At 64.3% G+C, this 375,865-nt stretch carries 355 protein-coding genes, 2 tRNA genes, 7 pseudogenes and 1 riboswitch (1 of these 365 cut by a window edge); of the genes and pseudogenes, 195 read left to right on the top strand and 169 right to left on the bottom strand.

Annotated features, from left to right (window positions below; all coding sequences use genetic code 11):
• Window positions 1–287: 287 nt before the first annotated feature.
• Window positions 288–1,064 carry a thioesterase II family protein gene (locus tag BLR24_RS03575; RefSeq protein ID WP_093012636.1) on the bottom strand — a complete coding sequence of 259 codons (777 nt, stop codon included), beginning with the start codon at window positions 1,062–1,064 and terminating at the stop codon, window positions 288–290.
• A 144-nt stretch (window positions 1,065–1,208) separates the two neighbouring features.
• Between BLR24_RS03575 and BLR24_RS03570 the strand changes: the two genes are divergently transcribed.
• The 16 genes from BLR24_RS03570 (at window position 1,209) to BLR24_RS03495 (ending at window position 24,511) form a co-directional block, all read left to right on the top strand.
• Entirely contained in the window at window positions 1,209–2,000 is a 792-nt protein-coding gene (locus BLR24_RS03570) for an SDR family oxidoreductase (RefSeq protein WP_093012633.1), read from the top strand.
• Between the two features lie 268 nt (window positions 2,001–2,268).
• On the top strand, window positions 2,269–4,053 hold the full coding sequence (locus BLR24_RS03565; protein WP_175543163.1) for a fatty acyl-AMP ligase: 1,785 nt from the start codon (window positions 2,269–2,271) through the stop codon (window positions 4,051–4,053).
• Window positions 4,053–4,319 (top strand): acyl carrier protein, encoded by a 267-nt coding sequence (locus BLR24_RS03560; protein WP_175543162.1) that lies wholly within the window; start codon window positions 4,053–4,055, stop codon window positions 4,317–4,319. Before BLR24_RS03565 ends, BLR24_RS03560 begins: the two co-directional genes overlap by 1 nt.
• A 34-nt stretch (window positions 4,320–4,353) precedes the next feature.
• Window positions 4,354–5,172, top strand: coding sequence for a thioesterase family protein (locus BLR24_RS03555; RefSeq protein ID WP_093012624.1), 819 nt, complete (start codon window positions 4,354–4,356; stop codon window positions 5,170–5,172).
• A 28-nt stretch (window positions 5,173–5,200) separates the two neighbouring features.
• A complete protein-coding gene (locus BLR24_RS03550; protein WP_093012621.1) occupies window positions 5,201–11,980 on the top strand; it encodes a type I polyketide synthase in 6,780 nt (2,259 codons plus the stop codon).
• Window positions 11,977–15,165 carry an aminotransferase class III-fold pyridoxal phosphate-dependent enzyme gene (locus BLR24_RS03545; protein ID WP_093012618.1) on the top strand — a complete coding sequence of 1,063 codons (3,189 nt, stop codon included), beginning with the start codon at window positions 11,977–11,979 and terminating at the stop codon, window positions 15,163–15,165. Before BLR24_RS03550 ends, BLR24_RS03545 begins: the two co-directional genes overlap by 4 nt.
• A complete protein-coding gene (locus BLR24_RS03540) occupies window positions 15,155–15,787 on the top strand; it encodes a hypothetical protein (protein ID WP_093012615.1) in 633 nt (210 codons plus the stop codon). Before BLR24_RS03545 ends, BLR24_RS03540 begins: the two co-directional genes overlap by 11 nt.
• A gap of 16 nt (window positions 15,788–15,803) precedes the next feature.
• Window positions 15,804–16,655 carry an iron-containing redox enzyme family protein gene (locus BLR24_RS03535; RefSeq protein WP_093012612.1) on the top strand — a complete coding sequence of 284 codons (852 nt, stop codon included), beginning with the start codon at window positions 15,804–15,806 and terminating at the stop codon, window positions 16,653–16,655.
• The gene (locus BLR24_RS03530; protein ID WP_093012609.1) at window positions 16,648–18,129 is read left to right on the top strand and encodes a class I adenylate-forming enzyme family protein; all 1,482 of its coding nucleotides are present in this window, start codon (window positions 16,648–16,650) and stop codon (window positions 18,127–18,129) included. The genes BLR24_RS03535 and BLR24_RS03530 overlap by 8 nt, the downstream gene beginning before the upstream one ends.
• Window positions 18,130–18,179: 50 nt before the next feature.
• On the top strand, window positions 18,180–19,379 hold the full coding sequence (locus BLR24_RS03525) for an MFS transporter (protein ID WP_139188702.1): 1,200 nt from the start codon (window positions 18,180–18,182) through the stop codon (window positions 19,377–19,379).
• The gene (locus BLR24_RS03520) at window positions 19,376–20,209 is read left to right on the top strand and encodes an SDR family oxidoreductase (protein ID WP_093012603.1); all 834 of its coding nucleotides are present in this window, start codon (window positions 19,376–19,378) and stop codon (window positions 20,207–20,209) included. Before BLR24_RS03525 ends, BLR24_RS03520 begins: the two co-directional genes overlap by 4 nt.
• A gap of 80 nt (window positions 20,210–20,289) precedes the next feature.
• Window positions 20,290–21,225 carry an acyl-CoA desaturase gene (locus BLR24_RS03515; protein WP_217636280.1) on the top strand — a complete coding sequence of 312 codons (936 nt, stop codon included), beginning with the start codon at window positions 20,290–20,292 and terminating at the stop codon, window positions 21,223–21,225.
• Window positions 21,226–21,227: 2 nt separating this feature from the next.
• Window positions 21,228–21,470: an acyl carrier protein gene (locus BLR24_RS03510; protein WP_175543160.1), complete on the top strand. Its 243-nt coding sequence runs from the start codon at window positions 21,228–21,230 to the stop codon at window positions 21,468–21,470.
• Window positions 21,467–23,125 (top strand): AMP-binding protein, encoded by a 1,659-nt coding sequence (locus tag BLR24_RS03505; RefSeq protein ID WP_093012594.1) that lies wholly within the window; start codon window positions 21,467–21,469, stop codon window positions 23,123–23,125. The genes BLR24_RS03510 and BLR24_RS03505 overlap by 4 nt, the downstream gene beginning before the upstream one ends.
• The gene (locus tag BLR24_RS03500; RefSeq protein ID WP_093012591.1) at window positions 23,122–24,093 is read left to right on the top strand and encodes an acyl-CoA desaturase; all 972 of its coding nucleotides are present in this window, start codon (window positions 23,122–23,124) and stop codon (window positions 24,091–24,093) included. The genes BLR24_RS03505 and BLR24_RS03500 overlap by 4 nt, the downstream gene beginning before the upstream one ends.
• 232 nt (window positions 24,094–24,325) lie before the next feature.
• Entirely contained in the window at window positions 24,326–24,511 is a 186-nt protein-coding gene (locus tag BLR24_RS03495) for a hypothetical protein (protein WP_139188701.1), read from the top strand.
• A gap of 193 nt (window positions 24,512–24,704) precedes the next feature.
• Here the strand turns inward: BLR24_RS03495 and BLR24_RS03490 are convergent, their stop codons facing one another.
• Window positions 24,705–25,385 carry a hypothetical protein gene (locus BLR24_RS03490; RefSeq protein WP_093012585.1) on the bottom strand — a complete coding sequence of 227 codons (681 nt, stop codon included), beginning with the start codon at window positions 25,383–25,385 and terminating at the stop codon, window positions 24,705–24,707.
• A gap of 374 nt (window positions 25,386–25,759) precedes the next feature.
• On the opposite strand from BLR24_RS03490, the gene BLR24_RS03485 reads away from it, so the two are divergent.
• Window positions 25,760–26,122 carry an H-NS histone family protein gene (locus BLR24_RS03485; RefSeq protein WP_368086183.1) on the top strand — a complete coding sequence of 121 codons (363 nt, stop codon included), beginning with the start codon at window positions 25,760–25,762 and terminating at the stop codon, window positions 26,120–26,122.
• Between the two features lie 597 nt (window positions 26,123–26,719).
• Here BLR24_RS03485 and BLR24_RS03475 read toward each other — a convergent pair.
• From BLR24_RS03475 to BLR24_RS03450, 6 genes are all read right to left on the bottom strand, one after another.
• Window positions 26,720–27,118, bottom strand: a complete 399-nt coding sequence (locus BLR24_RS03475; protein ID WP_093012575.1) for a hypothetical protein — start codon at window positions 27,116–27,118, stop codon at window positions 26,720–26,722.
• Window positions 27,119–28,969: 1,851 nt separating this feature from the next.
• Window positions 28,970–30,526: an AAA family ATPase gene (locus BLR24_RS30260; protein WP_139188699.1), complete on the bottom strand. Its 1,557-nt coding sequence runs from the start codon at window positions 30,524–30,526 to the stop codon at window positions 28,970–28,972.
• Between the two features lie 195 nt (window positions 30,527–30,721).
• Window positions 30,722–31,732 carry a helix-turn-helix transcriptional regulator gene (locus BLR24_RS30955; RefSeq protein ID WP_254787144.1) on the bottom strand — a complete coding sequence of 337 codons (1,011 nt, stop codon included), beginning with the start codon at window positions 31,730–31,732 and terminating at the stop codon, window positions 30,722–30,724.
• Window positions 31,733–32,124: 392 nt separating this feature from the next.
• Window positions 32,125–32,613: a hypothetical protein gene (locus tag BLR24_RS30255; RefSeq protein ID WP_217636279.1), complete on the bottom strand. Its 489-nt coding sequence runs from the start codon at window positions 32,611–32,613 to the stop codon at window positions 32,125–32,127.
• A 76-nt stretch (window positions 32,614–32,689) separates the two neighbouring features.
• Window positions 32,690–34,177: a hypothetical protein gene (locus tag BLR24_RS03455; RefSeq protein WP_175543159.1), complete on the bottom strand. Its 1,488-nt coding sequence runs from the start codon at window positions 34,175–34,177 to the stop codon at window positions 32,690–32,692.
• Between the two features lie 18 nt (window positions 34,178–34,195).
• Window positions 34,196–35,170 carry a hypothetical protein gene (locus BLR24_RS03450; RefSeq protein ID WP_139188696.1) on the bottom strand — a complete coding sequence of 325 codons (975 nt, stop codon included), beginning with the start codon at window positions 35,168–35,170 and terminating at the stop codon, window positions 34,196–34,198.
• 1,262 nt (window positions 35,171–36,432) lie between these two features.
• On the opposite strand from BLR24_RS03450, the gene BLR24_RS03445 reads away from it, so the two are divergent.
• Both BLR24_RS03445 and BLR24_RS03440 read left to right on the top strand, forming a co-directional pair.
• On the top strand, window positions 36,433–36,855 hold the full coding sequence (locus tag BLR24_RS03445) for a hotdog fold thioesterase (protein WP_093012842.1): 423 nt from the start codon (window positions 36,433–36,435) through the stop codon (window positions 36,853–36,855).
• A gap of 399 nt (window positions 36,856–37,254) precedes the next feature.
• Entirely contained in the window at window positions 37,255–38,205 is a 951-nt protein-coding gene (locus BLR24_RS03440) for a hypothetical protein (protein ID WP_093012558.1), read from the top strand.
• A gap of 121 nt (window positions 38,206–38,326) precedes the next feature.
• Here the strand turns inward: BLR24_RS03440 and BLR24_RS03435 are convergent, their stop codons facing one another.
• From BLR24_RS03435 to BLR24_RS03420, 5 genes are all read right to left on the bottom strand, one after another.
• Entirely contained in the window at window positions 38,327–38,659 is a 333-nt protein-coding gene (locus tag BLR24_RS03435; RefSeq protein WP_093012555.1) for a hypothetical protein, read from the bottom strand.
• 150 nt (window positions 38,660–38,809) lie between these two features.
• Complete coding sequence (locus BLR24_RS03430; protein ID WP_217636278.1) at window positions 38,810–39,127, bottom strand: hypothetical protein; 318 nt, start codon at window positions 39,125–39,127, stop codon at window positions 38,810–38,812.
• 19 nt (window positions 39,128–39,146) lie between these two features.
• Complete coding sequence (locus tag BLR24_RS30860; RefSeq protein WP_217636277.1) at window positions 39,147–39,647, bottom strand: hypothetical protein; 501 nt, start codon at window positions 39,645–39,647, stop codon at window positions 39,147–39,149.
• Between the two features lie 104 nt (window positions 39,648–39,751).
• Window positions 39,752–40,192, bottom strand: coding sequence for a tripartite tricarboxylate transporter substrate-binding protein (locus BLR24_RS03425; protein WP_175543158.1), 441 nt, complete (start codon window positions 40,190–40,192; stop codon window positions 39,752–39,754).
• Between the two features lie 2 nt (window positions 40,193–40,194).
• Complete coding sequence (locus BLR24_RS03420) at window positions 40,195–41,106, bottom strand: LysR family transcriptional regulator (RefSeq protein WP_093012546.1); 912 nt, start codon at window positions 41,104–41,106, stop codon at window positions 40,195–40,197.
• Window positions 41,107–41,316: 210 nt separating this feature from the next.
• Between BLR24_RS03420 and BLR24_RS03415 the strand changes: the two genes are divergently transcribed.
• The 16 genes from BLR24_RS03415 to BLR24_RS03340 all read left to right on the top strand — a co-directional run bounded on the left by BLR24_RS03415 (window position 41,317) and on the right by BLR24_RS03340 (window position 58,852).
• Window positions 41,317–42,318, top strand: coding sequence for an ABC transporter substrate-binding protein (locus BLR24_RS03415; protein ID WP_217636276.1), 1,002 nt, complete (start codon window positions 41,317–41,319; stop codon window positions 42,316–42,318).
• Window positions 42,319–42,323: 5 nt separating this feature from the next.
• Window positions 42,324–43,181, top strand: coding sequence for an ABC transporter permease (locus BLR24_RS03410; RefSeq protein WP_217636275.1), 858 nt, complete (start codon window positions 42,324–42,326; stop codon window positions 43,179–43,181).
• An 11-nt stretch (window positions 43,182–43,192) separates the two neighbouring features.
• Entirely contained in the window at window positions 43,193–43,978 is a 786-nt protein-coding gene (locus tag BLR24_RS03405) for an ABC transporter ATP-binding protein (protein ID WP_093012833.1), read from the top strand.
• A gap of 20 nt (window positions 43,979–43,998) precedes the next feature.
• Entirely contained in the window at window positions 43,999–44,793 is a 795-nt protein-coding gene (locus BLR24_RS03400) for an enoyl-CoA hydratase/isomerase family protein (RefSeq protein WP_093012543.1), read from the top strand.
• Between the two features lie 3 nt (window positions 44,794–44,796).
• On the top strand, window positions 44,797–45,963 hold the full coding sequence (locus BLR24_RS03395) for a thiolase family protein (protein ID WP_093012540.1): 1,167 nt from the start codon (window positions 44,797–44,799) through the stop codon (window positions 45,961–45,963).
• A 5-nt stretch (window positions 45,964–45,968) separates the two neighbouring features.
• Complete coding sequence (locus tag BLR24_RS03390; RefSeq protein ID WP_093012830.1) at window positions 45,969–46,406, top strand: Zn-ribbon domain-containing OB-fold protein; 438 nt, start codon at window positions 45,969–45,971, stop codon at window positions 46,404–46,406.
• Between the two features lie 7 nt (window positions 46,407–46,413).
• Entirely contained in the window at window positions 46,414–47,958 is a 1,545-nt protein-coding gene (locus BLR24_RS03385; RefSeq protein ID WP_093012537.1) for a class I adenylate-forming enzyme family protein, read from the top strand.
• On the top strand, window positions 47,955–49,418 hold the full coding sequence (locus tag BLR24_RS03380; RefSeq protein ID WP_093012534.1) for an aldehyde dehydrogenase family protein: 1,464 nt from the start codon (window positions 47,955–47,957) through the stop codon (window positions 49,416–49,418). Before BLR24_RS03385 ends, BLR24_RS03380 begins: the two co-directional genes overlap by 4 nt.
• Window positions 49,419–49,437: 19 nt before the next feature.
• The gene (locus tag BLR24_RS03375; protein ID WP_093012531.1) at window positions 49,438–50,610 is read left to right on the top strand and encodes an acyl-CoA dehydrogenase family protein; all 1,173 of its coding nucleotides are present in this window, start codon (window positions 49,438–49,440) and stop codon (window positions 50,608–50,610) included.
• On the top strand, window positions 50,607–51,641 hold the full coding sequence (locus BLR24_RS03370) for an acyl-CoA dehydrogenase family protein (protein WP_093012528.1): 1,035 nt from the start codon (window positions 50,607–50,609) through the stop codon (window positions 51,639–51,641). The genes BLR24_RS03375 and BLR24_RS03370 overlap by 4 nt, the downstream gene beginning before the upstream one ends.
• A gap of 31 nt (window positions 51,642–51,672) precedes the next feature.
• Window positions 51,673–53,193 (top strand): AMP-binding protein, encoded by a 1,521-nt coding sequence (locus BLR24_RS03365; RefSeq protein WP_175543157.1) that lies wholly within the window; start codon window positions 51,673–51,675, stop codon window positions 53,191–53,193.
• Between the two features lie 79 nt (window positions 53,194–53,272).
• On the top strand, window positions 53,273–54,250 hold the full coding sequence (locus BLR24_RS03360) for an NAD(P)H-dependent flavin oxidoreductase (protein WP_093012522.1): 978 nt from the start codon (window positions 53,273–53,275) through the stop codon (window positions 54,248–54,250).
• A gap of 36 nt (window positions 54,251–54,286) precedes the next feature.
• Window positions 54,287–55,312, top strand: coding sequence for a Bug family tripartite tricarboxylate transporter substrate binding protein (locus tag BLR24_RS03355; RefSeq protein WP_093012519.1), 1,026 nt, complete (start codon window positions 54,287–54,289; stop codon window positions 55,310–55,312).
• Window positions 55,313–55,329: 17 nt separating this feature from the next.
• Window positions 55,330–56,514: an acetyl-CoA C-acyltransferase gene (locus BLR24_RS03350; protein WP_093012516.1), complete on the top strand. Its 1,185-nt coding sequence runs from the start codon at window positions 55,330–55,332 to the stop codon at window positions 56,512–56,514.
• A gap of 6 nt (window positions 56,515–56,520) precedes the next feature.
• Entirely contained in the window at window positions 56,521–57,708 is a 1,188-nt protein-coding gene (locus tag BLR24_RS03345) for an acyl-CoA dehydrogenase family protein (protein WP_093012513.1), read from the top strand.
• A gap of 10 nt (window positions 57,709–57,718) precedes the next feature.
• Window positions 57,719–58,852, top strand: a complete 1,134-nt coding sequence (locus BLR24_RS03340; RefSeq protein ID WP_093012510.1) for an acyl-CoA dehydrogenase family protein — start codon at window positions 57,719–57,721, stop codon at window positions 58,850–58,852.
• 448 nt (window positions 58,853–59,300) lie between these two features.
• Here BLR24_RS03340 and BLR24_RS03335 read toward each other — a convergent pair whose 3' ends face one another.
• Genes BLR24_RS03335 through BLR24_RS03315 form a run of 5 tightly spaced genes read right to left on the bottom strand, consistent with a single transcriptional unit; the run spans window position 59,301 to window position 61,907 of the window.
• On the bottom strand, window positions 59,301–60,113 hold the full coding sequence (locus BLR24_RS03335; protein ID WP_093012507.1) for an alpha/beta fold hydrolase: 813 nt from the start codon (window positions 60,111–60,113) through the stop codon (window positions 59,301–59,303).
• A 33-nt stretch (window positions 60,114–60,146) separates the two neighbouring features.
• Window positions 60,147–60,923, bottom strand: a complete 777-nt coding sequence (locus BLR24_RS03330) for a ferredoxin--NADP reductase (RefSeq protein ID WP_093012504.1) — start codon at window positions 60,921–60,923, stop codon at window positions 60,147–60,149.
• 57 nt (window positions 60,924–60,980) lie between these two features.
• A complete protein-coding gene (locus BLR24_RS03325) occupies window positions 60,981–61,259 on the bottom strand; it encodes a 2Fe-2S iron-sulfur cluster-binding protein (RefSeq protein ID WP_093012501.1) in 279 nt (92 codons plus the stop codon).
• On the bottom strand, window positions 61,256–61,582 hold the full coding sequence (locus BLR24_RS03320; protein WP_093012498.1) for a ferredoxin: 327 nt from the start codon (window positions 61,580–61,582) through the stop codon (window positions 61,256–61,258). The genes BLR24_RS03325 and BLR24_RS03320 overlap by 4 nt, the downstream gene beginning before the upstream one ends.
• 19 nt (window positions 61,583–61,601) lie before the next feature.
• Complete coding sequence (locus BLR24_RS03315; protein WP_093012827.1) at window positions 61,602–61,907, bottom strand: 2Fe-2S iron-sulfur cluster-binding protein; 306 nt, start codon at window positions 61,905–61,907, stop codon at window positions 61,602–61,604.
• Between the two features lie 261 nt (window positions 61,908–62,168).
• Here BLR24_RS03315 and BLR24_RS03310 point away from each other — a divergent pair, with 261 nt between their 5' ends.
• The 5 genes and pseudogenes from BLR24_RS03310 to BLR24_RS03290 form a co-directional block, all read left to right on the top strand.
• Window positions 62,169–62,900 (top strand): iron-containing redox enzyme family protein, encoded by a 732-nt coding sequence (locus BLR24_RS03310; RefSeq protein ID WP_093012495.1) that lies wholly within the window; start codon window positions 62,169–62,171, stop codon window positions 62,898–62,900.
• Between the two features lie 100 nt (window positions 62,901–63,000).
• Entirely contained in the window at window positions 63,001–63,981 is a 981-nt protein-coding gene (locus BLR24_RS03305) for a Bug family tripartite tricarboxylate transporter substrate binding protein (protein ID WP_093012492.1), read from the top strand.
• The gene (locus tag BLR24_RS03300) at window positions 63,978–65,417 is read left to right on the top strand and encodes an aldehyde dehydrogenase family protein (protein ID WP_093012489.1); all 1,440 of its coding nucleotides are present in this window, start codon (window positions 63,978–63,980) and stop codon (window positions 65,415–65,417) included. Before BLR24_RS03305 ends, BLR24_RS03300 begins: the two co-directional genes overlap by 4 nt.
• 85 nt (window positions 65,418–65,502) lie before the next feature.
• The gene (locus BLR24_RS03295) at window positions 65,503–66,423 is read left to right on the top strand and encodes a LysR family transcriptional regulator (RefSeq protein WP_093012824.1); all 921 of its coding nucleotides are present in this window, start codon (window positions 65,503–65,505) and stop codon (window positions 66,421–66,423) included.
• Window positions 66,424–66,578: 155 nt separating this feature from the next.
• Window positions 66,579–66,879 (top strand): annotated as a pseudogene (locus tag BLR24_RS03290) (TrbG/VirB9 family P-type conjugative transfer protein); the annotation flags it as partial.
• Between the two features lie 316 nt (window positions 66,880–67,195).
• Here the strand turns inward: BLR24_RS03290 and BLR24_RS03285 are convergent.
• Genes BLR24_RS03285 through BLR24_RS03275 form a run of 3 tightly spaced genes read right to left on the bottom strand, consistent with a single transcriptional unit; the run spans window position 67,196 to window position 69,769 of the window.
• Window positions 67,196–67,921 (bottom strand): GntR family transcriptional regulator, encoded by a 726-nt coding sequence (locus tag BLR24_RS03285; protein ID WP_093012486.1) that lies wholly within the window; start codon window positions 67,919–67,921, stop codon window positions 67,196–67,198.
• A gap of 55 nt (window positions 67,922–67,976) precedes the next feature.
• Window positions 67,977–68,678, bottom strand: a complete 702-nt coding sequence (locus BLR24_RS03280; RefSeq protein WP_093012483.1) for a maleate cis-trans isomerase family protein — start codon at window positions 68,676–68,678, stop codon at window positions 67,977–67,979.
• Window positions 68,679–68,713: 35 nt separating this feature from the next.
• Window positions 68,714–69,769 (bottom strand): ABC transporter substrate-binding protein, encoded by a 1,056-nt coding sequence (locus BLR24_RS03275; protein ID WP_175543156.1) that lies wholly within the window; start codon window positions 69,767–69,769, stop codon window positions 68,714–68,716.
• A gap of 272 nt (window positions 69,770–70,041) precedes the next feature.
• On the opposite strand from BLR24_RS03275, the gene BLR24_RS03270 reads away from it, so the two are divergent.
• From BLR24_RS03270 to BLR24_RS03260, 3 genes are read left to right on the top strand one after another with little or no spacing between them, the layout of a single operon-like run.
• Window positions 70,042–71,130 (top strand): ABC transporter ATP-binding protein, encoded by a 1,089-nt coding sequence (locus BLR24_RS03270; RefSeq protein WP_093012477.1) that lies wholly within the window; start codon window positions 70,042–70,044, stop codon window positions 71,128–71,130.
• A gap of 7 nt (window positions 71,131–71,137) precedes the next feature.
• Window positions 71,138–71,995, top strand: coding sequence for an ABC transporter permease (locus BLR24_RS03265; RefSeq protein ID WP_093012474.1), 858 nt, complete (start codon window positions 71,138–71,140; stop codon window positions 71,993–71,995).
• Window positions 71,988–72,860: an ABC transporter permease gene (locus BLR24_RS03260; protein ID WP_093012470.1), complete on the top strand. Its 873-nt coding sequence runs from the start codon at window positions 71,988–71,990 to the stop codon at window positions 72,858–72,860. The genes BLR24_RS03265 and BLR24_RS03260 overlap by 8 nt, the downstream gene beginning before the upstream one ends.
• Before the next feature lie 71 nt (window positions 72,861–72,931).
• Here the strand turns inward: BLR24_RS03260 and BLR24_RS03255 are convergent, their stop codons facing one another.
• Window positions 72,932–73,465, bottom strand: coding sequence for a nucleoside deaminase (locus BLR24_RS03255; protein ID WP_175543155.1), 534 nt, complete (start codon window positions 73,463–73,465; stop codon window positions 72,932–72,934).
• Window positions 73,466–73,474: 9 nt separating this feature from the next.
• Between BLR24_RS03255 and BLR24_RS03250 the strand changes: the two genes are divergently transcribed.
• The gene (locus BLR24_RS03250; RefSeq protein ID WP_093012467.1) at window positions 73,475–74,989 is read left to right on the top strand and encodes an amidohydrolase family protein; all 1,515 of its coding nucleotides are present in this window, start codon (window positions 73,475–73,477) and stop codon (window positions 74,987–74,989) included.
• A gap of 35 nt (window positions 74,990–75,024) precedes the next feature.
• On the opposite strand, the pseudogene BLR24_RS03245 reads toward BLR24_RS03250, so the two are convergent.
• The 4 genes and pseudogenes from BLR24_RS03245 to BLR24_RS03230 form a co-directional block, all read right to left on the bottom strand.
• Window positions 75,025–75,402 (bottom strand): annotated as a pseudogene (locus BLR24_RS03245) (DUF3830 family protein).
• Between the two features lie 42 nt (window positions 75,403–75,444).
• Entirely contained in the window at window positions 75,445–76,863 is a 1,419-nt protein-coding gene (gene hydA, locus BLR24_RS03240) for a dihydropyrimidinase (RefSeq protein ID WP_093012464.1), read from the bottom strand.
• A 101-nt stretch (window positions 76,864–76,964) separates the two neighbouring features.
• Entirely contained in the window at window positions 76,965–78,305 is a 1,341-nt protein-coding gene (locus BLR24_RS03235; RefSeq protein ID WP_093012461.1) for an amidohydrolase family protein, read from the bottom strand.
• A gap of 49 nt (window positions 78,306–78,354) precedes the next feature.
• Window positions 78,355–79,065: a GntR family transcriptional regulator gene (locus BLR24_RS03230; protein ID WP_093012458.1), complete on the bottom strand. Its 711-nt coding sequence runs from the start codon at window positions 79,063–79,065 to the stop codon at window positions 78,355–78,357.
• Between the two features lie 258 nt (window positions 79,066–79,323).
• On the opposite strand from BLR24_RS03230, the gene BLR24_RS03225 reads away from it, so the two are divergent.
• The 9 genes and pseudogenes from BLR24_RS03225 (at window position 79,324) to BLR24_RS03185 (ending at window position 89,318) form a co-directional block, all read left to right on the top strand.
• Complete coding sequence (locus BLR24_RS03225; RefSeq protein ID WP_093012456.1) at window positions 79,324–80,646, top strand: MFS transporter; 1,323 nt, start codon at window positions 79,324–79,326, stop codon at window positions 80,644–80,646.
• Between the two features lie 94 nt (window positions 80,647–80,740).
• The gene (locus BLR24_RS03220; RefSeq protein WP_093012453.1) at window positions 80,741–81,487 is read left to right on the top strand and encodes an aspartate/glutamate racemase family protein; all 747 of its coding nucleotides are present in this window, start codon (window positions 80,741–80,743) and stop codon (window positions 81,485–81,487) included.
• Window positions 81,488–81,829: 342 nt separating this feature from the next.
• On the top strand, window positions 81,830–82,351 hold the full coding sequence (locus BLR24_RS03215; RefSeq protein ID WP_093012450.1) for a nucleoside deaminase: 522 nt from the start codon (window positions 81,830–81,832) through the stop codon (window positions 82,349–82,351).
• A 106-nt stretch (window positions 82,352–82,457) separates the two neighbouring features.
• A pseudogene (locus tag BLR24_RS30950) lies at window positions 82,458–82,847 on the top strand (transposase); the annotation flags it as partial.
• A 597-nt stretch (window positions 82,848–83,444) separates the two neighbouring features.
• Entirely contained in the window at window positions 83,445–84,851 is a 1,407-nt protein-coding gene (locus tag BLR24_RS03205) for an amidase (RefSeq protein ID WP_093012444.1), read from the top strand.
• Between the two features lie 80 nt (window positions 84,852–84,931).
• Window positions 84,932–85,996 carry an ABC transporter substrate-binding protein gene (locus BLR24_RS03200; protein WP_093012441.1) on the top strand — a complete coding sequence of 355 codons (1,065 nt, stop codon included), beginning with the start codon at window positions 84,932–84,934 and terminating at the stop codon, window positions 85,994–85,996.
• 1 nt (window position 85,997) lies between these two features.
• Window positions 85,998–86,927, top strand: a complete 930-nt coding sequence (locus tag BLR24_RS03195) for an ABC transporter permease (protein ID WP_093012438.1) — start codon at window positions 85,998–86,000, stop codon at window positions 86,925–86,927.
• A 2-nt stretch (window positions 86,928–86,929) separates the two neighbouring features.
• On the top strand, window positions 86,930–87,718 hold the full coding sequence (locus tag BLR24_RS03190) for an ABC transporter ATP-binding protein (protein ID WP_217636274.1): 789 nt from the start codon (window positions 86,930–86,932) through the stop codon (window positions 87,716–87,718).
• 58 nt (window positions 87,719–87,776) lie between these two features.
• Window positions 87,777–89,318: an amidohydrolase family protein gene (locus BLR24_RS03185; protein ID WP_093012432.1), complete on the top strand. Its 1,542-nt coding sequence runs from the start codon at window positions 87,777–87,779 to the stop codon at window positions 89,316–89,318.
• Between the two features lie 598 nt (window positions 89,319–89,916).
• On the opposite strand, the gene BLR24_RS03180 is transcribed toward BLR24_RS03185, so the two are convergent.
• Window positions 89,917–90,849 carry a LysR family transcriptional regulator gene (locus tag BLR24_RS03180; protein WP_093012429.1) on the bottom strand — a complete coding sequence of 311 codons (933 nt, stop codon included), beginning with the start codon at window positions 90,847–90,849 and terminating at the stop codon, window positions 89,917–89,919.
• Window positions 90,850–90,927: 78 nt separating this feature from the next.
• Here BLR24_RS03180 and BLR24_RS03175 point away from each other — a divergent pair, with 78 nt between their 5' ends.
• The 9 genes from BLR24_RS03175 to BLR24_RS03135 are packed head-to-tail and all read left to right on the top strand — an operon-like array spanning window position 90,928 to window position 102,600.
• Window positions 90,928–94,554: an indolepyruvate ferredoxin oxidoreductase family protein gene (locus BLR24_RS03175; RefSeq protein ID WP_139188692.1), complete on the top strand. Its 3,627-nt coding sequence runs from the start codon at window positions 90,928–90,930 to the stop codon at window positions 94,552–94,554.
• Window positions 94,555–94,587: 33 nt separating this feature from the next.
• Window positions 94,588–95,559 carry a TRAP transporter substrate-binding protein DctP gene (gene dctP / locus BLR24_RS03170; RefSeq protein ID WP_093012423.1) on the top strand — a complete coding sequence of 324 codons (972 nt, stop codon included), beginning with the start codon at window positions 94,588–94,590 and terminating at the stop codon, window positions 95,557–95,559.
• 5 nt (window positions 95,560–95,564) lie between these two features.
• Complete coding sequence (locus tag BLR24_RS03165; protein WP_254787143.1) at window positions 95,565–96,092, top strand: TRAP transporter small permease; 528 nt, start codon at window positions 95,565–95,567, stop codon at window positions 96,090–96,092.
• Window positions 96,089–97,405: a TRAP transporter large permease gene (locus tag BLR24_RS03160; RefSeq protein WP_093012420.1), complete on the top strand. Its 1,317-nt coding sequence runs from the start codon at window positions 96,089–96,091 to the stop codon at window positions 97,403–97,405. The genes BLR24_RS03165 and BLR24_RS03160 overlap by 4 nt, the downstream gene beginning before the upstream one ends.
• On the top strand, window positions 97,402–99,066 hold the full coding sequence (locus tag BLR24_RS03155) for an AMP-binding protein (protein ID WP_093012417.1): 1,665 nt from the start codon (window positions 97,402–97,404) through the stop codon (window positions 99,064–99,066). The genes BLR24_RS03160 and BLR24_RS03155 overlap by 4 nt, the downstream gene beginning before the upstream one ends.
• A gap of 6 nt (window positions 99,067–99,072) precedes the next feature.
• Complete coding sequence (locus tag BLR24_RS03150; protein ID WP_093012414.1) at window positions 99,073–99,495, top strand: acyl-CoA thioesterase; 423 nt, start codon at window positions 99,073–99,075, stop codon at window positions 99,493–99,495.
• A gap of 25 nt (window positions 99,496–99,520) precedes the next feature.
• On the top strand, window positions 99,521–100,681 hold the full coding sequence (locus BLR24_RS03145) for an FAD-dependent monooxygenase (RefSeq protein ID WP_093012411.1): 1,161 nt from the start codon (window positions 99,521–99,523) through the stop codon (window positions 100,679–100,681).
• Window positions 100,681–101,718 (top strand): gentisate 1,2-dioxygenase, encoded by a 1,038-nt coding sequence (gtdA, locus tag BLR24_RS03140; RefSeq protein WP_093012408.1) that lies wholly within the window; start codon window positions 100,681–100,683, stop codon window positions 101,716–101,718. The genes BLR24_RS03145 and gtdA overlap by 1 nt, the downstream gene beginning before the upstream one ends.
• Before the next feature lie 27 nt (window positions 101,719–101,745).
• The gene (locus BLR24_RS03135; RefSeq protein WP_093012405.1) at window positions 101,746–102,600 is read left to right on the top strand and encodes a fumarylacetoacetate hydrolase family protein; all 855 of its coding nucleotides are present in this window, start codon (window positions 101,746–101,748) and stop codon (window positions 102,598–102,600) included.
• 632 nt (window positions 102,601–103,232) lie between these two features.
• On the opposite strand, the gene BLR24_RS03130 is transcribed toward BLR24_RS03135, so the two are convergent.
• Window positions 103,233–103,712 carry a RidA family protein gene (locus BLR24_RS03130; protein WP_254787142.1) on the bottom strand — a complete coding sequence of 160 codons (480 nt, stop codon included), beginning with the start codon at window positions 103,710–103,712 and terminating at the stop codon, window positions 103,233–103,235.
• Window positions 103,713–103,717: 5 nt separating this feature from the next.
• A complete protein-coding gene (locus BLR24_RS03125; RefSeq protein ID WP_175543154.1) occupies window positions 103,718–105,031 on the bottom strand; it encodes an aminotransferase class V-fold PLP-dependent enzyme in 1,314 nt (437 codons plus the stop codon).
• A 179-nt stretch (window positions 105,032–105,210) separates the two neighbouring features.
• On the opposite strand from BLR24_RS03125, the gene BLR24_RS03120 reads away from it, so the two are divergent.
• Window positions 105,211–106,077, top strand: a complete 867-nt coding sequence (locus tag BLR24_RS03120; protein WP_093012396.1) for a helix-turn-helix transcriptional regulator — start codon at window positions 105,211–105,213, stop codon at window positions 106,075–106,077.
• 40 nt (window positions 106,078–106,117) lie between these two features.
• Here BLR24_RS03120 and BLR24_RS03115 read toward each other — a convergent pair whose 3' ends face one another.
• Together BLR24_RS03115 and BLR24_RS03110 are read right to left on the bottom strand one after the other, a co-directional pair.
• Window positions 106,118–106,681, bottom strand: a complete 564-nt coding sequence (locus BLR24_RS03115) for a LysR substrate-binding domain-containing protein (RefSeq protein WP_302848483.1) — start codon at window positions 106,679–106,681, stop codon at window positions 106,118–106,120.
• Between the two features lie 37 nt (window positions 106,682–106,718).
• A complete protein-coding gene (locus BLR24_RS03110; RefSeq protein ID WP_093012814.1) occupies window positions 106,719–107,414 on the bottom strand; it encodes a FadR/GntR family transcriptional regulator in 696 nt (231 codons plus the stop codon).
• Between the two features lie 190 nt (window positions 107,415–107,604).
• Between BLR24_RS03110 and BLR24_RS03105 the strand changes: the two genes are divergently transcribed.
• The 3 genes from BLR24_RS03105 to BLR24_RS03095 all read left to right on the top strand — a co-directional run bounded on the left by BLR24_RS03105 (window position 107,605) and on the right by BLR24_RS03095 (window position 110,214).
• Complete coding sequence (locus BLR24_RS03105) at window positions 107,605–108,486, top strand: fumarylacetoacetate hydrolase family protein (RefSeq protein ID WP_254787141.1); 882 nt, start codon at window positions 107,605–107,607, stop codon at window positions 108,484–108,486.
• Window positions 108,483–109,490, top strand: coding sequence for a Bug family tripartite tricarboxylate transporter substrate binding protein (locus BLR24_RS03100; RefSeq protein ID WP_093012387.1), 1,008 nt, complete (start codon window positions 108,483–108,485; stop codon window positions 109,488–109,490). The genes BLR24_RS03105 and BLR24_RS03100 overlap by 4 nt, the downstream gene beginning before the upstream one ends.
• 100 nt (window positions 109,491–109,590) lie before the next feature.
• Window positions 109,591–110,214, top strand: a complete 624-nt coding sequence (locus tag BLR24_RS03095; RefSeq protein ID WP_175543152.1) for a YbhB/YbcL family Raf kinase inhibitor-like protein — start codon at window positions 109,591–109,593, stop codon at window positions 110,212–110,214.
• 78 nt (window positions 110,215–110,292) lie between these two features.
• Here the strand turns inward: BLR24_RS03095 and hisD are convergent, their stop codons facing one another.
• The 3 genes from hisD to BLR24_RS03080 form a co-directional block, all read right to left on the bottom strand.
• Entirely contained in the window at window positions 110,293–111,576 is a 1,284-nt protein-coding gene (gene hisD / locus BLR24_RS03090) for a histidinol dehydrogenase (protein WP_093012384.1), read from the bottom strand.
• Window positions 111,577–111,658: 82 nt separating this feature from the next.
• On the bottom strand, window positions 111,659–112,627 hold the full coding sequence (locus tag BLR24_RS03085; protein ID WP_093012381.1) for a cyclase family protein: 969 nt from the start codon (window positions 112,625–112,627) through the stop codon (window positions 111,659–111,661).
• A 10-nt stretch (window positions 112,628–112,637) separates the two neighbouring features.
• Window positions 112,638–113,609 (bottom strand): Bug family tripartite tricarboxylate transporter substrate binding protein, encoded by a 972-nt coding sequence (locus BLR24_RS03080; RefSeq protein ID WP_093012378.1) that lies wholly within the window; start codon window positions 113,607–113,609, stop codon window positions 112,638–112,640.
• Window positions 113,610–113,809: 200 nt separating this feature from the next.
• Between BLR24_RS03080 and BLR24_RS03075 the strand changes: the two genes are divergently transcribed.
• The 5 genes from BLR24_RS03075 to BLR24_RS03055 are packed head-to-tail and all read left to right on the top strand — an operon-like array spanning window position 113,810 to window position 118,927.
• Complete coding sequence (locus BLR24_RS03075; RefSeq protein ID WP_302848481.1) at window positions 113,810–114,820, top strand: alpha/beta hydrolase; 1,011 nt, start codon at window positions 113,810–113,812, stop codon at window positions 114,818–114,820.
• Between the two features lie 10 nt (window positions 114,821–114,830).
• Entirely contained in the window at window positions 114,831–115,700 is an 870-nt protein-coding gene (locus tag BLR24_RS03070; RefSeq protein WP_093012371.1) for an FAD binding domain-containing protein, read from the top strand.
• Window positions 115,701–115,709: 9 nt separating this feature from the next.
• Window positions 115,710–116,204: a (2Fe-2S)-binding protein gene (locus BLR24_RS03065; protein WP_093012368.1), complete on the top strand. Its 495-nt coding sequence runs from the start codon at window positions 115,710–115,712 to the stop codon at window positions 116,202–116,204.
• A gap of 14 nt (window positions 116,205–116,218) precedes the next feature.
• A complete protein-coding gene (locus BLR24_RS03060) occupies window positions 116,219–118,585 on the top strand; it encodes a xanthine dehydrogenase family protein molybdopterin-binding subunit (RefSeq protein WP_217636273.1) in 2,367 nt (788 codons plus the stop codon).
• A 27-nt stretch (window positions 118,586–118,612) separates the two neighbouring features.
• On the top strand, window positions 118,613–118,927 hold the full coding sequence (locus tag BLR24_RS03055; RefSeq protein ID WP_175543151.1) for a YciI family protein: 315 nt from the start codon (window positions 118,613–118,615) through the stop codon (window positions 118,925–118,927).
• A gap of 446 nt (window positions 118,928–119,373) precedes the next feature.
• Here the strand turns inward: BLR24_RS03055 and BLR24_RS03045 are convergent, their stop codons facing one another.
• From BLR24_RS03045 to BLR24_RS03035, 3 genes are all read right to left on the bottom strand, one after another.
• On the bottom strand, window positions 119,374–120,294 hold the full coding sequence (locus BLR24_RS03045; protein ID WP_217636272.1) for a LysR family transcriptional regulator: 921 nt from the start codon (window positions 120,292–120,294) through the stop codon (window positions 119,374–119,376).
• A 138-nt stretch (window positions 120,295–120,432) separates the two neighbouring features.
• Window positions 120,433–121,212, bottom strand: coding sequence for an SDR family NAD(P)-dependent oxidoreductase (locus tag BLR24_RS03040; RefSeq protein WP_093012353.1), 780 nt, complete (start codon window positions 121,210–121,212; stop codon window positions 120,433–120,435).
• A complete protein-coding gene (locus BLR24_RS03035) occupies window positions 121,209–121,688 on the bottom strand; it encodes an SRPBCC family protein (protein WP_093012350.1) in 480 nt (159 codons plus the stop codon). Before BLR24_RS03035 ends, BLR24_RS03040 begins: the two co-directional genes overlap by 4 nt.
• Before the next feature lie 620 nt (window positions 121,689–122,308).
• Between BLR24_RS03035 and BLR24_RS03020 the strand changes: the two genes are divergently transcribed.
• Window positions 122,309–122,710 (top strand): hypothetical protein, encoded by a 402-nt coding sequence (locus BLR24_RS03020; protein WP_254787140.1) that lies wholly within the window; start codon window positions 122,309–122,311, stop codon window positions 122,708–122,710.
• A gap of 80 nt (window positions 122,711–122,790) precedes the next feature.
• Here the strand turns inward: BLR24_RS03020 and BLR24_RS03015 are convergent, their stop codons facing one another.
• The 3 genes from BLR24_RS03015 to BLR24_RS03005 form a co-directional block, all read right to left on the bottom strand.
• Entirely contained in the window at window positions 122,791–122,937 is a 147-nt protein-coding gene (locus tag BLR24_RS03015) for a pyridoxal-phosphate dependent enzyme (protein WP_217636281.1), read from the bottom strand.
• Window positions 122,938–123,067: 130 nt separating this feature from the next.
• Window positions 123,068–123,808: a glutamine amidotransferase gene (locus BLR24_RS03010; protein WP_093012341.1), complete on the bottom strand. Its 741-nt coding sequence runs from the start codon at window positions 123,806–123,808 to the stop codon at window positions 123,068–123,070.
• A 10-nt stretch (window positions 123,809–123,818) separates the two neighbouring features.
• Window positions 123,819–124,739, bottom strand: a complete 921-nt coding sequence (locus BLR24_RS03005; protein WP_093012338.1) for a carbon-nitrogen hydrolase family protein — start codon at window positions 124,737–124,739, stop codon at window positions 123,819–123,821.
• A gap of 81 nt (window positions 124,740–124,820) precedes the next feature.
• Between BLR24_RS03005 and BLR24_RS03000 the strand changes: the two genes are divergently transcribed.
• The 10 genes from BLR24_RS03000 (at window position 124,821) to BLR24_RS30590 (ending at window position 137,977) form a co-directional block, all read left to right on the top strand.
• Window positions 124,821–125,741: a LysR family transcriptional regulator gene (locus tag BLR24_RS03000; protein ID WP_093012335.1), complete on the top strand. Its 921-nt coding sequence runs from the start codon at window positions 124,821–124,823 to the stop codon at window positions 125,739–125,741.
• Between the two features lie 546 nt (window positions 125,742–126,287).
• Window positions 126,288–127,853, top strand: a complete 1,566-nt coding sequence (locus BLR24_RS02995) for an ABC transporter substrate-binding protein (protein WP_093012332.1) — start codon at window positions 126,288–126,290, stop codon at window positions 127,851–127,853.
• A 24-nt stretch (window positions 127,854–127,877) separates the two neighbouring features.
• Complete coding sequence (locus BLR24_RS02990; RefSeq protein ID WP_093012329.1) at window positions 127,878–128,825, top strand: ABC transporter permease; 948 nt, start codon at window positions 127,878–127,880, stop codon at window positions 128,823–128,825.
• Entirely contained in the window at window positions 128,818–129,714 is an 897-nt protein-coding gene (locus BLR24_RS02985) for an ABC transporter permease (protein ID WP_093012326.1), read from the top strand. The genes BLR24_RS02990 and BLR24_RS02985 overlap by 8 nt, the downstream gene beginning before the upstream one ends.
• A gap of 8 nt (window positions 129,715–129,722) precedes the next feature.
• On the top strand, window positions 129,723–131,375 hold the full coding sequence (locus tag BLR24_RS02980) for a dipeptide ABC transporter ATP-binding protein (protein ID WP_093012323.1): 1,653 nt from the start codon (window positions 129,723–129,725) through the stop codon (window positions 131,373–131,375).
• Window positions 131,372–132,589 carry a M20 family metallopeptidase gene (locus BLR24_RS02975; RefSeq protein WP_093012320.1) on the top strand — a complete coding sequence of 406 codons (1,218 nt, stop codon included), beginning with the start codon at window positions 131,372–131,374 and terminating at the stop codon, window positions 132,587–132,589. The genes BLR24_RS02980 and BLR24_RS02975 overlap by 4 nt, the downstream gene beginning before the upstream one ends.
• Before the next feature lie 23 nt (window positions 132,590–132,612).
• Entirely contained in the window at window positions 132,613–136,269 is a 3,657-nt protein-coding gene (locus BLR24_RS02970) for a hydantoinase B/oxoprolinase family protein (RefSeq protein WP_093012317.1), read from the top strand.
• Window positions 136,270–136,347: 78 nt separating this feature from the next.
• Window positions 136,348–137,136 (top strand): GntR family transcriptional regulator, encoded by a 789-nt coding sequence (locus BLR24_RS02965; RefSeq protein WP_093012314.1) that lies wholly within the window; start codon window positions 136,348–136,350, stop codon window positions 137,134–137,136.
• Window positions 137,137–137,208: 72 nt separating this feature from the next.
• Window positions 137,209–137,631 (top strand): transposase, encoded by a 423-nt coding sequence (locus BLR24_RS02960; RefSeq protein ID WP_093012311.1) that lies wholly within the window; start codon window positions 137,209–137,211, stop codon window positions 137,629–137,631.
• Between the two features lie 109 nt (window positions 137,632–137,740).
• Entirely contained in the window at window positions 137,741–137,977 is a 237-nt protein-coding gene (locus tag BLR24_RS30590; RefSeq protein WP_175543148.1) for a hypothetical protein, read from the top strand.
• A 162-nt stretch (window positions 137,978–138,139) separates the two neighbouring features.
• Here BLR24_RS30590 and BLR24_RS02950 read toward each other — a convergent pair whose 3' ends face one another.
• The gene (locus BLR24_RS02950) at window positions 138,140–139,054 is read right to left on the bottom strand and encodes a LysR family transcriptional regulator (protein ID WP_093012305.1); all 915 of its coding nucleotides are present in this window, start codon (window positions 139,052–139,054) and stop codon (window positions 138,140–138,142) included.
• A 97-nt stretch (window positions 139,055–139,151) separates the two neighbouring features.
• Here BLR24_RS02950 and BLR24_RS02945 point away from each other — a divergent pair, with 97 nt between their 5' ends.
• The 6 genes and pseudogenes from BLR24_RS02945 to BLR24_RS02925 all read left to right on the top strand — a co-directional run bounded on the left by BLR24_RS02945 (window position 139,152) and on the right by BLR24_RS02925 (window position 144,290).
• The gene (locus tag BLR24_RS02945; RefSeq protein ID WP_175543147.1) at window positions 139,152–140,015 is read left to right on the top strand and encodes a hydroxypyruvate isomerase family protein; all 864 of its coding nucleotides are present in this window, start codon (window positions 139,152–139,154) and stop codon (window positions 140,013–140,015) included.
• A 13-nt stretch (window positions 140,016–140,028) separates the two neighbouring features.
• The gene (locus tag BLR24_RS02940; protein ID WP_093012299.1) at window positions 140,029–141,381 is read left to right on the top strand and encodes a Rieske 2Fe-2S domain-containing protein; all 1,353 of its coding nucleotides are present in this window, start codon (window positions 140,029–140,031) and stop codon (window positions 141,379–141,381) included.
• A 41-nt stretch (window positions 141,382–141,422) separates the two neighbouring features.
• Window positions 141,423–142,103, top strand: a pseudogene (locus tag BLR24_RS31225) (Bug family tripartite tricarboxylate transporter substrate binding protein); the annotation flags it as partial.
• Window positions 142,104–142,195: 92 nt separating this feature from the next.
• Window positions 142,196–142,408 (top strand): tripartite tricarboxylate transporter substrate-binding protein, encoded by a 213-nt coding sequence (locus BLR24_RS31220; RefSeq protein ID WP_368086184.1) that lies wholly within the window; start codon window positions 142,196–142,198, stop codon window positions 142,406–142,408.
• A 65-nt stretch (window positions 142,409–142,473) separates the two neighbouring features.
• Entirely contained in the window at window positions 142,474–143,322 is an 849-nt protein-coding gene (locus BLR24_RS02930; RefSeq protein ID WP_093012296.1) for a fumarylacetoacetate hydrolase family protein, read from the top strand.
• Window positions 143,319–144,290: a PDR/VanB family oxidoreductase gene (locus BLR24_RS02925; protein ID WP_093012293.1), complete on the top strand. Its 972-nt coding sequence runs from the start codon at window positions 143,319–143,321 to the stop codon at window positions 144,288–144,290. Before BLR24_RS02930 ends, BLR24_RS02925 begins: the two co-directional genes overlap by 4 nt.
• Before the next feature lie 261 nt (window positions 144,291–144,551).
• Here the strand turns inward: BLR24_RS02925 and BLR24_RS30230 are convergent, their stop codons facing one another.
• From BLR24_RS30230 to BLR24_RS02900, 6 genes and pseudogenes are all read right to left on the bottom strand, one after another.
• Window positions 144,552–145,091: a site-specific integrase gene (locus tag BLR24_RS30230; protein WP_139188690.1), complete on the bottom strand. Its 540-nt coding sequence runs from the start codon at window positions 145,089–145,091 to the stop codon at window positions 144,552–144,554.
• Window positions 145,066–146,292 carry a tyrosine-type recombinase/integrase gene (locus BLR24_RS02920; RefSeq protein ID WP_093012290.1) on the bottom strand — a complete coding sequence of 409 codons (1,227 nt, stop codon included), beginning with the start codon at window positions 146,290–146,292 and terminating at the stop codon, window positions 145,066–145,068. The genes BLR24_RS30230 and BLR24_RS02920 overlap by 26 nt, the downstream gene beginning before the upstream one ends.
• A 334-nt stretch (window positions 146,293–146,626) precedes the next feature.
• Window positions 146,627–146,989, bottom strand: a pseudogene (locus BLR24_RS02915) (UxaA family hydrolase); the annotation flags it as partial.
• A gap of 13 nt (window positions 146,990–147,002) precedes the next feature.
• The gene (locus BLR24_RS02910; protein WP_093012283.1) at window positions 147,003–148,175 is read right to left on the bottom strand and encodes an L-rhamnonate dehydratase; all 1,173 of its coding nucleotides are present in this window, start codon (window positions 148,173–148,175) and stop codon (window positions 147,003–147,005) included.
• Window positions 148,176–148,220: 45 nt separating this feature from the next.
• Complete coding sequence (locus BLR24_RS02905; protein ID WP_093012280.1) at window positions 148,221–149,270, bottom strand: 4-hydroxythreonine-4-phosphate dehydrogenase PdxA; 1,050 nt, start codon at window positions 149,268–149,270, stop codon at window positions 148,221–148,223.
• A gap of 10 nt (window positions 149,271–149,280) precedes the next feature.
• Complete coding sequence (locus tag BLR24_RS02900; RefSeq protein WP_254787149.1) at window positions 149,281–150,231, bottom strand: Bug family tripartite tricarboxylate transporter substrate binding protein; 951 nt, start codon at window positions 150,229–150,231, stop codon at window positions 149,281–149,283.
• A 126-nt stretch (window positions 150,232–150,357) separates the two neighbouring features.
• Between BLR24_RS02900 and BLR24_RS02895 the strand changes: the two genes are divergently transcribed.
• The 8 genes from BLR24_RS02895 to ligD all read left to right on the top strand — a co-directional run bounded on the left by BLR24_RS02895 (window position 150,358) and on the right by ligD (window position 159,659).
• Entirely contained in the window at window positions 150,358–151,311 is a 954-nt protein-coding gene (locus BLR24_RS02895; protein ID WP_093012274.1) for a LysR family transcriptional regulator, read from the top strand.
• Between the two features lie 107 nt (window positions 151,312–151,418).
• Window positions 151,419–151,598, top strand: a complete 180-nt coding sequence (locus BLR24_RS02890) for a DUF3606 domain-containing protein (protein WP_093012808.1) — start codon at window positions 151,419–151,421, stop codon at window positions 151,596–151,598.
• 43 nt (window positions 151,599–151,641) lie between these two features.
• Window positions 151,642–152,568, top strand: a complete 927-nt coding sequence (locus BLR24_RS02885; RefSeq protein ID WP_093012271.1) for a cation diffusion facilitator family transporter — start codon at window positions 151,642–151,644, stop codon at window positions 152,566–152,568.
• 102 nt (window positions 152,569–152,670) lie between these two features.
• Window positions 152,671–152,853, top strand: coding sequence for a hypothetical protein (locus BLR24_RS02880; RefSeq protein ID WP_093012269.1), 183 nt, complete (start codon window positions 152,671–152,673; stop codon window positions 152,851–152,853).
• 185 nt (window positions 152,854–153,038) lie between these two features.
• A complete protein-coding gene (locus BLR24_RS02875; protein WP_093012266.1) occupies window positions 153,039–154,544 on the top strand; it encodes an ATPase domain-containing protein in 1,506 nt (501 codons plus the stop codon).
• Window positions 154,541–156,091 (top strand): hybrid sensor histidine kinase/response regulator, encoded by a 1,551-nt coding sequence (locus BLR24_RS02870; RefSeq protein WP_093012263.1) that lies wholly within the window; start codon window positions 154,541–154,543, stop codon window positions 156,089–156,091. The genes BLR24_RS02875 and BLR24_RS02870 overlap by 4 nt, the downstream gene beginning before the upstream one ends.
• On the top strand, window positions 156,088–157,104 hold the full coding sequence (locus BLR24_RS02865) for a lysylphosphatidylglycerol synthase domain-containing protein (RefSeq protein WP_093012260.1): 1,017 nt from the start codon (window positions 156,088–156,090) through the stop codon (window positions 157,102–157,104). Before BLR24_RS02870 ends, BLR24_RS02865 begins: the two co-directional genes overlap by 4 nt.
• Window positions 157,083–159,659 carry a DNA ligase D gene (gene ligD, locus BLR24_RS02860; protein WP_093012257.1) on the top strand — a complete coding sequence of 859 codons (2,577 nt, stop codon included), beginning with the start codon at window positions 157,083–157,085 and terminating at the stop codon, window positions 159,657–159,659. Before BLR24_RS02865 ends, ligD begins: the two co-directional genes overlap by 22 nt.
• Here the strand turns inward: ligD and BLR24_RS31215 are convergent.
• From BLR24_RS31215 to BLR24_RS02835, 6 genes and pseudogenes are all read right to left on the bottom strand, one after another.
• Window positions 159,631–159,702, bottom strand: a pseudogene (locus BLR24_RS31215) (hypothetical protein); the annotation flags it as partial. The gene ligD and the pseudogene BLR24_RS31215 overlap by 29 nt on opposite strands.
• 1 nt (window position 159,703) lies before the next feature.
• On the bottom strand, window positions 159,704–159,946 hold the full coding sequence (locus BLR24_RS02855) for a hypothetical protein (RefSeq protein WP_093012254.1): 243 nt from the start codon (window positions 159,944–159,946) through the stop codon (window positions 159,704–159,706).
• A gap of 237 nt (window positions 159,947–160,183) precedes the next feature.
• On the bottom strand, window positions 160,184–160,705 hold the full coding sequence (locus BLR24_RS02850; protein ID WP_093012251.1) for a dihydrofolate reductase: 522 nt from the start codon (window positions 160,703–160,705) through the stop codon (window positions 160,184–160,186).
• 17 nt (window positions 160,706–160,722) lie between these two features.
• Window positions 160,723–161,565, bottom strand: coding sequence for a thymidylate synthase (locus BLR24_RS02845; RefSeq protein ID WP_093012249.1), 843 nt, complete (start codon window positions 161,563–161,565; stop codon window positions 160,723–160,725).
• Window positions 161,566–161,674: 109 nt separating this feature from the next.
• On the bottom strand, window positions 161,675–163,105 hold the full coding sequence (locus BLR24_RS02840) for an FAD-binding oxidoreductase (RefSeq protein ID WP_093012246.1): 1,431 nt from the start codon (window positions 163,103–163,105) through the stop codon (window positions 161,675–161,677).
• 5 nt (window positions 163,106–163,110) lie between these two features.
• On the bottom strand, window positions 163,111–163,518 hold the full coding sequence (locus tag BLR24_RS02835) for a DUF2069 domain-containing protein (RefSeq protein WP_093012243.1): 408 nt from the start codon (window positions 163,516–163,518) through the stop codon (window positions 163,111–163,113).
• Between the two features lie 64 nt (window positions 163,519–163,582).
• Here BLR24_RS02835 and BLR24_RS02830 point away from each other — a divergent pair, with 64 nt between their 5' ends.
• Window positions 163,583–164,794 carry a YihY family inner membrane protein gene (locus BLR24_RS02830; protein WP_093012240.1) on the top strand — a complete coding sequence of 404 codons (1,212 nt, stop codon included), beginning with the start codon at window positions 163,583–163,585 and terminating at the stop codon, window positions 164,792–164,794.
• 7 nt (window positions 164,795–164,801) lie between these two features.
• On the opposite strand, the gene BLR24_RS02825 is transcribed toward BLR24_RS02830, so the two are convergent.
• Window positions 164,802–165,140 (bottom strand): Mpo1-like protein, encoded by a 339-nt coding sequence (locus BLR24_RS02825; protein ID WP_093012237.1) that lies wholly within the window; start codon window positions 165,138–165,140, stop codon window positions 164,802–164,804.
• 101 nt (window positions 165,141–165,241) lie between these two features.
• On the opposite strand from BLR24_RS02825, the gene BLR24_RS02820 reads away from it, so the two are divergent.
• Together BLR24_RS02820 and BLR24_RS02815 are read left to right on the top strand one after the other, a co-directional pair.
• The gene (locus BLR24_RS02820) at window positions 165,242–165,625 is read left to right on the top strand and encodes a thioredoxin family protein (protein ID WP_093012234.1); all 384 of its coding nucleotides are present in this window, start codon (window positions 165,242–165,244) and stop codon (window positions 165,623–165,625) included.
• A gap of 15 nt (window positions 165,626–165,640) precedes the next feature.
• On the top strand, window positions 165,641–166,306 hold the full coding sequence (locus tag BLR24_RS02815; RefSeq protein ID WP_093012230.1) for a Rossmann-fold NAD(P)-binding domain-containing protein: 666 nt from the start codon (window positions 165,641–165,643) through the stop codon (window positions 166,304–166,306).
• Window positions 166,307–166,309: 3 nt separating this feature from the next.
• On the opposite strand, the gene BLR24_RS02810 is transcribed toward BLR24_RS02815, so the two are convergent.
• Window positions 166,310–167,257, bottom strand: a complete 948-nt coding sequence (locus BLR24_RS02810; protein WP_093012229.1) for a LysR family transcriptional regulator — start codon at window positions 167,255–167,257, stop codon at window positions 166,310–166,312.
• A gap of 110 nt (window positions 167,258–167,367) precedes the next feature.
• Between BLR24_RS02810 and BLR24_RS02805 the strand changes: the two genes are divergently transcribed.
• Together BLR24_RS02805 and BLR24_RS02800 are read left to right on the top strand one after the other, a co-directional pair.
• Entirely contained in the window at window positions 167,368–168,786 is a 1,419-nt protein-coding gene (locus BLR24_RS02805) for a M20 family metallopeptidase (protein WP_093012226.1), read from the top strand.
• A 24-nt stretch (window positions 168,787–168,810) separates the two neighbouring features.
• Window positions 168,811–169,803, top strand: coding sequence for a Bug family tripartite tricarboxylate transporter substrate binding protein (locus tag BLR24_RS02800; protein WP_093012805.1), 993 nt, complete (start codon window positions 168,811–168,813; stop codon window positions 169,801–169,803).
• A 12-nt stretch (window positions 169,804–169,815) separates the two neighbouring features.
• Here the strand turns inward: BLR24_RS02800 and BLR24_RS02795 are convergent, their stop codons facing one another.
• Together BLR24_RS02795 and BLR24_RS02790 are read right to left on the bottom strand one after the other, a co-directional pair.
• Window positions 169,816–170,628 (bottom strand): alpha/beta fold hydrolase, encoded by an 813-nt coding sequence (locus tag BLR24_RS02795; protein ID WP_093012223.1) that lies wholly within the window; start codon window positions 170,626–170,628, stop codon window positions 169,816–169,818.
• Window positions 170,629–170,985: 357 nt separating this feature from the next.
• Window positions 170,986–172,296 carry an O-acetylhomoserine aminocarboxypropyltransferase gene (locus BLR24_RS02790; protein ID WP_093012220.1) on the bottom strand — a complete coding sequence of 437 codons (1,311 nt, stop codon included), beginning with the start codon at window positions 172,294–172,296 and terminating at the stop codon, window positions 170,986–170,988.
• 142 nt (window positions 172,297–172,438) lie between these two features.
• Between BLR24_RS02790 and BLR24_RS02785 the strand changes: the two genes are divergently transcribed.
• Window positions 172,439–172,879 carry a CBS domain-containing protein gene (locus BLR24_RS02785; RefSeq protein WP_093012217.1) on the top strand — a complete coding sequence of 147 codons (441 nt, stop codon included), beginning with the start codon at window positions 172,439–172,441 and terminating at the stop codon, window positions 172,877–172,879.
• 29 nt (window positions 172,880–172,908) lie between these two features.
• On the opposite strand, the gene BLR24_RS02780 is transcribed toward BLR24_RS02785, so the two are convergent.
• Entirely contained in the window at window positions 172,909–173,889 is a 981-nt protein-coding gene (locus tag BLR24_RS02780; RefSeq protein WP_254787138.1) for a Bug family tripartite tricarboxylate transporter substrate binding protein, read from the bottom strand.
• An 8-nt stretch (window positions 173,890–173,897) separates the two neighbouring features.
• Window positions 173,898–174,989, bottom strand: coding sequence for an adenosine deaminase (gene add, locus BLR24_RS02775; protein ID WP_175543146.1), 1,092 nt, complete (start codon window positions 174,987–174,989; stop codon window positions 173,898–173,900).
• A gap of 84 nt (window positions 174,990–175,073) precedes the next feature.
• Between add and BLR24_RS02770 the strand changes: the two genes are divergently transcribed.
• Window positions 175,074–176,030 carry a LysR family transcriptional regulator gene (locus tag BLR24_RS02770; protein WP_093012208.1) on the top strand — a complete coding sequence of 319 codons (957 nt, stop codon included), beginning with the start codon at window positions 175,074–175,076 and terminating at the stop codon, window positions 176,028–176,030.
• Between the two features lie 24 nt (window positions 176,031–176,054).
• On the opposite strand, the gene BLR24_RS02765 is transcribed toward BLR24_RS02770, so the two are convergent.
• On the bottom strand, window positions 176,055–177,272 hold the full coding sequence (locus BLR24_RS02765; protein WP_093012205.1) for a polyhydroxyalkanoate depolymerase: 1,218 nt from the start codon (window positions 177,270–177,272) through the stop codon (window positions 176,055–176,057).
• 96 nt (window positions 177,273–177,368) lie between these two features.
• Here BLR24_RS02765 and BLR24_RS02760 point away from each other — a divergent pair, with 96 nt between their 5' ends.
• Window positions 177,369–178,025, top strand: a complete 657-nt coding sequence (locus BLR24_RS02760) for a glutathione S-transferase (RefSeq protein ID WP_093012202.1) — start codon at window positions 177,369–177,371, stop codon at window positions 178,023–178,025.
• 27 nt (window positions 178,026–178,052) lie between these two features.
• Here BLR24_RS02760 and BLR24_RS02755 read toward each other — a convergent pair whose 3' ends face one another.
• From BLR24_RS02755 to BLR24_RS02730, 6 genes are read right to left on the bottom strand one after another with little or no spacing between them, the layout of a single operon-like run.
• A complete protein-coding gene (locus BLR24_RS02755) occupies window positions 178,053–178,400 on the bottom strand; it encodes a DOPA 4,5-dioxygenase family protein (RefSeq protein ID WP_093012199.1) in 348 nt (115 codons plus the stop codon).
• Window positions 178,401–178,407: 7 nt separating this feature from the next.
• On the bottom strand, window positions 178,408–179,028 hold the full coding sequence (locus tag BLR24_RS02750) for a DUF4166 domain-containing protein (RefSeq protein WP_093012196.1): 621 nt from the start codon (window positions 179,026–179,028) through the stop codon (window positions 178,408–178,410).
• The gene (locus tag BLR24_RS02745) at window positions 179,025–180,071 is read right to left on the bottom strand and encodes an SRPBCC family protein (protein ID WP_093012193.1); all 1,047 of its coding nucleotides are present in this window, start codon (window positions 180,069–180,071) and stop codon (window positions 179,025–179,027) included. Before BLR24_RS02745 ends, BLR24_RS02750 begins: the two co-directional genes overlap by 4 nt.
• Before the next feature lie 44 nt (window positions 180,072–180,115).
• Window positions 180,116–181,078, bottom strand: coding sequence for an SAM-dependent methyltransferase (locus BLR24_RS02740; protein WP_093012190.1), 963 nt, complete (start codon window positions 181,076–181,078; stop codon window positions 180,116–180,118).
• Window positions 181,079–181,091: 13 nt separating this feature from the next.
• A complete protein-coding gene (locus tag BLR24_RS02735) occupies window positions 181,092–181,517 on the bottom strand; it encodes a thiol-disulfide oxidoreductase DCC family protein (RefSeq protein WP_093012187.1) in 426 nt (141 codons plus the stop codon).
• A 55-nt stretch (window positions 181,518–181,572) separates the two neighbouring features.
• On the bottom strand, window positions 181,573–182,175 hold the full coding sequence (locus tag BLR24_RS02730; protein WP_093012184.1) for a GbsR/MarR family transcriptional regulator: 603 nt from the start codon (window positions 182,173–182,175) through the stop codon (window positions 181,573–181,575).
• 120 nt (window positions 182,176–182,295) lie between these two features.
• On the opposite strand from BLR24_RS02730, the gene BLR24_RS02725 reads away from it, so the two are divergent.
• Complete coding sequence (locus tag BLR24_RS02725; protein WP_093012181.1) at window positions 182,296–183,390, top strand: PA0069 family radical SAM protein; 1,095 nt, start codon at window positions 182,296–182,298, stop codon at window positions 183,388–183,390.
• On the opposite strand, the gene BLR24_RS02720 is transcribed toward BLR24_RS02725, so the two are convergent.
• From BLR24_RS02720 to BLR24_RS02710, 3 genes are read right to left on the bottom strand one after another with little or no spacing between them, the layout of a single operon-like run.
• Window positions 183,341–184,819, bottom strand: a complete 1,479-nt coding sequence (locus BLR24_RS02720) for an efflux transporter outer membrane subunit (RefSeq protein ID WP_093012178.1) — start codon at window positions 184,817–184,819, stop codon at window positions 183,341–183,343. The two genes, BLR24_RS02725 and BLR24_RS02720, sit on opposite strands and share 50 nt — an antisense overlap.
• Window positions 184,816–186,069 (bottom strand): efflux RND transporter periplasmic adaptor subunit, encoded by a 1,254-nt coding sequence (locus BLR24_RS02715; RefSeq protein ID WP_093012175.1) that lies wholly within the window; start codon window positions 186,067–186,069, stop codon window positions 184,816–184,818. Before BLR24_RS02715 ends, BLR24_RS02720 begins: the two co-directional genes overlap by 4 nt.
• A complete protein-coding gene (locus BLR24_RS02710; RefSeq protein ID WP_093012172.1) occupies window positions 186,066–189,284 on the bottom strand; it encodes an efflux RND transporter permease subunit in 3,219 nt (1,072 codons plus the stop codon). The genes BLR24_RS02715 and BLR24_RS02710 overlap by 4 nt, the downstream gene beginning before the upstream one ends.
• Before the next feature lie 110 nt (window positions 189,285–189,394).
• Here BLR24_RS02710 and BLR24_RS02705 point away from each other — a divergent pair, with 110 nt between their 5' ends.
• Window positions 189,395–189,901: a gluconokinase gene (locus tag BLR24_RS02705; protein ID WP_254787137.1), complete on the top strand. Its 507-nt coding sequence runs from the start codon at window positions 189,395–189,397 to the stop codon at window positions 189,899–189,901.
• Window positions 189,902–189,913: 12 nt separating this feature from the next.
• On the opposite strand, the gene gnd is transcribed toward BLR24_RS02705, so the two are convergent.
• On the bottom strand, window positions 189,914–191,338 hold the full coding sequence (gnd, locus tag BLR24_RS02700) for a decarboxylating NADP(+)-dependent phosphogluconate dehydrogenase (RefSeq protein ID WP_093012169.1): 1,425 nt from the start codon (window positions 191,336–191,338) through the stop codon (window positions 189,914–189,916).
• A 118-nt stretch (window positions 191,339–191,456) separates the two neighbouring features.
• Between gnd and BLR24_RS02695 the strand changes: the two genes are divergently transcribed.
• Window positions 191,457–192,446, top strand: coding sequence for an AraC-like ligand-binding domain-containing protein (locus tag BLR24_RS02695; protein ID WP_093012166.1), 990 nt, complete (start codon window positions 191,457–191,459; stop codon window positions 192,444–192,446).
• 118 nt (window positions 192,447–192,564) lie between these two features.
• Window positions 192,565–193,293 (top strand): alpha/beta fold hydrolase, encoded by a 729-nt coding sequence (locus BLR24_RS02690; protein WP_093012799.1) that lies wholly within the window; start codon window positions 192,565–192,567, stop codon window positions 193,291–193,293.
• A 7-nt stretch (window positions 193,294–193,300) separates the two neighbouring features.
• Here BLR24_RS02690 and BLR24_RS02685 read toward each other — a convergent pair whose 3' ends face one another.
• Genes BLR24_RS02685 through BLR24_RS02640 form a run of 10 tightly spaced genes read right to left on the bottom strand, consistent with a single transcriptional unit; the run spans window position 193,301 to window position 200,456 of the window.
• A complete protein-coding gene (locus BLR24_RS02685) occupies window positions 193,301–193,909 on the bottom strand; it encodes a 3'-5' exonuclease (RefSeq protein ID WP_093012163.1) in 609 nt (202 codons plus the stop codon).
• A complete protein-coding gene (locus tag BLR24_RS02680; RefSeq protein ID WP_093012160.1) occupies window positions 193,906–194,289 on the bottom strand; it encodes a TfoX/Sxy family protein in 384 nt (127 codons plus the stop codon). The genes BLR24_RS02685 and BLR24_RS02680 overlap by 4 nt, the downstream gene beginning before the upstream one ends.
• Before the next feature lie 31 nt (window positions 194,290–194,320).
• Window positions 194,321–194,710: a VOC family protein gene (locus BLR24_RS02675; RefSeq protein WP_093012157.1), complete on the bottom strand. Its 390-nt coding sequence runs from the start codon at window positions 194,708–194,710 to the stop codon at window positions 194,321–194,323.
• Window positions 194,711–194,731: 21 nt separating this feature from the next.
• Entirely contained in the window at window positions 194,732–195,235 is a 504-nt protein-coding gene (locus BLR24_RS02670) for a GNAT family N-acetyltransferase (protein ID WP_093012154.1), read from the bottom strand.
• Between the two features lie 46 nt (window positions 195,236–195,281).
• Window positions 195,282–196,157, bottom strand: a complete 876-nt coding sequence (fghA, locus tag BLR24_RS02665; protein WP_093012151.1) for an S-formylglutathione hydrolase — start codon at window positions 196,155–196,157, stop codon at window positions 195,282–195,284.
• On the bottom strand, window positions 196,154–197,077 hold the full coding sequence (locus BLR24_RS02660; protein ID WP_093012148.1) for an alpha/beta fold hydrolase: 924 nt from the start codon (window positions 197,075–197,077) through the stop codon (window positions 196,154–196,156). Before BLR24_RS02660 ends, fghA begins: the two co-directional genes overlap by 4 nt.
• 22 nt (window positions 197,078–197,099) lie before the next feature.
• On the bottom strand, window positions 197,100–198,206 hold the full coding sequence (locus tag BLR24_RS02655) for an S-(hydroxymethyl)glutathione dehydrogenase/class III alcohol dehydrogenase (RefSeq protein WP_093012145.1): 1,107 nt from the start codon (window positions 198,204–198,206) through the stop codon (window positions 197,100–197,102).
• Between the two features lie 52 nt (window positions 198,207–198,258).
• Window positions 198,259–198,897, bottom strand: a complete 639-nt coding sequence (locus tag BLR24_RS02650; protein ID WP_093012142.1) for a glutathione S-transferase family protein — start codon at window positions 198,895–198,897, stop codon at window positions 198,259–198,261.
• Window positions 198,894–199,757 (bottom strand): aromatic ring-hydroxylating oxygenase subunit alpha, encoded by an 864-nt coding sequence (locus BLR24_RS02645; RefSeq protein ID WP_093012139.1) that lies wholly within the window; start codon window positions 199,755–199,757, stop codon window positions 198,894–198,896. Before BLR24_RS02645 ends, BLR24_RS02650 begins: the two co-directional genes overlap by 4 nt.
• A gap of 18 nt (window positions 199,758–199,775) precedes the next feature.
• Complete coding sequence (locus BLR24_RS02640) at window positions 199,776–200,456, bottom strand: Rieske 2Fe-2S domain-containing protein (protein ID WP_093012136.1); 681 nt, start codon at window positions 200,454–200,456, stop codon at window positions 199,776–199,778.
• 75 nt (window positions 200,457–200,531) lie between these two features.
• Between BLR24_RS02640 and aroQ the strand changes: the two genes are divergently transcribed.
• Complete coding sequence (gene aroQ / locus BLR24_RS02635) at window positions 200,532–200,972, top strand: type II 3-dehydroquinate dehydratase (protein WP_093012133.1); 441 nt, start codon at window positions 200,532–200,534, stop codon at window positions 200,970–200,972.
• A 33-nt stretch (window positions 200,973–201,005) separates the two neighbouring features.
• Here the strand turns inward: aroQ and BLR24_RS02630 are convergent, their stop codons facing one another.
• The 19 genes from BLR24_RS02630 to BLR24_RS02540 form a co-directional block, all read right to left on the bottom strand.
• A complete protein-coding gene (locus tag BLR24_RS02630) occupies window positions 201,006–202,541 on the bottom strand; it encodes a SpoVR family protein (protein WP_093012130.1) in 1,536 nt (511 codons plus the stop codon).
• Entirely contained in the window at window positions 202,538–203,830 is a 1,293-nt protein-coding gene (locus BLR24_RS02625; RefSeq protein ID WP_093012127.1) for a YeaH/YhbH family protein, read from the bottom strand. The genes BLR24_RS02630 and BLR24_RS02625 overlap by 4 nt, the downstream gene beginning before the upstream one ends.
• A 64-nt stretch (window positions 203,831–203,894) precedes the next feature.
• Window positions 203,895–205,817: a PrkA family serine protein kinase gene (locus tag BLR24_RS02620; protein WP_093012796.1), complete on the bottom strand. Its 1,923-nt coding sequence runs from the start codon at window positions 205,815–205,817 to the stop codon at window positions 203,895–203,897.
• A gap of 735 nt (window positions 205,818–206,552) precedes the next feature.
• Window positions 206,553–207,689 (bottom strand): molecular chaperone DnaJ, encoded by a 1,137-nt coding sequence (gene dnaJ, locus BLR24_RS02615; protein ID WP_093012124.1) that lies wholly within the window; start codon window positions 207,687–207,689, stop codon window positions 206,553–206,555.
• Between the two features lie 97 nt (window positions 207,690–207,786).
• A complete protein-coding gene (gene dnaK / locus BLR24_RS02610) occupies window positions 207,787–209,724 on the bottom strand; it encodes a molecular chaperone DnaK (protein ID WP_093012121.1) in 1,938 nt (645 codons plus the stop codon).
• 120 nt (window positions 209,725–209,844) lie between these two features.
• Window positions 209,845–210,420: a nucleotide exchange factor GrpE gene (gene grpE / locus BLR24_RS02605; RefSeq protein WP_093012118.1), complete on the bottom strand. Its 576-nt coding sequence runs from the start codon at window positions 210,418–210,420 to the stop codon at window positions 209,845–209,847.
• Between the two features lie 157 nt (window positions 210,421–210,577).
• Entirely contained in the window at window positions 210,578–210,928 is a 351-nt protein-coding gene (locus BLR24_RS02600; protein ID WP_012746856.1) for an FKBP-type peptidyl-prolyl cis-trans isomerase, read from the bottom strand.
• 100 nt (window positions 210,929–211,028) lie between these two features.
• Complete coding sequence (locus BLR24_RS02595; protein ID WP_093012793.1) at window positions 211,029–211,508, bottom strand: winged helix-turn-helix transcriptional regulator; 480 nt, start codon at window positions 211,506–211,508, stop codon at window positions 211,029–211,031.
• Window positions 211,509–211,687: 179 nt separating this feature from the next.
• The gene (gene asd, locus BLR24_RS02590; protein ID WP_093012116.1) at window positions 211,688–212,539 is read right to left on the bottom strand and encodes an archaetidylserine decarboxylase; all 852 of its coding nucleotides are present in this window, start codon (window positions 212,537–212,539) and stop codon (window positions 211,688–211,690) included.
• A 150-nt stretch (window positions 212,540–212,689) separates the two neighbouring features.
• On the bottom strand, window positions 212,690–213,682 hold the full coding sequence (locus BLR24_RS02585) for a Bug family tripartite tricarboxylate transporter substrate binding protein (protein WP_093012113.1): 993 nt from the start codon (window positions 213,680–213,682) through the stop codon (window positions 212,690–212,692).
• Between the two features lie 41 nt (window positions 213,683–213,723).
• Window positions 213,724–214,815, bottom strand: a complete 1,092-nt coding sequence (locus BLR24_RS02580) for a lactonase family protein (RefSeq protein ID WP_093012110.1) — start codon at window positions 214,813–214,815, stop codon at window positions 213,724–213,726.
• Window positions 214,812–215,798, bottom strand: a complete 987-nt coding sequence (locus BLR24_RS02575; RefSeq protein ID WP_093012107.1) for a Bug family tripartite tricarboxylate transporter substrate binding protein — start codon at window positions 215,796–215,798, stop codon at window positions 214,812–214,814. Before BLR24_RS02575 ends, BLR24_RS02580 begins: the two co-directional genes overlap by 4 nt.
• Before the next feature lie 60 nt (window positions 215,799–215,858).
• On the bottom strand, window positions 215,859–216,620 hold the full coding sequence (locus BLR24_RS02570) for an SDR family NAD(P)-dependent oxidoreductase (RefSeq protein WP_093012104.1): 762 nt from the start codon (window positions 216,618–216,620) through the stop codon (window positions 215,859–215,861).
• Window positions 216,621–216,648: 28 nt separating this feature from the next.
• Window positions 216,649–218,256 carry a galactarate dehydratase gene (garD, locus tag BLR24_RS02565; protein ID WP_093012101.1) on the bottom strand — a complete coding sequence of 536 codons (1,608 nt, stop codon included), beginning with the start codon at window positions 218,254–218,256 and terminating at the stop codon, window positions 216,649–216,651.
• A 32-nt stretch (window positions 218,257–218,288) separates the two neighbouring features.
• Window positions 218,289–219,587, bottom strand: coding sequence for a TRAP transporter large permease (locus BLR24_RS02560; protein ID WP_093012097.1), 1,299 nt, complete (start codon window positions 219,585–219,587; stop codon window positions 218,289–218,291).
• Entirely contained in the window at window positions 219,578–220,024 is a 447-nt protein-coding gene (locus BLR24_RS02555; protein WP_254787148.1) for a TRAP transporter small permease, read from the bottom strand. Before BLR24_RS02555 ends, BLR24_RS02560 begins: the two co-directional genes overlap by 10 nt.
• A 201-nt stretch (window positions 220,025–220,225) precedes the next feature.
• Entirely contained in the window at window positions 220,226–221,194 is a 969-nt protein-coding gene (locus BLR24_RS02550) for a TRAP transporter substrate-binding protein (protein WP_093012090.1), read from the bottom strand.
• Window positions 221,195–221,229: 35 nt separating this feature from the next.
• A complete protein-coding gene (locus tag BLR24_RS02545; protein ID WP_093012790.1) occupies window positions 221,230–222,129 on the bottom strand; it encodes an SMP-30/gluconolactonase/LRE family protein in 900 nt (299 codons plus the stop codon).
• A gap of 8 nt (window positions 222,130–222,137) precedes the next feature.
• Window positions 222,138–222,968, bottom strand: coding sequence for an NAD-dependent epimerase/dehydratase family protein (locus BLR24_RS02540; protein ID WP_093012087.1), 831 nt, complete (start codon window positions 222,966–222,968; stop codon window positions 222,138–222,140).
• Between the two features lie 191 nt (window positions 222,969–223,159).
• Here BLR24_RS02540 and BLR24_RS02535 point away from each other — a divergent pair, with 191 nt between their 5' ends.
• The 6 genes from BLR24_RS02535 to BLR24_RS02510 all read left to right on the top strand — a co-directional run bounded on the left by BLR24_RS02535 (window position 223,160) and on the right by BLR24_RS02510 (window position 229,492).
• Window positions 223,160–223,978 carry a FadR/GntR family transcriptional regulator gene (locus BLR24_RS02535; RefSeq protein ID WP_093012084.1) on the top strand — a complete coding sequence of 273 codons (819 nt, stop codon included), beginning with the start codon at window positions 223,160–223,162 and terminating at the stop codon, window positions 223,976–223,978.
• A gap of 80 nt (window positions 223,979–224,058) precedes the next feature.
• On the top strand, window positions 224,059–225,033 hold the full coding sequence (locus tag BLR24_RS02530) for a Bug family tripartite tricarboxylate transporter substrate binding protein (RefSeq protein WP_093012081.1): 975 nt from the start codon (window positions 224,059–224,061) through the stop codon (window positions 225,031–225,033).
• 143 nt (window positions 225,034–225,176) lie between these two features.
• Window positions 225,177–226,088, top strand: coding sequence for a 5-dehydro-4-deoxyglucarate dehydratase (gene kdgD, locus BLR24_RS02525; protein WP_093012078.1), 912 nt, complete (start codon window positions 225,177–225,179; stop codon window positions 226,086–226,088).
• A 41-nt stretch (window positions 226,089–226,129) separates the two neighbouring features.
• Window positions 226,130–226,579 (top strand): nuclear transport factor 2 family protein, encoded by a 450-nt coding sequence (locus BLR24_RS02520; protein ID WP_093012075.1) that lies wholly within the window; start codon window positions 226,130–226,132, stop codon window positions 226,577–226,579.
• A gap of 27 nt (window positions 226,580–226,606) precedes the next feature.
• Complete coding sequence (gudD, locus tag BLR24_RS02515) at window positions 226,607–227,965, top strand: glucarate dehydratase (RefSeq protein WP_093012072.1); 1,359 nt, start codon at window positions 226,607–226,609, stop codon at window positions 227,963–227,965.
• A gap of 90 nt (window positions 227,966–228,055) precedes the next feature.
• On the top strand, window positions 228,056–229,492 hold the full coding sequence (locus tag BLR24_RS02510; protein WP_093012069.1) for an aldehyde dehydrogenase family protein: 1,437 nt from the start codon (window positions 228,056–228,058) through the stop codon (window positions 229,490–229,492).
• Between the two features lie 39 nt (window positions 229,493–229,531).
• Here BLR24_RS02510 and BLR24_RS02505 read toward each other — a convergent pair whose 3' ends face one another.
• On the bottom strand, window positions 229,532–230,773 hold the full coding sequence (locus BLR24_RS02505) for an MFS transporter (RefSeq protein WP_093012066.1): 1,242 nt from the start codon (window positions 230,771–230,773) through the stop codon (window positions 229,532–229,534).
• A 73-nt stretch (window positions 230,774–230,846) separates the two neighbouring features.
• Here BLR24_RS02505 and BLR24_RS02500 point away from each other — a divergent pair.
• Window positions 230,847–231,686, top strand: a pseudogene (locus BLR24_RS02500) (LysR family transcriptional regulator); the annotation flags it as partial.
• 49 nt (window positions 231,687–231,735) lie between these two features.
• Here BLR24_RS02500 and BLR24_RS02495 read toward each other — a convergent pair.
• Window positions 231,736–233,292 carry an ABC transporter permease/substrate-binding protein gene (locus tag BLR24_RS02495; protein WP_175543145.1) on the bottom strand — a complete coding sequence of 519 codons (1,557 nt, stop codon included), beginning with the start codon at window positions 233,290–233,292 and terminating at the stop codon, window positions 231,736–231,738.
• A gap of 111 nt (window positions 233,293–233,403) precedes the next feature.
• Between BLR24_RS02495 and BLR24_RS02490 the strand changes: the two genes are divergently transcribed.
• Entirely contained in the window at window positions 233,404–234,456 is a 1,053-nt protein-coding gene (locus BLR24_RS02490) for an ROK family protein (RefSeq protein WP_093012784.1), read from the top strand.
• Here BLR24_RS02490 and BLR24_RS02485 read toward each other — a convergent pair.
• The 5 genes from BLR24_RS02485 to BLR24_RS02465 all read right to left on the bottom strand — a co-directional run bounded on the left by BLR24_RS02485 (window position 234,453) and on the right by BLR24_RS02465 (window position 241,507).
• Window positions 234,453–235,991, bottom strand: a complete 1,539-nt coding sequence (locus tag BLR24_RS02485) for an efflux transporter outer membrane subunit (RefSeq protein ID WP_093012063.1) — start codon at window positions 235,989–235,991, stop codon at window positions 234,453–234,455. The genes BLR24_RS02490 and BLR24_RS02485 overlap by 4 nt on opposite strands.
• 281 nt (window positions 235,992–236,272) lie before the next feature.
• On the bottom strand, window positions 236,273–237,391 hold the full coding sequence (locus tag BLR24_RS02480; protein WP_093012060.1) for an ABC transporter permease: 1,119 nt from the start codon (window positions 237,389–237,391) through the stop codon (window positions 236,273–236,275).
• A 13-nt stretch (window positions 237,392–237,404) separates the two neighbouring features.
• A complete protein-coding gene (locus BLR24_RS02475) occupies window positions 237,405–238,541 on the bottom strand; it encodes an ABC transporter permease (protein ID WP_093012055.1) in 1,137 nt (378 codons plus the stop codon).
• Window positions 238,538–240,334: an ATP-binding cassette domain-containing protein gene (locus tag BLR24_RS02470; RefSeq protein ID WP_093012052.1), complete on the bottom strand. Its 1,797-nt coding sequence runs from the start codon at window positions 240,332–240,334 to the stop codon at window positions 238,538–238,540. The genes BLR24_RS02475 and BLR24_RS02470 overlap by 4 nt, the downstream gene beginning before the upstream one ends.
• Before the next feature lie 162 nt (window positions 240,335–240,496).
• Window positions 240,497–241,507 (bottom strand): HlyD family secretion protein, encoded by a 1,011-nt coding sequence (locus BLR24_RS02465; RefSeq protein ID WP_093012049.1) that lies wholly within the window; start codon window positions 241,505–241,507, stop codon window positions 240,497–240,499.
• 94 nt (window positions 241,508–241,601) lie between these two features.
• On the opposite strand from BLR24_RS02465, the gene BLR24_RS02460 reads away from it, so the two are divergent.
• Window positions 241,602–242,342, top strand: coding sequence for a TetR/AcrR family transcriptional regulator (locus BLR24_RS02460; RefSeq protein ID WP_093012045.1), 741 nt, complete (start codon window positions 241,602–241,604; stop codon window positions 242,340–242,342).
• Here the strand turns inward: BLR24_RS02460 and BLR24_RS02455 are convergent.
• From BLR24_RS02455 to BLR24_RS02445, 3 genes are read right to left on the bottom strand one after another with little or no spacing between them, the layout of a single operon-like run.
• On the bottom strand, window positions 242,320–243,699 hold the full coding sequence (locus BLR24_RS02455; RefSeq protein ID WP_093012042.1) for a phospholipase D-like domain-containing protein: 1,380 nt from the start codon (window positions 243,697–243,699) through the stop codon (window positions 242,320–242,322). The two genes, BLR24_RS02460 and BLR24_RS02455, sit on opposite strands and share 23 nt — an antisense overlap.
• A 40-nt stretch (window positions 243,700–243,739) precedes the next feature.
• Window positions 243,740–244,417 carry a glutathione S-transferase family protein gene (locus BLR24_RS02450; RefSeq protein ID WP_093012038.1) on the bottom strand — a complete coding sequence of 226 codons (678 nt, stop codon included), beginning with the start codon at window positions 244,415–244,417 and terminating at the stop codon, window positions 243,740–243,742.
• 27 nt (window positions 244,418–244,444) lie between these two features.
• Window positions 244,445–245,566 carry a 5-methyltetrahydropteroyltriglutamate--homocysteine S-methyltransferase gene (locus BLR24_RS02445; protein WP_093012781.1) on the bottom strand — a complete coding sequence of 374 codons (1,122 nt, stop codon included), beginning with the start codon at window positions 245,564–245,566 and terminating at the stop codon, window positions 244,445–244,447.
• 144 nt (window positions 245,567–245,710) lie between these two features.
• Between BLR24_RS02445 and BLR24_RS02440 the strand changes: the two genes are divergently transcribed.
• From BLR24_RS02440 to BLR24_RS02400, 9 genes are all read left to right on the top strand, one after another.
• Window positions 245,711–246,817 carry an aromatic ring-hydroxylating dioxygenase subunit alpha gene (locus BLR24_RS02440; RefSeq protein ID WP_093012035.1) on the top strand — a complete coding sequence of 369 codons (1,107 nt, stop codon included), beginning with the start codon at window positions 245,711–245,713 and terminating at the stop codon, window positions 246,815–246,817.
• Window positions 246,814–247,587, top strand: coding sequence for a GntR family transcriptional regulator (locus BLR24_RS02435; protein ID WP_055804981.1), 774 nt, complete (start codon window positions 246,814–246,816; stop codon window positions 247,585–247,587). Before BLR24_RS02440 ends, BLR24_RS02435 begins: the two co-directional genes overlap by 4 nt.
• Before the next feature lie 36 nt (window positions 247,588–247,623).
• Window positions 247,624–248,610, top strand: coding sequence for a PDR/VanB family oxidoreductase (locus tag BLR24_RS02430; protein ID WP_093012031.1), 987 nt, complete (start codon window positions 247,624–247,626; stop codon window positions 248,608–248,610).
• Between the two features lie 153 nt (window positions 248,611–248,763).
• Window positions 248,764–249,939 (top strand): ABC transporter substrate-binding protein, encoded by a 1,176-nt coding sequence (locus BLR24_RS02425; protein WP_093012028.1) that lies wholly within the window; start codon window positions 248,764–248,766, stop codon window positions 249,937–249,939.
• A 318-nt stretch (window positions 249,940–250,257) separates the two neighbouring features.
• Window positions 250,258–251,130 (top strand): branched-chain amino acid ABC transporter permease, encoded by an 873-nt coding sequence (locus BLR24_RS02420; protein ID WP_047784777.1) that lies wholly within the window; start codon window positions 250,258–250,260, stop codon window positions 251,128–251,130.
• Complete coding sequence (locus tag BLR24_RS02415; protein ID WP_093012025.1) at window positions 251,131–252,114, top strand: branched-chain amino acid ABC transporter permease; 984 nt, start codon at window positions 251,131–251,133, stop codon at window positions 252,112–252,114.
• On the top strand, window positions 252,111–252,872 hold the full coding sequence (locus tag BLR24_RS02410) for an ABC transporter ATP-binding protein (protein ID WP_093012022.1): 762 nt from the start codon (window positions 252,111–252,113) through the stop codon (window positions 252,870–252,872). Before BLR24_RS02415 ends, BLR24_RS02410 begins: the two co-directional genes overlap by 4 nt.
• The gene (locus BLR24_RS02405) at window positions 252,865–253,569 is read left to right on the top strand and encodes an ABC transporter ATP-binding protein (protein WP_055804964.1); all 705 of its coding nucleotides are present in this window, start codon (window positions 252,865–252,867) and stop codon (window positions 253,567–253,569) included. Before BLR24_RS02410 ends, BLR24_RS02405 begins: the two co-directional genes overlap by 8 nt.
• Before the next feature lie 34 nt (window positions 253,570–253,603).
• Complete coding sequence (locus BLR24_RS02400) at window positions 253,604–255,301, top strand: tannase/feruloyl esterase family alpha/beta hydrolase (protein WP_093012019.1); 1,698 nt, start codon at window positions 253,604–253,606, stop codon at window positions 255,299–255,301.
• A gap of 19 nt (window positions 255,302–255,320) precedes the next feature.
• On the opposite strand, the gene BLR24_RS02395 is transcribed toward BLR24_RS02400, so the two are convergent.
• Together BLR24_RS02395 and BLR24_RS02390 are read right to left on the bottom strand one after the other, a co-directional pair.
• Entirely contained in the window at window positions 255,321–256,055 is a 735-nt protein-coding gene (locus BLR24_RS02395; RefSeq protein ID WP_093012016.1) for a DsbA family protein, read from the bottom strand.
• Window positions 256,056–256,146: 91 nt separating this feature from the next.
• Window positions 256,147–257,061: a LysR family transcriptional regulator gene (locus BLR24_RS02390; protein WP_093012013.1), complete on the bottom strand. Its 915-nt coding sequence runs from the start codon at window positions 257,059–257,061 to the stop codon at window positions 256,147–256,149.
• A 118-nt stretch (window positions 257,062–257,179) separates the two neighbouring features.
• Between BLR24_RS02390 and BLR24_RS02385 the strand changes: the two genes are divergently transcribed.
• The 3 genes from BLR24_RS02385 to BLR24_RS02375 are packed head-to-tail and all read left to right on the top strand — an operon-like array spanning window position 257,180 to window position 260,371.
• Window positions 257,180–258,151 (top strand): hydroxymethylglutaryl-CoA lyase, encoded by a 972-nt coding sequence (locus tag BLR24_RS02385; RefSeq protein ID WP_093012009.1) that lies wholly within the window; start codon window positions 257,180–257,182, stop codon window positions 258,149–258,151.
• Window positions 258,148–259,353 carry a CaiB/BaiF CoA transferase family protein gene (locus BLR24_RS02380; protein ID WP_093012006.1) on the top strand — a complete coding sequence of 402 codons (1,206 nt, stop codon included), beginning with the start codon at window positions 258,148–258,150 and terminating at the stop codon, window positions 259,351–259,353. Before BLR24_RS02385 ends, BLR24_RS02380 begins: the two co-directional genes overlap by 4 nt.
• Before the next feature lie 31 nt (window positions 259,354–259,384).
• Window positions 259,385–260,371 (top strand): Bug family tripartite tricarboxylate transporter substrate binding protein, encoded by a 987-nt coding sequence (locus BLR24_RS02375; RefSeq protein ID WP_093012003.1) that lies wholly within the window; start codon window positions 259,385–259,387, stop codon window positions 260,369–260,371.
• 20 nt (window positions 260,372–260,391) lie between these two features.
• On the opposite strand, the gene BLR24_RS02370 is transcribed toward BLR24_RS02375, so the two are convergent.
• The 3 genes from BLR24_RS02370 to rpoD all read right to left on the bottom strand — a co-directional run bounded on the left by BLR24_RS02370 (window position 260,392) and on the right by rpoD (window position 265,122).
• Window positions 260,392–261,522 (bottom strand): HPP family protein, encoded by a 1,131-nt coding sequence (locus BLR24_RS02370; RefSeq protein WP_093012000.1) that lies wholly within the window; start codon window positions 261,520–261,522, stop codon window positions 260,392–260,394.
• A gap of 4 nt (window positions 261,523–261,526) precedes the next feature.
• On the bottom strand, window positions 261,527–262,762 hold the full coding sequence (locus BLR24_RS02365) for a multidrug effflux MFS transporter (protein WP_093011997.1): 1,236 nt from the start codon (window positions 262,760–262,762) through the stop codon (window positions 261,527–261,529).
• Window positions 262,763–262,854: 92 nt separating this feature from the next.
• A complete protein-coding gene (rpoD, locus tag BLR24_RS02360; RefSeq protein WP_254787135.1) occupies window positions 262,855–265,122 on the bottom strand; it encodes an RNA polymerase sigma factor RpoD in 2,268 nt (755 codons plus the stop codon).
• Between rpoD and BLR24_RS30940 the strand changes: the two genes are divergently transcribed.
• Complete coding sequence (locus BLR24_RS30940; RefSeq protein WP_254787150.1) at window positions 265,037–265,408, top strand: hypothetical protein; 372 nt, start codon at window positions 265,037–265,039, stop codon at window positions 265,406–265,408. The two genes, rpoD and BLR24_RS30940, sit on opposite strands and share 86 nt — an antisense overlap.
• Window positions 265,409–265,546: 138 nt before the next feature.
• On the opposite strand, the gene dnaG is transcribed toward BLR24_RS30940, so the two are convergent.
• On the bottom strand, window positions 265,547–267,523 hold the full coding sequence (dnaG, locus tag BLR24_RS02355) for a DNA primase (RefSeq protein WP_093012778.1): 1,977 nt from the start codon (window positions 267,521–267,523) through the stop codon (window positions 265,547–265,549).
• Window positions 267,524–267,606: 83 nt separating this feature from the next.
• Between dnaG and BLR24_RS02350 the strand changes: the two genes are divergently transcribed.
• A complete protein-coding gene (locus BLR24_RS02350) occupies window positions 267,607–268,551 on the top strand; it encodes a YihY/virulence factor BrkB family protein (RefSeq protein WP_093011989.1) in 945 nt (314 codons plus the stop codon).
• Here the strand turns inward: BLR24_RS02350 and BLR24_RS02345 are convergent.
• Both BLR24_RS02345 and BLR24_RS02340 read right to left on the bottom strand, forming a co-directional pair.
• Window positions 268,499–269,257 carry a 3-hydroxyacyl-CoA dehydrogenase gene (locus tag BLR24_RS02345; protein ID WP_093011969.1) on the bottom strand — a complete coding sequence of 253 codons (759 nt, stop codon included), beginning with the start codon at window positions 269,255–269,257 and terminating at the stop codon, window positions 268,499–268,501. The genes BLR24_RS02350 and BLR24_RS02345 overlap by 53 nt on opposite strands.
• 129 nt (window positions 269,258–269,386) lie before the next feature.
• Entirely contained in the window at window positions 269,387–269,938 is a 552-nt protein-coding gene (locus BLR24_RS02340) for a phasin family protein (protein ID WP_093012774.1), read from the bottom strand.
• A gap of 180 nt (window positions 269,939–270,118) precedes the next feature.
• On the opposite strand from BLR24_RS02340, the gene BLR24_RS02335 reads away from it, so the two are divergent.
• Window positions 270,119–271,045, top strand: a complete 927-nt coding sequence (locus BLR24_RS02335; RefSeq protein ID WP_093011967.1) for a histone deacetylase family protein — start codon at window positions 270,119–270,121, stop codon at window positions 271,043–271,045.
• Window positions 271,042–271,485 carry an acyl-CoA thioesterase gene (locus BLR24_RS02330; RefSeq protein WP_093011965.1) on the top strand — a complete coding sequence of 148 codons (444 nt, stop codon included), beginning with the start codon at window positions 271,042–271,044 and terminating at the stop codon, window positions 271,483–271,485. The genes BLR24_RS02335 and BLR24_RS02330 overlap by 4 nt, the downstream gene beginning before the upstream one ends.
• 69 nt (window positions 271,486–271,554) lie before the next feature.
• Here the strand turns inward: BLR24_RS02330 and BLR24_RS02325 are convergent, their stop codons facing one another.
• Both BLR24_RS02325 and BLR24_RS02320 read right to left on the bottom strand, forming a co-directional pair.
• Window positions 271,555–271,962 carry a hypothetical protein gene (locus tag BLR24_RS02325; RefSeq protein ID WP_093011963.1) on the bottom strand — a complete coding sequence of 136 codons (408 nt, stop codon included), beginning with the start codon at window positions 271,960–271,962 and terminating at the stop codon, window positions 271,555–271,557.
• Between the two features lie 78 nt (window positions 271,963–272,040).
• Window positions 272,041–272,274, bottom strand: coding sequence for a CsbD family protein (locus BLR24_RS02320; RefSeq protein WP_093012771.1), 234 nt, complete (start codon window positions 272,272–272,274; stop codon window positions 272,041–272,043).
• 181 nt (window positions 272,275–272,455) lie between these two features.
• Here BLR24_RS02320 and pncB point away from each other — a divergent pair, with 181 nt between their 5' ends.
• The 5 genes from pncB to BLR24_RS02295 are packed head-to-tail and all read left to right on the top strand — an operon-like array spanning window position 272,456 to window position 278,692.
• Window positions 272,456–273,676: a nicotinate phosphoribosyltransferase gene (pncB, locus tag BLR24_RS02315; RefSeq protein WP_093011961.1), complete on the top strand. Its 1,221-nt coding sequence runs from the start codon at window positions 272,456–272,458 to the stop codon at window positions 273,674–273,676.
• A 26-nt stretch (window positions 273,677–273,702) separates the two neighbouring features.
• Complete coding sequence (locus BLR24_RS02310; protein WP_093011959.1) at window positions 273,703–275,115, top strand: sodium:proton antiporter; 1,413 nt, start codon at window positions 273,703–273,705, stop codon at window positions 275,113–275,115.
• Window positions 275,116–275,126: 11 nt separating this feature from the next.
• On the top strand, window positions 275,127–276,113 hold the full coding sequence (locus BLR24_RS02305; RefSeq protein WP_093011957.1) for a 2-hydroxyacid dehydrogenase: 987 nt from the start codon (window positions 275,127–275,129) through the stop codon (window positions 276,111–276,113).
• Window positions 276,114–276,146: 33 nt separating this feature from the next.
• A complete protein-coding gene (locus BLR24_RS02300; RefSeq protein ID WP_254787134.1) occupies window positions 276,147–277,526 on the top strand; it encodes a DNA recombination protein RmuC in 1,380 nt (459 codons plus the stop codon).
• Window positions 277,523–278,692 carry an MFS transporter gene (locus BLR24_RS02295; protein ID WP_093011955.1) on the top strand — a complete coding sequence of 390 codons (1,170 nt, stop codon included), beginning with the start codon at window positions 277,523–277,525 and terminating at the stop codon, window positions 278,690–278,692. Before BLR24_RS02300 ends, BLR24_RS02295 begins: the two co-directional genes overlap by 4 nt.
• On the opposite strand, the gene BLR24_RS02290 is transcribed toward BLR24_RS02295, so the two are convergent.
• The 4 genes from BLR24_RS02290 to earP all read right to left on the bottom strand — a co-directional run bounded on the left by BLR24_RS02290 (window position 278,687) and on the right by earP (window position 282,307).
• Window positions 278,687–279,550 (bottom strand): LOG family protein, encoded by an 864-nt coding sequence (locus tag BLR24_RS02290; RefSeq protein WP_093011953.1) that lies wholly within the window; start codon window positions 279,548–279,550, stop codon window positions 278,687–278,689. The genes BLR24_RS02295 and BLR24_RS02290 overlap by 6 nt on opposite strands.
• Before the next feature lie 61 nt (window positions 279,551–279,611).
• Entirely contained in the window at window positions 279,612–280,391 is a 780-nt protein-coding gene (locus tag BLR24_RS02285; RefSeq protein ID WP_093011951.1) for a crotonase/enoyl-CoA hydratase family protein, read from the bottom strand.
• 83 nt (window positions 280,392–280,474) lie between these two features.
• A complete protein-coding gene (efp, locus tag BLR24_RS02280) occupies window positions 280,475–281,029 on the bottom strand; it encodes an elongation factor P (RefSeq protein WP_093011949.1) in 555 nt (184 codons plus the stop codon).
• 177 nt (window positions 281,030–281,206) lie between these two features.
• Window positions 281,207–282,307, bottom strand: coding sequence for an elongation factor P maturation arginine rhamnosyltransferase EarP (gene earP, locus BLR24_RS02275; RefSeq protein ID WP_175543144.1), 1,101 nt, complete (start codon window positions 282,305–282,307; stop codon window positions 281,207–281,209).
• An 88-nt stretch (window positions 282,308–282,395) separates the two neighbouring features.
• On the opposite strand from earP, the gene BLR24_RS02270 reads away from it, so the two are divergent.
• From BLR24_RS02270 to BLR24_RS02255, 4 genes are all read left to right on the top strand, one after another.
• Window positions 282,396–283,838 (top strand): M20/M25/M40 family metallo-hydrolase, encoded by a 1,443-nt coding sequence (locus BLR24_RS02270; protein ID WP_093011945.1) that lies wholly within the window; start codon window positions 282,396–282,398, stop codon window positions 283,836–283,838.
• A 73-nt stretch (window positions 283,839–283,911) separates the two neighbouring features.
• Window positions 283,912–285,873 carry an excinuclease ABC subunit UvrC gene (gene uvrC, locus BLR24_RS02265; protein WP_093011943.1) on the top strand — a complete coding sequence of 654 codons (1,962 nt, stop codon included), beginning with the start codon at window positions 283,912–283,914 and terminating at the stop codon, window positions 285,871–285,873.
• 54 nt (window positions 285,874–285,927) lie between these two features.
• A complete protein-coding gene (gene pgsA, locus BLR24_RS02260; protein ID WP_093011941.1) occupies window positions 285,928–286,494 on the top strand; it encodes a CDP-diacylglycerol--glycerol-3-phosphate 3-phosphatidyltransferase in 567 nt (188 codons plus the stop codon).
• Window positions 286,491–287,375 (top strand): DMT family transporter, encoded by an 885-nt coding sequence (locus BLR24_RS02255; protein WP_093011939.1) that lies wholly within the window; start codon window positions 286,491–286,493, stop codon window positions 287,373–287,375. Before pgsA ends, BLR24_RS02255 begins: the two co-directional genes overlap by 4 nt.
• A gap of 11 nt (window positions 287,376–287,386) precedes the next feature.
• On the opposite strand, the gene BLR24_RS02250 is transcribed toward BLR24_RS02255, so the two are convergent.
• Complete coding sequence (locus tag BLR24_RS02250; protein ID WP_175543143.1) at window positions 287,387–288,334, bottom strand: LysR substrate-binding domain-containing protein; 948 nt, start codon at window positions 288,332–288,334, stop codon at window positions 287,387–287,389.
• An 86-nt stretch (window positions 288,335–288,420) separates the two neighbouring features.
• On the opposite strand from BLR24_RS02250, the gene BLR24_RS02245 reads away from it, so the two are divergent.
• From BLR24_RS02245 to BLR24_RS02220, 6 genes are all read left to right on the top strand, one after another.
• Entirely contained in the window at window positions 288,421–289,332 is a 912-nt protein-coding gene (locus tag BLR24_RS02245; RefSeq protein ID WP_093012764.1) for an alpha/beta fold hydrolase, read from the top strand.
• On the top strand, window positions 289,329–290,414 hold the full coding sequence (locus BLR24_RS02240) for a tartrate dehydrogenase (protein WP_093011935.1): 1,086 nt from the start codon (window positions 289,329–289,331) through the stop codon (window positions 290,412–290,414). The genes BLR24_RS02245 and BLR24_RS02240 overlap by 4 nt, the downstream gene beginning before the upstream one ends.
• A 215-nt stretch (window positions 290,415–290,629) precedes the next feature.
• Window positions 290,630–290,902 carry an HU family DNA-binding protein gene (locus tag BLR24_RS02235; RefSeq protein WP_007830705.1) on the top strand — a complete coding sequence of 91 codons (273 nt, stop codon included), beginning with the start codon at window positions 290,630–290,632 and terminating at the stop codon, window positions 290,900–290,902.
• A gap of 28 nt (window positions 290,903–290,930) precedes the next feature.
• A tRNA-Val gene (locus tag BLR24_RS02230) sits at window positions 290,931–291,006 on the top strand.
• Window positions 291,007–291,082: 76 nt separating this feature from the next.
• Window positions 291,083–292,993: a SurA N-terminal domain-containing protein gene (locus BLR24_RS02225; protein ID WP_093011933.1), complete on the top strand. Its 1,911-nt coding sequence runs from the start codon at window positions 291,083–291,085 to the stop codon at window positions 292,991–292,993.
• Between the two features lie 89 nt (window positions 292,994–293,082).
• Complete coding sequence (locus tag BLR24_RS02220) at window positions 293,083–293,757, top strand: histidine phosphatase family protein (protein WP_093011931.1); 675 nt, start codon at window positions 293,083–293,085, stop codon at window positions 293,755–293,757.
• Window positions 293,758–293,793: 36 nt separating this feature from the next.
• On the opposite strand, the gene BLR24_RS02215 is transcribed toward BLR24_RS02220, so the two are convergent.
• Window positions 293,794–294,126 (bottom strand): hypothetical protein, encoded by a 333-nt coding sequence (locus tag BLR24_RS02215; protein WP_093012761.1) that lies wholly within the window; start codon window positions 294,124–294,126, stop codon window positions 293,794–293,796.
• A 26-nt stretch (window positions 294,127–294,152) separates the two neighbouring features.
• Window positions 294,153–294,401 carry a GlsB/YeaQ/YmgE family stress response membrane protein gene (locus BLR24_RS02210; protein ID WP_093011929.1) on the bottom strand — a complete coding sequence of 83 codons (249 nt, stop codon included), beginning with the start codon at window positions 294,399–294,401 and terminating at the stop codon, window positions 294,153–294,155.
• Window positions 294,402–294,604: 203 nt separating this feature from the next.
• Here BLR24_RS02210 and BLR24_RS02205 point away from each other — a divergent pair, with 203 nt between their 5' ends.
• The 3 genes from BLR24_RS02205 (at window position 294,605) to BLR24_RS02195 (ending at window position 296,004) form a co-directional block, all read left to right on the top strand.
• A complete protein-coding gene (locus BLR24_RS02205) occupies window positions 294,605–295,237 on the top strand; it encodes a YbhB/YbcL family Raf kinase inhibitor-like protein (protein ID WP_093011927.1) in 633 nt (210 codons plus the stop codon).
• Between the two features lie 75 nt (window positions 295,238–295,312).
• Window positions 295,313–295,388, top strand: a tRNA-His gene (locus BLR24_RS02200).
• Between the two features lie 271 nt (window positions 295,389–295,659).
• On the top strand, window positions 295,660–296,004 hold the full coding sequence (locus BLR24_RS02195) for an H-NS histone family protein (protein ID WP_093011925.1): 345 nt from the start codon (window positions 295,660–295,662) through the stop codon (window positions 296,002–296,004).
• A gap of 82 nt (window positions 296,005–296,086) precedes the next feature.
• Here the strand turns inward: BLR24_RS02195 and BLR24_RS02190 are convergent, their stop codons facing one another.
• Window positions 296,087–297,073, bottom strand: a complete 987-nt coding sequence (locus BLR24_RS02190) for an NADPH:quinone oxidoreductase family protein (protein WP_093011923.1) — start codon at window positions 297,071–297,073, stop codon at window positions 296,087–296,089.
• A gap of 128 nt (window positions 297,074–297,201) precedes the next feature.
• Between BLR24_RS02190 and surE the strand changes: the two genes are divergently transcribed.
• From surE to rlmD, 5 genes are read left to right on the top strand one after another with little or no spacing between them, the layout of a single operon-like run.
• Window positions 297,202–297,960 (top strand): 5'/3'-nucleotidase SurE, encoded by a 759-nt coding sequence (gene surE, locus BLR24_RS02185; RefSeq protein ID WP_093011920.1) that lies wholly within the window; start codon window positions 297,202–297,204, stop codon window positions 297,958–297,960.
• Window position 297,961: 1 nt separating this feature from the next.
• Window positions 297,962–298,735 (top strand): protein-L-isoaspartate(D-aspartate) O-methyltransferase, encoded by a 774-nt coding sequence (locus BLR24_RS02180; RefSeq protein WP_093011917.1) that lies wholly within the window; start codon window positions 297,962–297,964, stop codon window positions 298,733–298,735.
• 11 nt (window positions 298,736–298,746) lie between these two features.
• Complete coding sequence (locus tag BLR24_RS02175; RefSeq protein ID WP_093011914.1) at window positions 298,747–299,652, top strand: peptidoglycan DD-metalloendopeptidase family protein; 906 nt, start codon at window positions 298,747–298,749, stop codon at window positions 299,650–299,652.
• 4 nt (window positions 299,653–299,656) lie between these two features.
• A complete protein-coding gene (locus BLR24_RS02170; protein WP_093011911.1) occupies window positions 299,657–300,664 on the top strand; it encodes a sigma-70 family RNA polymerase sigma factor in 1,008 nt (335 codons plus the stop codon).
• Between the two features lie 52 nt (window positions 300,665–300,716).
• Window positions 300,717–302,165, top strand: a complete 1,449-nt coding sequence (gene rlmD, locus BLR24_RS02165) for a 23S rRNA (uracil(1939)-C(5))-methyltransferase RlmD (RefSeq protein WP_093011908.1) — start codon at window positions 300,717–300,719, stop codon at window positions 302,163–302,165.
• A 57-nt stretch (window positions 302,166–302,222) separates the two neighbouring features.
• On the opposite strand, the gene BLR24_RS02160 is transcribed toward rlmD, so the two are convergent.
• Window positions 302,223–302,924, bottom strand: coding sequence for a Bax inhibitor-1/YccA family protein (locus tag BLR24_RS02160; RefSeq protein ID WP_093011905.1), 702 nt, complete (start codon window positions 302,922–302,924; stop codon window positions 302,223–302,225).
• A 162-nt stretch (window positions 302,925–303,086) separates the two neighbouring features.
• Here BLR24_RS02160 and BLR24_RS02155 point away from each other — a divergent pair, with 162 nt between their 5' ends.
• Entirely contained in the window at window positions 303,087–303,494 is a 408-nt protein-coding gene (locus tag BLR24_RS02155) for a GlcG/HbpS family heme-binding protein (RefSeq protein ID WP_093011902.1), read from the top strand.
• A 177-nt stretch (window positions 303,495–303,671) separates the two neighbouring features.
• On the opposite strand, the gene hemP is transcribed toward BLR24_RS02155, so the two are convergent.
• The 5 genes from hemP to BLR24_RS02130 form a co-directional block, all read right to left on the bottom strand.
• Window positions 303,672–303,884 carry a hemin uptake protein HemP gene (gene hemP, locus BLR24_RS02150; RefSeq protein WP_028258860.1) on the bottom strand — a complete coding sequence of 71 codons (213 nt, stop codon included), beginning with the start codon at window positions 303,882–303,884 and terminating at the stop codon, window positions 303,672–303,674.
• Window positions 303,885–303,978: 94 nt separating this feature from the next.
• Window positions 303,979–304,392 (bottom strand): ExbD/TolR family protein, encoded by a 414-nt coding sequence (locus BLR24_RS02145; RefSeq protein ID WP_093011899.1) that lies wholly within the window; start codon window positions 304,390–304,392, stop codon window positions 303,979–303,981.
• Window positions 304,393–304,397: 5 nt separating this feature from the next.
• The gene (locus tag BLR24_RS02140) at window positions 304,398–305,114 is read right to left on the bottom strand and encodes a MotA/TolQ/ExbB proton channel family protein (RefSeq protein WP_093011896.1); all 717 of its coding nucleotides are present in this window, start codon (window positions 305,112–305,114) and stop codon (window positions 304,398–304,400) included.
• Between the two features lie 22 nt (window positions 305,115–305,136).
• Window positions 305,137–305,841, bottom strand: a complete 705-nt coding sequence (locus BLR24_RS02135; RefSeq protein ID WP_254787133.1) for an energy transducer TonB — start codon at window positions 305,839–305,841, stop codon at window positions 305,137–305,139.
• A 109-nt stretch (window positions 305,842–305,950) separates the two neighbouring features.
• Window positions 305,951–306,223 (bottom strand): (2Fe-2S)-binding protein, encoded by a 273-nt coding sequence (locus tag BLR24_RS02130; protein WP_093011893.1) that lies wholly within the window; start codon window positions 306,221–306,223, stop codon window positions 305,951–305,953.
• Between the two features lie 395 nt (window positions 306,224–306,618).
• Here BLR24_RS02130 and BLR24_RS02125 point away from each other — a divergent pair, with 395 nt between their 5' ends.
• The 4 genes from BLR24_RS02125 to BLR24_RS02110 are packed head-to-tail and all read left to right on the top strand — an operon-like array spanning window position 306,619 to window position 310,568.
• Window positions 306,619–308,949 (top strand): TonB-dependent receptor, encoded by a 2,331-nt coding sequence (locus BLR24_RS02125; protein WP_254787132.1) that lies wholly within the window; start codon window positions 306,619–306,621, stop codon window positions 308,947–308,949.
• Window positions 308,950–308,981: 32 nt separating this feature from the next.
• Window positions 308,982–309,668 (top strand): Fe2+-dependent dioxygenase, encoded by a 687-nt coding sequence (locus tag BLR24_RS02120; protein ID WP_093011890.1) that lies wholly within the window; start codon window positions 308,982–308,984, stop codon window positions 309,666–309,668.
• Between the two features lie 37 nt (window positions 309,669–309,705).
• Window positions 309,706–310,002 carry a PepSY domain-containing protein gene (locus tag BLR24_RS02115; protein WP_093011888.1) on the top strand — a complete coding sequence of 99 codons (297 nt, stop codon included), beginning with the start codon at window positions 309,706–309,708 and terminating at the stop codon, window positions 310,000–310,002.
• A gap of 11 nt (window positions 310,003–310,013) precedes the next feature.
• Window positions 310,014–310,568 (top strand): cytochrome b/b6 domain-containing protein, encoded by a 555-nt coding sequence (locus BLR24_RS02110; protein ID WP_093011885.1) that lies wholly within the window; start codon window positions 310,014–310,016, stop codon window positions 310,566–310,568.
• Window positions 310,569–310,590: 22 nt separating this feature from the next.
• Here the strand turns inward: BLR24_RS02110 and bfr are convergent, their stop codons facing one another.
• A complete protein-coding gene (gene bfr / locus BLR24_RS02105; protein WP_093011882.1) occupies window positions 310,591–311,067 on the bottom strand; it encodes a bacterioferritin in 477 nt (158 codons plus the stop codon).
• A gap of 243 nt (window positions 311,068–311,310) precedes the next feature.
• Between bfr and ahpC the strand changes: the two genes are divergently transcribed.
• Entirely contained in the window at window positions 311,311–311,883 is a 573-nt protein-coding gene (gene ahpC / locus BLR24_RS02100) for an alkyl hydroperoxide reductase subunit C (RefSeq protein ID WP_093011879.1), read from the top strand.
• A gap of 89 nt (window positions 311,884–311,972) precedes the next feature.
• Entirely contained in the window at window positions 311,973–313,544 is a 1,572-nt protein-coding gene (gene ahpF / locus BLR24_RS02095; protein WP_093011876.1) for an alkyl hydroperoxide reductase subunit F, read from the top strand.
• Between the two features lie 33 nt (window positions 313,545–313,577).
• Here ahpF and BLR24_RS02090 read toward each other — a convergent pair whose 3' ends face one another.
• Window positions 313,578–314,399, bottom strand: coding sequence for a posphoenolpyruvate synthetase regulatory kinase/phosphorylase PpsR (locus BLR24_RS02090; RefSeq protein WP_093011873.1), 822 nt, complete (start codon window positions 314,397–314,399; stop codon window positions 313,578–313,580).
• Between the two features lie 191 nt (window positions 314,400–314,590).
• Here BLR24_RS02090 and ppsA point away from each other — a divergent pair, with 191 nt between their 5' ends.
• The 7 genes from ppsA to dnaB all read left to right on the top strand — a co-directional run bounded on the left by ppsA (window position 314,591) and on the right by dnaB (window position 320,894).
• Window positions 314,591–316,984 (top strand): phosphoenolpyruvate synthase, encoded by a 2,394-nt coding sequence (gene ppsA, locus BLR24_RS02085; protein ID WP_093011870.1) that lies wholly within the window; start codon window positions 314,591–314,593, stop codon window positions 316,982–316,984.
• Window positions 316,985–317,193: 209 nt separating this feature from the next.
• On the top strand, window positions 317,194–317,736 hold the full coding sequence (locus BLR24_RS02080; RefSeq protein WP_093012752.1) for a hypothetical protein: 543 nt from the start codon (window positions 317,194–317,196) through the stop codon (window positions 317,734–317,736).
• Window positions 317,737–317,850: 114 nt separating this feature from the next.
• Window positions 317,851–318,225, top strand: coding sequence for a 30S ribosomal protein S6 (gene rpsF, locus BLR24_RS02075; RefSeq protein WP_055804825.1), 375 nt, complete (start codon window positions 317,851–317,853; stop codon window positions 318,223–318,225).
• A 4-nt stretch (window positions 318,226–318,229) separates the two neighbouring features.
• Window positions 318,230–318,547, top strand: coding sequence for a primosomal replication protein N (gene priB / locus BLR24_RS02070; protein ID WP_235505142.1), 318 nt, complete (start codon window positions 318,230–318,232; stop codon window positions 318,545–318,547).
• Window positions 318,548–318,568: 21 nt separating this feature from the next.
• Window positions 318,569–318,850: a 30S ribosomal protein S18 gene (gene rpsR / locus BLR24_RS02065; protein WP_007830781.1), complete on the top strand. Its 282-nt coding sequence runs from the start codon at window positions 318,569–318,571 to the stop codon at window positions 318,848–318,850.
• An 11-nt stretch (window positions 318,851–318,861) separates the two neighbouring features.
• On the top strand, window positions 318,862–319,314 hold the full coding sequence (rplI, locus tag BLR24_RS02060) for a 50S ribosomal protein L9 (protein ID WP_093011867.1): 453 nt from the start codon (window positions 318,862–318,864) through the stop codon (window positions 319,312–319,314).
• Between the two features lie 170 nt (window positions 319,315–319,484).
• Entirely contained in the window at window positions 319,485–320,894 is a 1,410-nt protein-coding gene (gene dnaB, locus BLR24_RS02055) for a replicative DNA helicase (RefSeq protein WP_055804819.1), read from the top strand.
• 10 nt (window positions 320,895–320,904) lie between these two features.
• Here the strand turns inward: dnaB and BLR24_RS02050 are convergent, their stop codons facing one another.
• The 7 genes from BLR24_RS02050 to BLR24_RS02020 all read right to left on the bottom strand — a co-directional run bounded on the left by BLR24_RS02050 (window position 320,905) and on the right by BLR24_RS02020 (window position 326,160).
• Window positions 320,905–321,621 (bottom strand): helix-turn-helix transcriptional regulator, encoded by a 717-nt coding sequence (locus tag BLR24_RS02050; protein WP_093011864.1) that lies wholly within the window; start codon window positions 321,619–321,621, stop codon window positions 320,905–320,907.
• 55 nt (window positions 321,622–321,676) lie between these two features.
• Window positions 321,677–322,144: a GyrI-like domain-containing protein gene (locus tag BLR24_RS02045; RefSeq protein ID WP_093011861.1), complete on the bottom strand. Its 468-nt coding sequence runs from the start codon at window positions 322,142–322,144 to the stop codon at window positions 321,677–321,679.
• A 23-nt stretch (window positions 322,145–322,167) separates the two neighbouring features.
• Window positions 322,168–322,617 carry an EVE domain-containing protein gene (locus tag BLR24_RS02040; RefSeq protein WP_093011858.1) on the bottom strand — a complete coding sequence of 150 codons (450 nt, stop codon included), beginning with the start codon at window positions 322,615–322,617 and terminating at the stop codon, window positions 322,168–322,170.
• A 6-nt stretch (window positions 322,618–322,623) separates the two neighbouring features.
• Window positions 322,624–322,995 carry a VOC family protein gene (locus BLR24_RS02035; protein ID WP_093011855.1) on the bottom strand — a complete coding sequence of 124 codons (372 nt, stop codon included), beginning with the start codon at window positions 322,993–322,995 and terminating at the stop codon, window positions 322,624–322,626.
• Between the two features lie 148 nt (window positions 322,996–323,143).
• Entirely contained in the window at window positions 323,144–324,952 is a 1,809-nt protein-coding gene (locus tag BLR24_RS02030) for a PhoH family protein (RefSeq protein WP_093011853.1), read from the bottom strand.
• Window positions 324,953–325,163: 211 nt separating this feature from the next.
• The gene (locus BLR24_RS02025; RefSeq protein ID WP_056520654.1) at window positions 325,164–325,640 is read right to left on the bottom strand and encodes a peroxiredoxin; all 477 of its coding nucleotides are present in this window, start codon (window positions 325,638–325,640) and stop codon (window positions 325,164–325,166) included.
• A 136-nt stretch (window positions 325,641–325,776) separates the two neighbouring features.
• Window positions 325,777–326,160: an Mth938-like domain-containing protein gene (locus tag BLR24_RS02020; protein WP_093011850.1), complete on the bottom strand. Its 384-nt coding sequence runs from the start codon at window positions 326,158–326,160 to the stop codon at window positions 325,777–325,779.
• A gap of 100 nt (window positions 326,161–326,260) precedes the next feature.
• On the opposite strand from BLR24_RS02020, the gene BLR24_RS02015 reads away from it, so the two are divergent.
• The 6 genes from BLR24_RS02015 to moaD all read left to right on the top strand — a co-directional run bounded on the left by BLR24_RS02015 (window position 326,261) and on the right by moaD (window position 332,533).
• Window positions 326,261–327,493 (top strand): pyridoxal phosphate-dependent aminotransferase, encoded by a 1,233-nt coding sequence (locus tag BLR24_RS02015; RefSeq protein ID WP_093011846.1) that lies wholly within the window; start codon window positions 326,261–326,263, stop codon window positions 327,491–327,493.
• A 114-nt stretch (window positions 327,494–327,607) separates the two neighbouring features.
• Complete coding sequence (locus BLR24_RS02010) at window positions 327,608–328,930, top strand: homoserine dehydrogenase (RefSeq protein ID WP_093011843.1); 1,323 nt, start codon at window positions 327,608–327,610, stop codon at window positions 328,928–328,930.
• Window positions 328,931–328,951: 21 nt separating this feature from the next.
• Window positions 328,952–330,367, top strand: a complete 1,416-nt coding sequence (gene thrC, locus BLR24_RS02005; protein ID WP_093011841.1) for a threonine synthase — start codon at window positions 328,952–328,954, stop codon at window positions 330,365–330,367.
• Window positions 330,368–330,456: 89 nt separating this feature from the next.
• A complete protein-coding gene (gene mobB, locus BLR24_RS02000) occupies window positions 330,457–331,002 on the top strand; it encodes a molybdopterin-guanine dinucleotide biosynthesis protein B (protein ID WP_093012749.1) in 546 nt (181 codons plus the stop codon).
• On the top strand, window positions 330,995–332,272 hold the full coding sequence (gene glp / locus BLR24_RS01995) for a molybdopterin molybdotransferase MoeA (protein WP_093011838.1): 1,278 nt from the start codon (window positions 330,995–330,997) through the stop codon (window positions 332,270–332,272). Before mobB ends, glp begins: the two co-directional genes overlap by 8 nt.
• 9 nt (window positions 332,273–332,281) lie before the next feature.
• Window positions 332,282–332,533 (top strand): molybdopterin converting factor subunit 1, encoded by a 252-nt coding sequence (gene moaD, locus BLR24_RS01990; RefSeq protein ID WP_093011835.1) that lies wholly within the window; start codon window positions 332,282–332,284, stop codon window positions 332,531–332,533.
• On the opposite strand, the gene BLR24_RS01985 is transcribed toward moaD, so the two are convergent.
• On the bottom strand, window positions 332,520–333,416 hold the full coding sequence (locus BLR24_RS01985; protein ID WP_093011833.1) for a 4-hydroxy-tetrahydrodipicolinate synthase family protein: 897 nt from the start codon (window positions 333,414–333,416) through the stop codon (window positions 332,520–332,522). The genes moaD and BLR24_RS01985 overlap by 14 nt on opposite strands.
• 253 nt (window positions 333,417–333,669) lie before the next feature.
• On the opposite strand from BLR24_RS01985, the gene BLR24_RS01980 reads away from it, so the two are divergent.
• The gene (locus tag BLR24_RS01980) at window positions 333,670–334,146 is read left to right on the top strand and encodes a molybdenum cofactor biosynthesis protein MoaE (RefSeq protein WP_093011830.1); all 477 of its coding nucleotides are present in this window, start codon (window positions 333,670–333,672) and stop codon (window positions 334,144–334,146) included.
• A gap of 102 nt (window positions 334,147–334,248) precedes the next feature.
• On the opposite strand, the gene BLR24_RS01975 is transcribed toward BLR24_RS01980, so the two are convergent.
• The 7 genes from BLR24_RS01975 to BLR24_RS01955 all read right to left on the bottom strand — a co-directional run bounded on the left by BLR24_RS01975 (window position 334,249) and on the right by BLR24_RS01955 (window position 339,482).
• Window positions 334,249–334,791 (bottom strand): hypothetical protein, encoded by a 543-nt coding sequence (locus BLR24_RS01975; RefSeq protein WP_093011827.1) that lies wholly within the window; start codon window positions 334,789–334,791, stop codon window positions 334,249–334,251.
• Between the two features lie 54 nt (window positions 334,792–334,845).
• The gene (locus BLR24_RS30855) at window positions 334,846–336,525 is read right to left on the bottom strand and encodes a hypothetical protein (protein ID WP_217636270.1); all 1,680 of its coding nucleotides are present in this window, start codon (window positions 336,523–336,525) and stop codon (window positions 334,846–334,848) included.
• On the bottom strand, window positions 336,522–337,238 hold the full coding sequence (locus BLR24_RS01965; protein ID WP_093011825.1) for a hypothetical protein: 717 nt from the start codon (window positions 337,236–337,238) through the stop codon (window positions 336,522–336,524). The genes BLR24_RS30855 and BLR24_RS01965 overlap by 4 nt, the downstream gene beginning before the upstream one ends.
• On the bottom strand, window positions 337,235–337,384 hold the full coding sequence (locus BLR24_RS30580) for a hypothetical protein (protein WP_175543142.1): 150 nt from the start codon (window positions 337,382–337,384) through the stop codon (window positions 337,235–337,237). Before BLR24_RS30580 ends, BLR24_RS01965 begins: the two co-directional genes overlap by 4 nt.
• 3 nt (window positions 337,385–337,387) lie before the next feature.
• The gene (locus BLR24_RS01960) at window positions 337,388–338,095 is read right to left on the bottom strand and encodes a hypothetical protein (RefSeq protein WP_093011822.1); all 708 of its coding nucleotides are present in this window, start codon (window positions 338,093–338,095) and stop codon (window positions 337,388–337,390) included.
• The gene (locus BLR24_RS30575) at window positions 338,092–338,241 is read right to left on the bottom strand and encodes a hypothetical protein (RefSeq protein WP_175543141.1); all 150 of its coding nucleotides are present in this window, start codon (window positions 338,239–338,241) and stop codon (window positions 338,092–338,094) included. Before BLR24_RS30575 ends, BLR24_RS01960 begins: the two co-directional genes overlap by 4 nt.
• Before the next feature lie 248 nt (window positions 338,242–338,489).
• On the bottom strand, window positions 338,490–339,482 hold the full coding sequence (locus BLR24_RS01955; RefSeq protein WP_093012746.1) for a Bug family tripartite tricarboxylate transporter substrate binding protein: 993 nt from the start codon (window positions 339,480–339,482) through the stop codon (window positions 338,490–338,492).
• A gap of 110 nt (window positions 339,483–339,592) precedes the next feature.
• On the opposite strand from BLR24_RS01955, the gene clpB reads away from it, so the two are divergent.
• The 4 genes from clpB to arfB all read left to right on the top strand — a co-directional run bounded on the left by clpB (window position 339,593) and on the right by arfB (window position 344,297).
• The gene (gene clpB / locus BLR24_RS01950; protein WP_093011819.1) at window positions 339,593–342,214 is read left to right on the top strand and encodes an ATP-dependent chaperone ClpB; all 2,622 of its coding nucleotides are present in this window, start codon (window positions 339,593–339,595) and stop codon (window positions 342,212–342,214) included.
• 9 nt (window positions 342,215–342,223) lie between these two features.
• Window positions 342,224–342,565: a hypothetical protein gene (locus BLR24_RS01945; protein ID WP_254787130.1), complete on the top strand. Its 342-nt coding sequence runs from the start codon at window positions 342,224–342,226 to the stop codon at window positions 342,563–342,565.
• Between the two features lie 123 nt (window positions 342,566–342,688).
• Complete coding sequence (locus tag BLR24_RS01940; protein ID WP_093011813.1) at window positions 342,689–343,873, top strand: acetyl-CoA C-acyltransferase family protein; 1,185 nt, start codon at window positions 342,689–342,691, stop codon at window positions 343,871–343,873.
• 16 nt (window positions 343,874–343,889) lie between these two features.
• On the top strand, window positions 343,890–344,297 hold the full coding sequence (arfB, locus tag BLR24_RS01935; RefSeq protein WP_093011810.1) for an alternative ribosome rescue aminoacyl-tRNA hydrolase ArfB: 408 nt from the start codon (window positions 343,890–343,892) through the stop codon (window positions 344,295–344,297).
• Here the strand turns inward: arfB and BLR24_RS01930 are convergent.
• Window positions 344,266–344,796: a DUF2306 domain-containing protein gene (locus BLR24_RS01930; protein ID WP_093011807.1), complete on the bottom strand. Its 531-nt coding sequence runs from the start codon at window positions 344,794–344,796 to the stop codon at window positions 344,266–344,268. The genes arfB and BLR24_RS01930 overlap by 32 nt on opposite strands.
• Before the next feature lie 113 nt (window positions 344,797–344,909).
• On the opposite strand from BLR24_RS01930, the gene BLR24_RS01925 reads away from it, so the two are divergent.
• The gene (locus tag BLR24_RS01925; RefSeq protein ID WP_254787129.1) at window positions 344,910–345,479 is read left to right on the top strand and encodes a DUF3299 domain-containing protein; all 570 of its coding nucleotides are present in this window, start codon (window positions 344,910–344,912) and stop codon (window positions 345,477–345,479) included.
• Here BLR24_RS01925 and BLR24_RS01920 read toward each other — a convergent pair.
• The 3 genes from BLR24_RS01920 to BLR24_RS01910 all read right to left on the bottom strand — a co-directional run bounded on the left by BLR24_RS01920 (window position 345,431) and on the right by BLR24_RS01910 (window position 349,161).
• The gene (locus BLR24_RS01920; protein ID WP_254787128.1) at window positions 345,431–347,179 is read right to left on the bottom strand and encodes a SulP family inorganic anion transporter; all 1,749 of its coding nucleotides are present in this window, start codon (window positions 347,177–347,179) and stop codon (window positions 345,431–345,433) included. The two genes, BLR24_RS01925 and BLR24_RS01920, sit on opposite strands and share 49 nt — an antisense overlap.
• A gap of 76 nt (window positions 347,180–347,255) precedes the next feature.
• Window positions 347,256–347,684: a DUF2501 domain-containing protein gene (locus BLR24_RS01915; protein WP_093011801.1), complete on the bottom strand. Its 429-nt coding sequence runs from the start codon at window positions 347,682–347,684 to the stop codon at window positions 347,256–347,258.
• A 124-nt stretch (window positions 347,685–347,808) separates the two neighbouring features.
• The gene (locus BLR24_RS01910) at window positions 347,809–349,161 is read right to left on the bottom strand and encodes a M20/M25/M40 family metallo-hydrolase (RefSeq protein ID WP_093011797.1); all 1,353 of its coding nucleotides are present in this window, start codon (window positions 349,159–349,161) and stop codon (window positions 347,809–347,811) included.
• Window positions 349,162–349,304: 143 nt separating this feature from the next.
• Between BLR24_RS01910 and BLR24_RS01905 the strand changes: the two genes are divergently transcribed.
• Window positions 349,305–350,213: a LysR substrate-binding domain-containing protein gene (locus BLR24_RS01905; RefSeq protein ID WP_093011794.1), complete on the top strand. Its 909-nt coding sequence runs from the start codon at window positions 349,305–349,307 to the stop codon at window positions 350,211–350,213.
• On the opposite strand, the gene BLR24_RS01900 is transcribed toward BLR24_RS01905, so the two are convergent.
• The 4 genes from BLR24_RS01900 to BLR24_RS01885 form a co-directional block, all read right to left on the bottom strand.
• Complete coding sequence (locus BLR24_RS01900; RefSeq protein ID WP_093011791.1) at window positions 350,210–351,418, bottom strand: beta-ketoacyl-[acyl-carrier-protein] synthase family protein; 1,209 nt, start codon at window positions 351,416–351,418, stop codon at window positions 350,210–350,212. The two genes, BLR24_RS01905 and BLR24_RS01900, sit on opposite strands and share 4 nt — an antisense overlap.
• The gene (locus tag BLR24_RS01895) at window positions 351,415–351,657 is read right to left on the bottom strand and encodes an acyl carrier protein (RefSeq protein ID WP_093011788.1); all 243 of its coding nucleotides are present in this window, start codon (window positions 351,655–351,657) and stop codon (window positions 351,415–351,417) included. The genes BLR24_RS01900 and BLR24_RS01895 overlap by 4 nt, the downstream gene beginning before the upstream one ends.
• Window positions 351,658–351,750: 93 nt before the next feature.
• A complete protein-coding gene (locus tag BLR24_RS01890) occupies window positions 351,751–352,467 on the bottom strand; it encodes a phosphatase PAP2 family protein (protein ID WP_093011785.1) in 717 nt (238 codons plus the stop codon).
• Window positions 352,468–352,544: 77 nt separating this feature from the next.
• Complete coding sequence (locus BLR24_RS01885; protein ID WP_093011782.1) at window positions 352,545–353,387, bottom strand: AraC family transcriptional regulator; 843 nt, start codon at window positions 353,385–353,387, stop codon at window positions 352,545–352,547.
• A gap of 89 nt (window positions 353,388–353,476) precedes the next feature.
• Here BLR24_RS01885 and BLR24_RS01880 point away from each other — a divergent pair, with 89 nt between their 5' ends.
• Together BLR24_RS01880 and BLR24_RS01875 are read left to right on the top strand one after the other, a co-directional pair.
• Window positions 353,477–354,730 (top strand): MFS transporter, encoded by a 1,254-nt coding sequence (locus tag BLR24_RS01880; protein ID WP_093011779.1) that lies wholly within the window; start codon window positions 353,477–353,479, stop codon window positions 354,728–354,730.
• A gap of 43 nt (window positions 354,731–354,773) precedes the next feature.
• Entirely contained in the window at window positions 354,774–355,526 is a 753-nt protein-coding gene (locus tag BLR24_RS01875) for a sulfite exporter TauE/SafE family protein (protein WP_093011776.1), read from the top strand.
• A gap of 13 nt (window positions 355,527–355,539) precedes the next feature.
• Here BLR24_RS01875 and arsC read toward each other — a convergent pair whose 3' ends face one another.
• The 9 genes from arsC to BLR24_RS01830 form a co-directional block, all read right to left on the bottom strand.
• Window positions 355,540–355,923: an arsenate reductase (glutaredoxin) gene (gene arsC, locus BLR24_RS01870; protein WP_093011773.1), complete on the bottom strand. Its 384-nt coding sequence runs from the start codon at window positions 355,921–355,923 to the stop codon at window positions 355,540–355,542.
• 3 nt (window positions 355,924–355,926) lie between these two features.
• Window positions 355,927–356,592 carry a glutathione S-transferase family protein gene (locus BLR24_RS01865; protein ID WP_093011770.1) on the bottom strand — a complete coding sequence of 222 codons (666 nt, stop codon included), beginning with the start codon at window positions 356,590–356,592 and terminating at the stop codon, window positions 355,927–355,929.
• A gap of 32 nt (window positions 356,593–356,624) precedes the next feature.
• Window positions 356,625–357,137 carry a 6,7-dimethyl-8-ribityllumazine synthase gene (locus tag BLR24_RS01860; protein WP_093011768.1) on the bottom strand — a complete coding sequence of 171 codons (513 nt, stop codon included), beginning with the start codon at window positions 357,135–357,137 and terminating at the stop codon, window positions 356,625–356,627.
• A gap of 101 nt (window positions 357,138–357,238) precedes the next feature.
• Window positions 357,239–357,408: riboswitch (FMN riboswitch) on the bottom strand.
• Window positions 357,409–357,514: 106 nt separating this feature from the next.
• A complete protein-coding gene (locus tag BLR24_RS01855; protein WP_093011765.1) occupies window positions 357,515–358,609 on the bottom strand; it encodes a DNA glycosylase AlkZ-like family protein in 1,095 nt (364 codons plus the stop codon).
• Window positions 358,610–358,936: 327 nt separating this feature from the next.
• Complete coding sequence (locus tag BLR24_RS01850; protein ID WP_093011762.1) at window positions 358,937–359,815, bottom strand: sugar phosphate isomerase/epimerase family protein; 879 nt, start codon at window positions 359,813–359,815, stop codon at window positions 358,937–358,939.
• Window positions 359,816–359,823: 8 nt separating this feature from the next.
• The gene (locus BLR24_RS01845; RefSeq protein WP_093011760.1) at window positions 359,824–361,011 is read right to left on the bottom strand and encodes a dihydrodipicolinate synthase family protein; all 1,188 of its coding nucleotides are present in this window, start codon (window positions 361,009–361,011) and stop codon (window positions 359,824–359,826) included.
• 10 nt (window positions 361,012–361,021) lie between these two features.
• Window positions 361,022–362,185 (bottom strand): Gfo/Idh/MocA family protein, encoded by a 1,164-nt coding sequence (locus tag BLR24_RS01840; protein WP_093011757.1) that lies wholly within the window; start codon window positions 362,183–362,185, stop codon window positions 361,022–361,024.
• Between the two features lie 53 nt (window positions 362,186–362,238).
• On the bottom strand, window positions 362,239–363,222 hold the full coding sequence (locus tag BLR24_RS01835; protein WP_093011754.1) for a tripartite tricarboxylate transporter substrate binding protein: 984 nt from the start codon (window positions 363,220–363,222) through the stop codon (window positions 362,239–362,241).
• A gap of 144 nt (window positions 363,223–363,366) precedes the next feature.
• Window positions 363,367–364,023 carry a TetR/AcrR family transcriptional regulator gene (locus BLR24_RS01830; RefSeq protein ID WP_093011751.1) on the bottom strand — a complete coding sequence of 219 codons (657 nt, stop codon included), beginning with the start codon at window positions 364,021–364,023 and terminating at the stop codon, window positions 363,367–363,369.
• Between the two features lie 94 nt (window positions 364,024–364,117).
• Between BLR24_RS01830 and BLR24_RS01825 the strand changes: the two genes are divergently transcribed.
• Window positions 364,118–365,836, top strand: coding sequence for a thiamine pyrophosphate-binding protein (locus BLR24_RS01825; RefSeq protein WP_093011748.1), 1,719 nt, complete (start codon window positions 364,118–364,120; stop codon window positions 365,834–365,836).
• A gap of 108 nt (window positions 365,837–365,944) precedes the next feature.
• On the opposite strand, the gene BLR24_RS01820 is transcribed toward BLR24_RS01825, so the two are convergent.
• Together BLR24_RS01820 and BLR24_RS01815 are read right to left on the bottom strand one after the other, a co-directional pair.
• Complete coding sequence (locus tag BLR24_RS01820) at window positions 365,945–366,397, bottom strand: SWIB/MDM2 domain-containing protein (RefSeq protein WP_055804724.1); 453 nt, start codon at window positions 366,395–366,397, stop codon at window positions 365,945–365,947.
• A gap of 155 nt (window positions 366,398–366,552) precedes the next feature.
• Entirely contained in the window at window positions 366,553–367,479 is a 927-nt protein-coding gene (locus tag BLR24_RS01815) for a DMT family transporter (RefSeq protein ID WP_093011745.1), read from the bottom strand.
• A gap of 39 nt (window positions 367,480–367,518) precedes the next feature.
• Here BLR24_RS01815 and BLR24_RS01810 point away from each other — a divergent pair, with 39 nt between their 5' ends.
• The 8 genes from BLR24_RS01810 to pheT form a co-directional block, all read left to right on the top strand.
• Window positions 367,519–367,947: a gamma-glutamylcyclotransferase family protein gene (locus tag BLR24_RS01810; protein WP_254787127.1), complete on the top strand. Its 429-nt coding sequence runs from the start codon at window positions 367,519–367,521 to the stop codon at window positions 367,945–367,947.
• Between the two features lie 245 nt (window positions 367,948–368,192).
• The gene (gene aceA / locus BLR24_RS01805; protein WP_055804720.1) at window positions 368,193–369,512 is read left to right on the top strand and encodes an isocitrate lyase; all 1,320 of its coding nucleotides are present in this window, start codon (window positions 368,193–368,195) and stop codon (window positions 369,510–369,512) included.
• A 322-nt stretch (window positions 369,513–369,834) separates the two neighbouring features.
• Entirely contained in the window at window positions 369,835–371,742 is a 1,908-nt protein-coding gene (thrS, locus tag BLR24_RS01800; protein WP_055804717.1) for a threonine--tRNA ligase, read from the top strand.
• 105 nt (window positions 371,743–371,847) lie between these two features.
• Window positions 371,848–372,468 (top strand): translation initiation factor IF-3, encoded by a 621-nt coding sequence (gene infC, locus BLR24_RS01795; protein WP_093011738.1) that lies wholly within the window; start codon window positions 371,848–371,850, stop codon window positions 372,466–372,468.
• A 169-nt stretch (window positions 372,469–372,637) separates the two neighbouring features.
• The gene (rpmI, locus tag BLR24_RS01790; RefSeq protein WP_007832497.1) at window positions 372,638–372,841 is read left to right on the top strand and encodes a 50S ribosomal protein L35; all 204 of its coding nucleotides are present in this window, start codon (window positions 372,638–372,640) and stop codon (window positions 372,839–372,841) included.
• A gap of 24 nt (window positions 372,842–372,865) precedes the next feature.
• Window positions 372,866–373,225, top strand: a complete 360-nt coding sequence (gene rplT / locus BLR24_RS01785) for a 50S ribosomal protein L20 (RefSeq protein ID WP_055804712.1) — start codon at window positions 372,866–372,868, stop codon at window positions 373,223–373,225.
• A gap of 116 nt (window positions 373,226–373,341) precedes the next feature.
• Window positions 373,342–374,418: a phenylalanine--tRNA ligase subunit alpha gene (pheS, locus tag BLR24_RS01780; RefSeq protein ID WP_093011735.1), complete on the top strand. Its 1,077-nt coding sequence runs from the start codon at window positions 373,342–373,344 to the stop codon at window positions 374,416–374,418.
• 39 nt (window positions 374,419–374,457) lie between these two features.
• Window positions 374,458–375,865 carry the 5' portion of a phenylalanine--tRNA ligase subunit beta gene (pheT, locus tag BLR24_RS01775; RefSeq protein WP_093011732.1) on the top strand. The gene runs 1,034 nt beyond the window's last position, so only the first 1,408 of its 2,442 coding nucleotides appear in the window; its start codon is at window positions 374,458–374,460; its stop codon lies beyond the right edge, outside the window.

The raw sequence follows: 375,865 nt of genomic DNA, 5'->3' as shown, positions 1-375,865 counted from the left end.
CGCATGGCGCGTGGCGTTCGCTCTGCTTCAGCACGTCACCGACGTCACGCCCTAAACGGTCCAGCCGTCAACAACGGCCTCGAGCGGACTATTACGTTACGTGAGGCATGGGGGTCACCTCATCCGGTAGCAGTTCGGATGAGTCAATGCGGGGGCGGCTCCTGATGTCGCTTGACAGCTTCCGGTGCTTCGTCGACACGAAACTGCCGAACTGCCGAACTGCCGAACTGCCGAACTGCCGAACTGCCGAACTGCCGAACTGCCGAACTGCCGAACTGGCGCGGGCGTCAGGCCCTGTTCCCGTGGGTTCCCGACGACCCGATCGGCTCAAGAATCATCGGAACATGGCGCGAAGGTTCCAGGTGAAAGAAGAAATGCCCTCCCGCGTACAGCTGGAACTCGAAATCTCCCGCCGTCTGACTCGACCACGCGCGAACGTCTTCGGTGCCGCACAGGGGGTCCGAATCCGATGCGATCGCGCGTATTGAGCAGGCGAGCGGCGGCTCGTCCAGGTACCGGTGAGTTCGATGCAACAGCAAGTCGGAACGAATCACCGGCAGAAAAAGCTTGAGCAATTCGGGATACGAGGCCAGCGCATCGTCGATACCATTGAATTTACGGAGTGAATCGATCATCTCCGCATCGGGCAGATCGTCGATAGGCGCCATCCGAAAAGCAAGTTGAGGCGCTCCCCGCCCCGCCACGATCAACTGGCTCGGCCCTTGAATACCTCGACGCTCAAGCCATCTCGCGAGCTCGAACGCGAGCCACGCACCCATGCTGTGTCCGAAAAAAACGAATGGGCGCTGGTCCATCTCGGAAACAAAGGCATTTCCGAGTGCCTGCAGCAGTTGATCCGACGAGGTCATCAAAGGCTCGTGGCGACGCAGGCCTCGGCCCGGGAGTTGAACTCCAACTACTTCAACGCCGTCGGATAGCAACTTGTTCCAAGGCAAAAAGATATTGGCATTGCCTCCTGCGTGATGAAAACAAAAGATACGCAAATTTGCAGGGCGCGACGCGGGTTTTCGTATGAACCAGGGCGACTTGTGGACGATGCTCATCTGATATTTTGAACTCGAATTAGGTGCATCGATATAAGCGATGGCCAGAGTATTCCCTATCGCCAGCGAGACACGCCCGCTTGAATCGGTCGATTCATCATCCGGCAGCTTCTCGTTCGTTCAAGTCCATTCACAGGAGAAATCATGACTCGCAGTGTCCAACAATTGTTCAATCTTGCCGGCAGGACCGCACTCGTCACCGGTGGGTCCAGAGGTCTCGGCCTGCAGATGGCGCATGCCTTGGGCGAGGCCGGGGCCAAGGTCATGCTGAGCTCTCGGAAAGCGGACGATCTCTCTCAGGCGGTGAGAGAGCTGCGCGAAGCGGGCATCGAAGCCGATTGGATTGCCGCCGATTGCGCGAAGGAAGAGGAAACCCGGCACTTAGCGGACGAGAGTTGCCGGCGCATGGGGCGCATCGACATCCTTGTGAACAACGCAGGTGCCAGTTGGGGCGCTGCCGCGGAAGATCATCCCGTGGAAGCTTGGGACAAGGTCATGAATCTCAATGTGCGCGGGTATTTCGTGCTTTCGCAACAGGTGGCCCGGAACTGGATGATCGGAGCAGGCCGCGGCCGCATCATCAACATTTCCTCGGTGGCAGGGTTGAATGGCAACTCGCCGGAGATGAAGACGTTGGCGTACAACACGTCCAAGACCGCGGTTCTGGGATTCACCAAGACCCTCGCCGCTGAATGGGGGCGCTATGGCATCACTGTCAACGCGATCTGCCCCGGTTTCTTCATGACAAAACTCGCCGCCGGCCTGATCAAGTCGATCGGCGAGGAAAAGATGGCGGCGAAAGCACCGCTCGGACGCCTCGGCGACGACGAGGACCTGAAAGGCATCACCTTGCTCTACGCCAGCGACGCCGGCAAGCACATCACTGGCCAATGGCTTGCCGTCGACGGCGGGGTCAGCGTGGTGACGGGCGGCTAGCCGTTGCGCGCGCGGCGTGCATCGCTCAGGCCGGCTTCGATGCGCTCCTCGCCGGCAGGCTGTCCTCAGCGATCAACACGTTCGCATCAAGAACAACTGCAGGTCTCGCGCTATTTTACGATAGGTATTTACGCCTAAATCTTTTTAATTAGTCGCTAATTAGATGGTGCTGATTGAGCATGTCTTTTTGGTGACTCACAGAGGTATCTGTCACGGATATTATCCACTCGGAGCAAGTCTTCTTGACAACCAAATCGAACGGCTGGCAGTGAATCTACTTACCGTGCTGAAAAATAATGCGGAGAAAAAGGCGGATAAAACTGCCTTTGTTTATTTGCATGATGGAGAGGACGAGACTTCCAGGATCTCGACGGGGGCGCTATGGCGTTCTGCGATTTCCCTGGCCGCGGTTCTGCGACGGCATGCCGACCGAGGCGACAGAGTGCTGTTGGCGGTTCCGGACGGAATCGACTTCGTGGTGCTGTTTCTCGCTTGTCTGCATGCCGAAGTTATCGCCGTTCCGGTGAAGCCCCCGCAGAACAAGGAGGCATCACGCAAGGTCCTATCGATCGCCAGGAATAGCGAAGCCGTCGCGGTAGTGTGCTCGGGGGCAATGATTCATCGCCTCCGCTCGTTCTTTCCTGAAGATGCCGCCTTGCAGGGCATGCATCACCTCGAATTCGAGGCGCTGCTTTCGGATGCCGACAGTGTCGATGCATCGACCTCGCAGGCCGTTGCCGAAAGCGCCTTGTCAATAGGCTCCGATTTCATCGCCTATCTGCAATACACCTCTGGGTCCACCGGCGACCCCAAAGGCGTAGCGGTTTCGCATGCCAATGTGATGGCGAACGAGGCGATGATTCAATTGCGTTGGAGATCGACTGTCGATGATGTGTGCCTGTCGTGGCTGCCCATGTTCCATGACATGGGTCTGATTGCGGCGGTGCTCCATTCCGTCTATCTGGGCGCGACCTGCATTCTCATGCCTCCAATGGCGTTCGTCCAAAAGCCGGCACGCTGGATGTCGGCGGTTGCGAAATACGCGGCGACCATCACCGGTGGACCGAACTTCGCGCTCCGTGCCATTTGCTCACCGCGTGCAATCGATGCATCGAGGCATTTGGACCTTTCTTCTCTTCGAGTCGTCTATTGCGGCTCTGAGCCGATCTCAGCTGCGATCGTCTGCAGCTTCATCGAGAAGTATGTGCCGATGCGGTTCGATTCGCGAGCTTTCAGCGCTGGCTACGGAATGGCCGAAGCGACCTTGATGGTTTCGGCGGGGGGCATCGGGTCGGAGCCTATCTTTGCTCGCGCGCAACCCGGAAAAATTCCCGAGTTGGTGGACTGCGCCGCACTCCGCAGGGGACAGGAAGACTTCTTGAATGTCGTGATCAGTTGCGGAGAATTGCTTCGGCATCAGACGGTGCGAATCGTCTCGCCCGATTCCCTGCGGGTTCTCGAAGACGGCCACGTCGGCGAGATATGGATCCACGGTCCACACATCGGTCAGGGCTATTGGCAAAACGCGGAGGCAACCCGCGAGATCTTCGAGGCGCAATCGATCGAGGAACCGTCGAAAAAATTTCTGCGAACCGGGGACCTCGGCTTCATGTTGCAGGGACAGCTCTTCGTCACGGGTCGCATCAAGGAGTTGATGATCTTCAACGGGACCAATTTCTATCCCCAGGATATCGAGGAATCGATCTCGGGATGCCACGAAGCCTTGTCGCTTGGGCGAAGTACCGCCTTCAGCCTCCAGGACGCTGGCGCCGAGTCTCTTATCGTCATTCAGGAGATCAATCGGGACCATGCGAGGAATCTCTCCGATTCCGTCCGGACCTCGATCGAGGATGCAATTCGCTCGACGGTCTACTCGCGATTCAGTCTTCCGATTCGCCAGGTTGTGCTGGTTAGGCTGAACTCCATTCCGCGAACCACCAGCGGGAAGATATGCAGAGTCAGTTGCAAGCGACAATTCGAGCACGGGCAGCTCGAGCTGATCGACTTCCCAGAAGAAGCAAAGTACGAAGCGCTTCGTGCAGAGGCGGCCTGATGAGCGCCGTCCTCCGGTCGGGTGCAATCCTCGAATGGATTGAAAGATTTCTACGTGCCTCGAACTGCGAGTACCCGTCGCAAGCCCTCGAGAGCACCAGCTTCCATGCATTGGGGGTCGATTCCGCGCTGTGCGTGGAGATGACCTTCGCGCTCGGAGATGCCTTCGATCTCGACGTGGATCCGACCTTGATCTACGACAGCCGAACCGTTCGCGGATTCGCCGAGAGCGTTGCGCAACTGCCGGTTCGCGGCGGACTCGTCTGATCCGCCGATTCGATTCACTTTCACGGACATATTCATGCCCGACTCCACTCTCGCGTCGACCACCGTCTCACTCAATATTTCTGATCGCTTCGATGTGCTGGGCTACCCCAGTGGCGGCTATCTTGCACAACTGGCATCGCAGGAGATCGCGCGACACGTTCAGCATCCGGATCTGCTGGCCATCAATGCGAGCTTCGTCGGCCATCCCGCGTGTGGAGCAGCCGCAGGTGAGATCGTTGCGCTGTCCACCACAAAAAGTCTTTCGCGCGCAACCCTGGCCCTCTCGCAGCAATCCGAGCTGAAGGCGTTCTATGTCGCCACCTTCACCGATTTCTCTCTGAGCACGGGTTTGACGCACTCGTTCTCTGGCGATAGCTCAAGTTTTGAGCCTTGGGAGGGGTGCGAGGATGTCAGGTCCTTGCCACTTCCTCGGGCCCTGAAGGCATTCCTCTCGGGCTTCGAGGTTCGACTGAAGCCGGGATGCCTGGCAGACCCCGGGCCCGATCGAGGAAACCGCGCCGAGATCGAAGGCTGGATCAAATTCTTGGACGGGGCGGCGCCGACTCTCGATTCGCTGGTGTTATTCGCGGACGCGTTCCCGCCGGCGATCTTCAACGTCGTCGAACCTTCCCAATGGGGTTCGGTGCCCACTGTCGAATACTCGGTCCACCTGAAGGCCAAGCCAGCACCGGGGCCCATCCACGCGTATTTCACATCGCATCGAGTCGATCGAGGGTTTCTCGAGATCGACGGGCAATTGCGGGACTCGCAAGGTGTCCTGGTGGCCGAATCCCGCCAGCTCGCCAAGTTCCGCGGTGCCTTGAGCGGACTTGCCGCCGGCGCCGCGAACTGATCGCGGCATCGCCGCTCCGGGCCGATTCATGCAACACGATCCTTCCGACATCGCGGTGATCGGCTTCGCCTGCCGATTTCCTGGCGCGGATGACGCGCAGGCTTTCTGGCGTCTTCTCGTGAGCGGTGAGGTTGCCGTCACGCAGACGCCGAAGGAACGCTGGGACAACGACGAGTTGCTGGGGCAGAACGCGGAAGTTCGCGGCTTGCTCAACAGCTCAGGAGGTGGTTTTGTCCGCGACCATGACCGCTACGACCCGGCCTTCTTCGGAATTTCGATGGCGGAGGCGGCATGCATGGATCCGCAGCAATTGCTTGTTCTGCAGATCGCATGGCATGCAATCGAGGATGCCCGCATGCCGCCTGGGCAACTCCGTGGGCGAAATGCCGGGGTTTTTGTCGGTGCGACCTCGAACGACTACGAGAATCTGATTCTGCGTCGAAGGGAAGAAATCAATGCGTTCACTCCGACGGGAATGAACGCTAGCGTGATCTCGGCACGATTGGCCTATGCGCTGGACTTGCGCGGACCGGCAATGACGATCAACACGGCCTGTTCGTCGTCGCTCGTAGCGATACACGAGGCGTGCTTGAACCTGCGCGCATCGCAATGCGAGGTGGCGCTGGTTGGTGGCGTGAACCTGATGCTCTCGCCGGAAACCACGATTGCCGTGTCCCAGGCGGGAATGATGTCACCTGACGGTCTTTGCAAGACCTTCGACGACGGTGCCAATGGCTACGTCCGAGGCGAAGGGTGCGGCTTTCTCGTGCTCAAGCGGCTTGGCGACGCGCTTGCCGATAAGGACCGCATCCATGCCGTGATTCGAGGCACCGCAGTCAATCAGGATGGTTTGACGAACGGTCTGACCGCACCCAATCGCCATGCGCAGGAAGAGGTGATCCGACGCGCGCTGGCCAACGCCCGGATGGATGCCTGCGAGATTGGTTATGTCGAGGCGCACGGCACCGGAACGAAGCTGGGCGACCCGATCGAGATCAATGCACTCAAGGCCACCTATGGCGTCCGGTCCGATGCTTCCTCGTCGGTGTGCTACGTGGGCGCCGTCAAGGCGCAGATCGGCCACCTCGAGCCGGCTGCTGGCATTGCTGGCGTCATCAAGACCCTGCTCCAGATCCGTCATCGCACGATCGTGCGGCAGGTAGGCATCCGCAAGCAGAACAGGTATATCAAGCTAACGGACACCCGTCTACAGATTCCTGCAGAGCAGATGCTCTGGGACGACGGAATCCCTTTCGCCGCTGGCGTCAGCGCCTTCAGCTATGGCGGCACAAATGCGCACGTGGTGATTGCCTGGCCCGAGGGAGTGACCGCCCAAGCGAGGCCGCAACGGCCGATCGTACCGGCTGAACCGATGGTGCTGCAGATCTCTGCCCGCTCGATCGATGCGCTGGAAGCACTTCGCATCAAGCATCTCGCAGCGTTGTCAGACCCATCGACGGATCCGGCGGCTTGGTGCCTGGCCGCAGCCTCGCAGGCCGAACGGCATGGCCTGCGCAAGGTCTTCGTTGTTCGGACACATGCACAGTTACTTGACGCGCTGTCCAAGCCGATCGTCTCTCTCAGTACAAACAAGCCTCGTTCTGCAGTCGCCGTGCGGGTGGCATTCCTGTGCTCGGGTCAAGGCAGTCAGCGACCAGGGATGGGGCGGCCTCTCTATGAGCAGTTTCCCGTCTTCGCGGCCTTCATCGACGATGCGCGCGAGGCATTTCGCAAGCAGGTCGGCGTGGAGTTGCTCGAGCTCCTCTGGGGCGAACGCTCGGGGCAAATCGATCGTACCGACTTCACGCAGCCGGCGTTGTACGTCATCCAGGTGGCGCTTGCCAGGCTGTGGCAAAGCTTTGGCATTGATCCCGCCGTCGTCGTCGGGCACAGCGTTGGCGAATACGCCGCGGCCCATCTCGCGGGCGTTTTCGACTTCGAGCGGGGACTGGAGATCGTGGCCCTGCGGGGACGTCTGATGCAGGACCGCTCCCCGAACGGCCACATGGTCGCCGTTCGCGCGGAGTCTCAAGAGATTCAGGCGCTCCTGGCATCGCTGCAGAGCCGGGCGAAGATCGCAGTCAGAAACAGTCCTTCCGACCTAGTGCTCGCGGCCTCTCCCGAGGGCCTTGCCGAGTTGACTGATGCATTGGCGCTTCGCGGCCTCCAGCACACGGTGCTCAGGGGCAACCGCGCCTTTCACACGGATGGGATGGCCGAGGCGGCGGCAGAGTTCAGCAGACACTTGTCTGGCATCAGCTTCGGCGATCCACGTATTCCCTTGCTTGACAACGTGAGCGGCGGAGCCGACGAGAAGCCCGTGCTGGGTGCGGACTACTGGGCGCGCCAGATGACCTCGACGGTCCGCTTCGCAGACACCATGCAGGCCCAGGTGCTGGAAAGCGTCGACGCGTTCGTTGAGTTGGGCGTAGGCAATACGCTGATTTCGTTGGCTGCGCGTTCGAGCGCGACGCGTGGTCGCCTGACACTGATGTCGATATCGCCTCAGAACGGCGCTGATATCACGTTCCTGCACGGTCTCGCCGCGCTGCATGAACTCGGTGCCGAGATTGACTGGCACGGCCACTATGGGCAGCGAGCGGTCGACGTCGATCTACCCCTCTATCCCTTTGACAGTCATCCGGTGCTCAATCCGTCGTTGCTGTCGCACCGCGGGAACAGCAGAGTGATGGGGCAGAATGATTCCGGCGCTCTCGCGCGGCACCATCGCATCGGGGAGACCCCTGTGCAAAGCAGCAGGCTCGCGTGGGAGCCTGTGCGCGACGAAGGGCAGGCCAAGAATCGGTCCGATGCCCCCATCTCAGTGATCGCAGGGCCATTGCACGCCGCCGTTGCAGCATCGCTTGCAGCCGCATCCGGATTGTTCCGAAGCTACACGCCGACTTGGGGCGATGGGGTTCGGTCTCTTGCTCACCTGCTTGGGGAGGATGAATCTAGCGCGACGCAAGGTGGATCAGACCTGGTGGTGTTCGGCGATGCCTTCGACCTTTCCGCTGAATCTGGCTTCGCAGACAGCGCCGCGGATCAGGCGAGACGAATCGCCGCCGCCGCTCAATGGCTCGGTGCCTTGGCGACCTTGGGCGAGCGCATTGTCCGAAGCTTGACAGTCGCCATTCCGCAGGGCACACCCGGAGCGCGCTCGCCAAACTCGGCACTGATCGGGGCGATGAGTTCGATGGCGTTGGAAGTCCCGGGCATCCACATCAAGACCGTTCGCATCGCAACGCGCGAAATCGGCGCGCTGGTGACGGGTCTGGAGGCTCTGGCGAGGATGCAGCGCGGGGGAGAATTTCGGCTGAATTCCGAAGGCCTGAAATCACCGATCCTGAGGCCTTTCGCCGTGCCAGCGCCAGCGAGCGGTCCATCGGTGCATTCGGATCGCAGCTATGTGATCACCGGCGGAACAGGCAGTATCGGCCGGCATCTCGTTCTCGGCTTGATATCGCGCGGGGCGCGTCATATCGTCCTCATGAGCAGAACCGGATCGCGCAAGGTGGAGGCGCTCCTGCAGGAGAGTGTCCCGGCTTCCGTCAGGAAGAATCTGGCGCTCGTGGTCGTAGAGGGAGATGTGGCGGACGAGGCCGCATTGCAGCGCCTCGACGATGCGGTCCAGGGGACCGGTATGCCGCTGGGAGGCGTGTTTCATGCGGCCGGGATGGTGCAGGCGCGCTCCCGTGCCGAACTCGATGTGCCGCATCTGACACGGATACTCACAGCGAAGATCGACGGGACGCGTCGCCTAGCGCACCGGTTGAAAGCGCACCAGCCGGACTACTTTGTCGTCTTCTCGTCGATTTCATCGCTGTGGGGAGCGCCGGGACTCTCTGCCTATGCCGGTGCCAACAAGTTCCTCGACGAATGGATTCATGAGCAGGAGCCCGACGGTACTCGCTACCTCGGAATCAATTGGGGACCGTGGCGCGACAGCGCGATGGTCTCCGCGGACGCGCTGTCCGATCTGGCGCGCCTCGGAATTGATCCTATTCCGCCGGAAGAAGGGGTCCGTCTTCTCTTCGAAGTCCTGAACAGCGGGCTGACCGGACAGGTCGTCGCGTGCGCTGCGCGGTGGTCCGTTCTTCGACAGGCGTTTGCGAGCAGAGGTCACGAGGGCTTGTTGAGAGAGATGGCCGGCGATTCCGGCACGCCGACACATGGCCCAGCCGAACCGCTGGCAACGGCGGGACCTTTACCCGCTCGGATCGAGTTCAGGGAAATCACTCGAGCGATTCTGGCAAGACTGCTCAGTCTGCAGCCTGAAGAGCTGATTTCCGACGAGCCGCTTCATGCGATGGGGTTGGATTCGCTGCGAGCCATCGAGTTCACCAGAGCCTTGGAATCGCTGGTCGGACGGCCTCTGCCCGTGAGTCTCGTATTCGATCACCCGACGCTCGACGATCTGGAGAATTACTTGTTGGCGGCCGTCGACCCGGTCGAAACGCAAGCGCGTCCTTTGGCTCCGCTCCTGTCTGCCGTCGCGAGTGCCGCACCGTACACGGATCGGCCGCTGCGCGATATTGCGATTGTTGGCGTGGCCTGTCGGCTGCCGGGCGCGGGAGAATCGCTCGAGGAGTTCTGGCGCATTCTGATGGATGGCGTCGATCCGATTGTGGACACCGAAATCCGATGGCAGAGAAAGGACTTCGCTTCGCCGCAGCCGGAGACCGGATCTCGAGGCGCCTTTGGCGCCGGTCTGATCGAGGACATCGAGTTCTTCGATGCCCGCCTGTTCAACATCTCGCCAATCGAGGCCAGATGGATGGACCCGCAACAACGCATCGCACTTGAGCTCGCCTTGCGATGCCTGGAACGCGCGGGTTTGCGCAGGGCCGACGTCAAGGGTCGGAGGATCGGAACCTACATAGGCACCGCCGCGAACGAGTTTCACAAGCTGTGCGATGCGGGAAATGCGGGCCGTGAATACCAGGCGACCGGCAATGCCTTGAACGCGATCGCAGGGCGCATCGCCTATCACTTCGGCCTGCGAGGGCCGGCGGTTGCGATCGACACAGCCTGCTCGTCCTCCCTCGTCGCCCTGCATCAGGCAGTCTCTGCATTGCGCAGCGGCGATTGCGAGATGGCCTTGGCGGGGGGCATCAGCACCCTGCTCGACAAGGAAACGTTCGAGACCCTGTCGCAGGCAAAAATGCTGTCGCCGAACTGGCGCTGCGCGAGCTTTGATGCGCAGGCCGATGGCTATGTGCGAAGTGAAGGAGGCGCACTGTTCCTGCTGAAACCGCTGACGCACGCGCATCGTGATGGTGACCATGTCTACGCGGTCATTAGGGGGGCGGCCATCAATCAGGATGGCCGCAGCGCGAGTCTGACGGCACCGCACGGTCCGTCCCAGGTCGACGTGATCGAGCGCGCTCTAAGAGACGCGGGGCTGAACAGCGAGGACATTGACTGGGTGGAGGCCCACGGGACAGGCACACCGCTCGGCGATCCGATCGAACTTCGCTCCATCGACCAGGTGTATGGCAAGCCCGGCAAGGCGCTGATTGTCGGGGCGGTCAAATCCAACGTGGGGCATCTGGAGTCCGCATCGGGCGCAGTGGGGCTGCTCAAGATCGTCCTGGCGCTCGCGGGCCGGACGATTCCTCCGAATCTTCATTTCGGGCAGCTCAATCCCCACATCGGACCGCTTCGCAGCGGCTCACTGTCGGTGCCCGTGCAGCCGATCGCCTGGCAAGGCCGAAATGCGGTCGCGCCTCGGCGCGCCGCGTTGAGCTCATTCGGGTTCACTGGGACCAATGCGCACGTGATCGTCGAAGAGGCGCCGGTATCGAACCGCCAGACGGAATCGGCTGCGGCGCCCATTCACTGGGTTCTTCCCATGTCCGTGCACACCGAAGAGGGACTACACGCCTCGTTGCGTACGGCAAAGAACGTTAAGGACCAGGGGGAATTGCTGCGATCGGTAGCGCATGCGCTATGGCAGTGCGAGCCCCATCGATTCAGGGCGGTTGTCGTCGCATCGTCCGCCGAACAACTTGAGCAGGCGCTTTCTGGCTCAGTGCAAACTGTCGATATCCGGCAACTGCACAAGGTGCGCGTCGGCCTCGTACTGGATGACCTGTCAATGCCGGCCGAACACGTGGCGCATGCATCCACGGCGAAGTCCCGCTTCGCCGAGGCATGGAGTCGATTCGCAGCAGCGCCGGGTCATGCCCGGCACGCGCACGCGCTTGGGGCTGCGGCGGCCAGGGCCTTCAGCACCGTCCATGCATGGGCTGATGCGTGTTTTCGGATCGGACTCGATGTCGAGCTGATCGACGGTCCCGAACCGGAATTGCTAGATCGCTGCATCCGCGGAGATGTCCCGCTGGAAGCGTGGATCGCCAAGGCGCTGGCTTGGAAGCAGGCACCAACGGACCATGGTGACTCGGCAATTCGTCGCTTCGGGACTCATGCTGGAGCGGTCATTCTGGCGTCGACGCGGACACGACGCACATTCACGGATTTGCCGGTGCTCGATATCACCGCCGCCGCGAACGATCGGCAGGCGTGGTTGGCGGTGGGGGCGGACCTCTTCCTGCGCGGCGCGGATATCGACTGGCGCGCCTTGAGTGGGGTTGTCCGGCCACAGACTCCGCGACAGAGCATGTATCCGATGCATCGAGTGCGCTGCTGGCCCGAACGAGGGCTGGCTCCCGTAGAGGAGTTCCGGGGATTCCGGGAGCGGCCACCGGTGGCCTCTTCGACAAATTCGCGCGATGTGGGTGTTCTTCTGCATCAGCAAACCCAAGCCATGCACCAACAACTTCAGGAACTGGAGAACGAGCTATGACCGTCGCTGCCGCACCCCGCCCATCCGTATCGCAGAACGCGATGGACGAGCTCATTCTTCGCGAGTTTTCCGACATCCTGGGCCTGGAGCCCGGCGAGTCAATCGGTGCGAGCGACTCCTTGATGGACATGGGCGCCGATTCGCTGGCCTTGATGAAATGCATCGATTTCCTAGAGGATCGCTTCGGCGTTTCGGTGAGCGTGGCACAGGTCTATCAGGAATTCGCGACCGTGGGCGAACTTATGACCTTTGTTCGTACACAGCAAGCCGGCGCTTTGGAATCTTTACCGCCGCCCGCGGCGACCGTGGCGCCAGTCGGCCATCCGGTTCCTGCCATCGTGCCCGCTCCCGATATGTCAGGCGACTGGATACAGAGCCTTATGACTTCTCATGTGGCGTTAATGGACCGGCAGTTGCAGATTCTTGAGCGCCTGGGCAGCAAGCGGCTAGAAGCTCGACCCGTGAACATCCCCGCGGCAGTCTCGACTCCAGAAAAGCGATCAAACGGAAAGGTCGAGGTTCACGCGAAGCTCAAACCTGCGGAGGAGGCGGCGCCGGACCGCTTCAATGTTTTCGAAGGCAGGGCCCGCAGTACGATGAACCTGGGTGATGGCCAGGCTGCGTACTTGTCCAGCTTCATCGACGCATTCAGCCTGAAGCACCGCACATCCAAGGAGAGAACGCAGGACGCGAGAAAGGTGCTTGCGGATAACCGAGCGTCCGCTGGGTTTCGGCCACACACAAAGGAACTTCTGTTCCCGATTCTTGCGGAGCGCGCCGAAGGCGCCCATCTCTGGGATGTAGATGGCAACAGGTTCGTCGACATCACGATGGGTTTCGGCGTCCATCTGTTCGGTCACAACCCGGATTTCATTCGCGATCGCCTGACCGCCCAGGTGAAGGTGGGATTCCCGATTGGCCCGCAGTCGCCGCTGTCCGGGCGCGTCGCCACCCTTCTCGGCGAAATGACCGGTCATGAGCGCGTCGTCTTCTGCAACTCGGGTACCGAAGCCACGATGACAGCCGTGCGCATAGCGCGCGCGACGACGGGACGAAGAAAGATCGCCATCTTCCGCGAGTCCTATCACGGTACCTTCGATGGATTCCTGGCGCGCTCCTCAAGCCTGGCTGGAGACTCGACAGCTTCGCAGCCGGTGAGCGCCGGGGTCGTTCCTGGCTCCATCGAGGAAACCGTCGTGCTGGAGTATGGCGATGACGCATCGCTCGAGAAAATCCAGGCGATGGTCGGCGAGCTTGCCGCCGTCGTTGTCGAACCTGTTCAAAGCCGTCGACCCTGGCTTCAACCGAAGGCCTTTTTGGCCAGATTGAGGGACATCACCCGTGCGGCAGGAGTGATTTTTATCTGGGATGAAGTCATCACGGGCTTCCGCGTCGCGCGCGGCGGAGCCCAGGAGATCTTCGGCATCCGCGCCGATCTCGCAACCTACGGAAAGATCGTGGGTGGCGGCATGCCGATCGGGCTCGTGGCGGGCGATGCGCGATTGCTCGACGTGATCGATGGCGGATTCTGGCGCTATGGCGACAACAGTGCGCCCCAGGTCGAACAGATCTTCTTCGCCGGCACGTTCTCCAAGCATCCTCTCGCCATGGCAGCTTCGGTTGCCGCGCTCGAACGGATACAGGAGGCGGGCAGTGCCCTGTATGAGCCGTTGAACCGGCGCACCGAAAAGCTAGCGCAGGCAAGCAACGCTCTCTTCGAGGAGGAGGGGGTTGCGATCAAGGTCGAATGCTTCGGCTCCCTCTTTCGCTATGTGTCCCGCAAAAACATCGATCTGTTCTTCACGCATCTGATGATGGAGGGCGTTTACATCTGGGAAGGACGCAACTGCTTCCTCAGCACCGCGCACAGTGACGCCGATCTCGACTTCATTCTCGAGGCCACCCGCAACGCCATTCGGAAGCTACAGGATTCAGGATTTTTGGAGCGTCGCGTGCCGACTCCGCATGTTGGTGCCACCATTTGGCAGCAGAGATTTTGCGAGCTCTGGAACCCGGAAACGTCGCTGGCGCTGAACATAGGTGGCGGAGTCTTCATTCGGGGCCTCGTCCATCCGTCGGAGGTTAAGGCGCTCGGACTCGCCGTCGCCAAGGTCGTCGGCTCTTGTGCTGATCTGTTCGTCGGATACGAGCGCTCGATGAACACATGGGTGCCATCCCTTACGTCTCCAACCGTTGTGGAGCGGGAGCTCGCGCGCGACGAGCACGAAAGCCTGGAGACGGCGATACAAAAGGAAGTGGATGTCGCGATGGGCATACCCTTTTCCCATTCCGATGCGATGCAGTGCCGGCTCGGCATTCTCACCACCCATGGGCACGGGACGCTGCTCACGATCGTGGTGAATCATGCGGTCTGCGATGGCTATTCTCTTTCCTTGCTGATCGAGGACATCATGTCCGTCTATGTCGCGGAGGGTGGGGGTGCTGCTTATGTTGGTTTGGCCCCCAACACAGCGCTTGCCAAAGAGAAGGCGTACAACGTTTCCCAGCAAAGGTTGATCGATCAGGGCTATTGGTCGGATCGGCTAGCACCGTTGAAGCCCGTGGACCAGCTTGCGCGGCCGTCCGATGTGAGCTGCGGGCATTTGCGATGTGAACTGGACGCTTCGTCTGTGGCGCGAATCGCCAAGAGCCAGAAGATCTCACGATTCGCGGTGATCCTGTCGGCTTTCCAAGAAGCCCTGAATGACACGCCTGCCATTTCAAAGCTAGGCCTCGTCGGGGTACCTGTCGCCAATCGCTCCGTGCTGTCCGCGGAACGCAGCGTGGCCCAGGTCACCAATCTGCTTCCGCTGATCGTGCCGCGCACGTCGGAGCCGGCGTTCGCGCGATGCGCGGCGGTGGCGCGGGCGCTTCGGGAGATGACGGAGCACTCTGCATATCCCGTCATGCACGACCCGGCGCTTTCGCGGCAGATGCCCATCGCTCTCAGCGTCAATCTCGAGCCTTCGAACTACGACTTTGGCGAGGGAAATCCTTCGGCGAAGGTCTACGTGGGCACAAGGACCGCCATCGAATTTCCCGTCGAGATCAACATCAGGCTCCATGGTGGTGTCTACAGAGTTAACTGTGATTACCAGGAGCAGTTGGTCGACGGCGTCAGCGTCTCCTCTCTAACCTCCCGCTTCGAATCTTTCATCATCACTTGGAGTCAGCATGCAATCTGAAGTCAGCGCCCCCCCGCGCGTCAATGGTGGATTTCTCGTCTTCGTCGCGGTGGTGTGCGCTGCCATCTTCGCAGTCAACTACGCCCGATACGGATTCGCACAAGACACTTTCCTCTGGACCATTCGCACCGTGGTCAAACAGGCATTTCTATTCTTCACACTCTCCTACATTGCGAGCCCACTGCATCAATGGTTTCCAACGCGTGTCAGCGCCTTTTTGATGCGCCATAGGGCAACGACAGGGGCCGCCTTTGCCGTTTCCCAACTCACTGCGGGCGCCTGCGCGACAACGATCTGGCTCAACTGGCCAGAGATCATTCACGCGATCTCGCAGCCCGTCGAGCGCGTGCTGGGCGTGATGGTGTTCGTATGGATCTTCATCATGTTGATCACCTCGCATCGCGCAGCCATCGATCTTCTCGGCAGGCGGCTGTGGAGCGGAATCCATACCTACGGGATGATCGTGATCTGGATCGCCTACCTGCTCGACTACGGGCGCAGAACCATCGAATGGTCGCCGTACTACGGAATTTTCACGGGTGCCCTGTTGGTCATCCTTCTACTCAGGGGTGGCCTGCTTCTACGCCGCATCGTCGCACCATCCTCGCCGGCCCGGCTTTGAAAAAGGGAGTATCCGAATGACCAATACCCTACAGATTGGCGCACGCACTGCCGCGCGCAACGCGGTGCGTGAAAGCATCGCTGATGTGCAATGGCAGCGCAACGACACGTTCACCCGCGAACTGAGTACTGAACTGCAGCAGCACGCGTTCGTGCAGCATCCATTGATCGCGGCGATGAATGCAGGGGAAGGCTCGCTCGAATGGCTGCGCGGCTTTTACCTCGACACCGTACACGCAGTCTCGGGTCGCTTCATCGACTATGTTCTGCAGGCGGTGCTGAACTGCGCGCAGATCGAGGACCGCATCGGCCGGCGGGGTGTCACCGCTGCCCGTTTTCTGCTCCAGATCAATGTCATCGATGAATTGGGTTTCGAGCCCGGAGCATCGGTCGAGGGCTTTATCGGAAATCCAGGCAAGGCGCATGTGCTTCAGTTGTACGACGTGCTCGAACAACTGGGCATCTCCGAAGCAATGGTCCGTGCGCATCGCGCATCCTCCGCGGCCATCCACATGGCAAATGTGCTGGAGACCAACCGCAATGACCATTTGCGGCTCGCGACCGTGCTTGCGGCGTATGAATCCACGCTCAGCCCCTGGAGCGACTGCTGGGCGACCGCGACGCGGGCTCTCTCCACCGTTGACACGGGCCGTGGATACCACGCCATTCACGTCGAGGACCATGATGGCCATGTCGTCGACGACGATCACTCGGAAGATAGCTGGCATATCGTCCGACAAGCGCTTACCCTCGAGCGTACTGAGGAGGTGCGCCACCTAGCACTCCATTTGATGGATACCTGCCAGTCCTACGTGGACTATCAGTTCCGTCTCCTGCGGACGCAAAGCAGAAGCCCCGTGTATGCCTGAGTCCGAATCGTCAGTCGAGCTTGCAGCGCAGCTCGAGCGATGGGCGATGCAGGCACCGGAGCGCATGGCGTGCATCGACGAGACCGGCGCGATGAATTGGAGCGCGTTCCATTCCGCAGTGGCGCGTGCTCGTGACGGCCTGGTTTCGGCGATCCGTTCCCGCGCTGACCCGGACGAGCCGGCCGTCGTTGGCGTGCATCTTCCAAACTCCACCGCGCTGGCCGTTGTAACGTTCGCATGCGCGACGAGCGGCGCGGCCTTCGAACTCTTTCCCGTGGATCTGCCGCCCGACGGGCTGTGGCGGCTGATGGAGAAAAGCAAGGCCGCCGTTGTCGTCACGGATGACACCGAATTGCTGGATCGATGCGGGTCCGATGTTCGCTTCATCGCGCCAAGCGATCTTTGCGGAGTGAAATCCCGAGCGGAGACGAACGCGCTGACCGGGGCGTTGCGAGCGGAGTCGGGTGTCTTCAGCATTGTCTATAGCTCCGGAACGTCCGGTATCCCGAAAGCCATCGCCCATTCGTACGGGGCGCGCAAGAGCGTTGCCCAGGCCCTGATCGCCATGGGGATGTCCGAGGCGGCGGTGACTCTGGTGGCCTTACCGATGGCGAACAACCTCTCGCTGACGACCTGGTATTCGGCCCTGTGCAATGGCGGGCAGATCGTAATCCTGCGCGACTTTGCACCCGAGGCGTTCTGCGCGGCCGTCGAGACGCACGGAGTCACCCATTTCGTGCTGAGTCCCCTTCATTACCGAGCGCTGCTTCGCGCCGGTTGCATCGGCCGCTTCGACATGGGCAGCCTGGCACTCCATATCTCTTCGAGCTCCAGATTGGCACCGACGGAAAAGGAGGCGATCGCGAAGGCGCTGCCGGGCCGCTTTTGCGAAATCTACGGAGTCACCGAGGGAGGGGTAGGGACGCTGCTGGACTGCAGTGACACCTCGAAGCTCCACACGGTCGGAAAACCCATCGGGATCTACGACATGAACGTCATTGACGACCAAGGTCGGCCGCTTCCCGCGAATGGGGCGGGAAGGATCGTGGGCCATAGCGCCTTCATGATGTCCGGCTATCGAGATCCGAAGATCCAGGCGAGCTATTGGTATGCCCCCGGTGGCGACGGCCGCGCGTATCTGGTGCCCGGCGACGTAGGGTACTTTGACGACGACGGCTACCTCGTCGTCCTCGATCGCCTTGAGGACACGTCTCGAGTCGGCGAGGAACGAATCTATCCGAGCGTGATCGAGAACCGGCTTCTCGCGAACACCTCGTGCGAAGAGGTGTCGGTTACCTTCAATGAAACTCCTACAGGCAATGAACTCGTCGTCCACTGGGTGTCTGCCGATGATCAGGCGCTGGCACTTGCTCGCACGCTGGACGCTCACAGCCCGATGAGGTTCTCACTGCGCCGCTGGGATCGACTGCCGCGCAACAGCATGGGAAAAGTACTACGCAAGCAACTCGCCTGAGCCCTTCGACGGTTCAGTTATTCCTGTCGTTCAAATTAGGGAGAAATCCAATGAGTTCTGCATTCCATTCGTCGTCATCGCGAAGGCTGTACATCGGAGTTACCGTGGCGACGTTCCTGGTCTTTACAACGGGGGCCTGCTTGTCATTTCTGGCGACGGCCCTCGCCAGCGTTGGCTTCGACCCGGCGCGAACCGGCGTGTTCGTGTCCGGCGGAGCCATTCCGGTCATGATCTGCGGCCTGCTTGCAGGCAAGCTGTTGACGGTCATCCGCGCTCGAATGGTCTTGATTCTGGGCATCCTCATGGTCGCCGCTGGCTATGCCTCGCTGGCTTGGTCGAGCCGGATGGGCCAGACCAATGCGCCCGCCGCATCCCTCGCCGTCATGATCGGTGGCATGGGCCTGTTCATGCCCGCGGCGTTCGTACTGGTTCGCGGGACGCTGATACCTGCCCGACTTATGCAGTTTGTGGGGATCTATGGCGCAATGCAGCTGCTGCCATCGTTGTTCGGTCCGACGGTTGCCCAGCAGATCTTCGGATCCCAAGGCCTGTTTTCGTACTTCCTCATCACCTCGGTTCCCGCGTTCCTCGCCGCAGCCGTTCTGCTCGCCATGCCGGACCCGCAGGCTCCCGTGGCCGGGGCGTCCGTCGCATCGAGCGCGAGCTATCTTTCGCTGCTGAGTCAGTTCCAAGTTCTTCTGCCGTGCTGGGGCGGCTTCGTCTCGGCTGCTGTGTTCGGAGCGGTGAACATCTTCGTCGTCTCGCTGCTCGCCGCAGCCGGTACGCCGATCCACATGTTCTTTGTGCCGTTCGTTGTCGCGTACCTGGTCGCGCGATTTCTGCTTCTCGACTATGTGCGGCGCCTTCGCACCCAACTGGCCGCGGGAGCCGGAATTGGCTTCATGGCCCTGGGGGTGGCGACGCTCTGGGTCAGTGGTGCAGGCAACGCAAGTGCTGTGGCTGCCGCGTTGCAGTTCGGTCTGGGTTTCAGCATCACCTATCCGGTGCTGATGGTGTGGATCGCTTCGCTTTTCGCACCCGCGGTGAGCGCCCGGCCGGTGGGGCTCTTCAATGCGACCTACACCTTCGGCATGTATGGCTCGCCGCTGGCTGGCGGATTGCTGCTCTCCACTTGGGGCCCTACGGCCTTTTATGTCTGCGTAGTGGGACTAGGTCTGCTCACCGCCGCCGCGCTGATGCTCTATCGAACACCCGATCCGAGCCCTATTCCAAAAGGAAAAGCCGCATGAGTTCCGCAGCATCGTTCGCGACGAAAGTCGCTGTCGTCACTGGTGCATCGAGCGGCATCGGACGAGAGGTCGCCATCCAGCTCGCATCGCAGGGCACGAATCTCGTGCTCGTGGGACGTGATTCCCAGCGGCTGTCCGCGGTTGCGCAGCAATGTGCCGAGAACGCCGGAAAGCTCGTCGTCGTCGTCAGCGATCTGTCGCTCGAGGACGAGTGCGCCCGGGCGATCGCTGAGGCGGTGCGCGAGTTTGGCGGCGTCGATGCCTTGTTTTGCGTCGCCGGGCAGGCGATGAAGGGCCGGTTCGCCGACGCGGACAACGCGCAGGCCTGCGTTCGGGTCATGCGGGTAAATTACGACAGCACCGTATTTCTCTGCCATCACGCCTTGCCGCATCTCACGAAGCGTAAGGGGCGTATCGTGGTGGTCGGCGGACTGGTTGGGCACGCCGGTGTTCCAGGGTATAGCGCCTACGCCGCGGCTAAGCATGCTGTCGTGGGCTTTTGCAGGACGCTGCGTCGGGAACTGATGCCCACTGGCGTTTCCGTCACGCTCGTCAGCCCGGATACCGTCAAGACCGCCGTCAGGGACAACATGCTCAATGCCAGCGGAATGCCCTCGCCCGAGAGCTACGGCAGCGAATCGGCCATGAGCGCTTCGGAGTGTGCGCGGCATGTTCTTGCCGCGGCGCTCGCCCGGACTCCCGAATTGGTACTCGGGCGCGTCCGTCTGTTACAGACCCTTCAGGCCATCTTGCCCGGCGCTCTCGACCGTCTTCTGACCAAGCCTACGGGTTCAAGTGGCCCGACGCAGCCAACAGCGGCAACCCGCTGAGTCTCGCTCTCCTGCATGCAAAAAGCCCGACGGGAACGCGAAGCGCCATGACACTGCGGAATTCTGGTACTTCGACACCCATGATCCATCGGATGCAGCGCCAGCACGTGCTGCTTTTCAACGTCGTTCCTCACTTGGCGGTACTCGGCCTCCCGCTGTACTGGTCCAGCGTCTACGCCGGGCCGACCGAATGGCTCCTCTTCATTGGGGGATGGTTTCTCACGACACTTGGGATCACGGCCGGCTTTCATCGGCTTGTGGCCCACAAGTCGTATGCCGCCCACCCACGGCTTTTGCTCGTGCTGGCATGGCTCGGATCCATGGGCGCGCAGGGCGCCATCGCATCGTGGGTTGCCATCCACCGTACGCATCACGAATGCAGCGATGTGCCGGGAGATGTGCATAGCCCGAACCTGCATGGAGACGGCTTCCTCGACAAGGCCAAAGGGCTTTTCCACTCGCACCTCGGCTGGATGTGGCGCCATCCTTATCCCAACATCGTCCGAGTGGCGCCGGACGTCCTGCGCAACAAGGTGTTGATGCGCATCAATGGCCAGTATCACTACTGGATCGCGGCCGGGTTGATCATCCCGGCCGCCATCGGCGCCGCAGTTCACCGCGACGTTACTGGTGCGGTTTCGGGCCTGCTGTGGGGAGGACTGTTTCGCATGGTCCTGCTGCAACAGATGACTTGGACCGTCACTTCGCTGGCGCACCTGACCGGCAGGCGCCGCTTTGACACTCCTGACCGTAGTGGCAACCTCTGGTGGCTCTCCTTGCCGAGCCTTGGCGAGTCGTGGCACAACAATCACCACCGTTTCGCCAATTCCCCCAAGGTGGGTCTCGATTGGTACAACCTGGACCTCACCTACTGGTTCATCCGGTCGATGAGCTTTCTCGGCCTCGCCAGCGATCTGCGGGTGCCCAAGCAAGAACAGATTGCCGCGCGCGAGGCTGAATGGCGCGTTGCAGAGCAGGTTACGCAACGAGACAGTCCATCTTCAACGAGGAGCTAGCCATGAAAACCAAAGACGAGATCGCACAGTGGTGTGTCGACTTCATCGCGACGACGTTCGAGATCGATCCGGTCGAAGTGGAGCGGGATGCGGAGTTCCAGTCATTCGGATTCGATTCCACCGCATTGGTCAGCTTCTCCGCGGAGATTGAAGAGTGGCTGGGGCACGAGATCCATCCGTCAGCACTCTTTGAGCATCCGACCATCGATTCGTTGTCCGCCTTCGTCGTGGAGCAATACAAATGAGCAGGCCTGCGCGCCAAGCCTGGCTGAATTCATATGAAGCGGACGTCCCGGAGGCCATAGACCCGGATTCGTTCGGCACACTGACCGAATTGATCGATCTTTCGCTGGCGTGTGGGGGGGATCGGAACGCGTTCGCGTGTCTGGACGAACGGTTGACTTTTGCGGAGCTGGATTGCCAGTCTCGAGCGCTCGCCGCCTATCTCCAGAGCCTAGCGCTCGCGCCCGACGCGCGGGTTGCGGTCATGTTGCCGACCGTCATTGAGTACCCGGTGGCGCTTCTGGGGATCATTCGCAGCGGATGCATCGGTGTTTGCGTCAATCCTCAGTACACGGCACCGGAACTGGAGTACGTGCTTCGTGACTCGGAGGCCGAGGTATTGATCTGCACGGACAAGCTCGTGGAGATGGCGGGATCAATGATGAAGTCCACGGGCCTGAAGCACGTGGTCGTCGTTGGCCGGGATCCCAGCGCGTTGCTCGGTACCGCGGATGCGGGCCTGGAATCGATGGCGAAGCTGCACGAGGTGCTTCGATCGGCGGCGAATCCGACGTTTGTCCCTCGTGCCATCGCGCCGAGTGATACAGCCCTTCTCCAGTACACCGGAGGCACTACGGGTGCGTCTCGCGGAGCTCAGCTGTCGCACCGAAATCTGATCGCCAACATTCTTCAATGCGAGGCGTGGGTCAGACCCAGCTTGCGTGCATTCGCTGAGGAAGGGACCTTGACCATCGGCTGCGTGCTGCCGCTGTATCACATCTTCGGTCTGACCGCCTGCCTTCTGTTGGGCGTTCGCATGGCAGCCACAACAGTACTGGTCGCCAATGCGTTCGACATTCGTGGCGCGGTGGCCCAGCTGTCGGGTCACCGGCTCAATATGCTTCCCGCGGTCAATACTCTGTTCGCGGCCATGCTCATGGACCCACGCTTTCTCTCGTTCGATTTCAGCGGTTTGCGCGTATGCATCGCGGGCGGTATGAAGCTTCAGCCGCGGGTGTCCAAGAGTTGGCTCGAGGTGACCGGCTGCCCCATCGCAGAAGCCTACGGGCTGTCCGAGACGGCGCCATTGGCATGCTGCAATCCTGTTGATGGCACAGCAAGGTCCGGGTCCATTGGCCTGCCCGTCTCCAGCACCGAGGTTGCCATCCTGGATGAGGACGCGCGTGAAGTGCCAAACGAGACGATAGGCGAGATCGCCATTCGCGGCCCACAGGTCATGACCGGCTACTGGCGCAACGCGCCAGACTCCGCGAAGGTGATGACCAAGGATGGCTTTTTCCTGACCGGCGATGTCGGAACCATGGACGCGGAGGGTTTCGTGCGCATCGTCGAAAGGAAGAAAGACCTGATCATTGTTGGGGGCTTCAATGTCTATCCAACGGAGATCGACGCGGTGGTCGCGAGGCATGAGGCCATCGCCGATTGCGCGAGCTTCGGAACGTCGGATCAAAGCGCTGGCGAGATCGTCAATCTGCTGGTGGTTCGAAAGCCCCACGTCGAATTGAGCGCGACAGAGGTCCTCATGCATTGCCGTGCGCATCTGACGGCCTACAAACTACCCAGGCAGATCCATTTCGTGGACGCCATTCCGCGCACCAGTGTCGGCAAGATTTCCCGCAGCAGTTTGCAGAAGCTGTTTGCCGTGGAGTTCGTGTGAGTGATCTTCAAGAAAAGGCGGTCGCTTCGGCACCATTCGCGGGAATTCCGGAGGAACGGCTGTTCGTCAGGAATCCCCATATCCAGGCGAGCGCAAGCCGCAGCAACACGATCTTCGTGGGCGGTTCGTTCCTGGCGACGGTTGTGGCAGTTCTCCAACTCGTCTTCGGAACGGTCACGCCAGCAGCCCTGTGGGTCGCCTTGATTCTCTACATCATCGGTATGGTGGGTATCGGCATGGGCTTTCACCGGCTCTTTTCTCACCGAACATTCGTCGCACCCACATCCATTCGCGTTGCCCTGGCTATCGCGGGCTCCATTGCTGCGCAAGGATCGGTCGCGCATTGGGTCAGCAATCACCGGCGTCACCATGTGTTCACAGATCAGCCCAACGATGTGCATTCTCCGTACTTCAACGGCCAAACACCGTTGTCGAAATGGAAGGGATTCGTACATGCGCAGGTCACCTGGATCTACTCCCACAGGACGACAAATCCTCTTGTGTTCGCCAAGGACATCTTGCGCGATGCGCCGCTGCAGAGAGTCAGCCAGTCCTATTCGAGAATCGTGATTGCTGGCCTGGTAGCTCCTGCGATCATCGTCGGATTGATAGATGGATCGTGGAGGGGGGCCTTCGACGGTGCACTCTGGGGTGGCGGCGTTCGTCTTTTCGCCGGAATCATGCTCCCGAGCGCGGTGAATTCCTTCGGCCATATGACTGGCTGGAGACCGCATGCCACGTCGGATCAGAGTCGCAACGTCGGTTGGCTCGCGCTGCTGACGCTGGGGGAAGGATGGCACAACAATCATCATGCGTTCCCAGGATCTGCCCGTCTGGGATTTCGTTGGTGGCAGGCGGATCCGATCTGGTGGTTGATCCGGCTTGCTGAATCGATAGGGCTCATCACGGACGTTCGATCCGCTGCGCCAATCAAGTCCCAAACCGGCGAGCCTCCAGCCTCCTTATAGTCTGGGCGCGCCATGCACTCGATGCTCATCGCGCGGCCGGTCGGGCATCGCAACGATGACGGCTCCGGTAGAAGCCGGCGCCTTCAACTTCTCACGAAAAGCCCCCCGGGGCGGGTCGACATGCCTTCCCGGCGCATGGGAGCGGTGCGAAACATGTGCAGGGGGTTCTCTTCGGAGGGCAAGCCTCTTGAGAAGGACCGACGAAACCCCAGTCGCAGATCCTAGGGAAGACATGCCCGCGCTCGATGAGGAATTCCTCATGCAGGTAGACCGGGCCATGTTGGCTTGCAAGCAGTCCGACCCGCATCGACTGGAGCAAGTGCGGCGTGCGGCTGAAGAGGAAGCGCGGTTGGCCAACATGACGAACATGCATGGGCTCGAGCAGCGACGTGGAAACGGCCGCGCTGAAACGCGATGAGACTGGGCACCCTTTACAGATCAGTCTTGTGGAGGGTGCCTAGGGCATCCGCGAGATAGTCTTTTTTTCGCTCGATTTCGCAGAAATCACCGATGAAAGGGAGACGAGGCCGACTAGGCCGGCCCCGGATTCTGGTGTTGCCACCGCCGGTAGGTCGCGTCAAAGGCAGCTGCTATCGCACGTGCCTCGGATTTCAGGCTTCCTTGAACTCGCTTGCCGCCCTGGCGCACTTCAGCGCAACAGCTGCGATCGCCAAGGCAGCTGCAAATAGCAAAAATCCCCAACTATTTGAACCCACCCTTACTGCTTGGGCCTGCCCCTGATAGCCCGCGAGGGTGTTCCGAGCTTGCGTCATTTGCTCAATCGAACGCACCACCAACTGGGTTGGAGCGATAAGGCGAGCATCAAAGTCAGGGGCTCGAGTGATCTCAGTGAACTTCTCTTGCACGAAGCGCCAATCTGTATCGGGGTTGTATTTGGCGAGCGAGCTGCGGAGGACATCGCAAAGGCGATGGATTGGTCCGCTGCCGCGCAGTCGTGATGTCATCTCGACTGGACGAATACACGTGGTTTGCCAAAGTGCGGACTGCGTCTCGCTCAGAGTTCGCTCACTGTCGCGCACTTGCGTTGCGTATTCAACTTGCAGAAAGTCACCGCGCTCCCTCCCCGCGTACGTTACCAATCCGATCAACCCCACACTGGCGCAGAGTTCGGCCAACAGTGCGACACCGCGCCAGTAACGCTGGGGGTTGCGAGTTGCAAAAGATCGTTCGCCTAGCCACCAGGTGATCGAACAAATCGAGATCGCCAGCGCTACGCCGATCCAAGCAGCGAATGATGGCTGTGCCAGAGATGAGAAGAAGTCAAAGAGCATAGGGAGAATGGTCCGTCGCGGACAGTTTGCTGGACAAAGCACCTCACGGATTGCCTGCCTAGGTCATCGTTTTCTAAGAATGTGGGCGATAGTTGCCGAGAACATGGTCCAGACCCGCAATAGGTCAGCGATGTCTCTTTTTCTTTGCACTGCGCGTGAAGTTACAACGAGGAAATCGACCACAGCTGCGGAACATTTAGCACCCTTGCGGGCCAGGAGACTGAATACCCACTGTCAACGATGACGTGGGGCTCGTCGATGCAAAGGTGCCATGCGGCCGAGCGTGTGATTGGAGCGAGATTGTGAAATGCGACTTGCGCCGACAGGCCGTTGTTGTCCGAATGGTCTATGCTTCGCATTCTCTTACTTGTCGAATGCAAATTATGACCAAAACTTTTCTTCAGGTTCAAAAGCAGATTGAACAGCTGCAAAAGGAAGCCGAGCAATTGCGCAGGAAAGAAGCGGACGGCGTGCTCAGCCGCATTAAAGAAGCGATTGCTGTGTATGGCTTCACCGCGGCTGATCTTGGCCTCGGCAAGGCATCTGGCAACGTCGCTCTCGCCAAGCGAGGCAATGGCAAAAAGGGTCGCAAGTCCACCAAGCCGGCCACCGCGGCTGGGGTGCCAAAGTTCAAGGACGAACAGGGCAATGTCTGGAGTGGTCGCGGTCCCCGCCCCACGTGGTTCAAGGCTGCGCTCGAGGCCGGTAAGTCCGCGGACGATTTGCGCGCGAAGTAGCAACTGCCGGCGGTGCTGTCGTGCGGGTCGCTGGTTGTCGCCACCTCAGTAATCTCCATGTCGGCAGTTGAACCAGACATGGTGGCTCATCGGTGATTGGAAAGTAGTCGTCGGTCGTTCGCCATTCAACTGGTTCGACTCCAGCCTGGCTCAACGAGAATCTGCTCAGAAGTGGACTAATCCTTGGTCCTTCGGGTCGATCCAGGGAAAAGTCCTGGTCCATGTGCGTTGCTTCCAGCGTTGCCTGGGGGCTCTCCGTCCCACAGTCAGCGTCCGCGGTCTCCTGATTCGGCCCGAAAGATCCCCGTTCGGCGATGCAGGGCTATCAGATGCAGAACGGCATGACGAGCAAGCTCCCTATGAGCCGCCGCCCGACGAACCTGCCCCGGTCGACAACCCATACACGCGAGTTGCAACGCGGAGGCACCGTGATGTTTGCCTACCGGAATGGCCGCGGCATCATCGGCGCGATCGTGCGCTTTCTACCAGCGCACGCCCACCCTCGGCACCGCTGATTGGTGAGGCTTGGCGGGTCCCCTGCGCCATGTGCTCGACGTCTGAGCATTGTCGAAATCTTCAACTAGTCGATGTTTATGTCTAGAGGGCCCTGAGGCCGCGCTTGCTGAGAACCAATCTGAGTAGTCGTTGTTTCGACGCTCCGTACTTTGCCTCGCATCCCGCGCACGCAATCACAGCTTCTGTCTCCTCTGCCGTGTCGAGACCAAATTTTTCAGAGAAGCAATTGACGGCAATCAAGTATGTGGGATGCCACTCATACATGTCGATTGGGGCTGTCCCGCAACTCGTGCAAACGCAAGTATTTTCATAGTCCTCCACGGCGTGAGGAACAAAGCCAAGATTCTTCAGGTCATTGCGGGCAGCCGTCACCCCGCACTTCATGCAGTACGAGTTCAGCACTTGGGCGTTCTCCACATCCAAGTGATTGCCGGTGTTGCCGGGTTTTGTGAGGCGTTCCTCGTTGCGATGCAGGTTCACGTGAATGTGGCCGATGGAGGCGCCACAGTTCGAGCAAGGGTCCGAAGGACGTATTTCCGAGTAGTGGGTCATCTTTGTTAATCGCAAGTTGTGTTGATCTGCGCGATCCCATGCTGGGACGTTATGCCGCCAGAGGCGACCAGTTGGACGCGAGCTTCTTTGATCTGCAATCTGTCGTAAGACAGGATCACGCAGAGGCGTCTCAGCGGAGTTTGCCAAGCGGGGCAGTGGCCAAATGGGTTCGCGGTATTCAAAGGGGGAGAGGCATGTCGACTCCTTGGGAGATGAGAAATTGATCAAACGTGAGGACAGCGGAACTCGCTGTCATGTCATGACCCTTTGCGATAAGAATCGCCTAGCCTCTTGCGAAGCCAATGGAGCAGAGCTCAAGTCATGCCGGCTTGGAGCGAGATGACGGTTTGAGCCCCCGCGAAGGCGCTTTCACCAACAGCATCTCTAGATGCGCGCCCGTGCCTCTCGGCAGACGTCCGCGCTTTAGGCCTCTGCCAAGGGAGTAGGAGGTCGAATTCAGCAGACCAACCCCACCCCGCTGCAATCGATTTAAGGTTTTGCGGGGCGCTAATACTCGAGGCCGCCGCAGGCCCTGGGCGCCGCTGGTGCGTCCCCCCGGGGTGCTCGTAGCAGGGTCGGCGCAGATATCAGAGTTTCGAACCCGTAGATGTCAGCTGTCCGTTTTGCGGCGCCGCGTGTTCGTCGAGAGAGGGCACACTAAGACGCTTGCGGTCGCCGCAACACAGTTTCGGGTCTCGTTGCTTGGCACTGTCCAGTCTTCAGGCAAATGTCATCAGGTGAGGATCTCTCCTTCTCTCGCGTTGCGAGAGGCCATGCTTCTGCCTTCCTCGCGGAAGTCCTCTTCTCTCCGTCCGAACTTGTCAGAGAGAGGTACGAAGTACCTCTCTGTAAATAAGAACATAAACCCAGGGCAGTGGCTCCCGCATCGGTGATGCCGGATGCCGGGCTACCTCCCGGCGCCTGACAAAGCATGGGCTGACGCAGTAAATTTTTTCTGCATGCCACATGGTTGATCTTTTTTGTGTTGTCGGGCAGCGGGAAGTCGCGCATTGTCGTTACCTGAGAGCCAGTGGCGCATCTTGTCTGCGAAGAATCGTAGGGATGCGATAGGGTGGCTAAGTGGACCGGCTTTAAAAACGGATCACGCAGTCCAGCACTAGACCTGAAATTGTCCGTGCAACACCACACGTCCGCCGCTTGCACCGTGAAGCCATCCAACGTGAACCTTGTGTCAGCCCCGAGTTACATTCGCAACGAGCCGAGCCGAGCCGAGCCGAGCCGAGCCGAGCCGAGCCGAGCCGAGCCGAGCCGAGCCGAGCCGAGCCGAGCCGAGCCGAGCCGAGCCGAGGTGAGGTGAGTTGCCGCCTGATCAGTTCTACGAGTCGACGGCATAGTGGCACAGTAGCTCTTAGGGCCTTAGACGGCGGCGGCCCATGTGGGGCGCTTCACTGTTCAACCCATCGGCAACTTACGGCGAAGTTGGCGGAAGACGAGATCGCCACTGGGTTCAGAGTCTCTGTGGTGCAACTATCTTATGCAGTACAGCATTACCTCAAGTAGAGGCGATGGCCCTGATACTTGAAGATTCAATAGCTGTAGATGTCTAGACGGCTTGGTCGGTGCGAACGACCAAGCCGTACCAGAGGTATGCCCCGATCTTTTCTCGGCAGAACCCAATGCTCTGCCGAATGACTTGCATCGACAGCGAGGCCAGTCTCTCTGGGAATTGGTGCTTTCCAATATGCAGCGATGGCTTCCGCGGGATCGCGACGGTAGCTAATCGCTGTGGAGCCCGCAATCGTTGTGCAACCAGGTGTCCTAGTCACCTTTCTTTTTCAAATGACCCTTAACAAGATCAAAAAGCGAAAGCTCCGCATACATGTCATCGGGCGCTGAGGAATGTATCCCTGGCTGCGCGTTGCTCTCGTTCGGGCCTGTATTCCGGCCATCAAACTTTTTCTCTCCCGCCATACTCGATGGCGGCACGGATTGACGATGCGCAGATTGCCAAGGTTGCCCAACTTGGGCAACCTTGGCAACTTCACGAGTGAAATATGCCGGCTCGGGTGCATGCGGGGTCGCGGGTATGTGGATTCCCATACTAGACGCGCCGCTGCGCTCGAACGGCTGTGCTGCTTGTTGGCTTGAATTGCCTAAGGGTCTTGCAAGATCGACCCAGAGAGGAGACGGGGGGTAACCGGAGAAATGGCTGTAGGACGAAGGACGTGGTGCAACGAATCCCGGGTTCGCTGCTACTGCGGCCTGTTGAGCCATGGCCAGATATCCCGTCGCTGAATTGCCGGGAAGAGACCAGATATCGGGTGCGCGCCTTCCCCCTAGTGACTGTGGCTGTCTAATCACGCCAATATCTGTTGCCGCTCTGCGAGCCGTGTCTTCGGGTATTTGCACGAGTGCACATTTTTGAATCACACTGGCGCTGGACATGGCCCCTCCACCGAGGAGGACGCGCAGAAATGCTGCAGCTCGTTCTCGTTGGTTTTGACGCCTTTCCCGGCCCTTCACAGAAGTGTCTTGTGCGAAGGATTGAAGTGTGCGTTGCCCGGTCCACCGAGCAACTGCCGCTGGCACATAGCGACCTTCCACGATCGCGTTTGTCGCAACGATCTCGAACCCAAAGCTCTCGTCCTTAGGGCCAATCGTGGATTTGATGCGAGTTATGCTTGGAAGCCCTTCCTCCTGGTCATTCGAGAACCGCGCATTGGAAATTGTGAATACAACCGCTGCGCTTCCGCAGATTGGAAGTCGGCCCACGACGCTATTTGGCGCTTTAACTATGCTTTCGGGGATGGTGGTAGTCGCAAGCACCGCGCAATCATTCCGATGGGCAAATTCAGCGAGCTGGGGCCCGGGATTCATGCCATTTCTTCGCGGCGATTGGGACCTGTCCAGACCTTCAAAAACGACGAGCGCAACCGGGGCTGCGATTTCGTTGATGGCTTCTTCAAGTTCCTTTAGATTTGACTCTAAGCTTACTTCGTCTAAAGAGAACATACGGACCTGCCGCAAATCTGTCTGAAGAGCCCGCAGTTGTAGTTCGAAGCTTGCAGTCTCGTAGTCACTGCTGGTGCATATGACGACCAACCCTCCATAGCACGACGCGCCGTCAGGCCACGGCCGATCATTAGGAGGTGATGTTGCCACAGTGGATGCGATCAAGCTGGCCGTTTTTGTTTTTCCAGAATCGGCCGGGCCCACAATCGCGTGGAGGCGACCTCTGCAGAGATTCCGTTCCCAGATAGGCTGGATGTCCTGTATGTACGGGTTTCCTACTTCACGCAAGCGGGATTTTTTCTTCCCCTCTTTGTTTCCGAAGATGTGGTTTGTCGAGCTGCTCTCGGGGTTCTGATCTTGCATTTTTCTGGCTATCGCGGTTTATCTGATATGTCGACCGAGTTTGCCTGGATTCCGGGCACTAAGACTCGAACTGCACAACTGCACAACTGCACAACTGCACAACTGCACAACTGCACAACTGCACAACTGCACAACTGCACAACTGCACAACTGCACAACTGCACAACTGCACAACTGCACAACTGCACAACTGCACTAGCTTCGGCGCGCATTCATTCGTCCGGTGAGCCAATCGTCGATCTCCGACTCCAGCCATCCGCTTGAACTTGAAGATAGTTTGATCTGTTTGGGAAAACTGGGGTCATGGCGAGGGGAGTTTGGGTCCAGTTTGTCGTAGATCGTAGAACGAGAGAGGCCTGTGCGCGTTTCGACCTGCTTGCGGCGCAAGATCACCAAGGGTGCCTTAGCTGAGTGCGTGTCCAGAGGCTCATTGTCCTCTGCCGATTTGATACCTGCAGGAATGTGCGCCGAGGTCCGACGATCCGCTGCTTTAGGCTTCACGAATGTTTCGGCGACGCGCCCTGTGGTTGGCGTCGCTTTGAGTTCGATTGTTTGTGCAAGGTTTGCATCGCCTGCGACAATTTTGTTCGGCTCGGCCATGCGCGGAATCGGTTCGGGTGCCGAATTTCTCTTCGAGTTGGTCGCGCGCTTTGGGCTATGTGGCACCGTTTGAACGGACTGATCTTCACTGACTTGCAGGTGCTGCTGCTCAAGGTAGCGTATGGCATCTTCTCGACGAACGAAGATGTTCTTTCCGATCCGAGTCTCGGTGATGTGGTTCTCGTCGAGAGCGATGATCTCGCCTGAGGCGATCTTCCGTTGGAGCGCGAGAAGGTGTTTTTCCTGGATCTGGAGAATCTTGAAGCCGTTGGCTGTGACTTCTTCGTCGGTCACGAGTTTAGGAACCCAGGGAAAGCTGTCAGGATGCTTTACATAGGTTTCCATGAACACGTCTCGATCTCCCTTCGACATGCCGGCGCGAGCTGGCAGGCCCGGTACAAGGCGCACAAGAGAGTCCCTTTCTTCTACCGTCATCTCGAATTGGGTGTCGAAAGCTGATCCGGGCAGCCTTACTAGTTTTTGTTGGAGCCAAGAATGATCCTCGATTTCTCGAAGGCTCGGACAAATGGCTTTGGCAATGAGTCGGGTGAAGTCCCAAAGATCGATGAAGTCCTCAGAGGGGAGCCGGATATTGCTTTTTTGCATGCGCGGACGTGACGGTAGTGAGCTTGAGAGTTGACGGTGCAACTATCGACGACATACGGAGGTCTTCATGGTTGGATCGTCTATCCCGAAAGTGTGGCTGCAACGGCTGTAACGGGCTGCAGTGATCGTTGTAGGGGGTTGAGGGACTGGGGGAGCGTGTGCCTTGACATTGGACGGGCACTCGCGGCTCGCGGCCTGCTCGCGATTCTTGCCGAAGGGCCCGGGCAGGGCCTGACTCGTCTTCGAGGCGGAATGCATCTCGACAACCAAACACTGCCGCTCTTCAGCGCTTTCCTGGATCACGCCGAGTCTCTGGGTGTATGCCGGTGCGTGGTGCGGGGTGTGGGGCAACAGCCTTGGCGGCTTGTTCGCTGCACGTACGGCGTGCACGATCAAAGAGGTGGAGCGCACAGCTCTATGATTTCTAGTTCGCTTTCGGCGAATATTTCATTGCTATAGATGGGCGGGTTGGCCCAGAACTGGGTGGCGACAATCTCTGGATGAATGGGAGAAGATTCGTAGGGCGTCTTCGCGCTGTAGCAAACCTTGTGGGCTGCGGCGTCTGGATTCACAAAACGCACCCGATAGATGGCACCTCTGCGCCCGGCGGCCTCCCGAAACGATAGAGCCTCTTTAAGCGATTCAAGAACGAAACTGGATTTGAAGCGGGAGGGCTTATTTACGAATTTTTCGGCCCGCACCCGTTCCCGAAGATGCTCGCCATGTGGATCCTCGGCGATTTCCTCGGCCGAAGCCGAAAATACTGTCCCTCCATAACGACCTGCTGCATGGATGCCCCCAGGCGCATGAATCATGTCGGAGACGTGAAAGTAATCGGCAGCCATGTCAACAGAACTGTGTATGGGCGGATCAGGTTTCATGGCGGGGAATCTTGCCAGTGGCGCCCTTACGAGGTTTGTAGCTGGCCCACCAGCTTTCACGTCTTTCGGCCAGCGATCAACGAGTTTCGGAGAGCGCACCGCGCTTGATGTAAGCATCGATTCCTTGTTGCTGCACGTCCAAGGCGCTCTTATTGAGGATCGATGCTTCGGGGATGCTGATTGGCGCAGCGCGAGCCGCACCCAGATTGGACTTGGTAATCGGCTCAGGCAACTGCCCACCCTGCTGGAGATTGATCACTGTATTGACGAAACTTTTCGACGCTGGCGTGTCGGCTACGGCCAGGGCACTGAGAGCAGTCTTGCTCAAGCTCGTACCGGCTCCTCTTCCCATGAGCGTCATGGATCGGTCAAGATTGGAGGTCTCTTTGAGAATGTCCACTGCTTGGCTGGACTTCGTGCGATTTGCGAGGACGCCAAGTGCGAGCGGCGCGGCCAGCTTTATGCTGGTGAGATTGCGCACAGCCCGGACTGTCTCCAGGTCCGCGGCAGGGCCCACAGCTGGCATTGGAAACTCAAGAGCTGACTTGATCAATTCGACGTCGGCCGCTGAACCGGCGATGCCAAGGACACCAAGGGCCTGAGACCAGAATCTATTCGGCGATCCCTTGAGTAGGCCTCGGACGGAGTCAAGGTCGCGCTCGGAGAGGTTCTTGATTGCGTCTACGGGCGCACCGTCGACCCACGGCGCCCCAATGATCTGGAAGGCCGGCAAAGTCAAGTTTGCCTGGGCGGCGGCCCTGGTCAGCTCGGCATCAAAGGATGCTGCAGTTTGAGCCTCTGCGGGGGGCGAAGCTTGGGCGATGACCGTATCTGCGCCCAAAAATTTCACGGGTGCCGCCATTGCGGTGCTTGCCTGGAAAAAGTGGGAAGACGAACGACTGATGGCGATATCCGCCAAGCTTGCGGGAACCGCTGGACTCGGCAGATCCTGAACTACCGAGGACAACTTCGTAGCCTGGAACGCTTTGCATTCCTCCGCAGTTTTGCCTACATGCCCGATACCAAGCATCCAGAACATGAACCGCCGTCCAATTGCAGGGTCGACAGACTTCGATAGCGAAGGACTCTCCCCCGAGTGCTTCAGCCCCATGTTGTGCCCCCGTTCATGAAGCCAGAGTTGGGCATTCAGGTCCGGGTACTGCCCAACGATCATTGGCTCCTTGCCGATGGGGCCACAGCCGGCCGCCAGGACTCCCGAACAATTGATGCCACTCACAACAAACACTTGAGCGGAAGGGGCAAATGTTCTGAGGTTTTCAAAGAGTTCCGCATGCGTTCCCGCATCCAGCAGATTCGAATCTTGGATCACGTTTCCCCTCCGCTCAAACCGAACCGCAATGCATGCCTCGTCCCAGGGATACGCCGAGGTGGCCATAGTCTTGTTCATCTCATCGATGATCTTGTCTACTTCAGCGTTGGCGACGCGAAGGTCAGGATTTGCTGCTACCACCAGCCGATGGGTTGCAGCACTGGAAATTGCAGGGGACAGGAGTATGCAAAGTCCAAAAAGAAAACAAGCCAAGAATCTCGAAGCGCGCATCATTACTCTCCCGAAGTGCTGCTACTTTCCAATTCCGACGCTGACGCGCCCAGTAGACGATGCGCCGCGAATGCGACTCAGCCGAAAATCCGGTGGCACTGGGCCTGGTTGTCCAGGCAGAACGGCGGGAGCAGGTGCTGCCACGAAGACGCGAATCCCCGCGATGGTCGATCTGAATCCCTCCTTGGTAGGGGCGCTGAATCCGTCAAGCAGCCGCGAAACGGCTTGCTGCTGTGACCAAGCCGCCTTTAGAACTGGCGCTGCCGGATTGGTACGGTCAAAAGGATCCGTACTCGCAGGCAGGCCAGCCAACCGCGGAGCAATGTTCTGTACCCTCTCTGCAGGGCTGCTTGCCTCTTTCAACAGCCACCACAACGCTCCCGACTGTTCGCTAGACACGATACCGGGGGGATTCAAAAGCGCACCTAGATCACTCTGGACTTGGTCGTCAGTCCGCTGCGTAACTAGCGCGACGCCTTGGGTCAAATCTGTCCTAGCGACCACGACCCCGCGTTGGATGGCCTCTCTCGCCAATGCAGCAATGTGCATCGGTGCGCAAATGTTCTGGTTGTCCAGCAAGGCATTCAGGGATGGCCCATAGGCCATGCTGCCCAACTGGCCCACGGCTTCTTCATGAACACTCAGTGCGTTCAAAACAAGAGTCCGAACACTGTCCACGTTCTCAGCCGCGAAGAGGAAATTCTTTGTGTATAGATCCAAGCCGGTGAACGCCGCGCCCGTAACGATCGCAGTGTTTGAGACTGCCATCTGACTTGCGTTGTGGAGGGCGAGCACCGCAGTGGCCAATGTTCCAACGGCGCCAACGGTGTCCCGCGCGACGATGATCCACCGCTGCGTCTTTCCCGCCGAGTCGAAGTAGTCGTTGCAGCTTGCCCTGATCAGGGGAAAACCTCGCGCCAACATTGCGGCTCCGCTGCTGGTGTTATCTGGATCGGCGAGAGCTGCCTGCTCGGCTGTATAGAACTTTCCCGCCAAGCCTGCAGATCCACTTGTCGCATTTACGGCGCCAGCGGACGTAACCACGGTCGGAGGACCTAGGGTGGTAGTGCAAGCTGTGAAGATCGAGCAGGCAGACACGAGCAAGCCAACCAGAACGGCTCGCGGTGGCCTCGCCAAATTCGTGCTCGCGCACGTCCCTCCCGCGCACGCGAACGACAATTTCATTGCTTCTCCAGTATTCTTGATTTCCTCAGCGTGCCTTACGAGCGCACTTGAATGCCAATTTTGCAATACTGCATACGGCAACGCCTGATTGGATGGACGACAACAACAGCCTGATGGTGATTGACATCACAAATAGAACCGAGAAGTGGTTCAACGTCAGTTCCCGAGGCGTCGAAGTACAGGCAGGACCACTGGTACAAGTAGGGCGGCTTGGAAAGGCCAGTCGACCCGCTTGCCCCTTGCTCCGAGCGGCTTTTTATTTGGATGTTTGCTAAGCCCACCCTGCGATGTCAGCGCCGTGAATTCATTGCGGCCCTTACGATGCAGCAGTTTTCGAGCCAGGGCTTTCGCGAGTCATACGGACATCCGCGCCCGACGCGCGTGCCCCGAGATCTCGCCCCGGTGGTCGACGTGCCTGACGCAGAGTGACGGGAAAGGTAAGCCTTGGTTTATGTCTCAGTTGCCGGCCGCGCAGGAATAATGCTTCTCCAGCGCATCCGATTCGGGTTTGCCGACCAGACGCTGGCGTTCGGCAAACAGCGTCACCAGAGCCGGAGACCAGTTGGTTCATCTGGATCAAGAATTGGTTGCTCTTCCCGTTCGTGGGCGAAGCGTTGCTGTAGATACACCCCGCTCGTCGAAGTGCGTGCGCCTGGGCTAGCGCGCAAAGAGCCGACAAATATGGGGTTTGTCCCAGGTCAACCAACTTGAGAAGCATCCTTTAATACTTATCCATGTGGAGTACTTTTATGAAGTTGCGGGCAGTGGCCAAACCGCGCGGCCGCACTCGAGGATCGCGCGAAAAATAGCAATGCAGTTGCGCGCGGCGAGGCCGCGAATTTGCGCAGGGCGTATGTGTATGTATTTGGCTTCCGATTCGTCGCGGTTAGGTGACTGGGATCGAAGTCTTCATAGATGGCGACATGAATGCGAACGGTGTAGTTCGGAGGTGGCTGGTACTCGACAGCACCTTCGGCCCGTTGTAGGCATACGCCGACGACTGCTTCACCGTGCGATGGCCGCTGGTTGGGTAAACGCATTTTCATGTTTCGGTCACTGGGAGAGCAATGGCCATGCGCATCTGGAAAAAATCCATGTCCGTCGAAGAAATCTCCGCCGGCAACAAGAACACGGCGGCCAGCCATCTCGGCATCGAGTTCCTCGAGATCGGAGACGATTTCATCCGGGGACGTGTGCCAGTAGACGCTCGAACTCGGCAGCCATTTGGCCTGCTGCATGGCGGCGTCTCCGTGATGCTGGCCGAAACGCTGGGCTCTGTCGCGGCACAGCTTTGCTGTGGCGAGGGCCTGCTTGCGGTGGGACTTGACATCAATGCCAACCACCTGCGCGGCGTGATGCACGGTTGGGTCACTGGCACTGCTCGGCCGATTCACATTGGACGCAAGACGCACGTCTGGCAGATCGATTTGACTAATGAACAGGGCCAGCCGATCTGCGTGTCGCGCATCACCGTCGCCATCGTGGAGGCGCAGTAGTCCTAGTGTGGCGCCTTGCCTTGCGATTCAAGGCTTTGGCGACCGAAACTATCGAAGCGATCAAGCGATGTGAACTTCAGATGTCAAAGAAGGGATTCCAGTCCTTTGAGGGTGTGCTTCGGACACGAGCCCGTTCGAATCGGCCAATGCGCGCTTTTGCCCCGCGAGCCCGACTGGCTCGCTCGAAGTTTCCACTCGTGCTTCTGGGCGGAGTGCTGCTTCCACTCGACAACCCTGAGCCTGTCTCGAACGACTTGCTCTCAGCGCATGAGGTTGGGCGTCACGGTCGTGCGCTCTCCTCGGCAAGGGACGCAGTGACCTAGGCGACAGGCGCGGCCGGCAGGCTTTGCCATCATCATGGATTTAACCGGCATCCCCGCCGAATACACGGAGACTTTCATGACCTCGCCTTTCTCCTCTGCTGCCCCGAGCCTGTGCGGCCCCCTGCGCCAGCCGCGCCAGATGCTGGCCGAGCAGAAGTACGACAACCACAAGTCCATCCACGACGACGCCATGGCCGAGACCCTGGGCTTGCGCGCCGGGCCGATCGAGGGGCCGACGCACTTCAGCCAGTTCGACCCGCTGCTGTTCCATGTGTTCGGTACGGTCTGGTTCGAATCCGGCTGCATCAGTGCCCACTACCAGAATATGGTGGTGGACGGCGAATCGGTGCGCGCCTTTGTCGACCTGCCCGCACCCGGCGCTACCTTCGTGCGCGTGCATGCCGAGAAGGCCGACGGTACGCCTGTGCTAATCGGCACCGCGTCGGTGGGTGATGCTTCGCAGCACCCGCACGAACTGCCCCAGCGCATCGCGAAACTGCGCGCGCCCAAGGCCCTGGTCATCAACCGCGACCTCCGCGTGGGCCAGCGTGGCGCCGCCGTCGAGAAGATCCGAATGGACTTCGACCAGCACATGGGCGACCACTATCCATTCACACTCGCTGACAAGCTCCAGGTCATTACTGAGCCCTGCGATTGGTACACGCCCGAGGGCAGCAAGCGCTCGCCCTGGGGTCGGCCGATCATCCCGACCGAGATGATCAGCGTGCTGCTCGGCGCCACCCTCGGCGAGGCGCAGCTTGGTGGCCGCAAGCCAGCGGTGGGCCTGTTCGCCGGGCAAGAGATCCGCCTGATCAAGGGGCCGCTCTTTGTTGGCCAGGACTACGAGCTGGAACGCGAGATCATCGCTCTGAGCGAAAGCGCGCGCACAGAGTCCGTATGGGTGCGCACCAAGGTCTATGAGATGTCGTCGCGCACCCTGGTGGCCGAGATGATTCTCAATGGCGCGACGATGAAGGCGTCATATCCGAACTATGAAGCCGAGGCTGAGGAGCTCGGCCTGGCCTGAACGCACTATAAGAAGGACGGCCCCTCCCACGCGTCCTCCACCCCATCGCAAAGCCGCGCCATTCCGTATGCATACCCGCACATCGAGACAAAAAAAAGGACTCTTGAGGTCCTCTCTTTAACTATTTCTCCTTGACCGTGCATCCCATGGTCGGATCGGACCAGCGGTAATAACATTGAATCGGGAAGATCTCCTGGTGCCTGTCCCCCGCCTTGATCGAAGCATTGTCTTTCGAGATATCGCGAAGTGAAGCTTCCATCTTCTTTGGGTCATGGAGAAACGAGGGTATCAGTGTGCTGGCGGCAACGGGGTGGTCATACAGAAGCCACTCAATCGTCGACGGTGTGATGGTCGACTTGTTCGTGACGGAAGACTGGATCTTCAACTTGAATGTGTGAGCCCGGCCGTAGTGTTCGCTGATCTCCTTCTCGACGCTGTCCCGGGTGGTCTTCACCGCGTCGGCGTACTTCTTTTCCCAGGAGGCGGCGTTATCAAGTTCCTGTTGGGCTTATCTGGGTTTTCAGTTCCTCGTACCGCCGCTGTATTTGCGCCAGCTGCTGCTGAGCCATTCGTTTCCACTCTGGGTTATTGATAGGGCTTTTCATCACCGCATCGACCTCCGCCTGATAGCCCTGCAAGGCCTCGGCCGCCGCCTCAATATTTGCTTCTGCTCTAGGCTCACGCCGTCGCCCGAGGCCTTGGCGGCGGTCAGCTTTTCTGAAGCGCGGTGATCATTTCCGGGCAACGCAGTTGCCTTTACCCGGGTGACGATCTCCAGGTCGGCCAAGCTCTTCTTCCTGGCTTCCTGCGTGATGTCGTCGAAGGCTTCTGCCGTGCAGATATAGATCACCACGGGGCCGCCGTTCTCATCGGCGTGGCGCTCCCATGCTGTGTCCTTGCAGCTCTTAGCGTCATCAGGCATTTTGTTGCAGTCGCTGCCCTCAGCGTCCGCGCCAGAACCGCCATCCACGAAGGCGCGCGGTCCTTGTCTCGAGTGGCCGCATATAGAAGGTGTCGTAGTTGGTGAATGGCGCACCGGCACGCCTGCGCAGTTCAGTCTCAAGCTCATGCGCTATCCCGCGGGCGTGAAGGTCGCCCTCGAGCGGCTTCCTGCGCCAGGCGATTGCAGTTGCACTCAGTGTCTCGTCGGGCAACTCTTGCTTTGTGGTCATGAGTAGATACTGCTGGCCGTGTTGACCTGGACTATGCCGACTGCAACCTCGATATCTCGAGTAAGCCGTCGCGCAGCGTGGTGCTTCGTCGGTGAAGGAGCTCTGGCGTGCATAGCCTCTCGGCTTCGAGCGACTAGCCAAATAAAAGCGACAGCGGTCGGCATCGAGGCGGTTTCCCTGAGCGGCTTTTTTCTCCCTGGCCTCTACCAGCGCCGAACCGCTGTCGAAAAGCAGTGTGCGCTGCACAGGTGAATTCAGGGTGAACTCCATGTGAGCGTTCTGTGAAACGATATTGATGGTCGTGTGTGGTGCAACTTGGGTCCCAATGCGACCGCTTTCGCTGATCGCAACCGCCTTACGTATGGCCGCTTGCGTCAGTCCAGCTGCAGCTGGGTCCGCCGGGCCACTGCGCCCCATTTGACGAAGTCGTCCTGGCTGCGCCGCTGCGCCTCCCCGGTGCTGTAGGCCTCGACGCGCAGGTCCATCTCTGCGAGCCGCGTCTTCACGCCAGTGGCCTGCAGCGCCAAGCGCACGTCACGCTGGATCTTCTCGATGGTCGCGGCTGGCAGACTCGATGGTGCCATCAGCGTCTCGAAGAAAGTGGCATCGAAGCCCGGTTGACCGCTCTCGGCGACCGTCGGCACCTCGGGCAGCAGGCCCGACCGTTCCTTTCCGGAAACCGCGATCGCGCGCAACCGGCCAGTTTGCACATGCGGCGGCACGACCGAAGAGACGATGAAGCCACAATCGACATGGCCAGCTATGCGCAGCACAAAACCGGAGGCCGGAAAACTGCTGAGCGACGCGATCTCCAAGGTCACCGGGCTCCTTGCTGGTCCAAGCGGAGCCGATCAGACATGAAGTCCAGAAAAGCGCGGATTTTGCTCGGCATTCCCTTGCGGCCGAGCACCAAAGCGGTGGCATGCATCGAAGGGCTCTCCCAGTCCTTCAGTATTCGTTGCAGCCGCCCCGATCGCAGGTCGTTCGCACACATCACGTTCGGCAGCATGCTCAGCCCTACGTGGCCGATCGCCATCTCCCGCGCGATCGAGATATTGTTGACAACCACCTTGCCCTCAATGTTTGCAAACCGGTGCGTGGCCTCGTTGCGCAGGGTCCAGATGCCGTCCGCGCGCTGCTGTGTCGTGATGATGCAGTCGTGCCTGTGCAGTTCGTCCACCGATAGCGGCACGCCGCGGCGTTTGAGGTACTCGGGGCTCGCGTACACCCCACGCGTGATCGTGGCCAGTCGGCGATAGGTCAGCTCGGTGTCCTTGAGTGGCCCCAGTTGGATCGTCAGGTCGTAGGGGTCTTCCCGGGGATTCACGGCCCGGCTGTTCACGTCGACCTCCAGCTCAAGCTCGGGGTATGCCAGCACGAACTCGGCAATTGCCTTGCCGATCCATGAAACGCCGAAGTCAATCGGTATGCTGACCCTTAGCGCGCCGCGCATAGACGTCTGCAGTTGCAGCGTGTCGAGGCCGGCCTGCGCCACCTCGTCGACCACACGTCGGCAATGCTCGTAGAAGCGCGCGCCGATTTCCGTCGTCGTCAGGCGGCGCTGCCCCTTCTTCAGCAGGATCGTGCCCACGTTCTGCTCGAGCTGCGTGAGCTTGCGGCTGATGGTGGACTTGGGCATTCCGAGTTCAAGCGCCGCGCGCGTGATGCTCTGTGCGTTGACCACGTCGTAGAACAGTTGGAGCGAGTTCAGATCGAGTTTGTCGGCCATGGCGTGTTGTCTGTCGGCATCGAGGCAGGCGCGAGGTTAGTCGACAACGCCGCCGCTGCGCGGCTTCAGCGTTCCATGTCTGGAACGCCCGGTCCACATCCGATGCTATTCGGAACGCTGGCCGCTTCCTAATATCGCCGCAAAGAGAGATTCCGAGCGCAGGCCGCATGGCCGGCGACGCGCCATCCAACTCAAGAACGGAGACAACCAGTGAACAACTATCCAATTTCGCGCCGGGCGTTGCTGAAGGCCGCGTCGGCCTGGGCACCAGCCTCGGTGCTGGGCGTCGGCCTCGCATCCGCGGGCGGCGCCAGCGCCCAGGCGGGCCTCAAATGGGCCAACCTGTCTCCCGGCTTCACCACGCTGCTGACCGACTACATCGTCGCCAAGGGCCTGGACAAGGCGAACGACCTGCAGCTGGGAAAACCCACCGCGTACACGGCCGTCACCACCTACTACAACGACTTCGTTGCCGGCAACTACGACGTCTGCATTGGCAGTTGGGACACCTTCGCCTCGCGGTACATCGCGGGTGTGCCGATGCAGTACGTGTGCTCCGTGACCACGGGCAACATGATCAACATCGTCACGCAGGCCAAGGGTCCGGCGACGATCCAGGACATCAAAGGGAAAACCCTTGCGGCACCGCAATCGACCGGCACCTACCGGATGATGCGCGCCGTGGTCAAGGAGCTCGCGGGCATCGACCTGGAGACCTACGCGGTGGTGCAGAACGTGGACAACCCGGCCGCCTCGGTCACGCTGGTCATGGCCAACCGCGCCGACGCCGGCCTGACCTGGGAGCCCAACGTGTCGGTGGGGCTCAAGCGGGTGCCCGACATGCGCGTGCTCTACAACGCCGGCGAGGAATACCGCCGCCGGGTCAACCTCGACCTGCCTTACTTCGGCGTGGCCGTGCGCAAGGATGCCGTCGCGCGAGACCCACGGCTCGTAGCGCGACTGAACAAGGCCTTTTCCGAGTGCATCGATGGCATCAACACCAGGACTCAGGAAGCCGTGACCATCGCAGGCGCCAACTCGGGCATTCCCGCGGACGTGCTGAAGACGGCCATCGCCTCGAAGCGGCTCGAGTTCAAGCACGTGTCGATGCAGAACGAGGAAGGGCGCCGCAGCATCCTCTCGGCCAACGAGTTCCTGGTGCGCAACGGCGCCCTGACCAAGCTGGTCGATAACGGCTTCTTCGCGGCATGAACGGCATGAAGCAGGCAGAACTTCCCGCCGCCACCACGGCGCCCGAGATCGCGCCGCGCGCACCGGTGGCCACGGCGGCGATGGCAAAGGCGCCCAAGGTGCCGAACGGGCGTGACCGCAGCGAAATCAAGGCGCTGGCCGTCGTCGTGGTGCTCATCTGCGCCGCGATGGAGGTCGCGAGCTGGTACGTGCCCGACTATGTGATGCCCTCGCCGCAGGCGATCGCCAAGGCGCTAGGCGACCTGCTCACCACTGACTTGCTGCACGTCGCCATCACGCTGGGCCGGCTGTGCGTGGCAATCCTTTTTTCGGCGATTGCAGGGGTCGCAATCGGGCTGCTGATGGGCACGTCCAAACGGGTGGGGCCCTACCTGAAGGCGCTGGTGGTGGTCGATACCGGCATCCCCGCGCTGTCGTGGATGCTGCTGGCCGTGTTCTGGTTCAAGGACCCCGAGGCACGGATCTTCTTCATCCTCACAGTGATCCTGCTGCCCTTCTATGCGCTGAACGTCTACGAGGGCGTGCGGGCACTGTCCACCGAGTGGGTCGACATGCTGGAGAGCTTTCGTCCGACGCGCTGGCAAATGCTGCGTTACCTGGTCGCACCGCACATCGTTCCCTACATCTTCCTGACCACCAAGTCGGTGATCGGCTACGCGATTCGCATGGTGATCTTCGCGGAGCTGGTGGCCTCGGCCTTCGGCATCGGCTCTCGCATGAGCTTTGCGCAGTCGACCTTCCGCATCGATCAGGTGCTGGCTTGGACTGTCCTGCTGGTGGCGCTCAACCTCGTGATCCAGTGGCTGGCCAGCGTCGCCGAAACGCAGCTGCTGGGCTGGCGCAAGGAAGTGAAGGTGCGCTGATGACAACGACCATGAACACAGCCGTTTCCATCATCGAGCTGCGCGACGTCAGCAAGCGCTTCGGCAGTCACACCGCCATCGACCATCTCTCGATGGTGGTGCGCGAGGCCGAAACGGTGGCCTTGCTGGGGCAGACCGGGGCTGGCAAGAGCACCGTGATGTCGCTGCTGATGGGTACGTCATCGGCCGACGAGGGCTCGGTGCAGGTGGCGGGCGTCGACCCGGCGGTCGATTTCACCGCGTTGCGCGGCAAGCTCTCCGTGAGCTTCCAGACCGACCGTCTGCTGCCCTGGCGGACTGCGCGTGAGAACGTCGAACTGGGCCTGCTGCTGCTCAAACGCCCCAAGGCCGAAGCGCGCCAGCGTGCACAGGAATGGCTGGAGCGCGTGAAGCTGGGCGATGCGGCGCATAAATACCCATCGGAGCTGTCGGGGGGCATGCGCCAGCGGGTGTCGCTCGCGCGCGCCCTGGCCGTCGACCCGGCGCTGGTGCTGCTGGACGAATCGTTCAGCCAGCTTGACCACGTGACCTCGCAGACGCTGCGGCGCGACTTCGCGGAGATCGTCCGCGAGCAGCGCAAGACCTGTGTCTTTGTCACCCACCGCATCGAGGACGCGCTCGAGATTGCAGACCGCATCCTCGTGCTCGCGGCTCCGGCGCGCGTGTGCCTCGAACTCGCGATCAGCGCCGAACAGCGCCAGGACGCGCAATGCATGGCGCACATGCACCGCCAGGTGGAGCGCGCCATCGGCGGCGAAGTGCCGCTGGCTTCCCCTACATCCCCAACACACCACTAGTAAGAAAGCGGATCTTCAAGATGAGCTACCAAGACATCATCGTCGAGCAGGTAGAAGGCTGGCTGGAAATCACTATCCACCGTCCAGAGAAAATGAACTCGTTGCGCGAGACCACGGCCGAGGAAATCCTCGACGCGCTGGGCGAGGCGGAGTCGAACCGCGAGATCGCCGCAGTGATCCTGCGCGGCAGCGACAAGGCTTTTTGCACTGGCATCGACACCAGCGAATTCACCATCGGCGACAACGAGTACTTCGACTTCTATCGCAAGCGCCGGCGCTCGCGCAAGGTCAACGAGCTGTTCCGTTCGCTGCCCGGTTACAGCAAGCCCATCATCAGCGCCATCGAGGGCTTCGCGCTCGGCGGCGGGCTCGAGCTGGCCCTGGTCGGCGACATGATCGTCGCGGGCGCCAACGCCAAGTTCGGCCTGCCCGAGATCCGCCTGGGCCTGATGCCCGGCGGCGGCGGCACGCAGACGCTGCCGCGCCTGATCGGCCCCGCACTGGCCAAGGAACTCATGTGGACCGGCCGGCGCGTCACCGCGGCCGAGGCGCGCGAGTACCGGCTGGTCAACCACGTCACCGAGGCCGGCCAGGCGATCGAGAAGGCGCGCGAGCTGGCCCGCACCATCGCCAGCAACGCACCGCTGTCGGTGATGTTCACCAAGTCCGTGATCGACCGCGGCATGGACCTGCCGCTGGCCGAGGGCATGGCCGCCGAGGGCGACGTGTCCTTCATGTTGTATTTCACCAAGGACCGCCAGGAAGGCCTCAGCGCCTTCCGCGAAAAGCGCAGCCCTGGTTTCCGAGGAGAGTAAGAGATGAAGAAGAGAGACATCGTGATCGGCGGCTACGCCGAGACCGCCATCGATTTCAAGACAGGCCGCAGTGCCTACGACTTGGCGGGCGAAGCGCTCGACCAGCTGCTGGAGCGCACCGGCCTCGACAAGAGCGAGATCGACGGACTGTCGGTGACCACTGCGCTGTCGGAGGCGCAGAACCCCTTCTTCGCGGTCTACATGACCGAGGCGCTGGGCATCACGCCGACCTGGCTCAACTACGGCGGCATCGGCGGCTGCTCAGCCACCGGCGGCGTGGCGCGCGCCATGTCGGCCATCCGCGACGGCATGTGCAAGCTGGCGGTCGTGATGTCGTCCGACGCGCCCAGCTCCGACTGGCGTTCCAACTACGGTGCCTACCGCAGCGAGTTCCAGGACCCGCCCGGCGTGCAGGGCCCGCCCGCGACCTTCGGCCTGCTGATGAGCCGCTACATCCACCAGTATGGGCTCGACCCCGAGGCGCTGGGCAAGATCGCGATCACCCAACGCGCGCATGCGCTGCACAACCCCAACGGCTACAAGAAGTTCCAGAAGGAACTCACGATGGAGGAGTACCTGAAGTCGCGCGTCATCTCCGACCCGCTGCGTGTGCTCGACAGCGTGATGTTCTGCGACGGCGCCAACGCCTTCATCGTGACCACCGAAGAGAACGCCAAGCGCCTGGGCCTGAAGAAGATGGTCTATCCCGTAGCGTACGGCGAGGTCACCAACTTCAACGGTGCCGATCCGTTGGCCGACATCACACTGTCGGGCTTCACCAAGATCGGCCCCGAGGTGCTGCGCAAGGCCGAACTTGCTCCGAAGGACGTGCGAATGTTCCAGCCTTACGACGATTTCACCATCGCGGTGATGATGCAGTTCGAGGCCTTCGGCTTCTGCGAGCGCGGCGAAGGTTCGGCCTACACGCTGCGGACCGACCTGTCCTTCAGCGGCGATCTGCCGTTGAACACCGGCGGCGGGCAGATCTCTGCTGGCCAGCCCGGGCTGGCCAGCGGCGGCCTGAACCTGGCCGAAGCCGTGCGCCAGATGTTCGGCGAAGGCGGCAGCCGCCAAGTGGCGGATCCGCGCAACGCGCTGGTCACTGGCATCGGCGTGATCCCTTACGGCCGCAACTGGGGCACCAGTTCGGCCTTGGTCCTGGAGGCATGAAAAACATGAGCGATACCACCCCCACCACCGCCCCGGCCGCGCCGGTCCGACCCGTGCCGAAGCAGGGCGTCTACGTCGACAGCAAGCCCTTCTGGGACGGCATCGCGCTAGGCAAGCTGGTGCTGCAGTACTGTACCGTCGCCAAGCGCTTCCAGCACTACCCGAAGCCGGTCAGCGGCTTCACCGGGCGCCGCACGCTCGAGTGGCGCGAAGTCGCCGGCACCGGCACCATCTACGCCTGCACCGTGGTGCGAATCCCCGGTCCGGGCGTCGAAGGCCGCATCCCGCTGTGCGTGGCAACGGTCGAGCTCGACGAGGGCGTGCGCATCATCGCCAACCTGCTGAACTGCGCGCCGGCGGATCTGGCGATCGGCAAGCGCGTGAAGCTGGCGGTGGACCACCTGACGCCCGAGCAGCCATACCCCGCCTTCGAACTCGCCTAGGAGCACCATGCGTCTCGAACACTTCATGGCGGCGCACGCCCTGCGCACGCCGGCGAAGCCGGCCGTGGTTGTGGGCGCGCAGCGCCTCAGCTACGGTGAGCTGCTGTCGAGTTCGCGCTCGCTGGCCGCCGGGCTGCGGCGCGCCGGCGTGGTCCAGGGCGATCGCATCGTCGTGTACCTGCCCAACTGCGTTGAGTTCGTGCAGATCATGTACGCGGCCTTCTCGGTCGGCGCTACGGTGATTCCGGTCAACACCCGCAATACGCCGCGCGAACTGGTGTACTTTGCGCAGGACAGCCAGGCCCGCGTGCTGGTCTTCCATGCCGAGAGCGCCGAGGCGATCGAGGCGCTGTCGGCCGAGTTCGCGGGCATCCGCCGCGTGGCAGTGGGCGGCGAAGTGGCCGGCGCGGAGTCGTTCGAGACACTTCGGACCCACTCCGACGAGCGCCTGCCCGAGCTCGCGCTGTCTCCTGACGACGCGATGATCCTGTACACCTCGGGCACCACCGGCAAACCCAAGGGCGCGATCCTCACGCACGCCAACTTCGTGATCGGCAACGCATTCGTGAACGTAGTGGAGTGGGGTGTCACGGCGGACGACGTGTTCCTGGTGACCACGCCGCTGGCGCACCGCACGGGCCTGGCACGGCTCATGAACTCGATGTGCCTGGGTGCCAAGCTGGTGGTGATGGAGCGTTTCGACGCTCAGGCCGCGGTCGAGATCATCGAGCGCGAGCAGGTCAGCGCCGCGGGCATGGTGCCCACCGTGGCCCGCATGCTGATGCCGGTGCTCGAAAAGGAGGCCGCGCGCTGCGCCAGCCTGCGCCACATCATCGTCACCGGCGAGGCATTTCCGGTCGAGCTCAAGCGCCGCATGATCGGCTACCTGCCGCAGGCGCGGCTGCATTCGTTCTTCGCGATGACCGAGGTCGGATCGGTCACGGTGCTCGACCACGAGGAGCAGTTCACCCACCCCGCGTCGGTGGGGCGCGTCACGCCGGGCGTGCAGGTCAAACTCGTGGACGACAAGGGCCAGCAGGTGTCGGTGGAAGACGTGGGCGAGATCCTCGTGCGCTCGGGCGAGGCCGGGCGTTTCACCACCATGAAGGGCTACTTCGGGCGCCCCGATGCCACCGCCGCCACCATCGTCGACGGCTGGGTCCACACCGGCGACATGGGCCGCTTTGACGTCGACGGCTACCTCTACATCGTCGACCGCAAGAAGGACATGGTGCTCAGCGGCGGCTTCAACATCTACACCAAGGAAGTCGAGCAGGTGCTGGTCGAGCACGCCGACGTGGCCGATGCGGCCGTCGTGGGCGTGCCCGACGAGATCTTCGGCGAGGCGGTGACCGCGTTCGTCGAGAGGCATCCAGGCCGCACGCTGAGCGTGCAGGCGCTGCAGGAGCACGCGAAGTCTCGCATTGCCAGCTACAAGAAGCCCAAGCATGTGTTCTTTGTCGACGCGCTGCCGCGCAACGGCGTGGGCAAGGTACTCAAAGCCGAACTGCGCGAGATGGCGCTTGCGCGCCTGGCGCGGCCTGTGGCATGAGCGGCACTGCAGTGGTCTGGGACACGCAGGCCGCGCACTGGATCGGCGGCCGATGGTTGCCTTCGGGCCCCGCCTTCTCATCGACCAATCCGGCAGACGCATCGCTGGTTGGTCATGCGCCGGACGGCGGCCCGGCGGAGGCGCAGGCCGCGATCGATGCGGCTCGCCACACCTTTGACACCACGCACTGGCGCCACAGCCCGCGCCTGCGCGCGCAGGTGTTGCTGGACATGGCGACGCGTCTCCAGGCCGATGCCGCATCGTTGGCGCTGCTGCTGACGCTAGAAAACGGCAAGGTGCTGCGCGAGTCGGCCGGCGAGGTCGAGGGCGCCGCTTCGGAGTTGCGCTACTACGCGGGCATGGCCCGCAGCGCGGCCGGCCGCGTGGTCGAGCCGGCACCAGGCGTGCGCTCGCTCATCACGCATGAAGCTGCGGGCGTGGTGGCGATCATCGTGCCGTGGAACGCGCCCCTGATCCTCTTCGTGCGCTCGCTCGCGCCGGCCCTGGCGGCCGGCTGCACGGTGGTTGTCAAGGCGGCGCCGCAGGCCGCGCTCTTCATGCACCGCGTGGCGCAGCGCATGGCCGAGACCGAGGGGCTGCCGCCTGGCACAGTCAACATCGTGCACGAGGCGGGCAGCACCGTGGCGCAGGCTTTCGTCGCCTCGCCGGGCGTCGACGTCCTGAGCTACACCGGCAGCACCGCCGTGGGCAAGGCCATCATGGCGGCGGCCGCGCCGCAGCTCAAGCGCCTGTCGCTGGAGCTTGGCGGCAAGGCCCCCTGCGTGGTGTGCGAGGATGCCGACCTGGGCCTCGCGGTGCGCGAGATCCTCGCGGCCGGCACCATCCTGTCGGGTCAGCAGTGCACCGCTGCCAGCCGGGTGCTGGTGCACCGTAGGCTGTATGCCGATTTTCGCGACGCGATGGCGTCGGCCATGCGCATGCTGCGTGTGGGCCCGGGCCGCCTCGCCGAGAACGCCATGGGCGCGGTGATCGACCTGGCGAACCGCGATCGCATCCTGCGCCTGGTCGACGAACTGGGCGAGCAGCACCGCGTGGTGGTGCGCGGGGCGCCCGTGCCGGGCCTTCCTATGCACGGTGCCTTCGTGTCGCCCACGCTGGTGGAAGTCGACGACCCGCAAACGCCGGCCGTCCAGGACGAGCACTTCGCGCCATTGATGACATTGGAGGTCTTCGACGACGACCGTGGCGCGGTCGCGCTGGCCAATGCCACGCGCTTCGGGCTGGGCGCGAGCGTGTGGTCGCGCGACAGCGCGCGCGCACAGCGCATCGCGCGCGAGATCCGCTGCGGCACCGTATGGATCAATGCGCACAACAAGCTCTTCGCGGAAGCGGAGGTCGGTGGCTACAAGGAAAGCGGATTCGGCCGGCTTCACGGCGCCGAAGGCATGCACGACTTTCTTGAAATCAAACACGTCTACCAGGAGATCGGCAGCCTCTGAGGCCGCCGCCATTGCCAAGATGCTCAGACCCGAATCGGCCGCCGACGCGGCCTTCCGCAACGAGGTACGCGACTGGCTCGCGACCCACGCGCCCGACGCGCTGCGTCACCGGACCTTCCGGCCGCTGCCGGTCGAGGGCATGCCCTGGTACCGCGCGCTGTCGCAGCGCGGCTGGATTGCGCCGCATTGGCCGCGCACGCATGGCGGCATGGGTGCCAGCGCGGTGCAGCAGGTGATCCTCATGGAGGAAATGGCGCGCGCGGGCACGCCCGACTTTCCGACGCAGGGCCTGAACCACATCGGCCCGCTACTCATTGCGCGCGGCACGCCGGCACAGCAGCAGCGCCACCTGCCGGCCATTCTTTCAGGCGACGCGATTTGGTGCCAGGGCTATTCGGAGCCGGGCTCGGGCTCGGACCTGTCGAGCCTGCGCACCCGCGCCGAGGTGCGCGGCGGCGCGGACGGAGACCGGCTCGTCATCAACGGCCACAAGATATGGACCACCTGGGGCCACCATGCCGACTGGATGTTCGCGCTGGTCCGCACCACCAGTGCCGGCAAGCCGCAACACGGCATCACCTTCGTGCTGATCGACATGAAGACGCCGGGCATCCGGCGCCGGCCGATCCGGACCATCGCGGGCGACCACGAGTTTGCCGAAGTGTTCTTCGACGAGGTGGCAGTGCCGCTGGACAACGTCGTCGGCGAGATCGACAAGGGCTGGCAGGTGGCCACCGCAGTGCTGAGCGAGGAGCGGTTGCGCATTGGCTCGCCGGCCCAGGCGCTGCGCGCGCTGGAGCGCCTGCGCATGATGCTGCGCGCCACGCCTGCGGACCGCTTGCCGCCCAGCGTGCACGAGGCCGCCGCACTGGCCGAGGCGGAGGTTGAGACGCTCATCGCCGCCTACCTCGAAGCGGCCGAAGCCGCCGAACAGGGCATCGCGGCTGACAGTTCCTACCTGAAACTGCTGGCCACGGACACCGTGCACCAGCTGCTCGACCTCGTGCAGCGCGTGGCGGGACCTGCCGCCGCGTTGCGAGACCCGGTTCGCCGGGGTGACGACCTGCTCGATGCCACCGAGATGTTCCTGCAGGCACGCCGCCTGGGCATTTACGGCGGGAGCAGCGAAGTGCAGCGCAACATCATCGCGACGCGGGTGCTCGGCCTGCCGGTCGCCGGAGCCAAGTCATGAACGCCGAACACAGCGCGTCCCTGCGCATGATTGCCGAGAGCGCGGCGGACGCCGCTGCCTCGTTCGGTGGCCCGGCACGGGCACGCCGGGTGCACGAAGGCGGACCGGCGTGGGAGCCTGCCACGTGGAAAGCGCTCGCCCAACTCGGCTGGCTCGCGATCGCGGTGCCCGAATCGGCGGGTGGCCTGCAGCTGGGCGCGCCGGCGCTGTGCGTGGTCGCCGAAGAAGGCGGTCGCGCGTTGCTGGCACCGCCGCTCACGATGGGCATGGCCGCCGCTGCGGTGCTGGCCGAGGCGGGCGAGGTCGCGGTGCCGACGTTGCAGGCGCTGATCGAGGGCTTGGCGCACGTCGTGCTGGTGGATGCCGCCGAGTCCGCTGACGCCACCGTCGCGGCGCATTTGGTACCCGATGGCGATGCGGCCGCCCACTGGCTGGTGGCTTGCGGCCTGGGGCACGAGTTCAGTGCGCGGCTGCTGGACCCCGGCGCACCTGGTGTTGCGCTTACCGTGCGCCACGCCGTGGATGGCAGCCGCTTGGCCGATCTGCACGTCGGCCGCGCCACCTGGAACGATGCGCCACAGGTGCTGTCGGGCATCGCGGGCGAGGCCGCTTGGCGGCACGGCCGGCACCTCGCGTGGCTCGGCGATGCTGCCTACCTCTGCGGGCTGATGGACGCGGCCCTTGCCCTCGCGCTCGACTACCTGCGTCTGCGCCGCCAGTTCGGCGTGCCGATCGGCAGCTTTCAGGCGCTGCAGCACCGTGCCGCAGCCTGCCATGTCGACGTGACCGCCACGCGCGCGCTGGTGCACGAGGCAGCGCGCGCGACCAGCACCGGCAAGGAAGGCTGGGCTGCCGCGGCCGCCGTGCATCGCGCCGGCACCGCGGCGCTGCGCGTGACCAAGGAGGTGGTGCAGTTCCATGGCGCGATCGGCTTTGCCGACGAGCACGACGCCGGCCTGTACCTGCGCCGCGCCATGACCATCGGCGCGCGCCATGCGGGCACGGCGCTGGCGGCGTTGCAAAGCCGCTGAGACACCCAAGAACAACGAGGAGACAACCGAAGTGAGCTACCCGACGATCGTTTTCTCAGGACGCACCTTCACCGCCGAATGGATGGAGGCCGAGGTCGAGCGCCTGTGCGCCGGCCTGGAGGCGGCCGGCGTGGCGCACGGCCAGACCGTGGCCATGATGATGCGCAACTGCCCGGCCTACGCGGCGCTGATCCTGGCGTGCCGCCGCGCAGGCGTCTATTACGTCTCGCTCAACTGGCACTGCAAGCCGCCCGAGGCGGCCTACATGCTCGAGGACAGCGGCGCCGCGATGCTTTTCGTGCACGACGACCTGCTCGCGCAAGTTGTGGCCGGGGTGCCGACCGGCGTGTCCATCGTCGCCGTGCCGGCCAACGAAGAAAGCCCGCAGCCCGATGCCAGCGGTCGCGCCGGGCGCTGGATCGAATTCGGCGTCGGCGTGCCGCCGATGGCAGCGCGCCCGCGCCTGCACTTCGGTTCGGTGCAATACACATCGGGCACTACCGGCAAGCCGAAGGGCGTGCGACGGCTGGCGCTTGCGCCGCAGGAGCGCGATGCGCTGGAACTGGAATCGCGCCGAATCGGCCGCATCGCCTCGGGCATGGCGACGGGCGTGACCGCGATGCTGTGCGCGCCCATCTATCACAGCGCCTCCACCATGTACCTGGTACAGGCTTGCGACGCTGGTGCCAAGCTGATCCTGGAGCCCACCTTCGACGCGCTGCGCACGCTCGAACTGATCGAGCGGCACGCCGTCACGCACGCCTACCTGGTGCCCACCATGTACCGCCGGCTGCTCGCGCTGGGCGATGCGCAGCGCGCGCGCTTCAGCGTGGCCACGCTGCGCCACGTCACCTCCACCGGCTCGCCCTGCGCGCCCGATGTCAAGCGCCGCATGATCGACTGGTTCGGCCCCGTTATCACCGAGGCCTACGGCGCCAGCGAGACCGGCTACGTCACCTTCATCGATTCGCCCACCTGGCTGGCCCATCCCGGCTCGGTCGGCCAGGCGCTCGGCTCGGCGCGGCTGCGCATCGTCGATGACGAAGGCTGCGAGCTGCCCCCGGGGCAGATCGGCGCCATCTACGTGCGCCAGCCGGCGCTGCCCGATTTCACCTACGTGAACAACCAGGCGGCGCGCGACGCGATGGAGCGCGACGGCCTGGTCGCGCTTGGCGACGTGGGCTACCTGGACGAGCAGGGCTTTCTCTACATCTGCGACCGGCGCAACGACATGATCATCTCGGGTGGCGTGAACATCTACCCGGCCGAGGTCGAGTCGGTGCTGCAGGGCTTGGCGGGAGTGGCCGACTGCGCGGTGTTCGGCATTCCCGACGAGGAGTTCGGCGAGAGCGTGGCTGCGGCGGTGCAGCTGCGCCCCGGCGCGCAACTCGATGCGGCCAGCATCCAGCACTTTCTGCGCGCGCACATCGCCAACTTCAAGGTGCCGCGCGTGATCGAGTTCCATGCACAGCTGCCGCGCGAGGACACCGGAAAGATCTTCAAGCGCCTGCTGCGCGAGCCGTACTGGCGCGAGCAGAACCGCCGGATCTGAAACCTCCTTTGGCCGATGCGCGCCCTGCACGAACGCGCACCTTCGGCATGCCCGTCCAACCGATTCCAGGAGTCTTCGCATGGCGCTTCCACAGGTTCTTTCACAACGGCTTCGGCTGCCGCTGATCGCCTCGCCGCTGTTCATCATCTCGACGCCCGAACTCGTCATCGCGCAATGCAAGGCGGGCATCGTCGGATCGTTCCCGGCGCTCAACGCACGACCCAAGGAAGAACTCGCGAACTGGCTGCAGCGTATCACCGACGCGCTTGCGGTGCACGACCGCGCGCATCCTGAGCGGCCCAGCGCACCCTTTGCCGTGAACCAGATCGTGCACCGCTCGAACGACCGGCTGCAGCACGACCTGGAGGTGTGCGCGCGCTTCAAGGTGCCGATCGTCATCACCTCACTGGGCGCGCGGCCCGAAGTGAACGACGCCATCCACGCCTATGGCGGCATCGTGCTGCACGACGTCATCGACAACGCGTTCGCGCGCAAGGCGATCGAGAAGGGCGCCGATGGGCTGATTGCCGTGGCGGCGGGCGCGGGGGGGCATGCGGGCACGCAGTCGCCCTTTGCACTGGTGCAGGAAATACGGCAATGGTTCGACGGCCCGCTCGTGCTGTCGGGGGCCATCGCCAGCGGCCGTTCGATCCTGGCGGCGCGCGCGATGGGCGCCGACCTGGCCTACATGGGCTCGGCCTTCATCGCCACCGAGGAGGCCAACGCCGCGGCCGCCTACAAGCAGATGATCGTCGACAGCGCGGCGCGCGACGTGGTGCACACCAGCCTTTTCACCGGCGTTCATGGAAACTACCTGCGTCCCTCGATCGTCGCGGCCGGACTTGACCCCGACAACCTGGCTGGCGGAGACCCCAGCAGCATGAATGTCGGCTCGGGCCGCATGAAGCCCAAGGCTTGGAAGGACGTCTGGGGCTGCGGCCAGGGTATCGGCGCCATCGACCGTGTGGTGCCGGCCGCCGTACTGGTCGACCGGCTGGCCGCGGAATACGACGCAGCGCTCGGCCAGATGCTGGGCCGTCAGGCCATCGCCACCTGAGCCGCATCCATCGAATCAACAGCAGGAGACAAAAAAATGAAGACCAATACTTTCTGGACGCGGGCCGCGTTGCGGGCTGCCTTGTGCGTCGCCGCCGCGGTATCGCTGCAGGCGGTGGCCTGGGCGCAGGGCGCCCCCGCCACCCCCGGTGCCTCCACGCTGACCAAGCCCGCGCGCATCGTCGTCACCGTGCCGCCCGGCGGCGGCATCGATACCATCGCGCGCCGGCTGGCGACCCGCATGGCGCCTGTGCTTGGCCAGCCCGTGATCGTGGAGAACCGGCCCGGTGCCTCGGGCGTACTCGGCGTGGACAACATCGTGCGCTCCGCGCCCGACGGCAGCTCGCTCATCCTGGCGGCGGGCTCCACCATCACCGTGCTGCCGCACCTGATGAAGAAGCTGCCGTACGACGCGACCAGGGACCTCACGCCGATCGCGCAGATCGGCGTCACGCCGCTGGTGATGCTGGTCAACTCCGACAATCCGGCCAAGACCGTGGCCGAGTTCGTGGCTGCGGCCAAGAACAGCCCGAACACCATGAGCTACGGCTCCTACGGCAACGGATCGCTCGGCCACCTGATCGGCGAGGCCTTCAAGCACGCCTCGGGCATGACCATGGTCCATGTGCCCTACAAAGGCTGCGCGTCAGCCATCAACGACCTGATCGGGGGACAGCTGAGCGCGGTTGTGTGCGATGTTGGGTCGGCCGCCGCCTTCCTGCCGCCCGGGAGCCGCCTGCGCGGGCTGGCCATCACCGGCACGCACCGCGTGGCGTCGTTCCCGACCATCCCGACCTTCCCCGAAGCCGGATATCCGACGCTCGGTCCGCTGGTTGGGTGGCTCGGCATCTTCGGGCCCGCGAACATGCCCAAGCCGCTCGTCGCGGCGCTGGTGAAGGATTTCGCGGACGTGATGAAAACCGACGACATGCGCACAGCACTCGCGCAGATCGGCTACGACATCGGCGACCCCTCGGCGGCCAATTTTGCAAAGACGGTGCAGCAGGATGGCGTGGTCTGGGGCCAGCTGATCCGCAGCATCGGCGGCATCACGCTCGAATAGTTAAAGAGAAGGCAACCATGCGCGAAGCAGTCATCGTTTCCACCGCCCGCACGCCGCTGGCCAAGTCCTTCCGCGGCGAGTTCAACATCACGCCCGGCCCTGAGCTCGCTGCGCATGCGGTGCGCGCCGCCGTGGACCGCGCGGGCATCGACCCGGAACGCATCGAAGACCTGATCCTGGGCTGCGGTTTTCCCGAAGGTACCACCGGCCGTAACGTCGCGCGGCAGGCGGCCTTGCGCGCCGGTTTTCCGGTGGGCGTCGGCGGTGCCACCATCAACCGCTATTGCGCTTCGGGGCTGCAGGCCATTGCGATGGCGGCGGGCAGCATCGTGGTGGACGGCATGTCGGTCGTCGTGGCCGGCGGGGTCGAAAGCATCTCGCGCATTGCGCCGCGCGGTCCGGGGCCCGGCGATGCTGATCCGTGGCTGCTCGCGCAGCAGCCCGGACTTTTCATCTCGATGATCGAGACGGCCGACATCGTGGCCGCACGCTACGGCATCACGCGCGAGGCGCAAGACCGCTTTGCGACCCAGAGTCAGCAAAAAACCGAGGCCGCACAGCGCGCGGGCCGATACCGCGAGGAGATCGTCGCTGTCACCGCCACCATGGCCGTGCAGGACAAGGCCACCGGCGCGGTGTCACACCGCGAGGCGACGATCGACGCGGACAACTGCAACAGGCACGGCACCACCTACGAGGCGCTGGCGCGGCTGCAGCCGGTGAATGGGCCCGAGCGCTTCGTCACCGCGGGCAATGCCTCGCAGATGTCCGACGGCGCGGCCGCCTGCGTACTGATGGAAGCGCGCGATGCCGAGCGCGCCGGCTTCGCGCCGCTGGGGGCCTTTCGCGGCCTGGCCGTGGCGGGCTGCGAGCCCGACGAGATGGGCATCGGGCCGGTGTTCGCGGTGCCCAAGCTGCTGGCGCGCCACGGTCTCACGGTCGACGACATCGACCTGTGGGAACTGAATGAGGCCTTCGCCTCGCAGTCGCTCTATTGCCAGCAGCGCCTGGGCATTCCGGACGAGCGCTTGAACGTCGACGGCGGCGCCATCTCCATCGGCCATCCCTACGGCGTGACTGGTGCGCGCCTTGCAGGTCACGTGCTCATCGAAGGGCGCCGCCGCGGTGCGCGCTATGCGGTGGTCACGATGTGCGTCTCTGGCGGCATGGGCGTGGCCGGCCTGTTCGAGATTTTTCGCTAGACCCGCATGAACCTGAACTTCACACCTGAAGAAGAGGCCTTCCGCGCGGAAGTCCGCGCTTTCCTGGCCGAGCGCCTGCCACCGGCGCTGCGCCGGCGGGTGGCCGAGGGCCGCACGCTTCGCAAGGACGAGATGCAGCAGTGGCATGCCATCCTGCAATCGCGTGGCTGGCTCGCGGGGCACTGGCCGCGCGAGCACGGCGGAGCCGGCTGGAATGCGGTGCAACGCTTCATCTTCGAATACGAATGCGCGCTGGCAGACGCGCCGCGTATCGTGCCTTTCGGGCTCCTCATGCTCGGACCAGTGCTGATTCGCTACGGCACCGAGGCGCAACAGCGCCACTGGCTGCCGCGCATCCTCGATGGCTCGGACTGGTGGTGCCAGGGCTACTCGGAACCCGGCGCGGGCTCCGACCTGGCGGCGCTGAAGACGTCGGCGGTGCGCGGGCACGATGCAGCGGGCGCGCACTACATCGTCAACGGCCAGAAAACCTGGACCACGCTCGCGCAGCACGCCGACATGATCTTCTGCCTCGTGCGGACTTCCAAGGACGCGCGCCGTCAGCAGGGCATCAGCTTCCTGCTGATCGACATGCGCTCGCCGGGCGTCGAGGTGCGGCCCATCGTCACGCTGGACGGCGAGCACGAGGTGAACGAGGTCTTCTTCACCGACGTGCGAGTGCCGGCGCACAACCTCGTCGGCGAAGAGAACGATGGCTGGACCTGCGCCAAATACCTGCTCACGCACGAACGCAACGCGGGCATAGGCTTCTCGGTCGCTGCCTTGCGGCGACTGAAGACCGTGGCGGCCAAGGTCACGAGCGGCGGCCAGCCGCTGGACCGCGACCCGGCCTTCGCGGCGCGCATGGCGCGCGTGGAGATCGACCTCGAAAACCTCAAGACGACCAACCTGCGCGTGACGGCCGCTGTGGCCAACGGCGGGAGCCCGGGCGTGGAAAGCTCGGCGCTGAAGCTGCTCGGCAGCGAGATCCGCCAGGAACTCGCCGCGCTCGTGCGCCGCGCGGTCGGCCTGCATGCACTGCCGCACCTCGGCGATGCCGAAGCCTTGGCCGGCGCGCCCGCCGAATCGGTGAGCGCGGCCGCGCAGTACCTGAACAACCGCAAGCTCTCGATCTTCGGGGGCTCTAACGAGATCCAGCGCAACATCATCGCCAAGACGGTGCTGGGGCTATGAAGGACGCCGCATGAACTTCGAACCGACCGACGAACGGCGCATGCTGGACGATGCGCTGCGACGCCTGCTGTCGCAGCACTACGACTTCGCGCAGCGCCAGCGCATTGCGCAATCGGGCGAGGGGCACAGCATGGAAATGTGGCGGCATCTCGTCGATCTGGGGGCGCTCGGGGCGCTCTTCGCCGAGGCCGACGGTGGCCTGGGCGGCAGCGGCTTCGACATCGCACTGGTGTTCGAGGCGCTGGGCGGCGCGATGGTGCTGGAGCCCTTGCTCGCTGCGCTGATGGCCGCTGCGGTGCTGGCCGAAGCGAAAACGGATGTGCAGCGTGCGCTGCGGCGCGACATCGTGGCCGGCAGCACGCTGGCCGTTCTTGCGCACGCCGATCCCGAGGCCCGCTACGAGGCTTCGCACGTGACGACGCGTGCGCGGCCGACCGATGGTGGCTGGCAGCTCGACGGCCTGAAATGCGTGGTGCGCCATGCGGAGCAGGCCGACTTTTTCATCGTTTCGGCCCGCTCATCGGGCTGCGGCGACGACCCCACGGGCATCAGCCTGTTCGTGCTGCCCGCCGCAACTCCGGGCATCACGCTGCGCGGCTACCCCCTGGCCGATGGTGGCCGGGGCGCGGATATCGCGTTGGAAGGCGTGCATCTGCCGGCCGATGCGCTGGTCGGCACCGAAGGCCAAGCCTTTGCGACCATCGAAGGCGCCGTGGGCGCCGGCGTGCTGGCGCTGAGCGCACAGGCATTGGGCGCGATGGAGTCCGCCAAGCAACTCACGCTCGACTACCTGCGCACCCGTAAGCAGTTTGGACAGCCGATCGGCAGCAACCAGGCGCTGCAACACCGCATGGTGGATCTGTGGCTGGGTATCGAGCAGGCGCGCTCAGCCGTCATCAACGCGGCCAACGCGCTGCAATCGGCCGACCGCGCCACGCGCGAGCGAGCGCTGTCGGCCGCCAAGGCGACCACCGGCCGCGTCGGAACGCGCGTGGCCGAGGAGTGCATCCAGATGCATGGCGGCATCGGTATGACCTGGGAGCTGCCGCTGTCTCACCTGGCCAAGGGCCTGGTGCTGACCAATCACATGCTGGGCGACGAAGACCATCACCTGGCGCGCTACATATTGCTCGGCCGCGCGTGAGGGCTGCGCCTTGGCGCGTGCGCTAGGCTGCGGCCATGTCCTACGACCGATTTTTCGAGCTTAGCGTCTTCATCCGCGCGGTTGAGCGGCAGCTTCTCGGCCGCCCGGCCGGCAGCTGGACCTAGTCGCATCAGCGGTCAACAAGTCGACTTCGCGCCGTTCCGCGCAGGCCTGGTGGCTGTGCTGGCCAGCACGAATGCCGAGAAAGATGGTCATGCGAACTTGTCTCCGTCTTTCTTGCGATTCTGCAACGCACGCCGGTGGATGGCATGCCGTGGCTACCCGGCAAATCGTACGGAGACGACGCGTTTTGCCCAATCCATCCTTTGGAATCACGAGGATGACAATCTTTCACGGGTGCGGGCGTGGGAACGCGTCGCGGTTCTTGAATCGGATGCCCCGCTTCGGCGCAAGGCACGGTCGGCGCACGACCTCAAGGCCTCGGCCTTTACGCGGGCGCGCCCAAGTGCCGCAACAGCGCGGCGTCAAATGCCGCAGGTTGGTCGATATTGGGCAGGTGCCCCGCCTGCGCAATGACTTCGAGGACGGAGCCCGCGATGCGCCGCTGTATCTCGGTCATCGCTTGCGGCAGCACCCCGTCGTTCGCGCCGACGATCAGTGTGGTGGGCAACGCGATCTCCGACACCCGGGCCAGGAAGTCCAGTCCCTGGATCGCGCGCGCGCATCCGACGAATCCGTCCACCGATGTCGACGCAGCGACTTGGAGCAAGCGCTGCGCGGTGTCGGGGTGGGCATCGAGAAAGTCGCGGCCGAACCAGCGTTCGAGGGTGGGCCGCGCGAGCGCCGCGCAGCCTTCGCGCTCGGCGATGGCGATGCGCTCGTTCCAGGGTGCGGACGCCTCCGGTGGGGTGTCGGCACGCGCATCGCAGAGGCACAGGCTCGCCAGCCTGTCGGAATGCGCGAGCGCCAGGCCGAAGCCGCTCATGCCACCCAACGAAAGTCCGACGTAGTGCGCCTTCGCGATGCCGAGTGCATTGAGCACCGCGACGGTGTCGGCCACCAGATGCTGCATGGAGGAGGGCGCCTGGTGGGCCACGGAGCCGCCATGGCCGCGCGTGTCCGCGCATACCACGTGCCAGCCGCGCGAGGCCAGCAGCTGCGCCTGCGTGGACCACATGGCGCTGCTTGAGAGGATGGAGTGCGCCATGTACACGACGGGCGCGCGGGCGTCGCCGTGGCAATGCACCTGGATGCTGCCGGCCCCGGAGGGGAGGGCGATGGTCTGCGTGGTGATTTGCATGGGAGAAATCGTGGGCACTTGAAAAAAATGGGATCAGTAGCCGGCGAAGAACTCGATCGCCACCTGTTCGGGCGGCACGCCGCAGGCATCGAGGCAGTCCTGCATGGCCGCGACCATGGCGGTGGGGCCGACGATGTAGTAGCGGCAGGCCTGCCAGTCGGGCACTTCCTGCTGGATGAGCGCGGCATCGATCATGCCGGCGTGCCAGACGTGTGCGTCCTGGCCGCGCGATGGCGGCGGCGCGCCTTCGTCCTCGGCAATCACGTGCAGAACGCGCAGCCGCGGCAGGTCGGCGCACAGCTGCGCGAACTCGCTACGCCAGGCTGCGAGCGCGTGCGTGCGGTTGCCGTAGAGCAGTGTGACCGGCGGCACTGCCTTGCCGCTGGCGGCCTGGTGCTGCAGGTGGCGCAGCATGCTGTAAAACGGCGTGATGCCGATGCCGCCGGCGAGCATCACAAGGGGTTGGTGCGGGTCTTCAGGCAACACGAAATCGCCCATGGCCGGACTCAGGCTCACGAGGGCGCCGTCGGCACCGAGGGCGCATTGCGAGAAGTGGCGCTTGAATGCCGTATCGCGCATGCGCATCGCAACCATGAGGTGCGGATCATGGGGGGCGCTGGCGATCGACAGCATGCGCTCGCCGTCGTCCGAGCCGTCCTCCGGCGCATCGAAATCCGGCAGCTGGAGGCTGACGAACTGGCCCGCCTCGAAGTCGAAGCCGGCAGGGCGCTCCAGGAAGAAAGCCAGCGTGTCCGTGGCGATGGGGGTGCGCGCCAGCACGCGCACAAGGAAATTGTCGGGGTCCGTCATGGGATAGATGCTCGATGTTGTCGGCGCGGTGAAGGTGCGTCGGTGCCTGAATGGGAATTACCAGGAGACGCTGACGTCCCCGTTCACGAAGGTCTGGCACGCCATGCGAAAGCCTTGTTCGAAATCCGCTTCCGAAAGGTGCTTGCGCTCCTTCTGCTTGACCGCGTCGGTGTACTCGAGGCCGCTCTCGATGCGGCATTTGCAGGTGCCGCACAAGCCGCCGCCGCACTTGAAAGGAATGCCGCCTTGCCCGCGCAGCGACACGCGCAGCAGGTTGCTGTTTTCCGGCGCGGTCAGCACCTTGTTGGCATTGGTGATGAAGGTGACGCTGATCATGCGCGGCCGGCCTCCTGCGCGTCGACATGCACGAGGCGCACGTCCAGATGGCCGAAGTTGACCAACTGCGCGAGCTCCTCGCGCGCGGCTTCGAGCGTGTCGAACCGCGGAAGAAATTTGGAGGGAACGAGGTTGCGCGTGGGCGGGTCGCCCTCGTCCACGATCGCGACCTTCACCGGCCGTTCAAGCTCGGCAATGACGAAACGCGCGCGCCGCTGGCCGTAGAAGAAGTAATCGTGGCTCTCGACGGGGTGAAGGCCGTCGCACAGCTCCGTGCGGAACTGGCCGTCCTTGTTCGTGAGGATGACGTATGCGTTTGGCATGTGTGTATTGAAGAGAGTGTCAGGCGAGCGCTGTCTCGTCCTGGCTCAATTCGATGTCGTGGTGGATCCAGAGCTGGCAGGCAAGCCGGAAGCCCGCGTCGAGCTGGTCGCCCAGCTGCTTCTGCTCTTTCCAGTTGGGCGCGGCCAGGTGTTCGCCGCCATGCAGCACCTTGCACATGCACTTGGAGCACTTGCCCATGCCGCAGCCGTAGTTGAGGTGCGGAAAAGGAAATTGCTTGATGCCGGCGCGTACGACAAGGTTGGTGTTCGGCCGCACCTCGCCCTCGAAGCACTGGCCGTCTTTCCTGATCACAACTTTGGGCATGAGCACTTGTTCCATGGTTCCCGGTGGAGGGGCGAATCGGCCATGGTCCTCCCAGGCCGGATGCTTGGTGGCTAATGTCCAAGCGAAGCCGCTGCCGCGTCAAACAACATCACGACTGCCAATGAAAGGGATCAATAAAATTGATATGAATTGCGGTTTTGCATCGCGCATACGTAGGATCACGCCATCCCCTCCAGGGGCCTTGTGCCGCGCGCCTCGCAGCTGCCGCGGACCGTGTTCATACCAACGAAGGAACAACCCATGACGGCATTGATGAGCAAAGAAGACTTCCGCCACGCGCTGGAGGAAACGGTGCGCGGAAAGAGCGCTAACAAATCGCCCTTCAGCATGGCCTGGGCCGCGGGTCGGCTGTCGCGCAAGCACCTGGCGCGCTGGGCCGAGAACCACTACCACTACGTGGGCCCGTTCGCGGACTATCTGGGCTTCATCTACTCGCGCACGCCGGCGCACCTGATCGAAGTTAAGGACTTCATGCTGGCGAACATGTACGAGGAGGAGATCGGCGGTGACCGCCACACCGACCTGCTGATCCGCTTTGCCGAAGCCTGCGGTTCGTCGCGTGCTCGCGTGACCGACCCCGACAACATGCTGCCCTCCACACGCGGCCTGCAAAGCTGGTGCTATTCGATGTCGATGCGCGAGAACCCGATCATCGCGGTGGCCGGCATCGTCGTGGGACTCGAATCGCAGGTGCCGTCCATCTACCGCAAGCAGGCGCCCACGCTGCGCGAGCAGTACAAGTTCACGGACGAAGAGGTCGAATTCTTCGATCTGCACATCGTGTCCGATGAGATCCACGGCGAGCGCGGCTACCAGATCGTGGTCGAACATGCCGACACGCCCGAACTCCAGGCAGCCTGCCTGAAGGCCTGCGAAGTGGGTGCGCAGATGCGGCTGCTGTACACCGCGGAGCTTTTCCGCGAGTACGTCGAGAAAGACTTGGCGCAGGAAGCGCTCGCGCTGGCCGACTGAGCGGCCAATGCGCTGCGGGCTTAGCCGATGTGCCGCTGCCCGATTAGAGAGCCGGGCGTTCGACGAGCGCCCGCGCGTTCCCCGATGAAGGAGACAAACCATGCCGGTATCACGCCGCGGCGCCACCGCCGCCTTGCTCGGCAGCGCGTTCGCGCCCGCGCTCTGGGCGCAGTCCGATGCGGCCGGTGGCTATCCGGTCAAGCCGCTGCGCATCGTGGTGCCGTACCCCGCGGGCGGCTTCAACGACACGCTGGGGCGCATTGTCGGCGTGCACCTCACCGCGGCGTGGAAGCAGTCTGCCGTGGTCGACAACAAGCCCGGTGCCGGCACGGCCATCGGCACGCAGGCCGTGGCCACGTCGCTGCCGGACGGCTACACACTGCTGGTAGTGCAGTTTCCGTTTGCGGCCAACCCGTGGCTCTACAAGCTCCCTTACGACAGCGACAAGGCCTTCGACCCGGTGATCCTGGCGGGGCGATCGCCGATGGTGCTGGTCGCTCACGCGGGAAGTCCCTATCGGAGCGCGGCCGACGTGCTGGTGGCCGCCAAGGCGAAGCCCGGCGCCATCAACTACGGCACCTCGGGCCCGGGTTCATCGAACCACTTGGCCATGGTGCTGTTCGAGAACCTGGCTGGCATCCGCATGGACCAGATTCCCTACAAGGGCAGCACGCCGATGTTGACTGACTTGGCCGGTGGCCAGGTGGCGGTGGCGATGGACCTCCTGCCCAACGCGCTGCCGTTCATCCAGTCCGGCAAGGTGCGCCCGTTGGCCATTGCCGGCGCGCAGCGTTCGCCGCTGATGCCGGAGATTCCCACTGCAGCGGAGGCCGGCGTCGCGGGCTACGAGGTGTCGTCCTGGCACGGCATCGTGGTGCCCGCAGGAACACCGAAGCCGGTGGTCGACAAGCTCAATCGCGAAATGAACAGCATTCTCGAAATGGCCGACGTCAGGAAAATCTTCGCCCAGCAGGGCGTGGTGCCCGACGGCGGCACGCCCGCCCAATTCCACCGCTTCATCGAAAGCCAGAAGTCGCTGTGGAAGCGCGTTATTCAACAAAACCACATCACCGCAGCATGACCATCCAACAAGACGCTCTCAACCTCATCGACGGTCGCTGGCAGCCAGCGGCTTACGACGCATGGGGCGAGCGCAACGACCCGTCCGATGGCACCCCGCTCGGGCGCCACGCCGCATCGCAGCGCAGTGACGCCGAAGCCGCCGTGGCCGCCGCGCGCCGCGCGTTCGAGCAGCCACAGTGGGCGCACGACCCGCGGCTGCGCCAGATGGTGATGTTGCGCTGGGCCGATCGCCTGGAAGCTCAAGCCGAAGTCCTGGCCGTACTGCTCACGCGCGAGAACGGCAAAGTGCTGGCGCAGTCGCGCGGCGAGATCGCCGGTGCCGTGTCGGAGATCCGCTACTACGCAGGCTTGACGCGCTACATGCCGGGCCATGTGTTCGAGGTGGAGCCTGGTGCGTATTCCACGTTGCTGAAAGAGCCCGCCGGTGTGGCCGGCATCATCGTGCCGTGGAATGCGCCGGTGGTGCTGCTGATTCGCTCGCTGACCCCCGCGCTGGCAGCGGGCTGTACTGCGGTGATCAAGCCGGCGCCCCAGACGGCGTTGATCACCGCGCGGGTGATAGAGGCGCTGCATACCTGCGAGGGTCTGCCGCCCGGCGTGGTCAATCTGGTGAGCGAAGACGGTCATGCGGTCGCGCAGTACCTGACCGAGAGCGCGCAGGTGGATGTGCTGAGCTTCACAGGCTCCAACGCCACCGGTCAGCGCATCATGGCTGCGGCGGCGCCCACCATGAAGAAGCTGTCCCTGGAGTTGGGCGGCAAGTCGGCCTGCCTGGTGTTCGAGGATGCCGACGTCGAGAAGACGGCCGGTGCGATTGCCATGGCTGCGACCATCATCAGCGGCCAGCAGTGCACAGCAGCGCGGCGCGTGCTCGTCCATGCACACCACTACAGTGCCATGCAAAAGGCGCTGACCGAAGCACTGGCTGCGCAGCGCGTGGGACCGGGGCTGACGCCGGGTGCGCAGATCGGCCCGCTGATCGACGCGCACGCCGCCCAACAAGTTAGCCAGCGCATCGACGACGCGCTGGAGGCGGCCGATGCGGTGCTGCTGCGCGGGCGGCGCGACGTAAACTTCGTCCACCCTTCCCTCGTCGCGCATCGTGATACGCATGCCTTCTTCGTGCAAGAGGAAATCTTCGGCCCGCTGCTGGTACTGGAACGCTTCGAGGACGAACGCGAGGCCATCGCCCGCGCCAACCACTCGGAGTACGGCTTGTCGGCCAGCGTCTGGACGCGCGACGGCGCGCGTGCCATGCGGGTGGCGCGCGCATTGCGCAACGGTACGGTCTGGATCAACGACCACAACAAGCTCTTCGCAGAAGCCGAGACGGGTGGCTATCGGCGCAGCGGGGTTGGCCGGCTGCATGGGTACGATGCGCTGATCGACTTCCAGGAGATCAAGCACATCTATCAGCAGGTCGGCACGGCCTGAGCCCGCATCGCAGCGTGCCACCCGCCTTCTACAATTGCCCTCCCTTGCGAGCCCGGTCAGCGGGGCAATTTCCAAGAAGGCCATCGTGGACCTGAGGCAAATCCAGTACTTCCTTGCGCTGTTCGAAGACGGCTCGATGACGCAGGCCGCCAAGCGGCTGGACGTCGTCCAGCCGACGCTGAGCATGCAGATCGCGAAGCTGGAGGAAGAGCTGGGGCAGCCCTTGTTCGAGCGCAAACGCCGAGGCATGTCGCCCACCGCGCACGGACGCCTGATGTACCGGCTGTTTCTGCCGATCGTGCGCAACATCGACAATGCGCGCGAGCAACTTGCGCAGCGCAGCGAGGCCGTGACCGGCCACGTCTCGCTGGGGCTCATTTCCTCGGTGGCCGAGAGCGTGCTGGCCGACGCGCTGTCGCGGTTCAACGAAGCCTATCCGCATGTGGAGGTCACGGTATCCGTCGGCTACAGTGCCATGCTGATCGATTGGGTAACGAGCGGACAACTCGACGTCGCGATCATCAATGAGCCGCGGGCCAAGCTGTCGCTGGCCACGGAATCGCTCGCCGAGGAAGACATGCTGCTCGTAACGAGCGTGCAACACGGCCCGCGCCTGCCTGCCAATGTGCGCCTTGCGCGACTGGCCGAACTCGGTCTGGACCTGATCCTGCCCACGCGCCGTCACGGGCTGCGCGGCGTGTTGGAAGCGGCGGCTCGACAAGAGGGCATTGTGCTTGCACCCAAATTCGAGGTAGACGTGCTGAGCACCATCGTGCGGCTCGTCGAGGAAACGCGCTTCGCGACCATCCTGCCGCGCATCGTGGTGCAGCGCGCGGTCAACGAGGGCACACTGGCCGTATGCCCGATTCTCTCGCCGCGCATCGTGCGCCATGTGGTTCGCGTCAGTGACCGGCGCAAGCCTCTGAGCGCTGCAACGCATGCGCTCGTGGACCTTGTGGCGGACGAGATTCGAAGGATACTGAGCGTCGGCAAGGCGAACAAATAGAGGTTCAATGCTTGGCGGCGCGGCAAGCCCATCAGCTTCAAACGCGTCGGCGTGTAGACGCAGCGCCGCACGACGATCCTCAGAATCGACTACCGCACCCCGGCCGATCTTCCAGACGACGAGTGCGCAGGCATCTGAGTTGTAATGCCCCCAACTACACGAGTCCGGGCCGTGTGACCGTTGTCGCGCTGCAGGAGGGTGAGGAACTGGTGGCGGTTCGGCCGGCGACGCGGTCAGCGGCAGCGGTCCGAACCAGCGGATCCACGTGTTGTGAAACCCGCGCGCGTGGGTCTGAAGACGAACCTGGCCATCACCACGAATCGGCGCACCTACCTGCTTGAGCTGTCCTCGACGCCGCAGGCCTGGATGGCGTCTGTGTCCTGGGATTATCCGAAGGACCTGATGCTGGCGTTGCAGAAGCAGGCGAGGGAGGCGCAAGTAGCGGCCCCGGTGGATTGCGCCAAAGCCCATTTTTTTCTTGCAGAAGCGCGGCATGCGCACGAGCTGCTCGACGGCGGAAGCACGCTCGGAAAAATCGTGCTGCTGCCTCGCAGCGTGAAACTTCTTCGTTGACATGCCGCTTTGTATCCAAAGTGATGTCCTATTTGCTTTTTTTGGAACGCGAACGCATCGTTCTTCTGATCTGCGAGACCAGGGGACAAAAAGAGGCTGGGACACGCGGTACAGATGCCCAAGCGTGAGTTCGCCGGTGGGCGTAGGACGCCAACCGTTCAGTCTAGGCGAACAGCGTTAGAGAACAGTGGGACCGGGCTTAGCCCAACAGAACTTCGGCAAGATCGACCTGCTGCTCCTCTTCCTCGCGAAGATTGAGGGAGCGCTCTATGTGGTGTAAGTGTTCGACCGCCAGCGCAACAGCAGCAGCATCGTCGCCGCTTTCGATGGCATCGAGCAGAAGTACATGCTCATGGTCGAGGCAAGCGGCACCTGTCGGTACCTCGTAGGTGAGGATCGCGAGGCAGGTGAGTGGGGTCAGCTCGCGCATCATGCGAGTAAGAATGCTGCTGCCTGAAAGCTGAGCGAGCATGACGTGAAATTCCCCGGACAAGCGCACGGCTGCACGTCGGTCGCCGGAAACGTGTGCTTGTTTCTCCCGCTTGACTATGCTGCGCAGCTCCTTCAGCGCTCCGGCCGCTTTGCCATCGCGGATTTTTTGGATCAGCCGGGTAACGATTGCCGGTTCGAGGGTTCGCCGAACTGCAAGCACGTCGCGCGCCTCCTCCACGGTCGGCCGAGTGACGAACGCTCCGCGGTTGGGAACCAGGGTCACGAGCTGTTCTACCGCTAGGCGCTGCAGGACACCCCGTACCTGGGTGCGGCTCACTGAGAACAGTTCGGCGACGCGCTCTTCGGCAAGCTTGGTGCCGGGAGCCAGTCGATGTTCGACGATTGCGTCGTAGATGCGTTCGTAGATGTCCGCTTTCGATGCGCTTTGCTTGGTGACGGACTCGGTAAGGGTGCTGGAGGATGTTGTCGCCATGACGCTGGGTTGGAATTCGGGCACTAATATAAGCAAACTGCCTGCCCGACAATTGTTAGAGCTTAAAGAGGCTACCCCAGCCCTTGACACGGCGGGTATCCACGCCTGCGATACGTAGCGATTTCCAGACGGCGGTCGCCACGGTGTCGTAGACCGGCAGGCCAAGCGATTCCTCCAATGCCGGCACCAGAGGCGCGGCTCGCAGGTTGGTACAGAAGGTGGTGAGACATTCAGGCTCCCCTGAGGCGGCTGCCTGGCGGGCCATGCTTTCGATCTGACCCGCCGTGACCTCAGAGAACTCAAAGTTGACGCTGAGGCCGAGATGCCGTTCAGTAGTGCATGCGAACGCTGACCTCCGATAATTTTCCACGATGAGCTGCTGCACATCCGACAGGTAGGGTGAAAGCAGACCGAAGCGGGTGTGGCCCGCCAACCGCATGGCCTCGTTAAGCGCCAGCACGGAGGTGCAGGCCGGAATTCCGGTTTCATGCGTGATGCGTGCGCACAAGGCCTCGTCCCGTTCGAAGCCAAGCCACCCCGACGAGGTGCCGTTCCACGCAATGACGTCCACACGGGCATCCGCCAGCAGGCGGGCGGCCTCCAAAATAGGCGTCTCGTCAAACTGGCCCAAGGCCTGGTCGCGCAGCGAAATTTCCGTCACTCGGAACCGCGCGAAATGCGCCGACACCTCCGACAGGCCTGCAAGCATGGCCGATGTGATGGGCTCGAGTGCCGTGTTGGATGACGGCGTGAGCATTCCAAGTAGCACGCGCTTGGGTTCTGCCTCAATGCTCACACTTTCACCTCGCGGTTGAATCGCTCGATGTACTCGCCACGGCGTGGATTGAGCTTGGCCCAATCGACACGGCTCATCTTCTCGATCTCCTCTACGGTCTTAGCGTATGCCTGAAGGCCAGGGCTGAGTACGGCCTTCTTGCTGACTGGTACAACGAAATACGGCTCTGCCGCCATCTTGGTCTGTACTTCCGGGCTGAGCGCGGCGTTGATATAAGCGGCGGCCAAGTCTGGGTTGCGGCTGTTCTTTACGATGTGCATCGAGCTCTTGATGTGGATCCATCCCGTGTCGGGACGAGTTAGTGCGATGGGTACACCCTTGGCTTGCAGATCGCCGACGTTGTTGTTGTAGTGGACTGCGATGTCGATTTGTCCCTGCTGGAAAAGCGTCGCGAGCGCACCGGGGCTACTGGCGATGGCCCCTACGTTGGGCAGCAGCTTTTTCACAAATTGGAAAGCCGGCTCCATGTTCTCTTCGCTTCCGCCGTTGAGTCGGGCGATCTCGACCATCCAGGCTGACACTAGGGTCGAACCCATGCTGGCGAGGCCGATTCGGCCTTTGAATTCCGGTTTCAACAGGTCACTCCAGGACTTGGGCGGCGTCTTGATCTTGTCCGTGTTGTAGGCAATTCCGATAATCTGACCTGAGACGAACACACCAAGGCCGCGCGGGTCGACAAGCCGTGAAGGCACTTCCGCCAGGTTCGGCACCTTGTCGACAGGTATCTTCTCGAAGATGTCCTGCGACAGCGCGGCGAGGTAGGGGCCCTCGTCCAGCATGATCACGTCAAAGGGAGGGTTCGCCTTGGAAGCAATTACCTTTGAAAGCGTATCAAGGGGCTGTGAGGCGACAAGGCTTACCGATCCGCCCGTCGCGCGCGAAAAAGCTGGCAGAAGGATGCTGCGATGGGCCGCCTCCCACGCCCCCGGGGGGGTGGTCGATGCAATGTTTTTGCCCTGCGCATGCGCAATGCACAACGGGGCTGCGAGGTAGGCCGCGCCGAGCCCTGCACTTCTCAGGAGGCTGCGGCGGGAGAGGAGAGAGGGGTGCATTGAGAATCCTTTTGACAAGAGTAGATCGGCAACTGTGTCTCCAAAGGCGCAAAGTTTGTGCCAGGCTCGTATCCAATTAATCTCGGACCTGCGCCACCCATCCGCCCCATTTTGGTACATCAAGGTCAGTTATTGTGCACATAAACACCATTGTGGTGTATCCAGCTCTATGCTAACTTGTGTGCAATACAGAGTGCACTTGTATTTTCTGGCATGAATCTTGAGTCACTCTTCGAAAGCCGCGACCCTATGCGGCGACTGGAGTTCTCTGCATGCTTTTCTCAAAAAGTGGGTCCGGCGTCTCGATCGAACTCGACCACGTTCATCACCAGTATGGCGGCGCGATTGCCGTGGAGTCCGTTTCCCTCGGGATACAAGCAGGGGAGCTGGTAGCGCTGCTGGGGCCGAGCGGCTGCGGCAAAACAACTTTGTTGCGGGTTGTGGCGGGATTGACGCGCCAGACGGGCGGCTCCGTCGTGATCGGCGGCGAAAAGGTTGATGCTCTCCCGACCAATGAGCGCGGCGCTGGCATTGTGTTCCAGAACTACGCCTTATTCCCGCACATGACTGTGGCGGCCAATGTCGCCTATGGACTGCGCGCACGGCGCATCAACGCCGCAGCGGCACGTGACACGGCCGCGCAGATGTTGGATCTCGTGCAAATGGGTCGCTTCGGCAGTCGCTTCCCGCGCGAATTGTCCGGCGGACAGCAGCAGCGCGTTGCGCTTGCGCGAACGCTTGCGGTGAAGCCCAAGGTCTTGCTATTGGACGAGCCCTTCGGTGCACTCGACAAAAATCTCCGGTTGGATATGCAGATTGAGATCAAGCGCATTCAGCGCGAGCTCGGCATTACAACTGTTCTGGTCACCCACGACCAGGAGGAAGCCATGTCGATGGCCGACCGCATTGCAGTGATGAATGCCGGACGGGTCGAACAGTTCGATACGCCAGAGGCGATCTACGACCGTCCCTGTTCCCTGTTCGTCGCTAATTTCGTTGGTACGGCGAACCTAGTAGCCGGCCGGCTGCTGCAGGACGGCTCCGGATACGCGGTCGATGCGCGCGACGGCGGACGGCTGTCGCTCGGCTCAGCGGCACCGTGCTCTCAGGTCGGGGCAGTAGTGCTGGCGACACGACCTGAACACCTGGCCATGGGCACACCGGGCGAAGATGCGCTGTCGGCCAAAGTGGAAATGGTGCTTCCTCTTGGACCGTCTCTGGTCTACGAGTTGCGTCTAGCCTCCGGCGACGCGGTGAAGGTGACGCAACCCCGAACAGTGGGATCGACCCGCTATGTCGCCGGTGAGGTAGTCGGACTGCGCCTGCGTCCTGGCTCGCCGACCAGCGTCTTTGCCGCCTGAGCCCGTGATGAGTACTGCATCCAATTCCCGCCTTGCTGCGCCTCTGGCGCTCGCCGCGCCACTGGCTCTTTTTTTCCTGGCATTCGTCCTCGCGCCGCTGCTCCTGCTGGCGTTCGTCAGCTTCCACAACGACCCGGATCTGCGAGATGCCGGGGTCGGCCAATACCTGAAGTTCCTCAGCGACGGCTTCAACCTGGCGGTGCTGGGCAACACCATGTGGCTGGGCTTGCGAGCCACGCTGCTGGCTCTGGTGCTGGGCTTTCCGCTGGCCCTGCTGTACAGCCAAACGCCGCGGCGCTGGCAGGGCGCACTGCTGCTGGTGGTACTGCTGCCGCTGCTCACCAGCTCTGTTGTGCGCACCTTCGCTTGGGTGGTGATCCTCGGTCGCCAGGGGATCGTCAACAGTGCGCTCTTGGAACTGGGCTGGATCGCCGAGCCACTGAAGCTGCTCTATACGCCGGGCGCCGTCGTCGTCGCCTTGGCGCAGATCGAGCTGCCGCTGATGGTACTGCCGCTTATTACCGCGCTCGCGAACCTGGATGGGAACCTGACCCAGGCCTCCCGTGCGCTGGGTGCCGGCTACTGGCGCACCTTCTGGCAGATCACCTTGCCGCTTTCTGTGCCAGGGCTGCTTGCAGGTGGGCTGTTGGTTTTCGCCGCGAGCGTAAGCGCCTTCGTGACGCAGGCGCTGGTAGGCGGCGGCCAGCAGGTCTACATGCCTTCGTTCATGTATCAGCAGGCGATCGAGGCCGGCAACTATCCCTTCGCCGCTGCCATCGCGATGCTCCTGCTGGTCAGTGTGATGGCGGTGGTTTGCCTCGTGAATACGTTTGGCCGTCGCAGCAAAGGATTCGTCTATGTCTGACCCCGCAAAGCTGAAATCCGCCGGCTCCGCGCCGGCCACCTCCGTTGCTCGGGCTAGTCGGGGTCGCGCGCTGGAGCGCCTGTCCTTCCAGACGCTGATCGGACTTCTCGGCGCTATCGCCGCGATCCTGTTGGTCGCACCGACGGCGATCGTCGTCGTGACTTCGTTCACCAGTGGTTATTCGCTCAAGTTCCCGCCGCCCGGCTATTCCTGGCGCTGGTACGAAGCGCTGTGGAATGACTCCCCCGAACTGATCGAGGCCTTCCTGCTGTCGCTCAAGCTCGCCGGTACAGCCACCGTGCTTTCGATTGTGCTGGCGGTCGCGGCGGCGCTTGCACTGGCACGCCGTCGCGAGGCGTGGGCGCGCACGGTGGAGGCAGTGTTCCTGTCGCCGCTCATGCTGCCCACGCTTGCCATAGGGCTGTCCTTGCTGATGCTGTTCAACTTGGCGGGCAGCGGTCTGTCCTTCGGCACTCTAGTGATCGGCCATATGGCGATCACCGCGCCTTACATCCTGCGTACCACGGCGGCTAGCCTGAGTCAGCTCGATGGCAGCCTGCTCGAATGCGCCGGCGCGCTCGGGGCTTCACGGTTGCATGCCTTCCGTACCGTTACCCTGCCTCTTATCGCGCCGGGCATTGCGGCGGGGGCCTTCATCGGCTTCATGTATTCGTTCGATAACGTGACCGTGTCGCTTTTCCTCTCGGACGCACGCAGCGAGGTGTTGCCCCTCCGTATGTGGCACATCATCGAAGGCAGCCTTGACGTGCGCGCCGCCGCCGTGTCGGGCGTGCTGGTGGCCGCCACGGTAGTGCTGATGGTGGTGATGGAGCGGCTGGCGGGCATTTCGCGTCATGTGAAGTAGGCGCCATGGCCTTACCTTCGTTTGTGTCAAGGCCCGCGGCGCACAGCCCGGCTTTCGGTTGCCGCTCTGCGTCAGGTCTTCAGTGCCACCTGGTCACCACCCCAACGCAGTCGCAGGGCGAGATAGTCAGATTCAAGGACACCATCGCGCAACTCGATGTCAAATCCAGTCATGTCGCAGAAGTCTTCGAGGCTGTAGCGGCCCAAGTCGGTCCGCCGCAGGGTGGCGTGACGAAGGGCCAGTACCACGGTACGGACGCCTGCCAACTTCAGCGCACCTGCGCACATGGGGCAGGGCTCCATCGTGCAGTAGAGCGTGGAGCCAACGGTCGCGCTGGGGCCGTGCGCGCGGTAGGCCGACTGCACGGCGTCGGTCTCCGCGTGTGCCGTCACGTCCCCCTGGGTGTTCTGCCGGTTTTGGCCCGCCGACAGCCATTGGCCGTCTTTGACGAGTACGGCGCCTGTTGGCCAGTCGCCGCGGTCATAGGCTTCTGAGGCCTGCTCGATGGCCGCACGCATCCAGTGGATGTCGACCGCGCTCTGGTCCTGCGTTGCTGGCGAAGAGGGCAGACAAACGTTCATGTCATTCACTTTCAACTCGGTCAAAACAACTTCATGAGCAAGAAACGCACCCTTCTGAAGAATGCGCGAGTGCTGGTGGGATCGCGCCATGAACTCGATCCGCGTACGCTCGACATTCTCGTGGACAACGGCCTCATCGAAGCGATCGAACCGGCGGGAACTCTGGCCTGCGAGGCCACAGTCATCGACCTGAAGAAGCGCCTACTGGTGCCCGGGCTGGTCAATGGGCACCAACACTCGCATGAGCACTTCCAGCGCGGCCGCGCGGAGAACCTTCCGCTGGAGCTGTGGATGCACCTGGTGCGCACGCGGCTACCTGTGGCCCTGACACCTCGGCAGGCCTATCTGCGAACGATGCTTGGCGCGATCGAGTCGCTGCGCACCGGTTGCACCACGCTGGTTGACGACATGGCGCTGGGCGGCGCCATCGAGCGCGAGCGTATCGAGGCCTGCATGCAGGCGTATGACGACAGCGGCATACGCGCACTTGTCGGATTCGCCATGATGGACAAACCGGTCATCGACAACTTTCCGTTTGTCGAGAGTCTTGTGCCGCCGAAATTGGCGCAGGAGTTACGCAACGCAGCCCGTCCGCGACCCGACGATTGCGTAGCGCTGGTCGAGGACATGGTGCGTCGCCGCCATCCCCATGAGGCGCGGGTCGGTGTGCTTGTTTCGGCTTCGGCGCCGCAACGCTGCACAGAAAGCTTCTTGTTGCGACTGAGGGCGCTAGCGGACCGGCTCGCACTGCCCGTCATTACTCATGTGCAGGAGACCCGGCTGCAGGTAGTGACAGGTCAGCATTTCTACGGCTGCACGATGGTGGAGTACCTAGACCGCATCGGATTCCTCAAACCGACGACGAGCCTTATTCACGCGGTCTGGCTGAATCCTCGGGAGATCGAGATCCTGGCGAACACGGGAGCAACCGCCCAGCACAATCCCTGGAGCAACCTGATGCTGGGTTCTGGCGTGCAGCCGGTGCGGCAGTTACTGGATGCCGGCGTGAACGTCAGCCTCGGCTCCGACGGATCCTGCTCAACCGTGACTGTCAACATGCTCAACGTGCTCGGCTCGGCAGCGGCACTCTCGAAGATACGTGGCAACGATCATTCGCGCTGGCTGAGCGCGCATGAGGCCCTCTATGCGGGCACCGTAGCCGGCGCCCGCGCGCTGGGTTTCGGTGATCGGCTCGGCGCACTGCGTGTCGGCGCTTGCGCCGACATGGTGGCTTACCGCACCGACAGTGTGACGTTCACGCCTTTTATTGACCCGGTGCGCCAGTTGGTCTATGGAGAGCGGGGCGCCGGCCTTGACTTTTCGATGGTCGACGGCGAGGTGGTGATCTGCGACGGGCGACTGACGCGCATCGACGAAGCCTCGTTGCTCGCCGAAATTGAAAGCGAGTTCAAGGACTTGCTCCCTCGCTATGCAGCCGCCGAGGCTGACATGGCGCCCATCCTGGCCGCAATGGAGCGCATCCATTTGCGCGCGCTTCAGGAGCCGATTGCCCCCGATACGCACGCTGCTCGCATAAGCACGCCGTAGCTTCCCGTTCCCTTCCACCTGTTCACCTATTCACCTCAGATCTCACCAGACTTCCTCGCGCCGTTCCACAGCACGCGCCGGCCCAGTTCGCGCAGTGAAGTGGTTCCCGGCGAGATGTCACATCTTGCTCGCAAAGCTGCACGCGCCGTAGGCGAGGATGATCTCGGTCTCGCTGTAGCCCCCAGGATAGAAGAGGAAGTCGCCGACCGTCGGATGCGAGGTGTGATTCTCGAAGCCGGCGCCGAGCTTCCAGTCCCCGAGCGGCACCCACACGCCTTCGCCGCTACAGCGGACGTGGATCAGGCGCTGCCGGTAGGGCAAGAGCTGCGGGAACGCTGCGACCCTCTGCGGTGCGTCGGGATGGGTCGCGCGACGAACTGCAAGTTGGAGGCGGTGATGAGGAGCCTGGGCATGGCGAGGCGGCCGGGGATGGGGAGGGCGCGTGCGAGTGCTGATCAGCGCGACCTGTCCGGCAACAGGGTCGGTCGGCCGCAGTGCAGAAACTTCCCTGTTCCCGGACGTCCCGTGAACGACGTACCGTCCCACACCACCTCGCCGCGGCACAGCGTCAGGCCGGGCCAAGCGCCGAGGTTCATGCCTTCATAGGGGGTGTAGTCGACAGCGTGGTGTAACTGCTCGTTCTTCAGGACGAAGCTCCTCTCGTCCCAAATCACCAGGTCGGCATCGGCGCCGACAGCGATGGTCCCTTTGCGGGGATGCAGGCCGTATGCCTTTGCGGGGTTAGTCGCCGTCAGCTCCACGAACTTCTCGCGAGTGATGCGGCCACCCAGCACGCCCTCGGACCAGAGCAGAGCCATGCGGGTCTCGATGCCGGGAATGCCGTTGGGAATGTGTCGGAAGTCCGGTTCCTCGCCGCCGGGCCGCTTGCCCTCGGTGCCTTCAAAGCGGTAAGGGGCATGGTCGGACGAGAAAACGGTGAAGAGACCGTCCGCAAGGGCTCGCCAGATGACCTCCTGGTTCGCCTTGTCCCGGGGAGGGGGGCTGCAGATGCATCGGGCGCCTAGGTAGCCGTCGTCGATGCCGAGGTCCTCGGCTGACAGGAACAGGTACTGGGGGCACGTTTCGGCGAACACTTGCAGGCCGTGCGCTCGACCCCAGCGGATCTGCTCTACAGCTTCACGGCCGGAGACGTGGACGATCAGGATCGGCGTGTCGACCAGCTCCGACAGGGCCATCGCGCGATGGGTCGCCTCGCGCTCAACCAGCATTGGACGAGCGTGACCGTGGAAGCGCGGCGCGGTGCGGCCGGCCGCCTCGAGGCGGCGCGTCAGCCACTCTATGCAGTCCGCGTTCTCGGCATGGATCATCGCCATCGCGCCGTGCTCGCGGGCCACGGAGAGGAGGTCCAGGATCTGGCCGTCATCCAGCTTGAGGCTGTCGTAGGTCATGTAGATTTTGAACGAGGTATAGCCTTCCTTGATGAGCTGAGGCAGTTCGTCATTCAGCACAGCGGGCGTCGGATCGCTGATGATCAAGTGGAAGGTGTAGTCGATGTGCGCCTTGCCGTCGGCCCGACGGTGGTAGTCCTCGACGGCGGCGCGCAACGACTGGCCCTTTTGCTGCAGCGCGAAGGGAATGACGGTGGTCGTGCCGCCGCAGGCGGCCGAGCGCGTACCGGTGTCGAAGTCGTCCGCCATCTTTATCGGCGGAGGCTCCGGCTGATCGAGGTGGCAGTGTGCGTCGACGCCGCCCGGGGTCACGAATCGCCCGGCGGCGTCGATCTCGCGGGCGCAAGGCGGCAATCGGCTGCCGATCTGGACGATGCGCCCGTCTTTCACCGCGATGTCGCACTCGAACGTGTCGCTGGCGGTCACTGCACGCGCGTTTCGGATAGTGAGGTCGAAGCTGGACATGTCGATAGAAATAGGATGTATGGAGCCAGTTCCTGGTGAAGACGGGCTCAGGTGGGAAATACTGCGGCGCACGGGGGTGCCGCCACGTGGTTGCACTGGTGTCAGTTAGCTTCGGCTCGGCTTCGCCGCCACAGCGACTCGGCGGCCTTCTGGGCTTCTCGCATGATCGCGTCCTGGTCTACCAACAGGGCGCGACCGCCGTCGACGATCAGGCGGCCATCGACCATCACTTTCTCGACGTCGCGCCCTTGCGCGGTGTGGATGAGGTTGCCGAGCGGGTTGATCAACGGGATCAGATGGGGCTGCTGCATGTTTAGCACGACGAGATCGGCCTTCTTCCCGACTTCGAGGGATCCGATGTCGTTAGCCAGTCCCATCGCACGGGCACCACCCATCGTGGCCATCTCGAAGACCGTAGACGGCTGCCAGCTGTCGGTGACCTTTCCCTCCTGCACGCGGCCGGACATCAGGGCCCAACGCATCACCTCGACCATGTCGGCATGGCAGTTGTCCGTTCCGAGCGCGAACCGGGCGCCTGCAGCGCGCAGGGCGGTGGTCGGAGCGATCGTACCGCCGGTCTGATTGCCCTTGGCAATGTGCGCGACCGACAGCCCCGACCGGCCAATGCGCTGGATGTCGTTCTGGTCGACGTGGATGCAGTGAGCGGCGATGAGGGTGTCGTCGAGCAGGCCAAGCTCGTCGTACAACTCGGGCGGACTCATCCCATCCCGCTCGCGAATGCGCGCCACTTCCAAGCGACTCTGCGACAGGTGTGACTGCACACGCACGCCCAGACGGTCACGCTCCTCGCGGACGCGCTTCAGCAGCCATGGCGTGCAGGTGTCCGGGGCGTGCGGAGCTAGGCAGATGCCCATACGGCCGTCCGCCTTTCCGTGGAGCGCTTCATGCAGCGCCACCGCCTCACCCAGCGACCAGTCGCCAATCTGTGGCTTGTGCTCCCACTCGGCGAGGTGGACGCGGGAGAAGTCCACGTCATGGATGCGTCCGGAACCCCAGACCCGCAGCCCGAGCTCGGCCATCGCTGGCATCGTCAGGTTTTGGTGTGTGTAGGTGTCGTTGATGAGCGTGGAGCCGAACAGCATGGCTTCCAGCGCTCCGAGGCGCGCCAGCGCCACAGCCTCGTCCTCGGTAACGTCGTGGCCGTGCGGAACGCCCGGCGTGTAGGCAGGGGCGAAACCCATGTCCTCCGACATCCCCCGGGTCATCGAGAGGATGGCGTGCGTGTGGACATTGACGAGACCTGGTATGACCAGCTTGCCACGTGCGTCGATCCGGTCGGTTCCGGGTCTGGCATCGGGGGCGCTGCCAGCGCTCACCTCGACGATGCGGTCGCCCGAGATGCGGATGAACCCTGCGTCGATCAGCGGACGTTTCGCGGCGCCGGTCAGGATGCATGCGCCGTCGATAACTAGTTCTTTCAAATCTGTCTCCTTGTCGTCGTGGTCGTGTCGTTAGGAGGGCGCCGCGGCATCAACCCCCGTTCATCAGGATCTCTTCCAGGTCGACCTCCTCACTGACGCCTTCCAACTTCAGGCTGCTCTGGATGTGCTCCAGGTGCTCCAGCATCACGCGTTCCGCACGCTGGGCGTCGCACCTCTCGATGGCATCGATGATCTCGGCGTGCTCATCCGCGCGGCAGCTGCTGGCCGTGGGCGCGTCGTAGAGCACGATCATTAGGCACGTCAGCACCGAGAGCTCGCGCATGGTCCGAGACAGCGAGGAGTTGCCCGAAAGCTCGGCCGTGAGCGAGTGGAATTCGCCCGACAGGCGTACGACGGCGCGCGCATCACCCCGCTGCCGAGCGTCGACCTCCTTCGCGTTGTGTTCGCGGAGCCGGCCCAGTTTCTCTGGTGTGAGCGTCGACGCCAGTCGTCGCAAGACGGCTGGCTCGATGACGCGGCGCGCCTCGAAAACGTCCTGGACCTGCTGGACGCTCGGTTTGGCCACATAGGCACCGCGTTGCGGGATCAATTCGACCACCTGTTCATAGGCGAGCCGGGCCAGCACTTCGCGAATCCGGGCCCGGCTGACCTTGAAGATTTCCGCCAAGCGTTCCTCCGCCAGCTTGGTGCCCGGCCGCAGACGGTGCTCCAGGATGGCCACGCAGATCCGGTCATAGATCTCGTGCTGCGAGGTTTCCTTCGCAGGTGAAGCGCGCTTACGGGAGAGCTCGGTGTTCATGTTCTTTAGTTAATGCCATACGGAGCTATGTTGCAGATCGTTCGAGAAAATGTCAACACTCTTTTCGACGAAAAGATCATCGATCTAGGCCTAGATTTTTCGATTGAGTGGAGAAAAAATTGTTGGCAAAAATAGAAATATCGTAAACACCTATGTTGACATGACTGTCCATCCAATAGAGTAGAGGTGTCGACGAAGCGCCTAAGGGCCTGGTTCGATGTCGTTCCGAACCTCATTACTTCGTAGGAGACACTTCAAATGAATTCTTCGGCAGGCTTAGCAGCGGGCATTCCGACAACCCAGGACGAGTCGCACCGCGCCTCCCTCAATGCGGTCTACAGGAAGGTGGCGTTCAAGCTCGTCCCGTTTCTGTTCATACTGTTTTTCATGGCTTGGATCGACAGGGTGAACGTCGGATTCACCAAGCTACAGATGAACGAGGACCTGCAGTTCAGCAACCTGATCTACGGCCTCGGGGCCGGTGTTTTCTTCATCGGCTACGTGCTCTTCGAGATTCCAAGCAACTTGGCACTGATGCGCTACGGTGCAAAGAAAACGCTATCGCGCATCGCCGTCCTCTGGGGCTTGGCGTGCATCGTCACGATGTTTGTGAAGACGCCCACGCAGTTCTACGTCGTGCGCTTCTTCATGGGAGCGGCTGAGGCCGGCCTGTGGCCCGGCATTGTCTTGTATCTAACTTTCTGGCTCCCGACCACGCGCAGTTCAAAGGCGCTCGCGTTGATCGGCTGTGCTTCGTCTGTATCAGGCATTCTCGGCGGCCCATTGGCCGGCCTGATCATGGACAACATGGGCGGACTCAACGGCTGGCACGGCTGGCAGTGGGTATTTCTGATTGAGGGGATTCCCTCGGTCGTGCTGGGCATCCTGGCCATGTGGATGTTGACCGACAAGCCGCAGAAGGCGGACTGGCTCGCGCCATCGGAGAAGCAGCTGTTGCTAGACGACCTGTCCCGCAATGGGAAGGCCCTGGGTGAGCGCGAGGAGTCGATCAGCGTCGCGCTAAAGAGCCCGGAGGTCTGGAGGCTGCTGTTTATCTATTTCTGCATCATCTTCGGCCAATCCGCCCTGGTCTTCTGGGCGCCGTCAATCATCCGGGACCTCGGCTTCACGAGCGCGACGACCATTGGCTATATTGTGTCGGGTGCATTCATCGTGAGCGTGATCGCGGTGATCTTGAACGGCATCCATTCTGACCGGACTCAGGAGGTGCGGCTCCACAGCGGCCTGGCCGTGTTGGTCGGCGGCCTGGGCTGCGCCGCGATGGGAGTCTTCGTGATGCAAGGCTCGAAGATGGCAATTTTGGCCCTCTACGTCGCGCTGCCGGGGATATTGTGCGCAATCCCGGTGTTCTGGCAGCTGCCAAACAAGATTCTGTCGGGCAGCGCCGCTGCAGCAGGCTTGGCGCTGATCAATTCGATGGGCAATATCGGCGGGTTCGGAGCGCCATTCCTCATGGGCGCGGTGAAGGACGCAACCGGCGAAGTGACCATCGCGCTGTGGGTCGCCGCGGCATTCCTGTTCATCGGCGCCGTCATGCTTTTGCGTCAGCGGAGGCTGTAGCGCCCTCGTCGCGCCATGGCGCCGGCCACGTCGAGACGGCACTGCCCGAGACAGCCGTGTCGTGCCTTCCATACCTTCACTTCGAAACAGCGTCATGCGTGTGCTCATCCTGAACCCCAACACCACCTCCTCGGTGACCGACCTGCTGGTCCGCGCAGCCGAACCCGTCGCAGCGCAAGGCACCGACATCGTTTCGGCCACGGCGCCGCGTGGGGTGCCATACATCTCGACCCGAGCGGAGGCGCAGATCGGCGGCGCCATCGCGCTGGAAATGCTGGCGGAGCGGCACCGGGAAGTCGACGCCGCGATCATCGCCGCGTTTGGGGATCCCGGCTTGCACGGGGCGAGGGAGCTTTTCGACATTCCGGTCATTGGCATGTCCGAGGCCGCCATGCTGACCGCCTGCATGCTGGGCCAGCGCTTTTCCATCGTCACCTTCGCGGCGTCGCTCGGGAGCTGGTATCAGGACTGCGTCGACGCCAACCGGCTGCAGGCGCGCTGCGCTGGGATTCGCTCGGTCGGCAGGAGCTTCTCGTCCATCGACACGGTCCAGAACGAGATGGAGGACGCGCTGGTAGCGCTCGCCGAGCAGGCGGTCGCTGAGGACGATGCAGACGTGGTGATCCTGGCAGGCGCGCCGCTCGCCGGGCTCGCGTCGAAGGTTCGCGACCGTATCTCTGTGCCGGTCGTCGACCCGATCCGGGCGGCGCTCAAGCAGGCCGAGGCGCTGATCGCGCTCGATCCGCGCAAGGCGACGGTCGGTACCTTCCGCCGTCCGGCGGCAAAGGCGTCGAACGGCTTGCCAGACCCGCTCGCCAACCGGATCGGCTGGCGCGACTAGGAAACGGCTGCGCGCGGGCCACTGGCGCACATTCCGCCAAGGTGCCTTCCCACTGTCGGCTCCGGGCCTCCTGGCCGGCTGCCTGCTCGTGTTCGCCGCCAGCGTGCGCGTTTTCGTGTCGCAGGCGCTGGTGAGCGGGGGCCAGCAGATTTACATAGCGTTCTTCATGTACCAGCAGACTCAGGATGTGGCACCTCATCGAAGGCAGTCTGGACGTTCGGGTCGCCGCCGTTTCCGGTTCTCGTGGTCACCCCCGTCATCTTCATGCTGCTGATGGAGCGATTCGCAGTCATATCCCGCCACATGCGCTGAATGCGCGATACCCACTAAAGAAAGTTCTACATGCAAAAAGAGACTTCTGCCGACGGCAGCCTTGCGGCCACCGACGTCCTATGGATGAGCGAGGCCCTGGTTGAGGCCCGGACCGCGTTTGAGCGCGGAGACTGGCCCACGGGTGCGGTTCTGGTCAGAGACGGCATATTGTTGGCCAGAGGCCAAAACCGCCAGAACACGGAAGGCGATGTCACTTCGCACGCCGAGACGAATCTATTGAGGTCGGCTTATGCGCGTCATGGCAAAGCTGCAGTGCTGGGGGCCACCCTATATTGCACAATGGAGCCGTGCCCAATGTGCGCCGGGGCGCTGAAGCTTGCGGGCGTCGGTACGGTCGTCCTTGCGCTCCGACACGCGACGCTGCGAAGAACCGATTTGGGAGAGTTCAGCCTTGAGCGGTTCTCTGACTTGACGGACTACAAGGTGGAACTGCGACAAGGCGTGATGGAAGCGGACTACCTGGCACTGCGGCTGCGGTGGGGAGGGGACCAGGTCGCGCTGTCGGCCGGCGTTGGCGTCACTTCGAAATGAGAATGATTTGGTTCGGGCCGGTCGGCTAGGGAAAGCAGGTCGTTCTGGTCTACTCCAGCTAGCTAGCTAGCTCGTCTGCGGCAGCGATGCGGCCGAGTTGCCGGTGATGCTGCGTGCCGTGCAGGCCAGCCTGGGCCAACTCCCCGGGCAGGTGCTGGCGGACACCGGCTACAAAATCTGAGGCCGTGTTCGAGGCCTTGGCCGCAAGCGGCTGCGATCTGGTGGTGGCACTGGGGCGAGAGGGCAAGCGCGTGCTGGCCTTCGATCCAGAGCGACCACCGCGTACGGCACAGATGGCAGCGAAGCTGCAAACAGGAGAGGGGCGGGCCGCCTACCGCCGACGCAAATGGCTCGCCGAGCCCCCAACGGCTGGATCAAGAGCGTTCTGGGGTTCCGCCAGTTCAGCCTCCAAGGCCTGCACCGGGTGAAGGCCGAGTGGAAGCTCGTGTGCCTGGCGCTGAACCTCCGGCGGGTGGCGGCCATGCCGTGCGCATAGCAGGATAGCAGGCAATGCGGGCGCAAACCGCCCCTGTCGCTGCTATCGAGCGCCAGCTCCTCGATGAGTTGCCGCGACAAACCGTGCACGGCCGAGCGATGGCTCGGAACCCGCCAGAGCCAGGTTCAAAACCGTCTGCCGCCCAGACTCCTAGGTCGTTCAGTCCGGCCGGCCAACCGAGGTGGTCGTCAACGCTTTACTCATCGAAGCGCAACAGGCTTCCGATGCCTTGTGGTTTCGCCCCCGCAACGGAGCCTCTGGAAGTTCAACACTAGTATTGAACAATCAACGGACGTTTTGGGTGCAATGTGCACCATGAGCGAATACACAGATAGGCTTGATGTTCGCATTTGGTGCTCTCTTTTTCTTTTGAAATGCGCGCATCACGTCGCCCCTCTGTAAATAGCCTAAGGCCGAGCCTCCCAATAACAATCAGTGCTCACAAAGCCGAAAATTATGTAAACAAAGCGAGTGTATTTTGTTGGCATGATTTTTGTGTGTTGTGTGCATGGACACCAGGAATCAGCCACGCCGTGAGAGTGAAGGCAAAACGTTTTTGCGGAAGACGATGGTTTCCGGTGTGGCGGGTCCTGCCGCATGACCGCCCCGCATCAATGGACTGCTCAGGAATGCGTCGTCAAGGTGGGGCAGCGTTCGATCCAGGCGACAGAGGTCGCGGCGCACTTCATCGAACGTGTCACCAGGATCAACCCATCAATCAACGCGCTGGTGCAGTTCCGGCCGGACGACGTTCTTCGGCAAGCCCGGGAGGTCGATGCGCGTATCGACGCTGGGGAGCATCTCCCGATGGCCGGCGTCGCTGTGACCGTAAAAGACAACCTCTGGGTGGAGGCATACACCGTGACTCAGGGGTCGCGGTTGTTCAAGGACTTCGTCGCTCCCCGCGATGCCTGGGTTGTGCAACGCTTGAGGGCGCTAGGCGCCGTGGTTCTCGGAATCACCAACTGCTCGGAGTTCGCGTGCAAGGGCGCAACTGACAACCTCGTATACGGTACGACACGCCATCCAGCGGACCTGAAAAGGACGCCCGGAGGGTCTTCTGGGGGAGCGGTCGCGGCGCTCGCGTCGGGGCTTGGCCTCCTCGCGCTTGGGACCGATGCCGGCGGTTCAGTACGCCGCCCGGCTGCCCATACGGCCCTGGTCGGTTACAAACCGTCCCAAGGCCTCGTGCCAAATCCTTGGGGCTTCGGTGAACCGAACTATGGTGTTTCGGTGGTGGGCTTGCTGGCAAAGAATGTGGCGGACTGCGCTTGGTTCTTTGACCAAGTAGGGGATTTTGATGCGTCGGATGCCAGTGCGCCGCCACTGCCCGTTGATTGGCAAGCGCTGCAGTGCTCGGTCCGCGCACCATCGAAGGATGTGCGCATCGCATGGAGCCCGAGGCTCGGCTGCGGCTTCGCTATCGACGCCGACATTCGCCTGGCGATCGAACAGGTGGTCGACCGGCTTGCAAGCGCTGGCTGGAATGTCGCGCAGGCGGATCCGCCCTGGGGCGAGTCGGTGTCGGCGTATCCCATGGATGCGCTGCAGCATGCGGGGCTGCATGCGCTGCATGGCCGGGCTCTGCAGGCGGCCACGACCGAGATCGACCCGCACCTGAAGGCACAGATCGAAAGCGGAGCGCTGAAGAGCGCCTCAGACAGGGCCTCCGTACTTCGGGCGCGTGATCGCATCCAGCGGGATCTCGGAACCTTCTTTTCCAGCTTCGACTTGTTGCTGTGTCCGACCGTCCCCGTGATTCCCTGGGACAACACTTCCATAGCGCCGACCCGTGTCGAAGGTCGAACCGCGGGCTTGCGAGACCACGCCGTCTTTACTCCCCTATTCAATCTGTGCGGCGTACCCGCCTGCTCGGTCCCTGTGGCCACGGTGCGCGGTTTCCCCGTGGGCCTGCAGATAGTGGCACCCCGTTTTCAAGACCCCCTCGTTTTCGCTTTCGCCGGTCTGATGGAGCGCCTGCTCGCCCGGTCCTCCACTGTCTAGCACTTCAACTGAGCGCCATCGCGACGCATTGCCGATTTTTTCAACCCCGCCGCTTAGGCGCATTTACTGGAGAGAGTCTTATGTGTTTCCGTCACTGCAACCTCGATGAAGACAGCGGCAAGCCTTCGCGCCGCGACTTTGTAAAAGGCGCTACCGCCACCGGCGCCTCGCTGGCGCTTTCACTGGGCGTAGCAGCTTCGCTCTTGCCAAGCGTTGCCTCGGCAGCGACTACCACCCTGAAAGCAACACACGGCACAGGGCTTTGCAATCTCGCATTTTTCCTGGTTGAGCGCAGGGGACTAGCCAAGCCGGACGGGGTGGACCTGAAGTTCGTCGTTACGCCGACGCTAGCGGACATCTCGACGCTATTCGGATCCGGGCAGGTCGACATGTCAGTCATTCCTTATTCAAACTTTTTGACGTTGGTCGATGCCGGCGCGCCGGTGAAGATCGTCGCGGGTGCCGGCGCTGAAGGCCTGATGCTGATTGCTCGAGAAGGAATCAACAGCGCGGCGGACCTGCGTGGTAAGACGATCGGCACTTTCCAGGCGGATACGCAGGAACTGGTGCCCTACGACTACCTCAAGAAGAGCGGCATGTCGTTCAAGGACGTCAAGGTGCGCTATTTCAATACTTCGCCTGAGATGGCTCAGGCTTACATCGCGGGCGCCGTGGATGCGATTTGCCACGTTGAACCGTACGCCACCAAATGCATGCAAGAGCGCAAGGGCTCGACCATTCTTACGGATGGAAAAGACCTTTACGGCGATCTGTACTCCGATTGTGTCCTGGCAGTCCGCACTCCGTTGATTGAGAAAAATCCCAAGGCAGTGAAGGCCATCATCAAGGCGATGCTTATGGCCCAGCGCGAGGTCGAAACGGACATCGACTCCGCGCTTCGCCAGACCGTCGGCACCTTCTACAAGACCTCATTCGATGCCGCGAAGCTGGCCGCCAGCAAGCAACCGGTGATGATTGACCAGCGCCGCAACACCCAGTTCATCTTGGACCGGTCGCAGTCGATGCGTGAGTTGGGCTATATCCGCAAGCCGACGACTCGCGATGCCTTCGACTGGAGCCTGATGGAGCAGGTCATCGCAGAAAATAAGGCGCTGTTCGATAGCCTTAAATTCAAGTCGGCCTGACATGGTCACGGGTCCTCACACGCAGGCCCCAGGCGCGCTGCCGGTGGCTGGCGCGCGCTGCGCCAAGCCGATTTCCGCTAACCAAACCTCCAAGGCTCTCCGCCGACGCCTCATTGCAGGCGTTCAGCGCAGCTTATGGTGGCTCGCGTCCGTGGGGTCCTTAATTGGCGCCTGGGAACTTTGTTGGTATGCGGGGCTGGCAGATCCACTGCTGTTGCCACCGCCGCACATATTTCTTGCCAAGCTCACCGAACAGTTCCACTTCTTCTCGCCGGCAGGCTCCAGTGAGGACGGTGAATCGGGCGGTATGTGGCCGGTCCTCGCCGTGATGGCGTGGACATCAATGCGGGTTGTCGTCGGCTTGACGCTGGGCTTCGTCGGCGCGGTGGCGTTCGGCATCGCCATTCGCTACTACAGGATTTTCGGGTTGCTGACGCTGCCGACCGTGACGCTGCTGACGCCGATATCACCTGTCGCGTGGCTCCCTATCGCCATCTTCGTTTTCGGCATCGGCGATGTGCCCGCGATCTTCCTTGTCTTCATCTCTGTCTTCTTCGTCATTGTGCTCTCGACGCTCTCACAGATCGACAACGTCCCGGCGTCGTACATCCACGTGGCACGGATCATGGGCGCGACGAAGCATCAGCTGTTCCGCCATGTCATCCTGCCGACGGTTCTTCCTGGCCTGTTCGTGACGCTTCGACTGAACCTGTTCGCTGCCTGGATGGTCGTGCTAATCGCCGAGGCAGTCGGCGTGGGGTCTGGCCTGGGGCAGATCGTGATGATGGCCCGCAACACATTCAACTCAAGCCTCGTGTTCTTCACGATGACCTTGATCGGGCTGCTCGGCTATGCCTTCGACAGGGCATTGCTCACGGTCCAGAACAAAGTGCTTTGGTGGGTCGGCCCCGCCGCGACTGGAGGTAGATGACCATGAAGCCACGCATTACTGTCAACAAGGTCCGCAAGGTATGGAACGCGGACACGCCCAAGGCAACGACCGCCATCGACGGCCTGAGCTTTGATGTTGCGCCAGGCGAATTCGTCGTGCTCTTAGGTCCGTCTGGATGTGGGAAGAGCAGCCTGCTCTTCATGGTCGCGGGCCTTGAGACCCAAACCGAAGGTGAATTGCTGTGCGATGGCATGCCCATCACGGGCCCCGATACAGAACGAGGCATGATTTTCCAGGAAGCATCGCTTTTTCCATGGCTCACCATCGCAGAGAACGTCACCTTCGGACTCAAACTGAGAGGGGAGTTCCCCGAGAAGCGGGATCGGGTTGCCCAGGACCTTTTGATGAAGGTCGGGCTGGCTGATGCGGGCCATAAGCGGCCCGACGAGCTTTCGGGAGGCATGCGGCAGCGTGCGGCCCTCGCACGCGCCTTGGCTATGCAGCCCAAGGTGCTGATGATGGATGAGCCCTTCGCTGCACTGGACATCCAGACGCGCGCCAAGATGCAGGACCATCTGCTGCAAATCTGGCGTGTCAGCGGGGCCAGCGTCCTGATGGTGACGCACTCGATAGAAGAGGCGGTGGCACTGGCTGACCGCATCGTCGTGTGGACTTCGCGCCCCGGCCGCGTGAAGGAAATCGTGTCGGTCGACCTGCCACGCCCGCGGAAGCCGCGCGATCCGGCGTTCATCGAGCTGCAACTCAGGCTCGGCGATCTGCTCGCTGACGAAGTCGACCGGGCTTTCCGTGAGATGGAAGCGGCCGTCTAGGATCTGCTTGGCAAGTTTCCCCGGACATCTCTACCTATCACTATTCAAAGGAGAACTCATGGGAGTAGCGTTAGTTCGTGCGAAGTGGCTTGTTACCGGCATTCAGGATCGGGACACTCCGCAGGTCATCGGCGATGGTGCCGTGGCCCATCAGGATGGCAAGGTCGTGGCCGTAGGCGAGTATGAGGAGATCCGACAGCGGTATCTGGAGGCGCCAGTTACCCACCACGGCAGGCATGCCTTGTTGCCGGGTTTCGTCAACAGTCATCACCATGTCGGGCTGACGCCGTTGCAACTGGGATCGCCGGACTATGCACTGGAGCTCTGGTTCGCTTCTCGACTTTCCGCGCGCGACGTCGACAGTTATCTCGACACGCTTTACTCTGCTTTCGAGATGATCGCCTCCGGCATCACCACGGTGCAGCACATCCACGGTTGGCTGAGGGGCTCCTACGAACAAGTGCATGGTGCCGCGAGCGCGGTGCTCAAGGCCTACCAGGGCATCGGCATGCGTGCGTCCTATTGCTATGCGGTGCGCGAGCAGAATCGTTTCGTCTACGAGGACGATGCCAGGTTCTGCGCCGCGCTGCCAACTGAGATCGGGGAGCCGCTGCTGGAGAACCTCCGGCAGGCCACGATGAGTTTCGACCAGCACGTTCAGCTCTATCGGCAGCTACGGGCCGAGAACCAGCACCCGCTGACGCGCGTGCAGCTCGCGCCCGCCAATCTGCACTGGATCACCGACGACGGGCTGATGAGACTCGTGACGCTGGCCCAAGCCGATAACGTGCCCATGCACATGCATCTGCTGGAGACCGCTTACCAAAAGGAGTACGCCAGGCGCCGCACCGGCACCACCGCGGTCCGACACCTTGAGGACCTGGGCGCACTCGGCCCGTGGCTGACCCTTGGCCACGCAGTCTGGTTGACCGCTGAGGACGTCGAGCGGGTCGCGCACAGCGGGACCTGTGTTTGCCATAACTGCAGCAGTAACTTCAGGCTTCGTAGCGGTGTCGCGCCCATCAATGACCTGTCGAGGCGGGGTGTCACCATCGGCCTGGGGCTTGACGAGGCCGGAATCAATGAAGACCGGGACATGCTGCAGGAGATGAAGCTGGCTCTGCGTGTCCACCGCGTGCCCGGCATGGACGAGCGCGAGGTCCCGAGCGTGCCGCAGGTAGTCCAGATGGCGACCGAGCACGGTGCTCGGACCACAGCTTTCCGAGGTGAGATTGGGCGCCTTGACGTCGGGTTGAATTTTGATGCGGTCGTCATCGACTACGAACGCGCGACGTATCCATACCAGGACGAGGACGTGACGATGTTGGACGCGCTGATTCAGCGCGCGCAGCAGAAGCATGTGGAGACTGTCTACGTTGGCGGCGACCCAATTTATTCGAACGGCGTATTCAAGTACATCGATCGAGATAAGGCCCTGGCAGACCTAGCGGCTCAATTGGCGCGACCGAAGACCGCCGAGGAACAGGCGCGGCGACGCCTGTCTAAGGCGGTGTTCCCTCACGTCAAAGCGTTCTATGACGACTATCTCGGCACGGAGCAGGCGCGCCAGCCCTTCTACCTGGCGTCTTCGCGTAGCTGATCGCTGGCCGGGCGCCGCTCGCAGCCGTGCCCTTGACCATCTGAGTCTCCACAGCTGGTCCGCGGCTGATAGAGTGCCCGAATTCAGCAGGACGACGTCTTCAGAGACTCGCGTGGCCCAGCTGATGACGCTGCAGCGTGTTCTTGCCACTGTCGAGGAAGCCGTTCAGCACATACATCGGCGCACGGCCGTCAGCCAGAACCGCGGCGTGGTTCATTGTCAAGCCAGTTGGAAGATGGCATCCCCATGGACGGCGACATTGCGTGGCAGCGAGTTGCAGCCCACCGCGATGCGCCCATGCAGACCCGCTTCGCCGAACACCTCGACCATTGGCAGAAGAGAGCCGGTGCTGCTGGACGTCGATGCGCCGGCCGTGCGCGCGCCGCGTCTTGGACCAAATGCTCGCCGACGAAGCGGCCGCGACTTAACTCGTCCGAGCGTCGTCCAGCCGGCTGTGGCCGCGATCGAGGATGTGCTGAGGGACGAAGATGCCTTCGATCCGTCGCGCTTGCGCTCCCGGCCATCATTGCGCGCACGGATTTCGTGGGTGTCATGCCGCAGGCGATCGCACGCAGGTTCATCGAGCCGAAAACCTTCCTCAGGGCCTCCGGAGCGTTTCCCCGCTGCCGAACAGTAGGGCCACGGACTCCCGCAACCATCTCACAGCTGCATCCGACTGATACCGCGGGTGCCAGAATTGCTTGAGGGCATATGGGCGGATATTGATCGGCGGCTCGACGATGCGCAGCTGCTCTACGCGGGTGTAGTAGTCGGCGATTGATCGGGGGACGGTGACGATCATGTCAGTCGCGGCGACGATGGCCGGCACAGTCAGGAAATGCACGGAGGTCAACTGCACGCGCCGCCTGTAGCCCTTCTCCTTCAGCAGTGTCTCGAACAGTTCGCCGCTGCGCCCCATCGGGATCACCACCGCGTGCGACATCTCCAGGAATTTGCGAAGCCCGATGCGCGTGGAGCGCACCTCGGGGTGGTCGGCTCGCACTACGCAGACCAATGAGTGCATGAAGAGCGTCTGGGTATAGAGTGTCGGCCGCTCCAGATTGGGGAAAAAGCCAAGGGCAAGGTCGCAGCGGCCATCCTCGAGCGCGCGTGCGATGTCCTCCAGGGGGAAGGTCTCGCATCGCACGTTGCAGTGGGGCGCTTCGCGTTGCAGGTGCGCCATCAGGCGGGGCATGAAGTGCAACTCCCCGACGTCCGCCATGGTCAGGACGAAGTCGCGGCGGGTTGTAGCGGGATCGAACACGGTGCCGTGCTGCACGGTCTCGTCGATATCGGTGAGCGCTTTCCTCGCCGCCTCCACCACCTGGGTGCACCGCGCCGTTGGGAGCATCCCGGCGGGTGACCGGACGAACAGGGGGTCTCCCAAGCTCTTGCGCAGCCGCCCCAGTGCAAGGCTGGTGGCGGGCTGGCTGAGATCCAGCTCGACAGAGGCCTTGGAAACGCTGCGCCATCGATGGACGGCCACCAGCACGCGCAGCAAGTTGAGATCGAAACCGAAGTGTTCGGACATTTGCAATGTAAATAATGACTTTAACTCCAAGTTTATTGTCTAAATGTCGGCACTGACCGATCCTTGCCCTCCATAAAAGTGCCGATCAGGAATGTCCGTCGGCCAGACAGGAGACAGAACCCCATGGATTCGAACGGGCACCCGATCGCCCAGCGAGCCGGCGCCGGCGCTTCGCTGGACTCACGCTTTGACGTCGAGACAGACATTGCCTTCCTGAACGGCAACAGCGCTCTGATCCGGATGATGGTCGAGCAGATGCGGTCGGATCGGGCTGCGGGGCTGCGCAGCCAAGCCTTTGTCACGGGCTATCCGGGCTCGCCGCTGGGCAGCATCGACATCGCGTTGCGGCAAGCGCGCAAGACTCTCGATGCTCACGGAATCACGCACCGCGAGGCGCAAAACGAGGAGTTCGCCGTCTCGATGCTGAGCGGCACCCAGATGCTGGATGAGCACCCCCATCCGGAGGTCGATGGCGTGGTCGGCTACTGGTACGGCAAGGGACCGGGGCTGGACCGCGCGGGTGACGCACTCAAGCACGCCAACTTCGCGGGGACAAGCAAGCATGGCGCCGTGGTCATCCTCAGCGGTGAAGACCATGAAGCGAAAAGCTCGACGGTGCCTTACCAGCAGGAATTTTCGTTTGAGCACCATGGCATCCCTGTGCTGTACCCGGCGAGCATCCAGGAAATTCTCGACTACGGCCTGCATGCAGCCGCGCTCTCGCGCTATTCGGGCTGCTGGGTGGCGCTGAAGCTTGTCGGAACGTTGTGCGACGGCGGGGAAGTCGTGCAGCTGCATGCGGACGGAATCCGGCCGGCAGTTCCCAAGCTGGAGCTCGTGGGCCACCCTTTTGCCAAGGCTGCGAACCATCGTTTCTTTCCTGTGACCAACGTCGAGACCGAGCGTCGGCTGTACGACGAACGTCACGCCGCCGTACTTGCGTATGCACGCGCGAACCATCTCAATCGGGTCGTCCAATCGACCGCTGCAGACCGCATCGGCATCGTCAGCGCCGGCAAGAGCTGGGCCGATACATTGCAGGCGCTCGAAGATCTCGGGCTGGATCGCGCAGTGATGCAGGCCCAAGGCGTGAGACTGGCCAAAGTGGGTCTGCTCTGCCCCGGCGACGCCGCTTTCTTCCGCGAGTTCGCGCAGGGCCTTCATACCGTCATCGTCGTGGAAGAGAAGCGCGACTTTCTGGAGCGGCAGGTGGCCGTCGGCATCGTCGGCACGAGCGTTCGCGAACTGGTCGGCAAGCAGGATTCGCAGGGCGACCGGCTGTTCCCCGTGCAGGGTGGCATGACCAGCGACATGGTCGCCGAGCGGCTTGCGCGCGTGCTCCAGCATCACTTCGAGCTGCCGCAACGGGGCCTGCAGCGCGTGCGCTACCTCACGCAAAAGACCGCAAACCGCGCTGCCAGCCTGCCCGCACGCGCGCCCAACTACTGCTCGGGCTGCCCGCACAACGTGTCGACGTTGCTTGCGCCGGGGCAGGTGGCGTGGGGAGCACCAGGCTGCCACCTGTTTGCTGCATTGATGGAAGACCCGCAAAAGCGCGTCGAAGGCACGACGCAGCTGGGAGGCGAAGGGTTGCCCTGGCTTGGACTCGCGCAATACACCAGCCGCCCGCACATCGTGCAGAACGTCGGCGATGGCGCGCTGGCTCATTCGAGCTACCAGAACATCCGGTTCGCGATCACCACCGGCGCGAACATCACCTTCAAGCTGCTGATCAACGGAGTGCTGGCCAACACGGGCGGCCAGCAAGCAGTTGGTGCGACCGCCATCGCTGACCTTGCCGGCCGCTTGCTTCAGGACGGGGCCGCGCGCGTCGTACTGGTGAGCAAGGAAAAAGAGCAATATGCGGCGGTGCGTCTGCCGACAGGGCTTGTGCACCGCACGCCGTCGGAGCTCGAGGCCACGATGGCGGAGTTGTCGCAAGTGCCCGGCGTCACCATCGTGATCTACGACGGGGCTTGTGCCAACGAGCGGCGCCGCCGCCAGAAACGCGGGCTGGAGCCGGCGCCGACGTTGTTCACTGTGGTCAACGAGGAGGTGTGCGAAAACTGCGGCGACTGCGGAGCCAAGGCGAACTGCATGTCGCTGCAGAAAGTGCCGACGGAGTTCGGCCTGAAGACGCAAATCCACCAGTCCACCTGCAATCAGGACAGGGCCTGCCTTGGAGGCGAGTGCCCTTCGTTCGTCACCGTGGAAGTCTCCCCCGGCACGGGGGTGCGCAAGCCCGCGCGGCCAACGATCCAGGCCGAGGCTTTACCGGAGGTCGAGGTCGCGCGGCTGGTGGCGCCGTATCACGTCTACATGCCGGGTCTCGGCGGCTCCGGCGTGCTGACGGCCAGTGCGATCCTTGCACAAGCGGCGGCGATGGAAGGCCTGCAGGTCAAGACCTACGATCAAACCGGGGCCTCGCAGAAGTGGGGCGCGGTTCTGTCCAGCCTGATCCTCGCTCCGGCGGATGCGCCTTCGCACACCAACAAGGTCGGAATAGGCAAGGCCGATCTCTACCTCGCGCTCGACCTGTTGGCGGCGGTTGACGCGAATAACTTGAAGTGCTGCGATGCGGGACGGACTCGCGCCGTGATCAACTCGGGCGTGTTTCCCAACGGTGACGTGGTGCGCGACTCGCGCAAGTCGTTGCCGATCGATGAGCTGGTCGAGACCGTCGCCAGAGCCGCTCGCGAGGAGGGCAGGGTGACACTCGACGCACGGCGGATTGCCGAGGTCCTGTTCGGTGACTTCATGATGACCAATATGGTGGCCATCGGCGCCGCGTACCAGGCGGGGTGGCTGCCCATCCCGGCGGATCGGATCGAGGCCGCGATTGCCCTCAACGGCACCCAGGTCGAGGCGAACACCCAGGCTTTCCGGGCGGGCCGCCTGTGGGTGCACGCGCCGGAGCAGGTCGCACAGCTCGGGACTTTGCAGCCCCGGCCGCTCGCCGACCGCGCGGAGGCTTTGCGCACTGGCGACAAGACCGTGGCACTCGCGTCTTTCGAACTGCTGCTGGCCAAGTTGCCGGTGAAGCTGCGCGAGCACGTCTCGTTGCGCGCCCGAGACCTGGCCGACTACCAGGATGCAAAGTATGCGCTGCGATATCTCGAGCAGGTGGCCGCTTCGGCTCGCGCCGAATCCTCGGCCAATGGAGCGGGATCCTCATTTGCCGTGACCGCGGCTGTTGCCGACGGCCTGCACAAACTCATGGCCTACAAGGACGAGTACGAGGTGGCCAGGCTCCTCACGAGAACCGGATTCGAACAGCGCGTCGGTGCCATGTTCTCGGGGCCGGTGCGGCTTTCCTACAACCTGCAGCCGCCATTCGCGAGGCTGCTCGGGCTCAAGGGCAAGGTGCGTGTCGGCCCGTGGGTGCGCCCGGTCCTGGTTGCCTTGGCACGGTTCAAGGTGCTGCGTGGCACCGCCGCCGACCCTTTTGGCCGAATGGCGTCGCGTCGCGAAGAGCGTGCGCTGATCGACTGGTACGAAACCCTGTTGCGCGATGGGCTTGCGCTCCTCGACTCGGGCAATACGGTGCTTGTGGCGCAGCTGCTGGCTTTGCCGATGGACATTCGCGGGTACGAGAGCGTCAAGTCGGCCGCCGTCGCCGACGTCAGGCAACGCGCCGATGCACTGCTGGTCCAGCTTCGTCGGCCACGCACGATTCCCATTCAATCCGTTCCCCTCGCGGCCTGACCGCATCGTTCCACCACAACAGGAGACAAACCGATGATCCGCAACCTGAATTACCTCGCGCTCGCGACCTTGCTCGGTACGACTGCTTTGGCGGCAACCGCACAGGAGGCGCAACTGCGCCTGGCGACTGCATTCCCCGAAAACACGGCTTGGTCGCAGGAGATCATCAAGTGGAGCGAGCGGGTCAACGCCCAGGGCAAGGGGCTGGTGAAGATCAACTTCGTTGGTGGCCCGCGCGCCGTGCCGACCTTCGAGATCGGCAACGCCGTCAAGAGCGGCGTGGTCGACATCGCTCTGAGCCCCGGCGCCTTCTACACCAACGTGTTTCCGGAGGCGGACACGTTGAAGATGGCGCAGATCCCGATCGCCGAGCAGCGCAAGAACGGCGCCGTCGACTACATCAACAAGGTCTGGAACGAGAAGGGCAACATGCAGTACCTCGCCCGAATGGTGGAGGGTTACCCGTTTCATATCTTCCTGACGAAGAAGCCGGAGAAGCTCGATTTCACCGGACAGAAGATCCGCGTGTCGCCGGCGATTCGGCCCGCACTACAGGCCCTGAACGGCAACCCCATCAACGTACCGCCCGGCGAGATCTACACCGCCCTGGAGCGCAACGTCATCGACGGCTATGGGTGGTCCGTTGGCGGCGTGTTCGACCTGAACCTGGCGGGGATGACCAAGTACCGGGTCGATCCGGGCTTCTACGACGCCGACGTTTCGATCGTGATGAATCTCGACAAGTGGAAGAGCCTCAACCCGCAGCAACGCGACTTCATCCAGAAAATGGCGATGGAAGTCGAGGCGAACTCTGGTTACTGGCGCAAGGAAGGAGAAGACGAGAAGCGCAAGCAGAACAGCTCGGGCATCCAGTCCGTCACTTTCAGCCCCGCAGAGACCTCCAAGTACCTCGACAAGGTCTATGAGGCCGGCTGGACCGACCTGATCAAGCAGAGCCCCGTCCACGGCCCGAAGCTTCGCGCCCTCCTGTCCACGGCGAAGTGACTGGCATGACGCGCCTGCAAGCGGCCTTTGGTCGCATCTATTCCTTCATGATGACACTGGCCTGCATCGTGCTGCTGGTGATCGTCGGCTCCATTGCCGCCGATGTCCTGCTGCGCAACGTCGCGGTTCCGGGCTTGCCGCGCGGCTTGACGGCCGCAAACGACATCTCGGAATACGGCCTGTACTTCTGCACTTTGCTGGCTGCACCGGCGCTGTTGCGGGCGGGACAGCACATCCGGGTGGACATCCTGCTGCGGGCGGTTCCCCGGCAGGTTGCCTGGGCCTGCGAGTGGGTGTCCGACGCCGCGGGCCTGGCGGCATGTGCGGCACTGGCCTGGATGGGCTGGATCATGGTCGGCAAGAGCTATGCAGCCGGCGCCATGCAGACCCGCAGTCTGGTGGTGCCGGAGTGGTGGCTGCTTGCCGGCATGCCGATTGCCTTCGCGCTGTTGGCCATCGAGTTCGCGTTCCGTATGTGGCGGCTCGCCCATGGTCCTGTGGAGCCGCGTTCTGACGCGGTGTCGGCGGCATGAGCGACTGGATCTTTCCGGCCCTGCTGCTGCTGGGCGGCTCGACGGTGCTGCTCTTCGTCGGCATTCCCGTGGCATTCGCCTTCCTCGTGACGAACCTGGTCGGCGCCTGGCTGTACCTGGGCAACGAAGCGGGCCTCGGGCAGATCGTGCGCAACGGCTTCGTCGCGGTGAGCTCGTTCTCGCTGACGCCTATTCCACTTTTCATCCTGATGGGCGAGATCCTGTTCCATACGGGCCTGGCTGTGAAGGTGATCGAAGGCGTAGAGCGCCTGATCACGCGCTTGCCCGGCCGCCTGGCGGTCGTGGCGGTCGTCGCAGGGACGGTCTTTTCCGCCATCTCGGGATCGACCATCGCGACCACTGCAATGCTGGGCTCTCTGATGGTGCCCGTCATGCTGGCACGGGGTTACCACCCCACGATGGCCACGGGTCCGATCATGGCGATCGGCGCGGTTGACATGCTGATTCCTCCGAGTGCGCTGACGGTGCTGCTTGGAAGCCTGGCGAACATCTCGATCTCCGGGCTGCTTATTGGCGGCATCGGTCCCGGCTTGCTGCTGTCGACTGGTTTCGTACTTTGGATCGTGATCCGGTGCACTATGAATCCGTCCCTTGCCCCTCCGACCGACTTCGAGAGCTTCCACGGCTGGGAGCGCTTCAGGCCACTCTTCCAGTACGTCCTGCCGCTGCTCTCCATCTTCGGCGTGGTGGTGGGCGCCATGGTGGCTGGTTGGTCGACGCCGACCGAGAGCGCCGCGCTCGGTGTTGTCGCGACCCTGGCGATTGCCATGGCCTACCGCGCGCTGTCGCTCAGGGCGCTGATGCAGTCACTGAGGGGCACCATCGCGATCTCCGGAATGATCCTATTGATCATCATGGGCGCTACCACCTTCGCTCAGATACTCTCGTTCTCCGGCGCCTCCAATGGCATCGTCGAGGTGATCACCGGTAGCGGGCTCGGGCCGATGGCCATCGTTGCCGGAATGATGCTGATCCTGATCTTCCTCGGGATCTTTGTGGATCAGGTGAGCATGATGCTGATCACCATCCCGATCTTCATGCCCATCGTGCAGAGACTGGGGATCGATCCGATCTGGTTCGGAATCATGTTCCTGATTTGCATGCAGATGGGCCTGCTGCTGCCGCCGCACGGACTGCTGCTGATGACGATGAAGGGCGTTGCACCGCCTACGGTGACGATGGCCCACATCTTCCGTGCGGTCGCGCCCTATGTGGTCATGAGCTTCATTGTGCTCGTGGCCGTGTTCTTCTTCCCGCCACTCGCCACCTGGCTGCCAGGAACCATCAAATGAGCGGTATCGAATCCCGTTCGCGCCTCCAGCTGGATGGCGTGGTCTACACGCCGCCTGAGCAGGCACTGCGCTATCTGGAGGCCGGCGCATGGCAGCGCAGAACCGTCGGCCAGGCGCTTGCCGAGGTGGCAGGACTTCATCCGCATCGAGTGGCGTACATCTGCGAAGACCTTCGCATCACCTTCGCAGAACTGGACGACCGAAGCGGCCGGATCGCCGCCGGCTTGCGTGAGCTCGGCCTGCAGCCCGGTGACCGGGCGATCTTCCAGATGGGAACCGGAATCGACACGGCACTTGCGCTGTTCGGGTGCTTCAAGGCCGGCGTGCTGCCGGTCTGCACCATCCAGCAGTACCGGTCGGTCGAAATCTCTGCGCTGGCGCAGGCGACCAGGCCGCGCGCCTTCTTTGTGCAAGCCGACGTTGCGCCGAACTTCGACCAGGTCGCGTTCGCGCAGGAAATGTCGGCCGCGCACGCGATCGAGCATTTGGTCGTCGCCGGCGGTCGGCCGGAAGCGCCGGGCATTGCGCTCGAGGATCTGGAGGCCCATCGCCCGGGCGTCGGCTTCCAGGAACAGTGGAACTGCTGCGACGTCGCGACGTTTCAACTCTCGGGTGGTTCGACGGGCGTGCCCAAAGTCATCCCGCGCCATCACGGCGAGTACCTCGCGCACGCCAAGGCCTGGTGCGATCACTTCGGCTGCGCGGATGGCGACGTGGGCATCTGGGCCCTCTCGATGTTGCACAACGCGGGGATGATGTTCTCGGTGCTGCGCTGCGTGCTGTACGGGGCCACCACGGTGTTGATGCCGCGCTGGGATGTGGCCCGCTTTTTCGCGTCCGTCGAGCGCGAGCGCGTTCAACACGCATTCACCATCGGCCCGCATGCGCCGGCAATCGCCGGCTACGCGGACGCCGCACGCCACGACCTCTCGTCGCTGCAACTCACGCTGACGCTGATCGGTGCCGAGCCGATAGAGAAAGGCACCGGCCGCCCCGCGACCAACATGTACGGAATCACAGAGGGATTGGTGCTCTGCGGCACACCGGATGAGGGCGCCACCGTGCGCCACGGTTCCATCGGCACGGTGTGCTGGGCACACGACGAAATTCGCCTGCTCGAGCCCGGGACGGAACGCGAGGTGCCGTTCGGCCAGACGGGCGAACTCTGCTTCCGAGGGCCCTCGTCGCTGCGCGGCTACTACGCAGCGTCGAACATCACCGCCGCGAGCATGACATCCGACGGCTTCTTCCGGACTGCCGACATGGTGCGCGCGGGCCTGGAGGGTTCGCGGACGGTCTATTACTTCGAAGGCCGGATGCGAGACAACATCAACCGCGGCGGAGAGAAGTTCGGCACGGAGGACATCGAACTACTGCTCGGGCGGCATCCGCAGATCATGGATGGCAAGGTCGTCGCGATGCCCGACCCGGTCTACGGCGAGAAGGCGTGTGCCTACCTGGTTCCGCGCGACGGAACGAGCCTTCCCACCGTGCAGGAGCTGGCGACCTTTCTTGTCTCGCAAGGGCTTGCGAAATACAAGTGTCCGGAGCGGATCGAAGCCGTCGCAACCTTCCCCGTCACGCGCGTCGGGAAGCTGGATCGCCAACAGATGCGTCAGTGGATCGCCACCAAACTCTCGTCCCAACCTCCCGCGCAGTGATAGACCATGTACGAGTACACCTATGAACGCCGATTGCACTGGAGCGAGTGCGACCCCGGGGGGATCATTTTCTTTCCTCACTATGCGCGCTGGATGGTAGAGGGCCTGAACGAAATGTTCCTCCAGCTGGGTGTCGACCCCAACGGTCCGCGCGGCGACACGGCGCTCGGCGGCTTGCCGGTCCTCGCCCTTGCCATGAAGTTCATCAGCGCACCAGCCTTGCATGAAATGGTCACGCACCGGATCGAAGTGACCCGGCTCGGCGGCAAGTCTCTGGCTTTCCGGCACTGCTTTCTGCGCGGACCGGAACTGCTCATGGAAGCGGAGGAGACACGCGTGTGGGCCGAACATCCGCACGGCGATCCACGTGGACTGCGTGCGACGCCGATCCCCGACGAAGTGCGGGCACTTCTGCAGCAAGGCCTTTGAGCACCATCGCAAGGAGCATCAAGAAATGAAAGTCAAGATTCTTGGCGGGGGGCCGGCAGGTCTCTATGCCGCCTACCGCATCCGGCGCGAGGTGCCGGGCGCCGAAGTGACGGTGTTCGAGCAGAACCACGCCCACACAACGTTCGGCTTTGGCGTAGTGTTCTCGGACCGCGCGCTGGAGTTTCTGGCCGCAGGCGACGAGGAAACGCTGTCGCTCATCACGGCCGGGCTCGAGAGGTGGAGCGACATCGAACTGCGCGTCCATGGCCAGCGTATTCGCGTCGATGGCGTCGGATTCACGGCCATCGGGCGGTTGCATCTGCTGGACATCCTGCGCGAACGGGCGCTGTCCGTTGGAGCCACCCTGATCGACAGCCGCGTCGTCCATGACCTCGCGGAGCTCGGCGAAGCGGATCTCGTGATCGGTGCGGATGGCGTGAACTCCCTCGTGCGCAGAACGTTCGAGCCGCAATTCGGCACGCAAGTGACGTTGCTGGAGAACCGGTTCGCGTGGTTCGGCGCCAACCGGCCGTTCGACTACCTGACCCAAACGTTCAAGCAACTGTCGCAGGGAAGCTTCAATGCGCACCATTACCGCTACGCGCCTTCGATGAGCACCTTCCTGGTGGAAGTGGACGCACAGACCTTCGAGCGCGTCGGCTTCGAACGGATGAGCGAGGAGCAGTCGAGGCGCTATTGCGAAGGCTTGTTCTCCGAGGAGTTGGAAGGCGCCCAGCTGGTGACCAACAGATCGTTGTGGCGCCGCTTCCCGGTCATCAGCAACCAGAAGTGGGTGGTCGGCAAGCACGTGCTGCTTGGCGACGCATTGCGTACCGCGCATTTTTCGATCGGATCTGGAACGCGCCTCGCGCTGGAGGATGTGCAGGCGCTCGTCCATGCGCTCGCCGGACACCCTGACAGCGTGGACGACGCACTGGGTGAGTTCGTTGAACAGAGGAAGCCGATCGTGGACAAGCTGGCTGGCGCCGCCACGCGCAGCGCCACCTGGTACGACCATTTCGCCGAGCACCTGAATCAGCCTGCGTGGGAGTTTGCGATGTCCTACATCGGCCGGTCGGGACGGATCGATCCCGAGCGCTTGCGAGCCATGTCTCCGCGCTTCGTCGATGGCTATGAGGCGTGGCGGAGCGCCGCCGCTGCCGAGCGGACCACGGGAGAGTCATGATGACCGACAGTACGGAAGACTTGGCGCGTGAGCGCTACTACGAGCAACTGCAGCCGCTGAACCTGGCGCCGCTGTGGAGCGTACTCAAGGGCCTGGTTCCGGCGCAGCCGGTCCCCGCGGCTCGGGCTTGCATGTGGTCTTGGGACGAGGTGTACCCCCAGCTGCTTCGGGCCGGCGAATTGATCACCGCCGAAGAGGCCGAGCGCCGGGTGCTGGTCCTCGAGAACCCTGGCCTGCCCGGCAAATCCCAGGTGACCGATACGCTCTACGCCGGGCTGCAGCTGATCCTGCCTGGCGAGACAGCCCCGGCGCACCGGCACACACAATCGGCATTGCGGTTCGTGCTGCATGGCTCTGGCGCGTACACCGCGGTCGATGGAGAAAAGACGCCGATGAACCGCGGAGACTTCATCATCACGCCGCACTGGACATGGCATGACCATGGTCATGACGGGGGCGAACCGGTGGTGTGGCTGGACGGGCTCGATGTTCCGCTGGTCACGTTCTTGCGGGCAGGGTTCCGCGAGGAGTTCTCGCACAAGGTTCAGACCACCAGCCGCGGAGCAGGCGAGAGCGCGGCGCGTTTCGGCTCGGGCCTATTGCCAATCGATCATGTGCAGCGCGGGCTGACGTCGCCGATGTTCTGCTACCCGTATGTGCGTGCGCGAGAGGCCATTGAGGTGCAGGCACGCACTGCCGACCCCGACCCCCATCTGGGCGTCTGCCTGCGGTACGTCAATCCGACCACCGGGGGTTGGGCGATGCCGACGATCGGTGCGGTGCTGCGCTACTACCCGGGCGGATTCGCGACGCGGCCCTACAGGTCGACGGACAGCACAGTGTTGGTCGGTCTGGAGGGAGAAGCGGAAATATGCGTGAAGGGATGCGAAGCCCTTCGCATCGGCCCCAACGATGTGGCGGTGGTCCCGGGCTGGAGCGAATGGACCGTGGCCGCCCGCCGGGACACGGTACTTTTCAGCTATTCGGACCGGCCTGTTCACGAAAAGCTGGGCCTCTTGCGCGAAGCCCGAAGCTGACCTGCTGCAACTACTGGAATCAACAAGATGAAGCTCTGCCTCTTTGACAATCATCGCATCGGCGTGATTACCGGAACCGGCGTCGTCGACGTCACGCCTGCTTTCTCGCACATTCCGAAGGCCTCCTGGCCCTATCCGCCGGCGGACTGGCTGATCCAGAATTTCGAAGCCGCGCGTGAGCGGATTGAGCAGATCGCGGCCACCGGGGCGCCCACGCCTCTGGAACAAGTGCAGTTGCTGTCCCCGGTGGCCAACCCCGGAAAGATCATCGGCGCACCCATCAATTACAAGGATCACATCGATGAAGCGAACGCCGATAACGAGATCAACCACGGCAAGACGTACACGGAACTCGACAAGTTCGGGTTGTTCCTCAAGGCCAACAGTTCCCTCATCGGCTGCAGCCAGGAGATCCAGATTCCCTTCCCGGACCGGCGTACCGACCACGAGGTGGAACTGGCTGTCATCATCGGTAGAACAGCAAAGCGCGTTTCCCGGGCCGTGGCACTCGACTACGTTCTGGGGTACTGCATCGGGCTCGACATGACGGTGCGCGGACCCGAATTTCCGACCTTCCGCAAATCGCCCGACACTTTCTGCGTGCTGGGGCCCTGGATGGTGACCAAAGACGAAATTCTCGATCCGAACGATCTCGATCTCAGCATCCGCGTCAACGGTGAGGTCAAGCAGTCATCGAACACGAAGTACCTGATCTTCGACGTCCAGCGACTGATCGAATATGCGTCTGCCATCTACACGCTGCATCCAGGGGACGTGATCATGACGGGGACACCGGCCGGTGTCGGACCGGTGGCCGCAGGGGATGTGCTGAACGCCTCGGTGCAGGGGATCGGCGCGATGTCTGTCCGCGTAGCCCGGTAAAGCGGCCTGGCTACTCGCCTCACCTTTGGGGGCGCGTGCGCAACCGCTCATCGGTGGTGAAAAGTTCAGGGAAGCAGTTTGGAAAAAGTTCGGTGCCGGTTCTGAAGTCTTCGTTGCACTTTACTCATATGACGCAGTCATGTGATGGTCGATGCGAGGGTCAAGGGGGTCGGCCGATCCGAACGTCTACCTTCCAACACGTGCGAAGACACAAGGATACAAGGGTGTCACGGGAAACATTTCGTTTGACGAAGGGGGAGACTTGAAGAACGGCGCATTGGCCCCTCTAGACCTTCAGAAAAGCGAAGCGCGAGCAGACCGCGGTGGTGCGCTTTCGTTATTTCGAGACGAAGTCCCTCAGCCCGATTCACGCCGGGCGAGAGTCGCGGCTCCGGTACTTAGGGTCGGGCGCTCGGGCAGGATTGGCGCCGTGACTTTTCCGCGTTCCTGCGTTGTGCTTTGTCTCGAACCTGCCGTTGTAGCCCATTCCACCTGACAGATTACGCTGGCATGCGAAGAGACCTTCGGACCGCTCGCACCGCTTTTTCTTCGAGAAAGAACGACATGGCGTTTGCTATCGCCAACGCGACCAGTACGGACTGGTCATATTTCTGCAGCCCGCGAAGCCCCTGCTACTTCGCGGCGATGCACTCCAGTTCCACTCGCGCGTTGAAAGCCAGGGACGTGGCACCGAACGCACTTCGAGCAGGAAACTTCCCATCCTTGAAGTACGTCTTGTAGACATCGTTGAATGCAGTCCACTCGCTCATGTCGGCAAGCATCGCCGTGCACTTGACCACATCGTCCAACGAGTAGCCGTGCGCCTCCAGCGAGGTCCTGATGTTGTCGAGAACCTGCTTGGATTCTGCTTTGATGCCACCGGGCGGCAGCTTGAGGCTGCCAGGAATATTTCCGATCTGGCCGGACAGGTACAGCGTGCCGCCGACTAGGACCGCCTCCGAAAAAGGAAGAGTGGTAGGCAAGATCTTTCCCGAGTTCAGGTACTTGGGGGTGGTGGTGCATCCCGCACTCACTGCAAGGGCGAGTGCGAATGCGCTCATGCCAAAAAGACGGGCAAGGGACGGTTTGGATGCGTGGAGGGTGGAGCTCATTGGATTCAGGGGGTTCCGATGGCAGCGAGAAACTTGTCGATGTCGCTGATGTCGTTGTAGACCGATGGCGAAATGCGCGCGTGGTTGGCCCGTAAAGTGATTTCGACCTTTGCAGGCGACAACCGACTGGACAGTTGCGAAGCGTTCGCATAGGAAAACGTAACGATTGGCGAAACAGTTTCTGGAGGCGTCACCACCTGAAAACCTCTCGCGCGCAAGCCAGCCTGCAGCGCATCGGTCATGGGCTTGCGGTAAGCCTGGATCTTTTCTACCCCGATGCTTTGAATCCAATCAATGGATGCTGCGCAAGCTGCTTCCACGGACGAAGCGGGGAACGAACCCGCAAAGTAGCCTGCGACCGAGTTGATCTGCGCACTTTCATACGGAACACTGCCGGGAGCGTCCAGCGGGTAGACGTGCAAGATCGGCGCCGCGAAGTTTCGCGTTTGGCGATAGCCATACCAAGGACGTTGGAGCTGCGAGAGAAGGCTCTTGCGCACATAGAGGAATGCAAACCCAAAGTCTCCCATGAGCCACTTATAGGTTCCGCATGCCGCAAAATCCACGCCGGCAGCTTTGACATCCACGGGAATGGCGCCCGCCGACTGGATCAAGTCGACATAGACGAGGGCCCCCCGAGAGTGCGCCAGGTCACAGACCGCCTTCAAATCGTGCGTGAATCCGTTGTAGAGAGACACGTGCGAGATGGCGACCAGCTTGGTTCCGGGAGAAATTGCAGCATCGAGAGCGCTGAGCGGGATCCGATAGTCGGCATTCATTGGAACCGTCACGACGTCCAGGCCTTGCAGACGGTATTGCTCGTACATGTAGAACGAGCCTACAAAATGCAAGGCGTCAGTCACAACTCGGCCGCCACTGGCCGGCAGGCCAAGCGACTTGGTGACGAGGTATTCACCCATTGAAGTGCTTGGGACATAGGTGACCTCGTCGGCGTCGGCGTTGATGAGCGCGGCGAACTTCGCTGTCGCGGTGGCGCCTCCGCCGACAAGGGAAAGCTTGGATTGAGCGTAGCCCTTCAAGGCGTCCGTGGCGTACTGGTTCCATGGATGGTCCGCCGCTCCATTGAGGTAGACACGGTCTGCTACTCCGGGAAATAGTGCCTTCGCCGGAAGGCTCGATGCGTCTGCGGGCGTCTGCGGTTCAGCCGCAGATGCCGGCGAGATGGGTGCGCCCCCTGAGCTTCCGCCGCATCCCGTGAGCTGGCCTCCGAGCAAGCCAGCGATCGATGCACCGCCGATGGACTTGAGCCAGCGGCGACGAGAGGCCTCAGGCAGAACCTGGGATTCAACTTCGTTCATTTTCATTAAACTCCTTGTCAATAGGCCAACAAAGAGTTGAATTCCAGGGCGAACTGCTGGCCTATAGTCATCGCAGCCTGCAAGAGCGACGCCTGTTCAACTCACTGTGTATTGTTCAACACTATGTTGAAGTGTTCGCCTAGGACTAACCCCCTCAATCCCCGGAGACACCTACTTACATGTCCTCACGCAAGCTTCGCGACTCCGCTGCCATCCCGCTAGCCGCCGCGCCAGGTGGGCGACATCGGCTTGAGCGCAGTCAACTGGCAATCGAGCGGGACCGGATGATGTCAATCCTGCGTCCCGTCGTTGATCTGATGGAGCAAATACTGCCGCCCAATACGGAACTGGTGCTCCATGACCTCACACATCCAGATGCTTCCGTAGTCGCCATCGCCAACGGACAGGTCTCGGGTAGATCGGTTGGAAGCCCTATCCTGAGCGGCCCGAAAGACGATCATGCCTTTACCGCAGCGTTTGCTACTACGACTGAGGCCTCCGATGAGGGGCACGCAATGGTCGGCGTCTATCCCACAGTCAGTCCAGCTGGCACCCCTCTCAAATCAGCAACCGTCATCTTTCGTTCCGAGTCCGGAACACCCTTGGCGGCACTTTGTGCCAACGTCGATCTCCAGATGCTCAAACTGGTGCACGCATGGGTTGGCAGGGCTATCGATGGACCGTCGAATGTGAAGGTGAACGGAGAAACACATGCCGAATCTGCTGACATGGACGCCCTGATGGCGGAGATTATTGAATCCGCAGTTCAAAACCTCGCGAAGCCCGTGCTGCTGATGACCAAGGACGAGAAGAGCAAGGCTGTCGAGGAGATGCTGCGCCGTGGGTTGTTCATCGTGAAAGGCAGCGTTCCACGAGCCGCCAAGGCACTGGGGCTCTCAAGGTACACGGTCTACAACTATCTCGAAGCGATTCGACAACGCGAACAGCAGGCTCCACCGACGCGGAAATCTTCGATTGCGGCGACGAATCTCGCCTCTGTGCAGAGGCCCGCTACTGCCCGCAAGAGAGGATCCGTGGCAGATTGACGCAGCAACACGACTCTCTCAACTGATGCGAGACCTAAGCCTAGCTTGACTGCTCGAAGCCCGAGAGGGCAAACATCCTCGTCTTTAGGGCGTCGATGAATGCAGTGACGCGCGCTGGCCTGTAGATGCCCGGAGGCAGGGCGGCATGAAGGGCGATCGGTTCGAGCCACCAGTTCGCCAGCACCCGCTGCACCCGACCGGTCTTGAGGTCTTCCTGGCACATCCAGGGGGCCGCCGCGCCGATACCGGCTCCATTGAGGATCGCGCGGTAGCTCGACAACAGGCTGTCGGTCTGGATCGGCGTGTCGAGCATCTCCATGCGGGAGCGGCCCGATCGATCCAGCATGCGCACTTGCCGGTCACGTAGGGCGCGAGCCCGACGCAGGGCAACTGCGAAAGGCGCGATGCTGACGGGCCCCAGCTTCTTGAGCAATTCGGGCGCGGCGATCAGCACACGTTCCATCGTGCCGAGCTTGCGGCTCACCAATCCAGGATCGCGCACCTCGCCCACGCAAACCCAGCAATCTGCGCCCCATGCAGTCAGGTCGAGCACCCGATCGGTCAGCGTGAGTTCGACGCGCAACGCGGGATGTACCGCGCGCAGAATGGAATCCGCTTAATCAGGACTGAATGGGCCTCGTTCAGGGGCCAAGCAGATTGCGTCGTACGTGAAGAAGGTGGTCTCGAGTGTGCGCCGTTGCACGCACCAGATCCCGATCGGTCAGCGCGCTCACAATCTGGCGGTGTTCGATCTGATAGGACAGGCGCCGCTCTTGCGAAAGACTGTGGCGCTTGAGTGCACCCCAATCGTCCTGGGCTCGCGCCTGTTTGATCAATTGAAATATGTTGATGACCAGCGAGTTGTGAGCGGCGAGCGCAATGGTTTCGTGCAGCTCACCGTCCCATTTCTCGAACTCTTCCAGGCTGTGCGCGGCCTCGGCCTTGTCGCAGCAATGGGCCATCTTTGAAAAGTCGTTCTGCGAGGCGTTCCGGATGATCAGCTCCACGATGCTCGGCTCGATGGCGAGCCGAGCGTCCATGAGCTCTGCCGGGCTGATTGAACCCGAACCGATCGCGAGCGCTGTGCCCGGCTCGGAGGACTCGCCTCTGCTCAACTTAGCCGGATCAAGCCGGTCGCTGACGAAAGTGCCGCTGCCGACCGTTTGAGTGATGAGGCCGGCTGCCTTGAATTGCGCCAGAACGCGCCGAACCGTCGAGCGGCCGATGCCGAATGATTCGCTGAGATGGCGCTCGGTATCGATCCTGTGCCCGCGAGGCCATTCGCCGGACTTGAGCTTGCCCAGGATTGCATCTCTCAGTACCGCGGCGCTGTCCATCGTTTGGTTCTCCATCGCTTCAGATCATATCAAGCGGTCAAAAACTGGGCGACCAGATCAAACCAATTGCAACCAATCGACAGAGGATTTCAAGGGTAAGCCTCGAAATAACCATAAGCATGCGCCCAATTTGACGCATACTCGCCCAATCGGGTCATATTGGTTTGATCTGAAACCCAATTGGAGCAAAATGAAGATCGGACGTGTTTCTCATCTCGGGCGGGTGCGCATGGTGTTGGTCGATGAGGCCAACGCGACCGTCAGGTTCATTGGCGGCAGTTTCTCGAGCCATCTGAACCCGGTTCAGGCCGTTATCGAGCGTCGCATCAGAGCAGCAGAACTTGAAGAACTGACGGTCGGGAAGGCTGATTTTTCCGAAGTCACGTTTCTCTCGCCGATCTCCGCGCCTGTGCGGAACATCTTCGCGGTAGGCAAGAACTACACCGAGCACGCGGCCGAGTTCGATGCGAGCGGCTTCAACGCTACAAGCGGCGCTGCCGCGGTGCCTGCTTTCCCTCAGATCTTCACCAAAGCGACAACCTCGCTCGCAGGGCCTTCCGATGACATCGTCTTTGACCCGGCACACACCTCGTCAGTCGACTATGAGGGCGAGATCGGCGTGGTGATCGGTGCCGAGTGCCGCAATGTGTCTCCGGCGGATGCCCTTGCGAAAGTCTTCGGATTCGTCGCCCTCAACGATGTGACAGCGCGCGATCTGCAAAAGAACCACGCGCAGTGGTTCCTCGGGAAGTCGCTCGATACGTTCTGCCCCGTCGGCCCGTGGATTACCACGGAGGACGAAGCCCCCATCCCATCGCTCAAAGTGCAGACCTGGGTGAATGGTGAACTGCGCCAGGTCGGCATGCTCACAGACCTGATCTTCGACGTGCCGAACTTGATCTCGACTCTGTCGAAGGCAATGACGCTTCTGCCCGGCGACCTTATCGCAACAGGCACGCCCGTTGGCGTCGGAATCGGCCATTCGCCACCCAAGTTCTTGCAGCACGGCGACCTCGTCCGTGTCGCAGTCACGGGGCTGGGCGAACTGAACAATCGCGTCCGCACCCGATGACTGAGATAAACCTGTGCCCGACCCGCGGGTTGAAGAAGCGCCGGGTGTTGATCGGCTTGGCCACTGCAACAGTGTTTTTCCATGCGCCGGCCTCGGCACAAGACGCATATCCGTCGAAACCGATCACCATGGTCGTGCCATTCCCGCCAGGTGGCGCAGCTGATATTGCTGCGCGACCCGTGGCGGAAGCCATGGGTCGCTACCTGAAGCAGCCTGTCATTGTCGAGAACAAGGCAGGTGCCGGGGGAGGCATCGGCATGTCGCAGGTCGCCAAGGCGAAGCCTGACGGCTACACCGTGCTCATGGCGCTTTCCTCTGTCGTCGTGTTGCCCGAAGCGGATGCCATCCGTCAGCGTCGGCCCATGTTCGAACTCGCTCAACTCGAGCCCATTGCTCGCTTCACAGCGGACCCGGTAGTTCTCGTGGTCAAGGCTGACAGCCCCTGGAAAAATTTCGAGCAGTTCGCAGCAGCGCTGCGTGCAAGACCGGGTGAGCACACCTTTGGATCATCGGGCAACTACGGGACGATGCATGTCCCGTTCGAACAGCTGAATGCCGCGGCCAAAACCTCGATGTTGCATGTTCCGTTTACCGGTGCAGCTCCTGCCGTTGTGGCGCTCCTCGGAGGTCAGGTGGATGCCTTGGCCACGGGGCCTTCGACGGTCGCGGGCCATATCCAGGCCGGAAAGCTTCGAGCACTCGCGCATTGGGGTGAGGGGACGATCCCGACACTTCCGGAAGTGCCCAGCCTGAAAAAATCAGGAGTTCCAGTGACCTACCTGCAATGGACGGGTCTGTTTGCTCCTGCTTCGACACCGACTGCCATTGCGACCAAACTTCGGGAGGCGGCTAAATTTGCTGCTAGCGACGTGCGTGCGGCCCGATCCCTGGAGGCAGCTGGTACCTACATGCAGTACCTCGACACCCCGGAGTTCACTGCATTTGTCGCAAAGGACGCTCAGGCCATGGCGAAGGTTGTCCAGCGGATCGGAAAGGTCGAATGACCGCCATGAGTCTCTACCTCAATTCGAGCGCTGCTCGCTCACTTCACACATCGCACAGTGCGAGTCGGATCAACTCTTCTCAACCCCCAAAAGGAAACCGATGAATATCCAACGCCGTTTTTCGCCCAAGGCGCTGCTCCTCGCCAGCGTTTCTGTTCTGATGCTGTCTCCAGTCTTCGCACAGGCAAGCGACAAATTCAGCCTCTCCAGCCCCGACATTGCCAAGGGTGGGAGGATTGCCAACAAGTTCGTGCTGAACGGCTTCGGCTGTAAGGGTGAGAACATTTCTCCGGCCCTAGTATGGAAGAGCGCGCCGGCCGGCACCAAATCGTTCGCGCTTCAAATGTACGATCCTGACGCTCCCACCGGTAGTGGCTTCTGGCACTGGGCGATCTACAACATACCCGCGTCAGCGACGCAGCTCCCGCAGGGGGCTGGCAATGCTGCCTCCAGCCTGCCGGCTGGCGCCACAGGAGGGATGAACGACTATCAAGACACAGGCGCTGCCGGTGCGAACGGCAACTATGGCGGCCCTTGTCCGCCGGTGGGCGACAAGCCGCATCGCTACGTCTTCACGGTGTATGCGCTCGCCGTGGATGACCTGTACGAAGCGGCTGGGATTCCGAAGACCGGCACCCCGGCGCTCCACGGCTTCGCGCTGAACAAAGCGCTAGGCAACAAGGTGCTGGGCAAAGCGTCGTTCACTTCACTCTACGGCCGCTGAGGCGCGTTCGTCGGCGGGCGGCCGTTGGGCACGCGGCCCCGTCTACCGACAATCCGCGTGGGCCGCCTGCGCCTCTCTTCAAGTATTTGCTGCGAACCGGCGGACGCGAATGTCCGCTTGCTCCTTATGACCAGCCATGTGCTCAAGGGCACACAGACGGGAACAATACTCACCCACCATCACCGAAGCTTCGTCAGTTAGAACACGCTGGTAGGTGTGCGTCTTGATGAACTTGCCTGCCCAGAGACCGCCGGTGTACCGGCCGGCTCCCATGGTAGGCAAGGTGTGATTGGTGCCGATCACCTTGTCGCCATAAGAGACGTTGGTGCGGTGGCCGAGGAACAATGCGCCATAGCTGCGCATGTTCTGCAAGAACCAGTCGGGGTTTCTGGTCATCACCTGCACGTGCTCGGATGCGATCCGCTCCGACTCCTGCAGCATCTCTTCGTCCGAGTCACATAGGATGATTTCACCGTAGTCGGTCCATGACTGGGCCGCCACGGCGCGCGTTTCCAATCGGGAAAGAACGCTTTCAATGGCAGCCGGAAGTTGCTCCGCGATGCTTCGGCTCGTCGTTATGCATACGGCCGGCGAAGTGGGGCCGTGCTCGGCTTGCCCGAGAAGATCGACCGCCACCAATTCGGCGTCCACGCTGTCATCGCAGATGACCATGGTCTCGGTCGGACCGGCAAGCAGATCGATGCCGACCCGCCCGAACAATTGGCGCTTGGCCTCGGCAACGAAGGCATTGCCGGGTCCGACGATCATGTCTACCGGCGCGATGCTCTCGGTTCCGAGGGCCATTGCAGCGATTGCCTGGACGCCTCCCAACGCATAGATCTCGTCCGCCCCGGCCAGCGCCATGGCTGCCACGATCTCGGGGGAAGGCTTTCCGTCGAACGGTGGCGCACAGGCAATGACGCGATCGACACCCGCCACCTTGGCGGTCAGCACACTCATGTGAGCTGACGCGATCAGCGGATACTTGCCGCCGGGGATGTAGCAGCCGACAGACTTCATGGGAATGTTGCGGTGCCCCAGCACGACGCCTGGCAATGTTTCAACTTCGACATCCCGCAGCGTTGACAGCTGAATCTGCGCAAAGCGACGAATCTGGGTCTGCGCGAATTCGATGTCCTTTCGAGCTTGGGACGACAGCGAGTCGATGGCCGAGTCGATCTGGGCTTTGCTCAGGCGGAAGGCCTCCGGACTCCATTTGTCGAACTTCTCGGAGTATTCGCGAACTGCGCTTTCGCCTCGTTGCTCGATGTCAGAAAGAATCGCCTGAACCGTGGTCTGGACCAGCGCGTTGGCTTGCAGTTTTGCTTGGGGCGCCTTGCCCCTTTTGATGTGATGAATCATGGTTTGGCTTCGAAGAAGGTGAGGAAGACTTGCATCGGCACAGCCGTGCGCCGCGTCTCGGCGCACGGGCGTAAGCGGCGGGTTACTTGATGGCCATGGGGTTGATGGGGGATCCAACCGCGCGGGTGATCGGAAGCGGTGGAGCAACGAACATGAACTCGTAGACACCGTCGGTCGCGCAATCTGCAGCGAGGTCCTTGAGGAAAAAAATCTCGCCCATGGAGATGCCGATCTTTGGGATCACAACCCAATGCCAGGGTTGCGTGCACTCGTCGGTCTCGTTCGGTCGCACCTCGCAACCCCAAGTATCGGTGCAGATGGCGGCGATTTCCTTCTTGTGGATCCACTCCGCAGTCTCGAAAGCGAGCCCGGGAGCGGAACCACCTGCGTAGCCACCCCATTCGCTGCCTTCCAGGCATCGCTCCATGTGTCCGGTCCTCACGATGACGAAGTCGCCTCGCCGGATCTCGACCCCCTGCGTCTTTGCTGCCGCGTCCAAGTCGGCGCTCGTGATCGCCTCTCCGTCGTCCAGCGAGCTACGGCCCAAGTGGCGTGCGACGTCTAGCAGTACGCCTCGGCCGACCATGCGGTCCTTCACCTTTTCGATGCCGTTCTTCTGGGCGCCGTTGGTGTCGACCAGCCTGGCGTCGTACCCATTCCACATCTTGTCGTCATAGAAGATGTGACCCAAGGCGTCCCACTGGGTGCCGCATTGCAGCGGCATGGAGACGGCATCGTCTGCGTAGCGCAGCCCGCCCGCGTCCTGGTTGCCCGCAACCGCATCGGTCCCGGTGGCGAGCATGGTGTGGATCGGGTTGTGGCGATTGCCCCAAAGCCCTTTTTGAGGACCGTTTCTGTCGAAGTTCAGTCCAAGCGAGAAAACACGGCCCCGCTTCACGAGCCCGGACGCAGCAATGATCTCGTTGGGACCAACGAAATTGAGTGTGCCCATCTCATCATCCGGACCCCAGCGGCCCCAGTTACTGCATCGCTCGGCAACGTCTCGCAAGTGGGACATCTTGAACTTGTTTTCGTCGAATCGTTTGGTCATGGTTGGCTCCTTATTCCGCGCGGATGTTGTTGTCTTTCACTACTTTCTCCCAGGCTCGAGCGTCCTCACTGATGAAGTTCTGAAACTCGGCTGGAGTGCCTTGGACGGCTTGCAGGCCGAGATCGCGCGCTTTGGTGCGGAACTCCTCCGAGCCCAAAATCTCCTGCGAGGCCGCGGCGATCTTCTGCACGACTGCTGCGGGTGTGCCTTTGCGCACCAGAACTCCCTGCCAGGAGTCCGCTACAAAGCCAGGAATGGTCTCGGAGACCGTGGGAACGTCCGGTAGCGTGGCCAAGCGCTTTGCTCCGGTCACCGCCAAGCCGCGCAATTTCCCTCCTGCAATTTGCGGGATCGCTGTGGTGCTCGGTTCGAACGACGCGTTCACCACGCCGGAAATGATGTCGGTGATGCCACCGTCCTTGTACGGAACATGGGTCATCGTGGCGCCCGAGGCGTTAAGAAAACGCGTCATCAGCACGTGCGTTGTCTGCCCCATGCCATAGCTTGCGTAGTTCATCTTGTCGCCGTTCTTTTTCGCCGAGGCGATCAGCTCCGCGGTGGACCTGATGGGCGAGTTGGCCGAGACCACCAGCACATACGGGACCGAGACGGTCCGCACCACGCCCACGAAGTCTTCCGTCTTGTAAGGCAATCGCGATGCCGAATAGACGAAGGGATTGAGGGACGTCGTGCTGCCCACTGTGTAGAAGAGGGTGTAGCCATCCGCGGGTGCGGTGGCCGCAGCCTGCGCACCGACGATGGTGGCGGCCCCGGGCCGGTTGTCGATCACCACGGGCTGGCCTAATCGACGGCCCAGACCGTCAGCCCAGAGGCGGGCGATCACGTCCGGGGACGAGCCCCCGGGCAGGGGCACGATCACTCGGATAGCACGTGAGGGATAGTCCGCCTCTGCCCATGCTGCGGGAGCCAGCAGGGAGGCGGCGATGAGCAACGAATGCCGTAAGTGTGAGGGGCGTTTCAAGGTATATCTCCTTCGGGCGGTTCAGGTGGTTGTGCAAGGTCCCGAACGCTATTCGCCTTCCCTCGCCTCGTCTAATATGGTTGCGGCATGGGGCCATGCTGGCTGCACGGGGCGGGTTTACTCGTAGTCCGAGATGAACAGCTGAAAGCCACATAGCGCGCCGGCATGGACGCGAAGAAAAATGGTATTGGCTTAGACGGATGCATCGGCCCACACTCCGTTCACCTTTTAACGATGATGTGGGTGAACAAATGGCAAAGATCACTAAGCTGACTTTCTACAGCGATGGCGTGCGACTCAGCGGCCTGCTGTATGAGCCGGACGACCTCAAGCCCGGTGAACGCCGTCCGACCGTTGTCGGCTGCCACGGCTACACGGGCATGAAAGATGTCTATCTCCTTCCGGTGCCCGAGCGACTTGCCGAAAATGGCTATGTCGCATTCGTGTTCGATCATCGCGGCTTCGGCGCGAGTGAAGGCACCAGAGCACGCCTCATCCCACGGGAGCAGGTGGAAGACATTCGGAACGCAGTGACCTTCGTCGGTACGCTTGCAAGCGTTGATCCGCGGCGTATCGCGCTCTACGGAACGTCCTTCGGGGGCGGTAACGTCATCTGCGCAGCCGCAGAAGATGACCGTGTCCGGTGCGTCGTCTCGGTCGTGCCGGTCGGCGACGGCGAGCGTTGGATGAAGAGCCTCCGTGGGCACTGGCAATGGCTGAAGTTCCTGGACAGGCTGGAAGAGGACAGGAAGCAGCGCGTGGTGACGGGAAATTCGGAGCGCGTGGACGTGACGGAACTGATGCCTGGCGATCCGCACTCGCGCGCGGTAATCACAGAAAAAGTCAAGGCTGCCGAGACATACACCGGTGGGTATCCGCTGGAGAACGCCGAGGCGACCCTCACGCACAAGCCCGAGGCCGTCGTGCATCAGATTTCGCCTCGGCCGATCCTGTTCATTCACAGCGAGCGGGACGGCCTCGTGCCCGTCGAGGAGTCGTATGCGCTCTTCGCCAAGGCGCAGGAGCCCAAGCGGCTCGTCACCATTCCGGGCGCGGATCACTATGACGTGTACCAGTTCGTCGATCCGAAGGTCTTCGAGATCGTGATGCGTGAATCAGTGGCTTGGTTCGACGCACACCTGAAGCCAGCGAGGCCCGGCGTGGAAGCGGAGCGGATCGTCGATTCGGGCCGCGCACCAGTCACTGCCTGAGGGGTATCCCATGGCCTTGCCAAAGTTCGACTACATCGCTCCGCGGAGCCTCCAGGAGGCATGCGCCGCCTTGGAAGCGCACCCGGATGGCGGGAAGCTCCTGGCGGGCGGCCAATCCATCGTACGCATGATGAAGTACCGTGTCATCGAGCCGACCTGCCTGATCGACCTGAAGTCGATCCCGGGCTTGGATTACGTGCGCATGGATGATTGGGGGCTGCACATCGGCGCGCTCGCCACCCACACCCAAGTTTTGGAGAGCCAAGCAGTCCAGCGTGAATACCCTGTGCTTGCTGATGCTGAGCGCGAGGTGTCGGCGAGCGCGGTCAGGAACTGGGGAACCTTGGTGGGCAACCTGTGCGTGGGACATGCAGCCAGCGACCCGGCTCCCGCGCTGCTCGCGCTGGAGGCGCGAATGTCCATCATTGGCCCCTCCGGAACGCGGACTGTGCCGCTCGACCAGTTTTTCAAGGGTCACCTCTGGACGGATCTTCAGGCGGCGGAAGTCGTCAGCGAAATCCAGGTGCCGAAGCCGCCTCGCGGCTGCGGGATGGCCTACCTCGCGCACACGGGTCGCGCAGCCATGGAAACGCCCCTAGTTTCTGCGGCGGTGGTGCTCGTGATGGAACGGGGCCGGTGTGTGAACGCGCGGATTGCGCTCGCGGGGTCCGCGGAAACAGCCATTCGCGCTCTCGGTGCGGAGCGGGCTCTGCTCGGAATGTCGCTGGATGAAGCAACCGTTGCGGCCGCAGCATCCGCTGCACAAGAAGACGCATCGCCGGACAGCGACGTGTTCGGGTCAGCGGAGTACAGAAGAAGGTTGGTCGGCGTTTACGTCAGGGACGCGATCAAGTTAGCTGCCCAGCGGGCAGCGGTCTAGGAGACAAGAATGAGCCGGAATCTCGAATTTGAACTGAACGGCAAGACCTGTCGGCGGGACGTGGAACCGAACACGCTCCTGAAGGACATGCTGCGCCTCGATCTCGGGATGACCGGGACCAAGGAAACCTGCGGCGAGGGAATCTGCGGGGCCTGCACCGTGCTCGTGAACGGCATGCCGGTCCGCAGCTGTCTCGTGCTCGCCATGCAGGTGGGAAACCATTCGGTCGAGACGATCGAAGGCATCGGCAATGCGCAGAACCTGCATCCGCTGCAGCAGGCCTTCCTCGAGCATGGAGCTTTCCAGTGTGGATGGTGCACCCCGGGGATGATCATGACCGCCAAGGCACTGCTCGCCGCCAATCCGAATCCTTCAGAGGCGGAGATTCGCGACGCGATACGCGGCAACCTTTGTCGGTGCACCGGCTACGTCAAGATCGTCGAGGCCATCCAGGCTGCGGCGGCGACTGCGCGGGGATCCAACCCTCTCGCTCAATCTCAGTGATGCGGGGTAAGGTCATGGAAACCATTGCGATCGGAAAAAACATCCAGCGAGAAGAGGGCATCGGGAAAGTTACCGGGTCCGGCAAGTTCGCGATGGACTTGGAAATGCCGCGGATGCTGTGGGCGAAGATCAAACGCAGCACCCGGCCCCACGCGAAGCTGGTCCGCGTCGACACGAGCAAGGCCAAGGCGCTCGCCGGAGTCCATGCCGTCATCGTCGATACGGACTGCCCGCAGACGCTGTTCGGATTCGGCTGCTACGACGAGCCACTCCTGGCCAGGACGAAAGTCCGCTACATCGGCGAGCCTGTTGTCGCGGTTGCGGCAGAGAGTGAAGCAATCGCCGAAGAGGCATGCGATCTGATCGAGATCGAGTACGAGGACTTGCCGGCCGTCTTCGACGTACACGAGGCGTTTCGCAGCGACCCGCCGACCATCATTCACGAGGAGCAGGCCGGCTACCGGCGCGTGCCGATCGGGCCCGAGCAATACAACCCGGACCATCCCAACGCCTTCGGGTATTACAGGATACGGAGCGGCGACGTGACGGTAGGTTTCGAGCAGGCCGACAGGATTGTAGAGAGCACCTATACAAACGCGATGATTGCCCATGCGCCGATGGAGCGTCACAACTCTGTCTCGCTGTGGGACGGTGACGGAAACGTGACTGTCTGGTCTTCTTCCCAGGCTGCGTACTGTCTCCTCAACCAGATCAGCGAAGCGCTCGACCTGCCCCACTCGAAGATCCGCGTCATTATTCCCAAGTACGTCGGCGGCGGCTTCGGCGGCAAAATCGAGATGAAGTCCGAAGGGCTTTGCGCCGTGCTTTCGAAGGCGGCAGGGCACAGGCCCATCAAGATCGAGTACACGCAGGAGGAGTCGCTCTGCTGGGCGGGTGTGCAGCATCCTTTCGAGATCAAGCTCAAGACGGGCGTCAAGAAGGATGGCGCGATCGTTTCCTGCGAAATGTTCGTCCTGGTGAATGGGGGCGCCTACGCGCAGCACGGTTTCCTGGTCACCCGGCAGGCTAGCTACGGGCCGCTTGGCTCGTATCGCTTCCCGAACTTCAAGCTAGACAACTATGTTGTCTATACGAACCAGCCGCCAGGCGTCGCATACCGAGGTTTCGGCAACACGCAGATCCACTGGGCCCTCGAGTCGCACATGGACGAACTGGCGCATGCGATTGGCATAGATCCCGTTGCGATCAGGTTGAAGAACGTGCTTGTCGAAGGAGAAATAAATACGGCGGGGGAAAACCAACACTCCGTGGCCGGCGAAGAACTGATCCGCGAGATCACCACGGCGATTGGCTGGGGCTCCGATTTCGTCAGGAAAGATGGGCCATGGCGCAGAGGCCGCGGGCTGGCGATCGCCAATAAGGACAGCATCGCGCCGTCCGCATCCACTGCGTTCGTGAAAATTCACAACGACGAGACGGTGGAGATCCGGCACAGCGCAGGGAACATGGGTCAGGGGAGCAGCACGACGTTCATCCAATTGGCTGCGGAGGCGCTGCAGGTGGACCCGGCCCGTGTGCGAACGGCGCAGATCGACACTTGGGTCACCCCCTACGACCAGCTCTCCGGTTCGAGCCGATTGACCTTTGCAGGCGGCAATGCGGTGCTGATGGCGTGCGACGACGTGAAGCTGCAGGTCTTCAAGCTGGCCGCGCCGGTGCTTGAGGCCGACGCCGGTGACCTGGAGTTGGCTGACATGAAGGTGTTTGTCAAGGGCGAACCCGAGCGATTCGTACGTGTGAAGGACCTGTTCCGGACACCGTACTTCACCGGCTCTTTCCTGCCCACTGGTGGTGAACTGCTTGGAAAGGCAACCTTCTACGTTTCCGCCAGCAAGGTGGATCCTGAAACCGGCAAATGCGGTGACGACGGCTTGAGAAGAATCTTTTCGTTCTGCACGAGAGCAGCGCAAGCAGTGGAAGTCGCCGTGAACATCGAGACGGGCCAGGTGCGGCTCGAGAGGATCGCTATCGCTAATGACGTCGGCCGCGCGATCAATCCCATGTCATGCGAAGGACAGATGCATGCCGCGTTGACGATGGGACTGGGTGGCGCGCTATACGAGGAGCTGCAGCTGGAGTCGGGAGCGATCCGCAATGCAGACCTCGAAAGCTACAGGTTCCCCACGGCCAAGGACGCCCCCCCCAATGCAGGAGTGTCGACGCATATCGTCGAAATTCCTCAGCCGGACGGCCCCTTCCAAGCCAAGGGGTTTTGCGAAGCCACGATCGCGCCCACTGCGCCGGCGATCGGCAATGCCATCTTCGATGCCATTGGCGTGCGAATGACGCACATGCCGATGACCGCCGAACGCATCCTTGCAGCGATCGATGCGAAGAACGAGGCAGCTAGGGCCCGCTGAGTGCGAAGGCAATACATGAGGATGGGTATGCATTTCCTGATTCGCTGCATCGACCAGCCTGGAGGGCCTGAGCTGCGCAGGCGAAACTTCCAGGCGCACCAGGGCTACCTTGCCGAGACCGGGAAGGCCGCCGAGATTCTCATTTCCGGTCCTCTGGTCGCCCAGGACGCTGTGACAGTGACAGGCAGTGCGTACCTGGTCGAGGCGGCCGACATGGGCGCCGCCAGGGCCTTCATCGAAGCCGACCCGTATCACAGGGCAGGTGTCTGGGAGTCTGTGTCCGTGGAAGGCTTCATCAAAAAGACGGATAACCGTGGGCTCCAGGCAAACCGACAACAGTAGGCGACCAAGGAGGCCGATATGTTGCAGATGACACAAGAGCGAAGCGAGTATGAAGTGCGCTTCGAGTCCCTAATCAAATCCGGCCGAGACTTCGCTTTCCCCTGCGACCAGAACGGTCGCCTCGATCTGGACCGTGCCAGCGAGTCCGCACGGAATGACTACTTCTTTGCTCGGGCAATGGTGGGTTGCGAGTTCTCGCCTCCCGTCGTTCGCCCGCTGACGCTCCATTGAACGCGATCCTTTCGATGCGATTCGCGCCCGCACGCTGGTCGCGCATTTTGCCTTCGAGGACGGACGCTGCTAGGCGAACCTAGGTCGGTAAGCTGGCCAAGATCCAGGACGTCTAGGCAAAGCGCTTCTCCCTCTGGGAATCCGGAGATCGCTGTCTGTCTCTGCAGGACACCAATTCGTCCTCACTGCCCCCCAACCGATGGAGAGCTGCTGCCCTAACGCAGGAGTTCGGCGCTGGGCCACGCGCCGCTCGCGATCCGTTCCTTCGCGAGTTCGTACAGCAGATTCGTGAAGGCGGAACCGGCCGCTGTCAGGTCGGCATTCAAGGGATAAACGACGGCCCAATTGATGGACAGTTCCTCGATCGGCGCCGCTGAAAGCTTGCGCGCACGCAGTGCGGCATCGATGGCGGAGGAAGGTAGGATGCTGAAGCCGAGACCATCCGTCACGAGGTCCACAATCATGCTGGTGGAATTGCTGTCGCACACGATGGTCGGAGGCAGATCCTGCTTCGCCAGTGCATCCTCGATCGCGAGTCGGAAATTGTTCAACCGGTTCGTGAGGATCAGCGGCTTGCCCGCAGCCATCTTCAACGGAACCGCCTTGCGAACATCCAGCTTCTCCCCGCGTGGGCCGACAAGGAACAACTGTTCCCTTGCAAGTGGAATCTTCGCGAAGCCTGGCAGGTCGCCGAGATCGACGAGAACAGCACAATCCAGCCTGTTTCGCTGCACGAGGCTGGCGAGGTCGATGCTGATTCCTTCGTGGATGTGCAGGTTGACGTTCGGGTGCGCGCGGCAGTAGGCCGCCAGCAGGGGGCGCGTCAGCATTTCGCGCAGCGCCGGAGGCATCCCTACCGCCAGATCGCCCTGCGGTATCCCTGGGGTTGCCACCTCGTCGCGCAGGCGCTTGAACTGTTGCAGCAGCGCACTTCCGCGGTCCACCAGCGCCCGGCCTTGCTCGGTCAGCGTGATCCCATGGGTCGTCCGGTTGAAGAGGGGCGCGCCGATGTCCTCCTCCAGGCCACGAATTTGGCGCGACAGCGCCGGCTGCGCGATGTGCAGCACCTGCGAGGCGCGTGTGAAGCTGCGCAACTCCGCGATTTGGAGGAAGTATTGGAGCTGCCGCAGATTCATGTCGAGTTGGGAGCGGGTAGGCGATGCGAGGACTTTGCCAGCCGCAGAATACTCGACAATGCGTGTACCGCTTTGCATGCTTGGTTCGGCGCCTTCGGACATAGGCGATGGGCGCCGCTGTGCTGCAACCCGAAAACTTTAATCCGCGGTCCAGCCGCCATCGATGACGAGTGAACTTCCCGTCATCAGGCTGGATGCGTCTGAAGCGAGGAACAGTATCCCGCCCGTCAGATCAGTCACCTGTCCGAGCCTTCCTAGCTTGATCTTCTGCAGCACTTCGGACTTGAAGTCCTCATTGGCCAGGAACGGTCGGGTCATCGGAGTTTCGATGAAGGTGGCGGCGAGGGAGTTGACGCGTATGCCGTGAGGTCCAAGTTCGATCGCCATCGCTTTAGTGAATCCTTCGACCGCGTGCTTGGACGCGCAATACACCGCACGCCTTGCGGCCCCGACATGTCCCATCTGCGACGACATGTTGATGATGGAACCCGGTCGACCCAGGTTGACCAGCCTTTTGGCGAACGCCTGGGCCACGAAGAAGGCCGCGCGGACGTTCAGGTTGAAGACCGTGTCGAAGTCAGCCGGCTCGACATCGAGCACAGCCGCCGGCCGATTGGTCCCGGCGTTGTTCACCAAGATGTTGAACGGCTCGGCTTCCGACATTGCCTTGGCCATGACCTCCAGATCGGCGACATCCACTGTGAGCGTGTCCGCTCGGTGGCCGAGCTCCCGGATCCTCAATGCGGCGGCTTCGATCTCAGCGCGGGTCCGCGCTGCCAGCACCACGTGGGCGCCGGCCGCGGCCAACGTGAAAGCGGCCGCGAATCCGATTCCACGCCCGGCGCCCGTGACAAGCGCGCGTTTGCCGTGCAAATCGAACGAAGGAAGCTGGGGAATCAGTGGCTCTTCGGATTTCATTGCGGCTTCGCTTCCAGCTCTGTACGAACCGGTTCAGTCAACGCCGCCACCAGATTCTGGAAGAACTGATCGGCCATCTTTTTAGTCGTCGACATGAGCAAGCGTTGCCCGAGCTGAGCGATCTTGCCGCCGACATTCGCTTCGAGCTGGTAGGTCAACTTTGTCCCGGTCGGGGTGTCTTCCAGGGCCACGACGGCTGAACTCTTGGCAAAGCCTGCAACGCCTCCCTCGCCCTCGCCGACCAGTCGATAGCCATTGGGCGGATCTCGATCGAAGAGGCGGACCTTGCCCCTGAATCGCGCCTTCAGCGGTCCGAACTCGAAACGCACAATCGCGGCGAATTCGCCGTCGGATCTCTCCTCGATCTCTTCGCAGCCTGGGATGCACTGCTTCAGGATCGCGGGATCGTTCATCGCGGAATACACGGTCGCCCGGGAGGCCGGAACGACGTACTCACCGGCTATGTCAAGTGCCATGGCATCTCTCGATCTTGAAAACAGTCACGTAGGACCTCCGTTTCGAATGACCGGAAGGTTAGGCTCGCGTCATCCGCGCGGCAAATACCATTCGCGCAGGGCCGTGATGCCGAAAAGCTATGGCAGGCTGGAGTCTCAGGCGTATGCCCAGCCGCGCCTCAACGTCTGTGATGGCGCCTCGCCAAATTGCCGGCGATGCGCCCCGGCAAAGTCGCCGACATGGGTGAAGCCGTACTCGAGAGCGATGTCGGCCACGCGAATTCCGCCGCGGCTCGGCTTTTACAGCGCGCCCCGCGCCGCTTCCAACCGCCGTTCTCGCAGCCACGTCATCGGACCTACACCGTGGCAAGACTGAAAGGCGGCGAACAGCGTGCGGCGAGACACGCCGCATTCGATGCAAAGGTCGTTCACCGAAACGTGGGCTCACAGCCGCCGCAGCATGAGCTCCTCGGCCTGCCTGACAATCCGCGGCGAGGCCGTGCAGGTCGCACCTGCGTCGAGCGCCGACTGCTGGTTGTGGGCATTCTGGTTCAGCAGGAGCGATGCCAGAGCGTCCGCCAACGGCTAACGCACCGGCTGTGGGTGGCGCCGCTGTGTATGGGGCTGCGCGATTGCATTCGATGACCTTGCTCACGCAGGCCGTGATGGTCCGGGCGAACATCGACCTCGACCGCATGAGCGCGCAACAGAAGGTTGAGCTGGCTGACGAAATCTACGTCCAGCAGCCGAACCTGCTGGCCTCCATCCTCGTGTTCCCTCGCTACGGGGTCGACATGCTGCAGCTTGAGGTGCCGATCCACGTTCTGCTGGTCGCCTTCCAGGCCACGAAGCACTGCGGGCACGCCTTGCCAACGATCTCTGAAGACGTCCAGGAAATCTGCTTGCAGCGGCTGACGGCGACGATGAAGTTCACCGAGGGCGTGCCGCCAGACTTCATCGAGCAGATGATCACAAGGTTCTGCGTTGATCGACCCGAGCGCTACCTGCTGGCGTTCGTCGGAGCACAGCTGCAGTCCAAGTGACGCATGCCCTAGTGGCGCCCTAAAACGTTGAGTTGCCGTCCGTCAAGGATACGTGTGATCGCCGCCCAGCGGCCCGATGATCAAGAGGTTGACGCCGTTGCGGCCATCGTCTTCGCCATGCGATCTTCGTATGAACTAGTTGGATTGAAGTACTCCAACTTCACGTATACAGATGCACTGCCCTCCGGTACCACCCTCCGAAGTCTTACGACGGGTGTATTTCCAATTGCTCAGAGCTGATTCCGATGAAAGAGGGGGGCTGGATCATAGGCATTCGTTGTTGCATCGATAAGGATAAGGACGTCCACAACGGCTATCGCGCACCTGATGGATCCCGCGCGCTGGAGTTCGCCTCGGTTACCGAAAGTCAGCCGACACCTGTGCGGCTGTGGTGGCGAACTTCATGAGAATCGCGTGAGCATCGGGCGTAGGCGCAAGGTTAAGGAGCAGCCGTTCGACGCCTGCGCCTTCTTGTTCGAGGATGGTTCTGCGTCGCTGGATGCACACCGACATGATCGCCGGCGTGAACTCCGGATGAAACTGAATGGAAAAGGCATTCGGGCCGTAGCGAAGAATCTGATTTTCGTCATGGTCCGAGGCACCTAGGACCACAGCGCCGGGTGGTTTGACCAGGACCGTCTGTGCGTGCGTCAGTAGCGCCGGAAACTCGCCGGGGATGTGTGCCAGGAGGGGGTCGTTGATGCTCTCCTGCAACAGTCGGATGGTCTGGAGGCCCAGTTCCCGACCTCGCGGGTGGTAGCCCACAAGCCCGCCAAGGGCGTGGGCCATGAGCTGATGTCCGTAGCAGACGCCGAGCAGTGGCACATCCGCAGCAACCAGCTGGCGGATCCACTCGGCCGTGCGTTCACTCCAGTCATGGAGATCGGTCACCATGTGCCATGAGCCAGTAACGACCGCGCCAGCAAAGCTGCCCGGTTGCGGCAACGGCTCGCCCATGTGCGGGCGCACCACCAGCACGTCGAGGTTCGCGGGAGCGAGCGCGGCGAGAAACCAGTCCGGTTGTTCGCCTAGCACTTCACTCACGTCGTGCGGCGGGCGTCCCATCTGGACGATCAACATCGGCAACTGTGCGCTCATTGCCGCAGGCTCAGTTGAATTCGACTGGGCGCTTCTGCCTCGTGTCCACGCTCAATGTGAAAACGTCCGGTCGTGCGTAGTGCCCCACCACGTCGAAGTCGTAGCGCGCGCGCACTAGTTCCTCGGTATCGATCTCGGCCACGACCAGCCCGACCTCGTTGAAGAGGGGACCAGCCAACACATCGCCGTACGGTCCGACGATCAGGCTGCCTCCGCGAATCAGGGGGCGGGATGGCTCCCAATTCGGCACCTCGATTCCAAGCTGGGACGGGGACTGCTGCACTTGACACGCACTGATCACGAAGGAGCGTCCCTCGTGCGCGATGTGGCGCATGGAACATTGCCAGACATCGCGCTCGTCCACCGTCGGTGCACACCAGATCTGCACCCCCTTCGCATACATCGCTGTCCGCAGCAGCGGCATGTGGTTCTCCCAACAGATGGCTGCACCCAGGCGACCTGCGGCTGAATCAACGATCGGAAGCGTTGAGCCGTCGCCTTGGCCCCAAATCAGGCGTTCGGTGCCGGTCGGCATCAGCTTGCGATGCTTGGCCATCAGCCCGCTCTCAGGCTCGAAGAACAGGGCGGAGCAATAGAGGGTGTTGCCGCCGCGCTCGATCACGCCGACCACCAGACTCGCCTTTGCCCGGCGCGAGAGATCCGCGAGCGCATCTGTTTCCGGCCCGGGAACGTCGATGGCATTGGAGTAGTAGCGGCCATAGGCCTCACGCCCCTCCGGAAGCCGATAGCCTAGGCGCGTGCCGAAGATCTCGCCCTTCGGGTAGCCCCCCAGCAGTGCTTCTGGCATCACCACCACGGACGCGCCGGATTCAATGATCTTTTCCTCGAAACCCAGCACGAGGTCCAGGGTCGCTTTTTTGCCAGTGGGAAGAGCACCGACTTGAAGCGCGGCTACTTTGGTTTTGGCCATGGGAGATCGAAGGTGTGAAGGAATATTGCGAGTATTGAATCCACGGCAAAATCAATCAACACCGTTCTGTTTGTGATTGATATGACCATGATTGATATCAGCGCTGTTGATCTGAACATTCTGAAGGTCTTCGAAGCCCTGTACGAAGAGGGCGGCGCTACGCGAGCGGGGGTGAGATTGGGGCTGACTCAATCGGCTGTGAGCGCGGCCCTTGCACGGCTGCGCAAGACCTATGGCGATCAACTCTTTACTCGCACCGGCCGCGGGCTGGTGCCGACGCTAAGGGCGCAAGAGCTCAAACCTCTGATCAGCGAGGGGCTCAACAAGTGTCGCCAGAGCTTGTCCATGAGCCGCAGCGGTGGCAATGACTTCCACGGCCGCTCGATCGTTGTCGGCTTGTCAGACGACTTCGAGGTTGCGTTCGGACGGCTGTTCATCGATGCGGTGGCGGCCCGGGCACCCGGATTGCGGTTGGCGTTCCGCCAGACGCACAGCCTGGTGGTGGGCAACATGCTGCAAGCGCGGCTCGCCGACGTCGCCGTGGTGTCGGGCGGCCTATCCTCGCGTCTGCTTGGCCACGAGGCGATTGGCCAGGGCCTCTACGCGTGCCTTATGGATCCTGCGTATGCACCGTCCACACGAGGACTGACCTTGCCGGAGTACGTCCGCAGAGACCACTTGCTCATTTCCTCCGGCGGCTTCATCGGCGTGGTGGACGAGGTGCTTGCGGCCATCGGGCGACCGCGCCGCGTGGTCGCCTCGACGACGCACTTCGCCGCGCTTCCTCACCTTCTGTTTGGCAGCGACGCCATCGCGACGATCCCCAAACATGCCGCCTCGGCGATCGCGGCGCGAACGGGACTGCAGATGTTTGCCTGTCCGTTGACTATGCCGCGCTACGCGGTGGAAGTCGGGTGGCGAACCGATGCACTGCGCGATGCAGCCATCGCAGAAGTGCGACGCGTACTGCTTGAGGTCCTCCAGGCTGCTCATTGGTCCTAGGCGCTGTGACGTCGACTGGCGATAGTGAGGCAACTTCTTTTTCTACTCAATAAGGTTCGTTGCGGGCCGGTGAGCGCGCGTAAAGCGTGAACGTCATGCTCAATGTATTGGTTGCGTCCCGCTTGGCGGCCGACTCCGGAGCAGTAGGTAGAACACATTGCGCAGGCGGTGATTGACCCCGTCAATCTCGCGGCCCTTCGCAGCAACACCCTAGTGCCCCGTGGGGTGGTGGCGTGGCCACGCTTCGTCAAGAACCGACGCGATCTGCCGCTACCCCTCAGTGTGGGTTCTGGAGGGAGACGCAGCCGTGCGTGGCAGACCGAAATGCCCATCGCCTAGTCGCCCACGTGGTTGCAGTGCGCCGTCCAAGAAGGGAGTGCATCTCGTTGCCTATGTGAAAAAAGTCAATCTGTCAAGACGCTGTTTTCCCTCTACTGCAGAAAACAATAAACTTTATAGTAATACATATGGCGAGACGGATACCTCCGTTTGCCAGCGCATTTGCACTCCGCTTCCCGAGGGCAACTACCCACTGAGCGATTCCACATGAACACCCTTGTTGCTGCGAACCGTCGCGATTTCTTCGGGGCCGCCGCCTCGTTGGCTGTGCTGTCTCTTCCCATGTCATCGGCCTTTGCTGCCGGCCCGCAAAAACGCGGCGGCACGCTGCGCGTCAGCATCAACCAGGCTGTCAACAAGCTGAACCCCTTGGTGGCGCGCGTGACGCCGGAGTACCTGGTTGCCGAACTCTTGTACTCAGGGCTCACCCGGATTGGCCCGACGATGGCCCCCGAGGCCGATCTCGCCCAGTCCTGGACCAGTTCTCCCGATCTGACCCAATGGACCTTCAAGCTGCGCCCTGGACTAGCTTTCCATGACGGCTCGGCATGCACGTCTGCTGATGTTGTCGCAAGCTTCCAAGCCATCCTGGACGCAAAGACGGCCTCGCCGGGTCGCCAGAACATCGGCCCGATCGCGAGCGTGAGCGCTCCTGACAAGGGCACCGTGGTGTTCGTCCTGTCGTCGCCCTACGCGGATCTGCCCGTCGCACTGGCATTCCCGAGCGCCAAGATCGTTCCGGCGTCCGTGCTGCAGAAAGGCTTGGGCAGACTCAATCGCGAAGCCATCGGCACCGGGCCCTTCAAGCTCGTGACCTTTGAGCCGGAGCGCATAGTTGTTGTCGCGCGCAACGAGGCTTACTACGACAAGGCGCGCCCCTACCTCGATCGCATTGAAGTCCGGGTATATCCAGACGCGACAGCCGAGGGTTCCGCACTGATCGCTGGCGATACCGATCTGATGGCGCTGGTGCAGCCCGCTGAGTTCGCGCGTTTAAAGGCTGCATCTGGTGTGAACGCCCTGAAGCTGCCGTCGGGCGTGTTCTGCAACATCAATCTCGGCTGCAACCAGAAGCCATTCAACGACGTGCGGGTCCGCCAGGCGCTTGCATTGACCGTCGACCGCCCCGCGATGGTGGATTTCGTCGGCGAAGGCTACGGCACCGTTGCGAACGACAACCCCGTTAGTGCCTCCTACCCCTTCTACAGGGAACTGCCGCAGCGCAAGCGGGACATTGCGCAGGCGAAGAAGCTGCTGGCAGAAGCGGGCCACGACAAGGGCCTCACCGTCACACTGATCGCTTCCGACAATCCGTCGATCCGCACGCAAATGGCCGTTGCCCTTCGAGAAATGGCCAAGCCTGCTGGATTCAACATCAATGTGCAGACGATGCCGCATGCCACTTATCTGGAACAGGTCTGGAAGAAGGGCAACTTCTACGTCGGCTTCTACAACATGCAGCCGACCGTCGATTCGATCTTCTCTCTGTTGTACACGTCGAATGCTTCCTGGAACGAGACGCACTGGAACAACGCGATCTTCGACAAGCTGGTGGCCGACGCACGCGCGACGGCGGACACGAAGAAGCGCACCGAGCTGTACGCCGAAGCGCAAAGACTCATGACGGAGGAAGTGCCTTCCATCATTCCGGTGTACTTCGATCTGCTTCGCGCCAAGCGCAGCTATGTCGAAGGCTACCAGGTCAACCCGCGTGGCTTGGTCTACCGTCTGGACTACGTTTCGCTGGGCGACGGCGCCCCGAAGCGCGCCTAAAGCGCGCCCTCGCTTGGAGCAACCATGTCGCTAAGCTACTTCCTCAAACGGATCGGACTGAGCGTCTACACGCTCCTCGTCGTGTCGATCCTTGTCTTCGTCATTACGCAGGTGTTGCCCGCCGATCCTGCGGTGATGATGCTGGGTGAAAACGCCACACCCGATGCGCTGCAGGCGTTGCGAGATCAGTTGGGTCTCGATGCCCCGCTTTGGCAGCAATACCTGCATTGGTTCACCGGAGCGATCCGCGGTGACTTCGGCGAGTCGATGCGCACCGGACAAGCCGTCGCTCCGGTGATGATGGAGGCGTTGGGGCGTTCGCTGACCCTGGCCTTCCTGTCGATCAGCTTCATGCTGATGATCGCCGTCCCGCTGGGCATTATCGCGGCCGTGCGCCGCGGCAAGATTGCCGACGTACTTGTGAGCGTCGTGTCGTACGTCGGCGTGTCGCTTCCAGAGTTCGTGACGGCGACGCTGCTGGTGCTGGTCTTCGCCGACTTCTGGCAGATCCTTCCCGCGACCGGCTACATCCCGCTTTCGGAGAGCTTTTCCGGCGGACTTCGGCATCTGGCGCTGCCTGTGATCACGGTCTCGGTTATCTTGATTGCGCACGTGTCGCGGATGGTCCGCTCCGAGCTGGTTGATGTGCTGCACATGGACTACATCCGGTCGGCCCGTCTCAAGGGCCTGTCGAAACATGCGGTCCTCTTCAAGCACGGCTTGCGCAACTCGCTTCTACCCACGATCACGATCGTTGCCCTTGATGTGGGCTACCTCCTAGGTGGTGTCATCGTCGTTGAAGAAATCTTTGCCCTCCCAGGCATCGGACGCCAACTGATCGTTGCCATCCAGAACCGTGATCTGCCCGCCATTCAGGCCGGTGCCCTCATCATGGCCGCGACCTATTGCGTCGTGAACTTCGTCGCTGATATGGCCTACGCGGCGCTCGACAAGAGGATTCAGTATGAGTGATATTGCCACACCGCTCCAGAGCGAAAAGCCCAGCGTCGCGTCTTCTTCGGCGGGAAAGCTCGGATCCAACCATTTCTTCGCGCGCCTCATGCGCTCGCCGCAAGGCAAGCTGGGGATGCTGATCATCGGGCTCGTCATGGTGATGGTGCTGTTCGGCCCTTATCTGGCGCCTCACAGTCCCGACGACATGGCACCGCTGTCGCGTTACAAGGGACCCAGCGCAGCAAACTGGCTAGGCACCGACCAGTACGGACGGGATTTGCTGAGCCGGATTCTCTACGGCGCTCGCTCCACGGTCGTTTTGGCGTTCATGGCCACTGCCATCGGCAGCTTGATCGGCGCCTTCATCGGAACCTTGTGCGCCTTCCTCGGCGGTCGATTCGACGAGATCGTGATGCGTACGATCGACGCTGTCATGGCCATTCCGAGCCTGCTGTTCGCGCTGCTCATCGTCAACCTGATGGGCAAGGGCGAGATCAATGCGGTGCTGGCCATTGCCATCGCGTTCGTGCCGAGCATGACCCGCATCACCCGCTCCGTGGCGCTGGCGATCCGCAAGCAGGACTTCGTCAGTGCCGCAATCGCACGCGGCGAATCAAGCCTGTACGTCGTCCTGCGTGAGATGCTGCCGAACGTGGTGGCGCCCGTCGTTGTCGAGATGACGATCCGCGTGGCCTTCGCGGTCATGCTTTTCGCGACGTTGAGCTTCCTCGGCTTAGGCGCACAACCTCCCGCGTCCGAGTGGGGCCTGATGGCCGCCGAGGCTCGCAAGTTCATGCACTTGAGCCCTTGGATGATCCTCTGGCCGAGCGCCGCCGTGGCGATGGTCGCCATCGGCTTCAACCTTCTGGGCGACGGTCTTCGTGATGCCCTCAACCCCAAAACCTGAGGCCTATCATGGATCACGTCCTTGAAGTCAAAGACTACTCGCTCGACTATGCGACGCCGAACGGTCGCTTCCATGCACTGGCCAATCTCAACCTAACGATCGATCGCGGCGAAGTGCTCGGCCTCGTTGGCGAGTCCGGCTCCGGGAAGACTTCGCTCGCCTGGTCGATCATGCGCTACCTCGCGGGTAACGCCATCGAGACAAGCGGGAGCATCAAGCTGGTCGGCGAAGACCTATTGAAGGTCACTCCGAAGCAAATCGATTCCATTCGCGGGCGCCGCATCAGCATGGTGTTCCAGGATCCGAGTACCTCTCTGAATCCAACCCTGTCGCTCGGGGAGCAGCTGACGGAAGTGTTGGTCCGGCATCGCAACCTGACCCGCAAGCAGGCAGCCATGGAGGGCATTGCCATGCTCGACCGCGTCGGCCTCAAGGACCCGACGGGGATGATGCGCCGTTACCCACACGAAGCGTCCGGTGGAGAAAAGCAGCGCGTCGTGATCGCCACAGCCTTCGCGTGCAGGCCGGAATGCATCATCTTCGACGAGCCGACCACCGCATTGGATGTCATCACTGGAAGGCAGATCCTTGATCTTTTCGCCGAGCTCCAGGCCGAAACGCACGTTGCCTCACTGTACATCTCGCACGACCTTGCACTGGTCTCCCAGGTGGCCGACCGGGTGGCAGTGATCCACAAGGGCGTCATCGTCGAGCAAGGCGACGTGGAACAGGTGTTCACCCATCCAGCCGATCCCTATACGAAGCGGCTGATCGGCGCCGTGCCTCGGCCCGATCACCGCCTCGTTGGCGCCCCCCCAAAGACCGGCGGCCAAGCGTTGGTCGAAGCCAAAGCGCTGAGCGTGACCTATGGCGGCGTCTCGGCATTCGCCAGGTTGCTCGGCAAGCGCAAAGCCAGCGTCGTCGGCAACCGTGCCATCAGCATTGCGGTCAAGCCCGGTGAGATTCTCGGCGTGGTGGGTGAGTCCGGTTCCGGCAAGTCGACGCTGGCCAAGGCCCTGACCGGCCTCAATCCTTTCGAGGGCCAGCTCTTCTTCGCAGGCAAACAGATTAGCGGCGCGAAGGACATGGGGAAGCTCTACCGGCGGGATGTGCAGATGATCTTCCAGCACCCCGACGCCTCGCTCAATCCGCGCCAACGCGTGCGAGACATCCTGTCGCGACCGTTGAAGTTGTACACCGACACCCCGTCAGGCCAATACACGCAGATCATCGGCGACCTCCTGGAACAGGTACGCCTGCCGCGTGAGTACATGAACCGCTTCCCGCATCAGCTCTCGGGCGGTGAGAAGCAACGGGTCGCAATTGCCCGCGCATTCGCGTCACGTCCCAAACTGGTTATTTGCGACGAGATTACCTCGGCGCTCGACGTTTCCGTGCAGGCGTCGGTGGTTGAGCTTCTCATCGAGTTGCAAAAGCAGTTCGGCACCGCCTACCTGTTCATTACGCATGACCTGAACCTCGTGCGCCAGATTGCCCATCGCATCGCCGTCATGTATCGGGGCGACCTGGTCGACCTCCTCGAAACCGCCGAGGTGGATTCTCCATCGCGGCATGCCTACACGCGCTCCTTGCTCGACGCCGTACCCACTCCGGTTGGCGACTACGCCAGCCTTGCTCCTGAATTGGAAGTTGCCCCATGAACGTTGATCAGTTGCTGGACCGTGTTGACGAGTCCGCTGCCCTCGAGTTTCTCGCCAGGATGGTGCAGCACAAAAGCTATCCAGAAACCGATGACGAGCGCGTGCTGGCGCAATACATGGTCGAGCAGATGCGCTCCCTCGGCCTCGAGGCGGCTCTGACCCCCGTCAACGAAACCCGCGTGAACGCAATCGGCACCTGGAAGGGCACCGGCGGCGGAAAGAGCCTGCTGTTCAACGGCCATCTCGACACGAACCCCGTCTCGGAGGGGTGGACGGTCGACCCATGGGCCGGCACGGTGGACGACAAGTTCATCTATGGCATCGGTGTGTCGAACATGAAGGCCGGTGATGCTGCGTACTTCTGCGCGGTGAAGACATTGATCGACGCCGGCGTCAGGGTCAAGGGCGACGTCGTGCTCACCTTCGTGGTCGGCGAGCTTCAGGGGGGCGTCGGGACACTGGCGGCCATTCAGCAGGGCGTACGTGCAGACTACTTCATCAACAGCGAGCCGACCGACCTGTCCGCGGTAACGATGCACGCAGCCTCGCTGTCGTACACGATCGAGTTGACAGGTGTCACTCGCCATCTGTCCAAGCGTGAAGAAGCAGTTGATGCCATTGCGGCAGCGTGCGCATTGATCCCGCGAATCAATGCCATGACCTTCAGCAACGCAAAGAGCGAGGAGCATCGATCGATCAACCGCGGCCACGTCGGCATCGTCAATGGCGCACTAGGCAGGGACCTGCACGGATGGCGTCCGCCGCAGGTGTCGGACTTTGTTCGCTTGCGTGGCGTGTGTCGCTACGCACCGGGCCAGACCGAAGCCGATGCCTTGGGCGACCTGCGGCGATTGCTGGACACGCTCGAGCAAGAGCATCATGGTCTGAAAGCCACCGTCTTCGCCGAGAAGCACACGGGGCGCCCGACCATGCCGCCCTTCGAGGTCGACAAGAACTCTCGCATCGTCAAGGTCGTCAACGCGGCATTCAGGAAAGTGCGCGGCACGGAACAACCGACTGGCGCCATCAAGCCCGCTGGGTTCTTCGGAACGGACGCGGGTCATTTGTATGCGGCAGCCGGAATGGAAGGCGTGGTTTGCGGTCCCGGCGGCCGCTACAACACGATGCCCGACGAACGCGTCGACATTGCCGATTACCTGGACATGATCCGAATCTACATGATCGCAATCCTCGAGATCTGCGGAACCGAGTAACTCACCATTTCCGATCGATCACGATGACTACACCGACAAATGATCTTCAACGCGGAGCCTCGACCAAAAAATGGCAGTTCTGGATTGACCGTGGAGGCACCTTTACAGACATTGTCGCCAAACGTCCGGACGGTTCGCTTGTCACACACAAATTGCTGTCGGAGAACCCTGAGCAGTACCGTGATGCGGCGGTGGCTGGGATCCGGCATCTGCTGGGCCTGACAGCTGGCGTGCCAGTAACCCCCGACCAGGTCGAGTGCGTGAAGATGGGCACGACGGTGGCAACGAACGCATTGCTGGAGCGCAAGGGTGAGCCAACGCTGCTGGTAACCACCCGAGGATTCCGAGATGCGTTGCGGATCGCGTACCAGAATCGCCCCCGCCTGTTCGATCGTCACATCGTCATGCCGGAGCTGCTGTACAGCCGCGTCATCGAGGCCGACGAGCGCGTCGGCGCGCGCGGCGAGATAGTCAAAGCATTGGATGAAGCCGCCTTACGCGCCGAGCTCCTGCAAGCACATGCCGCGGGCCTGCGAAGCGTCGCAATTGTGTTCATGCATGGCTACCGTTTCACCGCACACGAGATGGCAGCCAAGCGGCTGGCCGAGGCGTCTGGCTTTACGCAGATCAGCGCATCTCACGAAACCAGTCCGATGATGAAGTTCGTGAGCCGCGGTGACACCACCGTGGTGGACGCGTATCTTTCCCCGATTCTGCGGCGCTACGTCGACCAAGTGGCTAGTGAGATGCCAGGCGTCAAACTTTTCTTCATGCAATCCTCGGGCGGCCTGACCGACGCTCACTCATTCCAAGGTAAGGACGCCATTCTGTCCGGCCCAGCCGGCGGAATCGTTGGGATGGCGCGTACAGCCGCGCTGGCCAACCATGAGAAGGTGATCGGATTCGACATGGGCGGCACATCGACCGACGTCTCACATTACGCCGGCGAGTTCGAGCGCGAGTTCGAGACTCAGGTCGCGGGCGTCCGGATGCGAGCGCCGATGATGAGCATCCATACCGTGGCAGCCGGCGGCGGATCCATCCTCGAGTTTGACGGTTCGCGATTCCGTGTCGGCCCGGAAAGCGCCGGAGCCAATCCGGGCCCGGCAAGCTACCGCCGCGGAGGTCCACTTGCCGTGACCGATGCCAACGTCATGCTCGGGAAGATCCAGCCGGACTACTTTCCCAAGCTCTTTGGCCCAGACGCCAACGAGCCTTTGAGCCTGGATGCAGTCAAGTCCAGGTTCGAAGCATTGGCCACCCAAACAGGCCGTACGCCCGAGTCGGTTGCCGAGGGATTCATCGAGATCGCCGTGCAGCAGATGGCAAACGCGATCAAGAAAATCTCGGTGGCGCGCGGCTACGATGTGACGCGCTATACGTTGCAGTGCTTCGGCGGTGCCGGTGGGCAGCATGCGTGTCTCGTGGCAGACGCCCTGGGCATGAGCAAAGTGTTCGTGCATCCGATGGCTGGCGTACTCTCGGCCTATGGAATGGGACTGGCCGACCAGAGTGTCATGCGCGAGCAAGCCGTGGAACTGCCTCTCGCGGAATCTTCGCTGGCGGAGATCAACGACAAATTGGATGCGCTCGCAGAGGCGGCGCGTTCGGAGTTCGTGCGCCAACAGGTGCCCGGGGGCGCCACGGTTCTTCGCCCGCGCATCCACGTGCGCTACGAAGGAAGTGACTCGGCACTGGTTGTGCCGGCCGGCGGTATCGCCGAGGTCCGATCTGCTTTCGAGCACGCCTATCGGCAGCGTTTCTCGTTTCTGATGGAAGGTAAAGGTCTCATCGTCGAAGCCGTGTCGGTTGAAGCCGTCGTGACAGATGATGAAGCCCATGAGGAGGCGCGTCCGCTTAACGCCGTGAGAGAGACGCCTCGCAGGAATACGATTCGTGTCTTCTCGAGCGGTGAGTGGCACCAGGCAGCATTGATCCTGCGCGAGGACATGCGGCCGGGCGATGTGATTGGCGGACCGGCCATAGTTGCGGAGAAGAACGCGACGACGGTGGTGGAGCCCGGATGGGAAGCAAGGATCACCGCGCTCGATCACATCGAGATGGAACGGCGCCTACCAAGAAAGGTGACGTACGCACTGGGCACCAGGGTGGATCCGGTCTTGCTGGAGGTCTTCAACAATCTCTTCATGAACATCGCAGAGCAGATGGGTCTCCAACTGCAAAATACAGCGTACTCCGTCAACATCAAGGAGCGACTGGACTTCTCGTGTGCGCTGTTCGACGCGCAGGGCAATCTCATCGCCAATGCGCCGCATATGCCGGTTCATCTCGGCTCGATGGGCGAGAGCATCAAGACAATCATCCGGAAGAATGCAGGGCACATGGCGCCGGGCGACGTCTACGCCCTCAACGATCCGTATCACGGCGGCACGCACCTTCCCGATGTCACGGTCATCACGCCCGTATATCTGAATGAGGATCGCTCCGCGCCTTCATTTTTCGTTGGATCCCGTGGTCACCATGCCGACATCGGCGGCACGACGCCAGGATCGATGCCCCCGTTCTCGAAATCGATTGACGAAGAAGGCGTTCGCATCGACAACTTCAAACTGGTCTCGGGCGGCGTGTTCCGTGAGGCCGAACTCATCGACTTGCTGAAGAGCGGCAAGTATCCCAGCCGAAATCCACAGCAGAATATTGCCGACATCCACGCCCAGATCGCCGCCAATCTGAAGGGTATGCGCGAACTAGAGAAGATGGTCGATCAGTTCGGGCTCAATGTCGTTGAGGCGTATATGCGTCACGTACAGGACAATACCGAAGAAGCTGTGCGACGTGTCATCAGCAAGCTAAGGGGTGGGACGTTCACACTCCCGCTGGACAACGGCGCGCAAATCCAGGTACGAATCGACGTCGACATCGCAGCCCGAAATGCTGTCATCGATTTCACCGGCACGTCCGGTCAGCAATCGAATAACTTCAACGCGCCGCGTGCGGTGTGCATGGCAGCGGTGTTGTATGTGTTCAGATCGCTCGTCGGCGACGACATCCCTCTCAATGCCGGCTGCATGAAGCCGTTGAAGGTGATCGTGCCAGAGGGATCCATGCTCAACCCGGTGTACCCGGCGTCAGTCGTTGCTGGCAACGTCGAAACCTCTACCTGCATCACAAATGCGTTGTATGGCGCGTTGGGCACGACTGCGGGAAGCCAGTGCACGATGAACAACTTCACCTTTGGCAACAGCACCTATCAGTACTACGAGACTATTGCCGGCGGCTCGGGCGCTGGCGGCATCCTGGACAAGGATGGCGTCCTGGTGGACGGTTTCAACGGAACGAGCGTTGTTCAATCCAATATGACCAACTCGCGCCTGACCGACCCAGAGATCCTAGAATTTCGCTTCCCCGTGCGCTTGCAAAGCTTCGAGATCCTTGCGAACTCGGGTGGAAGAGGGCGTTGGTTCGGTGGAAACGGCGGCGTGCGGCGAATCAAGTTCTTGGAGCCGATGACCGCAAGCATCTTGTCAAACGGACGCAGGCAAGGCTCCTTCGGAGCAGGCGGTGGAGAGACGGGAAGAACTGGATTAAACCGAGTGTTTCGAGTGGACGGAACAGTCGAGGTGCTGGACCACATCGGCCAGGCCGAAATGCACCCGGGCGACGTCTTCGAGATCCAGACGCCCGGCGGCGGCGGATTCGGCCCCCCCGTAGGCGACTAGGCCATCGACCGAGCACAAACGTGCGACCTATTCCTGGCAAAATATAAACATTACAGTTGAGCCACGGGACGGGAACAGATGCTCGAAGTCGAAGAACCATCCGCGCAGGCAGCAGGCGACAACTCGCCTGTGCAGCGCATCACTGAACTGTCGAGTTCGCCGCTGCACGAAGTCGTCAAGCGCCAGATTTCCGAGGCCATCGACCTGGGGGCTTGGCCGCCAGGTCATGTGTTGCCCAGCGAGATCTCGCTGGCCAACACCATGGGTGTCGCAGTCGGAACAGTGAGGCGCGCTCTGCTTGATCTCGCAGCAGAGGGGCTGTTGAGCCGTCGACGCAAGACGGGAACTGTCGTTACCGGGCGCACTGCACACCGAGGACTGAGGTACTTCTTTAAGTACTTCCGACTGCACAGACGAGACGGCTCGCTGGTCCATTCCGAAGCTCGGGTGCTTGCTGTAGTGCGTGAAAAGGCGAACTCCGTGGTGCAGGAAAAGCTTGGACTGGACGCCGGCGCGGACGTTATTCGACTCGAGCGACTTCGCTTGGTGAACGCACAGCCGGTAATGCTCGACACTTTCATTCTGGCGGCTGAACGCGTGCCGGATTTTCCCCTCAAGAACGAAGACGTTCCTCAACTCGTCTACACCTATCTTGTCGAGCGGTACGGGATTAAAATTTCGGCAGTGAGAGAAGAACTCAGTGCCGAACTCGCCTCGGCTGACGATGCTAGGCTTCTTGGTATACAGACACCTGCCGCCATCATGATGATCGAGGAAGTTGCATTCGATCAGTCCAACGTTCCAACTATCGTGGGCGTGCGACGTGCGTTAACCAAGGACCACGTCTACATTAACGAAGTGCGTTAGGTACCGAGTGCAACTTGCCTCGCGATCTCCAGGTTGCCATCGCGCATGGGCTGACGCCGATCTCATGCGTAAGTGGCGCTCCGGCCGCGGGCTCAAGGTAAGGACACGCTGTGTGTCGCGTACCTATTGAACGAGCTTAGGTGTCGTCAAACCGAGGAGTTCAAGGCAAACTTGGTCGCCGCCTGCTCTCGGTCCGTCGCGTCGATCGCCTCAGTGGCATCGGCCAATGGAATCAATGCGAACCTGTTGCGCCGATGGATCGAGCAAGGCGGTCAACGGTTGCCCAGCGCCGACTCCGGCGAGACGACTGTGGACCTGCCGCGGGATCACGCCAAGGCGGCGCTCGTGCCCGTGCATCTCGGTGCGACGCCTTCGCCGGTAGCACCTGACATCCGGATCGAACTCAAGCGCGGCGCGACCACAGTGGTCGTGAAGTGGCCGTCAAGCGGCCGCAGCGGCGAGCGCCGCCTGGCTTCGCGAGATCTTGCGTTGTGATCCGCGCCGAGTCCATCTGGGATGGCGGTGCAACCGCTGGACCTGCGTGCTGGCACAGAGGCTGCTCTGGCCCGAGTTGTGTTGGTGTTCGGCCCTGCACGCCCGCACCATGTCTACCTCTTCGCCAACCCGCGGATGGTTGGCAAGGCGGTTGAACAGCGGCAAGTTCACCTGGCCCAAAAATATCAACGGAACGCTGACACTGAGCTGGCCGCAGTTCGATGCGCTGGTACTCGGACTGCCTTGCCAGATCGTCGGTCAGGCCGGCGTGATTTGGTCATCGGGCAGGAGATCATCGCGCCATGTCGCCGCTGAAGGCCGCGATCTTGTGAGGTACGAACATTGAGATGCTTCCGTTCCCGTTCTCGGTTTTCGCGCGACCCCGGAAACCTCATTCATGGTGATCGAGGCAACTTTGTCGAGTTTCGCTTTGTCGCTTTGATGCTGTACTTTTTTCCGGCGCGTCGGGAGGAGAACTCGAGAGCTTTCCCTGAGCATTCTTGCCCCTTCACTGGCCGTCGTCGGACTCCAATAACTCTCCGATCAGAAAGTCCCTGAAGCTTTCTGCTGCGGGCGACAGGGCTCGCGCGCGCGGACAGAAGAGCGACAGGTGCCGATCGACGGTCGGCGACAGAAGCGGCCGCGAGACAAGGCCAAAGGACTCGAGTAACGGCAGGACTTGGCTCGGTTGGGCTGTGATACCGAAGCCGCCCCTCACCATGCCGAGCGCGGTCGTGATGAACGAGACCTCGTGCGCCGGGTGCAGCGCGAGCGAGGCCGAGTGCTTGAAGAGGTCGGCCTGCAGGCGGTTCGTGAAATCGGGCGTGAGACTCACGAAAGGATGCTGTAGTGCCTGGGCCCAGCTCACGCGGCTGCGCGCGGCGAGCGGGTGGTCGGGGCGGCACACCAGGCGCATGCGGTCACGCATCAGGCTCTGCTGTGTCAGCTCCGGCGGCGTCTGGCGTTGCGGTGCGATGCCCAGGTCGGCCTCGCCGCTCACCACCCGCGCGGTGGCCTGCTGGTTGAGCGAGTCAAGCACGTAAACAGCGATGGCCGGGTACCGGCGGCGGTAGCGATGGATCATCTCGGGCAGCGTGGTCGCGGCGTACAGGGGCGTGCATGCGATGCGCACTGTGCCGCGCTTCTTCTGCTCCAGGTCCTGCGTGCTCTCCAGCGCGCGCGAGAGGTCGTCGAGTACCTGCCGCGCGAGCGGATAGAACTCGCTGCCCGCCAGCGAGAGCGCCGTGGAGCGCGTGGTCCGATCGAACAGGCGCACGCCCATGTTCCGTTCGAGATCGCGAATCAGCAGGCTCAGCGCCGAGGGCGTGAGGTGCAGCCGGCCGGCCGCTGCCGCGAAGCTTCCGGCATCGGCGATGGCGACGAAGGCGCGCAATTGGCGAAAGGTGACGTTTCCGATATTCATAAGACAAGCTCACTTCGACATAAAAAAGTCTAGCTTGTCTTAGCAATGCTGGCTACCTACGATGCCCTTCATCCGCAAACAAACGTACGTAGACACGATGCTCCGATTCGATCCGAACCTACGGTGGCTCTTCACCGAATACCCCATGCTCGAACGCTACGAAGCCGCTGCCAGGGCGGGCTTCCAGGGCGTGGAGGTGGCCTTCCCCTACGAGTACCCGGCGCGCGAGATCGCGGCGCGGCTCGATGCCAACGGCCTGCAGCTGGTGCAGATCCTCTCGCCTTTCGACTGGGACGCCGGTGAGCGTGGGTATGCGGCGCTGCCGGGCGCCGAGCAGAAATTCAGGCAGAGCATTCACACCGCCATCGAGTACGCCTCGCAGGTCGGTGGGCCGATGATCCACGTGATGCCCGGCAACATTGCCCCTGGCATGGACCGGGCTCGCTGCATGGACCTCTTCAAGGACAACATCGGCTGGGCTGCCGACCAGGCTCGTATGGCCGGGCTGACGCTGATCCTCGAGCCCTGCTGCCGCGCGCGCTTTCCCGACTTTCTGTACCACCGCATCGAAGAAGGCGTGGAGGTGGTCCAGGCGCTGGGCCGTGACAACGTGAAGCTGTGCTTCGACACTTTCCACATCCAGATGGAGCAAGGCGCCATCGCCGAACGGTTGAAGGCGGTGTGGCCGTACATCGGCCATATCCAGGTCGGCAGCGTGCCGGGCCGCAACGAGCCGGGCACAGGCGAGATCCGCTTTCCCTACCTGTTCGAACTCATCGAGCAAATGGACTGGAAGGGCTGGATCGGCTGCGAGTACGCGCCGTCGGGCCACACGCTGGACACGTTGGCGTGGGCCGCGGGCCATGGCATCCGCGATCCGCGTGCGCGCCGTGATGCGGCCGCGGAGAACACCGCTGCAACGAAAACCGCTGCAACGAAAACCGCTGCAACAACGAATTAAAGGAGACCCGAAGATGCTCAGCGCAGCCGACAACGACATGCTCACCCGCACCGGGGCCGAGACACCTATGGGGCAGTTCTTCCGCCGCTTCTGGCAGCCGGTGGCCCTTTCCCGCGAACTGCCCGAAGCCGATGGCGCGCCGATGCGCGTGAACATCATGGGCGAACGGCTCGTCGCCTTCCGCAACAGCGATGGCGTGGTCGGCTTGGTTGACTCGCGCTGTCCACACCGCGGCGCCGACCTGTACTTCGGCCGCAACGAGAACTGCGCGATCCGGTGCGTGTTCCATGGCTGGCAGTTCGACCTGCAGGGCCGTCCCGTGGAGCTGCCGAATGTGCCGCCCGGCGCGAGTTACCACGACACGCTGCGCCTGAAGGCCTACCCGACACGCGAGCACGGCGGGATCGTCTGGGCCTACATGGGCCCCGAGCCTTGGGAGCGAGAACTGCCGCAAGTGCCGCAGCTCGAGTTCGCAGATCTGCCTGAATCGCACCGTTATGTGACCAAGAAACTGCAGGAATGCAATTGGGCTCAGTCGATCGAAGGTGCGCTCGACACCTCGCACTTCTCGTTCCTGCACATGCCGGCGCCGAGCGTGCCGTCGAACGCAAACCCCGACGCGCCCGCCGACGAAAAGCGGCTGCGCTGGATCCGCGAAGACCCGCTGCCGCAGTTCTCGATCCTCGAGCACGAGGTCGGCTTCGTGGTGGGCGGCGCGCGCCGCGCGGAGGGCGGCGCGCGCTACTGGCGCAGCGCGCAGTTCGCGCTGCCCTCGCACAGCACCACGCCCTCAACGTTGCCCGGCGAAACCCACTTCGGCTACACCTGGGTGCCGATCGACGACGAGAACTGCTGGATCTACACCTACGCCTGGAACCCCGACCGGCCGCTGGGCGAGGAAGAGGTCGCGAAGTTCAAGGAAGGCCACGGCGTCATCGCGGAAGTCGACGCCAACTACATCCCGATCCGAAATCGCTCGAACGAGTACCTGATCGACCGCACACACCAGAAGCACATCAGCTTCACCGGCGTGCGCGGCGTTGCCGAGCAGGACGCGATGATCCAGGACAGCCAGGGGCGTATCAGCGACCGCACGCGGGAGCATCTCTCGCCCTCCGATGCCGCCGTAGTGCGTTTCCGGCGCACGGTGCTCTCGGGCGCCAAGGCGCTCGCGCGCGGCATCGAGCCCGAGGCGCCGCTGAAGCACGACGCCTACCGGCTGCGTTCGGGTAGCTGGTTCGCCTCGGAGGGCGTGCCCTTCGAGGATGTGATGCTCGAGCGCTTCGGCGACACGGTCGGCCGCGTGCCGGCCAAGACGCCCCACACCGTCACCGAAGGCACGGGGATGGAAGCCATCGTCAAGTAGCTGCACGTTTCGCGTTCGATACCCATCCAGGAGACAAAACAATGACCCCCACGAGATTCCGATGGCCTGCGGCCCTGGCCCTAGCCGCATGCGCCTTCCTCGGCGCCGCCACCGCCCACGCCGACACCTATCCGAGCAAGCCCATCAAGCTCATCATTCCTTATGCGGTCGGCGGCTCGACCGACCAGACGGGGCGGCTGATGGCCAAGTCGCTGTCCGAGCGGTTAGGGCAGCCGGTGGTGGTCGAGAACCGCCCCGGCGCGGGCGGCACCCTGGGGCAGGACTTCGTGGCCAAGGCGCCCGCCGATGGCTACACGCTGCTGTTCAGCGCCGCGGGCCCGCTCGCGGTAACCCCGCACGTCTATCCCAAGCTCGGCTACGACCCGATCAAGTCCTTCTATCCGATCACGCTGGTGGCGACGCAGCCGCTGCTGCTAGTAGTCAAGCCCGAGCTCAAGGTCAACAGCGTCAGCGAATTGATCGCCGAGGCCAAAGGCAAACCCGGCAAGCTCTCTTACGGCTCGTTCGGCAACGGCAGCGCCGCCCACCTGGCGGGCGAGTACTTCAAGATGCTCGCCGGCGTGGACATGGTGCACGTGCCGTACAAGGGCAGCGGACCAGCGCTGGTCGATCTCGTCGCCGGCCAGATCGACCTAATGTTCGACGTCTTCAGCACCTCGGCACCGCTGGTCAAGGGCGGCAAGCTTCGCGCCATCGCGATCACCTCGACGCAGAGGTCACCGCAGTTCCCGCAGGTGCCGACCATGCAGCAGGCTGGAGAGTCGCCGACTTCGAGGCCGGCACCTGGTTCGGCCTGCTTGCGCCCGCGAACACGCCGCGCCCCATCATCGACAGACTGTCGCACGAGACCAATGCCGCGCTCCAGGAGAAGGAGCTGCAGGAAATCCTGGCCTCCCAGGGCGCCAGCGTGCGCGGTGGCACGCCCGATCAGTTCAAGACCTATTTCCTCGCGGAGTTCAACAAGTGGGGAAAGATCGTCAAGTCGGCCGGCATCACCGCCGAGTAGCCGCGCCGCGCAGTTCTCTTCTTTTTCCTCCGCACGCCCCTCGAGGAGAGGGGTCCTTTCCGACCATGAAACTTCTGAGCTATTCCCATCAGGGACAGGCGCGCTGGGGCGCGCTCGTCGGCGAACGTATCGCCGATCTCCAGGCCGCTTCGCAGGGGCGGTTTCCGACCCTTCGCAGCGCGCTGTCGCAACTCGGGCTGCCCGGGATCGAGGCACTGGCCGAGGGCGCCCGGCTGGATGTCGCGCTGCGCGACGTCAGCCTGCTGCCTGTCGTGCCCGATGCGCCGCGCATCTTCTGTGTGGGCCTGAACTATGAGGCGCACCGCGTCGAGGCCAAGCGCGAGAAGACCGGCCAGCCGACCATCTTCCTGCGCGTGGCGTCCTCGCAGGCCGGTCACGGCCAGCCTCTGGTGCTGCCGTCCGAGTCGGCTTGCTTTGACTACGAGGGCGAGATCGCCATCGTCATCGGCACGGGCGGCCGGCGCATCCGGGAGGAAGACGCATGGGCGCACGTCGCGGGCTATGCCCCGTACAACGACGGATCGGTACGTGACTGGCAGGCTCACACCACGCAATGGACGCCCGGTAAGAACTTTCCTGCGACGGGTGGCTTCGGCCCGTGGATGGTCACGCGCGGCGAGATAGCCGATGGTCAGGTGCTGGCCCTGACCACGCGGCTAAACGGCGAGACGGTGCAGCACGCGACCACCGAGCAGCTGATCTTCTCGATGCCGAGCCTCGTGGCCTACATCTCGGCCTTTACCGCGCTCGAGCCCGGCGACGTCATCGTCACCGGTACGCCCGGCGGCGTGGGCTTCAAACGCCAGCCGCCGCTGTACATGCGCGCGGGCGACGTCGTGGAAGTCGAGGTGGAAGGCGTGGGCACGCTGTCTAACACCGTGCGTGCGGAATGACGCGGGTTGCGCTGATCGAGGCGCGGATTGCCGCCCGAGCGGAGGTCGCGAGGGACATCTGCGTCTTCGAGATCGAAGCGGCGGGCGCCGCGCCGCTGCCGGCTATCGAGGCCGGCGCGCACATCGACGTTCATGCGAACGGCTTCGTGCGGCAGTACTCGTTGCTCGACGGGCCCAGCCTTGCGCCGCGGCGCTATCGCATCGCGGTGCTGCGCGCCGCGTCGTCGCGCGGGGGGTCCGAGGCGATGCATGCGCAACTGCGGGAAGACAGCGCATTGCGCATCTCGGCGCCGAGGAACAATTTTCCGCTACGGCCGGACAGTTCCTGCTCGGTTCTCATTGCAGGGGGCATCGGCATCACACCGCTCATGAGCATGGCCGCTGCGTTGCATGCGAGCGGCGCGCGTTTCGCGCTGCACTACTGCGCGCGATCGAGAGACCGCATGGCCTTCGCCGACGAACTGCAGCGCGCGCCGTTCGCGCACGCGGTACACCTGTATTCGGACGACGAGGCACAGAGCGCCTTCGACGGCGAAGCCGTGCTCGCCTCGCAACCGCCCGGTGCGCACCTCTATGTGTGCGGACCTCAGGGCTTTATGGACCATGTGCTGGGCACCGCGCGCGACGCCGGCTGGGATGAAAGCAGGCTGCACCAGGAGTACTTCCAGGCAGCGGCGGTGGCGGCGACGTCCGGTGGCGATCGCGCGTTCGAGCTGATCGCCGTGCGAAGCGGCAAACGCATCACCGTCGCTGCCGCGGAGACCGCGCTGCAAGCCTTGACCCGCTGCGGCATCGAGGTCGCGTCTTCGTGCGAGCAGGGGGTGTGCGGATCGTGCCTGACGCCAGTGCTCGAAGGCATTGTGGACCACCGTGACTCGTTTCTTACCTCGCAGGAAAAAGTCCGAAACGAAGCGTTCCTGCCGTGCTGTTCACGTGCACACGGCGACGTGCTGATGGTGGACCTGTGAAGCGACTCTTTCAGAGATCCTAGGGAAACGCTGGAAAAGAACGGCTTGGTCGATGAGAACGGACGGCCGGTGGTCGATCTAGCCCGTGACCTGTAATCGGTGCCGCAAGGGCGCGGCGACCCACGTCTGGTGCGCGGTCAGTCCGCAACTCGACGGCAATGGCAGGGTGTTTTGCGCCGACTCCAATTGCCTGCTACGCGGAAGATCTGGTCGGAATCATTGATGTGCTTGGTCAGGCGCCGACCTCGCTGCTCGATGCGCTCAGCCTGATCGCGACACGGGATCGCGACGATCAACCTGCGTTTTTCCACTAGGTTTGAGTGTTTTCTTTGTCACGTCCTTTCGCGCCTGTGCGAGTAGGGAGTACAGCGCATCGAGCGCCTTTCGCTTCTCGGCGAGATAATCATAGCCGTCGTAGTGACGGGCCTGGACTCCCGCGATCCCATGCGACTGAAGGCGCCCGCGTATGTCGCTGCTTATGCCGGCGCTAGCCAGAAGCGTTTCGACTCCAGATCGAATCCGTTTGGCCTGAAAATTCGAGATGGCACTCGCTGCTTCTTTGGCCCAGTTGCTCAAAATCGTGGCACCGATGTGCGCCTTGCCTCCATCTGTCGAGACGGCAAAGACGCCTGTGGTTGGCGCGCTTTCAAGGCGTTGAGCTGACGAGCGTGCCGGACGACTCTCGCACGAGCTTACCGACTTCTGAATGCGCTGGAACGGGCTGGCAGGCAATGGCGGCAGCATGTCGGTGCTGCAATCGTGCTGGTAATAATGATCAGGGCGCTGCTCGTTGCAGATCAAGATGGTCTGCCCAGGTTTGGAGCATCGCGCGCCTTTCTTCTTGGTAAGGGTGGCGGTTATATGCAGCGCGGACCTTATCCGCTGGCACATGCGCCAGGCAAAGTTCGATGACGTCGGAGTTCGCGCCGATTTTGTTGAAGTGCGTACTAAAGGTGGCACGCATGCCATGCGGGGTGCTTTCTTCGTGATACCCGAGGCGAGCGAGTACGGCATTCAGTGACCGGTTCGCCATTGGGCGCTGCGGGTCAACTCGGTTGGGAAAGAGGTGCGCACGCTCCATTGGGACCAACTTGCGAAGGTCTTGAAGCAGAGTGATCGCTTGTCTCGAAAGGGGCACCCAATGCTCTCGCTTCCCCTTCATTCGAGAGGCCGGAATGATCCATTCCTTGTTGTGCAAATTGATCTCCTCCCAGCGTGCGGAGATGACTTCATCTTTTCGGCATGCAGTCTGCAGCATCAAAAGCATTGCGATGCGGGTTTCTTGCTTGACTCGACTTGCATCCAGTGCGCGGAGAAAGTTGCCGAGCCGCTCGGCTGGAAGTGCAAGGTGATGCACTTGATTTCTCGCCTGAAGCAGTCTGCGTGGCGGTGTTGGATTCGCCGAGATAAGACCGGTATCGACTGCGTGCTCGAAAATGGCGTCCAGGTGCGCTCGGAGGTTGCGGGCGGTCTCCGGCGCTCGTTTCTCCACACTGACCAGCAGTTTCGATAATTCCAGACGCGTCAAGCTCCCAATGGGTCTGTTTTCAAACTGGGGAAGCAAGTCGTTGTCAACTTCACGCTTGCGCTGCCGGATGGTTGCTGGCCGAAGTCGCTTGTCGGTTTTTGACAGCCAGGCCTCGGTCACCGCGCGGAAGGTTCCCAGTTGAGCGTGCTCATCTGCTTTTGCTTTTTGCGACTTGGCATCCTGTCTATGGCGGACCGGGTTGATCCCCTCTGCTACGAGGGTGCGAGCCTCTTGGTGCAGTTCTCGAGCCCGCTTCAAGGTGGTGTCTGGATAGGCGCCTAGCGCAAGAAGACCTTCTTTTTCATCCAACCAGAATCTGTAACGCCAGAGCTTCGCGCCATTCGGTTTCACCACAAGAAACAGTCCGCCTGGATCGGTGAGTTTGTGCTCCTTGGCCTGAGGTTTCGCATTTTTCAGCTGCGTTTCGCTGAGCGTCCGTGGGGAGCGGGGTGGCGTAACTGTCAGGGTATGCATCGCAAGATCCGGGGTGGCGTACCCGAATCGTATCCGAAGCCGTACCCGAAATTTTGCTGGATTCGGTCGGACAACCTAGGAAGGGCTAGGAGCGATACTTGAGTTAAATCGTTGATTTAAAACAAGTTTTCTTGCCGCTAAAGCTCCTGAGTGTTCCCAAGGAATCCTTGATGAAAATTCCAGGTGGCTATTTTCATGAAGATGCGAAGTGATGGCGATCGGCCGCGAAGGGACGCCAGCTTAGCAAAAGCAGTCGAAAAACCTGGTTACACCCACTCCAGGCACGCAGAGCGATCTCTCTCTCGTCGCGATCCGCCTCAAGCCAGCGTATACGGCGGCCGTCTTCGCGCACGATGCCTTCGAAGGTCGCGGGCTCGGCGGCATGTAGTGTCGGGCGCGCATCGATCGCATGCGCATGGTCACGCGTGAAATCGCCCATCGCGAGGTTGTGCGTGTGCACGTGCTGACCCGCGCGAATCGGCCTGCTCGCAAAGCCGATGATCTGCCCGTAGCGGCGCACCGCGGCGCCCGGCTCGATGGCGCGCGTGGCCATCTTGTGGCCCGGCGGAATCAGCCCGGCCACGGCCACGTTTTCGCTTTCGATGTGCGTGCCCGCGACCAGCTGGTCGAGCGAGATCACGACATCGTCATCGGCATGCAACCGGATCACGCGGGCGTGGGAGCGGGGCTGGGACATGGCTGTTGCACCGTCACTCGACGATGTTGAAGTCCTTGAGGTGCTCGGTCTTCAGCGTGAGGCCCAGGCCCGGCTTGTTGTCGTCGAGCTGCACGAACCCGTTCTCGGCCACCGGCTCGCCGTCGAAGATGTAATAGAACAGCTCGTTGCCCACTTCGACGTCGTGCATCGGGAAGTACTCGCTCATCGGCGAAGCCAGCGTGCTCATCGTCAGGTGGTAGTTGTGCATCTGGCCCGCATGCGGAATGACCGGCACGCTGTAGGCCTCGCACAGCGCGTTGATCTTGTGCGCCGCCGTGATGCCGCCCACGCGGTTGGTGTCGTACTGCACCACCGACACGGCCTTGCGATCCAGCAGCTGCTTGAATCCGTAGAGCGAGAACTCGTGCTCGCCGCCCGAGATCGGAATGCTGGTCAGCTGGTTCAGCTCGGCATAGCCGTCGATGTCGTCGGCGATCACCGGCTCCTCGAGCCAGCGCGGCTGGAATTTTTCGAGCTTGGGCAGCATGCGCTTGGCGTACTCGACGTTCCAGCCCATGTAGCACTCGAGCATCAGGTCGTTGTCGTAGCCGATGACTTCGCGCACCGCCTCGACCGACTTCAGGTTTTCCGCCACGCCCTTCTGCAGGTGCGCCGGGCCGTAGCCGAAGCGCATCTTGAAAGCGGTGAAGCCCTGGTCCAGGAACTTCTGCGCCTCGGCCTGCATTTCCTTCAGGTCAGTGCGGTACAGCTTCGAGTAATAGCAGGGAATCTTTTCCTTGGTGCGGCCGCCGAGCAGCTTGAACACCGGCTTGTTGACCGACTTGCCCAGGATGTCCCAGATCGCGAGATCGACCGCCGAGATGGCGGCCATCGTCACGCCCTTTCGGCCCCAGGCGTGCGTGGTGCGGTACATGCGTTGCCACAGGTACTCGTAGTCCCACGGGTCCTGGCCGATGACCAGCGGCGCCAGGTACTGGTCGATGATGGCCTTGGCGATGGCCGGCGCGAGCGCCACGTTGCCCAGGCCCACGATGCCGTCGTCGGTCTCGATCTCGACCACGGTCCACGAATGGAAGCGGAAGGTGCTCATGGTTTCCTGCGGTGCGTACAGCAGGTCCATTGCGTTGGAGCAGAAGTTGCCCTGCGGAGGAACGGTCTTGCCCTTCCATTCGAAGACTCGGGCGCGCACGGATTTGATCTTCATCTTCTCGATCTTTCTAAGGTAGGAGGTAGGTGTTGGATGTGTGGCTCAGGCCGGGGTCGCGGTCTTGCCGAGAATGCGCGTGGCCCCCATGCGGCTGGCAATCCGGAACGCCTGCCACATGGCTTCGGCGCTGGCCTTGCCCTGGCCTGCGATGTCATAGGCGGTGCCGTGCGCGGGCGTGGTGATAGGAATCGGCAGCCCGCCCTGCACCGTGACGCCGCGGCTGAAGCCCAGCAGCTTGATCGCGATCTGGCCCTGGTCGTGGTACATGGTCACGATCGCCTGGTACTCCCCGGCCTGGGCTTTCAGAAAGATGGTGTCCGCCGGGAACGGGCCATGGAAAGGAGACGCGGTGGGCCAGCTGCGTGCCTGCAGAGCCTTGACCGCCGGCTCGATGATCTCGACCTCTTCGCGCCCGCACACACCGCCGTCGCCGCCGTGCGGATTGAAGGCCGCGATCGCGACCTTGGGCTCGGCCACGCCGTTGGCCAGAAGCGAACGGTAGATCAGTTCGGCCGCATGCTCGATGCGCTCCACGCTCAGGTAACCAGCCACGTCCTTCAGCGGCACGTGCGACGAGATGCGCGAGGTCCAGAGCTCGCCGAGCGTGTTGAACTCGCAGAAGTAGCCGGTCACGCCCAGGTGCTCCGCAAAGTGGTGCAGCTCGTCTTCATGCTGCATGCCGCCGATCTTCATGGCCTGCTTGTTGAGCGGCGCAAAGCAGATCGCATCGACCTCGCCGGCCAGCGTCGCGTCCATGCACTGGTCGAGCACTTTCAGCACCGCGCGCCCGCCCGGTGCAGCGGCCTGGCCGCGCTGCACCAGCGCCGGATCGATGCTCTGCACCGCCAGGAAGGCCGGACGCGCCGTGCTCGCGCGGCTCCGCACTTCTGCCAGTGTCTTCACCTCGTCGGTGCCGACGGAGACGCCGGCGATGCGCTGGCCGTCTTCCCACAGCCAGCGGTCGCCGATCAGCACGATGTTCGCGTCCGCGGTGGCGTCGGGCCGGGCCAGCAGCCGCGCGATCAGTTCGGCGCCGATGCCGGCGGGGTCGCCCAGGGTGAGGGCGACGACGGGGAGGGCTTGCATGTTCATCGAGAGATGCCTAGTCCAGCTTGATGTGGTTCTTCTTGATGACCTCGCCAAAGCGCTTGTATTCGGCGGCATGGAATTGCGCGAACTGCGCCTGGGTCATCGGCGTGATCTCGGCGCCGATGGCGTCGAGGCGGGTCTTGGTTTCGGGCATGGCAAGCACCTGGTTCACGGCGTCGTGCACCTTGTCCTGCACCGCCTTGGGCGTTGCGGCCGGCATGTAGATGCCGTACCAGGCGCTCATCTCGATGCCGGGCACGCCGGCCTCGGCCAGCGTTGGCACGTTGGGCAGTTGCGGGTTGCGCTTTGGCGTGGTCACGGCCAGCGCGCGGACCTTGTTGTTCCGGATCTGCCCGATCACCGACGGCATGGTGTCGAAGCTCAGCTGCACCTGGCCGCCGACGAGGTCGATCAGCGCGGGGCCGCTGCCCTTGTACGGCACGTGGACGAGGTTGACGCCGGCCGCATCCTTGAACATCTCGGCCGCGATGTGCTGCGTGCTGCCCGCGCCGCTGGTTGCGTAGTTGAGCTTGCCCGGCTCCTGCTTCGCGAGCTTGACCAGCCCCTGCACCGAGTCGGCCGGCAGGCTGTTGCTCACCACCAGCACGTTGGGTACCGCGCCGACGAAAGCCACCGGCACCAGGTCGCGGTTGCTGTCGTAGTTGAGCTTGAGCAGGTGCGGCGCAATCGCATGCGCCGTGACCACGCCCATCACCATCGTGTAGCCGTCGGTGGACTTGGCTGTTGCGTCGGCCGCGAGCGTGTTCGATGCGCCGGGCCGGTTGTCGACCACCACCGGTTGCTTGAGCAGCGGTCCGAGCCGGTCGGCCACAGCGCGGGCCATGGCATCGGTGCCGCCGCCCGGCGCCGAACCGACATAAATCTTGATGGGGCGAGTGGGCCAGTCCTGGGCCTGTGTGGCGCCGGCGCCAAGTGCCAGCAGCCCCGCGGCCGTGGCCGCCATGAGCGTTCGTTTCATCTGCTTGTCTCCGACTGTTTTTCCAAAATCCTCGGGGCCAATCGTAGGCAGCCGATTGATCCTCGTAAACTGAAAGCTCTTGATCGATCAATAACTGGAGGTGATCAAACAATGGGCTCCATCGACAAGCAGGACACCACGCCCCAACTGCTCAACCGGCTGCGCATGCGGCAGATCGCCCTCATCCTGGCCATTGAGGACCGGCGCACCCTGCGCGCCGCGGCGGGGCAGCTCGGCTTGACGCAGCCGGCGGCCACCAAGATGCTTCATGAACTCGAAAGCGCGCTCGGCCAGTCGCTGTTCGACCGCGTCGGCCGGGGCCTGCAGCTCAACCCGGCTGGCGAGCGCGTGACCGGTTATTTCCGCAGCATTCGCGGCAGCATGGAGGCGCTGAACCGCGAACTCGGCGAACTGCGGCTCGGCAGCGCTGGCAAGTTCTCCGTCGGCAGCATCATGGCCGCCTCGCCCGGACACCTGACCGAGGCGCTGCTCGGCCTGAAGGCGCTGTTTCCGCTGCTGTCGGTAGAGATTGCGGTCGACACCAGCGACCGCCTGCTGGCGCAGCTGCGCGAGGGCGTTCTCGAAGTGGTGATCGGCCGGCTGGTCAGCCAGCCGGGCTTCGACTGCGTGTTCAGGGCCATCGAGGACGAGGGGCTTGCGGTGGTGGTCGGCAACGACCATCCGCTGGCGCGCAAGCGCAAGGTGGAGTTCGAGATGCTGCTGGACTACCCCTGGATACTGCAGCCGGCCGGCAGCCCGATGCGCGATCTGATCGAACACGAGTTTCGCGATCATCACGCGACGCTGCCCAAGGGGCTGATCGAGACCGGCTCCATCCTGACCACCATCAACCTGATCCGCCGTTCGCAGATGATCGCGGTGGTCCCTGAGGCGATGGCGCGCCGCGACGCCGAGCACGGGCTGCTTCACATCGTGCACTACCGCATCCGCCAGAAGCTCGAGGCCTACGGCAGCCTGGTGCGCAAGGACCGCCCGCTGACCAAGCCCGCGGAGCATTTTCTGGAGCTGGTGCATGCCAGGCCGAAAGCTGCCCGCGCGGAGTAGCGGGAGGGTGCGTGTAGAAATTGTCCTGCATCGACGATGGCATTCGTCCGGCCCGGCGGTATTTTCGGGCTGCCAAACTGCTGTCTCCCAACCACTTGGAGATCCCGATGCCGGACGACATGGAGATCCGCGTTCCGCAGAACGACGAGCGAATCGACATCACCGACCTGAAAGAGGTCGACTACTGGACAAAGTGGTTCGGCGTCAGCGAGGCGCGGCTGCGCATGGCCGTCGCGTCCGCCGGCACCATCAAGGACGATCTGCGCGTCTACTTTGGCCTTCCCTGAAGCTGGAAGCGCGAGGGAGCAGGCCTCCGGCCGCACGCGCTGAATGGCTGAGTCGAAGCTTGCGATCTACGGCGCCATTGCGGCCAACGTGGCCATTGCCGCGACCAAGTTCGTGGTGGCCGGCATCACCGGCAGTTCGGCCATGCTGTCCGAAGGTATTCACTCGGCGGTCGACACCTTCAACGGCGTGTTGCTGCTGGTGGGCATCCGCCTGAGCCGGCGCCCTCCGACCGTCGAGCACCCCTTCGGCCACGGCAAGGAGCTGTACTTCTGGAGCCTGATCGTCGCGGTGCTGATCTTCGGCCTGGGCGGCGGCGTGTCGTTCTACGAAGGCGTCCAGCACATCCGCCACCCGGAGCCGATGCGGGATCCGACCTGGAACTACGTGGTGCTGGGCCTGGCCGTGCTGTTCGAGGGCGCGAGTTTCCTGGTTGCGCTGCGGCAGTTCCGCGCCCAGTCGCGCGGCGCGCCTTTCTGGCGCGCACTCGAGCAGAGCAAGGATCCCACCACGTACACCGTGCTGGCCGAGGACTCGGCCGCGTTGCTGGGGCTGGTCGTGGCGGCGCTGGGCATCTACTTCAGCCACCGGCTCGACTTGCCGGCGCTCGACGGCGCCGCGTCGGTGGTGATCGGGCTCCTCTTGGCGGGCGTGGCGGTGCTGCTGATCAGCCAGGCGCGCGGGCTTCTCATCGGCGAAGGCATTCGGCCCGAGACCGCGCGCGCCATCCGCAGCCTGGCAATGGAGCAGCCCAGCGTCAGCGAGGTCGGCCGCGTGCTGTCGATGTACATCGGCCCCGATGACGTCCTGGTCATCGTCGATGTGAATTTCAAGGATGGCACGGCCACCGGCGATGCGGCCGACGCCATCTCCGCGATCGAGCAGCAGGTGCGCGCGCGGTTTCCGATGATCAGGCGGCTCTTCATCGAGGCGAGCGAGTCGCCGGTGGGCGCGGTGGTGCAGGCTTCCTAGCGGGCCTGGCCGTCGGTCTTTGCTTACCCCAACATCCGTCTTTGCCCGAGCGTCCGCGGTGGCGCCCGCACCACCATTGGAAGCCACTCAGGAGATTGCCAAATGAACACGCCATCGCCATCGCCGCGCCCCAAACATTCCCCCGACGAACCTGAAATCACCCAGGAAGAGTCCGTGCCCACGGACGGAACCGACCCCGACGGCGAGGCAATGATGAAAAAGGTCGAGAACAAGAAGCTCGAGGACCGTGGCGACGCCGAGCGCAAGACGCCCGACAAATCCTGATCCGCAACTCGGCGCAGTGGCTTTGTCTTCTCGCGAAGAACGGCGATTCCCTACAACCGCCGCCACGCTGCCTTGCTAGAACCCTCGGATGGCAGTGGCGGCTTGGCCTGCGGAGCCGCTTTCCGCCGCGGTTGGCGGGGAGAAGAGGGCAGAAAAGATCGCCTGCCCGTACGACGGAGGAAGAAATGAAACTTGACGGCGCGGCCGGGTCGGCCATGCAGGAAAGCTTGATGCAGGTGGGCGTTCCGGGGCTCGACGATGTTCTTGGCGGCGGGCTCACGTCCAACCGCCTCTACCTCGTCGAAGGTACGCCCGGCGCTGGCAAGACCACCATTGCGCTCCAATTCCTGATCGAAGGGGCGAAGCGGGGCGAATCGGTGCTCTACGTCACCCTTTCGGAAACGGGACGAGAACTGCGCGGCGTGGCGCATTCCCATGGATGGGACCTCGGTGGCATCGAAGTGCGCGAGATGCTTCCGACGGAAGCCGCGCTCGAACCCGACGAGCAGTACACGATGTTCCATCCCTCCGAGGTCGAGCTCGGCGAGACGACGTTGAAGATCCTTTCGGACGTGGACGTGCTCAAGCCGTCGCGGGTGGTGTTCGATTCGCTCTCCGAGCTGCGCCTCCTGGCCGGCAGTTCGCTGCGCTACAGGCGCCAGATTCTTGCGCTCAAGCAGTTCTTTGCGGGCCGCCAGTGCACCGTGCTGTTGCTCGACGACATGACCGCCATGAAGCACGACCTGCAGGTGCAGAGCATTGCCCACGCCGTATTGCGGCTGGAGCAGATCAGCTCCGACTACGGCGCCGCGCGGCGCCGGCTCATCGTCACCAAATACCGGGGCCAGCAGTTTCGGGGTGGCTATCACGACTACCGCATCGAGCGCGGCGGACTGCGCGTATTCCCTCGCCTGGTGGCGGCAGAACATGCATCGGCCCTGACACAGGTGCGAATTCCCAGCGGTATCGATTCACTCGATGCCTTGCTGGGCGGCGGCATCGAGCGGGGCACGAGCACGCTGTTCGTCGGTGCGCCGGGCACCGGCAAATCGACGGTCGCGGTTCAGTTTGCGCTGGCCGCGGCACAGCGCGGCGAATGCGCTGCCCTCTTCATCTTCGACGAGAGCATTACTACGCTGCGGACGCGTTGCGAAAGCATGGGCATGGACCTGGCGCCGCACATCGAAGCCGGCCGCATCAAGGTGCGGCAGGTCGACCCTGCCGAGCTGTCTCCGGGCGAGTTCGTGCACCTGATCCGGCTGGCGGTGGTCGAATCGGGCGCGGCGGTGGTGGTGATCGACAGCCTCAACGGCTATCTCAATGCCATGCCCGACGAGCGCTTCCTGATCGCGCAGCTCCATGAGCTGCTTTCCTATCTCGGACAGGCCGGCGTTGCCACGCTGCTGGTGGGTGCGCAGCACGGCCTCATCGGCATGCAGATGCAGACGCCCGTGGATGCGAGCTACCTGGCGGACGCCGTCGTGCTGCTGCGCTACTTCGAGCTCGACGGCGAAGTGCGCCAGGCGATCTCGGTGCTGAAGAAGCGCGGCGGTGCGCACGAGCGGACCATCCGCGATTTCTCCATGACCTCCACGGGCCTGCGGGTGGGCGAGCCGCTGCGCCATTTCAGAGGCATCCTGACGGGCATTCCCATCCCAATTCCCATCGACGGCGTACAGCCTGCATCGTGAGCTCGCTACCCGCGTCCGTCGAGCAGCGCATCCTGTTGCGCACCGCGACCTCCAGGGATGCTTTCATGGCGAGCGCCGTGCTGGCACGTGCGCAGGTCACCGTGCATACCTGCCCAAACCTGTGCGAACTGGTGCGTGGGCTCCAGGAAGGTGCCGGTGCCATCATGCTGGCGGAAGAAGTGCTGTCCGATCCGGCCGCAGCCGCGTTGACCGAAGCGCTGGGCTCGCAGCCCCCCTGGTCCGACCTGCCGGTGCTCATTCTGGCCCGCCAGGGCGCCGACTCGCCCGCCATCGCCGCGGCCATGGACCGGCTCGCGAACGTCACGGTGATCGAACGGCCGATGCGCGTGGCGTCGCTGATCAGCACGGTTCGCACGGCGCTGCGGGCACGCAATCGGCAGTACCAGCTGCGCGGCCTGCTCGATGGCCTGCGCGAATCCGACCAGCGAAAGACCGAGTTCCTTGCCACGCTGGCGCATGAACTGCGCAACCCGCTCGCCCCGATGAGCACCGCGCTGACCCTCTTGATGCGCAAGCCGCACGAGCACTCGGAGGCCTTGCGCTACTACGAGCTCATGGGCCGGCAGATCGAGCACATGGTGCGGCTCGTGAACGACCTGATGGAGGTCTCGCGCATCACGCGCGGAAAGATCGAGCTGCGCATGGAAGCCGTCGCGCTCGAAGCGGTGATCAAGGATGCCATCGAGCTGAGCCGGCCTTTGCTGGAAGGCTCCAGCCACACATTGAGCATGGACCTGTGCAGCCAGCCGCTGGTGGTGCGAGGCGACGGCGTTCGCCTCACGCAGGTTTTTTCGAACCTGCTCAACAATGCCGCAAAGTACACCGCGCCCGGTGGAAAGATCCGCATCGTTCTCCGCGAGGAAGGGCGCAGCGCCGTGGTCGAAGTGTGGGACAACGGCACTGGCATTGCACCCGAGATGCTGAAGTCGATCTTCGAGATGTTCGTGCAGGTGAGTGGCACCTCCAAGGCGGCGCAAGGCGGGCTGGGCATCGGGCTGACCTTGGTCAAGAGCCTGGTCGAACTCCATGGCGGCAGCGTCGAGGCAAGAAGCGACGGGCTCGGCCGCGGCGCAATGTTCTGCGTGCGCCTGCCGCTCACGCAACTCGAGGCGGGCGTGCCCCAGGCCCCATTGCCCGTCATTCGCGGCTGGCCGTCATCGTTGCAGGGCACGGTGCTGATCGTCGACGACAACCGGGATGCGGCCGATGCGCTCGGCGATCTGCTGCGCTCGCTCGGCGCAACGACTCGCGTGGCCTACAGCGGCGACGCCGCATTGCGCATGATCGCCGATGGCCCGCCACCCGGGCTCGCGATCCTGGACATCGGCATGCCGGGCATGGACGGCTGTGAACTGGCCATGAGGCTGCGCGCCAATCCTGCGCTTGCCGGCCTCCTCCTCGTCGCATTGACTGGCTGGGGGCAGCGGGGCGACAGGGAGCGCATCGCAAAGGCGGGCTTCGACCATCACCTGCTCAAGCCCCTCGACCTGGCGGTGCTGATCTCGATTCTGCGGGGTCATTCATGAACCACGATGCGTCCACGCTCTCGGCGGCCGCCCGCTCGGCCCAGCGGCCTTCGCTCTGGCGGCGCTGCCGCCGATGGGTGCTGCCGCTGGTGGGGCTCGCGGTGCTCGGCCTGCTGCTGTCGCATGCGCACAAGGTCGACTGGGCGGGCGCGTGGGAGGCGCTGCAGCGCTATCCGGCAACGCTGCTGCTGGGGGTGCTCGGCATTGCCACCGCAAGCCATGCGCTCTACGGCTGCTACGACCTGATCGGCCGGCGGCACACGCGCCATCGGGTGCCGCGCTGGCGCACCTGGGCCATTGCCGTTTCCAGCTACGCCTTCAATCTCAACCTCGGTTCGCTGGTCGGTGGCATTGCGCTGCGCGCGCGGCTCTACGCGCGTGCCGGCCTCGATGAAACCGTGGTGGCCCAGATCGTGGGTGTCAGCCTGGCGACGAACTGGCTCGGCTACGGGCTGCTGGCCGGCGGCCTGTTCGCGGCCGGCGTCATCGCGCCGCCGCGCCAGGCGAGCATCGGAGCGGACGCACTGCGCGCCCTCGGCGTCCTGATGATCCTTCTCGCGGCGGCCTACGTGGTGGCCTGCGCTTTTTCGCGCGGCCGGCAATGGCAGGTACGAGGGCGGCGGCTGAGGCTGCCTTCCGCGAAACTGGCGCTCATCCAGCTCACGCTCTCCACCGCCAACTGGGCGTTGATGGGCTGCGCCATGTACTTGCTGCTCGGCCGGCAGGTGCCGTATGCAACCACGCTGAGCGTTCTGCTGGCCGCGGCCATCGTCGGCGTGATCACGCCGATTCCGGCCGGGCTCGGCGTCCTGGAGGCCGTGTACCTGGCGCTGCTCTCGGGCAGCGTGCGCCAGGGTGCCCTGATGGGGGCCGTGCTCGCCTACCGCGCGCTCTACTACCTGCTGCCGCTGGGCGGGGGCATCGTGCTCTACGTGCTTCTCGAACGCCATGCGGCAAGCCATCCGCAAGGCGATTCGGAGGTCGACGCACCATGGCGCGCGCAAACCCGCTGAAGCGCTACAAGGAGAAGCGCAACTTCGGCGTCACGCCCGAGCCGGAGGAAGGGGGCGCATCGGCGCCCGGTATGCTGCAGTTCGTGGTGCAGAAGCACTGGGCGACCCGGCTGCACTACGACTTTCGCATCGAGCTCGATGGCGCCATGAAAAGCTGGGCGGTACCCAAGGGGCCGAGCTACGACACGCACGACAAGCGAATGGCCGTGCACGTCGAGGACCACCCGATCTCCTACAACCAGTTCGAGGGCGAGATACCGCCCAAACAGTACGGCGCGGGCAAGGTGATCATCTGGGACAAGGGCACCTGGACCCCGCTCGGCGATGCGCGCAAGGGCTACAAGGAGGGGCACCTGAAGTTCGAGCTGCACGGCTACAAGCTGCGCGGCAAATGGGCGCTGGTGCGCATGCATGGCAACAAGAAGGACGACAAGCAGGATGCATGGCTCCTGATCAAGGAGCACGACGGCTATGCCCGCCCTGCGGCCGAGTTCAGCGTGGTCGACCAGTTCCCTGACAGCGTGGCCAAGCTGCCGATGCCCGAGCCGGTTGCCGCGGCGCCTGCAACTGCTGCTGCTGCTGCTGCTGCTTCGCCGGCAAAGCGCGGCAAGGCGGCCGGGCGGGGTATGCCTGCCGATGCGGTGAAGGACGCCATGCCGGCCAAGCTCTCGCCGCTCCTGGCCACGCTGGTCGATGGCCCGCCGCCCGATCCGCAGAACTGGATCTACGAGATCAAGTTCGACGGCTACAGGCTGCTCGCCCGCGTCGATGCCAAAGGCGCGCGGCTCTTCACGCGCAACGGCCACGACTGGAGCAGCCGCATGCCGCACCTGGTGCACGCCATCGAACGCATGAAGCTCAAGCCAGGCTGGCTCGATGGCGAGGTGGTGGTGCTCAACGAATCCGGCGGCACCGACTTCCAGGCACTGCAGAACGCGTTCGACACCGAGAAGACGCGCAACATCGTCTATTTTCTTTTCGACCTGCCGTACTACGGCGGCTTCGATCTCACCCGCGTGCCGCTGGTCGAGCGCCGGGCCTTGCTGGAGACGCTGCTTGCCAAGGCACCGCCCGAGATCCGCTTCAGCGCAGTCTTCGACGCGCCGCCCCAGGACATCGTCGCCTCGGCCTGCAAGATCGGGCTCGAGGGGGTCATCGGCAAGAAAAAGAACAGCACCTATGCGTCGCGGCGTTCGTCTGACTGGATCAAGCTCAAGTGCTCGTTGCGGCAGGAGTTCGTCATTGGCGGCTACACCGATCCCAAGGGCTCGCGCGTGGGAATCGGTTCCCTGCTGCTTGGCGTGCACGACGAGAAGGGCGAACTCATCTATGCAGGCAAGGTCGGCACGGGCTTCAACGACCGCGCGCTCGTCGACATGCTCCAAAGGCTGAAGCCGCTTCGCGTCGACAAGCGGCCCTTCAAGGACCCCACCGAGAACGACCGCCTCGCGCATTGGGTCAAGCCAGTGCTGCTGGCCGAAGTCACTTTTTCCGAATGGACCAAGGACGGGCATGTGCGCCATCCGGTGTTTCACAGCTTGCGCAGCGACAAGCCCGCCAAGGCGATCATCCGCGAGAAGCCGGTCCACCAGACGGGTGCGAAGCGCGAACCCGAGACCCAGGCGGGACCCGCGCCCGCCGCCACGATGCCCGCCAACTTCAAGGTCTCGCACGCCGATCGCGTCGTCGATCCGTCCACCGGCATCACGAAGGTGGAGGTAGTGCGCTTCTACGGACTGGTCGCGCCGCTGATGATGGAGCACCTCAAGGGCCGGCCGGTGTCCTTCGTGCGTGCGCCGCAGGGCATCAAGGGCCAGCTTTTCTTCCAGAAGCATCTCGAAGAGGGGCAGATGGCGGGCGTGCGTCAACTCGATCCGGCGCTGTGGCCGGCGCATCCAGAGCTGATCGAAGTGGCAGGCCCGCTCGGCCTCTTGAGCGCGGCGCAGATGAACGTCATCGAGTTCCACACCTGGAACGCCGTGAAGACGCTCATCGGAAAACCCGACCGCATGACCTTCGACCTCGATCCGGGTGAGGGCGTCGGCTGGCCCACCGTACAACAGGCGGCGGAGCTGATGCGCGTGGTGCTCGATGAACTGGGCCTGCCCTCCTTCTGCAAGACAAGCGGGGGCAAGGGCCTCCATGTGGTGGTGCCAGTGAAGCGGCAGTACGACTGGGACACCCTGAAGGATTTTTCGCAGGCGATCGTGCAGCACATGGCCCGCACATTGCCGCAGATGTTCGTGGCCAAGAGCGGGCCGAGCAACCGTGTCGGCCGCATCTTCATCGATTACCTGCGCAATGGTTTCGGCGCGACCACCGTCTGCGCGTGGTCGGTACGGGCCCGGCCCGGAATGGGCGTGTCGGTGCCGGTGGAGTGGCAGGAGGTACCGGCGCTCACGAGCGGCGCGCAGTGGACCCTGCGAAACATCCACGCCCGGCTCGATCGGGGCAACGAGCCGTGGGCCGGCTATGCAAAGGCGGCGAAGAGTCCGGGCGCCGCAATGAAGATGCTGGGGTTCGAAGCAGCCAGTGCGCGTACGCGCAGACGCTGACGCCGCGCCCCGATCGCAGGGCTTGGCGACGCGCCGAAGTCAGGTCAGAGTTCGATGAAGGCCGAGGTGGCTTTGTTCAGCGCCAGCTTGCCCTTGGCGGTGATCGATTCCACCTGGGCGAGATGATGGATCGCACGATCGTCGGGCGTATGGCTGGTGGAGGGAGGAATGAACGCAGTCACCAGCTCGGCGGCCCGCAGCACGCGCAGCCTGTCGATGTCGGCCGTCGTATGGATGACGAATGGCAATCTCTGCTCGGCGAGGACCCGAAGAAACTCCATGGACATGAGCCGTCTCCTTGTCTAGATATGGACGAGCATTTTGCGGAGAAATTCGCGCTTGTGGCTGATTGCTGCAGCGCACATTCAGGCCGCAGTTGTATCAATGTGTTTTGCGTTACCGAGACTGAAAACGAAGGTCCCATTTTCCGGGGCCAGCGCCGGTTTTGGGCGCTTGTGCCGGTTACCGGTATCGGTGTATTGGCGATGCAATCGGGCGCCGCGCGTCCCTTTGCGCGCGGCTTTTCAGGCCTTCGGAGAATTGACCCGTTCGTAGGTCACGAAGCTGAAATTCAAACCTTCCTTGGCCGAAACGTGCGGCTCACGCTTTGTTTCGCGCCACTCCGAAGGGGAGAGTTCGGGCGCGTGCGCATCGCCTTCGTAGTCGTGGGCGAGTTCGGTCACCACGGCGTACTGCGCGAGCGGCTCGGCCTCGGCATAGATCTGTGCGCCGCCGATGATCCATACATCAGGCACCTGCGATTCTTCGCACAGCGAGAGCGCCTCTTGCAGGTTGCCCGCGGGCTGCGCGCCTTCGGCTTTCCAGTCGTCCTGCCGCGTGATGACGATGTTGCGCCTGCCCGGCAGCGGCCGGAACCGCGGCGGCAGCGAGTCCCAGGTCTTGCGGCCCATGATGACGGGCGCAGCGCCGGTCGTCTGCTTGAAGTGCGCCAGGTCTTCGGGCAGGTGCCAAGGCATGGCGCCGTTGGCGCCGATCACGCCGTTGGCGGCGCGGGCGAAGATGAGGTTGATGCGCGGTGTGGTCATGAGGCCGAACGGTCCACTCACACCGCCACGGGCGCCTTGATGGGCTCGTGGTGCTTGTAGTCGAGCACTTCGAAATCCTCGTACTGGTAGTCGAAGATCGAAGCTGGCTTGCGCTTGATGTGGAGCGTGGGATACGGGTAGGGCGTGCGGCTTAGTTGCAGCGCCACCTGTTCGGCGTGGTTGCTGTAGATGTGGCAGTCGCCGCCGGTCCAGACGAAGTCGCCGACGTCGAGATCGCACTGCTGCGCCATCATGTGCGTGAGCAGCGCATAGCTCGCGATGTTGAAGGGCACGCCAAGGAAGATGTCGGCGCTGCGCTGGTAGAGCTGGCAGCTGAGCTTGCCGCGCTCGCCCGGCGACTGCGGCGGCGCCACGTAGAACTGGAAGAACGCGTGGCAGGGCATGAGCGCCATCTTCGAGAGCTCGGCAACGTTCCATGCGCTCACGATGATGCGGCGCGAATCGGGGTTGGTCTTCAGGGTCTTGATGACTTCGGAGATCTGGTCGATGTGGCCGCCGTCGGGCGTGGGCCAGCTGCGCCATTGCACGCCGTAGACCGGGCCCAGATCGCCATCTTCGCGCGCCCACTCGTCCCAGATGGTGACGCCGCGCTCCTTGAGCCAGTTGTTGTTGCTGGAGCCGGTCAAAAACCACAGCAGTTCCTGGATGATGGACTTCAGGTGCACCTTCTTCGTGGTGACCAGCGGAAAACCTTCGTTCAGGTCGAAGCGCATCTGGTGGCCGAACACGCTCTTGGTGCCCGTGCCCGTGCGGTCGCTCTTGTGCACGCCATGGGTGTCCACGTGGCGCATGAAGTCTTCGTACTGGGAGCGGATGGGGCGGGCAGGCGTGGAGGTCATGAGGGAGGGGTGTCGGAGACCGGGGTGTTCGAATTTTACGGACTGATTGCTTTCTTGCTCCTTCCCCCTTTGGGGGAAGGTTGGGATGGGGGCGGCTCCCGCGTCAGACCTACACCCGGATCACCCGGCCCGGGTTCAGGATGTTCTGAGGATCGAGCCCGCGCTTGATCGCGCGCATCATCTCCAGCGCCACCGGCGACTTGTGCTTTTCGAGCTTGTCGACCTTGAGCGAACCCACGCCGTGCTCGGCCGAGAACGAGCCGCCGAACTTTTCGACCGCGTCGTACACCAGCGTGTTGATGCGCTCTTCCTCGTTCTTCAAAAAGGCCTTGGTGTCGATGTTCTCAGGTGCCTGCACGTTGTAGTGCAGGTTGCCGTCGCCCAAGTGGCCGAAGTTCACGAGCCGCACGCCCGCGATCTCGCGGGCCAGCAGGGCGTCGGTCTCTGCCACGAAGGCCGGAATGCTCGAGACGGGGATCGAGATGTCGTGCTTGATGTTCAAACCCTCTTCGGCCTGCGCGAGCGGAATGCTCTCGCGGATGTGCCAGAGCTGGTGTGCCTGCGCGAGGTTCTCGGCCACCACCGCATCGGTCACGCAGCCGTCTTCGAAAGCCGTTTCGAGCAGCGCCTCGAAGCGCGCGCGGGCATGGTCTTCGGACTCGCTGTCGGAGTTTTCGAGCAACACGCAATAGGGTACGGCGTCGTCGCCGATGAAGGGCACGCGCAGCTGCGGCATGTGCTTGTCGACCAGGCTCAATGCAAACTTGCCCATCACTTCGAAGCCCGTGAGGCCCGAGCCCAGATGCTTGTGCGCAAGGCCCAGCAGCGTCACCGCATGGTCGAGCGAAGGCACCGCGGCCCAGGCTGTGAGCTGTGCGGCGGGCAGCGGATAGAGCTTCATGGTCGCGGCGGTGATGATGCCGAGCGTCCCTTCGCTGCCGATCATCAGGTCGCGCAGGTCGTAGCCGGTGTTGTCCTTGCGCAGGCCGCTGGTGCCTTCCCAGATTTCGCCCTGCGGCGTGACCACTTCGAGGCCGAGGCACAGCTCGCGCGTGTTGCCGTATCGGACCACCTGCGTGCCGCCGGCGTTGGTGGCAAGGTTGCCGCCGATCGTGCAGCTGCCTTCGGCCGCCAGGCTCAGTGGGAACAAAAAGCCTTGCTTCTCGGCTGTCTCCTGAAGAGTCTGCAGGATGCAGCCGGCTTCCACGGTCATCGTGAGGTTGGCGGCATCCACGGTGCGAATCGCGTTCAGCCGCTGCAGGCTCAGCACCACCTGCGTGCCGCTGTCGTCGGGCGTGGAGCCGACCGCCAGTCCCGTGTTGCCGCCTTGCGGCACGATGGCCGTGCCGACCGCCGCACATGCTTTGACCACGTCGGCTACTTGCCGCGCATTGGCGGGCCGCACCACGGCCAGCGACTTGCCGTGCGCGCGTTTGCGCCAGTCTTGTTCGTAGGCCGTGAGGTCGCCTTCGTTCAGCACATGCTGCGCACCCACGATGGCGCGCAGCTGGTCGATCAGGGGAGAAGAAGTGGTCGTCATTGGCGTCATTGGGTGGAAGCCTCCAGTTGTCGGGCAGCCTTGGCGTTGCGCAGGCGCAGCCGGACGTGCAACGCGCAGGCCGTGAAGAGCGCGAGGCACAGCAGCACCTCGATGAGCGCGAGCACTTGGCCCACGCCGTTGGTGTCGCTCCAGGCGCGCACCACGCCCTCGGTGAAATAGAGCCAGATCATCAGGCTGACCCAGCGGTAGGTGTACATGCGGTTCTTGTAGAGCCCCGCAAGCGGAATGACAAGAGGCAGCACCTTGAGCGCCAGCAGCGAGCCGCCGGGCCGCAGCGGCGCCAGCCACAGCTCCCAGGCCAGCCCGAGCACGATGAGTCCGCCAAGGCTGCCGACGGCAAGCCATCGGGTGGTGCTGACGGAAAAAGAGGCGTGCGGTGTGATGGTTTGCATGGATGGAACACCGCGGAACTGGCGACACGGAGTGCGCGAAGACGAGGGGAGGGTTCGGGTTCTTATGATACCGGCCATGAATCGTCAGCAGCTCTGGAGGGATCTTTCGCGCTTTCCGTGGGGCAATACCGCGGCGGTGCTGGGCGAGCGTTTCCGGGAAGACCGGCTCGGCCTCACGGCCAGCAGCCTCACCTTCACCACCACCATTGCCATGGTGCCCTTCTTCACGGTGGCGCTGGCACTTTTCACCGTGTTTCCGATGTTCGCCAAGCTGCAGGGGCGGCTGCAGCGCTGGCTCATCGAGAGCCTGATTCCCGACAACATCGCGCGTCAGGTGCTGGGCTACCTGAACCAGTTCTCGAGCAAGGCCGGCGGCCTGGGTATTGCGGGCCTGGTGGTGCTCCTGATCACCGCCATTGCGCTGATCCTCACCATCGACAAGACGCTCAACAACATCTGGCGCGTGCGTTCGCCCCGGCCTTTTGCGCAGCGCGTGCTGATCTACTGGGCCGCCATCACGCTCGGCCCGCTGATCCTGGCGGTGAGCCTCTCGACCACCTCGTATGTGTTCGCCGCATCGCGCGACGTGGTGGGCGGCAGCATCCTCAAACTGTTCTTCGACACCTTCGAGATCGTGCTGCTCGCGGGTGGCATGGCTTCGCTCTATCACTACGTGCCCAACACCAATGTGCGCTGGGCGCACGCCTGGGCCGGCGGCATCTTCGTGGCGGCGGCCATCGAAATTGCCAAGCGCGTGCTGGGCTACTACCTGAGCCTGGTGCCGACCTATTCGGTGCTCTACGGCGCATTCGCCACGGTGCCCATTCTTCTGATCTGGATCTACGTGGCCTGGGTCATCGTGCTGCTCGGTGCCGTCATCGCGGCCTACCTGCCGAGCCTCTTGACCGGCGTTGCTCGCCGCGGCGGCCGGGCCGGATGGCCGCTGCAATTGGCGATGGAGGTGCTGCAGCATTTGGCACGGGCGCGCGCCACGCCGGCCAAGGGCATGGGAGCCGCCGAACTCGTCACCCACTTGCGCATCGATACGCTGCAGCTGGTGCCGGTGCTCGAAACCCTGGTTGCCATCGACTGGATTGCGCCGCTCGCCGAAGAAACCGCTGACGAGGACCCGCGCTACGTGCTGCTGGCTGACCCTTCCACGCCCATCGAGCCGCTGCTCAGGGAGCTGTTGATGCCGCGTGCGGAGCCGCTCGAAGACCTGTGGCAGAAAGGCCCGCTGCACTCGCTTCGCCTGGGCGATGTGCTATTGATTTGATAGCTACTCAGATCTTGACCTTGCCGAGCCAGATGTCGCGGTACATCGCCCAGTCGCCCATGAAGCTGTAGAGCGGGCGCTTGAACGATGCGGGCCTGTTCTTCTCGAAGCCGAAGTGTCCGACCCAGGCAAAACCGTAGCCCGCAACCAGACCGGCCAGGAGCCAGAGCGGGTTGAGCGTGACGATCAGCGCCACCAGGCACAGCAGCGAAATCGTCGAGCCAATGAAGTGCAGGCGCCGGCAGGTGCGGTTGGCGTGCTCGGTCAGGTAGAACGGATAGAACTCCGCAAAGCTCTTGAAACGACGCGGATCGACGGCAGATTCCGGGGCAGTCGTGGTGTTCATCGTGCGAGCCTCCTGAGCGCCGGGAGCGCTTTGTCCATAATAGCCACGACCTTCCCGCCGGGCCATCCCGGCTCCGTATTCACACCTTCACCGCATCAGCTTTGAGCGCTCTTCCCGCCGCCCCCGATTCCGCCGAGCCGGCCCGCGATGCGCCGTGGGTCGTGTGCCTGTGTGCCGAATGGTGCGGCACCTGCCGCGACTACCGGCCGCTGCTCGAACAGGTGGCGCGGGCGCATCCGCAGTTTCGCTTTGCCTGGGTCGACATTGAAGACCACGCGGACATTGCCGATTCCTTCGACGTCGAGACCTTTCCGACATTGCTGATCGCCGGTGCCGAGGGCACGCGCTTTCTGGGCCCGCTGCTGCCGCATGCCGAGACGCTCTCGCGCATGCTCGGCGCGCTGCAGGCGCCGCAGCCTTCCAGCCTCGATGTCGACCTGCTGCTGGCGGTGCTCGAAAAGCGTCCCGCCGACTTCGCGGTCTGAACCGCGCTCCCTGCCATGAACATCCTGATCTTTGGCGCCACCGGCATGGTGGGGCAGGGCGTGCTGCGCGAATGCCTGCTTGCGGCGGACGTGGCCCACGTGGTCGCGGTGGGCCGCCGCCCCACGGGGCAGCAGCACCCGAAACTGCAGGACGTCGTCATCCCGAACATGGTCGACTACAGCGGGTTCGAGCCGCAGCTGCGGGGCTTCGATGCCTGCTTCTTCTGCCTCGGCGTGTCGTCGGTCGGCATGAAAGAGGCCGACTACAAACGCATCACCTACGACCTCACGATGGCCGCGGCCACGGTGCTCGCGAGGCTCAACCCGGGCATGACATTCACCTACGTGACGGGCGCAGGCACCGACAGCAGCGAGCGCGGCGGCAGCATGTGGGCACGCGTGAAGGGCGCCACCGAAAACGCCTTGCTGAAGCTGCCGTTCAAGGCCGCCTACATGTTTCGTCCCGGCATGATCCAGCCGCTGCACGGCGTGCGTTCGAAGACACCGCTATACCAGGCCGCGATCATGGTGCTCAAGCCGGTCCTCGGGTTGGCATACCGGCTGTGGCCCGACAAGGTGACGACAACCGAGAAGGTGGGCCGGGCGATGCTGGCCGTGGCGCGGCATGGCGCGCCAAAGGTGCTGCTCGACCCGGCGGACATCAACGCCCTGGGCCGCTGAAGCTCACGCGGCCGGGCCGCTGGAACGCGCGCGACCCAGCTTGCGCCGCCCGGCGCTGGCAATGGCATGTACCAGGTGTTGTACGAACTCTTGCGCCAGCGGCGTGAGCGTGCGGCCTTCGAGCGCCAGCACCTGCAGTTGCCGCTGCTGCAGAGGCGCCTCGGCAAACGGGCGTGCCACCACCGTGCCCGCATCGATGAGGTGCGTGACCGTGAGATGGCCCGAAAGCATCACGTCCGGGGTGCGCAAGAGCGGCAGCAGCACCGATGAAAAGTTGCTGACGAAGATTGCGCGGTACTGCAGCCCCTGCAGGCTGCACGCCTGGTCGAACAACTGCCGCGCCGTCACGCCCTTGTCGCCCACGGCCAGCGGATAGCGCACCGCGTCCGCCACCGACACCACGCGCTGCCGTGCCAGCGGATGGTCGGGGCGCAGCACAGCGAACACCGGCGCATTGGCGGAGTGCTCGATCTTCAACCCGGACTCGGGCGCCACCACGTATTTCAGTGCGATGTCTGCTTCGCCCCGTGCGAGCAGCGCGCTCACGCCATCGGGTGAGCCCACGTGGAGTTCGAGCTGCGTGCCCGGATGCGCCGACTCGAAGCTGCGCATCACCTGCGGCATGAAGTGCGCGGCAAACCCCTCGGTGCACGCCATGCGGATGCGGTGCGCGCTGCGGCCGCCGAGGTCGCGCACCTGCTCGATGACCTGCTCGATGTCGAGCTGGGCATTGCGCAAATGCGCCGCGAGCCGCTCGCCGGCCGCGGTGAGCGCCATGCCCCTGGCGTGGCGCTCGAACAGGGGCGTACCCAGGCTGTCTTCGAGCTTGGCGATCTGGCGGCTGACCGCCGACGAAGCCACGAACAGCCGCGCCGCGGCCTGGCTGACCGACCCGCTGCGTGCCACCTCCAGGAAATGGCGCATCGGAATGCTGAGAAGCGGTGGTGTCATGGAGGTCGAGCCTTGCCTTGAAGGCAATGGTAGCTTGCAAAAACGATGCTGGAAGCATTGCCCGCCAGGCCTTTTACTTGCTGCACCCGACGGAAACAGGAAATCCCTTCATGCAACGTACCGAAAGCCTTGCTGCTGCCGCCGCCTATTTCGACGACGGCGGCTTCTTTGACGACCTGAAGCGGCGGGTCGCTTTTCGCACCGAGAGCGACACCGGCGCCGCCACGCCAGCGCTCGGCGCCTACCTGCGCGACGAACTGGTGCCGCCGCTGGGCGCGCTGGGTTTCGCATGCGAAATCGTCGAAAACCCCGTGGCCGGCGGTGGACCCTTCCTGATTGCGCGCCGCGTCGAAGACCCTGCGCTGCCCACCGTTTTGAGCTATGGCCACGGCGACGTGGTGAGCGGGCAGGATGCGCAGTGGGACGAAGGACTCGGCCCCTGGGCGCTCACCGTGCGCGGCGACCGCTGGTACGGGCGCGGCACGGCCGACAACAAGGGCCAGCACACCATTGCGCTCGGCGGGCTGGCGGCCACGTTGCGCGCGCGCGGCGGGCGCCTTGGCTACAACATCACCTGGCTCATCGAGACCGGCGAAGAAGCCGCGTCGCCGGGCCTTCATGCAGTGTGCGAGCAGCAGCGCGACAGGCTGCGCGCCGACCTGTTCATCGCCAGCGACGGACCGCGCGTGAGCGCCGCGCGGCCCACGCTGTTCCTCGGCTCGCGCGGCGCCGTCAACTTCAGCTTGAGACTGCGTGCCCGGGCGCGGGGCTACCACTCGGGCAATTGGGGCGGCGTGCTCGCCAATCCGGCCACGGTGCTGAGCCATGCCGTGGCATCGCTGGTGGATGCGCGCGGGCGCATCCTGGTCGAGGCCTTGCGTCCGCCTGAAATTCCGCAGGGCGTGCGCGAGGCGCTGGCCGACATCGCCATCGGCGGCGGTGCCGACGATCCCGCGCTCGACGAAGGCTGGGGCGAGCCGGGCCTCCGCCCGGCCGAGCGGCTGGTGGCGTGGAACACCATCGAGGTGCTCGCGCTCGGCGCCGGCTCGCCGCAGAGGCCGGTGAATGCGATTCCGTGCGAGGCGGTGGCGCATTGCCAGCTGCGCTTCGTGGTCGGAACGCCGTGGCGCGATTTGGCGAAGATCGTGCGCGCGCATCTCGATGCGCACGGCTTCAGCCAGGTGGAAGTGCAAGTCACGCTCGAAGGCGCGGCGACGCGGCTCGACGTGGAGAACCCGTGGGTCGACTGGGCCCGGCGCTCCATCGAGCAAAGCAGCGGCCAGCGCGTCGATCTGCTGCCCAACCTCGCGGGCTCGCTGCCCAACGATGTCTTCGCCGACCTGCTGGGCCTGCCCACGCTGTGGGTGCCGCATTCCTATCCGGCCTGTGCGCAGCACGCGCCGAACGAACACCTGCTGGCGCCGCTGGCGCGCGAGGGCCTGCAGATCATGGCGGGCCTCTATTGGGACCTGGGGGAGGCGGGTCAGGCTCCCTGGACCGCTGGAAAAACGCAGAACGCCGTCGCCTGATCTCTTCTCTTGCTGGACGAATCCATGAAAACTGCTGCTCTCTTCCATCGCCTCGGCGGCCTGCTGGCTTGCGCTTCGGCACTCGTCGCCTTTCATGCGACCGCGCTCGCGCAAACCAACTGGCCTGACAGGCCCGTGAAGCTGGTCGTGCCCTTTCCGCCCGGCGGCGGCACCGACATCGTCGCGCGTGCCATGGGGCAGGGCCTGTCGGAGAAGCTCGGCCAACCTGTGGTCATCGACAACAAGCCCGGTGCCGCCACCATCATCGGCACCGACGCGGTCGCCAAGGCCGCGCCCGACGGCTACACGTTGCTGCTCTCGGGCTCCACCAGCTACAGCGTGAACCCCGCGCTGCGCGCCAAGCTGCCCTACGACCCGGTGCGCGACCTGGCGCCCATTGCCATCGTCGCGCGCACGCCGCTGGTGCTGGTGGTCGGCGCCGGCACGCCGTGGCGCTCGCTGCCCGAACTCATCGCCGCAGCCAAGGCCAAGCCGAAGAACATCCGCTACGCCACCTTCGGCGCCGGCTCGGGGCCGCACCTGGCTGGCGAACTGTTTGCGCTGGCCGCGGGCATCCAGCTGCAGGACATTCCGTACAAGGGCAGCAGCCAGGGCTCGATGGCGGTGATCGGCGGAGAGATCGAGATCGGTCTCGACACCGTGGCCGCTGTGGCACCGCACGTGCGCTCAGGCAAGCTGCGCGCGCTGGGCATCGTGGGCGCGACGCGTTCCAGCATGCTGCCCGAGGTGCGCACCCTGGCCGAGCAGGGTCTGCCCGACGCCACTTTCGACGCCTGGTACGGTTTTGCCGCGCCGGCGCGCACGCCAGCCCCGGTGATCGAGAAGCTGGCGCGTGCGGTCACGGCCACGATGGGCAGCCCGGCCTTGCAGGCGCAGCTGCGCGCGCAGGGCATGGAGCCCGTCGTCATCGGTGCAGCGGCGTTCCGCAGCCAGATGGAAGGCGAGATTTCGCGCTACCGCGCGCTGGCGCATCGCGCCGGCATCGCGGCGGAATAGTCAGTGATTGGCTCAGGCAGGGGTTCCGACGAAGTCGCGCAGCGCGAACAGCACTTCGTCGGGCGCCTCGTTCATCAGCGAGTGGCCCGCATGCACGGTCACCACCTTGGCCTTCTTCGCCTTGCCGGCGAGCGCCTTGGTGGCGCGCGGCGGCGTCATCTGGTCGGCATCGCCAAGCAGGAAAAGCACGGGGCACTGCACGGCCTCGATGGCTTTTTCGCCATTCGCGTAGTCGTTGCAGGCCTTGAAGCCGATGTGGAACACGTTGGCGTCGCGGTTGCTCGCGAGCACGCGGCGCATCAGCGCGCGCGAGCTGCCGTAGAGCCATGTGCCGGGGCCGAGCGCTGAAGGCGGCGGCGCAAGCAGCGAATGCGAGAAGGTGTTGACCATCGCGATGGCGCGTTGCGGGTCGTTGAGCGCACCATCGAGCAACGCGGGCGACACGGTCATCGGATAGGCCGTGCCCACCAACGCCAGATGGGTCACCCGCTCGGGCGCGCGCGAGGCGGCTTCGAGCGCAATCAGCGAACCGAAGCTGTGGCCCACGAGCGCAGCCTTCTGCACGCCGGCCGCGTCGAGCAGCGCGATGACGAACTGCGCGGCGTCTTCCACGCTGGCGGGTGGTGGACCTTCGCTCTTGCAGTGGCCGGGCAGGTCGAGCGCGAGCACGTTCCAGCCATGATTGGCGAACCAGCGGCTCTGAAGGATCCACACGCTGTGGTCGTTGAGCACGCCATGGATGAACACCACGGTCGGCTTGGTTGCATCGAAGCTCTTGCCGCCGGTGTAGCAGTAGGTGGCGTGGCTGTTGACGGTGTAGTTCATGTCAGTTGCTCCGCCTTGTGTTTGGCTTGCTTATGTTCGAGTGCTCTTGTTCAGGGCGTGGTTCAGGGCGCGTGCACACGCCACCGGGTACTCCCCTCCGCGAATGTCCCCCGCCTTCGGCTCCTCCTTTATTTCGCTGCGGGGAGCACCCGGCGCCCTGTGCCCACTGGGCGCTGTCGTTGTTCCGCTCGATCAACCACCGCACTGCCCAACGATCCCGCTGGCGGGGTGCCTTGCGCAGCGAAATAAAGGAGGAGGCCGCAGGCCGGGGGACATTCGCGGAGAAAGGTACCCCGTCGGCGGGAGCGCGCCATGAATGACCCAAAACACGACGAACAGAAAAGCAGGATTTCATTCCTACGCCCCCGCCTTTTCCGCAGCCTTCAGCGCACGCTTCAGGTCGTCGATCAGATCCGCCGGGTCTTCCAACCCGATGGAAAGACGAATCGTCCCCTGCGAGATGCCCGCACCCGCCAGCGCCTCGTCGGTCATGCGGAAGTGCGTGGTGCTGGCCGGATGAATCACCAGGCTGCGGCAATCACCCACATTGGCCAGGTGGCTGAAGAGCTTCAGCGCCTCAATGAAAGCCTTGCCCTGCGCGCGGCTGCCCTTGATGTCGAAGCTGAACACCGCGCCGGCGCCGCGCGCGCCGTGGCGCAACAACTTCTGCGCCAGTGCATGGCTCGGATGCGATTCGATCAGCGGGTGGCCCACGCGCGACACGAACGGGTGGCTCACAAGGAATTCGACCACCTTCTGCGTGTTGTCGATGTGCCGTTCCATACGCAGCGGCAGCGTCTCGATGCCCTGCAATATCAGCCACGCCGTGTGCGGGCTCATCGAGGCGCCGAAGTCGCGCAGGCCTTCGCGCCGGGCGCGCAGCAAGAACGCGCCCACCGTGCTTTCCTCGCTGAAGACCATGTTGTGGAAGCCGTCGTAGGCCTGCGTGAGCTCGGCGAATTTCCCTGATCTTTCCCAGTCGAAGCTGCCGCCGTCGACCACCACGCCGCCGATCACCGTGCCGTGGCCCGAAAGGAACTTGGTCGCCGAGTGGTAGACCAGGTCGGCGCCGTGATCGAACGGCTTGATGAGATAGGGCGACGTGAGGGTGGAATCGACCAGCAGCGGCACGCCCGCCGCGTGCGCAATGTCGCTCACCGCCGGAATGTCCAGCACGTCGAGCCCGGGGTTACCCACGGTTTCGCCGAACAGCAGCTTGGTTTCGGGGCGGATCGCGGCCTTCCAGCCATCGAGGTCGCCCGGCTTGACGAACGTGGTGTCGATGCCGAAGCGCCGCATCGTGTAGTGCAGCAGGTTCTGCGAGCCGCCGTAGAGCGCGGTGCTCGCCACGATGTGGGAGCCGGCGCCCATGAGTGTGGCGATCGACAGGTGCAGCGCGGCCTGGCCGCTGGCGGTGGCGATGGCGCCGATGCCGCCTTCCAGCGCCGAAACGCGCTGTTCGAGCACCGCGTTGGTCGGATTGCTGATGCGCGAGTAGACATGGCCCGCGCGCTCAAGATTGAAGAGCGCCGCCGCGTGGTCGCTCGACTCGAAGACGAAGGATGTGGTGAGGTGGATCGGCACCGCCCGCGCACCGGTGGCGGGGTCGGGTGCGGCGCCGGCGTGCAGCGCCAGGGTGTCGAATCCGGGATCGGAATAGCCGGGCATGAGGACCTTTCTGGGTTCGTTCGCAATGCCCCGTTACGTCTGCTAATCATGCGCGCGCATCATGGGCGTGAGAGTCGGCGCCGATTGTGGGCTATATTCAAATCGGCACGCCGCCGAGAACGATTTCCGAGAGGAGCACACGATGAAAGTCAGCGACATCCTTCGCGTCAAGGGCAACACGCTCTTCACCATCACGCCTGACGACCTGCTGGCCGAAGCCGTCAACACCATGGCGGAAAAGGACATTGGCTCCCTGGTGGTCATGGAACACGGCGACCTGGTCGGCATGCTCACCTTCAGGGAAGTGATCCTGGCCATTGTCGGCAACGGCGGCCAGGTAGGCAGCATGCAGGTGCGCAAGGCCATGGACGACGCGCCCGTGACTTGCACGCTCGAAACCGACCTCGACGAGATCCGCCGCATCATGCTGGAGCGCCACGCGCGCTACATGCCCGTGATGGACAAGCGCATGCTGATGGGCGTGATCAGCTTCTACGACGTGGCCAAGGCGGTGGTCGATAGCCAGAATTTCGAGAACAAGATGCTCAAGGCCTACATCCGCGACTGGCCCGAAGAACAGTAACTAGCCGCCCCCTGCGCTAGCTGCCTGGCTTATTCCTTGATATTGGCCGACTGCACGATCTTCTGATTCCGCGCGTATTCGGCCTGGACGAACTGGCCGAATTGCTCGGGCGTGCCGCTGCCGGGCAGGGCGCCTTGTTCGTTGAGCTTGCTGCGCACCTGTTCCTCGGCGAGCACGGCGTTGAGTTCCTGGTTGAGGCGAGCCACGATGGCGGGCGGGGTCCTGGCGGGGGCGAAGATGCCGGTCCAGCTCACCATGTCGTAGCCCTTGAGGCCGGGCATCTCGTTGAAGGTGGGCACGTTGGGCAGCGCGGCGAGGCGCTGGCTGCCGGTGATGCCCAGCGCTTTCAGGCGGTTGCCGTTCACGTGCGGAATGGCGCTGGTGCTGACCAGCATGGCCAGATCGACCTGGTTGCCGATCACGTCGGTGGCAATCTGGGCGCCGCCGCGGTAGGGCACGTGGGTCACGAAGATGCCGCTGCGCTGCTTGAGAAGCTCCATGGCCAGTTGCAGCACCGTGCCCACGCCCGAAGTGGCGTAGTTGTAGGCGCCGGGCTTGGCCTTGGCGAGTTTCACGAAGTCGGCATAGGTCTGGGCCTCGAGGCCGGGGCGCGCCACCAGCACCATCGGCGCGGTGTTGAGCATGCCGACGGGGGCCAGGTCCTTGAGCGGATCGAACTTGAAGGCCGAGGGGTTGACCAGCCGCCCGATGGCGATGGCGCTGTCGGGCCCGACCACCAGCGTGTAGCCGTCCGGTGCCGCGTTCACGGCTTTGGCCACGCCGATGGCGCCGCCCGCGCCGCTCACGTTCTCGATGACCACCGACTGCTTCAGCCGTTCGCCCAGCCGCGTGGCGGCGAGGCGGGCGTTGACGTCCACGCTGCCGCCCGCGGTGTAGGGAACGATCAGCGTGATCGGCTTGGCGCCGGGCCATGCGCCCTGCGCGAGCGCCGCGGCAGGCAGTGCCGAACAGAGGGTGGCGGCAAGAAGAAGGCGGCGGGAGTGGTTCATGGCGTGGGTCATTCCTGTTGAGTCGGATGCGGCTCTGGTGCAAGGCGCGCTCGCAGCGTGTCGAACTCGCGGCTCCACTGCGTGCGCCACGCGCGGCGCTGCGTGTCGTCGATCCACGCGCCGTCGAGCCCGTTGTGCATGAAGCCGCGCAGGTCGTCCAGCCCGAAGCCGAAGTCGCGCGCCATCATCAGCCAGGCCTCCGTGGGCGTGACTTTGTGCAGCGTCGGGTCGTCGGTGTTGGGGTGGATGCGCAGGCCCAGGCCGGGCATGCGGCGAATCGGGTGGTCGAGCGCCCAGCGCTCGGGCGGCAGCGTGCGCAGGTAGTACGAGTTGGTGGGCACCACGGTAAAGATCACGCCGCGCTCGGCGCACTGGCGCGCGAAGTCGGGCTGGTCGACCACGGTGTAGCCGTGGTCGATGCGGTCCACGTGCAGCACGTCGAGGGCGGTGCGCACGTTGGTCCACGGCATGCCGAACTCGCCCGCGTGCGCGGTGGCCTTGAGCCCTGCGCGCCGCGCCTCGGCGTAGGCCTCTGCGAACAGTTCGGGCGGCCGGTCGACCTCGCGATAGTCGATGCCGATGCCGATCACCTCGTCGCAGCGATGGGCCTTGACCCACTCCACCATCTCCACGGCGGCCTCGGGACTCGCCTCGCGGTCGATGGCGGCAATGAGCCGGCCGGTGATGCCGAACTCCTGCTGCGCGTCATGGATCGCGCGGACGATCGCGCTTTGTGCCATCGGGTAGGAAATGCCGGAGCCGTGCACGGTGCCGGTCGGGTTCCAGAAGAACTCGGCGTAGCGCACGCTGTGGGTCGCCGCGTCTTCCAGGTATTCGCGGGTCAGCTGGTACAGGTCACCGGGGCTGCGCACCAGTTGCGCGTCGAGCGCGCGCAGCACGCGCAGCACGCCGACGGGTTTTTCCCCGCGCGTATAGAAGCCTTCGATCTCGTCCGACGCAAGCGGCGAGCCGGCGCGATGGTTGAGTTGCTTGAAGGTTTCGTGGCGCACCGTGCCGAAAAGGTGGCAGTGCAGCTCCACCTTGGGAATCGTATGCAGCATGGATTCCAGCGAAAGCGGCGGCAGCACGGGGTGAGTCATGCCGTCCAGTCTAGGGATTGGCGGCTCATAAGCAAAATTTTGAATTCCTATAATTTGATTCACTGAATCGATAACGAGATCGCTATGGCTTCCTTGCCGCTTCGGGCGCTCACGCTGCGCCAGCTGCAGTTCTTCTCGGTGCTGGTGGAAGAAGGGCACTTCGGCCGGGCGGCAAAGCGCCTCGCCATCACCCAGCCCGCCCTGAGCAATGCCATCAAGCAGATGGAAAAGCTGCTCGGCGCCGAGCTGCTGACCCGTTCCACCCATCGCCTGCAGCTCACGCCGGTGGGCGCCGAAGTGCTCGCGCGCACCGATTTCCTGGTCAACACCTTCGAGGTGGCGCTGCGCGACATAGAGAGCACGGTGCAGCGCGGGCGGGCCTTCGTGCGCGTGGGCGTGATCCCGTCGGCCAGCGCGCGCGTGACGTCCGCGGTCAGCGAGTTTCTGGAGGCAGGCAATCGCGAGGTCGAGATCGCCTGGCGCGACGCGCCCTCTACCATCTTGCTGGCCGAACTGCGCAGCGGCCAGCTCGACATGGCGGTGGCTGCCATCACCGAGCCGCCGGGCGGCCTGGCCTGCATCGACCTGTTCCGCGATCCGCTGGTGCTGGTGGTGCGCCAAGGCCATGCGCTGGCCGCGGCCGGAGACGCGAGCTGGGAGGCCATCGGCAAGGAGCAGCTGGTGCTGTTCGAGAGCGGCAGCATGCCGGCACTCGGCAACCCGGCGCGCGCGCAGTTCGAACAGGGGGCCGAGCCCTATCGCGTGAGCTATTCCGAAACGCTCTATGCGCTGGTGCGCAGCGGCCAGGCGCTGGGACTGATGCCGCGGCTCTACACCTCGTCGTTGCGCGACCCCGAGCTGGTGGTGCTGCCGCTGCTGAAGCCGCGCGTCGAGCGGCGCGTGGTACTGGCCTATCTGCCGGGGTCGATGCGCAACGTGGTGGCGCAGGAGCTCATTGCTTTCTTGCGCGAACGGCTCCCACAGTCCGGCGAGGCCGCGGTGCGGCGTGTGGCGGCCAAGGGAAAGCGCAGCCGGCGTTGAGGGCGCTGAGGCCGGACAGCCGGTTCAGTACAACTCGGCCGCGGCGTGGATGGTTTCGCGCACGCGCGGATAGATCTGCGCGTTCCACTTGCTGCCGCTGAAAACGCCGTAGTGCCCCACGCCGGCTTGCAGGTGATGAGCCTTGAGGTACGGCCGGATGCCGGTGCAGAGGTCTTGCGCCGCCACAGTCTGGCCGACCGAGCAGATGTCGTCGCGCTCGCCTTCCACCGTGAGCAGCGCGGTGCGGCGGATGGCCGCGGGGTTCACCGTGCGTTTCCCCACGGTGAGCACGCCGCGCGGCAGGTCGTAGGTCTGGAACACGCGCTCCACGGTCTCTAGGTAGAACTCGGCCGGCAGGTCGTTCACCGCCAGGTATTCGTCGTAGAAGGCGCCGATGGTTCGGGCCTTCTCGACATCGCCCTCGACCAGGTGATGGACCATGTCCTGGAACTGCTTCTTGTGGCGCTCGGGGTTCATGCTCAGGAACGCCGAGAGCTGCAGGAAGCCGGGGTACACGCGCCGCATCATGCCGGCATGGGGCCACGGCACATGGCTGATGAGGTTGCGGCGAAACCACTCGATGGGCTTGCTGTTCGCGAGCTCGTTCACGCCCGTGGGGTTGACGCGGCAATCGACCGGGCCGGCCATGAGCGTGAGGCTGCGCGGCGTGGCGGGGTTGTCGTCTTCAGCCATCAGCGCCGTGGCGGCCAGCGCGGCCACGCAGGGCTGGCAGACCGCGACCATGTGCACGCCCGGGCCGATGGCTTCGAGGAACTGGATGACCTGCAGCGTGTAGTCGTCAAGGCTGAAACCGCCATGCCACAGCGGCACGTCGCGCGCGTTGTGCCAATCGGTCAGGTACACGTCGTGGTCGCGCAGCAGGGTGCGCACGGTTTCGCGCAGCAGGGTTGCGAAATGGCCCGACAGTGGTGCGACCAGCAGCACGGGCGGATGCAAGGCCTGCGTCTCCTTGCGGAAATGCAGCAGCGTGCCGAAGGGCGAAATCAGCGTTATCTCTTCGTGCACAGCGGTTTCCACGCCGTCGACCGGCACGCTGGCAATGGCGTAGTCGGGGCGCGAATGGGTCAGCCGCATGCGCGAAAGCACGTCGAACTGCGCGGCCATGCGCCTCATCATGGTGCGGTCGGTGCCGTCCTTCCAGAGCGCCTGGCCGAGGTACTGGGCTGCGAGCCGGGAGGGCGAGAGCAGGTCGGCTTGGTTCTGGTAGGCCCGGTACAACATGAAAGTAGTACAGGCAAGTTGTGGGCCAAGCGGTGGCACAGGCCTTGCACGGCCATGGGAGCCAACCGGCAGTAAGCACCGTCAAGGAGATCCACGATGGCCAAACCCGTTCTCACGATCAGCAGCAAGAACTACGGCGCCTGGGCGTTGCGGGGCTGGCTGATGTGCAGGCTGGCCGGGCTCGACTTCAGCGAGAAGATCATCCCGCCCGACGACCCGGCCATGAAGGCCGAGATGCTGCTGCTCTCCTCGTCAATGCTGGTGCCCTCGCTGCAGCACGGCAACGTCAAGGTGTGGGACACGCTGGCCATCGGCGAGTACCTGAACGAGATCAAACCCAAGGGCGCGCTGCTGCCGGCCGACATCCAGGCCCGTGCGCACTGCCGCGCCATCTGCGGCGAAATGCATTCGGGCTTCGCTTCGATGCGCGGCGCATTGCCGATGAACATCAAGGCCCGGTTCCGCGGCTTCAAGATCTGGTCGCGCGCGCAGGCCGACATCGACCGCATCGTCGCCATATGGCGCGAATGCCTGAAGACCTACGGCGGGCCCTTTCTCTTCGGCAAGCAGCCGGGCATGGCCGATGCCATGTATGCGCCGGTGGTCACGCGCTTCCTGAGCTACGACGTGCCGCTGGACAGCGCCTGCGCCGCGTACTGCAAGCGCGTGATGGACTTGCCCGCCATGAAGGAGTGGGTGGCCGCCGCGAAGGAAGAGCCCGAGGAAATCGACGAGCTGGATGCGGAGTTCTGACCCGCCGCGGAGTGCCGGCTGTGCCGGCTAGTGCCGGAACATCCGCAGGTCGAGCGGGCTTTCCTCGCCGAGCCACATGGCATGCGCCGTGTGGTCGGCAAAGTCGTCGCCCGTGACGCCGTGCACGAAGATGTCGAGGCCGCCGCGATGGGCCTCGAGCCATTCGATGACCTGGTCGAACTCGGCGGCGTCGAAGGCCAGCTGGCAGCTCCAGTGCGTGTGCGGGCCGACCAGCCGCTCGTGCACCCGGCCGACCACCACCATCAGCTCCCGGCCCGCCTGCTCGCACAGCTGCCTGGCCTGCGCCACCGTGGCGGGGTCGAAGTAGACGTGGGCGTGGTATTGCGGATAGAGGTTCTCGGGGCGGCGCGGCATGATGCGGTCATTGTGAACCCAACCGGAAGCGCCCGCTGTAGCGAAACACGTCGCCGAACCAGCGGTGGCGCAGCACCATCTTCATCGTGAAGCGGTCGGCATCGTCCGGGTCGGGACGCTCCTCGACGTAGGCGGTTCCCATCAACAGGCCGAGCGGCAGCGGCAGGTGCAGCCGGCCAAGGCGCCAGACATAGCCCAGGTCGCGAAACACCAGCGCGCCTTCTTCGGCGCTCACGGCCAGGCGCATGCCGAGGCCGAAGCGCACGTACTCGATCACCTCGCCGCCGCCCGCGGGCGCGTGCGCCATGTGCGAGCGAAAGTGGAACGGCGCGCGGCCCTCGAAGCTGAAGACGCGGTCCCAGTACAGGAGCGCGTCGCCGGGCCGGCAGCGGTAGTGCACTTCGATGGGCACGCGGGTGCCCCTGTAGGGAACGAGCGCACCGAACAGGCGGCCGAAGGGCATCAGCACGCGCGCCCAGGGCGCATGGTGCACTTCGTCCATCGTGCCGCGCACGCACACGTGGGCATTGGAGAACGGGGCCATCGTGTAGTGTCGCCGAATCACGTCGCCCAACTGCTCCCAGCCGGTGCCGAGCGCCTGCTGGAAGACGGGGCGTATGTCCTTCATGCGGCCGCCGCGACGGTTTCGCTGCGCGCCTTGTAGAAGCGCAGGATGTGCTCGGAGAAGTCGCCCAGCAGAAACTGCGCCACGCGGTCGGCATACCAGTTGAAGCGCGTGCTCACGCGCCAGGACACGTCGATGCGAAGCTCCGTGCCGCCCTCGCGCGGCGTGAGCGTGTAGGCCGAATCGCGCAGGTCGAAATAGTGGCCGCCGATGACTACGTGGTCGTCCAGCGCGCCGGCGGGAAAGGAGTCCGGCGAAAAGCGATAGCGCCAGCTCACGCGTTGAAGCGGCTGCCACTCGGTGATGACCTCCTCGAAGTGCACGTCCTTCTGCCACTGCACCTTGCGCACGCGGCCTTCGGCGGTGTCTTCGGTCACGGCGCCCACCGGCATCGGCACCCCGATGCGGTAGGCCCAGGCATCGCCGACTTCGCTCGGCCGGATGTCACGCACTTCGTTGAGTTCATGCCATACGCGCTCGGCAGGCGCGGCGATGAAGAGCGTGCGCGAGGTGCTCGAGATCTGTTCCGGGTTGGGCCAGTGCGGCTCGACGGCGCCCAGCGCCAGCGGCAGCACCGCGAAGCCGTAGAGCGCGGGCTTCGGCCAATTGGTGATGCGGCAGACGATGCCCATCGCGAGGCCGCCGAGGCTGCCCATCACGCCGAACAAGGGCACGATGACGACGGCGCAGACCATCCCCTCGATGAACACCAGCAGCGTGCCAACGACGAACAACGCGGTCGAGACCCACGGCGCCCAGATGTAGTAGCCCCAGCTGCGCCGCTCGATGTGCTCGGCCATGTAGACCGTGACGGCGCCGCACACCGCGGGCGCAAGATAGATGAAGGAGCCCAGCATGGCCGAGAAGCGCTGGCCCGGTAGGCCGGTGAAGGCGATGCGAAGCACCAGCGCTGCCGCGGCGCCGACGATCAGCGGCCAGAACCATGCGAAGGGCATGCGGCGTACAGGCATGTCGCGCATCGGCGCGGCGTCGGCCTCGATGGGTGCCAGTTCCCGGAGACTGGTTTCGGCGGGTTCGGTGCTCATGAAAGTTTCTTCTCCTCGTGTGTTGTTCTGGATCCGACAGGCGTTCAGCCGCTGCGCTTCGCGGTCACCATGCAGTAGTCGAAGTCGCGCCAGAAAAGGCCCAGCACCAGCGCGCAATAACTGGCCACGATGTGCTTGCGGCGCCAGGGGCTCAGCCTGCCCCGCGCCTTCCAGAGTTCGGCCAACGCAAAGCGCGTGGCAAGCGCCGGAATGTGCAGCGCGCTGGGCGCCACGCGCCAGCGCAGCGACTGCACCTCGATGTCTTCGAATCCGTGGTGGCGCAGCGCCTCGACGAAATCGCCGCGCACGGCCAGCGTGGGCACGGCCCAGCTGTCGGCCCACAGGCGGTGCAGCCAGCCGGCAAGTCGGCCCGGCCGGTGCCGCAACAGAAACCCGTCGACCACCGCAAGCCGCGCACCCGGCTTCAGCAGGCGGGCCGCCTCGCGCACGAAATCGGCCTTGGACGTGCCGCTGGCGTAGCAGGCGCTTTCCACGGCCCAGGCGCCATCGGCCTTTGCGGTGGGCAGGCCGGTGCGCGTGTAGTCGGCTTCGATGTGCGCCATGCGGTCGGCCACGCCGGCATCAGCGTCGAGCCGCACGGCAATGCTGTTCTGCACCGGCACATTGGTGACGGTGACGGCGTAGAGCGAAGGATCGTCGCTCACCAGCGTGCGCGCGGTGGCGCCGGCGCCGCAGCCCAGGTCGATCACGCACCGGCGTCGCTGCGCCTCCTGCGTGGCCAGGGGTTCGTCGAGCTTCAGCGCGCGGCCGACCGCACGGTTCATTTCCACCAGCATGCCCTCGCGCCGCAGCGGGTTCAGTCCAAGCCGCCAGAAGCCGAAGTGCATGTTGTAGCTGGGGCTCCATGCGCGGTAGTCGTCCGCCACCTCGGTGAAATAGTCCTGCGTGTCGGCCTTGGTGATGGGCAGTGCGGCTTCGGGCGAGGGCGCTTCGGACGCACCGTCCGTTCGATGCACGCGGAAATCGGGCTGGAAGACATTCGGCATGAGAGTTCCTTTTTCAGATCCGGCAGTTGCCGCCGGCGCAGGTGCGGGACGACCGCGCCGCCTTGCCGGCAAGCAGGGCCACCAGCCAGCGCGGCAGCCGGTAGCGGTTGCGCGCGAGCACGCCATAGGCGCGGTCGGCGAGCGGCGCGACCCATGGCAGATCGAGCAGGAAGCTGCCGCTTGGCAAGCCGACGGCGTCGCGGCAGGCGCGGATGGCTGGAACGCCGACGAACACCTGACCCGCCGCGTCCACCACGTGGATGGCCGTCATCAACGCCTCGCGCGGCGCCGGTCCGGCATCGAACCCGGCGGGCGAGCAGTCGACGAGTTCCAGCCGGGCCGCTGAATCGCGCGCCTTCATTGCGCTCATTTCCGCCGTGCAGAGGATGCATGTGGCGTCGAAGTACACGGTGAGCGGGTAGGCGGCGGTGATTTGCATGTTGGTTTTCGTTGTTTCTGTCAAAACAGAAATAATCAGGCAAAAAAAGGAAAAATTAGATCATGGGCAGGCTGGCGTGATGAGCGTCGGGGTCGTCGTCGTCCTTCTTCGAGGCCGGAGTCGTCGGCGTCGGGGCATCCCCGCGAACGAACTTCTGCACGCTGGCGCCGAGCGTCAGTACCTTGTCGAGCGTGCCGGGCGAGAGCCGCAGCATCTCGTCGGCCCAGGTGGCAAGCTTGCTCATCAGGTCCATGGTGGAGCGGATGCGGTCTTGCGCATCGGCGGGCTCCTTCAGGAAATCAGGGCTGGAGACGATTTCGCGCAGCACGCGGATGGTGGGGTCGAACTCGCGCTCCTTGCGCTCCCGCACCACGGTGCGGAACAGTTCCCACACGTCGACACTGGTCTCGAAATAGTCGCGCCGGTCGCCCAGGATGTGAGTGACGCGCACCAGGTTCCACGCCTGCAGTTCCTTCAGGCTGTTGCTCACGTTGGAACGGGCCACGCCGAGCGTCTCGGAGAGCTCTTCCGCGTGCATGGGCTTGCCGCGAGCGAACAGCAGCGCATGGATTTGCGAGACCGTGCGGTTGACGCCCCACATCGAGCCCATTTCACCCCAGTGAAGAACGAACTTGCGTTGGATGTCGGTGAGTTCCATGCCTCGAAGTCTAGGATTTTAGAAATTTCTGTCAAGAGAGAAATGGAAATTTGATTTGCTTGGTGAGTCGCTCGAGAGTACTGTATGAATAATCAGTATTCGAGCGAAAAAGGATCTGCCATGCCCACTGCCCACATCCCCATCCACGCCATCAAGGGCCGCGGCGCCGCCACGCGGCTGGCGCACCGTTTCTCGCGCGATGAGCGCAATGCCTTCGACGACGGCTGGGGCACGCTGGAAGAAGGCGCGGCCGAAGCCGAAGAGCTGCCGCCGCTCGCCACCGAAGTGCGCTTCGAGGACGTGAAGTCGGTGCTCAATGAAAACGACTCGCCCGACATTTCCTTCGACCGTTCGCTCAACCCGTACCGCGGCTGCGAGCATGGCTGCATCTACTGCTTTGCCCGGCCAACGCACAGCTACCTCAATCTCTCGCCGGGCCTCGACTTCGAGACCAAGCTCATCGCCAAGCGCAACATCGTCGAAGTGCTGCGCACCGAACTCGGCCGCAAGAGCTACAAGCCGAGCCACGTCGCCATCGGCACCGCCACCGACTGCTACCAGCCCATCGAACGCGAGCTGCGGCTCACGCGTTCGGTGATCGAGTTGCTGCAGGAAACGCGGCATCCGTTTGCGCTGGTCACCAAATCGAGCGCGGTGGAGCGCGACCTCGACTTGATCGCGCCCATGGCCGCCGAGCACCTGGCCGCCGTGTACATCACCGTGACCACGCTCGACGGCGAGCTGGCCCGCAAGCTGGAGCCGCGCGCCGCCGCGCCGCATCGGCGGCTGCGCACCATCCGCACCTTGGCCGAGGCCGGCGTGCCGGTGGGGGTGAGCGTGGCGCCGCAGATTCCCTTCGTCAACGAAGACATGGAGCAGGTGCTCGAAGCCGCATGGGAGGCCGGTGCGCGCAGTGCTTTCTACACGGTCATCCGGCTGCCGTGGGAGGTGGCGCCGCTCTTCAAGGAATGGCTTCATCTGCACTACCCGCAGCGCGCGGACCGCATCATGGCGCGCATCCACGAGATGCGTGGCGGCAAGGACTACGACGCCGACTTTGCCACCCGCATGAAGGGCTCGGGCCTGTGGGCCGACCTGATCCGGCAACGCTTCGAGAAGGCGGCGAACCGCATCGGCTTCAACCGCGAGCGCATTGCGCTCGACCTCAGCGCATTCCGGCCGCCTGGCGCTGCGGGGCAGGGCAGCCTGTTCTAGGGTCAGCGGTGTCGGCCCTGCACCAGTCGCCGCCGAGCGCCTTCACCAGAAACACCGAGGTCAGCAGCCGCTGGCCCTGCAGCTGGGCGGCCTGGCGCTCCACTGTGAGCAGCGACTGCTGCGCGGTGATCACGTCCAGGTACGTCGAGGCGCCGCCTTCGTAGCGGCTGGTGGCCATGTCGAGCACCCGGCGCGCAGCGGCGACTGCGGCCTGCGCCTGAGTGGTCGCGCGGTCGAGCGCGGACAGGCCGGTGATGCCGTCTTCCACTTCCTGCATGGCGGTGAGCACCGTGCGGCGATAGTTGCCCACGGTGGCGTCGTAGCCGGCTTTGGCAAAGTCGACATTCGCACGCACGCGGCCGCCGTCGAACAGCACCTGCGTGGCTGACACGCCCACCGACCACAAGAGGCTCGGGCCGTTGAACAGCGTCTCGATCATGCGGCTGTCGACGCCCACCGTCGGCGAGATGATGAAGCTCGGATAGAAGGCCGCCGTGGCCACGCCGATCTGTGCGTTGGCCGCGGCCATGGCGCGTTCGGCCGAGGCCACGTCGGGCCGGCGCTGCAGCATTTCGGACGGCACGCCCAGCGGCACCGCGGGCGGCCTGATCTCGCGCAGGTCCGCCGGCAGCTCGAAGCTCGGCGCCGGTGTGCCGGTGAGGGTGGCGAGCGCATGCTCGTATTGCGCGCGCTGCTTCTTCAGCACGTCGACCTGCGTCAGCGTGGTGTCGAGCAGCGCCTGCTGCTGCGCCACGTCGAGGCCCGACACCGCGCCCAGGTCGTGGCGCGCCGTGACCAGCTCGAGCGCGCGCCGTTGCAGCGCGATGGAGCGCGCGAGCACGTCGAGCTCGATATCGGTCGAGCGCAAGTTGAAATAGTTGTTAGCGACGTCGGCGGTGAGCACGAGCCGCATGTTCTCCAGATCTGCGGCGGATTGTTCGGCGGAGGCGGTGGCGCCTTCGACGCTGCGCTGCACGCGGCCCGCAAGGTCGAGTTCGTAGCTGGCATTCAGCGACAGCATGAAGTCGTTCTGCACCGTCGACGAATTGGCGGTCGCATAGTTGGTGAGCGGCCGGTTGGCGGAAATCTTGAGGCGCGAGGCGCGGGTGCCGAGCCCAAGCTGCGGAAACTGGCTGGCCGAGTTGGCCGCGAGCGTGGCGCGTGCCTGGGCGAGCCGCGCGTTGGCGATGTCCAGCGTCGGGCTGCCGCCCAGGGCTTGGTCCTGCAGCGCATCCAGCTGCGCGTCGCCGAAGCGCTTCCACCATGGGCCCTTGTCGGCACTGTCGTTCGGTGTGCTCTGGCGCCAAGGCTCCTCGAGCTTCCAGCTCACGGGCAGCGGCGTCTCGGGCGCCTTGTAGTCGGGGCCGACCGCACAGCCCGCTGCGAGCAGCGCCGCGGTCAGGGCGGTACCGAGTCCGCGCAGCCTCACGCCGGTTCCTTTCGCACGGGCGGCTTGGCGTCCGCCGGCGGTGCTTCGGGCGCGACCGTCACCACGTCGCCCTCGGCCAGCGAATCGGAGGGGTTGAGCACCATGCGGTCGTTGCCGCCGATACCGTCGATCACCTCGACGTTCTCACCGTAGTTGCGGCCCAGCGTGACCGGGCGCAGGCCGATGCGGCCTTGCGCATCGACCACCGCGATGCGAGTGCCTTCGGCGCGGAACAGCAGCGCATTGGCCGGCACGGTGAGCGTCTGGGCCGCGGCCAGCGGCAGCGACACCTGCACATAGGCGCCCGGCAGCAGCGCGCCGTCGCGGTTGGGCAGCGACACCTCGACCTGCATCATCCGCGTGGTCGCATCGATCGAGCCCGAGGTGCGCGCTACCTCGCCCTTGAAGCGCTGGCCGCGCAGTTCGGCCTGCGTCACGACCACCGGCTGGCCGGCCTTGACGAGCTGCGCATAGGCCTGCGGCACGTTGATGTACACGCGCAGCGGATCGGTCTGCGCCAGCATGAAGAGCGCGCGCCCAGCGCCGCCGCCCGCACCCGCGTCGATCAGGTCGCCCACGTCGACATTGCGACGGGTGATCACGCCCGCAAACGGCGCCACGATGCGCTTGAAGCTCTCGGTCTGCCGAAGCCGCTGCACGTTGGCATCGGCTGCCGCCACGTTCGAAGTGGCCTGCGCCACTGCGCTGCGGCGCTCGTCCAGGTCCTGTTGCGAGACCACGTCCTTCTTGCGCAGGTTTTCCCAGCGCTCGGCCGTGCTCTTTGCGAGTTCCAGCCCCGATGCTGCCTGCGCGCGCGCCGCGATGGCCTGCGACAGCTGCTGGTCGATCTCGGGTGTTTCGATCTCGGCCAGCAACTCGCCCTTTTCGACGCGGCTGCCGATGTCCCGGGTCCAGCGCTTGAGGTAGCCGCTCGCACGTGCCGAGATGGGCGATTGCACGAAGCCCTGCAGCGTGCCGGGCAGCGCCAGCGTCTGGCCAGCGGTGGGCGTGCGGGGCATGGCCGTCTGCACATGCAGCTTGGCGCGTTCGGCGGTGCCCGCTTCGAGCGCGCGTGCATTGGCCATGCGCACGATCACCGTGCGCGCGGCGCCGAGCGCCAGCAAAACAAGCACGATGACCACGAGCCAGCGCGTGCGCTTCACGATCTGCCGGCGCCGCAGCAGTTCGCCCTCGCCCTCTTCGGCGGCGATGGGGTGGATGGCCAATGCCGAGTGGCGTTGCTCCGTCATGGGATCAGTTCTCCTGGGGCTGCGCCCGCTGGCGGTTCCGCGGCTGTTGCTGCACGCGTCGCCTTGCGGTGCGCAAGCCGACTGTGCACGCCCGCGAACACCGCGGGCACGAAAAACAATGTCGACACCGTGGCGAAAAGCAGACCGCCGATCACCGCACGGCCGAGGGGCGCGTTCTGTTCGGCTCCTTCGCCGAGGCCGAGCGCCATCGGGATCATGCCGATGATCATCGCCAGCGCCGTCATCAGCACCGGCCGGATGCGGGTGGCGCCGCCTTCGAGCGCGGCCGAGAGCGGCGGAATGCCGGCCTGCAGCCGCTCGCGCGCGAACGACACCAGCAGAATCGAGTTGGCCGTGGCCACGCCCATGGTCATGATCGCGCCCGTGAGCGCGGGCACGCTCAGCGTGGTGCCGGTAATGAACAGCATCCACGCGATGCCGGCGAGCGCCGCGGGCAGGGCGGTGATGATGATGGCCGCGTCGAGCCACGACTGGAAGGTGACCACGATGAGCAGGTACACCAGCACGATGGCCATCGCCAGCCCCACGCCGAGCCCGATGAAGGACGACTGCATCGTCTGCACCTGGCCGCGAATGGTGACCTGGCTGCCGCGCGAGAGCTTGGGCCGCATCTCGTCGACCAGCACCTGCACCTTCGACGCCACGCTCGCGAGGTCGGTGCCCTGCACGCTCACGTAGACGTCGATCACCGGCGCGATGTTGTAGCGCGACATCACGGCCGGCTGCCGAGCCGCCTGCGCGTCGACGAGGTTGCCCAGCAACTGCTGCGAGGCTCCGCCAGCGGCCGCCGTGCCGCCGGTGCCCACCGGAATGTTGAGCAGCGCGTCGAGCGAGTCGACGTTGTACTGTGGCGTTTGCACTGCAATGCTGTAGACCACGCCGTTCTGCGGATTGAGCCAGAAGGCCGGCGCCGTCTGCGAGCTGCCCGAGAGCGCGATGAGCACGTTCTGCCCCACGTTGGCGGCGGTGAGGCCGTATTGCTGCAGCCGCGAGCGGTCCATCTGCAGGCTGAGGCTGGGGCCGTCGAGCCGCTGGTGCACGTGGGCATCGACCGCACCCGGAATCTGCTTGATGGCCTTGGTGAGTTCGGCCGCGCGGGCCGCGTTGCCCGCCATGTCGGCGCCACTGAACTGCACGTCAATGGCGGCGGGCAGGCCGAAATTGAGAATCTGCGTGACGATGTCCGCGGGCTGGAAGAAGAACTCGATGCCCGGAAAGCGCCTGGGCAGTTCGGCCCGCAGCAGCGACACGAATTCCTCGGTCGGCCGGTGGCCGTCTTTCAGCGAGAGCAGCAGTTCCGCATCGAAGGTGCCGATGGTGCCGGCATTGCTGTACGAGAGGTTGATGCCGCTGTTGGGGATGCCCAGGTTGTCGAGGATGGTCTCGAGCTGGTCCGCCGGCACCAGTTCGCGAATGGCGGCTTCCACCCGGTCGGTAAGGCGCGCCGTCTCCTCAATGCGGGTGCCGGTGGGCGCGCGCACATGCAGGCGGATCTGGCCCGCATCCACCGTGGGGAAGAAATCCCGGCCCAGCACCGGATACAGCAGGCATGAAAGCAGGCAGAAGCCGAGGAACAAGCCGATGAAGCCGCCGCGCCTGGACAGCACCACCGACAGCAGCAGCGTGTAGGCCCGGCGCACGCGCTCGAAGCGGCGGTCGAAGCTGCGGTAGACACGCTGCAGTGCACTGGGCCTGGCTTCGGCGGCCGGTTGTCCAGCATGCGAGCCGCCCATCAGCAGCATCACGAGCGTGGGCACCAGCGTGCGCGAAAGCAGGTAGGAGGCCAGCATGGCGAACACCACCGCCTCGGCCAGCGGCACGAACAGGAAGCGCGCCACACCCGAGAGAAAGAACATCGGCACGAACACGATGCAGATGCACAGCGTGGAGACGAAGGCCGCGTTGCCGATCTCGCCCGCGCCGACCTCGATGGCTTCTTTCAACGGCGTGCCCATGTGCAGGTGGCGCTCGATGTTCTCGATGGTCACGATGGCCTGGTCCACCAATATGCCGACCGAGAGCGCGAGCCCGCCCAGCGTCATGAGGTTGAGCGTTTCGCCAAGCGCATACAGCACCAGGATCGAGGCCAGGATCGACAGCGGAATCGTGAGGCCGATGATGAGCGTGCTGCGCCAGTTGCCGAGGAACAGCAGCACCATCGCCGCCGTGAGCGCCGCGGCCAGGATGGCCTCGAACACCACGCCCTTGACAGCCGCCTTCACGAACACCGACTGGTCGAACAGTGGGGTGATCTTGATGTCCTGCGGCATGGTCTGCGCGGCGACTGGCAGCATCGCGCGAATGTTCGCCACGATGTCCAGCGTGGAGGCGCCGCCGTTCTTCAGCACCGACAGCAGCACGCCGCGCACGCCGTCCTGCCGCACGATGTTGGTCTGCGGCGAGAAACCGTCGCGTACGTAGGCCACGTCGCGCAGGTAGGTGGTGGCGCCGTTCACCGTGCGCACCGGCAGGTCGTTGAGGCCGGCCACCGCATCGGGCGAACCGTTCATGCGCACGCTGTATTCGGTGGCCCCGAACTTGGCGGTGCCCGAAGGCAGGATCAGGTTCTGCGTGTTGACCGCGTTCACCACGTCGGCCGGCGTGAGGCCGCGCGCCTGCAGCGCCTGCGTGTCGAGGTCGACCGAGATCAGCCGGTTCTTGCCGCCGTAGGGAAAGGGAATGGCCGCGCCGGGCACGGTGATGAGCTGCGGCCGCAGCTGATTCACCGTGGCGTCGAACAGCGAATTTTCAGAGCGCGTGGGGCTCGACAGCGCGAGCTGGACCACCGGCACGCTGGAGGCCGAATACTTGATGACCAGCGGCGGTGTGATGCCCGGCGGTAGCTGCCGCACCTGGGCCTGCATGGAGGCCACCACCTGCGAGATTGCCATCTCGATGTTGGCCGTGGGCTGGAAGAACACCTTGATGATCGACACGCCCGCGAGCGACTGCGATTCGATATGCTCGATGTCGCTGACCGTGGTGGTGAGGCCCCGCTCGACCTGGCCGGAGATGCGCTGGCCCATCTCCTGCGCCGGCAGGCCGGTGTAGTTCCAGATGACGCTGACCACCGGGATGTTGATTTCCGGGAAGATGTCGGTGGCCATCCGCGCCAGCACGAAAGGTGTGGCCAGTACGATCAGCATCGCCATGACGATGAAGGTGTAGGGGCGACGCAATGCGAGCTGGACCATGGGCGGGACTCTCTGCTTCCGGCGGAAAAAGGTTTTGCATCATAAGGAAGTAGATTTAAGTTCAGCTGATGCACGGGGATTGCCCCGTGGTTGCACCAAAAGGGGTACTTATGAATGGGCTATGGCTCGTGGTGATGGGTGTTTCGGGCTGCGGCAAGTCGAGCCTCGGCTCTGCGCTGGCGATCGGGTTCGGGCTGCCGCTGATCGAGGGCGACGACTACCACCCGCCGGCCAACGTCGAGAAGATGAGCCGGGGCATCGCGCTGACCGATGCCGACCGCGCCGGCTGGCTCGCGACGCTGGGGCACACGCTGGCCGACTCGTCGCTCGGCGCGGTGCTGACCTGCTCGGCGCTCAAGCGCAGCTACCGCGACCAGTTGCGCGCTGCCGTGCCGGGGCTGCGATTCGTGTTCATGGACATCGAGCGCGCCGAGGCCGAACGCCGCGTGGCCGCACGGGCCGGCGCGGGCGAGCACATGTTTCCGGCGAGCCTGGTGGCCAACCAGTTCGCGACGCTCGAATCACCGGTCGGCGAGCCGGGCGTGCTCGCGGTCGATGCGACCGCGCCATTGGGCCAACTGGTCGCGCAGGTGAAGGCCTGGCTGCCGGCGGGCTGATCTGGCCTGGCGTCAGCCGATGACTTCCGGCCAGTCGGTGTGGAAGAACTGGCCTTCGGGTTTGTCGGTGCGCTCGTACGTGTGGGCACCGAAGAAGTCGCGCTGCGCCTGCAGCAGGTTGGCCGGCAGGCGCTCCGTGCGGTAGCTGTCGTAGTAGGCGAGCGAGGCGCTGAACGCCGGCACCGGAATGCCGTTGCTGACCGCCAGCGCCACCACTTCGCGCCAGTTCTGCTGCGTGCGGTTGAGCAGGTCCTTGAAGAAGGGGTCGAGCATGAGGTTGCCGAGGGCGGGGTCGGTGCGGTAGGCGTCGGTGATGCGGTTCAAAAAGCGCGCGCGAATGATGCAGCCGCCGCGCCAGATGGCCGCGATGCGGCCGAGGTCGAGCTTCCACTCCTTCTTCTCGCCCATGGTCTGGACGAGGTCGAAGCCCTGTGTGTAGCTGATGACCTTCGACGCATAGAGCGCGTCGTGCACCTTGGCCACCAGCGCCTTCTTGTCGAGCGACAACTCGATCTTCGGCCCCTGCAGCACCTTGCTGGCCGCAACGCGCGCTTTTTTCTGCGACGACAGCACGCGCGCTTCGACCGCGGCGTTGATGGTGCTGATGACTACCGCGTTCTCGGCCGCGTTGAGGAGCGTCCACTGGCCCGTGCCCTTCTGGCCCGCCTTGTCGAGGATGAGATCGACGATCGGCTGGCCGGTTTCCGGGTCTTTCTGCTCCAGCGCCTTGGCGGTGATCTGGATCAGGTAGCTCTGCAGCTCGCCCTCGTTCCATTCGTTGAAGATGGCGGCCATCTCGTCGGTGGTGAATCCTGCGGCCTTGAACAGGCTGTAGGCTTCGCAGATCAGCTGCATGTCGCCGTACTCGATGCCGTTGTGCACCATCTTCACGTAGTGGCCCGCGCCGCCGGGGCCGATGTGGATCACGCAGGGCTCGCCGTCCACCTTGGCCGCGATGCTCTCGAAAATCGGCTTCATCACTTCCCAGGTGGAAAGCGGCCCGCCCGGCATGATCGACGGACCCTTGCGCGCGCCTTCTTCGCCGCCCGACACGCCCGCGCCGATGAAGCGCAGGCCCTTGCTCGACAGGTAGGCGTCGCGGCGTTCGGTGTCGGTGTAGAGGCTGTTGCCGCCGTCGATGACGATGTCGTCTTTGTCGAGCAGCGGAATCAGCTGCTCGATCACCTGGTCGACCGGTGCGCCGGCCTTCACCATGATCTGGATCTTGCGGGGCTTGGCGAGGCTCTGCACGAATTCTTCGAGCGTTCTGGCGCCGACCAGCTTCTTGCCGGGGTTTTCTGCCACGAAGGCTTCGGTGGTGGCTTCGGTGCGGTTGTACACGCTGACCTGGAAGCCGCGGCTTTCCACGTTCAGCACCAGGTTCTGGCCCATCACGGCCAGGCCGATCAATCCGAAATCGCTTTTGTTGTTGCTCATGGCCCTTCTTTCGTCTGCGGTAGAGGTGACGGGCATTGTGCCGGGGGTGCCCAGGCGTTGCCATGGGAAGCGTCTATACCCGCTTGGCAAGTGCGCGCGGCTTGGGTATGTTGGCGCGATGAACGGAAATGCCTCCCTCGCGATTGCCTCCCCCGCGATCCACACCTGGTCCACCGAGGCCGTGCCGCTACCCCAGCGGCTCGACTACTGGATCGGCGCGGTGTGCGAAGGCTTCCTCGAGATGGACGTGACCAGTTCCTGTGCCGGCAGCTTCGGCGCCACGCTCGAATCCGCGCCGCTCGGCGCCATCGGAGTGAACCGGGTGCGCGGCAGCGCGCAGGACGTGTACCGCACGCGCAGGGCCATTGCGCACAGCCGCAGCAACTATTACTACCTGTTGTGCAAGACCGATTCGCCCTGGGTCGCCGTGCAGGAGGGCCGCTCGGCGCGCATGCTGCCGGGCGACGTGGTGCTGGTCGACTCCCGGCGCTGCTACGAACTGCACCTGCTCCAGTCCGCCGATACGCTGTCGCTTGAACTGCCCACCGGATGGGTCGAGTCATGGCTTCCGGATGCCAGCGACCAGGTGGCGCGGCGCATCGATGGGCAAACGGGCTGGGGGCGCGTGCTGAGCGGCTTTGCCCAGCAGCTCTCGCCGCAGGGCGTGTTGAGGCCGCCCTTGCCTGCGGCATTGCTGACCGACCATCTCGGCGGGCTGCTCGCGCTGGCCGCCGGCACTGCGGCCGAAACGAGCGAGGCGGCCGCGCCCGGCGAAGGCGCCCGTGCCGCGCAACGCCGCCGCGTGCTCGACGCCACGCGCGAACGGCATGCCGAACCCGGCCTGACGGCTGCCAGTGTGGCGCGCGGACTGGGCATCTCGGAGCGCAGCCTGCACCGCAGCCTGAATGAAGGGGCGACCACCTTCGCGGCCGCTCTGTCCGGCTTTCGCATGCAGGTCGCGCGGCGCATGCTCGGCGACGCGCGCTTTGATCGCCTAGGCATCGCGGAAATCGGTTTTCGCGTCGGCTTTAGCGACGCATCGCATTTCGTTCGGCAGTGCCGCCGGTCCCTCGGCCTGACTCCGGGCGCCCTGCGGCGCCAGCGCTGAGAAACAGCAAGGCAGTGGCAGGCGTAAATCGGCCACCGCGCTGGCAGCCGGCGGCCATTCGTGCCCGCCCGTGTTTCCTAAAGTTGTCGTCATCCAAACGACGATGAAGGAGACACACATGTCCGATACCTATGTTCTGATCCACGGCGCCTGGCACACCGGCGCCGAAATGGAGGCCGTGGCCGCCAGCCTGCGCGAAGCCGGCCACCTGGTGCATTGCCCCACGCTCGTGGGCAACCGCGCGGGCGACGACCGATCGCGCATCGGCCTGGATGAAGCGATCGACTCGGCCGTCTGCTTCATCGAAGAGCAAGACCTCTTCGAGGTTCGCCTGGTGGGCCACAGCTATGGCGGCATGGTGATCTCGGGCGTGGCGGGCCGCATTGCGCAGCGGCTCAAGCGCGTGGTCTACGTCAACGCCTTCGTGCCGCTCGATGGCGAATCGCTCAACGACATGGCGCCGCCGCACTACGTCGCGATGTTCGACGTCGTGGCCGCAGCCAATGGCAACGCGGTGAGCCTGCCGTTCGAAGTCTGGCGCGAGGCTTTCATCAACGATGCCGACCTGCCGCTGGCGCAGGCCAGCTACGAGCGGCTGAACCCGCATCCCTACCGCACCTTCACCGACAAGATCCGACTGCGCGAGCCGCTGGCGGCGTTGCAGATCGGCAAGTCCTACGTCAACTGTCAGCAGGACACGGCCATGCCGCACAGTCTGCCGTGGCATCCGCGCCTGTCGGAGCGGCTCGGCCTGTTCAGGCTGGTGGAGTGCCCCGGCAGCCACGAGATGTTCTTCTCGAACCCGAAGCGGCTGGCGCAGGCGATCCTGGAGGCGGGGCGGGATTAGGCGTCGCTCAGCCGGCAAACAGCGCATCGAACACGCGGATTGATGCATAAGCGTCGTTGGCCGCGTAGCGGATCTGCGCTTCGGTCAGTTGCCTGTTGGCCCAGTTCGACGTGGTGGCCTTGCGCGACTTGACGAAGCGCCGGTTGAACACCAGCGCCACGGCCGCCTTCACGCCCACCGACTTGCGGTAGCCGCGTCGGCGGAACTCGCTGTCGATGTCGAACACCGCCTTCGGCTCGATGTTGAGCCGGTTGCGTATCAGTGTGAGGTCGGTCGAAAGGCCGAAGCCGACCTTCCTGAGTTCGGTGGAAGCAATCAGCGCGGCCACCACCGGATTGCATTCGGTGCGGTGCAGCTGAAACAGCCACGCTGTCTCGCGCGTCGAAAACTGCACCACGTGCGGCCCGCTGGACACTTCGTTCTTTGCGAAAGTGGGCTTGGATTCGGTGTCGAAGCCGGCAACGCCGGCAGCCAGCAGCGCCGCGGCGGCGTGCTCGGCCTCGGCCAGCGTGGAAACGACCACGATGTCTTTCAGTCCCAGGCCCTCGAAGGCTTCGAGCAGCGCGATCTGCTCGCGCTCGGGAAGAGGTGGCAAGGCGAGTGTGTCGTCGCTCAAGGGGAGGCTGCTTTCTTTTTCTTCACTGAGGCTTTCTTTGCTGGTTTTTTCTTTGGCGGCTGGCCCGAACGCAAAGCCGCCTCGTAGGCGCGTCGGCCCCAGAGCGCGGCTTCTTCGCGGTCCTCGAAAAGATCGGCGGGCGCTTGCCGGTACGACATCGGCATCGTCTTGCCGTTTCGCTCGTAGGTGAAGGGCGGCAGGTTCTGCTTGTCGAAATGCTCGGCGCTTGTGGCGTCCGACTTGAGGTAGAGCGTGTCCTTGAGGACGATCGCAATCATCCGACCCTCGTGAAAGATGCCGTGGCCGCCGAACATGCGACGCGGCTCGATGCGGCCGAAGCGCTCGAAGATCTCGTGCAGGCTCTCTACGAATTCACTCATTGCACAAGCGGCTCATTGGCCGGGCGGGGGCTCATGCGGTGATCTCGATGCGGTTGCCGTCCGGGTCGAGCACCACGCTTTCGTAGTAGCCGTCGCCGGTGCGGCGCGGTCCGTCGAGCAGCGGGTAGCCGTCAGCCTGGAGGCGCTGCGTGAGCGCGTCCACCGCCGCATCGGAACCCACGCTGATCGCCAGGTGCGTCCAGCCCATGCGCTGGGCGCCGGGTTCGGCAGGCACGGGCGAGAGCGTGCGGGTGGTCATCGCTTCGATCCGGGCACCGTCGCCCAGGCTCAGGAAGCAGGACGCAAAGCCCTTGGCCGGATTGACATAGCCCGCGCCGGCCGTGGCGCCGAAGTAGTCGATGTAGAAGCGCTTGCAGCGTTCGAGGTCGGTGGTCCAGAGGGCGATGTGATCGATGCGCATGAGAAACGGGGGAGAAAGAGCTCAGCCAATGCGTCGCGGCTGTCGCGGCGGGCTCGTCGGATACCAATGGTAGGCGACCCGTTCGCGCCCGCTGGACGGGTGCCGGTCGACAGCGCCGCGCTCCAGGCCGTAGCGCTCGTAGAAGCGCTGCGCCGCGGTGTTGCTGGTGGCCACGTGCAGCTTCCAGCCGAACGGCATGCGCACGCTGGCTTCGTCGAGCATCGCCTGTCCGAGACCCTGGTTGCGCAGATGAGGTTCGACAAAGAGCTGTGCCACGTATTCGCGACGCGCCAGCAGCACCATGAAAGCGAGGACCTGGCCTTCGCGCTCGGCCAGTACCACGTCGGCCGGCGGCACGAATTCGGTTTGCACGCGCCGCAGCCAATGCGTGATGGGCTCGATGACGGTGGCCCTGCGGTTGGCCGCGATCCAGGCCCGGCGCCAGATGCCGGCGAGCACCAGGTTCTCTTCGGCGGCGCCGTCGCGGGAGCGCAAATGGAAGGCAGGAATCTGTGCTGCGGACATATGCGCTCCATGATACGGCGCCCTTACGCCAAGGTCGATCAGCCGTTCAACCGTTGAGTGTTTGTGCGTGGTGCGCGATGTGATCCGCCATGAAAGTCTGGATGAAGTAGTAGCCGTGGTCGTAGCCCGCGTGCCGGCGCAGCGTGACGGGCTGGCTGGCGGCAAAGCAGGCCGCCTCGAAGGCCTCCGGGTGGAGTTGCTCGGCAAGGAATTTGTCGGAGAGCCCCTGGTCGATCAGGATGCCCTGGGGGTAGGGCGCGGCGATCTGCGATTTCATCAATGCGCTGGCGTCGTGCGCAAGCCACTGCGCCCGGTCGCCGCCCGGCTCGCCCAAGTAGCCGCTGAACGCTTTTTCGCCCCACGGGCATTGCGTGGGTGCGCAGATGGGGGCGAACGCCGACAGCGACTTGAAGCGCCCGGGGTGCCGCAGCGCGAGCGTGAGCGCGCCGTGGCCCCCCATCGAATGGCCGCAGATGCCCAGGCGCTGGTCGTCGATGGCAAAGTGCCGCGCCACGAAGGGCAGCAACTCGTGCACGATCCAGCTTTCCATGCGCCAGTGGGCGGACCAGGGCGCTTCGGTGGCGTCGAGGTAGAAGCCTGCGCCAATGCCGAAGTCCCAGTTGGCGGTGGCACCGGGCAGGCTTTCGACGGCGCTTCCGCGCGGGCTGGTGTCGGGCGCGATCAGCGCCAGGCCCAGGCTGGCGGCCATGCGCTGCGCGCCGGCCTTTACCGCGAAGGTTTCCTCATTGCAGGTCAGCCCCGCGAGGTAGAGCAGGGCCGGCACGCGCTCGTTCGCGGCCTGCGGCGGCAGGTAGACCGAGAAGCGCATCGGCAGGCCGATTTCGTGCGAGGCGTGCTCGTGAAAGCTTTGCACGCCGCCAAAGGCATGGTGCTCGGAAAGGGTCTTGAGGATGTCGGTCATCGGGCGGTGTTGTTGTGGAGTGCGGGCACGAGTTCGAGCACGGCGTCGGCAAAGATGCGCGGCGCCTCCTGGGGCATGTTGTGGCCGACGCCGGGCACCAGCCGGTGCGAGCGCGGCCCGCTGAAGCGGTGCGAATGGGCCGACGCGTCGGCGGGCGGACGCACCCCGTCGTCGAGGCCGTCGAAGGTGATGGTGGGCACGGCAATCGCCGGCTGTGCGGCCAGACGGCGCTCGATGTAGCCGTAGGCCGGGTCGCCCGCAACGAGCCCGAACCGATGCCGGTACGAGTGAATCACCACGTCGACGAAGTCGGGGTGGTCGAAGGCGGCGGCGCTGCGCTCGAAGGTGGCGTTGTCGAACTTCCACGTGGGCGACCACAGCTGCCACAGCAGGCGGGTGAGGGCCTTGCGGTCCTTCGCCAGCCCGGCGCGGCCTCGCTCGCTGTGAAAGTAGTACTGGTACCAGAGGCTGTGCTCGTTCGCGGGCGTGTCGGGCTCCATCGCCTTCGCGATGTCCTGGATGTTGTAGCTGTTGAACGAGACCAGCCCCGCGCAGCGCTCGGGCCACAGCGCCGCCACCACGCAGGCGGCGCGTCCGCCCCAGTCGTAGCCAGCGAGCACCGCGCGCGGAATGGCGAGGGCATCGAGCAGCGCGAGCAGGTCGGCGCCGAGCGCGGCCTGTTCGCCCGACCGCGGCGTGGCATCGCTCAGGAAGCGCGTGGCGCCGTAGCCTCGCAGGTAGGGCACGATGACGCGGCAGCTCTGGCCGGCGAGCATTGGCGCCACTTCGGCGTAGGTATGAATGTCGTAGGGAAAGCCGTGCATCAGCAGCACGGGCGGGCCATCCGCGGGGCCGGCTTCGAAGTACGCGACTTCCAGAACGCCCGCTTCGATCTTGCGCAAGGGCTCCATGCGGTTCATGGCGGGCGTTTTCTTCAGGGGGCTAGTACAGAACCACGCCGCGGATGGATTCGCCGCGCTTCATCAGGTCGAAGCCCTTGTTGATGTCTTCGAGCGGCATGGTGTGCGTGATCAGGTCGTCGATGTTGATCTTGCCTTCCATGTACCAGTCGACGATCTTCGGCACGTCGGTGCGGCCGCGCGCGCCGCCGAAGGCCGAGCCTTCCCACTTGCGGCCGGTGACCAGCTGGAACGGACGCGTGCTGATCTCCGCACCCGCTTCGGCCACGCCGATGATGATGCTGCGGCCCCAGCCCTTGTGCGTGCACTCCAGCGCCTGGCGCATCACCTTGGTATTGCCGATGCACTCGAAGCTGTAGTCGGCGCCGCCGTCGGTCAGCTGGACGATGGCATCGACGATGTTCTCGTGATCCTTCGGGTTGAGGAAGTGCGTCATGCCGAACTTGCGCGCCATGGCCTCGCGCTCGGGGTTGAGGTCGACGCCGATGATCTTGTCGGCGCCCACCATCTTGGCGCCCTGGATCACGTTCAGGCCGATACCGCCGAGGCCGAACACCACCACGTTGGCGCCGGCTTCCACCTTGGCCGTGAAGATCACGGCGCCAATGCCGGTGGTCACACCGCAGCCGATGTAGCAGACCTTGTCGAAGGGGGCGTCCTCGCGGATCTTGGCCAGCGAGATCTCGGGGGCGACCGTGTAATTGCTGAAGGTCGAAGTGCCCATGTAGTGGAAGATCGGCTTGCCGTCCAGGCTGAAGCGCGAAGTGGCATCGGGCATCAGGCCCTTGCCCTGCGTGCCGCGGATCAGCTGGCAGAGGTTGGTCTTGCGCGACAGGCAGAACTTGCACTGGCGGCATTCGGGCGTGTAGAGCGGAATGACGTGGTCGCCCTTTTTCAGCGTGGTGACGCCGGGGCCCACGTCGACCACGATGCCCGCGCCTTCATGGCCGAGGATGGCGGGGAAGATGCCTTCCGGGTCGGCGCCGGAGAGCGTGTAGTAGTCGGTGTGACAGATGCCGGTGGCCTTGATCTCGACCAGCACCTCGCCGAACTTGGGGCCCTCGAGGTCGACGGTTTCGATGGTGAGGGGGTCTCCGGATTTCCAGGCGACGGCAGCTTTGGTTTTCATGGGGCTTCAGGGCAAAGAGGGGATGGGAGAGGCAAGGATACCCAGACCGCGTTCAGGCTGGAGTCGCGGCAAAGATACCCGACATTCCGATGAAACCGGGCAGGTGTCGAAAGTCCCAGACCCAGCGTCGCAACGCCGGATATTCGTCAAGAGATATTCCGCCTTCACCGGCCAGCGCCACGTACGGAAAGCAGGCCAGGTCGGCCACGGTGGCGTGCGGACCGGCCAGCCATTGGAGCCCGCCGCTCGCGCGCTCGGCCAGGTGGTCGTCGAGCAGTCGAAAGACCACATGGGCGCCGCGCCGGCAGGCTTCGATGTCGAGATGCTCGTAGCCGAAAACATCGTGAAGTCGCGCCGCCGACGCGGTGCGGGTGATTTCGTCGGCGGTGGCGAACCACATCGCGATCTGGCCGCGCAACCGCGGATCGCCCGGGTACCAGCGGCCTTGCGTGTCGTGCTTGCTCGCGAGGTAGACGAGGATGGCCTGCGCATCGCGCAGCACGAAGCCGTCGTCATCGATCACCGGCAGCTGCCCGAGCGGGTTGACGTGCCACAGGAACGCGGCCGACTTGTGCTCGCGTCCCGGATGAAAGTCGATCGGCACGCTCTCGTAGTCGAGGCCCAGCCAGGCGAGCATCTGCCGCACCTTGAAACAGTTGCCAGACAGCGCATAGTCGTAGAGCCGGATCATTCGGGCTGCCTCACACCGAAGCGCATGCCGCGCTCTCGCAGCCAGCGCCGGTAGGTGACGGAGGAGGTGTCGCCGCGCGTCGGCGTCTCGGCGCGGCCTTCGAGCGGCATGCGCTTGAAGGCATGATTTTCGAGAATCGGCTTGTCCTGGCCGAAGATCGTGTGCTGGAACGCGATGAGCTCGGCATCGGTCGAGGTGTCGTCGTAGCAGGCCAGCAGCGTGTGGGCAATCACGTGTTCGTCATCCAGCGGTTGCAGGAACAGGCCGATCGCATCGAGCTCGCCGTTGCGCGAGCTCGACTTGTAGAGCATGGCGGTGAGCGGCTGCATCACCCGGTACTTGTAGAGCACCTCGCTGCCGCTGTCGTGAGCCGCCGACGCGCGCGGTTGCCAGAAGCGGCAGTCTGTGGCCCAGATCTCGCCCGTGCCGGGGTCGACCTGCACTTGGTACCTGGCCACCTCGGTGTGCGGCACCTTGCCCAGGATGTCGGCATGCACGAAGGGGAAGTGCGCCATGTCCAGAAAGTTCTCGATCACGCGCAGTCCCGACACGGCCACGCCGATGCCGCCGCAATCGACGATGCGGCGCCCGGCTTCGCCAAACTCCGGAAAATCGAACAGCGGCCGCACGGGCTTGCCGCTGGGGCAGACCCAGAGATAGCCGTGGCGCGACTGGACGGCCAGCGCCTGCGAACCCAGCCGGCATTGCGGCGTGCCGGCCGCATCGCTCCAAAGCTGCAGCGTTTCGCCGAGCAGGCGTGCTGCGCGGGGCTTTGCTTCGGAGCTGCCGGCCAGCGCGGCGGCGGAGCCGGCGACCAGCCAGTCGTCGAGCATGTTGGGGTCGTCGGTGATGAAGGGCATGGGCTTTTTTTTCTTCGCTCAGGCGGCCGGCTGCCGTGCCTCGATCTCGCCGCGCAGGCCGCGTGCGGCGACGTGCAGCGCCTTCATCGCTTCGGTGCCGGGCGCGGCATCGGTCCAGAGGTGGATGAAGGCCAGCCGTGGTTGGGCATCGAGCACCAGCGCCACGGCATCGATGTGATCGAGTGCGCCGCGCATGGCGGGCAGAGACGCATCCGCGCTGAAACCGCGTGCCGCGAGTGCATCGCGCGCACCCGCCGCATCGGCTCGAACGGCGAGCGTGCGGCAGAACGACCACCCCGGGGGAACGGCGTCGTCCCGCGGCAGAGGCGGCGGCTCCGCGTCAGCGAGATGGACCCACAGCATGCCGGCCGCATCGACCGCGCTGAACACCTTCGCGCAGACGTTGCGCGGCGGCGGCATGTCGGGGTGCGCGGGAATTTGGGTGCACTGGCCGCTGCCCGCGGCGTATTGCCAGCCGTGGTAGGCGCAGGAGAGGCGGTCTTTCATCACGTGGCCCAGCGTGAAGCGCACGCTGCGGTGCGGGCAGCGGTTCTCCCATGCCTGAGGTGCGCCGTCCGCCGACCGCCAGAGCGCGAACTCCTGGCCCTTTGCAAAGCCGGCGACGATGTTGGCACCGAGGCGCAGCTCGGCCGAGCGGGCCACCGGGTGCCAGGTTGAAATGCTGCTGTCTGCGCTCATGATTCGCGTTACCTTATCGCAAGTCATTGCGATGGGGCTCGCCCATAATGGCGGCTCGCTCCGACCGCCATCATCATGAAGAAAATACTCGTCCTCAACGGCCCCAATCTCAACCTGCTGGGCACGCGCGAACCAGAGCAATACGGGCGCGACACGCTGGCCGACGTCGAGCGCCTGTGCGCGGAGGCGGGCGCAAAGCACGGTGTCGAGATCGAATGCCGCCAGTCGAACCACGAAGGCGTCCTGATCGACTGGATTCACGAGGCGGGCCGCGAGGTGGCCGCAGGCAACATGCTCGGCGTGGTGATGAACCCGGGCGCCTACACCCACACCTCGATCGCGCTGCACGACGCCATCAAGGGCGCGAGCGTGCCGTTGATCGAACTGCACATTTCGAACGTGCACGCGCGCGAGGAGTTTCGCCACCGCTCGTACATTTCGCCGGCGGCGCGCGGCATCATCGTGGGTCTTGGCGTGAAAGGCTACACGCTGGCCATCGCGGCGCTGGTGCCCTGAGCCCGGGCACCAGCCGCGCCAGCTGGGCAGCGATCAGTCGGTCTGCTTGGGCGCCGCGGCCTTCCAACTGCGGCTGATGTGACCTTGTGCGTCGACGCTCTCCAAGTGAACGTCGAAGCCCCACAGCCGCGCGACGTGCTTCAGCACTTCTTCCGCATCGTCGTGCAGCGGCAAGTTGTTGCGCTGCGTGTGGCGCAGCGTCAGGGCGCGGTCGCCGCGCATGTTGACGTTCCACACCTGGATGTCGGGCTCCCTGCTGCCGATGTCGTACTGGCGTGACAGCGATTCGCGCAGCAGGTGATAGCCACTGTCGTCGTGAATGGCGGACACCTCGAGCTCGGGCTCGCTCTGGTGGTCGCGGATCGCGAACAGCCTGAAATCGCGCATGGTCTTCGGGCTCAGGAACTGGCCCACAAAACTCTCGTCCTTGAAATTGCGCATGGCATAGTCGAGCGTCTTGACCCAGTCGGTGCCCGCGAAATCGGGAAACCAGCGGCGGTCTTCCTCGGTCGGGTTCTGGCAGATGCGCCGCAGCTCGGTAAACATCGAGAAGCCCAGCGCATAGGGGTTGATGCCGCTGTAGGCGCGATGCCCGACGGGCGGCTGAAAGATCACACCGGTGTGCGAGCTGAGCCATTCCATCATGAAGCCGTCGGCAAGCTGGCCGCGGTCGTACATGGTGTTCAGCAGGGTGTAGTGCCAGAAGGTGGCCCAGCCCTCGTTCATGACCTGCGTCTGGCGCTGCGGATAGAAATACTGCGCGATCTTGCGCACGATGCGCACCACTTCGCGTTGCCAGGGCTCCAGCAGCGCGGCATTCTTCTCGAAGAAATAGAGCAGATTCTCCTGCGGTTCCGAAGGAAAGCGGCGGGACGCGTCGGACTCCGCGGCCTGCTCGCTCTTGCGGGGCAGGGTGCGCCAAAGGTCATTGACCTGCTGCTGCATGTGGCGCTCGCGTTCGGCGCGCTGCGCGCCTTCCCTTGCCAGCGAGCGCTTCTGCGGACGGCGATAGCGGTCGACGCCGTAGTTCATCAGCGCGTGGCACGAGTCGAGCAGTTGCTCCACTGCGTCGAGCCCGTGGCGCTCCTCGCATTCGGCGATGTAGTGCCGCGCATAGACGAGGTAGTCGATGATCGAGGACGCGTCGGTCCACATCCGGAACAGGTAGTTGCCCTTGAAGAAGCTGTTGTGGCCGTAGGCCGCATGGGCGATCACCAGGGCCTGCATGGCCATGGTGTTTTCTTCCATCAGGTAGGCAATGCACGGGTCGGAGTTGATGACGATCTCGTAGGCCAGCCCCATGTGGCCGCGGCGATAGTTCTTCTCGGTGGCGATGAACTGCTTGCCGTACGACCAGTGCCGGTAGATCATGGGCATGCCGACGCTGGCATAGGCGTCCATCATCTGCTCGGCGGTGATCACCTCGAGCTGGTTCGGATACACGTCGAGCCCGAAGCCCCTGGCCGTTTTCGCAATCTCGGTGTGGTAGGTCTCGATGAGGTCGAAGGTCCAGTCCGAAGGGCTGGGCAGGCGCTCCAGGCGTTCGAGGGGAGGGTGCTCGGAAGTCATGCGGGCACTCCTTCCTTCTTGAAGAGGTCGCGGAACACGGGGTAGATGTCCCGCGCGTCCGACACCTTGCGCATCGCGAAGTTGGGCTGTATGCCTTCGAGCTGCGCGTATTCCTGCCACAGGTTCTGCTCGGTTTCCGCGACCTGCACATAGGCGTAGTAGCGCACCACCGGCAGGATGTGGTCGACCAGCAGCTCGCGGCAGCGGCCGCTGTCCTGGTGCCAGTTGTCGCCGTCGCTGGCCTGCGCACCGTAGACGTTCCATTCGCCGCTCGGGTAGCGCTCCTTGATGATCTCGTCCATGAGCACCAGCGCGCTAGACACCACGGTGCCGCCGGTTTCCGTGGCGTGGAAGAACTCTTCCTCGGTCACTTCCTGCGCCTGCGTATGGTGACGCAGGAACACGAGGTCGATCCTCTCGTAGTGGCGCGTGAGGAACATGTACAGCAGCATGAAGAAGCGCTTGGCCATGTCCTTGCGCGCCTCGTCCATCGATCCCGACACGTCCATGAGGCAGAACATCACAGCCTTGGCGCTGGGCACGGGGGTCTTCACGCGGTTGCGGTAGCGCAGATCGATGGGATCGATGTAGGGCACGTGCCGCATGGTGCGGCGAATCTCGTCGATTTGCTCTTCGATTTCGCGGATTTCATTCTTGATCAGGCCCTGCGCCGCCTGCGGGTGCGACCTCAGCGTCAGCAGGTGGGCCTCGAGGCGCTTCAGCTCCTTGCGCGGCTCGCCGCCCAGTGCAATGCGCCGGGCGAGGGCGCCGCGCATCGAGCGCACCACATGCAGGTTGTTGGGCGAGCCGTCGCTCGTGAAGCCTGCCCGGTGGCTCTTCCATTCGGGCACCTCGGCGATCTGCGTGCGGATGAGGTGCGGCAGCGCAAGGTCGTCGAAGAAGACGCGCATGAATTCTTCGCGCGTGAGGCGAAACACGAAGTCGTCTTCGCCTTCGCCGCCGTCCCCGGCCTCGCCATTGCCCGAGCCACCGCCGGCCTGCCCTTCGGGCCGCGCGATGCGGTCGCCCTTCAGGTATTCCTGGTTGCCCGGGTGCACGTACTCGCGGTCTCCGCCGCGCGCATGGCCGAACAAGGGCTCGGACACGTCGTGGCGCGGCAGGGTGACATCTTCGCCTTGCTCCAGTTCGCGGATGTTGCGCCCGCTGACCGCGCGCCGCACGGCCTCCTGGATCTGCCCCTTGTAGCGCCGGAGAAAGCGCTCGCGGTTGCCAATGGACTTGTTCTTGCCCGAAAGCCGGCGGTCGATGATCTGCTGCAGGATGGCCACGATGATGTCAAAGCTCCTTGCAAAAAAGGGGGCGAAGCCTGTGCCTCGCCGCTATGAACTGTCGCTATGAACTCTTGCGCACCCGGAGGTACCACTCGCAGAGCAGCCGGACCTGCTTGGCCGTATAGCCCTTCTCGACCATGCGGGTCACGAAGTCCTCGTGCTTTTTCTGCTCGTCGGCACTGCTCTTGGTGTTGAAACTGATCACCGGGAGGAGTTCCTCGGTGTTGGAGAACATCTTCTTCTCGATGACCGCGCGCAGCTTTTCGTAGCTGGTCCAGGCGGGGTTGCGGCCCGCGTTGCCGGCGCGCGCGCGCAGCACGAAGTTGACGATCTCGTTGCGGAAGTCCTTCGGATTGCCGATTCCCGCGGGCCGCTCGATCTTCTCGAGTTCGGCGTTGAGCGAGGCGCGGTCGAACACTTCGCCGGTGTCAACGTCGCGGAACTCCTGGTCCTGGATCCAGTAGTCCGCATAGGTCACGTAGCGGTCGAAGATGTTCTGGCCGTATTCGCTGTAGCTCTCCAGGTAGGCGGTCTGGATCTCCTTGCCGATGAACTCGGCATAGCGCGGCGCCAGCAGCTCCTTGATGTAGCTGATGTACTTCTGCTCGGTTTCCGGCGGAAACTGCTCGCGCTCGATCTGCTGCTCGAGCACGTACATCAGGTGCACCGGGTTGGCGGCTACCTCGGAGCTGTCGAAGTTGAACACCTTCGAGATGATCTTGAAGGCAAAGCGCGTGGAGACGCCGCTCATGCCTTCGTCGACACCGGCGTAGTCGCGGTATTCCTGGATCGACTTGGCCTTCGGGTCGGTGTCCTTGAGGTTCTCGCCGTCGTACACCTGCAGCTTGCTGTAGATGCTGGAGTTCTCGGGCTCCTTCAGGCGGGTGAGCACCGAGAGCTGGGCCATCATGCGCAGCGTGCCGGGCGCGCACGGCGCCTTGGCAAGCGAGGAGTTGCGCACCAGCTTCTCGTAGATCTTGATTTCTTCCGAGGCGCGCAGGCAGTAGGGCACCTTGACGATGTAGATCCGGTCGAGGAAAGCCTCGTTGTTCTTGTTGTTGCGGAAGGCCTTCCATTCGCTCTCGTTGCTGTGCGCCAGCACGATGCCGTCGAACGGAATGGCGCCAAAGCCTTCGGTGCCCTTGAAGTTGCCCTCCTGCGTGGCCGTGAGCAGCGGGTGCAGCACCTTGATGGGCGCCTTGAACATTTCCACGAACTCAAGCAGGCCCTGGTTGGCCAGGCACAGGCCGCCCGAATAGGCGTAGGCGTCGGGGTCGTCCTGGGCATAGGTCTCGAGCTTGCGGATGTCGATCTTGCCGACCAGCGAAGAAATGTCCTGGTTGTTCTCGTCGCCCGGCTCGGTCTTGGCGACTGCGATCTGCCGCAGCACCGACGGGTAGCGCTTGACGACCTTGAACTGGCGGATGTCGCCGCCGTACTCCTCGAGCCGCTTGACGGCCCAGGGCGAAAGAATGCGGTTGAGATAGCGGATGGGAATGCCGTATTCCTTCTCGAGGATCTCACCATCCTCGACGGCGTCGAACAGGCCCAGCGGCGTTTCGTTGACCGGCGAACCCTGGATGGCATAGAACGGCACGTGCTCCATGAGCTGCTTCAGGCGCTCGGCGATCGAGCTCTTGCCGCCGCCGACGGGACCGAGCAGGTAGAGGATCTGCTTCTTCTCCTCGAGCCCCTGGGCGGCATGCCTGAAGTACGACACCACCTGCTCGATGGCGTCCTCCATGCCGTAGAACTCCTTGAACGCCGGATAGATCTTGATGACCTTGTTCGCGAAGATTCGCGACAGCCGGGAATCGTTGCGCGTGTCGACCAGCTCGGGTTCGCCGATGGCCTTGAGCATCCGCTCGGAAGCAGTGGCATACGCTGTGGGATCGCGTTTGCAAATATCCAGGTAGTCCTGCAGCGACAGGACCTCCTCGCGGGTGCGCTCGTAACGGGCGGCAAAGTTGCTGATCACATCCATGGTCACGCCTCCATCAGGTCTGCGGGTTTATCGGTCCCGAAGGCCTGCAGCCTTAACGCGTCGCAACTTTTTAAAGGTGTGCCCGCCCATGGCTGCAAGCCGTGGAAAACTCCCTAAATCACATCTTCACAAACAGCATAAAGCAAAGAGTGCACCCGGAAAATTCTTTGTTAAATCAGAACCACAGTGCCGAGTAAAGTTCCTGAGAAAAACCCGCAGCATTTGGCAATTCCAGCTAAATTTCAGGGTTCGGCAATCGAACTTCGCGCGACCCTTCCGCCCAGTGAAAATACCTATGGCGATCGGCATATGCAGTCATTGCATCTTTTCCGCGAACACACCTCCTAAAGAGCATCGAGCGGCTCAAAGCTGTTACATCACCAATAACGCGCCGCATCCTGTTTGGGTTTATTGCTCAATCGAAAAAAATATAAAAGCAATCCCCGCGCCATCTTTTGATGGGCATGTTGCGCATGCGAGCGTGGGAAAGCGCGCCAAGGCGCGGTCAGCGTGGTTCTGAGGGAGGGGGCGTCATGGTGCGCAGCACCGAACAAGGTCGGCAGGCACCGTTCGCGTGCGCGAAGGCCCAAGACGCCGAAGCCTGGCCGTGCGGCCGCTTCTAACTGCTTGAAAAATCTGGGGAATCGGTGCTGCGCCGGCCATTGAAGGGCGCCGGGCAGAAGGCGAAGCAGCAGGGCGCAGCGACGTGCGCCTGCCGCATTCAGGTGCTTCTTCTCAGCTGAAGAATTCCTTGGCCTTGTCGAACCATCCCTTGTCGGTCGGGCTGTGCTTGTCGCCGCCCTTCTTCAAGGAATCGTCGAGCTCCTTCAGCAGCTTGCGCTGGTGCTCGGTGAGCTTGACCGGCGTTTCGACGCGCACGTGACAGTACAGATCGCCCGGATAGCTCGAACGCACGCCCTTGATGCCCTTGCCGCGCAGGCGGAACTGCTTGCCGCTCTGGGTGCCGTCGGGAATGTCGATGGCCGCGGCACCCTTGAGCGTGGGCACACTGATCTCGCCGCCCAGCGCCGCCGTGGTCATGCTGACAGGCACCACGCAATGCAGGTCGTCGCCGTCGCGCTCGAACAGCTCGTGCTTCTTGAGGCGGATCTCGATGTACAGGTCGCCGGGCGGCCCGCCATTGGTGCCCGGTTCGCCGTTGCCGGTGCTGCGAATGCGCATGCCGTCGTCGATGCCGGCCGGAATCTTGACCTCGAGCGTCTTGTTGTTCTTGATCTTTCCCTGGCCATGGCACACGGCGCAGGGCTCGGGAATGATCTTGCCGCTGCCGTGGCAAGTGGGGCAGGTCTGCTGCACGCTGAAAAAGCCCTGGCGCATCTGCACTGCTCCAGCACCGTGACAGGTTGTGCAGGTAATGGGCTTGGTACCGGGCTTGGCGCCGGAGCCGTGGCAGGTGCCGCAGTCGTCCCAGCTCGGGATGCGGATCTGCGCTTCCTTGCCTTCGGCCGCTTCTTCCAGCGTGACTTCCATGGCATAGCTCAGGTCGCTGCCGCGGAACACCTGGCGGCCACCGCTGGTGCGGCCACGGCTGCCGCCGAACACGTCGCCGAAGATGTCGCCAAAGGCCTCGGCAAAGCCGCCGAAGCCGTCAGCGCCGGGGCCGCCGCGCATGTTCGGGTCGACACCGGCGTGGCCATACTGGTCGTAGGCCGCGCGCTTCTGTCCGTCGGACAGCATTTCGTAGGCTTCCTTGACCTCCTTGAACTTGGCCTCGGCGTCCTTGCTGGTGTCGCCGTGGTTGCGGTCCGGGTGGTGCTTCATCGCAAGCTTGCGATAAGCCTTCTTGATTTCCTCCTCGCTCGCGTTCTTGGGAACGCCGAGGGTCTCGTAGTAGTCGCGTTTTGTGGCCATGGCTGATTCGGTCGGGGCGGGCGGGAAGCCGTAACTTGAAGCGAGAAAGGCTGGACCACCCGATCAGGTGATCCAGCCTTGTTCGAAGGGCTGAAGATCAGCCTTTCTTGACTTCCTTGACTTCGGCGTCGACCACGTTGTCGTCGGCCGGAGCACTTGCAGCTTCCGCGCCAGCAGCGGCGCCCGGGCCACCGGCGGCGCCTGCCGCGGCCTGCGCTTCGGCATACATCTTTTCGCCAAGCTTCTGGCTTGCTGTCATCAGCGTGTTGGTCTTTTCCTCGATCGAGGCCTTGTCCTCGCCCTTCAGGGCTTCTTCCAGGTCCTTGATCGCGGCTTCGATCTTTTCCTTCTCGCCGGCGTCCAGGCTCGCGCCGTGTTCGCCGAGCGACTTCTTCACGCTGTGGACCATGGCTTCGCCCTGGTTGCGGGCCTGCACGATCTCGAGCTTCTTCTTGTCGTCGGCCGCGTTGAGCTCGGCGTCCTTCACCATCTTCTGGATCTCGTCTTCCGAGAGGCCCGAGTTCGCCTTGATGGTGATCTTGTTTTCCTTGCCGGTGCCCTTGTCCTTGGCACCAACGTGAAGGATGCCGTTGGCGTCGATGTCGAAGCCCACCTCGATCTGCGGCGTGCCGCGCGATGCCGGCGGAATGCCTTCGAGGTTGAACTCGCCGAGCAGCTTGTTGCCCGAAGCGATCTCGCGTTCGCCCTGGAACACCTTGATGGTCACGGCCGGCTGGTTGTCTTCGGCGGTGGAGAAAGTCTGCGCGAACTTCGTCGGGATCGTGGTGTTCTTCGTGATCATCTTGGTCATCACGCCGCCCATGGTCTCGATACCCAGCGACAGCGGGGTCACGTCGAGCAGCAGCACGTCCTTGCGGTCGCCCGAAAGCACCTGGCCCTGGATGGCGGCGCCGACGGCCACCGCTTCATCGGGGTTCACGTCCTTGCGCGGTTCCTTGCCGAAGAAGGCCTTCACCTTTTCCTGCACCTTGGGCATGCGGGTCATGCCGCCGACCAGGATCACGTCGTTGATGTCCGACACGCTGATGCCGGCGTCCTTGATGGCCAGGCGGCAGGGCGCGATGGTGCGCTCGACCAGCTCGTCGACCAGGCTCTCGAGCTTGGCGCGCGTGAGCTTGATGTTCAGGTGCTTCGGACCCGAGGCATCGGCCGTGATGTAGGGCAGGTTGATGTCGGTCTGCGCGCTGTTCGACAGTTCGATCTTGGCCTTTTCAGCGGCTTCCTTCAGGCGCTGCAGTGCGAGCACGTCCTTGCTCAGGTCGACGCCCTGGTCCTTTTTGAACTCGGCAATGATGTAGTCGATGATGCGCTGGTCGAAGTCTTCGCCGCCGAGGAACGTGTCGCCGTTGGTCGACAGCACTTCGAACTGCTTCTCGCCGTCGACGTCCGCGATTTCGATGATCGACACGTCGAAGGTGCCGCCGCCCAGGTCATACACGGCGATCTTGCGGTCGGCCTTGTCCTGCTTGTCGAGGCCGAAGGCCAGGGCCGCAGCGGTGGGCTCGTTGATGATCCGCTTGACGTCCAGGCCCGCAATGCGGCCGGCGTCCTTGGTGGCCTGGCGCTGGGCGTCGTTGAAGTAGGCCGGCACCGTGATCACGGCTTCGGTGATGGTTTCGCCGAGATAGTCTTCGGCGGTTTTCTTCATCTTGCGCAGGATGTCGGCGCTCACCTGCTGGGGCGCGATCTTCTTGCCGCGCACTTCCACCCATGCGTCGCCGTTGTCGGCTTTCGCAATGGTGTAGGGCATCAGGTCGATGTCCTTCTGGACTTCTTTTTCTTCGAACTTGCGGCCGATCAGGCGCTTGATCGCGTACAGCGTGTTCTTGGGATTGGTCACGGCCTGGCGCTTGGCCGAGGCACCGACCAGCACTTCGCCGTCTTCCTGGTAAGCCACGATCGACGGCGTGGTGCGCGCACCTTCCGAGTTCTCGATCACACGCGTGGTGTTGCCTTCCATGATCGACACGCACGAGTTGGTGGTGCCGAGGTCGATGCCGATGATCTTTGCCATGTTCTTTACTCCTGAAAGCCTGATAAATATGTTGTTATGAACTTGTGGATAACCCGGCGCGATTCAAGGTATGAAGCGGGGATTTCCTGTGGGAATCTTGTGTGTCGTCGGCCCTGCCGATTACTTCGGCGCGCTGACCGTGACCAGCGCCGGGCGCAGCACGCGCTCGTTGATGGTGTAGCCCTTCTGGAGCACGCTCACCACGGTGTTGGGTTCCTGCTCGGGGGCGGGCACCACCGAGATGGCCTGGTGCTGGTGCGGGTCGAACTTGGTGCCGGGGGCGGGAGCCACCTCGATCACCTTGTTGCGTTCGAGTGCGCTCTTCAGCTGGCGCAGCGTGGCTTCGGCGCCCTCGCGAATCTGCTCCGGGGTCGCATCCTTGATGGCCAGGCCGGCTTCAAGGCTGTCCGTCACGGGCAGCAGGCTCTCGGCAAAGGCCTCGACCGCGAACTTGCGGGCTTTGGTGATTTCGTCGTCGGCGCGGCGGCGGGCGTTCTGGACGTCGGCCTGGGCGCGCAGGTATTGGTCGGCCAGTTCGGCGTTCTTGCTCTGCAGGGCGGCAAGTTCGCCTTGAGCCACGGCCAGGGCGTCTTGCGCCTCGGCTTCGTTGGCCGCCTGAGCAGCCTCCAGCTCTTCGGGGCTTGGCTCGCCTTGCAGCATTTGCGAATTCTGTGCGGATTGTTGCGGGTCAGACATTTTTCAAGGAACCGGCGTGCGCCGGAAAACAAGCGATAGCCAGCCACTTGGGGCTGGCTCGAGGCATTTCAAGCGAAAAAATGCGGCAAAAGGGGCCGCGGAGGCATGAAAAAGGCCCGCAATCGGGCCTTCGTGCCAAGTCCTGGCTTGGGAACGATCAGTGCGCGTCGAGCAGTTCGACGTCGAACTTCAGGGTGGCATTCGGGGGGATCACACCGCCTGCGCCGCGTGCACCATAGCCGAGCGATGCGGGAATGATCAGCGTGCGCTTGCCGCCGATCTTCATGCCGGCGACGCCTTCGTCCCAGCCCTTGATGACCTGGCCCGCGCCCAGCGAGAAAGCGAACGGGTCGTTGCGGTCGCGGCTCGAATCGAACTTGGCGCCTTGCACGCCGTCGTTATAGAGCCAGCCGGTGTAGTGCACGTGCACGTGCTGGCCGGCCTTGGCTTCTGCGCCGTCGCCCACGGTGGTGTCTTCGTATTGCAGTCCGGAGGGGGTTGTAGGCATGTCGAACGCTCCTTGCGTCAATTGGATGATGGATGTGAATGGATAAGCAGACCGAAGGCTCGAAGTTTACCGACCCCCCGGAGCCGGTCGGCCAGACTGCTCAATTGCCAGTGTCAAGCGGCGGGGTGGAGGACGGCGCCGAAGGAGAGGAAGAAGGCGTTGCCGTCGGGGAAGAGGACGGCGCTGGGGGAGAAGAGGACGAGGGAGAGGGAGACGGTGGCGGCGAAGAAGGAGGGAGAGAAGGGGGCGCAGTCGCAGCAGTCGCAGGCGCCGCAGCCTTCTTGATCTGCCCCAACTGCCACTTGCCCGCGAAGGCCTGCAGGTCCGACAGGCGCTTGAGCAGGTCCTGCCCGCTCACGGTCAGGCTGTAGCCGTCGCCGCCATGGCTGACGAGGCCGGCCTCGCGCAATTCCTTGATGCGGGTGTTGAGCGTGTTGGGGGTGATGCCGCCGACGCTGTCCTGCAGCAGGCGAAAAGTCTGGGCGTGGCCGTCGCGCAAGGCCCAGAGCACTCTCATGGCGTAGCGGGCCTCGAGAAGTGCGAGCAGCTGGCTGACGGCTGCGTTTTCCTTGGTACTCATCGACTTCATCTCCTCGGGGCTGGTCGTCGGGCCATCGGTCCTGGGCAGGACCGCTGCCTTGCGTTTGGTGGCTCGTGGTCTGCTGGGGCTCGTTGGCCGGCGACTATAGCGCAAGGATCAGGATGCTACTAGTTTTATAGCTGCCAGTGCATGCTGCACGGGGCCCCTGAGACAAAGCTTCACAATTTGGCGAAATTGGCCATGGCTTCGCCCAGGCGAACTGCGCGGGCGGGCGCCCATTCCGGATTGAAGGCCAGCACAGGCGCCGGGAACAGCATGACGACGGTGGACCCGAGCAGGAACCGTCCCATCTCCTCGCCCTGCTTGAGAACGATCTGCTGGTCGCCGTAGTGCCACTCGCGCAACTCGCCGCCGCGCGGCGGATTGACCACGCCGTGCCACACGGTTTCCATGCTGCCGACGATGGTGGCCCCCACCAGCACCAGCACGAAGGGCCCTCGCGCGGTTTCGAAGACACAGACCACGCGCTCGTTGCGCGCGAACAGGCCGGGCACGCCGCGCGCGGTGGCCGGATTGACCGAGAAAAGGTCGCCGGGCACGTAGATCATGCGCAGCAGCCGCCCTTCGCAGGGCATGTGAATGCGGTGGTAGTCCTTCGGGCTCAGGTACAGCGTTGCGAAGCTGCCGTGGGCGAACTGGCTTGCCAGCGCCGCATCGCCGCCGACCAGCGCGGTGGTCGTGTAGTTGTGGCCCTTGGCCTGGAAAATCTGGTGGCCGTCGATGGGGCCGAACTGGCTGATGGCGCCATCCACCGGGCACACGAGATCGGCCTTTGCGAGAGGCCGGGCGCCGGGCTTGAGCGCACGCGTGAAGAACTGGTTGAAGCTCTTGTAGTAGCTGATGTCCGATTCGAGGGCCTCGCCCATGTCGACGCCGTACTTGGCCACGAAGCGCCGGATGATCCACGTGGTGACGGCGCCGCGCTCCTTGCCTGCGACCCAGCCGGCAAAGTTCGTCAGGGCCTGCTTCGGGAACAGGTATTGATGCAGTACGGCAGAGCGGTCGGACACGTGTGAAAGGCGTGGAGCGCCTGGAATGCGAATCGGAGGGGCATTCTATAAAGGGCTCCGCGCCCCGGGCGTAGGAAGCTTCCCTCGTATGCGGGGGCCCCCCGTTCGCACACGGGGCCCCTTGCAGGCTCGCAGGCACACCGCCCTGCGTCAGTCCGCCTTGATGCCGGCCGCCTTGATCACTTGCGCCCACTTCTCGACTTCGGACTTCTGGAAGGCCGCGATCTTTGCCGTGGTCAGGTCGGCGGGCTCCATGCCGAAGCCCTTGAGCTTGTCCTGCATCTCGGGCGTTGCAAGGATCTTGCGGATCTCCGTGTGCAGCCGGTCGACGATGGGGGCGGGCGTGCCGGCGGGCACGAAGATCGCCTGCCAAGACAGCACCTCGAAATCCTGCAGGCCCGGCAGGCCGGATTCCGCAACCGTTGGCACGTCGGGCATCGAAGCCAGGCGCTTGGCCGAGGTCACGGCAATGGCGCGCAGCTTGCCGCTCTGCACGTGCGGGCCGGCCACCACCGTGGTGTCGAACATCATGTCCACCTGGCCGCCGATCACGTCTTGGATGGCCGGGCCGCTGCCCTTGTAGGGAATGTGCGTGAACTTCACGCCCGACTTGAACGCCAGCAATTCCAGCGACAGGTGCTGCGAGGTGCCCGTGCCGGCCGATGCCGATGACAGCCCGCCCGACTTGGTCTTGCTGGCTTCCAGCACGTCCTTCAGGGTCTTGTACGGGCTGGCCTGGTTCACCACCAGCACCAGCGGGTTGGTGCCGATGAGCGTGACCGGAGCAAACGACTTCTGCGGGTCGTAGCCGAGCTTGGGATACAGGCTGATATTGATTGCGTGCGAGCTGATGGTGCCGCCCACCATCGTGAAGCCGTCGGGGGCCGCCCGCGCGCCGATTTCGGAGCCTACGCTGCCGCCCGCGCCTCCCTTGTTGTCGATGATCACGCTCGTGCCCAGCACCGTGCCGAGCTTCTGGCCGATCAGGCGCGCCAGCACGTCGGTCGTGCCGCCCGCGGGAAAGGGCACGAGGTAGGTGATGGCCTTGCCCGTGGGCCAGTTGCCGGGGCCCTGCGCGAAAGCCGGCAGGCTTGCGGCGAGCGAAGAGGCGAGGGCGGTGCGAATCAGTGTTCGGCGTTGCATGGCGATATCTCCTTTGATGATGTTGCGTGAGGTTCTCGTCGTCACGGCGTGTCGACGATCTCGATCCAGTTCGGGTTCTTGCCCACGCTGATGCGCGAGGGCTTGCCCAGTGCGCCGGTTGCCGAGTCGATGGCGTAAAGCGCAACGCTGTGCGACTCCTGCCCGGCGGCAATCAGGTAGCGGCCGCTCGAATCGATGGCAAAGCCGCGTGGCGTTTTCTCGGTGGGCGTCTGGCCGAGCGGCTTCAGCTGTCCGGTGGATGCATCCACCCTGAAGGCCGAAAGCGTGCTCGACGTGCGTTCCGATGCGTACAGAAAGCGCCCATCGGGTGTCAGGTGCAGATCGGCCGCCCAGGGCTTGCCGGTGAATCCGGCCGGCAGCGCGGTGGTGCTTTGTTCGAGCTTGAGCGCGCCGCGCGCAGCGTCCCAGGCGTACACGTGCAGGCTTGCGTCGAGTTCGTTCAGCAGATAGACGCGGCGCTGTGCTTTGTCCCAGACGAAGTGGCGCGGCCCCGACTTTGCGGTGGCCATGGTCAGCGGCGGATCGTTGGCTGACAGGAGCCCCTTCTCGGCATCGAAGCGCCAGCTGGACACGTTGTCGCCGCCCAGGCTGGTTGCAAGCACGAAGCGATTGCTCGCGTCCGCGTGGATCGCGTGCGCATTCGGCCCGGTCTGCACCAGTTGCTGGATTGCGCCCGCGGCGCCGTCCTTGCCGATGGCATTGACCGAGATCTTGCCGCCCTGGTAGGAGGCCGCGAAGAGCCATTTGCCGCTCGCGTCGAGGTCGATGTTGGCCATGCTGTCGGCCAGGGGTGCCTCACCGAGTTTTTGCAGCTTGCCGGTGGCGGCATCGATCGAAAGCGACACCACGCGGAACGGCTGCGAGCGAAGCGCGGCATACAGCACACGCTTGTCGGGGCTTACCACCATCGGCATCACCGTGCCGCCGACATTCAGCGCTTGCACCGGCTTGAGCACGCCGAGCGCGCGGTCCAGTTCGAGCACCGAGACCTCCTGGCTGTCGGCGTTGGACACATAGACCCAAGTGCCTGCCCAGGCGTGGCCCACGGCGACAACCGACAGTAGCGCGACCGCAGTCCGCAGCGTACGAACGAGGGGAGTGTGGCGGTTCATGGCTTGATGTTCAGCTTGGCGATCAGCGCCTTGAAGTACGCGTTGTCCTTGGCCAGCGTTTCCTTGAACACCGCGCCGTCGGTGTAGACATAGCCGAGGTTCTGCTTGTCCATCACTTCGTGCATCAGCGGCTCGGCCGCCGTCTTGGCCGTGATCTCGCGCAGCTTGGCCATCACTTCGGGCGGCGTGTTCTTGGGTGCGCCAAGGCCGCGCCACGTGCCGATCGACAGGTCGATGCCGCGCTCCTTGGCCGTAGGCACGTTGTCGAAGCCCTTCACGCGCTTGTCGGCCATGACCATCAGCACCTTGAGCTTTCCGGACTGGACATGCGTCGTCACCTCGGCCGGGCTTACCGCCACCGCCTCGATGTGGCCGCCCAAGAGCGCCAGCACCGCGGGTGCCGCGCCCTGGAACGGGATGTGGCCGAACTTGGTGCCGGTCTTGTCTTCGAGCGCCGCTGCGGCCAGGTGCCAGATCGAGCCGTTGCCCGAATTGCCGACGCGGACGCTCTCGGGCGACTTCTTTGCCGCCGCGAGAAATTCTTCGATCGTGTTCCACGGCGCATCGGCCTTGACGGTGATTGCGGCCGGGTCTGCGTTGAGCTGCGCAATCGGCTGGAAGTCGTCGTAGTTGAACTTGGCCAGGCCCAGGTGCGGCAGCGTCAGCAGTTCTACCGTGAGCACCGCGAGCTTGTAGCCGTCGGGCCTGGCATTGATCACCTCGGTCCAGCCGATGGCGCCGCCGGCGCCCGGGCGGTTGACGATGACGATGCTCTGCGAAATGTGCTTGCGGCTCGCTTCGGAAAAGGCACGCGCCAGGCCGTCGGTGCCACCGCCAGGCTGGTAGGGCACCAGCAGCTCGATGGCATGGGTCGGAAAGTTGCTGCCGTTGCCTTGCGCAGCGGCCACCGCCGCGTATCCGAACGAGAGGCTCGCCGTTGCCGAAAGGGCGGCCAGGCCGCGAAGGAATCTGCTTCTTTTCATTGGTTGTTGTCTCTGTTGTGGTTCTGATGCTGCAAGCCTTGGGGAAAAGGCGGTCTTCCGTCAGGGCATGTATTGCCCGCCGTTCACCTCGATCACCTGGCCCGTCACGTAGCCCGAAAGCTGCTCTGAGGCCAGGTAGAGGAAAGCGCCTACGCACTCGTCCGGCGTGCCGATGCGCGCCATCGGAATGCCGGCGCGAAACGATTCAAGCATCGCGGGCGTCGAGAAGCGGTCCTGGAACGGCGTCTGGATGACGCCGGGCGCCACCGCGTTCACGCGGATCTTGTCGCCGACGAGTTCCCTGGCGAGCCCGTGCGTGGCCGTGCTCACGAAGCCCTTGGAGCCTGCATAAAGGTAGGCGCCGGGCCCGCCGCCGGTGCGGGCCGCGACCGAGGTCACGTTGATGATGTTGCCGCCGCCATGGGTGCGCATGAGCGGCACCACTTCGCGCGCAAACGCGAGTACCGATCGCGCATTGATGTGCATCACCTCGTCGAACAGCGCATCGTCGAATTCAGCGATGGGCACGCGCTTTACCAGGCTGCCCGCGTTGTTGACCAGCACGTCGATGCGGCCGAACCGCGTCGCAGTCTGCTTCACGCATTCGCGGATGGCGGCGGTGTCGAGCACGTCGCCCTGCAGCGAAAAGGCGTCGCCGCCGGCCTTGCGAATGGTCTCGACGACCTGGTTCGCCGCATCGGCCGAGCTGTTGTAGTGCACCGCCACGCGCATGCCGCGCGCCGCGAACGCAATGGCCACCGCGGCGCCGATGCCGGTGCTGGCGCCAGTGACGAGTGCGGTCTTGCCTTTGAGGTCTTCCATGGATGTTTCCTTTCGAGCTCGGGTGAAGTCAGGTCACGGGGGCGGGGTTGAACAGCACCAGCGCGTTGTGCAGCTTCCACTGTTCGGCCCAGGTCTTCTTTCTGCCGCTGGCCACATCGAGCATCAGGCGGAACATCTCCCAGCCCACGTCCTCGATGCTGGCGTCGCCATCCGCAATGCGGCCGGCGTTCACGTCCATCAGGTCGTGCCAGCGGCGCGCCAGGTCGCTGCGCGTCGCCACCTTGATCACCGGCACTTCGGCCAGGCCGTAAGGCGTGCCGCGGCCCGTGGTGAACACGTGCAGGTTCATGCCGGCGGCCAGCTGCAGCGTGCCGCAGATGAAGTCGCTGGCGGGCGTTGCCGCATAGAGCAGGCCCTTCTGCCTTGCCTTCTCGCCCGGGGGGACCACGCCGGAGATCGGCGCGCTGCCGCTCTTGACGATCGAGCCCATGGCCTTTTCGACGATGTTCGAGAGCCCGCCCTTTTTGTTGCCCGGCGTGGTGTTGGCGCTGCGGTCGACGCGGCCGCGGTCCAGGTAGGCGTCGTACCAGGCCATCTCGCGGATCATGGCGTCGGCCACCTCGGGCGTGGTCGCGCGCGAGGTGAGCTGGTCGATGCCGTCGCGCACCTCGGTCACTTCCGAGAACATCACGGTGGCGCCGGCGCGCACCAGCAGGTCGGTGCAAAAGCCCACGGCCGGGTTGGCCGTGACGCCAGAGAATGCATCGCTGCCGCCGCATTGCACGCCCACCACCAGCTCGCTGGCTGGCACAGTCTCGCGCCTGCGCGCATTGAGCCGCTCCAGGTGCTCCTCGGCCTGCCGCATGATCGAATCGATCATCGACATGAAGCCAACGTGTGCGTCGTCCTGCAGGCACACCACGTCGAGCTTGGCATTGGCCGTCTCGCCGATGTCGGCCACGTTGCGCTCGTCCACCAGCGGGATGCTGCCCGGCGGCAGCAGGCGCTCGGGCTGCAGCTTTTCGCAGCCCAGGCTGATGACCATCACCTCGCCGCCGAAGTTCGGGTTGAGGCTGATGTTGCGCAGCGTACGGATCGGAATGATCGCATCGGGCGCGTCGATGGCCACGCCGCAGCCGTAGCTGTGCGAGAGGCCCACCACGTCGTCGACGTTGGGGTACTTGGGCAGCAGCTCGGCCTTGATGCGCTGCACCGCGAAATCGACCACGCCCGCCACGCACTGCACGGTCTGCGTGATCGCGAGGATGTTGCGCGTGCCGACCGATCCGTCGAGGTTGCGATAGCCCTCGAAGGTGTAGCCCTCGAGCGGCGGCTGCACGGGCGGCTTCACGGTGGCGATCGGCAGGCCTTCGAGCTCGCGCGCCGCGGGCATCTGCAGCAGGCGCTCGTGCACCCAGCTGCCGCGCGGAATGGCCTTCAGCGCGTAGCCGATGACCACGTTGTAGCGGACGACGGCGTCGCCTTCGGCCAGGTCGGTCAGCGAGACCTTGTGGCCTTGCGGCACGTTGTCGACCAGCACGAGGCCGTCGGCAAACGCTGCGCCGGCCTTCAGGCCGCCGTCGTTGGCCACGATGGCGACGTTGTCCGCCGCGTGCATGTGGATGCGGTGCGGCGGGCGCACCGGCGGGGAAGAGGGTAGTGATGAGTCAGCCATCGGAACGAACTCCGCGTTGCTTGTTTTTGGTGTCACTTGACCGCGTTGACCAGGTCCGGCAGCCACATCGAGAACGCCGGAACATAGGTCACGAGCATCAGGCAGATCAAAAGGGCACCATAGAACGGCCAGATCGACCGCATCACCTGCCCGACGGATACCCCTCCGATCGCACAGCCTATGAACTGGGTGGTGCCTACCGGCGGCGTGTTGAGGCCCAGGGCGCAATTGATCAGCATGACGATGCCGAACTGCACCGGGCTCATGCCGAACTGCATGGCAATGGGCAGAAAGATGGGCGTGCAGATCAGGATGGTCGCGGCCATGTCCAGGAAGGTGCCCAGCACGAACAGCAACACGTTGATCATCAGGAAGATGACCCACGGATCGCTCGAGACGCTGGTCATGAGCTCGCCGGTTTTCTGCGGCACTTCGTACAGCGCCATGAAGTAGCCGAAGGCGGAAGAAATGCCGATCAGCAGCAACACGACACCGGTCGTCTTGCAGGCCTTCGCGCAGGCCTTGAAAAAGTCCTTGCGGCTGAGCGACCGGTACACGAGCACGGTCACGCCCAATGCCCAGAGCACCGCCGTCGCGGCCGACTCGGTGGCGGTGAACACGCCCGACAGGATGCCGACCAGGATGATCGCCACGATCATCAGGCCCGGCAGCGCACCGATGAAAGCCGTAAGCACCTCGCCCCAGCCCGGAAACGCGCCGCGAATCGGGTAGCCGCGGCGGATGGCGACGTAATAGGCGGCGCCCAGATTGCACAGCGTGAGGATCAGCGCGGGGATCAGGCCCGCGAGAATCAGGCTCAGCACGCTGACCGAGGCGATGCCGGTGGTCGCGAGCGTGAAGATGATCAGGTTGTGCGACGTGGGCATCAGCGCGCCCACCAGGGCCGCGTGCGTCGTGACGTTGACCGCGTAGTCGGCGTCGTAGCCTTCCTTCTTCATCAGCGGGATCATCACGGAGCCCATGGCCGAGACATCGGCCACCGGTGAGCCGGCCACGCCGCCGAACAGCGTGCAGCCGATCACGTTGCTCATGCCGAGGCCGCCGCGCACGTGGCCCACCAGGCTGTTGGCAAAGCGGACGATGCGCTGCGCGATGCCGCCATAAAGCATGAGTTCACCGGCGAAGACGAAGAACGGAATCGCCAGGAACGAGAAGACCTGCATGCCGCCGACCATCTTCTGGAACACCACGGCAACGGGCAGGCCCGCATAGAGCACGGTGGCGACGGAGGCTAGGCCGATCGAGAACGCGACCGGCACACCCAGCACCAGCAGCACCAGGAAAACGAGGGAGAGGACAGTCAGTTCCACGCGGGCACCACTTCTTCATCGCGCAGCAGGGCGACGATATGTTCAATCGAAAAGAGGACGATCAGGAGGCCCGCAATCACGAGCGCGAGATAGTCGAGACCCACCGGAACGCCCATCATGGGCTTGATGTCGCTCCACTTGAGCGTGGTCCAGACCCAACCGCTCCAGGTCATGATTGCGCCGAAGAGCGCGACCAGCGCATGAATCAGCACTTCGATCTTCAGGCGGAGCGATTCGGGAAGCAGCACCACCAGCGAGTCGAGCCCGATGTGGCCGGCATCGCGCACGCCGACGGCAACGCCAAGCGCCGTGACATACAACACCAGCTGCAGCGCGAGGCCTTCGGCCCAGGTCGGCGTGTCGTTGAATACATAGCGGCCGACGACCTGGTACTGCACGCACACGATGATGGTGATGAGCATCGCCACCGCGAGCATCAGGCTGGCCTTGGAGAGGAACGCGCAGAAGCGCGAATAGGCATGGTTGGACGGCGGGCGTCCATGCGGATCGACCAGGTCTTCGAGCTCGACGGGCACGCCGGTCGCCATCGTGTCTACTGCGGGAACGGTCAGTGTCATGGGAATTTCCCTGAATATGGGTGAAGGGCCCTCCCTGGAAAGCGGGAGGGCCGGGGCGCGTTACTTGTTGTCTTGAACGGCCTTGACGAGGCGCTGCAGATCGGGCGTCGAGATGAACTTGGTGTAGACCGGGGTCATGGCGGCGCGGAACGAAGCCTTGTCCACATCGGCAATGATCTGGGCGCCGCCCTTGGTCACGACCTCGAGCGACCTGGCTTCCTGCTCATCCCACTTCTTGCGCTGGAAGGCGACCGATTCCTTGGCCGCGGCACGGAACAGGTCCTGGTCGGCCTTGGGCAGCTTGTCGTAGACGGCCTTCGACATCACGAGCATCTCGGGCGCCATCGAGTGTTCGGTGCGCGAGTAGAACTTCACTGCTTCGTAGTGCTTGAAGCCGTCGTAGGAGGGAATGTTGTTTTCCGCCGCGTCGATGAGGCCGGTCTTGAGCGCGGTGAACACTTCGCCGGTGGGCATCGGCGTGGCATTGGCGCCCATGGCGCTCACCAGCGCGACCCACAGGTCGGACTGCTGCACGCGGATCTTGAGCCCCTTCGCATCGGCCAGCGTCTTCACCGGCTTCTTGGCGTAGATCGAACGCGCGCCGCTGTCATAGAAGGCCAGGCCGACCAGGCCTTCATGCTCGCAGCCCTTCAGGATCTCGTCGCCGATGGGGCCGTCGAGCGACTTGCGCATGTGCGCGATCGAGTCGAACAAAAAGGGCATCGTCGGCACCAGCGTCTTGGGGCAGATCGAATTCAGCGCGCTGATGTTGACGCGGTTCATTTCGAGCGCGCCGATCTTCACCTGGTCGAGCGTTTCCTTCTCGCTGCCGAGTGCGCTCTTGTTGAACACCTTGATCTTGTACTTGCCATTGCTGCGCTTGTCGAGCAGTTCGCTCATGTACTTGACCGCCGCGACGGTGGGGTAGTCGTCGCTGTTGTGCACGTCGGCCGAACGGAACTCGACCGCATTCGCAGCCATGGCCAAGGCGCCTACGGCCAGGGCAATGAGGTGGCGGGTGTATTTCATTTGTCTTCCTCTTGGGGTTGGTGGTTAAAAAACAATCAGAAACGGCATTCGGGTTCCGCAAGCCCCTTGATGCCCGGGCGCAGCGCAAAAACGCCGCCCGCCAACGGTTGATCGGACAGGTCACCTCCGGGGCGGATCGATGTCACGTAGAGCGTGTCGAGCTCTGGGCCGCCAAAGGCGCACATCGCGGGCTTCTTCACCGGCACGGCAAGGGAGCGGTCGAGCCGTCCGTCGGGCGTGAAGCGGTGAACGAGCCCGGCGTCGTTGCCGCAGATCCAGTAGCAGCCATCGGAGTCCACGGCCGCCCCGTCGGGGCGGCCCGGCAGCGGCTTCATGTCGACGAACACGCGGCGGCCATGCGGCGTGCCGGTATCGGTGTCGTAGTCGAAAGCCCAGACGGTCTGCACCGCCGGATGCGAATCGGAGAGGTACATGGTCTTGCCGTCGGGGCTGAAGGCGAGGCCGTTCGGGACGATCAGGTGCTCGAACTGGGCGCGCAGCGCCACTTCCGCATTCACGTCGCCCTGGTAGCGGTACACGCGGCCGACCTCGTGGGCTGCCGCCATGTCCATTTGCATGGTGCCGGCCCAGAAGCGGCCCTGGCGGTCGCAGCGGCCATCGTTGAAACGCATGCCGCGTTCCGCATGGACGGCGCTGGCTACGGGGCTCGCGGCGAGCGTGCCGTCGGCGCGCGTGGCAATGGCGAACAGCCCGCTTTCCATGCCGGCAATCCACTCGCCCGGATGTCCGGCACGCGGTGCGATGCAGGCCAGCATCTCGTCACCAGTCCAGCAGACGTGCGCTCCGGTCGCGGCGTGCCAGCGGTGCAATTGTTTCGCCGGAATGTCTACCCAGTAGAGGGCCTGCTCGTCGGCGCGCCAGACCGGGCTTTCGCCGGTGGCGCATCGCGCATCGAGAACGAGTTCGGCGTGCATGCTGGACGTCATTGGTCGCCGAACGGGCCCTGCGCCGTGAACGCGCCGCCCTGGTAGATGGCATTAGGGTCGGTCGGCGCCACGGGAGGCTGGGCCTCGACCTTGTCGCGGAACACCTCGGAGGTGTCTTGCGGCACGAAGCCCAGGTGCGCCGCCGCGCTGTTGTCCCACCAGACATCGCGGTTGGCGGACATGCCGTAGACGATCGTGTGCTTCACGCCGGGCGTGAAAATCGACTTCTCTATCAGCGAGGTGAGGTCGCGGTAGCTGAGCCAGGTGCTCATCATCCGGCGGTTGAGCGGCTCCGGGAACGACGAGCCGATGCGGATGCTCACGGTCTCGATGCCGTAGCGGTCGAAGTAGAACTGAGCGACGTCTTCGCCGAACGATTTCGACAGACCGTAGTAGCCGTCGGGCCGGCGCTGCGCGCTGGCGTCGAGCCGTTCGCTCTGCTTGTGAAAGCCGATCACGTGGTTCGAACTCGCGAACACCACGCGCTTCACGCCGTGCCGGCGGGCGGCTTCATAGACGTTGAACACGCCCTTGATGTTGGCCTCGAGAATTTCCTCGAACGGCCGCTCGACCGAAACGCCGCCAAGATGCACGATGGCGTCGCAGCCTTCGACCAGCCCATGGACCGCCGCCTTGTCCGAGAGGTCGCAGGACACCACTTCTTCGTGCGCACCCTCGGAAGGGGCGATTGCGGCGATGTCCGAAAGGCGCAGGATCTCGGCAAAGGGGCGCAGGCGTTCGCGCAGAACCTTGCCCAAGCCTCCGGCGGCGCCGGTCAGCAGAATCCGGTGGAGCTTGCTGTTGGTAGTTTGTGAGGACGTCGACATGTGTGGTGGCGTGTGAATGGGTTGAAGTCCAGGGCGATGGAGCAGTCACCGAAAGCTGGCCAGGAAGCGGCTTCATCTCCCATGCCGCGCCAGTTCGAATAACCGGTCGATGGCTGGGACGGACACTTGCAGCAAACTGAGTGATAAGTTATCTGTTGTCGTACAACTAATAGGGGATTATTATCTTGACCATGGTCCAAACGGCTACGGGTAATCCCTCAATTTCGAATGCAGCGGCAGACGCCGCCGCTGCAGGCGCCTCCTTTGTGGGGCGCCCGCGCCCGCGCGGCCTGGCCCACGGGCTGGTGGAAGACCTGGGCGAGAAGATCCGCAGCCAGTCGCTGCGCCCCGGCGACAAGCTGCCCACCGAATCGGCCATCATGAAGACCTTCGGCGTGAGCCGAACGGTGGTGCGCGAGGCGCTCTCGAAGCTGCAGGCCGCCGGGCTGGTCGAAACGCACCATGGCGTCGGCACCTTCGTGCTGCAGCCGCGCGCAGCGGGCATGTTCCGGCTCGACTCCGCAGACATCGCCACCTCGGTGGACGTGCTGGCGGTGCTCGAGCTGCGCATCAGCCTGGAGACCGAATCGGCGGGCCTCGCGGCCACGCGTCGCACCGAGGAGCACCTGCTTGCCATGCGCCAGGCGCTCGACGATTTCGAGCGTAATGTGGCGGTGGCGGGGGACACGGTCGCGCCCGATTTCCGCTTTCACCTGCAGATCGCCCAGGCCACCGGCAACCCGTATTTCGCGGACATCATGAGCCACCTGGGCACCACGATCATTCCGCGCACGCGTATCACCGCCATTCGCAACTACGACCGGCGCGGCGAGTACCTGAGCCGCGTGAACCGCGAGCACGAAGAGATCTACGCGGCCATCGCGCGCCGCGATCCGGAGTCGGCCCGCGCGGCGATGCGCATTCACCTGACCAACAGCCGCGAACGGCTGCGCGTGGCGCAGGAAGCGGCGCAACAAGCCTCGGCCAACACGCCGCCAGCTGCTTCCTGAACGAAATTTCCCCTCAAAGCTGGACAAGCGTTATTTGTAGTTGTACGATGACTGACAACACAACCTGACAGGAGACCTGAATGAGCTTGAAAAGACGTGACCTGATGCTCGGCGCGCTGGGCGGCGGCGTGCTTGCCGCCGGCGGCGTGCATGCGGCCGACGCCTGGCCCACCAAGCCACTGCGCATCGTGGTGCCGTACCCGCCGGGCGGTTCATCCGACATCATTGCCCGCTCCATCAGCCAGCCGCTGTCGGAAGCGCTCGGCCAGCCGGTCATCGTCGAGAACAAGCCGGGCGCCAACGGCAACCTCGGCGCTGATTTCGTCGCCAAGTCCAAACCCGATGGCTACACGCTGCTGCTGTGCGACGTCGGTGCGCTCGCCATCAGCCCCTCGGTCTACACGCGCCTGCCTTTCGATCCTTCCAAGGACCTGCGCGGCGTGACGATGCTGGCCTATTCGCCGCATTTGCTCGTGGTGCATCCGTCGGTCCAGGCCAACAACCTCAAGGAACTGATCGCGCTGTCGAAGAAGTCGGACATCAATTTTGCCGTGACCGCCACCGGCAGTGCGCCGCACCTTGCCGGCGTGGCGCTCGAGCGTGCCAGCGGCGCGCGCTGGCAATACGTGCCCTACAAGGGTGGCGTGCAGGCGGTGCAGGATACGGTCGCCGGACAGACCCAGATCCTCATGAACGGCATGCTGGCCACCTTGCCGCACGTGCAAAGCGGCAAGCTCAAGGTGCTCGGCGTTTCGAAATCGACGCGCATGCCGCTGATCGGCGACGTGCCTACCATTGCGGAGCAGGGCGTTGCCGGCTTCGAATCGGGTACGTGGCAGGGCATCAGGGTTGCCAAGGGCACGCCCGATGCGATCGTGCAGCGCCTCAACAAGGAACTGATCACCGTCATCCGCGCGGCCGACATCCGCTCTCGCCTTGCAGGGCAGGGCGCGGAGGTCGTGACCATGGCGCCTGCCGAGGAAGAGCAATTCTTCGGCAAGGAACGCACGCGCTGGGCCAAGGTAGTTGCAGACGCGGGCATCAAGCTGGACTAGGCTCTCCCCCAGTCTGCGTGCACTTCGTGTCGCGCGCGCCAACCCCCTCCGGGGGCACTACCAGCGGCACGGCGGAGCCGGTTCCGCGGTAGTCCACGAATCAATTCATTTCTTTCTTCAACTCACTTGTCATTGGTGTCTCGATGAACCCTCAAGAACTTAAATCCATCATGGGCTCCGGCCTGCTCTCGTTCCCGTTGACCGACTTCGACGCGAACGGCGACTTCAACCGCAAGGGCTACGAGAAGCGTCTCGAATGGCTCGCTCCGTACGGCGCGAGCGCGCTGTTCGCGGCCGGCGGCACGGGTGAGTTCTTCTCGCTCACGGGGGACGAGTACCCCGGCATCATCCAGAGCGCGGTCGACACCTGCCGCGGCGTGGTGCCGATCATTGCCGGCGCCGGCGGCCCGACGCGCTTTGCGATCCAGTGTGCGCAAGCGGCCGAGAAGGCTGGCGCGCACGGCATCCTGCTGCTGCCGCACTACCTGACCGAAGCCGGCCAGGAAGGCCTGGCCGCGCACGTCGAAGCGGTGTGCAAGAGCGTGAAATTCGGCGTGATCGTCTACAACCGCGCCTCCAGCCGCCTCAAGCCCGACACCTTGGCCGGCCTGGCCGAGCGCAACCCGAACCTCGTCGGTTTCAAGGACGGCATCGGCGACATCGAAGCCATGGTGGCCATCTACCAGAAGATGGGCGATCGCTTTGCCTACCTGGGCGGCCTGCCCACGGCCGAGGTGTATGCCGCGGCCTACAAGGCCATGGGCACGCCGGTGTATTCGTCGGCCGTTTTCAACTTCATTCCGAAGACAGCGGTGCAGTTCTATGAAGCTGTGCGCGACGACGACATGGCCACCCAGCATCGCCTGCTGAAGAACTTCTTCATGCCTTACCTCGAACTGCGCAACCTCACGCCTGGCTATGCGGTGAGCATCGTCAAGGCCGGCGCCAAGATCGTTGGCCACGACGCTGGCCCGGTGCGCGCGCCACTCACCGACCTGAAGCCCGCAGAGATGGAAAAGCTCAAGGCGCTGATCGACGCGCTCGGCCCGCAGTAATCGGAACGATCCACAAACAACAACAACGGAGACAACACCACATGCTCATGAAAAAGCTTCTTCTCATTGCCGCGTCGGCAGTTCTGTTCTCGGGTTGCGCCATGGTTCCGGCCGGCGGCGGCGCCTCGGCCGAACCGGCAGTGGCCGCGGCCGCCGAGCGGCTGCGCATCGCGATGATCGACCCGACGCCTGCCGCCCTCGGCGCGCTGGTGGCCGAGGACCTGAGCTACGGCCATTCGGGCGGCAAGGTCGACACCAAGGCCAGCTTCATCGGTGACCTTGTCGCCGGCAAGTCGGACTTCGTGGCCATCACGATCATCGACCAGACCGTCAAGGTGGTCGACGGCCAGACGGCCATCGTGCGCCACACGCTCGCGGCCGACACGCTCGATTCGGGCAAGCCCGGCAAGGTGGCGCTGAAGATCCTCGGCGTGTGGCAAAAGCAGGGCAGCGACTGGAAGCTGCTGGCCCGCCAGGCCGTGAGAATCTAAGCACTGAATTTCCCCAGGTTCGCGCAAATGACAACTTCATCCGCCTCAACTTCTTCCATCTCCGGCGCCCCCGTGGTCACCGGCATGCGCGTGGTGCCCGTCGCGGGCCACGACAGCATGTTGATGAACCTGAGCGGCGCGCACGGCCCGTTCTTCACGCGCAACCTGCTGATCCTGACCGACAGCGCGGGCCACACCGGCGTCGGCGAAGTGCCGGGCGGCGAGAAGATCCGCCAGACGCTCGAAGATGCACGCGACCTCATCGTGGGCCAGCCCCTCGGCAAGCACAACGCGGTGCTCAACAGCCTGCGCAGTGCGTTCGCCAACCGCGACAGCGGCGGCCGCGGCCAGCAAACCTTCGACCTGCGCGTGACCATCCATGCGGTAACCGCCGTCGAGGCGGCGCTGCTCGACCTGCTGGGCCAGCATCTCGAAGTGCCGGTGGCCGCATTGCTCGGCGAAGGCCAGCAGCGCGATGCCGTGCAGATGCTCGGCTACCTGTTCTATGTAGGCGATCGCACCAAGACCGACCTGCCGTACGAGACCGATCCCGGCGCCGACAACGATTGGTTCCGCCTTCGCCATGAAGAAGCAATGACGCCGGAAGCCATCGTGCGCCTGGCCGAGGCCACGCATGCGCGCTACGGTTTTACGGACTTCAAGCTCAAGGGTGGCGTGCTGCGCGGCGAGGAAGAAGTCGAGGCCATCCGTGCGCTGCACGAGCGCTTCCCTAAAGCGCGCGTCACGCTCGACCCGAACGGCGGCTGGCTGCTGCAGGACGCGATCCGCCTCTGCCGCGACCTGCATGGCGTCATGGCCTATGCCGAAGACCCCTGCGGCGCCGAAGGCGTGTTCTCGGGCCGCGAGGTGATGGCCGAGTTCCGCCGTGCGACCGGCCTGCCCACCGCCACCAACATGGTCGCCACCGACTGGCGCGAGATGGTGCACAGCCTCTCGCTGCAATCGGTCGACATTCCGCTGGCCGACCCGCACTTCTGGACGATGCAGGGCTCGGTGCGCGTGGCGCAGTTGTGCCAGGCCTGGGGCCTGACCTGGGGCTCGCACTCCAACAACCACTTCGATGTATCGCTTGCCATGTTCACGCACGTGGCGGCGGCGGCGCCGGGCAAGGTCACCGCCATCGACACGCACTGGATCTGGCAGGACGGCCAGCGCCTGACGAAGGCGCCGCTGCAGATCGAAGGCGGCTACGTGAAGGTGCCGACACGCGGCGGACTGGGCGTGGAGCTCGACATGGACGAGGTCGAGAAGGCGCACCAGCTGTACCTGAAGCACGGCCTCGGTGCGCGCAACGATGCGCAGGCGATGCAATACCTGATCCCGGGGTGGACTTTCGACAACAAGAAGCCCTGCATGGTTCGCTGAAGGTTTAGTCTCTCTCCCGTTTCGATTTTCCGCAGCCGGACACGCAGTGCTCCGGCTTCTTTCTTTCCATCGAGCAGCAAGGAAATCCCAATGCAAAACTTCGACAACCTGATCGGCGGCGAATGGCGCACCGGCGCCAGCTACAGCCCCAACCTGAACCCCAGCAACCTCAGCGACGTGCTGGGCCAGTACGCCCAGGGCAGCGCCGCCGATGTCCAGGCCGCCGTGGCCGCCGCCACCGCCGCCTTCCCCGCCTGGGCCACCGGCAGCATCCAGGCGCGCTCCGATGCGCTGGACAAGATCGGCACCGAGATCCTGGCGCGCAAGGAAGAACTGGGCACCCTGCTGGCGCGCGAAGAAGGCAAAACCCGCGCCGAAGGCATCGGCGAAGCCACCCGCGCCGGCCAGATCTTCAAGTTCTTCGCCGGCGAATGCCTGCGCCTGGCGGGCGAGCTGCTGCCCTCGGTGCGCCCCAACATCGGCGTGGAGATCACCCGCGAGCCCGTCGGCGTCGTGGGCCTCATCACCCCCTGGAACTTCCCCATCGCCATTCCGGCCTGGAAGATCGCCCCGGCCCTGGCTTTTGGCAACTGCGTGGTCTTGAAGCCCGCCGACCTCGTGCCCGGCTGCGCCTGGGCACTCTCGGAGATCATCAGCCGCTCGGGCATCCCCGCGGGCGTGTTCAACCTCGTGATGGGCCGCGGCAGCGTCATCGGCGAGGCCCTGGTCAGCCACCCCGGCATCCATGCCATCAGCTTCACCGGTTCGGTGGGCGTGGGCCGCAACATCGCGGTGCAGTGCGTGACCCACCACAAGAAGGTGCAGCTGGAGATGGGTGGCAAGAACCCGCAGATCGTTCTGGACGACGCCGACCTGACCCAGGCGGTGGAACTCAGCGTGCAAAGCGCCTTCTACTCCACCGGCCAGCGCTGCACGGCCTCCAGCCGGCTGATCGTGACCGAAGGCATTTATCCGAAGTTCATCGAGGCGATGAAGGCCCGCATGGCCAAGATCAAGGTGGGCGATGCGCTGGCCCAGGGCACGGACATCGGGCCGGTCTCTTCCCAGTCGCAGCTGGAGCAGGACCTGGAGTACGTGGCCATCGGCCGGGGCGAAGGCGCCACGCTGGCCGCGGGCGGCGAGCGGTTGAAGCTGGAGACGGACGGCTACTACATGTCGCCGGCCCTCTTCAGCGAATCGGCCGCGGCCATGCGCATCAACAAGGAAGAGATCTTCGGGCCGGTGGCGAGCGTGATCCGGGTGAAGAACTATGACGAAGCGCTGGCCACGGCCAACGACACGGAGTTCGGGCTGTCGGCGGGCATTGCGACCACGAGCCTGAAGCACGCCACGCACTTCAAGCGCCACAGCCAGGCGGGCATGGTGATGGTGAACCTGCCCACGGCGGGGGTGGACTACCACGTGCCGTTCGGCGGGCGCAAGGGTTCCAGCTACGGCCCGCGCGAGCAGGGCAAGTATGCGCAGGAGTTCTTCACGACGGTGAAGACGGCGTATACGCTGGCTTGATGTTCTCAAGGCCGGGCGCGGTGCGCCCGGCCATTCGCCTTATCGGGCGTGGCCGCTGCGTGCCAGCGAGCGCCTGAGCCCGAGCGCAAGCAGCACGCCGATCACGCCCGCCACCGCAACGATGGCCGCCGCCGCGGGCCACCCCAGCGAATCCACCGCGCCACCCACGACCACAGGCCCGATCATCTGGCCCAGGTTGCTCCCCAGCATGAGGAGGCCCATCGACATCGGCGCCAGCCGCGCGCTCGGCGCAACGAGGGCGGAGGTACCGATCAGCGTGGCGGGGAGCAGGCCGCCCGCGGCGGAGAAGGCCAGGCACAGCGCAAAGGCCGGCACCGTACCGAGCATCGGCAGGAAGATGCCGATGGCCGAAAGGCCCATCAAGGCGCTGGCCGATGCTGCCAGCAGCCAGCGCGCGGCGCCGCGCTTCAACAGGACGCCGGCCACAAGGTTGCCCGCCACATTGACGCAGCAGGCCACGGCGCTCAGTGATCCGGCCGTGGCCGTGCCCACGCCCATGCGTTCGATCAGCAGCACCGGCAGAAAACTGAAGAGCGCAAAAAACTGCAGGCTGTAGATCACGAAAGACGCTGCAATCAGCGCCGGCGCGCCAGTTCGGAGGGTGAGGACCGCGTCGCGCACCATGCCGCGCCACGACACTGGCGCCTCGCGGTCGCTGCTGCCGCGTGAAACGCCGATCAGCAACAGCACCGCGAGCACGGCCGCGAGCGCGGCATTGCCGAGCCAGAAGCCGCGCCAGCCGCCCTGCAGCGCGCCGCTGAAGAGCGCAATCGCAATTCCCGCCGGCATGAAGCAGCTCCAGATCGCGAATGCGAGGTCCTTGCCGCCTGGCGCGACCACGCGCTGCAGCACCGAGGGGCCTGCGATGGTGATCAGCACGAAACCGAGGCCTTCGACGACGCGGCCCGCCAGCAGCACTGCAACGCTGCCTGCCAGTGCGCCCACCGTGCTGCCGACGGCAATGGCCAGCAGGCCGATGAGCACCAGCCGTCTGTCACCGGCGCGCGCGACCCATGCGCCGACGGGCACGGCGCCCAGTACGCCCAGCAGCGAGAACATCGCCATGAGCCATCCGACCATCGAGAGATCGAGGCCGAAGTCGGTGCGCAACTGGGGCACCGCGATGGCGACCTTGCCGACCTGAAGGGACGCCATCACGCCAGCGGCCACAACCAGCCCCACGGCGGGCCAGTGCGTTGAAGAAGGCGAGCGGGCTACGGCGGCAGGCGGTGCGCCGGGTATTTCGAATTGCTTGTGCATGCCGCCACTTTGCGACGAATACACGATCGATGAAAGCGAATAATATTGGCCAACTCAATCGAGTACACAGATCATGTTGGACGTTCTCACACTGGGCCAGATGCAGATGTTCGTCGCCGTGGCGGACGCCGGGAGCTTTCGCGCCGGCGCTTCAAGGTTGCACCGGGTGCAGTCGGCCGTGAGCCACGCCATCGCCAATCTCGAAGAGCAACTGCAGGTGCGGCTCTTCGACCGTTCCGGCCACAAGCCGGTGCTCACGTCCACGGGCAAGGCACTGCTGGGCGACGTGAGGGTCATCCTGTCGAAGGTCGAGGCCTTGCGCTCGCGCGCCCACGGGCTCGAGCAGGGGATCGAACTCGGGCTGGCGCTGGCGGTGGACACGCTCTTTCCGCCGGCCATGGTGGCCAATGCCATGCGCGGCATGCACGCGGTGTACCCGAGCATCGCCATCCGCGTGGAGTACAGCTCCATGGGCGGCACCATCGATGCGCTGAATTCAGGGCGGTGCAATCTCGCCATCGCGGCCTTCGGCCATGCCGACGAAAAGATCAGCCGCGAATTCCTGCTGCAGCTTCATACGGTGGCGGTCGCCGCGCCTTCGCACGCGCTGGCGGTCCATGCCGCGCGGCGCGGCGGCAAGAGCCTGGATGCCGCCGCGGCGGAGCACGTGCAGATCGTGGTGGAAGACCCCAGCGCGCTGAGCCAGGGCTACGACATCGATGTGCTATCGCCTTCGACCTGGCGCGTGACCGACATGTACATCAAGCTCGAACTGCTGCGCGCCGGCCTCGGGTGGGGAAAGATGCCCGCGTGGCTGGTGGCGAACGACCTGGCCGCGGGAACGCTGGTTCAATTGCCGGTGAACCGCATCGGCCCGGACGGTAGAACGGACCAGCCGTCCTACTTCTGTCACCGTGCCGACAAGTCCCTGGGGGTGGGCGCCACGCTGCTGCGCGACTGCCTCATGGCGGAGGCGAAGACGGCTGCGGCGCCTGGCGCCGACGGCGCATCAGCATCTCCACGAGCTCGAAGATCCCCTCGCTCAGCAGCGCCAGCGCCGCGGCCGGCAGCGCGCCCGCCACGAGCAGCTCGCGGTCGTTGAGCGCCAGCCCCGTGACGATGCGTTCGCCGAATCCGCCCGCGCCGATGAAGGCCGCAATGGTTGCCGTGCCGATGGCGATGGCCGTGGCCGTTCGAGCGCCCGCCAGCAGCGTGGGCAGCGCAAGCGGCAGCAGCACCAGCCGAAGGCTCTGCGGCGGCGTCATGCCTAGCGCGGTGCCCGCCATGCGCAGGCCATTCGGCACTTCGGCCAAGCCGGTCACCGTGTTGCGCATGATCGGCAGCAGCGAGTAGAGAGTGAGTGCAATCAGCGCGGGCAGCGCGCCGATCGCGCCGAGCAGCGAGATCAGCACCGCCAGCAATGCGAGTGACGGCACGGTCTGCAGGATGCTCGCCAGGCCCAGCACCAGCGCGCGCAGCCGCACATGCGGAAACACGAGAATCGCGAGCGGCACGCCAATCAAAATCGCAACGCCCACGGACACCGCCACCAGCAGCAGGTGCTGCCGTGCCAGCTGCCAGAGATCGGGTCCGAACAGCTTGGCGATGAAGCCGCGTCTGGGCTCCCGGGACTGCTGCGCCTTCTCGCCCGTGCTGGCCAGGAAGTCGCGCGCAATCGCGTCGAAGGGCACGCTTTGCAGCTCGGCGCGCGCATTCATTGCGATCATGGCGCGCTCGTCGATGCGGCCTTCGAGTGCCTGTAGCGCGGCCCAGGCCTTCGGCAGCCGCGCCGGCAGGTCGAGCCTGTAGAGCACCACCGCGTCATAGCGCGGAAAGTATTTCTTGTCGTCTTCCAGCACGCCCAGGCCGAGGTGGTCGATCTTGGCGTCGGTGGTGTAGATGTCGATCGCGTCGATCTGCTTCGCGGCCACGGCTTCATAGGCCAGCCCGTGGTCGAGGCCGGTCGGCGTCTGCGTGAAGCCGTAGCGCGTGGCCAGGCCCTTCCAGCCATCGGCGCGGCCGATGAACTCGTTCGAGAGGCCCAGCTTGAGTTCGGGGTGTTTTGCCAGGTCGCTCAGCGTGCGCAGGCCGAGCCGTTCGGCATCGGCCGCCCGCACGGCCAGCGCATAGCCGTCGTTGAAGCCCAGCGGAATGGCCACGCCCAGGCCCAGCGGTGCCAACGCCGTATTCATGGCCTCGCGCGTTTCGGCTGGCGAGCCCTTGAGGATTTCGAGTGCGATGGTGCCGGTGTATTCGGCATACAGGTCGATGGCGCCCGAACGCAGCGCTTCATACACGATGGCCGTGTTGCCCAGCCCCTGCCGCACCACCGGTGGCGATGCGGTGTGCGGTGCCGCCGTCTGGGCCAGCAGTTCGGCCAGGATGTACGACTCGGTGAAGCGCTTGGAGCCGACACGCAGCGTGCCCTCGCCGGGCTGCGCCGACGCAGCGGCACCGAGCCAGGCTATGGCGAACAACAACAATGCGGCGCGCAGGATGCGGCGGTGGGGCAGGCACATCGGGGGCCAGTGTATAGACATCGCCCCGGTCGGGGCACCCGCTCATCTCCTACAAACCCTGGTGCGGGCTACCGATGCTGTGCGGATGCAATCGCACCCATCATGGCCGGCATGAAGAAGAAAACCCAACTCCTGCCCGGCCCCGACGTGCACGGCCTGCGCGAGCTCCCGGGCCTCAGGGTGGAGGGCTACAGCCTGCAGCTGCGCGACAAGGACGGCTTCGTCGGCGACCAGGCCAGCCAGACCGCCTTCAGGGAGTTGCTCGAACGCTGGCGGAAGCGCCGCCGCAAGGCCGGTACCGATCCATTGGGCAAGACACACTCGCGCGATCTCAGCAAGAAGCAGCTCGACCGCGTGCTGCAGAAGCCCTCGGATGCCGGCGACCTGATGCACGCCGCCATCGAGGAATTTGCCGAAGAACTGGCCTTGGTGATCCAGCGCTTCACGCGCCAGCCTTCATGGAAGAAGGTGGAGCGCATCGTGGTGGGCGGCGGCTTCACCGAAAGCGATGTGGGCGAGCGCGCCATTTTGCAGACCGGTGCCATCCTGGAAGACATGGGCGTGCACGTACAGCTCGGGCGGCTGTCGCACGAGGTCGACGACGGCGGCCTCATCGGCTGGGTGCACCTCACGCCGCCGGCCATGCTGAAGAAGCACGACGCCATCCTCGCCGTGGACATCGGCGGCACCAACGTGCGATGCGGCATCGTGAAGACACGCCGGCGCAAGGCGCGCGACCTGTCGCTGGCCAAGGTGGTGCGGCGCGAGAAGTGGCGCCATGCGGACGACAGCCCCAACCGCACCGACATGGTCGAACGCATCGCGCTCATGTTGGAGGATATGGTCCGCTACTGCGAGCGCAAGCACATCCGCCTGGCGCCTTTCATCGGCATCGCGTGCCCGGGGCTCATTCGCAAGGACGGCTCGATTGAGCGCGGCACGCAGAACCTGCCCGGCGATTGGGAAAGCCGCGCGTTTCACCTGCCCAGCGCGCTGTGGCGGCGCATGCCGATGATCGGTTCCGGTCCCACGCTGATCCTGATGCACAACGACGCGGTGGTGCAGGGCCTGAGCGAGTTGCCCTTCATGCGCGACGTTTCGCACTGGGGCGTACTTACCATCGGAACGGGCCTTGGCAACGCGAGCTTCACCAACACTTTCTAGCCGGGTGGTGCAACGGCGGCGGCGGGCGGCATGGCGCCGCCGAGTGTCTTGTAGACGGCCACCAGGCCAACCGCCATGCGGCTCGTGCTTTGCACCCGGTCGCGCCGGGCTTGCAACAGTGCGCGGCGGGCGTCGAGCTCGACGCCGAAATCAGTGAGCCCGTTCGCATAGCGCGCATGCGCGAGCGTGAGCGCGTCGCGGCTGTTGCGCTCGCGCTCGACCAGTTCCGCATGGCGCTGGCGTTCGGCGGTGTAGGCGCTCAGCGCCGAATCGATCTCGTGCCACGCCTTGAGCACCGTCTGCTGGAAAGCCACCGCGGCTTCCTGCTGCTGCAGTTCGCGCAGGGTTACGGTGCTGCGACGCCGGCCGTTGTCGAAGATCGGGAGGCTGATGGAAGGGCCGATGTGCCATTGCCGGCTACCCCATTCGCCAAAGCGCTCGCTGCCGGCGGATTCGTAGCCGAAGCCCGCACCGAGCGTCACGCGCGGATAGAGGTCGGCCGCGGCCACGCCGATGCGCGCCGTCGCGGCATGCAGCTGCGCTTCCGCCGCGGCAATGTCAGGGCGTCGGCGCGCCACGTCGGAAGGCAGGCCCAACGCAAGATCGGGCAGCGGCGGCCCACGAAGTGCTTCGAACGTTTCGCCTGCGCCGTCGGAGGGCTGAGCGAGGTCGGCGTTCAGCGCGCCGGGCTGCGCACCTGTGAGCAGCGTGATCTGGTTCATGGCTTGGGCCTCCTGTTGCAACAGCATCGGAATGCGTGCGCGCAGCTCGGCCAGTTGCGTGCGCTGGCGTGTCGGGTCCAGGTCGGTGACCAGGCCGCCGTCCGCGCGCGCCTGCACCAGCTCGAGCGACTCGGCCGCCGCCGAAATGTCGGCGCGTGCCAGCCGCAGTTCGAGCTGCGCACCGCGCAGCTCGAAGTAGTTGCGCGCCACCTCAGCCTGCACGCTGAGCTGCGCCTGCTGCAACAGGGCGGCCGACGCGCCGGCGTCCGCATCAGCGGCCTCGATGCTGCGCCGCACGCGGCCCCACAGGTCGATCTCCCATGACGCATCGAATCCCGCCTGGTAGAGGTTGTACGGCTCACTCAGGGTGCGGATCAGCTGGTCGCGGTTGGACACCGAAGAGCCGAGCGCATCGATCATTCGGGTGGCGGCGCCGGTTTCGCTCTGGCGCTGCCGGTTGACGCTGCCGCTGGCGTTGAGCTGCGGTGCTTGCAGCGCCGCCGCCACGGTGCGCTGGACGCGGCTTTGCGCAAAACGCAGGGCGGCGGTCTGCAGGTCATGGTTGGCCTCCAGCGCGCGTGCCTGCAGACGGTCGAGCAGCGGATCGTGGAAGGCCCTCCAGTCGCCCGATGCGGCGGCCGTGGGCGCCGCCGTCCGCTCGGTGCCGAGCAAGGTCTGCGAGCCGCCGTGCCATGCGGACCAATCGGCCGGCGTTTGTGCCTCCGTGGGCCGATGGTCGGGACCCATGGCGCAACCTGCAAGAAGAAGCGCGAGAACTGAACAGGAGAAGAAGAGGGTGCGTGATGCAGACATGCGGTGCTCCCGGGTTTAGGGCCTGTGAACGCTATGGAAGGGGATCGCGTTGCTTCGCCAAGGGGCTGTATGCAAGGCGCCCGTGCGCAGCAAGGCTTTGGCCTTGCAAGCGCGAGCAACGCCGCAGACGGCCCCTTGGCGAAACAACCCGCAGGGAAGCTCGCCACAGCCCGCTCCTCGGCGTTGCGCTCCTTGTGCGTGCCGACGCACGCACGGCGTCACGCGCCTTGATGGGCGGGCTGTGGCGAGCTTCGCGACCCCTTCCATAGCGTTCACAGGCCCTACACCAGGCGATGGCGAAACAGCCAGGCCGCCAGCGGCAGCGTGACGACGGCGATGATCGACAGCGGAATGAGGTTGTGCCACACCGTCGCCAGGCCCACGCCCTCCAGGTACACGCGCTGCACCAGGTCGATCGCAAAGCGCAGCGGATTGGCCATGGTGATCACCTGCAGCGCGTGCGGCATGTTGCGCACCGGTGTGGTCAGGCCCGACAGCAGCATCATCGGCATCAGCAGCACGAAGGTGTAGAGCATGGCCTGCTGCATGTTGGCCGACACCGCCGAGATCGAGAGGCCGATGCCCACGCTCGCCACGGTGAAGAAAACCAGCCCGGTGTAGAGCGTGGCCAGCGAGCCCGCCATCGGAATGCGGAACCAGAACAGCGCCACCAGCAGGATCAGCGTCGACTGCGCAAGGCCGACCAGTATGGGCGGCAGCGCCTTGCCGATCATGATTTCGAGCGGCGACATCGGCGTGACCAGCAACTGGTCGAAGGTGCCTTGCTCGCGTTCCCGCGCCACCGAGAGGGCGGTGAGCAGCAGTGTCTGCAGCATGCTGAGCGCGGCGATGAGGCCGGGTAGCAGGTTCCAGCGCGTCTGGAGATTCGGGTTGAACCACGCGCGGGACTCGATGGTGAGCGGGCTTGGCGGCGCGCCGGCGCGTGTGCGCAGCTCGGCGTTGTAGTGCTCCACCACTGCGCTCACGTAACCGGCCGCGGACCCCGCCGTGTTGGAGTTGCGCGCATCCAGGATCAGCTGGATGGCCGCGGGCTGGCCCGCACTGAGCTGCTGCTCGAAATTGGGTGCGATCTGGATCACCAGCAGCGCCTTCTCCGTGTCGATCACCTCGCGGATATCGGCCTGCGTGCGCAGCGTGGCCATGCGGTGGAAGACGCCGGTGCTGTCGAGGTGCGCAATCAGTTCGGTCGATGCGCCCGTGCGGCTCTGGTCGAGCAACGCATAGGGCACGTTCGAGAGATCGTAGGTGGCGGCGTAGCCGAAGATCAGGCTTTGCATGATCGCGGGAACGAACAGGATCACGCGGCTCGCCGGGTCCTTGAAGATGGCGAGCAGCTCCTTCCTGCAGAGGTTCGCGATGCGCAGCAGAAAGTCGGTCATGGAGTGCCGTCCTTCAGTCGAGGCTCTTGCGCGTGACGGCGCGGGCAAGCAGCAGCAGGCCCACCGCATAGGCGAGCAGGACCGCGCAGTTGCGCCAGATCAGCGGCCAGACGTCGCCCGCGAGAAACAGCGTCTTGATCAGGTCCATGAAGTAGGTGGCGGGCAGCACATGGCCGATCACGCGCACGGCGGTGGGCACGTTGCGCAGGTCGAACAAAAAGCCCGACAGCATCATCGAGGGCATGAACGTGGCGATCAGCGCCACCTGGCTCGCAAGAAACTGGTTGCGCGTGACCGACGAGATCACGAGGCCCAGGCTCACCGCAACGATGAGGTAGAGCATGGAGCTGAGCACTACCGCGAACAGCGATCCGACCATCGGCACCGCGAACAGGAAGCGCGCGGCCAGGAGGCACAGCGTCAAACCCAGCATGCCGACCGCGAAATACGGAATGATCTTGGCCAGCAGAATTTCCACCGGCCGCACCGGCGTGACGAACAGCGCCTCGAGCGTGCCGCGCTCCCATTCGCGGGCCATCACCAGCGCAGTGAGAAAGGCGCCGACCAGGGTCATGATCAGCACGATGAGCCCCGGTACCAGGTACCAGGTGCTGGTGTTCGCGGCGTTGAACCACATGCGCTGCTCCACCGTCACGCGGCCCGTGGCGGGCGCGTCGGTGCCAGTGGTGCCGCCGCCGCGGTCCGCCTGGCGCAGGGCCGTTTGCGCGAGTGCGCCGCTCACGTAGGCCTGGATGATGGTCGCTCGGCCCGCGTCGGCCCCATGCACGATGAGCTGCACGCGCGCATTGCCCGCGGCCAGCTCGCGCGAAAAGTCGGAGGGCACGCGTACGATGCCGTCGATCTTGCGTTCGCGCATCAGGGTCTCGGCGTCGTGCATGGAACCCAGCAGTACGGGCGCGATGGTGGGCGAAAGCTGCAGGCCGGCAATGGCTTCGTGCGCCGTGGGCGACGGGTCTTCGAGCACCACGCCCACGGGTGCGTTCTTCACGTCGAGCGACATGCCGTAGCCGAAGATCAGGATCAGCACCATCGGCAGCAGGATGCCGATGGCCAGGTTGCTGCGGTCGCGCAGCAACTGGCGAAATTCCTTGCGCGTGAGGGAGATGAGGCGGGTCCAAAAACCACTCATGCCGCCACCTTCTCGTTTTTCTTCTCGCGCTCTTCCTTCCGCGCCTTCTCGACGATGCCGATGAAGGCCTGCTCCATGTCGATGCGCTTTTCATGATCCTCGCCATCGAGCGCCTGCGTGCGCACCTCCCGCGGCGTGCCGATGGCCAGCACCTTGCCCGCGTCCTGGATCACGATGCGGTCGCAGTACTCGGCCTCTTCCATGAAGTGGGTCGTGATGACGATGGTGGTGCCCCCTTCGGCCAGGGCCGTGATGCGGCGCCAGAACTCGCGGCGTGCCAGCGGGTCGGCGCCGCTGGTGGGCTCGTCGAGAAACAGGATCTCGGGCTCGTGAAGCAGGCCCGTCGCCATGGCCAGGCGCTGGCGGTAGCCGCCGGGCAGCTGCCCGCTGGGCGCATCGAGTTCGCGCTCCAGGTCGAACTGCCGCAACACCGTGTCCATGCGCTCCTGCAGCTTTTTTCCCCGCAGGCCGTAGGCGCCGCCGAAGAACGAGAGGTTCTCGCGTACCGTGAGGTTGCCGTAGAGCGCGAACTTCTGCGACACATAGCCGATGCGCTGCCGGGCCTGTGCGCGCGCATGGCGCAGGTCGACGCCGGCCACGCGCAGCTGTCCGCCGCTCGCGGGCAAGAGGCCGCAGAGCATGCGAAAGGTGGTGGTCTTGCCCGCGCCGTTGGGTCCGAGCAGGCCGAAGATCTCGCCGCGCCGCACCGAGAAGCTGGTGCTCGCCACGGCCACGAAATCGCCGAAGCGGCGCACCAGGTCTTTCACCTCGATGACCACTTCGCCGGGTTCGCCTTCCGCTGGCGCAAGGCTCTCGACAGCGGGCGGCGCGACGTTCGGCGCAGCAGGCTGGTGCGCACGCAGCAGCATCATGAAGCCGTCTTCGAGCCGCGGCGGCACAGGCTCGGCGCGCGCGCCGGCGAGCAGTTGGCCGAGTGCCGCGTCGTCCGCGCCCTGGCGCCGGATGAAGTGCACCTCGCCGCCTTGCGGCACGGCGTCGACGATGTCCTGCCGCGCATCGAGCAGGCGGGCCTGCATCAGGCGCGGCGGCTCGCCCTTCGGCGGCGCGGCGACGAAGCACATGCCTTGCGCATGGCTTTGGATTTCCACCGGCGTGCCCTGTGCAATCAGCCGGCCTTCTTGCAGCACGAACACGTGGCTGCAGCGCTCGGCCTCGTCGAGGTACGCAGTGCTCACGATGACCGAGAGCTTTTCGTCATCGACCAATTGCTGCACGATCTGCCAGAGTTCGCGCCGCGAGAGAGGATCGACGCCGACAGTGGGCTCGTCGAGCAACAGCAGCTCGGGCGATCGCACCAGCGTGCAGGCGAGGCCGAGCTTCTGCTTCATGCCGCCCGAGAGCTTGCCCGCGGGGCGGGTGGTGAATCGGCCGAGGTCGGTCATTTCCATCAGCCGCGCATAGCGTTCGCGCCGTTGGCCGGCGGATACGGCGTGCAGGTCGGCGTAGAGGTCGAGGTTCTCCTGCACGCTCAGGTCGTCGTAGAGGCCGAAGCGCTGGGGCATGTAGCTGATGCGGTCCTGCACCGCCTGCGGAGTGGCCGATACATCGATGCCCAGCACGCGCAGTTCGCCTTCGTCGGCACGCATCAGGCCAGCCATGAGCCGCAGAAGTGTGGTCTTGCCGGCGCCATCGGGCCCGACCAGTGCGGTGAGCGTGCCGGCGGGCACATCGAGTGACACACCGTCGAGCGCGCGCACCACCTGCTTCGAGGCCTTGACCACGAAGCGTTTGTGCAGGGAGCGTCCATTGACGGCGGGCTCAGTGCGAAGCATTCAACGTCCCTCCGGGCATGCGGTCTTGCTCCTTCCCCTTCCGGGGGAAGGTTGGGATGGGGGCAGGGCAGAGCGCCCGATAGACACGCCGCTTGCCCCCACCCCAGCCCTCCCCCAGAGGGGGAGGGGGCGAGGCGCAACGGCGGTCGATGAGGTCCGTCATCACGGCTTGCCGTTCGACGACAGCTGCAGCCGCACGGTGGCCGGCATGCCGAGCCGCAGGCGGTCTTCCTTGTCGTCGACCATCACGCGGATTTCGTAGACCAGGCTGCTGCGCAGTTCCTCGGTCTGCACCGTCTTGGGCGTGAACTCGGCCACCGACGAGATATAGCCGACCTTGCCCGTGATGGGCTGGCCGGGCTGGCTGTCGGTGGTCACGCTGGCTTCCTGGCCGGCCCGCACGCGGCCGAGGTCGGGTTCGGCCACGTAGGCGCGTACCCATTTGGGATCGGTGATTGCCAGCGTGAAAGCCGGGCGCTGCGGCGAAGCCATGTCGCCGGGCTCGAGCAGGCGGGCGCGCACCACGGCGTCGATGGGCGACTTGAGCTCGGCCTCCTGGAGCTGGTGGTTCATGAGCGCGAGATCGGCGCGCGCGGATTCGAGCTGGGCTTGCGCCTGCGCGATGTCTTCCTTGCGTGGACCGGCAACGGCGAGCTGCTGCGCCTTGCGCGCGTTTTGCAGTTGCGCCATCGCCACTTTGCGGCGGGCCTGGGCGCTGTCGAGGTCCTGCTGGCTCACGGCGCGGCCGGCCGTGGTCTGGCCGATGGCCTGCAGGCGCGCGAGCTGCTGCTGTGCAAGGTCGGCATCGGCCTGCGCCGCGGCCACCTGGGCGCTGGCCTGCGCCAGTTCTTCGGGCCGGCTGCCGGTTTTCAGGCGCAGCAGCGCCTGCTCCTGCACGCCGATGCGCGCCTGCGACTGCGCCACGCGCAGCACGAGCGAGCGGGTGTCGAGTCTGCCCAGCAACTGCCCCGCGCGCACGTGGTCGCCTTCCCGCACTGCGAGCTCGGCCACGCGGTCATTGGCGTTGAAGGCCAGCGAGACCTGGCGCACGTCGACGTTGCCATACAGGACGAGCTGGTCGGACGGCGTGGCCGAACGATGGAAGTACCACCAGCCACCCGCTGCGGCGGCCAGCACCAAGACGGCAGCGGCAATGAGAGGTTTCTTGTTCATTTGGCGGGCTCCTGCCGATTTCCGGATCAGGTTGGATGTTATCAAATTGGAATTTGAATTTGAAGTATTTTTTCATTTCGATTAACCTTAGGCCATGGCTTCCCGCTTTTCCAGCGCCCGTCCTTCGGGCGCCCGTTCCCCCGTCCCGCGCCAGGCTGCGGCGCGCATTCCACGCACCTCCCGCACCGACGGCAGCGCCACGCGCCTGCACATCCTCGAAACCGCGGGCCAGCTGTTTGCGGAGCGCGGCTTCGCCGAGAGCACCAGCAAGGAAATCTGCACGCGCGCCGGCACCAACATGGCCGCCGTCAACTATCACTTCGGCAGCAGGGACGGCCTTTACGAGGCCGTGCTGATCGAGGCGCACCGCCAGCTCGTGAGCATCGACGAACTGGTCAGCCTGGCCAGCGTGCCGACCGATCCACGGCTCAAGCTGCGGACCTTTCTCACGCACCTGATCGAGATGGGGAGCCAGCCCAAGGCGCCCTGGGGTTTTCGCGTGGTGCTGCGCGAGGCGCTTTCGCCTTCGCCGGCCCTGCCGGTGCTGATCCGGCAGGCGGTGCTACCCAAGGCCAAGCTGATCCGCGGCCTGCTCGGCGGCATCATGGATTTGCCTGACGATCATCCCTCGGTGCAGCGCGCCATGCTGTTCGTGGTACTGCCCTGCATCGTGATGACGGTGGCACCCAGAAACCTCCGCAACGAAGTGCTGCCGGCTCTCAAGGACACCGAAGGCCTGGCGGACGACCTGATGCGCTACGTGTTCGCAGGCCTCGATGCGCTGGCGAAGGAAGCCAAGGCGCCGGCGCCCGCTAAAGCTGGAAAGCGACGGTGAGCAGCAGCCCCTCGGCCACGTCGCGCAACAGGCCCGGCCGCCGCGCGCGGTAGGGCTCGCCGGCGGAAGCCGTGGTGGCGACCCATTCGGCCAGCCAGTCGATCTCGTGCGGGCCGTAGAACACCACGGCCGCCTCGTGGTTGAGCAGCAGGCTGCGCAGGTCGAGGTTGATGGAGCCGCACATGGCCAGTTCGTTGTCGACCACCACGGCCTTGGCATGCGCCATGAACGGCAGCATGCGAAAGCTCACGCCCGCGCGGGCCAGGTCGCGCATGGCACGCGCGCGCACGAAATCGGCCAGGCGGTGGTTCGACTGCGCGGGGATCGCGATGGTCACTTCCACGCCGCGCCGCGCGGCCAGCCGCAGCGCATCGCGCAGGCCGTCGCCCGGCACGAAGTAGGGCGTGATCGCCAGCACGCGGTGCTCGGCCCGAAAGCAGGCGTCGATGAGCAGCGCATGGGCCGTGTCCTCGGTCTGGTCGGGGCCGCTCGGCAGGAACTGCGCCATGGCGCCGCCCGCGCTTTCATCGACGTCATCGGCGGTGATGGCGCGCGCCTTGCGGCCGCGCACCGAGCTCCAGTCATGGTCGAACTGGCGGGCCGCCGCGGCGGCCACGCTGCCGCGCAGGTCGAACGAAAGATCGCGCCAGCCTTCGGGATGCTTGTGGTTGCCGGTGAAGTATTCGCCCGCCAGATTGCGCCCGCCCGACCACAGCCAGCCGTCGTCGGCGATGGTGAACTTGCGGTGGTTGCGCAGGTTGCGCGGCCCGATGCGGCGCAGGCTGAAGAACGGGCGGAACACGGCGACCTCTCCGCCCGCCGCGCGCAGCACTTCGAAGTGGCGGCGCGGCAATGTCAGCGCACCGAAGCCGTCGAGCAGCACGCGCACCTTGATGCCTTCGCGCGCGCGCTGCGCCAGCCGCTCGATGACGGCGCGGCCCAGCGCGTCGTCGCCGATGATGAAGGTGCACACGTCGATGCGCTCGCGTGCGCCTTCGATCACCTGCCACAGTGCCTCGCGCGCGGCCTCGCCGTCGGCATGCATGCGGATCGCGCAGGGCCCCGGCGGCGCGAGGCCGAAGCTTTCGATCAGGTCTGCCGCCCAGTGCCCCGGCGGCACCGAGCGCGGCGGCCGCGGCGAGCCGGCCGGGCGCAGCTTGCGCTGGCCGAACAAGAGATAGATCGGCAGGATGAAGTAGGGCATGAGCACGAGCCCCATGACCCAGGCAATGGCCGTGGTGGGTGCCCGCTGTTCGCGGCGCGCGCGCGTGGTCAGCACATAGACCAGCAGCGCGAAGGTGACGACGAGGAAATGCTGTGACGGTGAAGGAAGCCAGTCGAAACGGGTGTTCGGCATGCGGCAATGATGCCTGAGGAGCCGGGGTTGTCGCCAGCGATCAGCGTGGCATCAGGAACGAGGCCACGTCGCGACCTTCGGAAGCCAGGAAGCGCATCATCGGTTCGACCACCGTTTGCACCGCGGGCCGTTCGCCCATGCGGCTGCGCCAGGCGAGGAGCCGCGGCGTGGCCTGCGTCATGCGCGCACCCTTGCGGTCGGCAAAGATGCAGGCCATGTAGAAGGCGATGTCGGCAAAGGAATATGCGCCCGCGAGGTACTCGCGCGTGGCCAGCAGGCCTTCCATCTCGTCGTAGTAGCGGGCGCACGCGGCGCAGGCCGCCACGGCGGCCGCGCTCTGCATGTCGTGCTGCAGGCCGAAGAGCCTGATCACGTTAGGAAAAAAGACCTCGTCCGACTTCTGCTCGAGCTGCCGCGCCCGTGCCCGTTCGGCAACACCTTGGGGCCACAGCGCGGGGGTGGGGTACCGGTCTTCGAGGTATTCGAAGATCTGCGTCGAGTCGAAGAGCTCGACGTCGCCGTCGATCAGCACCGGCACCTGCTGCTTGACGGGGTTGATGCGCAGCACGTCCGGGTGCTTGGGCTCGTAAGCGTCGTCCTTGGTGAACGGCACCATCGTCAGTTCGAAGTGAATGCCTTTTTCGAGCGCGGCGATCTGCACCTTCGCGCCGAACATGCTGAGGGGGCCTGAGAGGATTTTTGTAATGGTCGTCGTCATGCCCCCGACTTCACCAGAAACGAAGCGTCAGGTCGAGCCCCAGACCTCCTGCGCGGTCTCCACAACCAGGCGCAGCTTGTTGCGCTGCGCCTCCACCGCGATGTTGTTGCCGTGCACCGTGCTCGAGAACCCGCACTGCGGCGAGAGCGCGAGCTGTTCGAGCGGCGCGTACTTGGCTGCGTCCTCGATGCGGCGCTTGAGTTCGTCCTTGTCTTCCATCTGGCCGAACTTGGTGGTCACGAGGCCGAGCACCACGGTCTTGCCCTTGGGCAGGTAGCGCAGCGGCTTGAAGTCGCCCGAGCGGGCGTCGTCGTATTCCATGAAGTAGGCGTCCAGGTCCATCTCCTTCAAGAGTGCCTCGGCCACCGGCTCGTAGTTGCCGGCCGCGGCGTGCGTGCTCTTGAAGTTGCCGCGGCACAGGTGCATGGCCAGCAGCATTCCCGGCGGCTTTTGCGCGACCACCTTGTTGATGAACGCGGCATAGCGGTGCGGCAGTTCGTTCGGGTCGTCGCCGCGTTTGCGGGCAGCTTCGCGCATGTGCTCGTCGCACAGGTAGGCCAGGTTGGTGTCGTCCATCTGAACGTAGGTGCAGCCTGCTGCGGCCAGCGAGCGCAGCTCGTCGCCATAGGCCTTGGCCACGTCGTCGTAGAACACCGGATCGAGCTCGGGATACGCGTCCTTGCTGATGCCCGCGCGGCCGCCGCGGAAGTGCAGCATGGTCGGCGAGGGAATCGTCACCTTCGGTGTGCGTCCGGCCGAGACCTGGCTCTTCAGGTATTGGAAGTCGGCCAGCTGGATGTCCTTCACGTGGCGCACCTTGTCGATCACGCGCATGGCGGGCGGCGCGAGTTCCTCGGTGCCGTCGGGCTTGCGGATGGTGACCGGAATGTCGGTCTTCACGCCGCCGAGCTGGTCGAGAAAGTCGATGTGGAAATACGTGCGGCGGAACTCGCCGTCGGTGATGCTCTTCAGGCCGATGTCTTCCTGGAAGCGGACGATCTCGGTGATGGCCTTGTCTTCGACCTTGCGGAGCTGCTCGGGCGTGATCTCGCCCTTGGCGTTCTGCTCGCGCGCTTCGAGCAGGTATTTGGGGCGCAGGAAGCTGCCGACGTGGTCGTAACGGGCGGGCAGGGCGGCGTGCTGTGACATGTTGATCTCCGTCGTGGCTGAAAACGAATCGAACATCGTATCGCCTCGGAAACACGCCGATATGTATACATTGAAGTCGGTATTTACCCTGATTTTAAGGAATTCCACTGGATATTTCTGATTTTATGTATACATTGGGTATTCATGAAAACGCCCACGACCGCCTTTCCATTGAACGCCTGGTATGCCGCCGCCTATGACGTGGAAGTGCGTCATGCGTTGCTGCCGCGCACGATCTGCAACGAAAAACTGGTGCTGTTCCGCCGTACCGACGGACAGGTTGCCGCGCTCGAAGACGCCTGCTGGCATCGCCTGATGCCGCTCTCGCTGGGCAAGCTCGAAGGCGACGAACTGGTGTGCGGCTACCACGGCCTGGTCTACAACAGCCAGGGCCGCTGCACCCACATGCCGAGCCAGGAAACGCTGAACCCTTCGGCCTGCGTGCGCAGCTTCCCGGTGGTCGAGAAGCACCGTTTCGTCTGGATCTGGCCTGGTGACCCGGCCAAGGCCGACCCGGCACTGGTGCCCGACATGCACTGGAACGACGACCCGGCATGGGCCGGCGACGGCAAGATGATTCGCGTGAACTGCGACTACCGCCTGGTGGTCGACAACCTCATGGACCTGACGCACGAGACCTTCGTGCACGGTTCTTCCATCGGCAATCGCGAAGTGGCCGAGGCGCCCTTCGTCGCCACGCACGGCGACCGCTCGGCCACCGTCACGCGGTGGATGGAGAACATCGATCCACCGCCGTTCTGGGGTGGCCAGATCCGCCATGCGCGCGACTACGCCGGCAAGGTCGATCGCTGGCAGATCATCCGCTTCGAGGGGCCGTGCACCGTGAACATCGACGTCGGCGTGGCTGAGGCGGGCAGCGGCGCGGTGCCGAAGGAGGGCAACCCCGGCGACCGCAGCAAGGGCGTGAACGGTTACGTGCTCAACACCATCACGCCCGAGACCGACAAGACCTGCCTCTATTTCTGGGCCTTTGCGCGCAACTACTGCCTGGGCGAGCAGCGCCTGACGCACGAGTTGCGCGAGGGCGTGGCCGGTATCTTCCGCGAGGACGAGCTCGTGCTCGAGGCGCAGCAAAAGGCCATGGACGAGCGGCCCGACCACCAGTTCTACAACCTCAACATCGACGCGGGCTCGATGTGGGCGCGTCGGCTGATCGACCGAATGGTCGAGAAGGAAACGCCAGCGCGCGCTCCGATCCCGATCCGTCCCGCCGAGAAGAGCGCCGCATGAAGGTCGCAGCCGTATCACCCGTCGAATCCGGCGACGGCGGAAGTTCGCAGGCCGTGAAGGCGCAGCTGCGATTGCGCGAAATGATCCTGGCCGGCGAACTGCCGGGCGGCGCGCGCATTGCCGAGGTGGCCATCTCCGAGCAGCTCGGCGTTTCGCGCACCCCGGTGCGCAGCGCGCTCATGCGGCTGGAACAAGAAGGCCTGCTCGAGGCGCTGCCCAACGGTGGTTACGCAGTGCGTACTTTTTCGGAGCGCGACGTGGCGGACGCCATCGAGCTTCGCGGCACGCTCGAAGGCCTGGTGGCGCGGCTCGCGGCCGAGCGCGGGGCGGCGCCGGTGGTGCTGCGCGAAGCGCGTGCGTGTCTGGCACGCATCGATGAACTGCTGCGCGAGCCCGCGCTGGACGACGCGGCGTTTTCGCGCTACGTCACGCACAACGAGAAGTTTCATTCGCTGCTGTGCGAGATGGCGGCGAGCCCGGTCATCGCGCAGCAGCTCGAGCGCGTGATCAACTTGCCGTTCGCATCGCCGTCGGGCTTCGTCATCGTGCAGGCCAACTCGCCCGCCGCGCGCGACATGCTCGTGATCGCGCAAGACCAGCATCTGCAGGTGCTCGACGCCATCGAGGCCGGCGAAGGCTCGCGCGCCGAGGCGTTGATGCGCGAGCACAGCCGCATTGCGCGGCGCAACCTGCGCGAGGCGCTGCACGGCACGCCCACCGCCGAGCAGCGCCCGCTGCCCGGTGTGCAGCTGATCCGCCGCCGCGGCTGAGCGGCCGATTTTCTTTTTCCGCTGGTTTTCTCCCCGATGAAAAACGACCTTCGATGGATGCAGGCGCAAATTGTTGCGCTGCGCGACGTGACGCCCACGGTGCGTGAATTCGAACTGCGGCCCGAGCCGGGCTTTGCCGCCACGTACGAGCCCGGATCGCATCTGCAGGTGCAGGTGATGGCGGCCCATGGCAAGCTGCAGACGCGCTCGTACTCGCTGGTGGGCGAGGGCGACGGCCAGTGCTGGCGCATTGCCGTCAAGCGGCTCGACGACGGCCGCGGCGGCTCGCTCGCCATGTGGCGCCTGGCCGTCGGCGACCGGCTGCAGGTAAGCGCGCCGCAGAATCACTTTGCGCTCGACCTCTCGGCGCCGGGTTACCTGCTGGTGGCTGGTGGCATCGGCATCACGCCGCTGGTGATGATGGCAGAGCGCCTGGGCGATCACGCGCGGCGCACCGGCGTGCCGGTGAAGATGCTCTACGGCGCGCGCCATGCGGGCGAATTGGCCTATCTCGATAAATTGCGCGCGGCCCTTGGCGACGACGTCGTCGCGCATGAGGGCGCGGCACCCATCGACTTCGCGGCGGCCATCGCGGCGCTGCCCGCGGGCGGCCAGCTCTACACCTGCGGCCCCGTGCCGATGCTCGAAGCCGTCAAGCGCGCCTGGCAGGCGGCGGGCCGTGCACCGGCGGACCTGCGCTTCGAAACCTTCGGCAGCAGCGGCCGGCTTCCGACGCAGGCTTTCACCGTGCGCATTCCCCGGCACGACCTGGCGATCACCGTGCCGGCCGATTGCACTTTGCTCGAGGCGCTCGACGCCGCCGGCGTGGAAACGCTCTGGGACTGCAAGCGCGGCGAGTGCGGCCTCTGCGCCATGGACGTGCTCGCGGTCGACGGAGAAATCGACCACCGCGACGTGTTCCTGAGCGAGCACGAGAAGCAGGCGGCCACCCGCATCTGCGCCTGCGTATCGCGTGCCGTGGGCACCCTCACGCTGGACTCCGCGTACCGGCCCGACAGTTGAAAACGCGCTGCGCGATCAGCGCGCAGTTCATTTGTTCATCGCGCAACAATGGCTCGCCTCGGGGGCGAAGTAGGTGATTGCCTGCTCCGCCGGATGTTGCAAAGTGTTGAAAAATAGCCCGGTATCCGCTTTCGTTGTTCAAGGAAAAACCTCATGCAAAGACGCCAACTCATCCAGACCGCAGGCCTCACGGCGCTTGCGCTTTCCATGTCGCTTGCCAGTGCGCAGGACAGCAACAAGTTCAAGATCGGCCTGATCCTGCCCATGACCGGCCAGCAGGCGTCCACCGGCCGGCAGATCGAAGCGGCGGCGCGGCTGTACATGGCGCAGAACGGCGACACTGTGGCGGGCAAGAAGATCGAGCTCATCATCAAGGACGACGTGGCCACGCCCGACGTGACCAAGCGCCTGGCGCAGGAACTCATCGTCAACGACAAGGTGAACGTGATCGCGGGCTTCGGCGTCACGCCGGCCGCGCTGGCCGCCGCGCCGCTGGCCACGCAGTCGAAGACGCCGCAGGTGGTGATGGCCGCCGCCACGTCGAGCATCACCGAGGCCTCGCCCTACATCGTGCGCACGAGCTTCACGCTGCCGCAGGTGTCGGTGGCCATGGGCGACTGGGCGCCGAAGAACGGCGTGAAAACCGTCGTCACGCTGGTGGCCGACTACGGCCCGGGCAACGACGCCGAGAAGTTCTTCAGCGAGCGCTTCCAGCTCAACGGTGGCAAGGTGATCGAGAAGCTGCGCGTGCCACTGCGCAACCCCGACTTCGCACCGTTCCTGCAGAAGGTGCGCGACGCCAAGCCCGATGCGCTGTTCGTCTTCGTGCCCTCGGGCGCTGGCGCTGCGGTGATGAAGCAGTTTCTGGAGCGCGGCATGGACAAGGCCGGCATCCGCATGATCGCCACCGGCGACGTGACGGATGACGATCAGCTCAACGACATGGGCGACGGCGCGCTGGGCGTGGTCACCTCGCACCATTACTCGGCTGCGCATCCGTCGCCCGCGAACAAGAAGTTTGTCGAGGCCTTCCAGAAGGCGAACCCGAAGATGCGCCCCAACTTCATGGCGGTGGGCGGCTATGACGGCATGCGCGTGATCTATGAAGCCCTGAAGGCCACCAAGGGGCAGGGCGGGGGCGATGCGCTGCTGGCCGCCATGAAGGGCCAGATCTTCGAGAGCCCGCGTGGCCCGGTGTACATCGATGCGCAGACGCGCGACATCGTGCAGGACGTGTACCTGCGCAAGGTCGAGAAGAAGGACGGGCAGTTGTACAACGTCGAGTTCGACGTGATCAAGGGTGTGAAGGATCCGGGCAAGGCGAAGTAATTAGGTGTTCGGGCTCGGGCGCTGCTGTTCAGGGCGGCGCTCCCGCCGACGGGGTACCTTGCTCCGCGAATGTCCCCCGGCCTGCGGCCTCCTCCTTTATTTCGCTGCGCAAGGCACCCCGCCAGCGAGAGCGTGATCCAGAGCAGTCGTTGATCGGTGGTGCACGAGCAGCGTGCCCTAGTGCACAGGGCATCGGGTGCTCCGCGCAGCGAAATAAAGGAGGAGCCCGAAGGGCGGGGGACATTCGCGGAGGGGAGTACCCGGTGGCCTTTGCACACACCCTGAACAAAGCGCACGAACAAGAACCGAAGAACAAACATGTTGACCATTCTTTTTGACGGCATCGCCTACGGCATGCTGCTCTTCGTGCTCGCCGTGGGGCTGGCCGTGACGCTCGGGCTGATGAACTTCATCAACCTCGCGCACGGTGCCTTTGCCATGGCGGGCGGGTATCTCACGGTGTTTGCGATGCAGAAGCTGGGCGTGCCGTTTTTGGCTTGCCTGCCGCTCGCGTTCATCGTGGTGGCACTGGCCGGGGCACTGCTCGAACGCACGCTCTACCGGCCGATGTACGGCAAGCCGCATCTCGACCAGGTGCTGTTCTCCATTGGCCTGGCCTTTATGGCCGTGGCGGCCGTCGACTACTTCGTCGGTTCTTCGCAGCAGAACATCCAGTTGCCCGAATGGCTGCGCGGCCGCACCGAGATCGGCGATGGCGCGCTCCTGCTCGGCATGGGGCACTACCGGCTCTTCATCATCGCGGTGTGCGCCGTGCTCACCGTGGTACTCCAGCTCATTCTCTCGAAGACACGCTTCGGCAGCCGTCTGCGCGCCGCGGTCGATGACCCGCGCGTGGCGGCGGGGCTGGGCATCAACGTCAACATCGTGTTCCTGCTGACCTTCGCGGTCGGTTCGGGACTCGCTGGCCTGGGCGGCGCATTGGGCGCCGAGATCCTCGGGCTCGACCCCACCTTTCCGCTCAAGTACATGATCTATTTTCTGATCGTGGTGTCGGTCGGCGGCACCTCGTCGATCACTGGGCCGCTCGCGGCCGCACTGCTGCTCGGCATTGCCGACGTGGCGGGCAAGTACTTCATTCCCAAGATGGGTGCGTTCACCGTCTACCTGCTCATGATCCTGATTTTGATGTGGCGGCCCCAAGGCCTGTTCACGCGCAAGGGAGGCCGCTGAATGAGCGCACCTTCGTCGTATGAATCGGTCTTGCTGCGCAAGGCGCGCTGGCACCCCCTTGAATTCGTGGTGTGGGCCGCGGCCTTCGCATTGCCTTTCGTCATGCCTTCGCATTCGCTGCTGGTCAACGAGATCGCCATCGTCGCGCTGTTCGCGATGTCGCTCGATCTGATTCTTGGCTACACCGGCATCGTGTCGCTCGGCCATGCCGCGTTCTTCGGCTTCGGCGCCTACACCGCGGCGCTGTTCGCCAAGCTCGTGATGCCGGACCCGACGGTAGGGCTGGTGGTGGCCACCGTGCTCTCGGCCGTGCTCGGCCTCGTGGCCAGCGTGACGATCCTGCGCGGCAGCGACCTGACGCGGCTGATGGTCACGCTCGGCACCGCGCTGCTGTTGCTCGAACTCGCCAACAAGCTCGACTGGCTCACCGGCGGCGCCGACGGACTGCAGGGCGTGGTGATGGGACCCGTGCTCGGCCTGTTCGAGTTCGATCTCTTCGGCCGCACGGCCGCCTGGTATTCATTGAGCGTGATGCTCGTGCTGTTCCTCGTCATGCGCCGGCTCGTGCATTCGCCCTTCGGCGCCACGCTGAAGGCGATCCGCGACAACCGGCTGCGCGCCATGGCCATCGGCATTCCGGTGGTGTCGCGGGTCGTCGTCATCTACACCGTGGCCGCCGGCATTGCCGGCGCCGCCGGTGCGCTGCTGGCGCAGACCACAGGCTTCGCCTCGCTCGACGTGCTGGCCTTCGACCGCTCGGCCGATGTGCTGCTGATGCTGGTGATCGGCGGCGTGGGTTGGCTCTATGGCGGCGTGGCGGGCGCCATCGTCTTCAAGCTGCTGCAGAACTGGCTCTCGGCCGTGACGCCGCAATACTGGATGTTCTGGATCGGCCTCTTGCTGGTGCTGCTGGTGCTCGTGGGGCGCGACCGTGTGCTCAAGCCATGGACGTGGCTGGGCAAGAAGAAGGGGAGCGGGGCATGACCGAGACCGTGCTTTCGACGCAGGGGTTGGTGATGCGCTTCGGCGGCATCACGGCCACCAACAACGTCACGATGGAACTCAAGCGCGGCGCGCGCCATGCGCTGATCGGCCCCAACGGTGCCGGCAAGACCACGCTCATCAACCTGTTGACCGGCGTGCTCACGCCGACCGAAGGCCGCATCTCGCTGCTGGGCGAAGACATCACCACCCTGGCGCCGCACAAGCGCGTGGCGCGCGGGCTGGTGCGCACTTTCCAGATCAACCAGCTGTTCGACTCGATGACGCCGCTCGAGACGCTGGCGCTCGTCGTGTCGCAGCACCAGGGCATCGCATCGCAATGGTGGCGTCCGCTGGGGGCCACCAAGGCTGTGACGGAACGCGCGGCGCAACTGCTCGAGCAGTTTCATCTGGGCGACGTGGCGCAGCAGCAGACCAAGTTCATGGCCTATGGCAAGCGCCGCCTGCTGGAGATTGCAATCGCACTGGCCTGCGAGCCGCGCGTGCTGCTGCTCGACGAGCCCGTGGCGGGCGTTCCCGCAGGGGAGCGCGAGGAATTGCTGCAGACCGTGGCCGCATTGCCGGCCGATGTGTCGGTGCTGCTGATCGAGCATGACATGGACCTCGTGTTCAGCTTTGCCGACCGCATGACCGTGCTGGTCAACGGCACGCTGTTGACCGAGGGCGACCCCGAAACCATTGCCAACGATCCGAAGGTCAAAGAGGTCTATCTGGGCCACGGGGAGCATGCCCATGTCTGAACTGCTGCGCATCGAGAACCTAAGCGCGGGCTACGGCGAAGCCGTGGTGCTGCACGACGTGGCCTTTGCGCTCGGCGAGGGCCAGACGATGGCGCTCTTGGGCCGCAACGGCACGGGCAAGACCACGCTGATCAACACGCTGGCGGGGGCCACACGGCAGCACGGCGGCAGCATCTCGCTCAGTGGGCAGGCCCTGCACAAGCTGGCGCCGCACCAGCGCGCCGCGGCCGGCATCGGCTGGGTGCCGCAGGAGCGCAACATCTTCAAGTCGCTTACGGTGCATGAGAACCTCACGGCGGTGGAGCGGCCGGGCAAGTGGAATCCGCAGCGCGTCTATGAGATGTTCCCCCGCCTGGCCGAGCGCAAGACGAATCTCGGCACGCAGCTTTCGGGCGGCGAGCAGCAGATGCTCGCGGTGGCCCGTGCGCTGGTGCTGAACCCCAAGCTGCTGCTGCTCGACGAGCCGCTCGAAGGGCTGGCGCCGATCATCGTGGAGGAGCTGCTCCGCGCCATCCGCCGCATCACGCAGGACGAGGGCCTGGCCGCGATCATCGTGGAGCAGCACCCGCAGGCGATCCTCGCGATTTCCGACCACGCGGTGGTGCTCGATCACGGCACCATCGTCCACACCGACAGCGCAGCGGCATTGCGCAGCCAGCCGCAGGTGCTCGAACGGTTGCTGGGCGTGGCCCGGTAGCAATTCCGACGACGAAGAAGAAGGAGACAGACACATGGCGATCCCGAAGACACTGTTTCGCGGGGGCGCCATGTTGGCCTCCGCCGTGCTGCTTGCAGCCTGCAGCACCACCGGGCCGCAGAGCCTCCCGCTCGGCGCCAATCCTGCAGCGGCCTGCGGGGCGCTCGCGGCCCCGGTTGCACCCGCGGCCATCGGCCTGCCGAGCGGCGCGGCGACCATCGATTCCGCAACGCTGGTGCCTGCGTCCGCACTGGCTGTCGCAGAACGCGGCCCCAGCCCCGCATCGCGCATCACACCGCCCAAGCCTGCGCACTGCAAGGTGTTGGGCCGCATCGCGCCGCTCGATCCCAGCGCGCCGCCGATCCTGTTTCAGGTGAACCTGCCGCTCGCGTGGAACGGCCGCAGCGTGCAGTACGGCGGCGGCGGTTTCAACGGCGTGCTGATCACGGGCCTCTCGCTGGTGCCGGCCGGCCGCTTCGACCAGCCCACGCCGTTGGCACAGGGCTACGTAACCTACGGCACCGACTCCGGCCACCAGAACGTGGCCGGCCAGCCGCCGCAGGCCTTTGCGCTCAACGACGAAGCGCTGGTGAACTTTGCGCACGCCTCGTACAAGAAGGTGCGCGACGTGGCGGTGGCGCTGATGCAGCGCGCCTACGGCCAAGCGCCGCAAAAGCTGTACTTCGTGGGAAGTTCCGAAGGCGGCCGCGAGGCGCTCACTATGGCGCAGCGCTATCCGCAGGACTTCGACGGCATCTTCAGCCGCGTACCGGTCATCAACTGGACGGGGCTGCAGCACGCCGGCACGCGCAACGGCATTGCCACCTTCGGCGAAGGGTGGCTCCGGCCGGCGCAGGTGCAGCTGGTGCATAACGCAGTGCTGGCGTCGTGTGATGCCGCGGACGGCGCGGCGGACCGCATCGTGTCGAACCCCGTGGCCTGCCTGCAGCGCTTCGATCCTGCGAGCCTGCGCTGCGCCGCCGGCACCAGCGGCGACAACTGCCTCAACGATGCGCAGGTGCAGGCGGTGCGCACACTGCGCTCGCCGTGGCGCTCGCCCGTGCCGCTGGCCAACGGGGTCGCGGTATATCCGGGCTGGGGCATTGGCGGCGAGGGCACGCCGGCTTTTGCGTCGATGGGCGGCTGGAACGCGTGGTGGACCGGCACCGCGGCGCCGACGGTGCCGCCGCAACCGAGCAATGGCATTGCATGGTTCTACGGCAGCGGCGCGCTGCAGTATTTCTATGCGCGCAATCCGACCCTCGACGTGCGCAACTATCGCGCGGAAGACTTTGCCGCGCGCATCGCCACCGTGTCGCAGCTCATGGATTCGACCAACCCCGACCTCGGCGCCTTTGCCGCGCGCGGCGGCAAGCTGCTGATGCTCGAACACATGGCCGACTACGCGCAGAGCCCGTTCGCCGGCGTCCTCTATTACGAATCTGTGGTGGCGCGCATGGGGCGCGACAACACGGATCGCTTCATGCGCCTTTACACCGCGCCCGGCGTGGACCACGTGGGCAGTGGCGCCCCGGCCAACGTCGACATGCTCGGCGCGCTGGCCGACTGGGTCGAGCGCGGCCGTGCGCCGGCCGGCCTGCAGCTGGCCGAGCAGGAAGTGCAGCCGCCGTTCCGCATTGTTCGCGCTCGCCCGTTGTGCGAGTGGCCGCTGTGGCCGCGCTTCACGGGCGGGGACGTGTCGCAGGCCGCGAGCTTCCAGTGCAGCAGGTAATGCGGCGCGCCTGAAGGGCCTAGATCGCGCAGCTGTCCGGACCGCACGACGCCGGGCCAGCCCCGGCCTCCGTTGCCGTGGGCGAGGGCGGCACGAGCTTGGCCAGCTGCGCCTTCCATTCCTCGGGGCGGCCGAGCCATGGACCGATGTCGATGCGGCTCGCGGTGCCGTCGGCTTGCGCCAGCACGAAAGTCGGGAAGCCCTGGCCGCCCGCGCGTTGCAGCCACTGGCGGCTTTCGGCCATGTGCTTGGACGTCGCTTCGCCTGACAGGCGCGTGACGGCCGAGGCAAAAGCATCCGGATCGAAGCCGAGCTCTTTGGCTATTGCAGCGAGCACCTGCGCATCGGCGATGCGCCGGCCTTCGACGTAATGCGCGCGCTGGAGCCGATGGATCATGTCCAGCCCGCCGCCGGCGCGCAAGGCTTCGGCCGCGAGGATGGCGGTGGTCGGCGGTTCGGAATCCATGACCGCGCCGATGTCGCGCAGCAGGCCCTCGAAGTAGGCTTCGCCAAAGGGCTGGCCCGAGAGCTCGGCGATGCGGCGGTCGTGCGGCATCACGTAGTCGCGCCACTGCGGCGTAATGGCGCGCCGGTTGGCGCCGGTCATCATGCCGCCGCCGTGGAACGCGACCTCGAGGCCCGGCACGTTGCGCGCGGCGTCGACCAGCGGTGCGGCCGCGTAGCACCAGCCGCACATCGGATCGAAGATGTAGTGCAGCGTGGCGCCGCCCGCCGAAGTGGTGTTGTCGTTCATTGCATTCGTTTCCTTTGTCTGAATGTTAGGTTCCGGGAACCGAAACAAAAACCCCGCTTTGGCCAATGAACAGTTTCGGATTTCGTTCGGATCAGGATGCCGAGCGATCCGTTGCGCACTGCTCCAGATGCGCCACCAGCAGTTGCGCCGCCAGTGACAGCGTCCCTTCCTCGCGAAAGCAGATCGCGAAGCGCCGGCGCGCCCAGGCATCGGTGAGCGGCATCAGGCGCAGCCGGTAGGTGTCGGCAAAGGGCTGCGCCACTTCCGCCGGCACCACGCTGATGGCGAGGCCGGCGCGCACCACGCGCAGGGCGGCGTCGAAGTTGGTCACCAGCACTCGGTAGACCAGCGGCTTGCCCGCCACCGCCGCCTCGCGGGCCAGCATCAGCTGCACCGCGCTCAGGGCGGGCATGCCGACGAATTCGTGGTCGAGCACGTCCTCGAACCGCACCTTGCCGCGCCGCGCGGCCGGGTGCGAGGGGTGCGCCACGATGGCCAGGTGGTCGCTGCGATAGCTGCGCCGCTGCAGGCCATCGAGGTCGGCGGCGTCCCAGCACAGGCCGATCGACGCGCTTCCCTCGCGGATGCCGCGCACGATCTCCGGGCTCACGCGCTCTTCCATGTCGATCCGGATGTCGCGGTGTGCCGGGTTCTGCAGAAAGTTGGCGACGTCCTCGGCCAGGGATTCGGCCAGCACCGAGGCCGAGGCGAGGATTCGAACATGCCCCTGTGCACCGCCGGCATAGGCCGCCATGTCTCGCTCGATGCGCTGAGCGCTGCCGAGCATGGCGCGCGCATGTTCCAGCAGCGTTTCGCCGGCCGCGGTCGGCACCACGCCGCGCCGTTTGCGCAGCAGCAACGGCGTGCCCACCGTGTCCTCCAGCTGCGCCAGGCGCTTGCTGATGGCCGAGCCGACGATGCTGGCCTGCTCGCCCGCGCGCGCGATGCTGCGCGTTTCGCAGACGGAGACGAAGAGGCGGAGGGTGGTCAGGTCGAGGTCGCGCATGGGGGTTCCGGTCGAGCGATGTGGTATTCCATTTTGGAACGAATTGGCTTCCAAGATCTATTTTCTGAATCGAATAGGAACTTCTAACATCGGTGCAAGACCTTCAAAAGGAGACACCTTGAACGAAGCCACGGTTGCGCCCGCAGCGCACGCTTTTCTGCCGCCCCGCGCGGTCGTCCGCGAATCGGGGTTGCGCGACGGCCTGCAGAGCATTGCGAGAACATTGCCCACTGCGCAAAAAATCGAATGGATTCGCGACGCGCATGCCGCCGGGCAGCGCGAGATCGAAGTCGGCTCCTTCGTGCCCGCGCGTCTGCTGCCGCAGCTGGCCGACACGGCCGAGCTGCTGGCGTATGCCAAGACGCTGCCGGGGCTCTTCGCCTCTGTGCTGGTGCCCAATCTCAGGGGCGCCGAACTCGCCATTGCCGGCGAGGCCGATCTCATGATGGTCCCGCTCTCGGCCAGCCATGCGCACAGCCTTGCCAACCTGCGCAAGACGCCCGACGAAGTGGTGGCCGAGGTCGCGCGCATCCGTGCGGCACGCGACGCCGCGGGCTCGAAGACCTTGATCGATGGCGGCGTCGGCACGGCCTTCGGCTGCACGATCCAGGGCCATGTGGCGCCCGACGAGGTGCTGCGCCTGATGCAGGCGCTGCTCGACGCCGGCGCCGACCGCGTGAGCCTGGCCGATACAGTCGGCTATGCCGATCCCGCGATGGTTCGCAGCCTGTTCGAGCGCGCAAGGCGCATCGCGGGCGACCGCCTGTGGTGCGGCCATTTCCACGACACGCGCGGCCTCGGGCTCGCGAACGTCTATGCGGCGCTCGAAGTTGGCATCCCGCGATTCGATGCCTGCCTGGCCGGCATCGGCGGCTGTCCGCATGCGCCCGGCGCCAGCGGCAATGTCGACACCGAAGACCTCGTGTTCATGCTCGAGAGCATGGGCGTTGGCACGGGAATCGATCTGCCGAAGCTGCTCGACCTCCGCCGGCGCGTGGCCGGCTGGCTGGAGGGCGAGACACTGCAGGGCACCGTGTGGCGCGCGGGTTTTCCAAAGACCTTCGTGGCGACGGCGGGAGCAGCGGCATGAGCGCGAACACCGAAGAAAAACACCTGCCGCTCACCGGCATCCGCGTCGTCGAGTTCACGCACATGGTCATGGGTCCGACCTGCGGCATGGTGCTGGCCGACCTGGGCGCGGAGGTCATCAAGGTCGAGCCGATCGACGGCGACCGCACGCGGCACCTGCTGGGCGCGGGCGCCGGTTTCTTCCCGATGTTCAACCGCAACAAGAAGAGCATCGCGCTCGACCTGCGCCACCCGCAGGGGCTCGAAGCGGCGTTGCGCCTGTGCGCCACCGCAGACGTGGTGGCACAGAATTTCAGGCCCGGCACCATGGAGAAATACGGACTCGGCCATGCTGCGCTCAGCAAGCTCAATCCGCGCCTGGTGTACGTGAACCACACCGGCTTTCTGCCAGGCCCCTACGAGCATCGCACCGCGCTCGACGAGGTGGTGCAGATGATGGGCGGCCTGGCCTACATGACGGGCCGGCCCGGCGATCCGCTGCGCGCGGGCACCAGCGTGAACGACATCATGGGCGGCATGTTCGGTGCCATCGGTGCCATGGCCGCGCTGATGCAGCGCACCCAGACCGGCAAGGGGCAGGAGGTGCAGTCCGCGCTGTTCGAGAACAACGTGTTCCTGGTCGGCCAGCACATGCTGCAGTACGCCATCACGGGCCAGGCCGCGGCGCCGATGCCCGAGCGCATCTCGGCCTGGGCGCTGTACGACGTGTTCACGGTGAAGGACGGCGAGCAGATCTTCCTGGCCGCGGTGAGCGACGCGCAATGGACGGTGTTCTGCGACGCGCTCGGCTTCGACGACCTGAAGGGCGACCCCTCCTTGCGCACCAACAACGACAGGGTCCGCGTGCGGCCCACGCTGCTGGCGGACTTGCGCAAGCGCCTGGCCGACCGGTCGGCTGCCGAGCTGTCGGCCATCTTCGAGGCGCGGGGCCTGCCTTTCGCACCCATCGTGCGGCCCGAAGACCTCTACGAAGACCCGCACCTGAAAGCCACCGGAGGCCTTGCCGACATCCGCTTGCCCGATGGCGAGCGCGCCGGGCAGACGGCGCAGACGACGCTGTTCCCGATCACGCTGGGCGGCGAGCGCCTCGGCGTGCGCCTGGACCCGCCGACGCTTGGCGAGCACACGCGCGAACTGCTGGCCGAACTCGGCTATGCGGAATCGCAGATGGCGGCCATGCAGGCCGAGTCGGCCGTTGCCTGAGTTTTTTCAAAAGATAAAGAGAGACAAAGCCATGCACAAGATTCTTCCCCCCATGACCCGCCGTGCCGTACTGGGCTTCGGCGCCTCCGCCGCCGCGCTGGCCGCATGCCCCGTGCTCGCGCAGGGCTCCGACAAACCCATCCGCTTCATCCTGCCGATCAGCGCCGGCTCGGGTGTGGACGCCATCGTGCGCGCGGCTTCCGTGGCGCTCGGCAAGGCCTTCGGCCAGCCGGTGGTGATCGAGAACCTGCCGGGTGCGGGCGGCATCACCGGCACGTCGGCGCTCGTCAAGGCGGCGCCCGACGGGCTCACGCTGGGCATGGTGTCGAACAACCATGTCATCAACCCGGCGGTGTACAAGAAGATGCCGTTCGACGCCATCGCCGACGTGACGCCGATCAGTGTGGTGGGCGCGACGCCGCTGGTGCTGGTGGTCAATCCGAAGCTGCCCGCCAAGAACGTGAAGGAGCTGGTGGCACTGCTGCGCGCCAAACCCGAGGGCTACAACTACGCCTCGTCGGGCAACGGTACCATCATTCACCTGGCGGGCGAAATGTTCATGGACGAAGCCGGCGTGAAGGCGCGGCACATTCCCTACAAAGGCACGGGCCCGATGGTCACCGACATGATCGCGGGCCAGGTCGAGATGGGCGTGGTGGCATTGCCCGCGGTGCTGCCGCACCTCAAGAGCGGCGCGCTGCGCGCCATCGGCCTGTGCGGCTCCACGCGCTCGCCGGCCGCGCCCGACATTCCGACCATCGCCGAGCAGGGCCTCCCCAACTACGTGGTCGAAGGCTGGTTCGCGGTGATCGGGCCGCCGAAGATGCAGGCCGCCGACATCCAGCGCGTGCATGACGCCGTGGCCGCGGCCTTCACGAGCGCCGAAGTGCGCGAGGCCATGGACAAGCAGGGCAACATCATCAAGCCCACCTCACCCGAGCAGGCTGTGAGCTATTTCCGCACCGAAGCCGCGCGCTATGCGGCGCTGGTGAAGAAGGCCAATGTGGTGCTCGAGTAGGGCAGGGCGTGGTGCCCTGGTTACGCTGGTCCCACCGCGCGATAGAGCGCGCGCACGAAGTCTGATTGCGTGATCATCCCGGCAAGGCGCCTCTCGCCGTCGATGATCGGAATGTGGTGATGCCCGCCTTCTGAAAAAAGCGGCACCAGGTCGACCACTGGCCGGTCGGCACTGGCCACGCGCACCTGGCGCGTCATGATCTGGCCGACCACCTCGGGCTTATTCGAAACCACGGTGCGCGTGGCGCGGATCAGGTCGCGCAGCTTGCCGGCGATGCCTTCGTGGTGTTCCAGGTCGAGCAGGCGGAAGAAGTCGGCCTGGGTCACGATGCCAACCACGCGGCGCGTGCGGTCGGTGACGGGCAGCGCCTTGATGCGGCGCTGCGTCATCAGCATCCAGGCCTCCTGCAGCGGCGTGCCGAACTCCACCGACACCGGATCGCGCGACATGATGTCGCCGCAGTGCAGCGTGCCGAGTCGGCGCTTGTAAGACTCCAGCTCGGTCTGCTGGATCAGCGATTCGAGGTCGTCGCGGCTGATGTCCAGCACCTGGTTGTAGCGGGCCAGCACCGCATCGATGTCGGCCTGGCTGAAGCGCGCATCGGCCGAAGGCGGCCGCACCACCTGCACATGGGGATAACGCCTGCCCGTGAAGGTGTTGTAGGCCACGCCCGCCACCACCAGCAGGAGCGAATTGACGAGGGTGGGAAACAGAGCCGCAGAGAAATGGTCGGTGTGTGTGAGCACAGCAAGCAGTGCCGCGGCCCCGCCCGGCGGATGCAGGCTGCGCGTGGCGAACATCAGCCCGATGGCCGCACCAACGGCTACCGCGGCGGCCCAGGCCGGATCTGGTATCCAGCGGACGCAGGCGATGCCAACCACGGTCGACAAAGTGTTGCCGACGATGACCGACCAGGGCTGTGCCAGCGGGCTTGCAGGCACGGCAAACACCAGCACCGCGCTTGCGCCCATCGGCGCGATCAGCCAGATGCTGACGTCCACCGCTTCGGCCATCCAGCGGCACAGCAGCGCGGTGATCAAAAGGCCGATGGCCGCGCCGGCCACCGCACGCATGCGCTCGCGCGCATCGACGGTGTTGCGGCCCGGCAGCCAGGCACGCGCATGCGTCAACAAGGCGGAAAGCTGCGGCATGGCGTCAGGCCTCCGCGGCCACCCGGCGGCCGATTTCGGGCCACTGCCCGTGCAACCAGACCCAGGCGACCAGGCCGATACCCAGCATCAGCATGGAGGTGAGCGCCAGTGCCAGCGTCGAATGCATGACCAGCGGTGCCACCACGCCGGCCACGATGCCGTTGGCGGTGGAGCCGATCACGGCCTGCAGCGACGAGGCCATGCCGCGCCGTTCGGGATGGAGGTCGAGCACCAGCAGGGTCACCACGGGCACCATCAGCGCCCAGCCGAACGCAAAGACCGCCAGCGGCCACAGCGCCCACGCGGCGTGCGCGGTGAAGAGCGAATTGGCCACCACGTTGACGAGCGAGGTCACCAGCATGATCAGGAAGCCGTCGCGGATCTGCCGCTTGGGCGCCACCTTGCCCGCCATGCGCCCGCTGGCCCACGCGCCCGTCATGATGCCGCCGATGGTCAGCAGGAAGAACCAGAAGAACTGCGTTGGCGCGAGCGCGAGGTGGTCGCCGAGGAAGGCCGGTGCCGCCAGCACGTAGAGAAACATGCCGTTGAACGGAACGCCGCTCGCGAATGCGAGCAGCAGAAAGCGCGGGTCCGAGCACAGGTCCCAGTAGCCGCGCATCAGGTGCCGCACCTGGAACGGCTGGCGCTGGCTCTGGTGCAGCGTTTCAGGCAGCAGCTTGTAGTTGGCCACGAACAGGATCACGCCGACCGCGACCAGGAACCAGAAGATGGCGTGCCATCCGGCATGCACGAAAAGAAAACCGCCGACGATCGGCGCAATGGCCGGTGCCACGCCGAAGTAGATGGTCACCTGGCTCATCACGCGCTGCGCGTCGGCGGGCGGGAACATGTCGCGGATCACTGCGCGTGACACCACGATGCCCGCGCCGGTCGAGAGGCCCTGCAGCCCGCGGAACAGCACCAGCTGCGCAATGTTCTGCGACAGCGCGCAGCCCAGCGAGGCCAGCGTGAACACCGCGAGTCCCCACAGCACCACGGGCCGGCGGCCGAAGCTGTCCGACAGCGCACCGTGGAACAGGTTCATGAACGCAAAGCCGAACAAGTAGGCCGAAAGTGTCTGCTGCATTTCGGCCGGCGTGGCGCCGATGGAGCGCGCAATGCCCGAGAAGGCCGGAATGTAGGTGTCGATGGAAAAGGGACCGAGCATGCCGAGCACGGCGAGCAGCACGGCAAGCGCCCAGCGCGGGGCTTGCCAGAGCTTGGCTGCATCGGGATTCATGGGAGTTGCTCCATTTTTCTTGTCGGTAGAGGCCAAAAAAGAAAGCGCCCTTGCGGGCGCCTCCTCGTCAGAGAGAAATACCGGAGACCAGCTCAGAGCGTATCAATAAAGCTGCGCAGCTTGTCCGAGCGCGAAGGATGCTTGAGCTTGCGCAGTGCCTTTGCCTCGATCTGGCGGATGCGCTCGCGGGTCACGTCGAACTGCTTGCCGACTTCTTCCAGCGTATGGTCCGTGCTCATCTCGATGCCGAAGCGCATGCGCAGCACCTTGGCTTCGCGCGGCGTGAGGCTGTCGAGGATGTCCTTGACCACGTCGCGGAGGCCCGCCTGCATGGCGGCTTCGATGGGCGCGGTGTTGCTGCTGTCCTCGATGAAGTCGCCCAGGTGCGAATCGTCGTCGTCGCCGATGGGGGTTTCCATCGAGATCGGCTCTTTCGCGATCTTCATGATCTTGCGGATCTTGTCTTCCGGGATCTCCATCTTCGCGGCCAGGATGCCGGCGTCGGGCTCGAAGCCGAACTCCTGCAGATGCTGGCGCGAGATGCGGTTCATCTTGTTGATCGTCTCGATCATGTGCACCGGGATGCGGATGGTGCGCGCCTGGTCGGCGATGGACCGGGTGATTGCCTGGCGGATCCACCACGTGGCGTAGGTCGAGAACTTGTAGCCGCGGCGGTATTCGAACTTGTCGACCGCCTTCATGAGGCCGATGTTGCCTTCCTGGATCAGGTCCAGGAACTGCAGGCCGCGGTTGGTGTACTTCTTGGCGATGGAGATCACGAGGCGCAGGTTGGCCTCGATCATTTCCTTCTTGGCATCGCGCGAGGACGATTCGCCCTCGTTCATGCGCTTGTTGATTTCCTTCAGCTGCGTGAGCGGCACCACCACGCGCGACTGGATGTCGGTGAGCTTCTGCTGCAGCTCCTGCACCGGCGGAATGTTGCGCGCGAGCACGGCGCTCCAGGGCTTGCCCGCGGCAGCCTGCTTCTCGACCCACTTCAGGTTCAAGAGGTTCGATGCGATGCGGTTGCCGCTCTTGTCGTAGCCAGAGAAGTCGCGAATGAACTCGTCCTGCGGGAAGCCGCACTTGTCCACGATGATGCGGCGCAGCTCGCGCTCCTTCTTGCGCACGTCGTCGACCTGCGTGCGAACCAGGTCGCACAGCTTCTCGATGGTCTTTGCCGTGAAGCGGATGGTCATGAGCTCGTCCGACAGGGCCTGCTGGGCCTTCTGGTAGGCCGGCGTGCCGTAGCCTTCCTTGTCGTAGATCTTGTGGACCTTTTCGAACATCCCCGCGATGCGGTCGAAGCGTTCGAGCGCGTCGCGCTTGAGTTCCTCGAGCTTCTTGGTGAGAGCCTTGGAGCCGCCCTTGCCGTCGTCGTCGTCTTCCTCGTCGAATTCGTCGAAGTCTTCTTCGGCCACGTAGTCGTCGGCCTCGTTGGGGTTCGAGAAGCCGTCCACCACGGTGGAGATGACGACCTTGCCTTCACGGATGTCGGCGGCCAGGCGCAGGATCTCGGCGATGGTGGCGGGGGAGGCCGAGATGGCTTCCATCATGGCCATCAGGCCGCCTTCGATGCGCTTGGCGATTTCGATTTCGCCTTCGCGCGTCAGGAGCTCGACCGTGCCCATTTCACGCATGTACATGCGCACCGGATCGGTGGTGCGGCCGAACTCGCTGTCCACCGTGGAGAGCGCGGCTTCGGCTTCTTCCTCGGCTTCTTCGACCGTGGTGGCGGTGGGCGCGGTGTTGTTCAGCAGCAGGGTTTCGGCGTCGGGCGTCTGCTCGTACACCGCCACACCCATGTCGTTGAGCATGGTGACCACGACTTCCATGGTCTCGGCGTCGACCAGCTTGTCGGGCAGGTGGTCGGAGATTTCGCCGTGCGTGAGGTAGCCGCGGGTCTTGCCCAGCGTGATCAGGGTCTTCAGGCGCGAGCGGCGCTTGGCCAGGTCTTCCTCGGAGAGCACGGTCTCGTCGAGGCCGAACTCCTTCATCAAGGCGCGTTCCTTCGCCTTGCTGATCTTCATGCGCAGCGGCTTGACCTTTTCTTCGGTGGTCGAGGCAACTGCCGGTTCGTCGCCGGCCAGGTCGTCCTCGATGTCCGACAGGTCGACGTCGCTTTCAGGCGCTTCGTTGCCGGCCTTGGGCTTGCGGCCGCGCTTGGCGCCGGTGGCGGGCGCGGCGGCGCCGGCAGCCTTGGGCGGACGGCCTACTTTCTTGGCAGCAGGGGCGGCGGCAACCGTCTTGGCGGCAGCTTTTTTCGGATCGTCGATGACAGTCGATTTCGTGGGCACGGTTTTCACTTTCGTTGCGGCTGCCGATTTGGACGCGGCGGCACCCGACTTAGTTGCCGGCATAGCGCCAGCTTTCAACGGTTTTTCTGAGACAGACTTTGGGGCGGCGCCTTTGGCGAGTGAAGGAGCAGGCTTCTTTGAACTGGGCATACGACCTCGTTACAGCAAGATGGACCAAGCGAAATCACAGGCGCACCGCCACATAGGCAGCGCCACCACAGCCCGCGCACAGGCACGGGCAATACTCAAAGCCCGCGCACAGGCACGGACAAAACAATTGGGAAAGAGGAAGAAATTCCTCGTCAGGCAAGATGTCGGGCGAACATTTGGTGTGCAGTCCTTGCGGTAAGTGACCCTTTCCGTCGGATGTTTTCCGTTGGAGTGCGTTGCGCTAGGGGTCGGCCCGGAGGTGCTGCTGTCGCTCTTGCCTAATTTCGCCAGTTGCGAAGCCTTACATTATAGCCTATTGCGCAAATTTCAAGCACTTTCATGCCCCTGACGGCTTCAAGCGGGCGCGCAATTCGAGTCTTCGCGCCTCCAGCGCCTTGTAGCGCTCCAGGGCCTTGGGGTCCGAGCCCACGGCGGCTATGGCCTCGCTCTGTTGGGCCTTGAGAAGGTCATCGAGCATGAAGTCGAGCACGCTCGAAAGCTCCTTGGCGGCGTCGGTCAGATGCTGCTCTTCCTCGCCTTCGGCGGGCGGGGCGCTCTCCGAGACGGCCATGAGGCGCTCCGCCAGCGGTTCGAAATCGAGCCCGCGCATGCCTTCGCGCAGCGCCGCCCAGGGCTGCACGCCATGCTCGTGCAGCTGGCTGTCGAGCCAGGTGAAAAGCGCCCCATGCGGGCCGGGCAGGTCGCACAGCATGACGTGCAATTCGTGCGACAGCGCTTCCCACTGCGCCATGTTCGACAGCAGGAGTCGCACCGCCACGTCGGGACGGCTCGGCGGCTTGCCGCGACCGCGCAGCGGCTCGATGGGCGCTTCGAACTTGCCGCCCCACCGCTTGCCTTTGGTGAATTTGCCTCGCGGGTTGCTATCGTTTTCGTAGCGCGGCGGTTCGTATTCCGAGGGCGGCGGCATGTCGGAGTAGTCGAACGGGTCGCCCGGCTCGTTGCCATGGCGCGGCGAAGGCGCTGCCGCGGCCTTGCGCGGACCGGGCGTGGCGGCCCAGAGCTCCGACAAGGCGGCCGCGTCGAGCTGCACCAGCGTGGCGATCTCGCTCAGCATCTGTCGCTTGAGCGCGCCGTCGGGCATGGCGCTCCAGAGCGGCCGGGCGTTGCTGCTCATGTGGGCGCGGCCTTCGGCGCTGGTGAGGTCACAGCCTTCGCGCGCGGCCTCGATCATGAAGCGCGAGAGCGGCGTGGCTTCCTGCACGAAGCGGGCGAAGGCGTCGGCGCCGAATTCGCGGATGAAGCTGTCGGGGTCGTGCTCGGCCGGCAGGAACAAGAACTTGATGCTGCGCACGTCGGTGGCATAGGGCAGGGCGCCGTCGAGCGCCTTGCGCGCCGCGCGGCGGCCGGCCGCATCGCCGTCGAAGCTGAACACCACCGACTCGGTGAAGCGAAAGAGCTTCTGCACATGCTCGGTGGTGCAGGCCGTGCCCAGGGTGGCCACCGCGTTCGGGAAACCCAGCTGCGCCAGCGCCACCACGTCCATGTAGCCCTCGGTCACCAGCGCATAGCCGCGCTCGCGGAAGGCTGCGCGCGCCTCGTACAAGCCGTAGAGCTCCCGGCCCTTGCTGAACACCGGCGTTTCGGGCGAATTGAGGTATTTGGGCTTTTCGTCGCCGAGCACCCGGCCGCCGAAGCCGATGCATTCGCCCTTCACGTTGCGGATGGGGAACATCACGCGGTCGCGGAAACGGTCGTAGCGCTTGGCGTCTTCGGCGCCGTCTTCGGTGTTGACGATCACCAGCCCGCTTTCGGCGAGCAAGGGGTCGTCGTAGTCCGGAAAAACGCTGGCCAGCGTGCGCCAACCGGCGGGCGCATAGCCGATGCCGAACTGCTTGGCCACTTCGCCGGAGACGCCCCGGCCCTTCAGATATTCGATGGCGCCCGGCGCCTGTCGCAAGGCCTTGCGGTAGGCCTCGCCGGCTTTTTCGAGCACGTCGGTCAGCGTGGCCTGCTTTTGGCGCTGGTTCGCTGCGCGTGCGCGTTCGGCGGGGGAGGCATCGTCCTCGGGCACCTGCAGGCCGTATTGGCCGGCGAGGTCGTGCACCGCCTCGACAAAGCCCATGCCGGCGTGCTCCATGAGAAAGCCGATGGCGTTGCCGTGCACCCCACAGCCGAAGCAGTGATAGAACTGCTTGGTCGGGCTGACCGAGAAAGAGGGCGATTTTTCGCCGTGGAAGGGGCACAGCCCCATGAAATTGGCGCCGGCCTTCTTGAGCTGCACGTAGCGCCCGACGATCTCCACCACGTCGGCGCGCGCGATGAGTTCCTGGATGAAAGAGGCGGGGATGGTCATGTAGGCGAAGAGCGGCAAATCATACGCAAGCGGCCGAACGCCCGCGCGCGGGCGCCATACTCGGCGAGACCCGGAGTCCACGGATGACGACGCCCAAACGATTGCACCACGCCGCGCCGCTGTTGCTGCGCCATCCCTTGAATTTTGTCTGGGATGCACTCAAGGCCTTCCGCGCCAACCAGGGCCTGCTGCTCGCGGGCGCGGTGGCCTACTACGCGCTGCTGTCCATCGTGCCGCTGTTGATCGTGAGCGTCATTGCGATGTCTCACCTCATCGAGCAGGCCGAACTGCTGCGCACCATCGGCAGGTATCTGGAATGGCTGCTGCCGGGCCAGTCGAAGGCGATTGTCACGGAGCTGTCGAACTTTCTCGACCATCGCGACGTGATGGGCCCGGTGCTGCTGGTGACCATGATTTTTTTCAGCTCGCTGGCTTTCAGCGTGCTCGAAAGCGCCATGGCGGTGATTTTTCACCATCGCAAGGCCGACCACCGGCGGCATTTCCTGGTTTCCGCCGTCATGCCGTACCTGTACATCCTGTTCCTGTGCGTGGGTCTGGTGCTGATGACGCTGGTGTCGGGCGCGCTGCAGCTGGTCGGGCAGGAAAGCGTCGACCTGTTCGGGCGCGACTGGTCACTGTCGGGCGTGTCGGGGATGCTGCTCTATCTGCTGGGGCTGGGCGGCGAGATCTTCATGCTGACCTCGCTCTACCTCGTGATGCCGGCGGGGCGCATGTCGCTGCGCCACGCGCTGCTCGGCGGCGTGACCGCCGCGCTGCTGTGGGAGGGCACGCGACATGTGCTGATCTGGTACTTCTCGACGCTTTCGCAGGTCAACGTGGTCTACGGCTCGCTCACCACGGCCATCGTGGTGCTGCTGAGCCTGGAGATTGCCGCCACGCTCGTGCTGCTGGGCGCCCAGGTCATCGCCCAGTACGAGCGCCTGGACCGCACCGGCAGCACGGCGGTCCCGCCGATTACCGGGGGGGAAGTCGAATCGCTCCGTCGAGACGAATCACCTCCCCGTTGAGCATGTCGTTCTCGATGATGTGTTTGGCGAGCTTGGCGTAATCCTCGGGCGTGCCCAGGCGGGAAGGGAAGGGCACGCTGGCGGCCAGCGCGTCCTGCACTTCCTGCGGCATGCCGAACAGCATGGGCGTGCCGAAGATGCCGGGGGCGATGGTCATGTTGCGGATGCCGTTGCGTGCGAGGTCGCGTGCGATGGGCAGCGTCATGCCGACCACGCCGCCCTTGGAGGCGCTGTAGGCCGCCTGTCCGATCTGCCCGTCGTAGGCCGCGACCGAGGCGGTCGAGATCAGCACGCCGCGCTCGCCGGTGGCTTCGGGCTCGTTGCCGCTCATGGCCTCGGCCGCGAGGCGGATCATGTTGAAGCTGCCGATCAGGTTGACCGTCACGGTCTTGCTGAAAACCGACAGCGCGTGCGCGCCGTTCTTGCCCACGGTCTTCTCGGCCGGCGCGATGCCCGCGCAGTTGACCAGGCCCACCAGCTTGCCGAGCTTCTGTGCCGCGGCAACCGCCGCCTGGCCGTCGGCTTCCTGGCTCACGTCGCATTTCACGAACACGCCGCCGATGTCGCGCGCGACGGTTTCGCCCTTGTCAGCCTGCATGTCGGCGATGACCACCTTGCCGCCGCTCGCAGCCAGCATGCGCGCCGTGCCTTCGCCGAGGCCCGAAGCGCCACCGGTCACGATAAAAACCTTGCCGTCAATCTGCATTGAGAGTCTCCTGAAATGAGACTTGCATTATCGAAGACGCGCGCCGGCTAAAAAAAAAGGCCTCATCCGAGGATGAGGCCTGAATTGGATCCGTGAGGACCCAAGGAGACAACTGGTGTTAGCGGCGGCTTAGCGCTTGCGCGAAGCGGTCGCGGTCTTCGCGGCGGCAACGGCTTGCGTCGACACGGCGTTGAAGTTGGCTTCGGCGACGTCGGAAGCCTGCTTGACAGCCTTCTGGACCGATTCGAAAGCGTTGTTGGCGGCAGCCACGGCGCTCTTCAGCACGGCAACGGCGGTTTCCGAGCCGGCGGGTGCATTCTTGGAAGCGCTGTCGACCAGGCCGACGAAGGTTTGCTGGGCTTCAGCAGCCTTGGTTTCGAAAGCCTTGGTGAATTCGGCGCCGGTGCCTTGGGCGATGTCATACAGGTGACGGCTGTAGGCGGCGGTCTTTTCGGCCAGGGGCTGGAACAGGCTGGCTTGCAGCGTCAGCAGTTCTTGTGCGTCCTTGACGTTCAGGGCGGCTTGGGCGGTACCGGCGGCTTCCACCAGGGCAGCCTTGGAAGCGGTCACGTTGAGCTCGACGAGCTTTTCAACGCCTTCGAAAGCCTTGGTGGTAAGGCCGAACAGGGTTTCGAGGTTTGCTTTTTGGGCGGCGAGGATTTGGTCAGCGGTCAGGGCCATTTGGGGAATCTCCAGAAAGGATGGGTGGTGGTTCACGTTGCGCTGCCCCTCGTCGTTTATGTTGCGGTGCAGCATGGCCTCAAGTATAGGCAGCACAGCTTTGCGATCAAGGGGGTTTTGCTGCTTTGCAGCAATTTAGAACACACTTTCTAAATTCGCCCCGGGCTCCAGAATGCTGGCATGCGCGCCTTCTATTCCGGCCAGTTCGTACTGCCCCTGCCCCCGGGCCATCGCTTTCCCATGTCCCGCTATGCCTTGCTGCGGGACCGCCTGCTGGAGCACCTGCCGTCGGTGGAGATGGAGCAGGCGCCCCGCGCCACCGATGGCGAGCTGGCGCTGGCGCACACCCCCCAGTGGATCGCCGCCGTCAGCGACGGCAGCGTAAGCACGCACGCCATGCGGGAGATCGGCTTTCCCTGGAGCGAAGCGATGGTCGAGCGTTCGCGCCGTTCCACCGGCGCAACCATCGCGGCCTGCCGCGCGGCGTTTGCCGGCGGGGTGGCGGCCAACATGGCGGGTGGCACTCACCATGCCCATGCCGACAAGGGCGGGGGATTCTGCGTCTTCAACGACGCCGCGGTGGCTGCGCGGCTGATGCAGGCGGAGCACGGCCGCAGCGGGCGGCAGTTGCGGGTGGCCGTGGTCGACCTCGACGTGCACCAAGGCAACGGCACGGCCAGCATCTTCCGCAACGACCCCAGCGTCTTCACGCTTTCGCTGCACGGGCAGAAGAACTTTCCTTTCCGCAAGGAGGCGAGCGACCTCGACGTCGAGCTGCCCGATGGCTGCGGCGATGCCGAATACCTCACCGCCCTAGAACAGGCGCTCGACGAACTCGACCGGCGCTTCTCGCCCGGACTGGTGATCTACCTGGCGGGCGCCGACCCCTTCGAGCGCGACCGGCTCGGCCGCCTCAAGCTGAGCTTCGACGGCCTGGAGGCGCGCGACCGGCGCGTGTTCGACTGGGCCTGGCAGCGCCGCATTCCGTTGGCCTTCGCCATGGCCGGCGGCTACGCGACCGACATTGCCGAGACGGTGCAGGTGCAAGTCGGCACCTTCAGGGTGGCTTTTGAATACTGGCGCCGCTGGCAAAATGCCGCGCGATGAGCTCCGCCAATAAACCCACGCCGCATGCCCGAGGCGGCTACCGCGCGTTTCGCAGCATCCCCACGCGCTGGGCCGACAACGACATGTACGGTCACGTCAACAACGTCGTCTACTACAGCTGGTTCGACACGGCCGTGAATGCGCTGCTGATCGAGCGCGGCGCGCTCGACATCCACCAGGGGCAGACGATCGGCTTCGTGGTCGAGACGCAATGCAACTATTTCGCCCCGATCGCCTTTCCAGAGACGGTGGAAGCAGGTATCCGGGTGGCCCAGGCCGGGCGCTCCAGCGTGCGCTACGACATTGCGCTCTTTGCGGAGGGGGCGGAAACCGCGGCCGCACAAGGCCACTTCGTGCACGTGTACGTGGATCGGGCCACGCAGCGGCCGGTGCCATTGCCCGAGGCGCTCCAACGCGTGGTCGACTCGCTGAAAGCTTGATCCCAAAACAAACGGCGCCCGAGAGGGCGCCGTTTCCCTTTCCGCGCGGCCATTCGGACCGCGGCGGCCTTACATGGTCTTCTTCTTGGCCTTGATCTCGGCCTTGGCCTGGGCTTCGTCGGCCTTGGCCTGCTTCACGCAGGCGGCCTTGGCATCACCAGCCTGGTCGTCGCACTTTTCCTTGGCAACCTCATAGGTGGCCTTCGCCTTCTCTTCGGCTACCTTGCGGGCATGCGCGTCGCTCGGCTTGTACTGCTGTTCGAGTTCGGCCTTCGCCACGTCTTCCTTGCCCTTGGCTTCCTTCTGGCAGACGTCCTTTGCGTTGTCCTTCATCGCGTCGCACTGGGCCTTGTCGGCCTTGTAGTCGGCTTCGATCTTTTCCTTGGCGACCTTGTACTCGTCCTTGGTCATCGCGCCGGCCTGGGTGGCCATGAAGCAGGTGGAAGCAAGAGCGATCATGAGCAGATGTTTTTTCATTGGAGTTCTTTCTTAGAGGTTGAGAAGAAATGAATAAGGGTTGGGAGGGCAGGGGCCGCCGTTGGGGTGCCCCGCGTCTCAGTACTTTTCGTACCAGAGGGCGTCCGGCGTGCGGCCGTCGCGCGTCTCCCAGTCCCTGACTTGTTTTTCGGCCTCGTCGCGGCTGATGCCGTGGCGCTCCTGGATGCGGCCGAGCAGCTGGTCGCGCTTGCCCGCGATCACGTCGAAGTCATCGTCGGTCAACTTGCCCCATTGCTCCTTGACCTTGCCCTTGAGCTGTTTCCAATTGCCTTCGATGGTGTCCTTGTTCATGCGAATCTCCTTGAAAGGTTGATTCGGCGAGCCCATGGCCGCCGTGAACACACTGTCGCGGGGCCTATTCACCCTGACGGTAGGACGCCCAGTGCTGGCTCCGTAGGCACAAGCCGACGCTGCCCGTGATAATCGGTCGCACGCCGAAAAAGCCCGGGACAACGCGCGCCGTACCAGCACCATGATCATTCACAGCCTGCTCGACACAGACCTCTACAAGTTCACCATGATGCAGGTCGTCCTGCATCACTTCCCGGGGGCCCAGGTCGAGTACCGGTTCAAGTGCCGCAACCCGGGCATCGACCTGGCCCAGTTCGCGGGGCAGATGCGCGAAGAGGTGCGAAGCCTCTGTTCGCTGCAGTTCCGGGACGCCGAGCTGACCTACCTGCGTTCGATGCGCTTCATCAAGAGCGACTTCGTCGACTTCCTGGGCCTGTTCCGGCTCAACGAGAAGTACATCAGCATCACGCCCCAGCCCTCGGGCGAGCTCGAGATCCGCATCAAGGGTCCGTGGCTGCACACCATCCTGTTCGAGATCCCGGTGCTGGCGATCGTGAACGAGGTCTACTTTCGCAACACGCAGAAAAAGCCGGACTTCGAAGAAGGCCGGCGGCGCCTGGAAACCAAGATCGGGCAACTGCAGGATGCCGGCCTGGCCGATCTCAAGATTGCCGACTACGGCACCCGCCGCCGCTTCTCCAAGGACTGGCACGAAGAGGTTCTTCGTACACTGAACGCAAGGCTCGGCGCCGTCACCTCGCCGCCAGTGCAGGCCCCTCCCGGCGCGCGGCTGCCTCAGCTCGCGGGCACCAGCAACGTGCTCTATGCCATGAAGCTCGGCCTCATTCCGCTGGGCACCATGGCGCACGAATACTTGCAAGCCTGCCAGGGGCTCGGGCCGCGGCTGCGCGACAGCCAGATCTTCGGCTTCGAGAGCTGGGCCCGCGAATACCGGGGCGACCTCGGCATTGCGCTGTCCGATGTCTATGGCATGAGCGCCTTCCTGCGCGACTTCGACCTTTACTTCTGCAAGCTGTTCGACGGCGCGCGGCATGACAGCGGCGATCCGTTCCAGTGGGGCGAGCGCATGCTGGCCCACTACATTGCCAACCGGGTCGATCCGCGCACCAAGACGCTGATCTTCAGCGACAGCCTCACGGTGCCGCGCACCGTCGAGCTCTACCAGCAGTTCCGCGGCCGCTGCCAGCTGGCGTTCGGCATCGGCACCAACCTCACCAACGATCTCGGCTACGAACCCCTGCAGATCGTCATCAAGATGATCACCTGCAACGGCCAGCCAGTGGCCAAGCTGTCGGACACCCCCTCCAAGAACATGTGCGAGGACGAAAAATACCTGGCCTACCTGCGCCAGGTGTTCGAGATCGAACAGCCGCCGGCCTGACGCTCGTCTGGTACGGTACGGGCCCAATGAAAAAAACAGTTCGCCTGGTGGCGGCCGCAGTGCTGCCGATGATGTTTCCCGCGCTTGCCATGGCCGCCGAAATCGACGGCAGCAAGCTGTCGGCGATCTGGGGCGTTCCGTTCGCAGGCATCCTGCTGTCGATCGCGCTCATGCCGCTGCTCGCCCCTTCGGTCTGGCATCACCACTACGGCAAGATTTCGGCCGCCTGGGCGCTGGCGTTCCTGCTTCCCTTTGCCGCGATCCATGGGGCGCCCCTGGCCGGATCCCAGTTGGTGCATGCGCTGGTCGAGGAATACATTCCCTTCATCATCCTGCTCACCGCGCTGTTCACGGTGGCCGGGGGCATCCACATCCGAGGCAACCTGCATGGCGCGCCCGGCCTCAACACGGCCATCCTGGCTATCGGCGCGGTGCTTGCCAGCCTCATGGGAACCACGGGCGCCTCGATGCTGCTGATACGGCCACTGATCCGCGCCAACGACAACCGGGTGAGCAAGGCGCACGTGGTGGTGTTCTTCATCTTCATCGTGTCGAACGCTGGCGGATCGCTCACGCCGCTGGGCGATCCGCCGCTGTTCCTCGGGTTCCTGAAGGGCGTCGACTTCTTCTGGACGGCGCAAAACATCCTGCCTGAAACGCTGTTTCTCGTCGGCATGCTGCTCGCGCTGTTCTATGTCATCGACCGCCACCACTACCGCAAGGAGGGCGTGCTGCCGATCGACCCGACGCCGGACACCCGCCGCGTCGGCTTCGACGGCGCGGCCAATTTCTGGCTGCTGGGCGGCGTGGTCTTTCTGGTGCTTCTGTCCGGCATCTGGAAAACGCCCGTGGGCTTCGACATGTTCGGCACGCACGTCGGCCTGCCGGGTCTGGTGCGAGACGTGGGCCTAGTCGCCATCACGCTGCTCTCGTTCAAGACCACTTCGGCCAAGGTGCATGCCGACAACCAGTTCGAATGGGGTCCGATGGCCGAGGTGGCCAAGCTGTTCGCGGGCATCTTCCTGACCATCGTCCCGGTGATCGCCATGCTCAAGGCCGGCGCGAACGGGCCGTTTGCGGCGGTGATTGCGGCGGTGACAAAGCCCGACGGCCAGCCTGATCCGGCCATGTATTTCTGGGCTTCAGGCATCCTGAGCTCGTTCCTGGACAACGCGCCGACCTACCTGGTGTTTTTCAACACCGCGGGCGGCGATGCGGCCACGCTCATGACCACCTACGCCACTACGCTGGCCGCCATCTCGGCCGGGTCGGTGTTCATGGGCGCCAACAGCTACATCGGCAACGCGCCCAACCTCATGGTCAAGGCCATCGCCGAGAGCCGCGGCGTGCGCATGCCGAGCTTCTTCGGCTACATGGGCTGGTCCGTCGCCATCCTCATTCCGTTGTTCGTTCTTTCCACCTTCATCTTCTTCCGTTGAGTGCAAACATCATGAGCAAGCCAAAGATCCTGATCGCGCGTGCGATCTTTCCCGAAACCATCGAACGCCTCTCGCAGCACTTCGAGGTCGAGTCGAATCAGGCCGACGAGAGCTGGAGCAAGGAGCAACTGATCGCCAAGCTCCAAGGCAAGCAGGGCGCCTTCACCACCGGCAGCGAGCGCATCGACGGCACACTGCTCGACGCCTGCCCCGACCTGAAGATCTGCGCCAACATGGCGGTGGGCTACAACAACTTCGACGTCGATGCGATGGCCGCGCATGGCGTGCTCGGCACCAACGCGCCCGACGTGCTCACCGAAACCACGGCCGACTTCGGCTTTGCATTGTTGATGGCCACAGCTCGGCGCATCACGGAAAGCGAACACTTCCTGCGCGCAGGCAAGTGGCAAAAGTGGAGCTTCGACATGTTCGCGGGTTCCGACATCCACGGCTCGACGCTCGGCATCATCGGCATGGGCCGCATCGGGCAGGGCATTGCCAAGCGCGGCGCGCACGGCTTCGGCATGAACGTGGTCTATCACAACCGTTCGCGCCTCGACGCCGCGCTCGAGGCCGAATGCAAGGCCAGTTACGTCGGCAAGGAAGAACTCCTCAAGACCGCCGACCACGTGGTGCTGGTGGTGCCGTATTCGCCGGCATCGCATCACACCATTGGCGCGGCTGAGCTCGCGCTGATGAAGCCGACCGCCACGCTCGTGAACATCGCGCGCGGCGGCATCGTCGACGACGCGGCGCTGGCCGTGGCGCTGCGCGAGAAGCGCATTGCGGCGGCGGGGCTCGACGTGTTCGAAGGCGAGCCCAAGGTCCACCCCGACCTGCTGACCGTGCTCAATGTGGTGCTGACGCCGCACATTGCCAGCGCCACCGTGCCCACGCGCCGCGCCATGGCCGAGCTCGCAGCCGACAACCTCATCGCCTGGTTCAGCGGCAAGGGGCCGCTGACGCCCGTCACGCCCGTTCCACTGACCGGCAAATAACGAATCTTCAATGAGCGACGCGGCGATCCGATCTTGGAACTTCCCGACTTGATTCTTCTCTTGCTGGCTGCGCTCGCCGTCGTCCAGCTCGCCCTGCTGATCTGGCTGCTCGCGCGCCGGCAACCCAAGCCTGACCACGGCGAGGTGCTGTCGGTGCTGGCCGCCATAGGCGCCGCCAACGAACGCTCCGAGCGCGAACTGCGCCATGAAATTGGCGAAAGCTCGCGCGGCGCGCGGCAGGAAACCGGTCAGGCCTTCGCCACTTTCCAGCAGGCGCTGGTGCAGCAGGGCGCGGAGGCCACGCGCACGCAGAATGCCCAGCTCGACGCTTTCTCGCTGCAACTCGCCTCCCTGCAGAAGACTCTCGCCGACACGCTCAACACCCAGCTGCAGGGCCTGAGCGAGTCGAACGCGCGCCGCCTGGCCGAAGTGCGCATGACCATGGAAACGCAGCTCGCGCAGCTGCAGCAGAGCAACACCGCCAAGCTCGACGAGATGCGCAAGACCGTCGACGAGAAGCTGCAGAGCACGCTCGAAGCCCGCTTGGGTGAAAGCTTCAAGCAGGTGGCCGACCGGCTCGAGCAGGTTCACAAGGGTCTGGGCGAAATGCAGACCCTGGCCGTCGGGGTCGGTAGCCTGCAGCGCGTGCTGACCAACGTGAAGACGCGCGGCGTGTTCGGGGAGGTGCAGCTCGAAGCGCTGCTCGAGCAGGTGCTCACGCCCGACCAGTACGCCAAGCAGGTCGAGACCAAGCCGCGCAGCGGCCAGCGCGTCGACTTTGCCATCCGGTTCCCGGGCCGGGGCGGTGACGGTGCCCCGGTGTGGCTGCCCATCGACGCCAAGTTCCCACGCGACGACTATGAACGCCTGATCGATGCGCACGAGCGCGCCGACGCCGTCGCGGCCGAGCTTGCGGCCAAGGCGCTCGAAGCGCGCATACGCAGCGAGGCCAGGTCGATTGCCGAGAACTACCTGGCCGCGCCGCACACCACGGATTTCGCCATCCTGTTCCTGCCGGTCGAAAGCCTCTACGCCGAAGTGCTGCGGCGCCCGGGCCTGATGGACGCCATCCAGCGCCAGCACCGCGTCACGCTGGCCGGACCGACCACCTTGCTGGCCATGCTCAACAGCCTGCACATGGGCTTTCGCACGCTGGCGCTGGAGCACCAGGCGTCCGAGGTCTGGAAGGTGCTGGGCGCGGTCAAGACCGAGTTCGAGCGCTATGGCGAATGGGTTTCGCGCATCAAGGAGCAGGTGGCCAAGGCCTCCGACACGCTCGACAAGGCCGACACGCGCGCCAAGCAGATGCGCCTTGCATTGCGCAAGGTCGAGGCGCTGCCCGAGGCGCAGTCCCAGGCGCTGTTGCCTTCCACGGCCGACACCGCGGACAGCGAGGGCGACGATACCCCGTGAAAGGCTCCGAACTGCTGCGCGTCATCGGCGCCCAGGTCTGCTTGCACGCCACCATGGCCGGCATGCGGCTCGCAACACCGCTGCTGGCGCTGCAACAGGGATACAGCGCGGCGGCCGTGGGCGTGTTGATAGCGCTCTTTGCGCTCACGCAGGTGTTCCTGGCCTTGCCGGCAGGGCGCTTTACCGACCGCTACGGCTTCAAACGGCCACTGTGGCTTTCGGTCATCGCGGCTTCGGTGGGTGCGGGCCTCGCGCTCGTCTTTCCAACCTTCCCTGTCATGTGCATTGCGGCGCTGCTCACGGGTGGTGCCACGGGCGCGACCGTGATCGCGCTGCAGCGCCACGTAGGCCGCTCCGCCACCAACGCCAACCAGCTCAAGCGGGTGTTCAGCTGGCTGGCGATTGCGCCCGCGGCCGCCAATTTCGTCGGTCCGTTCCTCGCGGGCCTCTTGATCGACCATGCCGGTCGTGCGCCGGCGGACATGCTGGCCTTCCGGGTTTGCTTCGCGGTCATGGCGGCGCTGCCGATCGCTTGCTGGCTGCTTGCGCGTGGCGCGCACGAGCCGCCGCGCATTGCGCCCGTCGCAGGCGCTGCGCCCACGCGGGCCTGGGACCTGCTGCGCGAGCCGATGTTCCGGCGCCTGCTGTTCGTGAACTGGCTGCAGTCGTCGAGTTGGGACGTGCATGCCTTCGTGCTGCCGGTGCTGGGGCACGACCGCGGCATCAGCGCCTCGGTGATCGGCTCAATCCTCGGCGCTTTCGCCATCGCCGCGGCCGTGATCCGGGTGGTGTTGCCCCTGATCGCGTCACGCGCCTCGGAGCGCAGCGTGATCCTGAGCTCCACCATCGTCACGGCCGCGGTGTTTGCGGTCTACCCGCTGCTGGACTCGGCCTGGACCATGGGCCTGTGCTCCGTGGTGCTGGGATTCGCGCTCGGGGCGGTTCAGCCGATGGTGATGAGCATGCTGCACCAGATCACCCCGCATGCACGCCACGGCGAGGCTCTGGGCCTGCGGCTCATGACCATCAATGCCTCCAGCGTGGCGATGCCGATGCTGTTCGGATCGATCGGTGCGCTGATCGGCATCGCGGGCGTTTTCTGGGTGGTGGGCGGTGTCATCGCGCTGGGCGCGCGGGCCAGCTGGGGGTTGAAGGCGCCCTTATAACTTGTAGAAGCGCTTGATCGCGTCCCAGGCGTCGTCCGCCGCGTCGACGTATTCGAAGAGCTTCACGTCGGTCGGCGAGATCACGCCTTCTTCGACCAGGAAGTCGAAGTCGATCAGCTTCTTCCAGTAGGCCGAGCCGAACAGCACGATCGGCACCGGCTTGGACTTCTTGGTCTGCACCAGTGTGATCACCTCGAACAGCTCGTCGAGCGTGCCAAAGCCGCCCGGAAACGCCACCAGCGCCTTCGCACGCATCATGAAATGCATCTTGCGGATGGCGAAGTAGTGGAACTTGAAGCTCAGCGCCGGCGTGACGTAGGGATTGGCTTCCTCCTCCATGGGCAGCGCGATGGCCAGGCCGACCGAGATTCCGCCGCCTTCATGGGCGCCGCGGTTGGCCGCTTGCATGATCCCGGGGCCGCCGCCGGTGCAGACGAACAGCTTGTCCTGGGGCTCCTTGTCGTTGCTGTACTGCGCAACCAGCTTGCCGAAGGCGCGTGCCTTCTCGTAGTAATGCGAGCTGCGCGCCAGGCGCCGCCAGCGCTCGGCCGCCACGGCGTCGCCGGCGGCTTCGGCCTGTGCCACAAGCGCGGCTGCTTCTTCCTCGCTGCGAAAGCGCGCACTGCCGAAGACCACCACGGTGTTTTCGATGCCGTGGGCGCGCTGCTCCAGGTCGGGCTTCATCAGCTCCAGTTGCATGCGGATGCCGCGAGTTTCGCGGCGCAGCAGGAATTCCGGGTCGGCAAAGGCGAGGCGCGAAGGGTCGAGGTCGAGCGGGAGGCCTTTTTCGGAGTGCGCCTTGAGGGTGGCCCAGGCATCCGCCAAGCGTTTGTCGTGAAGGTTGTGCGTATTGTTCATGGGGAATCAGACAGAAAGACTCGCTGCATTGTGCAGCGTTGCGGCCGCCATGCCCGGCGGCTCAGAAAGCGCCGTGCCGGCCTGCACCGCGAACGAAGCGCTCGGCGCCCGCCGCGCCTTCGGCGGCAACCATGGGAACGCCGAGCCGGCCCTCCTGCCGCAGCGCATCGGCCAGCGGCAGGTTCCACTGGGCGTAGACGGAATGGCGGTCCGCCAGCATGCACTGCTGAGGGAACGACGCAATCTCGCGCGCAAGCGCTTCGGCCGACTTGCGGGCCTGGCCGTGAGGCACCACGCGGTTGACCAGGCCCATAGTGCTCGCCTCCCGGGCGTCCACGGGGCGGCCGGTCAGGATGAGGTCGAGCGCGCGGCCCATGCCGACGATGCGCGGCAGCCGCACCGTGCCCCCGTCGATCAGCGGCACGCCCCAGCGCCGGCAGAACACGCCGAGCACGGCGTCTTCCTCGGCCACGCGCAGATCGGCCAGCAGCGCGAGTTCCAGCCCGCCCGCCACGGCGTGGCCGCTGATGGCGGCGATCAGCGGCTTCGCGAGCACCATGCGGGTCGGCCCCATCGGCCCCGGGCCGCCGCCTTCCGCATCGAGTTCATTGCGCCGCTCCGGGTCGCTGACGGCGCCCAGGTCCGCGCCCGCGCAGAAGGTTCCATGCTCGCCCCACAGCACCGCAACGCGCTGGGTTTCGTCGGCCTCGAAGCGCTCGAAGGCGTCGCGCAGCGCATCGGCCATGGGGCGATCGACCGCGTTGCGCTGCCTGGGGCGGTTCATGACGATGGTGCTGACCGGCCCATCGATCTCGGTGCGGACGCTGGCGGTTTTGTTCATGGACAGAAGGGTAAGCCCAACAACGAAAAAAGGCTCCTTGCGGAGCCTTTTTTGCCATGCGCCGGCGAGCCGGCCGGAAGCGCTCAGACGCGCTTGCGGTATTCGCCCGTGCGGGTGTCGATTTCGATCTTGTCGCCTTGCGCAACGAAGAGCGGCACGCCGATTTCGAAGCCGGTGGCGATCTTGGCGGGCTTCATGACCTTGCCCGAAGTGTCGCCCTTGACGGCCGGCTCGGTCCAGGTGATTTCGCGTTCGACGCTGGTGGGCAGTTCGACCGAGATGGCCTTGCCGTCGTAGAACACCACTTCGACGGCCATGCCGTCTTCGAGGTAGTTCAGGGCGTCGCCCATGTTTTCGGCTTCGACTTCGTACTGGTTGTACTCGGTGTCCATGCAGACGTACATCGGGTCGGCAAAGTAGGAGTAGGTGCACTCCTTCTTGTCGAGCACGATCTGGTCGATCTTGTCGTCGGCCTTGAAGACCACTTCGGTGTTGAAGTTGGCGATCAGGCTCTTGAGCTTCATGCGCACGGTGGCGGAATTGCGGCCGCCGCGGCTGTATTCGGTCTTGAGGACGACCATCGGGTCCTTGCCGTGCATGATGACGTTGCCGGCGCGGATTTCTTGAGCGATTTTCATATCAGGTTCTCTGGATGTTGGCCGCTCGGTGCACGGGGCCATCGGCGACGTTTGCAATGTTGCGGTGCAACGGCTTGTCGGCGTTATTGGCCCCGCGGTACATGTCCCGCGGCAGGTTTGGCGGACAGCATCTCGGATCTGTGTAAATCCGGGCCGAAATCCGCAAAGCCCACTATTTTAGCTTTTTCCGGCGACCAGATGCCGCAATTGCGTGACCAAGTCCTCCTGGAGGCACAGCTTTTCGCGGGCAGCCCGCACGGTTTCACGCCACGGCCCCCCAGTTTCGAGAGCGGGCAGAGGGGCGTCGCCGAAGCCGTTCCAGGCGTGGTGAAACTGCCGCAGGGAAGGCGGGGCCCCGAGCCAGTCCAGCCAGGCACCGAGCTTGACGTGGTGCGCGTCGTCGTCCTGCGGGTAGATCTGCCAGACCAGCGGGGCGCCGGCCCAGAGGGCGCGCACGAGCGAATCTTCTCCGCGCACGAAATTGAGGTCGCAGGTCCACAGAAGATGGTCGAAGTCCGGCTGCGTCAGGTAGGGAAGGTACGAAATCGACAGCGCACCGAACCCTTGCGGCGAGCGGCCTGCAGGCTGCTTCGGATTGGCAAAAAAGGCCCCCACCGCGTGCGCCGCGCGGCCGGACGTGACCAGGAGCCGTGTAGGTTCGGCGCCGGCTGCCAACTGTTCGAGCAATTGGGCTAGCTCGGGGGGCTCGTAACAGAAGAGGGAAACGAGGCGTTCGCCGTCCTGCCACGGAATTTCGTGCGCCGCCAGCCATTGCGCGCGGTCGAAATGCGCTTGCCGTTCCAAGAGGCCGGGCTCCCGCAGCAGCCCCCCCGTGGCGGGCGTGAAGCCCGGATAGAAAAAGCGTTTCGCCAGCCCCGCACCCGGTCCCTTGAAGATCGGCGAAGGCAGACCGTGAAGCCGCTCGACATAGGGTTCCGCCGACAGGTATTCGAGGTTGATCCAGGCCCGGGCGGGCGCTCCGGCAGCAAGCGGCTCGGCGAAGCGCGCGATCAGTTCGGGTGCCGGATCGCAGCCGAAGGCTTCGATCAGCACGTCAGGCGGCGGGGCCGCCACGGCCTTTCGCACAACGGCAGGGTCGAGCCAGTCGATCACGCTCACGCCGTCGCAGCCCGCGGGCGCCATCCAGTGCAGCGCCGTGGCGTCGTCGATCCACAGACGCGCGCGCTCGCCGGGGGCAGCCAGCTGGCTGGCCAACCGCCAGCACACGCCCAGGTCGCCGTGGTTGTCGATGACCCTGCAGAAGATGTCCCATTGCATGGGGCAAGTGTGCCCGGCTTCGGCGGGTCGGGGCAGTGCGGCTGCTTGGTATGCTGGCCGGCACCACAACATCCCGGAGCGAGAAACCATGCGCATGAAGACCCGTCGTTCGCCGCTTTCCCTTGGTTCCCCTGGTATTGCGAGAATCGTGCTCGCGCTTTCCGTGGCCCTGTGCGGCCTGGCCGCATCGGCGCAGACGACGCCGTCGCTGACCCCCCAACAGCAGCGCTTTCACGACATCTACAAGGAGTTGATCGAGATCAACACCAGCCATTCGGTGGGGGACAACACGCTGGCGGCGCGCGCCATGGAGAAGCGACTGGTCGAATCGGGCTTTGCGCCCGGTGACATCCAGGTCTTCGAGCCGTTCCCGAAGAAGGGCAACCTGGTGCTGCGCTTCAAGGGCAACGGCAGCAAGAAGCCGCTCTTGTTGCTGGCTCACATCGACGTGGTCGAGGCCAGGCGTGAAGACTGGAAGTCCGATCCGTTCAAGCTGCAGGAAACCGGCGGCTACTTCACGGCGCGCGGTTCCATCGACGACAAGGCCATGGCCTCGGCCCTGGTCTCGGTGCTGGGGCAGCTCAAGCAGGAAGGCTTCAAGCCCAGCCGCGACATCATCCTGGCCCTGACGGCCGACGAGGAGCGCGGCGACGCACTGAGCAACGGCGCCTTCTGGCTCATCAACAACAAGCCCGAGCTGCTGCAGGCGGAGTTCGGCATCAACGAAGGCGGCGGTGGCGAATTGCGCGGCGGCAAGCCCAACCTGCATCGCATGCAAGTGGCCGAGAAGATGTACACCACCTACATGCTCGAGGCGCGCGACGTGGGCGGCCACAGTTCGGTGCCGACCAAGAGCAACCCGATCTACGCGCTGTCCGCGGGGCTGGAGCGGCTGGGCAACTATGCTTTCCCGGTCAAGCTGGCGGACGTCACCAAGACCTATTTCGCGCGCAGCGCGCCGTTTGCCACGGGCCAGCTGGCCGACGACATGCGCGCCATAGGCGCAGGCAACCCCGACGCCGCAGTGATCGAGCGGCTCTCGGCCAACCCCGCCTACAACGCGCAGCTGCGCACCACCTGCGTGACGACGATGGTGCAGGCCGGTCATGCAGAGAATGCGCTGCCGCAATCGGCCAAGGCGACGGTCAATTGCCGCATCCTGCCGCACGACGACCCGGAAGAAGTCGAGCGCCTGCTGACCCAGGCCGTCGGCAACGACAAGATCGTGGTGCGCAACCTCGGAAAGCCCATGCGCAGCCCCGCCTCGCCGCTGAACGGCGATCTGGTGAAGACCGTGGAGTCGGTGACCCAGGCCATGTGGCCGGGCGTGCCGGTGGTGCCCGCGATGAGCACCGGCGCCACCGACAGCCGCTTCTTGCGCAACGCCGGCATCCCGATGTATGGCGTGACGGGCATGTTTCTCGATCCGGCGGACGCACGCGCCCACGGGCTGGACGAACGCATCGAGATCCAGCGGCTCTACGACGGCCGCGAGTTCCTGTACCGGTTGGTGAGCGAACTCGCGAAATAACTTCGAGTCCTAGTGGAATAGGCGACGGTGGCCGTGCCGGCCGCCGCCTCGCCCGCGCGCCACAATAGCCGCCATGTCAGACGTGCATTCCGATCAATTGCTCAGCGAAGTCGCGGCCCTGCCGCAGCTGCCGGGCGTCTACCGCTATTTCGATGCGGCGGGCGCGGTGCTCTACGTGGGCAAGGCGCGCAACCTCAAGAAGCGGGTTGCCAACTATTTTCAGAAGAGCCACGGCGGCACGCGCATCGGCCACATGATCTCGAAGATCGTGCGCATGGAGACCACGGTGGTGCGCTCCGAGGCCGAGGCGCTGCTGCTCGAGAACAATCTCATCAAGACGCTCAAGCCGCGCTACAACATCCTGTTTCGCGACGACAAGAGCTACCCCTACTTGAAGATCGCCTCGCACGAGTTTCCCCGCCTGGCCTACTACCGCGGCGCGGTCGACAAGAAGCACCGCTACTTCGGGCCTTACCCCAGCGCCTGGGCGGTGAAGGAGTCGATCCAGCTGCTGCAGAAAGTGTTCAAGCTGCGCACCTGCGAAGACACGGTGTACGCCAATCGCACGCGGCCCTGCCTGCTGTACCAGATCAAGCGCTGCACCGGGCCCTGCGTGGGCTACATCACGCCCGAGGCCTATGCGCAGGACGTGGCCAGCGCCGAAGCCTTCTTGATGGGCGACACCCAGCTGGTGCTGTCGAAGCTGGAATCGCGCATGACCGGGCACGCCGAGAAGCTCGAATTCGAACAAGCCGCCGAGCTGCGCAACCAGATGTCGGCGATCTCGCGCGTGCTGCACCAGCAGTCGATCGAGATCGCTTCGGACAAGGACGTGGACATCCTCGCCGTCAAGGTGCAGGGCGGCAAGGCCTGCGTCAACTTGGCGATGGTGCGCGGCGGCCGACACCTGGGCGACCGGGCCTATTTTCCCGTGCACGTGGAAGACGCTGCGCAAATCCACCACGGCGAGCTCGACGCCGAGGAAGGCGTGGCGCCCGTGCCGGCCGATTCGATCGAGGTGCAGGTGCTCGAAGCCTTCATCGCCCAGCATTACATCGACGTGCCGGTGCCCGCCACTCTGGTGCTGAGTCATCTTGTGGGCCGCGAGTTGATCGAGGCGATTTCGCAGCAGGCCGGCGCGCGCGTGACGGCCGTGTTCCAGCCGCGCGAGCAGCGCCGGCACTGGCTCGAAATGGCCGAGACCAATGCCGGCCTGCAACTGGCGCGGCTGTTGGCCGAAGAAGGTTCGCAGCAGGCGCGCACACGCGCGCTGGCCGATGCACTCGAGCTCGCACCCGACGACCTGGACAACTTCCGCGTTGAATGCTTCGACATCTCGCACACCGCGGGCGAGGCCACCCAGGCTTCCTGCGTGGTGTTCGAGCGCCACACGATGCAGAACCGCGAATATCGCCGCTACAACATCGAGGGCATCACCCCCGGCGACGACTACGCCGCCATGCGCCAGGTGCTGCACCGCCGCTACGGCAAGCTGGCCGAGGCGATGGCAGCCGAGACCGACGCGCCGCCCATGGGCGATGCTGGTGGCGTGGGCAGCGATGCGCCCCCCAAGACCAGGGCGGCGCGCATGCCCGACCTGGTGCTGGTGGACGGCGGCAAGGGCCAGGTGTCGATGGCGCGCGAGGTGTTCAGTGAACTGGGCCTGGCGCTGTCGCTCATCGTGGGTGTCGAGAAGGGCGAAGGCCGCAAGGTCGGGCTCGAGGAACTGGTGTTCGCCGACGGCCGCGAGAAGGTCTACCTGGGCAAGGATTCCGCGGCGCTGATGCTGGTGGCGCAGATTCGCGACGAGGCGCACCGCTTCGCCATCACTGGCATGCGCGCCAAGCGCGCGAAGGTGCGCGTGGGCGGCAGCCAGCTCGAAGACATTCCGGGCATCGGGCCGAAACGCCGGGCGCGCCTGCTGCAGCGTTTTGGCGGAATCCGCGGCGTGGCGGCGGCCAGCGTCGAGGACATCGCATCGGTCGAAGGCATTGCCACCGATCTGGCCGAGGAAATTTATCGCGCGTTGCATTGAGGCCGATTGCCCCTGGCTTTCTGGCCGTCACGCGTGCATGACACAATCGCCCGCATGTTCTGGACCCTCCCGACCATCATGACCTGGACGCGCATCGTCGCGATTCCATTGATCGTTGGTGTGTTCTACCTGCCAATGGCCGAGCCGATGCGCAATCTGATTGCCACGGTGATGTTCATCGTCTTTGCCGCCACCGACTGGCTCGACGGCTTCCTGGCGCGCAAGCTCAACCAGACCTCTGCCTTCGGCGCCTTTCTCGATCCGGTGGCCGACAAGTTCCTGGTTTGCGCCTCGTTGCTGGTGCTGGTTCACTTGCAGCGCGCCGATGTGTTCGTGGCGTTGATCATTATCGGCCGCGAGATAGCCATCTCGGCCCTGCGCGAATGGATGGCGCAGATCGGCGCCAGCAAGAGCGTGGCGGTCCACATGATCGGCAAAGTGAAGACCACGGTGCAGATGGTCGCGATTCCGTTCCTGCTCTATGACGGACAGCTCTTCAAGATCATCGACACCGGGTTGTGGGGCCGGTGGCTGATCTGGATCTCGGCCGTGCTGACCATCTGGTCGATGGTCTATTACCTCCAGAAGGCCATCCCCGAAATCCGGGCCCGCGCGAAATGAGCGTGGCTGCGGCCCGCAACGCGGGCTGGCTACGGGCAATGCCGGTGGTCTTCGTGCTCATATGGAGTACGGGCTTCATCGTTGCGCGCTATGGCATGCCCTACGCGCCGCCACTCAAGTTCCTGGCCGTACGCTATGCGCTCTGTCTCGTGTGCTTTGGCATCTGGGTCGCGCTCGCGCGGGTCGCCTGGCCAAAGGAGCGCGCGCAGTGGGGCCATCTTGCGTTTACGGGCGTGCTGATGCAGGCGGGCTATCTGGGGGGCGTCTGGGCTGCCGTGCATGCGGGCATGGGTGCGGGGCTGGTGGCCCTGCTGGTCGGCATTCAGCCGGTGCTGACCGCCATCTGGCTGTCATTCAACGGCGGGCGCATTGCGCAGCGCCAATGGGCGGGGCTGGTTCTTGGCTTTGCGGGCCTCGTGCTCGTGGTGTCGCGCAAGTTCGGGCAGGGTGCCGAAGTCAGCGCGCTGACCATGGGGCTTGCAGTCATGGCCCTCCTTTCGATCACCGCGGGCACGCTGTATCAAAAGCGCTTCGTCGCGCCCTGCGACGTTCGCAGCGCAAGCGCCGTGCAGATGGCGGCTGCGTTGCTCGTGTCCTTGCCCTTTGCGGCGATGGAAGCGCAGGGCATCGAGTGGAACGCGCACTCGATCGGCGCCATGGCGTGGTCGGTGCTGGCGCTGTCGCTTGGTGGCAGTTCGCTGCTCTACATGCTGATCCAGCGCGGCACCGCCACGGCCGTGACGAGCCTGCTCTACCTGGTGCCCCCGTGCACGGCGGTGATGGCATGGCTGCTGTTCGGCGAACCGATCACATTGGTAACGCTGCTCGGCATCGGGCTCACCGCAATCGGTGTGAGCCTGGTGGTGCGCAGCGGGCGCTGAGCCAGCGGTTTTCAGCGTGGAGAGCCGGCCTTGCCCGGCTTCCACGGCTCCCCGCGAAACTGTTCCGCCAGGTGGTCGAGCAGCAGCCGCACGCGGCGCGGCGTCTTGGGACGCCAGGGCGCAATCCAGTGAATGTCCGCATCAGGCATGGCGTAGTGGGGCAGCACGCGCACCAGTTCGCCGGAGGCCAGTTGCGGCGCAATATCCCAGAGGCTGCGCAGCATGATGCCGTGGCCGGCAAGGCACCAGTCGCGCACCATTTCGCCCGAATTGCTCGTTAACGGGCCCTGCACGCGCACGCGCGCCGTGCTCCCGTCGCGCGCATGGCGCAGCGTCCAGAGCGCGAACTGGTGCTGGTTGACCTCGCCGTTTTCCCGTGCCACCAGGCAGTCGTGCGCGCCCAGCGCGTCGGCGGTGGCGGGCATGCCGCGCCGCTCTATATATGCAGGCGATGCGGCAAGCACGCGCTGATTGCGCGCAATGCGTCGCGTGACCCAGTCGGCCGCGCGGCGTTGCTGCACGGCCCAGAGCCACAGCGCGCCGTCGTAACCTTCGGCACCGAGGTCGGGGAGCCGCTCGGTCAGGAGCAGTTCGATCTGCAGCGCGGGGTGGCGGGCCTGGAACGTGGCCAGGGCAGGGCCGAGCCAGCGCCGCCCGAAACCGAAGGTGGCGGCCAGCCGTATCGTGCCGACCAGGTCGTTCTGCCGCTCGCCCAGTTCGCTTTCAAGCGCCGAAAAACCTTCGAGCAGCGTCTTGGCGTGCAGGCAGATGGCCTCACCCTCGGCCGTCACGCTGAGCCGGCGCGTGGTGCGTTCGAACAATCGCTGGCCCAGCCTGGCCTCGAGCGCGCCAAGCCGCTTGGTGACCACGGAAGGCACGACGTCGAGCGTGGCGGATGCGCCCGCGAGGCTTCCCTGGTCGCGTATGGCGACCACCAGCTCCAGATCGCTTCGGTCCATCGACAATGGATTCATGCCAAATTGGAAAGTATGAATTGGCTGATTGTTGCTTGATGGCCGACGGAGCGCAACGCACAATTGGCCGCGTGACTGCTTCATTTTTCGACTTTCCGGAATTCGGCATCGAGCGCAACGGCGTGCGCGTGCATGGCCGCATCGGCGGGCGCGGCGCTCCTTTGCTGCTCTTGCACGGCCATCCGCAGACGCACCTCATCTGGCATCGCGTGGCGCCGGCGCTGGCCGAGCAATTCACCGTGGTGGCGCTCGACCTTCGCGGCTACGGCGACTCCGGCCGCCCCGCGGACGATGACGATCACGTGGCCTACAGCAAGCGCGAGATGGCGCTCGATGCGCTCGCCGCCATGCGGCACCACGGCTTCGAGCGCTTCGGCGTGCTGGCCCATGACCGCGGTGCGCGGGTTGCGCACCGGCTGGCCGCCGACCATGCGGCGGCCGTCGACCGCATGATGCTTCTCGACATCGCGCCCACGCTCTCGATGTACGAGAACACCACCGAGGCGTTTGCCCGCGCTTACTGGCACTGGTTTTTCCTGATCCAGCCTCCGCCGCTGCCGGAGTCGCTGATCGCCTCCGATCCGGTGCGCTACGTGCGCAACGTGATGGGTGGACGCCACGCAGGACTGGCGCCCTTCGCGCCCCAAGTGCTGGCCGAGTACGAGCGCTGCGCCGGCATCCCAGGCACGGCCGAATCCATCTGCGGCGACTACCGCGCCTCCGCCACCGTCGACCTGGCGCACGACCGCGCCGACGTGGCCGCCGGCCAGCGGCTCGCGCAACCGCTGCGCGTGCTGTGGGGCGAGCACGGCGCGGTGGGCCGCTGCTTCGACGTGCTGGCGCTGTGGCGCGAGCGCGCACTTCAGGTCTCGGGCCGCGCATTGCCGTGCGGCCACTACGTTCCGGAAGAAGCCCCTGGCGAGCTGCTCGCCGAGGCACTCCAGTTTTTCACCCCTCTCCAGCAAGAAGGAACCAGATCATGACCACTCACAGAATCGCAGTCATCGCCGGCGACGGCATCGGCAAGGAAACTATGCCCGAAGGGCTGCGCGTGATGGATGCCGCGGCACGCAAGTTCGGCATCGACCTGAAGTTCGACCACTTCGACTTTTCGAGCTGGGACTACTGCGAGAAGCACGGCAAGATGCTGCCCGACAACTGGAAGGACCAGATCGGGAGGCACGACGCAATCTATTTCGGCGCAGTCGGCTGGCCCGAGAAAATTGCCGACCACGTGTCGCTCTGGGGCTCGCTGCTCTTGTTCCGCCGCGAGTTCGACCAGTACGTCAACCTGCGTCCCGCTCGGCTGATGCCCGGCATCACGGCCCCCGTGGTGCGGCGCGACGGCACGCCGCGCCAACCCGGCGAGATCGACATGTACATCGTGCGCGAAAACACCGAAGGCGAATATTCGAGCATTGGCGGACGCATGTACGAAGGCACGCCGCGCGAGATCGTGGTGCAAGAGACGGTCATGTCGCGCGTGGGCGTCGACCGCGTGCTCAAGTTCGCTTTCGAGCTGGCGCAGTCGCGACCCAAGAAGCACCTGACCAGCGCCACCAAGTCGAACGGCATCTCGATCACCATGCCATATTGGGATGAGCGCGTGGCCGAGATGGCGAAGAACTACCCGGGCGTGAAGCTGGACAAGTTTCACATCGACATCCTCACCGCGCACTTCGTGCAGCGGCCCGACTTCTTCGACGTGGTGGTGGCAAGCAACCTGTTCGGCGACATCCTGTCCGACCTGGGCCCGGCGTGCACCGGCACCATCGGCATTGCCCCCAGCGCCAATCTCAACCCGGAGCGCACCACGCCGTCGCTGTTCGAGCCGGTGCACGGCTCGGCGCCCGACATCGCCGGCAAGGGCATCGCCAATCCCATCGGACAGATCTGGTGCGGCGCCATGATGCTCGAGTTCCTGGGCCACAAGGATGCGCATGACGCCGTCCTCTCCACCATCGAAAAAGTGCTGGCGCCCCAAAGCGGAGCACCGCGCACCCCCGACATCGGGGGTAACGCGAGCACCAGCGACCTCGGCAAGGCCATTGCCGAAGCCATTTGAAATTCGGCTTCATGAAACGCCCCTAAAATCGCGCGCTCCGCTGTTCTGCATGGCCTCGTGTCGTATTGACACCCTGCAGACCAGTGGTTGTAATCCTCGCTGGCAGCGCGCTGCCGAGGCGTCAGTCCTGCCAGGCTTTGTGAGTCGCGTCGTTTCGCGGCCAGCTCGCAGCTGACGAAAGCCGACAAACTTTATTTCTTCGACAAGGGGCCCTTGTGAACAAGACCGAACTGATTGAGCACATCGCAAAAAACGCCGATATTTCCAAGGCAGCCGCTACCCGCGCGCTTGAATCCACCATCGGCGCGATTCGCACCACGCTCAAAAAAGGCGGCTCCGTGTCGCTCGTCGGTTTCGGCACTTTCGCAGTCGGTAAACGCGCCGCCCGCACCGGTCGCAATCCACGCACCGGCGACGCGATTAAAATCAAGGCCGCCAAGATTCCGAAGTTCCGTCCAGGCAAGGCGTTGAAAGACGCGCTGAACTAAGACGTAGACTCGGAGAGTATTCCCGGTGGGGTGCTTAGCTCAGCTGGTAGAGCGGCGCCCTTACAAGGCGTAGGTCGGGGGTTCGAGCCCCTCAGCACCCACCACCACCCGATGCAAAGGCGAACACTGGTTCGCCTTTTTTATTGCCGTCCGACATCCGTCGCAAAAGAGTGTTCAAGCATGTTTGATTTCTTCCGCAGGTACAACAAGATCGTCCTGATTTTCTTGTTCTTGCTGATCATTCCCTCGTTCGTCCTTTTTGGCGTGGAGCGCTACCAGGGCTCCGGCGACGAAAAGGTTGCGCGTGTCGACGGCAACAACATCACCCGGCCCGAGTGGGATGCGCAGCATCGCATCGAAAGCGACCGCATCCGCCAGCAGTCGCCGAATGTCGATGCGGCGCTGCTTGAATCCGACGTGATGCGTTACGGCACGCTGGAGCGCATGGTGCGCGATCGCGTGCTGGCCGCGGCGGCGGCCAAGTCGAATGTGACGGTTTCCGAAGAGCGCTTGACGCGACTCTTTGCACAGGATGCAGGACTTGCCGCATTCCGTACGCCGGACGGCAAGTTCGACCGCGAGACCTTCCAGCGCGTGACGGGACGCACCCCCGAGCAGTACGAAGCCGCAATGCGCGCCGACCTGGCCACGCAGCAGGTGCTGTTGGGTATCTCGGGCACGGCGTTCACGCCGCCCGCACTGGCCGCGGCCACGATCAATGCCTTCTATGACAGGCGCGAGATCCAGATCGCACGCTTTACCCCCGAAAGCTTTGCGCCGAAGGTGACGGTCAGCGATGCCGACATCGAGACCTACTACAAGGCCCACACGGCGCAGTTCCAGTCGCCCGAGCAGGCCAGTATCGAGTACCTCGTGCTCGACCTGGAGGCGGCCAAGAAGAACGTCTCGGTCAACGAGGCCGATCTCAAGACCTACTACGAACAGAACACGGCGCGCTTCGGCACCAAGGAAGAGCGCCGCGCCAGCCACATCCTGATCACCGCGCCGGCCAGCGCATCGGCGGCCGATCGCGCCAAGGCGAAAGCCAAGGCGGAGCAACTGCTGGCCGAAGTGAAGAAGGCGCCCGCCACCTTTGCCGACGTTGCGCGCAAGAATTCGCAAGACCCCGGGTCGGCGGAGAAGGGCGGCGACCTCGACTTCGTGACGCGCGGTGCAATGGTCAAGCCTTTCGAAGACGCGATGTTCGCGCTCAAGAAGGGCGACATCAGCGACGTGATCGAAACCGAGTTCGGCTATCACATCATCCGCCTGGCCGACATCAAGCCGGCCGTGGTGCCGCCGTTCGAGCAGGTGCGTGCCACCATCGAGAACGAGGTTCGTGCGCAGCAGGCCACGCAGGAATTTGCCAAGGCCGCGGAAGCCTTCACCGATGCGGTCTATCAGCAGCCGGACAGTCTCAAGCCCGCGGCCGAAAAGCTGAAGCTCACGATCCAGACGGCAAACAACGTTGCGCGCACGCCTGCACCCGGCGTTACTGGCGTGCTGGCAAATCGCAATTTCCTGAACGCACTGTTCGCGGCCGACTCGCTGGAGCGCAAGCAGAACACCGAGGCGACCGAGGTCGGTTCCAGCCAGCTCGCGGCAGGCCGCGTGAACAAATACACGCCTGCGCATCCGATGCCCCTGGCCGAAGTCAAGGACAAGATCCGTGCGCAACTCGTCACCGAGCGCGCCGCGGTCATGGCCAAGGCCGAGGGAGAAGCCAAGCTCGCTGCCTGGACCGCGAAGGCCGACGGTGCAACGTTCGGCGCGCCGGTCACGGTGTCGCGCCGCGAAGCACAGAACCAACCCATTTCGGTCATCGACGCCGCGCTGCGCGCCGACGCGGCCAAGCTGCCCGCACTGGTGGGCGTGGACCTGGGCACCCAGGGTTATGCGGTGGTGCGGGTGACCAAGGTCGTTCCACGCACGCCGTCGGCGCCGGAGCAGGCTCAGCAGGAAAACGCGCAGGTCGGCCAATCGGTCACGGCGGCGGAAGAACTCGCGTACTACAACTTGCTCAAGGAACGTTTCAAGGCCGAGATTCTGGTGCCGAAGCCGGCGGATACGCTGCCCGCGGCGGCCCGGTGATGCACGCGGTGTCGCGTTCGGGTCGCTGACCCGGCGCGCCGTCGCACGTGGGACAAGCGCGCCATGCGCTTGTTGCCAGAATCCGTTTCATGGGAACCCTCTATCTCGTGCGCCACGGCCAGGCCAGCTTCGGCGCCGCCGACTATGACAACCTGAGCGAGCTCGGGCACAGGCAGTCGGTGCGCCTCGGCGAATACTGGCGCGAGCGCGGCATGCATTTCGATGCCGTGATCACCGGCACGCTGAAGCGCCATCGCCAGACCTGGGAGGGCATTGCCGAAGGGCTTGGCCTCCAGCGCGACGACGTGCTCCCTTGGCCTGGGCTCAACGAGTACGACAGCGAAGCGCTCATTGCCACCATTCACGAAGGCAAGCTCGAGAAGCCCGATTCGCCCGAGATGTACCGGCACCACTTTCGCCTCTTGCGCGATGGCCTGGGCGCCTGGATGCAGGGCAAGACCCAGCCTGCCGGCATGCCGAGCTATGTCGATTTTCTGGCCGGCGTGACGGCGGCGCTCGACCATGTGCGCGACCGCCACCACGGCGCCAAGGTGCTTGTGGTGTCCAGCGGCGGACCGATCAGCACGGCCGTCGGCCATGTGCTTGGCACGAGCCCTGAAACCACGATCGAACTCAATCTCCGCATCCGCAATACCTCGGTGACCGAGTTTGCTTTCACGCCCAAGCGCCACATGCTAGTGACGTACAACACGCTGCCGCACCTGGACGGCCCGGCCTACGAAGGCTGGGTGACCTACTCCTGACGAGGGCACTGGCCTGGCGTGGGGAGGCCGCTGGTCTCAGGCCTGCCAGACGCCGTAGCCGCTCTTGCGCAGCGCGATGCCAAGCTCGACCTCCCTCGATCGCGCGTCCTCGTAGCTCAGGGGGTTGTAGCGTTCGTAAAGGGAGGGCAGGAGCCGTACGCCGAACGCCTGGACGAAGCTGTTGGCCTGGATGCCGGCCTTGTGCTTGTCGAAGCGGATGTCCGGGTCGAGCCCGGTCATTCCCACATACACAAAGGGCTTGCCGAGCTGGTAGCCGGGATTGGCGCGCCTGAAGCGGCCGTGATTCCATACGCGGTCGTCCAACTCGACCACATAGACGTGATGCTTGGCTCTTGGCTTGCGCGGCACGGTCCGCACCACCTGCCGTGCTGCTACTAGCTCTTGCGCTTGATCAGGCCGTAGAGAACCAGCAGCACGATCGCGCCGAGCACGGACGCGATGAAGCCCGCACCTTGTCCAGCCGTATACCAGCCCATGGCCTGGCCGACATAGGTCACGATCAACGATCCCGCAATGCCGATCAGCGTGGTCACGATGAAGCCCGCGGAGTCGTCGCCGGGCTTGACGGCGCGTGCCACGAGACCCACGATGAACCCGATCAGAATGGTCCAGACGATGCTCATGAAAAATCCTTTGGCGGTGAAATGGAAGCGCGTGGAGAACCTGCGCCGTCGGTGCAAGCGGCATTCATGATAGCGGAGCAATACAGTCGCCAAGCCGCGTGAAGTCCGTGAAACCGTGGTCCGGGATTTTGGCGCGGATGGCCATGCCGCGCATGCTGTAGCGTCCTACAGGCCGCCGCGCCGCGCAGCGCTATACCGGCGTCATGCTTGAGAAATTGCCTGAAGTCATCGGCCACGCGCTGCACGGCATGCGCGCGGGCCTGGACAAGATCGTTTTCAATGCGCTGGGCATGCGCCAGGGCATGGCATCGATCGCGCTGACCAGCGTGGCCTTCGTGGACCATGCGCCCCTGCCATCGCGCTACACCGCCGATGGCGAAGGGCTCTCGCCGCCGCTGCAATGGGCCGATCTGCCGACCGAAACCACCTCGCTGGTACTGCTGGTGGAGGACGCCGATTCGCCCACCCCGAATCCGCTGGTTCACGCGATCGTGGTGGGGCTGCGGCCGAGCGAAGGCAAGCTCGACGAGGCAGCCATTCCAAGCCCGGGCAACGGAGGCGCCGCCGGCTTGCACGTCGGACGCAACTCCGGGCTGCAGGCGGCCTGGCTGCCACCCGATCCGCCGCCGGGGCACGGCGCGCACCGCTACGCGTTCCAGATATTTGCGCTTGGCGGCGCGCCGTTGTTTTCTGCCACACCGGGGCGCGACGAGGTCTTCAATGCGCTGCGCGAGCATGCGCTTGCGAGCGGGCTGCTGATCGGAACCTGCGAGCGGCCGGACGGCTCCATCAAGATCAAGGAGGCCGCGCCAGCCGGCCCCTTGGCAGCGGGATAAGAAGATTTTCAGCGGTCCGTACCTGCGGGAGTAGCGAAAACAGCCATTTTTACCGCTACAATTGCGGGCTCTGCGGTGGCTGTAGCTCAGCTGGTAGAGTCCCAGATTGTGATTCTGGTCGTCGTGGGTTCGAGTCCCATCAGCCACCCCAAAAATTCTTTCCCGACTGCTATTGCGCAATAGCGTCCATGGAAACCACTACGCCGGGCCCGCCCCGGCGTTGTCATTTCCAGCTACCGCTTTCGCCGGTGCCCTAGAGTCTCCCCCTTCCTTTTTGTTCCATAAAACGTCCGCGCGGGCGAGTTTTGGGTTGTGCGCTGCCGCAATCCGTGCGTGCCGGCGCCTTTTTCTCGTCACAGCCTGCTTGTTTTAAATTGGAATTGAATTAAAATCCGCCCGTTTCCAATTTTCAGGAGTCCAAAATGGCTTCGACCCTTGCCGATATCAATTCTCAGATCAAGAAGTACGACGAGCAGATTGCGCAATTGCGCAAGCAGGCCGAAGACCTTCGCAACGAAGAGCGCGCTGGCATCATTGAAGATGTGCGCAGAAAGATCGCCGAATACGGTTTGACGGCTTCTGACCTGAAACTGACCGCACGCGGCGCTTCGGTCAAGCGCAGCGCCGGGGTTCCCGCCGCCAAGGCAGCGGCCAAATACCGCGGCCCGACCGGCGAAACCTGGTCCGGCGGCCGTGGCCGCAAGCCGCGCTGGGTCACCGAAGCATTGGCCGCCGGCAAGTCGCTGACCGAATTCGAGATCAAGTAAGCGTCTGACGAGCCTCCGCCCGAAAAAAAGCCCGCATGCGCGGGCTTTTTTATTGCCTGAGGAGCCGGTGCGGGCGGTGCGCTCAGTTCACCATCACGAGTTTTCCTTTGACGCCGCGCGAGCCCATATGGGCATAGGCGGCTTTCAATTGCGCCATCGGCATGGTGCTGTCGATGACGGGCTTGATCTTTCCCTGGCCGTACCAGTGGGCCAATTCGGCCATCATTTGCGCATTGGCCTTGGGCTCGCGCTTGGCGAAATCGCCCCAGAACACGCCGACCAGCGACGCACCTTTCAACAGCGTCAGATTCAATGGCAGCGACGGAATCGGGCCCGAAGCAAAGCCAACGACCAAATAGCGCCCGCGCCATGCAATCGAACGAAATGCCGGCTCCGCGAACTCGCCGCCCACCGGGTCGTAAATGACATCGGGCCCCTTGCCGTCGGTCGCGGCCTTGATGGCGTCGCGAAACCCGCCCGGAAGCGCATGCGTCGTGTAGTTGATTGTGGCGTCGGCGCCAATGGAGCGGCAGAGCTCGCATTTCTCGTCGGTCGAAGCCGCTGCTATTACTTTGGCACCCGCCGCCTTTGCAATCTGGATGGCCGCGGTGCCCACACCGCCAGCGGCGCCGAGGACGAGCACGGTTTCTCCGGCCTTCAATTGCGCGCGGTCCATCAATGCATGCCATGAGGTGGCATAGATCATGATGAAAGCCGCCGCATCGACGTGGCCGAAGCCTTCCGGCAGCGGCATGCAAAGCGCGGCCGGGGCCAGTGTGTGGGTTGCAAACCCGCCCGTACCCGAGAGGCACGCCACGTTCTGTCCCACCTTCAGATGTGTGACGCCTTCACCCACCGCCTGGACAACGCCGGCGTATTCAGAACCCGGGACGAAGGGCAGCGGCGGCTTCATCTGGTATTTGTTCTGGACGATCAGCAGGTCGGGAAAATTGAGGCTCGCCGCCTTGATTTCGATCAGCACCTGGCCCGGACCTGGCACCGGTGTGGGCAGTTCTTTCCAGTTCAGCGCATCGACGCCGGTGGGGTTTTCGCAAAGCCATGCGTGCATGCTCGAGTCTCCTTTGAATCAGTCGTGTGTGGGCAATGAATGCGAGGCGATGATAGGGGGCGCGGCAGGGCGCCCTTGTCCCTGCTGCGACGCACCCGGCGCCTACAATCCGGGCACCGAAAAGCACCATGAAGATACTTATTTCCAATGACGATGGCTTTCAGGCACCAGGCATCGTCGCATTGCACGACGCTCTGAAAGACATCGCCGATGTCGAGGTGGTTGCACCCGAGCACAACAACAGCGCCAAGTCGAATGCACTCACGCTGGCGGCACCGCTCTACGTACACAAGGCACACAACGGTTTTCGCTATGTGACAGGCACGCCGGCCGACTGCGTGCACATCGCGCTGAAGGGGCTGCTCGACTACCGGCCCGATCTGGTGGTGTCCGGCATCAACAACGGCGCCAACATGGGCGACGACACCATTTATTCGGGCACCGTGGGCGCGGCAATGGAGGCGTATCTGTTCGGCATTCCGGCCATCGCGTTTTCGCAGATCGAAAAAGGGTGGGCGCATGTTGATGCGGCTGCGCAGGTGGCGCGGCGGCTGGTGCAGCAGATCGAACGCGAGCGCATGCTAGATGGCGGCGCGTTCCTGCTCAACGTGAATGTGCCGAACCGGCCCTTCGACGAACTCAAGCCGATGAAGGTGTGCCGGCTGGGCCGCCGCCATGCGGCGGAAAAAGTCATTACGCAGGAAAGCCCGCGCGGCGAGACCATGTACTGGATCGCAGGCGCCGGCAGCGCGAAGGACAGCGGCGAAGGCACCGACTTTCATGCCACCGCGGCTGGCCACATCGCATTGACGCCGCTGCAGATCGACCTGACAGACCATGCCAACCTGGGGCAATGGCGCGAGACGGTTGCCCGTCTCGGCAATTGACATGGCCACGCAACGGCCTGGATTCCCGGTTCGCCTGACACCCACTGCTTCAGCCGCCACGCGAGGGCGGTTGCCCGCTGTGCCGGCGAAGCCGATGGTGCCCACCACGCCCTCGATGGCTTCCGACGCCGTGCGTGCGCGCATGGTGCAGAAACTTGCCGCCCAGGGCATCTCCGATCTGCGCGTGCTGCGCGCATTGGGCGCGGTGGAGCGGCATCGCTTCGTCGACAGTGCACTGGTCAATCAGGCATACGAGGACACGAGCCTGCCCATCGGGCTGGGCCAGACCATCTCCAAACCCAGCGTGGTGGCTCGGATGATCGAGCTTCTGCTGGGCGCGCCGGCGCTCGCCGGAAAGCCGCAGGAGCGCTTGGGGCGCGTGCTGGAAATCGGCACCGGCTGCGGTTACCAGGCGGCGGTGCTGAACCATGTGGCCACCGAGGTCTACAGCATCGAGCGCCTGCGCGGCCTGCACGAGCGCGCGCGCACCAATCTGCGGCACTTCCGATTGGCAACGGTGCACCTGATGCTGGGTGACGGCATGGTCGGCTATGCCAAGGGCGCTCCGTACGCGGGCATCATCGCCGCGGCGGGCGGCGAAGCGGTTCCGGAAGCCTGGACCGAACAACTCGCCGTGGGCGGACGCATCGTCGCGCCCACGCAATCGGCGGGGGGCGGACAGGCCCTCGTCGTCATCGATAAAACCGCCCGCGGACTCGAGCGCCGCATTCTTGAGGCGGTTCACTTTGTCCCCCTAAAATCGGGCATCGCTTGAAGGAACAACAAATGCAGGGTTTTGGCAATCGGAGTTGGTGCGCTGGTATCACGTTGGCCGTTGTGCTCGTGATCGCAGGCTGCGCCGCACCGCGAGGGCCGGCACCGGTCGAAGACCGGGGCACGATGACGCGCGCGCCCGGCGCGGCACCCGGTGGCCCGCTCATCACCACCGATGCCTCGGGTAAGCCCCTTCCGGGCATCGAAAACTACGGCAAGCCCGGCTACTACACCGTGCGCCCTGGCGACACGATTCGCCGCATCGGAAACGAAACCGGCCAAAGCTGGCAGAACATCGTTCGCTGGAACAATCTCGAGAATCCCGACCTGATCGAAGTCGGCCAGGTGTTGCGCGTGATTCCGCCGATGGGACCGGCGAGCGGGGCCACCTCTCTCGCGACCGCGCCCGCACCCTCACCCGCAGATGGAGTGGTTACCAAGCCCGTGCCGCCGCCGTCGGCGGTGGTGCCCACGGCGCCCGCGAGCGCAGCGACCGGCAAGCCGCCGGTCACCGCGTCGCCATCGGCACCTGCCTCGAACTCGGCTGACGAAGACCTCGGCTGGATCTGGCCGGCGCATGGCACCCTCATCGCGGGCTTCGACGATGCCAAGAACAAGGGATTCGACATCGGCGGCAAGGCTGGCGATGCGGTGCTGGCTGCGGCCGACGGACGCGTGGTCTATGCGGGCGCCGGCCTGCGCGGCTATGGCAACCTGATCATCCTCAAGCACAACAACACCTATCTCACGGCGTATGCGCACAACCAGACGCTGCTCGTGAAGGAAGACCAGTCGGTTCAAAAGGGCCAGAAGATCGCCGAAATGGGCAACAGCGACGCGGACCGCGTGAAGCTGCATTTCGAAATCCGCCGCCAGGGCAAGCCTGTCGATCCGGCGCGCTACCTGCCGAGCCGGTGATGCCATGGCCGCCTCTCGCCTCCGTCGCACGCTTGCTGTGCGTCGGCTGGCGAGCCGGGGCGGGGCGGTAGAAAACAAAAGCGAAGACGCGACACCGGCAAAGCCCGCTTTCGCCCCAGACTTCGAAGGGGCAGCAGAGCCATCGATCGGCGGCGAGGGCGCGGATGCCCTGACGATCTATTTGCGACAGGTGCGGCGAACCGAGCTCTTCACGCCGGAAGAGGAATACAAGGCCGCATGCGCTGCGCGGGCCGGCAGTTTCGAAGCGCGGCAATCGATGATCGAACACAACCTGAGGCTGGTTGTGAACATTGCCAAGGCCTATCTCGGCCGTGGTGTTCCGCTCTCCGATCTCATCGAAGAAGGCAATCTCGGCCTGATGCACGCCATCACCAAGTTCGAGCCCGAGCGCGGTTTTCGCTTTTCCACTTATGCCACCTGGTGGATTCGCCAGTCGGTGGAGCGCGCGGTGATGACCCAGGCCCGTGCCATCCGCCTGCCGGTGCATGTGGTGCGCGAACTGCAGCAAGTGCTGCGGGCGCGCCGAACGCTGGAAGGCAACGCGGAATTCCTGGTGCATCGGCCCGACGGCGTGCGGGTGGAAGACATCGCTGCACTCCTGGGCCGCGACGTGCAGGCGGTCGCGGAACTGCTCGCCCTTTCGGAAGCGCCGCGCTCACTCGATGCGGGCGACGCACGCGGAGAAGAGGGCGGCTTTACGCTGGCCGACACCGTGGCTTCCGACGATGAACAGGGCGATCCGACCGACGTCACGCAGACCCACGAAGTCGCTCGCCTGCTCGATCAGTGGGTCCATGCCCTGGATGCGCGCGAGCGTGAGGTGCTGGAAGGCCGCTACGGCCTGCGCGACCGCGAGCCCGAAACGCTCGAAGTGCTGAGCGTCCGTCTCGGCCTGACGCGCGAGCGCGTGCGGCAGATCCAGAACGAGGCGTTGGCCAAGATGCGGCGCCAGCTGATCCGCTCCGGCGTGGGGCGCGACGCCCTGTTGTAGCCGTGGCGGCCACCGCCGCGGAAGGCCGGGCCGGCGCTGAGACAATCGGGGGATGACGGAATCCATCGAAGAAAAGAAAGTCCCCGCGAAAACCCCGGCGACCGCGCGTGACGAATGGCTCAAGGTCGAGTCGCTCGACCTCGACGCGCAGGGCGTAGCGCACAACGCCGAAGGCATGGTCGTGTTCATCGAAGGCGCCCTGCCTTTCGAAGAAGTGCAGTTCAATGTGCACCGCCGCAAGAACAACTGGGAGCAGGGCACGGTCACGGCCATCCGGCGCGAATCGTCACAGCGGGTGCACCCCGGCTGCCCGCATTTCGGCTTGCATACCGGTGCGTGCGGCGGCTGCAAGATGCAGCACCTGGACGCCGCGGCACAGGTGGCGGTGAAGCAGCGCGCGCTCGAAGACAACCTGTGGCACCTTGGCAAGGTGCGGCCCGAGAACGTGTTGCGGCCGATGGAAGGCCCCGCGTGGCATTACCGCTATCGCGCGCGGCTCTCGGTGCGCCACGTGGTCAAGAAGGGGACGGTGCTGATCGGTTTCCATGAGCGCAAGAGCCGCTATCTCGCCGACATGCAAGTCTGCCCGGTGCTGCCCAAGCAGGTCAGCGACATGCTGATGCCGCTGCGCGCGCTGATCGGTTCGATGGATGCGCGCGAGACCTGTCCACAGATCGAGCTCGCCTGCGGCGATGCGCCCGGTACCATCGCGCTCGGCACGATTGCGCTGGTGCTCCGGCATCTGGCGCCGCTCTCCGATGCGGACATCGGTCGCCTGAAGGCTTTTGCGGCGCAGAACGCAGGCGTCCAGTGGTGGCTGCAGGCCAAGGGCCCTGAAACCGTGAAGCTGCTGGAAGAAGGCGGAACGCCGCTGTCGTACGAACTGCCCGAGTTCGGCGTGACCATGCCGTTCAAGCCGACCGACTTCACGCAGGTCAATCCGCACATCAACCGTGCGCTGGTGGGCAAGGCGATGCGCCTGCTCGATGTGGCGCCGGAAGAGCGCGTGATCGACTGGTTCTGCGGTCTGGGCAACTTCACCTTGCCGCTGGCCAGCCGGGCGCGCGAGGTGCTGGGCATCGAGGGCAGCGACACGCTGGTGGCGCGCGCAAGCGACAACTTCAAGAAAAACCAGCCTGCCACGTCCGCCAGGCGGGCGCTCTCGCCGACCCGGTTCGTGGCGCGGAACCTCTTCGAGATGACCCCCGCCATGCTGGTGGCCGACGGCAGCGCCGAAAAGTGGCTGGTCGACCCGCCGCGCGAGGGTGCCTTCGCGCTGGCCAAGGCCATGGCCGATCTGCACCTGCAGCCCGAGCTGCGGACCGATGGCTGGACGCCGCCGAAGCGCATCGTGTACGTGAGCTGCAATCCGTCCACCCTGGCGCGCGATGCCGGGCTGCTGGTTCACCAGGCCGGCTACCGCTGTACCTTTGCGGGGGTGATCAACATGTTCCCGCACACGGCGCATGTCGAGTCGATTGCGGTGTTCGAGCTGGCATGAAAAAAGGGCCCGTCGGGCCCTTTTTTCATTGGCGCACGCGGCGCCTTGCTCGTTCGTTCAGTCGCGCTCGCCGCCGGCAATGCCCAGCAGGGCCAGCAGGCTCTGGAACACGTTGAACAGGTCCAGGTAGAGCGCCAGCGTGGCACTGATGTAGTTGGTCTCGCCGCCGTCCATGATCTGCTTCAGGTCATAGAGCATGAAGGCCGAGAAGATGCCGATGGCCGCCACCGAGATGGCCATCATGCCTGCGCTGGAGCCCACGAAGACGTTGATGATGGCGCCTACCATCAGCACCAGGGCGCCGACGAAGAGCCACTTGCCCATGCCGGACAGGTCGCGCTTGATGACGGTCGCCAACGAAGCCATCACGAAGAACACACCAGCGGTGCCGCCGAACGCGGTCATGACGAGCTCGGGGCCGTTCTTGAAGCCCAGCACCATCGCGATCAGGCGCGACAGCATGAGGCCCATGAAGAACGTGAAGGCCAGCAGCACTGGCACACCAGCGGCGGAGTTCTTGGTCTTTTCGATGGCGAACATGAAACCGAAAGCGCCGCCGAGGAAAACCATGAGGCCGAGGCCGCCCGTGAGGGAGCGCGTGATGCCGGTGCTGACGCCGATCCAGGCGCCCAGCACGGTGGGGAGCATGCTCAGTGCAAGCAGCCAGTAGGTGTTGCGCAGCACGCGTTGGCGTTCAGCCTGCGGCAGCACCTGGCCGTAGCCGGTGGAAGTGTCGAGGGTGGTAACGCGGTCGTTCATGGCCGTAGCTCCTTTGATTGCTGCAGTGATGCAGTTGGGCGCATTCTAGGGGTCTGCAAGAGGGGGCAGCGAAAAGACCGTATGGGCGATGGTCCTAAGCCTCGTCGGGGTTTCGGGCGCTTTGGCCGTTATGCTGTCGGGTTTTACGAACCTGCTCCCATCATGAAGACCAAGTCCTTCCTCGAACTCGTCGACGTCAAGGCCATTGCCGCCGCGGCCGAAGCCGAAGCCCTCAAGAACAACTGGGCCGTGACCATTGCCATTTCCGACGACGCCGGCAACCTGCTCTGGCTCCAGCGCCTGGACGGCGCCGCGGCACTGTCGTCGCACATTGCGCCTGCCAAGGCCCACACGGCTGCCATGGGCCGCCGCGAGAGCAAGGTCTACGAAGACATCATCAACGGCGGCCGCACGGCGTTTCTCACGGCGCCTGCGGTGCAGGGCCTGCTCGAAGGCGGCGTGCCCATCGTCAAGGACGGCCAGGTGATCGGCGCCGTCGGCGTGAGCGGCGTCAAGTCGAACGAAGATGCCCAGATTGCCAAGGCTGGCATCGCGGCGCTCGGCCTCTGAGAACCTGAAGCCACAAAGCAAGACGCCGACCAAGGGTCGGCGTTTTTGGTTGAGTGCTCAGCGTGGAAAAAAAGCTTGGCTAGTCGGCGAACCGTTGGCTAGCAAAAAACGACCCTCGGAGATGAAATCTCCTCAAGTCGCCCCACGATGAAACTTGCGCGAGGGGCGGGCTGATTTTTACTTGGTAAGAATCAGCTTGCCGAGTTTGGTGGCCTGGAGCCGATAGAGGGAACCGTTGTGCATGATGCCCACGGTCTTGCTTCCTTTGAGAAGCTCCGTGCTTTCGACCAAGGGCGCCGGACGGGCGGCCTGGATGGATGCATGACCGCCACCCGATTGATCGAGCGAAGGATGGCTCAGAACAGAAAAGGCGTTGGGCTTGGCTTGCATTTGAAATTCCCTTATCGAAGCGATGAGTGAATGATAATGATTCGCAATAAAAAGTCAATCGCGGCGATCAACTTTTTTTCTTGCGCGCAGTGGCCTATTTCGCGTCGGGCTCGGTAATGAAGCCGATCTTGCGCACGCCGGCTTCCCGCGCCTGTGACATCGCCTTGGCCACGCGCTCGTAGCGGACGGCCTTGTCGCCACGGATGTGCAGCTCGGGCTGCGGGTTCTTGGCGGCCTCGGCTGCCAAGCGGGCGGGCAACTCCCCATCTTCGACCTTCTGCTCGTTCCAGTAGTAGCTGCCGTCGGCCGTGATGCTGAACAGGATGTTCTGCGGCTTGGGCTGCTCGGGCTCGCTGGTGGCGCGGGGCAGGTCGATGTTGACTGCGTGCTTCATCACCGGCACGGTGATGATGAAGATGATCAGGAGCACCAGCATGACGTCGACCAGCGGCGTCATGTTGATCTCGTTCATCACCTCATCGGGTTCGTCCTGGGTACCAAAAGCCATGATGCTCAGCCCTTCTTGAGCGGGACCACGATGGCGTCGCCCGTGCCGCTTTGCACGCGTGCGCCGGTCACGAAGTAGGCGTGCAGGTCATGCGCAAAGCTGTTGAGCTTGGTCAGCACGAACTTGTTGCCGCGCACCAGCGCGTTGTAGCCCAGCACCGCAGGAATGGCCACCGCGAGGCCCAGGGCCGTCATGATCAGCGCTTCGCCGATCGGGCCCGCCACCTTGTCGATGGTGGCCTGGCCGGCCGTGCTGATGCTCATGAGCGCGTGATAGATGCCCCAGACGGTTCCGAACAGGCCGATGAAAGGGGCCGTCGAGCCCACCGACGCCAGGATGGCCAGGCCGGTCTGGAGGCGGGCGGTGAATGCGTCGATGCCGTTGCGCAATGCGCGCGTGATCCAGTCGCTCACATCCAGGGCGTCATGCAAATGAGCCTTGGTGTTGCGGTGGTGAGCAGCCGCTTCGCGGCCTTCGAGCGCGAGCGCGCGAAACGGGTTTCCGTCGTCCTTGCCGAGCTTGTTCAGCGCGGTTGCGAAGTCTTCGCTGTGCCAGAAATCCTGCGAGTGCTTGGCAAGACGCTTGTATTTGATGACGTCGAGGGCCTTGATGATGATCACGATCCACGACACAAGCGACATGCCGATCAACAGCACCGCGACGGCCTTGGTGACGAAATCGCCCTGGTTCCAGACGTTCATCAAGCCGAATTGGGAATCCATACGAAGTTGCTCCAGAGAAAAATTAGTTCAGTTTGAATGAGAAGGGCGCCCGCAGAAGGTAGGTGGTCTGCGCGTTGCCTCCCGTTTGCCTGAAAGGGGTGACCTGGGCGGTCCGGGCGGCGCTGAGCGCCGCTTCGTCGAGCCGTTCGAATCCGCTGGACTTGAAGAGTTCGACCCGCTTGGCGAAGCCTTCGCTGTCGAAATAGATCGAGACGACGGTGGTTCCGGATTCGCCCAGTCGCTTGCTCATGCTGGGAAAGACGAGCTTGGGCTCCCTGACGTAGCGCGTCTGGCCTTCCGTAATCTCGATCGTCCGCGGTGCGGGCGGCGCTGGCGGGGCTGGCGGCGGCGCCGGGGGAGCGGGCGGCGCTGGAGCTTCTGCCACAGGTGCCGGCGCGGGCGGAGGAGGTTCGGGCACGCCCACGGGAGCGGCGGGCGCAGGTGTCGGCTTGGGCTCACGAACCGCAACAGGTCGCGGCGGAGGCTTGACGGCCTCCGGCTTGCGCTGCGGCGGCGGGGGAGGAGGGGGCGGCGGTTCGGCCGGCTTGGGCGGCTCGACGAACTGGCTCAGTATTTCGACGGGGATCACCACTTCGGCGGCGCGGCGCAGCAGGCCGCTTTGCAGCGCCCACAGCGCAGCCGCATGAAACAGGATCACGCCCCCGGCAATGAGTGCATTGCGCGAGAGGCCCAGAACGGAGGGGGGAGGGGCAAAGCGGTCAGACACGATCAACCATTCGAATGCGGGCACGCCGAAACGTGCCCCGATTGCAGCAAAACCGCTACGACTACTGTTTACTTACGAAAGATCCACCAGACCGAACCTGCAACGAAGATCAGGCTGCCGCCGAGAGCCGAGAAGAGTTCCATGCCTTGCTTTCCGAGATGGAGGTGGCAAGCTGGATCGCACTCGTTCCCGATTCGCGGTTCAGCGCGGCGACCGGATGCGAGGCGCTGCACTGCGCGACGATATCGCGCGCACAACCTTCACATTGGCCACACTGGGTGGCCACGCCAAGCTCGAACTGGACTTCGTCGAAAGTCATGCCCGCTCGCACGTGACGTGCGATTTCACGGTCGGAGACTCGGCGGCAGACGCAAACGATCATGGCGGTGAAAGCGGCAGTTGGCTGGCTGGTTGAAGTTCGAGCCAATTATAAATACGAATCTCTCGCATTTTCAATAACTATCCTGAAGATAGGTCTTCGGTACTGGTTCGGATCGGTGTTGCTGCCTTGCAACGGCGAATCTCAATGCGAATGATTAAGAACTACGTTCGCACTACACTTCAGCCCGATTTCGGCAAGCCACACCGGTGCAAGCACCGATGCAAGCCAGCCATTCCATCTAAAAACCAGCCGTTTGGGCTTTCTGGGAGGTTATCTTGGCCAATGTCGTTCGTCGGCGCGCGCGTGTGTCGCGCCCCGTGTCTTCTTCTGCTCCTGCCGTGGGCGCCCTGAATGCCGCACCGCGAGAAGCGGCAATGCTGCCTTTCGGAGCCCTGATGCTGGCTGCCTCCGTCAGCAGCTGGGCGCAAACACCGCCGGCCACGGTGCAGGGCGGAACGCTGGGCACCGTCACGGTGACGGAGCAGGCCGAGACGCAAGGCAAGGACCAGGTCCAGACCAAGAAGACCAACATCGGCAAGGGCACGCAAGAGATTCGCGACATTCCCCAGTCGATCAACGTCATCACCGAAAAACTGATCGACGACGTCAAGCTCGATACGCTTCGCGACGCCTTGCACTATTCGGCCGGCATCACCTTCGCCGCGACCGAAAACGGCACCGACCAGGACATCCGGCTGCGCGGTTTTCCCGTGGCAACCGTTGGCGACTTGCTCATCGACGGCATGCGCGATCCCTCGCAATACGATCGCGACACCTTCAACCTCGAGCGCGTCGAGGTGCTGCGCGGTTCGGCATCGATGATCTTCGGACGCGGTTCCACCGGCGGCGTCATCAACCAGGTGACCAAGAAGCCCTTGCTTGCCGACCAGACCGACGTGGAAGCAACCGTCGGCTCGCGCGGCTACTACCGCACGACGGCCGACTTCAATGTGCGCACCGGCGAAACTTCGGCGCTGCGCATCAATGGCATGTGGAACAAGGCCGACAACGGCGGCGCCAAGGTCGACAAGTACGGCATTGCGCCTTCGTACAGCTGGGGCATGGGCACGGCCAATGAATTTACCGTCGGGCTGTTTCACCTGAACGTGGACAACGTCCCTCTGTCGGCGGTTCGCTGGGTGGCGACCGGCCGCCAAGGCATCACCGGCTACAACGCGAGCGGCGTGCCCACCATCGGCAGCCTGGGAACGATCGCACCGATCAAGCCCGGCAGCTTCTATGGCACCACGGCCGACAAGCTTCTCGGCCAAGCCACGTACGGCACGGCTTCCTGGCTCCACCGTTTCGATGACGGCGGCGAGCTGCGCACGCAGGTGCGGTCGGGCACCTTCGACCGCAACCAGTGGTCCACCGCAGCCGGCGCCAGCACCACGTTCGGCGCGCCAACCACGCTCGCGAACTTCGGCGACTACACGGTGCTCACGCGCAGCGGCCTCACGCCGCGCAAGGACGAATACAAAGGCACGTACCTGCAGAGCGACTACAGCAAGGAGCTGAACTGGGGCGGGATGAAGCACCAGTTGCTGGCCGGTGTCGACGCCTCGAAGGAGGAAGCGAGCCGCTACCAGAACGATGCCTTCTTCAACAACAGCTTCCGCGGCCGCACGCTGGGATCGCGAGCCAACACCTTCGTCGGCACGCCGAACGATGGTGCTGGCCTGAGCGGCACGTTCGTGGAGCCGGTGTACCGCGACTCGAGTTCGTATTCCGCCAAGTCGATCGGCCTCTACCTGCAGGACCTGGTCCAGGTTGCACCCGACTGGAAGATTCTGGGCGGCGTTCGCTACGACCGGCTCAGCGGCGACTTCAACCAGTACAACTATACGAACCCCGCGTGCGTGAGGCCCACCCCCGCGCCGCGCGGCTATACGCAAACGGCAAACTGTACCGATCCGCGTGAGCGCTACTCCGCCGGCAGCCCGCTGCCGACGGTGGCGACCACCCATTTGTCGCAGGGCGCCTGGAGCTACCGCGCTGGCGTGCTCTATCAGCCTTCGACCACGCAGTCGTATCACCTGTCGTACAGCACGTCGTTCAATTCGTCGGCTGACACCTACCAATATGTGTCGCCCCAGACTGCCGGGACCCCGCCCGAGAAGAGCCGCAACATCGAACTCGGCACCAAGCTCGACTGGCTCGATGGCAAGCTGTCGACGCGCGCGGCCCTCTTCCGTACCGAGAAGACCAACGAGCGCACCACCGATTCGGACTTTGCAAGCACTTCCTACCTGCTGTCGGGCAAACGCCATTCGCAGGGTCTCGAACTCGACGTGGTCGGCCGCCTGACCTCGCAGTGGGAAGTCTATTTCTCGTACTCCTACATCCCGAAGGCAACCATCGACCAGGTCGGCAGCACCGCGACGCCGGGCACCGTCGGCTCGCGCGTCGGCCTGACCCCCAAGCACAGCGGCGCCGCATGGATCAGCTACCAGGCCACGCCCAAGTTCCGCATTGCGGGCGGCGTGCGCGGCGCATCCGAGAACCGGCCGCTGCAAGGCGCCAGCGGCGCCGCCAGCCTGTCCAACAGCACCCCGGGCTACGTGGTGGGCGACATGATGCTCGAGTACAAGTTCACCCCCGACCTGTATGCGCAGCTCAACGTCAACAATGTGACGAACAAGCTCTACGGCGATCAGCTCTATCCGGGCTTCGCGATTGCCGGTGCCAAGCGCACGGTGCTCTTCACGGTTGGTGCACGTTTCTAGAATAGACCGGCATAACCGATCTTCCGCTTTTCATGCTCTTGCACATTCGCGAAGTCCTCTCGCCTGACGAAGTCCGCCAGGCCCGGGAAATCCTGGGCCAAGCACCCTGGGAAGATGGCCGCCTGACTGCAGGCGAGCAGTCGGCCAAGGCGAAGAACAACGAGCAGCTGAGGGAAGACTGCGAAGAAACCCGCGCGGTCCAACAATTGCTGCTGCGCGGGCTTGAGCGGCATCAGGTTTTCTTCTCGGCCGCGCTGCCAAAGCAGATTTCGCCGCCGCTGTTCAACCGCTACGGCGGTGCGTCGAACAGCTTCGGCAATCATGTGGACAGCGCGGTCCGGTTTCTGCGCGATGGCACGGGGCGGGTGCGCACCGACATTTCGTGCACCTTGTTCCTGGCCGAGCCCGACGAATACGACGGCGGCGAACTCGTGATCGAAGACACTTTCGGCACCCAGCGCGTCAAGCTCGCAGCGGGCGACATGGTGCTCTATCCTGGCACCAGCGTTCACCGGGTGCTTCCCGTCACTCGCGGATATCGCCTGGCGAGCTATTTCTGGATCCAGAGTATGGTGCGCAGCGACGAGCAGCGCCGCCTGCTGTTCGAAATGGACAACCACCTGCGCCATCTCCGCAGCCAATATGGCGAGACCGATCCGGGCGTGATCGGGCTCACCAGCACTTATCACAACCTGCTGCGCATGTGGCTCGACATCTGAGCCGCGGCGTGGCGCCTGCAATGCCGGGAGACCCTTCATGAACAAGTCACTTCTTTGTGTGGCGGCTGCAGCGGCCGTCCTCTGGTCCGCGTCCGCATCCGCTCAGTTCGTCGAGCACGACGCGGTCAAGTGCGCGCCGGTTCCCAAGGAAGAAATGCGTCCGCAGATGGAACTGCAGCGCAAACTGACCGGCGAAGGCTGGAAGGTGCGCCAGATCAAGAACTTCAATGGCTGCTACGAGGTCTACGGCTTCGACGAGAAAGGCCAGCGCGCCGAGGCGTTCTTCGATCCCAAGACCTTCGAGAAGGTCGGACAGGTCAAGCAGCCTTCCTGAGGCGCCGCGCGGTGCATGCGGTTTCCGGGCGTCCATCGACGCGGGTCTGGGCGCTTTGGCTGCGTGCAACACACTGGGCGCTGGTGGCCACCATTGCTGTGGCATGGTTCAGCGGCGAGGCGCTGCTGCGGCAGCATGAATGGGCGGGCTACGCGGCACTGGCCCTGGTCGCGGGCCGCTGCATCGGCGGAGGACTTGGCGGGCGCTACGCGAGATTCCGCCAGTTCGTTCGTTCGCCTTCAGAAGTGCGGCGCTATGCGGGCGAGGTGCTTGCCCGGCGAGAAAAGCGCTATGTGGGCCACAACCCGCTGGGTGGCTGGATGGTCGTTGCCTTGCTGGCCACGGTGGCTGCCGTCGGCGTCACGGGCTGGATGTACTCGCTCGACATGTTCTGGGGACTGGCGTGGGTGGAATGGCTCCACCGCGCATTGGCCTGGACGCTGGTGGCGCTGATTGCCCTGCATCTGGCCGGTGTCGTTTTCACGAGCTGGCGGCACAGGGAGAACCTAGTGGCTGCCATGCTCAGCGGTCGCAAGCGACCGCAGGCGCCGGGCGACGTCGATTGACGATTACGCCCGGCCTCGCCGATCAGCTGAGCTCGCCCATCTGCGATTGCAGGTAGTTCTGCAGGCCGACCTTGTCGATCAGCTCGATCTGGGTTTCGAGAAAGTCGATGTGCTCTTCGGTGTCGTCCAGGATTTCCTGCAGCAGGTCGCGTGAGACGTAGTCGCGCACCGTTTCGCAGTAGGCAATGCCGTCCTTGATGGTGGCTTGCGCGCCGGTTTCGGCGCCCAGGTCGCAGCCCAGCAGCTCGGGCACGTCTTCGCCGATGTTCAGCTTGCCCAGGTCCTGCAGATTCGGCAGGCCGTCGAGCATGAAGATGCGGTCCATCAGCTTGTCGGCGTGCTTCATTTCGCCGATCGATTCCTCGTATTCCTTCTTCGCCAGCTTGTCCAGGCCCCAATGCTTGAGCATGCGGTAGTGGAGGAAGTACTGGTTGATTGCGGTGAGCTCGTTCTTGAGCTGCGCCTGCAGATGTTCGATGACCTTGGGGTCGCCCTTCATGGTTTTTCCTTATTCTGAAAGCACCGATTGTGAGAGGGGCGAGCGGGCACTTGCAAGCAATCCCATGCTGCGCCGGTCTGCATGCGTTTGATGGTGATACACGTTCGTATTCGTTGGCGGCGGCTCTATCGCAAACATAGCAAGCTCCAATACTTTTGATAGCTCATAACTATTAAAAACAACAGATTGGTAGTTATACTCATGACTCGTTCTCTTCATCAGCCACCACCAAGGAAACAGTAAATGTCCCTGATCAACACCGAAATCATTCCCTTTAAGGCCACCGCGTATCACAACGGCAAGTTCGTGCCCGTCAGCAACGAAAACTTCAAGGGCAAATGGTCGGTCGTGGTGTTCTACCCGGCTGACTTCACGTTCGTGTGCCCCACCGAACTCGGCGACCTCGCCGACCATTACGCAGAATTCCAGAAGCTCGGCGTCGAGATCTATGGCGTGTCGACCGATACCCACTTCACCCACAAGGCATGGCACGACACCTCGGACACCATCGGCAAGGTCAAGTACCCGCTGATCGGCGACCCCAGCCAGCAACTGTCGCGCGCCTTCCAGGTGTTGATCGAAGAAGGCGAAGACGCCGGTCTCGCCTACCGCGGCACCTTCGTGATCGACCCCGAAGGCAAGATCAAGACCATCGAAGTGCACGACAACGGCATCGGCCGCGATGCCGCCGAACTGCTGCGCCGCGTGAAGGCTGCCCAGTACGTCGCCGCCCACCCCGGTGAAGTCTGCCCCGCCAAGTGGACCGAAGGCGCCGAAACGCTGAAGCCTTCGTTCGACCTCGTCGGCAAGATCTAAGCGTTCCGCGCGAAAGCCCGGGCGCTCACGAGGCCCCGGGCTTTTTTGTTCCTCGTTGATAGTTTTAAGATATCGAAAGTGATTTCGCCATGCTCGACGCCAGCACCAAAGCCCAATTGAAGACTTATCTCGAGCGCGCCACGCAGCCGATCGAGATCGTCGCCTCGCTCGACGACGGCAAGGCCTCGGGCGAATTGCTGTCGCTGCTGAAGGACGTCGCAGAAGCATCGCCGCTGGTCAAGCTGACCGAAAGCCGCGGCGATAACCATCGCAAGCCTTCTTTCTCGGTCAACCGTCCGAGCGAGAACCACGGCCCGCGCTTTGCCGGCCTGCCGATGGGCCATGAATTCACGTCGCTGATCCTTGCGCTGCTGCAGATCGGCGGCTATCCCCCGAAAGTCGAAGAAGCCGTGCTCGAGCAGATTCGCGCGCTCGACGGCGACTTCGAGTTCGAGATCTACGTTTCGCTCACCTGCCACAACTGCCCCGACGTGGTCCAGGCGCTGAACCTGATGGCGGTGCAGAACCCGCGCATCCGCACCACGATGATCGAAGGCGGCACCTTCCAGGACGAGGTCAAGGAACGCCAGGTCATGGCCGTGCCCACCGTGTTCCTGAATGGCACCGAGTTCGGCCAGGGCCGCATGAGCCTGGAAGAGATCCTTGCGAAGATCGATACCAGCGGCGTCGAACGCGAGGCAAAGAAGATCGCCGCCAAGGACCCGTTCGACGTGTTGATCGTCGGCGGCGGCCCGGCCGGTGCCGCGGCTGCCGTATATGCGGCGCGCAAGGGCATTCGCACCGGCGTGGCATCCGAGCGCTTCGGCGGCCAGGTGCTCGACACGCTGGGGATCGAGAACTTCATCTCGATCAAGGAAACCGAAGGACCGAAGTTCGCCCATGCGCTCGAAGAACACGTGCGCGACTACGACGTCGACATCATGAACCTGCAGCGCGCCAAGGCATTGGTGCCGGGCAGGGACCTGATCGAGGTACAGCTCGAAAGCGGCGCTTCCTTGAAGAGCAAGTCGATCATCATCTCGACCGGCGCCCGCTGGCGCAACATCAACGTGCCCGGCGAGCACGAGTTCAAGAACAAGGGCGTGGCGTATTGCCCGCATTGCGACGGCCCGCTGTTCAAGGGCAAGCGCGTGGCCGTGATCGGCGGGGGCAATTCGGGCGTCGAAGCGGCGATCGACCTGGCCGGCATCGTGGGCCACGTCACGCTGATCGAGTTCGACACCGCGCTGCGCGCCGATGCCGTGCTGCAGCGCAAGCTCAAGAGCCTCAAGAACGTCGACGTGTTCACCAACGCGCAGACCACCGAGATCACCGGCGACCAGAAGGTCAATGGCCTGGTCTACAAGGACCGCGCAACGGGTGAGCTGAAGAAGGTCGAGCTCGAAGGCGTGTTCATCCAGATCGGCCTGGTGCCCAACACCGATTGGCTCAAGGGCGTGGTCGAGCTGACGAAGCACGGCGAGATCGTGGTCGACGCCAGAGGGCAGACCTCGGTGCCGGGCGTGTTCGCGGCGGGCGACGTGACCACCGTGCCGTTCAAGCAGATCATCATTGCGGCCGGCGACGGCGCGAAGGCGGCGCTGGGCGCGTTCGACCACCTGATCCGCACCTCGGCACCGGCCGAGCAGATTGCTGCCTGAACGCGGCAGCGACGGGCTGACCGGGCGGCAGGTTCAATAAACCAGCCGTTCCGGCTTCAGCTCCTGGAGGATGGTGGTGGCAATTTCCTCGATCGACTTGGTCGTCGTCGAAAGCCACCGGATGCCTGCCCGGCGCATCATCGCCTCGGCCTCTGCCACCTCGTGGCGGCAGTTTTCGAGGCTGGCGTAGCGCGAATCGGGCCGGCGCTCGTTGCGGATCTGGCTCAGCCGCTCCGGCTGGATCGTGAGCCCGAAGATCTTCTTGCGATAGGGCATCAGGGCCGGCGGCAGCTGGCGACGCTCGAAATCTTCCGGAATCAGCGGGTAGTTGGCCGCCTTCAGGCCGTGCTGCATTGCCAGATAGAGAGACGTGGGCGTCTTGCCGCTGCGGCTCACACCCACCAGGATCACGTCCGCGCCCTCGAGGTCGCGGTTGCTCTGGCCGTCGTCGTGCGCCAGGCTGAAATCGATGGCTGCAATGCGGGCGTCGTATTCCTTGCTCTTGCTGGCGTCGCTGAAGCGTCCGATGCGGTGGTTCGATTTGACCGCCAGCTCGATCTCAAGCGGCCGCACAAAGGTGCCGAACATGTCGAGCAGCATGCCTTTGCACCCGGTTTCGATGACTTCGAGCACCTCCATGTTCGCCAGAGTCGTGAAGACAATAGGGCGCACGCCTTCCAGTTCGGCCGTGTGGTTGATCTGCCGCACCGCCTGATGCGCCTTGTCGACCGTATCGGTGAAAGGCAGCCGCACGTGGCGCGGTTTCATCTCGAACTGGGCCAGCACGGCGTTACCGAAAGTTTCGGCGGTGATGCCGGTACCGTCGGATATGAAGAAAACAGTGCGTGTGTGCATGGTGTTGCTCTTGCGGCCTTGTCCTGCGGCGCATGCAATCTCGCCGCGCCTACAATCCGGGCCATTATCGGGAATCCGCTTTCCCTTGCCCCAATTCTTTCCATGCACACCGCGCCCGCACCCAAAGCAACGAGAACGATCGTGCCGCGCCGCCTGCATGCAGCACCGGTTTCAACTTCTGGAGCTTTCCCATGTCTGCACTTTTCGACGCGACCGCCCTGGTCGTACCGTTTGAAAACCTGAGGATGACCGACGTCGAGTCGGTCGGCGGCAAGAACGCCAGCCTCGGCGAAATGATCTCCCAACTGCCGCAAGGCGTGCGGGTGCCCACGGGTTTCGCGACCACGGCGCATGCGTTCCGCCAGTTCCTGGCCCACGACGGGCTGGCCGACAAGATCAGCAAGCGGCTTGCCGCGCTGGACACCGAGGATGTGCGGGCGCTGGCCGCGGCCGGCGCCGAAATCCGCGCCATGGTCGAGGCCCAGCCTTTTCCGGCCGACTTGCAGAAAGCCATTGCCGAGGCTTTTGCGAAGCTGAGCGCGGGCAACTCGGCCGCTTCGTTCGCCGTGCGCTCCTCGGCCACGGCCGAAGACCTGCCGGACGCTTCTTTTGCCGGCCAGCAGGAAACCTTCCTCAACGTGGTCGGCATCGAAGACGTGCTGCACAAGATGAAGGAGGTGTTCGCCTCCCTCTACAACGACCGCGCCATCAGCTACCGCGTGCACAAGGGCTTCGAGCACGACGTGGTCGCGCTCTCGGCCGGCGTGCAGCGCATGGTCCGTTCCGACCTCGGCGCGGCCGGCGTGATGTTCACCATCGACACCGAATCGGGCTTTGAAGACGTGGTGTTCATCACCTCCAGCTACGGGCTGGGCGAAACGGTGGTGCAGGGCGCCGTGAACCCCGACGAGTTCTACGTGCACAAGCCCACGCTGCGCGCCGGCAAGCGGGCGGTGATCCGTCGCAACCTCGGCTCCAAGCTGATCCAGATGGAATTCGCGACGCCCGAAGAGAAAAAGGCGACCGGCAAGCTGGTGAAGACCACCGACGTCAAGGCCGAGCAGCGCAACCGTTATTCGCTCAGCGACGCCGATGTCGAGCTGCTTGCCAAGTACGCGCTGGTCATCGAAGAACACTATGGCCGCCCGATGGACATCGAGTGGGGCAAGGACGGCACCGACGGCCAGCTCTACATCCTGCAGGCGCGGCCCGAAACCGTGAAGAGCCAGCAGCAAGGCAAGGCCGAGCAACGCTACAAGCTGCTGGGCAAGGGGACAGTGCTCGCCGAAGGCCGTGCCATCGGCCAGAAGATCGGCACCGGCCCGGTTCGGCTCGTGCACAACATCAGCGAGATGGACAAGGTGCAGGCCGGCGACGTGCTCGTCACCGACATGACCGACCCCAACTGGGAGCCGGTGATGAAGCGCGCCGCTGCCATCGTCACCAACCGCGGCGGGCGCACATGCCATGCGGCCATCATTGCGCGCGAGCTCGGCATTCCCGCAGTAGTGGGTTGCGGCGATGCCACCGACCTTCTGAAGGAAGGCACCCTGGTGACCGTGAGTTGCGCTGAAGGCGACACCGGCTTCATCTACGACGGCCTGCTCGAGACCGAGGTGACCGAGGTTCAGCGCGGCGTGATGCCGGAGATCGACATCCAGTTGATGATGAACGTGGGCAACCCGCAGCTGGCTTTCGACTTCGCGCAGCTGCCGAACCACGGCGTCGGCCTGGCGCGGCTCGAGTTCATCATCAACAACAACATCGGCGTGCACCCGAAGGCGATCCTCGACTATCCGAACGTCGACAACGACCTGAAGAAAGCCGTCGAGTCGGTGGCCCGCGGCCATGCGTCGCCGCGCGCCTTCTATGTCGACAAGGTGGCCGAAGGCATCGCGACCATCGCGGCGGCCTTCTGGCCCAAGAAGGTCATCGTGCGTCTGTCCGACTTCAAGTCGAACGAGTACCGCAAGCTGATCGGCGGCAGCCGCTACGAGCCGGAAGAAGAAAACCCGATGCTCGGCTTCCGCGGCGCCGCCCGCTACCTGAGCAAGGATTTCGGCGAGGCCTTTGCCATGGAATGCGAGGCGCTGAAACGCGTGCGCAATGACATGGGCCTCGTCAACGTGCAGATCATGGTGCCTTTCGTGCGCACACTGGGCCAGGCCGAACGCGTGACCACGCTCCTTGGCGAGCACGGCCTGAAGCGCGGCGAGAACGAACTCAAGCTGATCATGATGTGCGAGGTGCCTAGCAATGCGATCCTGCCCGAGGAATTCCTGAAGTTCTTCGACGGTTTCTCGATCGGCTCGAACGACCTGACCCAGCTCACGCTCGGCCTGGACCGCGACTCGGGGCTCGAGCTTCTGGCCGCCGATTTCGACGAGCGCGACCCTGCCATCAAGGCGCTGCTGAGCCGCGTCATCAAGGCCTGCAAGGCCGAGGGCAAGTACGTCGGCATCTGCGGCCAGGGCCCCAGCGACCATCCGGACTTCGCGCTTTGGCTGGCGGAACAGGGAATCGAGTCGATTTCTCTCAATCCGGACAGCGTGATCGACACCTGGCAGCAGCTCGCCAAGCGTTGATGGGGCAGGGGCCATCGCGCCCCTGTCGCGCGGCAGCCACGACAGACGCCCCCACCGGGAATTCCCGCGCCGATGCCTGCAAGAATTGAATCAGAATGTGTTACTAGTGTCAGGCCCGTGAACTCATGGGCTTGGCCGGTCGCTTGCGGACTGCGCATGGCGAAACCGCTCGTCGCCGCACCCGCCGGCATTTTGCGGAAGAAACCATCATGATTCTTGTCAAGACAGAAGCCGGACAGCAGGTTCTCAAAGATCGTTCGGTACCCCTTTCGCCGCGCCAGCGTACCGCCTTCATCCTGTTCGACGGCAAGCGCTCGGTCGACGAAGTGCTTGCCGGAACGGGCATTGCGCGCGAAGAAATCGACCAGCTGGTCACGCTGGGCCTCCTCGGGTCGGCCGCCGGCAGCAGCAAGCCGGCCGTTCCGGCCACGGCACCTGAACCTCCGGCCGCGAGCAGGGCGCCCGCAGCTGCAACGTCGTCAGCAACGCCATCATCAGCGCCATCATCAGCGCCCACGCCAAAGCCGGCCGAATCCCCGCCGTCTGCCGGGCGCAGCAGACAGCAGCGCTACAAGGATGCTTATCCCATCGCCACCCAGCTGACGGGTGCCCTCGGGCTGAAGGGCTTCCGCCTCAACCTGCAGGTCGAGGGCACCACCAGCTACGAAGATCTGGCGGCGCTGGCGCCCAAGATACGCGCCGCCGTCGGCCCAGAGAAGGCCGCCGCGCTCGACAAGGCCTTGAACGACTGAAGCTGGACAGGTGCTGCACCAGCAGTGCTACAATAGCCGGCTTTGCCTTGCCACACTGCGCCCGACGCTGCAGGTGGCTTTTCCTCTTCTACGGAAGAATCCACAAGGAGTGCCATGCGTCACTACGAAATCATTTTGCTGATCCACCCGGATCAGAGCGAACAAGTTCCGGCCATGCTGGAGCGTTACAAGGGCCTCATCACGGCCGGCGGTGGCAAGATCCACCGCGTTGAAGACTGGGGCCGCCGCCAGCTGGCGTACCAGATCAACAAGCTCAACAAGGCGCACTACCTGTGCGTCAACATTGAAGCCGAGCAAACCGTGATGGGCGAACTCGAACACGCGTTCAAGTTCAACGATGCCGTGCTGCGTCACCTCACCGTTCAGAAGAAGAAGGCCGACACCGGTCCTTCGTCGATGATGAAGACGGTCGAGCGCGAAGAAGCCCGCAAGGCCCAGCAGGCCGAATACGCCGCCAACAACAGCTGATGGCGTGACCGCTGCCGCTGCTGCGGCAACCGGGGTCAATCAGCTTCTGCTGACAGCCTCTGTTGCCGAACTCGGAGCCTTGCGATACACGCCGGCCGGCCTTCCCGCCATCGACCTGAAGCTCGAACACGAGTCGACGCTTCAGGAGGCAGGAAAAGCCAGGCAGGTGAAAACGGCCCTCAAGGCCGTTGCCTTCGGCGCCATCGCCGAACGGCTCGCAACGCAGTCGATGGGAAGCCTCTGGCGATTTCAGGGTTTTCTCGCGACACCGGGCAACGGCAAGCATCCGGTCCTGCACATCCAGGATTTTCAGCAAGATTAATTTTCGACAAGAGGTCCCCAAATGGCCACGTTCAAGAAATTCAACAAAGACAAGCGCCCGAAGCGCAACACCCAGTCGCTGCTGTTCAAGCGCAAGCGCTTCTGCCGTTTCACCGTCGCTGGCGTCGAGGAAATCGACTACAAGGACATCGACACGCTGCGTGACTTCATCAGCGAAAACGGCAAGATCATCCCCGCACGCCTGACCGGCACGCGCGCGATCTACCAGCGCCAGCTCAACACCGCGATCAAGCGCGCGCGCTTCCTCGCGATGGTGCCGTACAGCGACCAGCACCGCGTCTAAGGAGCCGTACCATGCAAATCATTCTTCTGGACAAGGTTCTGAACGTCGGTGCCCTGGGCGATATCGTCAAGGTCAAGGACGGCTATGCCCGCAACTTCCTGATCCCGACGGGCCGCGCCCGCCGCGCTACCGCTGCCAACAAGGCCGAATTCGAAGCCAAGCGCGTCGAACTCGAAAAGGCTGCGGCCGCCAAGCTGGCTGAAATGCAAGCCCAGGGCGAGAAGCTCGGCGGCACGACCGTCAAGCTGACCCAAAAGGCCGGCGTCGACGGCCGTCTGTTCGGCTCGGTCACCAACGGCGACATCGCCGAAGAGCTCGGCAAGCAAGGCTACAAGGTTGCGAAGTCGCAAGTGCGCCTGCCCAACGGCCCGATCAAGGTCGTCGGCGACAGCACCGTGAGCGTTGCGCTGCACACCGACGTGGTGGTCGACATCACCGTCACGGTCTACGGCGAAACCGCCTGATCGTCCACAGCGCCTTGCGCGCTGCCGCAAAAGCCGCCCTCGGGCGGCTTTTGTCTTTTTGCGCACCGGTTCTCCCGGTCGGTGCACTGAAAGATCACCGTTTATTCACAACCTTGTCCACACACGCCAGCGCGTGTGCGGCTTAGCATGCAGGGTTGCAAGGGAAGTCCATGTCCGCCGTTTTCTCCTATGCCGACAATGACCCGTCGGCCGATCGCCAAGTCGCCAAACTCCGCATTCCGCCTCACTCGATCGAGGCCGAGTCGAGTGTGCTTGGCGGTCTGCTGCTCGACAACGGCGCGTGGGACCGCATGGGCGACCTGCTGGTGGACGGCGACTTCTACCGCCATGAGCACAAGCTGATCTACGCCGCCATCGGCGGGTTGATCAATGCCAGCAAGCCAGCCGACGTCATTACCGTCTACGAGCAGCTGCAGGGCCTCGGCAAGGCCGAGGAAATCGGCGGACTGGTGTATTTGAACTCGCTCGCTCAATACGTGCCGAGCGCGAGCAACATCCGCCGCTATGCGGAGATCGTGCGCGAGCGCTCCATCCTGCGAAAGCTGGTCTCCGCGAGCGACGAGATCGCGACCAACGCCTTCAACACGCAAGGCAAGTCGGTCGACAAGATACTGGACGAGGCCGAGCAGAAGATCTTCAACATCGGCGAAGAGGGCACGCGGATGAAGCAGGGCTTCCAGAGCATGGATGCCCTGGTGGTCGAACTGCTCGACCGCGTGACCGAGATGGCGGAGAACCCGAACGATATCACCGGCGTGCGCACCGGCTTCTACGAGTTCGACAAGATGACCTCGGGCCTGCAGCCGGGCGACATGATCGTGCTGGCCGCGCGTCCTTCCATGGGCAAGACCTCGCTGGCCATCAACATCGCCGAGCACGTGGCACTCAACGAAGGGCTGCCGGTGGCGGTCTTCTCGATGGAAATGGGCGCTTCGCAGCTCGCGGTGCGTATCGTCGGTTCGATCGGGCGCATCGACCAGGGGCACCTGCGCACTGGCAAGCTCAGCGACGAAGAGTGGCCGCGCCTGACCGAGGCTATCGAGAAGCTGCGCAACGTGTCGCTGCACATTGACGAGACGCCGGGCCTCACCACCAGCGAACTGCGCGCGAATGCGCGCCGCCTGGCGCGGCAGTACGGACGGCTCGGCCTGATCGTGGTCGACTACCTCCAGCTCATGAGCGTGTCGACCAGCATGAACGACGAAAACCGCGCCACGGCGGTGGGCGAAATTTCGCGCGGCCTGAAGATGCTCGCCAAGGAGCTCAAGTGCCCGGTGATCGCGCTGTCGCAGTTGAGCCGCGGCGTTGAAAGCCGCACCGACAAGCGCCCCATGATGAGCGACCTGCGCGAATCCGGCGCCATCGAGCAGGACGCGGACATCATCATGTTCATTTACCGCGACGACTACTACGACAAGAACAGCAAGGAGCCGGGCGTGGCCGAGGTGATCATCAGCAAGCACCGGAACGGACCCACGGGCACCGTCAAGCTGACCTTCCTCAAGCCGCTCACCAAGTTCGAGAATATGGCCAGCTACGGCAGCAACGACGACTACTGACGCTGCCCGGCTATTGTGGTTGCTGCTCGAGCCGCTTTGCTTCCGCCGAGCGGGCCTTCACCTGGCGCAGCATGTCGGCCAGCGTCTTGCCCGCTTCGTCGCGAAAGAGCTCTGGCAGCACCTCGACCGCGTCCATGCGGTCGATGCGAAAGCCCCGGAAGTCGTTGCGCAGTTCGCACCAGGTCGAGAGCGTCCAGACCTTGCCCCAGTAGAAGCAGCCGAGCGGACGCACGATGCGTTCGCTCGCATCCCCCGACACGTCGCGGTAGTTCAGGCGCAGCTTGTGGCGCGCTTCCACCGCCTCGCGCAAGGTCTGGAGCCGGTTGCGCATCGCGTCGTCCAGACCCAGTGCGGGCGCGTAGAGCGCCAGCGCTTCCGCCGAGACGCGCGCGGCCGGCGGCAGCACCGAGAGAATCTTGCCCAGCCCGGTTTCGATGTTGCGCGCCAGCGCCGGATCGACCCAGCTCTGTGCGAGCCGCGCCGCGGCCACGAGCGCTGAAGCCTCCTCCTGCGTGAACATCAGCGGCGGCAGCTCGAAGCCCGCGCCGAGCCGGTAGCCCACGCCGGCTTCGCCTTCGATCGGCACGCCCTGGTGCTGCAGATCGGCCACGTCGCGATACACCGTGCGCTCCGACACTTCCAGGCGCTGCGCAAGGAAGGCGGCCGTGGTGAGCCGGCGGCCGCGGATCAGCTGCACGAGCTGGAAGAGGCGGTCGGCGCGGCGCATCAGCGCGCTCCTTGCAATTTTGGCGCGACCTCGCCGGGCCAGCCCTGGGGTGTACTCATGAAACTCCGATGTGGATCGCCACCTTGTCCGGCCCCTCGTAGGCTTCGAAATCGCTGCGGTAGCGGCGCGTGATTTCCGGGTGCGCCTCGAAATACTGCCAGATGCGCTCCCAGGTGGCGATCACCATCTGCGGCATTTCACCCTGGCCCTCGAAGACGAGGTAGTCGCCGGGCTCGATGGCCACGCTGCCCGTTGCATCCGCGACGGCCACGCCTACCGTCACGTCGAAGGCGCCATGAGCATCGGATTCGTAGCTGGAATAGACGCCGAAGATGCGGGCATCGCCTGTGCGATCGGGCGTCGACCGGTAGGTCTCTTCGCCGAAGAAGCGATTCCACAGCGCGCCGATGCGGGCGGTCGCGGGATCGTCCTCCGCGCGGTTGGTCGTTCGGCCGGTGAGTCCTGCGACGTGGAAAGCGCCATGATGCTGGCGGAAGGGTTCCATCGGGTGTGTCTTCTGCATGGGTGATGTCGGGATTGTGGCGCTCAAAGCGCGAGCGCCTTCAGGTCGGCTTTCATGGTTCGGGCGATCAGCATCGTGTCGGCATCGCTGACTTCGAACATGCCGAAGCGGAACTTGTAGCCCCATTGGCTCGGGTTCTCGACGAAGGCAAGGCGCTCGATCAATGGAGCGATGGGCGCCTCGCGCGAAGCCGCATAGGCCACGTCGCGGCGCCAGGGGACGAAGCCGCCACCCATGTCGAATTCATAGGGTTCGCCTGGCTGCGCGATGCCGATCGACACGAAGCTCTGCAGCTTGTCCGTGCCGCCGAACACCGTGGCCGGCGCGTAGTAGGCCACGCGGTCGCCGGCTGCAACGCGCTTGAGCGGCCCCAGCTTGCCGTGGCCGACCTGCATGAAGCCGAGCGGCTTGTGGTCGCGCCCGCGCCGGGCGTGCTCGGCGCTGGCAACGGCGATCCAGTTGCGCTGTGCCATTGCGGTTCAGTCCAGGGCGTGAAGGCCGACTTCGTTGCCTTCGGTGTCGCGCAGATGGGCGATGAAGCCCATGCCCGGCGGCAGCGCGGACTTGGGCGCCACGATCTGGCCGCCGGCCGCCTCGACGCGTGCGAGCACGGCGTCGATGCTCGGCATGCAGTCGAGATAGATGCGGATGCCGCTGCCCGCGCGTGCGCTGGCGTTTGCGCCGGCCTGCAGTGCGCCGCCCGTGGCGGGATCGTCGTAGGGGAACACGGCCAGCGTCTCGCTGCCGAAGTTTTCGCGGCGCAGCTTGCGGCCGAGCACGGTCTCGTAGAAGACCTGGGCGCGGTCGATGTCGGCGACGGGGATTTCGAACCAGCTGATGGCGTTTTGCATGAAGGACTCTCTTTCGTTGCGTTGGAAGGAGCCTCGATGGTGCGGACCGCCTCCTGACAACGTCTTGTCAGGAGCCTGTCACCGCGGCCAAAGAAAAAGCCCGCGATGCTCCGAGGAGCATCGCGGGCCTGATCGATTCGGACGAAGCCTAGAGCACGTCGCTCGCGAAGTCTGCCAGCCGCGAGCGTTCGCCGCGCGCCAGTGTGATGTGCCCGCCGTGCGGCCAGCCCTTGAACTTGTCGACCGCGAAGGTCAGGCCCGAGGAGCCTTCGGTCAGGTAGGGCGTGTCGATCTGCGCAAGGTTGCCCATGCAGATGATCTTGGTCCCCGGGCCGGCCCGGGTGATCAGCGTCTTCATCTGCTTGGGCGTCAGGTTCTGCGCTTCGTCGATGATCACGTACTTGTTCAGGAAGGTGCGGCCGCGCATGAAGTTCATGCTCTTGACCTTGATGCGGCTGCGAATCAGCTCGTTGGTGGCCGCGCGGCCCCATTCGCCGGCGCCGCCGCCGTCACCCTTGGCCAGGAACTCGAGGTTGTCGTCCAACGCGCCCATCCAGGGACCCATTTTTTCTTCTTCGGTGCCCGGCAGGAAACCGATGTCCTCGCCCACGCTCACCGTGGCACGGGTCATGATGATCTCGGTGTAGCGACGGTCATCGAGCACCTGCGTCAGGCCCGAGGCCAGCGCCATCAGCGTCTTGCCGGTGCCGGCGGTGCCCGTCAGCGTGACGAAGTCGACTTCGGGGTCCATGAGCAAGTTCATCGCGAAATTCTGCTCGCGGTTGCGCGTGTTCACGCCCCACACCGCGTTCTTGCCCGAGCTGTAGTCCTTCAGGGTCTTGAAGACTGCGGTCCTGTCGCGGATCTCGGTGACGCGCGCGTACATGCTCGGCTCGCCCGGGGCCTCGAAATAGACGAACTGGTTGATGTACAGGTTGGGCACCAGCGGCCCGCTGACGCGATAGAAGGTGTTGCTGCCGCTTTGCCAGCTCTCGACCGTCTTGCTCTGGCGCGTCCAGAAATCGGGCGGCAGCGCGAGCGACCCCGCGTAGAGCAGGTCGCCGTCTTCCAGCGTCTTGTCGTTCTGGTAGTCGTCGGCGGCCAGGCCGAGGGCGCGCGCCTTGACGCGCATGTTGATGTCCTTCGACACCAGCACCACTTCCTGCTTCGGCCGGCCGGGCTGGTCCTTGGCATACAGGTCGCGCAGGGCCTGCACCACGCCCAGGATCTGGTTGTCGGCCTTGCCCTGGGGCAGGCTGACCGGCAACGAATAGTCGAGCGGCGCCGTCTGGAAGAACAGCTTGCCGCCGGCCTCGCGATGGCCCGTGGTGTCGAGCTTCAGGCCTTTGGCGATGTCGGCGTCCTGCGCCGCGGCCAGGGCGTCGAGCGTGCGGCTGGTCTGGCGGCCGTTGCGCGCCACTTCGGTGGTGCCCTTCTTGTGGCCGTCCAGTTCCTCCAGCACGATCATCGGCAGGAAAATGTCGTGCTCCTCGAAGCGGAACAGGCACATCGGATCGTGCAGCAGCACGTTCGTATCGAGCACGAACAGCTTGGCCGGGCCGTTCGATTTGGCGCGCTTGGCACGGGTCGGAACCTGCGGCGCCGCAGCTGGCGACGGGGCCGGCACATAGACGGCGGGCGGCGCCTCGGGTTCGCCGCGGGCGGCCGGCCTGTTGTGTTCCCGGCTACGGTCCTGGCTGCGTTCGGAGTTACGGGCGGGGGAGGGCGCGGTTTTCGACCTGCCGCGGGTCGAAGGCGCGGCCTCGGTGCCGCCGCCTACTGCCTCGGCGGTATTGCGGTCGAACAGTTCCAGCGGCTGGGGGCCGCTCGACGAAGCCGAATCGGCACGCGAATCGCCCGAGCGGCGCGAGCTCCTGTGGGAGGAGCGGGCGGGTGCATCGTGCGCATCCGGCGAGAGCAATGCGGCGCGTTTCGTGGGGGCAGGAGGCAATGGCATGTGTCAGGTCGCTCGCAGGAAGTGGAAACCAGAAAACGAAAAAGCCGCCTGTAGACCAAGGCGGCTTTGTTCGGGGGATGCGGTCGTGGAGCTCAACGGCATGAGGCCATTATGCACACCCGCGGTGACGCGTCTCGCGCTCTTTGCAAAGTCCGTTGGGCATTTCCCACGGGTTGAAGCAAAAGCGCACAGTCCGCGCTGGTTGTAACGGTCAGGCGGCCTTCTTGAGCGTCTTGACGGCCTTGAGCACGTCGTCGACATGGCCGGGGACCTTGAGGCCGCGCCATTCGGCCTTCAGGATGCCGTCGGCGCCGATGAGGAAGGTGCTGCGCTCGATGCCCTTGACCTTCTTGCCGTACATGATCTTGTTCTTGACCACGCCGAACATGTGGCACATTTTTTCTTCGGTATCGGCGATGAGTTCGAACGGGAGTTCGAGCTTGGCCTTGAATTCGTCGTGCGACTTCATGTTGTCGCGGGACACGCCGAACACGGTGGCGCCGGCTTTTTCGAAGTCTTTGTAACGATCGCGAAACTGCATGGCTTCGGTCGTGCAACCCGGAGTGTTATCTTTCGGGTAAAAATACATGACCAGCACGTGGCCGAGATGCGAGGTATTCGAGACTTTCAGGCCACCCGTGGCGTTGGCGTCGAATTCAGGAATGGGTTTGTTGACAACGATCGCCATGAAACTTGTTTTCTCCGTTGGTTTCCATTGGATCGAGCGCTTTGAGGCACACTCGACGAAATGGAGGATTGGTCGTTGCTAACTGAGGGCAGCTGGCCTGTTCGCAACCTGGTATTTTACCCCGAAAACCTGCCCCTCAGCCATCGTGGGGCGGTTCGACCAGCAGGGCGGCAATCACGTGGCGGCCTTCGCCGGCCAGGATGTTGTAGGTGCGGCAGGCTGCCGGGGTGTCCATGGTCTCCACGCCGGTGCGCTTGGCCATGAGGGGCTGCAGCCAGGCCGGCTGCGGAAACCGGATGCGGGATCCGCTCCCGAAGATGACCAATTCGGCGCCCAGCGACGCGAGCTGGGCGAAATGCTCGGGACCCAGTTGGTCGAACCGGGCGCAATTCCACTCGAAGCGCTCGCCGCGCGAGCCGACCACCACGCTGCCCTCGACCTTTTCGTTGTTGATCGCGACCCACCCGGGGCCGTGTGCGGTGAGGGACTGGACGTCGGATTTGTCGGGCTGGAGCTTCATCGGGGCACTGGGAACTGTGGTCAAATTATAGGTTTTCCCCAGTGACACGAGGCCTTCCAGGGCCTTTCGACACCGAGTAACCCGCGCCCGGGAGGGCCCTTTGAAGCAGTTCAAGAAATCGGCCAAGCTGGCCAACGTGCTCTACGACATCCGAGGCCCCATCATGGAGGCCGCCCAGCGGATGGAGGAAGAGGGCCAGAAGATCATCAAGCTCAACATCGGCAACCTTGCCGTGTTCGGCTTCGATGCGCCTGAGGAAGTCCAGCAGGACATGATCCGCAATTTGCCGGGTTCGGCGGGTTATTCGGACAGCAAGGGCATCTTCGCGGCGCGCAAGGCCGTGATGCACGAGACGCAGAAGCAGGGCATTGCCGGCGTCACGCTCGACGACATCTACCTGGGCAACGGCGCCAGCGAACTGATCGCCATGGCCACCAACGCGCTCTTGAACGACGGCGACGAAATGCTGCTGCCGGCGCCCGATTACCCGTTGTGGACCGCGGTGACCAGCCTGTCGGGCGGCAAACCGGTGCACTACCTTTGCGACGAGGACAACGGCTGGATGCCCCACCTCGACGACATCCGCGCCAAGATCACGCCACGCACCAAGGGCATCGTGGTCATCAACCCGAACAACCCGACCGGGGCGCTCTATTCCGATGAGCTCCTCAAGAGCATCGTGGCCATCGCGCGGGAGCACCAGCTGGTGATCTTCGCCGACGAGGTCTACGACAAGGTGCTGTACGACCACGCGAAGCACACCGCCATCGCGAGCCTTTCGACCGATGTGCTCACGCTCACCTTCAATTCGCTTTCCAAGAGCTACCGTTCTTGCGGCTATCGCGCGGGCTGGCTCGTGGTGTCCGGCGACAAGAAGCGCGCGGAGGACTACATCGAGGGCCTGAACATGCTCTCGAACATGCGCCTGTGCGCCAATGTGCCCGGGCAATGGGCCATCCAGACTGCCCTTGGCGGCTACCAGAGCATCAACGACCTGGTGGGCGACGGCGGCCGCCTGCGGCGCCAGCGGGATCTGGCTTACGAGCTGATCACGGCCATTCCGGGCGTGAGCTGCGTCAAGCCGAGTGCCGCGCTCTACATGTTCCCCAAGCTCGATCCAAAGGTCTATCCGATCGCGGACGACCGGCAGTTCTTTCTCGATCTGCTGAAAGAAACCAAGGTGATGCTGGTGCAGGGCACCGGTTTCAACTGGGCCACGCCCGATCATTTCCGTATCGTGTTCCTGCCGCACGAGGAAGACCTGCGCGAGGCGATCCACCGCATTGCCAAGTTCCTGGAGATGTACCGCTTGCGCAGCAAGGCAGAGCCATGAACTCCGCATGTGCCGCGGCTTTGCCGGCGGCGCCTGGAACCTGCCGCGCCGCATGAGCCGCGTCGTGAGCGTGCCGCCTGCCACCCCATCCAAATCATGAACGCGAATCCCCCAATGAAACCCATCCAAGTAGGCCTGCTCGGCGCAGGCACGGTCGGCAGCGGCACCTTCAAGGTGCTGCTGCGCAATCAGGAAGAAATCAAGCGCCGTGCGGGCCGCGGTATCGAGATCACGATGGTGGCCGATCTCGACACGGCACGCGCGCGCGAAGTGGCGGGCGAGGGCGTGAAGGTGGTCGACGACGCGCGCGCCGTCATTGCCAACCCGGACATCGACATCGTCATCGAACTCATCGGCGGCTACGGCATTGCGCGGCAGCTGGTGCTCGAGGCGATTGCGGCCGGCAAGCACGTGGTCACGGCCAACAAGGCGCTGCTCGCCGTGCATGGCACCGAAATCTTTGCCGCCGCCCACGCCAAGGGCGTGATGGTGGCCTTCGAAGCCGCGGTGGCCGGCGGCATCCCGATCATCAAGGCGCTGCGCGAGGGCCTCACGGCCAACAGCATCCAGTGGCTGGCCGGCATCATCAACGGCACCACCAATTTCATCCTTTCGGAGATGCGCGACAAGGGCCTGGACTTCGCGACCGTGCTCAAGGAGGCCCAGCGCCTGGGCTACGCCGAAGCCGACCCGACCTTCGACATCGAAGGGGTCGACGCGGGCCACAAGGTCACGCTGATGAGCGCCATTGCCTTCGGCATTCCGGTGCAGTTCGACAAGGCGCACATCGAAGGCATCACCAAGCTCGCCGCGCAGGACATCAAGTACGCCGAACAGCTCGGCTACCGCATCAAGCTGCTCGGCATCACCAAGCGCACCGCGCAGGGCATCGAGCTGCGCGTGCATCCGTCGCTCGTGCCGTCGAAGCGCCTGCTTGCGAACGTCGAGGGCGCCATGAACGCCGTCGTCGTGCATGGCGACGCGGTCGGCACCACGCTCTACTACGGCAAGGGCGCGGGCAGCGAACCGACCGCTAGCGCGGTGATCGCCGACCTCGTCGACATCACGCGCCTGCACACGGCCGATGCCGCGCACCGCGTGCCGCACCTGGCCTTCCACCCCGATGCCATGAGCGACCTGAAGGTGCTGCCGATGGCCGAGGTCGTCACCAGCTACTACCTGCGCCTGCGCGTGGCCGACCAGGCCGGCGTGCTGGCCAAGGTGACGGGCCTGCTGGCCACCGCCGGCATCAGCATCGACGCGGTGCTGCAGCGCGAAGCCGACGAAGTGGGGGGCGAAGGCTCCACCCAGACCGACCTGATCATCCTCACGCACGACGCGCGCGAAGGCACCGTGAACGACGTGCTCGCCGAACTGCAGGCCCTGCCCACCGTGCTGCAGCCGATCGTGCGCATCCGCAAGGAAGAGCTGTCCTGAGGGCGGCGCAAGAGAACCACCGTGAATTACCTGAGCACCCGCGGCCACCCCGACCGCAAGCGTTTCTGCGAAATCCTGCTTGAAGGACTCGCGCCCGATGGCGGGCTCTACCTGCCCGACCACTATCCGCAGGTCGATACCGCCACGCTCGCGAAGTGGCGCAACCTGCCGTATGCCGAACTGGCGTTCGAGATTCTGTCTCTCTACATCGACGACATTCCGCCGGCCGACCTGAAGGCGATCTGCGCCAAGACCTACACGCCCGAGGTGTTCGGCACCGAAGAAATCGTGCCGCTGCGCGAGCTCGAAGACGGCGTGTACCTCGAAGCCCTGTCCAACGGCCCCACGCTGGCCTTCAAGGACATGGCGATGCAGCTCCTGGGCAACCTGTTCGAGTACGAACTGGCCCGCCGCGGCGCCGAGCTCAACATCCTGGGCGCCACCAGCGGCGACACGGGCAGCGCAGCCGAATACGCGATGCGCGGAAAGAAGGGCGTGCGCGTCTTCATGACCTCGCCCGACGGCCGCATGAGCCCGTTTCAGCAAGCGCAGATGTTCAGCCTGCAGGACGAGAACATCCACAACATCGCCGTCACCGGCGTGTTCGACGACTGCCAGGACATCGTCAAGGCGGTGTCGAACGACCTGGGCTTCAAGCGCAAGTACCGCATCGGCACGGTCAACTCGATCAACTGGGCGCGGCTGCTCGCGCAAGTCGTCTACTACTTCGCCGGCTATTTCCAGGCCACGGCGAGCAACGACAAGCCGGTGAGCTTCACCGTGCCGTCGGGTAATTTTGGCAACGTCTGCGCCGGCCACGTGGCCCGCATGATGGGCCTTCCCATCCAGACGCTGGTGGTCGCCACCAACGAGAACGACGTGCTCGACGAGTTCTTTCGCACCGGCATCTACCGCGTTCGCGCGGCGGCCGACACGCATGAAACCTCGAGCCCGTCGATGGACATCAGCAAGGCCAGCAACTTCGAGCGCTTCGTGTTCGACCTGGTGAGCCGCGACGCCGCCAAGCTGCGCTCGCTGTTCGTGGACGAGCTGGGCGGCCAGGGCCGATTCGACCTGAGCGGCGATCCCGCCTTCAAGCAAGCCGCGGAGCGCTTCGGCTTCAAGAGCAGCCGCAGCACCCACGCCGACCGCCTGGCCACCATCCGCGACACCGACAAGCGCTTTGCCACCTTGGTCGATCCGCACACGGCCGACGGCCTCAAGGCCGCGCGCGAACACCTCGCGCCCGGCGTGCCGATGGTGGTGCTCGAAACCGCGCTGCCGATCAAGTTTGCCGCCACGCTGGTGGAGGCGCTCGGCCACGAGCCTGCGCGACCGGCGAGGTTCGAAGGCATCGAGGCACTGCCCAAGCGGGTCGTCAAGCTTCCGGCCGATGCAGAGGCCGTGAAGGCCTATATCGCCCAGAACTGTGATTGACCTTTGCCGCACGCCGCGCATGGCGGCGGCTGCCTCGCAACTGCATCTGCATTCGGCTGCCGCATAGACGGCAGCCACAGGAACTCGACATGAAGGTGATCGGCTTTTCCGGGTACTCGGGTTCAGGCAAGACCACGCTGGTGGAGCGCCTGATTCCTGTGCTCAAGCTCCATGGCCAGCGCGTGTCGGTGGTCAAGCATGCGCACCACAAGTTCGACATCGATCATCCGGGCAAGGACACCTACCGCCATCGCGAGGCGGGGGCCTTCGAGGTGGTGGTGGCGTCGGACAAACGACTTGCGCTGATTCGCGAATTCGAGCAGCCCGCGCAGCTGACGGTGCACGACCTGATCGCAGAGCTCCACGATGGCGTCGACTGGGTGCTGGTCGAAGGCTTCAAGCATAGCGACCTGCTCAAGATCGAAGTCTGGCGCGCCCCCGATGCGGGCCAGCCACCCCGGCCTTCGAAGTACATCGAAGACGCCTTCGTGACCGCCATTGCCACCAACGCGCCCGAAGGACTGCCGGCGCCCACCAACCTGCCCTTGTTCGACCTCGACGACATCGAGGGCATCGCGCAGTGGTTGATCGACAGCGGCAGCCGCTTCGAATACAACCCCGAACACCATGGCTGATTCTGCTGTCCCTTCGCGCCCCCCGCTGATGGCGCTCGACGAAGCGCTGGCAAGCCTGCTCGAGAAGGCGCAGCCCCGGCTGCCCGCCGAAAGCGTCGCCACCTTCGACGCAGATGGCCGCGTGCTTGCGCAAGACCTCGTGTCCGCGCTCACCGTGCCGCCGCGCGACAACAGTTCGATGGATGGCTATGCGGTGCGCGTGGCCGACTGCACCGCGCCCGGCGCGCTGCTCCAGGTGGCGCAGCGCATTCCCGCCGGCACCGTGGGTACGCCGCTCGCGGCCGGCACCGCGGCACGCATCTTCACCGGCGCGCAGATTCCCGAAGGCGCGGACGCCATCGTGATGCAGGAAGACACGCAGGCGTTGCCGCAGGAAGGCACCCTGGGCGCGGTGCGCATCCAGACGGTTCCCGCCGCCGGCCAGTGGATTCGCCGCGCGGGCGAAGACGTGGCGTCCGGCGACGTGGTGCTGCGCAAGGGCGAGCGCCTGACACCCGCCGCGCTCGGGCTTGCCGCCAGCGTAGGTTTCGACTGGCTCCAGGTGGCACGGCGGCCGCGCGTGGCGCTGCTGTCCACCGGCGACGAACTGGTCATGCCCGGCGAAGTCGCACCCGAGGCCATGAAGCCCGGCGCGATCTACAACTCCAACCGCTTCTTCATGCGCGCTTTGCTGCACCGGCTGGGCTGCGAGGTGAACGACCTCGGCATCGTGCCCGACAAGCGCGAAGCCACCATCGAGGCGCTGCGCAGCGCCGCCGAGGGCAGCGACCTGATCATCACCACCGGCGGGGTGTCCGTGGGCGAGGAAGACCATATCAAGGCCGCAGTGCAGACACTCGGCGAGCTGCAGTTGTGGTCGCTCTCCATGAAGCCGGGCAAGCCCTTTGCCTACGGCTCGATACCGAGGGCCGGGGGCGGCGCGCAAGGCCGCTGCCATGTCACGGGTCTGCCCGGCAATCCGGTGTCCAGCTTCCTGACCTTTTTGCTGCTCGTACGCCCCTTCCTGCTGACGCTGCAGGGCGCCACGCGCGTGGCGCCCGAGCCCGTGCAGATGCGCGCCGATTTCGACTGGCCGCGCGCCGACAAGCGCCGTGAGTTCCTGCGCGCGCGGCGCAACTCCGCAGGCGGGCTCGACCTGTTCACCAATCAGAGTTCGGGCGTGTTGACGTCGATGGTGTGGGGCGACGGCGTCATCGACAACCTGCCGGGCCAGACCATCAAGGCCGGCGGCATGGTGAAGTTCATTCCCTTGGCCTCGCTGCTGGCCTGAGGCGCATCCATGAAGGTCCAGATCCGTTACTTTGCCTCGGTGCGCGAGGCGCTCGACACCAGCGGTGAAACCGTCGACACCGGCGCCGTCACGCTGGCCGCATTGCGCGACGAACTCATCGCCCGAGGCGGCGCTTACGCGACGGCGCTCGCACGCGGAAAGGCCGTGCGCATGGCGCTCGATCAGGCCATGAGCGACGAGGCGGCCGCGCTGCGCGAAGGCTGCGAGGTCGCCTTCTTCCCACCCGTTACGGGCGGCTGAGCCGGGCGTTCAGCGCCACGAGGCGATCGCGCAGCGCGTCGGACGCGCGAGTCATCGGCGAGCGCAGTTCGTCGCTCATCGATCCATCGGACGCCAGCAGCGCCTTGAGCGGCCCGGGGTTCGGTTCGGCGAACAGCATCTCGATCAACGGCTGCAGCGGCTGCCATTCGGCGCGCGCTTTCACAAGCCGGTTCTCGGCCAAGAGGCGCAGCACCTGCACGAAACGCCGCGTCTGCACATGCCCGCTCGCCGCGATGGCACCCGCGCCGCCTTCGGCCACCGTGCTGAAGATCTGGTGGTCTTCGCCGGTCAGCACCTGGAGCCTGCCGTCCGCGATCAGCGCGCGCGTCTTGGCCATGTCGCCGCCGCAGTCCTTGATGCCGCGGATGCGCGGGTGCTCCGCCAGCGCCAGCAGCGTTTCGCGCGCAATGGTCGCGCCGGTGCGGTAGGGAATGTCGTAGATCAACACAGGCGCGACGCTGGCGTCAGCAATAGTGCGGAACCATTCGAGCAGGCCGGCCTGCGAGGGTCGGATGTAGTGCGGTGCGGGCACCTGAAGCCCCGCCAGGGGCAGTTCGGCGAGCCGCCGTACCCAGGCCGTCGTCTTGCCCAAGTGGTACCCCGACAGGCCCATGATGATCGGCAGCCCGTCGGCGGCAGCTTGCACCGTGTCGAGTGCGGCCAGCTGTTCCGCTTCATCGAGCGCGGCGGCCTCGCCTGTGGAGGCGCAGACCACGAAACCGGCCACGCCGTCATCGGCGAGCCGGCGTGTCAGCGCCGAGAGCGCCGCATGGTCGACGGCGCCGCCGCGAAACGGCGTGACAAGAGGAATCCAGAGGCCCGAAAAATCAGGACGGGAGGAGGGGTGAGATGGTTGCGGCACGCGAGGCTTCCTTACGGGAATCGACCGATGGAAAAGAACCGTCGTTCGATGCGCGCGCAACCCAATCGGGGCCAAGGCCTTTGCAGGTTCCGTCGCTCATCCGACGACGGAACCGCAGCTCCGGTCAGACGAGCTTTGGTTTTTTGGCTTTGCTGCCCTGGCGCGCGCGGCTGCTTTCCAAGTGCGAAAGCACTGTGAAGAGCGTGGCGTGGCAAGGCATTGCCGAAGTCTAGCGCGGTGCCACAATCCCGGCATGAGCGATGCACGCGTTTCGATCCAGACAGCCGATTTCGACCTGGGGCAGGAGGTCGCCGCGTTGCGTGCCAGCGACAAACGCGTGGGCGCGGTCTGCAGCTTTGTCGGCACGGTGAGGGATCGCAATGACGGCAGCGCAATCGCCTCGATGGAGCTGGAACATTACCCAGGCATGACCGAGAAGGCCATCGAAGCCATGATCGACGAGGCGCACCGGCGCTTCGACATCCTGGGCGCACGCGTGATCCACCGCGTGGGCCTGCTGCAGCCGCTCGACCAGATCATGATGGTGGCGGTAGTCTCGGCCCATCGCGGCCAGAGCTTCGAGGCCTGCGAGTTCCTGATGGACTACCTGAAGACGCAGGCGCCGTTCTGGAAAAAAGAACAGACGCCTGAAGGCGCACGATGGGTGGATGCGCGGGTCAGCGACGATGCGGCGCTCGCACGCTGGGGCATTGACGTCGGCAATGCGTGAATCGTGGCGGGCCTCGGGTGACCGGCAACGACCGACACCACCCTGTCCGCTGGCCCCGCCCCGTATCAGGGCACGTGTCTCCCCTCTCCTGGCAGGCCCGATTCACCGGGACTCGACCAGAACATATTCGCCAAAGCGCTGCCGGTCCTTCTTGCCCACTTTGGCGCACAGGCGTCCATCGCACAGTGTGACATCTGCTTGGTTGTAAGCCTTCAGTAGATCGGCGGACACCTGACTTTTACGAATCTCCTCGTAGTAGTGCCAGGATAACCAGCCTCCGCCAGCCAGAAGAAGTGCGAGGCTGCCCAGCGTGATGCCGGCAACTTTCCAGATCAATTGCCTGTGCAGCGTTTCAGCGCGCTGCAGTTGTGAGGTGAGCGCTTTCGACGCTTGCTGCAACCGCTCGCCCGCCTCGCGCAAGCGCTGTTCATAGGCGGCTACTGGCCGCTCGATTCCTGATCGGACGCCACCCATCACCTCGTCGGGAATGCGACGAAAGTGCTCGTCGGCCGACTGCCGCACAACACCCGGCATCTGTTGCGCGAGGTGGCGCAACTGTCCGCTGGCGAGCTCGCAGCGACGGTCGAATTGCTCGACAAGTGCCGCAATCTTGCTGACCAAAACCATGCTTTTTTCTTCGTTCATTTCTTCCCTTTTTCGCTCCCGTTCCCGATCCGTTCAATGGCGATCTACTGGGTGTTACATGCGCATGACCGGGCCACTGACCTGCGCTGCTTGCTGCAGTTGGGCTTGATGCTGTGCGGCCAATTGCTCCTGTTGGTCTACGGCGGCAACGGCTTCGGCGCGCAGCTCGCGTCCGGGTGGTAGATCGGCCAAGGTCTGGGTCATCTTGCGGAAGGAAGCGTCGTCGCCCGACTGCGCGGCGGCAAGCATGCGGTCGAGATAGGCGGAGAAGTCGGCTGTGGGCGAGAGTTCCGGCTGCGCCTGGGGTGTGCCGGAAGGCTGAACAGACTCCGGATCGCGCGGATCGCCGGCTTTTGCCCCAGGCGATCCCGTTGCGCCGGGAACCACCGGCACATGCTGATGGCTATTGGGCATGCCAGCCGGCGTGTTGGTGTGATCGAAACGATGCGGTGCCGGCGGCAACTGGCTGGTGTCGTTGTAGGGCTGCGGGGTTTCGGGGTTTTTTCCGATCGTGATGCCGTTCCGCTCCATCAAGTCTTCGCGCAGGCCCAGGCGAGACATATCGACCTGCATATTCGGCGCATGGCCGTTGATGGGCTGGGCGTAGGAGCGCTCCATATCGATGGCGCGCCCCACCGCATGGGCGCCGTAGTAGTTGCGGTAGTCGGAGTCGCCGTGAAAGCCGATGCCGGTCGTTTGATTCTCCGGTACGCCGGGCGTCCCCCTGGGCGGCTTGTCGAAGTAATACTGCCCCGCCGCGGCAATGTTGGCGGGGGTCTGCGACAGGGTGGCGTCGGAGTTGAAGGTCAGGCCGGGGCGGGGTTGGGCGGAGTTGGGTGCTGCCCCGCGTTCGACGAAATCTTCGACCCTGGAGTTTCCAGTTCCCAACATGCTACCGAGCCCTGCGGCGGGTTTTGTCTTCTGCTGCTGACTCAGCAGCGCATTCCATCCCGCAATCTGCGCGCTGGCCTCATCCTCGCGCGAAGCTTGGGTCAGCTTGCCAATGGCTCCGGTGTAGTCGTGCGCAAGAGTGTTGCCCTGGGCGATCTGCCGGGTCTCAGTGTTGAAGGATTGACTGGCCGCAGTCATGGCGGCATGGTTGAAGGCATGCTGGACTTCGTGGCCCAGCACAAAGGTCATGTCCACCGAATCGAATCGGGTCGAGAGACTTGTCGGAGGCAGACTCATGGTCTTGATATTGCCGTTGTAAGTGCCACCGGCCACTGTGCCACTGAGCGGTGCAAAGTGCTGCAAGGGCGCCTCTAGCCCAGGCCCCGGCGATGTGACCGCCTTCTTCATCTCCCGCGCCAGTGCTGGCGAACCATTGATGGTTGACTGTAGGTTATTCACCATCTCCTGCGTGATCGGACGGCAGAGCGTATTGACAGGGTCGTCGTAGTCGCTGTGCGCAAAGCGCAAGGACATGTCCTGCAGACGCAGCGTTGCGCTCAAGTCTGCACTGGCGGCGGTGCCGGCAGGAGCGAAACTGCCGACCGGCAAGGTGATGGTGCCGGACGACTTCTCGTAGGTGCCCGCCAGATTCGATCCAAAGCCGCCGTGTGATAACGCGAAGCCCTTGAGGTGGCTGTCAGCAGCGTCTTGGTTCAGCCGTTCCAGCAACAGGGCATCGCTTGCGACGGCGGCACGCAGTTGCGCCTCCTGCACCGGAGTGACACCGGGTTGGGCGGCGAATTGAGCGAGGGCTATCTTCAGCTGGGGATTAAGTTCGGTCATGGCCTTGATCCTTTGCCGAAGCGGCGGACATCAATCCTCTCTACGCACGCGTGTCGCAGCTTTTCGTCAGGAACGTCACCTTCGCGTCGGGGGATGATCTGCACCACAACGTCGTTGCGCGTAAAAAAATAATCAAGCAAGCGCCGGAATTGAGGGGGGGAGGGCTCTAACAGTCCTGTCTGTTCGTTGCGGCGCGGATAGGGATGTAGGGCGTCGTATCGCGCCAAGTCCTCCCGTTCCCGGAAGCCCATGGTCTTCAGTGCCGTCACATAGGCGCCGTAATCCACGGCGCAAACTGGGCCCATATCGACCAATTCGATTTTGTTGTGGAATCGATAGCTAACGTTCTTCGACTCTGGTAATTGGGGATCGTCATAGTACGAGAGGACGTAGTACCAATCCGATGCCGGCAAGTGCATGCCAAACCCGTGTGAAGTCGCCTCAGGAATGTCGTACAGAGGCAGCCGCGTCACCTCCCGCACCCGCTTCAACGACAACTCGTTGAAGGATGTGAGACTGTCGATCAGCTTGAGCATTCGTCGTCCCATTTCTTCCGGCGTGAGGTCAGGGTGCTCATCCAAGGTGTGGGGACGGTAGGCTTTCGCAGATGCGTTCATTGGCATGGTCTCCTTGGAGTGAGGCGCGGGGGCGTGAGCGCAGGCGCTCAAAGCCAGCGTTGCAAGCATCGGCAATATGAGCTTGCGGGTAATCATCGGGAGGCGTCCTGGTTCCATTGCTCCAGCAACCGGGCATCGCTCGCGACGGCGGCACGCAGTTGCGACTCCTGCGCGGGAGTAACACCGGGCTGGGCTGCGAATTGGGAGAGGGCTATATCCAGTTGAGGATTGAAGATGGGCATGGCTTACCTCTTTCCGAAGCGCATGGCGGTGATGGACTCCACGCACGCGTGACGCAGCTTTTCGTCAGGAACGTCTGCTTCGCGTCGGGGGATGACCTGCACCGCAACGTTGTTGCGCGTAAAAAAATAAACGGGCAAGCGCCGGAATTCAGGGGGGGAGGGCTCCAATTGCCCCGTTTGCTCGTCGCGGCGTGGATAGGGATGTAAGGCGTCGTATCGCGCCAAGTCCTCCCGTTCCCGGAAGCCCATGCTCTTTAGTGCCGTCACATAGGCGCCGTAGTCAATGGCGCAGACTGGGCCCATGTCGGCAGTTTCGCTTTTGCCGAGGAACTCATACGTAATGTTCGTCGACTCTGACAACTGAGGATGGTCATAGTAGGAGAAGACGTAGTACCAATCCGACGCTGGCAAATGCATTCCGAAAGCGTGCGATGTCCGTGATGGCATTTCGTACAGAGGCAGCCGCGTGACCTTCCGCACCCGCTCCAACGACAACTCGTCGAAGGATGTGAGGCTGTCGATCAGCTTGAGCATTCGCCGTCCCATTTCTTCCGGCGTGAGGTCGGGGTGCTCATCCAGCGTGTGGGGACGGTAGGCTTTCGCAGATGCATTCATCGGCATGGTCTCCTTGGAGTGAGGCGCGGGGGCGTGAGCGCAGGCGCTCAAAGCCAGGGTTGCAAGCATCGGCAATATGAGCTTGCGGGCAATCATCGGGATGCGGCCTCGTTCAGTTGTTCCAGCAATTGGGCATTGCTGGCGACGGCGGCGCGCAGTCGCGCCTTCTGCGTGTGAGTCACGCCGGGCTGGGCTGCGAACTGAGCCAGCGCCGCTTGCAGTTGGGGGCTGAGGTTGGCCATGACCCATTGTGGTTGGCCGGAATAGTCAAAGCCGCAGTGCCTCCCCGACTGCGGTAAACGAACCGTGAAAGAATGCAGATCTCCGGCGGGCGCGTGAGCCATCCGAAGCGCGTGCTATCTCCGGTACTTGCTCCAACGAAACTCGTTGTGTGGACTTCGTGCAAGGGCGTGCCACTGCCGCGACGTCTGTGGCAGGGCCGGCGCGCTGGGAGGATTCGGGTCACAGCGGCGCCCCTGCCTGTGAACAGCTACAGCGGCTTGAACCCGCTCGACTGAATGATCCGCTCCCAAGTCTGCGTATAGCTGCGCACGCGGCCCGCGAACTGGCCTTGCGGCTCGTACGCCACGGTGAGGCCCATCGTGGTCAGCTTCTGCTTCACGTCGGGCATCGCCAGCACCTTCTGCAGCGCATCGCCGTACTTGTCGATGATCGGCTGCGGTGTGCCCACCGGCGCGAAGATGCCGTAGTAGGGCAGGTCTTCAAGATTTGAGAAGCCCAGTTCGGTGAAGGTCGGCACGTTCGGCAGTACGGCCTGGCGCTTGGCGCCGATCGAGGCCACGATGCGCACCTTGCCGGCCTTGTGGTTCTCGATGAAGTCGGGCACCGAGGCGATACCCGCGGTGATCTGGTTCCCCAGCATGTCCGCCGTCATCGGCGCGCTGCCGCGGTAGGGTGCGGGTTGCACGTCGATCTTGTATTTTTCCGAGATCATCTTCACCAGGAACTCGGGAATCGAGGCCGGCGCCGGGATGCCGATGGTTTCCTTGCTGCCGCGCTGGGTGCGAACCCACTTCACGTACTCGTCGATGCTCTTGGCCGGCGTGCCGCCCGAGACGGCCAGCACATTGGCAAAGGTGGCGAATCCGGCCACGGGCACGAAGTCGGTCGCGGGGTTGAAGCCCGGGTTCTTCACCACCTGCGGCAGGATGGAAATCGAGTGGTCGTGGGAGAGGAACAGCGTGTGCCCGTCGGCCGGCGCCGCCTTGAGCGCCTGCGCCGCGATCTGCCCGCCAGCGCCGGCGCGGTTCTCGACCACCACCGGCACGCCCAGCACGTCCTTGAGTTTTTCGCCGAGTGTGCGTGCAATGGCGTCCGAGCCGGCACCGGCCGGAAATCCGACCAGCAGGCGGATGGGCGTGCCTTGCGCCTGCGCAAGACCCGCGAGGCCCATGGCCGCTACAAAGAGGCCGACGCCGAGCGCCCGGCGAACCGGATGGGCGCGCTGCATTGAAAAAACCATGATCGACTCCATTCGAAAGATGACGAGGCACAGTGCAATAGACGTGCCCGAAGCGCCGGGCACCTTGAATCGCGCCCGAACAGTCCTATTTTGAGTGCAGGAACACCACCATGCGACAAGACAAACTCACCACCAAATTCCAGGAAGCGCTGGGCGATGCGCAGACGCTCGCGCTCGGCAACGACAACGCCTACATCGAACCGGCCCACCTGCTGGTCGCGATGCTGCGCCAGGAAGACGGGCCGCGCGCCTTGCTGGAACGTGCCGGCGTCAACGTCCACGGTCTTGCGAACGCGGCCGAAGCCGCCATCAAGAAGCTGCCGCAAGTGCAGGGCCACGACATCGTGCAGGTCGGGCCCGAGCTCGGCAAGCTTCTGCAGGCCACCGAGAAAGAGGCCATCAAGCGCAACGACCAGTTCATTGCGGGCGAGCTCTTTCTCCTGGCCGTGGCCGACAGCAAGTCGGACATCGGCCGCATCGCGAAGGAAAACGGCCTGACCCGCAAGTCGCTCGAGTCCGCCATCGATGCCGTGCGCGGCGGGCAGGGCGTGAACAGCGCCGACGCCGAAGGCCAGCGCGAAGCCCTCAAGAAATACTGCCTCGACCTGACCGAGCGCGCCCGGCTGGGCAAGCTCGACCCGGTCATCGGCCGCGATGAGGAAATCCGCCGCGCCATCCAGGTGCTGCAGCGCCGCACCAAGAACAACCCGGTGCTCATCGGTGAGCCGGGCGTGGGCAAGACCGCCATCGTCGAAGGCCTGGCGCAGCGCATCGTCGCTGGCGAGGTGCCTGAATCGCTCAAGGGCAAACGCGTGCTGTCGCTCGACATGGCTGCGCTGCTGGCCGGCGCCAAGTTCCGCGGTGAGTTCGAAGAACGCCTGAAGACCGTCTTGAACGAACTGGCCAAGGACGAAGGCCAGACCATCGTCTTCATCGACGAACTGCACACCATGGTCGGCGCCGGCAAGGCCGAGGGCGCGATGGACGCGGGCAACATGCTCAAGCCCGCCCTTGCGCGCGGCGAGCTGCACTGCGTGGGCGCCACCACGCTCGACGAATACCGCAAGTACATCGAGAAGGACGCCGCGCTGGAGCGCCGCTTCCAGAAAATCATCGTTGGCGAGCCGAGCGTGGAGGCGACCATTGCCATCCTGCGCGGCCTGCAGGAAAAGTACGAGGTGCACCATGGCGTGCAGATCACCGACCCGGCCATCGTGGCCGCGGCCGAGCTGAGCGACCGCTACATCACCGACCGCTTCCTGCCCGACAAGGCCATCGACCTGATCGACGAGGCCGCGGCCAAGATCAAGATCGAGATGGACTCCAAGCCCGAGGTCATGGACAGGCTCGACCGCCGCCTCATCCAACTGCAGATCGAGCGCGAGGCCGTGCGCCGCGAAAAGGACGAGGCTTCGCAGAAGCGCTTCAACCTCATCGAAGACGAGATTGCGCGCTTGCAAAAGGAGATTGCCGACTACGATGAGATCTGGCAGGCCGAAAAGGCACAGGCGCAGGGCAGCGCGAAGATCCGCGAGGAGATCGACAAGATCAAGTTCGAGATCGAGGAATGGAAGCGCAAAGGCGACTTCAACAAGCTCGCCGAACTGCAATACGGCCAGCTGCCGGCGCTGGAAAAGCGTCTGCGTGAGGCGGAGGAAAGCGAGGCGAGCAAGGGCAAGTCGAGCGCACCCACGCTGCTGCGCACGCAGGTGGGCTCGGAAGAAATCGCCGAGGTCGTGGCGCGCGCCACCGGCATTCCGGTCGCCAAGCTGATGCAGGGCGAGCGCGACAAGCTGCTCGTCATGGAAGACAAGCTGCACGAACGCGTGGTGGGGCAGGACGAAGCCATCGGCGCGGTTGCCAACGCGATCCGCCGCTCGCGCTCGGGCCTTTCCGATCCGAACCGCCCGACCGGCTCCTTCCTGTTCCTCGGCCCCACGGGCGTGGGCAAGACCGAGCTGTGCAAGGCGCTTGCGGGCTTCATGTTCGACAGCGAAGACCACCTCATCCGCATCGACATGAGCGAGTTCATGGAGAAGCATTCGGTCGCTCGCCTGATCGGCGCGCCGCCGGGCTACGTGGGCTACGAGGAGGGCGGCTACCTCACGGAAGCCGTGCGCCGCAAGCCCTACAGCGTGGTGCTGCTCGACGAGGTCGAGAAGGCCCACCACGACGTGTTCAACGTGCTGCTGCAGGTGCTCGACGACGGCCGCCTGACCGACGGCCAGGGCCGAACCGTGGACTTCAAGAACACCGTGATCGTGATGACCAGCAACATCGGTTCGCCCATCATCCAGGCCATGGTGGGCCAGCCTGCGGAAGAGATCAAGGAAGCGGTGTGGGACGAGCTGAAGAACTACTTCCGCCCCGAGTTCCTGAACCGCATCGACGAGACGGTAGTGTTCCATGCGCTCGACGCGAAGAACATCGAATCGATCGCCGCGATCCAGCTCAAGGTGCTGCAGGCGCGGCTTGCGAAGATGGACCTGGGGCTCGAGGTGTCGCCCGCGGCGCTGGCCGAGATTGCCAAGGTCGGATTCGATCCGGTGTTCGGCGCACGGCCGCTGAAGCGCGCCATCCAGCAGCGCATCGAGAATCCGCTCTCCAGGCTGCTGCTCGACGGCAGCTTCGGGCCGAAGGACACGATCGAGGTGAATACCGATCCGATCCAGACCCCAGGCCAGTTCTCGTTCACCAAGGCCGGGGAACCATCGGAGGCCATTGCGGCCTAAAGTCGGATGATGAACTTCATTTTTCGCGTCATTCTTCTGCTTCTTGGCCTGGTTTTCGCGGCCAGCCTGGCGGTGGCAGTCATGCTGCTCGCGGCTGTGTGGGGGGTGCGCTACGCCTGGGGGCGCATCACGGGCAAGCCCGTGACGCCCTGGATGGCTTCGATGGGCGGGCGCTTCAACCCGCGCTCGGGCTTCGAGCGTTTTCGCAATGCGGCACAGCCCGCCGAGCCCACTGCCGCGGACACGGCCAATGCGCGTGCGCGCGGCGAATCCGTCGTGCGCCCGGAGCGCATTCGCGGCAGCGCCAGCGACGTGACCGACGTGTCTCCCAAATCAGTCTCGCGCGGCTGACCCGCCGCGCCTGGGCGGCGATATGCCGCCCGCGACAGCCGGGTTGCGCCGTTCGCCGTCAAAATCGTCTCCTGAGACCGCTGCCATAGGCGGATCCCACTTTCATCCAGGAGAGACATTCCCATGACCCAACGCGACATCTTCGTGGTCGGCACCGCTCGCACCGCCATCGGCACTTTCGGCGGCGCGCTGAAGGACGTGCCCAACGCGCAACTGGCCACCACCGCCGTCAAGGCCGCCATCGAACGCAGCGGTGTGGCGGCCGATGCCATCGGGCATGTGGTCATGGGCAACGTGATTCCCACCGACGTGAAGGATGCGTACCTGAGCCGCGTGGCTGCCATCGATGCGGGCTGCCCCATCGAGACGCCGGCCTTCAACGTCAATCGCCTCTGCGGCTCGGGCCTGCAGGCCATCGTGTCGGCGGCGCAGGCCATTGCGCTCGGCGACTGCGACATTGCCATCGGCGGCGGTTCGGAATCGATGAGCCGCGGCCCTTACTTCGACACCTCGGCACGCTACGGCGCACGCATGGGCGACGCAGTGCTGGTCGACTACATGCTCGGCATCCTGCACGACCCGTGGGAGAAGATCCACATGGGCATCACCGCCGAGAACGTGGCCGCGCGCTACGGCATCACCCGCGAGCAGATGGACGAACTGGCCGCGGTCAGCCAGCAGCGCGCGGCGGCGGCCATTGCAGCGGGGCGCTTCAAGGAGCAGATCGTTCCGGTCGAAGTGAAGACACGCAAGGGCATCGTGCTGTTCGACACCGACGAGCACGTGCGCGCCGACACCACGGTCGACACGCTGTCGAAGATGAAGCCCGCCTTCAAGAAAGACGGCCTCGTGACCGCCGGCAATGCCTCGGGCATCAACGACGGCGCCGCCGCCGTGGTGCTGGCCGAAGGCGGTCGCGTGAAGGCGCTGGGGCTCAAGCCGCTGGCGCGCCTGGTCGGCTATGCGCACGCCGGTGTCGAGCCCGCGTACATGGGCATCGGCCCGGTGCCGGCCACGCGCAAGGTGCTGGAGCGCACCGGCCTGAAGGTCGGCGATTTCGACGTGATCGAGTCGAACGAAGCGTTTGCAGCGCAGGCCTGCGCGGTCATCAAGGAACTGGGCTTCGATCCGGCCAAGGTCAATCCGAACGGCTCGGGCATTTCGCTCGGCCACCCGGTGGGCGCGACCGGCGCGATCATCACCACGAAGGCGATTGCCGAGCTTCACCGCACCGGCGGCCGCTACGCGCTGGTCACGATGTGCATCGGCGGCGGCCAGGGCATCGCCGCCGTCTTCGAGCGCGTTTGAAGGCACACTTGCGGACATGCTCCGCCCACCCCTCCTGATCGACCCCGACGAGGTCGAGATCAGCGCCATCCGCGCGCAGGGCGCGGGCGGGCAGAACGTCAACAAGGTGTCGAGCGCGGTGCACCTGCGCTACGACATCCACGCAAGCTCGCTGCCCGTCGACGTGAAGGAGCGCCTGCTCGCGCTGCGCGACAGCCGCATCACGCAGGAGGGCGTCTTCGTGCTGAAGGCGCAGCAGCACCGCACGCAGGAGATGAACCGGGCCGACGCGCTCGCGCGCCTCCAGGCGGTGGTCGACAGCGTGGCCACGCCGCCACGCGTGCGGCGTGCCACCAAGCCCACCTATGGTTCGAAGCAGCGCCGGCTCGAAGGCAAGAGCCAGCGTTCGCAGATCAAGAACCTGCGCGGACCGGTGCGGGACTGAGCGGCTCGCCGCCGCGCAGCCGCCTGATCTGCAGCGTCACGCCGACCAGATACAGCACGCCAAGCACCGCGGTGATCGCCTTGAGTTCGGGCGCGTCGGCGTTCGGCAGCAGGGGCGCGCCCAGGGGCAGGCGGGTCAGGGTTTCAGTGAAGGCCGGAATCCAGTGGAACAGGAAGCTGGCCGAGAAAGCCACGGCTTCGACGTAGCGCGAGGCCTGGCCGAAGAAGGCGCCGCGGCCGGCTGCTGCACCCACGGCCAGCGCGGCGAGCGTCAGGATGCCCAGCGCATGCGGCTTGCCGAAGCCGCCGTGCTGGAAGATGCCGAAGCCGGTCAGGCAGGTCAGCACGGTGGTCCACACGAAGACCTGGCCCAGGCCGGTGCGCAGCGTGATCTCCTTGTGGCGGAACAGGGCGATCAGCCCCGCAATGACGGCGATCAGGCTGATCGCGGTGTGAACAATACCGAGGGACGTGAGTCCCAACCATCCGGTCGCTGCCATGCGGAACTCCTCAGAATCGTGGTGGCGCGATTCTGGCCGCGCGTGGGCAATTTGTCTCCATCGTTAAGGCTCCACTAAGCTGGGGACACGGGCCCCCAAGCACAATGGAGGCCATGAGAGCCTTCTTCCGCTGCGCTTTGCCGGCTTTTCTGCTGGCGCTGGGTGCGGCTGCCCTGACGGGCTGCGGGCCGGCCGCCGACACCAGCGCGGCTGCCATGGGCCCGGCGCAGGAACTCAAGTGGGAAGAGCTCGTTCCCAAGAACTGGGACCCGACCAAGCGCTACCGAAACCTCAGCCTGGAGGCGCTGCGCGACAACGACCCGCGCGCCATCCAGATGCTGGACGAGATGCGCGCCGTCTGGGACAACGCGCCGATCAACGTGGCGCTCGACGGCACGGCGGCGCGCCTGTCGGGTTTCGTTGTGCCGCTCGACAACACGCAGGGCGGCATTCGCGAATTTTTGCTGGTGCCGTATTTCGGCGCCTGCATTCACACCCCGCCGCCGCCCGCCAACCAGATCGTGCACGTGATTGCGGCCGATACCGTGAAGGGTCTGCACGCGATGGACACCGTGCGCGTCAGCGGGCTGCTGAAGGCGGCGCGTTATTCGTCGGTGGACATGGGCGTGAGCGGCTACGAGATCAAGTCGGCTTCTGTCGAGCCTTTTGTCGCGGCGCGCTGAGCTTCATCCGGGTGCGCCAGCGCCGCCAGCGCCTCTGCGTCGGTACGGTAGCTGAACAGCATCGGCCCCGCCGTAAGCAGCCCGGCACGCTCCAGCACCTGCATGGCCGGCAGCTTCAGGCCGCTCAGGTGCAGGCGCACGCCCTTGGATTCCATCATCCGGCGGATCGAGCCGAATACTTCGGCGCCCGTGATGTCGATGCGGTTGATGGGCTGCGCAAAGAGGCACACGTCCGTCAGATCGGGGCGCTCGGCCAGCGCAACCGTGAGCGCGCGCTCGAGCGTGGAGGCCGATGCGAAGTCGAGTTCGGCGTCCATGCGCAGCGCGTAGAGATGCGGTGCCAGCGGCGGTAGCTTCCAGAGGTGGCGGTCGCGCAGGCTGCCGTCCGGATGCAGGCCGACCTCGACGATGCGCGGATGCAGGTGGCGGTACATGTAGTGCGCCATGCTCGCGAGGAGCCCGCCCAGCACGCCCCAGTAGATGCTCGGTGCGGTGGCAATGGTCAGCACGAAGGTGCCGAACGCGATGCCCGCCTCGATGCGCGATACGCGCCAGAGGGCGACGAAGCTCGCGGGCTTGACCAGCCCCAGAATGGCCGTGACCACCACCCCCGCCAGCACCGCTTGCGGCACGTGGTAGAGCAGCGGCATAAGCCACAGCAGCGCACCGGCCACCACCATCACGCTGAACAGGGTGGCCCACCCGGTCTGCGCGCCCGCATACAGCGTGATGGCCGAGCGCGAGAACGACGAACTGGTGGGAAAGGCACCCGAGAAACCCGAGGCCAGCTTGGCGAGGCCCTGGCCGATCAGGTCCTGGTTCTCGTTCCACAGCGTGCCGGCGCGCGCGTTGTCGATCTTGGCGCTCGACGCGGTCTCCAGAAAGCTCACCAGCGTAATCATCAGCGCGGGCAGCACCAATGCGCTGAACGTGGTCAAGGGCAGCATGCCCGGCCAGTAGAAAGAGGGCAGGCCTGAAGGCAGGCTGCCCACCACGGCCCCGCCGCGCAACGCGTAGTTGACCGTCCAGCTGATGGCCGCGGCACCCGCCACCAGCGCCATCGTGATTGGGAAACGCGGCGCCAGGCGCTTTCCCAGCCACAGCACCGCGATGCTGCCCAGCCCGAAGGCAATGGCGACAAGGTCTGGCAGCGGGCCGCCTTGCAGCACCTGCACGATGGTGCGGCCCGTGAAGCCGAGCAGTGCCGGCAACTGCGAGATGGCGATCAGCACCGCCGCGCCCTGCGTGAAGCCGATCAGCACCGGCGAGTTCACCAGCCGCAGCAGCCAGCCGAAACGCCCCGCGCCCAGCACCATCTGGATGGCACCCGACATCAGCGTGAGCCACACCGCCATGGCCACCCAATCGGTGCTGCCGGGCACCGCCAGCGGCGCGAGCGAGGCGCCCACCAACAGGCTCGTGAGCGCGGTGGGCCCGACCGACAGCCGCTGTGACGAACTGAAGATCACCGCAACCAGCGCCGGGAACAGCGCCGCGTACACGCCGGTGACCAGCGGCATCCCCGCCAGTGCTGCGTAGGCCACGCCCTGCGGAATGACCATCAACGCGACCGTGATGCCCGCCATCGCCTCGTTGCGCAGCAGCGCGGCGGAAGGGCGAGGCCATGCGAGGCAGGGAATCCAGCGCGCGAGGCGGCGGCGCAAGGAAGTGGAAGAAGAGGAGGAGGCTGCCGGATTCATGAAGCGTTAGAGCGCACGGGAGAGGGCGAAAGAGCACATGCGCGGTGCGCCGCGCGCGTGGCACGCAGGCGCGTTGTCAGATCAGCGAGGTGGCGTTTTTCAGCACGTAGTCGCAGGCCTTTACCTTCAGCTTCGACGAGAGCATCTTGAGGTTGAGCGTCTTGCCGTCGCCGCCCTTGAGCAGGCCCTTGGCGCCGCTCTCGAAGTTCTTTTCCTGCTGCTTCTGGCCAGTGATCTTGGCCAGCAGCTTGTCCTTCACCGAGGCCGCATCGCCGCCCAGGTAGTTGTTCTTGACGCAGTACTGCAGCACGCCGGCCGCGCTGCCGATGGTGCTGGAGCCTATGGCGGGCATCTTGAAGCCGAGGTTGCCGAGTGCTGAGCCGCCGCCTTGCGCGCCGGCAGCGGGACCGGCCCGGTCCTTCAGCTCGTCGAGCAGGTTGTTGGCCTCTGCGGAGGCGCCCGCGGCGAGCAGGGTGAGGGCGATGAATGCGGAGCGAGCGTGCATGGTGGTCTCCCGAAGCAGGCGAGGGTGGAGAAGCGCCCACCAGCATACCGGAGAGTCCAGTCCTTGTTCTTCGCGAAACACCGGGCAACCGGCTCCGCGGTGCCGCAGGTGTTGCCTCCCGAGCCTAGTCCCTGCGGGGCGCGCGCTTCTCCAGCAGTGGTGCGCTCGTGCCCTGTACGCCGACCAGGCCCAGCACCGTGACGAGCGAGTTCTGCGCGCCCTTCCATGCATCTGTCACGTCGATCCACTCCGACAGCGCATGGAAGCCGCCGGTCTTGCCGCCAGCCCCGATGATGATGGCCGGGATGCCGAGCGACATCGGCACATTGGCGTCGGTGCTCGCACCCGACAGCAAGGTCTTGTGGCCGAAAGCCGTGTTCGAGCGCGTGGCCGCCTCGACGATCACCGTGTCGGATTGCGTGCGGCCGCCCGGCCGGTCGCCGATCAGCTTGTTGCTTGCGCTCAGCGTGGTCACGTTCCAGCGCTTGTTCTCTTCGGCCACCGCTTCGTCGATGGCCGCGAGGATCTTCTTCTCCGTCTCGAGCAGCGGCGCCATTTCGTCCGAGCGGATGTCGATGGCCATGCGCGCGTCCGGCGCAATGGTGTTGACCGAGGTGCCACCGCCCACGGTGCCGACCGTGAACGTGGTTTTCGGGAAGCTCGGCGTGCGCACCTCGGCGATCTTGGCAATGGCGCGGCCCATGCCGTGGATCGCACTGGGCACCTGGCCGAAGGCGCCGAAGCTGTGGCCGCCCGGGCCCTTGAAGGTGACTTCGTAGCGATGGCTGCCCGTGCCGAGCATCAGGACCGTGCCGTCGGCTGCCGGCTCGAGTCCGACCATGCCGTCGATGTCCAAGTGGTTGCGGAAGATCGCCTTCATGCCTCGTAGGTTGCCGAGTTCTTCCTCCCCCACATTGCCGACGATCAGCAGGTCGCCCACCGTCTGCACCTTGTTGTCGTTGAGCACCTTGAGCCACGACAGCAGCACCGAGAGGCCGCGCGTGTCGTCCGAGATGCCGGGCGCATAGAGCTTGCCGTCGCGCTCCTTCACCTTCACGTCGGTGCCGGCGGGAAACACGGTGTCCAGGTGGGCCGAGATCAGCAGCTTGGGCCCGTTGCCCGTGCCCTTGCGCAGGCCGACCACGTTGCCTTCGGCGTCGATCTTCGCGTCGGCAAGGCCCAGCGCCTTCATGCGCGCGAGGAAGGCTTCGGCGCGCTTCTGCTCCTTGAACGGCGGCGCCTCGATCTCGGTCAGCATCTTGAGGTCTTCGACCGCGCGGTCATGGTCGGCCTTGACCGCATCCAGCAGCTTCTGGATCGCGGGTGCCCCCATCAGCTGGGTGTAGGCCTTGTCGACTTCGGGCCGGACCTGCGTGGGCGTGGCTGTGACGGCGCCTGTCTGGGCGTTAGCGATGCCGGCGGCACAAGCCAGGGCGAGGACGATCGGGGCAAGGCGAAACGATGCGCGGTGAGGCATGGCGGAGGACTTTTCTTGAGGGTGAGGAAAGAGAGCGGTGAGCGAGGCGCGCCGGCGCTGCGCCGTCAGCAATTCTTCTGGTCATCGCGTGCTTCTGCTCTGGTTTAATCTTTGGCCATGTCAGTTTTTCTAACGAGCCAGCCGTGCGCCGCCACATCCCAAGCACCCGTGCGCTACTGATCTTCGATGCGGTGGCCCGCCACCACGGCGTTGGCAAGGCAGCGGAAGAGTTGTGCCTCACCCACAGCGCGGTAAGCCAGCAATTGCGGCTTCTCGAATCGCAGATCGGCGTGCGGCTGGTGCAGCGCACGGCGCGCGGCACCGAGCTCACCGATGCCGGGCGGCGCTATCACGGCCAGATCGCTGGCGATCTGTTGCGGCTGCAGAACCACACGCTCGAAGCCATGGCGCAGCATGCGGATGGCAGGCGCCTGATCGTGGGTGCGGTGCCGGTGCTGGCAGACGGTTGGCTGCTGCCTCGACTGCCGCAGTTCATCGCACGGCATCCGGGCTGCAGCCTGCACCTGCAGGTCTTTCCCACCGAGCTCTACATGGAGGACATGCCTTTCGACTTGGGCGTGCAGTACGACGACGCGGTGTGGCCCGGTGCCAACGCGCGGCCACTCATGGACGAGTTCTGCGTGGCGGTGTGTTCGCCCCGCGCGAAGGGACGGGCCGCGATGGCGCGCGGCGACTTTCGCGCCGCGCCGCTGCTCCAGCTGCGCACCCGCATGGGGGCGTGGGAAGAGTGGTTCGGGCAGACGGCGCATGCACGGCCGCCTGAGAACCTGGTGACGGGGCATCGCTTCGATCTCTTCTCCTCGCTGGTGGCTGCGGTGCGCGCCGATCTCGGCGTGGGGCTGGTGCCGCACTATTTCGTCGAGCGCGAACTGCGTTCGGGAGAGCTGGTGCTGGCCTGCCCACACCGGGCACCGTTGAGCCGGGGCTACAGCGTCTTCATGGCGCCGAACAGGACGGCCGATCCGCTGGCAGAGGCGTTCCTGGCGTGGCTCTGCGAGGCAGGGGCGTCGTCGCAGCGATCGCCGGTTTAGGCGCGACGGAACAGCAGCACGGAATTCGTCCCACCGAAGGCGAAGGAGTTGCTCATAGCCGCGTCGAGCGCAGGTGCGCCTGTGTCGTTCTGCGTCACCAGGTTCAGGCTGCAGGCCGGATCGATCTCGCTGCAGTTGGCATTGGGCGGCAGTTGCCGGCGCTGCAGCGCAAGCACCGTGATGAGCGCTTCGATGGCGCCCGCAGCGCCGAGCAGGTGGCCGTGCAGCGCCTTGGTGGAGCTGACGCGCAACTGGTCGAGGTCGTCGCCCCACACGTCCGCCAGCGCATTGCGCTCGACCACGTCGCCGATGCGCGTGGCCGTGCCGTGCGCGTTGCAGTAGCCCACGTCGCGCGGCTGCAGCCCGGCCTGGCGCAGGGCGGCTCGCAATGCGCGGGCCTGGCCGGGAGCATCCGGCTTGGTGAGGTGCGTGGCGTCGCTGCTGAGGCCCCAGCCGGCCAAGGTGGCATAGCTGCGGGCGTCGCGGCTGCGCGCGCGCTCGGCCGACTCGAGCACCAGAAAGGCCGCGCCTTCGCCCAGCGCGAAACCGCTGCGGTCACTCGCAAAGGGCCGCACCGCGCCCGCTGCTTCGCCGGGTTGGAAGGTGGCCAGAGTCTGCATGGCCTGCCATGCCAGCACCACGCCGGGGACGATGAGCGCCTCGCTGCCACCGGCAATTGCCACGTCGACTTCGCCGCGCTGGATGGCCTTGGCGGCTTCGGCAATGGCCACTGACGACGAGGCGCAGGCCACCGAATAGGTGATCACCGGGCCCTGCACGCCGTGGCGCATGGCCACGTGGGCGGCGGGCGCATTGGGCATGAAGGCGGGAATGGTGAGCGGCGACACGCGCCCGTTGCCGCGGTAGGCCGCCTCGAGCGCCGCGGCACCGCCCATGCCGCAGCCGGCATAGACGCCCACGCGCTCGGGATCGGCATCGCCCATGGCAAGGCCCGCATCGCGCATCGCGAGGTCGGCCGCCGCCACGGCAAGCTGGCTCACGCGGTCGACACCCGCAAGCTGCAGCTTGGTGAACCAGCGTGTTTCGTCGAAAGCGACCGTGGCCGCGGCGGCCGGCTTGGGCAGATCGGGAAAGATGGACTGGATGGCCGATTGGCCGTCCAGCAGGGCCTGGAACAGCGTGCCGGGCTCGCCGCCATGCGGCGCCATGACGCCCAGTCCGGTGACGCAGACCTCGTGGTTCACGCTGTCTTCGCGGCCCTGACCTTGTCGACCAGCAAGGCCAGTTCGCCCAGGGTGTCGATGTTCGCGTCGTTGTCGGGCATGGTGATGCCGAAGTGATCTTCGATGGCAAACAGGAACTCGGCCAATGCCAGCGAGTCGAGCCCGCCGGTTTCGCGCATCGACGCGTGGGGGTCGAGCTTCGACGGTTCGATACCGTACTTCTCGTGGATCAGGTCCTGCAATTCCTTCAGCGAACTCATCGTGCGATGCCTGTCGTCTTGTACTAGCCGCTGATCGATCGCCGCCCTGAGGGCGCTCCATGGGATCGACCCCTTCCTCGCTCGGCTTGTGGGTCAGTGATGGCCAATGATATCCGCTCCAACCAATGTGTTGCTCCGGCTCCTGCCCTCCGGACGCCAGCGCAGCGAAGGGAGTGCAAAGGCCATTCCGAGCAGGGCGCCGGCCAGCGCGTCGAGCACCACGTGCTGCTTGACGGCCAGCGTCGACCAGACAATGGCAGCAAACCAGGCCCAGTTGGCGAGGCGCAGAAACAATGGTGTGTGTGTCTCGCGGAGCACGTGGTCGAGCCGGATGGCCGTGAAGATGGCCACGGCCACGTGCATCGAGGGACAAGCGTTCCCTGCGGCGTCCACGCCTTGCAGCATGGCAAAGCCCGGGTAGCCAGACACGTCCATGGCAAGCGGCGGTATCTGCGTCGGCCAAAAGTAGAAAAAGCCCAGGCCCGTGAGGCACAGCGCGCCGATCCAGAGCCCATAGACCACCAGCTCGCGAAAGCTCAGCTGCAGCCCGGGCGCGATGCCTACATAGAACCAGAGCGACAGGTAGGCGCCCAGCGCATAGGGCTGGAACGGAATCAGGCGGTCGAGGGCCGTGAGCGGCATCACCGCGACCGGATAGGCGGGGTTGCGCAGCAGGTGAAAGTAGCCGATGAAGAAAAGCCAGGTGAAGACCGTGGTGCCGATCGCCTTGAGCCAGAAGAGGCGGCGCATCCGCTCGCCGATGTCCATGGTCCAGGTCTGGGTGCGATGCGATCGGGGAAGGGGCGCCATGGGCAGGTCGGTCGGGTGGTCCGTAGTTTTCTTCGGCCCTTCGATCTTGCCAGAGCCGCGTGACGGCCCGACGCCCTTCAGGAGAGTGCGGCGGAGCGCTTGCGATGCTGGAACGAAGTCGGCGAGCGCCCCGTGGCCGCCTTGAACATGGCGCAGAACGCGCTGTCGGTGGCATAGCCGCTGGCCGCCGCTACCTGGCTCACGGCCATGCCGCGCGCCAGCAGCGGCAGCGCGTGCGCCATCACGGCCTGTTGCCGCCATTGCTGCCAGCTCATGCCGAGCTGGTCGCGGAAAAGCCGCGCCACCGTGCGCTCGCTGGCGCCGATGGTGGCGGCGCGCTCGGCCAGCGTGGCCCGGTCGGCCGGATTGCGCAGCAGCGTTTCGCACAGCTGCCGCAGCCGCTTGTCGGTGGGCAGCGGCACATCGATGCGGATTTGCGTGGCGCGTTCCAGCTCGTCCACCAGCAGCGGGGCGATCATGCGTTCGCGCTGCGGCGCATGCGGGTCAGCCGGCGGCAGTCCGTCGGGCGTGGTGTCGAGCGCGAGCATCAGCGCGCGCAGCAGAGGGCTGATTTCGAGCACCTCGCACTTTTCCCACGGCGGCCCGAGCCAGGCATGCAGGTACACGGTGCGCAGCTCGGCATCCTCTATCAGCATGATGCTGTGCGGCATGTTGGCCGGCACCCAGACCGCGCGCGACGGCGGCACGATGTAGCTGCCGTCCTGCGTGCTGAGCCGGATCACGCCGCGGGTCGAGAAGGTGAGCTGCGGCCACGGATGCTGGTGCAGCTCGACGAAAGTGTCGGCGCTCAGGAAGTGTTCCTTGGCGCGCAGCGGGCGCACAGCGTCGGGTGCGTAGAGGTGCGGCGTGAGCGAGGCCACACTGGTGACCGGAGAAGGGGTGGAAACGGCGCTTGGCATGGTTTCGACAAATGTTGTCGCTGTATCGCCATTCTGCCGCGCCCGGCGCGCATAGCATCGGTGCCTGCCCCGGTTTTTTGTAGCAATCCATGTCTTCAACTTCTTCTCCGACAGCCGCTTCTTCCACCAACTTGCGCGGCGACGCGCAGCTGATCGGACTGGTCGGCCTGGCTCATGCCATCAGCCACTTCAGCCAGCTGATCCTGGCGCCGCTGTTCCCCTGGTTGAAGGACGCTTTCAACGTGAGCTACACCGAGCTTGGCGCGGTGCTGACGGTGTTCTTCGTGGTCTCTTGCATCGTGCAGGCGGCCTCGGGCTTCATCGTCGACAAGCTGGGGCCGCGGCCGGTGCTCTTCGTGGGGCTTGGCGCGCTGGCACTGGCGGCTTTCGGCTATGCCCTGGCCCAAAGCTACTGGATGCTGCTGGTGTGCGCCATCGTGGGCGGCATCGGCAACGGCGTGTTCCACCCGGTCGACTACACGCTCTTCAACCGCAAGGTCGCGCCGACGCGGCTTGGCCACGCGTACAGCGTGCACGGCATCACCGGCAGCCTGGGTTGGGCGCTGGCGCCGGCCTTCGTGGTGCCGATTGCCATCGCCTTCTCGTGGCGCGTGGCGCTGGCTTCGGCCGGTGTGTTGGCCATCGTGGTGCTGCTGGTGCTTTGGGCCTACCGCAGCGTGCTCTCGCTCGACGTGAAGACGGTGAACAAGACCACCGGCCACGGCGAGCCCGCTCCCATTGGCGGCGAGTTCGACTTCCTGCGCATCCCGGCTGTGTGGATGTGCTTCGGCTTCTTCTTCTTCTATGCCGTCGTGATCAGCGTGGTGCAGACCTTCGCGCCGGTGGCGGCAGGCCACCTGCACGCGGTGCCGGTGGCGCTGGTGGCGGTGTGCCTCACGGTGTACATGGTGGCAAGCGCGGGCGGCATGGTGGTCGGCGGCTTTCTCGCCTCCGATCCGTCGCGCTGCGAACGCATCGTGGGAACCGGCTTCGGCATCGCGGCCGTGTTGGCGCTGGTGCTCGCTTTTGCGCAATTTCCGCCCGTGATGGTGCCGGTGCTGTTCGGCGCCATGGGTTTTGTCTCCGGCGTGGCCGGGCCTTCGCGCGACCTGCTGGTCAAGCGCTCGACGCCGCCCAACGCCACGGGCCGTGTCTACGGCGTGGTGTATGCGGGTCTGGACATCGGGCAGGCCCTGGCGCCGCTGGTGTTCGGCCGCCTCATGGACCATGCGCAGTACACGAGCGTGATCGTCGGCCTTGCACTGGTGCAGGCGGTGCTGATTGCCAGCGCCTTCAACGTGACGCGAGTGCGCCGCACGGCGCTGGTGCCGGCCTCGGCCTGACCGGCTGGCGGTTGCCCGGGATGCGGTCGATATCATCGGCCGCATGCAGGCCTTGTATGTATATGTGATCGCCGGCGCCGTGCTGGCGGGTTTTGTGCAGGGCCTGTCGGGCTTTGCCTTCGGAATGGTGGCGATGTCGGTCTGGGCCTGGACTCTCGAACCGCAACTCGCGGCGGTCCTTGCCTTGTTCGGCGCTCTCACCGGCCAGGTGATTGCCGCCGTCACGGTGCGCCGAACCTTCGACAAGCATGTTCTGTGGCCCTTCGTGCTCGGCGGGCTGGTCGGCGTCCCTTTCGGCGTGTGGCTGTTGCCGCACCTCGACCTCGTGGTCTTCAAGGTCTGCCTCGGCGTGCTGCTGGTGTTGTGGTGCCCTGCCATGCTGATGTCGCAGCACCTGCCGAAGGTCACCTTCGGAGGGCGAATCGCCGACGGCATCGCGGGGAGCATCGGCGGTGCCATGGCAGGCATTGGGGGCTTCTCGGGCACTATTCCCACGCTGTGGTGCACGCTCCGCGGCTTTCAGCGCGACACACAGCGCGCGGTGATCCAGAACTTCAATCTCTCGATGCTGATGGTGGCGTTCGCGATCCACGTCGCGAGCGGCAGCATCGGCCGCTCGATGGTGCCGCTGCTGGGGCTGGTGGCGCTGGCCGTCGCCGTGCCGGTGCTGCTGGGCGCGCGGCTCTATATCGGCATCAGCGAGACGGCGTTCCGCAAGGTGGTGCTGGGCCTGCTGACCGCATCGGGCGTGGCAATGCTGGCTTCGGGCGTGCCTGCGCTGCTGCAGCGCGCCTGAGCGCCGGCTCGGTCTACGCCGCGGGCAAGATCTCGCGCACGCGCTCCCAAGGCCGGCACATCAACGTGCCGCGCGGAGAAACGACGACGGGCCGCTGCAGCAGGATCGGATTCGCGACGATGAAGTCGAACAGCTGGTCGTCGGTCAATTTCGGATCGGCCAGGCCCAGCGCTTCGTAGGGCGCCTCCTTCGTGCGCAGCAGGTCGCGCGCGCCCATGCCCATGGCCTTTGCGAGCTCGCGCAGCTTCTTCTTCGACGGCGGCGCCTCCAGATAAAGAACGATCTCCGGCTCCACGCCGCTTTCGCGGATCAAGCCCAGCACATTGCGCGAAGTGCTGCAGTTGGGCTTGTGGAAGATGGTCATCGGGTAGGCGGTGGTCGGCGTGCGTGCGGTCATGTCCTAACCCATCGAAAAAGGAAAGCGCGCCGCCCAGAACTCGGCCAGGCGCGGATCGGCATCGACGCGCCGCACCACGCCGGCCATGCGGGGTGCTTCGCGATAGAAGCGTTTGCGATGCGGCGTCCAGCGCGACAGCACCGTGACGTACAGGTCGAGCATGCTCAGCTTCTCGCCGAGCAGGTAGGGCGCGGGTTCGTCGATCTGCGTGTCCATCAGGTGCCAGCAGTGGGCAATGCGCTCGGCCGTGCGTTCGAGCATCACGGCCTGCGCCGCCGGATCGGGCGTGAGGCGCGTGGGTTCGTCGCGCACCCAGTACATCGAATAGATCGCCGCCGGCAGGTAGACCATCCATCGCAGGTAGCGCGCGCGCAGCGGATCGTCCGGCGTGGGGCAAAGCCCCGCTTCCGGATAGCGGTCGCCGAGCCAGATCAGGATGGCCGCGCTCTCGGTCATCACTTCGCCGGAAGGCAGCACGAGCGCGGGCACCTGACGCATCGGGTTGATGCTCGACACGCGCTCGCGCTCTGATTCCCCCTCCCACGGAGAGACGTCGACAACGTCGACCTGCGCGCCGATCAGCGTCAGCGCCGCATGAACGGGCGTGGCGCCCGAACCGGGTGCGCCGTAGAGGGTGTAGCGGTCGTTCGAAGCGGATGAAGAAGCCATCCGCACAGATTACTGCAGCCTCGTATCGGTTGTCACGCGGCCAGCAGCGTGTCGACCTTCTTCAAACCTTCGAGCGTCTTCACGCAGGCTTCGGCCACTTCGGTGCCCTTGACGGCAAAGTGCCGGTGGAAGTATTTGCGGTGCTCCACGTGCTCGTGGAAATGATGCGGCGTGAGCACGGCCGAGAAAATCGGCACGTCGGTTTCGAGCTGCAGCGACATCAGCGTGCTGACCACGGTGCTGGCCACGAACTCGTGGCGGTAGATGCCGCCATCCACCACCAGCGCACAGCCCACGATGGCCGCGTATTTGCCCGAGTTGGCCAGCCGCTTGGCGTGCAGCGGGATCTCGAAGGCGCCCGGCACATCGAACACGTCGATAAGGTCGCGCGCCACGCCGAGCCGTTCCATCTCGGCAAGGAAGGCGTCGCGCGCCTGGTGGACGATGTCGGAATGCCACTGCGCTTCGACGAATGCGATGCGCTCGCCGCGCGGGTTGCCCGACGCGTCGATGGCGGATAGGGGAAGGTCGTTGATCTGACTCATGGTGTGCCTCTTGCTTGAAAGCAGGTTTCCTGAATCAGGGCGCACGAAACCGCAGGCCAGACCGCGCGCTCCAATGGAAAGCGCACGGGCCGACCCGCATTTCGCGCTCTCTTTCATCCGGACTGTGACCGTCGGCTTCGGAATTGCACCGAAATCTGCTGACCCCGCAGCCCATTGCAGGCCGCGGGCGCTCGCGGGCTCGTGCGGTCCCTCTCTCGAAGAAGCCGCCATTACCGCCGGTGGGGAATTTCGCCCCGCCCTGAGAACGCTTGCCATCCGGCATACCGGACGACGGGCCGATTCTAGAAGCCAGCGGCGGCGCAGGTTGTCGCCCGTGCGCCAGACCTTCAGCGGCGCGGGGATTCTGCCGGGGCGGCTCAGCGGCCGGCCAGGAACTGCGTCATGCGGTGCAGCTCCTCGTCGAGCGCTTCGCGAAACGCCGCGTCGCGCGGCTTCTTGTCGACGTAGCCAAAGGCCGGCTGCAGCCGACCCCCCGGCGCGCTCACGTTGGCCCAGCCGATCACGCGGTCGTGCCAGAGCATCGGCAGCGCGTAGTAGCCGAACTGCCGCTTCGGCGCCGGGGTGTAGGCCTCGAACTTGTACGTCCAGCCCCACAGCAGCTCGAAGCGGCGGCGGTCCCACACCACGGGATCGAAGGGGGCGAGCAGGCGCACCGCGTCGTCGGGTGCGTGGCGCTTCGAGGCCGGGTTCTCGCCGGCGGGCCAGTACCAGGTGGTGCCGTCGATCTTGCAACTGGCGAGTTGTTCTTCGCGCGCCAAGCGAAGGGCCGCCTGCGTCTGCGCCGCGAGGTGCGGGGCGCCGTAGCCGAGCAGCCGCACGAGGTAGGTCAGGCTTGCAGCGGGCAGCGGTGCGTACTTGCGCACCACCAGGTCAATGAGCGCCGCGGCGCGTTGCGCGCGGCCTGCGGGGCTTTCGTCGGCGGGCAGATGGGTCACGGCCTCGTAAACGCGCGTGCCGCTGTCGCGCCGCACCACGCGCAGCATGCCGCGGTAGTGCAAGCCGTCGAGCAGGCGCGTGGTGGCGTTGCTCGAACCGCCCCAGTAGTTCTTCACGCGGCCATGCGCGAAGTGCTGTTCAACTTCGCGCGGATGCACCGGTCCGCGTTCGCGCACGAAGGCCAACACATCGGCTGCCTTGCGGTGGGTGTCCGCGTCCCAGGGCTGCCTGGCTTCGCGCGGATGCATCAGCGCGAGGTGTTCGCGCGGCAAAAAGCCGTAGTTGACGAGGCAGTCTTCCTCGATGGCAAGGCGCGTGTAGCGGGTTTCGAGATCGCCCGCGCGATAGTCCTTCACGCGGTGGCGCAGCGTCAGGTCTTGGGCGCGCGCGGGTGCGCGGATCGGGTCTGCCTGAACGAAGCCGAGTTGGCGGATCGCGCTCGGCAGCGTCGTCGGTTTGAACAGCGTGCGTGCTATTGCATAGCGGCGCAGGTCGTCGAGGGTCGGGGTGGCCATGGGCGAATTGCAGCACAAGCTTCGCGGCGCTGCTTCGGGGCGCGCTGCTGTTCGGGGTGCGCTCCCGCCGACGGGGTACCTTGCTCCGCGAATGTCCCCCGGCCTGCGGCCTCCTCCTTTATTTCGCTGCGCAAGGCACCCCATCGACGTGAGCGTTGCACAGAGCGGTGGTTGATCAGCGGAGCACCGGCAGCGTGCCCAGGTGCACAGGGCGCCGGGTGCTACCCGCAGCGAAATAAAGGAGGAGGCGAAGCCGGGGGACATTCGCGGAGGGGAGTACCCGGTGGCCTGTGCACGCGCCCCGAATGCCTCCTCCGCCAACTGAACCTAGACGGCCTGCTTGTGCCGCTCGATACAAACATCGAGCGTCTCGGCACCCGTCCGCTGCCACCAGTCGAGGTTCGAGAAGATCTCGACCTCGCTGAACCCCGCGAATCCCGCGTCTTCAATCCAGCCGCGGATCTTCTTCAACTCGACCACGCCATCTCCCATCATCCCGCGGTCGGAGAGCAGGTCGCGCGTGGGCGTAAGCCAGTCGCAGACGTGGTACGCCAAGAGGCGCTCACGGCCGGCGCGGGCGATCTGCTGCTGCAGCTTCGGGTCCCACCACACGTGATAGATGTCGAGCGCCACGCCGAGCATGCCGCTCTTGCCCGCGTCAAGCTCGTCGCAAATATCGAGCGCATTTTCGAGCGTGTTGATGCAGGCGCGGTCGGCGGCTTGCATGGGGTGCAAGGGCTCGATGGCCAGCGGCATGCCGACTTCGCGTGCGTATTCGAGTGATGCGGCGATGCCGTCGCGCACCTCGTTGCGCGCACGGGCGATGTCCTTGTAGGCCGCTTTGCCTTCGAGTGCGCCGGGGAGAGCGCCGACGACCAGCACGAGGCAGGGCGCATCGAGCGTCTTCGCTTCGTCGATGGCGCGGCGGTTGTCGTCCAGTGCAGCCTTGAGGCCTGTTGCATCGGCCGCTGGGAAGAAGCCGCCGCGGCAGTAGCCCGAAAGGCCGATGCCGTGCGCCTTCAACTGCTTTGCAATCTTGTCGAGCCCGACGGCGGCCACCTGGTCGCGCCAGGGGCTGATCGCGCGAATACCGCGTTCGGCGCACTGGTCGATGATGCGGTCCAGCGGCACCTCGGCGCCCAGCTGCTTGCGGATGGTCGCGGTGTTGATCGACAGCCAGTCGTGGTTCTCTGAAAAGTCGCGCATGGCGTCGATCAGCCTTCCACGCCGTGCAAGGCCAGCAGCGTCTTCATGCGCCGCACCGCCAACTCCGGATGCTCCAGCAGATTCGCCGCATCGGCCAAGCGGAACAACTCGGCAAAGTGCTGCAGCGAACGCGTGCTCTGCTGGCCGCCGACCATCGTGAAATGCTTCTGGTGGCCGTTGAGCCAGGCCATGAACACCACGCCGGTCTTGTAGAAGCGCGTCGGCGCCGCAAAGATGTGGCGCGACAGCGGCACCGTCGGGCCGAGGATCGCGTGGAATTTTTCAGTGTTGCCCTGCGCCAGCGCGCCCAGTGCGGCGCTCGCTGCCGGGGCAATGGCGTCGAAGATGCCCAGCAGCGCATCGCTCTGGCCGTGCGTCGGCTCGCTGCCAAAGCCATCGCCGGCGATCAGCTCGGCGTAGTTGAAGTCATCGCCGGTGTACATGCGAACGCCTGCCGGCAGGCGGCGCCGCATCGCAATTTCCTTGTCCTTGTCGAGCAGCGAAATCTTGATGCCGTCCACCTTGTGCGGATGCGTTGCAATGACCGCGAGCGCCGTGTCCATTGCCGCATCGGCGTCCTTGCTGCCCCAGTAGCCCGCGAGGGCCGGGTCGAACATGTCGCCGAGCCAATGCAGCACGACCGGCTGCTTCGACTGACTCAGGATGCGGTCGTACACGCGCTCATAGTCGCCCGGGCTCTTCGCCACGCGGGCGAGGGCGCGGCTGGCCATGACGATCAGCTTGCCGCCGAGCGCCTCGATGGCTGCCATCTGCTCTTCGTAGCCGCGGATCACGTCGTCGACGCTCTTCACGTCGTCGATGTTCAGGTGGTCGGTGCCGCAACCCGAGGCCACCAGCGCGCCGGGCACGTCTTTCGCCGCATCGAGCGAACGGCGGATCAGCTCGAGCGAGGTCGGCCAGTCCAGGCCCATGCCGCGCTGCGCGGTGTCCATGGCTTCGGCCACGCCCAGGCCCAGCGAGAACAGGTGACGGCGGTAAGCGATGGTCGCGTCCCAGTCGACCGCAGCCTGCAGCCACGGGTCCACCGCAGCGAGCGGATCGGCCACCACATGCGCCGCCGAATAGGCGATGCGGTTGAACTTGACGCCTGCTTCGGGCCTGACCGGCGCGGTGCCGCGCAGGGCGTACGGGGTGAGCGAGCCGCTCGCGGTGGGAAGGGTCAGCGAAAGTGCCATGCTGCCTGCCTCAGACCTTCAGCGCGGGCACATCGATCCAGCGGCGTTCCTTCCACGACTCGAGCGCGGCCTCGACCAGCTGCACGCCCTTGGCGCCTTCGGGCAACGTCCACTTGTAGGGCTCGTTCTCGACCACGTGGCGGATGAAGTGCTCCCACTGGATCTTGAAGCCGTTGTCGTACGCCTGCGAATCCGGAATCTCCTGCCACTGGTCGAAGAAATTCATCATCTGCTTCTCGTCGGGGTTCCACACCGGACGCGGCGTGGCCACGCGCGACTGGGCACGGCAGCTCGACAGGCCCGCCACGGCCGAGCCATCGGTGCCGTCGACGTGGAAGGTCACGAGGTCGTCGCGGCGCACGCGCGTGACCCAGCTCATGTTGATCTGTGCGATCACCGGCTCGCCGTTATGGCCGGTGAGCTCGCAGGTGGCGTAGGCCGCGTCGTCGGCGGTGGCTTCATACGGTTTGCCGGCTTCGTCCCAGCGCTTGGGGATGTGGGTGGCGCCGATGCACGAGACCGACTTCACCTCGCCGAACAGGTTGTCCAGCACGTAGCGCCAGTGGCACATCATGTCCAGGATCATGCCGCCGCCGTCTTCTTTGCGATAGTTCCAGCTCGGGCGTTGGATCGGCTGCAGGTCGCCCTCGAACACCCAGTAGCCGAATTCGAGGCGCACGCTGAGCATGCGGCCGAAGAAGCCGGCGCGGCGCAACATGTCGAGCTTGCGCAGGCCGGGCAAAAAGAGCTTGTCTTGCACGGCGCCGTGCTTCAGGCCCGAGCCTTCCGCCAGGCGGGCAATTTCGACGGCCTCGTTCAGATTGGTGGCGATCGGCTTCTCGCAGTACACGTGCTTGCCGGCGCGGATGGCCTTGGCCAGCAGCGTGGGGCGCATCTGCGTGGTGCCGGCGTCGAAGAAGATCGTGTCGTCCTTGTTCTCCAGCGCCTTGTCGAGGTCGGTGCCCCAGCGCGCGATGTTGTGCGTCTTGGCGAGCGCTTCCATCTTCTCGGCGTTGCGGCCGATGAGGATCGGGTCGGGCATGACCCTGTCGCCGTTCGACAGCGTGACGCCGCCTTGCGCGCGGATCGCGCAGATCGAGCGGATCAGATGCTGGTTCATGCCCATGCGGCCGGTGACGCCGTGCATGATGATTCCGAGTCGTTGTGTTGCCATGTCTTCAGCCGAAAAGGAGTTGGAGAAAGTCAAAGAGAAAGGAAGGGGGCGGATTACTGCGTCGGCGTCAGGCCGGCGGCCTTGACCAACGTCGCGTTGGTCTTGATTTCGTCCTTGATGTAGGAGTCGAACTGCTCGGGCTTGAGCGTCCAGGCGTCGGCGCCGAGCTTCAGGAAGCGCTCTTTGACCTCGGGCGAAGCCAGGGCCTTGGCCACTTCGTCGTGCAGTCGGTTGACGATGTCGCGCGGCGTCTTGGCCGGCGCCATCATGCCGATCCAGAAGTTGAACTCGGAGCCCGGCACGCCGGCCTCGGTGGTGGTGGGCACGTCGGGCAGGGCGGCCGCGCGCTTGGGCGAACCCACTGCCAGTGCGATCAACTGGCCGTCCTTGATTTGCCCGATGACCGGCGCGATGGGCGAAAAGTAGTAATCCACCCGGCCCGACAGCACTTCCGTCACGGCCTCGGCCGAGCCCTTGAATGGAATGTTGGTGGCGTCGATCTTCGCGGCCAGCTTGAACTTCTCGGCGTTGAGGTGGGTGGCGCTGCCCTGGCCGGCTGATGCGAAGTTGATGGTGCCGGGCTTGGCCTTGGCGGCCGCAACCAGCTCCTGTAGCGTCTTGATGTTCTTCGAGGGCGAGATCACCAGCGCATTGGGCAGCGACGAAATGGGCGTGACACCGGCGAAGTCGTTCACCGTGTCGAACGGCAGCTTTGCGAAGGTGGAGGGGCTCACCGTGTGCGACGACGAGTGAATCATGACCGTGTAGCCGTCCGGCGCGGCCGTGGCCACGGCCTGCTGGCCGATGGTGCCGCTGGCGCCGCCGCGGTTGTCCACCACCAGCGTCTGGCCCATGCTCTGGCCCATCTTGTCAGCGATGGCGCGGGCAATGATGTCCGTGGTGCTGCCGGCCGCGAACGGCACGATGACGCGAATGGGCTTGTTGGGATACCCGCTCTGCGCCGACGCCAGGCCCGGCATCAAGGCGGCGAGGCAGGTGAGCGTGGCGAGTGCCGTGGTGCGTACAAGTTGCTTCATAGGTTGTCTCCGTGCGGTCGGGCCGCCTTGTCTTGCCGATTAATTCACCAGTGAGTGAATTGCAGATTTTAGAAAGGCTGCCGCCGCAGCGCAACCGCTGCTAGGTTGGTAAATACCCGGAGATGCAGGAAGGCGCCCGAAGGCTCAGTGCAGCACGTAGCCGAGCACGAGGTCGGTCATGTGCGAGAGGCGCTGCGCCATCGCCTTGGGCGCGCGCAGGTCACGGCCGAAGACGGCCGAGAGCGTGTGGTTGTTCGAGAGGTAGAAGTAGCAGAGCGAGGCGATCGAGATGTACAGCTGCACGGGGTCGACGCCGGCGCGGAACAGCTTGTCGCGCTTGCCGCGCTCGAGCACCGTGTCGAGCAGCTGCACCAGCGGCGAGTTCATTTCCTGGATGCGTTCGGAGCGCTTGAGGTGCTCGGCGCAATGCAGGTTCTCGCTGTTCAGCAGCGTGATGAACTCGGGGTGCTCGAGGTAGTAGTGCCAGGTGAACGAGACCAGCTGGCGAATGGCCTCGACCGGGTCTATCTCGTCCAGGTGCAACTGTTGCTCGGCCTCGCGGATGTCGGCGTAGGTGCGTTCGAGCACCGCCAGGAACAGGTCGTCCTTGCTGCCGAAGTAGTAGTAGATGAGGCGCTTGTTCAGGCCCGCGCGCGCAGCGATGCTGTCCATGCGCGCACCGGCCAGGCCCCGTTCGGCAAACTCGTCGCGCGCCGACGCAAGAATCGCGAGTTGCGAGCGGTCGGCATCGCGCGAGCGCGGCTCGACCATTTCGGGTGAGAGATCCTTGGGGGCTTTCATGGCGCGAATTTAACCAGTTGGTGAATTAACGCAAGGCGTTGAGAGCGGACGCACATAATTGCCGGAGACATTTGCAGCTGAGGTTCGACTTCTCATGAGTACATCACAACCCGCCGGCCACCTGATCGTGGAATGCCTGATCGAGCAGGGCATGGAGATCGCGTTCGGTGTTCCGGGTGAAAGCTTTCTGGCGGTGCTTGACGGCTTTCATGCCTACCGCGAGCGCGCCCGCTTCATCGTCAACCGGCAGGAGGGCGGCGCGGCCTTCATGGCGGACGCGCACGGCAAGCTCACCGGCAGGCCCGGCGTGTGCTTCGTCACCCGCGGGCCGGGCGCCACCAACGCATCGATCGGCGTGCACAACGCCTTCCAGGATTCGACGCCCATGGTGCTGTTCGTCGGCGACGTGGGCAGCGACTTCCGGGACCGCGAAGCTTTCCAGGAGGTGGACTACGGCAGTTTCTTCGGGCCGAGCACCAAGGGCTTTGCCAAGCGCGTGGAGCGCATCGACGACGCGAACCGCATCCCCGAATACGTGGCGCGCGCTTTTGCCACGGCAATGAACGGGCGGCCGGGGCCCGTGGTGCTGGTGCTGCCCGAAGACATGCTGCGTGCGCAGACCGCAGCGCGGCCCCTGCCGCGCGTCGAAGCCGTGCAGCCCTGGAGCGACCCCGGCGCGCTGCGTACCCTGCGCGAGCTGCTGCTGAAATCGCAGCGGCCGCTGGTGATTGCGGGCGGCGGCGGTTGGACGGCACAGGCCGCGCAGGCGTTGCAACGCTTTGCCGAGAACTGGCGGCTGCCGGTGGCCAATGCCTTCCGCTTCCAGGACACCTTCGACAACCACCATCCGCAGTACGCGGGCGACGTCGGCATTGCCATCAACCCCAAGCTGGCGCAGCGCGTGAAAGACAGCGACCTGATCATCGCCATCGGCCCGCGGCTGGGCGAGATGACCACCGGCGGCTACACGCTGCTGGAGGCGCCGAAGGCCCGGCAGAAGCTGGTGCACATCCACGCCAGTGCCGAGGAACTCAACCGCGTCTACCAGGCCGACCTTGCAATCAACGCCGGCATGAGCGCCGCCGCGCGCAGCCTCGAGGTGCTGAGCGCGCCCACCACCCTGCCGTGGGAAGAGTGGGCCGTGCAGGCCCATGCCGACTACGAGGCCAACCTGGAGCCACAGGCGCTGGCCGGCATGCCGGCCGAAACTCCGCGAGGCCTCGTCGACATGGCGGTTGTGGTCGCGCTGCTGCAAAAGCACCTGCCGCCGGATGCGGCCATCACCAACGGCGCGGGAAATTTTGCGAGCTGGGTGCATCGCTACTTCCGCTATCACGGGCTCGCGAAGGGCCACAAGACGCAGCTCGCGCCCACCAGCGGTGCCATGGGCTATGGGGTGCCTGCGGGCATCGCAGCCAACCTGGCCACCGGCCGCGTGGCCTTCACCATTGCGGGCGACGGCGATTTTCTGATGACGGGGCAGGAGCTAGCCACGGCTTCGCAACACGGCGGCAAGAGCATCATCGTGCTGCTGAACAACGGCATGTTCGGCACCATCCGCATGCACCAGGAGCGTGAATATCCGGATCGCACGAGCGGCACCGCGCTGCAAAACCCCGACTTCTGCGGCCTTGCGCGGGCCTACGGCTACGTTGCCGAGCGTGTGACGGAAACCTCCCAGTTCGAAGCCGCGTTGCTGCGCGCACTGGCGGCCGACACGGGCACGCTGATCGAGATTCCGCTCGACCCCGAGGTGATCACCACCCGCGGCACGCTCGCGTCGATCACGCGTGCGGCCCAGGCGCGGGCCTGAGAAGAGCGGCGAGGCGAGCCGGCGTGTGCGTCGGCCGCGGACAAAAAAAAGCCGGCGTATGCCGGCTTTTTGATTCGGGAGCGCGATGAACGCGCAGTGCCCGAGCGCTTACTTGACGTGCTTGCCGATCAGCGCGGCCAGTTCGAACATCGACACTTGCGGCTTGCCGAAGATTTCCTTCAGCTTGGCGTCGGCGTTGATGTTGCGCTTGTTGGCCTTGTCTTGAAGGTTGTTCTTCTTGATGTAGTCCCACAGTTTGCTCACGACTGCGGTGCGCGGCAGAGGCGTCGAACCGACCACAGCGGCGAGTGCCGGGCTGGGGGTCAGGGCCTTCATGAACGCGGCGTTGGGCGTGCGCTTCTTGGCGGGAGCGGCCTTCTTTGCAGGAGCAGCCTTCTTCGCCGGAGCAGCAGCCTTCTTCGCAGGAGCGGCAGCCTTCTTTGCGGGAGCAGCAGCTTTCTTGGCCGGTGCGGCCTTCTTCGCAGGAGCCGCAGCCTTCTTAGCGGGAGCGGCTTTCTTTGCCGGAGCTTTCTTGGCCGGAGCCTTCTTTGCAGTTGCCATGGTTGATTTCCTTTTTTGGTTGAACGTTCACCAATGAAAAACTTGCGTCTCCAGTGGCATTGCGGATGCTAAAGGAGAAAAAACGCGTTTCCAAGGGAAAAAGAGCTTTTTTCATTGGGAGTTGTTGTTTTTTCAGAGGGGAGAACCCGAGGTTTTCAGCTTCGACGTTCGGGCCACGTCGCCAGCACCACGCCAATGAGCGCAAGCGCGAACGCAATGAGCTGTGCCGAAGAGAGGCTCTCACCGAGCACCAGCACGCCCACGAGGGCCGCGCTCACGGGCAGCATCACCGCGAAAACACCCGCTTGCGCAGCGGGCACGTGGCGCAAGCCCGTCATCCAGAGCCACACGGTCCAGATGCTTGCGGCAAGCGCGTAGACCATGAGCAAGGCCCAGGTGCCGATGCGCACGGCCGAGAAGTCGAACTGCAGTGCGAACCAGATGCCGAAGGGCATCGACAGCACAAAGCCCCACAGGTTGATGAGCGACGAGATCCGCTTGGGGCCGAGGCGGCCGGTGAGTGACTTGCCGATCACCGCATAGGCCGTTTCGCAAAGCACAGCGCAGAACACGAGCAGGTTGCCGAGCCAGGGCATGGACGAGCGCGAAGGGCTCTCTGCATTGGGTGGAGCATGCGCCGGCGTGAGCGCCAGCAGGCCGATGCCGATCGCCGCGCAGCCGATTGCCAGGCCGATGCGCACCGTGATGCGCTCGCGCAGAAAGAGCCAGCTCGCAACCGCCACGGCCGCCGGCATGGACGCCATGATCACGCCGGCAGACACCGCGCTCGTGAGGCTCACGCCGAACAGCATGCAGACGGAGAAAAGGAAGTTGCCGAGAAACGATTCGAGAAAGACCAGGCCTCGGGTGCGACCGCTCATGGGCGGTTCGCCCGGCGGGCGCTGCAGCCAGTGCGGCATGGCGAGCGCGGCGATGCCGAAGCGAAGCCATGCGAGCAGCAGCACCGGGAAGACGGCGACCAATGGCTTGGAGAGGGCGACATAAGCGCCGACGAGCGACATGCTCAAGGCCAGGCAGCCATAGGCGACGAGACGGCTGGAGGCGGGGACAGCGGTGTTCAATAGACTCGATGGCTTGTTGCTGGAACGATGGATTCAATGATGCCGCAATCGACGAAATCCGACGGCCTGCCAGGCGCACGCACCTCGCGTCACGTGTTCGTCTACGGCACGCTGCGCCGCGGCGGGCGCAACGACATCGCGCGCTTCCGTCCCGAACCCTTTTTCGTGGCCAACGCCGCCATTGCGGGCACGCTGTACGACCTGGGCGCCTATCCCGGCGTGGTGCTGGGCGGCAAGCGGCTCGTGGTGGGCGAGATCTACCGCATCGAGCCCGAGGTTGAAGCCGCGCTCGACGTGCTCGAAGAAGTTGCCGCCGACGACGCCGGCGAGTACATCAGGCGCCACGTGACGCTGGAAGCGGGCGCGCAGCAGTTCGAATGCCTGGTCTACGAGATCCATCCGTCGCGCGTCGCAGGTCGTGCGGTGATCAGGAGCGGCGACTGGATCGCGCACGCGGCGGCCAGGTAAGCCAGTTTCGCGGCCTCGTTTTCACGCCTGAAAGACACGTTGCACATCGTGAAATGAGTGACTGCTGCGCCGCAATATTTTTTCTCAATATGAGAAAAATAATTTTGCATTGAGAAATTCATCTGTAAGTGGTTGATTTTGCTTTGATAAAAATATGTCTTCTATAAGACATAAGAGTCCGAGTTCGGTTTACAGTGACTCCACGGCCGCAGCGCCCATCTTTCAATCAACCTCACGGAGTGACCATGCCCCAGACCCTCACAGAACAACTGAGCCGCGAACAGCAAATTGCCGCCCTCGAGAAAGAATGGGCCACCAATCCCCGCTGGAAGGGCATCAAGCGCGGCTACAGCGCCGCTGACGTCGTGCGCCTTCGCGGCTCGTTCCCCATCGAGCACACGCTGGCACGCCGCGGCGCCGAGAAGCTCTGGGAGCTGGTGAACAACGAGCCCTACGTCAATTGCCTTGGCGCGCTCACGGGCGGCCAGGCCATGCAGCAGGTGAAGGCCGGCGTGAAGGCCATCTACCTGTCGGGCTGGCAGGTTGCCGCGGACGCCAACACCTACTCGGCCATGTACCCGGACCAATCGCTGTACCCGGTGGACTCGGTGCCGACCGTGGTCGAGCGCATCAACAACACCTTCCGCCGCGCGGACGAGATCCAGTGGTCCAAGAACGTGAACCCTGGCGACAAGGGCTATGTCGACTACTTTGCGCCCATCGTTGCAGACGCTGAAGCTGGCTTTGGCGGCGTGCTGAACGGCTTCGAGCTGATGAAGGCCATGATCAAGGCCGGCGCCGGCGGCGTGCACTTTGAAGACCAGCTTGCCTCGGTCAAGAAGTGCGGCCACATGGGCGGCAAGGTGCTCGTGCCGACGACCGAAGCGGTGCAGAAGCTCGTCGCCGCCCGCATGGCGGCCGACGTTTGCGGTACGCCAACGCTCGTGATCGCCCGCACCGACGCCGAAGCGGCTGACCTCATCACCAGCGACTACGACGAGAACGACAAGCCGTTCCTGACCGGCGAGCGCACCGCCGAAGGCTTCTACAAGACGAAGAAGGGCATGGACCAGGCCATCAGCCGCGCCGTCGCCTATGCGTACTACGCCGACCTGGTGTGGTGCGAAACCGGCACGCCCGACCTCGAGTTCGCCCGCAAGTTCGCCGAAGCCGTGCACAAGGTGCACCCCGGCAAGATGCTGGCCTACAACTGCTCGCCGTCGTTCAACTGGAAGAAGAACCTCGACGACGCCACCATTGCCAAGTTCCAGAAGGAACTGGGCGCAATGGGCTACAAGTACCAGTTCATCACGCTGGCCGGCATCCACTCGATGTGGTTCAACATGTTTGACCTGGCCCAGGACTACGTGCAACGCGGCATGTCGGCCTACGTCGAAAAGGTGCAGGAGCCCGAGTTCGCGGCACGCGACCGCGGCTACACCTTCGTCTCGCACCAGCAGGAAGTGGGCACCGGATACTTCGACGAGGTGACCACGGTCATCCAGGGCGGCAAGTCCAGCGTCACGGCGCTGACCGGCTCGACCGAGGAAGAGCAGTTCCACTGACCCGCTGATCGCCTGAACAGACGATTCGCTGTCACCATCCAGCCCGGCCTAGTGCCGGGCTTTTTTTGTGGGAAGCCGCAAAACCCGCCCGCTGATGGCCTTGGCAGGCACCGGATAGAATTGCGGCTCTCTGCACCCAACAAGAGCGAGAAAGGCACCTTGGTTATGACACCGCGAACTACTCCGCAAGGATTCAGCGGCTTTTTCTTCGTCTCCGAAGGAAAGGGCCGGTAGCCCGCGCTCGCTGGTTTCTGCCAGCTCCCAAACCAAGCAAAGCGCGGCCAGTCACCGCGCTTTTTGTTTTTCTGCCCCGAGGTTTTTCATGATCCAGATCACGCTTCCCGACAACTCGCGCCGCGAGTTCCCAGGCCCGGTTTCGGTGGCCCAAGTTGCCCAGTCCATCGGACCCGGGCTCGCCAAGATGACGGTGGCCGGCAAGGTCGACGGCAAGCTCGTCGATGCCAGCGACGTCATCGACCGCGACGCCAAGCTCCAGATCATCACGCCCAAGGACGACGAGGGCCTGGAGATCATCCGCCACTCGACGGCCCACCTGGTTGGCCACGCCGTGAAGCAGCTCTACCCGACGGCCAAGATGGTCATCGGCCCGGTGATCGAAGAGGGCTTTTACTACGACATTTCGTACGAGCGCCCCTTCACGCCCGAAGACATGGCCGCCATCGAGGCTCGCATGAAGGAGCTGATCGCGCAGGACTACGACGTGGTCAAGAAGATGACGCCGCGTGCCGAGGTCATCGAGGTCTTCAAGTCGCGCGGCGAAGACTACAAGCTGCGCCTCGTCGAAGACATGCCCGACGAGCAGGCCATGGGCCTCTACTACCACCAGGAATACGTGGACATGTGCCGCGGCCCGCACGTGCCCAACACGCGCTTCCTGAAGGTTTTCAAGCTCACGAAGCTGGCCGGCGCCTACTGGCGCGGCGACGCCAAGAACGAGCAGCTGCAGCGCGTCTACGGCACGGCCTGGGCCGACAAGAAGCAGCTCGACCAGTACATCCAGCGCATCGAAGAGGCCGAGAAGCGCGACCACCGCAAGCTGGGCAAGGAACTCGACCTGTTCCACATCGACGAAGTGGCGCCGGGCGTGGTGTTCTGGCACCCCAAGGGCTGGGCCGTGTGGCAGGCGGTGGAGCAGTACATGCGCGGCATCTACCGCGACACGGGCTACTGGGAAGTGAAGGGCCCGCAGATTCTGGACAAGAGCCTGTGGGAGAAAACGGGCCACTGGCAGAACTACCGCGACAACATGTTCACGACGGAGTCGGAAAAGCGCGAATACGCGCTCAAGCCGATGAACTGCCCCGGCCACGTCCTCATCTTCAAGAGCGACCTGCGCAGCTATCGCGACCTGCCGCTGCGCTATGGTGAGTTCGGCCAGTGCCACCGCAACGAACCCAGCGGCGCGCTGCACGGCATCATGCGCGTGCGCGGTTTCACGCAGGACGACGGCCACATCTTCTGCACCGAAGACCAGATCCTCGATGAATGCATCGCCTACACGGAGCAGCTGCAGAAGGTCTACGCCGACTTCGGCTTCACGGACATCCTCTACAAGGTGGCCACGCGGCCCGACAACCGTGTCGGCTCCGACGAGCTGTGGGACAAGGCCGAGCATGCCGTCATGGAAGCCCTGCGCCGTTCGGGCGTCGACTTCATCATCTCGCCCGGCGACGGCGCCTTCTACGGCCCCAAGATCGAATACACGCTGAAGGACGCGCTGGGCCGCCAGTGGCAGTGCGGCACGATGCAGGTCGACTTCAACACGGCCGAGCGACTGGGCGGCGAATACGTCACCGAATCGAGCGGCCGCGCGCACCCCGTCATGCTGCACCGCGCCATCGTGGGCAGCCTCGAGCGCTTCATCGGCATGCTGATCGAACACCACGCCGGCGCACTGCCCGCATGGCTCGCTCCGGTGCAGGTCGCGGTGCTCAATATCAGCGAAGGGCAGGCCGATTACGCCGCTTCAGTGGCGAAAACGCTGCAGAATCAAGGGCTTAGGGTTCAGCTCGACCTGCACAACGAGAAGATTACGTATAAAATACGGAAGCATTCGTTGCAAAAGCTTCCCTACATCCTCGTCGTAGGCGACAAAGAGAAGGAAGCTGGTGCCGTCGCAGTGCGCGCCCGGGGCAACCAAGACCTCGGTGCAATGTCCCTCGAATCGTTCAAGCAGCGGCTCGACCAGGATGTTGCTGACAAGCGTTGATTAGTCCCTGAAGCACCCCAACTTGTGTTTCTCGACCAAATCATGCCGCTTGTCCGCGAGGACTGACCCGGCTTCCGCTACAGATTTTGTAGCAACTTTTGAAGGATTCTGACCATCGCTACTGCATTTCGCGACCGCCGCCACCGCGAGGAACGCCAACACCGCCTGAACCGGGAAATCATGGCCCCGGAAGTCCGCCTTGTAGGCCCGGAAAACGAGCCATTGGGTGTTATGAGTCTCTCCGAGGCCTTGCGCCTTGCCGGTGAGGCTGACGTGGATCTGGTAGAGGTCGTCGCCGCGGCCAATCCGCCAGTGTGCCGCCTGATCGAGTACGGCAAGTTCAAGTACCACGAGCAGAAGAAGGCAGCCGAGGCGAAGTCGAAGCAGAAGGTCATCGAGGTCAAGGAAATCAAGTTCCGGCCCGGTACCGACGATGGCGACTACAACATCAAGATGCGCAACATCAAGCGCTTTCTTGAAGAGGGTGACAAATGCAAGATCACGCTGCGCTTCCGCGGCCGCGAGATCACGCACCAGGAGCTCGGTCTGGCCTTGCTGCAGCGCATTCGCGATGAGCTGGCCGACCTGATCGTCGTCGAGCAGTTCCCCAAGCTCGAAGGCCGGCAGATGATCATGATGATCGCTCCGGGCCGCAAGAAGCCGGGTGGCGGTGGTGCCGCCAAGCCCGCCGCGTCGACGGAAACGTCGGCACCCGCGGCAGCCTGAAAAGGCTGGTCGGGCGAGAGAGAGTCAGTTAGCAGGGTTTGAAGAATTTCGCCGTTGCCGGCACTTCGCAAGAAGGGCAGGCAAGGGCGAGATAAAGAAGTGTCTCGGGGCCAACAAGTCCGTGGAGTATCCGCGGCGCCTCACGAGCACAAACTAAAGGAGCATTCATATGCCCAAAATGAAGACCAAGAGCAGCGCGAAAAAACGTTTCCGCGTTCGTCCCGGTGGCACCGTTAAGCGCGGTCAAGCCTTCAAGCGTCACATCTTGACGAAGAAGACCACCAAGAACAAGCGTCACCTCCGTGGTGCAGTCGCAGTGCATGAAACCAACATGGTTTCTGTCGCCGCCATGCTGCCCGGCCGTGGCATTTAACTCAGACGAACAAGGAGTACACACATGCCTCGCGTCAAACGTGGTGTAACGGCTCGCGCCCGCCACAAGAAAGTTCTCGCACTCGCCAAGGGTTTCCGTGGTCGCCGCGGTAATGTCTTCCGCATCGCCAAACAGGCGGTAATGAAGGCTGGGCAATATGCCTACCGTGACCGCCGCAACAAGAAGCGCGTTTTCCGTCAACTGTGGATCGCGCGTATCAACGCCGCCTCGCGTGAACTGGGCCTGACCTACAGCCAGTTCGCAAACGGCATCCGCAAAGCCGGAATCGAGATCGACCGCAAGATGCTTGCGGACATCGCAGTGCACGACAAGGCCGCTTTTGCCGGCATCGTGGAGCAGGTCAAGGCCAAGCTGGCTGCTTGATCCTGTAAAAGCAAGGGCGGCTGTCTTCGTGGCAGCCTCCTGCGCCCACGACACAAGGGCTGGCGCTTGAAAAGGCTCCAGCTCTTTTTTTATTTCCCCGCCTATTTTCTGTTGCTATGAACGAGTTGGACTCCCTGGTCGCCACCGCACGCGCCGCCTTCGCCGAAGCGAAAACGCCCGCTGAGCTCGAAAACGCCAAGGCGCAGTTCCTCGGCAAGTCGGGCCGCATCACCGAGCTGATGAAGGGCATGGCTGCGCTCAGCGTCGACGAGAAGAAGTCGCGCGGCGCTGCAATCAACGTGGCCAAGCAGGCCATCGAGTCCTCGCTGACCGAACGCCGCCAGCAGCTGGCCGACGAAGAGCTTTCGCTGCAGCTGCGCGCTGAAGCGCTCGACGTGAGCCTGCCCGGCAGCCGCCGCATTCCGGGTGGCCTGCACCCGGTGAGCCGCACCCTGGAGCGCATCGAAGAGATCTTCTCCAGCATGGGTTTCGACGTGGCCGACGGCCCCGAGATCGAGAGCGACTGGCACAGCTTCACTTCGCTCAACAACCCGCCCAACCATCCTGCGCGTTCGATGCAGGACACCTTCTATGTCGACCTGAACGGCGACGACGGCATTCCGTACAACCTGCGTCCGCACACCAGCCCCATGCAGGTTCGCTACGCGCATCAGCACATCAAGAAATACGCGGCCGAGTTCGAGGCCGCCGCAGCCGACACCACCGGTGCCGTCAAGGCGCCCGAGATCCGCGTGATTGCGCCCGGCCGCACCTACCGCGTCGACAGCGACGCCACGCACTCGCCCATGTTCCACCAGTGCGAAGGCCTGTGGCTCGGCGAAAACGTGAGCTTCAAGGACCTGAAGGTCATCTTCACCGACTTCTGCCGCACCTTCTTCGAAAGCGACGACCTCGTGCTGCGCTTTCGCCCAAGCTTCTTTCCCTTCACCGAGCCCAGCGCCGAGATCGACATCCAGTTTGCGAGCGGCCCGCTGGCCGGCCGCTGGCTCGAAGTCGCGGGTTCGGGCCAGGTGCACCCGAACGTGGTGCGCAACATGGGCCTCGACCCCGAGCGCTACATCGGCTTTGCCTTTGGCATGGGGCCCGACCGGCTCACGATGCTGCGCTACGGCGTGAACGACTTGCGGCTGTTTTTCGACGGCGACTTGCGCTTTCTCTCGCAGTTCCAGTAAGCACCCATCCATAGAAAAACCGAATACGAGATCGAAGAGATGCAATTCCCGGAATCCTGGCTGCGCGAGTTCTGCAATCCGCCCCTTGGCAGCGCCGAGCTGGCCGAAACGCTCACCATGGGCGGCTTCGAGGTCGAAGAGCGCCGCCCCGTGGCGCCGCCTTTCAGCCGCATCGTCGTCGGCGAGATCAAGGAAGCCGTGCAGCACCCCAACGCCGATCGCTTGCGTGTGTGCCAAGTCGACGTGGGGCAGGGCGCCTTGCTCAACATCGTGTGCGGCGCACCCAATGCGCGCGTTGGCATCAAGGTGCCCTGCGCGCTCGTCGGCGCCGAACTGCCGCCTGGTGAAGACGGCAAGCCCTTTCTCATCAAGCTGGGCAAGCTGCGCGGTGTTGAGAGCCAGGGCATGCTGTGCTCGGCCCGCGAGCTGCAGCTGAGCGAAGACCACGGCGGCCTGCTCGAGCTCGACGCCGACGCGCCCATTGGCACCGACGTGCGCGACGTGCTCAAGCTCGACGACGCGCTGCTCACGCTCAAGCTCACGCCCAACCTCGCGCACGGCCTGAGCGTGTACGGCATTGCCCGCGAACTCGCGGCACTCACCGGCGCGCCGCTCAAGACGCCCGCCATTGCGCCGGTTGCCACATCGTTTGCCGACGTGCTGCCGGTGAAGGTGGACGCGCCCGAACTCTGCGGCCGCTTTTCGGGCCGCATTGTGCGCGGCGTGAACACCAAGGTGGCCACGCCGGCCTGGATGGTCGAGCGGCTCGCGCGTTGCGGCCAGCGCAGCGTGACGCCGCTGGTCGACATCTCGAACTACGTCATGTTCGAGTACGGCCAGCCCAGCCACATTTTCGACCTCGACAAGATCCACGGCGGCCTCACCGTGCGCTGGGGCAAGGCGGGCGAGCAGCTCAAGCTGCTGAACGGCAACACCATCAGCGTCGACGACAAGGTCGGCGTCATTGCCGACGACGAGGCCGTCGAATCGCTCGCCGGCATCATGGGCGGCGATGCCACCTCGGTGTCCGACGACACGCGCAACATCTACGTCGAGGCCGCGTTCTGGTGGCCCGAAGCCGTTCAGGGCCGCTCGCGCCGCTTCAACTTCACGACCGATGCCGGGCATCGCTACGAGCGCGGCGTCGATCCGAGCCGCACGGTGGAAATCATCGAGCGCATCACGCAACTCATCATCGAGATCTGCGGCGGCCAGGCCGGCGCCATGGACGACAAGATCTTGAACGTGCCCGAGGCCATGCCCGTCACGCTGCGCGTGGCGCGTGCTGCGCGCGTCATCGGCATGCCTTTGACGCAGGCGCAATGCGCCGACGCGCTGCGCCGCCTCGGTTTTGCCCTGCTCGAAGGCGAGGGCACCTTGACCGTCACGCCGCCGCCGCACCGCTTCGACCTGCTCATCGAAGAAGACCTCATCGAAGAAGTGGCGC

Origin of the sequence: Variovorax sp. OV700, from assembly GCF_900099805.1 — a bacterium.
Taxonomy (GTDB): domain Bacteria; phylum Pseudomonadota; class Gammaproteobacteria; order Burkholderiales; family Burkholderiaceae_C; genus Variovorax.
Note: the sequence above shows the minus strand (reverse complement) of the source record. Positions and strands in the feature narration are given on the sequence as shown.

Bases quoted from the DNA above. Each gene is read 5' to 3' on its own strand.
- BLR24_RS03575 (WP_093012636.1), bottom strand. From the start codon at position 1,064: ATGAGCATCGTCCACAAGTCGCCCTGGTTCATACGAAAACCCGCGTCG.
- BLR24_RS03570 (WP_093012633.1), top strand. From the start codon at position 1,209: ATGACTCGCAGTGTCCAACAATTGTTCAATCTTGCCGGCAGGACCGCA.
- BLR24_RS03560 (WP_175543162.1), top strand. From the start codon at position 4,053: ATGAGCGCCGTCCTCCGGTCGGGTGCAATCCTCGAATGGATTGAAAGA.
- BLR24_RS03555 (WP_093012624.1), top strand. From the start codon at position 4,354: ATGCCCGACTCCACTCTCGCGTCGACCACCGTCTCACTCAATATTTCT.
- BLR24_RS03550 (WP_093012621.1), top strand. From the start codon at position 5,201: ATGCAACACGATCCTTCCGACATCGCGGTGATCGGCTTCGCCTGCCGA.
- BLR24_RS03545 (WP_093012618.1), top strand. From the start codon at position 11,977: ATGACCGTCGCTGCCGCACCCCGCCCATCCGTATCGCAGAACGCGATG.
- BLR24_RS03540 (WP_093012615.1), top strand. From the start codon at position 15,155: ATGCAATCTGAAGTCAGCGCCCCCCCGCGCGTCAATGGTGGATTTCTC.
- BLR24_RS03535 (WP_093012612.1), top strand. From the start codon at position 15,804: ATGACCAATACCCTACAGATTGGCGCACGCACTGCCGCGCGCAACGCG.
- BLR24_RS03530 (WP_093012609.1), top strand. From the start codon at position 16,648: ATGCCTGAGTCCGAATCGTCAGTCGAGCTTGCAGCGCAGCTCGAGCGA.
- BLR24_RS03525 (WP_139188702.1), top strand. From the start codon at position 18,180: ATGAGTTCTGCATTCCATTCGTCGTCATCGCGAAGGCTGTACATCGGA.
- BLR24_RS03520 (WP_093012603.1), top strand. From the start codon at position 19,376: ATGAGTTCCGCAGCATCGTTCGCGACGAAAGTCGCTGTCGTCACTGGT.
- BLR24_RS03515 (WP_217636280.1), top strand. From the start codon at position 20,290: ATGATCCATCGGATGCAGCGCCAGCACGTGCTGCTTTTCAACGTCGTT.
- BLR24_RS03510 (WP_175543160.1), top strand. From the start codon at position 21,228: ATGAAAACCAAAGACGAGATCGCACAGTGGTGTGTCGACTTCATCGCG.
- BLR24_RS03505 (WP_093012594.1), top strand. From the start codon at position 21,467: ATGAGCAGGCCTGCGCGCCAAGCCTGGCTGAATTCATATGAAGCGGAC.
- BLR24_RS03495 (WP_139188701.1), top strand. From the start codon at position 24,326: ATGCCCGCGCTCGATGAGGAATTCCTCATGCAGGTAGACCGGGCCATG.
- BLR24_RS03490 (WP_093012585.1), bottom strand. From the start codon at position 25,385: ATGCTCTTTGACTTCTTCTCATCTCTGGCACAGCCATCATTCGCTGCT.
- BLR24_RS03485 (WP_368086183.1), top strand. From the start codon at position 25,760: ATGCAAATTATGACCAAAACTTTTCTTCAGGTTCAAAAGCAGATTGAA.
- BLR24_RS30260 (WP_139188699.1), bottom strand. From the start codon at position 30,526: ATGCAAGATCAGAACCCCGAGAGCAGCTCGACAAACCACATCTTCGGA.
- BLR24_RS30955 (WP_254787144.1), bottom strand. From the start codon at position 31,732: ATGCAAAAAAGCAATATCCGGCTCCCCTCTGAGGACTTCATCGATCTT.
- BLR24_RS30255 (WP_217636279.1), bottom strand. From the start codon at position 32,613: ATGAAACCTGATCCGCCCATACACAGTTCTGTTGACATGGCTGCCGAT.
- BLR24_RS03455 (WP_175543159.1), bottom strand. From the start codon at position 34,177: ATGATGCGCGCTTCGAGATTCTTGGCTTGTTTTCTTTTTGGACTTTGC.
- BLR24_RS03445 (WP_093012842.1), top strand. From the start codon at position 36,433: ATGCGCATCTGGAAAAAATCCATGTCCGTCGAAGAAATCTCCGCCGGC.
- BLR24_RS03440 (WP_093012558.1), top strand. From the start codon at position 37,255: ATGACCTCGCCTTTCTCCTCTGCTGCCCCGAGCCTGTGCGGCCCCCTG.
- BLR24_RS03430 (WP_217636278.1), bottom strand. From the start codon at position 39,127: ATGCCTGATGACGCTAAGAGCTGCAAGGACACAGCATGGGAGCGCCAC.
- BLR24_RS30860 (WP_217636277.1), bottom strand. From the start codon at position 39,647: ATGGAGTTCACCCTGAATTCACCTGTGCAGCGCACACTGCTTTTCGAC.
- BLR24_RS03420 (WP_093012546.1), bottom strand. From the start codon at position 41,106: ATGGCCGACAAACTCGATCTGAACTCGCTCCAACTGTTCTACGACGTG.
- BLR24_RS03410 (WP_217636275.1), top strand. From the start codon at position 42,324: ATGAAGCAGGCAGAACTTCCCGCCGCCACCACGGCGCCCGAGATCGCG.
- BLR24_RS03405 (WP_093012833.1), top strand. From the start codon at position 43,193: ATGAACACAGCCGTTTCCATCATCGAGCTGCGCGACGTCAGCAAGCGC.
- BLR24_RS03400 (WP_093012543.1), top strand. From the start codon at position 43,999: ATGAGCTACCAAGACATCATCGTCGAGCAGGTAGAAGGCTGGCTGGAA.
- BLR24_RS03395 (WP_093012540.1), top strand. From the start codon at position 44,797: ATGAAGAAGAGAGACATCGTGATCGGCGGCTACGCCGAGACCGCCATC.
- BLR24_RS03390 (WP_093012830.1), top strand. From the start codon at position 45,969: ATGAGCGATACCACCCCCACCACCGCCCCGGCCGCGCCGGTCCGACCC.
- BLR24_RS03385 (WP_093012537.1), top strand. From the start codon at position 46,414: ATGCGTCTCGAACACTTCATGGCGGCGCACGCCCTGCGCACGCCGGCG.
- BLR24_RS03380 (WP_093012534.1), top strand. From the start codon at position 47,955: ATGAGCGGCACTGCAGTGGTCTGGGACACGCAGGCCGCGCACTGGATC.
- BLR24_RS03375 (WP_093012531.1), top strand. From the start codon at position 49,438: ATGCTCAGACCCGAATCGGCCGCCGACGCGGCCTTCCGCAACGAGGTA.
- BLR24_RS03370 (WP_093012528.1), top strand. From the start codon at position 50,607: ATGAACGCCGAACACAGCGCGTCCCTGCGCATGATTGCCGAGAGCGCG.
- BLR24_RS03360 (WP_093012522.1), top strand. From the start codon at position 53,273: ATGGCGCTTCCACAGGTTCTTTCACAACGGCTTCGGCTGCCGCTGATC.
- BLR24_RS03355 (WP_093012519.1), top strand. From the start codon at position 54,287: ATGAAGACCAATACTTTCTGGACGCGGGCCGCGTTGCGGGCTGCCTTG.
- BLR24_RS03350 (WP_093012516.1), top strand. From the start codon at position 55,330: ATGCGCGAAGCAGTCATCGTTTCCACCGCCCGCACGCCGCTGGCCAAG.
- BLR24_RS03345 (WP_093012513.1), top strand. From the start codon at position 56,521: ATGAACCTGAACTTCACACCTGAAGAAGAGGCCTTCCGCGCGGAAGTC.
- BLR24_RS03340 (WP_093012510.1), top strand. From the start codon at position 57,719: ATGAACTTCGAACCGACCGACGAACGGCGCATGCTGGACGATGCGCTG.
- BLR24_RS03335 (WP_093012507.1), bottom strand. From the start codon at position 60,113: ATGCAAATCACCACGCAGACCATCGCCCTCCCCTCCGGGGCCGGCAGC.
- BLR24_RS03330 (WP_093012504.1), bottom strand. From the start codon at position 60,923: ATGACGGACCCCGACAATTTCCTTGTGCGCGTGCTGGCGCGCACCCCC.
- BLR24_RS03325 (WP_093012501.1), bottom strand. From the start codon at position 61,259: ATGATCAGCGTCACCTTCATCACCAATGCCAACAAGGTGCTGACCGCG.
- BLR24_RS03320 (WP_093012498.1), bottom strand. From the start codon at position 61,582: ATGCCAAACGCATACGTCATCCTCACGAACAAGGACGGCCAGTTCCGC.
- BLR24_RS03315 (WP_093012827.1), bottom strand. From the start codon at position 61,907: ATGCCCAAAGTTGTGATCAGGAAAGACGGCCAGTGCTTCGAGGGCGAG.
- BLR24_RS03310 (WP_093012495.1), top strand. From the start codon at position 62,169: ATGACGGCATTGATGAGCAAAGAAGACTTCCGCCACGCGCTGGAGGAA.
- BLR24_RS03305 (WP_093012492.1), top strand. From the start codon at position 63,001: ATGCCGGTATCACGCCGCGGCGCCACCGCCGCCTTGCTCGGCAGCGCG.
- BLR24_RS03300 (WP_093012489.1), top strand. From the start codon at position 63,978: ATGACCATCCAACAAGACGCTCTCAACCTCATCGACGGTCGCTGGCAG.
- BLR24_RS03285 (WP_093012486.1), bottom strand. From the start codon at position 67,921: ATGGCGACAACATCCTCCAGCACCCTTACCGAGTCCGTCACCAAGCAA.
- BLR24_RS03280 (WP_093012483.1), bottom strand. From the start codon at position 68,678: ATGCTCACGCCGTCATCCAACACGGCACTCGAGCCCATCACATCGGCC.
- BLR24_RS03275 (WP_175543156.1), bottom strand. From the start codon at position 69,769: ATGCACCCCTCTCTCCTCTCCCGCCGCAGCCTCCTGAGAAGTGCAGGG.
- BLR24_RS03270 (WP_093012477.1), top strand. From the start codon at position 70,042: ATGCTTTTCTCAAAAAGTGGGTCCGGCGTCTCGATCGAACTCGACCAC.
- BLR24_RS03265 (WP_093012474.1), top strand. From the start codon at position 71,138: ATGAGTACTGCATCCAATTCCCGCCTTGCTGCGCCTCTGGCGCTCGCC.
- BLR24_RS03260 (WP_093012470.1), top strand. From the start codon at position 71,988: ATGTCTGACCCCGCAAAGCTGAAATCCGCCGGCTCCGCGCCGGCCACC.
- BLR24_RS03250 (WP_093012467.1), top strand. From the start codon at position 73,475: ATGAGCAAGAAACGCACCCTTCTGAAGAATGCGCGAGTGCTGGTGGGA.
- hydA (WP_093012464.1), bottom strand. From the start codon at position 76,863: ATGTCCAGCTTCGACCTCACTATCCGAAACGCGCGTGCAGTGACCGCC.
- BLR24_RS03230 (WP_093012458.1), bottom strand. From the start codon at position 79,065: ATGAACACCGAGCTCTCCCGTAAGCGCGCTTCACCTGCGAAGGAAACC.
- BLR24_RS03225 (WP_093012456.1), top strand. From the start codon at position 79,324: ATGAATTCTTCGGCAGGCTTAGCAGCGGGCATTCCGACAACCCAGGAC.
- BLR24_RS03220 (WP_093012453.1), top strand. From the start codon at position 80,741: ATGCGTGTGCTCATCCTGAACCCCAACACCACCTCCTCGGTGACCGAC.
- BLR24_RS03215 (WP_093012450.1), top strand. From the start codon at position 81,830: ATGCAAAAAGAGACTTCTGCCGACGGCAGCCTTGCGGCCACCGACGTC.
- BLR24_RS03205 (WP_093012444.1), top strand. From the start codon at position 83,445: ATGACCGCCCCGCATCAATGGACTGCTCAGGAATGCGTCGTCAAGGTG.
- BLR24_RS03200 (WP_093012441.1), top strand. From the start codon at position 84,932: ATGTGTTTCCGTCACTGCAACCTCGATGAAGACAGCGGCAAGCCTTCG.
- BLR24_RS03195 (WP_093012438.1), top strand. From the start codon at position 85,998: ATGGTCACGGGTCCTCACACGCAGGCCCCAGGCGCGCTGCCGGTGGCT.
- BLR24_RS03190 (WP_217636274.1), top strand. From the start codon at position 86,930: ATGAAGCCACGCATTACTGTCAACAAGGTCCGCAAGGTATGGAACGCG.
- BLR24_RS03185 (WP_093012432.1), top strand. From the start codon at position 87,777: ATGGGAGTAGCGTTAGTTCGTGCGAAGTGGCTTGTTACCGGCATTCAG.
- BLR24_RS03180 (WP_093012429.1), bottom strand. From the start codon at position 90,849: ATGTCCGAACACTTCGGTTTCGATCTCAACTTGCTGCGCGTGCTGGTG.
- dctP (WP_093012423.1), top strand. From the start codon at position 94,588: ATGATCCGCAACCTGAATTACCTCGCGCTCGCGACCTTGCTCGGTACG.
- BLR24_RS03165 (WP_254787143.1), top strand. From the start codon at position 95,565: ATGACGCGCCTGCAAGCGGCCTTTGGTCGCATCTATTCCTTCATGATG.
- BLR24_RS03160 (WP_093012420.1), top strand. From the start codon at position 96,089: ATGAGCGACTGGATCTTTCCGGCCCTGCTGCTGCTGGGCGGCTCGACG.
- BLR24_RS03155 (WP_093012417.1), top strand. From the start codon at position 97,402: ATGAGCGGTATCGAATCCCGTTCGCGCCTCCAGCTGGATGGCGTGGTC.
- BLR24_RS03150 (WP_093012414.1), top strand. From the start codon at position 99,073: ATGTACGAGTACACCTATGAACGCCGATTGCACTGGAGCGAGTGCGAC.
- BLR24_RS03145 (WP_093012411.1), top strand. From the start codon at position 99,521: ATGAAAGTCAAGATTCTTGGCGGGGGGCCGGCAGGTCTCTATGCCGCC.
- gtdA (WP_093012408.1), top strand. From the start codon at position 100,681: ATGACCGACAGTACGGAAGACTTGGCGCGTGAGCGCTACTACGAGCAA.
- BLR24_RS03135 (WP_093012405.1), top strand. From the start codon at position 101,746: ATGAAGCTCTGCCTCTTTGACAATCATCGCATCGGCGTGATTACCGGA.
- BLR24_RS03130 (WP_254787142.1), bottom strand. From the start codon at position 103,712: ATGAGCTCCACCCTCCACGCATCCAAACCGTCCCTTGCCCGTCTTTTT.
- BLR24_RS03125 (WP_175543154.1), bottom strand. From the start codon at position 105,031: ATGAACGAAGTTGAATCCCAGGTTCTGCCTGAGGCCTCTCGTCGCCGC.
- BLR24_RS03120 (WP_093012396.1), top strand. From the start codon at position 105,211: ATGTCCTCACGCAAGCTTCGCGACTCCGCTGCCATCCCGCTAGCCGCC.
- BLR24_RS03110 (WP_093012814.1), bottom strand. From the start codon at position 107,414: ATGGACAGCGCCGCGGTACTGAGAGATGCAATCCTGGGCAAGCTCAAG.
- BLR24_RS03105 (WP_254787141.1), top strand. From the start codon at position 107,605: ATGAAGATCGGACGTGTTTCTCATCTCGGGCGGGTGCGCATGGTGTTG.
- BLR24_RS03100 (WP_093012387.1), top strand. From the start codon at position 108,483: ATGACTGAGATAAACCTGTGCCCGACCCGCGGGTTGAAGAAGCGCCGG.
- BLR24_RS03095 (WP_175543152.1), top strand. From the start codon at position 109,591: ATGAATATCCAACGCCGTTTTTCGCCCAAGGCGCTGCTCCTCGCCAGC.
- hisD (WP_093012384.1), bottom strand. From the start codon at position 111,576: ATGATTCATCACATCAAAAGGGGCAAGGCGCCCCAAGCAAAACTGCAA.
- BLR24_RS03085 (WP_093012381.1), bottom strand. From the start codon at position 112,627: ATGACCAAACGATTCGACGAAAACAAGTTCAAGATGTCCCACTTGCGA.
- BLR24_RS03075 (WP_302848481.1), top strand. From the start codon at position 113,810: ATGCATCGGCCCACACTCCGTTCACCTTTTAACGATGATGTGGGTGAA.
- BLR24_RS03070 (WP_093012371.1), top strand. From the start codon at position 114,831: ATGGCCTTGCCAAAGTTCGACTACATCGCTCCGCGGAGCCTCCAGGAG.
- BLR24_RS03065 (WP_093012368.1), top strand. From the start codon at position 115,710: ATGAGCCGGAATCTCGAATTTGAACTGAACGGCAAGACCTGTCGGCGG.
- BLR24_RS03060 (WP_217636273.1), top strand. From the start codon at position 116,219: ATGGAAACCATTGCGATCGGAAAAAACATCCAGCGAGAAGAGGGCATC.
- BLR24_RS03055 (WP_175543151.1), top strand. From the start codon at position 118,613: ATGCATTTCCTGATTCGCTGCATCGACCAGCCTGGAGGGCCTGAGCTG.
- BLR24_RS03045 (WP_217636272.1), bottom strand. From the start codon at position 120,294: ATGAATCTGCGGCAGCTCCAATACTTCCTCCAAATCGCGGAGTTGCGC.
- BLR24_RS03040 (WP_093012353.1), bottom strand. From the start codon at position 121,212: ATGAAATCCGAAGAGCCACTGATTCCCCAGCTTCCTTCGTTCGATTTG.
- BLR24_RS03035 (WP_093012350.1), bottom strand. From the start codon at position 121,688: ATGGCACTTGACATAGCCGGTGAGTACGTCGTTCCGGCCTCCCGGGCG.
- BLR24_RS03020 (WP_254787140.1), top strand. From the start codon at position 122,309: ATGACCTTGCTCACGCAGGCCGTGATGGTCCGGGCGAACATCGACCTC.
- BLR24_RS03010 (WP_093012341.1), bottom strand. From the start codon at position 123,808: ATGAGCGCACAGTTGCCGATGTTGATCGTCCAGATGGGACGCCCGCCG.
- BLR24_RS03005 (WP_093012338.1), bottom strand. From the start codon at position 124,739: ATGGCCAAAACCAAAGTAGCCGCGCTTCAAGTCGGTGCTCTTCCCACT.
- BLR24_RS03000 (WP_093012335.1), top strand. From the start codon at position 124,821: ATGACCATGATTGATATCAGCGCTGTTGATCTGAACATTCTGAAGGTC.
- BLR24_RS02995 (WP_093012332.1), top strand. From the start codon at position 126,288: ATGAACACCCTTGTTGCTGCGAACCGTCGCGATTTCTTCGGGGCCGCC.
- BLR24_RS02990 (WP_093012329.1), top strand. From the start codon at position 127,878: ATGTCGCTAAGCTACTTCCTCAAACGGATCGGACTGAGCGTCTACACG.
- BLR24_RS02985 (WP_093012326.1), top strand. From the start codon at position 128,818: ATGAGTGATATTGCCACACCGCTCCAGAGCGAAAAGCCCAGCGTCGCG.
- BLR24_RS02980 (WP_093012323.1), top strand. From the start codon at position 129,723: ATGGATCACGTCCTTGAAGTCAAAGACTACTCGCTCGACTATGCGACG.
- BLR24_RS02975 (WP_093012320.1), top strand. From the start codon at position 131,372: ATGAACGTTGATCAGTTGCTGGACCGTGTTGACGAGTCCGCTGCCCTC.
- BLR24_RS02970 (WP_093012317.1), top strand. From the start codon at position 132,613: ATGACTACACCGACAAATGATCTTCAACGCGGAGCCTCGACCAAAAAA.
- BLR24_RS02965 (WP_093012314.1), top strand. From the start codon at position 136,348: ATGCTCGAAGTCGAAGAACCATCCGCGCAGGCAGCAGGCGACAACTCG.
- BLR24_RS30590 (WP_175543148.1), top strand. From the start codon at position 137,741: ATGTCTACCTCTTCGCCAACCCGCGGATGGTTGGCAAGGCGGTTGAAC.
- BLR24_RS02950 (WP_093012305.1), bottom strand. From the start codon at position 139,054: ATGAATATCGGAAACGTCACCTTTCGCCAATTGCGCGCCTTCGTCGCC.
- BLR24_RS02945 (WP_175543147.1), top strand. From the start codon at position 139,152: ATGCTCCGATTCGATCCGAACCTACGGTGGCTCTTCACCGAATACCCC.
- BLR24_RS02940 (WP_093012299.1), top strand. From the start codon at position 140,029: ATGCTCAGCGCAGCCGACAACGACATGCTCACCCGCACCGGGGCCGAG.
- BLR24_RS02930 (WP_093012296.1), top strand. From the start codon at position 142,474: ATGAAACTTCTGAGCTATTCCCATCAGGGACAGGCGCGCTGGGGCGCG.
- BLR24_RS02925 (WP_093012293.1), top strand. From the start codon at position 143,319: ATGACGCGGGTTGCGCTGATCGAGGCGCGGATTGCCGCCCGAGCGGAG.
- BLR24_RS02920 (WP_093012290.1), bottom strand. From the start codon at position 146,292: ATGCATACCCTGACAGTTACGCCACCCCGCTCCCCACGGACGCTCAGC.
- BLR24_RS02910 (WP_093012283.1), bottom strand. From the start codon at position 148,175: ATGAAGATCAAATCCGTGCGCGCCCGAGTCTTCGAATGGAAGGGCAAG.
- BLR24_RS02905 (WP_093012280.1), bottom strand. From the start codon at position 149,270: ATGAACATGCAAGCCCTCCCCGTCGTCGCCCTCACCCTGGGCGACCCC.
- BLR24_RS02900 (WP_254787149.1), bottom strand. From the start codon at position 150,231: ATGGCGGCCACGGCCGCGGGGCTGCTGGCACTTGGCGCCGGCGCCACA.
- BLR24_RS02895 (WP_093012274.1), top strand. From the start codon at position 150,358: ATGGGCTCCATCGACAAGCAGGACACCACGCCCCAACTGCTCAACCGG.
- BLR24_RS02890 (WP_093012808.1), top strand. From the start codon at position 151,419: ATGCCGGACGACATGGAGATCCGCGTTCCGCAGAACGACGAGCGAATC.
- BLR24_RS02885 (WP_093012271.1), top strand. From the start codon at position 151,642: ATGGCTGAGTCGAAGCTTGCGATCTACGGCGCCATTGCGGCCAACGTG.
- BLR24_RS02880 (WP_093012269.1), top strand. From the start codon at position 152,671: ATGAACACGCCATCGCCATCGCCGCGCCCCAAACATTCCCCCGACGAA.
- BLR24_RS02875 (WP_093012266.1), top strand. From the start codon at position 153,039: ATGAAACTTGACGGCGCGGCCGGGTCGGCCATGCAGGAAAGCTTGATG.
- BLR24_RS02865 (WP_093012260.1), top strand. From the start codon at position 156,088: ATGAACCACGATGCGTCCACGCTCTCGGCGGCCGCCCGCTCGGCCCAG.
- ligD (WP_093012257.1), top strand. From the start codon at position 157,083: ATGGCGCGCGCAAACCCGCTGAAGCGCTACAAGGAGAAGCGCAACTTC.
- BLR24_RS02855 (WP_093012254.1), bottom strand. From the start codon at position 159,946: ATGTCCATGGAGTTTCTTCGGGTCCTCGCCGAGCAGAGATTGCCATTC.
- BLR24_RS02850 (WP_093012251.1), bottom strand. From the start codon at position 160,705: ATGACCACACCGCGCATCAACCTCATCTTCGCCCGCGCCGCCAACGGC.
- BLR24_RS02845 (WP_093012249.1), bottom strand. From the start codon at position 161,565: ATGACCTCCACGCCTGCCCGCCCCATCCGCTCCCAGTACGAAGACTTC.
- BLR24_RS02840 (WP_093012246.1), bottom strand. From the start codon at position 163,105: ATGACGACCACTTCTTCTCCCCTGATCGACCAGCTGCGCGCCATCGTG.
- BLR24_RS02835 (WP_093012243.1), bottom strand. From the start codon at position 163,518: ATGCAAACCATCACACCGCACGCCTCTTTTTCCGTCAGCACCACCCGA.
- BLR24_RS02830 (WP_093012240.1), top strand. From the start codon at position 163,583: ATGATACCGGCCATGAATCGTCAGCAGCTCTGGAGGGATCTTTCGCGC.
- BLR24_RS02825 (WP_093012237.1), bottom strand. From the start codon at position 165,140: ATGAACACCACGACTGCCCCGGAATCTGCCGTCGATCCGCGTCGTTTC.
- BLR24_RS02815 (WP_093012230.1), top strand. From the start codon at position 165,641: ATGAACATCCTGATCTTTGGCGCCACCGGCATGGTGGGGCAGGGCGTG.
- BLR24_RS02810 (WP_093012229.1), bottom strand. From the start codon at position 167,257: ATGACACCACCGCTTCTCAGCATTCCGATGCGCCATTTCCTGGAGGTG.
- BLR24_RS02805 (WP_093012226.1), top strand. From the start codon at position 167,368: ATGCAACGTACCGAAAGCCTTGCTGCTGCCGCCGCCTATTTCGACGAC.
- BLR24_RS02800 (WP_093012805.1), top strand. From the start codon at position 168,811: ATGAAAACTGCTGCTCTCTTCCATCGCCTCGGCGGCCTGCTGGCTTGC.
- BLR24_RS02795 (WP_093012223.1), bottom strand. From the start codon at position 170,628: ATGAACTACACCGTCAACAGCCACGCCACCTACTGCTACACCGGCGGC.
- BLR24_RS02790 (WP_093012220.1), bottom strand. From the start codon at position 172,296: ATGCCCGGCTATTCCGATCCCGGATTCGACACCCTGGCGCTGCACGCC.
- BLR24_RS02785 (WP_093012217.1), top strand. From the start codon at position 172,439: ATGAAAGTCAGCGACATCCTTCGCGTCAAGGGCAACACGCTCTTCACC.
- BLR24_RS02780 (WP_254787138.1), bottom strand. From the start codon at position 173,889: ATGAACCACTCCCGCCGCCTTCTTCTTGCCGCCACCCTCTGTTCGGCA.
- add (WP_175543146.1), bottom strand. From the start codon at position 174,989: ATGACTCACCCCGTGCTGCCGCCGCTTTCGCTGGAATCCATGCTGCAT.
- BLR24_RS02770 (WP_093012208.1), top strand. From the start codon at position 175,074: ATGGCTTCCTTGCCGCTTCGGGCGCTCACGCTGCGCCAGCTGCAGTTC.
- BLR24_RS02765 (WP_093012205.1), bottom strand. From the start codon at position 177,272: ATGTTGTACCGGGCCTACCAGAACCAAGCCGACCTGCTCTCGCCCTCC.
- BLR24_RS02760 (WP_093012202.1), top strand. From the start codon at position 177,369: ATGGCCAAACCCGTTCTCACGATCAGCAGCAAGAACTACGGCGCCTGG.
- BLR24_RS02755 (WP_093012199.1), bottom strand. From the start codon at position 178,400: ATGCCGCGCCGCCCCGAGAACCTCTATCCGCAATACCACGCCCACGTC.
- BLR24_RS02750 (WP_093012196.1), bottom strand. From the start codon at position 179,028: ATGAAGGACATACGCCCCGTCTTCCAGCAGGCGCTCGGCACCGGCTGG.
- BLR24_RS02745 (WP_093012193.1), bottom strand. From the start codon at position 180,071: ATGAGCACCGAACCCGCCGAAACCAGTCTCCGGGAACTGGCACCCATC.
- BLR24_RS02740 (WP_093012190.1), bottom strand. From the start codon at position 181,078: ATGCCGAATGTCTTCCAGCCCGATTTCCGCGTGCATCGAACGGACGGT.
- BLR24_RS02735 (WP_093012187.1), bottom strand. From the start codon at position 181,517: ATGCAAATCACCGCCGCCTACCCGCTCACCGTGTACTTCGACGCCACA.
- BLR24_RS02730 (WP_093012184.1), bottom strand. From the start codon at position 182,175: ATGGAACTCACCGACATCCAACGCAAGTTCGTTCTTCACTGGGGTGAA.
- BLR24_RS02725 (WP_093012181.1), top strand. From the start codon at position 182,296: ATGCCCACTGCCCACATCCCCATCCACGCCATCAAGGGCCGCGGCGCC.
- BLR24_RS02715 (WP_093012175.1), bottom strand. From the start codon at position 186,069: ATGACGGAGCAACGCCACTCGGCATTGGCCATCCACCCCATCGCCGCC.
- BLR24_RS02710 (WP_093012172.1), bottom strand. From the start codon at position 189,284: ATGGTCCAGCTCGCATTGCGTCGCCCCTACACCTTCATCGTCATGGCG.
- BLR24_RS02705 (WP_254787137.1), top strand. From the start codon at position 189,395: ATGAATGGGCTATGGCTCGTGGTGATGGGTGTTTCGGGCTGCGGCAAG.
- gnd (WP_093012169.1), bottom strand. From the start codon at position 191,338: ATGAGCAACAACAAAAGCGATTTCGGATTGATCGGCCTGGCCGTGATG.
- BLR24_RS02695 (WP_093012166.1), top strand. From the start codon at position 191,457: ATGAACGGAAATGCCTCCCTCGCGATTGCCTCCCCCGCGATCCACACC.
- BLR24_RS02690 (WP_093012799.1), top strand. From the start codon at position 192,565: ATGTCCGATACCTATGTTCTGATCCACGGCGCCTGGCACACCGGCGCC.
- BLR24_RS02680 (WP_093012160.1), bottom strand. From the start codon at position 194,289: ATGAGTGAATTCGTAGAGAGCCTGCACGAGATCTTCGAGCGCTTCGGC.
- BLR24_RS02675 (WP_093012157.1), bottom strand. From the start codon at position 194,710: ATGCGCATCGATCACATCGCCCTCTGGACCACCGACCTCGAACGCTGC.
- BLR24_RS02670 (WP_093012154.1), bottom strand. From the start codon at position 195,235: ATGTCCGCAGCACAGATTCCTGCCTTCCATTTGCGCTCCCGCGACGGC.
- fghA (WP_093012151.1), bottom strand. From the start codon at position 196,157: ATGACCGACATCCTCAAGACCCTTTCCGAGCACCATGCCTTTGGCGGC.
- BLR24_RS02660 (WP_093012148.1), bottom strand. From the start codon at position 197,077: ATGAACCGCATGGAGCCCTTGCGCAAGATCGAAGCGGGCGTTCTGGAA.
- BLR24_RS02655 (WP_093012145.1), bottom strand. From the start codon at position 198,206: ATGAAAACCAAAGCTGCCGTCGCCTGGAAATCCGGAGACCCCCTCACC.
- BLR24_RS02650 (WP_093012142.1), bottom strand. From the start codon at position 198,897: ATGATCCGGCTCTACGACTATGCGCTGTCTGGCAACTGTTTCAAGGTG.
- BLR24_RS02645 (WP_093012139.1), bottom strand. From the start codon at position 199,757: ATGCCCTTCATCACCGACGACCCCAACATGCTCGACGACTGGCTGGTC.
- BLR24_RS02640 (WP_093012136.1), bottom strand. From the start codon at position 200,456: ATGAGCGCAGACAGCAGCATTTCAACCTGGCACCCGGTGGCCCGCTCG.
- aroQ (WP_093012133.1), top strand. From the start codon at position 200,532: ATGAAGAAAATACTCGTCCTCAACGGCCCCAATCTCAACCTGCTGGGC.
- BLR24_RS02630 (WP_093012130.1), bottom strand. From the start codon at position 202,541: ATGACTTCCGAGCACCCTCCCCTCGAACGCCTGGAGCGCCTGCCCAGC.
- BLR24_RS02620 (WP_093012796.1), bottom strand. From the start codon at position 205,817: ATGGATGTGATCAGCAACTTTGCCGCCCGTTACGAGCGCACCCGCGAG.
- dnaJ (WP_093012124.1), bottom strand. From the start codon at position 207,689: ATGGCCACAAAACGCGACTACTACGAGACCCTCGGCGTTCCCAAGAAC.
- dnaK (WP_093012121.1), bottom strand. From the start codon at position 209,724: ATGGCAAAGATCATCGGCATCGACCTCGGCACCACCAACTCGTGCGTG.
- grpE (WP_093012118.1), bottom strand. From the start codon at position 210,420: ATGTCTGACCCGCAACAATCCGCACAGAATTCGCAAATGCTGCAAGGC.
- BLR24_RS02600 (WP_012746856.1), bottom strand. From the start codon at position 210,928: ATGCCTACAACCCCCTCCGGACTGCAATACGAAGACACCACCGTGGGC.
- BLR24_RS02595 (WP_093012793.1), bottom strand. From the start codon at position 211,508: ATGAGTACCAAGGAAAACGCAGCCGTCAGCCAGCTGCTCGCACTTCTC.
- BLR24_RS02585 (WP_093012113.1), bottom strand. From the start codon at position 213,682: ATGCAACGCCGAACACTGATTCGCACCGCCCTCGCCTCTTCGCTCGCC.
- BLR24_RS02580 (WP_093012110.1), bottom strand. From the start codon at position 214,815: ATGAACCGCCACACTCCCCTCGTTCGTACGCTGCGGACTGCGGTCGCG.
- BLR24_RS02575 (WP_093012107.1), bottom strand. From the start codon at position 215,798: ATGAAAAGAAGCAGATTCCTTCGCGGCCTGGCCGCCCTTTCGGCAACG.
- BLR24_RS02570 (WP_093012104.1), bottom strand. From the start codon at position 216,620: ATGGAAGACCTCAAAGGCAAGACCGCACTCGTCACTGGCGCCAGCACC.
- garD (WP_093012101.1), bottom strand. From the start codon at position 218,256: ATGGCTGACTCATCACTACCCTCTTCCCCGCCGGTGCGCCCGCCGCAC.
- BLR24_RS02555 (WP_254787148.1), bottom strand. From the start codon at position 220,024: ATGCTCGCGGTGGCGATGCTCATCACCATCATCGTGTGCGTGCAGTAC.
- BLR24_RS02550 (WP_093012090.1), bottom strand. From the start codon at position 221,194: ATGAAATACACCCGCCACCTCATTGCCCTGGCCGTAGGCGCCTTGGCC.
- BLR24_RS02545 (WP_093012790.1), bottom strand. From the start codon at position 222,129: ATGCACGCCGAACTCGTTCTCGATGCGCGATGCGCCACCGGCGAAAGC.
- BLR24_RS02540 (WP_093012087.1), bottom strand. From the start codon at position 222,968: ATGTCGACGTCCTCACAAACTACCAACAGCAAGCTCCACCGGATTCTG.
- BLR24_RS02535 (WP_093012084.1), top strand. From the start codon at position 223,160: ATGGTCCAAACGGCTACGGGTAATCCCTCAATTTCGAATGCAGCGGCA.
- BLR24_RS02530 (WP_093012081.1), top strand. From the start codon at position 224,059: ATGAGCTTGAAAAGACGTGACCTGATGCTCGGCGCGCTGGGCGGCGGC.
- kdgD (WP_093012078.1), top strand. From the start codon at position 225,177: ATGAACCCTCAAGAACTTAAATCCATCATGGGCTCCGGCCTGCTCTCG.
- BLR24_RS02520 (WP_093012075.1), top strand. From the start codon at position 226,130: ATGCTCATGAAAAAGCTTCTTCTCATTGCCGCGTCGGCAGTTCTGTTC.
- gudD (WP_093012072.1), top strand. From the start codon at position 226,607: ATGACAACTTCATCCGCCTCAACTTCTTCCATCTCCGGCGCCCCCGTG.
- BLR24_RS02510 (WP_093012069.1), top strand. From the start codon at position 228,056: ATGCAAAACTTCGACAACCTGATCGGCGGCGAATGGCGCACCGGCGCC.
- BLR24_RS02505 (WP_093012066.1), bottom strand. From the start codon at position 230,773: ATGCACAAGCAATTCGAAATACCCGGCGCACCGCCTGCCGCCGTAGCC.
- BLR24_RS02495 (WP_175543145.1), bottom strand. From the start codon at position 233,292: ATGTGCCTGCCCCACCGCCGCATCCTGCGCGCCGCATTGTTGTTGTTC.
- BLR24_RS02490 (WP_093012784.1), top strand. From the start codon at position 233,404: ATGAAGAAGAAAACCCAACTCCTGCCCGGCCCCGACGTGCACGGCCTG.
- BLR24_RS02485 (WP_093012063.1), bottom strand. From the start codon at position 235,991: ATGTCTGCATCACGCACCCTCTTCTTCTCCTGTTCAGTTCTCGCGCTT.
- BLR24_RS02480 (WP_093012060.1), bottom strand. From the start codon at position 237,391: ATGACCGACTTTCTGCTGCGCATCGCGAACCTCTGCAGGAAGGAGCTG.
- BLR24_RS02475 (WP_093012055.1), bottom strand. From the start codon at position 238,541: ATGAGTGGTTTTTGGACCCGCCTCATCTCCCTCACGCGCAAGGAATTT.
- BLR24_RS02470 (WP_093012052.1), bottom strand. From the start codon at position 240,334: ATGCTTCGCACTGAGCCCGCCGTCAATGGACGCTCCCTGCACAAACGC.
- BLR24_RS02465 (WP_093012049.1), bottom strand. From the start codon at position 241,507: ATGAACAAGAAACCTCTCATTGCCGCTGCCGTCTTGGTGCTGGCCGCC.
- BLR24_RS02460 (WP_093012045.1), top strand. From the start codon at position 241,602: ATGGCTTCCCGCTTTTCCAGCGCCCGTCCTTCGGGCGCCCGTTCCCCC.
- BLR24_RS02455 (WP_093012042.1), bottom strand. From the start codon at position 243,699: ATGCCGAACACCCGTTTCGACTGGCTTCCTTCACCGTCACAGCATTTC.
- BLR24_RS02450 (WP_093012038.1), bottom strand. From the start codon at position 244,417: ATGACGACGACCATTACAAAAATCCTCTCAGGCCCCCTCAGCATGTTC.
- BLR24_RS02445 (WP_093012781.1), bottom strand. From the start codon at position 245,566: ATGTCACAGCACGCCGCCCTGCCCGCCCGTTACGACCACGTCGGCAGC.
- BLR24_RS02440 (WP_093012035.1), top strand. From the start codon at position 245,711: ATGAAAACGCCCACGACCGCCTTTCCATTGAACGCCTGGTATGCCGCC.
- BLR24_RS02435 (WP_055804981.1), top strand. From the start codon at position 246,814: ATGAAGGTCGCAGCCGTATCACCCGTCGAATCCGGCGACGGCGGAAGT.
- BLR24_RS02430 (WP_093012031.1), top strand. From the start codon at position 247,624: ATGAAAAACGACCTTCGATGGATGCAGGCGCAAATTGTTGCGCTGCGC.
- BLR24_RS02425 (WP_093012028.1), top strand. From the start codon at position 248,764: ATGCAAAGACGCCAACTCATCCAGACCGCAGGCCTCACGGCGCTTGCG.
- BLR24_RS02420 (WP_047784777.1), top strand. From the start codon at position 250,258: ATGTTGACCATTCTTTTTGACGGCATCGCCTACGGCATGCTGCTCTTC.
- BLR24_RS02415 (WP_093012025.1), top strand. From the start codon at position 251,131: ATGAGCGCACCTTCGTCGTATGAATCGGTCTTGCTGCGCAAGGCGCGC.
- BLR24_RS02410 (WP_093012022.1), top strand. From the start codon at position 252,111: ATGACCGAGACCGTGCTTTCGACGCAGGGGTTGGTGATGCGCTTCGGC.
- BLR24_RS02405 (WP_055804964.1), top strand. From the start codon at position 252,865: ATGTCTGAACTGCTGCGCATCGAGAACCTAAGCGCGGGCTACGGCGAA.
- BLR24_RS02400 (WP_093012019.1), top strand. From the start codon at position 253,604: ATGGCGATCCCGAAGACACTGTTTCGCGGGGGCGCCATGTTGGCCTCC.
- BLR24_RS02395 (WP_093012016.1), bottom strand. From the start codon at position 256,055: ATGAACGACAACACCACTTCGGCGGGCGGCGCCACGCTGCACTACATC.
- BLR24_RS02390 (WP_093012013.1), bottom strand. From the start codon at position 257,061: ATGCGCGACCTCGACCTGACCACCCTCCGCCTCTTCGTCTCCGTCTGC.
- BLR24_RS02380 (WP_093012006.1), top strand. From the start codon at position 258,148: ATGAGCGCGAACACCGAAGAAAAACACCTGCCGCTCACCGGCATCCGC.
- BLR24_RS02375 (WP_093012003.1), top strand. From the start codon at position 259,385: ATGCACAAGATTCTTCCCCCCATGACCCGCCGTGCCGTACTGGGCTTC.
- BLR24_RS02370 (WP_093012000.1), bottom strand. From the start codon at position 261,522: ATGCCGCAGCTTTCCGCCTTGTTGACGCATGCGCGTGCCTGGCTGCCG.
- BLR24_RS02365 (WP_093011997.1), bottom strand. From the start codon at position 262,762: ATGAATCCCGATGCAGCCAAGCTCTGGCAAGCCCCGCGCTGGGCGCTT.
- BLR24_RS30940 (WP_254787150.1), top strand. From the start codon at position 265,037: ATGACAGTCGATTTCGTGGGCACGGTTTTCACTTTCGTTGCGGCTGCC.
- rpoD (WP_254787135.1), bottom strand. From the start codon at position 265,122: ATGCCGGCAACTAAGTCGGGTGCCGCCGCGTCCAAATCGGCAGCCGCA.
- dnaG (WP_093012778.1), bottom strand. From the start codon at position 267,523: ATGACCATCCCCGCCTCTTTCATCCAGGAACTCATCGCGCGCGCCGAC.
- BLR24_RS02350 (WP_093011989.1), top strand. From the start codon at position 267,607: ATGACGACGCCCAAACGATTGCACCACGCCGCGCCGCTGTTGCTGCGC.
- BLR24_RS02345 (WP_093011969.1), bottom strand. From the start codon at position 269,257: ATGCAGATTGACGGCAAGGTTTTTATCGTGACCGGTGGCGCTTCGGGC.
- BLR24_RS02340 (WP_093012774.1), bottom strand. From the start codon at position 269,938: ATGGCCCTGACCGCTGACCAAATCCTCGCCGCCCAAAAAGCAAACCTC.
- BLR24_RS02335 (WP_093011967.1), top strand. From the start codon at position 270,119: ATGCGCGCCTTCTATTCCGGCCAGTTCGTACTGCCCCTGCCCCCGGGC.
- BLR24_RS02330 (WP_093011965.1), top strand. From the start codon at position 271,042: ATGAGCTCCGCCAATAAACCCACGCCGCATGCCCGAGGCGGCTACCGC.
- BLR24_RS02325 (WP_093011963.1), bottom strand. From the start codon at position 271,962: ATGAAAAAACATCTGCTCATGATCGCTCTTGCTTCCACCTGCTTCATG.
- BLR24_RS02320 (WP_093012771.1), bottom strand. From the start codon at position 272,274: ATGAACAAGGACACCATCGAAGGCAATTGGAAACAGCTCAAGGGCAAG.
- pncB (WP_093011961.1), top strand. From the start codon at position 272,456: ATGATCATTCACAGCCTGCTCGACACAGACCTCTACAAGTTCACCATG.
- BLR24_RS02310 (WP_093011959.1), top strand. From the start codon at position 273,703: ATGAAAAAAACAGTTCGCCTGGTGGCGGCCGCAGTGCTGCCGATGATG.
- BLR24_RS02305 (WP_093011957.1), top strand. From the start codon at position 275,127: ATGAGCAAGCCAAAGATCCTGATCGCGCGTGCGATCTTTCCCGAAACC.
- BLR24_RS02290 (WP_093011953.1), bottom strand. From the start codon at position 279,550: ATGAACAATACGCACAACCTTCACGACAAACGCTTGGCGGATGCCTGG.
- BLR24_RS02285 (WP_093011951.1), bottom strand. From the start codon at position 280,391: ATGAACAAAACCGCCAGCGTCCGCACCGAGATCGATGGGCCGGTCAGC.
- efp (WP_093011949.1), bottom strand. From the start codon at position 281,029: ATGAAAATCGCTCAAGAAATCCGCGCCGGCAACGTCATCATGCACGGC.
- earP (WP_175543144.1), bottom strand. From the start codon at position 282,307: ATGCAATGGGACATCTTCTGCAGGGTCATCGACAACCACGGCGACCTG.
- BLR24_RS02270 (WP_093011945.1), top strand. From the start codon at position 282,396: ATGCGCATGAAGACCCGTCGTTCGCCGCTTTCCCTTGGTTCCCCTGGT.
- uvrC (WP_093011943.1), top strand. From the start codon at position 283,912: ATGTCAGACGTGCATTCCGATCAATTGCTCAGCGAAGTCGCGGCCCTG.
- pgsA (WP_093011941.1), top strand. From the start codon at position 285,928: ATGTTCTGGACCCTCCCGACCATCATGACCTGGACGCGCATCGTCGCG.
- BLR24_RS02255 (WP_093011939.1), top strand. From the start codon at position 286,491: ATGAGCGTGGCTGCGGCCCGCAACGCGGGCTGGCTACGGGCAATGCCG.
- BLR24_RS02250 (WP_175543143.1), bottom strand. From the start codon at position 288,334: ATGGACCGAAGCGATCTGGAGCTGGTGGTCGCCATACGCGACCAGGGA.
- BLR24_RS02240 (WP_093011935.1), top strand. From the start codon at position 289,329: ATGACCACTCACAGAATCGCAGTCATCGCCGGCGACGGCATCGGCAAG.
- BLR24_RS02225 (WP_093011933.1), top strand. From the start codon at position 291,083: ATGTTTGATTTCTTCCGCAGGTACAACAAGATCGTCCTGATTTTCTTG.
- BLR24_RS02220 (WP_093011931.1), top strand. From the start codon at position 293,083: ATGGGAACCCTCTATCTCGTGCGCCACGGCCAGGCCAGCTTCGGCGCC.
- BLR24_RS02210 (WP_093011929.1), bottom strand. From the start codon at position 294,401: ATGAGCATCGTCTGGACCATTCTGATCGGGTTCATCGTGGGTCTCGTG.
- BLR24_RS02205 (WP_093011927.1), top strand. From the start codon at position 294,605: ATGCTTGAGAAATTGCCTGAAGTCATCGGCCACGCGCTGCACGGCATG.
- BLR24_RS02195 (WP_093011925.1), top strand. From the start codon at position 295,660: ATGGCTTCGACCCTTGCCGATATCAATTCTCAGATCAAGAAGTACGAC.
- BLR24_RS02190 (WP_093011923.1), bottom strand. From the start codon at position 297,073: ATGCACGCATGGCTTTGCGAAAACCCCACCGGCGTCGATGCGCTGAAC.
- surE (WP_093011920.1), top strand. From the start codon at position 297,202: ATGAAGATACTTATTTCCAATGACGATGGCTTTCAGGCACCAGGCATC.
- BLR24_RS02180 (WP_093011917.1), top strand. From the start codon at position 297,962: ATGGCCACGCAACGGCCTGGATTCCCGGTTCGCCTGACACCCACTGCT.
- BLR24_RS02175 (WP_093011914.1), top strand. From the start codon at position 298,747: ATGCAGGGTTTTGGCAATCGGAGTTGGTGCGCTGGTATCACGTTGGCC.
- BLR24_RS02170 (WP_093011911.1), top strand. From the start codon at position 299,657: ATGGCCGCCTCTCGCCTCCGTCGCACGCTTGCTGTGCGTCGGCTGGCG.
- rlmD (WP_093011908.1), top strand. From the start codon at position 300,717: ATGACGGAATCCATCGAAGAAAAGAAAGTCCCCGCGAAAACCCCGGCG.
- BLR24_RS02160 (WP_093011905.1), bottom strand. From the start codon at position 302,924: ATGAACGACCGCGTTACCACCCTCGACACTTCCACCGGCTACGGCCAG.
- BLR24_RS02155 (WP_093011902.1), top strand. From the start codon at position 303,087: ATGAAGACCAAGTCCTTCCTCGAACTCGTCGACGTCAAGGCCATTGCC.
- hemP (WP_028258860.1), bottom strand. From the start codon at position 303,884: ATGCAAGCCAAGCCCAACGCCTTTTCTGTTCTGAGCCATCCTTCGCTC.
- BLR24_RS02145 (WP_093011899.1), bottom strand. From the start codon at position 304,392: ATGGCTTTTGGTACCCAGGACGAACCCGATGAGGTGATGAACGAGATC.
- BLR24_RS02140 (WP_093011896.1), bottom strand. From the start codon at position 305,114: ATGGATTCCCAATTCGGCTTGATGAACGTCTGGAACCAGGGCGATTTC.
- BLR24_RS02130 (WP_093011893.1), bottom strand. From the start codon at position 306,223: ATGATCGTTTGCGTCTGCCGCCGAGTCTCCGACCGTGAAATCGCACGT.
- BLR24_RS02125 (WP_254787132.1), top strand. From the start codon at position 306,619: ATGCTGGCTGCCTCCGTCAGCAGCTGGGCGCAAACACCGCCGGCCACG.
- BLR24_RS02120 (WP_093011890.1), top strand. From the start codon at position 308,982: ATGCTCTTGCACATTCGCGAAGTCCTCTCGCCTGACGAAGTCCGCCAG.
- BLR24_RS02115 (WP_093011888.1), top strand. From the start codon at position 309,706: ATGAACAAGTCACTTCTTTGTGTGGCGGCTGCAGCGGCCGTCCTCTGG.
- bfr (WP_093011882.1), bottom strand. From the start codon at position 311,067: ATGAAGGGCGACCCCAAGGTCATCGAACATCTGCAGGCGCAGCTCAAG.
- ahpC (WP_093011879.1), top strand. From the start codon at position 311,311: ATGTCCCTGATCAACACCGAAATCATTCCCTTTAAGGCCACCGCGTAT.
- ahpF (WP_093011876.1), top strand. From the start codon at position 311,973: ATGCTCGACGCCAGCACCAAAGCCCAATTGAAGACTTATCTCGAGCGC.
- BLR24_RS02090 (WP_093011873.1), bottom strand. From the start codon at position 314,399: ATGCACACACGCACTGTTTTCTTCATATCCGACGGTACCGGCATCACC.
- ppsA (WP_093011870.1), top strand. From the start codon at position 314,591: ATGTCTGCACTTTTCGACGCGACCGCCCTGGTCGTACCGTTTGAAAAC.
- BLR24_RS02080 (WP_093012752.1), top strand. From the start codon at position 317,194: ATGATTCTTGTCAAGACAGAAGCCGGACAGCAGGTTCTCAAAGATCGT.
- rpsF (WP_055804825.1), top strand. From the start codon at position 317,851: ATGCGTCACTACGAAATCATTTTGCTGATCCACCCGGATCAGAGCGAA.
- rpsR (WP_007830781.1), top strand. From the start codon at position 318,569: ATGGCCACGTTCAAGAAATTCAACAAAGACAAGCGCCCGAAGCGCAAC.
- rplI (WP_093011867.1), top strand. From the start codon at position 318,862: ATGCAAATCATTCTTCTGGACAAGGTTCTGAACGTCGGTGCCCTGGGC.
- dnaB (WP_055804819.1), top strand. From the start codon at position 319,485: ATGTCCGCCGTTTTCTCCTATGCCGACAATGACCCGTCGGCCGATCGC.
- BLR24_RS02050 (WP_093011864.1), bottom strand. From the start codon at position 321,621: ATGCGCCGCGCCGACCGCCTCTTCCAGCTCGTGCAGCTGATCCGCGGC.
- BLR24_RS02045 (WP_093011861.1), bottom strand. From the start codon at position 322,144: ATGCAGAAGACACACCCGATGGAACCCTTCCGCCAGCATCATGGCGCT.
- BLR24_RS02040 (WP_093011858.1), bottom strand. From the start codon at position 322,617: ATGGCACAGCGCAACTGGATCGCCGTTGCCAGCGCCGAGCACGCCCGG.
- BLR24_RS02035 (WP_093011855.1), bottom strand. From the start codon at position 322,995: ATGCAAAACGCCATCAGCTGGTTCGAAATCCCCGTCGCCGACATCGAC.
- BLR24_RS02030 (WP_093011853.1), bottom strand. From the start codon at position 324,952: ATGCCATTGCCTCCTGCCCCCACGAAACGCGCCGCATTGCTCTCGCCG.
- BLR24_RS02025 (WP_056520654.1), bottom strand. From the start codon at position 325,640: ATGGCGATCGTTGTCAACAAACCCATTCCTGAATTCGACGCCAACGCC.
- BLR24_RS02020 (WP_093011850.1), bottom strand. From the start codon at position 326,160: ATGAAGCTCCAGCCCGACAAATCCGACGTCCAGTCCCTCACCGCACAC.
- BLR24_RS02010 (WP_093011843.1), top strand. From the start codon at position 327,608: ATGAAACCCATCCAAGTAGGCCTGCTCGGCGCAGGCACGGTCGGCAGC.
- mobB (WP_093012749.1), top strand. From the start codon at position 330,457: ATGAAGGTGATCGGCTTTTCCGGGTACTCGGGTTCAGGCAAGACCACG.
- glp (WP_093011838.1), top strand. From the start codon at position 330,995: ATGGCTGATTCTGCTGTCCCTTCGCGCCCCCCGCTGATGGCGCTCGAC.
- moaD (WP_093011835.1), top strand. From the start codon at position 332,282: ATGAAGGTCCAGATCCGTTACTTTGCCTCGGTGCGCGAGGCGCTCGAC.
- BLR24_RS01980 (WP_093011830.1), top strand. From the start codon at position 333,670: ATGAGCGATGCACGCGTTTCGATCCAGACAGCCGATTTCGACCTGGGG.
- BLR24_RS01975 (WP_093011827.1), bottom strand. From the start codon at position 334,791: ATGAACGAAGAAAAAAGCATGGTTTTGGTCAGCAAGATTGCGGCACTT.
- BLR24_RS30855 (WP_217636270.1), bottom strand. From the start codon at position 336,525: ATGACCGAACTTAATCCCCAGCTGAAGATAGCCCTCGCTCAATTCGCC.
- BLR24_RS01965 (WP_093011825.1), bottom strand. From the start codon at position 337,238: ATGATTACCCGCAAGCTCATATTGCCGATGCTTGCAACGCTGGCTTTG.
- BLR24_RS30580 (WP_175543142.1), bottom strand. From the start codon at position 337,384: ATGCCCATCTTCAATCCTCAACTGGATATAGCCCTCTCCCAATTCGCA.
- BLR24_RS01960 (WP_093011822.1), bottom strand. From the start codon at position 338,095: ATGATTGCCCGCAAGCTCATATTGCCGATGCTTGCAACCCTGGCTTTG.
- BLR24_RS30575 (WP_175543141.1), bottom strand. From the start codon at position 338,241: ATGGCCAACCTCAGCCCCCAACTGCAAGCGGCGCTGGCTCAGTTCGCA.
- BLR24_RS01955 (WP_093012746.1), bottom strand. From the start codon at position 339,482: ATGGTTTTTTCAATGCAGCGCGCCCATCCGGTTCGCCGGGCGCTCGGC.
- clpB (WP_093011819.1), top strand. From the start codon at position 339,593: ATGCGACAAGACAAACTCACCACCAAATTCCAGGAAGCGCTGGGCGAT.
- BLR24_RS01945 (WP_254787130.1), top strand. From the start codon at position 342,224: ATGAACTTCATTTTTCGCGTCATTCTTCTGCTTCTTGGCCTGGTTTTC.
- BLR24_RS01940 (WP_093011813.1), top strand. From the start codon at position 342,689: ATGACCCAACGCGACATCTTCGTGGTCGGCACCGCTCGCACCGCCATC.
- arfB (WP_093011810.1), top strand. From the start codon at position 343,890: ATGCTCCGCCCACCCCTCCTGATCGACCCCGACGAGGTCGAGATCAGC.
- BLR24_RS01930 (WP_093011807.1), bottom strand. From the start codon at position 344,796: ATGGCAGCGACCGGATGGTTGGGACTCACGTCCCTCGGTATTGTTCAC.
- BLR24_RS01925 (WP_254787129.1), top strand. From the start codon at position 344,910: ATGAGAGCCTTCTTCCGCTGCGCTTTGCCGGCTTTTCTGCTGGCGCTG.
- BLR24_RS01920 (WP_254787128.1), bottom strand. From the start codon at position 347,179: ATGAATCCGGCAGCCTCCTCCTCTTCTTCCACTTCCTTGCGCCGCCGC.
- BLR24_RS01915 (WP_093011801.1), bottom strand. From the start codon at position 347,684: ATGCACGCTCGCTCCGCATTCATCGCCCTCACCCTGCTCGCCGCGGGC.
- BLR24_RS01910 (WP_093011797.1), bottom strand. From the start codon at position 349,161: ATGCCTCACCGCGCATCGTTTCGCCTTGCCCCGATCGTCCTCGCCCTG.
- BLR24_RS01895 (WP_093011788.1), bottom strand. From the start codon at position 351,657: ATGAGTTCGCTGAAGGAATTGCAGGACCTGATCCACGAGAAGTACGGT.
- BLR24_RS01890 (WP_093011785.1), bottom strand. From the start codon at position 352,467: ATGGCGCCCCTTCCCCGATCGCATCGCACCCAGACCTGGACCATGGAC.
- BLR24_RS01885 (WP_093011782.1), bottom strand. From the start codon at position 353,387: ATGCCAAGCGCCGTTTCCACCCCTTCTCCGGTCACCAGTGTGGCCTCG.
- BLR24_RS01880 (WP_093011779.1), top strand. From the start codon at position 353,477: ATGTCTTCAACTTCTTCTCCGACAGCCGCTTCTTCCACCAACTTGCGC.
- BLR24_RS01875 (WP_093011776.1), top strand. From the start codon at position 354,774: ATGCAGGCCTTGTATGTATATGTGATCGCCGGCGCCGTGCTGGCGGGT.
- arsC (WP_093011773.1), bottom strand. From the start codon at position 355,923: ATGACCGCACGCACGCCGACCACCGCCTACCCGATGACCATCTTCCAC.
- BLR24_RS01865 (WP_093011770.1), bottom strand. From the start codon at position 356,592: ATGGCTTCTTCATCCGCTTCGAACGACCGCTACACCCTCTACGGCGCA.
- BLR24_RS01860 (WP_093011768.1), bottom strand. From the start codon at position 357,137: ATGAGTCAGATCAACGACCTTCCCCTATCCGCCATCGACGCGTCGGGC.
- BLR24_RS01855 (WP_093011765.1), bottom strand. From the start codon at position 358,609: ATGGCCACCCCGACCCTCGACGACCTGCGCCGCTATGCAATAGCACGC.
- BLR24_RS01850 (WP_093011762.1), bottom strand. From the start codon at position 359,815: ATGCGCGACTTTTCAGAGAACCACGACTGGCTGTCGATCAACACCGCG.
- BLR24_RS01845 (WP_093011760.1), bottom strand. From the start codon at position 361,011: ATGGCACTTTCGCTGACCCTTCCCACCGCGAGCGGCTCGCTCACCCCG.
- BLR24_RS01840 (WP_093011757.1), bottom strand. From the start codon at position 362,185: ATGGCAACACAACGACTCGGAATCATCATGCACGGCGTCACCGGCCGC.
- BLR24_RS01835 (WP_093011754.1), bottom strand. From the start codon at position 363,222: ATGAAGCAACTTGTACGCACCACGGCACTCGCCACGCTCACCTGCCTC.
- BLR24_RS01830 (WP_093011751.1), bottom strand. From the start codon at position 364,023: ATGAAAGCCCCCAAGGATCTCTCACCCGAAATGGTCGAGCCGCGCTCG.
- BLR24_RS01825 (WP_093011748.1), top strand. From the start codon at position 364,118: ATGAGTACATCACAACCCGCCGGCCACCTGATCGTGGAATGCCTGATC.
- BLR24_RS01820 (WP_055804724.1), bottom strand. From the start codon at position 366,397: ATGGCAACTGCAAAGAAGGCTCCGGCCAAGAAAGCTCCGGCAAAGAAA.
- BLR24_RS01810 (WP_254787127.1), top strand. From the start codon at position 367,519: ATGCCGCAATCGACGAAATCCGACGGCCTGCCAGGCGCACGCACCTCG.
- aceA (WP_055804720.1), top strand. From the start codon at position 368,193: ATGCCCCAGACCCTCACAGAACAACTGAGCCGCGAACAGCAAATTGCC.
- thrS (WP_055804717.1), top strand. From the start codon at position 369,835: ATGATCCAGATCACGCTTCCCGACAACTCGCGCCGCGAGTTCCCAGGC.
- rpmI (WP_007832497.1), top strand. From the start codon at position 372,638: ATGCCCAAAATGAAGACCAAGAGCAGCGCGAAAAAACGTTTCCGCGTT.
- rplT (WP_055804712.1), top strand. From the start codon at position 372,866: ATGCCTCGCGTCAAACGTGGTGTAACGGCTCGCGCCCGCCACAAGAAA.
- pheS (WP_093011735.1), top strand. From the start codon at position 373,342: ATGAACGAGTTGGACTCCCTGGTCGCCACCGCACGCGCCGCCTTCGCC.